At 39.2% G+C, this 461,373-nt stretch carries 434 protein-coding genes, 13 tRNA genes, 3 rRNA genes, 3 other RNA genes, 26 pseudogenes and 2 riboswitches (2 of these 481 only partly in view); of the genes and pseudogenes, 380 read left to right on the forward strand and 99 right to left on the reverse strand.

The features are described 5' to 3' along the window. The 5 genes from ABZ559_RS00815 to ABZ559_RS00835 form a co-directional block, all read left to right on the forward strand. Window positions 1-1,113, forward strand: the 3' portion of a protein-coding gene (locus ABZ559_RS00815) for a peptide ABC transporter substrate-binding protein (RefSeq protein WP_367006869.1). It extends 864 nt beyond the left edge of the window; 1,113 of the gene's 1,977 nt are visible here — the last part of the coding sequence; its start codon lies off the left edge, out of view; its stop codon occupies window positions 1,111-1,113. A 66-nt stretch (window positions 1,114-1,179) separates the two neighbouring features. Beyond that, a complete protein-coding gene (locus ABZ559_RS00820) occupies window positions 1,180-2,679 on the forward strand; it encodes an ABC transporter permease (protein ID WP_367006871.1) in 1,500 nt (499 codons plus the stop codon). Further along, window positions 2,679-3,605, forward strand: coding sequence for an oligopeptide ABC transporter permease OppC (gene oppC / locus ABZ559_RS00825; protein WP_273415212.1), 927 nt, complete (start codon window positions 2,679-2,681; stop codon window positions 3,603-3,605). Before ABZ559_RS00820 ends, oppC begins: the two co-directional genes overlap by 1 nt. 8 nt (window positions 3,606-3,613) lie before the next feature. Next, window positions 3,614-4,666 (forward strand): ABC transporter ATP-binding protein, encoded by a 1,053-nt coding sequence (locus ABZ559_RS00830; protein ID WP_273415211.1) that lies wholly within the window; start codon window positions 3,614-3,616, stop codon window positions 4,664-4,666. 10 nt (window positions 4,667-4,676) lie between these two features. Further along, on the forward strand, window positions 4,677-5,603 hold the full coding sequence (locus ABZ559_RS00835; RefSeq protein ID WP_367006874.1) for an ATP-binding cassette domain-containing protein: 927 nt from the start codon (window positions 4,677-4,679) through the stop codon (window positions 5,601-5,603). 352 nt (window positions 5,604-5,955) lie between these two features. On the opposite strand, the gene ABZ559_RS00840 is transcribed toward ABZ559_RS00835, so the two are convergent. Continuing rightward, window positions 5,956-6,324, reverse strand: a complete 369-nt coding sequence (locus ABZ559_RS00840; RefSeq protein ID WP_273415207.1) for a MerR family transcriptional regulator — start codon at window positions 6,322-6,324, stop codon at window positions 5,956-5,958. A 538-nt stretch (window positions 6,325-6,862) separates the two neighbouring features. Here ABZ559_RS00840 and ABZ559_RS00845 point away from each other — a divergent pair. The 32 genes from ABZ559_RS00845 to ABZ559_RS01000 all read left to right on the forward strand — a co-directional run bounded on the left by ABZ559_RS00845 (window position 6,863) and on the right by ABZ559_RS01000 (window position 35,763). Further along, window positions 6,863-8,053, forward strand: coding sequence for an argininosuccinate synthase (locus ABZ559_RS00845; RefSeq protein WP_367006875.1), 1,191 nt, complete (start codon window positions 6,863-6,865; stop codon window positions 8,051-8,053). 433 nt (window positions 8,054-8,486) lie between these two features. Next, window positions 8,487-9,869, forward strand: coding sequence for an argininosuccinate lyase (argH, locus tag ABZ559_RS00850; protein ID WP_367006876.1), 1,383 nt, complete (start codon window positions 8,487-8,489; stop codon window positions 9,867-9,869). A 90-nt stretch (window positions 9,870-9,959) separates the two neighbouring features. After that, window positions 9,960-10,319, forward strand: coding sequence for a ribonuclease P protein component (gene rnpA / locus ABZ559_RS00855; protein WP_018374946.1), 360 nt, complete (start codon window positions 9,960-9,962; stop codon window positions 10,317-10,319). Then, window positions 10,303-11,118, forward strand: coding sequence for a YidC/Oxa1 family membrane protein insertase (locus ABZ559_RS00860; RefSeq protein WP_367006879.1), 816 nt, complete (start codon window positions 10,303-10,305; stop codon window positions 11,116-11,118). The genes rnpA and ABZ559_RS00860 overlap by 17 nt, the downstream gene beginning before the upstream one ends. Window positions 11,119-11,130: 12 nt before the next feature. Further along, a complete protein-coding gene (locus tag ABZ559_RS00865; RefSeq protein ID WP_367006881.1) occupies window positions 11,131-12,129 on the forward strand; it encodes a protein jag in 999 nt (332 codons plus the stop codon). Between the two features lie 127 nt (window positions 12,130-12,256). Further along, window positions 12,257-13,111, forward strand: a complete 855-nt coding sequence (locus ABZ559_RS00870; RefSeq protein WP_367006883.1) for an ABC transporter ATP-binding protein — start codon at window positions 12,257-12,259, stop codon at window positions 13,109-13,111. Further along, window positions 13,111-13,983, forward strand: a complete 873-nt coding sequence (locus tag ABZ559_RS00875; RefSeq protein ID WP_018374942.1) for an ABC transporter permease — start codon at window positions 13,111-13,113, stop codon at window positions 13,981-13,983. The genes ABZ559_RS00870 and ABZ559_RS00875 overlap by 1 nt, the downstream gene beginning before the upstream one ends. A gap of 51 nt (window positions 13,984-14,034) precedes the next feature. After that, a complete protein-coding gene (locus ABZ559_RS00880; protein WP_367006884.1) occupies window positions 14,035-14,637 on the forward strand; it encodes a DUF998 domain-containing protein in 603 nt (200 codons plus the stop codon). 66 nt (window positions 14,638-14,703) lie between these two features. Continuing rightward, on the forward strand, window positions 14,704-15,159 hold the full coding sequence (locus tag ABZ559_RS00885) for a LytTR family DNA-binding domain-containing protein (protein ID WP_367006885.1): 456 nt from the start codon (window positions 14,704-14,706) through the stop codon (window positions 15,157-15,159). Between the two features lie 9 nt (window positions 15,160-15,168). Then, entirely contained in the window at window positions 15,169-15,573 is a 405-nt protein-coding gene (locus tag ABZ559_RS00890) for a DUF3021 domain-containing protein (protein WP_367006887.1), read from the forward strand. Window positions 15,574-15,669: 96 nt separating this feature from the next. After that, a complete protein-coding gene (rpmH, locus tag ABZ559_RS00895; protein ID WP_002885866.1) occupies window positions 15,670-15,804 on the forward strand; it encodes a 50S ribosomal protein L34 in 135 nt (44 codons plus the stop codon). Window positions 15,805-16,066: 262 nt separating this feature from the next. After that, entirely contained in the window at window positions 16,067-16,948 is an 882-nt protein-coding gene (locus ABZ559_RS00900) for a class II fructose-bisphosphate aldolase (protein WP_018374938.1), read from the forward strand. 192 nt (window positions 16,949-17,140) lie between these two features. Then, a complete protein-coding gene (gene tnpA / locus ABZ559_RS00905; protein ID WP_002891962.1) occupies window positions 17,141-17,614 on the forward strand; it encodes an IS200/IS605 family transposase in 474 nt (157 codons plus the stop codon). A 179-nt stretch (window positions 17,615-17,793) separates the two neighbouring features. Beyond that, window positions 17,794-17,866: transfer RNA gene (locus ABZ559_RS00910), tRNA-Thr, on the forward strand. A gap of 185 nt (window positions 17,867-18,051) precedes the next feature. Further along, entirely contained in the window at window positions 18,052-20,688 is a 2,637-nt protein-coding gene (gene polA, locus ABZ559_RS00915; RefSeq protein ID WP_367006891.1) for a DNA polymerase I, read from the forward strand. A gap of 267 nt (window positions 20,689-20,955) precedes the next feature. Continuing rightward, a complete protein-coding gene (locus tag ABZ559_RS00920) occupies window positions 20,956-21,615 on the forward strand; it encodes a response regulator transcription factor (protein WP_018374936.1) in 660 nt (219 codons plus the stop codon). Window positions 21,616-21,701: 86 nt separating this feature from the next. Further along, window positions 21,702-22,973, forward strand: coding sequence for a HAMP domain-containing sensor histidine kinase (locus tag ABZ559_RS00925; protein ID WP_367006893.1), 1,272 nt, complete (start codon window positions 21,702-21,704; stop codon window positions 22,971-22,973). Window positions 22,974-23,028: 55 nt separating this feature from the next. Then, on the forward strand, window positions 23,029-23,883 hold the full coding sequence (locus ABZ559_RS00930) for a TraX family protein (protein ID WP_367006895.1): 855 nt from the start codon (window positions 23,029-23,031) through the stop codon (window positions 23,881-23,883). Between the two features lie 66 nt (window positions 23,884-23,949). Then, window positions 23,950-24,387 carry a CoA-binding protein gene (locus ABZ559_RS00935; protein ID WP_367006897.1) on the forward strand — a complete coding sequence of 146 codons (438 nt, stop codon included), beginning with the start codon at window positions 23,950-23,952 and terminating at the stop codon, window positions 24,385-24,387. A 73-nt stretch (window positions 24,388-24,460) separates the two neighbouring features. After that, window positions 24,461-24,961, forward strand: coding sequence for a peroxide-responsive transcriptional repressor PerR (gene perR / locus ABZ559_RS00940; protein WP_018374932.1), 501 nt, complete (start codon window positions 24,461-24,463; stop codon window positions 24,959-24,961). A gap of 136 nt (window positions 24,962-25,097) precedes the next feature. Further along, window positions 25,098-25,367, forward strand: coding sequence for a 30S ribosomal protein S15 (rpsO, locus tag ABZ559_RS00945; protein WP_018164109.1), 270 nt, complete (start codon window positions 25,098-25,100; stop codon window positions 25,365-25,367). Between the two features lie 643 nt (window positions 25,368-26,010). Continuing rightward, complete coding sequence (locus ABZ559_RS00950; protein ID WP_367006900.1) at window positions 26,011-27,192, forward strand: MFS transporter; 1,182 nt, start codon at window positions 26,011-26,013, stop codon at window positions 27,190-27,192. A gap of 78 nt (window positions 27,193-27,270) precedes the next feature. Beyond that, entirely contained in the window at window positions 27,271-27,504 is a 234-nt protein-coding gene (locus ABZ559_RS00955) for a GlsB/YeaQ/YmgE family stress response membrane protein (protein ID WP_277290621.1), read from the forward strand. A gap of 17 nt (window positions 27,505-27,521) precedes the next feature. Continuing rightward, complete coding sequence (locus ABZ559_RS00960; protein ID WP_367006902.1) at window positions 27,522-28,061, forward strand: ClbS/DfsB family four-helix bundle protein; 540 nt, start codon at window positions 27,522-27,524, stop codon at window positions 28,059-28,061. Between the two features lie 408 nt (window positions 28,062-28,469). After that, on the forward strand, window positions 28,470-30,674 hold the full coding sequence (pnp, locus tag ABZ559_RS00965) for a polyribonucleotide nucleotidyltransferase (RefSeq protein ID WP_367006905.1): 2,205 nt from the start codon (window positions 28,470-28,472) through the stop codon (window positions 30,672-30,674). 37 nt (window positions 30,675-30,711) lie between these two features. After that, window positions 30,712-31,467 (forward strand): SseB family protein, encoded by a 756-nt coding sequence (locus tag ABZ559_RS00970; RefSeq protein ID WP_026217063.1) that lies wholly within the window; start codon window positions 30,712-30,714, stop codon window positions 31,465-31,467. Between the two features lie 75 nt (window positions 31,468-31,542). Beyond that, on the forward strand, window positions 31,543-32,166 hold the full coding sequence (cysE, locus tag ABZ559_RS00975; protein ID WP_367006908.1) for a serine O-acetyltransferase: 624 nt from the start codon (window positions 31,543-31,545) through the stop codon (window positions 32,164-32,166). Between the two features lie 12 nt (window positions 32,167-32,178). Further along, window positions 32,179-33,045, forward strand: coding sequence for a GNAT family N-acetyltransferase (locus ABZ559_RS00980; RefSeq protein ID WP_277290624.1), 867 nt, complete (start codon window positions 32,179-32,181; stop codon window positions 33,043-33,045). A 10-nt stretch (window positions 33,046-33,055) separates the two neighbouring features. Further along, complete coding sequence (locus tag ABZ559_RS00985; RefSeq protein WP_367006911.1) at window positions 33,056-33,817, forward strand: nucleoside phosphorylase; 762 nt, start codon at window positions 33,056-33,058, stop codon at window positions 33,815-33,817. Between the two features lie 2 nt (window positions 33,818-33,819). Next, window positions 33,820-34,005: a hypothetical protein gene (locus ABZ559_RS00990; protein ID WP_367006913.1), complete on the forward strand. Its 186-nt coding sequence runs from the start codon at window positions 33,820-33,822 to the stop codon at window positions 34,003-34,005. A gap of 20 nt (window positions 34,006-34,025) precedes the next feature. Next, window positions 34,026-35,372, forward strand: coding sequence for a cysteine--tRNA ligase (gene cysS, locus ABZ559_RS00995; protein WP_367006915.1), 1,347 nt, complete (start codon window positions 34,026-34,028; stop codon window positions 35,370-35,372). Then, window positions 35,365-35,763, forward strand: coding sequence for a Mini-ribonuclease 3 (locus tag ABZ559_RS01000; protein ID WP_367006918.1), 399 nt, complete (start codon window positions 35,365-35,367; stop codon window positions 35,761-35,763). The genes cysS and ABZ559_RS01000 overlap by 8 nt, the downstream gene beginning before the upstream one ends. Before the next feature lie 129 nt (window positions 35,764-35,892). On the opposite strand, the gene ABZ559_RS01005 is transcribed toward ABZ559_RS01000, so the two are convergent. Then, window positions 35,893-36,411 (reverse strand): PadR family transcriptional regulator, encoded by a 519-nt coding sequence (locus tag ABZ559_RS01005; RefSeq protein WP_367006920.1) that lies wholly within the window; start codon window positions 36,409-36,411, stop codon window positions 35,893-35,895. 117 nt (window positions 36,412-36,528) lie between these two features. Between ABZ559_RS01005 and rlmB the strand changes: the two genes are divergently transcribed. From rlmB to ABZ559_RS01020, 3 genes are all read left to right on the forward strand, one after another. Beyond that, the gene (gene rlmB / locus ABZ559_RS01010) at window positions 36,529-37,281 is read left to right on the forward strand and encodes a 23S rRNA (guanosine(2251)-2'-O)-methyltransferase RlmB (protein WP_367006923.1); all 753 of its coding nucleotides are present in this window, start codon (window positions 36,529-36,531) and stop codon (window positions 37,279-37,281) included. A gap of 99 nt (window positions 37,282-37,380) precedes the next feature. Continuing rightward, window positions 37,381-37,893, forward strand: coding sequence for an NYN domain-containing protein (locus tag ABZ559_RS01015; protein ID WP_367006925.1), 513 nt, complete (start codon window positions 37,381-37,383; stop codon window positions 37,891-37,893). Window positions 37,894-37,993: 100 nt separating this feature from the next. Next, window positions 37,994-38,854, forward strand: coding sequence for a DegV family protein (locus tag ABZ559_RS01020; RefSeq protein WP_367006928.1), 861 nt, complete (start codon window positions 37,994-37,996; stop codon window positions 38,852-38,854). Window positions 38,855-39,294: 440 nt separating this feature from the next. Here the strand turns inward: ABZ559_RS01020 and ABZ559_RS01025 are convergent, their stop codons facing one another. Then, window positions 39,295-40,461 (reverse strand): IS30 family transposase, encoded by a 1,167-nt coding sequence (locus tag ABZ559_RS01025; protein WP_367005779.1) that lies wholly within the window; start codon window positions 40,459-40,461, stop codon window positions 39,295-39,297. A 280-nt stretch (window positions 40,462-40,741) separates the two neighbouring features. Between ABZ559_RS01025 and rplM the strand changes: the two genes are divergently transcribed. Both rplM and rpsI read left to right on the forward strand, forming a co-directional pair. Then, window positions 40,742-41,188, forward strand: a complete 447-nt coding sequence (gene rplM, locus ABZ559_RS01030) for a 50S ribosomal protein L13 (RefSeq protein ID WP_273413813.1) — start codon at window positions 40,742-40,744, stop codon at window positions 41,186-41,188. Window positions 41,189-41,209: 21 nt separating this feature from the next. Beyond that, window positions 41,210-41,602 carry a 30S ribosomal protein S9 gene (gene rpsI, locus ABZ559_RS01035; RefSeq protein WP_018376107.1) on the forward strand — a complete coding sequence of 131 codons (393 nt, stop codon included), beginning with the start codon at window positions 41,210-41,212 and terminating at the stop codon, window positions 41,600-41,602. Between the two features lie 107 nt (window positions 41,603-41,709). Here the strand turns inward: rpsI and ABZ559_RS01040 are convergent, their stop codons facing one another. From ABZ559_RS01040 to ABZ559_RS01100, 13 genes are all read right to left on the reverse strand, one after another. Further along, on the reverse strand, window positions 41,710-42,930 hold the full coding sequence (locus tag ABZ559_RS01040; RefSeq protein WP_172039611.1) for a tyrosine recombinase XerC: 1,221 nt from the start codon (window positions 42,928-42,930) through the stop codon (window positions 41,710-41,712). Between the two features lie 20 nt (window positions 42,931-42,950). Then, window positions 42,951-43,241, reverse strand: coding sequence for a helix-turn-helix domain-containing protein (locus ABZ559_RS01045; RefSeq protein WP_172039610.1), 291 nt, complete (start codon window positions 43,239-43,241; stop codon window positions 42,951-42,953). Window positions 43,242-43,247: 6 nt separating this feature from the next. After that, the gene (locus tag ABZ559_RS01050; RefSeq protein ID WP_172039609.1) at window positions 43,248-44,042 is read right to left on the reverse strand and encodes a Rep protein; all 795 of its coding nucleotides are present in this window, start codon (window positions 44,040-44,042) and stop codon (window positions 43,248-43,250) included. A gap of 165 nt (window positions 44,043-44,207) precedes the next feature. Continuing rightward, window positions 44,208-44,972, reverse strand: coding sequence for a metallophosphoesterase (locus tag ABZ559_RS01055; protein WP_367006932.1), 765 nt, complete (start codon window positions 44,970-44,972; stop codon window positions 44,208-44,210). 9 nt (window positions 44,973-44,981) lie between these two features. After that, complete coding sequence (locus ABZ559_RS01060) at window positions 44,982-45,761, reverse strand: metallophosphoesterase family protein (protein WP_114866101.1); 780 nt, start codon at window positions 45,759-45,761, stop codon at window positions 44,982-44,984. A gap of 214 nt (window positions 45,762-45,975) precedes the next feature. Then, window positions 45,976-46,299, reverse strand: coding sequence for a hypothetical protein (locus tag ABZ559_RS01065; protein WP_172039626.1), 324 nt, complete (start codon window positions 46,297-46,299; stop codon window positions 45,976-45,978). Window positions 46,300-46,308: 9 nt separating this feature from the next. Continuing rightward, entirely contained in the window at window positions 46,309-46,698 is a 390-nt protein-coding gene (locus ABZ559_RS01070; RefSeq protein WP_172081413.1) for a hypothetical protein, read from the reverse strand. Window positions 46,699-46,742: 44 nt separating this feature from the next. Beyond that, window positions 46,743-47,057 (reverse strand): hypothetical protein, encoded by a 315-nt coding sequence (locus ABZ559_RS01075; RefSeq protein WP_000772802.1) that lies wholly within the window; start codon window positions 47,055-47,057, stop codon window positions 46,743-46,745. 90 nt (window positions 47,058-47,147) lie between these two features. Then, complete coding sequence (locus ABZ559_RS01080) at window positions 47,148-48,467, reverse strand: FtsK/SpoIIIE domain-containing protein (protein WP_172077009.1); 1,320 nt, start codon at window positions 48,465-48,467, stop codon at window positions 47,148-47,150. An 89-nt stretch (window positions 48,468-48,556) separates the two neighbouring features. Continuing rightward, window positions 48,557-49,027 (reverse strand): hypothetical protein, encoded by a 471-nt coding sequence (locus ABZ559_RS01085; RefSeq protein ID WP_367006936.1) that lies wholly within the window; start codon window positions 49,025-49,027, stop codon window positions 48,557-48,559. Window positions 49,028-49,041: 14 nt separating this feature from the next. Continuing rightward, window positions 49,042-49,905: a hypothetical protein gene (locus ABZ559_RS01090; protein ID WP_044763685.1), complete on the reverse strand. Its 864-nt coding sequence runs from the start codon at window positions 49,903-49,905 to the stop codon at window positions 49,042-49,044. Window positions 49,906-50,063: 158 nt separating this feature from the next. Beyond that, window positions 50,064-51,086: an IS30 family transposase gene (locus tag ABZ559_RS01095; protein ID WP_367005659.1), complete on the reverse strand. Its 1,023-nt coding sequence runs from the start codon at window positions 51,084-51,086 to the stop codon at window positions 50,064-50,066. A gap of 185 nt (window positions 51,087-51,271) precedes the next feature. Next, complete coding sequence (locus ABZ559_RS01100; RefSeq protein ID WP_367006938.1) at window positions 51,272-51,685, reverse strand: hypothetical protein; 414 nt, start codon at window positions 51,683-51,685, stop codon at window positions 51,272-51,274. A gap of 171 nt (window positions 51,686-51,856) precedes the next feature. On the opposite strand from ABZ559_RS01100, the gene ABZ559_RS01105 reads away from it, so the two are divergent. Continuing rightward, window positions 51,857-52,516 carry a hypothetical protein gene (locus ABZ559_RS01105; protein WP_367006940.1) on the forward strand — a complete coding sequence of 220 codons (660 nt, stop codon included), beginning with the start codon at window positions 51,857-51,859 and terminating at the stop codon, window positions 52,514-52,516. A gap of 442 nt (window positions 52,517-52,958) precedes the next feature. Here ABZ559_RS01105 and ABZ559_RS01110 read toward each other — a convergent pair. Next, a pseudogene (locus ABZ559_RS01110) lies at window positions 52,959-53,201 on the reverse strand (tyrosine-type recombinase/integrase); the annotation flags it as partial. A gap of 336 nt (window positions 53,202-53,537) precedes the next feature. Between ABZ559_RS01110 and ABZ559_RS01115 the strand changes: the two are divergent. From ABZ559_RS01115 to ABZ559_RS01135, 5 genes and pseudogenes are all read left to right on the forward strand, one after another. Next, window positions 53,538-54,740, forward strand: a complete 1,203-nt coding sequence (locus ABZ559_RS01115) for an IS110 family transposase (RefSeq protein WP_367006366.1) — start codon at window positions 53,538-53,540, stop codon at window positions 54,738-54,740. A 177-nt stretch (window positions 54,741-54,917) separates the two neighbouring features. Next, window positions 54,918-56,135, forward strand: a pseudogene (locus tag ABZ559_RS01120) (Eco57I restriction-modification methylase domain-containing protein); the annotation flags it as partial. Between the two features lie 205 nt (window positions 56,136-56,340). Then, window positions 56,341-56,778: a hypothetical protein gene (locus tag ABZ559_RS01125; RefSeq protein ID WP_367006942.1), complete on the forward strand. Its 438-nt coding sequence runs from the start codon at window positions 56,341-56,343 to the stop codon at window positions 56,776-56,778. A 138-nt stretch (window positions 56,779-56,916) separates the two neighbouring features. Continuing rightward, window positions 56,917-57,702 (forward strand): annotated as a pseudogene (locus ABZ559_RS01130) (Abi family protein); the annotation flags it as partial. A gap of 142 nt (window positions 57,703-57,844) precedes the next feature. Continuing rightward, window positions 57,845-58,228: pseudogene (locus tag ABZ559_RS01135) on the forward strand (ATP-dependent DNA helicase); the annotation flags it as partial. Window positions 58,229-58,603: 375 nt separating this feature from the next. Here ABZ559_RS01135 and ABZ559_RS01140 read toward each other — a convergent pair. Then, entirely contained in the window at window positions 58,604-58,765 is a 162-nt protein-coding gene (locus tag ABZ559_RS01140) for a hypothetical protein (RefSeq protein ID WP_367006944.1), read from the reverse strand. A gap of 884 nt (window positions 58,766-59,649) precedes the next feature. Between ABZ559_RS01140 and ABZ559_RS01145 the strand changes: the two genes are divergently transcribed. The 7 genes from ABZ559_RS01145 (at window position 59,650) to ABZ559_RS01175 (ending at window position 68,073) form a co-directional block, all read left to right on the forward strand. Next, complete coding sequence (locus ABZ559_RS01145; protein ID WP_367006947.1) at window positions 59,650-60,873, forward strand: ATP-binding protein; 1,224 nt, start codon at window positions 59,650-59,652, stop codon at window positions 60,871-60,873. A 658-nt stretch (window positions 60,874-61,531) separates the two neighbouring features. Continuing rightward, window positions 61,532-62,071, forward strand: coding sequence for a transcription termination/antitermination protein NusG (gene nusG / locus ABZ559_RS01150; protein ID WP_018376092.1), 540 nt, complete (start codon window positions 61,532-61,534; stop codon window positions 62,069-62,071). 501 nt (window positions 62,072-62,572) lie between these two features. Continuing rightward, window positions 62,573-63,427, forward strand: a complete 855-nt coding sequence (locus ABZ559_RS01155) for a patatin family protein (protein WP_018376692.1) — start codon at window positions 62,573-62,575, stop codon at window positions 63,425-63,427. A gap of 384 nt (window positions 63,428-63,811) precedes the next feature. Next, the gene (locus tag ABZ559_RS01160) at window positions 63,812-65,014 is read left to right on the forward strand and encodes an IS110 family transposase (protein ID WP_367005835.1); all 1,203 of its coding nucleotides are present in this window, start codon (window positions 63,812-63,814) and stop codon (window positions 65,012-65,014) included. A gap of 162 nt (window positions 65,015-65,176) precedes the next feature. Continuing rightward, window positions 65,177-66,376: a DUF3114 domain-containing protein gene (locus ABZ559_RS01165; RefSeq protein WP_367006950.1), complete on the forward strand. Its 1,200-nt coding sequence runs from the start codon at window positions 65,177-65,179 to the stop codon at window positions 66,374-66,376. Further along, window positions 66,363-66,965 (forward strand): hypothetical protein, encoded by a 603-nt coding sequence (locus ABZ559_RS01170; protein ID WP_367006952.1) that lies wholly within the window; start codon window positions 66,363-66,365, stop codon window positions 66,963-66,965. Before ABZ559_RS01165 ends, ABZ559_RS01170 begins: the two co-directional genes overlap by 14 nt. Window positions 66,966-67,296: 331 nt before the next feature. After that, window positions 67,297-68,073 (forward strand): InlB B-repeat-containing protein, encoded by a 777-nt coding sequence (locus ABZ559_RS01175; RefSeq protein WP_367006954.1) that lies wholly within the window; start codon window positions 67,297-67,299, stop codon window positions 68,071-68,073. A 30-nt stretch (window positions 68,074-68,103) separates the two neighbouring features. On the opposite strand, the gene ABZ559_RS01180 is transcribed toward ABZ559_RS01175, so the two are convergent. Beyond that, window positions 68,104-68,898: a LacI family DNA-binding transcriptional regulator gene (locus ABZ559_RS01180; RefSeq protein ID WP_026217256.1), complete on the reverse strand. Its 795-nt coding sequence runs from the start codon at window positions 68,896-68,898 to the stop codon at window positions 68,104-68,106. A gap of 62 nt (window positions 68,899-68,960) precedes the next feature. On the opposite strand from ABZ559_RS01180, the gene ABZ559_RS01185 reads away from it, so the two are divergent. The 5 genes from ABZ559_RS01185 to ABZ559_RS01205 are packed head-to-tail and all read left to right on the forward strand — an operon-like array spanning window position 68,961 to window position 74,434. Then, window positions 68,961-70,661 (forward strand): glycoside hydrolase family 13 protein, encoded by a 1,701-nt coding sequence (locus ABZ559_RS01185; protein ID WP_367006956.1) that lies wholly within the window; start codon window positions 68,961-68,963, stop codon window positions 70,659-70,661. A gap of 9 nt (window positions 70,662-70,670) precedes the next feature. Further along, window positions 70,671-72,125: an extracellular solute-binding protein gene (locus ABZ559_RS01190; RefSeq protein ID WP_367006958.1), complete on the forward strand. Its 1,455-nt coding sequence runs from the start codon at window positions 70,671-70,673 to the stop codon at window positions 72,123-72,125. Between the two features lie 10 nt (window positions 72,126-72,135). Further along, complete coding sequence (locus ABZ559_RS01195; protein ID WP_018377018.1) at window positions 72,136-73,446, forward strand: carbohydrate ABC transporter permease; 1,311 nt, start codon at window positions 72,136-72,138, stop codon at window positions 73,444-73,446. After that, entirely contained in the window at window positions 73,443-74,270 is an 828-nt protein-coding gene (locus ABZ559_RS01200; protein ID WP_367006960.1) for a sugar ABC transporter permease, read from the forward strand. The genes ABZ559_RS01195 and ABZ559_RS01200 overlap by 4 nt, the downstream gene beginning before the upstream one ends. Continuing rightward, the gene (locus tag ABZ559_RS01205; RefSeq protein WP_367006962.1) at window positions 74,267-74,434 is read left to right on the forward strand and encodes a hypothetical protein; all 168 of its coding nucleotides are present in this window, start codon (window positions 74,267-74,269) and stop codon (window positions 74,432-74,434) included. Before ABZ559_RS01200 ends, ABZ559_RS01205 begins: the two co-directional genes overlap by 4 nt. 263 nt (window positions 74,435-74,697) lie before the next feature. Here the strand turns inward: ABZ559_RS01205 and ABZ559_RS01210 are convergent, their stop codons facing one another. Continuing rightward, window positions 74,698-75,864 carry an IS30 family transposase gene (locus ABZ559_RS01210; protein ID WP_367005779.1) on the reverse strand — a complete coding sequence of 389 codons (1,167 nt, stop codon included), beginning with the start codon at window positions 75,862-75,864 and terminating at the stop codon, window positions 74,698-74,700. 202 nt (window positions 75,865-76,066) lie between these two features. Here ABZ559_RS01210 and leuS point away from each other — a divergent pair, with 202 nt between their 5' ends. From leuS to ABZ559_RS01235, 5 genes and pseudogenes are all read left to right on the forward strand, one after another. Further along, window positions 76,067-78,568, forward strand: coding sequence for a leucine--tRNA ligase (gene leuS, locus ABZ559_RS01215; RefSeq protein ID WP_367006965.1), 2,502 nt, complete (start codon window positions 76,067-76,069; stop codon window positions 78,566-78,568). 205 nt (window positions 78,569-78,773) lie between these two features. Beyond that, a pseudogene (locus ABZ559_RS01220) lies at window positions 78,774-80,266 on the forward strand (IS1182 family transposase). A 113-nt stretch (window positions 80,267-80,379) separates the two neighbouring features. Beyond that, a pseudogene (gene tnpA / locus ABZ559_RS01225) lies at window positions 80,380-80,852 on the forward strand (IS200/IS605 family transposase). Between the two features lie 249 nt (window positions 80,853-81,101). Beyond that, complete coding sequence (locus tag ABZ559_RS01230) at window positions 81,102-82,136, forward strand: aldose epimerase family protein (RefSeq protein ID WP_367006967.1); 1,035 nt, start codon at window positions 81,102-81,104, stop codon at window positions 82,134-82,136. 172 nt (window positions 82,137-82,308) lie between these two features. Next, on the forward strand, window positions 82,309-83,460 hold the full coding sequence (locus tag ABZ559_RS01235) for an iron-containing alcohol dehydrogenase (protein ID WP_367006969.1): 1,152 nt from the start codon (window positions 82,309-82,311) through the stop codon (window positions 83,458-83,460). Between the two features lie 528 nt (window positions 83,461-83,988). Here ABZ559_RS01235 and ABZ559_RS01240 read toward each other — a convergent pair. The 4 genes from ABZ559_RS01240 to ABZ559_RS01255 all read right to left on the reverse strand — a co-directional run bounded on the left by ABZ559_RS01240 (window position 83,989) and on the right by ABZ559_RS01255 (window position 86,094). Then, a tRNA-Lys gene (locus ABZ559_RS01240) sits at window positions 83,989-84,061 on the reverse strand. Next, a non-coding RNA gene (gene ssrS / locus ABZ559_RS01245) (6S RNA) lies at window positions 84,061-84,254 on the reverse strand. The genes ABZ559_RS01240 and ssrS overlap by 1 nt, the downstream gene beginning before the upstream one ends. 90 nt (window positions 84,255-84,344) lie before the next feature. Further along, a complete protein-coding gene (locus ABZ559_RS01250) occupies window positions 84,345-85,613 on the reverse strand; it encodes a replication-associated recombination protein A (RefSeq protein ID WP_018377012.1) in 1,269 nt (422 codons plus the stop codon). After that, complete coding sequence (locus tag ABZ559_RS01255) at window positions 85,603-86,094, reverse strand: GNAT family N-acetyltransferase (protein ID WP_367006971.1); 492 nt, start codon at window positions 86,092-86,094, stop codon at window positions 85,603-85,605. The genes ABZ559_RS01250 and ABZ559_RS01255 overlap by 11 nt, the downstream gene beginning before the upstream one ends. A gap of 260 nt (window positions 86,095-86,354) precedes the next feature. Between ABZ559_RS01255 and ABZ559_RS01260 the strand changes: the two genes are divergently transcribed. From ABZ559_RS01260 to ABZ559_RS01275, 4 genes are read left to right on the forward strand one after another with little or no spacing between them, the layout of a single operon-like run. Then, the gene (locus ABZ559_RS01260) at window positions 86,355-86,825 is read left to right on the forward strand and encodes a DUF3013 family protein (RefSeq protein WP_321057153.1); all 471 of its coding nucleotides are present in this window, start codon (window positions 86,355-86,357) and stop codon (window positions 86,823-86,825) included. A 38-nt stretch (window positions 86,826-86,863) separates the two neighbouring features. Beyond that, window positions 86,864-89,596 (forward strand): ATP-dependent RecD-like DNA helicase, encoded by a 2,733-nt coding sequence (locus ABZ559_RS01265; protein WP_367006974.1) that lies wholly within the window; start codon window positions 86,864-86,866, stop codon window positions 89,594-89,596. A gap of 14 nt (window positions 89,597-89,610) precedes the next feature. Further along, complete coding sequence (prmA, locus tag ABZ559_RS01270; RefSeq protein WP_367006976.1) at window positions 89,611-90,564, forward strand: 50S ribosomal protein L11 methyltransferase; 954 nt, start codon at window positions 89,611-89,613, stop codon at window positions 90,562-90,564. A gap of 1 nt (window position 90,565) precedes the next feature. Continuing rightward, entirely contained in the window at window positions 90,566-91,312 is a 747-nt protein-coding gene (locus tag ABZ559_RS01275) for a 16S rRNA (uracil(1498)-N(3))-methyltransferase (protein ID WP_367006979.1), read from the forward strand. On the opposite strand, the pseudogene ABZ559_RS01280 reads toward ABZ559_RS01275, so the two are convergent. The 5 genes and pseudogenes from ABZ559_RS01280 to ABZ559_RS01300 form a co-directional block, all read right to left on the reverse strand. Beyond that, a pseudogene (locus tag ABZ559_RS01280) lies at window positions 91,274-92,784 on the reverse strand (IS1182 family transposase). The gene ABZ559_RS01275 and the pseudogene ABZ559_RS01280 overlap by 39 nt on opposite strands. A 141-nt stretch (window positions 92,785-92,925) precedes the next feature. Next, window positions 92,926-93,114 carry a hypothetical protein gene (locus ABZ559_RS01285; RefSeq protein ID WP_018377005.1) on the reverse strand — a complete coding sequence of 63 codons (189 nt, stop codon included), beginning with the start codon at window positions 93,112-93,114 and terminating at the stop codon, window positions 92,926-92,928. Beyond that, window positions 93,111-93,326: a helix-turn-helix transcriptional regulator gene (locus tag ABZ559_RS01290; protein ID WP_018377004.1), complete on the reverse strand. Its 216-nt coding sequence runs from the start codon at window positions 93,324-93,326 to the stop codon at window positions 93,111-93,113. The genes ABZ559_RS01285 and ABZ559_RS01290 overlap by 4 nt, the downstream gene beginning before the upstream one ends. A gap of 1 nt (window position 93,327) precedes the next feature. Then, a complete protein-coding gene (locus ABZ559_RS01295; RefSeq protein ID WP_367006982.1) occupies window positions 93,328-93,897 on the reverse strand; it encodes a DUF3796 domain-containing protein in 570 nt (189 codons plus the stop codon). 15 nt (window positions 93,898-93,912) lie between these two features. After that, window positions 93,913-94,314 (reverse strand): hypothetical protein, encoded by a 402-nt coding sequence (locus ABZ559_RS01300; protein ID WP_367006984.1) that lies wholly within the window; start codon window positions 94,312-94,314, stop codon window positions 93,913-93,915. A 228-nt stretch (window positions 94,315-94,542) separates the two neighbouring features. Between ABZ559_RS01300 and ABZ559_RS01305 the strand changes: the two genes are divergently transcribed. Continuing rightward, the gene (locus tag ABZ559_RS01305; protein ID WP_367006987.1) at window positions 94,543-95,706 is read left to right on the forward strand and encodes an IS30 family transposase; all 1,164 of its coding nucleotides are present in this window, start codon (window positions 94,543-94,545) and stop codon (window positions 95,704-95,706) included. A gap of 343 nt (window positions 95,707-96,049) precedes the next feature. Continuing rightward, the gene (locus ABZ559_RS01310; protein WP_273413415.1) at window positions 96,050-97,078 is read left to right on the forward strand and encodes a LacI family DNA-binding transcriptional regulator; all 1,029 of its coding nucleotides are present in this window, start codon (window positions 96,050-96,052) and stop codon (window positions 97,076-97,078) included. A 303-nt stretch (window positions 97,079-97,381) separates the two neighbouring features. On the opposite strand, the gene ABZ559_RS01315 is transcribed toward ABZ559_RS01310, so the two are convergent. From ABZ559_RS01315 to ABZ559_RS01330, 4 genes are all read right to left on the reverse strand, one after another. Continuing rightward, window positions 97,382-98,242 carry a cysteine ABC transporter substrate-binding protein gene (locus ABZ559_RS01315; RefSeq protein WP_277290969.1) on the reverse strand — a complete coding sequence of 287 codons (861 nt, stop codon included), beginning with the start codon at window positions 98,240-98,242 and terminating at the stop codon, window positions 97,382-97,384. Window positions 98,243-98,502: 260 nt separating this feature from the next. Further along, entirely contained in the window at window positions 98,503-99,252 is a 750-nt protein-coding gene (locus ABZ559_RS01320) for an amino acid ABC transporter ATP-binding protein (RefSeq protein WP_367006990.1), read from the reverse strand. A 5-nt stretch (window positions 99,253-99,257) separates the two neighbouring features. Then, window positions 99,258-99,935 (reverse strand): amino acid ABC transporter permease, encoded by a 678-nt coding sequence (locus ABZ559_RS01325; RefSeq protein ID WP_277290967.1) that lies wholly within the window; start codon window positions 99,933-99,935, stop codon window positions 99,258-99,260. After that, window positions 99,895-100,575 carry an amino acid ABC transporter permease gene (locus ABZ559_RS01330; protein WP_273413593.1) on the reverse strand — a complete coding sequence of 227 codons (681 nt, stop codon included), beginning with the start codon at window positions 100,573-100,575 and terminating at the stop codon, window positions 99,895-99,897. Before ABZ559_RS01330 ends, ABZ559_RS01325 begins: the two co-directional genes overlap by 41 nt. 227 nt (window positions 100,576-100,802) lie before the next feature. Here ABZ559_RS01330 and ABZ559_RS01335 point away from each other — a divergent pair, with 227 nt between their 5' ends. From ABZ559_RS01335 to ABZ559_RS01345, 3 genes are all read left to right on the forward strand, one after another. Next, window positions 100,803-102,989: a PTS transporter subunit IIBC gene (locus ABZ559_RS01335; RefSeq protein ID WP_273413590.1), complete on the forward strand. Its 2,187-nt coding sequence runs from the start codon at window positions 100,803-100,805 to the stop codon at window positions 102,987-102,989. Between the two features lie 74 nt (window positions 102,990-103,063). Then, window positions 103,064-103,876 carry an endonuclease/exonuclease/phosphatase family protein gene (locus tag ABZ559_RS01340; protein WP_277290965.1) on the forward strand — a complete coding sequence of 271 codons (813 nt, stop codon included), beginning with the start codon at window positions 103,064-103,066 and terminating at the stop codon, window positions 103,874-103,876. Between the two features lie 222 nt (window positions 103,877-104,098). Next, on the forward strand, window positions 104,099-104,917 hold the full coding sequence (locus ABZ559_RS01345; protein ID WP_018376998.1) for an endonuclease/exonuclease/phosphatase family protein: 819 nt from the start codon (window positions 104,099-104,101) through the stop codon (window positions 104,915-104,917). A gap of 381 nt (window positions 104,918-105,298) precedes the next feature. Here ABZ559_RS01345 and ABZ559_RS01350 read toward each other — a convergent pair whose 3' ends face one another. Both ABZ559_RS01350 and nrdI read right to left on the reverse strand, forming a co-directional pair. Next, window positions 105,299-106,333: a M42 family metallopeptidase gene (locus ABZ559_RS01350; protein ID WP_367006993.1), complete on the reverse strand. Its 1,035-nt coding sequence runs from the start codon at window positions 106,331-106,333 to the stop codon at window positions 105,299-105,301. Between the two features lie 127 nt (window positions 106,334-106,460). Beyond that, the gene (gene nrdI, locus ABZ559_RS01355) at window positions 106,461-106,919 is read right to left on the reverse strand and encodes a class Ib ribonucleoside-diphosphate reductase assembly flavoprotein NrdI (RefSeq protein ID WP_367006995.1); all 459 of its coding nucleotides are present in this window, start codon (window positions 106,917-106,919) and stop codon (window positions 106,461-106,463) included. 209 nt (window positions 106,920-107,128) lie between these two features. Here nrdI and ABZ559_RS01360 point away from each other — a divergent pair, with 209 nt between their 5' ends. The 4 genes and pseudogenes from ABZ559_RS01360 to ABZ559_RS01375 all read left to right on the forward strand — a co-directional run bounded on the left by ABZ559_RS01360 (window position 107,129) and on the right by ABZ559_RS01375 (window position 113,903). Next, complete coding sequence (locus tag ABZ559_RS01360) at window positions 107,129-109,348, forward strand: bifunctional (p)ppGpp synthetase/guanosine-3',5'-bis(diphosphate) 3'-pyrophosphohydrolase (protein ID WP_367006997.1); 2,220 nt, start codon at window positions 107,129-107,131, stop codon at window positions 109,346-109,348. Between the two features lie 54 nt (window positions 109,349-109,402). Further along, complete coding sequence (dtd, locus tag ABZ559_RS01365) at window positions 109,403-109,846, forward strand: D-aminoacyl-tRNA deacylase (protein ID WP_367006999.1); 444 nt, start codon at window positions 109,403-109,405, stop codon at window positions 109,844-109,846. 83 nt (window positions 109,847-109,929) lie between these two features. Further along, entirely contained in the window at window positions 109,930-111,825 is a 1,896-nt protein-coding gene (locus ABZ559_RS01370) for a M13 family metallopeptidase (protein ID WP_367007001.1), read from the forward strand. Window positions 111,826-112,446: 621 nt separating this feature from the next. Then, window positions 112,447-113,903 (forward strand): annotated as a pseudogene (locus ABZ559_RS01375) (IS1182 family transposase). Window positions 113,904-113,921: 18 nt separating this feature from the next. On the opposite strand, the gene ABZ559_RS01380 reads toward ABZ559_RS01375, so the two are convergent. The 4 genes from ABZ559_RS01380 to ABZ559_RS01395 all read right to left on the reverse strand — a co-directional run bounded on the left by ABZ559_RS01380 (window position 113,922) and on the right by ABZ559_RS01395 (window position 117,871). Beyond that, window positions 113,922-114,479 carry a DUF6630 family protein gene (locus ABZ559_RS01380; RefSeq protein ID WP_367007003.1) on the reverse strand — a complete coding sequence of 186 codons (558 nt, stop codon included), beginning with the start codon at window positions 114,477-114,479 and terminating at the stop codon, window positions 113,922-113,924. 23 nt (window positions 114,480-114,502) lie between these two features. Continuing rightward, window positions 114,503-115,528 (reverse strand): S66 peptidase family protein, encoded by a 1,026-nt coding sequence (locus ABZ559_RS01385; RefSeq protein ID WP_367007005.1) that lies wholly within the window; start codon window positions 115,526-115,528, stop codon window positions 114,503-114,505. 842 nt (window positions 115,529-116,370) lie between these two features. Then, complete coding sequence (gene def, locus ABZ559_RS01390; RefSeq protein WP_367007007.1) at window positions 116,371-116,985, reverse strand: peptide deformylase; 615 nt, start codon at window positions 116,983-116,985, stop codon at window positions 116,371-116,373. 106 nt (window positions 116,986-117,091) lie between these two features. Further along, window positions 117,092-117,871, reverse strand: a complete 780-nt coding sequence (locus ABZ559_RS01395) for a DUF975 family protein (RefSeq protein ID WP_321057399.1) — start codon at window positions 117,869-117,871, stop codon at window positions 117,092-117,094. Between the two features lie 207 nt (window positions 117,872-118,078). Here ABZ559_RS01395 and tgt point away from each other — a divergent pair, with 207 nt between their 5' ends. The 8 genes and pseudogenes from tgt to ABZ559_RS01435 all read left to right on the forward strand — a co-directional run. Next, window positions 118,079-119,221 carry a tRNA guanosine(34) transglycosylase Tgt gene (gene tgt / locus ABZ559_RS01400; protein ID WP_018376988.1) on the forward strand — a complete coding sequence of 381 codons (1,143 nt, stop codon included), beginning with the start codon at window positions 118,079-118,081 and terminating at the stop codon, window positions 119,219-119,221. 57 nt (window positions 119,222-119,278) lie between these two features. Beyond that, window positions 119,279-119,761 (forward strand): annotated as a pseudogene (locus ABZ559_RS01405) (NUDIX domain-containing protein). Further along, window positions 119,755-120,411, forward strand: coding sequence for a phosphoribulokinase (locus tag ABZ559_RS01410; protein WP_367007010.1), 657 nt, complete (start codon window positions 119,755-119,757; stop codon window positions 120,409-120,411). Before ABZ559_RS01405 ends, ABZ559_RS01410 begins: the two are co-directional and overlap by 7 nt. 32 nt (window positions 120,412-120,443) lie before the next feature. Then, the gene (locus ABZ559_RS01415; RefSeq protein WP_367007012.1) at window positions 120,444-121,220 is read left to right on the forward strand and encodes an MBL fold metallo-hydrolase; all 777 of its coding nucleotides are present in this window, start codon (window positions 120,444-120,446) and stop codon (window positions 121,218-121,220) included. Further along, complete coding sequence (gene tadA, locus ABZ559_RS01420) at window positions 121,220-121,741, forward strand: tRNA adenosine(34) deaminase TadA (protein ID WP_367007015.1); 522 nt, start codon at window positions 121,220-121,222, stop codon at window positions 121,739-121,741. The genes ABZ559_RS01415 and tadA overlap by 1 nt, the downstream gene beginning before the upstream one ends. Window positions 121,742-121,763: 22 nt before the next feature. After that, an RNA gene (gene ffs / locus ABZ559_RS01425) (signal recognition particle sRNA small type) lies at window positions 121,764-121,849 on the forward strand. A gap of 133 nt (window positions 121,850-121,982) precedes the next feature. Beyond that, a complete protein-coding gene (locus tag ABZ559_RS01430) occupies window positions 121,983-123,332 on the forward strand; it encodes a glucose-6-phosphate isomerase (RefSeq protein WP_018376984.1) in 1,350 nt (449 codons plus the stop codon). 463 nt (window positions 123,333-123,795) lie between these two features. Next, window positions 123,796-124,226, forward strand: a pseudogene (locus ABZ559_RS01435) (class I SAM-dependent methyltransferase); the annotation flags it as partial. Window positions 124,227-124,402: 176 nt separating this feature from the next. Here the strand turns inward: ABZ559_RS01435 and ABZ559_RS01440 are convergent. Further along, entirely contained in the window at window positions 124,403-125,605 is a 1,203-nt protein-coding gene (locus ABZ559_RS01440; RefSeq protein WP_367007018.1) for an IS110 family transposase, read from the reverse strand. 209 nt (window positions 125,606-125,814) lie between these two features. Between ABZ559_RS01440 and ABZ559_RS01445 the strand changes: the two are divergent. The 7 genes and pseudogenes from ABZ559_RS01445 to rbfA form a co-directional block, all read left to right on the forward strand. Continuing rightward, window positions 125,815-126,192 (forward strand): annotated as a pseudogene (locus ABZ559_RS01445) (class I SAM-dependent methyltransferase); the annotation flags it as partial. Between the two features lie 253 nt (window positions 126,193-126,445). Next, window positions 126,446-126,940, forward strand: coding sequence for a ribosome maturation factor RimP (gene rimP, locus ABZ559_RS01450; protein ID WP_337957580.1), 495 nt, complete (start codon window positions 126,446-126,448; stop codon window positions 126,938-126,940). Between the two features lie 48 nt (window positions 126,941-126,988). Continuing rightward, on the forward strand, window positions 126,989-128,182 hold the full coding sequence (nusA, locus tag ABZ559_RS01455) for a transcription termination factor NusA (protein ID WP_367007020.1): 1,194 nt from the start codon (window positions 126,989-126,991) through the stop codon (window positions 128,180-128,182). Between the two features lie 26 nt (window positions 128,183-128,208). Further along, complete coding sequence (locus tag ABZ559_RS01460; RefSeq protein ID WP_367007022.1) at window positions 128,209-128,505, forward strand: YlxR family protein; 297 nt, start codon at window positions 128,209-128,211, stop codon at window positions 128,503-128,505. After that, window positions 128,498-128,800 (forward strand): YlxQ-related RNA-binding protein, encoded by a 303-nt coding sequence (locus ABZ559_RS01465; protein ID WP_367007023.1) that lies wholly within the window; start codon window positions 128,498-128,500, stop codon window positions 128,798-128,800. Before ABZ559_RS01460 ends, ABZ559_RS01465 begins: the two co-directional genes overlap by 8 nt. A 19-nt stretch (window positions 128,801-128,819) precedes the next feature. Beyond that, entirely contained in the window at window positions 128,820-131,696 is a 2,877-nt protein-coding gene (gene infB / locus ABZ559_RS01470) for a translation initiation factor IF-2 (protein ID WP_277291381.1), read from the forward strand. Between the two features lie 482 nt (window positions 131,697-132,178). Further along, window positions 132,179-132,529 (forward strand): 30S ribosome-binding factor RbfA, encoded by a 351-nt coding sequence (rbfA, locus tag ABZ559_RS01475; RefSeq protein WP_018376978.1) that lies wholly within the window; start codon window positions 132,179-132,181, stop codon window positions 132,527-132,529. A 393-nt stretch (window positions 132,530-132,922) separates the two neighbouring features. Here the strand turns inward: rbfA and ABZ559_RS01480 are convergent. Both ABZ559_RS01480 and ABZ559_RS01485 read right to left on the reverse strand, forming a co-directional pair. After that, a pseudogene (locus ABZ559_RS01480) lies at window positions 132,923-133,719 on the reverse strand (alpha/beta hydrolase). 58 nt (window positions 133,720-133,777) lie between these two features. Next, on the reverse strand, window positions 133,778-134,977 hold the full coding sequence (locus ABZ559_RS01485; RefSeq protein ID WP_367007024.1) for a hypothetical protein: 1,200 nt from the start codon (window positions 134,975-134,977) through the stop codon (window positions 133,778-133,780). A gap of 241 nt (window positions 134,978-135,218) precedes the next feature. Here ABZ559_RS01485 and ABZ559_RS01490 point away from each other — a divergent pair, with 241 nt between their 5' ends. The 23 genes from ABZ559_RS01490 (at window position 135,219) to pepC (ending at window position 156,332) form a co-directional block, all read left to right on the forward strand. Continuing rightward, entirely contained in the window at window positions 135,219-135,773 is a 555-nt protein-coding gene (locus ABZ559_RS01490) for a nucleotidyltransferase family protein (RefSeq protein ID WP_018376974.1), read from the forward strand. Then, window positions 135,770-136,318, forward strand: a complete 549-nt coding sequence (locus tag ABZ559_RS01495; RefSeq protein WP_367007026.1) for a hypothetical protein — start codon at window positions 135,770-135,772, stop codon at window positions 136,316-136,318. The genes ABZ559_RS01490 and ABZ559_RS01495 overlap by 4 nt, the downstream gene beginning before the upstream one ends. 236 nt (window positions 136,319-136,554) lie before the next feature. After that, complete coding sequence (locus ABZ559_RS01500) at window positions 136,555-137,328, forward strand: TatD family hydrolase (protein WP_277291495.1); 774 nt, start codon at window positions 136,555-136,557, stop codon at window positions 137,326-137,328. Further along, a complete protein-coding gene (rnmV, locus tag ABZ559_RS01505; protein WP_367007607.1) occupies window positions 137,300-137,887 on the forward strand; it encodes a ribonuclease M5 in 588 nt (195 codons plus the stop codon). The genes ABZ559_RS01500 and rnmV overlap by 29 nt, the downstream gene beginning before the upstream one ends. Before the next feature lie 91 nt (window positions 137,888-137,978). Then, window positions 137,979-138,266 (forward strand): toxin-antitoxin system antitoxin subunit, encoded by a 288-nt coding sequence (locus tag ABZ559_RS01510; RefSeq protein WP_277291677.1) that lies wholly within the window; start codon window positions 137,979-137,981, stop codon window positions 138,264-138,266. Then, the gene (locus ABZ559_RS01515) at window positions 138,256-138,585 is read left to right on the forward strand and encodes a type II toxin-antitoxin system RelE/ParE family toxin (protein WP_277291676.1); all 330 of its coding nucleotides are present in this window, start codon (window positions 138,256-138,258) and stop codon (window positions 138,583-138,585) included. The genes ABZ559_RS01510 and ABZ559_RS01515 overlap by 11 nt, the downstream gene beginning before the upstream one ends. 15 nt (window positions 138,586-138,600) lie before the next feature. After that, complete coding sequence (locus ABZ559_RS01520; RefSeq protein WP_277291675.1) at window positions 138,601-139,218, forward strand: DJ-1/PfpI family protein; 618 nt, start codon at window positions 138,601-138,603, stop codon at window positions 139,216-139,218. A gap of 9 nt (window positions 139,219-139,227) precedes the next feature. Next, window positions 139,228-139,761: a DUF1697 domain-containing protein gene (locus ABZ559_RS01525; protein WP_367007028.1), complete on the forward strand. Its 534-nt coding sequence runs from the start codon at window positions 139,228-139,230 to the stop codon at window positions 139,759-139,761. An 11-nt stretch (window positions 139,762-139,772) separates the two neighbouring features. Next, the gene (locus tag ABZ559_RS01530; RefSeq protein WP_338092347.1) at window positions 139,773-140,402 is read left to right on the forward strand and encodes a hypothetical protein; all 630 of its coding nucleotides are present in this window, start codon (window positions 139,773-139,775) and stop codon (window positions 140,400-140,402) included. Window positions 140,403-140,414: 12 nt separating this feature from the next. Further along, window positions 140,415-141,290, forward strand: coding sequence for a 16S rRNA (adenine(1518)-N(6)/adenine(1519)-N(6))-dimethyltransferase RsmA (rsmA, locus tag ABZ559_RS01535; protein ID WP_367007030.1), 876 nt, complete (start codon window positions 140,415-140,417; stop codon window positions 141,288-141,290). A 308-nt stretch (window positions 141,291-141,598) separates the two neighbouring features. Continuing rightward, on the forward strand, window positions 141,599-142,549 hold the full coding sequence (rsmH, locus tag ABZ559_RS01540) for a 16S rRNA (cytosine(1402)-N(4))-methyltransferase RsmH (protein ID WP_273413511.1): 951 nt from the start codon (window positions 141,599-141,601) through the stop codon (window positions 142,547-142,549). 2 nt (window positions 142,550-142,551) lie between these two features. Then, window positions 142,552-142,875 carry a cell division protein FtsL gene (gene ftsL / locus ABZ559_RS01545; RefSeq protein WP_273413508.1) on the forward strand — a complete coding sequence of 108 codons (324 nt, stop codon included), beginning with the start codon at window positions 142,552-142,554 and terminating at the stop codon, window positions 142,873-142,875. 15 nt (window positions 142,876-142,890) lie between these two features. Next, window positions 142,891-145,146, forward strand: coding sequence for a penicillin-binding protein PBP2X (pbp2X, locus tag ABZ559_RS01550; protein WP_367007608.1), 2,256 nt, complete (start codon window positions 142,891-142,893; stop codon window positions 145,144-145,146). A 1-nt stretch (window position 145,147) separates the two neighbouring features. Continuing rightward, entirely contained in the window at window positions 145,148-146,152 is a 1,005-nt protein-coding gene (gene mraY, locus ABZ559_RS01555) for a phospho-N-acetylmuramoyl-pentapeptide-transferase (RefSeq protein ID WP_018376348.1), read from the forward strand. A gap of 342 nt (window positions 146,153-146,494) precedes the next feature. Continuing rightward, window positions 146,495-147,841 (forward strand): DEAD/DEAH box helicase, encoded by a 1,347-nt coding sequence (locus ABZ559_RS01560; protein WP_367007031.1) that lies wholly within the window; start codon window positions 146,495-146,497, stop codon window positions 147,839-147,841. Window positions 147,842-147,978: 137 nt separating this feature from the next. Beyond that, window positions 147,979-148,785: a transporter substrate-binding domain-containing protein gene (locus tag ABZ559_RS01565; protein ID WP_367007609.1), complete on the forward strand. Its 807-nt coding sequence runs from the start codon at window positions 147,979-147,981 to the stop codon at window positions 148,783-148,785. Window positions 148,786-149,277: 492 nt separating this feature from the next. Further along, window positions 149,278-150,081 (forward strand): amino acid ABC transporter permease, encoded by an 804-nt coding sequence (locus ABZ559_RS01570; RefSeq protein WP_018375631.1) that lies wholly within the window; start codon window positions 149,278-149,280, stop codon window positions 150,079-150,081. Further along, complete coding sequence (locus ABZ559_RS01575; RefSeq protein WP_018375630.1) at window positions 150,081-150,824, forward strand: amino acid ABC transporter ATP-binding protein; 744 nt, start codon at window positions 150,081-150,083, stop codon at window positions 150,822-150,824. The genes ABZ559_RS01570 and ABZ559_RS01575 overlap by 1 nt, the downstream gene beginning before the upstream one ends. 85 nt (window positions 150,825-150,909) lie before the next feature. Beyond that, the gene (locus ABZ559_RS01580; RefSeq protein WP_018375629.1) at window positions 150,910-151,134 is read left to right on the forward strand and encodes a DUF4059 family protein; all 225 of its coding nucleotides are present in this window, start codon (window positions 150,910-150,912) and stop codon (window positions 151,132-151,134) included. 62 nt (window positions 151,135-151,196) lie between these two features. Next, on the forward strand, window positions 151,197-152,111 hold the full coding sequence (gene trxB / locus ABZ559_RS01585) for a thioredoxin-disulfide reductase (protein WP_367007033.1): 915 nt from the start codon (window positions 151,197-151,199) through the stop codon (window positions 152,109-152,111). A 423-nt stretch (window positions 152,112-152,534) separates the two neighbouring features. Further along, a complete protein-coding gene (locus ABZ559_RS01590; RefSeq protein ID WP_367007035.1) occupies window positions 152,535-153,995 on the forward strand; it encodes a nicotinate phosphoribosyltransferase in 1,461 nt (486 codons plus the stop codon). Next, on the forward strand, window positions 153,992-154,816 hold the full coding sequence (gene nadE, locus ABZ559_RS01595) for an ammonia-dependent NAD(+) synthetase (RefSeq protein ID WP_367007036.1): 825 nt from the start codon (window positions 153,992-153,994) through the stop codon (window positions 154,814-154,816). The genes ABZ559_RS01590 and nadE overlap by 4 nt, the downstream gene beginning before the upstream one ends. Before the next feature lie 178 nt (window positions 154,817-154,994). Continuing rightward, window positions 154,995-156,332 (forward strand): aminopeptidase C, encoded by a 1,338-nt coding sequence (gene pepC / locus ABZ559_RS01600; RefSeq protein WP_367007037.1) that lies wholly within the window; start codon window positions 154,995-154,997, stop codon window positions 156,330-156,332. Window positions 156,333-156,709: 377 nt separating this feature from the next. Here the strand turns inward: pepC and pbp1a are convergent, their stop codons facing one another. Further along, a complete protein-coding gene (pbp1a, locus tag ABZ559_RS01605) occupies window positions 156,710-158,908 on the reverse strand; it encodes a penicillin-binding protein PBP1A (RefSeq protein ID WP_367007038.1) in 2,199 nt (732 codons plus the stop codon). Then, window positions 158,901-159,494 (reverse strand): Holliday junction resolvase RecU, encoded by a 594-nt coding sequence (gene recU, locus ABZ559_RS01610; protein WP_367007040.1) that lies wholly within the window; start codon window positions 159,492-159,494, stop codon window positions 158,901-158,903. The genes pbp1a and recU overlap by 8 nt, the downstream gene beginning before the upstream one ends. A gap of 72 nt (window positions 159,495-159,566) precedes the next feature. Between recU and ABZ559_RS01615 the strand changes: the two genes are divergently transcribed. From ABZ559_RS01615 to ABZ559_RS01635, 5 genes are all read left to right on the forward strand, one after another. Beyond that, the gene (locus ABZ559_RS01615) at window positions 159,567-160,091 is read left to right on the forward strand and encodes a DUF1273 domain-containing protein (RefSeq protein WP_367007611.1); all 525 of its coding nucleotides are present in this window, start codon (window positions 159,567-159,569) and stop codon (window positions 160,089-160,091) included. Between the two features lie 123 nt (window positions 160,092-160,214). Further along, entirely contained in the window at window positions 160,215-160,550 is a 336-nt protein-coding gene (gpsB, locus tag ABZ559_RS01620) for a cell division regulator GpsB (RefSeq protein WP_273413476.1), read from the forward strand. A 15-nt stretch (window positions 160,551-160,565) separates the two neighbouring features. Next, an RNA gene (rnpB, locus tag ABZ559_RS01625) (RNase P RNA component class B) lies at window positions 160,566-160,934 on the forward strand. A 116-nt stretch (window positions 160,935-161,050) separates the two neighbouring features. Next, window positions 161,051-162,205 carry a class I SAM-dependent RNA methyltransferase gene (locus ABZ559_RS01630; protein WP_277290568.1) on the forward strand — a complete coding sequence of 385 codons (1,155 nt, stop codon included), beginning with the start codon at window positions 161,051-161,053 and terminating at the stop codon, window positions 162,203-162,205. Between the two features lie 13 nt (window positions 162,206-162,218). Next, window positions 162,219-163,679, forward strand: a complete 1,461-nt coding sequence (locus ABZ559_RS01635) for a cell division site-positioning protein MapZ family protein (protein ID WP_367007042.1) — start codon at window positions 162,219-162,221, stop codon at window positions 163,677-163,679. A gap of 283 nt (window positions 163,680-163,962) precedes the next feature. Here ABZ559_RS01635 and ABZ559_RS01640 read toward each other — a convergent pair whose 3' ends face one another. Both ABZ559_RS01640 and ABZ559_RS01645 read right to left on the reverse strand, forming a co-directional pair. Next, a complete protein-coding gene (locus ABZ559_RS01640) occupies window positions 163,963-164,823 on the reverse strand; it encodes a hypothetical protein (protein ID WP_367007043.1) in 861 nt (286 codons plus the stop codon). Window positions 164,824-164,865: 42 nt separating this feature from the next. Further along, entirely contained in the window at window positions 164,866-165,348 is a 483-nt protein-coding gene (locus ABZ559_RS01645) for an S-ribosylhomocysteine lyase (RefSeq protein WP_367007045.1), read from the reverse strand. A 181-nt stretch (window positions 165,349-165,529) separates the two neighbouring features. Between ABZ559_RS01645 and ABZ559_RS01650 the strand changes: the two genes are divergently transcribed. The 33 genes from ABZ559_RS01650 to ABZ559_RS01810 all read left to right on the forward strand — a co-directional run bounded on the left by ABZ559_RS01650 (window position 165,530) and on the right by ABZ559_RS01810 (window position 201,338). Then, window positions 165,530-167,137 (forward strand): ribonuclease Y, encoded by a 1,608-nt coding sequence (locus ABZ559_RS01650; RefSeq protein ID WP_367007046.1) that lies wholly within the window; start codon window positions 165,530-165,532, stop codon window positions 167,135-167,137. A gap of 239 nt (window positions 167,138-167,376) precedes the next feature. After that, window positions 167,377-167,991, forward strand: a complete 615-nt coding sequence (gene gmk, locus ABZ559_RS01655) for a guanylate kinase (protein ID WP_018375729.1) — start codon at window positions 167,377-167,379, stop codon at window positions 167,989-167,991. 25 nt (window positions 167,992-168,016) lie between these two features. Further along, window positions 168,017-168,334, forward strand: coding sequence for a DNA-directed RNA polymerase subunit omega (gene rpoZ / locus ABZ559_RS01660; protein WP_018375728.1), 318 nt, complete (start codon window positions 168,017-168,019; stop codon window positions 168,332-168,334). 178 nt (window positions 168,335-168,512) lie between these two features. Next, a complete protein-coding gene (locus ABZ559_RS01665; protein ID WP_367007047.1) occupies window positions 168,513-170,903 on the forward strand; it encodes a primosomal protein N' in 2,391 nt (796 codons plus the stop codon). 189 nt (window positions 170,904-171,092) lie between these two features. Next, window positions 171,093-172,028: a methionyl-tRNA formyltransferase gene (fmt, locus tag ABZ559_RS01670; protein WP_317334361.1), complete on the forward strand. Its 936-nt coding sequence runs from the start codon at window positions 171,093-171,095 to the stop codon at window positions 172,026-172,028. Continuing rightward, window positions 172,018-173,340, forward strand: a complete 1,323-nt coding sequence (rsmB, locus tag ABZ559_RS01675) for a 16S rRNA (cytosine(967)-C(5))-methyltransferase RsmB (RefSeq protein ID WP_317334360.1) — start codon at window positions 172,018-172,020, stop codon at window positions 173,338-173,340. Before fmt ends, rsmB begins: the two co-directional genes overlap by 11 nt. 37 nt (window positions 173,341-173,377) lie before the next feature. Then, window positions 173,378-174,115 (forward strand): Stp1/IreP family PP2C-type Ser/Thr phosphatase, encoded by a 738-nt coding sequence (locus tag ABZ559_RS01680; RefSeq protein WP_277290561.1) that lies wholly within the window; start codon window positions 173,378-173,380, stop codon window positions 174,113-174,115. Then, a complete protein-coding gene (gene pknB / locus ABZ559_RS01685) occupies window positions 174,115-176,028 on the forward strand; it encodes a Stk1 family PASTA domain-containing Ser/Thr kinase (protein WP_367007049.1) in 1,914 nt (637 codons plus the stop codon). The genes ABZ559_RS01680 and pknB overlap by 1 nt, the downstream gene beginning before the upstream one ends. A gap of 152 nt (window positions 176,029-176,180) precedes the next feature. Beyond that, window positions 176,181-177,440, forward strand: a complete 1,260-nt coding sequence (locus ABZ559_RS01690) for a UDP-N-acetylglucosamine 1-carboxyvinyltransferase (RefSeq protein ID WP_273413444.1) — start codon at window positions 176,181-176,183, stop codon at window positions 177,438-177,440. A 372-nt stretch (window positions 177,441-177,812) separates the two neighbouring features. Further along, the gene (locus ABZ559_RS01695; RefSeq protein ID WP_367007050.1) at window positions 177,813-182,027 is read left to right on the forward strand and encodes a SpaH/EbpB family LPXTG-anchored major pilin; all 4,215 of its coding nucleotides are present in this window, start codon (window positions 177,813-177,815) and stop codon (window positions 182,025-182,027) included. A gap of 12 nt (window positions 182,028-182,039) precedes the next feature. Further along, entirely contained in the window at window positions 182,040-183,602 is a 1,563-nt protein-coding gene (locus ABZ559_RS01700) for a SpaH/EbpB family LPXTG-anchored major pilin (protein WP_367007051.1), read from the forward strand. Between the two features lie 29 nt (window positions 183,603-183,631). Beyond that, window positions 183,632-184,495 (forward strand): class C sortase, encoded by an 864-nt coding sequence (locus ABZ559_RS01705; RefSeq protein WP_277290556.1) that lies wholly within the window; start codon window positions 183,632-183,634, stop codon window positions 184,493-184,495. Between the two features lie 515 nt (window positions 184,496-185,010). After that, on the forward strand, window positions 185,011-185,706 hold the full coding sequence (gene liaF / locus ABZ559_RS01710) for a cell wall-active antibiotics response protein LiaF (RefSeq protein WP_018375721.1): 696 nt from the start codon (window positions 185,011-185,013) through the stop codon (window positions 185,704-185,706). After that, window positions 185,703-186,734: a sensor histidine kinase gene (locus tag ABZ559_RS01715; RefSeq protein ID WP_277290555.1), complete on the forward strand. Its 1,032-nt coding sequence runs from the start codon at window positions 185,703-185,705 to the stop codon at window positions 186,732-186,734. Before liaF ends, ABZ559_RS01715 begins: the two co-directional genes overlap by 4 nt. Further along, window positions 186,731-187,372 carry a response regulator transcription factor gene (locus ABZ559_RS01720; RefSeq protein WP_367007053.1) on the forward strand — a complete coding sequence of 214 codons (642 nt, stop codon included), beginning with the start codon at window positions 186,731-186,733 and terminating at the stop codon, window positions 187,370-187,372. The genes ABZ559_RS01715 and ABZ559_RS01720 overlap by 4 nt, the downstream gene beginning before the upstream one ends. Before the next feature lie 83 nt (window positions 187,373-187,455). Further along, complete coding sequence (locus ABZ559_RS01725; protein ID WP_367007054.1) at window positions 187,456-188,856, forward strand: Cof-type HAD-IIB family hydrolase; 1,401 nt, start codon at window positions 187,456-187,458, stop codon at window positions 188,854-188,856. Continuing rightward, on the forward strand, window positions 188,856-189,215 hold the full coding sequence (locus tag ABZ559_RS01730; RefSeq protein WP_018375717.1) for a S1 RNA-binding domain-containing protein: 360 nt from the start codon (window positions 188,856-188,858) through the stop codon (window positions 189,213-189,215). The genes ABZ559_RS01725 and ABZ559_RS01730 overlap by 1 nt, the downstream gene beginning before the upstream one ends. Window positions 189,216-189,340: 125 nt before the next feature. Further along, window positions 189,341-189,868, forward strand: a complete 528-nt coding sequence (locus tag ABZ559_RS01735) for a YqeG family HAD IIIA-type phosphatase (RefSeq protein WP_026217138.1) — start codon at window positions 189,341-189,343, stop codon at window positions 189,866-189,868. Next, window positions 189,868-190,986: a ribosome biogenesis GTPase YqeH gene (gene yqeH / locus ABZ559_RS01740; RefSeq protein WP_367007055.1), complete on the forward strand. Its 1,119-nt coding sequence runs from the start codon at window positions 189,868-189,870 to the stop codon at window positions 190,984-190,986. Before ABZ559_RS01735 ends, yqeH begins: the two co-directional genes overlap by 1 nt. A gap of 33 nt (window positions 190,987-191,019) precedes the next feature. Beyond that, window positions 191,020-191,334 carry a ribosome assembly RNA-binding protein YhbY gene (gene yhbY, locus ABZ559_RS01745; RefSeq protein ID WP_273414681.1) on the forward strand — a complete coding sequence of 105 codons (315 nt, stop codon included), beginning with the start codon at window positions 191,020-191,022 and terminating at the stop codon, window positions 191,332-191,334. Window positions 191,335-191,358: 24 nt separating this feature from the next. Then, on the forward strand, window positions 191,359-191,991 hold the full coding sequence (locus tag ABZ559_RS01750; RefSeq protein WP_367007057.1) for a nicotinate-nucleotide adenylyltransferase: 633 nt from the start codon (window positions 191,359-191,361) through the stop codon (window positions 191,989-191,991). Next, window positions 191,988-192,581: a bis(5'-nucleosyl)-tetraphosphatase (symmetrical) YqeK gene (yqeK, locus tag ABZ559_RS01755; protein WP_367007058.1), complete on the forward strand. Its 594-nt coding sequence runs from the start codon at window positions 191,988-191,990 to the stop codon at window positions 192,579-192,581. Before ABZ559_RS01750 ends, yqeK begins: the two co-directional genes overlap by 4 nt. Beyond that, window positions 192,582-193,094 carry a cysteine hydrolase family protein gene (locus tag ABZ559_RS01760; RefSeq protein WP_367007060.1) on the forward strand — a complete coding sequence of 171 codons (513 nt, stop codon included), beginning with the start codon at window positions 192,582-192,584 and terminating at the stop codon, window positions 193,092-193,094. Further along, entirely contained in the window at window positions 193,095-193,448 is a 354-nt protein-coding gene (gene rsfS, locus ABZ559_RS01765) for a ribosome silencing factor (protein WP_273414676.1), read from the forward strand. It abuts the gene before it with no gap. Window positions 193,449-193,638: 190 nt separating this feature from the next. Beyond that, a complete protein-coding gene (locus ABZ559_RS01770) occupies window positions 193,639-194,376 on the forward strand; it encodes a class I SAM-dependent methyltransferase (protein ID WP_367007061.1) in 738 nt (245 codons plus the stop codon). A 57-nt stretch (window positions 194,377-194,433) separates the two neighbouring features. Then, the gene (locus tag ABZ559_RS01775; RefSeq protein ID WP_367007063.1) at window positions 194,434-195,774 is read left to right on the forward strand and encodes a hypothetical protein; all 1,341 of its coding nucleotides are present in this window, start codon (window positions 194,434-194,436) and stop codon (window positions 195,772-195,774) included. Window positions 195,775-195,893: 119 nt separating this feature from the next. Beyond that, window positions 195,894-196,562 (forward strand): hypothetical protein, encoded by a 669-nt coding sequence (locus tag ABZ559_RS01780; RefSeq protein ID WP_367007065.1) that lies wholly within the window; start codon window positions 195,894-195,896, stop codon window positions 196,560-196,562. A 132-nt stretch (window positions 196,563-196,694) separates the two neighbouring features. Continuing rightward, window positions 196,695-197,330: a DUF6792 domain-containing protein gene (locus ABZ559_RS01785; RefSeq protein WP_367007066.1), complete on the forward strand. Its 636-nt coding sequence runs from the start codon at window positions 196,695-196,697 to the stop codon at window positions 197,328-197,330. 48 nt (window positions 197,331-197,378) lie between these two features. Continuing rightward, a complete protein-coding gene (locus ABZ559_RS01790) occupies window positions 197,379-198,041 on the forward strand; it encodes a hypothetical protein (RefSeq protein WP_367007067.1) in 663 nt (220 codons plus the stop codon). 10 nt (window positions 198,042-198,051) lie between these two features. Continuing rightward, entirely contained in the window at window positions 198,052-199,326 is a 1,275-nt protein-coding gene (locus tag ABZ559_RS01795) for a DUF6792 domain-containing protein (RefSeq protein WP_367007068.1), read from the forward strand. Beyond that, window positions 199,316-199,759, forward strand: a complete 444-nt coding sequence (locus tag ABZ559_RS01800; protein WP_367007070.1) for a hypothetical protein — start codon at window positions 199,316-199,318, stop codon at window positions 199,757-199,759. Before ABZ559_RS01795 ends, ABZ559_RS01800 begins: the two co-directional genes overlap by 11 nt. After that, window positions 199,760-200,113, forward strand: coding sequence for a hypothetical protein (locus ABZ559_RS01805; RefSeq protein ID WP_018376849.1), 354 nt, complete (start codon window positions 199,760-199,762; stop codon window positions 200,111-200,113). It abuts the gene before it with no gap. Window positions 200,114-200,240: 127 nt separating this feature from the next. Further along, entirely contained in the window at window positions 200,241-201,338 is a 1,098-nt protein-coding gene (locus ABZ559_RS01810) for a nucleotidyltransferase (protein ID WP_367007072.1), read from the forward strand. Between the two features lie 872 nt (window positions 201,339-202,210). Here ABZ559_RS01810 and ABZ559_RS01815 read toward each other — a convergent pair. Continuing rightward, a pseudogene (locus ABZ559_RS01815) lies at window positions 202,211-203,267 on the reverse strand (IS630 family transposase). Window positions 203,268-203,288: 21 nt separating this feature from the next. Between ABZ559_RS01815 and ABZ559_RS01820 the strand changes: the two are divergent. The 8 genes from ABZ559_RS01820 to ABZ559_RS01855 all read left to right on the forward strand — a co-directional run bounded on the left by ABZ559_RS01820 (window position 203,289) and on the right by ABZ559_RS01855 (window position 211,017). Beyond that, on the forward strand, window positions 203,289-204,047 hold the full coding sequence (locus tag ABZ559_RS01820; protein ID WP_367007073.1) for a WYL domain-containing protein: 759 nt from the start codon (window positions 203,289-203,291) through the stop codon (window positions 204,045-204,047). Further along, complete coding sequence (locus ABZ559_RS01825; protein WP_367007074.1) at window positions 204,028-205,686, forward strand: hypothetical protein; 1,659 nt, start codon at window positions 204,028-204,030, stop codon at window positions 205,684-205,686. Before ABZ559_RS01820 ends, ABZ559_RS01825 begins: the two co-directional genes overlap by 20 nt. A gap of 12 nt (window positions 205,687-205,698) precedes the next feature. Beyond that, a complete protein-coding gene (locus tag ABZ559_RS01830) occupies window positions 205,699-206,049 on the forward strand; it encodes a hypothetical protein (protein ID WP_367007076.1) in 351 nt (116 codons plus the stop codon). Window positions 206,050-206,058: 9 nt separating this feature from the next. Beyond that, window positions 206,059-207,048: a hypothetical protein gene (locus ABZ559_RS01835; RefSeq protein ID WP_367007078.1), complete on the forward strand. Its 990-nt coding sequence runs from the start codon at window positions 206,059-206,061 to the stop codon at window positions 207,046-207,048. Further along, complete coding sequence (locus ABZ559_RS01840; protein WP_367007079.1) at window positions 207,048-208,142, forward strand: AAA family ATPase; 1,095 nt, start codon at window positions 207,048-207,050, stop codon at window positions 208,140-208,142. The genes ABZ559_RS01835 and ABZ559_RS01840 overlap by 1 nt, the downstream gene beginning before the upstream one ends. Window positions 208,143-208,335: 193 nt before the next feature. Then, on the forward strand, window positions 208,336-209,175 hold the full coding sequence (locus ABZ559_RS01845; RefSeq protein ID WP_367007080.1) for an SDR family oxidoreductase: 840 nt from the start codon (window positions 208,336-208,338) through the stop codon (window positions 209,173-209,175). Between the two features lie 183 nt (window positions 209,176-209,358). Then, window positions 209,359-210,075 carry a YebC/PmpR family DNA-binding transcriptional regulator gene (locus ABZ559_RS01850; protein ID WP_018376876.1) on the forward strand — a complete coding sequence of 239 codons (717 nt, stop codon included), beginning with the start codon at window positions 209,359-209,361 and terminating at the stop codon, window positions 210,073-210,075. 153 nt (window positions 210,076-210,228) lie between these two features. Next, on the forward strand, window positions 210,229-211,017 hold the full coding sequence (locus tag ABZ559_RS01855) for an amino acid ABC transporter substrate-binding protein (RefSeq protein WP_367007081.1): 789 nt from the start codon (window positions 210,229-210,231) through the stop codon (window positions 211,015-211,017). A 35-nt stretch (window positions 211,018-211,052) separates the two neighbouring features. On the opposite strand, the pseudogene ABZ559_RS01860 reads toward ABZ559_RS01855, so the two are convergent. From ABZ559_RS01860 to ABZ559_RS01875, 4 genes and pseudogenes are all read right to left on the reverse strand, one after another. After that, window positions 211,053-211,613: pseudogene (locus ABZ559_RS01860) on the reverse strand (LD-carboxypeptidase); the annotation flags it as partial. A 16-nt stretch (window positions 211,614-211,629) separates the two neighbouring features. After that, window positions 211,630-213,063, reverse strand: coding sequence for a recombinase family protein (locus ABZ559_RS01865; protein WP_367007082.1), 1,434 nt, complete (start codon window positions 213,061-213,063; stop codon window positions 211,630-211,632). 137 nt (window positions 213,064-213,200) lie between these two features. Further along, a complete protein-coding gene (locus ABZ559_RS01870) occupies window positions 213,201-214,172 on the reverse strand; it encodes an SAP domain-containing protein (RefSeq protein WP_367007084.1) in 972 nt (323 codons plus the stop codon). A gap of 2 nt (window positions 214,173-214,174) precedes the next feature. Next, window positions 214,175-214,879: an XRE family transcriptional regulator gene (locus tag ABZ559_RS01875; RefSeq protein ID WP_367007086.1), complete on the reverse strand. Its 705-nt coding sequence runs from the start codon at window positions 214,877-214,879 to the stop codon at window positions 214,175-214,177. A gap of 189 nt (window positions 214,880-215,068) precedes the next feature. Here ABZ559_RS01875 and ABZ559_RS01880 point away from each other — a divergent pair, with 189 nt between their 5' ends. Together ABZ559_RS01880 and ABZ559_RS01885 are read left to right on the forward strand one after the other, a co-directional pair. Next, on the forward strand, window positions 215,069-215,269 hold the full coding sequence (locus ABZ559_RS01880; protein ID WP_170239000.1) for a helix-turn-helix transcriptional regulator: 201 nt from the start codon (window positions 215,069-215,071) through the stop codon (window positions 215,267-215,269). A gap of 48 nt (window positions 215,270-215,317) precedes the next feature. Continuing rightward, a complete protein-coding gene (locus tag ABZ559_RS01885; RefSeq protein ID WP_367007088.1) occupies window positions 215,318-216,043 on the forward strand; it encodes a phage antirepressor KilAC domain-containing protein in 726 nt (241 codons plus the stop codon). Between the two features lie 166 nt (window positions 216,044-216,209). On the opposite strand, the gene ABZ559_RS01890 is transcribed toward ABZ559_RS01885, so the two are convergent. Then, entirely contained in the window at window positions 216,210-216,413 is a 204-nt protein-coding gene (locus ABZ559_RS01890; protein ID WP_367007089.1) for a hypothetical protein, read from the reverse strand. A gap of 107 nt (window positions 216,414-216,520) precedes the next feature. Between ABZ559_RS01890 and ABZ559_RS01895 the strand changes: the two genes are divergently transcribed. The 47 genes and pseudogenes from ABZ559_RS01895 to ABZ559_RS02125 all read left to right on the forward strand — a co-directional run bounded on the left by ABZ559_RS01895 (window position 216,521) and on the right by ABZ559_RS02125 (window position 249,643). After that, window positions 216,521-216,697: a hypothetical protein gene (locus ABZ559_RS01895; RefSeq protein ID WP_367007091.1), complete on the forward strand. Its 177-nt coding sequence runs from the start codon at window positions 216,521-216,523 to the stop codon at window positions 216,695-216,697. A 10-nt stretch (window positions 216,698-216,707) separates the two neighbouring features. Then, window positions 216,708-217,067: a helix-turn-helix domain-containing protein gene (locus tag ABZ559_RS01900; RefSeq protein WP_172015091.1), complete on the forward strand. Its 360-nt coding sequence runs from the start codon at window positions 216,708-216,710 to the stop codon at window positions 217,065-217,067. Window positions 217,068-217,324: 257 nt separating this feature from the next. Then, complete coding sequence (locus ABZ559_RS01905) at window positions 217,325-217,588, forward strand: hypothetical protein (RefSeq protein ID WP_367007093.1); 264 nt, start codon at window positions 217,325-217,327, stop codon at window positions 217,586-217,588. Beyond that, window positions 217,588-217,848 carry a hypothetical protein gene (locus ABZ559_RS01910; protein ID WP_238708355.1) on the forward strand — a complete coding sequence of 87 codons (261 nt, stop codon included), beginning with the start codon at window positions 217,588-217,590 and terminating at the stop codon, window positions 217,846-217,848. The genes ABZ559_RS01905 and ABZ559_RS01910 overlap by 1 nt, the downstream gene beginning before the upstream one ends. Before the next feature lie 11 nt (window positions 217,849-217,859). Then, window positions 217,860-217,988: a hypothetical protein gene (locus tag ABZ559_RS01915; protein WP_256773381.1), complete on the forward strand. Its 129-nt coding sequence runs from the start codon at window positions 217,860-217,862 to the stop codon at window positions 217,986-217,988. A 3-nt stretch (window positions 217,989-217,991) separates the two neighbouring features. Further along, entirely contained in the window at window positions 217,992-218,171 is a 180-nt protein-coding gene (locus ABZ559_RS01920) for a hypothetical protein (protein WP_075105376.1), read from the forward strand. Continuing rightward, window positions 218,168-219,148: a RecT family recombinase gene (locus tag ABZ559_RS01925; RefSeq protein WP_367007094.1), complete on the forward strand. Its 981-nt coding sequence runs from the start codon at window positions 218,168-218,170 to the stop codon at window positions 219,146-219,148. Before ABZ559_RS01920 ends, ABZ559_RS01925 begins: the two co-directional genes overlap by 4 nt. Beyond that, window positions 219,148-219,978: a PD-(D/E)XK nuclease-like domain-containing protein gene (locus ABZ559_RS01930; protein ID WP_367007096.1), complete on the forward strand. Its 831-nt coding sequence runs from the start codon at window positions 219,148-219,150 to the stop codon at window positions 219,976-219,978. The genes ABZ559_RS01925 and ABZ559_RS01930 overlap by 1 nt, the downstream gene beginning before the upstream one ends. Before the next feature lie 2 nt (window positions 219,979-219,980). After that, window positions 219,981-220,307, forward strand: coding sequence for a hypothetical protein (locus ABZ559_RS01935; RefSeq protein ID WP_367007098.1), 327 nt, complete (start codon window positions 219,981-219,983; stop codon window positions 220,305-220,307). Beyond that, window positions 220,297-220,476 carry a hypothetical protein gene (locus tag ABZ559_RS01940; protein WP_367007100.1) on the forward strand — a complete coding sequence of 60 codons (180 nt, stop codon included), beginning with the start codon at window positions 220,297-220,299 and terminating at the stop codon, window positions 220,474-220,476. Before ABZ559_RS01935 ends, ABZ559_RS01940 begins: the two co-directional genes overlap by 11 nt. Window positions 220,477-220,577: 101 nt before the next feature. After that, the gene (ssb, locus tag ABZ559_RS01945) at window positions 220,578-221,039 is read left to right on the forward strand and encodes a single-stranded DNA-binding protein (RefSeq protein WP_061630269.1); all 462 of its coding nucleotides are present in this window, start codon (window positions 220,578-220,580) and stop codon (window positions 221,037-221,039) included. Window positions 221,040-221,048: 9 nt separating this feature from the next. Further along, window positions 221,049-221,850, forward strand: a pseudogene (locus ABZ559_RS01950) (DNA methyltransferase). Then, window positions 221,840-222,184 (forward strand): hypothetical protein, encoded by a 345-nt coding sequence (locus ABZ559_RS01955; protein ID WP_336382906.1) that lies wholly within the window; start codon window positions 221,840-221,842, stop codon window positions 222,182-222,184. The pseudogene ABZ559_RS01950 and the gene ABZ559_RS01955 overlap by 11 nt, the downstream one beginning before the upstream one ends. After that, complete coding sequence (locus tag ABZ559_RS01960; RefSeq protein WP_043035853.1) at window positions 222,181-222,600, forward strand: RusA family crossover junction endodeoxyribonuclease; 420 nt, start codon at window positions 222,181-222,183, stop codon at window positions 222,598-222,600. The genes ABZ559_RS01955 and ABZ559_RS01960 overlap by 4 nt, the downstream gene beginning before the upstream one ends. Then, entirely contained in the window at window positions 222,597-222,905 is a 309-nt protein-coding gene (locus ABZ559_RS01965) for a DUF1372 family protein (RefSeq protein WP_367007102.1), read from the forward strand. The genes ABZ559_RS01960 and ABZ559_RS01965 overlap by 4 nt, the downstream gene beginning before the upstream one ends. A gap of 85 nt (window positions 222,906-222,990) precedes the next feature. Beyond that, window positions 222,991-223,353, forward strand: a complete 363-nt coding sequence (locus ABZ559_RS01970; RefSeq protein WP_367007104.1) for a YopX family protein — start codon at window positions 222,991-222,993, stop codon at window positions 223,351-223,353. Further along, on the forward strand, window positions 223,334-223,513 hold the full coding sequence (locus ABZ559_RS01975) for a hypothetical protein (RefSeq protein ID WP_367007105.1): 180 nt from the start codon (window positions 223,334-223,336) through the stop codon (window positions 223,511-223,513). The genes ABZ559_RS01970 and ABZ559_RS01975 overlap by 20 nt, the downstream gene beginning before the upstream one ends. A 28-nt stretch (window positions 223,514-223,541) precedes the next feature. Beyond that, window positions 223,542-223,859 (forward strand): hypothetical protein, encoded by a 318-nt coding sequence (locus ABZ559_RS01980; RefSeq protein ID WP_367007106.1) that lies wholly within the window; start codon window positions 223,542-223,544, stop codon window positions 223,857-223,859. A 74-nt stretch (window positions 223,860-223,933) separates the two neighbouring features. Continuing rightward, window positions 223,934-224,356 carry a DUF1492 domain-containing protein gene (locus tag ABZ559_RS01985; protein ID WP_367007108.1) on the forward strand — a complete coding sequence of 141 codons (423 nt, stop codon included), beginning with the start codon at window positions 223,934-223,936 and terminating at the stop codon, window positions 224,354-224,356. 110 nt (window positions 224,357-224,466) lie between these two features. Next, window positions 224,467-224,539, forward strand: a tRNA-Phe gene (locus ABZ559_RS01990). A 193-nt stretch (window positions 224,540-224,732) separates the two neighbouring features. Continuing rightward, on the forward strand, window positions 224,733-225,464 hold the full coding sequence (gene terS / locus ABZ559_RS01995; RefSeq protein WP_043035857.1) for a phage terminase small subunit: 732 nt from the start codon (window positions 224,733-224,735) through the stop codon (window positions 225,462-225,464). Next, the gene (locus ABZ559_RS02000; RefSeq protein WP_367007110.1) at window positions 225,433-226,731 is read left to right on the forward strand and encodes a PBSX family phage terminase large subunit; all 1,299 of its coding nucleotides are present in this window, start codon (window positions 225,433-225,435) and stop codon (window positions 226,729-226,731) included. Before terS ends, ABZ559_RS02000 begins: the two co-directional genes overlap by 32 nt. Before the next feature lie 11 nt (window positions 226,732-226,742). Continuing rightward, window positions 226,743-228,254, forward strand: a complete 1,512-nt coding sequence (locus ABZ559_RS02005) for a phage portal protein (protein WP_367007112.1) — start codon at window positions 226,743-226,745, stop codon at window positions 228,252-228,254. Between the two features lie 4 nt (window positions 228,255-228,258). Beyond that, entirely contained in the window at window positions 228,259-229,881 is a 1,623-nt protein-coding gene (locus ABZ559_RS02010; protein WP_367007114.1) for a phage minor capsid protein, read from the forward strand. After that, a complete protein-coding gene (locus ABZ559_RS02015; RefSeq protein WP_155778306.1) occupies window positions 229,878-230,093 on the forward strand; it encodes a hypothetical protein in 216 nt (71 codons plus the stop codon). Before ABZ559_RS02010 ends, ABZ559_RS02015 begins: the two co-directional genes overlap by 4 nt. Before the next feature lie 52 nt (window positions 230,094-230,145). Then, window positions 230,146-230,370 carry a hypothetical protein gene (locus tag ABZ559_RS02020; protein WP_367007116.1) on the forward strand — a complete coding sequence of 75 codons (225 nt, stop codon included), beginning with the start codon at window positions 230,146-230,148 and terminating at the stop codon, window positions 230,368-230,370. Window positions 230,371-230,530: 160 nt separating this feature from the next. Beyond that, on the forward strand, window positions 230,531-231,109 hold the full coding sequence (locus ABZ559_RS02025; RefSeq protein WP_074412922.1) for a phage scaffolding protein: 579 nt from the start codon (window positions 230,531-230,533) through the stop codon (window positions 231,107-231,109). A 28-nt stretch (window positions 231,110-231,137) separates the two neighbouring features. After that, the gene (locus tag ABZ559_RS02030; protein WP_367007117.1) at window positions 231,138-231,962 is read left to right on the forward strand and encodes a N4-gp56 family major capsid protein; all 825 of its coding nucleotides are present in this window, start codon (window positions 231,138-231,140) and stop codon (window positions 231,960-231,962) included. 11 nt (window positions 231,963-231,973) lie between these two features. After that, window positions 231,974-232,174 (forward strand): hypothetical protein, encoded by a 201-nt coding sequence (locus ABZ559_RS02035; protein ID WP_043035864.1) that lies wholly within the window; start codon window positions 231,974-231,976, stop codon window positions 232,172-232,174. Between the two features lie 6 nt (window positions 232,175-232,180). Then, on the forward strand, window positions 232,181-232,378 hold the full coding sequence (locus ABZ559_RS02040; RefSeq protein WP_044981541.1) for a hypothetical protein: 198 nt from the start codon (window positions 232,181-232,183) through the stop codon (window positions 232,376-232,378). 15 nt (window positions 232,379-232,393) lie between these two features. Then, complete coding sequence (locus ABZ559_RS02045) at window positions 232,394-232,801, forward strand: hypothetical protein (RefSeq protein ID WP_367007119.1); 408 nt, start codon at window positions 232,394-232,396, stop codon at window positions 232,799-232,801. After that, a complete protein-coding gene (locus ABZ559_RS02050) occupies window positions 232,788-233,129 on the forward strand; it encodes a putative minor capsid protein (RefSeq protein WP_367007120.1) in 342 nt (113 codons plus the stop codon). The genes ABZ559_RS02045 and ABZ559_RS02050 overlap by 14 nt, the downstream gene beginning before the upstream one ends. Then, entirely contained in the window at window positions 233,129-233,491 is a 363-nt protein-coding gene (locus tag ABZ559_RS02055) for a minor capsid protein (RefSeq protein ID WP_043035868.1), read from the forward strand. The genes ABZ559_RS02050 and ABZ559_RS02055 overlap by 1 nt, the downstream gene beginning before the upstream one ends. Then, window positions 233,488-233,889, forward strand: a complete 402-nt coding sequence (locus ABZ559_RS02060) for a minor capsid protein (RefSeq protein WP_367007122.1) — start codon at window positions 233,488-233,490, stop codon at window positions 233,887-233,889. The genes ABZ559_RS02055 and ABZ559_RS02060 overlap by 4 nt, the downstream gene beginning before the upstream one ends. Beyond that, on the forward strand, window positions 233,890-234,351 hold the full coding sequence (locus ABZ559_RS02065; RefSeq protein WP_367007124.1) for a phage tail protein: 462 nt from the start codon (window positions 233,890-233,892) through the stop codon (window positions 234,349-234,351). Between the two features lie 60 nt (window positions 234,352-234,411). Beyond that, on the forward strand, window positions 234,412-234,771 hold the full coding sequence (locus ABZ559_RS02070; RefSeq protein ID WP_277846837.1) for a hypothetical protein: 360 nt from the start codon (window positions 234,412-234,414) through the stop codon (window positions 234,769-234,771). Window position 234,772: 1 nt separating this feature from the next. Then, window positions 234,773-235,372, forward strand: a complete 600-nt coding sequence (locus ABZ559_RS02075) for a Gp15 family bacteriophage protein (RefSeq protein WP_043035872.1) — start codon at window positions 234,773-234,775, stop codon at window positions 235,370-235,372. Between the two features lie 20 nt (window positions 235,373-235,392). Further along, window positions 235,393-238,950: a tape measure protein gene (locus tag ABZ559_RS02080; protein ID WP_367007127.1), complete on the forward strand. Its 3,558-nt coding sequence runs from the start codon at window positions 235,393-235,395 to the stop codon at window positions 238,948-238,950. Further along, window positions 238,950-240,446 (forward strand): distal tail protein Dit, encoded by a 1,497-nt coding sequence (locus ABZ559_RS02085; RefSeq protein WP_367007129.1) that lies wholly within the window; start codon window positions 238,950-238,952, stop codon window positions 240,444-240,446. The genes ABZ559_RS02080 and ABZ559_RS02085 overlap by 1 nt, the downstream gene beginning before the upstream one ends. Window positions 240,447-240,449: 3 nt before the next feature. Then, a complete protein-coding gene (locus ABZ559_RS02090) occupies window positions 240,450-244,460 on the forward strand; it encodes a phage tail spike protein (protein ID WP_367007131.1) in 4,011 nt (1,336 codons plus the stop codon). Between the two features lie 11 nt (window positions 244,461-244,471). Then, window positions 244,472-246,532, forward strand: a complete 2,061-nt coding sequence (locus ABZ559_RS02095) for a DUF859 domain-containing protein (RefSeq protein ID WP_367007132.1) — start codon at window positions 244,472-244,474, stop codon at window positions 246,530-246,532. A gap of 15 nt (window positions 246,533-246,547) precedes the next feature. Further along, window positions 246,548-246,991: a DUF1366 domain-containing protein gene (locus tag ABZ559_RS02100; protein WP_367007133.1), complete on the forward strand. Its 444-nt coding sequence runs from the start codon at window positions 246,548-246,550 to the stop codon at window positions 246,989-246,991. Next, entirely contained in the window at window positions 246,972-247,190 is a 219-nt protein-coding gene (locus ABZ559_RS02105; RefSeq protein ID WP_044475373.1) for a hypothetical protein, read from the forward strand. The genes ABZ559_RS02100 and ABZ559_RS02105 overlap by 20 nt, the downstream gene beginning before the upstream one ends. A 3-nt stretch (window positions 247,191-247,193) precedes the next feature. Continuing rightward, complete coding sequence (locus tag ABZ559_RS02110; RefSeq protein WP_141666873.1) at window positions 247,194-247,472, forward strand: hypothetical protein; 279 nt, start codon at window positions 247,194-247,196, stop codon at window positions 247,470-247,472. A gap of 4 nt (window positions 247,473-247,476) precedes the next feature. Beyond that, on the forward strand, window positions 247,477-247,704 hold the full coding sequence (locus ABZ559_RS02115) for a phage holin (RefSeq protein WP_277846828.1): 228 nt from the start codon (window positions 247,477-247,479) through the stop codon (window positions 247,702-247,704). A gap of 128 nt (window positions 247,705-247,832) precedes the next feature. Next, window positions 247,833-249,278 carry a peptidoglycan amidohydrolase family protein gene (locus tag ABZ559_RS02120; RefSeq protein ID WP_367007134.1) on the forward strand — a complete coding sequence of 482 codons (1,446 nt, stop codon included), beginning with the start codon at window positions 247,833-247,835 and terminating at the stop codon, window positions 249,276-249,278. A 170-nt stretch (window positions 249,279-249,448) separates the two neighbouring features. Continuing rightward, a complete protein-coding gene (locus ABZ559_RS02125) occupies window positions 249,449-249,643 on the forward strand; it encodes a Paratox (RefSeq protein WP_336384255.1) in 195 nt (64 codons plus the stop codon). 45 nt (window positions 249,644-249,688) lie between these two features. Here the strand turns inward: ABZ559_RS02125 and ABZ559_RS02130 are convergent. Further along, window positions 249,689-250,099: pseudogene (locus ABZ559_RS02130) on the reverse strand (LD-carboxypeptidase); the annotation flags it as partial. A gap of 115 nt (window positions 250,100-250,214) precedes the next feature. Here ABZ559_RS02130 and ABZ559_RS02135 point away from each other — a divergent pair. The 3 genes from ABZ559_RS02135 to tsf all read left to right on the forward strand — a co-directional run bounded on the left by ABZ559_RS02135 (window position 250,215) and on the right by tsf (window position 252,563). After that, window positions 250,215-250,285 (forward strand) — tRNA-Cys (locus tag ABZ559_RS02135). Between the two features lie 257 nt (window positions 250,286-250,542). Continuing rightward, window positions 250,543-251,310, forward strand: a complete 768-nt coding sequence (gene rpsB / locus ABZ559_RS02140; protein WP_018375270.1) for a 30S ribosomal protein S2 — start codon at window positions 250,543-250,545, stop codon at window positions 251,308-251,310. Between the two features lie 212 nt (window positions 251,311-251,522). After that, window positions 251,523-252,563, forward strand: a complete 1,041-nt coding sequence (gene tsf, locus ABZ559_RS02145) for a translation elongation factor Ts (protein ID WP_317335360.1) — start codon at window positions 251,523-251,525, stop codon at window positions 252,561-252,563. 431 nt (window positions 252,564-252,994) lie between these two features. Here tsf and ABZ559_RS02150 read toward each other — a convergent pair whose 3' ends face one another. Then, the gene (locus ABZ559_RS02150; RefSeq protein ID WP_367007612.1) at window positions 252,995-253,825 is read right to left on the reverse strand and encodes an exodeoxyribonuclease III; all 831 of its coding nucleotides are present in this window, start codon (window positions 253,823-253,825) and stop codon (window positions 252,995-252,997) included. Between the two features lie 219 nt (window positions 253,826-254,044). Between ABZ559_RS02150 and ABZ559_RS02155 the strand changes: the two genes are divergently transcribed. From ABZ559_RS02155 to ABZ559_RS02205, 11 genes are all read left to right on the forward strand, one after another. Next, entirely contained in the window at window positions 254,045-254,290 is a 246-nt protein-coding gene (locus ABZ559_RS02155) for a hypothetical protein (RefSeq protein WP_367007135.1), read from the forward strand. A 452-nt stretch (window positions 254,291-254,742) separates the two neighbouring features. Beyond that, the gene (locus ABZ559_RS02160; protein ID WP_367007136.1) at window positions 254,743-255,648 is read left to right on the forward strand and encodes a CPBP family intramembrane glutamic endopeptidase; all 906 of its coding nucleotides are present in this window, start codon (window positions 254,743-254,745) and stop codon (window positions 255,646-255,648) included. Further along, on the forward strand, window positions 255,626-255,904 hold the full coding sequence (locus ABZ559_RS02165) for an autorepressor SdpR family transcription factor (protein ID WP_367007137.1): 279 nt from the start codon (window positions 255,626-255,628) through the stop codon (window positions 255,902-255,904). Before ABZ559_RS02160 ends, ABZ559_RS02165 begins: the two co-directional genes overlap by 23 nt. Further along, window positions 255,894-256,532 carry an SdpI family protein gene (locus ABZ559_RS02170; RefSeq protein ID WP_367007138.1) on the forward strand — a complete coding sequence of 213 codons (639 nt, stop codon included), beginning with the start codon at window positions 255,894-255,896 and terminating at the stop codon, window positions 256,530-256,532. Before ABZ559_RS02165 ends, ABZ559_RS02170 begins: the two co-directional genes overlap by 11 nt. Before the next feature lie 311 nt (window positions 256,533-256,843). Continuing rightward, the gene (locus ABZ559_RS02175; protein WP_367007139.1) at window positions 256,844-258,499 is read left to right on the forward strand and encodes a hypothetical protein; all 1,656 of its coding nucleotides are present in this window, start codon (window positions 256,844-256,846) and stop codon (window positions 258,497-258,499) included. A gap of 133 nt (window positions 258,500-258,632) precedes the next feature. Further along, window positions 258,633-260,639, forward strand: coding sequence for a methionine--tRNA ligase (gene metG / locus ABZ559_RS02180; RefSeq protein ID WP_367007140.1), 2,007 nt, complete (start codon window positions 258,633-258,635; stop codon window positions 260,637-260,639). A 635-nt stretch (window positions 260,640-261,274) separates the two neighbouring features. Then, window positions 261,275-262,120: an amino acid ABC transporter substrate-binding protein gene (locus ABZ559_RS02185; RefSeq protein WP_273413678.1), complete on the forward strand. Its 846-nt coding sequence runs from the start codon at window positions 261,275-261,277 to the stop codon at window positions 262,118-262,120. A 228-nt stretch (window positions 262,121-262,348) separates the two neighbouring features. Next, complete coding sequence (locus tag ABZ559_RS02190) at window positions 262,349-263,230, forward strand: MetQ/NlpA family ABC transporter substrate-binding protein (RefSeq protein ID WP_273413675.1); 882 nt, start codon at window positions 262,349-262,351, stop codon at window positions 263,228-263,230. A 132-nt stretch (window positions 263,231-263,362) separates the two neighbouring features. After that, complete coding sequence (locus ABZ559_RS02195; RefSeq protein ID WP_367007141.1) at window positions 263,363-264,730, forward strand: M20/M25/M40 family metallo-hydrolase; 1,368 nt, start codon at window positions 263,363-263,365, stop codon at window positions 264,728-264,730. Continuing rightward, window positions 264,723-265,787, forward strand: coding sequence for a methionine ABC transporter ATP-binding protein (locus ABZ559_RS02200; RefSeq protein WP_367007142.1), 1,065 nt, complete (start codon window positions 264,723-264,725; stop codon window positions 265,785-265,787). Before ABZ559_RS02195 ends, ABZ559_RS02200 begins: the two co-directional genes overlap by 8 nt. Next, window positions 265,788-266,480: a methionine ABC transporter permease gene (locus ABZ559_RS02205; RefSeq protein WP_018375283.1), complete on the forward strand. Its 693-nt coding sequence runs from the start codon at window positions 265,788-265,790 to the stop codon at window positions 266,478-266,480. 237 nt (window positions 266,481-266,717) lie between these two features. Here the strand turns inward: ABZ559_RS02205 and ABZ559_RS02210 are convergent, their stop codons facing one another. The 4 genes from ABZ559_RS02210 to ABZ559_RS02225 form a co-directional block, all read right to left on the reverse strand. After that, window positions 266,718-267,161 (reverse strand): Rrf2 family transcriptional regulator, encoded by a 444-nt coding sequence (locus tag ABZ559_RS02210; RefSeq protein ID WP_018375284.1) that lies wholly within the window; start codon window positions 267,159-267,161, stop codon window positions 266,718-266,720. 675 nt (window positions 267,162-267,836) lie between these two features. Next, window positions 267,837-268,724, reverse strand: a complete 888-nt coding sequence (locus ABZ559_RS02215; protein ID WP_367007143.1) for an ROK family protein — start codon at window positions 268,722-268,724, stop codon at window positions 267,837-267,839. A gap of 9 nt (window positions 268,725-268,733) precedes the next feature. Next, entirely contained in the window at window positions 268,734-269,594 is an 861-nt protein-coding gene (locus tag ABZ559_RS02220) for an AraC family transcriptional regulator (protein WP_367007144.1), read from the reverse strand. Window positions 269,595-269,647: 53 nt separating this feature from the next. Then, entirely contained in the window at window positions 269,648-270,826 is a 1,179-nt protein-coding gene (locus tag ABZ559_RS02225) for an MFS transporter (protein WP_367007145.1), read from the reverse strand. Window positions 270,827-271,090: 264 nt separating this feature from the next. Between ABZ559_RS02225 and ABZ559_RS02230 the strand changes: the two genes are divergently transcribed. After that, window positions 271,091-271,981 (forward strand): alpha/beta hydrolase, encoded by an 891-nt coding sequence (locus ABZ559_RS02230; protein WP_367007146.1) that lies wholly within the window; start codon window positions 271,091-271,093, stop codon window positions 271,979-271,981. A gap of 23 nt (window positions 271,982-272,004) precedes the next feature. On the opposite strand, the gene brnQ is transcribed toward ABZ559_RS02230, so the two are convergent. Beyond that, window positions 272,005-273,375: a branched-chain amino acid transport system II carrier protein gene (gene brnQ, locus ABZ559_RS02235; RefSeq protein ID WP_367007147.1), complete on the reverse strand. Its 1,371-nt coding sequence runs from the start codon at window positions 273,373-273,375 to the stop codon at window positions 272,005-272,007. Between the two features lie 291 nt (window positions 273,376-273,666). Between brnQ and ABZ559_RS02240 the strand changes: the two genes are divergently transcribed. The 12 genes from ABZ559_RS02240 (at window position 273,667) to ABZ559_RS02295 (ending at window position 284,627) form a co-directional block, all read left to right on the forward strand. Further along, on the forward strand, window positions 273,667-275,034 hold the full coding sequence (locus ABZ559_RS02240) for an MFS transporter (protein WP_317334278.1): 1,368 nt from the start codon (window positions 273,667-273,669) through the stop codon (window positions 275,032-275,034). A gap of 112 nt (window positions 275,035-275,146) precedes the next feature. Next, the gene (locus ABZ559_RS02245) at window positions 275,147-275,410 is read left to right on the forward strand and encodes a DUF6061 family protein (RefSeq protein ID WP_018375292.1); all 264 of its coding nucleotides are present in this window, start codon (window positions 275,147-275,149) and stop codon (window positions 275,408-275,410) included. Further along, window positions 275,350-275,637 (forward strand): RhuM family protein, encoded by a 288-nt coding sequence (rhuM, locus tag ABZ559_RS02250; RefSeq protein WP_367007148.1) that lies wholly within the window; start codon window positions 275,350-275,352, stop codon window positions 275,635-275,637. Before ABZ559_RS02245 ends, rhuM begins: the two co-directional genes overlap by 61 nt. A 162-nt stretch (window positions 275,638-275,799) precedes the next feature. After that, window positions 275,800-276,273 carry a MarR family transcriptional regulator gene (locus ABZ559_RS02255; RefSeq protein WP_018375294.1) on the forward strand — a complete coding sequence of 158 codons (474 nt, stop codon included), beginning with the start codon at window positions 275,800-275,802 and terminating at the stop codon, window positions 276,271-276,273. Window positions 276,274-276,307: 34 nt separating this feature from the next. Next, the gene (locus ABZ559_RS02260) at window positions 276,308-276,844 is read left to right on the forward strand and encodes a flavodoxin domain-containing protein (protein ID WP_367007149.1); all 537 of its coding nucleotides are present in this window, start codon (window positions 276,308-276,310) and stop codon (window positions 276,842-276,844) included. Between the two features lie 257 nt (window positions 276,845-277,101). Next, on the forward strand, window positions 277,102-278,664 hold the full coding sequence (locus ABZ559_RS02265; protein WP_245538833.1) for a recombinase family protein: 1,563 nt from the start codon (window positions 277,102-277,104) through the stop codon (window positions 278,662-278,664). After that, entirely contained in the window at window positions 278,661-278,924 is a 264-nt protein-coding gene (locus ABZ559_RS02270; RefSeq protein WP_367007150.1) for a DUF4368 domain-containing protein, read from the forward strand. Before ABZ559_RS02265 ends, ABZ559_RS02270 begins: the two co-directional genes overlap by 4 nt. 100 nt (window positions 278,925-279,024) lie before the next feature. Then, complete coding sequence (gene sstT, locus ABZ559_RS02275) at window positions 279,025-280,239, forward strand: serine/threonine transporter SstT (protein ID WP_026217104.1); 1,215 nt, start codon at window positions 279,025-279,027, stop codon at window positions 280,237-280,239. A 156-nt stretch (window positions 280,240-280,395) separates the two neighbouring features. After that, on the forward strand, window positions 280,396-281,238 hold the full coding sequence (locus ABZ559_RS02280; protein WP_273404959.1) for an S-adenosyl-l-methionine hydroxide adenosyltransferase family protein: 843 nt from the start codon (window positions 280,396-280,398) through the stop codon (window positions 281,236-281,238). 182 nt (window positions 281,239-281,420) lie between these two features. Next, a complete protein-coding gene (locus tag ABZ559_RS02285) occupies window positions 281,421-281,969 on the forward strand; it encodes an ECF-type riboflavin transporter substrate-binding protein (protein ID WP_273404957.1) in 549 nt (182 codons plus the stop codon). 158 nt (window positions 281,970-282,127) lie between these two features. Continuing rightward, complete coding sequence (locus tag ABZ559_RS02290) at window positions 282,128-283,804, forward strand: ABC transporter ATP-binding protein (protein WP_367007151.1); 1,677 nt, start codon at window positions 282,128-282,130, stop codon at window positions 283,802-283,804. Further along, entirely contained in the window at window positions 283,797-284,627 is an 831-nt protein-coding gene (locus ABZ559_RS02295; RefSeq protein WP_367007152.1) for an energy-coupling factor transporter transmembrane component T, read from the forward strand. The genes ABZ559_RS02290 and ABZ559_RS02295 overlap by 8 nt, the downstream gene beginning before the upstream one ends. Window positions 284,628-284,659: 32 nt before the next feature. Here the strand turns inward: ABZ559_RS02295 and ABZ559_RS02300 are convergent, their stop codons facing one another. Genes ABZ559_RS02300 through ABZ559_RS02310 form a run of 3 tightly spaced genes read right to left on the reverse strand, consistent with a single transcriptional unit; the run spans window position 284,660 to window position 286,272 of the window. After that, window positions 284,660-284,950 carry a GIY-YIG nuclease family protein gene (locus ABZ559_RS02300; protein WP_051071837.1) on the reverse strand — a complete coding sequence of 97 codons (291 nt, stop codon included), beginning with the start codon at window positions 284,948-284,950 and terminating at the stop codon, window positions 284,660-284,662. A 1-nt stretch (window position 284,951) separates the two neighbouring features. After that, a complete protein-coding gene (locus ABZ559_RS02305; RefSeq protein ID WP_367007153.1) occupies window positions 284,952-285,713 on the reverse strand; it encodes a tRNA1(Val) (adenine(37)-N6)-methyltransferase in 762 nt (253 codons plus the stop codon). 34 nt (window positions 285,714-285,747) lie between these two features. Next, a complete protein-coding gene (locus ABZ559_RS02310) occupies window positions 285,748-286,272 on the reverse strand; it encodes an HXXEE domain-containing protein (protein WP_367007154.1) in 525 nt (174 codons plus the stop codon). Between the two features lie 123 nt (window positions 286,273-286,395). Between ABZ559_RS02310 and ABZ559_RS02315 the strand changes: the two genes are divergently transcribed. From ABZ559_RS02315 to ABZ559_RS02395, 17 genes and pseudogenes are all read left to right on the forward strand, one after another. Beyond that, window positions 286,396-287,136 (forward strand): 1-acyl-sn-glycerol-3-phosphate acyltransferase, encoded by a 741-nt coding sequence (locus ABZ559_RS02315; protein ID WP_277291104.1) that lies wholly within the window; start codon window positions 286,396-286,398, stop codon window positions 287,134-287,136. A gap of 54 nt (window positions 287,137-287,190) precedes the next feature. Then, window positions 287,191-287,886: a helix-hairpin-helix domain-containing protein gene (locus tag ABZ559_RS02320; RefSeq protein ID WP_367007155.1), complete on the forward strand. Its 696-nt coding sequence runs from the start codon at window positions 287,191-287,193 to the stop codon at window positions 287,884-287,886. Continuing rightward, window positions 287,879-289,552 carry a ComEC/Rec2 family competence protein gene (locus ABZ559_RS02325; RefSeq protein ID WP_367007156.1) on the forward strand — a complete coding sequence of 558 codons (1,674 nt, stop codon included), beginning with the start codon at window positions 287,879-287,881 and terminating at the stop codon, window positions 289,550-289,552. The genes ABZ559_RS02320 and ABZ559_RS02325 overlap by 8 nt, the downstream gene beginning before the upstream one ends. Before the next feature lie 270 nt (window positions 289,553-289,822). Next, window positions 289,823-289,906 (forward strand): 23S rRNA methyltransferase attenuation leader peptide, encoded by an 84-nt coding sequence (locus tag ABZ559_RS02330; RefSeq protein WP_013641314.1) that lies wholly within the window; start codon window positions 289,823-289,825, stop codon window positions 289,904-289,906. Window positions 289,907-290,030: 124 nt separating this feature from the next. Further along, window positions 290,031-290,768, forward strand: a complete 738-nt coding sequence (erm(B), locus tag ABZ559_RS02335) for a 23S rRNA (adenine(2058)-N(6))-methyltransferase Erm(B) (RefSeq protein ID WP_002321849.1) — start codon at window positions 290,031-290,033, stop codon at window positions 290,766-290,768. A gap of 169 nt (window positions 290,769-290,937) precedes the next feature. Continuing rightward, window positions 290,938-291,159, forward strand: a pseudogene (locus ABZ559_RS02340) (topoisomerase DNA-binding C4 zinc finger domain-containing protein); the annotation flags it as partial. Window positions 291,160-291,185: 26 nt separating this feature from the next. After that, on the forward strand, window positions 291,186-291,824 hold the full coding sequence (locus ABZ559_RS02345; protein ID WP_024411463.1) for a Vat family streptogramin A O-acetyltransferase: 639 nt from the start codon (window positions 291,186-291,188) through the stop codon (window positions 291,822-291,824). A gap of 198 nt (window positions 291,825-292,022) precedes the next feature. Then, window positions 292,023-292,517, forward strand: a complete 495-nt coding sequence (locus ABZ559_RS02350) for a nucleotidyltransferase family protein (RefSeq protein WP_024411462.1) — start codon at window positions 292,023-292,025, stop codon at window positions 292,515-292,517. A gap of 365 nt (window positions 292,518-292,882) precedes the next feature. Beyond that, entirely contained in the window at window positions 292,883-293,761 is an 879-nt protein-coding gene (locus ABZ559_RS02355) for an AraC family transcriptional regulator (protein ID WP_024411461.1), read from the forward strand. Window positions 293,762-294,317: 556 nt separating this feature from the next. Beyond that, the gene (locus tag ABZ559_RS02360; protein ID WP_158531099.1) at window positions 294,318-294,455 is read left to right on the forward strand and encodes a hypothetical protein; all 138 of its coding nucleotides are present in this window, start codon (window positions 294,318-294,320) and stop codon (window positions 294,453-294,455) included. A 143-nt stretch (window positions 294,456-294,598) separates the two neighbouring features. Beyond that, window positions 294,599-294,844: a single-stranded DNA-binding protein gene (locus ABZ559_RS02365; RefSeq protein WP_000567889.1), complete on the forward strand. Its 246-nt coding sequence runs from the start codon at window positions 294,599-294,601 to the stop codon at window positions 294,842-294,844. Window positions 294,845-294,946: 102 nt separating this feature from the next. After that, window positions 294,947-295,816 (forward strand): nucleotidyltransferase domain-containing protein, encoded by an 870-nt coding sequence (locus tag ABZ559_RS02370; RefSeq protein WP_367007157.1) that lies wholly within the window; start codon window positions 294,947-294,949, stop codon window positions 295,814-295,816. Then, on the forward strand, window positions 295,797-296,531 hold the full coding sequence (locus ABZ559_RS02375) for a bifunctional 2-polyprenyl-6-hydroxyphenol methylase/3-demethylubiquinol 3-O-methyltransferase UbiG (protein ID WP_000662263.1): 735 nt from the start codon (window positions 295,797-295,799) through the stop codon (window positions 296,529-296,531). Before ABZ559_RS02370 ends, ABZ559_RS02375 begins: the two co-directional genes overlap by 20 nt. Window positions 296,532-296,563: 32 nt before the next feature. Beyond that, the gene (locus ABZ559_RS02380) at window positions 296,564-297,427 is read left to right on the forward strand and encodes an aminoglycoside nucleotidyltransferase ANT(6)-Ia (RefSeq protein WP_002294505.1); all 864 of its coding nucleotides are present in this window, start codon (window positions 296,564-296,566) and stop codon (window positions 297,425-297,427) included. A 43-nt stretch (window positions 297,428-297,470) separates the two neighbouring features. Continuing rightward, window positions 297,471-297,593: pseudogene (locus ABZ559_RS02385) on the forward strand (adenine phosphoribosyltransferase); the annotation flags it as partial. A 1-nt stretch (window position 297,594) separates the two neighbouring features. Beyond that, window positions 297,595-297,960: a GNAT family N-acetyltransferase gene (locus tag ABZ559_RS02390; protein WP_002303448.1), complete on the forward strand. Its 366-nt coding sequence runs from the start codon at window positions 297,595-297,597 to the stop codon at window positions 297,958-297,960. Beyond that, window positions 297,961-299,400: a bifunctional aminoglycoside N-acetyltransferase AAC(6')-Ie/aminoglycoside O-phosphotransferase APH(2'')-Ia gene (locus tag ABZ559_RS02395; protein WP_001028141.1), complete on the forward strand. Its 1,440-nt coding sequence runs from the start codon at window positions 297,961-297,963 to the stop codon at window positions 299,398-299,400. Window positions 299,401-299,529: 129 nt separating this feature from the next. On the opposite strand, the pseudogene ABZ559_RS02400 reads toward ABZ559_RS02395, so the two are convergent. Beyond that, window positions 299,530-299,994, reverse strand: a pseudogene (locus ABZ559_RS02400) (transposase); the annotation flags it as partial. A 74-nt stretch (window positions 299,995-300,068) separates the two neighbouring features. Here ABZ559_RS02400 and ABZ559_RS02405 point away from each other — a divergent pair. Further along, window positions 300,069-300,749 carry an IS6-like element IS1216 family transposase gene (locus ABZ559_RS02405; protein WP_029180466.1) on the forward strand — a complete coding sequence of 227 codons (681 nt, stop codon included), beginning with the start codon at window positions 300,069-300,071 and terminating at the stop codon, window positions 300,747-300,749. Window positions 300,750-300,782: 33 nt separating this feature from the next. Here the strand turns inward: ABZ559_RS02405 and ABZ559_RS02410 are convergent, their stop codons facing one another. Then, window positions 300,783-301,085, reverse strand: coding sequence for a helix-turn-helix transcriptional regulator (locus tag ABZ559_RS02410; protein WP_029743928.1), 303 nt, complete (start codon window positions 301,083-301,085; stop codon window positions 300,783-300,785). A gap of 129 nt (window positions 301,086-301,214) precedes the next feature. Here ABZ559_RS02410 and ABZ559_RS02415 point away from each other — a divergent pair, with 129 nt between their 5' ends. Beyond that, a complete protein-coding gene (locus tag ABZ559_RS02415) occupies window positions 301,215-303,101 on the forward strand; it encodes an XRE family transcriptional regulator (RefSeq protein ID WP_024376919.1) in 1,887 nt (628 codons plus the stop codon). Window positions 303,102-303,315: 214 nt separating this feature from the next. Here ABZ559_RS02415 and ABZ559_RS02420 read toward each other — a convergent pair whose 3' ends face one another. Continuing rightward, window positions 303,316-304,518 (reverse strand): IS110 family transposase, encoded by a 1,203-nt coding sequence (locus ABZ559_RS02420; RefSeq protein ID WP_367005835.1) that lies wholly within the window; start codon window positions 304,516-304,518, stop codon window positions 303,316-303,318. Window positions 304,519-305,128: 610 nt separating this feature from the next. On the opposite strand from ABZ559_RS02420, the gene ABZ559_RS02425 reads away from it, so the two are divergent. Next, a complete protein-coding gene (locus ABZ559_RS02425) occupies window positions 305,129-305,698 on the forward strand; it encodes a hypothetical protein (RefSeq protein ID WP_024376920.1) in 570 nt (189 codons plus the stop codon). Between the two features lie 38 nt (window positions 305,699-305,736). Here the strand turns inward: ABZ559_RS02425 and ABZ559_RS02430 are convergent, their stop codons facing one another. The 5 genes from ABZ559_RS02430 to ABZ559_RS02450 form a co-directional block, all read right to left on the reverse strand. Continuing rightward, on the reverse strand, window positions 305,737-307,692 hold the full coding sequence (locus ABZ559_RS02430) for a DNA polymerase (protein ID WP_024411459.1): 1,956 nt from the start codon (window positions 307,690-307,692) through the stop codon (window positions 305,737-305,739). 234 nt (window positions 307,693-307,926) lie between these two features. Beyond that, complete coding sequence (locus ABZ559_RS02435) at window positions 307,927-308,475, reverse strand: DUF2815 family protein (RefSeq protein ID WP_024411458.1); 549 nt, start codon at window positions 308,473-308,475, stop codon at window positions 307,927-307,929. Between the two features lie 4 nt (window positions 308,476-308,479). Beyond that, window positions 308,480-309,601, reverse strand: a complete 1,122-nt coding sequence (locus ABZ559_RS02440) for a DUF2800 domain-containing protein (RefSeq protein WP_024411457.1) — start codon at window positions 309,599-309,601, stop codon at window positions 308,480-308,482. After that, entirely contained in the window at window positions 309,594-309,917 is a 324-nt protein-coding gene (locus tag ABZ559_RS02445) for a hypothetical protein (protein WP_024411456.1), read from the reverse strand. Before ABZ559_RS02445 ends, ABZ559_RS02440 begins: the two co-directional genes overlap by 8 nt. Beyond that, a complete protein-coding gene (locus ABZ559_RS02450; RefSeq protein WP_256547040.1) occupies window positions 309,892-310,026 on the reverse strand; it encodes a hypothetical protein in 135 nt (44 codons plus the stop codon). Before ABZ559_RS02450 ends, ABZ559_RS02445 begins: the two co-directional genes overlap by 26 nt. A gap of 288 nt (window positions 310,027-310,314) precedes the next feature. Here ABZ559_RS02450 and ABZ559_RS02455 point away from each other — a divergent pair, with 288 nt between their 5' ends. The 39 genes and pseudogenes from ABZ559_RS02455 to ABZ559_RS02645 form a co-directional block, all read left to right on the forward strand. Next, window positions 310,315-312,597: a phage/plasmid primase, P4 family gene (locus tag ABZ559_RS02455; protein ID WP_024411455.1), complete on the forward strand. Its 2,283-nt coding sequence runs from the start codon at window positions 310,315-310,317 to the stop codon at window positions 312,595-312,597. 349 nt (window positions 312,598-312,946) lie between these two features. Continuing rightward, entirely contained in the window at window positions 312,947-313,228 is a 282-nt protein-coding gene (locus ABZ559_RS02460) for a VRR-NUC domain-containing protein (RefSeq protein ID WP_024411454.1), read from the forward strand. Next, the gene (locus tag ABZ559_RS02465; RefSeq protein ID WP_367007158.1) at window positions 313,209-314,585 is read left to right on the forward strand and encodes a DEAD/DEAH box helicase; all 1,377 of its coding nucleotides are present in this window, start codon (window positions 313,209-313,211) and stop codon (window positions 314,583-314,585) included. The genes ABZ559_RS02460 and ABZ559_RS02465 overlap by 20 nt, the downstream gene beginning before the upstream one ends. After that, window positions 314,578-315,054 carry a hypothetical protein gene (locus ABZ559_RS02470; protein WP_029180474.1) on the forward strand — a complete coding sequence of 159 codons (477 nt, stop codon included), beginning with the start codon at window positions 314,578-314,580 and terminating at the stop codon, window positions 315,052-315,054. Before ABZ559_RS02465 ends, ABZ559_RS02470 begins: the two co-directional genes overlap by 8 nt. Window positions 315,055-315,246: 192 nt before the next feature. Further along, on the forward strand, window positions 315,247-315,474 hold the full coding sequence (locus ABZ559_RS02475) for a hypothetical protein (RefSeq protein ID WP_029180475.1): 228 nt from the start codon (window positions 315,247-315,249) through the stop codon (window positions 315,472-315,474). An 88-nt stretch (window positions 315,475-315,562) separates the two neighbouring features. Continuing rightward, window positions 315,563-315,745: a hypothetical protein gene (locus ABZ559_RS02480; protein WP_014638129.1), complete on the forward strand. Its 183-nt coding sequence runs from the start codon at window positions 315,563-315,565 to the stop codon at window positions 315,743-315,745. Between the two features lie 44 nt (window positions 315,746-315,789). After that, window positions 315,790-316,827 carry a methionine adenosyltransferase gene (gene metK, locus ABZ559_RS02485; RefSeq protein WP_105131013.1) on the forward strand — a complete coding sequence of 346 codons (1,038 nt, stop codon included), beginning with the start codon at window positions 315,790-315,792 and terminating at the stop codon, window positions 316,825-316,827. Window position 316,828: 1 nt separating this feature from the next. Further along, window positions 316,829-317,194, forward strand: coding sequence for an HNH endonuclease (locus ABZ559_RS02490; protein WP_105131012.1), 366 nt, complete (start codon window positions 316,829-316,831; stop codon window positions 317,192-317,194). Between the two features lie 298 nt (window positions 317,195-317,492). Then, a complete protein-coding gene (locus ABZ559_RS02495; protein WP_114866565.1) occupies window positions 317,493-317,954 on the forward strand; it encodes a helix-turn-helix domain-containing protein in 462 nt (153 codons plus the stop codon). Further along, entirely contained in the window at window positions 317,926-319,179 is a 1,254-nt protein-coding gene (locus ABZ559_RS02500; protein ID WP_105131010.1) for a site-specific DNA-methyltransferase, read from the forward strand. The genes ABZ559_RS02495 and ABZ559_RS02500 overlap by 29 nt, the downstream gene beginning before the upstream one ends. Continuing rightward, the gene (locus tag ABZ559_RS02505) at window positions 319,179-319,769 is read left to right on the forward strand and encodes an HNH endonuclease (protein ID WP_024407638.1); all 591 of its coding nucleotides are present in this window, start codon (window positions 319,179-319,181) and stop codon (window positions 319,767-319,769) included. Before ABZ559_RS02500 ends, ABZ559_RS02505 begins: the two co-directional genes overlap by 1 nt. Further along, window positions 319,766-321,046 (forward strand): DNA cytosine methyltransferase, encoded by a 1,281-nt coding sequence (gene dcm, locus ABZ559_RS02510; RefSeq protein WP_105131009.1) that lies wholly within the window; start codon window positions 319,766-319,768, stop codon window positions 321,044-321,046. Before ABZ559_RS02505 ends, dcm begins: the two co-directional genes overlap by 4 nt. A 72-nt stretch (window positions 321,047-321,118) precedes the next feature. After that, window positions 321,119-321,367, forward strand: a complete 249-nt coding sequence (locus tag ABZ559_RS02515; protein ID WP_105208217.1) for a hypothetical protein — start codon at window positions 321,119-321,121, stop codon at window positions 321,365-321,367. 1 nt (window position 321,368) lies between these two features. Next, window positions 321,369-321,581: a DUF4314 domain-containing protein gene (locus tag ABZ559_RS02520; RefSeq protein WP_205027345.1), complete on the forward strand. Its 213-nt coding sequence runs from the start codon at window positions 321,369-321,371 to the stop codon at window positions 321,579-321,581. A gap of 1 nt (window position 321,582) precedes the next feature. Further along, complete coding sequence (locus tag ABZ559_RS02525; RefSeq protein WP_205027296.1) at window positions 321,583-321,813, forward strand: hypothetical protein; 231 nt, start codon at window positions 321,583-321,585, stop codon at window positions 321,811-321,813. 50 nt (window positions 321,814-321,863) lie between these two features. Continuing rightward, window positions 321,864-322,337 (forward strand): phage terminase small subunit P27 family, encoded by a 474-nt coding sequence (locus ABZ559_RS02530; RefSeq protein ID WP_164683095.1) that lies wholly within the window; start codon window positions 321,864-321,866, stop codon window positions 322,335-322,337. Then, window positions 322,334-323,926: a terminase TerL endonuclease subunit gene (locus tag ABZ559_RS02535; protein WP_024376939.1), complete on the forward strand. Its 1,593-nt coding sequence runs from the start codon at window positions 322,334-322,336 to the stop codon at window positions 323,924-323,926. The genes ABZ559_RS02530 and ABZ559_RS02535 overlap by 4 nt, the downstream gene beginning before the upstream one ends. Before the next feature lie 70 nt (window positions 323,927-323,996). Continuing rightward, complete coding sequence (locus ABZ559_RS02540) at window positions 323,997-324,254, forward strand: type II toxin-antitoxin system Phd/YefM family antitoxin (protein ID WP_018374772.1); 258 nt, start codon at window positions 323,997-323,999, stop codon at window positions 324,252-324,254. Then, window positions 324,251-324,622: a type II toxin-antitoxin system death-on-curing family toxin gene (locus ABZ559_RS02545; RefSeq protein WP_099832203.1), complete on the forward strand. Its 372-nt coding sequence runs from the start codon at window positions 324,251-324,253 to the stop codon at window positions 324,620-324,622. The genes ABZ559_RS02540 and ABZ559_RS02545 overlap by 4 nt, the downstream gene beginning before the upstream one ends. A 140-nt stretch (window positions 324,623-324,762) precedes the next feature. Continuing rightward, the gene (locus tag ABZ559_RS02550; protein WP_099832202.1) at window positions 324,763-326,046 is read left to right on the forward strand and encodes a phage portal protein; all 1,284 of its coding nucleotides are present in this window, start codon (window positions 324,763-324,765) and stop codon (window positions 326,044-326,046) included. Next, complete coding sequence (locus ABZ559_RS02555) at window positions 326,039-326,734, forward strand: head maturation protease, ClpP-related (RefSeq protein WP_024416040.1); 696 nt, start codon at window positions 326,039-326,041, stop codon at window positions 326,732-326,734. The genes ABZ559_RS02550 and ABZ559_RS02555 overlap by 8 nt, the downstream gene beginning before the upstream one ends. Window positions 326,735-326,752: 18 nt before the next feature. Continuing rightward, on the forward strand, window positions 326,753-327,958 hold the full coding sequence (locus tag ABZ559_RS02560) for a phage major capsid protein (RefSeq protein ID WP_044763609.1): 1,206 nt from the start codon (window positions 326,753-326,755) through the stop codon (window positions 327,956-327,958). Window positions 327,959-327,960: 2 nt separating this feature from the next. Then, window positions 327,961-328,218 carry a head-tail connector protein gene (locus tag ABZ559_RS02565; protein ID WP_044688773.1) on the forward strand — a complete coding sequence of 86 codons (258 nt, stop codon included), beginning with the start codon at window positions 327,961-327,963 and terminating at the stop codon, window positions 328,216-328,218. Then, window positions 328,218-328,556: a head-tail adaptor protein gene (locus ABZ559_RS02570; RefSeq protein ID WP_099809781.1), complete on the forward strand. Its 339-nt coding sequence runs from the start codon at window positions 328,218-328,220 to the stop codon at window positions 328,554-328,556. The genes ABZ559_RS02565 and ABZ559_RS02570 overlap by 1 nt, the downstream gene beginning before the upstream one ends. After that, a complete protein-coding gene (locus ABZ559_RS02575) occupies window positions 328,549-328,917 on the forward strand; it encodes a hypothetical protein (RefSeq protein WP_044688771.1) in 369 nt (122 codons plus the stop codon). Before ABZ559_RS02570 ends, ABZ559_RS02575 begins: the two co-directional genes overlap by 8 nt. 6 nt (window positions 328,918-328,923) lie before the next feature. Beyond that, window positions 328,924-329,250 carry a hypothetical protein gene (locus tag ABZ559_RS02580; RefSeq protein ID WP_044688770.1) on the forward strand — a complete coding sequence of 109 codons (327 nt, stop codon included), beginning with the start codon at window positions 328,924-328,926 and terminating at the stop codon, window positions 329,248-329,250. A 1-nt stretch (window position 329,251) separates the two neighbouring features. Beyond that, a complete protein-coding gene (locus ABZ559_RS02585) occupies window positions 329,252-329,821 on the forward strand; it encodes a major tail protein (RefSeq protein WP_024376948.1) in 570 nt (189 codons plus the stop codon). Between the two features lie 10 nt (window positions 329,822-329,831). After that, window positions 329,832-330,251, forward strand: coding sequence for a hypothetical protein (locus ABZ559_RS02590; protein ID WP_024407624.1), 420 nt, complete (start codon window positions 329,832-329,834; stop codon window positions 330,249-330,251). A 182-nt stretch (window positions 330,252-330,433) separates the two neighbouring features. Then, complete coding sequence (locus ABZ559_RS02595) at window positions 330,434-333,292, forward strand: phage tail tape measure protein (RefSeq protein WP_099809780.1); 2,859 nt, start codon at window positions 330,434-330,436, stop codon at window positions 333,290-333,292. After that, on the forward strand, window positions 333,289-334,011 hold the full coding sequence (locus ABZ559_RS02600) for a phage tail protein (RefSeq protein ID WP_367007159.1): 723 nt from the start codon (window positions 333,289-333,291) through the stop codon (window positions 334,009-334,011). Before ABZ559_RS02595 ends, ABZ559_RS02600 begins: the two co-directional genes overlap by 4 nt. Before the next feature lies 1 nt (window position 334,012). Further along, window positions 334,013-338,560: a phage tail spike protein gene (locus ABZ559_RS02605; RefSeq protein ID WP_208498421.1), complete on the forward strand. Its 4,548-nt coding sequence runs from the start codon at window positions 334,013-334,015 to the stop codon at window positions 338,558-338,560. A gap of 12 nt (window positions 338,561-338,572) precedes the next feature. Then, complete coding sequence (locus tag ABZ559_RS02610) at window positions 338,573-338,779, forward strand: hypothetical protein (protein WP_002943561.1); 207 nt, start codon at window positions 338,573-338,575, stop codon at window positions 338,777-338,779. 5 nt (window positions 338,780-338,784) lie between these two features. After that, window positions 338,785-339,153, forward strand: coding sequence for a hypothetical protein (locus ABZ559_RS02615; RefSeq protein WP_105123792.1), 369 nt, complete (start codon window positions 338,785-338,787; stop codon window positions 339,151-339,153). Continuing rightward, window positions 339,131-339,526: a holin family protein gene (locus tag ABZ559_RS02620; RefSeq protein ID WP_105123793.1), complete on the forward strand. Its 396-nt coding sequence runs from the start codon at window positions 339,131-339,133 to the stop codon at window positions 339,524-339,526. Before ABZ559_RS02615 ends, ABZ559_RS02620 begins: the two co-directional genes overlap by 23 nt. Before the next feature lie 6 nt (window positions 339,527-339,532). Next, on the forward strand, window positions 339,533-341,002 hold the full coding sequence (locus ABZ559_RS02625; protein WP_222328218.1) for a LysM peptidoglycan-binding domain-containing protein: 1,470 nt from the start codon (window positions 339,533-339,535) through the stop codon (window positions 341,000-341,002). Window positions 341,003-341,108: 106 nt separating this feature from the next. Then, window positions 341,109-341,270: an SHOCT domain-containing protein gene (locus tag ABZ559_RS02630; protein WP_024380991.1), complete on the forward strand. Its 162-nt coding sequence runs from the start codon at window positions 341,109-341,111 to the stop codon at window positions 341,268-341,270. Window positions 341,271-341,327: 57 nt separating this feature from the next. After that, window positions 341,328-342,563 (forward strand): recombinase family protein, encoded by a 1,236-nt coding sequence (locus ABZ559_RS02635; RefSeq protein WP_105123795.1) that lies wholly within the window; start codon window positions 341,328-341,330, stop codon window positions 342,561-342,563. Beyond that, window positions 342,563-344,125, forward strand: a complete 1,563-nt coding sequence (locus ABZ559_RS02640; RefSeq protein WP_208498424.1) for a recombinase family protein — start codon at window positions 342,563-342,565, stop codon at window positions 344,123-344,125. Before ABZ559_RS02635 ends, ABZ559_RS02640 begins: the two co-directional genes overlap by 1 nt. A gap of 639 nt (window positions 344,126-344,764) precedes the next feature. Next, a pseudogene (locus ABZ559_RS02645) lies at window positions 344,765-345,340 on the forward strand (MBL fold metallo-hydrolase); the annotation flags it as partial. Window positions 345,341-345,468: 128 nt separating this feature from the next. On the opposite strand, the gene ABZ559_RS02650 reads toward ABZ559_RS02645, so the two are convergent. After that, complete coding sequence (locus tag ABZ559_RS02650; protein WP_367007160.1) at window positions 345,469-346,101, reverse strand: copper homeostasis protein CutC; 633 nt, start codon at window positions 346,099-346,101, stop codon at window positions 345,469-345,471. A gap of 151 nt (window positions 346,102-346,252) precedes the next feature. Here ABZ559_RS02650 and serC point away from each other — a divergent pair, with 151 nt between their 5' ends. The 5 genes from serC (at window position 346,253) to ABZ559_RS02675 (ending at window position 350,103) form a co-directional block, all read left to right on the forward strand. Then, window positions 346,253-347,347, forward strand: coding sequence for a 3-phosphoserine/phosphohydroxythreonine transaminase (gene serC / locus ABZ559_RS02655; RefSeq protein ID WP_277291480.1), 1,095 nt, complete (start codon window positions 346,253-346,255; stop codon window positions 347,345-347,347). A gap of 66 nt (window positions 347,348-347,413) precedes the next feature. Further along, window positions 347,414-347,968 carry a GNAT family N-acetyltransferase gene (locus tag ABZ559_RS02660; protein WP_367007161.1) on the forward strand — a complete coding sequence of 185 codons (555 nt, stop codon included), beginning with the start codon at window positions 347,414-347,416 and terminating at the stop codon, window positions 347,966-347,968. A gap of 55 nt (window positions 347,969-348,023) precedes the next feature. After that, window positions 348,024-349,205: a 3-phosphoglycerate dehydrogenase family protein gene (locus ABZ559_RS02665; protein WP_018375310.1), complete on the forward strand. Its 1,182-nt coding sequence runs from the start codon at window positions 348,024-348,026 to the stop codon at window positions 349,203-349,205. A gap of 50 nt (window positions 349,206-349,255) precedes the next feature. Then, a complete protein-coding gene (locus ABZ559_RS02670; protein WP_367007162.1) occupies window positions 349,256-349,741 on the forward strand; it encodes a methylated-DNA--[protein]-cysteine S-methyltransferase in 486 nt (161 codons plus the stop codon). After that, the gene (locus ABZ559_RS02675; RefSeq protein ID WP_018375312.1) at window positions 349,738-350,103 is read left to right on the forward strand and encodes an arsenate reductase family protein; all 366 of its coding nucleotides are present in this window, start codon (window positions 349,738-349,740) and stop codon (window positions 350,101-350,103) included. Before ABZ559_RS02670 ends, ABZ559_RS02675 begins: the two co-directional genes overlap by 4 nt. A 1,017-nt stretch (window positions 350,104-351,120) precedes the next feature. On the opposite strand, the gene ABZ559_RS02680 is transcribed toward ABZ559_RS02675, so the two are convergent. Beyond that, on the reverse strand, window positions 351,121-351,591 hold the full coding sequence (locus tag ABZ559_RS02680) for a small multi-drug export protein (RefSeq protein WP_273403579.1): 471 nt from the start codon (window positions 351,589-351,591) through the stop codon (window positions 351,121-351,123). 174 nt (window positions 351,592-351,765) lie between these two features. Here ABZ559_RS02680 and ABZ559_RS02685 point away from each other — a divergent pair, with 174 nt between their 5' ends. Then, window positions 351,766-352,227, forward strand: a complete 462-nt coding sequence (locus ABZ559_RS02685) for a CtsR family transcriptional regulator (RefSeq protein WP_018375315.1) — start codon at window positions 351,766-351,768, stop codon at window positions 352,225-352,227. Continuing rightward, window positions 352,227-354,668 (forward strand): ATP-dependent Clp protease ATP-binding subunit, encoded by a 2,442-nt coding sequence (locus ABZ559_RS02690; RefSeq protein ID WP_367007163.1) that lies wholly within the window; start codon window positions 352,227-352,229, stop codon window positions 354,666-354,668. The genes ABZ559_RS02685 and ABZ559_RS02690 overlap by 1 nt, the downstream gene beginning before the upstream one ends. 40 nt (window positions 354,669-354,708) lie before the next feature. Here ABZ559_RS02690 and ABZ559_RS02695 read toward each other — a convergent pair whose 3' ends face one another. The 4 genes from ABZ559_RS02695 to hslO all read right to left on the reverse strand — a co-directional run bounded on the left by ABZ559_RS02695 (window position 354,709) and on the right by hslO (window position 358,329). Continuing rightward, window positions 354,709-355,350 carry a deoxynucleoside kinase gene (locus ABZ559_RS02695; RefSeq protein WP_367007164.1) on the reverse strand — a complete coding sequence of 214 codons (642 nt, stop codon included), beginning with the start codon at window positions 355,348-355,350 and terminating at the stop codon, window positions 354,709-354,711. A 356-nt stretch (window positions 355,351-355,706) separates the two neighbouring features. Beyond that, window positions 355,707-356,354, reverse strand: coding sequence for a DUF6287 domain-containing protein (locus ABZ559_RS02700; RefSeq protein ID WP_367007165.1), 648 nt, complete (start codon window positions 356,352-356,354; stop codon window positions 355,707-355,709). 138 nt (window positions 356,355-356,492) lie between these two features. Beyond that, window positions 356,493-357,470 (reverse strand): tRNA dihydrouridine synthase DusB, encoded by a 978-nt coding sequence (gene dusB / locus ABZ559_RS02705; RefSeq protein ID WP_277291699.1) that lies wholly within the window; start codon window positions 357,468-357,470, stop codon window positions 356,493-356,495. Next, on the reverse strand, window positions 357,463-358,329 hold the full coding sequence (gene hslO / locus ABZ559_RS02710; RefSeq protein ID WP_273403593.1) for an Hsp33 family molecular chaperone HslO: 867 nt from the start codon (window positions 358,327-358,329) through the stop codon (window positions 357,463-357,465). Before hslO ends, dusB begins: the two co-directional genes overlap by 8 nt. 198 nt (window positions 358,330-358,527) lie before the next feature. On the opposite strand from hslO, the gene ABZ559_RS02715 reads away from it, so the two are divergent. The 3 genes and pseudogenes from ABZ559_RS02715 (at window position 358,528) to ABZ559_RS02725 (ending at window position 364,895) form a co-directional block, all read left to right on the forward strand. Then, the gene (locus tag ABZ559_RS02715; RefSeq protein WP_367007166.1) at window positions 358,528-360,963 is read left to right on the forward strand and encodes an LPXTG cell wall anchor domain-containing protein; all 2,436 of its coding nucleotides are present in this window, start codon (window positions 358,528-358,530) and stop codon (window positions 360,961-360,963) included. Between the two features lie 436 nt (window positions 360,964-361,399). Next, window positions 361,400-361,786: pseudogene (locus tag ABZ559_RS02720) on the forward strand (hypothetical protein). Between the two features lie 91 nt (window positions 361,787-361,877). After that, complete coding sequence (locus ABZ559_RS02725) at window positions 361,878-364,895, forward strand: VWA domain-containing protein (protein WP_367007167.1); 3,018 nt, start codon at window positions 361,878-361,880, stop codon at window positions 364,893-364,895. 336 nt (window positions 364,896-365,231) lie between these two features. Here the strand turns inward: ABZ559_RS02725 and ABZ559_RS02730 are convergent, their stop codons facing one another. Both ABZ559_RS02730 and ABZ559_RS02735 read right to left on the reverse strand, forming a co-directional pair. Continuing rightward, window positions 365,232-366,509, reverse strand: coding sequence for a toxic anion resistance protein (locus tag ABZ559_RS02730; protein WP_367007168.1), 1,278 nt, complete (start codon window positions 366,507-366,509; stop codon window positions 365,232-365,234). A 28-nt stretch (window positions 366,510-366,537) separates the two neighbouring features. Beyond that, complete coding sequence (locus tag ABZ559_RS02735; RefSeq protein WP_367007169.1) at window positions 366,538-367,392, reverse strand: hypothetical protein; 855 nt, start codon at window positions 367,390-367,392, stop codon at window positions 366,538-366,540. Window positions 367,393-368,014: 622 nt separating this feature from the next. Between ABZ559_RS02735 and ABZ559_RS02740 the strand changes: the two genes are divergently transcribed. The 6 genes from ABZ559_RS02740 (at window position 368,015) to ABZ559_RS02765 (ending at window position 371,830) form a co-directional block, all read left to right on the forward strand. Further along, window positions 368,015-368,248: a hypothetical protein gene (locus tag ABZ559_RS02740; protein WP_367007170.1), complete on the forward strand. Its 234-nt coding sequence runs from the start codon at window positions 368,015-368,017 to the stop codon at window positions 368,246-368,248. Between the two features lie 576 nt (window positions 368,249-368,824). Next, window positions 368,825-369,646 (forward strand): hypothetical protein, encoded by an 822-nt coding sequence (locus ABZ559_RS02745; protein ID WP_018376149.1) that lies wholly within the window; start codon window positions 368,825-368,827, stop codon window positions 369,644-369,646. Next, window positions 369,639-369,896 carry a hypothetical protein gene (locus ABZ559_RS02750; protein ID WP_367007171.1) on the forward strand — a complete coding sequence of 86 codons (258 nt, stop codon included), beginning with the start codon at window positions 369,639-369,641 and terminating at the stop codon, window positions 369,894-369,896. The genes ABZ559_RS02745 and ABZ559_RS02750 overlap by 8 nt, the downstream gene beginning before the upstream one ends. After that, window positions 369,847-370,533, forward strand: a complete 687-nt coding sequence (locus ABZ559_RS02755) for a hypothetical protein (protein WP_367007172.1) — start codon at window positions 369,847-369,849, stop codon at window positions 370,531-370,533. The genes ABZ559_RS02750 and ABZ559_RS02755 overlap by 50 nt, the downstream gene beginning before the upstream one ends. A gap of 2 nt (window positions 370,534-370,535) precedes the next feature. Further along, window positions 370,536-371,477, forward strand: a complete 942-nt coding sequence (locus ABZ559_RS02760; protein WP_367007173.1) for a hypothetical protein — start codon at window positions 370,536-370,538, stop codon at window positions 371,475-371,477. A gap of 182 nt (window positions 371,478-371,659) precedes the next feature. Further along, entirely contained in the window at window positions 371,660-371,830 is a 171-nt protein-coding gene (locus tag ABZ559_RS02765; RefSeq protein WP_018376146.1) for a hypothetical protein, read from the forward strand. Between the two features lie 35 nt (window positions 371,831-371,865). Here ABZ559_RS02765 and gshAB read toward each other — a convergent pair whose 3' ends face one another. Further along, window positions 371,866-374,121, reverse strand: a complete 2,256-nt coding sequence (gene gshAB / locus ABZ559_RS02770; RefSeq protein ID WP_367007174.1) for a bifunctional glutamate--cysteine ligase GshA/glutathione synthetase GshB — start codon at window positions 374,119-374,121, stop codon at window positions 371,866-371,868. A gap of 1,069 nt (window positions 374,122-375,190) precedes the next feature. Between gshAB and ABZ559_RS02775 the strand changes: the two genes are divergently transcribed. The 3 genes from ABZ559_RS02775 to ABZ559_RS02785 all read left to right on the forward strand — a co-directional run bounded on the left by ABZ559_RS02775 (window position 375,191) and on the right by ABZ559_RS02785 (window position 377,667). Then, on the forward strand, window positions 375,191-376,483 hold the full coding sequence (locus ABZ559_RS02775; RefSeq protein WP_018376144.1) for an adenylosuccinate synthase: 1,293 nt from the start codon (window positions 375,191-375,193) through the stop codon (window positions 376,481-376,483). Window positions 376,484-376,655: 172 nt separating this feature from the next. Further along, entirely contained in the window at window positions 376,656-377,129 is a 474-nt protein-coding gene (tnpA, locus tag ABZ559_RS02780) for an IS200/IS605 family transposase (RefSeq protein ID WP_002891962.1), read from the forward strand. Window positions 377,130-377,301: 172 nt separating this feature from the next. Further along, entirely contained in the window at window positions 377,302-377,667 is a 366-nt protein-coding gene (locus tag ABZ559_RS02785) for an HIT family protein (RefSeq protein WP_273414507.1), read from the forward strand. 57 nt (window positions 377,668-377,724) lie between these two features. Here the strand turns inward: ABZ559_RS02785 and mprF are convergent, their stop codons facing one another. The 3 genes from mprF to ABZ559_RS02800 form a co-directional block, all read right to left on the reverse strand. Next, window positions 377,725-380,292 carry a bifunctional lysylphosphatidylglycerol flippase/synthetase MprF gene (gene mprF, locus ABZ559_RS02790; RefSeq protein WP_367007175.1) on the reverse strand — a complete coding sequence of 856 codons (2,568 nt, stop codon included), beginning with the start codon at window positions 380,290-380,292 and terminating at the stop codon, window positions 377,725-377,727. Between the two features lie 1,202 nt (window positions 380,293-381,494). Then, window positions 381,495-381,583: transfer RNA gene (locus ABZ559_RS02795), tRNA-Ser, on the reverse strand. 38 nt (window positions 381,584-381,621) lie between these two features. Next, a tRNA-Leu gene (locus tag ABZ559_RS02800) sits at window positions 381,622-381,704 on the reverse strand. Window positions 381,705-381,841: 137 nt separating this feature from the next. On the opposite strand from ABZ559_RS02800, the gene rsgA reads away from it, so the two are divergent. The 12 genes from rsgA to ABZ559_RS02860 all read left to right on the forward strand — a co-directional run bounded on the left by rsgA (window position 381,842) and on the right by ABZ559_RS02860 (window position 394,219). Beyond that, a complete protein-coding gene (gene rsgA, locus ABZ559_RS02805) occupies window positions 381,842-382,717 on the forward strand; it encodes a ribosome small subunit-dependent GTPase A (protein WP_018376141.1) in 876 nt (291 codons plus the stop codon). A gap of 7 nt (window positions 382,718-382,724) precedes the next feature. After that, window positions 382,725-383,387 carry a ribulose-phosphate 3-epimerase gene (rpe, locus tag ABZ559_RS02810; protein WP_367007176.1) on the forward strand — a complete coding sequence of 221 codons (663 nt, stop codon included), beginning with the start codon at window positions 382,725-382,727 and terminating at the stop codon, window positions 383,385-383,387. Continuing rightward, a complete protein-coding gene (locus ABZ559_RS02815) occupies window positions 383,380-384,012 on the forward strand; it encodes a thiamine diphosphokinase (RefSeq protein ID WP_367007177.1) in 633 nt (210 codons plus the stop codon). The genes rpe and ABZ559_RS02815 overlap by 8 nt, the downstream gene beginning before the upstream one ends. A gap of 1 nt (window position 384,013) precedes the next feature. Continuing rightward, window positions 384,014-385,285 carry a DNA recombination protein RmuC gene (gene rmuC, locus ABZ559_RS02820; RefSeq protein WP_367007178.1) on the forward strand — a complete coding sequence of 424 codons (1,272 nt, stop codon included), beginning with the start codon at window positions 384,014-384,016 and terminating at the stop codon, window positions 385,283-385,285. After that, window positions 385,275-386,219 (forward strand): 3'-5' exoribonuclease YhaM family protein, encoded by a 945-nt coding sequence (locus ABZ559_RS02825; protein ID WP_317335270.1) that lies wholly within the window; start codon window positions 385,275-385,277, stop codon window positions 386,217-386,219. Before rmuC ends, ABZ559_RS02825 begins: the two co-directional genes overlap by 11 nt. A 93-nt stretch (window positions 386,220-386,312) precedes the next feature. Continuing rightward, complete coding sequence (purR, locus tag ABZ559_RS02830; RefSeq protein WP_018376136.1) at window positions 386,313-387,125, forward strand: pur operon repressor; 813 nt, start codon at window positions 386,313-386,315, stop codon at window positions 387,123-387,125. 256 nt (window positions 387,126-387,381) lie between these two features. Then, complete coding sequence (gene rpsL / locus ABZ559_RS02835) at window positions 387,382-387,795, forward strand: 30S ribosomal protein S12 (protein ID WP_367007179.1); 414 nt, start codon at window positions 387,382-387,384, stop codon at window positions 387,793-387,795. Window positions 387,796-387,812: 17 nt separating this feature from the next. Further along, window positions 387,813-388,283, forward strand: coding sequence for a 30S ribosomal protein S7 (rpsG, locus tag ABZ559_RS02840; RefSeq protein ID WP_018376714.1), 471 nt, complete (start codon window positions 387,813-387,815; stop codon window positions 388,281-388,283). A gap of 553 nt (window positions 388,284-388,836) precedes the next feature. Next, window positions 388,837-390,915: an elongation factor G gene (gene fusA, locus ABZ559_RS02845; protein WP_273414191.1), complete on the forward strand. Its 2,079-nt coding sequence runs from the start codon at window positions 388,837-388,839 to the stop codon at window positions 390,913-390,915. A gap of 198 nt (window positions 390,916-391,113) precedes the next feature. Further along, entirely contained in the window at window positions 391,114-392,127 is a 1,014-nt protein-coding gene (gene gap, locus ABZ559_RS02850; RefSeq protein ID WP_018376716.1) for a type I glyceraldehyde-3-phosphate dehydrogenase, read from the forward strand. A gap of 125 nt (window positions 392,128-392,252) precedes the next feature. Beyond that, complete coding sequence (locus ABZ559_RS02855; RefSeq protein ID WP_367007180.1) at window positions 392,253-393,449, forward strand: phosphoglycerate kinase; 1,197 nt, start codon at window positions 392,253-392,255, stop codon at window positions 393,447-393,449. Window positions 393,450-393,667: 218 nt separating this feature from the next. Beyond that, a complete protein-coding gene (locus tag ABZ559_RS02860) occupies window positions 393,668-394,219 on the forward strand; it encodes a 2'-5' RNA ligase family protein (RefSeq protein ID WP_367007181.1) in 552 nt (183 codons plus the stop codon). Between the two features lie 283 nt (window positions 394,220-394,502). Here ABZ559_RS02860 and raiA read toward each other — a convergent pair whose 3' ends face one another. The 3 genes from raiA to ABZ559_RS02875 form a co-directional block, all read right to left on the reverse strand. After that, complete coding sequence (gene raiA, locus ABZ559_RS02865; protein ID WP_273414199.1) at window positions 394,503-395,051, reverse strand: ribosome-associated translation inhibitor RaiA; 549 nt, start codon at window positions 395,049-395,051, stop codon at window positions 394,503-394,505. A 75-nt stretch (window positions 395,052-395,126) separates the two neighbouring features. After that, complete coding sequence (locus ABZ559_RS02870; RefSeq protein WP_277291370.1) at window positions 395,127-395,789, reverse strand: ComF family protein; 663 nt, start codon at window positions 395,787-395,789, stop codon at window positions 395,127-395,129. Continuing rightward, window positions 395,786-397,087: a DEAD/DEAH box helicase gene (locus ABZ559_RS02875; RefSeq protein WP_367007613.1), complete on the reverse strand. Its 1,302-nt coding sequence runs from the start codon at window positions 397,085-397,087 to the stop codon at window positions 395,786-395,788. The genes ABZ559_RS02870 and ABZ559_RS02875 overlap by 4 nt, the downstream gene beginning before the upstream one ends. Window positions 397,088-397,143: 56 nt before the next feature. Here ABZ559_RS02875 and ABZ559_RS02880 point away from each other — a divergent pair, with 56 nt between their 5' ends. The 16 genes and pseudogenes from ABZ559_RS02880 to ABZ559_RS02955 all read left to right on the forward strand — a co-directional run bounded on the left by ABZ559_RS02880 (window position 397,144) and on the right by ABZ559_RS02955 (window position 408,078). Next, the gene (locus tag ABZ559_RS02880) at window positions 397,144-397,770 is read left to right on the forward strand and encodes a YigZ family protein (protein ID WP_367007182.1); all 627 of its coding nucleotides are present in this window, start codon (window positions 397,144-397,146) and stop codon (window positions 397,768-397,770) included. Window positions 397,771-397,868: 98 nt separating this feature from the next. Further along, window positions 397,869-398,798 carry a cysteine synthase A gene (gene cysK / locus ABZ559_RS02885; protein ID WP_018376842.1) on the forward strand — a complete coding sequence of 310 codons (930 nt, stop codon included), beginning with the start codon at window positions 397,869-397,871 and terminating at the stop codon, window positions 398,796-398,798. A 331-nt stretch (window positions 398,799-399,129) separates the two neighbouring features. After that, window positions 399,130-399,459, forward strand: a complete 330-nt coding sequence (locus tag ABZ559_RS02890; protein ID WP_367007183.1) for an IS630 transposase-related protein — start codon at window positions 399,130-399,132, stop codon at window positions 399,457-399,459. A gap of 64 nt (window positions 399,460-399,523) precedes the next feature. Beyond that, entirely contained in the window at window positions 399,524-399,979 is a 456-nt protein-coding gene (locus ABZ559_RS02895) for a transposase (RefSeq protein WP_367007614.1), read from the forward strand. 276 nt (window positions 399,980-400,255) lie between these two features. Continuing rightward, window positions 400,256-401,803: ribosomal RNA gene (locus tag ABZ559_RS02900) — 16S ribosomal RNA — on the forward strand. Between the two features lie 59 nt (window positions 401,804-401,862). After that, window positions 401,863-401,935 (forward strand) — tRNA-Ala (locus ABZ559_RS02905). 146 nt (window positions 401,936-402,081) lie between these two features. After that, window positions 402,082-404,983 (forward strand): 23S ribosomal RNA (locus ABZ559_RS02910). Window positions 404,984-405,187: 204 nt separating this feature from the next. Beyond that, a 5S ribosomal RNA gene (gene rrf / locus ABZ559_RS02915) occupies window positions 405,188-405,303 on the forward strand. The 16S, 23S and 5S rRNA genes sit together here with 6 tRNA genes alongside, the layout of an rRNA operon. A 4-nt stretch (window positions 405,304-405,307) precedes the next feature. Next, window positions 405,308-405,380 (forward strand) — tRNA-Val (locus ABZ559_RS02920). 9 nt (window positions 405,381-405,389) lie between these two features. Next, window positions 405,390-405,462, forward strand: a tRNA-Asp gene (locus ABZ559_RS02925). A gap of 19 nt (window positions 405,463-405,481) precedes the next feature. Beyond that, a tRNA-Lys gene (locus ABZ559_RS02930) sits at window positions 405,482-405,554 on the forward strand. Window positions 405,555-405,562: 8 nt separating this feature from the next. Beyond that, window positions 405,563-405,644, forward strand: a tRNA-Leu gene (locus tag ABZ559_RS02935). 12 nt (window positions 405,645-405,656) lie between these two features. After that, window positions 405,657-405,729, forward strand: a tRNA-Thr gene (locus ABZ559_RS02940). Window positions 405,730-405,977: 248 nt separating this feature from the next. Beyond that, window positions 405,978-406,525 (forward strand): annotated as a pseudogene (locus tag ABZ559_RS02945) (IS30 family transposase); the annotation flags it as partial. Between the two features lie 435 nt (window positions 406,526-406,960). Next, window positions 406,961-407,662 carry a glucosamine-6-phosphate deaminase gene (nagB, locus tag ABZ559_RS02950; protein WP_367007184.1) on the forward strand — a complete coding sequence of 234 codons (702 nt, stop codon included), beginning with the start codon at window positions 406,961-406,963 and terminating at the stop codon, window positions 407,660-407,662. A gap of 68 nt (window positions 407,663-407,730) precedes the next feature. After that, window positions 407,731-408,078, forward strand: coding sequence for a DUF2200 domain-containing protein (locus tag ABZ559_RS02955; protein WP_367007185.1), 348 nt, complete (start codon window positions 407,731-407,733; stop codon window positions 408,076-408,078). Window positions 408,079-408,420: 342 nt separating this feature from the next. Here the strand turns inward: ABZ559_RS02955 and ABZ559_RS02960 are convergent, their stop codons facing one another. Beyond that, window positions 408,421-409,377 (reverse strand): glutathione S-transferase family protein, encoded by a 957-nt coding sequence (locus ABZ559_RS02960; RefSeq protein ID WP_367007186.1) that lies wholly within the window; start codon window positions 409,375-409,377, stop codon window positions 408,421-408,423. Between the two features lie 96 nt (window positions 409,378-409,473). On the opposite strand from ABZ559_RS02960, the gene ABZ559_RS02965 reads away from it, so the two are divergent. The 3 genes from ABZ559_RS02965 to pepF all read left to right on the forward strand — a co-directional run bounded on the left by ABZ559_RS02965 (window position 409,474) and on the right by pepF (window position 413,188). Then, the gene (locus ABZ559_RS02965; protein WP_367007187.1) at window positions 409,474-410,190 is read left to right on the forward strand and encodes a pseudouridine synthase; all 717 of its coding nucleotides are present in this window, start codon (window positions 409,474-409,476) and stop codon (window positions 410,188-410,190) included. Window positions 410,191-410,421: 231 nt separating this feature from the next. Further along, window positions 410,422-411,369, forward strand: coding sequence for a competence protein CoiA family protein (locus ABZ559_RS02970; RefSeq protein ID WP_367007615.1), 948 nt, complete (start codon window positions 410,422-410,424; stop codon window positions 411,367-411,369). 16 nt (window positions 411,370-411,385) lie between these two features. Beyond that, window positions 411,386-413,188: an oligoendopeptidase F gene (pepF, locus tag ABZ559_RS02975; protein ID WP_367007188.1), complete on the forward strand. Its 1,803-nt coding sequence runs from the start codon at window positions 411,386-411,388 to the stop codon at window positions 413,186-413,188. 339 nt (window positions 413,189-413,527) lie between these two features. Here the strand turns inward: pepF and ABZ559_RS02980 are convergent, their stop codons facing one another. From ABZ559_RS02980 to ABZ559_RS02995, 4 genes are all read right to left on the reverse strand, one after another. Then, entirely contained in the window at window positions 413,528-414,175 is a 648-nt protein-coding gene (locus ABZ559_RS02980) for a histidine phosphatase family protein (RefSeq protein ID WP_367007189.1), read from the reverse strand. Window positions 414,176-414,178: 3 nt separating this feature from the next. Beyond that, window positions 414,179-414,655: an aminoacyl-tRNA deacylase gene (locus ABZ559_RS02985; protein WP_367007190.1), complete on the reverse strand. Its 477-nt coding sequence runs from the start codon at window positions 414,653-414,655 to the stop codon at window positions 414,179-414,181. A gap of 67 nt (window positions 414,656-414,722) precedes the next feature. Beyond that, window positions 414,723-415,280 carry an energy-coupled thiamine transporter ThiT gene (thiT, locus tag ABZ559_RS02990; protein ID WP_321058239.1) on the reverse strand — a complete coding sequence of 186 codons (558 nt, stop codon included), beginning with the start codon at window positions 415,278-415,280 and terminating at the stop codon, window positions 414,723-414,725. A 94-nt stretch (window positions 415,281-415,374) separates the two neighbouring features. Then, window positions 415,375-415,472: riboswitch (TPP riboswitch) on the reverse strand. Between the two features lie 90 nt (window positions 415,473-415,562). Continuing rightward, a complete protein-coding gene (locus ABZ559_RS02995) occupies window positions 415,563-416,408 on the reverse strand; it encodes a glycoside hydrolase family 25 protein (protein WP_367007191.1) in 846 nt (281 codons plus the stop codon). 264 nt (window positions 416,409-416,672) lie between these two features. On the opposite strand from ABZ559_RS02995, the gene ABZ559_RS03000 reads away from it, so the two are divergent. The 4 genes from ABZ559_RS03000 (at window position 416,673) to ABZ559_RS03015 (ending at window position 422,347) form a co-directional block, all read left to right on the forward strand. Next, a complete protein-coding gene (locus ABZ559_RS03000) occupies window positions 416,673-417,719 on the forward strand; it encodes a D-alanine--D-alanine ligase (protein ID WP_367007192.1) in 1,047 nt (348 codons plus the stop codon). Window positions 417,720-418,120: 401 nt separating this feature from the next. Beyond that, a complete protein-coding gene (murF, locus tag ABZ559_RS03005) occupies window positions 418,121-419,485 on the forward strand; it encodes a UDP-N-acetylmuramoyl-tripeptide--D-alanyl-D-alanine ligase (RefSeq protein WP_367007193.1) in 1,365 nt (454 codons plus the stop codon). Window positions 419,486-419,497: 12 nt separating this feature from the next. Next, window positions 419,498-420,652 (forward strand): polymerase, encoded by a 1,155-nt coding sequence (locus ABZ559_RS03010; protein ID WP_367007194.1) that lies wholly within the window; start codon window positions 419,498-419,500, stop codon window positions 420,650-420,652. 150 nt (window positions 420,653-420,802) lie between these two features. Continuing rightward, window positions 420,803-422,347, forward strand: a complete 1,545-nt coding sequence (locus ABZ559_RS03015; protein WP_367007195.1) for a peptide chain release factor 3 — start codon at window positions 420,803-420,805, stop codon at window positions 422,345-422,347. A gap of 21 nt (window positions 422,348-422,368) precedes the next feature. Here the strand turns inward: ABZ559_RS03015 and ABZ559_RS03020 are convergent. Continuing rightward, window positions 422,369-423,016, reverse strand: a pseudogene (locus tag ABZ559_RS03020) (transposase). 205 nt (window positions 423,017-423,221) lie between these two features. Between ABZ559_RS03020 and tnpA (ABZ559_RS03025) the strand changes: the two are divergent. After that, entirely contained in the window at window positions 423,222-423,695 is a 474-nt protein-coding gene (gene tnpA / locus ABZ559_RS03025) for an IS200/IS605 family transposase (RefSeq protein WP_002891962.1), read from the forward strand. A gap of 138 nt (window positions 423,696-423,833) precedes the next feature. Here tnpA (ABZ559_RS03025) and ABZ559_RS03030 read toward each other — a convergent pair. From ABZ559_RS03030 to ABZ559_RS03040, 3 genes and pseudogenes are all read right to left on the reverse strand, one after another. Then, window positions 423,834-424,606: pseudogene (locus ABZ559_RS03030) on the reverse strand (IS630 family transposase); the annotation flags it as partial. 93 nt (window positions 424,607-424,699) lie between these two features. Continuing rightward, a pseudogene (locus tag ABZ559_RS03035) lies at window positions 424,700-425,756 on the reverse strand (IS630 family transposase). A gap of 131 nt (window positions 425,757-425,887) precedes the next feature. Further along, window positions 425,888-426,316 (reverse strand): YjdF family protein, encoded by a 429-nt coding sequence (locus ABZ559_RS03040; RefSeq protein WP_367007196.1) that lies wholly within the window; start codon window positions 426,314-426,316, stop codon window positions 425,888-425,890. 758 nt (window positions 426,317-427,074) lie between these two features. On the opposite strand from ABZ559_RS03040, the gene ABZ559_RS03045 reads away from it, so the two are divergent. The 7 genes from ABZ559_RS03045 (at window position 427,075) to ABZ559_RS03075 (ending at window position 432,464) form a co-directional block, all read left to right on the forward strand. Next, window positions 427,075-427,989 (forward strand): amidohydrolase family protein, encoded by a 915-nt coding sequence (locus tag ABZ559_RS03045; RefSeq protein ID WP_367007197.1) that lies wholly within the window; start codon window positions 427,075-427,077, stop codon window positions 427,987-427,989. A gap of 1 nt (window position 427,990) precedes the next feature. Then, window positions 427,991-428,629 carry an antibiotic biosynthesis monooxygenase gene (locus ABZ559_RS03050; RefSeq protein ID WP_367007198.1) on the forward strand — a complete coding sequence of 213 codons (639 nt, stop codon included), beginning with the start codon at window positions 427,991-427,993 and terminating at the stop codon, window positions 428,627-428,629. A gap of 348 nt (window positions 428,630-428,977) precedes the next feature. Beyond that, on the forward strand, window positions 428,978-429,817 hold the full coding sequence (locus ABZ559_RS03055; protein WP_367007199.1) for an HAD family hydrolase: 840 nt from the start codon (window positions 428,978-428,980) through the stop codon (window positions 429,815-429,817). 10 nt (window positions 429,818-429,827) lie between these two features. After that, window positions 429,828-430,205: a VOC family protein gene (locus ABZ559_RS03060; protein ID WP_367007200.1), complete on the forward strand. Its 378-nt coding sequence runs from the start codon at window positions 429,828-429,830 to the stop codon at window positions 430,203-430,205. Between the two features lie 61 nt (window positions 430,206-430,266). After that, window positions 430,267-430,764, forward strand: a complete 498-nt coding sequence (locus tag ABZ559_RS03065; RefSeq protein WP_018376399.1) for a phosphatase PAP2 family protein — start codon at window positions 430,267-430,269, stop codon at window positions 430,762-430,764. 79 nt (window positions 430,765-430,843) lie between these two features. Then, a complete protein-coding gene (gene trxA / locus ABZ559_RS03070; protein WP_317335283.1) occupies window positions 430,844-431,158 on the forward strand; it encodes a thioredoxin in 315 nt (104 codons plus the stop codon). A gap of 259 nt (window positions 431,159-431,417) precedes the next feature. Then, a complete protein-coding gene (locus ABZ559_RS03075) occupies window positions 431,418-432,464 on the forward strand; it encodes an alcohol dehydrogenase catalytic domain-containing protein (protein ID WP_273414766.1) in 1,047 nt (348 codons plus the stop codon). Window positions 432,465-432,517: 53 nt separating this feature from the next. Here the strand turns inward: ABZ559_RS03075 and mutY are convergent, their stop codons facing one another. Together mutY and ABZ559_RS03085 are read right to left on the reverse strand one after the other, a co-directional pair. Then, window positions 432,518-433,660 (reverse strand): A/G-specific adenine glycosylase, encoded by a 1,143-nt coding sequence (gene mutY / locus ABZ559_RS03080; protein ID WP_367007201.1) that lies wholly within the window; start codon window positions 433,658-433,660, stop codon window positions 432,518-432,520. A 272-nt stretch (window positions 433,661-433,932) separates the two neighbouring features. Next, window positions 433,933-434,418 (reverse strand): LemA family protein, encoded by a 486-nt coding sequence (locus tag ABZ559_RS03085; RefSeq protein ID WP_367007202.1) that lies wholly within the window; start codon window positions 434,416-434,418, stop codon window positions 433,933-433,935. 1,153 nt (window positions 434,419-435,571) lie between these two features. On the opposite strand from ABZ559_RS03085, the gene rpsF reads away from it, so the two are divergent. The 11 genes and pseudogenes from rpsF to ABZ559_RS03140 all read left to right on the forward strand — a co-directional run bounded on the left by rpsF (window position 435,572) and on the right by ABZ559_RS03140 (window position 447,931). Continuing rightward, a complete protein-coding gene (gene rpsF / locus ABZ559_RS03090) occupies window positions 435,572-435,862 on the forward strand; it encodes a 30S ribosomal protein S6 (protein ID WP_018376394.1) in 291 nt (96 codons plus the stop codon). Between the two features lie 11 nt (window positions 435,863-435,873). Next, window positions 435,874-436,383 carry a single-stranded DNA-binding protein gene (locus ABZ559_RS03095; protein ID WP_367007203.1) on the forward strand — a complete coding sequence of 170 codons (510 nt, stop codon included), beginning with the start codon at window positions 435,874-435,876 and terminating at the stop codon, window positions 436,381-436,383. 37 nt (window positions 436,384-436,420) lie between these two features. Further along, on the forward strand, window positions 436,421-436,660 hold the full coding sequence (rpsR, locus tag ABZ559_RS03100; protein ID WP_000068664.1) for a 30S ribosomal protein S18: 240 nt from the start codon (window positions 436,421-436,423) through the stop codon (window positions 436,658-436,660). A gap of 362 nt (window positions 436,661-437,022) precedes the next feature. Further along, window positions 437,023-437,763 (forward strand): LytTR family DNA-binding domain-containing protein, encoded by a 741-nt coding sequence (locus ABZ559_RS03105; RefSeq protein ID WP_367007204.1) that lies wholly within the window; start codon window positions 437,023-437,025, stop codon window positions 437,761-437,763. Then, a complete protein-coding gene (locus ABZ559_RS03110; RefSeq protein WP_367007205.1) occupies window positions 437,760-439,067 on the forward strand; it encodes a GHKL domain-containing protein in 1,308 nt (435 codons plus the stop codon). The genes ABZ559_RS03105 and ABZ559_RS03110 overlap by 4 nt, the downstream gene beginning before the upstream one ends. Window positions 439,068-439,374: 307 nt before the next feature. After that, window positions 439,375-439,440 (forward strand): annotated as a pseudogene (locus tag ABZ559_RS03115) (YSIRK-type signal peptide-containing protein); the annotation flags it as partial. A gap of 23 nt (window positions 439,441-439,463) precedes the next feature. Beyond that, a complete protein-coding gene (locus ABZ559_RS03120; protein ID WP_367007616.1) occupies window positions 439,464-439,577 on the forward strand; it encodes an SH3 domain-containing protein in 114 nt (37 codons plus the stop codon). A 15-nt stretch (window positions 439,578-439,592) separates the two neighbouring features. Further along, window positions 439,593-440,267, forward strand: a complete 675-nt coding sequence (locus ABZ559_RS03125; RefSeq protein ID WP_367007206.1) for a DUF6287 domain-containing protein — start codon at window positions 439,593-439,595, stop codon at window positions 440,265-440,267. Window positions 440,268-440,607: 340 nt separating this feature from the next. Beyond that, a complete protein-coding gene (gene ldcB, locus ABZ559_RS03130) occupies window positions 440,608-444,624 on the forward strand; it encodes an LD-carboxypeptidase LdcB/DacB (protein ID WP_367007207.1) in 4,017 nt (1,338 codons plus the stop codon). A 288-nt stretch (window positions 444,625-444,912) separates the two neighbouring features. Continuing rightward, window positions 444,913-445,515, forward strand: a complete 603-nt coding sequence (locus ABZ559_RS03135) for an NADPH-dependent FMN reductase (protein ID WP_273414423.1) — start codon at window positions 444,913-444,915, stop codon at window positions 445,513-445,515. 1 nt (window position 445,516) lies between these two features. Beyond that, entirely contained in the window at window positions 445,517-447,931 is a 2,415-nt protein-coding gene (locus tag ABZ559_RS03140) for a flavocytochrome c (RefSeq protein ID WP_367007208.1), read from the forward strand. A gap of 88 nt (window positions 447,932-448,019) precedes the next feature. Here ABZ559_RS03140 and ABZ559_RS03145 read toward each other — a convergent pair. Further along, window positions 448,020-448,090: transfer RNA gene (locus ABZ559_RS03145), tRNA-Thr, on the reverse strand. Between the two features lie 176 nt (window positions 448,091-448,266). Here ABZ559_RS03145 and ABZ559_RS03150 point away from each other — a divergent pair. Next, complete coding sequence (locus tag ABZ559_RS03150) at window positions 448,267-448,521, forward strand: DUF1912 family protein (protein WP_321057573.1); 255 nt, start codon at window positions 448,267-448,269, stop codon at window positions 448,519-448,521. A 442-nt stretch (window positions 448,522-448,963) separates the two neighbouring features. Here the strand turns inward: ABZ559_RS03150 and ABZ559_RS03155 are convergent, their stop codons facing one another. After that, window positions 448,964-450,130, reverse strand: a complete 1,167-nt coding sequence (locus tag ABZ559_RS03155; RefSeq protein WP_367005779.1) for an IS30 family transposase — start codon at window positions 450,128-450,130, stop codon at window positions 448,964-448,966. A 175-nt stretch (window positions 450,131-450,305) separates the two neighbouring features. Here ABZ559_RS03155 and ABZ559_RS03160 point away from each other — a divergent pair, with 175 nt between their 5' ends. From ABZ559_RS03160 to ABZ559_RS03200, 9 genes are all read left to right on the forward strand, one after another. Continuing rightward, a complete protein-coding gene (locus ABZ559_RS03160) occupies window positions 450,306-450,866 on the forward strand; it encodes an HAD-IA family hydrolase (RefSeq protein ID WP_367007209.1) in 561 nt (186 codons plus the stop codon). After that, on the forward strand, window positions 450,867-452,819 hold the full coding sequence (gene gyrB / locus ABZ559_RS03165) for a DNA topoisomerase (ATP-hydrolyzing) subunit B (protein WP_367007210.1): 1,953 nt from the start codon (window positions 450,867-450,869) through the stop codon (window positions 452,817-452,819). It abuts the gene before it with no gap. A gap of 106 nt (window positions 452,820-452,925) precedes the next feature. Further along, the gene (ezrA, locus tag ABZ559_RS03170; RefSeq protein ID WP_367007211.1) at window positions 452,926-454,650 is read left to right on the forward strand and encodes a septation ring formation regulator EzrA; all 1,725 of its coding nucleotides are present in this window, start codon (window positions 452,926-452,928) and stop codon (window positions 454,648-454,650) included. 844 nt (window positions 454,651-455,494) lie between these two features. Next, window positions 455,495-455,704: riboswitch (FMN riboswitch) on the forward strand. 79 nt (window positions 455,705-455,783) lie between these two features. Continuing rightward, entirely contained in the window at window positions 455,784-456,341 is a 558-nt protein-coding gene (locus ABZ559_RS03175) for an ECF transporter S component (RefSeq protein WP_367007212.1), read from the forward strand. A 22-nt stretch (window positions 456,342-456,363) separates the two neighbouring features. Next, the gene (locus ABZ559_RS03180) at window positions 456,364-457,020 is read left to right on the forward strand and encodes a phosphatase PAP2 family protein (protein ID WP_367007213.1); all 657 of its coding nucleotides are present in this window, start codon (window positions 456,364-456,366) and stop codon (window positions 457,018-457,020) included. 50 nt (window positions 457,021-457,070) lie between these two features. Then, window positions 457,071-458,009 (forward strand): TIGR01212 family radical SAM protein, encoded by a 939-nt coding sequence (locus ABZ559_RS03185; RefSeq protein WP_273414429.1) that lies wholly within the window; start codon window positions 457,071-457,073, stop codon window positions 458,007-458,009. Then, window positions 458,009-458,560, forward strand: a complete 552-nt coding sequence (locus tag ABZ559_RS03190; RefSeq protein ID WP_018375828.1) for a class I SAM-dependent methyltransferase — start codon at window positions 458,009-458,011, stop codon at window positions 458,558-458,560. The genes ABZ559_RS03185 and ABZ559_RS03190 overlap by 1 nt, the downstream gene beginning before the upstream one ends. Before the next feature lie 16 nt (window positions 458,561-458,576). Then, window positions 458,577-458,822, forward strand: a complete 246-nt coding sequence (locus ABZ559_RS03195; RefSeq protein WP_367007214.1) for a hypothetical protein — start codon at window positions 458,577-458,579, stop codon at window positions 458,820-458,822. Window positions 458,823-458,845: 23 nt separating this feature from the next. Further along, complete coding sequence (locus ABZ559_RS03200; RefSeq protein WP_367007617.1) at window positions 458,846-460,909, forward strand: sodium:proton antiporter; 2,064 nt, start codon at window positions 458,846-458,848, stop codon at window positions 460,907-460,909. A 132-nt stretch (window positions 460,910-461,041) separates the two neighbouring features. Here ABZ559_RS03200 and ABZ559_RS03205 read toward each other — a convergent pair whose 3' ends face one another. Further along, on the reverse strand, window positions 461,042-461,373 hold the 3' portion of the coding sequence (locus ABZ559_RS03205; protein ID WP_018375831.1) for an ABC transporter ATP-binding protein. 451 nt of this gene lie beyond the right edge of the window; only the last 332 of its 783 coding nucleotides appear in the window; its start codon lies off the right edge, out of view; the stop codon is at window positions 461,042-461,044.

A 461,373-nucleotide genomic window follows, 5' to 3' on the forward strand; every position in this document is an offset into this window, starting at 1 on the left:
GTGAAGAAATACGGTGACGATATTGTTTACGGCCAACAAGATGGTTCAACTTTCATGGTTTATTTCAACATGAACCGTACGTTGCATAAAATCTCAGATAAGACTGATGCACAATTGTCAGACTCTAAGAAGGCTATGAACAACAAAGACTTCCGTCAAGCGGTAACCTTTGGCTTTGACCGTGCTTCATACAATGCTCAAGGAAATGGTGAAGAAGCTAAGGATAAGGCTTTGCGTAATACCTTGGTTCCACCAGCATTTGTTCAAATTGATGGTAAAGACTTCGGTGATACAGTTGAGGCCGACCTAGCTTCATATGGTGATGAATGGAAAGACGTTGAACTTTCAGATGCACAAGATGGTCTTTACAATCCAGAAAAGGCAAAAACAGAATTTGCAAAAGCTAAGGAAGCACTTACGGCTGAAGGTGTAACCTTCCCAATTCAGTTGGACTTCCCAGTTTCACAAACAGACGAAATTTCTGTACAACGTGCACAATCGTTCAAACAGTCTGTTGAAAAGAGCCTTGGTTCTGACAATATTCAAATCAACATCAAACAAGTCACTGAAGATGAATGGTTAGCAGCTACTTATCAAGCTGAAACACCAGAACAAAATGACTACGACTTGGCGATCTCAGGCTGGTCACCAGACTACTCTGACCCATCATCATACTTAGACATCTTCGGTACACAGAAAGGTGCTGCCGCAACTTATCGTTTAGGTGTCGCTGATACTGATACAGCTATGATTCAATCAGTAGGTTTGGATAAATACCAAGCAATGCTTGATGAAGCAAATGCGATTACAGACGATGTTAATGCACGTTACGAAGCTTATGCAAAAGCTCAAGCTTGGTTGACAGATAGCGCTGTTATGATTCCAACATTTTCAAAAGGTGCTGTACCAAGTCTTACTAGAATCGTTCCGTTTACAAGAGCTAATTCTTATGTTGGGGTTAAAGGTGACTCAACGACCTATAAATACATGAAGCTTCAAGATAAACCTGTTACGGCTAAAGAGTACGCTAAAGCTCTTAAGAAGTACCAAGCTGCAAAAGAAAAATCAAACGCTAAAGCTGCAGAAGAACTTGCAGATCACGTTGAAAAATAATTAAAATGTTCCTGAAGAACTTTCTCCTTTCATTGGGAAAGTTCTTTTGAACTGTTAGGGAAGAATATGAAGAAATACATTTTTAACCGAATACTGAGATCGTTAGTCTCCATATTTTTAGTGACGACATTGACCTATGCTATCGTCTTCACTCTTGTACCACGGAAGCTGATTTTTAAACAGGATCCGAACTATACCAAGATTGCCGTGACGCCAGATAAAAAGGCTGATTACGAAAATACCATTTATGAAAGAATGGGCTATATTGATTACCTTAGTACTAAGGAATTGGTTGCTGCTACAAAAAAAGTTGATTCAAAAGTTACCAATGAAGGAAGTGCATCTGATAAAAAGGCTTATCAAGCTTACCTCAAATCAGCAGGTGGCAATTGGAAACTTCAAAAGTTTGAATCTGGTCAATATTACGCAACGCGTGAAATTCCTATTTATGAACGTCTTTGGAGTTTTTACTCTAATCTGATTGTCGTTGACCATCCTTGGAAAATTCAAGACTCTTCAAATCCAAATTTGAAACGCTACGTTCGTTTTGAAAATGATCCTGCCGTTGGCCCTGCCCTTGTTGGTTCAGGAACGAAGCATAAATATTTGATTTACTTTAACGGGAAATTCCCATTTATCCATCAAAATATCGTAACTTTTAATTTAGGAACATCTTATCCTACTTTTGCCAATATTCCTGTCTTGCAAGTCATCACTCAAGGTCAAGGGAAAACATTGGCTCAAGAAGTGAAATTCCCAACTGGTCAAACCAAAGTATCATCAATTGATATCTATTCACGGACCTATAAGTCACCTAAACAAGCTGATGCTCGAGACATCTCTAATTTTGGTAAGGGTGATGCCTATACGGCCACACAAAACAATTACTCCGAACCATCAATGATTTCAAACTCATTGAAGGCGGGTCTTATTGGGGTTCTTCTATCTTATATCATTGGTTTGCCAGTAGGTCTGTTGATGGCTCGTTATAAAGATGGAATCTTTGACCGCTTCTCTACTGCGACAGTAACCTTTATGCTTGCTATGCCAAGTATTGCAAGTATTTACGTCATTCGTTTCATTGGTTCTAAACTTTTTGGATTGCCAGATACGTTTCCACTTTTGGGAGCTAGCGATCCTCGTTCTTATGCTCTTCCAGCTATCATTTTGGGGGTTTTGGGAGCACCAGGTATTGCCATTTGGTTCCGTCGTTATATTGTTGACTTGCAAGGAAGTGATTTTGTTCGTTTTGCCCGAGCTAAAGGTTTATCTGAAGCTGAGATTTCACGTCATCACCTCTTCAAAAATGCCATGGTTCCGATTGTCAATGGGATTCCAGGGGCTATTGTTGCAACAATTGCAGGAGCAACATTGACAGAAAAAGTTTTTGCTTTCCCTGGTATGGGTAAAATGCTGATTGATGCTATCGCTGCAGCAAATAATGCCATGGTTGTCGGTCTTGTCTTTATCTTTGCAGTATTGGCAATCTTCGCTCTTCTTGTTGGGGATATCTTGATGACTGTCCTTGACCCACGTATCAAATTGTCTACAAAAGGAGGTAAATAATGGCTACGATTGACAAAAGTAAATTTGAATTTGTCGAATTAGACACTTATGCGTCTGAAACCATTGATGCTCCTACCTATTCTTATTGGAAATCGGTCTTCAGACAATTTTTCTCAAAGAAATCAACGATTTTTATGTTGGTTCTTCTGATTGCTATCATTTTGATGAGTTTTATCTATCCAATGTTTGCGAACTTTGACTTCAACGATGTTAGTGATATCAACGACTTTTCAAAACGTTACATTTGGCCAAATGCGCAGTATTGGTTTGGTACTGATAAAAATGGTCAGTCACTCTTTGATGGTGTTTGGTATGGTGCCCGCAACTCCATCTTGATTTCGGTCATTGCAACATTAATCAATATTGTCCTCGGTATCGTTATTGGTGCTCTTTGGGGTGTGTCTAAGGCGGTTGATAAAGTCATGATTGAGGTTTACAATGTCATTTCAAACCTTCCTTTCATCATGATTGTTATGATTTTGACCTACTCTCTTGGTTCAGGTTTCTGGAATTTGATCTTAGCTTTCTGTATCACGGGTTGGATTGGGATTGCCTATTCTATTCGTGTGCAAGTCATGCGCTACCGTGATTTGGAGTATAACCTTGCAAGTCGTACTTTGGGAACCTCAACGGTTAAAATTGCTATCAAAAATCTCTTGCCACAATTGGTTTCAGTTATCGTAACCTTGGTATCACAAATGCTTCCAGCTTATATCTCTTATGAAGCTTTCCTTTCCGCTTTTGGTATTGGTTTGCCAGTAACAGAGCCGAGTTTAGGACGTTTGATTGCTAATTATTCATCAAACTTGACAACAAATGCCTACCTTTTCTGGATTCCGTTGACAACTTTGATTTTGGTATCCTTGCCACTTTACATCGTTGGTCAAAACCTTGCGGATGCCAGCGATCCACGTACACATAGATAGGAGTAACAATGACTAACACTAATAATGTAATCTTAAGTGCTCAAGATGTGGTCGTGGAATTTGATGTTCGTGACCGTGTCTTGACTGCTATTCGTAATATTTCCATTGATCTCTACGAGGGTGAGGTTCTTGCCGTCGTTGGTGAATCAGGAAGCGGTAAATCTGTTTTGACTAAAACTTTTACAGGAATGTTAGAATCTAACGGCCGTATTGCCAATGGTTCTATCAAGTATCGCGGTCAAGAATTGACAGATTTAAAATCCAATGCAGATTGGGAAAAAATTCGTGGTGGAAAAATTTCTACCATTTTCCAAGACCCAATGACCAGCCTTGATCCGATTCAAACCATCGGAAAACAAATCTCTGAAGTTATTATCAAACACCAAGGTAAAACTAAGGCAGAAGCTAAGGAAATGGCTATTGACTACATGAAAAAAGTTGGTATCCCTGAAGCTGAGAGACGTTATGACGAATATCCTCTTCAGTATTCTGGGGGGATGCGCCAACGTATTGTTATTGCGATTGCCTTGGCATGTAAGCCAGATGTCTTGATTTGTGATGAGCCAACAACGGCGCTTGATGTGACAATTCAAGCACAAATTATTGACTTGCTCAAAAATCTTCAAAAAGAATATAATTTTACAACAATCTTCATTACCCATGACCTTGGCGTGGTAGCAAGTATTGCTGATAAGGTTGCTGTTATGTATGCGGGTGATATTGTCGAATATGGAACGGTAGAAGAAATCTTTTATGATCCAAAACACCCCTACACTTGGAGTCTTCTGTCAAGTTTGCCACAGTTGGCTGATGAAAAAGGTGTCCTTTTCTCAATTCCTGGAACACCACCTTCACTTTATACATCAATCAAAGGTGATGCTTTTGCACCACGTTCTCGCTATGCTATGAAGATTGATTTTGAAGAAGATGTTCCTAAATTTGCTGTTTCTGAAACACACTGGGCTAAGACTTGGTTGCTTCATCCTGATGCACCAAAGGTTGACAAACCAGAAGTTATTCAGGATTTGCACCAAAAAATTTCTCAAAAAATGACCAACTAGGAGGAAGGAAATGACTGAAAAATTAGTCGAAATTAAAGATTTGGAAATTTCCTTCGGAGAAGGAAAAAAGAAATTCGTTGCAGTTAAGAATGCCAACTTCTTCATTAACAAGGGAGAAACCTTCTCACTTGTTGGTGAATCTGGTTCCGGGAAAACGACCATTGGTCGTGCTATCATTGGTTTGAATGAAACTAGTGCGGGGGACATTCTCTATAATGGTAAGCGTATCAACGGAAAAAAAACGCGTGCTGAGCAAAATGAATTGATTTCAAAAATTCAGATGATTTTCCAAGATCCTGCCGCAAGCTTGAATGAACGTGCAACGGTTGATTATATCATTTCAGAAGGTCTTTATAATTTCAAACTTTTTAAAGATGAAGCAGATCGCAAGAAAAAAGTTACAGATATGATGGCGGAAGTTGGGCTCTTAGCTGAACATTTGACACGTTACCCACATGAGTTCTCAGGTGGTCAACGTCAGCGTATCGGTATTGCTCGTGCATTGGTCATGGAACCAGAATTTATCATTGCAGACGAACCCATTTCTGCCTTGGATGTTTCCGTACGAGCTCAAGTTCTCAACCTTTTGAAAAAAATTCAAAAAGAAAAAGGACTAACCTACCTTTTCATCGCTCATGATTTATCTGTTGTGCGTTTTATTTCAGATCGTATTGCAGTTATTCATAAGGGAGTTATCGTTGAGGTGGCTGAAACGGAAGAACTCTTCCGAAATCCAATCCATCCTTACACTCAATCTCTTTTATCAGCTGTACCAATTCCAGATCCAATCTTGGAACGTCAGAAAGAATTGATCGTTTACGATCAAAATCAGCATGATTACTCAACTGATACTCCTGAAATGGTTGAAATCAAACCTGGGCACTTTGTCTGGGGAAATAAAGCTGAAGTGGCTAAGTACCGTGAAAAACTAAACTAATCTGAGAAATCAACTTAGTGTACCTAGGTTGATTTTTTTGGTTCTTCTTGTTTGACTGTGATAGGATGAAAATAACACTCAGAGAAAATCAGATTAATTGATGCAGAAAGAATTGAAATCTATATAGTCAATTAGTTTATCTTTGATTACTTCGTTAACTCGCCTTGTACTAAAAGCAAATTAAAAGACTATAAAATCAAGGCAATGATGATGGAGTTTAATTTTTGAAGAACATAAGGGCCTTGTATTTGAAATTGTTTTTAGGATGAGGTAGCTTATTAAATTTATATCTGGCTAAAAAGCAGTTCATAAATTAACCAGCAACGTTAAAAAATTATCGGCGATTTTGGGGTTAGTTGTCGGGCTTTTCAAGTTTTTGGTTAATTTGCATGAGTACTTCTTCCAATAGAGATTTTTGTTTTAGAAGTATTTCGATTTTATCTTGGCAGGTTTGGATCTCTTCCTCAAAGACTCTCTGATTTTCCAACCATTGTTCCGAAGTTGAACAGGCATTTTCATGTAGGTACTTGATGCGTGAAATAGCACGAAGGGAAAGCCCCATCTGACGTAGTCCTAGAATCGTCTCTAAATCTTCAAGATCCTTTTCTGACCAATCATACTTACCTTTTACTAGTTTAGGAGACAACAGACCTTCCTTGATATAGTGCCTAAGCGTATCGCGTGTAATCATGAAATCTTGTGTAACCTGACCAGTTTTCATCTTTTTCTCCTTGACAGGGGCTTATCCCCTCATGTTTTAATAGCAAATGAAAGGAGGGAAAGCTCATGTTCTTTCTCGTATTAGTTATCGGTTATCTCGGTAGTTTAGCCGTAGCAGCAGTTAGTGTAAAAGAAAATATTTCCCAGTTGTTGTTATTTTGTAATTGTCTTCCTCTGATAATGGGAATTCTATCCTGTATATTGTTACATTATAACATAATTTCGGCAGGAATATTTCAGCTCAGTGTGGCGATTTTACTGATGATGGCAACGACTTTACGTCCGATAAATGGGTATTTTATCTTTAAGAAAGTTCACCTTAACCATTTAATTTTGCATAGCAGTCTGTCTGTTTTACTTTATATTTTATGGATATATTTTGCATAAATTACTATATTATGCGTAAAATGGTGGATATTTTATTTTTTTTGAAAAAATATTCAAAAAAAGATTGACAAATGTCAAAATCGAGAGTATAATTATACACATAGAGTTGATAAAAAAACATCAACAATAAGTTTAAGAAAAGAGAAATTCATATGTCGAAAGAAAAAGTTATTTTAGCCTATTCCGGTGGTCTTGATACCTCAGTTGCCATTACTTGGCTTAAAAAAGATTATGATGTCGTTGCTGTTTGTATGGACGTTGGCGAAGGTAAAGATCTTGATTTTATTCATGATAAGGCTTTGACAGTTGGAGCTATTGAGTCTTATGTTCTTGATGTTAAGGATGAGTTTGCTGAGGAGTATGTTCTTCCTGCTCTTCAAGCACACGCTTACTATGAACAAAAATATCCTCTGGTATCAGCTCTCAGCCGTCCGATTATTTCTAAAAAATTGGTTGAAATTGCGCATAAAACTGGGGCGACAACTATCGCTCACGGTTGTACTGGTAAGGGGAATGACCAAGTTCGTTTTGAAGTTGCCATTGCAGCCCTTGACCCAAATCTTAAAGTTATAGCGCCTGTTCGTGAATGGAAATGGTCTCGCGAAGAAGAAATTGAATATGCTAAGGCAAATGGCGTTCCAGTCCCGGCTGACCTTGATAATCCTTATTCGGTGGATCAAAACCTTTGGGGGCGTGCTAATGAGTGCGGTGTTCTTGAGAATCCTTGGAATCAAGCGCCAGAAGAAGCATTTGGCATTACCAATTCACCAGAATCAGCCCCAGATCAACCTGAATTTGTTGACATTGAGTTTAAAGCTGGTAAGCCAGTTGCCTTGAATGGCAAAGAAATGAAATTGGCTGACCTCATTCAAGAGCTCAACCTTATTGCAGGCAAACATGGTATCGGCCGTATTGACCACGTTGAAAATCGTCTGGTAGGTATTAAATCGCGTGAAATTTATGAATGCCCAGGAGCTATTACCCTCTTGACAGCTCACAAGGAAATTGAAGATTTGACCTTGGTACGTGAAGTGTCACACTTCAAACCAATTCTTGAAAATGAATTGTCAAATCTTATCTATAATGCATTGTGGTTCAGCCCAGCAACGAAAGCCATCATTGCCTACATCAAGGAAACACAAAAAGTGGTTAACGGGACGGCTAAGGTCAAACTTTACAAAGGCCATGCTCAAGTTGTTGCACGTAAATCACCAAATTCACTTTACGATGAAAATTTGGCAACCTACACATCTGCTGACAGCTTTGATCAAGACGCGGCAGTTGGCTTCATTAAACTTTGGGGTCTGCCAACACAGGTAAACTCACAAGTTAACAATAAATAATTTATAGCAGAACAAATTAAAAGAGCTACGTTAGTAGCGCTTCAGTTTCGCACTTTTCGCTGTGGTAAAGAGACAATCAGCAAGAATACTAATTGTCTGGGAAATTTTGAGACTTTGGTTCAAAATTTAGCCATGGAATTTCATAGGAAATCGCTGGTGTCCCTACCATTTAAAAAATTGTAAAAAGGAAAGAAAATTTCAGATAAAAGGGTACAGAGATGCCCATCTGAGACTCTTTTCTTATAACTTACCAATTCTCGTCAAGGTGTTCAGAGAGGCACCTCGAGCTTAAATAATGATATTCAGAGAGAATCATTTAAGAAATTTGTCCTGTGAGACACCAAACAAGTCTGAGGTAGCTCCTTGGGCTTGTTTTATTCAAGCAAGTAAGAAAAGAGAAAGTAGAGCGCAGAGTTGCTCTTGGTGATAAAAAATGACTAAAGAAAATCATAAGCTGTGGGGTGGCCGTTTTGAAGCTGGGCTTGAAAAATGGGTTGAGGAATTTGGGGCGTCCATTTCTTTTGACCAAAAAATGGCGGAATTTGATCTAAAAGGGTCGATTGCCCATGTGACCATGTTAGGTGAGACGGGGATTATTGCCAAGGAAGAGGCTGCACAGATTAAGGCTGGTTTGGAAGAACTTCTTGAGGAGTACAAGGCTGGTCAAATCGAATTCGATGTGTCTAATGAAGACATTCACATGAATATGGAAAGTCTCCTGACTGAGAAAATTGGCCCAGTGGCAGGAAAACTCCACACAGCTCGTTCACGGAATGACCAAGTGGCGACAGACATGCACTTATATCTTAAAGCCAAGCTAGCAGAGGTCATTGAAAAATTACATCATTTACGTAGCAGTCTTGTCACATTGGCAGAGGAGCACACCTACACTATTATGCCAGGATACACGCATCTACAACATGCGCAGCCCATTTCATTTGGACATCATTTAATGGCATATTATAATATGTTTACCCGTGATAGTGAGCGTTTTGAGTTTAATGTTAAACATACGGATATGTCACCACTTGGAGCTGCAGCTTTGGCCGGAACTACCTTTCCTATTGACCGTGAGATGACTGCAGAGCTTATGGGGTTTGCCAAACCTTACAGTAACTCGCTAGACGCTGTGAGCGACCGTGACTTTATTCTGGAATTTTTGTCTAATGCTAGCATTTTGATGATGCATATGAGCCGTATTTGCGAAGAAATCATCAACTGGTGTTCTAATGAATACCAATTTGTAACCTTGTCCGACACTTTCTCAACGGGTTCATCTATTATGCCGCAGAAGAAAAATCCAGATATGGCAGAGCTTATTCGTGGAAAATCTGGTCGTGTTTATGGCAATCTCTTTGGTCTTTTGACGGTCATGAAATCTTTACCTTTGGCTTATAACAAGGACTTGCAAGAGGACAAGGAAGGTATGTTTGATACGGTTGAAACTATCACGGTAGCCCTTGATATTTTGGCAGGTATGCTTAATACCATGACGGTCAATAAGGAGCACATGGCGAAATCTACAGAGAAAGATTTTTCAAATGCTACGGAACTAGCAGATTATTTGGCGGCTAAGGGGTTGCCTTTCCGTCAGGCGCATGAAATTGTTGGTCAGCTGGTCTTGGAGTGTACAAAGAAGGGAATTTATCTGCAAGATGTTCCTTTTGAACGCTATCAAGAAATTTCAGATTTGATTGACCAAGATATCTATGTGACCTTGCAGTCTCACACTGCTGTTGAACGCCGCCATTCATTGGGTGGGACGGGATTTGACCAAGTGACATGGCAAATTAAGCAAGCTCAAACAGAACTGTAACCGAATTGTAAGAAAGGCCGAAATTCCTAGGGGTTGAGGCTTTTTTGCTTTTTGTGGTATAATAGGAGTAATTTAGAATGGAGTTGTGCGGTGAAGAAAAGCTTTCGTGTCAAAAGTGACAAAGATTTTCAGGCGATTTTTGATAAGGGAACCAGTGTTGCTAATCGGAAATTTGTCGTTTATCAGCTAGAAAAAAATCAGAAACATTACCGAGTGGGTATTTCTGCTGGTAAAAAGCTTGGTAACGCTGTCACGAGAAATGCCGTTAAGCGAAAAATTCGTCATGCCATCATGGAGCTTTCCCCTGATTTAACCAACCATGATTTTGTGATTATTGCCAGAAAAGGTGTTGAAGAATTGGATTATCATGAGGTTAAGAAAAATCTTCAGCATGTCTTGAGGCTGGCAAAACTTTATCAGAAAGGTTTAGAGTGTGAAAAAGAAAATTAGTTTTATCAGCCTAGCGAGCGTTGCCTTGCTAGTTTTGTCTGCCTGCGGACGAGGTGAGGTCACAAGTTCGTCTACAAATGGCTGGGAGCAAGTGGTCTATTTCTTTGCTCAGGCAATCCGTTTCTTGTCTTTTGGTGGTTCTATTGGGATAGGGATTATACTGTTTACAATTATTATCCGAGCAATCCTAATGCCACTCTTTAATATACAGATTAAATCTGGTCAAAAAATGCAAGACTTACAGCCAGAATTGCGCGCTTTACAGGCTAAGTATCCTGGTAAAGATACGGATAGTAGGATGGCTCTGGCTCAGGAAAGTCAAGCACTCTATAAAAAATACGGTGTCAATCCCTATTCTAGTTTATTACCACTTCTCATACAGCTCCCAGTCATGTATGCCCTTTTTCAAGCCTTGAGCCGTGTTGCTTTCTTGAAAACTGGAAGTTTCCTTTGGCTAGAATTATCTCAACCAGATCCCTATTTTATTCTTCCTGTTTTGGCAGCCCTTTTTACATTCTTGTCAACTTGGTTAACGAACAAGGCTGCTAAAGAGAAGAATATTGCTATGGTCATCATGACTTATGTTATGCCAGTGATGATTTTCTTCATGGGCTTTAGTCTGGCATCTGGTGTGGTTCTTTATTGGACGATTTCCAATGCCTTTCAGGTTTTTCAAATTCTGCTGCTCAACAATCCTTTTAAAATCATTGCGGAGCGTTTGCGAGTTGAAGAAGAAGAAAAAGAACGCCAAGCAAGAATACGTCGCGCTAAGAAAAGAGCACAAAAGAATAGAAAATAAGGAGTTTAGATTATGGTTATATTCACAGGGTCTACTGTAGAAGAAGCTATTGAAAAAGGGCTGGCAGAGTTACAACTTTCCCGCCTCAAAGCACATATTAAGGTTATCTCTCGCGAGAAAAAAGGTTTCCTTGGTTTTGGAAAACAACCTGCTCAGGTTGATATTGAGGGTATTAATGAAACAACGGTCCACAAGGCTAATCAAAAAGCTGTTAAGGGTGTTCCAGAGGCCATCAACAATCTAAATGAGCCTGTATCTTCAAAATTGGAAGACACCATTGAACTTAGTAAGGTGACTCAAGCTCTTAAAGAAATTGAAGAACAGGGTCACCCTGTCGATGAAGCTGTCAAAGAAGCTCTTCTTGAAAATAAAAAAACGACACAAACTATTCTTGAAGAAACAGGTTACTCGGAAGTTTTGGAACAGTTAGAGCAGAAAACAACGGCCAAAGACCATCAACCTCAAGAGTCAACTCCTGATGAAGTGGCATCATTTGAAGAATTTGTTGCTAATGAGTTTGCTTCGGAAAAGCCAACTTTAAGTAATGATATTGAACAAGCGGCACAGGAAGTTTCTGACTATGTTCAAAAAATTATCTATGAAATGGATATTGAAGCAACGATTGAGACAAGCAATAATCGTCGTCAAATCAATTTACAGATTGAAACACCTGAAGCAGGCCGTGTTATTGGTTATCATGGTAAAGTTTTAAAATCTCTACAACTTTTGGCACAGAATTTCTTGCATGATCGCTATTCTAAGAATTTTTCCGTTGTCCTAAATGTTCATGATTATGTTGAACATCGGACAGAAACTTTGATTGATTTTACACGAAAAGCGGCTGCGCGTGTCTTGGAAACAGGCAAAGATTATGTTATGGATCCAATGAGTAACAGCGAACGTAAAATTGTTCACAAAACTGTTACAGCAATTGAAGGTGTCGAGAGTTATTCAGAGGGAAATGACCCCAACCGCTATGTTGTTGTCAGCCTTCTTCAAGATGAAGAATGATGTATAGAAAGTCAGTCAACTGGCTTTCTATTTTTTTACCGCTTGCCTCTTTCTTTTAACCACTTACCGCAAAAGCGTCCTAGAGAGGCGCTTTTTTTGTTAGGATATAAACGTGGAGGACGAAGTAATGTTAATGAAAACCCAAAATCTCACGAAAATCTACGGTGATAAAACAGTTGTCAATCAGCTTAACTTGGAAATTCCAAAGGGTAGCTTAGTTGCTTATTTGGGAACCAACGGAGCTGGCAAATCAACGACTATCAAGATGTTGACGGGATTGCTGGCCCCAACCTCTGGTAAGGTGATTCTGGCATCCGATTTGAAAATCGGCATTGTCTTTCAGGACAGTGTGCTAGATGAGGAACTGACTGTCAGAGCAAACTTGAAGAACCGTGCAGGGCTTTATCAGCACATTGATAAGACTTGGTTAAATGAATTGGTAGAATTGACAGGTTTGAGTGGTCTTCTAGGGCAAAAGTACGGGACCTTATCTGGCGGTCAGCGCAGGCGCGTGGACATTACACGAGCTTTGCTCAATAAACCAGACCTTCTCTTTCTGGATGAACCAACGACTGGGCTTGATATTCAAACCCGCCAAATGATTTGGCAGCTGCTTTACCGCTTGAAAAAAGAGCAAGGTTTGACCATTTTCTTGACCACTCATTACTTAGAAGAGGCTGAAAATGCTGAAGTCACTTATGTCATTGACCACGGGAAAATTTTAGCACAGGGTACAGCTTTTGACCTTGTTAAGGAATATGCCAAGAGTCAACTGCTCCTCAAGGTTGCAGACCCAACAAGCTTAGCAGCTCTGCCATTTCCCCTAAAAGAAACGGAAGCAGGCTACTTGATAGAGGGGGTGTCATCACAGGAGGTTATTGGTCTACTGGGCAAGTACCGAGAAGCTATAGCAGACTTCGAATTTAAACAAGGCACCATCAATGAAGCCTTTATTGCCATTACAGGAAAGGAGATTAGTTGATGCTAACGACCGTTAAACGCAATTTACAACTTTATTTCAGCAACAAGGCCAGTGTCTTTTTCTCACTGATGGGGGCTTGGATTGCCTTTGTTTTGTACATCATTTTCTTGCAAAAGAATATGCTAGATGCTTGGAGCAGCTTGTCTCATCCTGAAAAATTTTTGGATCGCTGGGTGATGGGCGGTATTTTAGCCGTTACTGGTATTACGACAACTTGGTCGGGGACGGAAAGGTTGGTTCGTGATAAGGAAAGCCAGAAATTCTCTGATTTTCTGCTAACAGATACGACTAATTTCCAATTGAATGTTGGCTATCTGATCAGTGCCGGTGTGATTGGCAGTGTTATGCAGGTTGTTATGTATACCATCATGTCTCTCTATTTTTATTACCAAGATGGTCTGCGTTTTGAGGTGAGTAATTTTCCTTCCATATTAGGAGTGATTGTCTTAAGTTCAGTCATGTCAGCCCTTCTTGCCTTGCTATTGGTTCAATTTGTGAAAACTGTAGAAGTCGCAGAACGTCTGTCAACCATCATTGGAACGGCATCAGGTTTCTTGGTGGGCGTCTACATGCCGATAGGAACGCTTCCCGATGTTGCTCAGAAGATCATTAAACTGGTACCAGGTGCCTATGTAGCCTCAGTCTTTCGTCAAATTTTGGTTGGAGATGATATTCCAAAATGGAAGTCTAGTCTTGACATAAAAGAATACCTTGGTATTGAGTTTAAGTGGGGAGACCATCTGTTGACCTGTCAGCAAAATATCCTTATTATAGCTGCCGTGATTGTTGTCAGTCTTCTTGTCCTTTTTAGCTTTCTTTGGGTAGAAGGACAAGGCAAGACGTGTCTAGGAAAATTAGCAGTAAAGAGCTGATATGGTTAGCCTTGCTTTGTGATAAATGGTTTAGAAGAAAGGAAATGCGACATGATTTCAAAAGGATTTAGTCTTGTAGCCATTCTATGTATTGTAACTTATGGTTACCTAATGGTAGTACTTCATCTTAAAAATAGGGAAATCTATAATCCTATCAAGCATGCGGTTAGTGATTATGGCGTTGGGTCTCATCGAAAATATTTTAAACTGGCAGGTTTGGTCAGTACGGTAAGGACTATCGCATTGATACTAGCCCTATTCTGCTGGTCTTATCCATTTTCTTTTAAGATTAAGGGAATTGAACTGCTAGTCTTGGCCTTAATTGGTTTTGTAGGTGTTGCTATTTTTCCAACGGATCTTGAAGGCGAAAAGCGTACGCTTACAGGTACCCTGCATTTATTGTTTGCTATTTTGCAGTTTACAGCGCTTGCTACTTTTATCTTCAATGTTACCAAAAGCATCGGTCCTATTAACCCAACTATATATTTCATTTGCCACCTCTTGGAGCAATTGGTCAAGGTTGGACTTTACGGTCTTGTTGCAGCCATGATTTTATCTCCGCTTAAACCTTATTTTGGTTTGCTGGAACGGCTATTTCTCTACTCTACTAATATTTATATTCTATGTTTGTGCCTAATGATTTTCCTTGACTAGCCTGTAACTTGCGTGAAGCCTCAAAAAAGGGTACTATAGGGGAAATAAGACTTGGAAAGGATTGTCATGGATTTTCGATTTGAAGAAGTACCGAATCTGACAGCAAAGGAGATTGAAGTATTGGTGCGCAGCCAAAGTTTGACAGCAGAGGTTCAGCGAATCTTGGACTATCTTGCCCAGTATGAGTCTGAGGCGCCAGCTATTATTCCTATTAAGGGCGCTGATAGGATTGAAATGCTCAAGACTGATGACCTCATCTATGTGGATGTAGATGATACAAGTCTGATTTTGGAAACGCTCAAGGGCAGGCGCATTATCTCGGGGCGTCTCTATAAGTTTAAGGAGCGGCTCAACAATCCTGATTTTGTGCAGGTTTCCAAACAAAGTTTACTTAATATTAACCATTTAGAGGCTCTAGAGGCTAGTTTTTCGGGAAATATGCTAGCGCTTTTAACAGGCAAACGTAAGCTACATGTCAGTCGTCGTTACTTAAAAAATCTAGAACAACGTTTGGGCTTGTGAGGAATAGAAATGAAAATAGATATTAGAAAAATTGTAATCTATGCTATTGTTGGTGTTGGTTTCGGAGGAGTTGTATATGTTCTTAGTTTGTTGTCTGGTGGAGTTCAGACGCAAACGGTCAGCCAGATTGTCAATGTTGTTTGGATTAGTGGGTTGATTGGTCTTGTGACCATGATTTATGAATTGGAAAGTCCACCGTTGCTCTGGCAGATTTTATTGCACTTTATCGCAGTTTATGGTTTGATATTTTTAATGAATAAGTTAAATCATCTGGTCAATCCTTTGTCAGTCAATTTCTTTGCAGGTTTTGTAATGACCTATCTTGTTATCTGGTTTGTGGTTTATCTTACTTTTTTCCGTCGCGTTAGTCGGATTAACAGGAAGTTGCAGGAAAATAGAGAAAATAAATCTTGACAAGCTCAGCTATTTCTTATAAAATAATATGGTATGTTTAGTAATGATCACATAGCCGGCTAAACGAATACGAAAATCTATGAGGAGGTATTCATCGTGAAACGTACTTATCAACCAAGTAAAATCCGTCGTCAACGTAAACACGGATTCCGTCACCGTATGTCAACTAAAAATGGACGTCGCGTGCTTGCAGCTCGTCGTCGTAAAGGACGTAAAGTATTGTCAGCTTAATTTGTCTTGATAATAAACTAGAACCAACAGTGCTCGAGGCTGTTGGTTTTTTGTTTTAATATCAGAAAATGAGGCTGTGGTTATAAAGTAATCACAAATGATATTCAGGTATATTGCTATTATAGTGAATTGCTAATTGAGGTTTTGATCGATATGCATAGTCTTTTCAATCTTTTCATGTAATACTGGAAAAAATAAGAAAATTGTGATAGAATGGACATGTAATGGGTTGAACCCCAAAAAATAAATAGGAGGCCTTATAATGGCAATCGTTTCAGCAGAAAAATTTGTCCAAGCAGCTCGTGATAACGGCTATGCTGTTGGTGGATTTAACACAAACAACCTTGAGTGGACTCAAGCTATCTTGCGTGCAGCAGAAGCTAAAAAAGCTCCAGTTCTTATCCAAACTTCAATGGGTGCTGCTAAATACATGGGTGGTTACAAACTTTGTAAAGCACTTATCGAAAACCTTGTTGAATCAATGGGTATTACTGTACCAGTTGCTATTCACCTTGACCATGGTCATTACGAAGATGCTCTTGAATGTATCGAAGTTGGTTACACTTCAGTAATGTTCGACGGTTCACACCTTCCAGTTGAAGAAAACCTTAAATTGGCTAAAGAAGTTGTTGAAAAAGCACATGCTAAAGGTATCTCAGTAGAAGCTGAAGTTGGTACTATCGGTGGTGAAGAAGACGGTATCATCGGTGACGGTGAATTGGCTCCAATCGAAGATGCTAAAGCAATGGTTGAAACTGGTATCGACTTCTTGGCAGCAGGTATCGGTAACATCCACGGTCCATACCCAGAAAACTGGAAAGGTCTTCACCTTGATCACCTTCAAAAACTTACAGAAGCTGTTCCAGGATTCCCAATCGTACTTCACGGTGGATCTGGTATCCCTGATGATCAAATCCAAGCAGCTATCAAACTTGGTGTTGCTAAAGTTAACGTTAATACTGAATGTCAATTGGCTTTCTGCGCTGCTACTCGTGACTTTGTTGCTGAATTCAACGCTAACGAAGCTGAATACATGAAGAAAAAACTCTTTGACCCACGCAAATTCTTGAAACCAGGTTTCGATGCAATCACTGCTGCTGTTGAAGAACGTATCGATGTTTTCGGTTCAGAAGGTAAAGCTTAATCAGCTCTGAAACGTTATTAAATAAAGGTTTGTCCGAAAGGATAAACCTTTTTTCTTATTGTCTCACGAAAACCACTAGCTGTGCTAGTGGTTCCGAAAAGCTTTTAGCGATGTATCAAAAAAGTCCCCCTAAAGTGTTATATTAGATAAGGTTTCCCGACCACTAACTAATATACAAAAGGAGGACCTCTGATGAGACAGGATAATAATAGTTTAGCACATACTACATGGAATTGTAAGTATCATATTGTTTTCGCCCCAAAATATAGACGTCAGATAATCTATGGGAAATACAAAGCAAGTATTGGTCAAATCTTACGGTTATTATGTGAAAGAAAAGGTGTTGAAATTCATGAAGCAGAAGCATGCCCAGATCACATTCACATGTTGGTGAGTATACCACCGAAGCTAAGTATTTCCTCATTTATGGGATATTTAAAGGGTAAAAGTAGCTTAATGATATTCGACCGACACGCTAATTTAAAGTATAAATATGGGAATCGCAAATTTTGGTGTCGAGGGTTTTATGTTGATACGGTTGGGCGAAATCAGAAGCGAATTGAAGAATATATTCGTAATCAATTACAAGAAGACGTGATAGCAGATCAGCTCAGTCTTTTCGAGGAATATGATCCGTTTACAGGTGAGAAGAATAAAAGAAAGTAGTCTTAAAGAGACCCGCTAGTCGGGTCAGCTAGCAAAGGTGGTGCTGAAGGGAAACCATTCGGTAGGCCTTTAGGCCTCGGCCGGTAGCAGAGGCTTTCAGCCGAAGAGCAAACCACCCGTTCTCACGGGTGGTTTTGATTATTGACATTTAAAATCAAAGTGATAAAATAATGAGGTAAGCCGATTTAGCTCAGTTGGTAGAGCAACGCACTCGTAACGCGTAGGTCACAGGTTCGATCCCTGCAATCGGCATAAATAACGCCCGAAAACCCTTGATTTAAAGGGCTTTTTTCGTTTTTGTTCAAAAATACAACATTATTTTAAACTTACTTTGATGGTTTGTAAGATTCTACGAATTTTTTGGGGGATAAGTTTTTCTTTTGCTCAAAAGGTTCTCGGATCCGTGAAATGCTCCTGTTCTGTGTTATAATAAAGTTATGGAAAACAAGAAGAAATTATTATTGATTGATGGGTCGTCTGTTGCTTATCGTGCCTTTTTTGCACTTTATAATCAGATTGATCGCTTTAAAAATCGTGCAGGTTTGCACACGAATGCCATTTATGGTTTCCATCTTATGCTCAATCACCTCATGGAGCGTGTGCAACCCACTCATGTATTGGTTGCTTTTGATGCTGGAAAGACGACTTTTCGTACAGAGATGTTTACGGAATACAAGGCTGGACGTGCCAAAACACCAGAAGAATTTCGAGAGCAATTACCTTATATCCGAGAGATGTTGACAGGTCTGGGAATTAAATTTTATGATTTGGACAACTACGAGGCTGATGATATTATTGGTACGTTGGATAAGATGGCAGAAAACGGTGATGAGTATGATGTGACCATTGTCAGTGGAGATAAGGATTTGATTCAGCTGACAGATAGTAACACTGTTGTCGAAATTTCGAAAAAAGGCGTTGCTGATTTTGAAGAATTTACCCCAGCCTACCTGATGGAAAAAATGGGGATTACACCTAAGCAGTTCATTGACCTAAAAGCGCTCATGGGGGATAAGTCCGATAATATTCCTGGTGTTACTAAAATTGGTGAAAAGACAGGGTTAAAGTTGCTTTTAGAGCACGGTAGTTTGGAAGGTATCTATGCTAATATTGACAGCATGAAGGCTTCCAAAATGAAGGAAAATCTCATTAACGACAAGGAACAAGCCTTCTTATCTAAAACATTGGCAACTATTGATACTAGTGCACCACTCACTATTGGTTTAGATGACATCATCTACGAGGGCCCAAATTTAGAGAAGCTTTTACCTTTTTATGATGAGATGGATTTCAAGCAATTCAAAAAAGCGTTGAATAGTGAAAGCCCTCAGGCGACTTTTGAAGTGGCATTCACCGAGGTTGATCGTCTGAGTCCGGAAATGTTTGAAGATGACCAATTTTTCTATTTTGAGATTTTGGGTGATAACTACCATGTTGAGGACATTATTGGTTTTGCTTGGGGAAATAGCAGAGCTATCTATGCTTCGACGGATGTAAACTTGTTGTCTAAACCTTTGTTTAAACAAGTTTTGTCTCAGTCTATCAAGACCTATGATTTCAAGCGTAGCAAAGTTCTCCTTAGTCATCTAGGTATTGATTTGCCAGCGCCAGCTTTTGACGCTCGTCTGGCCAAATACTTGCTATCAACGGTAGAAGATAATGAAATCTCAACAATTGCAAGCCTTTATACTGATTTGCCGCTAGAGGCAGACGAGGTGGTTTACGGTAAAGGAGCCAAACGTGCCATCCCTGAGAAAACTGCGTTGCTCAGCCATTTGGCCAAAAAAATCAAGGTGCTTGAAGTGGCAGAGCCGGTCATACTGGATAAGTTAGCTCAACATGAACAGCAGGCTCTTCTCTTTGATATTGAGCAGCCATTAGCCGATGTGCTGGCTAAAATGGAAATTGCTGGAATTAAGGTAAAAGGGCAGACGCTTAATGAAATGGCAGTGGAAAATCAGGTGGTCATAGAACGTCTGACGAAGGAAATTTACGAGTTGGCAGGCTGTGAATTTAATATCAATTCACCCAAACAGTTGGGAGAGATTCTCTTTGACAAGATGCAGCTACCAGTAGAATATACTAAAAAGACAAAGACGGGCTACTCAACAGCAGTGGATGTTTTGGAACGCTTAGCTCCGATCTCGCCTATAGTTTCCAAGATTTTGGACTATCGCCAGATTACGAAGATTCAATCAACATATGTACTTGGTCTGCAAGAATATATCTTGGCTGATGAGAAAATTCATACGCGTTATCTACAAGACTTGACCCAGACAGGTCGTCTGTCCTCAGTTGACCCTAACCTACAGAATATTCCAATTCGACTGGAGCAGGGGCGTCTTATTCGTAAGGCATTCGTTCCTTCGAATGACGATGCGGTGCTGCTTAGTTCGGATTACTCACAGATTGAATTGCGCGTGTTGGCACACATTTCGGGAGATGAGCATCTGATTGCTGCCTTTCGTGAAGGGGCTGACATTCACACCTCAACAGCTATGCGTGTTTTCGGCATTGAAAAGGCTGAGGATGTGACACCAAATGACCGTCGCAATGCAAAGGCTGTCAACTTCGGGATTGTTTATGGCATTTCAGATTTTGGTTTGGCTAATAATTTAGGTATCCCTCGGAAATTAGCAAAGCAATACATCGAAACGTACTTTGAACGTTATCCTGGAATCAAAGATTATATGGAAGATGTTGTGCGTGAGGCGCGTGATAAGGGCTATGTAGAAACACTCTTCAAACGCCGTCGTAGTTTGCCAGATATCAATTCTCGAAATTTTAATATCCGCAATTTTGCAGAGCGTACAGCTATCAATTCGCCTATTCAGGGTAGCGCAGCTGATATTCTTAAGATTGCGATGATTAACCTTGATAAGGCTCTGGTTGAGAAAGGTTACAAGGCCAAAATGCTATTACAAGTACACGATGAAATTGTGCTGGAAGTTCCACAAAATGAGTTGAAAGCCGTGAAATCTTTAGTCAAAGATACGATGGAGTCGGCTATAGAACTTTCAGTTCCACTGGTTGCTGATGAAAGCGCAGGCCAAACTTGGTATGAAGCCAAATAAAAAATTAGTTCCGATTAAGTTTTATTTAAGAGAGCTTGGTTATACTATAAACAATCCTAAAACTTTTCTTTTCATAATCTCCTAAAAGAACTAGCTCACCTGCTAGTTCTTTCTTTTTTTGGAGAATCTCTTGATGATTTCCTGATAAAACTGTGTTAGGATTAAACTAGCTTACACATTTTGAACTTGTCTTTTATTATTGGATGACTGACGTGTAAGGGAAGCTTTCAGATGTAAAAATGACTGAATTTTAGGGGAGACTAGTATATGGCTAGGATTTTAGTGGTTGATGATGATGTGGATATTTTAATTTTGATAAAAAATGCCTTGCAGTTACAAGGTTATTTGGTTGATGTCTTTAATCGTGCTCAGGCAGTTGATAAGAGTCAGTTAGGACAGTACGCTGCAATACTTCTGGATATTATGATGCCCGAAATGGATGGTTTAACTTTTTGTCAGGAAATTCGTCCTCTAGTTGATTGTCCTATTATTTTTTTAACAGCTAAGACGGATGAAAGTGATATCGTTTCTGGTTTGGCCTATGGTGCAGATGATTACATCGTTAAACCTTTCGGCGTACAAGAACTTTTGGCGCGTGTTGGTGCTCATCTACGAAGGGAAAATCGTGAGAAACATAGCTACCTAACCTTAGGAGAGGTACACTTTGACCTTTCTGCTAAGTCAGTCAGCGTTGCGGGTTTAGCTCTGCCATTGACTAAATCAGAATATGAACTTTGTGAATTTTTAGCACGGCATAGGGGACAGGTTTTTTCGAAGGAACAACTTTATGATAGGTTAGATGCCTATGCAGAACGGGGAACGCCACAAGCGATAGCAGAGCATATTAAGAACATTCGTGCTAAATTTCGTGAACTTGGTTCAGAGCCTATTGAGACAGTCTGGGGAGTAGGTTACAAATGGGTTTAAAAAAAGGTCAAACATCTCTTAGAGGAATTTTTTTAAAGTATTTCCTGGCAATTATCGGGATATCACTGGTTCAAATAATTGTCTTTTTGCTTTTACTTTTTCCTATCATGGAAAGTGGGCTGGTTTTACCTGCTAATAATGCTGAATTTCAATTGAAAAGCTTGCAAGCCAATTCCAATCAAGCAGTCAGGGTGACAGATTTACCTCTAGGAACTAATTATGCTCTTTTTGATGTGTCACAAATCATAAAGCAATCTGATATGTCTAGTAATTTAAAGAAAGAAGCTCAGCTTTTCTTGAAAAAGGGGAATCAAGCTAGTCAGGGCTATTTTATTAAGATTGAGCGTCAGGAAGGAACATATGTAGTTCATTATGATCTCCGTGTCCACTATGGTCAGGCTTGGTTGGAAGAGCACTTACCTAATTTTGAGTTTGTCTGGGTCACCATGTTTATTATCACCTGGTTTCTGGTTTTTGCGTTAGTGACTATACGATTTGCACACTATGTGAAGCGTCAGATGGCGCCTCTTGTAGAGTTGACGAAAAAAATTGGTCAGCAAGATTTAGAGTTTTCAGTAGCAAACACTCAAATTAAGGAGTTCAATGCTTTGTTGGAGAGCATTAATGGAATGAAGGACTCTTTAAAAGAATCCCTTATGAAAAATTGGTTACTTGAAGAGGAACGCAAGGAGCAGCTATCTGCTTTAACTCATGACCTAAAAACCCCCTTGACGGTTATTAAAGGTAATACGGAGTTGTTGACTTTGACAGATTTATCAGCACAGCAGGCTTCGTATGTACAGTTTAGTTTGAAAAATATTACCAAGGTTGAAGCCTATCTTACCGAACTACGCCAATTGGCTATGACGCAGTCTTTGACAACATTAGAACGTCAACCAGTTAAAGGAGAGTTTTTTCTTAATAAGTTGTCAGAGGAAACAAATGCTTTGGCACTGGCCTGTGGGCGTCAACTTTCTATTGAAAAGATGTGTCGAGGGGATTTTGTACTTGATATTGATATAGCGCTGATGACCAGAGCTGTCATGAATATCGTTTCAAATGCTTTGGATTACAGTGCGAAGAATAGCGATATCCGCTTAATTTTTCAATGTGATGGTGTCTTTTTGAAGTTAGTCTGTGAGAATGAAGGAATTGGTTTTTCGCCAGAGGCCTTGCTAAAAGGAAAGAGGCTCTTTTATCGGGCTGATAGTAGTCGGAGTCAGACTGATCATTTGGGTATGGGTCTATGTATTGCTGATAACATTGTTAGTAAGCATGATGGACACTTAATTTTGGAAAATCACAATAGTGGTGCACGGGTTACGATAACGTTGCCAATAAAAAGGCTAAAAATTTAACTTTCCTTATAAATTCCTTAACTTTTCTTTCTATACTAGGATTAAGGAGGAAAAAATGTTAGGTAAAAAAGGATTAAATAATTTTGATTTAAAGTACTTTGCTTTGTTTTTTATGGTTCTGGACCATATCCACTACTTTTTTGAATTTACGGGAAAAATTCCTCTATGGTTCTCACAAATTGGGCGTTTAGCAGCTCCTTTATTTCTCTTTTGTGTTATTGAAGGATTTGTTCACACGCATAATCGCAAACGCTACTTTTTGCAAATGTATAGTTTGTCAGTAGGGATGGGGCTTGTTCAGTTCGGATTTTACAATGTTTTATCGGAATTTGTTCGTAAAGATGGCTTCTTCCCGCAAAATATGATGCTGTCTTCCTTTGCGATTTTGTTGGTAGTTTTGCAAGGAATTGCTTGGCTTGAAGAGAAAAAATATTTAAGAGGAATTGTGACAACAATTTTACCAATAATTCTACCGTGGCTCTTTATGCCTCTTTATCAAATGGCTAGTCAGTCTGGAAACCAATGGTTATCCTCTCCTCTTAGTCTTATCAATTTTACAATATTACCGCTACATACTACCATCAGTGATGGTGGAACAGCGACATTAATTGTAGGAATTGTTATGTATCTTTGCCGTAAGAGTCTCAAAAGAGAGGTGCTAGGATTTATCTTAGCTTCCTTGCTCGTTGACTTAGGGCGTGTGTTCTTGCTTGTACCCACTATGGGACTGGCGTTGACCCCTGATCTCCTTTTGTTCAAAGCCTTTGAGTGGATGGAAATTTTTGCAGCCCCATTTATGTTGGCTTATAATGGCGAGCGTGGTCGGGGTCCTAAGTGGCTGTTCTATATTTTTTATCCAGCACATATCTACTTGCTCTACGCTCTATCTTTCTTTTTGTACAAGGGATGATAGCCGAATCATGCGTAGTCGTTTGCTTTGTGATATACTAAAGAAAACACTTTCAAGGAGTTGTCTATGTACTCATTTCAAAATCCTAGTCAAGACGTGATTTTTAGTTATATCAAAGGTGCTAAGACCATTGCAGTTGTTGGTCTTTCTAATCGTGAAGAGACGGCGGCCTATCGTGTTTCTAAACTCATGCAAGAAGCTGGCTACACGATTATTCCTGTCAATCCAAAGTTGGCTGGTTCTGAGGTTCTAGGAGAAAAAATTTATGCCTGTCTGCAAGATATTCCTATTCATGTGGACATTGTTGATGTTTTCAGACGTAGCGAGTTTTTGCCTGACGTGGCTAAGGATTTTATCCAAACTGATGCGGACGTTTTCTGGGCACAGCTTAGTTTAGAAAATGAAGAAGCAGAACAAATCCTACGAACAGCGGGTTGTCAAAAGATTGTCATGAATCGCTGTTTAAAGATTGAGTATCTTGAGATGCTTGATGGTGGGAATTAGTCAAGTTTTCTTTCTGTGAAAATGCTAAAAATATGGTATAATTACTTCTGATAATTCACAAAGGAGAGGGGAAATGGACATTCATACTCATCATCACCAAACTTTAGATGCCTATGAAAATGTTCTGGAGCACCTCAGAGAAAAACACATTCGAATTACAGAAACACGCAAGGCAATCATTGCTTATATGGTCAACAGCCGTGAGCATCCAAGTGCGGAAAAAATATATAATGACTTATTGCCAGAATATCCTAATATGAGTTTGGCAACTGTCTATAACAATCTCAAAGTTCTCGTGGACGAAGGTTTTGTAACAGAACTGAAACTCTGCAATTATAGCACAACCTACTATGATTTTATGGGGCACCAGCATGTCAATATTGTCTGTGAGTCTTGTGGAAAAATTGCTGATTTTATGGATGCAGATGTGATTGATGTCTCAAAGGAAGCTCATGAACAGACGGGTTATCAAGTTACTAGAATTCAGTTAACAGCTTACGGAATCTGCCCAGATTGTCAAGCTAAATTGAAGAAAAACCTACCCAATAGCTCTATTAGCAAATTGAGAAAATAAAATGCAGATGGTCGGAGTTGACGAAGCTCGGCCATTTTGCTAAAATATAAGAAGCCTAAAGGCTAGTAACTTCTTCTTGGTTATGGGAACTGCCAAAACCCATCACTCGGATGAAGCATATAAAGGAGAAAATATTATGGCAATCTCAAAAGAGAAAAAAAATGAAATCATCGCTCAATACGCACGTCACGAAGGCGACACAGGTTCAGTTGAAGTTCAAGTAGCTGTTCTTACTTGGGAAATCAACCACCTTAACGACCATATCAAACAACACAAAAAAGACCACGCAACTTACCGTGGTTTGATGAAAAAAATTGGTCACCGTCGTAACTTGTTGGCATACCTTCGCCGCACAGACGTTAACCGTTATCGTGAATTGATTGCTTCACTTGGCCTTCGTCGCTAATCAGACGCAAGAAAAAAGCAACTCAACAGTAAAACGCCCGAAATAAGATTTCGAGGCGTTTTTTGAATGTTACGCCGCAATAACAATCAATCAAACAATTGCAGATAGAATTGAAATTCATCAAATCAATTCATACTCAATGAAAATCAAAAGTAGCCTAGGAAACGAAGCTGACGATAGAACTTGAGTTCATCAAGGCAAGTTGACAACGGATAATTTTGATTTTCGAAGAGTATCAGTCTGAATTAGGGTAAGGTGAACTCAACATGCTAGCATGTTAAGAAGTGCCCAATCAGTGTTGGTTTTTATTAATCATTTGGACAACTATATAAGGACGGTTTAGTTCATAGAAAAAACAATACTTGAAAAGAACACTTAGCTTCTAGCTTTTCTGTTGTTCTTTGACTAGCATTTGGGTTAAGAACCTGTATTCACAAGCGAAGTGCTTATAGATAAGAGATCGTTTTTCGCTAATCAAGGCAGTTTTGTGAGAGAATACTGACTGTATTTTGAAAAAAAGGTTCTAAGCTGTCAGTTCAGATTTGACTTGTGAACAGGCTCTCAGGCTCAATCTTTTAGAGAAAGAGTGTTGCCAAGTAAAGGATTTTCTTATATACTGAAAAGAAAAACTTGAAAGACTTTTATGAAAATTATTCTTGAAAAAATTAGCCTTCTTGGGTTGTCCTTTATGTTGGTTTCAACCTTTGCCATTTCTCCTTTGTTGCCGGAAATGACAGCAGCTTATACAGCAGCAGGGATTTCGCTGAATCAAATTGATTTTTTGTTATCGGTTCCCTCTTTTATGATTATAGCTGTGCTTTTAGCAAGCCCTTATCTCAGTCGCTTTTTGACCGAGAAGTTGATCTTTGTTCTAGGTTTGCTCTGCATTTCACTCGGGGGAAGTTTGCCGGCTCTAACTCAGGATTATCCATTAGTTTTAATGTCCCGTCTGGTCTTGGGACTGGGAATTGGGCTAATCAATGAACGTGCTATTACTATCATTAGTCAGCATTATTCGGGCTCAGAACGTGCTAAAATGTTGGGAATCAGGGGATCAACGGAGGTTTTGGGTTCAGCCACCTTAACCTTTCTAGCTGGGCAATTGCTACGCGGGTCTTGGTCGTCAGGCTTCTTAATTTATCTGCTAGGCTTACCATTGTTAGGATTTTACCTGTTATTTGGAAATGCAAAATCTGATGACAAGTCTAAAGTTGCCAACCATCCTAAAAAAGCAAAAACTGCTTTATCAGCAAGGCAGGTATGGCACATTGTTTTCATGGCACTCTACGCTGGTTCGGTGATTTTAATTAACACTGGAATCACCATCCGCCTACCTATGTTGGTGGAAGAGCTTAAGTTAGGAACAGCTATCGACTCTAGTCTAATTTTGAGTTTGATGATGTTGATGGGGATTTTGGCTGGAACGCTCTTTGCCAGTTTGATGGCTCGCTTTAGGCAGTTCCTGCAACCTTTGGTTCTTTTGGCTCTTGCGCTAGGTTTGGTGCTCATTTGGCTGGCTCCTAATTTAGTATTTTTGGCAATAGGTGCCCTAACAACTGGATTTGTTTACAGTATAGGTGTAACGTCAGTTTTTCACAGGCTTTCAGAAATATTGAGAACTAACCAATTAGCTTTGGGGACTACGCTTGTTTTGTTGGGCTGTAATCTGGGTGGCGGTATGGCTGCATCGGTAGTTTCTTTCTTGTCAGCTATGAGTGGTAGCAATTCAAATCTGTTTTTAACATTGGCAATCTTATGCTTCATTGCAGGACTTGTTCTGCTTTTGCCACTCCTTGTAAAGCGTCAGCCAGATAGGGCAATATAATTAGCTTTGCTATGTTTAAAAAAACGAAGTTAATACTTTTATGGTATACTAAAGAAAAAATGATATAAGGAGAGAGATATGCTTTGGTCAATGTTAATTGGTGTTTTAATTGGAGCGATTGCAGGTGCAATCACCAACCGTGGGGAGTCTATGGGCTGTTTTACCAAGATGTTCGCAGGATGGATTGGTTCATCTGTCGGGCAAGCTTTGTTTGGCTACTGGGGACCATCATTGGCAGGTATGGCGCTTGTTCCATCAGTGCTAGGGGCTATCATTGTCATTGCTGTGGTGGATCTTTTCTTTGGTGATTAGAAGGCCGGTGACTCTCTATGCCTAGACCGACATGTAAAAGTGATTTGCTAGAGGCTTCTCAGGTAAATTTCGCTAAACTTTGGGACTTGTTGGAGTATGTGGAAGCTGAAAATATTACCACTAGACTTGATTTTTCTGATGGGCCTAAGCGTAAGGAAGCTCATTGGGCGCGCGATAAAGATGTTAAGGACGTTCTTATTCACCTTTATGAATGGCATCAGCTTTTGATTGCTTTCGTGATGAATAATCAAGCGGGCCAAGCACAGCCTTTTCTTCCAGAACCCTACAATTGGCGTACTTACGGTGAGATGAATATCAGCTTTGTTAAAAAACATGAAAAGACGACTTTAGAGGAAGCGAAGAGTCTTTTGCAGGACAGTCATGGCAGAGCATTGCAGCTGGTAGAGAGTTTTTCAAATGAGGAGCTATTCACCAAAAATATCTTTGGATGGACAGGGAATAATACATTGGGTTCTTATTTCGTTTCCTCAATGTCTAGTCACTACGATTGGGCTATTAAGAAGTTGAATGCCCATATTAAGAACCTGTATTCATAGTCCGACACTTCTATCTAAGGCTAGTTTTTCAGCTACTCATCGTTAGTTTTTTCAAGATACAGTCAGCATTCTCTCAAAAAACTACCTGGATTAGCGAAAAACGATCTCTTATATAAAATCACTTCACTTGTGAATACGGGTTCTAAGAAACAAAGGCAATAAAGACAGCAATTTTTCGAGTTGCTGTCTTTAGTTATTTGTTAAGTTATTTGGAAAAAATGTTCATCCTATTCACACCGCTCCCATTTTGTATAAAAATCCCTGTTAGAAGCCCTGCTATTCTTGCGAAAATATGGTAAAATAGTGAAGATACGTAGTTTTATGCAAAGACGAGTTTACGAGATTCTTGTAAGTTGGTTTTTGTAGAAAACAGACGTGTCAAAAAAATCAATTTTTAGGAGTTAAAAGATGTCAAAACAAACTTTTGAAATGACCTTTGCGGGAAAACCCCTTGTGGTTGAAATTGGTCAAGTAGCTAAGCAGGCTAATGGCGCAGCAGTAGTGCGTTATGGTGAATCAACGGTGCTTACTGCGGCAGTTATGTCTAAAAAAATGGCAACGGGTGATTTCTTTCCACTACAAGTTAACTATGAAGAAAAGATGTATGCTGCTGGTAAATTCCCCGGTGGCTTCATGAAGCGTGAAGGTCGTCCCTCAACGGATGCAACCTTGACCGCACGTCTCATTGACCGCCCAATCCGCCCAATGTTTGCGGAAGGTTTCCGCAATGAAGTTCAGGTAATCAATACTGTCCTTTCCTACGATGAAGATGCTAGCGCTCCAATGGCAGCTATGTTTGGTTCTTCATTGGCTTTATCTATCTCAGATATTCCGTTCAACGGCCCAATTGCTGGTGTACAAGTGGCTTACATTGATGGAGAGTACATCATCAACCCAACGGCTGCGCAAAAAGAATCTTCGCTATTAGAACTGACCGTGGCGGGGACTAAAGAAGCCATCAACATGGTAGAGTCAGGTGCTAAGGAATTGTCAGAAGACATCATGCTTGAGGCTCTGCTCAAAGGTCATGAAGCTGTTCGCGAATTGATCGCCTTCCAAGAAAAAATCGTCGCTGCAGTCGGTAAGGAAAAAGCAGAAGTAGAACTCTTGCAAGTGGATGCTGAGCTCCAAGCTGAAATCATCGCAGCCTACAACACTGATTTGCAAGCTGCTGTTCAAGTTGAAGAAAAGAAAGCGCGTGAAGCTGCGACCGAAGCTGTCAAAGAACGTGTAACCACTGAGTACGAAGAGCGTTATGCTGAGCATGAAGAACACGACCGTATTATGCGTGATGTGGCTGAAATTTTGGAACAAATGGAACACGCAGAGGTGCGTCGTCTTATTACAGAAGACAAAATTCGTCCCGATGGTCGTAAAGTTGATGAGATTCGTCCGTTGGATGCCGAAATTGATTTCTTGCCAAAAGTACATGGCTCAGGTCTCTTTACACGTGGGCAAACACAAGCTTTGTCTGTCTTGACTTTGGCACCTATGGGGGACACGCAGATTATTGATGGCCTTGACCCTGAGTATAAAAAACGTTTCTTGCATCACTACAATTTCCCACAATATTCTGTTGGAGAGACTGGTCGTTATGGTGCAGCTGGTCGTCGTGAGATTGGTCACGGGGCCCTTGGTGAGCGTGCTCTTGCTCAAGTTCTTCCGAGCTTGGAAGAATTTCCGTATGCTATCCGCTTGGTGGCAGAAGTATTGGAATCTAATGGGTCATCATCTCAGGCTTCTATCTGTGCGGGTACGTTGGCTCTCATGGCTGGTGGTGTGCCAATTAAGGCACCAGTTGCTGGTATTGCTATGGGGCTCATCTCAGATGGTACAAACTATACCGTTTTGACAGATATTCAAGGTTTGGAAGACCACTTTGGTGATATGGACTTTAAGGTTGCTGGTACTCGTGAGGGGATTACAGCTCTGCAAATGGACATCAAGATTGAAGGGATTACACCGCAAATCTTGGAAGAAGCATTGGCTCAAGCCAAGAAGGCCCGTTTTGAAATTCTTGACTTGATTGAAGCAACGATCCCAGCACCTCGTGCAGAATTGGCTCCTACAGCACCTAAGATTGACACCATCAAGATTGATGTGGATAAAATCAAGATTGTTATTGGTAAAGGTGGCGAAACCATCGATAAGATTATCGCAGAAACTGGCGTTAAGATTGATATTGATGAAGAAGGTAATGTAGCTATCTATTCTTCTGATCAGGATGCTATTAACCGTACTAAAGAAATCATCACAGAACTTGTTCGTGAAGCTAAGGTTGATGATGTTTACCATGCCAAAGTTGTTCGTATCGAAAAGTTTGGTGCCTTTGTTAACCTCTTCAACACAACAGATGCCTTGGTTCATATTTCAGAAATTGCCTGGACACGCACAACAAATGTTGAAGATGTTCTTGCTGTCGGAGATGAAGTGGATGTTAAGGTTATCAAAATCGATGACAAAGGGCGCATTGATGCCTCTATGAAGGCTTTGCTTCCTCGTCCACCTAAGGCTGAAAAAGCAGAAGGGGAACAAAAAGAACGTAAAAGTCATCATAAAGACAGAAAAGGTCCTTTTGGCGGACATTTACGTGAACGCAAAGATAAAGAATAAATCTTTACAAAAAAGAGAAACAAATAAGGTAGAAAACATGACAAACACAAATGAACTTGATATTCGCCTACGAGCTTTTATCAATGCCCCAGATAATTTTTTAGATAGTATTGCTCTAGTAAATGCCCTCCATAACAATCCAGTCTGGGCCAGTGATAGGCCTTATGCCCTTGAAATTGATGGGCAACGTGTAACACCTGTATTCACAGATAAGAATGACCTTGAGATTTTTAAAGTTTCTCAGCTGAGTGCCCAAGAACAAAATTGGGTAGAACGTTCGGCCTTGGAAGTTTTAGAGGAAGTTATCGTCAAGGGGCTGACAGGACTGGTTTTCAACCTCAAGAAAACAGGTGATTTTGGCAATTCAACTATCTTCAAAAGCAGCGAGTTTGTCCAATTTTTAAATAGTTTTACGGCAATTTTGAATACATTGATGGGTGATGAAAATCTAAAAGCTGATACGATGGATAAATATTATTTGGTGCCAGCCTTTGTACATCCACGTGAAGATGGCAATTTTGACCGCATGTTCCCAACGATGTCAACACCAGAAGGTCAGAGTTATGTTCCAGCTTTTTCAAACCTTCAAAGTTTTGCCAAGTGGTATAATCATAAGGATTTTGGGACACCTTTTAGAAAAGCCAATGGAACTATTTTGACTTGGAAGGTTGAGGATATTTATCAACCAGGACACGGTGCTAATGATATTGATGAAACGGTTGGCGTTGTTATCAATCCTTTTGATGATCAACAAATTTTGATTAATTGGTCAGAAGTAGAGGTTGATGATTAAATTAAGTAATATTAGTTGTAGTTAGGGATAGGTGTTGGCGTTGTCCTTGGAACTATCCCTTAGGAAGGAGGAGCCGTGGGTTGGTGGAAAGAAAGTATTGATATTGTTAAAGAATTGGATCCTGCGGCACGTTCGGGGTTAGAGGTCATATTAACTTATCCAGGTTTAAAGGCGTTAGCAGCTCATCGCCTTTCGCATTTTTTGTGGAAGCATAATTTTAAGTTATTAGCGAGGATGCATAGTCAATTTTGGCGTTTTTGGACTCAGATTGAAATTCATCCGGGAGCTGAAATTGCCAGTGGTGTTTTTATAGATCACGGTTCGGGTCTGGTTATTGGAGAGACGGCGATTGTTGAGAAAGGTGTCATGCTTTATCACGGGGTTACCCTTGGTGGAACAGGTAAGGATATTGGCAAACGTCATCCGACTGTTCGTGAAGGAGCACTTATTTCGGCTCACGCTCAGGTTATTGGCCCAATTGAAATTGGGAAAAATGCCAAGGTTGGTGCTGGAGCAGTAGTGGTATCAGATGTTCCAGCGGATGTTACAGTTGTCGGGATTCCTGCTAAAGTTGTTCGTGTCCATGGTAAAAAGGATGACTTGGTTATTCATCAGATTGAAGAAGAACGCGAATCACACTATTATACTAATAAGTTAGAGGAGCTGCGGGATCGTAGCCATCGATCGTCAAATCTCTAGGAGGATTGCTTTATGTTGAAGGCGGTAAGTCACCTAACTGATGAAGAGCTGCTAGCTACCAGACAGCTTATTCGTGTCTGTCAGGCACATGATAAGACTTATAGAGATCCGTACCTTTCAAGTATGCTCAACTTTGATCCTGACATGCCCGCCTTCTTTCTCTACTATGAAGGACAGAAGTTGTTCGGCTTGTTGACAGTTTATGCGGATGATGAAAATGCAGAGCTGGCGATATTAGTTCACCCTGATTATCGTCGCAAAGGCATTGCTAGACAGCTCTTTACTCGATTTCAAGAAGAGACCAAGTCCTATCCTATTACATCAATTACTTTCCAAACGGAGCGCGTTTTTTTGGAGAAAAATCCTAAATTGATTGGGCACTGGAATTTGGTAGAAGATACAGAAACCGAGACTTGGTTGGGAAGAGACCGACAGCCTTATGACTTTGAAATACGTTCTGACGTTCACGTTCAACTGGCTGATAATAGTCACCAAGATGCCATTGCGCAGATTCATTTTGAGGCTTTTGCTGAACCTAGTGAGACTAGCGAGGTCAGCCAGCGCTATATCAAGGAAGCTCTGAAAGACCCCAATAGTCTGCTATATGTCTTGTTTAAGGACAATCAGCTAGTGGCCTGCTGTACGGTGGATTTGTCCAGTGATATGAATTACCTTTACGGTTTGGCTGTTGCAGAGGATTTTCGTGGTCAAGGTCTGGGCACCTATCTCGTGCAGAACTTGGTTAATGACCTGATTGACAAAAATACCAAGACTTTCCAAATCGCGGTGAATGATGATAATCGAGGTGCTAAGCGTCTTTATGAAAAGATTGGCTTTACCAAGCAAACTGAAGTAGTTTACCTAGATTCCCCAAAATGAGGAGGCGCTTATGCTATTAACAGAATTCGAATCAGGTCGAGCGGTCATTGAGCCTGAATTAAAAAAGGTGGAATCAGGCTTGTTTGAGGTGTGTGACACGCTTATTTATTCTTTTAATGGCAAGATTGTTGATACAGTAAGTCAGATGGAGCATGTTCGCCAAGGTGGCTACATTTCCGACCTTAATGGAAAACACCCTTGGTATATCTATGAAAAAGACGGATTAACAGTTGCTGTTATGATGGCTATTATTGGTGCTGCCTCTGCGGTGGGCAATCTTGAGGAGTTAAGGGCAGATGGTTTCAAAAACATTATCGTCATTGGTTCCTGTGGGGTTTTGGATAAGAGAATTGAGGCGGATAAGATTCTCATTCCAAGTGTGGCTCTGCGTGATGAGGGGACAAGTTACCACTACGCCCCGGCTAGTGATGAAATCTCTTATAATGAAGCTCTGCTATTGACCATGGAAAAGGCTTTTAATAATGCTGGAATAGAGCATGTCAGAACCAAGACTTGGACAACTGATGCCTTTTTCCGAGAAACAGCTGATAAAGTTAAACGTCGTATGGCAGTTGGTGCAGAGGTCGTTGATATGGAAGCTTCAGCACTCATGGCATGGGCACAATTCCGACAGGCCAATGTTTATCAATTTTTTTATACGGCTGATTACGTTGATCACCATAACGAAGAATGGGATAAGCGACATGAGGAGCGCACAGCTGATGTCATGACTTTTTTTGAGGTAGCATTAGCAATTGCAAAGGAATTATAGAAATGAAAAATTTTTTACTGAAGAATTGGTATTTTATTTTAATGGTGGTGTTGAGTCTTATCAATACGGCTCTGCAATTCGCAGTTGCTCATGTCTTTGAGGGGATTATCTGGTTATTGGCTAGTTTTATCTGGATTATTGTGCTCATTGTTCGTTATCTTTCTTACCGCAAAACGCCTAAAACTTAACTCGCTGAGAGGATTTTAAAATGACAATTAAACTTTATGACACCATGACCCGCAGTCTACGCGAATTTGTGCCGATTCATGATAATACGGTCAACATGTATGTCTGCGGACCAACGGTTTATAACTATATTCACATTGGGAATGCCCGTAGCGTAGTGGCTTTTGATACCATTCGTCGATACTTTGAGTATCGTGGTTACAAGGTGAATTATATTTCCAATTTTACGGATGTTGACGATAAAATCATCAAAGGTGCGGCTGAAGCTGGCATGGACACCAAGTCTTTTTCAGACAAGTTCATTGCAGCTTTTATGGAAGATGTTAAGCAGCTTGGGGTTAAGCCTGCGACTAAAAATCCACGTGTCATTGATTATATGGATGAAATTATTGATTTTGTACAGGTTTTGGTGGACAAAGGCTTCGCTTATGAAGCAGACGGTGATGTTTATTTCCGTGTGGCTAAGTCCAGTAATTATGCCAAGTTAGCCAACAAAACTCTAGCAGACCTTGAAGTAGGTGCTAGCGGTCGTGTGGACGGCGAAGGCGATATTAAGGAAAATCCACTTGATTTTGCTCTCTGGAAATCTGCTAAGCCAGGCGAAGTCTCTTGGTCAAGTCCTTGGGGTCAAGGACGTCCTGGCTGGCATATTGAATGTTCGGTTATGGCGACGGAAATCCTCGGTGATACCATTGACATTCACGGTGGTGGAGCAGACTTGGAATTTCCACACCACACCAATGAAATTGCACAGTCGGAAGCCAAGACAGGCAAGACTTTTGCAAATTACTGGATGCACAACGGTTTCGTCAATGTGGACAATGAAAAAATGTCTAAATCACTTGGCAATTTCGTGACTGTTCACGATATGCTGAAAACTGTTGATGGGCAAGTGCTTCGTTTCTTCCTAGCCACTCAACAATACCGTAAGCCAGTGAATTTTACGGAAAAAGCGGTGCACGATGCAGACGTCAATCTCAAGTATTTGAAAAATACCTACACTCTGCCAGTGGGAGAAGTTACTGACGCAGCCCAATTAGCTCGGTTTGTCGCTGACTTTGAGGCGGCTATGGATGATGATTTCAATACCGCTAACGGTATCACAGTCATTTTTGATCTCGCCAAGTGGATTAACTCTGGTAACTATAATCAGACTGTTAAGGACACCTTTGCCAAACTTTTAGCCGTCTTTGGTATTGTCTTTGAAGAGGAAGTGCTGGAAGCAGATATTGAAGCCTTGATTGAAGAACGTCAGCTAGCTAGAGCAGCGCGTGATTTTGAAACCGCAGATGCTATTCGTGACCAATTAGCTGCGCAAGGCATCAAGCTTCTTGATACCAAGGATGGTGTGAGGTGGACACGTGACTAAGTCAGTTGATGTCAATCTGATTAATGGGATTGCCCTTGCCTTTGAAGGTGATGCTATTTATTCCACTTATATTCGTAAACACCTGATTTTTCAGGGGCTTACCAAGCCCAATCAACTGCACCGCAAAGCGACTCGCTATGTATCAGCCAAGGCGCAGGCCATGCTCATCGCTAAAATGCTGGAAGTACAGCTATTGACCGAAAAAGAAGAAGATATCTACCGTCGCGGCCGCAATGCCAACAGCCATACCAAGGCTAAAAATACCGATGTCGTCACCTACAAGATGTCAACGGGGTTTGAGGCGGTCATGGGCTATCTTCACATGACTAATCAAGTTGAGCGGTTAGAAGAGTTGATTGATTGGTGTATTGAGGTAGTTGAGAATAGTTAAAAAACAGTTTTCATCGAAAACTGTTTTTTAACGACTTGACTATAACCTTACGTCACCCTTTATACTGTTAGGTATAGGAGGAAAATAAATAACCATTCATATGATTCCTTTTTGAAATCAAAAGCCATTTTAGTCCTCCAGTTTCTGTAATTCTTGTTTGATCCAGTCAAGTTCAGCTTCTAGCAGTGTCTGACCAAGATTGAAGAGTTGTTGGGCGATAGGAGCCTTATGCTGCTCCTTACTTTGTTTGTTTTGCATATCTGCAAGATCGTCCTCTAGCTTTTCTTTGCGCTTGAAAAATGCTGCGCGCAGCTCTTTGTCATCTAAAAGATAGGCAGTTGCCAGTCCCGTCATCAGGTGAGCGTTAGCTGGCCTGCGCTCGCTAATGAGTTTCTTAGAATTTGCTTTTAAGGCCTCCAGTCCTTCTTTGGTGATTTGGAATTCCTTTTTCTCCTTTCCTTTGCCGGAAGTAGCAGTTGCCAGTCCTTTTTTCTCCAATTTATCAAGAACATAATAAATCGATGAGAAGCCAACTTCCGTCCATGTGCGCATGCCGCGTTCTTTGATGACTTGCTCAATATGATAGCCGTGTTGTGGCCCCTCAAGCAAAATGCCAAGAATCAATTGTTCGGTCAGTGAAATGGTCATATAAGTCTCCTTTTATTCTAGTGCTAGAATAATGGTATTCTACCACTAGAATGCCATCTTGTCAACTTGAAATCTTTTTTATTAAGCAAGCTCTGCTTTTCATGCTATAATAACATCATGAAAGAAAAACGAATGAATCAAACTGAGAACACTGATATGGTCTATGGCGTCCATGCTGTAACTGAGGCGCTTCAAGCTAATACCGGCAATAAACTGTATATTCAGGATGACCTGCGTGGCAAGAACGTTGAGAAGATAAAGGATTTGGCGGCAGAGAAGAAAGTCTCTATCTCATGGACGCCAAAAAAAATACTTAGTGAAATGACAAATGGTGCTGTGCATCAGGGCTTTGTCTTGCGTGTGTCCGACTTTGCCTATGCTGAACTTGATACGATTTTGGCAAAGGCAGAGCAAGAAGACAATCCCCTCATTCTTATCTTAGATGGTCTCAATGATCCTCATAATTTTGGCTCCATTTTGCGTACGGCTGATGCAACCAATGTAACTGGTATCATCATTCCTAAACACCGTGCTGTTGGGGTGACACCTGTTGTTGCTAAAACCTCAACTGGAGCAGTAGAACATGTTCCCATTGCCCGAGTGACCAATCTTAGTCAAACCTTAGATAAGCTCAAGGAAGCTAACTTTTGGATTTTTGGAACCGACATGAACGGCACCCCATCTCACAAATGGAATACCTCAGGGAAACTGGTGCTTATCATTGGCAACGAAGGCAAGGGCATTTCGGCTAATATTAAAAAGCAGGTGGATGAGATGATTACCATTCCTATGGCTGGTCATGTTCAAAGCCTTAATGCCAGTGTTGCGGCGGCTATTCTTATGTATGAAGTCTTCCGCAACAAACTTTGAGTTGATGGCGTTGGTGCTATGTTTTGATGACTGTCAGCACTATTCTCAACACTAAATAAATTTTACACCTCTACTTGCTCAAGACTAGAAAGGACAATCATGAAAAAAAGAATTTTACTGGTTGATGGTTACAACATGATTGCCTTCTGGCAAGAAACGCGTCACCTTTTTAAGGCTAATCAACTGGATGAAGCACGAGAGGTGCTTTTGCGTAAACTTCATAATTATGCTCATTTTGAGAATATAGAGGTTATCTGTGTTTTTGATGCCCAGTATGTCCCAGGAGTTCGTCAACGTTACGATAGATTTAAAGTAGATGTTGTTTTTACCGAGGAAAATGAGACAGCAGATTCTTATATTGAGCGTACAGCGGCTCAGCTCAACACACCCCTTAATTTAGTTGAAGTGGCAACTAGCGACCTCAACGAGCAATGGACAATCTTTTCTCAGGGAGCTTTAAGGGTTACTGCCAGAGAAATGGAGCAGCGAGTTAATACCGTTAAATCTGATTTAGATAAGTTATCACGTCAGATTGATCTTAGTAAGCCTCCTCTTAGGCCTTGGGATGTTCAACAACTTTCTCAACTCAAAAATTTCTTAGAGGATTTATAATTTTCAAGAAAATTCGCCAAGTGCGTCTTTTTTTGTTATAATAAGTAAAACTTTGGTAATCAAACTAGTTTTGGATAAACGTAAAAGAAATGAGAGACTGATGACATTTAAACTAATAACAGATTCAACGGCAGACTTGGATGAAAATTGGGTAAATGATAATGATGTGGAAATTCTTGGCTTGACCATAACACTTGAAGGTGTCACCTATGAAACAGTTGGAAGTCAACGGCTAACTAGTGATGTCCTGCTAGAAAGTATGAAGAATGGGGGCAAACCAACAACTAGTCAGATTAATGTTGGTCAATTTGAAGAGTCTTTTCGACGTCATGCTGAAAAAGGAGAGGATGTCCTCTATCTGGCATTCTCATCTGTTTTGTCAGGGACTTATCAGAGTGCAGTAATGGCGCGAGACTTGGTTTTGGAGGAATTTCCAGAAGCCGTTATTGAGATTGTTGATACACTGGCAGCAGCTGGTGGTGAGGGTTATCTTTCAATGCTAGCAGCAGACGCACGTGATCAAGGTCAGACCTTGCAGGCGACTAAACTTATGATTGAGGATATTCTTCCACGTCTGAGAACGTATTTCTTGGTAGATGATCTTTACCATCTGATGCGTAGTGGTCGTCTTTCAAAAAGCTCTGCCATTATCGGAAGTCTAGTGAATATCAAGCCGTTACTCTGGTTGGATGCTTCTGGGAAATTGGTTCCCCTTGCAAAAGTTCGTGGTCGTAAAAAAGGCATGAAAGAAATGGTCGCACAGGCAACACAGGACTTAGGTCATAGCACAGCTATTGTGGCTTATGCGAACGACCTTGAGTCGGCTGAAAGCCTGAAAGAACAACTGCTGGCGCAGGATAAAATTGATAATGTCCTCATCATGCCACTTGGACCAGTTATTTCTTCACATGTCGGACCAGATACTTTGGCTGTTTTTACCATTGGAGCAAATGCAAGATAAGTCACCCCCTCCCCAACTAATAGTGATTATACACGTTCTTGATTTTAGTTGAGTATAAGGTGCCTAGATAGAATCATTAGTGAACCCTTCTAGAATGTTGATTAAAAGAAAGCGAATACCTTATTAGCTCTGCTATTTCCTCACTTTCCTTCTCAAAAAATAAGGTCGAAAAATAAGGTAAATTCTCAAAGTAAGTTCTAGGTCTGAGTCTCCCAGAAGTTACTATGAGAAAACTGCATAAAACCAACAGAATTTAGTCTCAGACTAAGTTCTGTTTTTGACTAAAATGAGGCTTCAAGGGTGTTTTTGGCTTGAAATTGTTGAAAAAAAGAGTACACTAAAGTTACTGGCTCTGAGACGTCTCAAAGTAAGTTCTAGCTATCTGGAATTTGGGATGGGACAAGTTCCTTTCTATTTTTGATTAATTTTTTTGATAAAAACTAGTGATTATTTAGTAATCGTGGAGATTGAATGACGTTCTCAGGGTCAATTTTAGAGATACCCAAAAGTGTTGCCAATTCCTCACCGTAGGTAAATGTAAAGAGTTCATAAGCCGATTTTCCGTTGAAAGAAGCTCGTTTGACGCTGTTGACATGCGAACAAACCAGGTTGATGTCCTCCTGTGTCAAGTTGTCAAACGAACTGCCTTTAGGAAGAATATCTCTGATAAGTGTGTGATTCTTCTCAATTCTCCCTTTCTGGTCAGAACGATTGGGGTCACAGAAGAATAGCTTTGATTCTCCGCGAACATCCCTTTCGATGTCGTCCACTCTGGCGAATTCACCACCATTGTCGGTCAGAATGACAGGGAATAGTTCGCAGAAGTCTATCTCTTTCTGATGCAGGTCGTTTTTGATAATGTAGAGGTGTTTAGCGACCTCATTAGCTGTTTTATTATCAAGCAATCGAGCGAAAATAAAGTTACAGAAGGAGAGGTTGAAGGTTAGAAGAACTTTTCCTCCAATCCGTCCAGTAACGGTGTCCATTTCCAGCCAATAGCTGATGCCTTCTTTTGTGAGAAAGCGTTGGAAGTCCTCATAGGACCGTCCTTCTTTGGCAGTTTTAGGAATGGGAGGAAGATCTCTTGTTCGACGTTTTCTGAATTTCACGACACGGGGGAAATCAATAGGCTTTGTGGAAAGATATCCTTTTTCAAGGTATCGGTAGATAGAAGCTCTGGATGCCGAAAGTTCGTTTGAGGCGATGATGTGGTTGAGATGTTGTCCCTTTTGTATGGCTGAAGAGACAATCTCGTCCATACGATAGAATTCTTCTTTGTTTAGGGCAACGCCTGTTCTCGACTCCGAGAGCTTAGCTTCATAATCAAGCTGAGCTCTTTTGGCATAGTAGAACTGTTTCTGGTATCCACAGTTCAATCTCTTTTTCGGACAGGCATTACAAACGTAGGGAGCCTTTTTGAGCAGAGGGCAGGCCTCACAATTGGAAGCACTAGAGTTCTCTTTTGTCACCCTATTTCTCCGAACTTCTTTTGAAATTGTGGACGGATCTTTTCCTAACTTAGCTGCTATAGCCGAAAAGGTTTTGAGCTGTTCAATTCCTATTTGAATATCATTGCGATCAGAGAGAGTTAAGTGTTTGTTTTTCATTGTCAGTTACCAACTTGTCCCATAGTAAGTTCTACCTTATTTTTTTGTCTCAGTCTAATTTCCAGCTTTGGGGGTAGACTAGAACTTACTTTGAGAATTTAGGGTCGAAAAATAAATCAAAAATCTGTTCAAATAACTTGCTTTGTGCGTGTTTTTTTGGTATTATGATAAACGGTATTGTTTACCCCATTTGAAAGGCCCCGGAACCTTCCAAATACCTTTTGGCGGAACGGAACATCCGCCACCCGTAAACAAAAACGAACTATATATAGGAGAACTCATGAACAAAACAACATTTATGGCTAAACCAGGCCAAGTTGAACGTAAATGGTATGTCGTTGACGCAACAGATGTACCACTTGGACGTCTTTCTGCAGTAGTTGCTAGCGTACTTCGCGGAAAAAACAAGCCAACTTTCACACCACACACTGATACTGGTGATTTCGTGATTGTTATCAATGCTGAAAAAGTTAAATTGACTGGTAAAAAAGCGACTGATAAAGTTTACTACACTCACTCACTTTACCCAGGTGGTTTAAAATCAATCACTGCTGGTGAATTGCGTTCTAAAAACGCTGTTCGCTTGATTGAAAAATCAGTTAAGGGCATGCTTCCACACAATACTCTTGGACGTGCACAAGGTATGAAATTGAAAGTCTTCGTAGGTAGTGAGCATACTCATGCTGCGCAACAACCAGAAGTACTTGATATCTCAGGACTTATCTAAGAGGAAAGGAGCAAGAAATAAATGGCACAAGCACAATACACAGGTACTGGTCGTCGTAAGAACGCTGTTGCACGCGTTCGTTTGGTTCCAGGTACTGGTAAAATCACTGTAAATAAAAAAGATGTAGAAGAGTACATCCCACACGCTGATCTCCGTTTGGTTATCAACCAACCATTTGCAGTTACTTCAACTCAAGGTTCGTATGATGTTTTCGTTAACGTTGTTGGTGGTGGATATGCAGGTCAATCAGGTGCGATCCGTCACGGTATCGCGCGTGCACTTCTTCAAGTTGACCCAGACTTCCGCGATTCATTGAAACGCGCAGGCCTTCTTACACGTGACGCACGTATGGTTGAACGTAAGAAACCAGGTCTTAAGAAAGCTCGTAAAGCTTCACAATTCTCAAAACGTTAATTATCAGCGGTATATCAACGTTTCAAAGCACTCAAGAGTTTACCTCATGGGTGCTTTTTTCTATGCTTTTTACGAAAGTTTGCCCTAAAAGTTGCCCTAAATTTACCCTATTTATTTTGAATATGTTGATAGGCGAGAGTACCAGCAGATAGAGGAACAACGTTTGAGGTGTTTACATAGGTTTTTGTTGTGATAGTATCACTATGTGTCAGAGCCTCAGAAATGGCTTCTAGGCTCATTCCTGCCTGTCTAGCAAGTGTAGCACCTGTATGCCTTAGTTTATGTGGTGTGGCATGCTTTAAGCGTGGATGGCGTCTCCTTACTGAGTTCATTTTATTGTTCAGATAATCAACGTGTAAAGGGCTATTGACATTCCCTTTGGTATCGATATAAGTAAATACTAGCTGATCAGGAGTCTGCATAATACCAAATTGTGCTAACTCTTGTTTTTGTTGCATTTTCCACTGGGCTAGGAGCGTTACAAGGTAATGAGGGATTGAAAAAATTGTTTTCTTGTTTCCTTTTGTAGATTTCACGTTTTTATATTTATCAAGAGCATTTTTCAGATTAATTTCTGCCTTGTCTAAATCAATATTTTTCCAATGCAGGGCATAGGATTCGGATTTTCTATCGTTTAGAATAAAGGTTGTAAAAAATAGGACATAGTCTTTCAACGATATTTTGTCATTGTCTAAATCTTCCTTAAATGCTTCAAACCATTCTTGTAACTCCTCGCTAGAAAGATACAATTCCTCTTCTATCTTGGATTCTTGGAGTTTAATTTTCTTAGTTGCCTTGATACGTTTAATAGTTTTAGATAATCTATTGCTTTCGATATATTCAAGTTCCTCAGCCCAATCGAAGATTGAATTTACGTAGCTACGAATGACTTTAAAGTTTGCATATTCTTCGGCTTTAGCCGTCATGAGATTAAGGACAACTTGTTTATTCTGATTGAGAAAATTTATCGAGAAATTTGCAAACATTGGTAAGATATGCCTTCTAAAAACAGTTTCAGTATTGTCAATAGTTACCTGTGTTGGCGGTTTAGTTGTTGAAGTAGTTTGTCCAGCTTTATAAGAGTCCCACCAAACATGCTTATAGAAGTCAGAAAATAAGATGTTTCCATCTTTAGAGAAGACGAGGTTTTCTCCGTTTTCAAGTTGATGTATCTTAGTTAAAATATCAACCTCAGCTTCTTTAGCCTCCTTTCGTGTTTTATAGCGTTTGACAAAGTGAGTTCCTTTTATGCCCATTTTTGAACGGATTTCTTTTGGAATATACACTTTTAAGTTGTAGGTATTACTACTGGTTTTAGTAACAGTCATGATGTTCTCCTTGGTTAGAGTCAGGATATATCATTAGCAATATTATAGCATGCTTTTTTACAAAGCCATCTATCAATCTCATTTTTATTAAAACGGACTGTTTTGCCAATTTTAATTACAGGAAGCCCTTTTTGAATCCAGCTATCTAATGTATTATTTGAAATACCTAGATATTGGCAAGTTTGTACCTTATTGAGATAAGGGCTATCTAATCCCAAATCTTCCTTGAAATGAGAAATCTCATGTTGTAGTAGATTCGCAATCATTGATTGAATTTCTTGTACTTGTTCTGTTGGTAAAATCACTTGCATGTTTCCTTACTCCTTATCAATTTTGATTTTTCGATACTTGACCTTGTTATTTACTAAATGTCCTTTTCTGAAAACTTTACTGTTGTAGGTGCTTTCGTAAAGGATGTCATCAGTTTGGATAAGGTCTTCTACATTTTCATTTGTTAAAAGCTTTATTTCCTCAGGTTGCTTAAGGTTTCTAGAGGAGTAAAAAGCTTTCTTTCCTAAGCTCTCTAATAATTCTTGCCCTATGCCTTTTTCCATGTATTTTGCGACATATCTACCAGCATTGGAAGAATCATCTAGGCTGTCTAATTTGTTTATCCGAACAGCCCCGTGTCCCCAAATCCTTAATAAGTCTTTGTGAGGAACATAAGGGAAATTAAAAAGAAGAATGTGTGCATGCCACGCTCCTCTTTTCTGTCGTTCTAATACTGAGATATATTTTAGTTGCCTTCGTTTAGAATTGTAAATGTAGTAGTTCAATCTTTTGATAAACTTGTCAAACATAGTATTAAATTCTGTTCGGTCTTGAATATTTGCTTTTGTAGTAAGGGTAAGGAAACTTGTTTTATTATCATAATTGCTATCTATTAGTCTTTGAAGTTTCCATTTTGAATTTTTACGTGTTTTTGAAATACGGATTAATCTTTCATCTTGTTCATTAGGTGTAAGTTCATCAAACGTTCTACGTTTTTTCTTATCTTTTAAACTAACTTGATTGTCGTCAATATCAGTATTATCACTTGAGAAAATAGGGGAACTGTATTCCCAAATCTCAAGGTACGAAGAAGTTCGGATAATTTTGCGATTGTAACTCACAAAATCACCTCATTTTCTCGTAACGTTTGCCTATATAATAAATAAACTAGGAGAAGCAAAGCTCCTCCTTACTTCTATCATGTGATCCTAAGCACCGCTCCGCTAAACATGCTTCCAGCTTGCCGACTGCTTGTCGGCAGTTTTGCTTAGGTACATGATTAGAAGTTATAAAAAGTGATATTTTTTGGTAATCATATCAAATGCTAAAACAGGTATAGTTTTACTAAGAAAAACGTGACCATCAATGTAGTAGTGGTTATAGTTGTCAAAGTAAATTTTACCTAGCATATCACTATCTTTCGCAATTTCTTCAGAATAGATGTGTCCTGAAATAATATCTTTATAAAACTTTCCAATACTTGCTGGAAATTTGCTAGTAAATATATCAGGATTAGAATACAGTTTCCAATTTTCTCCGAACTCTTCATCAATTCCAGCATGGACAAATATTTGATTATCAGTCTCATAAAAACGTTCTGAATTAAAATATTTATTTCTAAACCAATCTACTATTTCAGGATATTCAGAAGTAATACAGTCTCTTATTTTCTTGTTAATTTGAACAAGGCATTCTTCATCAGATATAGAAAAATCTGATACAACTGTATCAACGATATTTTTTCGCTTATTCTGACCAATGAAACTAATTATAGTATCATAAGAAGTGTATTTAGAATCTCCGTCTTCCTCAAAGAGCCACTCAGAAAAATATTCTTCATGATTTCCTAATAAAGTGATAACCTGGTCAGGAAACTTCTTTTCTAGTTCGATGATTTTTGAGATAACTTGAAAAGATTGAGAACCACCATCTATGTAGTCGCCAAGCAATATAAGTCGATTGTCCGTATCAGATAAATCCACTTTTGACAGGCTTTCAATAAATTCATCATAATGTCCATGAATATCGGACATGACATAAATTTTAGACATAAAAAATTCCTATTGAATTAACTTTTTTAATGTTTCGTATGTTTCTAAATTTCCCCAATTTGTCGAGATGACTGTTAATTCATTGTGTTTGTCATCATGGATAATCAAATCACCATTTCCGATAACTTGATATTCATGATGGTTATTAAGGTATAATGAAAATGTATCAATTCCAATAATATTATTAGAAGCATCAATATTTTTTTGGGGAGTGTGACCTACAATCTGTTTGGGATGTTTCAAGTTTGTTTTTTCTTTAAGCTCGCTTAAATCTGCCCACAGAGGAGAACCAGTTTCAAATAGTCCTCCTCGTTTTGTTCCAATGCTATCAGCCAACTCTTCTAGTTTGTGAAGATGTCTTGAGGTGATTTTTTCAAAGTGCCAAGGTTCAGGGTTGAAAAGAGTGGTATATCCTGCGTGACTGATAAGAAAATCATTCAATTGATACGCTACTTGTAATCCTAGTTCTTTTAATTGTTCTTTAATAGCAAAAAACACTTCTATATTTTCAACAGAATACTGACTGACGAAATTTATAAGATAATCTGCATCGTGGTTACCGATGATATTGATAACCTCCAAACCATTGGCTTCCATATTCTTTTTCCAACTAAATAAAAATGTGAGGTCACGTGCATAGAGATTTATATTATTTGTTTGACCAGGAAAATCAACATAATCTCCGAGGAAAATAACTCTTTTGACGTTATTATCCTTGATAACATTGTCAACTATTGGCAAAATTAGTTGAGATTTCAGATGTAAATCTCCGACTAGTAATGTTTTCATTTGAGCTCCTATCTTGCATTTACCGCATAATCATAATATAAGTAATTAGCAAATAATGAATGTGAACTGCCATCATATAATCTAAAACTAAAATATATCGGTTGTTATATCATATAAATCCACCTTTAAAAGGTTTCAACAAATTCATCATAATGTCAATGAATATCGGACATGGCAAAAATTTTTGACAAAAACCTCCTACTATAATGGTTTCTTACTCATTTCTTATCCATTCTTGAGTTTGCATCCACTTTAATATATCTTCAATTTGTTGTGGTGTGAACTTATATCCACCTTCCCAACTTAAATCTTCTTCAGAGATACGATGTAAAGAATGAAAGTCAATTTGGTGTGAGAACCTTATATAATTTGTATTTTCCCAATATTTGAGTGGATCAAACCAAATTCGTTTATTATTAGTATGAGGAGTATCATCACTAAAAAATATCATTACTTCTAATAAATCTTTTATTGCTTGTAATTCTGAATCGGAATATTTTCCAGGAGGTTGAGAATAGGAGTTGACATCTTCAATCATTGGTTTCTCCTATCTTGCGTTTACTGCATAGACATAAGTTAAGTAATTAGCAAAATCCCCCATACGTTTTCTATCGTCATGAAATTTATCAAACCAAGAGGTATCTTTGCCATTGATTTGAGCCAACCCTCTAATGAATCTTAGGTTATCTCTAATCCTGTTATGAATATTTGTTCTTGAGTCATCAAGTGCATCTTGTTCTTCTTTTGTAAGAATTCGCCATTTTCCTCTCATTTCAGCATATTTTGCACTATATTCAATTAGCTCTTTCCAGAATCTTTGAAATTCAGGGTCGTAGATGTTTGATGATTTAATAAGTTCATCTAAAATTATTCCAGCTTCTTCAAAAGTAATGATTCCTTTATCTTTTAGAAAATCGTTATAAGTGAAAATTTGCATGGTTTTTCTCCTTTAATAAATAGATTTTTAATTATTATAACATATTATTTTTCTGCTGAGATAACATCAGAGCAAGAAAACCAAAGATTTCCATTGAATTGTCCAATGTTTAAATTGCTTAGAACGACTGGACAAGTCTTTTTGCTTGCCATTTCTTGAATAGAAGCAGTAGGAGTTAATGTATTTACCTTAACTTGTATCATTTCCATAAAGAAATCTGAGTTTTCGTCTTGAATTGATACGTTAAGTCGTAAAGCTACGGGTTTATTTGTTTCTCTGTCTAACACTTCTGTATAACCTTTTACTGCTACAAATTTGTTACCCAGTAATTCTGGCTTTAAAAAATCATTTAGTTTCATAATAGTTTCCTTTCTTGTCATCGCTGAGCGATGAGGAACCGATATTTCTACTGAAAATCTTACGAATTTCAGCAAAAATATCGATTGCAATTAGTTGGTTTCCTTTAAATTTAATTGTAGTTCGCTTATAAAATTAAATTGTTTGGTATCTAAGTAGGGACTTTCCCAGTATTGTGCGTTTTCCTTGCCTGAACCCTGCATATAAAGATAGCCACCTCCCTTTACTTCAATAGGTTTCAAATGGTCAGGAGTAGCAGAGCCAAAGACCATTCTATAACCTTCATTAGAATTGGCACCAAAAGCGATTCTCAATCCCAAGTTATCTCTAAGGTCAGTATTTAAGGTTTCGGCTCTCATTTGTTGGGCTGATACAAGGATAAATATACCTGATTGCCTTCCGAGTAGAATAATTTGTTTAATTCCGTCCATAACTTCGGCAATAGTTTCTCTTGATTTTTTATCTGTCCCTGACGCTTGAAATGCCCCCATTTCATCAAAAATCAGCCATACAGGTTTAAAGCCGTGGTCTGCAAAGTTTGAGCCGTATAGAAAGTTATCACGCATATATTGATAACGTTCCTGCATTTCTTCGACTACTAAACGGACAATGCGAGCGATATTATTAGGAGTGGTTGCTACATATTTTTCTCCAAAGTAATGTGACAAGCTACCTAGGTCAGAGTTTTTAGGGTCTGCTATGTAGATAGTTGATTGTCGCTTGATAAGTTCTAAAATCAAGAAAGTTATAAAGACTGACTTCCCACTTCCTGTACCCCCTGAAACCAAAATGTGAGGGCATTTTACAGGGTCATAAATTATTCCGTATCCTAAGTCTATCTCAAGGCTATCTATCTCTTGTTTTTGATTATTAGATTGAAGAACTAACCTTTCAGGCTTCTTGTAGAAAAAGTGGTATTCTACAAAACTAGGGCGGATAATTTTTTCATCTAATTCAAGTTCGAGAACTCCAGCAAGAACATCATCAAGTGACTGTACTTTTTTGCTAAACTCGTCGCCTGTAATCAGAGCTTTGATAAGAACATGACCTTTTTGCCTATCTAATTCATATTCTAAGGTTGCACTTCTAATAATTTTTTCATACCCTGTACTATCTTTTTGAGCAGTATAAAGTCGGTTGGTATAAAGAACATACAATAAACTTTCTCTAATTATTAAATAAAAATCTAAGTTATACCTGAAAGATTTTAATTTAAGGTGGACTTTATATACCATAAAACCACAAAGCAAGATGAGTGGAATTTGAAGAAAAGCAGGTGCCCTAATATTTACGATAGTAGTAAATAGAGTGCAGACCGAGAGCCCTAGTATTGACCAATGAGTTACTTTTAATCGGTTACTTGAAATAATGTAATTTCTTGTTAAGTCAGCAACTTGCTTTAATTTAAACATAGGTTATTTCTTTCTTTTAAAACGACATGAGTAGTACAACGACTATACATTGTAGGGAGATAAAAATCTAAACAGCTGAACTGCTTAGATTAGTGTTGTTCCTTCCAGTAAGAATATACAACAAGTTTGATAATGTAGCTAAGTCGAGGTAGCCTAGTGGCACCATCTTCTTTCATCAATTCATACCGAAAATCATCGAGTCCAGCAAGTACATCCTCGTCTAAATAAATACGGGGGGTAACTGTGGTTTCTAAGTTAGGATTAACATTTTTTACGTCTGCTTCCATCTGTTGGCGTAGCTTTTGCCATTTGTCAATTGGATAGTGTCTAGTATGTCGATAGGATTCTTCTATGACACTTCCTATAGAGGCTTTCAGAATGATGTTAAATGAAAGACCATTCAATTCATTGTAGTGATCGGTAAGAAGTGTTTTTTCAAGTTTATCTAGAAAATCCACTTTATTTAGTTCTTGAATTTTACGTTCTTTTTCTTGAATCAGTTCATCTATCCATACCTTTGCTTCATACGCAAGTCGAACGCTTTTATATACTCTTGTCATTATGTACTCCGTTCTTAAAATTCATTTGAAAATTTAATTTTATCCATATTTTCAATTTCTTTATAGAAATGATAATCTTTTTGATTTAGTTTATCACAAACTTGTTTGATAATGTATTTTCCACGTTCCTCAATTCGTTCATTAACTTTTTTAAGGAAAATAGGGAAATCATGTCTCTTAGGTAGAATAACATCGTTGTGATTATCCCAAAATAACTCTACTTGATACTCAGTATTAACATAGGGGTGTAAGTAATACATTTCGATAAAATTTATCCATGCTTCAGGGGATAAATTAGTAAGCCATTCTTGAAGGGAAAGCATTGTAATGTCCCAATAATCATTTGAGAACTTGTATCGACCAGTATTCATCCAGTGTGGTAATACAGTGAAATTTCCAATTGTATGTGTTAGCTTTGCAAATAATTCAAATTCTTTTATATTCTTTTGAATAATATCAAACTTTAGGTAGTTTTGATTTTGATAGAGAGTAGAATATGGAATATGCCTATCTCTTGGTTTTTTCCCTAGTCTATTTGCGATTGTATAGTAATCAGAACTATCTTTTATAGCTTCGTTAAAAGTTGTAATAAAGGAATTCATCGTTTCCCCTCTAATAATATCTTCGGTTGTATTTTGCCAACCTAAAATGTTATATAAGTAGAAGGCTTCTTTATCACAATCAGCATCTTCGCCACTTTTTCCTGTTACGCAGAACTTGGTTGGACTATCTAGTTCATAAGACTTGTATTTTAGAATGTTGTAAAGATTATTTGTTGATAAATCATCAGAATAACAATTCTTGAAATCCCATAACCACGGTTTGATATTTTGACTATCGCAGTAGTTAAGCCATTTAATAATTTTTTTGTTTTCCATAGGAACCCTCCTTAAAAATGTGTTAACACAACTATACATATACTATACCACAAATTTAGTAGATTTCAATTATTTTTTTTAAAAAATAAAAAATTTTTTTCTATCCCCACTTGTCAAGTCAAGTGCAACAAGTTCATTGATAACTAGAGTTCCAGAGGTTAAGCTGTTTGGGCTAGCCCAAACAAAATATTTGCGGTTTTATACTTGTGAATTCGTCTAGGTCTGTCATTGATAGCAGAGACGTAGTGATTGAGTTCTTCTGTCGTTAGTGAGTTAAGAGAGACACCTTTTGGGAGAAACTCTCTCAAGAGACCATTGAAATTTTCATTTGTTCCTCTTTCATGAGAAGCATAAGGATGGGCAAAATAGACTTCCACACCTTTTAAGTCTGACAAGTTACTGAACTCTGAGCCGTTGTCCGATGTGATAGAGCGAATAGGGTACTGTGATAGTAAGCTCTTAACAGCCCTATTGATGGTTTCTGCTTGTTTATTAGCCAGTTTTACAGCGATGGCAAATCGTGTTTGACGCTCTACTAGGGTCATGACAACAGCTTCCCCTCTGGTCTTCTTGCCAAGCATGAGATCAATCTCCCAATGCCCAAATTCAGAACGGTCATTGATACACTCTGGACGTTCTTCAATGGATTTTCCTAAGATTATCTTCGTGGCCTTAGGCGTTACTTTAGACCGTTTTCGGATGCTTACCATCTTAGGTAAATCAATCGGTTTAACCCTCAACAGTCCGTCTTTGATGTAACGATACACTGTCTTGGTGGAAGGGATAACTTCCAGTGGATGTTTTTCTCGGTAAGTTTGAACAAAGCTATCGACACTGTGACAGCGAGGTTTCGTTTTCAGGGCTTTCTCAAGTTCCTTGAAGAAGGTCTGGGAGCAGTACGATAGTTTATGATAGGCACTTTTTCGACGATTGGTTTCATAAACACGTTGACCACTATCTGGAAAGTAAACCGTTGAGTAGATTCGTTTCCCGTTCTTATCTTGAACCTGAGAAACACTTCCTCGTTTGATTTCACGACTGATGGTTGAGCGATGACGCCCAAGCAGACGAGCAATCTCAGAGGGGTTTTTGCCCATCTTGAGATAGGCGCTGATTTCTCCGCGTTCAGAGGCTGAAAGGTGTGAATATAACGATTTTTTGGTAGAATGATTAGTGGACATGTTCATCTGCTTTCTATACTGAGTTGGGGAATTCTAGTATATCAGACGAGCATGTCTTTTTTGTTGCACTTCATTTTACAACGCGGGAATTTTTTTCTATAGTAAATAATGTGTTGTAATGAAAAAAGCAATTTTCAATATATAAAAATAGCATTTCATTTAGAATGAAGTGCTTAAACAAGATCTTATAGATATTTTATTTGGAGATATTGTTTTTTATGATTCTTAATTGTAAAATGTTTTTTAAGATGAAGCAACTGGTCTAATTGAATATTTCCAGCAATTATTGCCCCTTCATTTTTTTGACTGATTCCAAAACAGGCGAACCATTCACCATTAGTGGAAGTTGACAGCATATCTGTACTAAAGTATGCTTTATATTCTTCATGATTTGGAAGACAACGAGGGTCAGGAATCACGAGAACATCATTGCTAAAAATATATTCAAAATCATTATCTCCCTCAACCCATTTATCTAGAACTGGAAAAACAAAATCAGATTCTGAATAGTCTAGAAGAGTATTATAAGCTACTACGCTATCATCTTTGATTTTAAAAACTAGGATATTTGGCTTATCTAAAAATGCTATTGAAGTCATAGTTCCTCCTCTCAAGTTTTAATAAAAGATATTTTTAGGATTTTAATATTTACATTGAAAGTAGATATTATTTTTACTATAATTATATCATAAAAGCGCTTGTAATCTAACTGTTTTTTCTCTATACTGATTGGGAAAAAGTATAAAAATAGTTAAAAGGTGGTAGAATATATGTCTGATAATAAATTACAACAAATATGGAGTTCTGCGAAAACTTCAGAAGCATTGATTGAACGTTTAAAGGAAAGTGATTCATTGGAATATATTGATAAAAATAAAATTTTTTCCTGTATAATTTATAAAGAAGCATGGGATGAGGTAGAAAAAACTGGACCTAACGGAATAAGAGAAAATATTAAGACGGCTTTTACGAATAAAGAGCTTTCTGACATAACTGGGTTAGAATCTTCGAATGGTTCTAATATTAATTTTGTATTTATTGGTATTAGTTCTTTCGGTGATATTATTGAAGTTGGAAAATCTAGTGTAGACGGTGACTGGGCAAATAAAATATATTTTGAAAAAGGTGTGTCAAGTGAATACCTTGAGTATATAATGGAAAAAACTTTGGAATCTTCACCCAATTTGGAATCTTCACCCAAAATGAAAGCTAAAGAATTGTTAAATATCCTATCTCTAAACCTGAATAAGTTTTATGAACGTATGATTATACTTCCTATTATCTCTGATCAAAATACAGATGATGATATTGCTATAAAAATGGAAAAAGTTGTAGGTAATCATGTGGTTAGACCGTTTATAAAGGATAATAAGAATATTAAGTTTGTTCGACCAAATAGTCATAATGGTGGAGCGAAAAATACAAAATAATACACTAACTTATCTTTTACCTTTTTTAGTGTGAAGGGAGTCACGCAATAAAAACCTAAAATACCATCCTTACTTTTGAGAGTAGAGATGGTATTTGAATTTACTCATATCAGTTTAGGAAATAGGGCAAATTATTGATATACCTGACTCGTATTATCTTAATTTTATGGTAAAATTGCCCTATTTAGATAAAACTATTTGAAATTCATTAAAAGTTTGTAAGAAAATTTAGACCCAAAATAGCTTAAATAAAGTAATATGAGCTAGTTCAGATATTGGATTAGCCAAACCAGGTCTTAAGAAAGCTCGTAAAGCTTCACAATTCTCAAAACGTTAATCGTTACGATTATATCAACGTTTCAAGACATTCAAGATTTTTATCTTGGGTGTCTTTTTTGCTCTAAAATTTAAAAACTGCCTGAAAAACTGCCTGATAATTGCCTTATTGATTTTTTGGAAGATTTTCTAGAGCAATCTCTCCAACTGTTTTGGGGATAGTGTCAATGACATTGATATAACCTTTAGTGGTCTCTGAATCACTGTGTGTAAGAGCTTCTGAAATTTGACTAAGAGGATACCCAGCCAATTTGGCTAATGAAGCACCTGTGTGACGTAACATATGAGGTGTGCTATGCTTCAAATTCTTGTGACGACGTTCTACTGACTTCATCTTATACTTAACAAAAATCAGAAATAGCGATATATAGTGTTATGACAAAAGAACTTACCCAAACACAAGTCGAAGAATTAAAGCAAGCCCTTAAAGACAAAAACATACTAAGATTAGTAGTGAGGAAATCTCCGACGGGAGAGAGTACTCACTACTTTTTTCATTCTCAAGATGATAAAGTAGAGGTGTCTTGTTAAGTCGTGGGGCTTTTTGACGCTAGACGTCGCAACAAAAACTGGCAAGACACCTGTTTTAGAAAGAATGTTATCAAAGTATGTGGGACGCCAGACGTCGAGTATTGAAAATGACATCTCTAAAACAAGGAATCATTCAAGACAAAGAGGTAATATCATGCGTGCAGTTTTTGGGATTGATGTGAGTAAAGTAAGTTCAGAAGTGGCCATTCTAGTCAACGGCGAGAAGGTTCATGGCTATACCATGCCCAATGATGCCATTGGCTTTGCTCGGCTACTTGGCGATTTGAAAACCGTCCACAAGCCAGAAATCATCTTTGAAGCAACAGGCGTCTATTCTCGTCGTCTTCAAGCTTTTCTGGATGAACATGGCTACGCTTACACACGGCTCAATCCCTTAGAAGCCAAGAAGCAACTGGATAGCTTGCGTGTGCGGAAAACAGATCAAATTGACGCTGAAAAACTGGCTCAGTCCCAGTTTGTGCTGAATCGTAAACCGACCTATGTCCAAGAAGAAGTCTATCAAGACTTGCGGGATCTCAGCCGTTTCTATCAGAATCTGACTGAGGACATTGTTCGGGCTAAAAATCGTCTACACAAGGTCTTACAGGTCACTTTCCCAGAGTTGGAGACTATCTTATCAACGCCAACTGGGGAACAATACTGGAACTTAGTTACTGCGTTTCCTTGCAAGGACTTCGTGCTTGAGTTAAGCAAGGATGAACTCTCAAAGAGCATCCGTCAGTCCACCTCAAAACGTATTTCGGACAAGCGTGTGGCTTACTTAGCAGAGAAGCTGACAGCACTAGCTAATCAATCTTATTGTGCCGTTAAGAAAACCTCTCCAATGCTGGAAGAGGTGCGTTACTATGCAAAAGAATTGCTTAGACTTTCTGAACAGAGACAGGCAGTCTTAGACCAGATGGTGGAAATAGCTCAACCTTTACCAGAGTATGACATTCTGCTTTCTATTCCTGGTATCGCTGAGACGACTGCAACAAGTATTATTGGTGAACTGGGAGATATTCGCCGTTTTCAGTCTGCCAATCAAATCAATGCCTTTATCGGTATTGACCTGAGACACTATGAATCTGGAAACTTCATCGCTAAGGAACACATTACCAAGCGTGGCAACCCCTACGCTAGAAAGATTCTGTTCAAATGCATTCACAATATCGCTTCAGCTAGTCACACCAATCCTTGCCATATTGCAGACTTTTATGAGAAACGAAAAAGGCAATCGCAAACGACTTCAACCAAGCCACACACGATTGCCTCCATACACCGTCTCATTCGGACAATGTATTACCTCATTACGCATAATAAGCTTTACGATTATACTTCTACCCAAAATCGGTAAAACTGTTTATGCCATATTATTGTAACACCTTATTTCAAAAATCACAAAATAAGGTGTTGGTTTTGTATACACTTTTTATGTAAATCTTTAGTGTAAAGTAAGGTCACTTCCCTATTTTGATGACTGTATGAAAATTATTTTTTCTCTAAAACCTTGATAGGCTTGACAAATGGTAGAAAAGAAGCTAAGAAACAGCGGAAAAATATGATTTCTATTTTACGTGGGGTATCTATCCGTATTCCGATGATGATTTACGGTATGGCGGTCGATTTATCAAAAGACATCACCATTCAGGACTTTATCAAGCAGGTGGATGATGAATCGTGGAAAGAGTTCATGCCAAAAGGCTTCACCAAGGGAATGTTTAGTGAGATTACCAAGTATTATGATGCTGAGGTCTTTATCGAAGCGGGTCGTATTATCCGTCAGCGTGCCAAATCATTTGATGACTTGGACTTCATCGAGCGGGCGGAGCAGATTGCAGAGCTATTTGGTACCTTTAAGAATCCTGACAAGGAAACCGTACTGACACCTTGGCGCGTGGTCAATCTACAAGTATCTAAGTCAGTAGGCGGTTTGAATTTCTATGATGATAACTTTGAGTCGGTGACAGATGGTGCGACGTCAAATCTTCACTGGGTAGACAATGAGATTACCTCATCTATTTATCAGAAAGAAACTAAGATTTTAGATATCAACTCGAAGACAGGTCTCTATCCTCTTCATAGCGCCATTAGTTTGTATTATCAACGAATGGCAGAAAATGATGACAACCGTTTTGAAGCTGATCAAGTCTATCAGGAGATTTTAGCGAATAACATCTATGCTATTGCCAAAACACCAATGGCAAAAACCATTACCGAACGTACACTGACAGGCTATCGGAAGTACAAAACCAATGTAACTTACATTGAAAGCTTGACAGATACCCTAAAAACAGATATTGAACAAGGTAAAAAACTAGTCGAGGAGGCATTTAACAAGGTGAAATTTGATGTAGTGATAGGAAATCCTCCGTATCAGGAAAGTGCAACAGAAAAAGAGATGGTTTCTGGTCAGCAGCAAAGGGTTAATAATGTTTTTCAATTATTTCAAAAACTTACTGATAAATTGAATCCTAATCATTCTGTACTTATTTATCCTGGAGGACGCTGGATGCAACAATCTGGTCGTGGAATGAATGAATTCGGAATAGAGCTAATAAACAGTACTAACCTGATCCACTTGATTTATTATCCAAATGCAAATGAAATCTTTGGAGAAGTGGCAATCTCAGATGGTATTTCAATTGTTCATAAAGACTATAGTAAAACATCCGATACATTTGAGTATTCGCTAGTTGAGGGTGGAAAAATTTTGGCTATTCAGAGAAATTATCCAGGCAAGGAGACGTTTGTAATTTATCCTACTGATGAAACGATTGTTCAAAAAATTAAAAAGTTTGTTGCTGATAATAATTTAAATTTTCTGTCATCTTCATCAACGATTAATCAAAAGCTTTTCCAAATTGAAAGTAATTTTGTTGAACTAAATCCTGATAAAGTTGAGATTTACAATGGTCAGGAATTTGATAAAAAAACTCAAATTAAACTTCTTGCAAATGACAAAGCAGGTAAGGCTGGATTGGTTTATTGCACAACGAGAAGTTATTAAAGTTAAGCAAGATTTGATTGATAAATATAAAGTTGTTGTATCTAGCACTAATGCTGGTGGTCAGAAGAGGGATAACCAATTGGCAATATTAGAGCCATATACTGCATTTGGTAGGAGTCGTCTTGCTTTAAAGGCTTTTGATACGAGAATAGAATCTACAAATTTCTATAACTATGTTTCTTCGAAATTCATACGTTTTGCATTCTTATTAACTGATGAAAATCTTTCTTCACTTGCAAAGTTAGTCCCTGACTTATTAGACTATACAGAAAATCAAAAAATGATTGATTTTACTCGGGATATAGATGAACAATTCATAAAAATATTGGATTTGACGAATGAAGAGGTTAAAAGAATTGAAGATAGAGTAGATAATTTACGGTAGCAATTAATTTAAGCTGAGTTAGACGCACTATTCTATCGAAAATGTGGACTTTCGAATGATGAAATGCTGATAAAAAGTCTTTCAATTTAATGTTTTGACATAATTAGCTAGTAGAATAAATCATTTAGTCATTTTGATGAAATTATAGCTGTTTATAACTTTGATACGGCCCTCAAAGATTTATTATTTTCACCATTAGTATCTATTGAAACTTCTATAAAGAATTATATTTTAGATGAGTTGGTCAGTGGTTCGAATCCAACATTTGAAAGTATTTATAGCGAAAAATTAACTGACTACCATCGTTTTAGTGGTCAAGATAAAACGATGATGTTAAACAATCGGTTAAACCTTCAAAAAAATATCCACAGTAGTGTTCATATGAATTATGGTAAGAATAAAATGGTAACACATAAGATTAATTCAGGTGAACCTATTCCGCTATGGGTGATGTTTGAAATTATTTCGTTTGGAAAACTAGGTGATTTTGTAAAACAAATGCATAAAGAGGATCGAAAAGCAGTGCTGACGAATCTGGGGATATATGATTGTATGGATACGAATGCTAATCATTTAACGAATCATATCTTTATTTTGAATGAATTAAGAAATGGTATTGCACATAATCATATTATTTTTGATACCAGATTCAAGAATCGCAAGATAAATAATACTTTATTAAATGATTTGAGGATAAAATTTGGTATTACCAGTATATCATTTAAATCCATTGTCGATTATTTATCTCTTATTATCATGTACCTAGAAGCTTTGGGTTACTCAAAGACGGAACTAAGAAGATTAACAAGAGAATTTAAACGAATTGTCGTCGATTTGAAAAATGTAATTCCAACTAGTGAATTTAATAGAATTTTAGGGACGGATGTTTTCAATAAGCTGGCAAAAATCGATAATTACATTTAAAGAAGTAGAGATAAATAGTTGATGAAAATAATATCAGGTGGTAGAATAGTAGTATTGATGGCGGTGTAGATTGCTAGAGACTACACCTGATGGCTTCTGAATTTATTTCGGGAGCCATTTTGTTTTTGTTATCATCCGGTAAGTTCGTGAGATGAATGAAGGTGTTAAACGGACCTACTCGGAGATGGCATCTGCTTTTCTCCATGAACCAAAATACTCAGCACCTGGGAATAAGGTTGTCTTGACGCTTGAGAATAACATTGTCAGCCGTCATCTGCGCACACGAGACAGTTTGGAAAAACAGTTCTCTGATTTTTATGGATTAACAGCAGATGAGCAATTAATTGTCCACTATATGTATAATTCAGGCGAGAGAATGACAACGGCAAAAGCCATTGAGCTTACAGGTAGGAGTCGATCATTTGTTGTTAAATTACTTCATAATCTTCGTGATCTAGAACTTATTACTTGGTTTGGTTCAAGTAAAAATGACCGCAATCAGTATTATCTTTTAGTTGATAAATGATTGCAGTCAGGATACTATTAGTAATAAGAATACAGTAGGAAACAGTAGGAAACAGTAGGAAACAGTAGGAAACAGTAGGAAACAGTAGGAAACAGTAGGAAACAGTAGGAAACAGTAGGAAACAGTAGGAAACAGTAGGAAACAGTAGGAAACAGTAGGAAACAGTAGGAAACAGTAGGAAACAGTAGGAAACAGTAGGAAACAGTAGGAAACAGTAGGAAACAGTAGGAAACAGTAGGAAACAGTAGGAAACAGTAGAACGCAGTAGAATACAGAAAAGTGGCTATCAACAATCAAGTGATAGCCACTTTTTTCATTATAGGCCTTATTTCAAGGATCGGCTGTGAATATGTCAAATGCGCTTAGGTAGAAAAATCATTTATCCACCAATTCTTTCAATAGTTCATCATATTGGTTCATAGCATTTTCTAATTCTTTGTCAAAGTCAAAAGTTGGCTCATCTTTGAGAATGCTAGTTTCTACATTCGGTTCCTCTTTGCAAACTTTTGTAGTACTGATACTCAGTGGAACATTCATTAGCTACGCCTCCCAATTTTGTAACTATATTATACATAGAATGTGTGAAAATTAAAAGTGAATACTTTGGGGTGGTGCATATTTTAGAATCAAGAGTAAGGTAAACTTTTATATTTTCTGGTTCGATTTTGCTTATTTTGCTTGAAAATTTACCTTATTTTGATGAAATTGGATGAAATTTTGAGTTTTGAAATTGGTTAAAATAAAGGATGCCCCAATCAGGTCTTAAGAAAGTACATAAAGCAGGTCAATTGAGTAAACGTTAGTCTGTTTTTTCGGGTTATCGATAACTCAAGTACTTCTCGATTTCGGGAAGTGTTTTTTGTCTAAATTGACGAAATAGTTGATATAGCTGTTGCGACTTTAGTCGCTTACAGATACGGTTATACAGAAAACAAAATTTTTGTGCCTCAAAACGTTAATATCCAGTTATATCAACGTTTCAAATCACTCAAGAGTTCACCTCATGGGTGCTTTTTTGTGCACTTTTTTTAAAAACTCACCTCAAAATTCACCTTATTTTTACCTTATTGCTTCAAAGAGTTTAAAGCGAATTCTCCAACAGCCATTGGAATGACATTAGAGGTATTGACATAAATTTAGGTTATCAAACTGTCGCTAAGAGTCAGATACCTATTCAGTTTCCCTTTAATTTCTCAAAGTCGTTGAAAAGACAAGCTTATTTCAATAACCTTAGTATGTGCACAGAATGTCAATCAATCGGGAGTACATCAAATGAACTATTATTTTCAATTTTTTGAAACTAACTTGTATGTTAATCAGATACTTCCAAATGAATAGAAAAAATCTTCTAAAATTTTGATTATTTCCGATAGATTGAAAATAATTCACGAGTGTGCTATACTATTTTTGAGGTGAAGCGAATGAAATTGGTTGACAGAACAATATATCTAGACTTTTTAAGACGGCATAAAGACCGTCAAGTGATAAAGGTTATTAGTGGTGTCAGGCGATCTGGGAAATCTGTATTATTTCAATTATTTAGAGAAGAACTCTTGGCATCTGGGATTCCTAACCATCAGATAATAGTTTTGAACTTTGAAGATTTAAGATTTTACGATTTGCGAGATTTTCGCAAGTTGAATGATTACATTGAAGAGCGTTTAGTGTCTGAAGATACTTACTATGTTTTTTTAGATGAGATTCAGCATGTTCCACAATTTGAGTTGGTGGTGGATAGTTTATTTATCAAGCCCAATGTTGACTTATATTTAACAGGATCTAATGCATATTTTATGAGTGGTCAGTTAGCAACTAATTTGACAGGACGCTATGTAGAACTTGAGGTTCTTCCACTATCCTTTAGTGAGTATATCTCAGGAGTGCGTGATGAAGATTCCCTAAAATCTAAGGCTGAGCTGTTTAATGACTATTTATTTAGTGCTTTTCCTTATCTTTTACAGACAAAAAGTTACCAAGAGAAGATTGAGTATTTACAAGGTATTTATCATTCGATTCTCTTAAATGACGTTGTTGCAAGAGCAGGGACACCTAGTCCTGACTTATTAGAGCGATTGGTACGAACCATTTTGAGTAGTATAGGTAGCCAAGTGTCAACGAATAAACTTCGAAATACTTTAGTCAGCCAAGGTGTTAAGATTGCGAATGGAACGCTTGAAAATTACTTAGATGTTTTGACGGATAGTCTTCTTTTTTACTCTGTCCCTCGTTTTGATGTTAGGGGGAGACAACTTTTACAACGATTAGAAAAGTATTATGTTGTTGACTTGGGATTTAGACGATTACTATTGCCTGATCACCAAGAAGATTTAGGACATATACTTGAAAATTTAGTCTATCTAGAATTGAGAAGACGTTTTTCAAAAGTCTATATCGGTAATATTGGGAAGTATGAGGTTGATTTTGTTGTCGTGACAGACCAAGGGACCTATGAATATTATCAGGTTAGTGAAACAACTCTTGCACCTGAAACATTGGAACGTGAACTGCGTCCTTTTCATAGTATTAACGACCAATATCCTAAATACCTTTTGACTTTGGATGTTATCCAACCTACAGCTAATTACGAGGGGATTCAGAAAAAAAACATCATTGACTGGCTCTTGGAAGGTAGGGAAGGAAAATAAGGGCCCCTTGCCCATAAGATAGGTTTACATAGATTACATCAGAGTATTGATGTTTGGTGATTGATTGGAAATTCATAGTCTAGAGAAGTCGCCAACTATTGTAGCATCTATATTGAGTTTTTACTGAGATTGTTCAGATGAATGATCTCATCCAACCTATCTTCATTTATTAATAGTCTGGTGTGAGTTTTTTGTATTAGAACCTGTGTTTACAGTTTAGCACTTCTCTCTAAGGCTAGTTTTTGAGCTATTCATCATTAGTTTTTTTCAAAATACAGTCAGTATTCTCTCCCCCTTGCCTTGATTAGCGAAAAAACTATTTCTTATCTATAAGCACCTCGTTTGTGAATGTAGGTTCTTAGTTAACTCAATTCACGTAGTTTGGTAGCAAAACTCACACTATTCAAATAAAATGAGTTGAAATGGAATGAAATTTCAAGCTTTAAAACTTTAGGAAACGCCGGTTTTAGGTTTTTTCAAAAATGCTTCAAATAAAGGATGCTAAAATCACGGCAAACGCAAAGAAAATTCTGTCTCAGGGTTTGTCGTGAATTGATTTGTATTTTGTTGACAAGGTTGGTATTTTTTCCTATAATAAGGGAGAAAACGCAGACAGAGAAGCCGCTAGGCTTTTTTATAATGCAATGAGGAGGAAATTATGTTAGATTCATTTGATAAGGGCTGGTTTGTCCTTCAAACTTACTCGGGTTACGAAAATAAGGTTAAGGAAAACCTTTTGCAGCGCGCTCAAACTTATAACATGCTTGATAATATCTTGCGCGTGGAAATTCCGACACAAACGGTTAATGTTGAGAAAAATGGAAAAACCAAGGAAATCGAAGAAAATCGTTTTCCGGGTTATGTTTTGGTGGAAATGGTCATGACTGATGAAGCGTGGTTTGTTGTCCGTAATACACCTAATGTTACTGGTTTCGTTGGTTCACATGGTAACCGATCTAAACCGACACCGCTCTTGGAAGAAGAGATTCGCTCTATTCTCATCTCAATGGGGCAAACAGTTGATGTCTTTGATACTAACATTAAAGTTGGTGATGTGGTGCAAATCATTGATGGTGCCTTTATGGGACAAGAAGGCCGTGTCGTTGAAATTGAAAACAACAAGGTTAAAATCATGATTAACATGTTTGGTACAGAAACACAAGCTGAACTTGAATTGTACCAAATTGCTGAATTGTAATAAGTGACGTTAGACTAAGTCCGGTGCCGCTAGCTTAATAGTTTGTAATCTTAATAACCAGTTGAATGATTCTTTTTTAAGATCATCATTCGGCTGGTTATTTTTAGTGCATTAGGGGAAAGATTGGTAAATTCAGTTTTAATTATTTATACTATAACGGTAAAACTTTTAGTAGAATCTATTGTTTCACTATTTTTCACACCGTATTGATACAAACTTGATTTATCTTCAACTTTCAAAACTTTTCTGAGTACTGGAAGCGAGAAATCAAGGGACGAATTTTCATCTTGATAAGCTACTATCTCATTTGAATAGATATCGTTAATGCTTCGTCAATCTTAAATTAATGACATTAGGGTGAGTAATAAAATTTTATCTTTTCTTTCTGGGTTTTATTAAGGTTGGGGTGTCAAGTATGATTTGTCAAGATAAGCTATTTTCTGACAAGTTGACTATGAGTTTGTTATAATGGGGATTAGAAAAAACAAGGAGGAGAGATAGATGTCTGTTGGCTTAGTCTTGGAAGGAGGCGGAATGCGCGGGCTGTATACTGCAGGAGTTTTGGATGTTTTTTTGGATGCTGGCGTTAAAGTGGACGGTATTGTGTCAGTTTCTGCGGGAGCACTTTTTGGAGTCAATTATGTGTCAGGACAGCGCGGAAGAGCGCTACGTTACAATAAAAAATATATCTCTGATCCTCATTACATGGGATTTTGGTCTTGGCTGAGTACTGGAAATATGGTTAATAAGGACTTTACTTATTATAAAGTTCCTATGGAATTAGATGTTTTTGATGAGGAGGCTTTTGAAAAATCAGGGATTCCTTTTTATGCAACCTTGACCAATATAGAAACAGGGAAAGCAGAATATCACAAGATCGATAATGTTTTTAAGCAGATGGAAACTTTACGTGCTAGCTCAGCCTTACCAGTGGTCTCTAAAATTGTTGAAGTAGATGGGAAAAAATATCTGGACGGCGGCCTGTCAGACTCTATCCCAGTTGATTTTGCCAAAAGTTTGGGCTTTGATAAGCTTATCGTTATCTTGACCCGTCCTATTGACTATCGTAAAAAACCATCTAGCGGACGTGTTTATAAACTACTTTATCGGCATTATCCTAATTTTGTAAAAGTTGCTTCAAAACGTTACCAGCACTATAATGATACCGTGGAGCACATCATTGAACTTGAAAAATCAGGTCAAGTTTTTGTCATTAGACCAAGTCAATCCATTGATATAGGACGTTTGGAAAAAGATCCAGATAAATTTGAAGAGGTTTATCAACACGGTGTGGCTGATGCGGAACAAAGTATGGCTGACCTGTCAGTCTATTTAACAACAAATCCTAAGGATTAAGGCAATAATGACACACTTGTTTTTAGACAATAGTTTTATTAAAATAAAATTTATGAAAAGTTATCGTATCGTGTTTGCCAATCTTATTTTTGGGCTTGCCTTCTTTTTTTGTACAAACGCTTTAGCAGAACAAAAACATACTAAGATTAGTAGTGAGGAAATCTCCGACGGGAGAGAGTACTCACTACTTTTTTCATTCTCAAGATGATAAAGTAGAGGTGTCTTGTTAAGTCGTGGGGCTTTTTGACGCTAGACGTCGCAACAAAAACTGGCAAGACACCTGTTTTAGAAAGAATGTTATCAAAGTATGTGGGACGCTAGACGTCGAGTATTGAAAATGACATCTCTAAAACAAGGAATCATTCAAGACAAAGAGGTAATATCATGCGTGCAGTTTTTGGGATTGATGTGAGTAAAGTAAGTTCAGAAGTGGCCATTCTAGTCAACGGCGAGAAGGTTCATGGCTATACCATGCCCAATGATGCCATTGGCTTTGCTCGGCTACTTGGCGATTTGAAAACCGTCCACAAGCCAGAAATCATCTTTGAAGCAACAGGCGTCTATTCTCGTCGTCTTCAAGCTTTTCTGGATGAACATAGCTACGCTTATACGCGACTCAATCCCTTAGAAGCCAAGAAGCAACTGGATAGCTTGCGTGTGCGAAAAACAGATCAAATTGACGCCGAAAAACTGGCTCAGTCTCAGTTTGTATTGAATCGTAAACCGACCTATGTCCAAGAAGAAGTCTATCAAGATCTGCGAGATTCAAGTCGGTTCTATCAGAACTTAACTGAGGACATCGTTCGAGCTAAAAACCGTCTGCACAAGGTCTTACAGGTCACTTTTCCTGAATTGGAAACTATCTTGTCAACACCAACTGGGGAACAATACTGGAACTTAGTTACTGCGTTTCCTTGCAAGGACTTCGTGCTTGAGTTAAGCAAGGATGAACTCTCAAAGAGCATCCGTCTGTCCACTTCAAAACGGATTTCTGACGAGCGTGTGGCCTACTTAGCAGAGAAGCTGACAGCACTAGCTAATCAATCTTATTGTGCCGTCAAGAAAACCTCTCCAATCATGGAAGAGGTCCGTTACTATGCAAAAGAATTGCTTAGACTTTCTGAACAGAGACAAGCAATCTTAGACGAAATGGTGGAACTAGCTCAACCTTTACCAGAGTATGACATTCTGCTTTCTATTCCTGGTATCGCTGAGACGACTGCAACAAGTATTATTGGTGAACTGGGAGATATTCGCCGTTTTCAGTCTGCCAATCAAATCAATGCCTTTATCGGTATTGACCTGAGACACTATGAATCTGGAAACTTCATCGCTAAGGAACACATTACCAAGCGTGGCAACCCCTACGCTAGAAAGATTCTGTTCAAATGCATTCACAATATCGCTTCAGCTAGTCACACCAATCCTTGCCATATTGCAGACTTTTATGAGAAACGAAAAAGGCAATCGCAAACGACTTCAACCAAGCCACACACGATTGCCTCCATACATCGTCTCATCCGGACAATGTATTACCTCATTATGCATAACAAACTTTACGATTACACTTTAACCCAAAATCGGTAAAACTGTTTATGCCATATTATTGTAACACCTTATTTCAAAAATCACAAAATAAGGTGTTGATTTTGTATACACTTTTTATGTAAATCTTTAGTGTAAAGTAAGGTCACTTCCCTATTTTGATGACTGTATGAAAATTATTTTTTCTCTAAAACCTTGATAGGCTTGACAAATGGTAGAAAGAAGCCTGCATCAAAACTTGAAACCTATGTCAGTCAGTTGAAACAGCCTTTATCCACCTCAGAACAGCAGCAATTGGTTCGGCAGTTGGAAACGGACGTCAACGCTCTAAAATCATTTGGTTGGAGTGAAAAATCTATTCAAAAGGTATATTTGAAGGTTCCTTCTAAAAAGAAAAATGTCAGTCAGTTAAAAGTACTTTTTACCAAACGGTCTGACCAAGCTAAGCTGTTTGGTAGTGATATTTTTCAGCAGATGTGGGAATATGATGTTAAGGGAGCTAGTCAATCAAAAGCTAAGAAACTTCTAAAATTGGCTCTCGAAGCAGTGGGAATGCCAGATGAAATTTCAGGGAGTCCGCAGGAAACAGCGGAGCTGATTAGCCATTTTTCAGACGATATTGAGCCAAATGAAAATTTTTGGAAAATCTTTTCAAGAACAGTTCAGTTGGCGTTTCCAGGGAGAAGTTTGGCAAAGCCAGGAGATTTGCAACATCGCCTGCATCAGTTACGTTATGTTATCTCTGCCCAGCAAGCGCAATGGGTTCGAAAAGAATATAGAAGTCAGGGTTTAACAGATGCTCAAGCTCTAGCTCGTTATATGAAAGACATGGATGAATCCAATGCTGTTGTCGAGGGAATTGGCATTAAAGATGATAGATATTATTATAACTATGATTGGGGAGAATCTTCTCGCTTACACAATAAGATTGCCATTTCAAATCAATCCATTTCTAAGATCAAGAAAACTTATCCTGATGGAAAAAACCAAGTTAATTTTAAAATTGTGATGAGCTTTTATACTGAGTTTATCCTTGATGAAGATGGTCATTTTGTCAATGAACTAGATCCCGAAGGCAGTACTGAAAATGGTATCATTAACGGTGCTAGCTATAATTATGCTAATGAGAATAACAAAATGCATCGGTATCTTGATGTTTATCCTGTACTTTTGCATGATCCCCAGTTTCGTAAAAGTGTTCTTCAAAAATATGGAGTTGCTTTTAAATCACCTAATAAGGTCAAAAGCCGAGGGTTAGCCGATCGTCGAACACGCTGGGAATATAGCTATTATAATAAAAAGGGCTACTATGGTAGTGTGGGGCTTAGCTGTGCTCAAAGAGTTGCTAAAGCGGTTAAAGCCTTTAAAAAGTTAGTAGAAGGGAGTCAGCATGAAAAAAAATAGGTGGTTGAAGCGCCTTAGTTTACTTTTTTTAGTTCTAATTGGGGGGCTAGGCTTTCTGATTTGGGATTTTTTTCAGGATGAAACGGTTTCTCAACTTACTATAAACCAAACTTACGATGCCTATAATGAATTTAAACTATTGAAAAATAACCGCTGGGTGATGCTTATTGACAATAGTGATTACGAGTCGCAAGATGAGTTAGAGGACGAACGTGTTGACAACTATCCCGAAGAAGTCTACCCTGAGATGACTTTTTTAGAAGGAATTTATAAAAAAGAGGGTGACAAGTATTATTTTTGTGTACTGAAATCAGCTACTATCACGTTCAAATCGGTCAAGGCTGTCAAAGAAAAGAAAATTTTTAAAAAAGCTATAAAGGTGGAGAAAGAGAAAAATTACATATCAGATCCTATTTTGGTTAAACAAGATGATGTCTATATTTATAGGGATATCTACATTGAACAGGATGAAAATGGTAGAGAGAAAGTAAATGTCGAGGACGTGGAGGTTTATCCGTCAGATAATCATATTCCAAACTCTGTTTCGCAATTCTTGAAACAATTCAAATTGGTTTCAAGCACTAAGTAACGATTAATTGTAGTCAGGGCGTTATTGTTCAATTTTTAACATTCCCACTACGAACAGTTTTTTGCTTTGAAATAACAAAGCTACATCTCAGAGAAGTTTGCTATGTGTCATGGGACATATTTTCTCTGAGGTGTTTTTTTTTATACCCCGAGTGGGTTAACTTCATTTTAGATCTTTCAGTTTGCTTGTCTCGCCAAATTTCATCATATAATTTTTTTGATTTTAAAGAAAAACAGCTTGACAATTGGAAACGATTGCAATAAAATAAAATTAACTTAAACGTTTAAGTTGAGCGAGGTTTTCTTTATTAAAATATTTGTGAGGTATTATCATGAAAAAAGGATTTTACATTTTAACAATTGCAGCACTTTCTTTTACTTTAACTGCTTGTAGTCAAAATTCACAAACTAGTAGTTCTTCTGGAACGAGTACATCAGAAGTTTCATCCAATAAGGTAACTTATTATGATAGTGATGGTACAACTATTTTAAAAACAGCTGAGGTAAAAACGACTGCAGATGCTTTAGAGTACGTTCCAACAAAAGATGGCAAAATTTTTGTTGGTTGGTTTATTAAACCAGATTATTCACGAAAATTGACAGAGAGTAGTAAATTGACAAATAATTTATCACTTTATGCAGGATTCTCAACTTATGAAGAAGATACACGTCAATTTATTGTTGTTGGAAACGGGAATAGTGATGTTTTAAAGGTATCTAATTGGGGAGCTACTGTCAGTGATGAACATAAATTGACTAAAGAAGATAGCGATGATAGTAATCTTTACACTATTACATTGACATTAGAAGAAGGAGATGAGTTCCAATTTGCCATTAATAGCAGTTGGGAAAACCAAAGAGGTTTTGGATATTTAGAAGCTACTAGTATTGATGGTGTGACCTATCTTGAAAATTCAGGTGGTCTAGGAGAAACGTCAAGCAAACGTTCGAATATTAAAGTAGCAAAGGCTGGAACATACACATTTACTTTGACCACACATCCTGCCGAAGACACTTATGATACTGAAAACTCTGAATATGCTGATGATAAGAAGGAGTCCTTCAATATTAATAATTTTGATACAATCACATGGACCTATGAAGAGTAAAAATATAGAGACTAGGATTTATCCTAGTCTCTATACAAGAATGTTATGATTACTAATTTCTGTACGTTGTGAAGCCCATTCAATTGCTTGAAAGACCTTGTCAAATTTTTCTTCAGAAAAATTAGGAATATACAATTTGGTTTCAGAAGATGAAAGTAAATTATTTAAAATTGAATCTATAACTAATATATTTTTATGGTTATTTGAGGTAAGGTCATCTACTGTTTCAATAAAGACTAGAGAGGGAAAAACTTCTTTTAAACGTTCTCTTCTCACACAATCTTCAATAGGTAGACTCAGAAAAGTAAAATTCTGTCCTTTGAAGTAAGTGTTTGCTAGTTCTTTCAATTTTTGAAGGTCAGAATTAATTTGAAAGAAGAGTGGGTCATTGACGAAACTATCAAGCGCAATCAAAGGAGCGAAATTGGCATTACCAATTCTGTAAAAATCATCTTTATTGATATCTAAAGTCAGTATAACATCAGCTAAATCAAACTTTTCGATATGTGGCTCACTCAGACACATTAAATGATAGTTTTTATCATGAAGAAAGTTTGACAATTTATTAATAAAATGAAGTTGTTCAGCTTTTTTTAAATAGGAAGTTGCCTCTTTATAGTATAAAGCGACAATATATGACTTTTGAGTGACGAGTGATTTTGCTGTTTGATTGGGTGTATAGTTGAGAAGATTGATAATTTGTAGAACTTTATTTCGAGTTTCAGGGCTAATTTTTTGATCTTCACGATTATTGATAATGTATGATACGGTAGCCACAGAGACCCCAGCTTCACGAGCGACATCTTTCATAGTAATCTTTTTCATAGATTTGTTATATAAAAAAATGATTAAAAAGTCAAATTATAATTAGCATAGGAGAGTATGAAATGAATGAAGCAGGAATGTTACATATTCCAGATTCACGATACTGTTTTGCATTAAGTAATCATGAGTTGGTCATTAGACTCAGAATGGCAAAAGAAGATAAGAAGACACGTGTTTATCTTCTTTATGGGAAAAAGTACAACTATCATTTTGAACGTAGTAAAGTGGAAATGCCACTAAAATTTGAAGATAAGACCTTTGTCTATTTTGAAATCAAATTAAAACTAGAAGACACTCGATTGGCTTATATTTTTAAATTGGATAGTGGTAATCAACAGTACTATTTCAGTGAAGATGGTCTAACAAAAACATATGATTTTGATAATGGTTTTTATAATTTCTTTCAAATGCCATACATTAATGAGGTAGATATTTTTCCAACTGTTGATTGGATGAAAGAGAGTGTTTTTTATCAAATTTTTGTAGATCGTTTTTCGCAAGGAGATTTTGATAAAAATCAAGATTATATTGATATGAAGTGGGGAGAGAAACCAACTCCTAAAAATTTTGCAGGAGGTGACTTAAGAGGTATTATTAATCATCTTGATTATCTCTCTAATTTAGGAATCACTGCAATCTACCTAACGCCAATCTTTAAGTCCCCATCAAATCATAAGTACGACATCATTAATTACTATTCGATTGATGAACATTTTGGCTCTTTAGGAGATTTAAAAGAGTTGGTTGAAAAAGCTCATCAAAAAGGTATGCGTGTTATTTTAGATGCGGTGTTTAACCATTGTAGTATGGAGTCAAAGGAATTTTCAGATGTTATGACCAAAGGTGTAAATTCTCCTTATTATGATTGGTTTTTGATCAATGGCGATTATCCAGATCCTGAAAGCGTTAATTATGAATGTTTTGCTTCTTGCAACTATATGCCAAAATGGAATACTTCTAATCCAAAAGTTCAGGAATTTTTGATTAATGTCGGCTTATATTGGATTAGAGAAGCAAATATTGATGGTTGGCGATTAGATGTATCAGATGAGGTTTCTCATGATTTTTGGCGTCAATTTAGAAAAGCAATCAAAGCTGAGAAATCAGATTGTGTGTTGATTGGTGAAAATTGGCATGATGCTTATCCATACCTAATGGGAGATCAGTATGATAGCATTATGAATTATGCTTTTACTAAAGCCTGTTTAGATTATTTTGCTTTTGATAACTTCAATGCGTTTGATTTGTCTCATCAATTAAACCAAATTTTGATGAGAAACAAGAGTCAAGTCAATCAAATGAATCTAAATTTACTTGATTCTCATGACACTCATCGGATTTTAACACAAGTTGGAAAATCAAAAGATAAATTATTAGCTGCTATCGCTCTAATGTTTGCTTTTCCGGGGGTTCCTTGTCTCTATTATGGAACAGAAATTGGTCTTGAAGGTGGTTATGATCCAGACTCACGTCGAACGTTTGATTGGGACGAAAAAAATTGGGATAAGGAATTTTTAAATCATATAAAAGCGATTATTTCTATGAAAAAGAATAAATGTATCCAAAATGGTGATGTTTCTATCTCGAGTAAGGATGATTTACTTATCATCAAACGTAAATGGAAACAGAATATTTTGACTTTTCAAGTTAATTTAGGAGCTAAAAAACAAGCAGTCATTTTACCAGAATTTACCTTACTGGATAAAGGATTGCAAGGAAATGGATTTTTATTACCATATGGTTATGTCTTTTATGAAGCATAGGAGAAGATAATGAAACTAAAAACATTAAGTGCTATTTCCCTAACAGTGATTCCAAGTTTAATGTTAGCAAATTTTTGTCATCCTTTTCCTTCAAACCAGACTAATTCTACTGGTGAGAGTAGTATTTTTAACGGTGAGTTAGAAAAAGGAGCTGTTATTAAAGTTCTTGAAAATAATACAGCCATTTCTAAAGGTTACTTTTCTGAGTTAATTGCGGCTTTTAATGAAGCTTATTCGGATTATAATATAACGGCAGTAGATGCTAATACAGACCAATACGTTGATTTGGCTAATGATGGTCCTTATGGTTATGGACCCGATGTTTTATATCAAGCTAATGATGTTATCATGCAATACGCAGAAGATCAGCATATATACCCATTACCTGTGGAAGAGCTAGATGCTTATGATACAACTTCTTCAGCAGCATGGAAGGCCTTTGAGGTTGAGAAAGATGGTACAACTTACACTTGTGGTGTACCCGTTAATGTTCAAACGCCTATGCTCTACTATCGGAAGGATTTGTTACCAAGCGATTGGCAGGAAAATTGGGATGATAATAACAATGATATTCCTGATATGATCGAAACTTGGTCTAGTTTACTAGAATTTTCACAGGAACGTCATGCTGATAATGCTTCCCAATATGGTTACATGGAATCACTTTATGATTCTTATTTCTCAAGTGGTTTTCTCTTTTCTTATGGAGCTTATATCTTCGGTGATGATAACACAGATACTAACGATATAGGTTTTGCGGCTGGTGATGCTGAAAAAGGGGCTAAAATTATTCAACAATTGGCTTCTGCTATGAATGAAGAAAGTATTGACGATACGATTACGACTAGTGCATACAGTAAACTAGCAGATGGAACCTATTTTTCAACTATGTCAACTCCCGATGTTTACTCAACGTTTTTAGATGAGTTAATAAAAACTTATGAAAACGAAGGAAAATCTGAGGAAGAGGCAAAAGAGTTGGCTAGTGAAAATCTTGTAATGGTTAGTCTACCACAATTGCCAGAAAGCGGTGATTTAACGGATGATTCTTCAGAATTGATTGACACCAAAACGATGGGTGGTGTTAATGGTTACGCTATAAGCGCTTATACGAATTATCCGAATGCAAGTCTTGCTTTTATTAATTTTGCTACTAGTTATGAAAATATTGTTAAGCGCTATGAGATGTTGGGTGTAGTACCTACGAGAGAAGATGTGGTAAAAGAAATTGGTGGAGTAACAGATGCTGTATACGAAAATCTTGAAAATGACAACATTGTTCTTATGCCATCAAATGCAGCAGTTTCACAAATTTGGACACCAACACAAACTTTTTTTGCTGATATCACAAAGGATGTTTTTCGCTCTGAATCTGATAAAAAATATAAAACAAATGAAGATCTTAAACAAGGGCTAGAGAAAGTGACACAACAGATTAGCGATGCTATTCACACGTTAGAATAGGAGAAAAGATATGTTTAAGCGAGGAATAAAGGCTTTAAGGGAAACATCTGTTGAAGCTAGGACATCCGTATTTTGTATGGGGTTTGGTCAATTCCTTTATGGACAAAAAGTTAAAGGGATATTATTTTTTGGAATAGAATTAGCATTTTTGAGTTATTTTTTCTTAAGAGGTTTTCAAGATATGGTTGGTTTCTTCACTCTTGGTACTCAAAAAGCTGATACTTGGTTTGGTATAGAGGGTGATAATTCCGTTATCATGTTACTCATGGGGATTTTGAGTTTTATTTTATTAGCACTTGCTTTATACCTATACTACCTCAATGTAAGAGACGCCTTACATCTTGAGCAACTTAGGCGTGAAGGTAAGAAAATACCAACTTTCCGAGAAGAAATTGCAATTATTATGGACAGAGATTTTCCGTTTTTCGTATTGTCTGTACCAGTTTTGGGAATTATGGTTTTTAGTGTTCTACCTATTATTTTCATGATTTTAATTGCATTCACTAATTACGGTGGAAAGATCGTTCCTCCTGAGTTAGTAAGTTGGGTTGGACTGAAGAATTTTGTCAAAATTATTTCTCTTTCTCAATTTGCCCCAACTTTTTTCAAAATACTCAGTTGGAATATTGTCTGGGCAATTTTATCCACGGGACTGAATTATTTTGGTGGTTTAGCATTGGCATTGCTTTTTACGAATAAGCGTGTCAAAGGGAATGCAATCTGGAGAGCTTTTCCAATTTTAGCTTATGCAATACCAGGTTTTATCAGTTTACTAGCTTTTAAATTTATGTTCTCTTATGGTGGACCAATCAACCAAATCATACAAGGTTGGGGACACCAAGCCATAGGCTTTCTTGATGTTGATGCTAAATGGTCAGCGCGTGTTATTGGGCTTTTGGTAAATGCTTGGATTGGGGTGCCGTCTATTATGCTTTTAGCAACTGGGTTATTATCTAATCGAGATGAATCACTTTATGAAGCTGCAGAGATTGACGGGGCGAATAAGTGGGCGCAATTCACAAAAATTACGTTGCCATACATCATCACAGCAACCACTCCTGTTCTTATTGGTCAATTTGTAGGGAATTTCAATAATTTTGGTATTTTTTATTTCTTAAGAGGCGGTCTGTATTTGGATAATTACTTTTTAGCGAGTGATACAGATTTGCTGATTAATTGGTTATACAACCTTTCTATTGATAATAATTATTATAGTATTGGAGCTAGCATTAGTTTGGTTATTTTCCTCTTAACATCAATTGTTTCACTATCAGTTTATGTTCGTTCATCATCATATAAAGAAGGAGGAAATTTCTCATGAAAAAATGGTCAAATATTTTTCAAACATCAGGAATTTATCTCGCACTTCTTTTGGTGAGTTTTATATTTCTGTTTCCATGTTTATGGTTGATATTAGCTTCTTTTTCAAAATCAGGAACTATCTACTCCTTTGAAGGATTTTTTCCAAAATCTTATAGTTTAGATAGTTTTACAACCCTGTTTACAGATACCGATTTATATAACTATCCTAAGTGGTTTATGAACACCCTTTTTATTGCAACAGCGAGTTGTATTTTGGGAACGCTATTAGTCATTTTAACAGCTTTTGCGATATCTAGATTTCAATTCAAGGGGAAGAAAGCATTGATGAAAACAACTATGGTTCTTGGGATGTTTCCTTCCTTTATGGGAATGATTGCGGTTTATTTATTAATGACTCAATTTAACTTGATTAATCAATTATGGGGATTAATTTTAATTTATAGTGCAGCAGCACCAATGGGGTATTTGACACAAAAAGGATTCTTTGACACAATACCTCATAGTATTGACGAAGCGGCAAGGATAGATGGTGTGACAAGCTTTCAAATTTTTTGGCATATTCATTTACCGCTATCTAGACCGATTATTACCTATACAGCTTTGACAAACTTTGCTTGGCCTTGGAGTGATTTTATTCTACCTAAATTATTATTAAAAGAAAAGAATCTTTATACGGTCGCTGTTGGCTTAATGAATTTAGATGAAACTGAGTTTGCTCGTTTTGCAGCAGGAAGTGTCTTTATAGCAGTTCCGATTGTAATACTTTATTTTTTACTTGTTAAAAATATGGTAAGTGGCATGACAGCAGGAGCAGTGAAATGAGGAGAGAAGAATATGAAAAAAGAATTTTAATGCTCTGTTTAGGAGCAGCAACATTAACAGCTTTGATGACTGTATCTTTTCTGCAAAATACTGTTTTTACGGAAAGTTATAATTCTGTAAGTAATAAGGCAGATGTTATCTATCAGATTAGGTCGCTTTTATAGGTAAATTCTCAAAGTAAGTTCTAGGTCTGAGTCTCCCAGAAGTTACTATGAGAAAACTGCATAAAACCAACAGAATTTAGTCTCAGACTAAGTTCTGTTTTTGACTAAAATGAGGCTTCAAGGGTGTTTTTGGCTTGAAATTGTTGAAAAAAAGAGTACACTAAAGTTACTGGCTCTGAGACGTCTCAAAGTAAGTTCTAGCTATCTGGAATTTGGGATGGGACAAGTTCCTTTCTATTTTTGATTAATTTTTTTGATAAAAACTAGTGATTATTTAGTAATCGTGGAGATTGAATGACGTTCTCAGGGTCAATTTTAGAGATACCCAAAAGTGTTGCCAATTCCTCACCGTAGGTAAATGTAAAGAGTTCATAAGCCGATTTTCCGTTGAAAGAAGCTCGTTTGACGCTGTTGACATGCGAACAAACCAGGTTGATGTCCTCCTGTGTCAAGTTGTCAAACGAACTGCCTTTAGGAAGAATATCTCTGATAAGTGTGTGATTCTTCTCAATTCTCCCTTTCTGGTCAGAACGATTGGGGTCACAGAAGAATAGCTTTGATTCTCCGCGAACATCCCTTTCGATGTCGTCCACTCTGGCGAATTCACCACCATTGTCGGTCAGAATGACAGGGAATAGTTCGCAGAAGTCTATCTCTTTCTGATGCAGGTCGTTTTTGATAATGTAGAGGTGTTTAGCGACCTCATTAGCTGTTTTATTATCAAGCAATCGAGCGAAAATAAAGTTACAGAAGGAGAGGTTGAAGGTTAGAAGAACTTTTCCTCCAATCCGTCCAGTAACGGTGTCCATTTCCAGCCAATAGCTGATGCCTTCTTTTGTGAGAAAGCGTTGGAAGTCCTCATAGGACCGTCCTTCTTTGGCAGTTTTAGGAATGGGAGGAAGATCTCTTGTTCGACGTTTTCTGAATTTCACGACACGGGGGAAATCAATAGGCTTTGTGGAAAGATATCCTTTTTCAAGGTATCGGTAGATAGAAGCTCTGGATGCCGAAAGTTCGTTTGAGGCGATGATGTGGTTGAGATGTTGTCCCTTTTGTATGGCTGAAGAGACAATCTCGTCCATACGATAGAATTCTTCTTTGTTTAGGGCAACGCCTGTTCTCGACTCCGAGAGCTTAGCTTCATAATCAAGCTGAGCTCTTTTGGCATAGTAGAACTGTTTCTGGTATCCACAGTTCAATCTCTTTTTCGGACAGGCATTACAAACGTAGGGAGCCTTTTTGAGCAGAGGGCAGGCCTCACAATTGGAAGCACTAGAGTTCTCTTTTGTCACCCTATTTCTCCGAACTTCTTTTGAAATTGTGGACGGATCTTTTCCTAACTTAGCTGCTATAGCCGAAAAGGTTTTGAGCTGTTCAATTCCTATTTGAATATCATTGCGATCAGAGAGAGTTAAGTGTTTGTTTTTCATTGTCAGTTACCAACTTGTCCCATAGTAAGTTCTACCTTATTTTTTTGTCTCAGTCTAATTTCCAGCTTTGGGGGTAGACTAGAACTTACTTTGAGAATTTAGGGGTCGCTTTTATATTGTGGTTTTTTGATATGCTCTCTTTTTTCTATCCGTATTTCGTGCTATAATAATAAGGACTATATTTTTGGGAGAGATTTTCAAAATGGCAACTTACAATCACAAAGACATCGAGCCCAAATGGCAGGAATTTTGGGCAAAAAATCATACTTTTAAGACAGGAACAGATGCAGAAAAGCCAAACTTTTATGCCCTAGACATGTTCCCTTATCCGTCTGGTGCGGGCTTGCACGTTGGTCACCCAGAGGGTTATACTGCGACAGATATTCTCAGCCGTTACAAGCGTGCCCAAGGCTACAACGTTCTTCACCCAATGGGTTGGGATGCCTTTGGTCTGCCAGCAGAGCAATACGCTATGGATACGGGAAATGACCCAGCTGACTTTACAGCAGAAAACATTGCCAACTTCAAGCGTCAGATTAACGCCCTTGGCTTTTCTTACGACTGGGACCGTGAGGTTAATACAACAGATCCTAGCTACTACAAGTGGACTCAGTGGATTTTCACTAAGTTGTATGAAAAAGGCCTAGCCTACGAGGCAGAAGTGCCTGTCAACTGGGTAGAAGAATTGGGAACAGCTATCGCCAACGAAGAGGTCCTTCCTGACGGAACATCTGAGCGTGGTGGCTACCCAGTTGTTCGCAAGCCAATGCGTCAATGGATGTTGAAAATCACAGCCTATGCAGAACGCTTGCTCAACGACCTAGAAGAAGTTGATTGGCCAGAGTCAATCAAAGATATGCAGCGCAACTGGATTGGCAAGTCAACTGGTGCCAATGTGACCTTCAAGATCAAGGATACAGACAAGGACTTCACTGTTTTCACAACTCGTCCAGATACCCTATTTGGTGCGACCTACGCTGTCCTTGCCCCTGAGCATGACTTGGTCGACAGCATCACATCGCCTGAGCAGGCAGAAGCTGTGGCAGAGTACAAACGCCAAGCTTCTCTCAAGTCAGACCTTGCCCGTACAGACCTTGCCAAAGACAAGACAGGTGTTTGGACAGGTGCCTACGCGATTAACCCAGTCAATGGTCGTGAAATTCCGATCTGGATTTCAGACTACGTGCTGGTTAGCTACGGAACAGGTGCTATCATGGCGGTCCCTGCCCACGATGAGCGTGACTGGGAATTTGCTAAACAGTTTGGTTTGGACATCGTTCCAGTTTTGGAAGGTGGCAATGTAGAAGAAGCACCTTATACAGAAGACGGTGCCCACATCAACTCTGATTTCCTAGACGGTCTGAATAAGGAAGAAGCTATTGCCAAAATGGTGGCTTGGTTGGAAGAAATTGGTCTTGGTCAGGAGAAAATTTCCTACCGCCTCCGTGACTGGCTTTTCAGCCGTCAGCGTTATTGGGGTGAGCCGATTCCAATCATCCACTGGGAAGATGGCACTTCCACAGCAGTACCTGAAAATGAGTTACCTCTGGTATTGCCAAAAACCTCAGATATCAAGCCGTCAGGTACAGGTGAATCACCACTTGCTAACTTGACAGACTGGTTAGAGGTGACACGTGAAGACGGCGTCAAAGGTCGCCGTGAGACCAACACCATGCCACAATGGGCGGGATCTAGCTGGTACTACCTCCGCTATATCGACCCACATAACGATGAGAAATTGGCAGACGAGGAGTTTCTCAAAGCTTGGTTACCAGTGGACATCTACATCGGTGGTGCCGAGCATGCGGTCCTTCACTTGCTTTATGCTCGTTTCTGGCATAAGTTCCTCTATGACCTTGGCGTTGTACCGACCAAAGAGCCATTCCAAAAACTCTTTAACCAGGGCATGATTTTGGGAACTAGCTACCGCGATAGCCGTGGGGCACTTGTAGCGACCGATAAGGTGGAAAAACGCGACGGATCCTTCTTCAACATCGAAACTGGTGAAGAGTTGGAGCAGGCACCTGCTAAGATGTCTAAGTCTCTTAAAAACGTGGTTAACCCAGATGATGTGGTTGAGCAATTCGGTGCGGACACCCTCCGCGTTTATGAAATGTTCATGGGCCCACTTGATGCGTCGATTGCCTGGTCAGAAGAAGGTCTCGAGGGCAGCCGTAAGTTCCTTGACCGTGTTTACCGCCTCGTGACGACCAAAGAGATTGTGGCGGAAAATAGCGGAGCGCTTGATAAAGTTTACAATGAAACTGTGAAGACGGTGACAGAGCATATTGAAGACCTGAAATTCAACACGGCTATCGCTCAGCTCATGGTCTTTGTCAATGCCGCCAACAAAGAAGATAAACTCTATGTTGACTACGCTAAAGGCTTTGTCCAACTGATTGCCCCATTTGCACCACACTTGGCAGAAGAACTCTGGCAAGGTCTAGTAAATACTGGTGAATCAATCAGCTACGTTGCATGGCCAACATATGACGAAAGCAAGCTAGTAGAAAGCGAAGTGGAAATCGTTGTCCAAATCAAGGGCAAAGTTCGTGCTAAACTCGTGGTTCCAAAAGATGCCAGCCGTGAAGAGCTAGAAGCACTAGCGCTTGCTAACGATAAAATTAAAGTCGACATCGCAGGTAAAGATATTGTCAAAGTCATTGCAGTACCAAATAAATTGGTTAATATTGTAGTGAAATAGGATATATTAATGTTCTAAGCAGGGGCTTTGTGATTGACGAAGTAAGGCTTAAAACATGAGGAAAAGACTGAAGAAAGGTTGGGACATTTAGCCCAACCTCAGAATGAAGACAAAGTCGTTAGAATTGTATTTCTAACGGCTTTTTCATGCGTAAAGTAATATAATAGAGATAGGAATCCAGTTAATAAGCAGAGGGAGAATCGCTATGTTACACAAAGAAAATCCAGATTACAATCGCGGTCAATTTGGTTTCTACAGTTTAGATGACCTTGTTCCTCAAGATCATCTCCTTCGTCAAATAGAGGAAGCTATTGACTTCTCCTTTATCTATGACTTAGTCGCAGATAGCTATAGCGATGAAACAGGGCGTCCTAGTCTTGACCCTGTTCTGCTCATTAAAATTCCAATCCTTCAGTGTCTCTTCGGCATTCGTTCCATGCGCCAAACCATTAAGGAAATTGAAGTGAACACTGCCTACCGTTGGTTTCTTGGTCTTCGACTGGATGATAAGGTGCCTCATTTCACTACTTACGGAAAGAACTATGTCCGTCGTTTCCAAGATAGACAGGTTATTGAAGGCATTTTCACCCATATCTTAGGGCTCTGTGTCAATGCAGGCTTCATAGATCCAACAGAAATTTTCATTGATGGTACTCATATCAAGGCTGCAGCGAATAACCGTAAATTCATCAATCGTGAAATTGAAAAGCAAGGCAAGTTTATGAGTGATCAGCTAGAGATTGAAATCAATAGGGATAGAGAAAAGCACGCAAAAAAGCCGCTAGGGCTCGCAAAAGAGCCGGAGCCCGTCGCTAAGAAAATTTCCACAACTGACCCAGAAAGTGGTTGGTTTCACAAAGGAGATCATAAAGAGGTGTTTGCCTATACAGCTCAGGTGGCTTGTGACAAGCATGGTTGGGCTCTGGCTTATAGCGTTGAGGCTGGCAATGTCCATGACAGTCAGGCCTTTCCTGCACTCTTCGCTAAACTCCAACCCTTTCAGCCTAGCTTTCTCATTGCCGATTCTGGCTATAAGACCCCAAGTATCGCTCGCTTCCTCCTAGAACAAGAGATTACTCCAGTCTTTCCGTATACACGACCGAGAGGAAAGAAGGGAAAACTGCGGTCTAAGGACTTTGTTTATGATGAATACTATGACTGTTATATCTGTCCTGAGAATCAGGTCTTAACCTATCGCACTACAACCAGAGAAGGTTATCGGGAATATAAGAGTGATCCAGCTATCTGTGCTACATGTCCACTCTTATCCATTTGTACAGAAAGCAAGAACAAGCAGAAAGTGGTAACGCGACACATTTGGAAAGAGGCTTTAGAAACCTGTGAAGAGATTCGACATCGAAAGGGCATGAAGGAGCTCTACCAGAAGCGCAAAGAAACCATTGAACGCCTCTTTGGGACAGCCAAAGAGTACCACAATCTTCGTTATACAAGAGAGAAAGGCAAGTCCAAAATGGAAGATAAAGTTGGACTGACTTTGGCGTGTTTAAATCTAAAGAAATTGGTAAAAATAAGGGCAGGGAAGCCTTTTTATATTGTACAAATACCCTCTATTTTAGTAAAAAGAGGCGATTTAAATTCTATAAACAGAAAAAGACAAACATCAATCGAGATATTTGTCTTCATTCTGAGGTTGGGACATTTAGCCCAACCTTTTTTTTGTCTCACGAAAACCACTAGCTGTGCTAGTGGTTCCGAAAAGCTTTTAGCGATGTATCAAAAAAGTCCCCCTAAAGTGTTATATTAGATAAGGTTTCCCGACCACTAACTAATATACAAAAGGAGGACCTCTGATGAGACAGGATAATAATAGTTTAGCACATACTACATGGAATTGTAAGTATCATATTGTTTTCGCCCCAAAATATAGACGTCAGATAATCTATGGGAAATACAAAGCAAGTATTGGTCAAATCTTACGGTTATTATGTGAAAGAAAAGGTGTTGAAATTCATGAAGCAGAAGCATGCCCAGATCACATTCACATGTTGGTGAGTATACCACCGAAGCTAAGTATTTCCTCATTTATGGGATATTTAAAGGGTAAAAGTAGCTTAATGATATTCGACCGACACGCTAATTTAAAGTATAAATATGGGAATCGCAAATTTTGGTGTCGAGGGTTTTATGTTGATACGGTTGGGCGAAATCAGAAGCGAATTGAAGAATATATTCGTAATCAATTACAAGAAGACGTGATAGCAGATCAGTCAGTCTTTTCGAGGAATATGATCCGTTTACAGGTGAGAAGAATAAAAGAAAGTAGTCTTAAAGAGACCCGCTAGTCGGGTCAGCTAGCAAAGGTGGTGCTGAAGGGAAACCATTCGGTAGGCCTTTAGGCCTCGGCCGGTAGCAGAGGCTTTCAGCCGAAGAGCAAACCACCCGTTCTCACGGGTGGTTTTGATTAACAATGTTTGAAATATTTAGTAAAAATTCACTTAATCCGCTAAGAAATCGTTTACAAGAAAATATGAAAAGAGTAAAATAAAGAAGAAATGAAGGTAAGGGAGAGATTATGAAAATTAAAACTCAACTAATTGAAACTATTGCATCTAAAGCTATTCATAAAATCACATTGGTCAATGATTTCGGAATCGAAGCCTCGTTTTTAACATTGGGAGCAACGTGGCAAGAATTTCTGGTGCCTAGAGCAAATGGTGGGAAGAAAAATCTTATTATTGGTTTTGATCAACCAAGTACTTATTTGACCAACGGTCTTTGTGCTGGTCAGTCAATTGGGCGTGTCGCAGGCAGAATTGATAGTGGTCGTTTTGAAATAGATGGGAAAGTTTTTTTCGTTCCCCAGAATGAAAAAGGAAATTGTCTGCATGGAGGTAATCAGGGCTTTCATAAGCAAGTTTGGGATTATGATGTAGAGGAAAGTAAGGACAAAGTCACTCTCATTATGACCTATGAACCCAAAGAAGCACTTGATGGTTTTCCTGGTGATATGAAAGTAGAGGTGCGGTTTAGCTTGGACAATGCCAACCGTCTAACAATCACTTACAAAGGCTCTCAGGCCAGTCAACCAACACTTTTTAATCCAACTAATCATGTCTATGTCAATCTGTCTGACCGTCAAGATTTGACTAGTCACCATTTGACCTTAGCAGCAGATGCCTACTTAGAAACTCGGGATGATCTGATTCCGACAGGGAAACAGGTGGATCCTACAGGAACAGCCTACGATTTTAGAAATGGCCAAAACCTTGGTCAGTCACTTATGAAAATCGGTGGTTATGATGATGCCTTTGTAGTCAGTCCTAATATGGAAAGTCCTCTTGGAATTCTCAAAGACCAAGACAGTGGTGACCAATTAGCGCTTTATTCGGACAGAAATGCTTGGGTCATCTACACTATGGGTGGTATTTCAGATGGAATTTTTCCATCGCGGGACAAAGGCAGAGCAGCTAAGGAATTTGAAGCTGTGGCTCTAGAGGCTCAATTCCTGCCAGATGCTATCAATCATCAGGGATTTGGCGATATTGTTTTGAGGCCTGGTCAAGAAAAAATCTATCATATTGCCTTTGAGTATCGCAGTTCCAGCTAATTCGCTGTCTCTTCCATTGGCAACTAGGAGTAACGGCAGAATTGACACAGAAAAGACCTTAACATTTTTACTTGTTATATTTTGTGGAAGTGGTAAACTAACGATGTAAGCGATTTCTTTTTTGGATTAAATAATAACAAAGGCTATGCCTGAAAAGAATGGAGGAATTCTAATGTCAGTATTTTATGTTCCAGCAGTCAATCTGATTGGTCGCGGTGTGGTCAAAGAAATCGGCGGTCATATCAAGGAATTAGGGTACAAGAAAGCACTTTTGGTGACTGACCATTTTATTGCCAACAGTGAGATTTTACCAAAAGTAACGGCTCCGCTAGATGCTGAAGGGATTGCTTATGTGATTTTTAGCGACGTGGAACCAAATCCTACTTGTAAAAATGCCTATGATGGCCTAGATGTCTTGAGGAAAAATGATTGCGACTTTATCATCTCAGTCGGTGGTGGATCGCCACAGGATGCGGCTAGTTGCATTTCTATCATGGCAACCAATGATATGACACCACAAGAACTTGAGGGGCTACACAAATCAACCAATAAAGGGCTACCAGTTGTTGCAATCAATACGACTGCTGGTACTTCGGCAGAAATCACCATCAATTATGTTATCACTGATGAAGAACGTAAGGTCAAGATGGTCATGGTTGACAAAAACAGTCTTGCCTTGCTCTCTGTCAATGATCCTGAACTTATGTTATCAAAACCAGCTGCTCTGACCGCAGCTACGGGGATGGATGCCTTAACCCACGCCATTGAAGCTTTAGTTACCCCGGGTGCCTACGATGTGACTAAGAAATTATCTATTGGTGCTATTGAACTCATCAAAGAATACCTGCCTCGGGCTGTTGCAAATGGTCAAGATATTGAAGCTCGAGAAGCGATGGTTAATGCTATCTTTCTTGGCGGTATGGCATTTAATAATGCTGGACTGGGTTATGTGCATTCTATGGCACATCAATTAGGAGCTGTTTACAATTTGCCACATGGGGTCTGCTGTGCCATGATTTTACCAGTTGTGGAAAAAGAAAATGCCAAACGTGTTCCTGAAGCTTTCCGCAATGTGGCTAAAGCTCTAGGACTTCATACAGAAGGAAAAAGCGATCAAGAATGTGCGGCCTATGCCATCTCAGAAATTGAAAAATTGTCTGAAACTGTTGGTATTCCAAAAAAATTAACAGAATTGGACATCAAGGAAGAAGAATTCGACTTTGAATATTTGTCTAAGAATGCGCTGATTGATGCCTGTGCTCCGGGTAATCCCTTTATGCCAACCTTAGAAGAAACCATTGCTTTCTATAAAGAACTTTTTTAATAGTGTAGTAGAAAGATAGAAACCGCAAAGATCATGCTTTGCGGTTTTGATTTGGCTATTGTAAAGGTAATACATTTCAAAAATCAGATTCAGATGTTGTTGACTTAATTGATGAGCCCTAAGTCTACCTCTATCAGCATTTTCTGGTCTGACTTTGTATAGAAACAGAAAGCCGGAGATGAACTTCACTGGGTAAGATAACCTTTTATAGTCAATTAGTTTTTCTTTTATGACTTCGATGAATGAAGAATTTTCGTTTCCTTATTTCAAACTTCAACTGATTCATGATTATTTGAAATCGCCATGCCGTACTCCAGCACTGCCTGCAACTCGTTGCCTAGTACTAATACTCTTCGAAAATCAAAAATATCCGTTGTCAACTTGCCTTGATGAACTCAAGTTCTATCGTCGGCTTCGTTTCCTAGGCTACTTTTGATTTTCATTGGGTATAAAAGCAAACTGAAAGACCTATAAAGGTGGTAAAAAGAAAAAACCTTGATTTAACAAGGTTAATAGCAGTTTGAAAAATCCTCCCTGTAGGGCTCGAACCTACGACCCATGGATTAAGAGTCCACTGCTCTACCAACTGAGCTAAGGAAGGAGTAAGCTGTATTGGCACCGGTGATCCATGTTTTGTATTGAACCCGCGCAATAAAGCAGGTGGGCAACTCGCTCCTCTTAAAGTAGCTTCCGCGTGTAACGGCCTGCAAACTAGAGGAAGACTTTTGTTTCCCTAAAATACAAAAAAATAGTCGGTCAACACATTGGTATGGATTCGTATGCCACAGCAATTTATCTGTACCATTATCATATCATTTTTTGAAAAAATTTCAAGAGGTAAATTCAATTTTTTGCAATCGCTTGCTGAAACATTTTCAGAGTAGTTAGTCAGAAAGTCTGTCAATTCGCTCTTTATTGGCTCCTAATGCTCGTTCATATTTTCCGGTATCACTGGCTTTAAAATAGTTTCTTCCCAATAGCTGATCGGGTAAATATTGTTGTTTGACCCATTTTTCGGGGTAAGCATGAGGATACTTGTAGTCTTGAGCATTGCCTAGTTCTTTACTACCAGAATAGTGACCATCGCGCAAGTGTCTTGGAATGGGTAAGTTGCCCGATTTTCGTAAGTCTGTCAAGGCGGCATCGATAGCTGTATAAGCTGAGTTGGATTTTGGAGATAGAGCCAAATCAATCACTACGTTTGCAATCAGAATGCGTGCTTCAGGAAAACCGATGCGTTGTGCGGCTTCTAAGGCCGTAACCGTGTGAAGTTGCGCATCAGGATTAGCAAGTCCAATATCCTCATAGGCAATCACGGTCAGCCTGCGAGCTAGGCTTGGAAGGTCTCCTGCTTCAATCAAGCGTGCAGCGTAGTGGAGGGAAGCGTTGACATCAGAACCCCGAATAGATTTTTGCAAGGCTGAGAGGATATCATAGTGAGCATCACCGTCTTTATCCATGGTAATATAGCTGCGCTGGAGACTATTTTCCACGGTGTCTAGTGTGATATGTCGGTTACCTTGGTCGTCTGCTTGTGTTGACATCACCGCCAAATCCAAAGAATTAAAGGCTGAACGCAAATCACCGTTGGTTGCTGTTGCGATAAAATCCAGTGCTTCTTCATCAAGATGAACGTCAAAAGCAAAACCACGATCCCGATCCGACAGTGCGGTCTGTAGCGCTTTTTTGATGTCATCAATAGACAGAGGCTCTAGTTCAAAAATTTGTACACGTGAGCGAATAGCTGGTGTCACTGAAAAGAATGGATTTTCAGTTGTTGCCCCAATCATGATAATATGACCATTTTCTAATAAAGGAAGGAGGAAGTCCTGTTTAGTCTTATCAAGGCGATGGATTTCATCTAAGAGTAGGACGAGACCACCTGAGAACTTAGCTTCTTCAGCAATTTCTTGAAGACGCTTTTTGCTGTCAGTCGTTGCATTGAAAGTACGAAAAGCGTATTTGGTCGTCCCAGCAATAGCACTGGCGATGGATGTCTTTCCAATGCCAGGAGGACCATAAAGAATCATAGATGAGAGCATGTTGGCCTCTACCATACGACGGATGATTTTCCCCTCGCCGACCAAATGCTGTTGGCCGATGACTTGGTCAATGACTTTAGGGCGCATGCGAAGCGCGAGATTATCTGGCATAGCTGTCCTCCAAGTTGTAGGTGTAGATTAGATCGTCCACGTAATGTTCATCAATGTAAAATTGATTTTTCAGTCGAGCTTCTTGCTTAAAGCCTAGTTTCTGGTAAAATGGCAGTGCTTTTTGATTGCTAGAGAGGACATGGATGACGACTTTTTTGTAGTTTTCTCTGGCCTGATTCAAAAATACTTCAATCAATTTTCGTCCAACACCAAGACCGCGGCTTTCTTTGGCTACGGCAATGCCAAAAGTGACAATATGGCTACCGCTTGGAAAGAGATAGGCATCCTCATAATTCAGTACTCCTACAATCTCTCCCCCCTCAAGAGCAACTAAAAAATGCGTGTTCATTTCAAATTGTTGAATGATTTTCTCGCGCGATGCCACTGGTAGGGGAGCGGGAGTGGTGTGACTGGTCCAGACCATGTTTTCCAAAGAAACGACTTGGTCAATATCTTCCAGTTCCATTGGTCGAATAATCATAGTTTCTCCTTTTTCGCGAATGTCTTACTGTCATTGTAGCACAAATGTTACTGATAGAGGTGATTTTCCTTGCTTCTTTCACTGCTAGACTATGAGGAGATGATTTTTTGGATTAGTGTTAGGTGTTTTTACCTGATTGCCGGAAATTAGCCTGTTTTTGGAGCAGTAGGGATTACGTGTGACAATTGAACTGTAAAATATCTATCGTGAGAAAAAATCATGTTATAATAGGGTAAATGATTTTTAGAAGAGGATAACAAATGTCAAAATATGGCTTTTTATCAGTAATTGAAGAAGAAATGGATAAGCACTTTGCTTATGACTATGCTATGGATTGGGACAAGAAAAACCACGCGGTAGAGTTGACCTTTGTATTGGAGGCGCAAAATGCTAGTGGTGTTGAAACCATTGATGACCAGGGCGAGGTGTCCAGTGAAGATATTGTTTTCGAGGACTACGTGCTTTTTTATAATCCTGCCAAGTCCACGTTTGATGCGGACGACTACTTAGTGACTATCCCTTATGATCCTAAGAAGGGCCTCTCACGTGAGTTTTTAGCCTACTTTGCCCAAACACTCAACGAGATAGCTACGCAAGGGCTCGATGACCTCATGGACTTCCTGAGCGACGAGACTGCCATTGACTTTGGCCTTGACTGGGACGCGGAGGCTTTTGAAAAAGGCAGAGCAGAGTTGGTGGAAGGGGAGTTTTATCCATATCCGAGGTATTAGGGTGATGTTATATTTTATAGTAAGAAGGAGGTCTGAAGGTGAAAATCGATAAACATCTGTTGGATATTGATAAAAATATATGTAAGAATATTGATTTAATTACTACGAATGGGCAACGTGGATTTTTTTCGCAGAACATTTTAAATGAGTTACGTAACTTTGTCGAACATCTGGCAATAAAAATTTATAATCATGATAATTCTTCTGATTTAGAGTGGGATTATTCTAGTATTAAGAATATTGGTTTACCCTACATTAGAAGTAAATCACAATATAAATTCATTGCAAAATTTCATAGATTACTTCAGCCGTCTGCCTCCCATTATACTCTGGATGAAGGTTGCTCCGAAAGGTTGATGTTGAAATATTACGAGTATCTTTTAAGAATACGGAACTATATGGAGGATACATATGGTTTCAGTCTATTAGAGAATTTAGATAAGTTTCCAATTTATCAGGATACAGTATCTGAAGAGTATTATTCAAAGATTGTAATAGCTATCAATGAACCAAAATCGCCTATATCTTTTAATGAGCGTTACTATATACAAAAGATTAAACCTTTTTTTATTAATCAACGAGTATACTATGAAGTTACATACACCACGACAGAGGATAATTCAAGTAAGTTTGATAGGATTACAGCATATACAGATAAAGACATTTTACCCAATTATGCTACAAAGTTATACATAAGGAGAGGGAGCATCTCTATCTATGGTGAAGAGTTATCAATTTTGGTTATAGCTGATTGGGAAGTATCTGTTAGACCTTGTGAATTTAATAATATGCGAAAAATTTTGAAAATTAGTGGACCAGACGTTTCGGCTTCACATAAAGAGTATCGAATATTAATGGCTTATATGAAGGAATATGGGGCCAACTTGAATGAAATTCTCGATTTGCCTGACAAAGATTATGACAATTTCCGTAGTTGGGTTGGTAGAAATGCCCAGACTTTATATATATTTGAAATTCTCGACACTATTCGTGAAATAACTCGCAAGAAATCGCCGGGAACAAATGTTCTACGCTATCTTCTTTTTCATTTGAATAATAAGGTATTGAAAGAACAGTATAAATATGACAGACATGAACTTAATAGATGTGATGGGGGGAACAAGAAGTTATCAGGGTTTAGACTAGACTGGGGATGTATTCCTTTTGACGAGATGCCTTTCTGTACCTCTCTGAAAAACCACAATCCCAAGTTACATGACTTATTGGAGTGTATTGACTCAGATGGTAGAGATCATGAGTTCCTTGCTAGGAGAGTTCGGAATGCGACTGAGATTGAAGGATGCCTATATACCCCGATAAAAGATCTCGCAGATAAATTTAATAATGTAGAGGGATTAATTAATGAATATAATTCAAAACTAATTCCTCAACATGCTAATCGGCGACTCATTTCTGAGAAGGGACATATATATTTATATGGATATGAAATGCATGCGATAAAAGTTATTGATAAATTGAGAGAGTTTTCGACTAGAAATAATGCAAACCATGGTCAATTTGTTCAATCTTGGCTTGAGAAAGAGGGGAGTAGTGTTGACGACGATTATAAGCGAGAAAAATTAATTTCGTTATTTGAAGATTCGGCAGTATCCCTAATTTACGGGGCTGCCGGAACTGGAAAGACTTATTTTTTGAATCATATTGCCCAACTATTCAATTCCTCTCAGAAACTTTTTTTAGCTGTTACACATACCGCTGTTGAAAATCTTAGACGGCGTATTACAGCTGCAAATTGTGAATTTAATACAGTTGCTAGTGCTACATATTCTCAATCTCAGTGTGATATTTTATTTGTTGATGAATGTAGTACAGTTAGCAATGAGGATATGAGCAAAATTCTTGATGAGACAAATTGTAAATTTTTGGTTTTAGTGGGTGATATCTACCAGATTGAATCGATTCAATTTGGCAATTGGTTTCATTTGGCAAAAACTTTTGTGAAGAAAAGTGCGGTTATTGAGTTGGAGGATATTTATCGTACGGAAGATAAGGATTTGAAGGCTATCTGGTCCAAATTTAGAAAAATAGATGATGATATTTTAGAATATTTGACTCGGTATGGATATACTCATGAGATTGATAATTCTATTTTTCAACGAAGTCATGTGGATGAAATCATATTAAGTCTAAATTATGATGGATTGTATGGTATTAATAATATTAACAGGTTATTACAAGCGGCAAATCCCAATCTAAGCGTTGAATGGAATTCCAAGTTGTATAAGGCGGGTGATCCAATTGTTTTCAATGATTCTACTAGATTTTCAGGATTACTTTACAATAATCTCAAGGGAATCATTAGAAAAATAGAAGAACAATCTGATGGTACAGTTTTATTTGATATTGAATTGATTGATAAGCAATTGAGCGGAATTGATGTCTACGGTCATGATTTGGAACTGGTAGAAGAATATCTTGATACAACTAATTCTGTAGTGCGGTTTAGAGTTAATAAATACAGAAGTACAGATGAAGATATTAGCGATAATAGTACTGTTGTACCTTTTCAGATATCCTATTGTATTTCTATTCATCGAGCTCAAGGTTTGGAATATGAATCTGTTAAAATAATCATTAGCAATGAGATTGACGAACAGGTCACTCATAATATCCTTTATACTGCGATAACTAGAACAAAGAAAAGTCTAAAGATTTACTGGAGTCCTGAAACAGAAAAGAGGATTTTAGAAAATCTAACAAATAAGTGGGATAATAAAGATGGCAACTTTTTACGCCAAAAATTAGAATAAGAGAGTAATAACACATGAACTCATGGCAAGAATTAACGGTTCACGTGCATCGTGATGCAGAGGAAGCAGTTTCAAATCTGATGATTGAAACGGGCAGTCAGGGGGTGGCCATTAGCGACTCAGCTGACTATGTGGGACAGGAGGACCGTTTCGGTGAACTTTATCCCGAGGTGGAGCAGTCGGATATGATTGCGATTACGGCCTATTATCCTGATACCTTGGATATAGAGGAAATCAAGGCAGATTTGGCGACTCGCCTGGCGGCTTTGACTGGCTTTGGCTTGGAAACGGGTCAGGTCAGCCTAGAAAGTCAGGAACTGGCAGAGGAAGACTGGGCAGACAACTGGAAGAAATACTATGAGCCAGCCCGCATTACCCACGATTTGACTATTGTACCGTCTTGGACCGACTACGAGGCGACTGCTGGTGAGAAAATTATCCGCCTGGATCCAGGCATGGCTTTCGGTACGGGAACTCACCCGACGACCAAGATGAGCCTCTTTGCCTTGGAGCAGGTCCTACGTGGTGGCGAAACGGTCATCGATGTTGGCACAGGCTCAGGCGTCCTCTCCATTGCCAGCTCCCTCTTGGGGGCCAAGGAGGTTTACGCCTATGACTTGGACGAGGTGGCGGTGCGTGTGGCTCAGGAAAACATTGATCTCAATGCCCACACTAGCAATATTCATGTTGCGGCAGGTGACCTGCTTCGTGGCGTTGACATTGAAGCGGAAGTCATCGTTGCCAACATCTTGGCGGACATTCTCATTCATCTGACGGACGATGCCTACCGTCTGGTCAAGGACGAAGGCTACCTGATTATGAGCGGCATCATCGCGGACAAGTGGGACATGGTGCGAGCATCTGCGGAGGCGGCTGGCTTCTTCCTCGAAACCCACATGATTCAGGGCGAGTGGAATTGCTGTATCTTCAAGAAAACAGCTGACCGCTCAGGTGTGATTGGAGGCTAGGATGCAGCAGTATTTTGTCAATGGCAGAGCACCGCAGGGCATTTTTCAGATTAGCGATAAGGACACTGCCAAGCATATGTTTTCTGTCATGCGTTTGCAGGCAGACGACCAGATTGTCCTGGTCTTTGATGACGGCATCAAACGCTTGGCACGGGTAGTGGACAGCCAGAGCCAATCTGTTGAAATCATCGAAGAACTGGCAGACAATGTTGAATTACCCGTTTCCGTTACCATTGCCATGGGCTTTCCTAAGGGAGATAAGCTGGAATTTGTCGCCCAAAAGGCAACAGAGTTAGGTATGGCAGCCCTATGGGCTTTCCCAGCTGACTGGTCTGTGGTCAAATGGGACGGTAAAAAATTAGCTAAAAAAGAAGAAAAACTGAGTAAAATCGCCCAAGGTGCAGCTGAACAATCTAAACGCAATGTCATCCCGCAAGTTAAACTCTTTGAGAAAAAAGCAGCTTTTCTAGCGGAACTTGAGCAATTTGACAAGATTTTCGTTGCTTATGAAGAATCAGCCAAAAAGGGCGAGACGGCTGTTCTAGCGCGTGAATTGTCACAAATGAAATCAGGAGAGAAAATTCTCTTCATCTTTGGTCCAGAGGGTGGTATTTCGCCAGAAGAAATTGAAGCATTTGAATCAAAAGGTGGTTTAAAAATAGGTTTAGGACCACGTATCATGCGCGCTGAAACCGCACCACTATACGCTTTATCGAGCACTAGCTATGCCTTGGAATTGATGAAGTAAAAAAGAAGCTGTTGTGATGAACAGCTTCTCAGAATGAAGACAAATATCTCGATTGATGTTTGTCTTTTTCTGTTTATAGAATTTAAATCGCCTCTTTTTACTAAAATAGAGGGTATTTGTACAATATAAAAAGGCTTCCCTGCCCTTATTTTTACCAATTTCTTTAGATTTAAACACGCCAAAGTCAGTCCAACTTTATCTTCCATTTTGGACTTGCCTTTCTCTCTTGTATAACGAAGATTGTGGTACTCTTTGGCTGTCCCAAAGAGGCGTTCAATGGTTTCTTTGCGCTTCTGGTAGAGCTCCTTCATGCCCTTTCGATGTCGAATCTCTTCACAGGTTTCTAAAGCCTCTTTCCAAATGTGTCGCGTTACCACTTTCTGCTTGTTCTTGCTTTCTGTACAAATGGATAAGAGTGGACATGTAGCACAGATAGCTGGATCACTCTTATATTCCCGATAACCTTCTCTGGTTGTAGTGCGATAGGTTAAGACCTGATTCTCAGGACAGATATAACAGTCATAGTATTCATCATAAACAAAGTCCTTAGACCGCAGTTTTCCCTTCTTTCCTCTCGGTCGTGTATACGGAAAGACTGGAGTAATCTCTTGTTCTAGGAGGAAGCGAGCGATACTTGGGGTCTTATAGCCAGAATCGGCAATGAGAAAGCTAGGCTGAAAGGGTTGGAGTTTAGCGAAGAGTGCAGGAAAGGCCTGACTGTCATGGACATTGCCAGCCTCAACGCTATAAGCCAGAGCCCAACCATGCTTGTCACAAGCCACCTGAGCTGTATAGGCAAACACCTCTTTATGATCTCCTTTGTGAAACCAACCACTTTCTGGGTCAGTTGTGGAAATTTTCTTAGCGACGGGCTCCGGCTCTTTTGCGAGCCCTAGCGGCTTTTTTGCGTGCTTTTCTCTATCCCTATTGATTTCAATCTCTAGCTGATCACTCATAAACTTGCCTTGCTTTTCAATTTCACGATTGATGAATTTACGGTTATTCGCTGCAGCCTTGATATGAGTACCATCAATGAAAATTTCTGTTGGATCTATGAAGCCTGCATTGACACAGAGCCCTAAGATATGGGTGAAAATGCCTTCAATAACCTGTCTATCTTGGAAACGACGGACATAGTTCTTTCCGTAAGTAGTGAAATGAGGCACCTTATCATCCAGTCGAAGACCAAGAAACCAACGGTAGGCAGTGTTCACTTCAATTTCCTTAATGGTTTGGCGCATGGAACGAATGCCGAAGAGACACTGAAGGATTGGAATTTTAATGAGCAGAACAGGGTCAAGACTAGGACGCCCTGTTTCATCGCTATAGCTATCTGCGACTAAGTCATAGATAAAGGAGAAGTCAATAGCTTCCTCTATTTGACGAAGGAGATGATCTTGAGGAACAAGGTCATCTAAACTGTAGAAACCAAATTGACCGCGATTGTAATCTGGATTTTCTTTGTGTAACATAGCGATTCTCCCTCTGCTTATTAACTGGATTCCTATCTCTATTATATTACTTTACGCATGAAAAAGCCGTTAGAAATACAATTCTAACGACTTTGTCTTCATTCTGAGAAGCTGTTGTGATGAACAGCTTCTTTGTTTAACTTAACTTAATTTTTCAGGATGTTCGACAAAAAATCGAACAACTGTTCCACAGTTTTTGCAGATTTCTAGGCAGATCGATTGACCTAGACTAGTAGCGCTACCTGAACGTGAGATACCAGCATAACCTTTATTTTGCTTAGCTGTCACAAATTGAGTTTCCCCACAGTAAGGGCAAGTTTGTGTTTTCATGAGCCTTCCTCCTTATTCAGTTGAAAAATATCTTCCACAGGCAGCTGGAAAATCTCTGCGATTTTCAGTGCCATTTCAAGCGATGGGTTGTAACGGTTGTTTTCTAGGTGAACAATAGTTTCTCTGCGGACACCGACTAATTGCGCCAGTTCCTGTTGGCTCATTTTTTTGGCTTTACGCAGTTCTTTGAGATTAGTGACAATATTAGCCATCTTAAGCACCTCTTTTCTCAAAGAGGAAGAAAGCAATATCAAAGACTAAAATCATCACTGCGCCGAAAATTAAAACCATCCCAGCTGTCAGAGTAAATGGGAAAAAGAAGGTGATGACGCTCAAAATCATCAAACAAGCTAACATTAAGGTCAAGGTCAGGCAAGCAGCTTTAGCTAAGTCAGCATAAAAGCGTTCATCAGGTTTTTCGTCTACTTTTTTGAAAGCAAAGTAGACGAAGAAAATAACTAAAATCAGTAAGCCCAAGCCCAAAATGACATGCTTTATCCAGATAGGATTGCTATTTGGAGTAAGGGCCCAAATACCTTTTGTGTAGATGCCCATGGCTGCAAAGAGCGTGACCGTGTAGAGTTTTTCAGTTAGTCCAAAATAGCGGTTTTCTGAGTCTTGAAAGGCTTCTCTACGAATGAACCAAAAAATGCCAGCTTGAACCAGTAACACGATAATGAAAATAATAGATTTTATCCAAGTGGGATGACTTTGTGGCGATAGAAACCACAAGAGTAACATCAGGGGAAGCCAGGAAATGTAGAGCCATTTTTTATTTTTCATTAGTAAGTAACCTTTCTAAGCTTTTTTGTGACGCTTCATCAGCCAAACAGTAGCTGCGAAAATGACAGCTATCAAACCAAACGTGATTCCTAAAATAGCAAACTTGAAACTAATAGGATTTGAGCTGGTCATGACACTAGCAATTAAAATTGGGATAATAGACAAACTTGGTATCAAATAAGTCCAGCGAAATTCTTGTTTTTGCTGAGGCATTTTTTTAATGTTAGACTTAGCAGGTTTATCAGGAAATTTGACGGTATTGACAATTATGAAGATAATGATAACCAAGGCAATTGTGATGCTAAAGGTGACATGTTTAACCCAAACAGGGTTAGAGTCAGCCGAGAAGAGCCAGATGACAAATAGTTGAGGAATAAGAATTGCAAATGGTAAGTGTTTGTAAAGATGTTTTTTCATAAGTCATCCCTTCTTTCTACGATAGACCAAATGTTAATTATTTCTAACTCTTTCTGTTATAAATATATCACTTTTATATAAAACTGTCAATATTTAGGTGAATTATTTTTCTCGTTTCTTCTTTCCCTAAATTCTCAAAGTAAGTTCTAGTCTAACACCCAAACTGGAAATTAGACTGAGACAAAAAAATAAGGTAGAACTTACTATGGGACAAGTTGGTAACTGACAATGAAAAACAAACACTTAACTCTCTCTGATCGCAATGATATTCAAATAGGAATTGAACAGCTAAAGTCCTTCTCAGCTATCGCTGTTAAGCTAGGAAAAGATCCGTCCACAATTTCAAAAGAAGTTCGGAGAAATCGAGTGGTTAAAGAAAATTCTGTGACATCTAATTGTGAGGCTTGCCCTCTACTCAAAAAGGCTCCCTACGTTTGTAATGCCTGTCCGAAAAAGAGAACCAATTGTGGATACCAGAAACAATTCTACTACGCCAAAAGAGCTCAGCTTGATTATGAAGCTAAGCTCTCGGAGTCGAGAACAGGCGTTGCCCTAAACAAGGAAGAATTCTATGAAATGGACGCTATTGTCTCTTCTGCCATCCAAAAGGGACAACACCTCAACCACATCATCGACTCAAATGAACTTTCGGCATCCAGAGCTTCTATCTACAGATACCTTGAAAAAGGCTATCTGTCCAAAAAGCCCATTGATTTCCCTCGTGTCGTAAAATTCAGAAAGCGGAGAACCAGAAACCTCCAACCCATTCCTAAAACTGCCAAAGAAGGACGGTCTTACGAGGACTTCCAACGCTTTCTCACAGAGAAAGGCGTCAGCTATTGGCTGGAAATGGACACCGTTACTGGACGGATGGGCGGAAAGGTGCTTCTCACCTTCAACCTCTCTTTCTGCAACTTTATCTTCGCTCGATTACTTGACAACAAAACGGCCAATGAAGTCGCTAAACACCTCTACATTATCAAGAACGACCTACATCAGAAGGAGATGAGCTTCTGCGAAATATTTCCTGTCATTCTGACCGACAATGGTGGGGAATTCGCCAGAGTAGACGACATCGAAATGGATGTTCGTGGTGAATCAAAGCTCTTCTTCTGTGACCCCAATCGTTCTGATCAGAAGGGGAGAATTGAGAAGAATCATACACTTATCAGAGACATTCTCCCTAAAGGAACTAGCTTTGATAACTTGACACAGGATGACATCAACCTGGTTTGTTCGCATGTCAACAGCGTCAAACGAGCTTCTTTCAACGGAAAATCGGCTTATGAACTCTTTACATTTACCTACGGTGAGGAATTGGCAACACTTTTGGGGATCACTAAAATTGACCCTGAGAACGTCATCCAATCCCCTCGATTACTAGATAAATAATCGCTAGTTTTATCAAAAAATAATTTCAAAATAGAAAGGAACTTGTCCCATCCCAAATTCCAGATAACTAGAACTTACTTTGAGACGTCTCAGAGCCAGTAACTTTAGTGTACCCTTTTTTTCAACATTTTCAACCCTAAAACTCACTATTATCAACATTTTTAGTCAAAAACAGAACTTAGTCTGAGACTAAATTCTGTTGATTTTATGCAGTTTTCTCAGAGTAACTTCTGGAAGGACGGGAACTAGAACTTACTTTGAGAATTTACCCGTTTCTTCTTTCCCTTGACAGGTGGCAGAAAAATGACTATCCTATAACTACTAGAAAATAGAAAGAAGATTTATGGTAACAATTAAAGATGTGGCAAAGTTGGCGGGAGTGTCAACATCTACAGCATCCAGAGCTATGCATGACAGTTCCATTATAAGCGAAGCGACCAAGGAGCGTGTTCGTCAGGCAATGGCGGAATTGGATTATTCGCCAAATTTTTCAGCACAAAATTTGGTTAATCGCAAAACTAACACTATTGGTATTGTCCTTCCAGTGAGAGAAAATCAAGATTCTCTGGGAGATAATCCTTTCTTCATGCAAATTATCCAAGGTATCTCTAGTGTTTGTAGCCAAAATGATTATATGGTCAGTCTTGCTACTGGTCGCAGTGATAGGGAACTTGAAAAAAATACTCAAACGCTAATTCGTAGTGGGAATATAGACAAAATTATTTTTCTTTATTCCAAAAAAGGGGATCCGATATTTACAGCGGTAAAAAAACAGCGAAAGGTATCCAGTGTGGTGGTAGGGCAAGCTTATGATGCACCATCACCCAATATTCACTATGTTGATAATAATAACTATCAAGCAAGTCAAGATGCAACGAAATTTTTATGGGAAAAAGGGTATCGGCATATTGTTTATGCTTACACAGATATGCAGGAACTTGTACAGTCTGACCGCTATGAAGGTTATCGCGCCTATGCCACGCAAAAACAACTCACAGACTATAGTTTACACCTATCACGGACAAATGATGAGGCAAATGTAGCAAAATTGCAGAGCTTCTTAGCAGACCACCCTGAGGTTCAAGCGTTTATTGCCTGTGATGATATTCAAGCTATTCGTCTGCAACGTTTATTTAAAATAATAGATGTTGCTCCTGATCGCTATGCTATTTTTGGATTTAATAATTCTTTGATCACGAAAATTGCTAGCCCAGCGTTAACATCGGTTGATATTTTTCCATATGAATTGGGAGAAAAAGCAGCAACAGTTTTACTGGGACAGGCGGAAAATTCGCAGAACCAAACACTTATCATTCCTCACAAAATTATTGAACGTGAGTCAACGCCTAGTTTAACAGTTAAAACAAATTAAGAAAAAGCATGACTAATTTTGAATTAGTCATGCTTTTAATATCTATAATAAAGAACAACTTCTGTCAGTGATTTGTCGTTGTAACATTTCTCTTAAGGAAGTTGTTCAACTAATTTTTGTGAAAGCAATCTTATGATCGGGGTGCTGTTGGTTAATCATTGTGAACAACAACGGTTATCATTTGTTTCTTTCAATGAGAGTAGGAATGAATATAACTTGACCTATTATAAGATGAATTAGGACTAGAGGCAGTACTAATTGAGTATCTATTGGGATAGGTTGTTATATCTGGTAATAGATTTATTAGTCAACTTTGCCTCCCTCAATGACTAAATCGTCAGCCTTCGCAGCATCACCATAAACAGGGTGGAGTGTTTCTTCATAATCTTTGTGGAAGAGATTCTCTTCACCGAGTTTTTTGATTTCATCATTGATATAATCAAGTAACTCCTTATTTCCTTTTTGAACCGCTGGAGCAATAGTATCAACATTTCCAAGAGAAGTAATACCGACTTCAAATCCCTTATTTTCTAGCGCCCAAGCTAGGACCTCGGTGTTGTCTGTGCTAAAAGCATCCCCACGCCCGTCAAGAAGGGCTTGATAAGCATCACTGTATTGGTCGTATTTTTGGAGTTTTACTTCAGGATAATTTTCTTCAAAATAGGTCTCAGCAGTTGTTCCTTTGCTGACAATCAGGTTTTTTCCATTTAATTGTTCAGGTTTGGTAATGTCCCCATTTTTTGAGACAACTCCCAGCGAAACTTTCATGTAAGGGAGAGCAAAATCAACTTGTTTTGCGCGTTCTTCTGTAACAGTGAAGTTTGCAAGTGTAATGTCAACCTTATTTGAGATAAGATACTCAGCACGGTTTGCGGCATCAACTGGAACATATTTTACTTTGACACCTAAATCTTTTGCCAATTGATTGCCAAAGTAAACGTCATATCCTTGATAATTTCCTTTATTATCAACATAGCCAAATGGTTTTTTATCACTAAATACAGCAATGCGAAGTTCGCCACTCTTTTTAATTTGTTTGATAGTCCGAGCTTTTGAACTGCTAGTAGCCGCCTGACTTGTTTGTGATGCTTGCTTTGTACAAGCTGTCAAAATCAGTGAGAGTGCTAAAATGAGAGCAAGTGAAACTTTGTTTAATTTTTTCATGATAAATCTCCTTGTAAAATAGATGGCAAAGGCGCAAGCCTAAAGTGCTAATTAGTTATGTTAGAAACGCATTTTGGTAAAGTTTACGCAAGAACCTGTATTTACAGTTCAGCACTTCTATCTAAGGCTAGTTTTTCAGCTACTCGTCGTTAGTTTTTTTAAAAATACAGTCAGTATTCCCTCAAAAACCTGCCCTGATTAGCGAAAAAACTATCTCTTATATAAAAACACTTCACTTATGAATAAATACAAGTTCTAAGTTAATTAAATTCACCAAAATTAAAGACTGACAGAAATTCCCAAACTCGTTGAGACTGTGGATTATTGAAAAAGTTGGTGGCAGAACCCTCTTCTAGAATTGTTCCGTGATCCATGAAAATAATACGATCAGCGATGGCACGGGCAAATTGCAATTCATGAGTGACAATAATCATAGTTCGTCCTTCTTTGGCCAGTTCACTAATAAGTTCAAGTACTTCACGGACCATTTCGGGGTCTAGGGAAGCTGTTACTTCATCAAAAAGCAATAGTTCAGGTTGCATAAGAAGAGAGCGGAGAATTGCCACACGTTGTTTTTGACCACCAGATAATTGTCTAGGAAAAGAGTGCTTTTTATCAAGTAAACCGACACGCTGAAGCAAGTTTTCAGCTTCAGAAATAACTTCCTCTTTATTACGTTTTTGAACTTTTGTAGGTCCTAAGATAAGATTTTGCAAAACGTCTAGGTGAGGAAAAAGTTCATAATTTTGAAAAACCATGCTTATTTTTTGGTGAAGGAAGCGTTGGTTTGGTTGATTTGTTACTAAGGACTGTCCGTCTAGACGAATATTGCCAGACTGAATGTTCTCTAACCCATTGATGCACCGTAGAAGGGTACTTTTTCCACAGCCTGATGAGCCTAGAATAACGAGAACTTCTCCTTTTTTTATTTTTAGAGAAATGTTATCGATAATTTTTACTGATCCGAATGATTTATTAATATTTTCAAGTTCAAGTATAGTATCAGGCATGAATTTTACTCCTTCCATGTTTTTTCTAGATAGACAGAAAGTTTTGAAATAGGGAAACAAATGGCAAAGTAGAGGAATAAAATGGTTCCATATATCCAAAGCGAAGCATTTGGAATAGTCAACCGATTACTGTCAATAATTTGCTGTCCTACCTTGACCATCTCGACGACACCTATGAGAACAACCAGAGATGTTGTTTTTATCATACGCGTAACCAAATTGATTGACTGAGGAATCAACCGTCTAAGAATTTGTGGTATGACAATATAGCGATAAAGTTGGAAGGTACTTAGCCCTAGTGATTGACCACTTTCGATTTGATGTTTTGGTAGTGACGTTATGGCACCACGGACCAAATCTCCCATTTCAGCAGTCCCCCAGAGAGTGAAGACAATTACTGCGGAAGTCATTCCAGAAATGTTGATGTTAAAAGCTCTCGCAAGACCAAAATAAATTAGAAAAAGAAGAACTAATTGTGGCATTATTCGGATAAATTCCAAATATATACGAGAGGATAAGCGAATAATTTTTGATTCAGAGGTCATAATAACACCAAAAATAGTTCCAAAAATGAGAGAAAATAGGATGGAAAGTAAAGAGATGCTAATGGTTATTCCCATTCCTTGGAGTAAGCGTAAAAAATTATTTCCCTGAAAGAGTACTTGTATTCCCGAACCCTGCAAAACGCAACCTCCTTTCAATAAGTGAAAATGCTAAAGAAATTGGTAACAATAAAATGAGGTAGGCAATAACTAACATAAACAAAGCTTCATCTGTTTCATAATAAAGTCCAATTAAGTCTTTTGCGACATACATCAAGTCTGCCAAAGCAACAGCGGAAAAAACGGAAGTTTCCTTCAGGAGGAAGATAATATTGGCGCTAAAGGAGGGAAGAGAAATAGCTAAGGCTTGTGGTAAAATGACATAGCGAAAACTTTGTAGCGGAGATAGGCCTATAGAGGTAGCTAGTTCTATCTGGGAGGAGGGAACAGCTTCAAAACCGCTTCGAAAAGACTCAGCCATATAAGAGCCTCCAAGAAAAATTAAACCAATGATGGCGCAGGTCTGAGAGGAGAGAATAATTCCCAATCTTGGAAAACCGAAGTAGAGAAAAAATAATTGGATAAGAAGCGGCGTATTGCGAGAAAACTCAATGTAAATAGTGGAGAGTTGTTGCAAAATAGGGATTCGATAATGCCTGATAACACTGACTAGGAGTCCAACAAAGAAGGCTCCTAGGATTCCCCAAAAAGCGATGATTAATGTCAGTAAGAAGGCTTCTTGATAGAGAGGGATAGATTGCCTAATAAATTCCCAGTTCACATGACTACTCCTTTAACTAAATTTGTGACTATTTTAGCACACGGTAAATAACATGAATAATATGAATTTTCTATCAACTTGATAAGGAAAAGCTATCATATTCAGAAGAATCAATTTTCTAAATGCTTAAAAAAATTTTAGAAACCGCTTTACAAATCAAAAATAAGTGATATAATAAAAATACAAAACGCAAACGTTTGCGTAATAAAACATTAAGGAGATGTCTCATGAAGAAGGCGTTTAAGAACTTAACAAGTTTCGAATTTTGGCAAAAATTCGGGAAATGTTTGATGGTCGTTATTGCCGTAATGCCTGCGGCAGGTTTAATGATTTCCATTGGTAACTCTATTCCCTTGATTAACCAAAACTCTACTCTTTTAGCAACTATCGGAAATGTAGTTGCACAGATTGGTTGGGCAGTTATTGGAAATCTTCACTTGCTCTTTGCTCTTGCTATTGGTGGTAGCTGGGCTAAGGAACGTGCTGGAGGTGCCTTCGCAGCAGGACTATCATTCGTCTTGCTTAACCGTATCACTGGTAGTATTTATGGCATTTCAAGCGAAATGTTATCAGATTCAAAAGCAGTTGTAACTAGTTTCTTAGGAACAAAAATGGTCGTTGCTGACTATTTCACAAGTGTTCTTGAATACCCAGCACTTAACATGGGTGTATTTGTAGGTATTATCGCTGGGTTTGTTGGTGCGACAGCTTATAACAAATACTACAACTACCGTAAGCTTCCTGATGTCCTTTCATTCTTCAATGGTAAACGCTTCGTGCCATTTGTTGTTCTTTTTCGTTCAGCGATTGTGGCTATTATTTTGGCTTTCTTCTGGCCTGTTATCCAATCAGGAATCAATGGCTTTGGTAAATGGATTGCCTCTTCACAAGATACAGCACCATTCTTTGCTCCGTTTGTATATGGTACACTAGAACGTCTGCTTCTTCCATTTGGTCTTCACCATATGTTGACAATTCCAATGAATTATACATCACTTGGTGGTACTTATGAAATTTTGACAGGAGCTCAAAAGGGGGCTCAAGTATTTGGTCAAGACCCACTTTGGTTGGCTTGGGTGACAGACCTTATCAACCTCAAAGGTTCAAATGCATCAGCTTACAATGATTTGTTGGCAAATGTTACACCAGCTCGTTTCAAAGTTGGTCAAATGATTGGTTCTACAGGTACACTTATGGGACTTGCTTATGCTATGTACCGTAATGTTGATGCTGATAAGAGACATAAATACACAGGTATGTTTATCTCAACAGCTGCAGCTACTTTCTTGACTGGTGTAACTGAACCTATTGAGTTTATGTTCATGTTCGTTGCAATGCCACTTTACGCTGTTTATGCAGTTGTTCAAGGGATTACATTTGCTCTTGCAGATCTAGTTCACCTTCGTCTTCACTCATTTGGTAATATTGAATTGCTCACTCGTACACCAATGGCACTTAAAGCAGGTCTTGGTGGCGACCTTATCACATTTGTTATTGTATGTATCTTGTCAGGTGTTGTGATGTACTTCATCGCTGACTTTATGATTAAGAAATTCAATTTTGCAACTCCAGGTCGTAATGGTAACTACGAAGATCTTGATGGTGGAGATGCAACTGCAGCAGGATCAACAGGAGAAACTGCTGATGCTAACTCACAAGTTGTTCAAATCATCAATCTTCTTGGTGGTAAAGCTAATATTACTGACGTTGATGCTTGTATGACACGCCTTCGTGTCACTGTTAAGAACCTAGATGCTGTTGGTTCTGAAGATAATTGGAAAAAAGCTGGCGCTATGGGCTTGATTCTCAAAGACTCTGGTGTTCAAGCTGTTTACGGGCCAAAAGCTGACATTCTAAAATCTGATATTCAAGATTTACTTGATTCAGGTGCAGAAATTCCGGTTGTTGATTTTTCAGCGGATGATGCCAAAAGTGATGATAAAGTAAGCTTTAAGGGTGTTACAGAAGAAGTTATCTCAGTTGTTGATGGGCAAGTTGTTCCAGTAACTGAAGTCAAAGATCCAGTCTTTGCAGGTAAAATGATGGGAGATGGCTTTGCAGTTGAACCAACAGATGGAAATGTTTATGCTCCAGTAACTGGTGTCGTAACTACTGTATTCCCAACAAAACACGCCTATGGCTTGTTGACAGACGATGGTTTGGAAGTTTTGGTACACATTGGACTTGATACGGTTGACTTAGAAGGTAAACCATTTGAAGCCAAAGTTTCTGATGGTCAGCGTGTTCAAGCTGGAGACCTTTTGGCAGTTGTAGACTTTGATGCTGTTAAAGCAGCTGGCAAGGAAACCTCTGTTATTGTGGTATTCACTAACGTTGCCAATATTAAATCAGTTACTCTAGAGAAAACTGGTAAACTTGCTGCTAAAACAGCTGTTGCCAAAGTTGAACTCTAAGACCAAATTAAGATATAAGAGGTTAGGAGTTGAGAATATTCTCAGCTCCTTGCCTGCTATGTAAGGAGTAAAAAATGGTGAAATGCCTAACGCTAAATACCCATTCATGGATGGAATCTGACCCTCTCCACAAGCTACAGGATATTGTGGCACAAATTTTAAAAGAAGATTACGATATTATTTGCCTTCAAGAAATTAACCAAGAGATAGTTAGCCAGCCAGTACAAGAATTGGCGACTTATAGTGAGATAGTTGGAACGCCGACCATTCATCAGGATAACTTTGCTTTGCATCTGGTAAATCTACTTCAAAAGCAGGGCAAGACTTACTATTGGTCGTGGGCCTATAATCATATTGGCTATGATAAATATCATGAAGGCGTAGCCATTTTATCTAAAACCCCGATAAAACCACAAGCTGTTTTAGTTTCAGATGTGGACGATGAATATGATTATCATACTAGACGCGTTCTTTTAGCGGATACGGAGATTGATGGTAGAGCCTTAACTGTTGTTAGCCTACATTTGTCGTGGTATGGCAAGGGGTTTGAAGGGGAATGGAAAAAGCTTGAAGCAGAACTTCAAGGACAAAAAACTCCCCTTATATTGATGGGGGATTATAATAATCCAACTGACGAAGAAGGCTATCAAGTTATTCTTTCAAGCTCGCTAAATCTTAAAGACAGTCACAAGTCTGCTAATATTGTTTCAGGAGAATACACTATCAAGGCTGATATTGACGGTTGGTCTGGGAACGAAAAGAATTTGAAGGTGGACCATGCATTTGTGAGTAAAGAATTAGAAATCTTATCCTCTCAGGTAGTTTTTGATGGAAATGAAACTCCCGTAGTTAGTGATCATTTTGGCTTAGCTATAAGTTTTAAATAAGCAAAATATTTTCCCAACCTTCTCAAAAAGACTTTACAAATAAAGCAAAAATGCTAGAATAACATATATGAACGCAAGCGTTTTCGCTGTCCGTTCGTTGGAAAATGAAAAATTGTAATGCTCAACAAAAATAAAAGACGTTTTTATCTCTAAAGAGACGAGTTGAGAAGAATAGAACGATTTTCGAAAAGTATAAAATTATATGTTTAGGATGATGTGATAATGACAGCTAGGTTTTTAACGTTGAATACCCATTCATGGATGGAAGTCAACTCTCTCAAGAAGCTTTTTGATTTGGGGGAATATATTTTAGAAAAAGACTTTGATGTGGTTTGTTTGCAGGAAATCAATCAAGGTATTGACAGTGAGCTTGCCAAGGCAGCTCCTACTTATCAACCCTTGGAGTCCTCACCAGCTCTTCGGAAGAATCACTTTGCTCTCCAGTTGGTTCAATACTTGAAGTCTCAGGGCAAGACTTATTATTGGTCATGGGCTTATAATCATATAGGCTATGATAAATACCACGAAGGTGTTGCCATTTTGTCAAAGACTCCTCTGCTAGCTAAGGATATTTTAATTTCAGCTACTGATGATGAGACAAATTTCAACACTCGTCGAGCACTTTTAGCTGAAACTGAGGTTAATGGTAAAGTTATTACTGTTGTCAGCGCACATATGTCTTTGCTAGGCAATGGTTTTGAAACAGAGTGGCCACGTTTGGAAGCTGCACTTAGTCATGCTCAAAAACCATTGGTGCTCATGGGAGCGTTCAACAACCCGACTGACGAAACAGGCTATCGTATGATTATGGACAGTCCTTTACAATTACAGGATAGTCATGCGGTGGCTGATAAAGTTGTAGGTCAGCATACTATTATTGAAGATATTGATGGGTGGGAGGATAATACGCAATCACTCAAAGTTGACCATGTTTTTGCTAGTCAGGATATTCGTATTCTTGCTTCAAAAGTTGCTTTTGATGGTGGTGCAGCTCCTATTGTCAGTGACCACTATGGCTTAGAAGTAGAATTTGATTTTTAATGATTTATTGGGAATGCTATGATACGGTTATTTGACGTAAGTCCTATATCTTTGTAATCTCGTTTTATAAAAATAGTATCCCCAAAAAATTAGTTTTTATCTAATTATTTGGGATTGCTTCAAGGTGTGGGTACCTCTCTTTGTTTAGAATAGTATTCTGTAAAAATGAGAATGATACCGAATTAGCCTAGTTACCATTTATAATGTTGTTAGTTTCCCTTACTATATTTAAGTAAAGTCTGCGGATTGCGGCAAAGTGATAAAATTCTGATTTGATTTTCACAAAGCATACCAATCTACATCAACAAAAGACGACTGAATTACTATATCTCAGTCGTCTTTACTTTTTCGTGTTTTTTTATTTGTGTAATGGTTTTGAAATTAAAGAACTGTGCTTTTCAAATAGGCATCTACTAAGTTTTCTGTAGCCCGTACAGAATCAATATGGGTTCGCTCGTAAGAATGGCTTGACTCAATACCTGCACCTAACAGGGCATGTTTAACTTCAGCCCCTGCTCGCATAGCTGCCGAGGCATCGCTCCCATAGTAAGGATAGATGTCTAGTTTGTAAGGGATTTGATGTTGTTCACATAAAGCAACCATGTGCTGGCGAAGCTCATAGTGATAGGGACCAGAGCCGTCTTTGACACAGATAGAAACGGTATATTCATTAGTTGCTTGGTCGTCTCCCATGGCTCCCATATCCACAGCCAGATATTCAACTGTTTTTTCATGAAGGCTAGAATTAGCCCCGTGTCCAACTTCTTCAAAAGCTGAAAAGTAAAAATGGGTTGTGTGTGGTAGCTCAATCCCCTCATTTTTATAGGTTTTGAGGAGTTCAATGAGAATAGCTGCGCTGACTTTATCATCCAAGTGGCGAGATTTGATGAAGCCAGATTCCGTCACTACAACTCTTGGGTCAAACGAGATAAAATCTCCAACCTCAATGCCTAAAGCCCGTGTTTCATCGGCTGTATTCACTTTCTCATCTAAACGAATTTCCATATTAGTTTGATTACGTTCAGCCGTGCCAGCATCACGGTAAACATGGACAGATGTTTGGTGCATGAGAATGGTTCCTGAAATTTCTTTGCCATTTTTTGCTACATGAATGGTGCAATTTTCGCCTTCAATGGCGTTGTAGACAAATCCTCCCACTAAATCCATTTTCAGCCGACCATCAGGCTTGATGGCGCGAACCATGGCACCGAGGGTATCTAGATGGGCGGTGACAACACGGTGTCTATCATCATCTCTACCCGCTACCGAAACCAAGAGACCACCTTTTGCTGTACGAATAGGAGTGTAGCCAAAGCTTTCTAATTCATTTTGAACATAGTCCATAATGCGCGAGGTAAACCCTGTTGGTGACGGGATTTTAGCTAAAGTATTGATGTAATCAAGAGTTGTTTTCATGTTAATGTTTAGAAGCGGGCATGCTTCTCTTCCTTTCTACGGTATCAATTTTATGCTTGTTCATTATATCAAAAAAAGCCCAATAAAGGGCATTTTATATGGAAATAGTAGAGCTAATTTTAAAAGATTATCTTTTCAAGAAGTTTTTATACGTTTCTAAAATTACTGCAGACAATCGTTCAATGTCAGCTTGTGTGCCACGCAATTCAAAATCCCCAATCATAGGGAAACCAAAACGTTTGCTGTATTGTTTAGCCGTTAGGCAGTACTGATGATTAAAATTACGATTCCCAGATCCAATAATCCCAAAGCAGTTTTTGTAGTTGTCATGGGCGGCAATAAAATCTCCAAGTGGGTTGGTTAATATTTCTACATCGCCATCATCAATACCATTTCCTCCCTCAAGATAGGTAGGAAGAACAGCAAGGAAGGGTTCTTTAACAGGAAAAGTCTCATGGTTAAGCTCTTTAACGTTGATTTGGTGTATATCAATATCTTGATTGCTTTTTAAATACTCACTTAGGCGTTTGACAAAACTTTTCGTATTGCCGCTTAGACTGATAAAAACGACAGTTAAATGGGGCATTTGATTCTCCTAAAACTAGATATGGTATGATATACTAAGTTTAGCACAATATATGGTGTTGGACAAGATAAAAAAATTGGATAAATTGAGATAAAGGGTGGTTTCTAATTATCCAAAGGCGTGGAAAGAAGAAATGTGTTAACATTCTTTTATTTTTCGCTTAAAAAGTGATAAAATAAGTACATTATAAGAGCAAGTAAGGGGTCACTATGGCAAAAGAAGTCAATTTAACAGGAGATGAAGTTGTTGCATTAACCGCTAAGTATATGACAGAGGCCGATGTGGCTTTTGTTAAGAAAGCTTTGGATTATGCGATGGCAGCACATTTTTATCAGTTTAGAAAATCTGGAGAACCTTATATCATTCACCCTATTCAGGTGGCTGGGATTTTAGCTGATTTGCATTTAGATGCTGTCACGGTGGCTTGTGGTTTTCTACATGATGTCGTGGAGGATACAGAAAGCAGTCTAGAAGACATTGAAACAGATTTTGGAAAAGATGTTCGTGACATTGTAGATGGGGTGACAAAACTTGGTAAAGTTGAGTATAAATCTCACGAAGAACAGTTGGCTGAGAATCACCGTAAAATGTTGATGGCTATGTCTAAAGACATTCGAGTGATTCTTGTTAAACTGGCAGACCGCTTGCACAATATGCGTACCCTTAAGCATTTACGAAAAGACAAACAAGAGCGTATTTCACGTGAAACAATGGAAATTTATGCTCCCTTGGCTCACCGTTTGGGGATTAGCCGAATTAAGTGGGAGTTGGAGGATTTGTCTTTCCGCTATCTTAACGAAACGGAATTTTATAAGATTTCTCACATGATGACAGAAAAGCGTCGTGAGCGTGAAGCTTTGGTTGATGAAATTGTTGAAAAAATCAAAGATTATACCCAAGAGCAGGGGCTCTATGGTGACATTTATGGACGACCAAAACACATTTATTCCATTTATCGAAAGATGCGTGATAAGAAAAAACGCTTTGATCAAATTTACGATTTGATTGCTATTCGTTGTATTATGGAAACGCAGATTGATGTCTATGCCATGGTTGGTTATATTCATGAACTCTGGCATCCAATGCCTGGTCGTTTCAAAGATTATATTGCAGCACCAAAGGCTAATGGTTATCAGTCCATCCACACCACGGTATTTGGACCGAAAGGACCGATTGAAATTCAAATTCGTACCAAGGAAATGCACGCTGTCGCTGAATATGGGGTTGCTGCCCACTGGGCCTATAAAAAAGGCATGAAGGGTAAGGTTAATCAGAGCGAACAAGCACTTGGGATGAATTGGATTAAGGAATTGGTTGAATTACAAGATGCTTCCAACGGTGATGCGCAAGACTTTGTAGATTCCGTTAAGGAAGATATTTTTTCAGAACGCATCTATGTTTTTACTCCAACAGGGGCGGTCAAGGAATTGCCAAAAGACTCTGGGCCGATTGATTTTGCTTATGCTATTCATACGAAAGTAGGTGAAAAAGCAACTGGAGCAAAGGTCAATGGACGGATGGTTCCTTTGACAGCTAAACTTAAAACAGGTGATACTTGTGAAATTGTCACCAATCCTAATTCATTTGGGCCAAGCCGAGACTGGATTAAACTCGTCAAAACGAATAAAGCCCGAAATAAAATTCGTCAGTTCTTTAAAAATCAAGACAAAGAACTCTCTGTTAACAAGGGCCGCGAGCTTTTGGTGGATTATTTCCAAGAACAGGGATATGTGGCAAATAAGTACCTCGATAAAAAACACATTGAGGCCATCTTACCAAGGCTTAGTGTCCGAAGTGAAGAGGCTCTATACGCAGCGGTTGGTTTTGGAGAATTGAGCCCTGTTAGTGTTTTCAACCGTCTAACTGAGAAAGAACGGCGGGAGGAAGAACGTGCCAAAGCTAAGGCTGAGGCTGAAGAATTGATGAAGGGCGGTGAGGTTAAGCACGAGAATAAGGAAGTTCTGAAGGTTCACAGTGAGAATGGTGTTATCATTCAAGGAGCGTCTGGACTTCTCATGCGCATTGCAAAATGTTGCAATCCCGTTCCAGGAGATCCGATTGAGGGCTACATTACTAAAGGGCGTGGTGTCGCTATTCACCGGTCAGATTGTCATAATATTAAGAGCCAAGAAGGTTATGAACAACGACTCATTGAAGTTGAATGGGATGACGATAATACTCGAACTGACTATGTGGCGGAAATTGATATTTATGGACTTAACCGCTCAGGCTTGTTAAACGATGTCTTACAGGTTTTATCAAATGCGACCAAAAACATTTCGACGGTCAATGCCCAACCGACAAAAGATATGAAGTTTGCTAATATCCATGTTAGCTTTGCTATTGCCAATCTGGCTAGTTTAACGACAGTCGTTGATAAGATTAAGATTATTCCAGATGTTTACAGCGTCAAACGAACCAATGGGTAATTATAAAGACAGCGGGCTGACTTGTTTGGTCCGCTTTTTAAAGAAAGGATTAAAATGAAGATTGTTATTCAGCGTGTGACAGAGGCTTCTGTCTCCATTGAAGGGGAAATGGCTGGTGCTATCAAGCAAGGTCTTTTGCTATTAGTTGGCGTAGGGCCAGATGATACGACCGACGATATGGCTTATGCGGTTAGAAAAATCGTCAATATGCGCATCTTTTCGGATCAAGATGGAAAGATGAATTTATCAGTCCAAGATATCAAGGGGGGTATCTTGTCGGTTTCACAGTTTACACTTTTTGCGGATACAAAGAAAGGAAATCGTCCAGCTTTTACTGGGGCAGCTAAACCAGATATAGCTAGCCAGTTCTATGATGATTTCAACCAAGAATTAAGTCAGTTTGTCCCTGTAGAATGTGGCGTTTTTGGAGCGGATATGCAGGTTAGTCTCGTCAACGATGGCCCCGTGACCATTCTCCTAGACACAAAAAATCGTTAAAAATTTGAGAATGACTTTTAAAACTGCATATATTGGCTATTTTTGGTAAAATAGAAACGATTACACGGAAGAAGGAGACAATAATGACACGTTATCAAGACGATTTTTATAAGGCAGTCAACGGCAAGTGGGCTGAAACTGCGGTTATTCCAGATGATAAACCTCGTACAGGTGGTTTTTCAGACCTTGCTGATGAGATTGAAGAACTCATGCTAACAACGACCGATGGTTGGTTAGCTGGTGAAAAGCTCCCAAGCGATAGCATTTTACAAAACTTTGTCAAATTTCACAAGATGACAGCGAACTATGACAAGCGTGAAAAGGTTGGGGTTACACCAGTTTTACCGCTGATTGAAGAATATAAGAACTTGGGATCATTTGCTGAATTTGCTAGTCGTATGGCTGATTATGAGATGGCTGGAAAGCCTAATCTTTTACCATTTGGAGTGTCGCCGGATTTTATGAATGCACAGCTTAATGTCCTCTGGGCAGAAGCACCAGGTATTATCTTGCCAGACACGACTTATTATGCTGAGGATAATGAAAAAGGTAAGGAACTTCTTGCTGTATGGCGTAGTATGCAAGAAGAATTGCTACCTAAGTTTGGCTTCTCTGATGAGGAAATCAAAGATTTACTGGATAAGGTTATTGAACTGGATGCTAAGGTTGCCAAGTATGTCCTTTCGCGTGAAGAAAGTTCTGAGTATGTCAAGCTTTATCATCCATACGAATGGGTAGATTTTGTCAAATTGGCACCTGAATTACCATTGAACGACATTTTCAAGGCTATCTTGGGTGAGTTACCAGATAAAGTTATTGTGCCTGAAGAACGTTTTTGGGTAGATTTTGCAGCAGAATACTATTCTGAAGGAAATTGGGAATTGCTCAAGGCTGACTTAGTCTTGTCTGCAGCCACTTCATGGAATGCTTATTTAACTGATGAGATTCGTATTTTGTCAGGTGCTTATAATCGTGCTCTGTCAGGGACACCACAAGCGCGTGACAAGCGTAAGGCAGCTTATTATTTAGCAGAAGGACCTTACAGTCAAGCTCTTGGTCTTTGGTATGCAGGTCAAAAATTCTCGCCCGAAGCCAAGGCTGATGTTGAACATAAGGTAGCTACTATGATTGACGTCTATAAATCACGCCTTGAAACCGCTGATTGGCTTGCGCCAGCTACACGTGAAAAAGCCATTACCAAGCTAAATGTCATCACACCCCATATCGGTTATCCTGAGAAATTGCCAGAAACTTATGGCAAGAAGATTATTGATGAAAACCTCTCCTTGGTGGAAAATGCTCAGAACTTGGCAAAAATTTCTATCGCTTATGCTTGGAGCAAATGGAATAAGCCGGTTGACCGTAGCGAATGGCACATGCCAGCTCATATGGTTAATGCTTACTATGATCCACAGCAAAATCAAATTGTCTTTCCCGTAGCTATTTTACAGGCACCATTTTATAGTTTGGAACAAAGTTCATCAGCTAATTATGGTGGAATTGGGGCGGTCATTGCCCACGAAATTTCGCATGCCTTTGATACCAATGGTGCCTCTTTTGATGAAAATGGGAGCCTGAAAAATTGGTGGACTGAAGAGGACTATGCAGCTTTCAAAGAACGTACAGACAAGGTAGTGGCTCAATTTGATGGTTTGGATTCATATGGCGTCAAGGTGAATGGAAAACTCACTGTTTCTGAAAACGTGGCTGACCTCGGTGGTGTAGCCTGCGCACTTGAAGCTGCTAAGAAAGAAGCAGACTTCTCTGTTCGTGATTTCTTCATCAACTTTGCAACAATCTGGCGTATGAAGGCGCGTGATGAATTCATGCAGATGATGGCAAGTATCGACGTCCATGCCCCAGCTGAGTGGCGTACTAATGTCACAATTACCAACTTCGATGAATTCCACCAAGAATTTGGTGTTAAAGAAGGTGATGGCATGTGGCGTGCTCCAGAAAACCGCGTGATTATTTGGTAAAGCTTACTCAAATAAACAAATTTGATATCAATCAAGAGGCTGAGCAAAAAGTTCAGCCTCGCTTCTCAAAGTTCGTGTCAATATTTCATCGCAGTGGTTGATTGGGTTTAACAGTCCAGTGGACTGTTAAAGGTTGGAGATAAGGTTTGCGAAGCAAATCTCAGCAATTCGTGTTTCACACTCCAAATCTGACCTCTACGATTGATGCGAACAGAGTTCGCTTCATTTCCAACCTCAAAAGGTTCACTGAACCTTTTGAGCTGTGCGGGGGTGGGAGTAAAATAGTCCAGTGGACTATTTTAGCCCGAACCTAGATGTTTGGAAGTGAGGAGAACTCTTTTTAGACTTATTGAGTTCTTTCCTACTCCCTTGTCATTATGCGACTTTAGTCCGTCTCGCTCTGAAGGTGTGAGACAAACACCCACCCACTATACGGGTGCGCATCAACCGTTATACAAAAAATCTCCAAACTCAGTACAATAAAGGTGTTCAAACCACCCGTTTGACGGGTGGTTCAGAATGAAGACAAAGTCGTTAGAATTGTATTTCTAACGGCTTTTTCATGCGTAAAGTAATATAATAGAGATAGGAATCCAGTTAATAAGCAGAGGGAGAATCGCTATGTTACACAAAGAAAATCCAGATTACAATCGCGGTCAATTTGGTTTCTACAGTTTAGATGACCTTGTTCCTCAAGATCATCTCCTTCGTCAAATAGAGGAAGCTATTGACTTCTCCTTTATCTATGACTTAGTCGCAGATAGCTATAGCGATGAAACAGGGCGTCCTAGTCTTGACCCTGTTCTGCTCATTAAAATTCCAATCCTTCAGTGTCTCTTCGGCATTCGTTCCATGCGCCAAACCATTAAGGAAATTGAAGTGAACACTGCCTACCGTTGGTTTCTTGGTCTTCGACTGGATGATAAGGTGCCTCATTTCACTACCTACGGAAAGAACTATGTCCGTCGTTTCCAAGATAGACAGGTTATTGAAGGCATTTTCACCCATATCTTAGGGCTCTGTGTCAATGCAGGCTTCATAGATCCAACAGAAATTTTCATTGATGGTACTCATATCAAGGCTGCAGCGAATAACCGTAAATTCATCAATCGTGAAATTGAAAAGCAAGGCAAGTTTATGAGTGATCAGCTAGAGATTGAAATCAATAGGGATAGAGAAAAGCACGCAAAAAAGCCGCTAGGGCTCGCAAAAGAGCCGGAGCCCGTCGCTAAGAAAATTTCCACAACTGACCCAGAAAGTGGTTGGTTTCACAAAGGAGATCATAAAGAGGTGTTTGCCTATACAGCTCAGGTGGCTTGTGACAAGCATGGTTGGGCTCTGGCTTATAGCGTTGAGGCTGGCAATGTCCATGACAGTCAGGCCTTTCCTGCACTCTTCGCTAAACTCCAACCCTTTCAGCCTAGCTTTCTCATTGCCGATTCTGGCTATAAGACCCCAAGTATCGCTCGCTTCCTCCTAGAACAAGAGATTACTCCAGTCTTTCCGTATACACGACCGAGAGGAAAGAAGGGAAAACTGCGGTCTAAGGACTTTGTTTATGATGAATACTATGACTGTTATATCTGTCCTGAGAATCAGGTCTTAACCTATCGCACTACAACCAGAGAAGGTTATCGGGAATATAAGAGTGATCCAGCTATCTGTGCTACATGTCCACTCTTATCCATTTGTACAGAAAGCAAGAACAAGCAGAAAGTGGTAACGCGACACATTTGGAAAGAGGCTTTAGAAACCTGTGAAGAGATTCGACATCGAAAGGGCATGAAGGAGCTCTACCAGAAGCGCAAAGAAACCATTGAACGCCTCTTTGGGACAGCCAAAGAGTACCACAATCTTCGTTATACAAGAGAGAAAGGCAAGTCCAAAATGGAAGATAAAGTTGGACTGACTTTGGCGTGTTTAAATCTAAAGAAATTGGTAAAAATAAGGGCAGGGAAGCCTTTTTATATTGTACAAATACCCTCTATTTTAGTAAAAAGAGGCGATTTAAATTCTATAAACAGAAAAAGACAAACATCAATCGAGATATTTGTCTTCATTCTGAAGCACCCGTTTGACGGGTGGTTTTGATTTTCTCACATCTTTTCAGCTAAATCAAAGCGCTGTTTGATTTTTTGCCCTAGCGTCATGAGCTCTCGCAGTGTCTCACTTGGGCAGATGAACATCACATAGCTGTCGCTGTCAATGTCCATGGCTCCTACGCAAAAGCCCAGTTCGGCCCATTTGTCATCCAAGGTGTGACACCAGACAGGAATGCTGTCTTCCTCCTTGAACCAGTCAGTCTCTAAACTGAGTTGGTATCTGTCTGCCAGAATTTTGATTGACATCAGGAAGTCTGGTAAGTCTGCCTTCCAATCTAGCTCAATGATTTGCTCTCCTGCCAAAAGTTCATCTGTCAATCCCAGCCAGACGATGGTGACTTCACTATCCTGACTGTCAATGCCGCGCTTGTCATAGCGCTCAGCGTATTTATCCAAGTAGCGCTGTGGAGATGCGAAACACAGTTCTAAGTTAGAAAGAATAGTCGGGTCTTTTGTGAGCAACTCTGCTATTTTTCTATAGATCTCTTGGTCAATTCTCTTTGAACTTACCGCCTCCTGAGGTTTCTTTTTCCAAAAATCAAACAGTCCCATAGTTGTCCTCCTAGAGCCCGCCTTTAATAATCAAACCTAATCACCTGCTTGGTCGCATCCACACACGCGTGCACGCCGAAAGGTACGATGGCTCTTGGTGTCGCGTGACCAACATTGAGGTTGAAAAGGATAGGCAGGTCATCGCCGACAATTTCCAACAGGGCTTCTTTATAGTCGCTAGTATAAGTCTCGTCCATAGGTTTGCCGACCAGAAGGCCACTCACGACTTCAAAAATCCCCGTAGCCTTTAAGGCTTGTAGCATTTGTCGGTACAAGGCTGGCGCTGGTTTTTCCTCGCTAGTTTCTAGCAGCAGAATTTTCCCTTCCCAGTCAGATAAGCTAGGAAAGAGTTGGTACTGCTCACAGAGAGTGGTAGTGTCCTCATATCTAGAATTGTCAAAAATATCATAGAGTGACTCCAAGCAGCCGCCCAAAATTTCGCCCTCAAATTGAGCTGCTCCTTGCAGAAGTTCAAAGTCACTATTAGTATGGCTGATGCGCGGTGTTCCCAGAGCCTTCTCACTAAAGTCAGTGCGTTCCTCATACCAGACCTCACTTGGTCTAATTTCTGAAATTTTCCCTGTCTCAATCAGCTCTTTAAAGTAGTGCAGGCTGTAAGGCAGCATTTCTGTGTCCAACTCACAAACATCTGCCAGAAAAGATTGACCGTAAAAGGTTTTGACTCCCAGCTTGTGCAACATGAGGTGGTTCATGGTTGTATCTGAAAAACCAAGGAATATTTTTTGCTTGACCGCCTGTTTCAGCTGGTCGTTGTCAAAAAGGTAAGGCAACAAGCGATAAGTGTCATCCCCGCCAATCGCACACAAAATCATGTCAATGCTGTCATCCGCAAAAGCCGCAATCAAATCTTGCGCCCGCGCTTCAGGGTGTTCCTTAACATAGTCTAGCCCCTTTTGTGCATGCGGTAGAAAAGTGATCTCCAATCCCAAGTCCTTCAACCGCTGCACACCTAAGTCCACCTCGTGCTTAACAAACTCCTCACCAATGATACCACTGGATAGACTCACAATCCCAACAGTTTTAATCATAGCAAAACCTCCATTCTTCTAATTGATACAGTTAATAATTTCGAAAATCAAAATCAGACGTTGTTCACTTGATTTGATAAGTGTTAAGTTCCAGTGAATTTTAACCACCTGTCAGCTGAAAGCTAGAGAGTAGCAGGGCTTATTCTATATACTAATGATACGAACTAGGTTTCCCTATCTCCAATTTAACGGTCTCCCCCAGACTGTTGAAATTAGTCTATCTTGATTTTCATTGAGTATAACATAAGGTTAAGAGTTTAGGCAAATGATAATAAAAATGTTTTTTTGCTTGTCTTTTATGACCTCACTTTCTACTTCCTCAACTCCAAGTATAGATTACATATGCTGTGATGTAAGGATGCAAAATAATTCTAAAGCTAGTAGTAGTTAGATACCCCACTATGGCGACTGCCTTTAGTATTTTTATACTCAATGAAAATCAAAAGTAGCCTAGGAAACGAAGCCGACGATAGAACTTGAGTTCATCAAGGCAAGTTGACAACGGATAATTTTGATTTTCGAAGAGTATTAGCAGTAAAGTTATTGTCACGCCTCGGATTAAAAGACAAGATCATAAGTTTCTCAGTTAAAATCAAAACGAAAGGACGTTGGTTGCTCAACGTCCTCTCTAGGAGATTTATGAAAAAGAAAAGTTTTTACGATAGCCGTTGTAGCTTTGGCTACTTACGGATATCTATGCAAGGTTGTCCCAAGAGTTAGCTTTGCAAAATCGTAACGATTGGCTGACAATCACTGCTAGGAGTCCTATTGCTAGGATGGTTATAGTATAGCTGAGCTAACTTAACTGAGACTTAACGTTTTCTTATAGAAAACTTAATTGCTTACTCAATAATTAGCATGCCTTCTTTGATGGCAAATGGATTTTTCTCATTGATACGGTCGTAGAACATGATGCCATTGGTATGGTCAATTTCGTGTTGGACAACGATGGAATTGTAGCCTTTAAGTTTGATTTTATGTTTATCTCCGTTTTTGTCGAAATATTCAACAGTAACACGGGAATGACGAACGACATACCCTTCGACCAGACGGTCAACGGAGAGGCACCCTTCGCCATCAGCTAGCGCAGCATCTTGCACAGAGTGGGCAACCACTTTAGGATTATACATGACTTCTTGGAGACTATAGGCCTCTTTAGGTGGATTGCCTTCCTCATCTTCAGGGTTTGGTACAAGGACAGCAATAATGCGTTTTGAAATGTCCAGTTGTGGAGCTGCCAAGCCAACACCGCCACGCAATCCCATTTTTTCAGCCATAACAGGATTTTGGGAGTTTTTTAAGAATTGCATCATTTTTTCACCGAGAATGATGTCCTCGTCAGATAAGGGGAAAGTTACATCAGCAGCCACAGCGCGTAATGTTGGGTTTCCTTCCCGAATAATATCATCCATGTCAATTAGATGACTGGGTTTAATCAGTTTACTTTGTACAGACATAATAACCTTCTTTCATTCTATTCATATACCCTAATCATATCACAAATCAGAGTTGAAGGAAAGCGAAGGAATCCTCAGTCTGAGGATAAAATAACAAATGAGACTGTCATTTACTGTCGTCTTTTTCTAACTGTAAACGATGTTCGTAAAAAAGAACATGAGCTGTTGTTGTATAAGGTAGAACGTAAAAATTGAGCAAGCCCAGAGTTAGACCAGACAAGATATGCCAACCGATAAAGCTGATTTCTAGACAGAAAAGTTTCCAGCGATATCCTTTCATTAAGCGGTGACTTTCAGCCAAAAGCTTAACGGCACCAGGATAATTGCCCTCCAATAAATGATCGTAAAGTAGGTAGTCGGCTAGAGTATAACTATACTGTTTTACAATAACAAGAAAGAGTCCAAGAAGGTAAAGTAGCCCACCCAGAACAATCAGGGCAAGGGAAAAAGAATCCATATGATTAGAATTTAGAACGACTGAATGACTACCTAGCTGGATTAAATAATCTCCCAACCTCCAAGTCAGAGACCACGGAAGAAGATAAAGCCAACGTAGCATTAAGGTGGCCAGCAGTTTCCAGAAAATCTCGCTAGAAAAGGTAAGATTGCTGTCGGAAAAACTAACTTGTCGCTGCCTTCCTCGGATAACCTCCAAGACAGTGTAGCCCGCAGACAAGCTAAAGAGGGTCACAAGTAAGCTAATAAGTAAAGGGAAAATACGGGCACTGACTGAGATGCTAGTTCCTTCTATATTGAGCAAGGTTTCACGTAAAGTCAGATAGATTGAAAAAATTGATAGAAAGCTAGGCAGAAAAAAGAGTGCATACTTGCCAGACAGACTTTTTAACAGGTTTCGAGCTTGTTCACGGAATTGATAAGCGCGCATGTGTTCTCCTTAGTCGAAAATATATAGGAACATTATATCACATTCGGGATAAGCTAATGACATTCAGCTTATTTTTTGGTAAAATCAAAAAGGTTAACAACCTGAGATTGGGACAAAAAGTGACAGATAGTTTTTTATGTTGCCCCTCTTAAGGCGGATCAAGAACTCAGGACTGTTTTTCCTGAAGTATAAGGAGTTATATCACAAATGTCAGATTATCCGATTAAGTATCGCTTAATTAAAAAAGAAAAACACACAGGGGCTCGTCTAGGGGAAATCATTACCCCACACGGGACCTTCCCAACACCCATGTTTATGCCGGTGGGGACTCAAGCAACTGTCAAAACACAGTCACCCGAAGAACTCAAAGAAATGGGATCAGGGATTATTCTATCAAACACTTATCACCTTTGGTTGCGTCCAGGTGATGAGCTCATTGCACGTGCAGGAGGCTTGCACAAATTCATGAATTGGGATCAAGCCATTCTGACAGATAGTGGTGGTTTTCAAGTGTATTCTCTAGCAGATAGCCGCAATATTACCGAAGAAGGGGTGACTTTCAAGAACCATCTTAACGGTGCTAAAATGTTTTTATCACCAGAGAAGGCTATTTCCATTCAAAATAATCTAGGATCAGACATCATGATGTCTTTTGATGAATGTCCACAGTTTTACCAGCCTTATGATTATGTAAAAAAATCCATCGAACGCACTAGTCGTTGGGCTGAACGAGGACTCAGAGCTCACCGTCGTCCGAATGATCAAGGCCTTTTTGGGATTGTGCAGGGAGCTGGTTTTGAAGACTTGCGTCGCCAGTCGGCTCAAGATTTGGTCGGGCTGGATTTTCCAGGTTACTCTATCGGTGGCTTAGCTGTTGGAGAAAGCCACGAGGAAATGAATGCTGTGCTGGATTTCACGGTGCCGATGCTACCAGAAAACAAACCTCGTTATCTTATGGGGGTTGGTGCTCCTGATAGCTTGATTGATGGGGTTATCCGTGGTGTCGATATGTTTGACTGTGTTCTTCCAACACGTATTGCTAGGAATGGAACCTGCATGACTTCACAAGGACGTTTGGTGGTTAAAAATGCCCAATTTGCAGAAGACTTTACCCCACTTGACCACGATTGTGATTGCTACACTTGTCAAAACTATACACGGGCTTACATCCGTCATCTGCTCAAGGCGGATGAAACCTTTGGCCTACGCTTGACTAGCTACCACAATCTGTATTTCTTAGTAAATCTCATGAAAAAAGTTCGGCAAGCCATCTTGGATGACAATTTACTTGAATTTCGTGAAGATTTTGTTGAACGTTATGGCTACAACAGTAACAAACGTAATTTTTAAAATGTGGAGCAGTCGTAGTGTCGGCTGCTTTTCTATATTGGTGATGATGAGGAGAAGATGGTTCAGGCTTATATTTCCTACATTCGTTCTAAGATGGGTCATGACAAGATATTCCTGGTTTTTACAGTAGGCATTTAGTAGATGAAAAAGGACGTGTTTTGTCGCAGAAACGTGCTGATAAGGGAATTTTGGACTTTATTGGTGGTTGTATGGAACTTGGCGAAAGTTCGAGAGATACATTTGTTCGTGAATTTCGTGGGGAGTCTGGGATAGAGATTGAATCTTTATGCCTTCTCAATGTTTATACGAATTTTGAGTATTCCTATCCTAACGGAGATATTGCTCAAACCATTGGGCTTGCTGATGAAGTCAAAGCTTTGAGAGACTACGATATGAGCTATTTTCACAACGAGGAGACTTTGGAGCTTGGCTATTTTTCAGGAAGAAGTAGCGAAATTACCTGTTGTAAATGCTCAGCATCAGTTCATTTTAGATAAGTTTTTTGCTCAAAAATTTAGATTGGGGGGTGTTAAATGTTAAGAGAAAATTTACTGCAAGCTCTTGTGGCCTATCTTTCAGATGGCAAGCATCACTGTATTCGTATTTATGGACATGGGGCTTCTGGAAAATCCAGATTTGCTATGGATTTGTATCATCTCTTGGAACAAAGTCAGGTTAATCTGTTGGAAACAGATCCTTATATTATCTCAGGGGAATATCGTAATTTGGTAACTGTTAAAGATTGCCCAGACCAGAAGGTGACGGCTTGTCTTCCTTTGGCTCATGAACTTAGTAGCCTGAAACGTGATATTATAGCCTTATCTTCGGGGATGGATATTCTCACCATTGATGAACCTTGGGCACCCAGTCAACGCTTGTCAGGACAAAAACCGATTTTACTAATTGAAGGGATGTCAGCAGCTTTTTTATCAGAGCATTTATTTGATTTGTCTATCTGCTTTTATACAGACGATGAAACTGAGTTGGCACGGCGTTTGGCACGTGATACCAGTATCAGAAAACGTCATCCTGAATGGATTAAAGTAACTCATAAGGCACGTCGAAAGCAGTATGAAAATTACTATAAACCTTATCAGGCAGCAGCTGATCTACTTATTTGCCAGTCAGGCGACGATTTTATCCTTGAAAAGCAGTCTTCACTTCCTGATGAATTAGGAAATTTGTTATAATAAAAACAGAAAAATCAAAAGAAGGTGTTTATATGAAACTAACAACATTAGGCTGTTGGGGAGCCTATCCCTATCAAGATGAGGGGACAACTTCCTATCTGCTGACAGGCAAGGATGGCTTTCAGCTTTTGATTGATGCAGGAAGCCGCGCCCTTAATGAACTCGAAAAAGAAATCAGTCCTCTGGAATTGGATGCGGTCATTATTTCCCACTATCATCCCGATCATGTAGCCGACCTTGGTGTCTTGCGTCATTATTTTCAACTTTATCCCAAACATCTCTGGGAGCCTAAGGTTCTGCCGATTTATGGACATGATGAAGACCCTTATGAATTCAGCAAACTGACTCTTGAGGGGGTGTCGCAAGGTCTTGCGTATGATGTTAGTCAAGGTCAGCAAATTGGTCCCTTTGACATTACTTTTGTGAAAACAGTTCACCCAGTGCCCTGCTATGCTTTTCGTATCGTTGAGCGTGCGACAGGACAGGTCTTTGTTTTCACAGGTGATACGGGTTATTTTGATGGCTTGGATGAATTTGCCGCAGGCGCTGACCTCTTTTTAGCAGATGTCTATCTTTATGAAGGAAATGAAAATCATATTGCTCATTTGACTACTAAGGAAGCTGGGGAAATCGCTAGCGCAGCCAAAGTAAAACGTCTGGTCTTGACCCATATGCCACCAGTACCGCCAGCAGGTATTGCTCCAGACAATCATCTGGAAGTCTTAAGAAGCCAAACGGAAGTTTACTCAGGCGGTATTCCTGTGGAATTGGCTTCCCCCCATAAATCATGGGAAATTGGTGACTGCTGATGGCAGACTTCACTCAGGAAGAAAAAGAATTTTTCATGACAGAAGCTCTGAAAGAAGCTCAAATTTCCCTGCAAAAAGAAGAGATTCCCATCGGTTGTGTTATTGTTAAGGATGGTCAGATTATCGGCCGCGGGCATAATGCGCGTGAGGAACTGAATCAGGCGATTATGCATGCTGAGATCATGGCCATTAATGAAGCTAATATTGCAGAAGGGAATTGGCGCTTGCTGGATGCGACGCTTTTTGTCACCATCGAGCCCTGTGTGATGTGCAGCGGTGCTATTGGATTAGCTCGCATCCCTCAAGTCATTTACGGTGCAGCCAATCAAAAATTTGGTGGAGCGGGCAGCCTCTATGATATCCTCACTGACGAACGGCTTAACCACCGTGTGCTTGTGGAGCAAGGTGTACTTGAAGAAGATTGCGCAGCTATTATGCAAACTTTCTTCCGCCAGAGCCGCAAACGAAAAAAACTGGCCAAACAAGCAGCGAAAGAAGAGTCAATCTCTCCGCTTGCATAATGAGCAAATTGTGTTATAATGTTTTATGGAGCAACGTTCGTGCGTGAAGTGGGTCAGGGGAGGAATCCAGCAGCCCTAAGCGATGTCGAGCGTGTGCTCTTTTTCTTTTTCAGAAAATATGTCACTTATTTCGGAAAATATATGTCATATTTTTTTGCGAATTTTATCTCAAAATCATTGAAAAAAAGCTGATAAAAGGGTATCATAAAAGGGATAGAATTTATGGAGGATATAAAACTCAATGACACATATTAAATTTGATTATTCTAAAGTATTGGGTGAATTTGTAGGTCAACATGAGATTGATTACTTACAAGGACAAGTGACAGAAGCTGATAAATTACTTCGTGAGGGAACTGGACCTGGTTCTGATTTCTTGGGATGGCTTGAACTTCCTGAAAATTATGACAAAGAAGAGTTTGCACGTATTCAAAAAGCGGCTGCAAAGATCCAGTCTGATAGTGAAGTTCTTGTTGTTATCGGTATTGGTGGTTCTTACCTTGGTGCTCGTGCAGCTATTGATTTCTTGAACAATCACTTTGCAAATCTGCAATCAGCAGACAAGCGTAAAGCACCTCAAATCCTTTATGCAGGTAACTCAATTTCATCAACTTACCTTGCTGACCTTGTTGATTATGTGCAAGACAAAGAATTCTCAGTAAACGTGATTTCTAAATCAGGAACAACAACTGAGCCAGCCATTGCTTTCCGCGTGTTTAAAGAACTTTTGGTTAAAAAATATGGCCAAGAAGAAGCAAATAAACGTATCTATGCAACAACTGATAAAGTTAAAGGGGCTGTTAAAGTTGAAGCTGACGCTAATGGTTGGGATACTTTTGTTGTGCCAGATAACGTAGGTGGACGTTTTTCAGTACTTACTGCAGTAGGTCTTCTTCCAATTGCAGCATCTGGTGCTGATATTACAAAATTGATGGAAGGTGCAAACTCTGCCCGCAAGGAGTTGACTTCAGATAAAATTTCCGAAAATATTGCTTACCAATATGCTGCGGTTCGTAATGTTCTTTACCGTAAAGGTTACATAACTGAAATTTTAGCTAACTATGAACCATCACTTCAATATTTCGGTGAATGGTGGAAACAATTGGCGGGTGAGTCAGAAGGAAAAGACCAAAAAGGTATCTATCCAACTTCTGCTAACTTCTCAACAGATCTCCATTCTCTTGGTCAATTTATCCAAGAAGGATACCGTAATCTTTTCGAAACAGTTGTACGTGTTGAAAAGCCGCGTAAAAATGTGATTATTCCTGAACTTGCTGAAGATCTTGACGGACTTGGTTACCTTCAAGGAAAAGACGTTGACTTTGTTAACAAAAAAGCAACAGACGGTGTGCTTCTAGCACATACAGATGGTGGTGTTCCAAACATGTTTGTAACCCTTCCAGAGCAAGATGAATTTACGCTAGGTTATGTTATCTACTTCTTTGAATTAGCAATTGGTTTATCAGGCTATCTCAATGCTGTTAATCCATTTGACCAACCAGGTGTGGAAGCCTATAAACGTAATATGTTTGCTCTTCTTGGCAAACCAGGTTACGAAGAACTTTCAGCAGAGTTGAATGCACGTCTGTAATAAAATGTAAGGGGCTGGAGTAGACAGCCTCTTCTTTTACTTTTCGAAATTAACCCCAGACCTTGTTGACTTAATGTGATGAGTAAGAGACTTAAAGCGTACTAGCTGAAAACGAAAATAGCAAGGTTCTAGCTACACATTGTCGATATGAGCAATTTTCGGCTATCTCCTAGATGATTGAAGATAGCCTATTACTTTTATATTATTCCCTATAAAGGCTCTGGTCGAATCAAGCATATTATAAAAATACAGTAGTGGAAAACAAATTTTCAATTGATATCTTTGATTAAAAAAGTCAGATTATCTCCCTCCTGTGGCTAAGCCTATGGTTTATCTTGGCTGGATTTTAGGAGAGATGAAAAAAGGATGTGATATTTATATTACATTAGAGAAATTGGATAGTATATTTGCTATCAAGTATATGTAATAAAATGAATCGCTAATAGAATAGAGGAAATATGAAATGAGCAATAAAGTAATTGAACAATATCAAAAACATAATAATCTCGATATTCGAGTAGAATTACATAAGAGGTATTCGAAAAATAAATTTGGGTTTAATAATTGGATATTTTCTAATTACCAAATCACTGAAGACATAAAGGTTCTAGAATTAGGCTGTGGTACGGGTGAATTGTGGAAAAATCAGCTTGATGTTATCGACAAAATGGAACAGTTGATTGTCACTGATTTTTCTAGTGATATGGTAGAAAAACAAAGTCTGTAATTGGTAATAGAGATAATGTTGAGTATAAAATAATGGATATCCAAAATATCTCTTTTGAGAATGAAACTTTTGATATTGTTATTGCTAATATGTTGTTGCATCATGTTGATGATATTGATAAAGCTCTTGATGAAGTGAATAGAGTATTAAAAAAAGGAGGCATTTTTCTACCATTTGTCAAGTCTATCAAGGTTTTAGAGAAAAAATAATTTTCATACAGTCATCAAAATAGGGAAGTGACCTTACTTTACACTAAAGATTTACATAAAAAGTGTATACAAAATCAACACCTTATTTTGTGATTTTTGAAATAAGGTGTTACAATAATATGGCATAAACAGTTTTACCGATTTTGGGTTAAAGTGTAATCGTAAAGTTTGTTATGCATAATGAGGTAATACATTGTCCGGATGAGACGATGTATGGAGGCAATCGTGTGTGGCTTGGTTGAAGTCGTTTGCGATTGCCTTTTTCGTTTCTCATAAAAGTCTGCAATATGGCAAGGATTGGTGTGACTAGCTGAAGCGATATTGTGAATGCATTTGAACAGAATCTTTCTAGCGTAGGGGTTGCCACGCTTGGTAATGTGTTCCTTAGCGATGAAGTTTCCAGATTCATAGTGTCTCAGGTCAATACCGATAAAGGCATTGATTTGATTGGCAGACTGAAAACGGCGAATATCTCCCAGTTCACCAATAATACTTGTTGCAGTCGTCTCAGCGATACCAGGAATAGAAAGCAGAATGTCATACTCTGGTAAAGGTTGAGCTAGTTCCACCATTTCGTCTAAGATTGCTTGTCTCTGTTCAGAAAGTCTAAGCAATTCTTTTGCATAGTAACGGACCTCTTCCATGATTGGAGAGGTTTTCTTGACGGCACAATAAGATTGATTAGCTAGTGCTGTCAGCTTCTCTGCTAAGTAGGCCACACGCTCGTCAGAAATCCGTTTTGAAGTGGACAGACGGATGCTCTTTGAGAGTTCATCCTTGCTTAACTCAAGCACGAAGTCCTTGCAAGGAAACGCAGTAACTAAGTTCCAGTATTGTTCCCCAGTTGGTGTTGACAAGATAGTTTCCAATTCAGGAAAAGTGACCTGTAAGACCTTGTGCAGACGGTTTTTAGCTCGAACGATGTCCTCAGTTAAGTTCTGATAGAACCGACTTGAATCTCGCAGATCTTGATAGACTTCTTCTTGGACATAGGTCGGTTTACGATTCAATACAAACTGAGACTGAGCCAGTTTTTCGGCGTCAATTTGATCTGTTTTTCGCACACGCAAGCTATCCAGTTGCTTCTTGGCTTCTAAGGGATTGAGCCGTGTGTAAGCGTAGCCATGTTCATCCAGAAAAGCTTGAAGACGACGAGAATAGACGCCTGTTGCTTCAAAGATGATTTCTGGCTTGTGGACGGTTTTCAAATCGCCAAGTAGCCGAGCAAAGCCAATGGCATCATTGGGCATGGTATAGCCATGAACCTTCTCGCCGTTGACTAGAATGGCCACTTCTGAACTTACTTTACTCACATCAATCCCAAAAACTGCACGCATGATATTACCTCTTTGTCTTGAATGATTCCTTGTTTTAGAGATGTCATTTTCAATACTCGACGTCTAGCGTCCCACATACTTTGATAACATTCTTCCTAAAACAGGTGTCTTGCCAGTTTTTATTGCGACGTCTAGCGTCAAAAGAAGCATCGACTTAACAAGACACCTCTACTTTATCATAAAGAAAAAGTAGTGAGTACTTTCTCCCGTCGGAGATTTCTTCACTACTAATCTTAGTATGTTTTTATTGTGCTACATTTGGTGAAAATGGAGTTGTCGATTATTTGGCAAGTTTATTTAAAAATGAGATAAATCAAGAGTTGGAAAATAAGACTTTTACTTTGCAAAATGGAAAGAATTATTTGATTAGATATTTTAATAATGTCGAAAAATTAATCTATGATGATGAGCTACAGGTAACAAATATTGATGATCTCGTTCAATACATTCAATCACTGAGAGGAATTTCAGAAATAGGTTCCTTAGACGAAACAATAATCCGTAAAAGATTGGAAATGAAATTTAATAATAGTATGTTAGTCATACCTAAAGAATATGGTATGTTTATTGCCCGAAAAGAAAATTAACTTATTTATACTATGCAAATATTCCTAAAAAATAACGTAAAAATTATTATTACACAAAAATATTTGCCTAAGAAAAGTTAACTTGATTATCTTTTTATGAAAACAAACAGAATTCTTGCATTCTGATAAATTTATGTTATAATAATGGTAAATAATACAAGAAAGGGGCGGAGAAGTATCTTCGCCTCTTGTGTGTATTTTATTTAATGACTTGGCAAGAGCATCAAGGGAGAGGTTGATATTGTTGCTGAAGTTGAAGGAGGGGAGAATCATCGCAAAAAATAATATCATTGACATTGTCACAGAGGTGGTAGCACCAGTGATTGAAGAACCATTTGAGTTGGTTGATGTTGAGTATGAAAAATTGGGTGGAGACTATGTTCTAAGTATTTTAGTGGATAAGCCTGAGGGGATTACTGTAGAAGATACTGTTGTTCTCACAGAACTTATCAGTCCATTGCTAGATACCATCAAGCCTGATCCATTTCCTGAACAGTATATGCTGGAAGTTTCAAGTCCAGGATTAGAGCGCCCTTTAAAAACAAAGGAAGCTTTAGAGAATGCTGTAGGCTCTTATATTAACGTGAGTCTTTATAAGGCTATTGATAAAGTGAAAATTTTTGAAGGTGATTTGAAATCATTTGATGGGAAGACTTTGGCGATTGATTACTTGGATAAGACGCGTCACAAAACAGTCCATATTCCCTATGAAACAGTGGCTAAAGCCCGTATGGCAGTTAAGCTATAAGTTAAGAATTAAATTTTAGGAAAGGAATTGTCCCTAGGACACAACACTATGAGCAAAGAAATGCTAGAAGCCTTCCGTATTTTGGAAGAAGAAAAACACATTAATAAAGACGACATCATTGATGCCGTAAAAGAATCACTAAAATCAGCTTATAAACGTCGCTATGGTCAATCTGAGTCTTGTGCCATTGAGTTCAATGAAAAGACAGGTGATTTTCAAGTTTTCACTGTACGTGAGGTTGTCGAAGAAGTTTTTGATAGCCGCTTGGAAATTAGCCTATCAGATGCCTTGAAAATCAGCTCCGCCTACGAACTTGGTGATAAAATTCGCTTTGAAGAGTCTGTGAGAGAGTTTGGTCGAGTTGCTGCGCAGTCTGCCAAGCAAACTATCATGGAAAAAATGCGTCGTCAAATGCGCGAAGTCACTTATAATGAGTACAAACAACATGAGGGTGAAATCATGACTGGTACGGTAGAACGTTTTGACCAACGTTTTATCTACGTTAACCTTGGTTCTTTAGAAGCGCAGCTTTCTCACCAAGACCAAATTCCTGGTGAAACGTGGAAATCTCATGACCGTATTGAAGTTTATGTGTACAAGGTTGAAAATAATCCTAAAGGGGTCAATGTCTTCGTTAGCCGTAGCCATCCAGAATTTATCAAACGTATCATGGAACAAGAAATTCCAGAAGTTTTCGATGGCACAGTGGAAATCATGAGTGTGTCTCGTGAAGCTGGTGATCGGACCAAGGTTGCTGTACGTTCTCACAATCCAAATGTTGATGCTATCGGTACTATCGTTGGACGCGGTGGTTCAAATATCAAGAAAGTTATTAGCAAATTCCATCCAAAACGATATGATGCTAAAGCTGGTGTTGAAGTACCTGTCGAAGAAAACATTGATGTTATTCAATGGGTAGAAGATCCAGCAGAGTATATCTATAATGCTATTGCTCCTGCAGAAGTTGATATGGTTCTCTTCGATGATGAAGATAGCAGAAGAGCAACCGTTGTTGTTCCTGATAGCAAATTGTCGCTGGCTATTGGACGTCGTGGACAAAATGTTCGTTTGGCGGCTCACTTAACTGGCTACCGTATTGACATCAAGTCTGCTTCTGAGTACGAGGCACTTGAAGCAGAGCGCGAAGCAGTCAAGGCTATTTCACCGGCAGAAGTAGAAGAATCTGTAGTTGATGCTGACTTAGCAGCGGCAGCCGAAGCTTTTGGTACAGAAGCTGAATAATAAAATTAGAAGAAAAGAGGTGTTTCATGGCTAAAACACGTAAAATACCTTTAAGGAAATCAGTTGTTTCGGGAGAAGTGATTGATAAGCGCGACCTTCTTCGTATAGTTAAAAATAAAGAAGGGGAAATTTTCATTGACCCGACTGGCAAGAAAAATGGCCGTGGTGCCTACATTAAGTTGGACAACGATGAAGCTCTTCAGGCAAAGAAAAAGAAAGTATTCGATCGCAGTTTTTCAATGGATGTTCCAGAGGAATTTTATGATGAATTGATTGCTTATGTGGATCACAAAGTTAAAAGAAGAGAGTTAGGTCTTGATTAACCGTGAGAAATTGTCAAATCTAATTGGTCTAGCACAAAGGGCAGGAAAAGTAATCTCTGGTGAAGAATTAGTTATCAAAACTATTCAATCTAGAAAAGCACAACTTATTTTTCTAGCTCATGATGCTGGACCGAATTTGACCAAGAAAATAACTGATAAAAGTAAATATTACAAAGTAGAAGTCTCCACAGTGTTTGATACGCTGGAATTAAGTGCTGCATTAGGGAAACCGCGTAAGGTTATTGCCATTGCAGACACTGGATTTTCAAAGAAAATGAGGACTCTTATGGAATAAACGAATAGGAGGACATCAATTGTCAAAGAAAAGATTACACGAAATTGCTAAAGAAATTGGAAAAACAAGCAAGGAAGTTGTTGAACATGCTCAAGCTCTAGGCCTTCCTGTAAAAAGCCATTCCTCTAGTGTGGAAGAATCTGATGCCAAACGAATTGCGGAAAGTTTTGTAACGCAAAAGATTGAAAAAGCTGTGCCTGCTGAGGTTGAAAAGCCTGTAGAAGCACTTAAGGTAAAAGTTGAACCAGTAACTAAAACTACTGCGCCTGTAGAAGTGACAGCACAACCAGTTACGACTTCACAGCCAACATCGGATGCCAAGCCAAAGCCGCAAAGCCGAAATTTTAAGGCGGAGCGCGAAGCAAAAGCCAAAGCAGAAGCAGAACGCCGTGCTCAAGGAAATAATCGCAACAATGAGCGTAGCACTAAGCGTCAAAATGATCGTCGCAATGAGCATAATCAAAATCGTCAGGATAAGCGTAATCAGAATAATCGCTTGAACGACCGTCAGGGAACTAGTCGCGACCGACAAGTACAAGGACAAAATCGGAACAACGAACGTCGCGATAACCGTCAAAATGACCGCCGCGATGCCCGCAATCAAAATCGACCTCAGCAACCAGCTGCACCGCGGATTGATTTTAAGGCACGTGCAGCAGCATTGAAGGCGGAGCAAAATGCGGAATACTCACGTAACAGTGAGGCACGTTTCCGTGAACAAGAAGAAGCCAAGCAACGTGCAGCTCGTGAAGCAGAAGCAGCCAAACAAGCTGCTCTTAAGGCTCAGGAAGCGGAACGTCAAGCTAAATTAGAAGCGCAAGCTAAGGCTGAAGTTGCTAAGAAGGCAGAGTCTAAGAAGAACACTGTTGTTGTTAAAGCTGCGCCAGCCCCTATTCAAGAGGCATCTAAGGCGCAAGATAATCGTCGTAAAAAGGCCCATTCGGATAAATCACGTGATTTTAAACATGAAAATGAAGATGGTCCTAAACAAACAAAAAATAAGAAAAATTGGAATAGTCAAAACCAAGTGAGAAATCAAAAGAATAGTAACTGGAATAACAGCAAGAAAAATAAAAAAGGTAAAAATAATCGCCAAGATAGTGCCAAACCCGTCACAGAACGTAAGTTCCATGAATTACCAAAAGAATTTGAATATACCGAAGGTATGACGGTGGCTGAAATCGCAAAACGTATCAAACGCGAACCAGCTGAAATTGTAAAAAAACTCTTCATGATGGGTGTTATGGCAACACAAAACCAATCGCTTGACGGAGATACCATTGAACTACTTATGGTGGACTATGGTATTGAAGCCAAGAAAAAAGTTGAAGTTGATAATGCTGATATTGAACGTTTCTTCGTTGATGAAGACTACCTTAATCCTGAAAATATGGTTGAGCGTGCACCGGTTGTAACAATCATGGGACACGTTGACCACGGGAAAACAACCCTTTTGGATACTTTGCGCAATTCGCGTGTAGCAACAGGTGAAGCTGGTGGAATCACTCAGCACATTGGAGCTTATCAAATCATTGAAAATGGTAAGAAGATTACCTTCCTTGACACACCAGGTCACGCGGCCTTTACCTCAATGCGTGCACGTGGTGCTTCAATCACCGATATTACTATCTTGATTGTTGCTGCTGATGACGGTGTCATGCCACAAACGATTGAAGCCATCAATCACTCAAAAGCGGCTGGAGTACCAATCATCGTTGCTATCAACAAGATTGATAAACCAGGTGCTAACCCAGAACGTGTTATCGGTGAATTAGCAGAGCACGGTATCATTTCAACTGCTTGGGGCGGTGACTGTGAGTTTGTTGAAATCTCAGCAAAATTCGGTCAAAACATTGAAGAATTACTTGAAACAGTTCTTTTAGTAGCTGAAATGGAAGAACTTAAAGCTGATCCAACTGTCCGTGCCATTGGTACTGTTATTGAAGCTCGCCTTGATAAAGGTAAAGGTGCAGTGGCAACCCTCCTTGTTCAACAAGGTACCCTTCATGTGCAAGATCCAATTGTTGTCGGAAATACTTTTGGACGTGTTCGTGCTATGGCTAATGACCTCGGTCGTCGCGTGAAATTTGCAGAGCCTTCAACGCCAGTATCTATCACAGGACTGAACGAAGCGCCTATGGCAGGCGACCATTTCGCTGTTTATGAAGACGAAAAAGCTGCTCGTGCAGCTGGTGAAGAACGTGCGAAACGTGCACTCATGAAACAACGTCAAGCTACTCAACGTGTTTCTCTTGAAAATCTTTTTGATACCCTCAAAGCAGGTGAAGTTAAATCTGTCAACGTCATCATCAAAGCCGACGTTCAAGGTTCTGTTGAAGCACTTGCTGCATCACTTCTCAAAATTGATGTTGAAGGTGTAAAAGTTACCGTTGTCCACTCAGCAGTTGGTGCTATCAATGAATCGGACATCACACTTGCGGAAGCTTCGAATGCCGTTGTTATTGGTTTTAACGTCCGTCCTACACCACAGGCACGGACACAAGCAGAAACTGATGGCGTGGAAATTCGTCTCCACTCAATTATCTACAAAGTCATTGAAGAAGTTGAAGATGCCATGAAAGGCATGCTTGATCCAGAATTCGAAGAAAAAATCATTGGTGAAGCTATCATCCGTGAAACTTTCAAGGTATCCAAGGTCGGAACTATTGGTGGATTTATGGTTATCAATGGTAAAATTACGCGGGATTCAAACGCTCGAGTTATCCGTGATGGTGTGGTTATCTTTGATGGTAAACTTGCAAGTTTGAAACACTATAAAGATGATGTTAAGGAAGTCGGAAACGCTCAAGAAGGTGGTCTCATGATTGAAAACTTCAATGATCTTAAAGTTGACGATACTATTGAAGCTTACATCATGGAGGAAATCAAGAGATGATCAAGAAAGGTTCTTAACTCTATTCTTTGTTAATTTTGCTTTGTGTAACACAAGTTATGCTTGCGGATTATTTTCTCGATTAGAGTTACTTACTTCCTTTATCGAAAAGCAATAAAAGCTAGGTCATCTGGCCTAGCTTTTATTAAAAAGGTAGAAAATGGTTGCAGATTACTGATAGTGTCCGTTTTACAAAGCGTTAGGTAATAACATTCTGTGAGATGCTGGTTGTGTCAAAAGAATATAGTCTTTGAAAATCATATTCAACTTTATTGGCTTAACCTGAAACTTCAGTAGAGATTTACAGCCTGCTACGCACAAATAAAAAGTAACAGCGCTTCTAGCTGGATATTGATGATATGAACGTTACTCTCTTCATTTCCGACTTTTCAAAGTCTTTCTGTAGGCTGTTTAAGCTAATCTGATCTTGGTTTTCACTGAGTGTACTTATCAAAACTAAAAACAAATTAAAGAAAGGAAAAACTATGGCTAATCATCGTATTGATCGTGTTGGAATGGAAATTAAACGCGAAGTCAATGAGATTTTGCAGAAAAAAGTACGTGATCCGCGTGTGCAAGGTGTAACCATCACTGATGTACAAATGTTGGGAGACCTCTCAATGGCGAAGGTGTATTACACTATTCATTCAGATTTGGCATCAGAGAGTCAAAAAGCTCAGCTTGGTCTGGAAAAGGCAACAGGAACTATCAAACGTGAACTGGGTAAGAATTTGACCATGTATAAGATTCCTGATTTGACTTTTATCAAGGACGAATCGATTGAATATGGGAATAAAATTGACCAGATGCTTCGCGATTTGGAAAATAGAAAATAAAAAAGGGAACGAGAAAGTACTCCAAAGTAAGGGGAGCTTTCTCGTTCCTATTATTTTTATACTCTTCAAAAATCAAGTTTCATACTCAATGAAAATCAAAAGTAGCCTAGGAAACGAAGCCGACGATAGAACTTGAGTTCATCAAGGCAAGTTGACAACGGATAATTTTGATTTTCGAAGAGTATCAGCTATGCTAGATGAAAAAATAGCAGTGTTCAATTGGTATATGGCTGATATGAACCTTGTCCGCCTTATTTCTGATTATTCAATGTTTTTCAGGACTGTTGAGGCTAATCCGATTGTTCATGGAGTATTCGTTAACTAAGGACCCAGTATGCAACAGAATGGTTGTGACAAGGAAGACTTGACGTTCATTAGAATTTTAATGCATAGTTATTTAGAAGTGTTATTGGGTGTGGGCTTTTGCCCTTTTCCTGTTTGAAGGACGTATTGAGCGATATATTGAAGTACTTGAGTGTTGGTTGGTAAATCTGAATGCTCTGAGGTTGATCCTGTCACCGTAAAGAAAGTGTATTGTTTGACTTGATTTTGATAGATGTACTTACCAGCTTCAACACTTGTGATAGCGACGAGATAGTCACTATTGTAACTGTTACTTCCTGAGATATTATAGACGGTAAGGTCTTTTGGAATATTGCTCTTGTCATCAATCAAGTCTGTCAACATCTGGGTGTGATTGTTCATGTCGGTTACTGTTAGGTATAGGGAGAACCAATGGTCATCAAGGTATTGATTTGGAAGTTGGTATCTGGCCAATAATCTTCTAAAAAGAAGGACCAGACTAAACCACCATTGGAGTGACCAACAGCATTAAATCGGCGAAATCGGTATTTCGTTTGAATCTCAGAGAGTGCTGTATTGAGCCATCCAGCCTGACGTTTAATATTAGCATAGGAATCCGAATTGTCTTCAAAGGCAATAACGATGTAAGGATTATGCTCTCTTGATGAAATCGCTCCTGAGTAGGATAATGTGCCCTTTTTAGATACGGTAATTTTCAAAACTGAATGAGAGTAGCCCATAGAAGCTAATTTTTGAAAAGTGCCATTAAAACGTTCTTGTGTCGCACTAGAACCTGGGACAAATATAGTGGGTTCCATTTGCGAGGTGTAGAGGCGAGTGTTGGTTTTGTAGAAATTATTCATATAGCGCTGCCCTAAGAGTAACATGATGAGCAAGATAAATCCCGTAAGAAGGTAGGGCCATTTGTTGAACAGAGCCTTTAAATCAAGCTTTTTCACTGATGACGTCCTCCTTGTATAATTTTTTGACAAATGGGTAATAGATGGTCGTTGATACAGCAATGACTAGTGGTATTAAAATGAGATATCCTAAGCACGCATTGGAAGCGAGGTAAGCAAAAAGGATATGAGGTGTTCCAGTCGGTACTGTGTACAGGGACGGAAAGACAACTTTGCTATAAATGGCCAAAACCCCGATAGCAATACTAACCAGTGTCGAAAGTAGCATGGGAATAAGCAAGATAGGATTCAGGAGAGTTGGATAAGCCATGAGAAAAGGCAGAGGCTGATTAAAGAGCATGGCAATAACTGACAATGTGTATCGAGCACCTAGTCTTTTACCCTGCTTTTTATGGAAGATATAAATAGAGAGTGCCAAGCCAAAGAGGAAACCCACTCCACCAATAATGGCAAAACTATTTTGTAATGTGTAAAGGGTAAAAGGATAAGGGACTTTTTGCTTACTAAGGACAGCAGTCATGTTGGTTGTTGCGCTGTCTAAATCAGCTGTCGGATTAGACAAGAACTCTGGAATGGGGATTCCTAAAAAGACGCAGACAGGTCCGACCAATGACCAAGCAGCAACGCTGTAATAATGAACAGGTTCCCATGAGACAGCCAAACTCCAAAGTCCTTGCAGATTTGTCAAAATATCACGGAAAGTGAATTTATTAGCCAGAAGCTGCGTCCCATAAATCCCGCCAATAAAAGTAATCCAGTCCATATAAGGTATCTTACTAAAGAAGCGCCGTCCAAGCTTCACAAGAGCTACAATCAAAACACTCGTCCCGATCAATAACATCCAAGCGGGATATGTATATTCTTTTTGTCCCATACCCAGATGTATCGTGCTGTACATGAGCCATGTAAAAAGAAAGGAAAAAATGGTAGGTAAGGGTCGGCTCTTACTGCTTCCGAGGTAGTCGCATACGATGAGAGTGACAAATAAAGAGTACAAGAGACAGAGTATGACGGATGACAAGTCAGATATCAGATGATCTAGCCACCACATCTTTTCGAACCAATCAATTCCCAAGGTCACGGGGAAAAAACTATTAGGTTTTAAGAATAAAGCCACGATGATTTGTAAGAAGGCATGGACCACCGCGAGTGGAAATAAGTCTGAGAGATGTTTATAGATGTGAACACGTAAGGAAATCAAGCGTGGTTTAAAGTTTCTAATCATAAAATTTCCTTTTTCTTTTCATTATATCATAAGCGTAAGCTGCATTGAAGGGGAAGCTAACCACCGAATAAATGGGGTATGCCATTTTATAAATTGACTAATCAGGCCTGTAACTGTCGGTCATGCGGCACTGTTTTTATGCTATAATGAAACATGAAGGCTTGAAGCCACTGTGCGCTTTATTGTCACTTACTTTGGGGAAGTACTGGTGGATTTACAAAAATTTTGAGGAGAATACTTGATGGAAATACGTAAACTTTTTGAGAGCGATCCAGAACTCATGCTTCTATTCAGAATCATAGCAGAGCTGAATTTGCAAGATTGTTGGCTGGCAGCAGGCACCTTGCGTAACTATGTCTGGAATATCCTGACGAACCGTTCGGGATTGGAGGAAGCCAGTGATTTAGATGTGGTTTTCTATGATCCCCGCATTTCTTATGACGAAACACTGGCGTTACAAGCTGACCTCAACCGCCGCTATCCCGCCTACCAGTGGGAAGTGAAAAATCAAGTCTACATGCACAGCCATAATCCTAATACTCAACCCTATCAGTCAGCCACAGACGCTATTGCTAAGTATCCCGAGCGCTGTACAGCCATTGCTGCGCGCTTGAATGAACAAGGACACTTGGACCTTTTTCTTCCTTATGGTACAGCTGACATTGAGCAATTCATCGTGCAACCCACTCCGCATTTTGCAGCTGACCCAGCCCGCATGAAGGTTTATCGTGACCGCATGGCTAAAAAAGACTGGACCAGTAAGTGGCCGCAATTGAGAGTGGAGGGTATAGCATGAGGAAGTATCTGATAAATGTTCCAGGAACGGGTTATACAACAAAGGAAACTTTGTTTCAAAAATTGATAGCCATGTTTGTCAAACACGGTTATCAGTCGCTAGAGATTGATTTTTCAATGATCGATTTTAAGGTCCTTGCATCGGTTGAAGAAAGTATCAGTACAGCCCAAGCAGAACTGACCAGGCAATTATTGGACTTGCAATTGGCACAGGACGACGATATTGTTTTTTTATCGAAAAGTTTGGGAACGGCCTGTTCAGTAAATTGGTGTCTGGAAAACCATTTTAAGGCTAACCATATTTTTTTAACACCTATTAGACCAACTTTGGAAAAGATACCCAACCTACAATCAGTCCTTGCAATGGTTGTAGGTAGTAAAGACCAGACTATACCTTTTGAAGAGGTTTTAAGCGTAGGCAAGGCTTACGACATTCCCACTTTATTGATTGAAGGTGTTCCTCATCATTTAACATCAGAACATCTAACTGAGACAGAAAAAATCAATCACCAGATTGAAGCATTTGTCAGAGAGGTTGTGGTATAATGGGTCTAAGAATCTCAATTTGTAAAAGACAATATTTGGAAGAATATTTTAAAGAACATACTTATTCTTAAAAAATCGGGAAATTTGTGAAGAATCTCTAGGAACTTTACTTGTGAATACAGGTTCCAACCCTAACCCATGAAAACACAGGGAAAATATAACCATTGAAATTCAAAAATCCCATAATATAGCCTATTTGAATACCGTTTGGAAAGGCGAGGAACTAGAAAAAAGAAATGATAAACATTTTTGATACCCATACACACCTAAACGTAGAAAATTTTACAGAAACTGTCGCAGATGAACTAGCCTTAGCTAAGGAGATGGGCGTGACTGCTCACAATGTGGTTGGTTTTGACCATGCCACGATTGAGCGTGCTCTTGAGTTAGCAGATAGCTATCCTGAGATTTATTTGACACTGGGTTGGCATCCGACAGAGGCGGGCTCCTATAGTGATGAGGTAGAGGCTTACCTTCGTGAGAAACTTCAGCATGATAAAGTGATTGCCCTTGGTGAGATTGGCTTGGACTACTACTGGATGGAGGATCCAAAAGAGGTTCAGGCGGAGGTTTTTAAGCGCCAAATGGCTCTGGCAAAGGAGCTAGATTTACCCTTTGTGGTTCACACCCGCGATGCTCTCGAAGACACCTACCAAGTCATCAAAGAGGCTGGCGTTGGGCCTCGTGGCGGTATTATGCACTCTTATTCAGGGTCTTTGGAAATGGCAGAGCGCTTCATCGAGCTTGGGATGATGATTTCATTTTCAGGTGTGGTGACCTTTAAGAAAGCCTTAGATGTCCAAGAGGCTGCACAACATTTGCCATTAGACAAGATTTTGGTGGAAACAGATGCTCCTTACCTTGCCCCTGTTCCTAAACGTGGCCGTGAAAATAAAACGGCTTATACACGCTATGTTGTTGAAAAGATAGCCGAGCTTCGAGGTTTAACGGTTGAGGAAGTGGCGCGTGCCACAACAGAGAATGCAAAGAGGTTATTTGGTCTTGACTGAAAAAATTAAAATCCAAGAAGTGATTGTGGTTGAGGGCAAAGACGATACCGCAAACTTGAAACGCTTTTATGAGGTGGATACTTATGAAACCAGAGGCTCTGCCATTGATGAGGATGATCTAGAGCGGATTGAGCGTCTCCATGATTTGCGTGGGGTCATTGTCTTTACTGACCCAGACTACAATGGCGAGCGCATCCGAAAAATCATCATGCAGGCTATTCCTACGGTCAAGCACGCCTTTTTACAGCGAGACGAAGCAGCTCCAAAGTCTAAAACCAAAGGCAGATCATTGGGAGTAGAGCATGCTAGTTTTGAGGACTTGGAAAAAGCTCTCTCCAGTGTCCGTGGTTACTATGATGACGACAATCAGTTTGACATCACCAAGTCAGACCTCATGCGTCTAGGACTCCTCATGGGATGTGAAAGCCGAAAGCGCAGAGAGTATCTAGGAGAACACTTGCGCATCGGCTATTGCAACGGTAAGCAGTTGCTCAAACGATTGGAGTTGTTTGGGATTAACCTGGCGGAAGTTGAGGAAGTGATGGGGAAATATGAATAAAGCGGGAACTGTCAGCTGGTTTCTGCTTTTTTGAAAATTGCCAGCAATGTCTATTTGTGTTACAATATAGAAAACTAGGAGGTAAACTAGATTGATAACTATAAATAAAGATGCCCAAGTGAATTTCAAAACTGATTCCAGACTTTTAGAAAAAGCCAAGGAAGTATTTGCTATGAACCAGCTGGATTTGACTGCTGGATTTAATCTCTTCTTGCAAAACATTGCTGTAAAAAATGAGTTGCCCATTCTGACAGAAGAAGAGTTGGAAAGAGAAGAGGTGTTTTTACAGCTTCAGAAGGAAATTCAGGAAAACCAGCAGGCAATTGAGGCAGGTCAAGGGATTAGTCTAGAAAGTGTCAAAGAGAAGTATGGAATTTGAGTCTTATTCGGTGATACTTGCTCCTGCAGTGGAGCAGGAATTGGCAGAGATTTACGCCTATTTTTCAGAACATTTCTCTGAAGAAACTGCCAAAAGACGAATTAGCATGATTGTCGAAGCTTTGGAGGGTTTACAAATTTTCCCTGAACGTGGCTTTAATGCCGATAACCGTTTTGGCAAGCAGATAGACCCGCCTTATCTGACCCGAGGTTACGTTATTGGAAAAGATTACATTGCCCTTTATCGCGTAGTAGAAAATGAAGTTCGAATTGGTCACCTTTTTGCGACCAAGAGTGACTATGTGAAGTTGTTGAAGTGAGGGGGAATATGAATTATGAAAAAGATATACATGTATATTCAAGATACAATGGCGGATTGGGAACATGGTTATTTGATGCAGGCATTGACTTTACAAGCTCTTTTACCTGAGAAGAAAGTTTTATTTCAGACAGTAGGTAAAACTTTAAGTCCTGTTGTAACCGCATCAGGTATAAAAATTGTACCGGATATAATGCTAGATGACATGGATTTAGAAAATGTAGGAGCTCTGATCTTAGTTGGTGGCGATACTTGGCTTGGAGGAGAGAATGCGGAAATTTTAGATATTGCAACTTCCCTATTGGAACGAGATACACTTGTTGCAGCAATTTGTGGGGTGACATTGGGGCTGGCAGATCGCGGTGAGTTAAATGAGCGCTTTCATACGAGTAATGCTCCTTTTTATCCAGAAATGACTTCTAATTATACTGGTCAAAAGTATTATAGAGATGATGTGGCTGTTGGTGATGGAAATCTTATCACAGCAAGTTCTGCCGGCTCTATGCTTTGGGCAAAACTTATTGTTGAGAAATTAAATTTGTATTCTAGTGAAACACTTGAAGCTTGGTATGATTATTTCTCTACAGGGGATATTTCAGCCTATGCTAGACTGATGTCTTCGTTATCAGAGTAGGTATCTATAATGAAAAAAGTTGCTCTTTTACGGGGTGTTACCCCTGTTGGAAAGAATAAAATTCCTAAGATGTCTTACTTGGTAGAAATATTGACAGAAGTGGGTTTAACTTCTGTTCAAACCTATATCCAGAGCGGCAATATCATTTGTGAAACAGACTTGCCAGATGATAAACTCAGTCAGCTTATTCATCAAACGATTAAAGAGAAAATTGGTGCAGAATTAGCTGTTATCATTACAAATCAGTTAGAATTGGCACAAGCTATTGCTGAAAATCCTTTTGGAGAAGATTATGATAGTTCTCGTATCCATTTGGTTTTTACTAATAATAAGATAAATAGAGAAAAACTAAACGAATTATTGCATCAAGACTTTGGTGATGAGAAGTTGTGTCAGAGAAGTCAATGCTTATACCTATATCTCCCAAGAGGTGCCCAAAAGAAAAAACTAAATACTAATTTTTTAGAAAAACGTCTGGGGATGACAGCCACTATGAGAAAGTTAAGTGTTATTTCACGATTGAGTGAGATGAAGAATCGATAAGGGTAAAATAAATGAGTAAAATAGATCAAGCATGGGAACTCCTTTTTGAAGGGAAGGTTGAAGAAGCGAAGTTGTTAGTTGAGGAAGGCCACCAAGTAGATACTTGTATGGACTTATCGGCTCTCAATCTATTTGCTTATCTTTATATTGAAGAAAATAACTTTGAAGATGCTTTACTAGCCTGCCAACGCTATATTCAATTAGCTAGAGAGGAACAGAATACTGAACAAGAACATATCGGTCTGCACCAACTTGCCATGGTCTATCGGAGTCAAGGTAACTTTAAGAAGGCTTTGGAGTTAATCGAGGAAGAGGCTAAGTTGCTAGCAACTGATTTTTCAGAAGACAAATTGAAATGGTCGGTTAATGACTATGAACAAGGCTATTTACGATTGCAACTAGGAGAGCTAGACTCTGCTCTGCATTTTATGAAACGAAGTTTAGAGAATGCTTTGATGACAGATGACCTCATTGCTCGGGCTTGTGCTTATCGAGGCTTGGGTGAAATCTATGCTACAAGCAGAATAACTGATTTGGCTGAACAAGTATTTACACAATCCATTACTGCTTTTGAAGAAGCAAATGATGATATTGGGGTGGAAGAGGTTAGAGCATTGATGATAAGTTATCACATTAATTAGAAAGAAAAATAAATGAGAATCGCAGACAAAAACGTTACGCGTGCCGTCCTTGAGCGCCACGGGTTTACCTTTAAGAAATCTTTCGGTCAAAACTTTTTGACCGATACCAATATTTTACAGAAGATTGTGGACACGGCAGAGATTGACCAGAATGTCAATGTTATCGAGATTGGGCCTGGAATTGGAGCCTTAACGGAGTTTTTGGCAGAAAATGCTGCCGAGGTCATGGCCTTTGAGGTTGACGACCGCCTGATTCCGATTTTGGCGGACACCTTGGGTCGTTTTGACAATGTAAAAGTGATTAACGAGGATATTCTCAAATCGGATTTGCAGACGCGTATCAAGGAATTTGCCAATCCTGACTTACCGATCAAGGTTGTAGCCAACCTTCCTTACTACATCACCACCCCTATCCTTATGCACTTGATTGAAAGCAAGATTCCCTTCAGCGAGTTTGTTGTCATGATGCAGCGTGAGGTAGCTGACCGCATTTCTGCCGAGCCAAACACCAAGGCTTATGGGAGCTTGTCTATTGCCGTTCAGTACTACATGACAGCCAAGGTGGCCTTCATCGTGCCTCGCACGGTCTTTGTGCCAGCGCCAAACGTGGATTCCGCGATTTTAAAAATGACACGCCTTGATACCCCTGCGGTAGCGGTGCAAGATGAGGACTTCTTCTTCAAGGTTGCTAAAGCCAGCTTTGTTCATCGTCGTAAGACTCTCTGGAACAATCTGACCAGCCACTTTGGCAAGACAGAAGAGATAAAAATTAAGTTGGAGCAAGCTTTGCAAACTGCAGACATCAAACCTTCTATTCGTGGCGAGGCTTTGTCCATCGCAGACTTTGCCAGATTAGCAGATTCATTGAAAACAGTTGGCTTGAAATGATATAAGAACTTGTATTCACAAGTAAAGTGCTTTTATTAAGAGGTAGTTTTTCGCTAATCAAGTCAGTTTTTTGAGGGAATACTGACTGTATTTTGAGAAAAACTAACGATGAGTAGAATAGAAACTAGCTGTCCTTAGCTGGAAGTTCTGAACGGGGAATACAGGTTCTAAGGTAGGATTACTTGAGTAATTAGCTCTGCTATTTACAAATGAAAAAGAAGGAAGTGAGATGGCATCTAGTTCAGTTGCTGATTTAGGACTTCCTTTTTTCTTTTCTAAAATGTCCAAATTATGGTAGAATAAAAGTTATGACAAAAGATTTTCATCACATCACGGTGCTTCTGCATGAGACGGTTGATATGCTTGAACTTAAGCCAGCTGGCGTTTATGTTGACGCTACACTTGGTGGAGCAGGACACAGTGAATACCTCCTTTCAAAATTAGGACCTAATGGTCATCTTTATGCTTTTGATCAGGATCAAAAGGCTATTGATAACGCTCAAGTGCGTTTGAAAGAATATATTGAAAAGGGCCAAGTGACCTTTATCAAGGACAATTTCAGACATTTGGCATCAAATTTGGCGGCGTGTGGCGTTACTGAAATTGATGGTATTTTGTATGATCTTGGGGTTTCAAGTCCACAGTTGGATGAGCGCGAGCGAGGTTTTTCCTACAAGCAAGACGCTCCTTTGGACATGCGAATGAACCGCGATCAAGATTTGACAGCTTATGAAGTGGTTAATACTTATCAGTACAATGATCTGGTTCGTATTTTTTTCAAATATGGCGAGGATAAGTTTTCAAAACAGATTGCTCGAAAGATTGAGCAAGCTCGTCAGGTCAAACCGATTGAAACTACAACAGAGTTGGCTGAGATTATCAAGTCTGCCAAACCAGCTAAGGAACTTAAAAAAAAGGGACATCCCGCCAAACAGATCTTTCAAGCCATTCGAATTGAGGTCAATGATGAATTGGGAGCAGCAGATGAATCTATCCAACAAGCCATTGATTTGCTAGCAGTGGACGGTCGTATCTCGGTTATCACTTTTCATTCTTTGGAAGATAGACTGACCAAGCAGCTGTTTAAGGAAGCCAGTTCGGTAGAAGTGCCTAAAGGCCTGCCATTCATCCCTGATGACTTGCAGCCTAAATTGGCTTTGGTCAATCGTAAACCGATTTTACCAAGTCAAGAAGAATTGGCTATCAATAACCGTTCTCATTCTGCTAAATTGCGTGTGGCTAGAAAAATTAGGAAATAAGTATGACAAATAATAAGCATAATGAAGTTATTTCAAATGCACTTCAAAAACATATTCGTACCTTTACAAGAACTGAAAAAGTGTTCTATGGAACGATAATTCTGACAGCTATTGTTATGGCCATTAGTATTATTTTTCTTCAAAGTCGAAATTTACAAGTTCAGCAGCAGATTACTGAGCTAAATAGTAATATCACATCTAAGAAGAGTGAACTTGATAATGCTAAGCAAGAAGTTGGGGAATTGACACAAAAAGAGCGCGTAACAGATATTGCAAATCAAGCTGGTCTAAAGGCTGATAATGCTACGATTGCAGAAGTGGAGTAATTGCCTATGAGATGGATTAAGAGATGGGTAAATACCTTTCTGAATTACGTTGTTAAGGATAGACGTACCCCAGAAAAAAACCGTGAGCGTGTTGGACAAAACCTCATGCTTTTAGCGGTATTTTTGTTTTTCATCTTTATCATTAACTTTATTATCATCATTGGAACAGACAGTAAATTTGGTGTTTCTCTGTCTAAAGGAGCTAAAGACGTCTATCAGTCAACCGTGACCGTTCAAGCTAAACGAGGGACTATTTATGATCGTAATGGTAACCCTATTGCAGAAGACTCGACAACTTACAGTGTTTATGCCATTGTGTCTAAATCTTACAAATCTGTTTCTGGAAAAAAACTCTATGTTCAAAGTTCACAGTTTGATACGGTCGCAGAAATTTTCAAAGAACAACTCGGTATGGAAAAGAGTTATGTGCTAGAACAGCTCAAACAGAAGAATGTGTTTCAGGTAAGTTTTGGGACGAAAGGTACGGGGCTGAATTATAGTACAATGAGTGCTATTAAAGAGGCACTAGAAAAAGCTAAGATTGAAGGTGTAGCTTTCACGACTAGCCCGGGTCGGATGTATAAAAATGGAAGTTTTGCCTCACATTTTATTGGTTTTGCGCAACTTCAAGAAGATAAAAATGGTAATAATTTCCTAGTTGGTACTACTGGTATGGAGGCTAGTTTAAATGATATTTTATCTGGAACGGATGGTAAGGTCACTTACGAAAAGGATAAAAATGGCAATATTTTGCTAGGAACTGAAACGACCGTAAAACAAGCGGTCAATGGTCAGGATGTTTACACAACCTTATCTGAACCTTTGCAGACCTACCTAGAGAGCCAAATGGATGTCTTTCAGGGTGAAGCAAATGGGAAGTATGCCAGTGCGACAGTTGTTAATGCCAAAACAGGCGAAATTTTAGCGACAACTCAAAGACCAACTTACAATCCAAGCACACTTGAAGGCTATAATAAAGACAATCTTCATACATGGGACAATCCTCTTTACCAATCAGCCTATGAGCCTGGATCACCCATGAAGGTGATGACTTTAGCCTCTGCTATTGACTCTGGTGTTTTCAATCCTAATGAAGGTATCTCTACAGTGGATGGGATCACTGTCGCTGATACGACCATCAATGACTGGAACGTTAATGAAGGTCAGACTGGTGGTTACATGACTTTGGCACAAGGTTTTGCTTTTTCTAGTAATGTTGCCATGACAACGCTTGAACAAAAAATGGGGGCGGACAAATGGTTAAATTACCTTTCTTCGAAGTTTCGTTTTGGTTATCCAACTCGATTTGGTATGGGGGGAGAATCTGGAGGGATTCTCACAGGGGACAATGAAGTAACGACAGCCATGACTTCTTTTGGTCAAGGGATCAGCGTTACCCAAGTGCAGATGCTTCGCGCCTTTTCAGCTATCTCAAATAACGGAAATATGTTAGAACCACAATTTATTTCAAAATTGGTGGACACTAACAATGGAACTAGTCGTGTTGCGTCAGCAGAAGTTGTAGGAAATCCTGTATCAACAGAAGCTGCTAGTCAGACTCGTGACTATATGGTGACTGTCGGAACAGATCCACAGTTTGGTACTCTGTACTCTAAAACTTATGGTCCGATTATTCAAGTTGGTAACTACTCGGTCGCTGTTAAATCTGGTACAGCAGAGATTGCAGCAGAGGACGGTAGTGGTTATATTGAAGGTGGTCAGACTAACTATATTCTCTCTGTTGTGGCTATGGTACCATCGGATGATCCTAGTTTTATTATGTATGTCACGCTTCAACAGCCTGAACATTTTATGGTAACTTATTGGCAAGACGTTATCAATCCTGTTTTAGAGTATGCGATGCAAATTGAAGAAAGTTTGATAGCTCCAGTAACTACTGATGGTGCTGGCGAAACCGCTTATAGCTTACCCAATTTGATTGGAAAAAGTCCAGGTGAAGCAGCAGTGACCTTACGTCAAAACCTTGTTCACCCGATTATTTTGGGAACTGGAAGCAAAATTAGTAAGGTTTCCCAAAAAGCAGGAACCAACATTACTGCTAATGAGCAAGTCCTTATCTTGACCAATAAACTCAGTGAAGTTCCTGATATGTATGGCTGGAACAAAGAGATTGTTCAACGCTTTTCAAAATGGACAGGAATTAAAATTAGTTTTAAAGGTTCTGAAACTGGAAAAGTGATCAAACAAAGTGTTGATGTTGGAACAGACATTAGCAAAGTGAAAAAAATTACAATTACTTTAGGAGACTAACATGTTTTTAAGTTTATTTGCAGGTCTGTTGGCCTTTGCGCTAACGGTGCTTGCTATGCCGCGGTTCATTCGCTTTTACCAATTGAAAAAAATTGGCGGACAGCAGATGCACGAAGATGTCAAGCAGCACTTAGCCAAAGCAGGGACACCGACAATGGGTGGCACCGTCTTTCTGATTGTTGGTTTGCTCGTTAGCTTGATTTTTAGTCTTTTTGATAAAGGGAATCATGGTCTTGGAGCAACAATTGGTATTTTATCTGTTGTTCTCATTTATGGAATCATTGGATTCTTAGATGACTTTTTGAAAATTTTCAGACAAATCAATGAAGGTTTAACACCGTGGCAGAAAATGGCTCTACAAATCCTAGGAGGATTGATTTTCTATTTTGTTCATGTGCGACCAAGCGGAACAGATGAGCTCAATGTTTTGGGATTTAATCTCCATCTAGGTGTCTTATACATTTTCTTTGTTCTTTTTTGGGTGGTTGGTTTTTCAAATGCTGTTAATTTGACAGATGGTATTGATGGCTTGGCTTCCATCTCTGTTGCTATCAGCTTAGCAGCTTATGGCATTATCGCTTATGTTCAAAATCAATTTGATATCCTACTTATTATCTTAGTGATGATTGGCGCTTTACTTGGCTTCTTTGTTTTCAATCACAAGCCTGCCAAAGTTTTCATGGGAGATGTTGGAAGTTTGGCACTGGGTGGCCTTTTGGCAGCCATTTCGATTGCGCTTCGTCAGGAATGGACACTCCTGATCATCGGTATTGTTTATGTGTTAGAAACTAGTTCAGTCATGCTTCAAGTTTCTTATTTCAAATACACCAAGAAGAAATATGGAGAAGGCCGTCGTATTTTCCGCATGACGCCATTTCATCACCATTTGGAACTTGGCGGTCTTTCAGGAAAAGATGAAAAGTGGTCAGAGTGGAAAGTTGATGCCTTCCTTTGGAGCTTGGGGGCTGTAGCTAGTCTTCTGGTCTTAGCTTTCTTATATTTATAGATGGATATAAAGCTAGCTTAAGTCAATCGTTCTGTTCACGACTTTAGTCAGTGTTTCAGTGTAGCAAGAAATTTGGTAAAGACTTCTAAGCCGAAAAAAGGGTTGATTAAGTATCAAAAACGGTCTGTATAGGGGCCGTTTTATTTTTCTTCAAAGCTTCTGCATTCCTTGAAATCAAATTCAAGTATTATTGCCTTATTTTGATAAAAACAGTTTTATTTACATACTATTATTTTGAATTTTATTGAGTTTTAGTCTTGATTCATACGAAGTGTGGATGGCTATATTTTGCGTAAATACAGGCTTTTGTGTATAATACTAAGAGAAGAAAACGAGGTAAATATGTCATTATTCAAAGATTTTAATTTTAAAGCCTATATTCAAGCGGCTTTGGATGAGCTAAACTTTATAGAACCAACAGAAGTGCAGCAAAGATTGATTCCGGTTGTTCGTTCAGGACGTGATTTAGTTGGAGAATCAAAGACTGGTTCTGGTAAAACGCACACTTTCCTCCTGCCAATTTTTGAAAAATTGGATGAGAATGGAACAGAGGTACAGGTTGTTATTACGGCACCGTCACGTGAATTGGCAACACAGATTTATCAGGCGACTAAGCAAATTGCTGAAAAATCTGAACGAGAAATCCGTGTAGTTAATTATGTAGGTGGAACTGATAAGCTACGTCAAATTGAAAAACTAAAAATTTCACAACCGCATATCGTTATTGGAACACCGGGTCGTATCTATGATTTGGTCAAGTCAGGAGATTTGGCTATTCACAAAGCACACACCTTTGTCGTGGATGAAGCAGATATGACTTTGGATATGGGCTTTCTCGATACGGTAGATAAAATTGCGGGAACTCTGCCTAAAGATGTGCAAATCTTGGTCTTTTCAGCGACTATTCCTCAAAAGTTACAACCTTTTTTGAAAAAATACCTGAACAATCCTGTCATGGAAAAAATCAAGACATCAACAGTTATTGCAGACACCATTGATAATTGGTTGATTTCAACCAAAGGACGCCATAAGAATGAACAAATTTTAGAGATTACAAAAGCGCTCAATCCTTATTTGGCAATGATTTTTGTTAATACCAAGGAGAGAGCTGATGAACTCCATGCTTATTTATCAGGCAACGGTCTTAAGGTTGCAAAGATTCACGGTGGCATTGCCCCGCGTGAGCGCAAGCGTATTATGAATCAAGTGAAAAACTTGCAATTTGAATACATTGTAGCAACTGACTTGGCTGCACGTGGAATTGATATTGAAGGAGTTAGTCATGTTATCAACGATGCTATTCCTAAAGATTTATCATTCTTTGTGCACCGCGTCGGGCGTACTGGTCGTAATGGGCTATCAGGCACAGCTATTACCCTTTACCAACCAAGTGACGATTCTGATATCAGAGAGCTTGAGAAGATGGGCGTAGCCTTTGTTCCTAAGGTTCTTAAGAACGGAGAGTTTCAGGAGACTTACGATCGTGATCGTCGTGCAAATCGCGAGAAATCTTATCAAAAATTGGATACTGAGATGATTGGCTTGGTTAAGAAGAAAAAGAAAAAAATTAAACCGGGCTACAAGAAAAAGATCCAGTGGAAAGTTGATGAGAAACGTCGTAAAGAGCGTCGTGCCGAAGCACGTGCCAAGGGGCGCGCCGAACGCAAGGCTAAAAAACAGACTTTCTAGTCTAGTTGAACTATCACATTTTGGTGATAGTTTTTTCTTATAGTCTCGATAAGAAATTAGTATTAGGCAAGTAATCATTTTCTTGGTAAACTAGTGTCATTACTATCGACTATATTGGAGGTTTGATAATGACAAATATAAGAAAAGTTTTATTGATTTTGGTAGTCTTTGGATTGAGTGTTGTCTGGGGTGTTGTGGTAAAGGCTGATAGTAAAGCTGTGATAAATGTAGCAACAGACTCTGATACAGCTCCTTTTACTTACAAAAAGAAAGATAAGTTTACGGGCTATGACATTGATGTGGTTAAAGCTATCTTCAAAAATTCTGATTACAAGGTGAGCTTTCATACGATTCCGTTTGATTCTATTCTAACAGGGCTTGATGCTGGTAAGTATCAATTAGCAGCCAATGATTTTAATTATAATGATGAGCGTGCTGTGAAATATCTCTTCTCTGATCCTATTTCCAAATCAAATTATGCCATCACAAGTGCCAAGGGCACCAAATACACCAGTCTGGATGATTTATCTGGAAAATCTACACAGGTGCTTTCAGGTTCCAACTACGCTCAAATTCTTGAAAATTGGAATAAGGCCAATTCAGATAAAAAGCCAATACAAATCAATTATGTTTCCGGAACGACAGGTATTACCAGCCGTCTGCAAAACATCGAGAATAAGAAAATCGACTTTATATTGTATGATGCCATTTCTTCAAAGCATATTGTTAAGGATCAAGGCCTTGATTTGACGGTCAATAATGTTAAAGATACTTTAGGTTCTGAGACAGATGGCCTAGAGTACCTGCTTTTCTCGAAAGATGATGAAGGAGCGAAACTTCAATCCTTCGTCAATAAACGCATTGTTGAATTGAAGAAAGATGGCACTTTGGCCAAGCTGAGTAAGAAGTACTTTGGCGGCGACTATGTGTCTTCAATCAAGTAAGGTCTACCAAATGATTGAACAACGTTTTGATACTCTCCAAAAATCAAATTTAGACGTTGTTGACTGGATGTGATGAAGACAGAGTTATCTGTGTCGTCGCTGTCAGTCTGATTTTCATAGGAAATCGATTTTTTCAGGGCAATCAAGAAAATGTTAGACTGTACTGGATTACCGCAAAAGTAAGTTCTAATATTGAATGTGGAAATTCAGAGAACAAAATTTCTTCAGCTATCGAAATCATAAAAGTTAAAGTAATGAAGTGTAACAGGAAGTGACCTATCAGTCGTGATAGGTTTTCTTTATCGCTGTGATAGAAAGAATATAATTTACAGACTAACTATTGACATGTTAGAATACTAAGATAATACTCTTCGAAAATCAAAATTATCCGTTGTCAACTTGCCTTGATGAACTCAAGTTCTATCGTCGGCTTCGTTTCCTAGGCTACTTTTGATTTTCATTGAGTATAAACTAGAGATATAAGGGAATAATATGATCTTTTCAATATTAACATCGGGTTGGGCTTGGTATGAAAAACTTATTAAGCCAATTCCAGAAGGAAAATTATTTAGCTGGCATGCTGTTTTTGATGCTATTCCCAGCATTTTAGAGCATCTACCAACCACGCTAGGCTTAACCTTAGCTGGTGCTGTTTTTGGCTTATTATTAGCTTTGCTTTTTGCGATTGTCAAAATCAATCGAGTAAAAATTCTCTATCCAATCCAAGCTGTTTTTGTCAGTTTTTTACGGGGAACTCCGATCTTGGTACAGCTTATGCTGACTTACTATGGGATTCCTCTTTTCTTGAAATTTCTAAATCAAAAATATGGTTTTGATTGGAATATCAATGCTATACCAGCAGAAATTTTTGCTATCACAGCTTTCGCCTTCAATGAAGCAGCTTACACCAGTGAAACCATTCGAGCAGCTATTCAGGCGGTTAATTCGGGAGAAATCGAGGCTGCGCGTAGTTTGGGAATGACTTCGTTTCAAGTTTATCGTCGCGTTATTATTCCAAATGCAGCGGTCATTGCCACACCAACTTTAATCAATGGCTTGATTGGTCTAACGAAAGGAACATCCTTGGCATTCAATGCTGGGATTGTTGAAATGTTTGCTCAGGCTCAAATTCTTGGCGGCTCGGACTACCGATATTTTGAACGCTATATTTCTGTTGCCTTGATCTACTGGCTAGTCAGCATTATCATTGAAAATATAGGTCGCTTGCTTGAAAAGCGGATGGAGATTACCTCTCCTGACAATATTACTAGCGATGTTCCAGGAGGTGTTCGTTAATGATTTCCATTTCAAATTTAACAAAGGAATTCTCCGGTCAGAAGGTTTTAGACGGTCTGACTCTTAATATCCAAAAAGGAGAAGTGATTGCATTGGTTGGGGCATCGGGTGCAGGAAAATCAACTTTTCTGCGTAGCATGAATTACCTTGAGCAGCCAGATTCTGGAAGTATTCAGATTGATGATTTTAAGGTTGATTTCACTAAGATTAGCAAAGATGACATTTTAACCCTGCGTCGTAAACTTGCCATGGTTTTTCAGCAGTTTAATCTTTTTGAGCGTCGTACGGCTCTTGAAAATGTTAAAGAGGGCCTTAAAGTTGTCAAGAAAATGTCCGACCAAGAAGCGACAGCCATTGCCAAGGAGGAACTGCGCAAGGTTGGTCTTTCAGATCGCGAAAACCATTATCCCCGTCACTTATCTGGTGGTCAGAAACAGCGAGTTGCCTTAGCGCGTGCTCTTGCCATGAAGCCTGATGTTTTGCTCCTAGATGAGCCAACCTCCGCTCTTGATCCTGAGTTGGTAGGCGAAGTTGAAAAATCAATCGCTGATGCTGCTAAATCAGGTCAGACCATGGTTTTGGTCAGTCATGACATGAACTTTGTTTATCAAGTTGCTGATAAGGTCTTGTTCTTAGAAAAGGGAAAAATTCTTGAACAGGGTAGCCCAGATGAGATTTTCAATCATCCCAAAGAAGAACGTACCAAGGAATTTTTTGCTAGTTATGCAAAAACGTACATTTAATGCTAGACTTTTGATATAATGAGAGGAGTTGAGAAATTCTCGCTCCTTTTCTATTAGAGATGGGACGATTGGTAAAGGTGATAAGATGTTTTTAGAAATTTTTGCCGTCTATGTTCAAGGGCTGATATTATCTATTGTGACGGTTTTCATTGTTGGAAGTTTGTGGATGGTTTGGCGAGCCGTTAGAAAGCTAGATAAGACGGTTAAAGCTAGACAGGCAATTTTGTACGAGACACTGATGATTGCTGTGATGACTGCTCCAATTCTTTCCTTTGCTTATATGGCAATTTTACTGATGATGAAGTCGTAATCTTTGCATTATTTGTTTAGATTGGTACAATGAAGAGAGAAAATGTAAGGAGAAAAAAGTAAATGTATGATACTTTAATTATTGGTTCAGGACCTGCTGGAATGACAGCTGCACTTTATGCCGCACGTTCCAATCTCAAAGTTGGGATTATTGAACAAGGGGCTCCAGGTGGTCAGATGAATAACACTTCTGAAATTGAAAACTATCCCGGTTACGAGCATATTTCAGGACCAGAATTGTCTATGAAGATGTATGAGCCCTTGGAAAAATTCAACGTTGAACATATTTATGGTATTGTTCAAAGCATTGAAAACGAAGGACTTATCAAACGCGTTGTGACAGAAGATGAAACTTTTGAGGCAAAAACGGTTATTCTTGCAACGGGGGCTAAGTATCGATTGTTAGATGTTCCTGGCGAGGAGGAGTATACGAGTCGTGGTGTTTCTTACTGTGCAGTTTGTGACGGAGCTTTCTTTCGTAACCAAGATTTACTAGTCGTTGGTGGCGGAGATTCTGCAGTTGAAGAAGCCATCTACTTGACACAATTTGCCAAGTCTGTGACCATCATTCATCGTCGTGACGAATTGCGTGCGCAGAAAATCTTGCAAGATCGTGCCTTTGCTAATGAGAAAATCAAGTTCATTTGGGACTCTGTTGTCAAAGAAATCAAGGGCGGTGATGTCAAAGTTTCCGGTGTGACCGTTGAAAATGTCAAAACAGGTGAAATAAGTGCTCACGAGTTTGGCGGAATCTTTATCTATGTCGGAATGAATCCCGTCTCAAATATGGTGACTGGGTTAGGTATCACAGATGAAGCAGGTTGGATTTTGACAAATAACAAGATGGAAACCAGTCAGTCAGGAATTTATGCTATTGGTGATGTTCGTCAGAAAGATCTGCGTCAGATTGCAACAGCTGTGGGTGAAGGGGCAATTGCTGGTCAAGGAGTTTATCATTATATTACAGAACATTTTTGAAAATAACTAAGAGTATTTGACCGCTTTGGTTATTCAATGAAAATCATGAAAAGAAGTCGTAATTAGAAGGTGTATTCACAAGTTAGGTGCTTTTATATAAGAGATAGTTTTTCGTTAAGCAAGGCAGCTTTTTAGGAAATACTGACTGTATTTTGAAAAAAACTAGCGATGAGTAGCTTAAAAACTAGCCTTAGATGGAAGTGCTGAATGGTGAATACAGGTTTTTAAGGTTTAAGTTCATAAGAACAAGGTGATAAAGTATTGTTTTGATTTTCAAAGAATTGAGGTTCACCCAATAAAACTCTTTTGAGCAGGTTTTGCCTGCTTTTTTTGCTTTTTGCTCTGCGATTTTCCGAAAATATCTGAAAATGTGTTATAATAGTCACAATATTGTGTGAGATACACTTGAAAAAGGAGTTAGCGATGTATAAGGACGACAGTTTAACGCTACACACAGATTTGTACCAAATTAACATGATGCAGGTCTATTTTGAACAAGGCATTCATAATAAACGAGCAGTTTTTGAAGTTTATTTTCGCAAGGAACCTTTCAGTAATGGCTATGCTGTTTTTGCAGGGTTACAGCGTATGGTTGAATATCTTGAAGGACTCAAATTTTCTGAAACGGACATTGCTTATTTAGAAGATTTGGGATATCCCGCAGAGTTTATTGACTACCTAAAACATTTTAAATTAGAGTTAACGGTTCGATCAGCTCAAGAGGGGGATTTGGTTTTTGCTAATGAGCCCATTGTTCAGGTAGAAGGACCATTAGCCCAATGTCAGTTAGTTGAGACAGCACTGCTCAATATTGTTAATTTTCAAACATTGATTGCTACTAAGGCTGCTCGTATCCGCTCGGTAATTGAAGATGAACCTTTGCTTGAATTTGGAACGCGCCGAGCACAGGAAATGGACGCTGCTATCTGGGGAACCCGTGCGGCTGTCATCGGTGGTGCGGATGCCACATCAAATGTTCGCGCAGGTAAAATGTTTGATATTCCTGTTTCTGGAACGCATGCCCATGCTTTGGTTCAAACATATGGTGATGACTACAAAGCCTTCATGGCATATGCAAGCACCCATAAAGATTGTGTCTTTTTAGTAGATACTTACGATACACTCAGACTAGGTGTTCCAGCAGCCATTCGTGTAGCCAATGAATTGGGAGATAAAATTAATTTTCTAGGTGTTCGTATTGATTCAGGAGATATGGCCTACTTGTCTAAAAAAGTCCGCCAACAACTTGACGAAGCTGGTTATCCCAAGGCTAAGGTCTATGCTTCTAATGACTTAGATGAAAATACTATCCTAAACCTGAAGATGCAACACGCTAAAATTGATGTTTGGGGAGTGGGAACAAAATTAATTACCGCCTATGATCAACCAGCTCTTGGTGCAGTTTATAAAATTGTCTCCATAGAAGATGAAAATGGCGTTATGCAGGATACCATTAAGCTTTCTAATAATGCGGAAAAAGTTTCCACCCCAGGTAAAAAACAAGTTTGGCGAATTACGAGCCGTGCCAAAGGGAAATCTGAAGGAGACTATATCACCTTCACTGATGTTGACGTTAGTGAACTCGAAGAACTTTACATGTTCCACCCAACTTATACTTACATCAATAAGACGGTGCATGATTTTGATGCTGTTCCACTTTTAGTAGATATCTTTGACCAAGGAAAATTAGTTTATAAACTTCCTAAGCTGAAGGATATTCAGGCATACGCTCGTAAGGAATTTGACAAACTCTGGGATGAATACAAACGTGTTCTTAATCCTCAAGATTATCCTGTCGATCTTGCGCCAGATGTATGGCAAAATAAGATGGATTTGATTGATCGTATTCGAAAAGAAGCATATGCAAAAGGAGAAGTCAAATGAGTTTACAGGATGAAATTATCGCCTATGAAGGCGTAAAGCCAGTCATAGATGCTAAAGAAGAAATTAGAAAATCCATTGATTTTCTGAAAGGCTATCTTAAAAAGCATACTTTTTTGAAAAGCTACGTTTTAGGTATTTCTGGCGGTCAGGATTCTAGTCTGGCTGGTCGTCTCGCCCAGCTTGCTATTGAAGAATTAAGAGCAGAGACTGGGGACGACAGTTATCAGTTTATTGCGGTTCGCTTACCTTATGGCATTCAAGCTGATGAGGCAGATGCCCAACGCGCCCTTGCTTTTATTCAGCCAGACGTCAGTTTGACGGTGAATATCAAAGCAGCTGTAGATGGTCAGGTTGAAGCTTTAGTAGCGGCAGGTGTTGAAGTTTCTGATTTTAACAAAGGAAATATTAAGGCACGTCAGCGTATGATTACCCAGTACGCCATAGCGGGTCAGTACAGTGGAGCAGTGATTGGAACGGATCATGCTGCTGAAAATATCACTGCTTTCTTTACCAAATTTGGAGATGGCGGAGCAGATATTTTGCCACTTTACCGCCTTGATAAACGCCAAGGAAAACAACTTTTGGCAGAATTGGGAGCTGATAAAGCTATCTATGAAAAGATTCCAACTGCGGATCTTGAGGAAAATAAGCCAGGAATTGCAGATGAAATCGCCTTGGGTGTGACCTACAATGATATTGATGATTATTTGGAAGGTAAAAAAGTTTCATCAGAAGCTAAGACTAAAATTGAAAATTGGTGGCACAAAGGTCAGCATAAACGCCACTTGCCAATCACTCTTTTCGATGATTTTTGGAAATAATACTCTTCGAAAAACAACTTATTGGCTTGGGCCTAGACATATAAATCATTTCTATATTAGATACAGAAAGCAGAAGTTTGGGTTAACTCTGCTTTTTACTTATTTTTAGAAAATACTTGTATAAACAATTTTAAGCGTTATAATAGTAAGCGGATAAAATTTTACGTGGAGGAAAAATATGTCAGAATTATCACAGACATTTACTGATAAATTATTTGCCGAATATGAAGCAAATGCTAAATTTCGGGCACTTGAAAATGCAATCACTCATAATGGCTTACTGAAGTCCTTGGAGACTCGTCAAAGTGAAGTTGAAAATGATCACGTCTTTTCTATTGATTTGACAAAAGATGAGGTAGCTAACCAGAAAGCTTCTGGGCGTTGTTGGATGTTCGCTGCACTCAATACCTTTCGTCACAAACTCATTTCTGACTTCCAATTGGAAAATTTTGAACTGTCGCAGGCGCATACCTTCTTTTGGGATAAATATGAAAAATCAAATTGGTTTTTAGAACAAATCATTACGACAGCAGACCAAGAATTAGGCAGTCGTAAGGTAAAATTTCTTTTGGACACACCACAGCAAGATGGTGGTCAATGGGACATGGTTGTAGCTCTCTTTGAAAAGTATGGTGTAGTACCCAAGACTATCTACCCAGAATCTATATCATCAAGTGCAAGTCGTGAGATGAATCAATACCTCAATAAATTATTGCGTCAAGATGCTCAAATTTTACGTGAATCTATCTCAGCTGGTGCAGATAAGCAGCAAATTCAGGCTAAAAAAGAAGCCCTCCTAAAGGAGATTTTCAACTATTTAGCCATGAACTTAGGCTTGCCGCCACGTCATTTTGATTTTGCCTATCGTGATAAGGAAAACAATTACCACGTTGAAAAACAAATGACGCCACAGGCTTTTTATGAGAAATATGTTGGTCTAAAACTATCTGATTATGTTTCTGTTATCAATGCTCCAACGGCTGACAAACCTTTTGGAAAATCTTACACTGTTGAGATGCTAGGCAATGTGGTTGGAAGTCGTGATGTGCGTTATATCAACTTGCCGATGGCACGTTTTAAGGAATTGGCAATTGCTCAGATGCAGGCTGGTGAAACAGTTTGGTTTGGTTCAGATGTTGGCCAACTGTCAGACCGCCAAAAAGGTATCCTTGCCACAAATACTTATGATTTTAGTTCAGCTATGGATATTGAACTTAGTCAAGACAAGGCGGGACGACTTGATTATAGTGAGTCTCTTATGACTCATGCTATGGTTTTGACAGGTGTTGATTTAGATGACAATGGCAAAGCTGTCAAATGGAAAGTCGAAAATTCATGGGGAGATAAAGTTGGTCAAAAAGGCTATTTTGTTGCTTCTGACACTTGGATGGACGAATTTACCTACCAAATCGTTGTTCGTAAAGAATTTCTTACTGCTGATGAACTCTCTGCCTATGAAGCAACCCCAACAGTTCTCGCTCCCTGGGATCCAATGGGTGCCCTAGCAAATAAATAGTATAAAAGGCTTGTTTTATTATAGAGACCAATTCTTTATCTATAACAAATTGGTTAATTTTACTGGAAAGCATTGTTACTTTTGAAATCTAATACTCAATGAAAATCAAAAGTAGCCTAGGAAACGAAGCCGACGATAGAACTTGAGTTCATCAAGGCAAGTTGACAACGGATAATTTTGATTTTCGAAGAGTATAAGATGGTGTATTATTAACAACACCGCTTATGTCATATAATAAAAAAAACGGGAATCTTACGAATAGCAGTGGGATTCCCGTTTTTTTATTGTAATAATTATTTAATGATTCATTGACGACTATTACAGTTAATAAGTATTTGATGAATAACTTAAACGACTCGGTTGAGCACAAGTTTTAGTTACTCTTGAGAATTGGTAGCGTTATCTGTCTGTGTTTCTGATCCAACAGAAGAGTCAGAAAATGAGTTGTCCTCATTTGAGGATGAGTGATTGGTTGAATTGCTAGAGGATTGGTCAGATGTTTCGCTAGTATCTTGTGAACTTGAGCTATTGCCATAGATGTTACTATAGACAGAGCTAGAACTTGATGAGTAAGTGTAAGGATTTGAACCGCTCAGGTAGGCATAATTTCCACTGAGATAAACTCCACTTGGAGTGGTAAAATCAGTGCTTCCGCTTCCGAAAGTCTCATTTAAGTGGAGTTGCATTGCTTTGTAAACATTTGCTGCAACGTCGAGTCCGCTACCATAAATTGGGGTTGAACGATTCTTATAACCAGTCCAAACAGCCATAGCATATTGATTTGTATAACCAACAAACAACTCGTCTGGGGCCATTGTTCCTACTGAACTATTGTAGAGACCTGTTGCTGCTTCAATTTGAGGCAATTCATCATCTGAATAGTTAGATGTTCCAGTTTTCCCTGCTTGATACATACCTGAAACATAGGCTTCTGTCCCCGTACCATAGGTAAGAACGGTTTTGAGCATTGTAGTCATCATGTAAGCAGTAGTTTCTTTCATAGCACGCTTACCAGTAGATTCGAAAGTCTGTGTCGTACCATCGCTGAATTCTATTTTGTTCACGTACTGTGGTTCGTAATAGATACCGCCATTAGCAAAAGCAGCGTAAGCAGCAGCCATTTTTTCGCTACTAGCACCATATTCTTGGCTGCTATCACTAGTTGAACTTGAAATGGCATTTGAATAATAGAGTTCAGGATAATTGATTCCTAGTCCACTCAAGAAAGATTTAGCTTCGTTAAGTCCGACTGCTTCAAGGGCTTTTACTGCGGGAACGTTACGAGATTGCATAACCGCTTGTTGAATAGTCATCGTTCCATAATATTGACGGTCCCAGTTGTAAAACTGTGTAGAGGTTCCAGGCCAATAGTATTTATTGTCATTGGTTGTAGCGGCAGTACTCTTATAGATACCTTTTTCAATAGCTGGCGCATAGTCAGTGATTGGTTTCATTGCTGAACCCCAATCTCGGTCGGTTAGTACTGCTTGGTTAGTTCCAAGGGAAACAGATGTGTCTTGATTTCTCGCACCCAGTTGAGCAATAACTTTACCGGTATTGACATCAATGACAGTTGAAGCAACTTGTAAATCAGTATCTGGGTAAGAAACGTAGTAATCTGTGTTATAGATATTCCAGAGATACTGCTGGATTTCTGGGTTGACATTAGTATATACTTTCAATCCAGCTGAATAAATGTCTTGCCCTGTTTTTGAATTAACTTGTTCAATAACTTGTTTGATGTAATTGTCAAGATAAGGCTCAAAACTAGAGGAGGAAGTCAGTGGTTGCAGACCGTCGGTAACTGGAGTAGCGATAGCAACATCGTATTCTTCTTTGGTGATGTTTTTATCTTCAAGCATTTCGCTAAGAACAGTATCACGACGACTTTGAGCTGCTTCTGGATTGGTATAAGGGTCATATTGACTTGGAGCTTGAGGAATGCCGGCCAAAAGAGCTAACTGAGCAATAGAGAGGTCTTTTAAATCCTTACCAAAGTAGGACTTAGCGGCGGTAAGCATACCGTAGTTACCATTTCCCATAAAGACCTTATTGATGTAAAAGGTTAAAATTTCCTGCTTGGTATATTTACGCTCCAATTGTAGAGCTAACCATGCTTCTTGTGCTTTACGCTTGAAATTTTGGTCAGCAGTACTTGTGGAGAAGTAAGCTAATTTGATCAATTGCTGGTCTAATGTAGATCCCCCTTGGGTACTTCCTCTAAATATATTGTTGAAAGCTGCACCAATAATACGATAAATGTCAACACCTCGGTGTTTGAAGAAACGCTTGTCTTCAATAGAAGTAATGGCATTAACCAAATTCAAAGGGATATTATCTGCCGAAACATTTTCACGTTTTTCAGAACCCAGATCGGCAATTAAGTTGTTGTTGACATCATAAATCAAACTAGAATTGGTTGATTTGAGTTCTTTTTCGGACAACTTTGGTGCACTGCTAATGTAGTAAGCAAATAGCCCCCCGCCTGCTAATGCAACAATGATAGCAAGGCTAACTCCGGTAATAAGGAGATACTTTAAGACCTTAAGTAGAGTTTCTTTTTTAATTTTAATCACCGCCTAAAAAAATTTTGTCAATAATATCAAGATAAGGAACTTGTGGCAAACGACCGTTTGTCACCATATAGCCATTTTTTTTGATATAATCAAGAGGCATTGATTTTGTCCCTTGATCAATTTGATAAAATGCTACCAAAGCATCGGCAGGGAGAAAATAAGTTTCCTTAAGTGTTGAAAAGTGAAGTAAGACAAAACAAATACCATTTTGCTCAAGAACATTTTCCATATGCTCAATTTGATGGGCGTGGAAATTTTTCATTGGCATGGATGATTTTTGTCGTGTTTCCTTAGCTTCAAAGTCAAGATAGCGTCCTTTATAAACACCAGAGTAGTCAGTTGTAGAGGCTTGTCTAAAATAGGCTTCTACAATCTTCGCACGGCTACGCCTAGGATAGTCGACTTTTACAATCTGGATAGGTGTTGGTTTTTTGTGAACAACTGCCAGATGTCGTGAGAGATAGTAGTCGTTAGTAGCATTGATGGCTGTCTCAAATGACATACCGCGATTGGCAAAATTAACTGATTTTGACTTTGAAGAAGGTTGTTCTGGTTTTCTAATGAGATGATGAGGATAGTTAACCATAGTTCTCCTAACTCCTAGGCTTAATGCAATTTAAGCATTATTATTATACCATATTTTCTGAAAGGGTAACAAATTATGACTGCAATTCTTGTAACAGGTTACAAAAGTTTTGAAGTGGGGATTTTCCAAGATAATGATGAGCGCCTGAAAATTATCAAGCAAGTAATAAAAAAAGAACTCGTAAGATACTTTGATGAAGGAGTGGACTGGCTGATTTTTATGGGAAATCTTGGTTTTGAGTACTGGACGCTAGAAGTCGCGCTAGATTTACAAAAAGATTATGATTTTCAAATTGCGACCATATTTCCTTTTGAAAATCAAGGAAGTCAATGGAGTGAGGCCAATCAAGTAAAGTTAGCAAAATTTAAGACCGTAGATTTTGTAAAATATTCCTATCCAACTTATGAAGGTCCACATCAATTTAGACAATATAACCAGTTTATAGTTGATAATACAGATGGAGCCTATATTTTTTATGATTCTGAAAATGAAACGAACTTAAAATATTTATTACAAAAAATGAGTGAAAAAGAAAACTACCCAATCAACTATCTGACTTTTGATAAATTAAACGACTTTATAGAGAACTTGAGCTAGGGAAATAATAAAATCCCAAGTAAAATACTTGCCTTTTGTTAAGAAATTCTGTAATATAATTAATGATATGTTTAAGTCATTTCAAAGGTAAGAATGAGTATCGAACGATTGGGAGAAGTAAGAATGGCAAGTATTATTTTTAGTCCTAAGGACATTTTTGAGCAAGAATTTAAGACCAGTATGCGCGGTTATGACCGCAAAGAAGTTGATGAGTTTTTGGACGATGTTATCAAAGATTACGAAAACTACATTAGCCAAATTCAGGAACTACGTGCTGAAAATGAGAATTTAAAACAGCAATTGGCGGTTAAACCTAAGGTTGTTCCACAACCTGTTTATACAGGAAGTCAAGTGGCTTCAGAATCAAGTAGGGTTGCACAGTCTGCGACAAATATTGATATTTTAAAACGAATTAGCCGACTTGAAAAAGAAGTTTTTGGCAAACAGATTGTAGAATGATGTTAAAAACGTGCAATTTTTGGATAATCGCGTAGTATTCAAATACTATGAGGAAAGTCCATGCTAGCACTGGCTGCGATGCCGGTAGTGTTTGTGCTAGGCGAAAAAATAAGCCTAGGGGGGTAGTTTTTTCTGCCCTACGGCGAGTAAAATGGCTAAGTCGTAAGATATGTCAGAATAACTCTGAAAGTGCCACAGTGACGTAGTTTTTATGGAAACGTAAAAAATGGAACGCGGTAAACCCCTCAAGCTAGCAACCCAAACTTTGGTAGGGGCATGGGATAGCTGGAAGTGAACAGTCTATCCTGACTGGAAACAGTAGACAGATGATTATCGAAGGAGATGGTACCTAGTCATCTCTGGAACAAAACATGGCTTATAGAAAATTGCATATAGGTTTAAGAGCTAGATAATTTTAGCTCTTTTTCTTGTCTCTCCCCATGAAATTTGGTGTGCGTATGCTATAATGTAGAGGAATAATTTGTAGAGTAAGGAAATGTATGAAAAAAGAATTTAATTTAGTGGCAACTGCAGCATCAGGTATAGAAGCGGTTGTAGGCAAAGAAATACGAAATTTAGGAATTGAGTGTCAAGTTGATAACGGTAAAATACGTTTTAAAGGTGGTGTGGAAAGCATTGCTATGACCAATCTTTGGCTTCGAGCGGCGGATCGAATCAAGATTGTAGTGGGTGAATTTTCTGCTCGTAGCTTTGAAGAACTTTTTCAGGGTGTTTTTGCATTGGATTGGGAAAACTATCTGCCTTTAGGAGCTAAATTTCCAATTTCTAAAGCTAAGTGTGTCAAATCAAAGCTTCACAATGAGCCTTCTGTTCAAGCAATCACAAAAAAAGCTATTGTCAAAAAACTGCAGAAGATTTATCACCGTCCAGAGGGTGTTCCTCTTCAGGAAAATGGTGCGGAGTTTAAAATTGAAGTATCACTCCTTAAGGATAAGGCAACGATAATGATTGATACTACGGGTTCCAGTCTCTTCAAGCGAGGCTATCGTGTTGAAAAAGGTGGGGCTCCGATTAAGGAAAATATGGCAGCAGCCATCATTGAATTATCCAATTGGTTTCCGGATAAGCCGTTGATTGACCCAACTTGTGGTTCGGGCACTTTTTGCATTGAAGCGGCCATGATTGGCATGAATATTGCTCCGGGTTTTAATAGAGACTTTGCTTTTGAAGCATGGCCTTGGGTTGATAAGGATTTGGTTCAAAGAGTACGTGATGAGGCTGATGCTAAGGCTAATTATGACATAGAACTTGATATTATGGGATGTGATATTGATGCTCGTATGGTAGAAATTGCCAAGAAAAATGCGGAGGAGGCTGGTCTTGGAGATGTTATCAAATTGAAACAAATGCGTCTTCAAGACCTCAAAACCGATAAAATCAACGGAGTTATTGTGTCAAACCCGCCGTATGGTGAGCGACTGTTGGATGACAAGGCCGTTGATGTGTTGTATAATGAGATGGGACAGACTTTTGCTCCCCTTAAAACTTGGAGCAAATTTATCCTAACCAGCGATGAAAGTTTTGAAAGCAAATATGGCTCTAAAGCTGATAAAAAACGTAAATTGTATAATGGTACCCTAAAAGTTGATTTATACCAATTTTACGGTGAACGTGTGAAAAGAAATCTAGATTAGAGAGGTAGAAAACGTGTCGGAAGATAAGAAAATTTCAGATTCTGAGCAAGAGTCACCAAGTCTTGATTTTGAAAAGGCTCAGAATATGACTGTCGGAGAAGCTGTTCGTAAGGATAAGGAACTTAAGGCAGGCATCACTGAAAATGATAATGTTTTAGATAAATACATTAAACAGCACCGTGAGGAAGTAGCCTCACAGAAATTCGAAACTAAGTTGTCTGATTTCGAACAATTAGATACTGGTAGTTTAGATGATTTTATCAGGAAGCAGCGTGAGGAACTTGAAAAGACGGGTTTCTTCGAGCCTATCAAAGAAGCTGAGATGTCTGAAGAAATTAAAGAATCTGCTGAGCCAGATTTGACCAAGACAGTTATTTTTGAAGAACCTGTTATTCCTGAGGAAAAGCCTACGGATTTTGTAGATACTCCGAAAGAAGCTGAGGTAAATAGGGTTCCTGTTGATTCTATTGGTTTAGATAAGGATGATGAAATAGCACAGCCATTTTACAAACGAAAAGGTATCATTATTGGTAGCTTGGTAGCTTTGATTGTGGCAATTTTTGGTATTGCCTATGCCATGAACCTACTGAACGGAAAAAGCTCACAAACGGAAGCGTCTTCTTCGACCACTCAGTCAACGCAGTCAACAAGTGTAGATAAAACGGCTAAGGCCAATAAGGCACTTTTTGAGGATTTGTACGCAAGTTTCTTTACTGACGATGAACAAACAAAATTGAAAAACAGTGAATTTGCTAATTTATCTAAACTTGAAGCAGCATTAAAGAAATTAGAAGGAACTGAGTATTATGACAAGTTGCAGTCTAAATATGATAGTCTCAGCAAGCAAATTTCAGCGATTCAAGCAGTAAATGGTCTTTTCCAATCGGATGCTATTGTGGATGGCTCTAAGGTTTCGGCGACGGTAAAATCAGATGCCAACTTTGATAGTCTGTCCAGCGATACCTTAAATACAGGAAATGCTAGTCTGGATACACTTTTACAATCCGTTATTTCTGATGGACGTGATCAGCTGGCGAAAGCAACAGAAAATGCTGCAACTTCAGCACCAGCGGAGACGGCATCGGTCCCTGCTACGGATAATACGCAAGCTGCCCCACAAGAAACAACGACTCCTACAGTTTCAGGTGCAACAAGTTTTGGTATTACGAATTATGATCCTGCTATTTTGCAACGCCAAAAGAGCCGTGTGCCATATGATGATTCGGCGATTGCTGATACATCAAATTCGGCTTGGACATTTGCAGATGGTGTGCTTGAAAAAATCATTGCAACTTCCCAAGCGCGTGGCTATTTCACTGGAAATGACTTCATCTTAGAAAAAGTCAATATTATCAATGGAAATGGTTATTACAATATGTTTAAATCAGATGGAACCTACCTCTTCTCTATCAACTGTAAGACTGGGTACTTCGTAGGGAATGCACCTGGTCGTGCAGATGCTCTAGACTATTAAAAGAACCAGACTGGGCAACATTTTTGGAATAGTAAAAACGCATAAAATCAACGTTTTTGATAACTTGATTTTATGCGTTTTTTATTGCAAATTGTCTCCAAATATTGAGATGAGTTGAGATTTTATCCAGTCTCTTTTAACACTAACTACTACCAGAGAATGATGATTGGAAAAAATGGGAATCACTTTACTGTTGTTTGATGGCGGTATTATCATGATCTATTCTCTGTGGAAAATCGAATTCTTTAGGAAAAAGCTCATTCTATCCTAGTATCACAACGTATTACAACAAATTTTGTTCAATGATATGCGTTGTCCATTGACTCTCTTTTTTATCTTTGTCAAACACAAGATAACCGTCAGCTTTATACTTAAAGTTATTCTTCCATTTTCCGTCTTTGGTTCTTTTATTCTCTATATATGCAATCAGCTCCTTTGTCCTTTCATCCTGCATCATGTTTGTCTTGTTAGCAAATCGCAATAATTCAACCGTATTTAAGTGGTAGGTTTCGGGGAAAGAGATGTCGGTAATATGTTTCGTTATAGGCTTGCCTGTGCTTAAACGCTTGAAAAAATGATGTTCAAGAATATAGGCTGTTCCTTTTATCAACTGTTGGTCGTACTTTGTTTCGCCTGTTTGTTCTTTAAAGTCTTGCAAGGCAAAAACTGATTTTGCTAAACCGATGTAACAAGGAGTCTGCTTGAAACATCCACCATATCGGTCAAAATTAAAGTTTGGGAGTTCAACTTTTTGTCCTCTTTGCATAGGCTGATTTGCATTAATCCACTCAACTGCATTTCGTACCTGTCGGTCGGTAGCCCTGTTCAAGCGACATAAGGCAGAAATCATTATCGCATTGTAACAAGGAAGGAAATATTTCTCATCTCCACTCAAAGAAAAACCAAATGGTGTCGCAAATTTTTCATATACCCTGTCAATCAGATCTTGAGTATATTTTAACCTGTTGCTATATGGAATTTCACTGATACAAATCAGTCGCCACACCAATGCAAGTGGTTTTTCGGGTAGGTATGAGGTAAGCTCAGCTACAAGTTCAGAATGAAGAAGTTTATCCATAATCTGACTGTCAGAAAATGCTTGTCCCTTGTCCAAACCAATTTTGAGTTCTAAGGCTGTATCCATTGATTCTTGCCTCCTTGAATTGTCCTTAATTCTGATGAGGGCCTACATCACATTTCGTTCAAATGGATCATCAGAAATCCCACGTTCCAAGATGATTTTAGCCCATTCTTTAGCTGAGAAAAGACTGTGATCTTTATAATTACCACAGGATTCGATAGTGGTACCGGGAACGTCTTTCCAAGATGTTACGTTAGCAATCTCTTCGAGACTTGATTTGATGACTTTGGCGATCTCGGTGCTACTGTGTTTGCCCCACATGATGAGGTGAAAACCTGTTCGACAGCCAAATGGAGAGCAGTCTATCATACCATCTATGCGTTCACGAATAAGTTTAGCTAACAAATGTTCAATGGTGTGAAGGCCAGCGGTTGGGATGGCGTCTTCATTTGGTTGCACAAGACGCACATCAAAATTGGTGATGCTGTCACCGACAGGACCAAATTCCTCAGAGATCAGACGAACATAAGGGGCTTTAACAGCTGTGTGGTCTAATTCAAAACTTTCAACGATAACATCTTTTGACATAGGTGACTTCCTTTCAGGTTTTTACTTATTGCAATTGCAAGATAAATTATTTTCTGACACCATCATACCATAAATTTCATTAAAACGCTTTACAATTTTGAATTGTGAAAAATGGTTTTTTATGATAGACTAAAAGATGGCTTTCTATTAGGAAATCTAAAAATTATATTGAGGTAGAGACATGTTGAATATTATATTAGCAATCGTCTTTGCCCTCATTGGTTTGATACTAGGTTATGCACTAATTTCGGTTAGACTTAAGTCTGCGAAAGAGGCTGCAGAGCTAACTCTTTTGAACGCTGAACAAGATGCTGTTAATCTGCGTGGCAAGGCTGAATTGGAAGCCAACCATATCAGACAATCGGCAGAGCGTGAAACCAAAGCATATCGCAAGGAATTGCTATTGGAAGCAAAGGAAGAAGCTAGAAAATATCGTGAAGAGATTGAAAAAGAATTTAAGTCTGAGAGACAAGAGCTTAAACAGATGGAAACTCGTTTGACTGAACGAGCGTCTTCTCTTGACCGAAAGGACGAAAATCTGGCTAGCAAGGAAAAAACGCTGGACAGTAAAGAACAAAGTCTGACCGATAGATCTAAACATATTAATGAGCGCGAAGCAAATATTGCAGAATTAGAAGAGCAAAAACAAGTAGAACTTGAAAAAGTAGCAATGATGACCATTGCTGAAGCACGTGAAGTGATTTTGACGGACGTTGAAAATAAGCTAACGCATGAAATCGCAACTCGCATCAAAGAAGCAGAACGTGAAATCAAGGATAAGTCTGACAAGACTGCAAAGAATATTCTGGCACAGGCTATGCAGCGTATGGCTGGTGAGTATGTGACTGAACAAACCATAACTACAGTTCAGCTGCCAGATGATAGCATGAAGGGACGTATTATTGGTCGTGAAGGTCGTAATATTCGTACTCTTGAAAGCTTAACAGGGATTGATGTCATTATTGATGATACACCAGAGGTTGTTGTACTTTCTGGTTTCGACCCTATCCGTCGTGAGATTGCTCGAATGACTTTAGAAGCCTTAATTTCAGATGGTCGTATCCATCCAGCTCGTATTGAAGAGTTAGTTGAGAAAAATCGTCTTGAGATGGATAACCGTATTCGTGAGTATGGTGAAGCTGCTGCCTTTGAAATTGGAGCACCTAATCTTCACCCAGACCTTATCAAGATTATGGGACGTCTTCAATTCCGTACCTCTTATGGTCAAAATGTGCTGCGCCACTCAGTGGAAGTCGGTAAGCTAGCTGGTATTTTAGCTGGTGAACTTGGTGAAAATGTTGATCTTGCTCGCCGAGCTGGTTTCTTGCATGACATGGGCAAAGCTATTGACCGTGAGGTAGAAGGTAGTCACGTTGAAATTGGGACTGAATTTGCTCGTAAGTACAAAGAACACCCAGTCGTTGTTAATACCATTGCCAGTCACCATGGTGATGTTGAGCCTGAAAGTGTTATCGCTGTTCTAGTTGCGGCAGCCGACGCCCTCAGTTCAGCTCGCCCAGGCGCTCGTAATGAATCAATGGAAAACTACATCAAACGTTTACGTGATTTGGAAGAAATCGCTACAAGCTTTGAGGGGATTCAACAAGCATATGCTCTTCAAGCTGGTCGTGAAATCCGCATTATGGTTCAACCAAATAAGGTTTCAGACGATCAAGTAACTGTTTTAGCGCATAAGGTTCGTGAGAAAATTGAAAATAATCTTGATTATCCAGGTAATATTAAAGTCACTGTTATCCGTGAAATGCGTGCTATTGATTATGCTAAATAGGTATATTGAATTAAGAAAGAGGTTAAGATTTCTTCAACCTCTTTTCATTTTCCAAAAATACATTTCAAGGGAGTTGAAAGTTAGAATCTTACTTAAAACTTTGTGTAACGAAGTGCCAGCGGGGAATGGACTTCTTTCTGATAAATACCTTGAAAAAAAGTACTCTTTCTGCTAAACTAGGAAGGAGAAACTTAATTGAGGTCTGATTTGACCTTTTTCTGCATGATAAGGAGAGAAACATGTCTGAACGCGGGTTGTTAATTGTCTTTTCTGGTCCATCTGGTGTGGGCAAGGGGACGGTTCGACAAGAAATTTTTTCAACGCCTGACCATAAATTTGAATATTCGGTTTCAATGACAACACGTCCCCAACGCCCAGGTGAAGTTGATGGGGTTGATTATTTTTTCCGTACGCGTGAGGAATTTGAAGAATTAATTAAAGCGGGGCAGATGCTAGAGTATGCTGAGTATGTTGGTAACTACTACGGTACTCCATTGACCTATGTTAATGAAACTTTAGATAAAGGGATTGATGTTTTTCTTGAAATCGAAGTTCAAGGGGCCCTTCAAGTGAAGCAAAAGGTTCCAGATGGAGTTTTCATTTTCTTAACACCACCAGATTTGGACGAATTGAAAGACCGACTTGTGGGACGAGGCACTGATAGCGAAGAAATTATCGCTCAACGTATTGAACGTGCCAAAGAAGAAATTGCTCTTATGCGAGAATATGATTATGCCGTGGTTAATGATGAGGTTTCACTAGCGGCTGAGCGTGTTAAACGCATTATTGAAGCTGAGCATTTTCGTGTAGATCGTGTCATTGGTCGCTACAACGACATGATTAAGGATATTTAAACTAGTTAGAAAAGAGATAAATGTTATGATGTTAAAACCTTCTATTGACACCTTGTTAGATAAAGTGCCTTCAAAGTATTCCCTTTGTATTCTTCAAGCCAAACGTGCCCATGAATTGGAAGCTGGTGCTGAGCCAACCCAGGAGTTTAAATCTGTGAAATCAACCCTTCGTGCTCTTGAAGAAATTGAGTCTGGAAATGTAACGATTCACCCTGCCCCAGATGTTAAACGTGCGGCTGTCGCTGCCCGTATTGAAGCAGAGCGTCGTGCTAAGGAAGAGGAAGAACGAAAGATTAAAGAACAAATCGCCAAGGAAAAAGAAGAGGAGGGCGAAAAAATCTAATCGCAAAGGGTAATTTCAAAATGATTTTACTCGATAGAATTTCTCTTATTAGCCTTATTGGGCTGTCACAGTCTGTAAAATACAGATGGTTGCTCAGCTAGCTGCCGACGTTTTCACATAAAAACAAGCTGAGGATTCTTAGCTTGTTTTGTTTTTAATCGAATATGAAAGGAGAACTATGCCAATAATTGCCCAAATTATCGTCGATGTGCCACTTATGCAGACAGATAAGCCTTTTTCTTATATTGTGCCTGATGATTTAGTTGATCAGATTTCTCTAGGGTCGCGTGTTCACGTTCCATTTGGACGTGTCAATCGTCTTTTACAAGGTTTTGTGGTTGGGTTTTCTGAGGTTTTGGAAAATGCTAGCGCTGATCTCAAAGAGGTCGTTGGAGTTCTGGATTTTGAACCGGTTTTGAATGAAGAACAATTATTGTTAGCAGAGCAGCTACGTCACACAGTATTCTCTTATAAGATTTCCATCCTCAAATCCATGATTCCAAGCCTTCTCAATTCTCAATATGATAAGTTGTTGTTGCCTACCAAGAAGCTAACGGAGCAGGAATATCAGACTATTTTTGGCGGTAAGGAACGTCAACTCTTTTCTAACCTGACTACAGAGCAGCAACGTCAGTTGGGACGGTTGGTACAGACTGGTAAGATTACTGTTGACTATTTGGCCAAGGACAAAAAAAACGTCAAGACGGAGAAATGGTATCGCCCGAACTTATCCGCCCTGTCTGTGTCAGAAATTACTACACGTGCTAAGAAGCGTTTAGCCCTGCGTGACTATTTGCTGAACCATCAAGAAGATGGAAAGTTATCTGATTTGTACCAGCTTTTTTCACGAGAAGTGGTTAAGTTTTTTATTGATAATGAATTGCTAATCATCACTGAAAGAGAAGTCAGTCGCTCGGAAGATTATTTTGAAGTTGAAACGACAGCCTTTTTAAGTTTGAATGAAGAACAGTCAGCTGTGGTGGAAAGGGTGACGAGTCAAATTGGTCAGAAATCTAAACCTTTCCTACTTGAAGGAATTACGGGTTCTGGAAAGACGGAGGTTTACTTACATATTATTGACAGAGTCTTAAAGATGGGGAAAACGGCCATCGTTTTGGTCCCTGAAATTTCATTGACACCGCAAATGACGAATCGTTTTATTTCGCGTTTTGGAAAGCAGGTTGCAATTATGCACTCAGGCTTGTCAGATGGTGAGAAATTTGATGAGTGGCGTAAAATTAAATCTGGGAAAGCCCGTGTCGTTGTAGGTGCTCGCTCTGCTATTTTCAGTCCCTTAGAAAATATAGGTGCTATCATCATTGATGAGGAACATGAGGCGACTTATAAGCAAGAGTCTAACCCACGCTACCACGCCCGTGACGTAGCGGCTCTGAGAGCTAACTACCATAATGCAGTACTCTTGTTAGGATCTGCAACTCCAGCTATTGAAAGTCGAGCACGAGCAAGTCGTGGTGTTTATAATTTCTTGCAATTGAGCCAAAGGGCAAATCCAAAGGCACGTATTCCAAAAGTCGAGATCATAGATTTTAGAGATTTTGTTGGTAAGCAGGAGGTAAGTAATTTTACACCTGTTTTACTTGATAAGATTCGTGAACGTTTGGCAAGGCAAGAACAAGTAGTTCTGATGCTCAATCGTCGTGGCTACTCCAGTTTTATCATGTGCCGTGATTGTGGTTATGTGGATGATTGTCCTAATTGTGATATTTCATTGACCTTGCATATGGACACTAAGACCATGAATTGTCATTATTGTGGTTTTGAAAAGCCAATTCCCCGCACTTGTCCCAATTGTCAGAGTCGGAGCATTCGCTACTACGGTACGGGAACGCAGAAGGCTTATGATGAGTTACAAGAAGTTCTTCCTGAGGCGCGAATTCTACGTATGGATGTGGATACGACCCGTCAGAAGGGGGCTCATCAGAAAATTTTGGACAAATTCGGTGCTTATGAGGCTGACATTTTACTAGGAACCCAGATGATTGCCAAAGGTCTGGACTTTCCTAATGTTACTCTAGTTGGTGTTTTGAATGCGGATACTTCTCTTAATCTTCCTGATTTTAGAGCCTCAGAGAGAACTTTTCAACTTCTCACCCAGGTTGCAGGTCGCGCAGGTCGGGCTGAAAAAGAGGGAGAAGTGCTTATTCAGACCTATAATCCCCAACATTATGCCATTCAATTGGCGCAACAACAGGACTATGAAGCATTTTATGCTTATGAGATGGGGTTTCGTAGGCAACTTGGTTATCCTCCTTATTATTTTACGGTTGGTTTGACCTTGTCACATAAGGATGAACAGACTGTTGTTCGCAAATCTTTTGAGGTCTTACAAGTGCTACGTAGCCAGTTGTCTGATAAAATCAAAATTTTAGGGCCAACACCAAAGCCTGTGGCGCGGACACACAACCTGTATCATTATCAAATTATTGTCAAATATCGCTTTGAGGATCGTTTAGAAAAAGTACTCAATCAGATTTTAGATTGGACGCAGTTGTCAGAAAACAGGGAATTACGCCTGTTTATTGACCATGAGCCGCAGAGTTTTATGTGAGCACAAGGTCTCTTGAAGGTCAGAAATTCAAGAGCTGTGTTATACTAACAGTAGCACATCCTTTTAGTTTAACTTTTTTGGTAATTTTGAAAACCTTGTGGTTCACACCCTTGTCCTAAAATTAGGCTAGAAGACTATTGGATGGAAACGGGCAGAAAAACTGTCTTGAAAGGAAAAATAGAAATAGTTATGACAAAATTGATTTTTATGGGAACCCCTGATTTTTCAGCAACAGTTCTCAAAGGTCTGCTAGCTGATAAGCGTTACGAGATAGTGGCGGTAGTCACTCAGCCTGACCGTGCTGTTGGTCGGAAGAAAGTTATCAAGATGACGCCAGTTAAAGAGGTCGCTTTAGCCAATAATCTGCCAGTTTACCAACCCGAGAAATTATCTGGTTCGCAGGAAATGGAAGAATTGATTGGGCTTGGAGCAGATGGTATTGTAACAGCAGCTTTTGGTCAATTTTTACCAATGAAACTTATTAATTCTGTGAAATTTGCGGTCAATGTTCATGCTTCGCTTTTGCCCAAGTATCGCGGTGGAGCTCCCATTCATTACGCCATTATCAATGGTGAAAAGGAAGCTGGCGTGACTATCATGGAAATGGTACAAAAAATGGACGCTGGCGATATGGTAGCAAAGACCTCGATTCCAATTACAGATGAAGACAATGTTGGTACGATGTTTGAAAAACTAGCTGTAGTTGGTCGGGACCTCTTACTTGAAACCTTGCCTTCTTATATCATTGGGGAGTTAAAACCGCAGCCACAAGATGAAAGCCAAGCCACTTTTTCTCCAAATATCACACCAGAAGAAGAACGCATTGACTGGGCTAAGTCAGCACGTGATGTCTTCAATCAAGTACGCGGAATGTATCCTTGGCCTGTCGCACATACGCTCTTAAATGGTGAACGTTTTAAAATTTATGAGACAGAGTTAGTAGAAGGACATGGGCAACCAGGTGAAATCATCAAGAGAACTAAGAAAATGCTTGTCGTGGCAACAAATGACGGTGCTATCGCTCTCAAAACGGTTCAGCCTGCCGGTAAGCCAAGGATGGGTATCACAGATTTCTTAAACGGTGTTGGCCGTACGCTTGAAGTAGGTGACGTCCTTGGCAAATAATTGGAAGAAAACGACACGTGGCACAGCACTGCTTGTATTGGAGAATGTCTTTGACAAGGCTGCTTACACTAACATTGCCCTCAACCATGTGTTAAAAAGCTCTGCCGTGTCCTCAAAGGATAAGGCATTAGTGACTGAATTGGTCTATGGAACTGTAGCACGCAAAATTACACTGGAATGGTATCTGGCTCACTATATCGCTGACCGTGACAAGCTAGAGTCATGGGTTTATTACCTGCTCATGGTCAGTTTTTATCAGTTGCTCTACCTGGATAAAGTTCCTGATCATGCAGTGGTTAATGATGCCGTCGCTATTGCCAAAAATCGTGGTAACAAGCAAGGCGCTGAAAAACTTGTTAATGCAGTGCTTCGCCGTGCTTCCAAGGAGCCTCTACCAGATCCATCAAGTATCAAAAGAAAGAATAAGCGGCTGTCAGTTCTTTACTCAATGCCTGTCTGGCTAGTGAAAAAGCTCAGCGAGCAATATGGTGAGGACCGAGCGATTGCTATTCTGGCTAGTCTTTATGTTCGCAATAAGGCTAGTATTCGCGTAACGCATCCTGAAAAGATAGAAGAAATTGCTGCGGCAACAGGAGCAATCCCTTCTCAGTTGTCACCGGTTGGCTTGGTTAAGTCATCGGGTCAGTTTGCAGCGTCAGCATATTTTACTGATGGAGAAATTACTATTCAGGACGAATCCAGTCAGCTAGTTGCTCCAACTCTTGCAATTAAGGGTGATGAGCAAATTTTAGATGCTTGTGCGGCGCCGGGTGGTAAGACTGTGCATATGGCTTCTTACTTGACTAGTGGTCATATTACCGCCCTTGATTTGTATGAGCACAAATTGGAGCTGATTGAGGAAAATGCTCGCCGCCTGCATGTAGCGGATAAGATTAGCACCCAAAAACTTGATGCCAGCACAGTTCATGAAAATTTTGAATCAGATAGTTTTGATAAAATTTTGGTGGATGCACCTTGTTCTGGAATAGGCTTGATCCGCCGTAAGCCAGATATTAAATACAATAAAAATAATCAAGATTTTTCAACTTTGCAAGAAATCCAATTGCAAATTCTTGATAGCGTTTGCCAAACCTTGCGTAAAGGTGGTATAATAACCTATAGCACTTGTACAATTTTTGATGAGGAAAATTTTCAAGTTATTGAAAAATTTTTGGAAACCCATCCTAATTTTGAACAAGTAAAACTGAGTCATCCAGAAGAAAGTATTGTCAAAAATGGCTGTATTGCCATCACACCTGAGCAGTACCAAACAGATGGTTTCTTTATTGGACAAGTCAAACGCATCTTGTAAAATCAAGGAGGAAACTGACACAGTCAGAGGAAAGAATATGAAAATTTCACTTGTTACAGATATTGGGCAACGACGCTCAAATAATCAGGATTTTATTAATCGATTTGATAATAAACAAGGCATTACGCTTATTGTACTGGCGGATGGTATGGGTGGTCATCGAGCGGGTAATATTGCTAGCGAAATGACGGTTACAGACTTGGGGCGTGCCTGGGTTAACACGGATTTTACCGAGCCAGAACAAATTCGCGATTGGTTTTTAGTGACTCTTGAATCTGAAAATAAACATATTTACGATTTAGGTCAAACAGAAGAATACAAAGGAATGGGAACAACAGTCGAAGCTATCGCACTTGTTGGTCAAACAGCTGTATTTGCTCATATTGGGGACTCTCGTATCGGTCTTGTCCGCGATGGTCATTACACTCTCTTGACGAGCGATCATTCCTTGGTGAATGAACTGGTTAAAGCTGGTCAATTGACAGAGGAAGAAGCGGCTAGTCATCCTCAGAAGAATATCATCACACAGTCAATTGGACAAGCCCAGCCTGTTCAACCTGATTTAGGCTATCAAGAATTGGAAGAAGGTGATTATCTCGTTGCTAATAGCGATGGTTTAACCAATATGATTAGTAATTCAGAAATCGTTGGGACTCTGATTGGGCCTGGAACTCCAGATGAGAAGAGTCGGGAACTTGTTAACTTAGCTAACAATCGCGGAGGGCTTGACAATATTACAGTTGCCCTTGTTCATGTCGAAAGTGAGGACTTTTAATGATTCAGATTGGCAAATTATTTGCTGGTCGTTATCGGATCCTCAAATCTATCGGACGTGGCGGTATGGCGGATGTTTATCTGGCTAATGATCTGATTTTGGACAATGAAGAAGTTGCTATTAAGGTTCTTAGGACAAATTATCAGACAGATCAGATTGCTGTGGCTCGCTTTCAGAGGGAAGCGAGAGCGATGGCAGAGCTAAATCATCCTAATATTGTTGCAATCCGAGATATTGGAGAAGAAGACGGGCAGCAGTTCCTTGTGATGGAATATGTTGACGGCGCTGACCTAAAAAAGTATATCCATGATCGTGCACCTTTATCAAATACAGAAGTTGTTCGCATTATGGAAGAAGTCTTATCGGCTATGACACTTGCCCACCAAAAGGGGATTGTCCACCGAGATTTGAAACCACAAAACATCCTCTTAACGAAGACAGGCACTGTCAAGGTTACGGATTTTGGCATTGCAGTTGCCTTTGCAGAAACCAGTCTTACTCAGACAAATTCTATGCTTGGCTCAGTTCATTATCTCTCTCCAGAACAGGCGCGTGGCTCTAAAGCAACTGTTCAGAGTGATATCTATGCTATGGGGATTATGCTTTTTGAAATGCTGACAGGTCATATTCCTTATGATGGCGACTCAGCGGTGACAATTGCACTGCAACATTTTCAAAAACCTCTACCATCCATTATCGCTGAAAATAAGAACGTTCCACAGGCTTTAGAAAATGTTGTGATTAAGGCAACTGCGAAAAAACTTAGCGATCGTTATGCGTCAACTTTTGAAATGAGTCGTGATTTGATGACGGCGTTGAGTTATAATCGTAGTCGTGAACCCAAATTAGTTTTTCAAGACACTGAGAACACTAAGCCCTTACCTAAGGCTGCTCTTGCCAAACCTTCCCAATCAACAGAACAATTATTGGAGAAGCAAAAGGAAAAGAAAGAAAGGCAAATCCCTCCTACACCAGCTAACAAAATAGAGACGGAGCAGTCTCAAAAAGACAAACAGGCTCGAAAACATAACTATTTTAACACCTTTACAAAGGTCTTTGTAGCCTTGTTTTTGTTAGGAGTGGCTATATTTACCTATCTTATCTTAAATAATCCAACTACTGTTAGTGTTCCTGATGTGACGAATGCTAGTCTTGAAGTGGCTAAAACTAAGATTGAAAGTGCAGGCTTAAAGGTTGGCGAAGTTCACGAAACTGCAAGTGATCAGATTGAGAAAAATCATGTTATCAAGACGAATCCGACAGCTGGTACGAAGAAACGTGAAGGTTCAAAAATTGATATATACGTTTCTACAGGAACATCAGGCTTTACAATGCCAAATTATGTGGGCAAGAATTATGAAAATGCTATCCAAGAGTTGACCAAGACCTATGGTGTATCAGAAGATAACATCACAGTTGAAGAGGTATCAACAACTGATTACGAGGCTGGTACAATTATTAGCCAAAGCCCAGAAGCTAAAGCAACAGTTGATCCTGAAAATGCTACGATTAGCTTTACAGTAGCTGTTTCTGGTTCAGTGACGATGCCACTAGTGACAAATCTAACCTATGCTGATGCTGTAAATACATTGACAGCTCTAGGAATTAAATCTTCACGTATTAAGGCTTATGTACCAAGCACCTCATCAGCGAGTGGCTACATTGAAGTACATGAACCAGAAAGTTCGGTATTGGTATCTTCACAAACACCTTATTATGGGACAGAGATAGATGTCACAGACACGAGTAACATTATTCTCTATCTATACGCTACAACAACAGAATCGAGTTCGACCGAGGAATCAAGTTCTGAGTCATCTTCGACTTCAACCTCACAGGAATCCTCGACTGAGACCTCATCAAGTAGTAGTGAGAGTTCATCAACTGAAACAGAATCAAGTTCAACACGATAAAATTTAACTCTCTGCTGAAATCGTAATTGCCAGCAGAGAGTTTTTTTGTTGATGTTGTTCACAAAGTAGCCTTGTCTCTGATATTTGTCAAAAAACTTGAGATATGGTAAAATGATAAGGTTGAATTCTAGTAATAAGAAAGTTTTGAAAGTATGCGAAAAATTATCATTAATGGTGGCAAGCCTCTGACCGGCGAAGTTGCTGTTTCAGGGGCTAAAAATAGTGTTGTGGCCCTCATTCCTGCCATCATCTTAGCGGATGATCTCGTTGTTTTGGATGGTGTCCCTGCTATATCAGATGTGGACAGCTTAATTGATATTATGGCAACTATGGGAGCAAGTATCAAACGTGATGGGGAGACACTTGAAATCGATCCTCGCGGTGTTAAAGATATGCCTATGCCTTATGGTAAAATCAACAGTCTTCGTGCTTCTTATTACTTTTATGGTAGTTTACTTGGTCGTTTCGGACAAGCAGTTGTTGGCCTGCCAGGAGGCTGTGATTTAGGTCCACGACCAATTGATCTTCACCTTAAAGCCTTTGAAGCAATGGGAGCGACTATCTCTTACGAGGGTGAAATGATGCGTATCGCAACGGCTGGGCAACCTTTACATGGGGCACACATCTACATGGATACGGTCAGCGTTGGGGCGACAATCAATACCATGATTGCTGCTACAAAGGCGAAGGGGCGTACCATCATTGAAAATGCTGCGCGTGAACCAGAAATTATTGATGTTGCTACACTGCTTAATAACATGGGAGCGCATATTCGTGGAGCAGGAACCAATGTGATTACGATTGAAGGTGTAGAAAAACTTCATGGAACACGTCACCAAGTCATTCCGGATCGTATTGAAGCGGGAACTTATATCGCTATGGCGGCTGCTATCGGAAAAGGGATTCGTGTGACTAATGTTCTTTATGAACATTTAGAGTCTTACATTTCCAAGTTAGAGGAAATGGGTGTTCGTATGACAGTTGAAGAAGATGCAGTCTTCGTTGAAGAGCAAGGGAAGCTGAAAGCTGTTTCTGTTAAGACATCTCCATATCCTGGATTTGCAACAGACTTACAGCAACCGATTACTCCACTCTTGTTGATGGCACAGGGGCAAGGGAATATCAGTGATACCATCTATGAAAAACGTATCAACCATGTGCCAGAATTAGCACGAATGGGGGCAAACATTTCTGTTTTAGGTGGTCGAATTGTCTATCAAGGGCCAAATCAATTGTCTGGGGCGCCTGTTAAGGCAACAGATTTGCGTGCAGGAGCGGCACTTGTCATTGCTGGTTTAATGGCGCAAGGTACTACAGAAATTACAAATATTGAATTTATTCTGCGAGGTTACTCTAATATCATTGAAAAACTAAGAGAGCTTGGAGCAGATATAACATTAGTGGAAGATTAAGTCAGTAATGACAAATAACCCTTCTCAGTGATTACTGGGAGGGGTGTTTTAGTGTTCAAGCGGTGATAGATTTGCACCAAAGACAGGGAAGCGTTTTCGTTGTTGATGCATAATCTTTTTTTTAAATCCAAAAATGATACCGGTAACAATTTCTCTTATTTTTCTGACAATTAAGTGTTTATCTTGTTTAAAAATGGACAAAAAGACCGATGTAATAGGATTTATCGGGGGGGGGGGGAGTCATTTGAGATGGTTTGCATGATAACATAAAAAGTGCTAATATAATTATGCAACCGATTGCGTTGCTCGTAAAACTGTTTTTCTGCAAGGCTAGTCTTTGCAACGGTTTGGAATAATGAAAGAGAAAAGTTTATGAAATTATTAAGGAAATTGGTTGCGGCAATAGTGGTGGCTATTGTGGTAATCGCCATAGCTCCGCTAGAAGTTTTCGCATACGACCCGTTTAATGATTTTCCTAATCAGACCTTACGTGAGTGGCCTACTAAGGATTACAATAATGTAGCAACGACATTGCCAGATCCTCCAGCGATTCCTAATACGGTAAATATGGCGGATATGTTTAATTATCCGAAGTTAATTTATACTGATACTGGTTCAGTATCTCAGTTTCCTGATCAGACTGCCAAGTTAGCTACGAATCGCTCTTATGTCACCAAAGACGACTCTTCAGTAGCTGTTATCACGCGGGATGCTAGGTGGCAATCTGGGGTAATGTGGAGCTTGGAAGAGAATAAAATTAAGCTCAATGAGCCCTTCCACATGGTCGCTTATGTTTATCTTGGAAACAGAACACAAAATAACAAAAACTTTCATGGACTTGGTGGTGCAGATGGTATCACCTTCACAATGCATAATGACTTAAAACAACCGTCTGATATGCTGGCTGGTACTAAGTTGGCATCGGGTAGTTTAGGAAATACAGGCATTAATGCTTATGGTGCCCTAGGGAATGGTCTAGGGGTGTATGGTTCAAACTTCAGTGCCAATGTAAGTAGTGATAAAAATAACATGGTTGATTTTTGGAGGGGTGTAGAAAACGGAATCACTTTAGAGTTTGATACTTTTTATAACGATAACGACACAACACAACACTCCGATAACGATTTAACGTCTATCATATACAATGAAAACCATGCCAATACACAATACGGTCACATTGCTATAAATTTATTGAATGATTTCAAAGATAACCGGGCTAATTATAATGATACGAAGACTAATAAACATAAAATTAAACTTAGTCTTGGTTGGAATGGTGAGGTAGCAGATAAAACAAATCCTACTAGTTGGAGTGTTCCAAATTGGCCAACAACTAGTCTAGCAGATGGTAAATGGCACCGTTTAGAGGTGACCTGGACACCTAATATTGATACTAATACAGGTAAACTAAACTATACAATTTATAAACAAGGTCATGAGGGGGCACGTAATATTGCGTATAGTGATGATAGTTCAAAAGATGGTACGGGGGTAATCTCATATGACGTACCAATAGGAACAGGTGATTATTCTCTTGAAAAAGTATTTGGTGTCTCAAATCTCAATAACACTGTTTATTGGGGATTCTCTGGCTCGACAGGAGGACAATTGAATAATCAGGCTGTTCAGATGGTTCAATTACCTATCTCGTACTACAACGCTGAACTGAAAAAAGAAGATCAAGAAGGTAATGTTGTTTCAGGGGCAGTTTTTGAACTTGAAAAGCTTGATGCCGCAGGTGAGTGGCAGACACAAGGATTTTATAATCCTCGGACAGGTGATACTGTCACGCAACTTTCTACCACTCCACATCAATCGTATCAAGGTGTTGTCGGAGATAACGGTTCTCTTAAGCTTTCGCAATTAACAGAAGGTACTTACCGTTGGAAGGAGGTTGCAGCCGCAGAAGGATACCAACTGGGTCAGGTTTATTGGCCAAATGTTTCAGGATTCGAGGTTAATTACGCTATCTCTCAACAATCGAATAATCTTATTACAGTAACTGCAACTAATAAAAAATTGTATCAGCTGGAACTGACCAAAACAGATAGTGATACGAAGCAGCCTTTGAATGATGTGCCGTTTATTATTTCAAAAACAGAAAATGCTAAGCAGTATTATTTGAAAGTAAATGCTGACACTACAGGTTTTGAGTGGACAGAAGTTAAAACAGATGCTAAGCAGTTCTTGACTGGAAAGTCCTATTTGTTGGGGCAAGATGGACATGTTGCTGAGCAAGCTGGGGATGCTGGAAAATTGATTGTTAAATATTTCCCAGATGCACCGAACTTGACTTGGAAGGAAGTTTCTGTTCCAACAGGTTATAGTTCAAAAGGAACATTGACAGGAGTGTTTGTTCCAACTGCGGATAATAAGTATGCCTATACGGCTAGTCAAAAAAATACGCGTCTCTATCAAGTAACTTTGGAGAAAAAAGCTTCAGATACTAACGAGGGGCTAAAAGATGCTGTATTTGCTTTACAGCGAAAAGACGGTAATCAGTGGGTAGAGGTCACTTATGACGGAAAATCAGAATTTACTACAAATTCTGAAGGAAAAATCAGTATTCCTAACTTAGAAGCTGGTACCTATCGTTGGGAAGAAAAGAAAGCTCCGACAGGTTATAAGAGTGATCAGCAATATTATCCAAAAGAGGAAGGTTTTGAAGTCGCTTATCATGCTGGGTTGACAATTGATTCAAGTAATCAAAATTATTTGTTTGAAGCAACTACTGCCAAAAATTCGCCACGTGACTTTGAACTAGTCTTAGAGAAGTTGAGTTCGACGTTTAATAGACCTATTGGAGAAGTTGAGTTTAAGCTTTATTCCAATTTGAATGGAACAACTTTCTCAGATGAAATGACTACTCTGAAAACGAACTCAGAGGGTAAAATTGTCTTTGGTAGTGACTTGATTAAAGCTGACAAAACTTATTATTTGGTTGAGACGAAAGCTGCAGATGGGTTCATTGCCTTGAAAGGCTATTTTAAGGTTGTAACATCAAAAACAGATGGTATCAAAGTAAGCTACGTCAAATCTGACGGTGAAACCGATGCAAGTCCATTTGAATTTTCAACTGCGGATGGCAACATCTATAAAGGAAATTTAAAAGTTTATAATAAGCGGAAATCAATCCTACCAATAACTGGTGGAAATGGAATTTTGCAGTATATCACAATTGGTGCTGGTATGATTCTGTTTGCTACGCTGTTCTTCCTTTTGAAAAGAAAAGCTCTCAAGTGGTTTTTGGTATTAGCAATAGTGACAACTGGTTTTGCTGGTTTAGGTTCACACGCTAATAAAGTATTCGCTGACGAACAAGATAAGGTCACACTGGAGGTAAATCGTCTCATTTATCAACCAAGTGACACACAATTTAAATCTGGGACTCCTGTTGAGGGAGCTGAATTAGAAGTTCTTGATGTGACAGATACTTTCTACGACTTTGTCACTAATGACAAATTATCTCGGCAAGCTGCGCAAGAAAAACTGAGTAAGTCGACAGATATTAAGGGGAAGTCGTTAGCGAAAGCAGAGACGGATAATCTTGGGAAGGCCTCCTTCACAGTTGCTAAAACAAGTAACCAGCAGGCGGCAGTTTACTTGATTAAAGAAATGGTAACACCAGTCGCAGTGACCCCCATGGAGCCGCTAGTGGTGGTGCTTCCGATTGTAGATGAGCAAGGAAATGAGAAAGAATTTGTCTCTTTATATCCCAAGTCACACGGCACCTTTACATTTGATAAATCTATTGATGATAAACAAGACAGTTATAATCTTGGGGCACCAATACCTTATAGATTATCTACAGTTATTCCTCAAGATATAGTAAGTCTAGTGACCTATGAGATAGAAGATGTCTATGATCAAGGATTGAACTTTATTCCTGAGAGTTTAGCGATTCTTGTCGATGGTAAAAAACAGTCAGAACTCATTAAAACTGTTACCCCATCGGAGAATCAATTTAGAGTATCGTTTGATGTAGCCCAGTTGGCGCGCTTTGCTGGGAAAAAGATTGAAGTGACCTATAACATGGTCATCAAGGATAGTGCTAGTATCGATCAGCCTTTGGTTAATACTGCCACTCTCTATCCTGGCAATCTAACCCCGCTAGTTGACAAGGAAGAAGTCATCACTGGTGGCTTTAGGTTCATCAAACTAGGAGCTAGTGGTGGAAATACCCCGTTAGCTAATGCAAAATTTGTTATCAAAAAACCTGAAGATAATGCGGTTCTTACCCATAAGGATGGGCATTATCAGTTCGAAAAAGTTGAGACTGACGCAGCTGGAGTTGTCCAGTTAACTTCTGATGCAAAAGGAAACTTTGAGATAAAGGGATTGAGATATGGCGAGTATCTCGTTTGTGAGATACAAGCACCTTCTGGCTATGTCCTAAACGACAAGCCAACTACCTTTACTATTCGTGCTAACAGCTACAAAGATGGACCAGCTTTGACGATTTATAATACCGAAAAGCCGAAAGTCAATCTCCCTAAAACAGGGGTGGTTGAAACATCTATAGCATTGGTAGGGTTGTTTATTTTAGCTTCATCACTTATGATGATTAGGAGAAAAAAAGAAAATTAAGGAGACTTTCGAATGAAAAAGTTTAAAGCTTTTGCGTTACTTGCTACTCTCTTAGTAAGCATTTTTAGCAATTTGTTTGTTCCAGCTGTTTCTGCTGTTTCAGCAGATCCAGATCCAACTGTTACAATCCACAAATTGAAAAATCAAACTGGACCTATTGTTAACACTGGTAAAGAGTTATCAGGTCTTACTGCTTCTGATTTCTTAGATGGTATCACATTTGATGTCTATGATGTGACTGCTGCATACCATACTAAGTACAACGAAGTTTACAAATCAACAACTGCTCAAAAAGCTGATGATGCAGCTCGTGCTTATGTTCAAGGAACTGCGGGTCACAAACCTTCAGTTGTTTCAAGTGCAAAACCTTTGGCTACTAAAGTAACTGAAAATGGCGGAGCTGCAACATTTACGTTACCTAAGAAATCTGGTGGTAAAGATGCAGTCTACGTCTTTGTAGAACAACCTAAAACTGGTATTACTGCTGCTGAAAAGAACTTGGTACTTAGCTTCCCAGTTTATGAGTTGAATTCTGATGGTTCTTACACTGATAAAGAGTTGACAGATATTCACTTGTATCCAAAAAATACAACCGAAACAATCACTCCAGTAAAAGATATTACAACTCCAAATACAGATACTGCTGGACATAACAACTATAATGTTGGTAAGGAAATTGGGTTCAAATTGTCAACACTAATCCCTGCTAATATTGGCATTAAAGAAGTTGATGGCAAAACTCCACACTACAACACTTTTGGTTTAGTCGATATTCATGATACAACATTAGCTTTCGATAAAAACGGTGAACATGAATTGAAAGTTGCTGGAACATCAGTTGTTCTTTCTGAGGGAGAAACAGCTGACTATACTATCGTAGTTGGAGAACCTGCTCCAGCTGAAGGAAAAGCTACCTTCAAAGTGAAATTGACTCAAGCAGGTATTAACAAACTTGCTGAACATGGTGGTAAGACTCTTGAATTCACTTACACAATGAAATTGAATGCGCAAGCAGTAATGGACGAAAAAAATGTCAACCAAGTAACTGTTGAGTATGGTCGTAAGACAAATGATTTCAATGACGTTGTGACAACACCAGGTAACGAAAAAGAAGTTTATACTGGTGGCTACCGTTTCATCAAGACTGACGTTAGCACAAACAAACCACTTGCAAATGCAGAGTTCGTTGTACGTGATGCTGCTTCTGATGGTAAATACTTGAAGATTGATGCTAAATCAAAAGAAATTTCATGGGTAGATAGCTATGATGCTGCAACTAAATTCACAACTGGAGCTGATGGTATCGTTGACATCAAAGGTTTGACTTATGGTACTTACTATCTTGAAGAAACGAAAGCACCAACAGACTACGTGAAATTGTCTAAACGTATTGCGTTCACTGTTGCATTTGATTCATATAAGACTACAACTGCAACTGCACATAACGTTGCTAATACACCTAAAGGATTCCTTCCTTCAACAGGTGGTAAGGGAATCGTTCTCTTTGTAGGTCTGGGTATTGTAATGGTTGCTCTTGCAGGTGCATACTTTGTATCACGTCGTAAAGAAGCATAAGAAACTAAATTAAGAAAAAGGGTGAGAGTATGGCAAAGCCAAAAAAACAAATCAGGCGTAGGCTGTTGGATTTTATGATGTTGACAGTTCTGATTTGTGGGGTTGCTGTACTCTCTTATCCATTTGTCAGAAATTTTCTGAATGATATAATCAATCAACAGATTATCAGCCACTATCAGAAAGAGGCGAACCAAAAAAGTAAAGATGAATTTCAAAAGAGATTGTCAGAAATGGAGGAAAAAAACAAGCAGTTAGCTTATCAGAATATTTCTCCAGGATTTGATCCTTTTTCTGAAGAGGCCAAAAAAGTAGATGAAACAAAAATCATTTACGAAGATCATGTTATTGGTGTCATTTCAATTCCGAAGATCAAGGTTAGGTTACCAATTTTCGATCAGACAACCGAAACTTTCCTTGCTAAAGGGGCTACTTACCTTGAGGGGACATCTTTTCCGATAGGTGGGGATTCTACTCATTCTGTTATCTCTGGTCACCGAGGTCTAACAGAAGCAAAACTATTTACTGATTTACCCAAATTAAAGAAAAAGGATAGATTTTATATTGAACTTGGCGATAATGAAGTTCACGCTTATGAGGTAGATAAAATAAAAGTTGTAAAACCAAGTGATGTGAGTAGCCTGCAAATTGTTAAAGGTCAAGATTACATAACGCTTGTCACTTGTACGCCTTATATGGTCAATAGCCATCGCTTATTGGTTCGGGGGCATCGTGTTCCTTATGTTCCAGAAGAAATGGCAAAAGAAGTGGCTAATGCTAAGACAAATTATTACTTGCTTGGGGTAATTTGTGCTGCAGTGCTGCTGCTCATACTGATTATTCTTTTGATTTTTAGAAAATTTAAAAAACGTCGCAAACTTTCTCCTAAAAAATAATCTTATATCACAATTAGGCGTGTTTATTTTCTAATTTTTACCATTTTTCAAAAATTTTTCCTCCCTATTTTTAAACTATTGTCAATGGAATGCTTGCCTGATAAGACGAGCTGCACATTGATGTTTAAAGAGTATCAGTTTTGAAAAGCATTAAGATTAAAACAACTGATTTGTCTGTAACGGTTAGGGTAGCCTACCGGTTTAGTTTTGATGACTTTGTTAGCTATGTTATAGAGCTTACATCACAAGTTTTGATCACAATTTTGTGCAACTTACTAAGATGTTCGATGTATTTGCAATTAAGTTGGCTAGTACGAAAAACACATTGAAAGGCTGCATTTGGTTAAGCGACATCATTCTTAAAGAAGGACAAAAGTGATTACAGATTCTCTGTTTGAGAGTTGTAATCACTTTTTTATCTATCTACTCAGGCTTTCGTATATTTTGCTATCGCAGAGATGAAATCTGTTCATATTTTTGGTAAAATGGCAGAAAGTATGTGATGAGGAGAGAACATGCGAAAATTTCAATTTTTCTTATTGGTTGAATGCATTTTGCTAGCTTTAGGCATGATGACTATTTTAGCCAATGATCTATCGAGCTTTATTTTAATTTTAGTTCTCATTTTGATAGCACTGCGTTTTTATAATCAGGACACGCGGAATAATTTTTTACTGACCGTCAGTCTTTTGCTGCTGTTCTTAATCTTTATGCTTAATCCATACATTATCGCAGCGGCTGTCTTAGGTGTTGTTTATGTAGTTATCAATCACTTTTCACAGGTGAAAAAGAAAAATCGTTATGCTCTTATTCGTTTCAGAGAAGATGATTTTGAAGTACGTCCTAGTCGAAATCAATGGATTGGTGCTGCTAATTATGAGAGCGATTTTTATGCTTTTGATGATGTCAATATTGTCAGGGTTAGTGGCAGTGATACTTTTGATTTGACCAATGTTATTGTGACTGGAAAGGATAATCTCATCGTTATCCGTAAGGTTTTAGGACCAACCAAAATCTTAGTACCAGTTGATGTGGCCGTCAAGTTGGATGTGTCAACCATTTATGGAACGGTCACTTATTTTGATTGTGAACCTTATGATTTGCGCAATGAATCAATTAAGTTGTGGCGACAGGAAGATCGCAAGGCTATTAAATCTGTTAAGGTTGTTATTAACACCGTTGCCGGAGATGTAGAGGTGGTAAGACAATGAAGAAATATCATTATGGACTCTTGCTGCTTTATTCGAGTGTCATCATTTTGGCCATTGTCTTTGTGACTGTGGATAGCCTGGGTCTGGATTTTGCCAAATTGATAACAGATTTTTGGACTTTCGAGCAGTTTCTTTTTTCAATCATTTTTCTGATTTTTGCGGTTACAATTTTGCTACTTCTTTTGTGGGTTATCCTAGATGATAACAGTAAGCGCAGCATTAACCAAAACCTACGAAGAATTTTAAATAATCAACCTCTGAAACTTGATGAAGACAGTGAAATCAACCTGAACCTCCTGCGTCTTTCAAAGAAAATGAGCCATCTGACGACCAGTCTTCAAAATACAGAAAATGCTCGTATTTTGAAGGGACAGGAAATTGTTAAACAGGAACGTAAACGTATTGCTCGAGATTTACATGATACGGTCAGTCAAGAACTTTTCGCTTCTTCCATGATTTTGTCGGGAGTTTCCATGAATGTGGAGCATCTAGAAACCGAGCAATTGCAAACGCAATTAAAAGCAGTTGAAGAGCTGTTGCAAAACGCTCAAAAAGATTTGCGGATTTTATTGCTGCATTTGCGCCCAACTGAATTGGAAAATCGAACTCTATCTGAGGGATTTGATATGATTCTTAAAGAATTGACCGATAAGAGTGATATTGAAGTCGTCTATCAAAAAAACATAGGGAAATTGCCCAAAGCAATGGAAGATAATCTTTTCCGAATTGCTCAAGAATTTATAAGTAATACGCTTAAACATGCTCAAGCTAGTCGCTTGGAAGTTTACCTTAACCAGAGTGAAACGGAGATTCAGCTAAAAATGGTGGATAACGGTCGTGGTTTTGACATGGATACAACACATGACTTGAGTTATGGTTTAAACAATATCGAAGACCGTGTGGACGACATGGCAGGAACTATTAAGTTACTCAGCCAGCCTGGAAAAGGCGTCAGCATGGATATCCGATTGCCGTTGGTTCAAAAAGAAATGGATGATGATGTGGAAGTAGAAGAGGAGCAAAAATGACAAAAACAAGTATCATTTTGGTTGATGATCATGAAATGGTTCGTCTTGGTCTGAAGAGTTTTTTGAACCTTCAGCCAGATGTTGAAGTTGTCGGAGAGGCTAGTAATGGCAGAACTGGCATTGACATGGCACTTGAGTTGCGTCCTGATGTTGTTGTGATGGACTTAGTCATGCCAGAGATGAATGGTGTTGAAGCAACTTTAGAGCTTCTCAAAGATTGGCCAGAGGCTAAAATCCTTGTTCTAACTTCGTATCTGGACAATGAAAAAATCTATCCTGTTATTGCTGCGGGGGCCAAGGGATATATGCTGAAAACTTCCAGTGCGGCTGAAATACTTAATGCTATTCGCAAGGTAGCTAAGGGTGAATTGGCAATCGAAACTGAGGTTGATAAGAAAATCAAGGCTCACGATGCCAAACCTGATTTGCATGAAGATTTAACAGCACGTGAGCGAGATATTTTAGCTTTGTTAGCCAAGGGTTATGACAATCAGACTATTGCTGATGAACTCTTCATTTCCTTGAAAACTGTTAAAACCCATGTTTCAAATATTTTGTCGAAATTAGAAGTTGATGACCGGACTCAGGCAGTTGTTTATGCCTTTAAACATCATTTAGTCGCACAAGACGATGAATAAATGGTATAATAAAAAAGTGTTTCTAGACTAATGGAGGGGAGAAGCCGACACTAAAGTGTTTTTAGAGTTTCTCGAAAAGATATATGGACGCAAAAACAAAATATAAAGCAAAGAAAATCAAGGCTGTCTTTTTTGATATTGACGATACCTTACGTATCAAAGCAAGTGGTTACATGCCTGCTTCAATCACCTATGTTTTTGAGCAACTAAAGGCCAAGGGAATAATGACTGGAATTGCATCAGGTCGTGCCATTTATGGTGTTGTCCCAGAAATTCGTGCCTTAAATCCAGATGTTTTTGTTACGATAAACGGTGCTCGAGTACTAGACAAAAAAGGTGAGGTTCTGTACAAAAAGCCCATTCCACGCGAAATCACTCAAAAATATGTAGCTTGGGCCAAATCAGTAGGTATTGAATATGGCTTTGCTGGTAAGGACAAGCCAGTTGTTTCAGCTAGAACTAAGTTGATTGATGATGCTATGATTCCTGTATATGGTGTCTGCGATGTAGATCCCGATTTTCACTTGACCAATGATGTTTATCATATGTGGAGTTTCGCTGAAAACAACGCTGATCTTGTTCTGCCAGAGGAATTAGCTGAAGAAATTCGCATGGTGGCTTGGCATCCTCACTCCTCTGATGTAGTTCGTAATGGAACATCAAAAGCGTCAGGTGTAGCACATGTTGCAGAATTAGAAGGTTTGAAACCAGAAAATATCCTTGTTTTTGGGGATGAACTCAATGACATGGAACTCTTTGATTATGCAGGGTTAGCAGTTGCCATGGGAATTTCACACCCAGAACTGCATAAAAAAGCAGATTTTATTACAAAAAAAGTAGAAGAAGATGGCATTTTATTTGCCTTGGAGGAATTAGGTTTGGTAGAAAAACAGTTAAACTTTCCACAAGTTGACACGTCTTTAGTAGAAGGACCAGTTGCAACTATAAAAACAAATCACGGTGATATGAAGATTAAACTCTTCCCCGACCATGCCCCAAAAACAGTCGCAAACTTTGTTGCACTTGCTAAAGATGGTTATTACGATGGTATTATTTTCCACCGCATTATTCAAGACTTTATGATTCAGGGCGGTGACCCAACGGGCACAGGTATGGGTGGTCAATCTATCTATGGCGATAGTTTTGAAGATGAATTTTCAGAAGAACTCTACAATGTTCGTGGTGCGTTGTCAATGGCCAATGCTGGTCCAAACACCAATGGTAGTCAGTTTTTCATTGTCCAAAACAGTAAGATTCCTTACGCTCAAAAGGAATTGGAGCGTGGTGGCTGGCCAGCACCAATTGCTGAATTATATGCTGCAAAAGGTGGGACTCCTCACTTGGATCGCCGTCATACGGTATTTGGTCAATTGATGGATGAAGCTTCTTACAAAGTTCTGGATGAGATTGCCGCAGTTGAAACAGGTGCTCAAGACAAGCCAGTTGAGGATGTAATCATCGAGACCATTGAGGTGGCAGACTAATGAAAATTGGCGACAAAATCACTGGGACGATTACAGGCATCAAGCCTTACGGTGCCTTTGTCGCCCTTGAAAATGGAACAACAGGTCTGATTCATATTTCTGAAATCAAGACAGGGTATATTGACAACATCTACAATGTTTTGACCATCGGTCAAGAGGTTCTTGTTCAGGTGGTGGATTTGGATGAATTTACTCAGAAAGCTAGTCTTTCCTTGCGAACCTTGGAGGAGGAAAATCACCATTTTCCTCACCGTCATCGTTTTTCCAATAGTCGTTACAAAATCGGCTTTAAACCACTGGCTAACAATCTTCCAAAGTGGACTAAGGAAAGTTTGGAGTATTTAAAAGATAGAAAATAACACTAGAGGAGCCTGACACCGTTTGGGCCCTTTTTAGATACTTACTAGTAATAAAGCTCTGCTATTTTTCAAAAAATATGGTAAAATAAGAGGTAAACTATAAATTTTGGAGTAGAAAATAGACCTTGAGTATAGACGATTATAGGCCGACCTTCGTGGTTGAGGCAGTTTATGATTTAAAAGCAGAAGATTTATTACGTCATGGCATTCGTGCGGTTTTAGTTGATTTGGATAATACGCTGATTGCGTGGAATAATCCTGACGGTACACCAGAGGTGCGTGCATGGCTAGATGAGATGACTATCGCTGACATTTCAGTGGTTGTGGTTTCGAATAACAAGCATTCACGTGTGGAGCGAGCAGTCGCCCGTTTTGGTGTGGACTTTGTCAGCCGTGCTATGAAACCTTTTACTCGTGGCATTGATATAGCTATAGAGCGCTATGGATTTGATAAGGATGAGGTGATTATGGTTGGTGACCAACTCATGACTGATATTCGTGCTGCACACCGTGCAGGAATTCAATCAGTTCTAGTCAAACCTCTGGTGACATCGGATGCTTGGAATACTAAGATTAATCGTTGGCGTGAACGACGTGTTTTGGCTAAACTTGAAGAACAATACGGAAAATTGGAATATCAAAAAGGAATTTAATGGAAGAACTAATTTGCATCGGTTGTGGTGCGCATATTCAAACAGAAGACAAGGAAAAAGCTGGCTACACACCTGCCAGTTCTATTAAAAAAGCGGAGGAAAGCGGTGAATTGTATTGCCAGCGTTGCTTTCGCCTACGTCACTACAATGAAATTGTAGATGTCAATATCACAGATGATGAATTTCTCAAGCTCTTACACGAGGTAGGGGACAGTGATGCGCTTGTGGTCAATGTGGTGGATATTTTTGATTTTAATGGTTCAGTTATCCCAGGACTTTCTCGTTTTGTATCTGGTAATGATGTTCTACTTGTCGGTAATAAAAAAGACATTTTACCAAAATCTGTCAAAGATGGGAAGGTGACCCAATGGCTGACTGAAAGAGCTTATGAGGAAGGTCTGCGCCCTTTGGATGTCGTTTTGACTAGTGCTCAAAATCACCAGGCCATCAAGGATTTGATTGATAAAATTGAGAAACTTAGAAAAGGTCGCGATGTCTATGTGGTCGGGGTGACTAATGTTGGAAAATCTACCCTCATCAACGCCATTATCAAGGAAATTACTGGTGAAAAGGACATTATTACGACTTCGCGTTTTCCAGGAACGACCCTTGATAAAATTGAAATTCCTTTGGAGGATGGTTCTTACATTTTTGACACACCAGGAATTATCCACCGTCATCAGATGGCGCATTATTTGACAGCGAAAAATCTCAAATATGTCAGTCCGAAAAAGGAAATCAAACCTAAAACTTACCAGCTAAACCCAGAACAAACCCTTTTTCTAGGAGGACTTGGGCGTTTTGATTTTGTTTATGGAGAAAAGCAAGGTTTCACAGCTTACTTTGATAACAACCTTAAACTTCATCGTACGAAGCTTGAAGGTGCTGATGCTTTCTACGATAGACATGTTGGCGCACTTTTAACACCACCAACAGGCAAGGAAGTCGCTGATTTTCCAAAACTGGTTCGTCATGAATTTACCATCAAAGACAAGATGGATATCGTTTATTCAGGTTTAGGTTGGATTCGTATCCAAGGCAAAGCAGATAATCCTGTCAAAGTTTCCGCTTGGGCACCAGAGGGTGTTGGCGTTTTGATTCGGAAAGCTTTGATTTGATTTCTCAAATTACCAAAAATAGAAGGATAAAAAATGTTAACAAGTAAACAACGTGCTTTTTTGAAATCTCAAGCACACACTATGAAACCAATCATTCAGATTGGGAAGAATGGTCTTAATGACCAAATCAAAACAAGTGTTCGTCAGGCTCTTGATGCCCGTGAACTAATTAAAGTTACCTTGCTGCAAAATACTGATGAGGATCTTCATGAGGTTGCTGAAATTTTGGAGGAAGAAATCGGCTGTGATACGGTTTTAAAGATTGGCCGCATCCTTATCCTTTATAAAGAGTCTAGTAAGAAACAAAACCGCAAGTTATCACAAAAAGTTAAGGCAATGATCAAATAAATCATCCGAATATGGGGAGGCACGATGGCACTCGAACTATTGACACCATTTACAAAGGTTGAACTCGAAACGCAAGTAAAAGATCATAATCGCAAGCAAATCGGCATTTTAGGCGGTAATTTTAATCCAGTCCATAATGCGCACTTAGTCGTTGCTGATCAGGTACGCCAGCAATTGGGATTGGATCAGGTACTTCTCATGCCAGAATACCAACCGCCCCATGTCGATAAGAAAGAAACCATTGATGAAAAGCACCGTCTCAAAATGCTAGAGTTGGCTATTGATGGCGTAGAGGGCTTGGGCATTGAAACCATTGAATTGGAACGCAAGGGTATTTCTTATACTTATGATACTATGAAATTGCTAATAGAGAAGAATCCAGATGTGGACTATTATTTCATCATTGGTGCTGACATGGTGGATTATCTGCCGAAGTGGTATAAGATTGATGAGCTAGTCAAGATGGTGCAGTTTGTGGGTGTGCAGCGTCCTAAGTACAAGGCAGGCACTTCTTATCCCGTCATCTGGGTGGATGTGCCCCTCATGGATATCTCGTCAAGCATGATTCGCCACTTTATCACAGAAGCGCGTACGCCAAACTACCTCCTGCCAAAGATTGTTTTAGATTATATTAGGGAAGAGGGGCTATACCAATGACCTATGAAAGCTACACAGGTTTTTCACGTGAAGAGCTTTTGGAAAAAGTGCAGAGCGTTATGAGCGAGAAACGCTTTAAGCATGTACTTGGTGTGGAAAGGGCTGCTATTCACTTGGCAGAGCTAAATGACTATGACACCGAGAAAGCTGGATTGGCAGGGCTCCTACACGATTATGCCAAGGAATTAACAGATGAGGCTTTCTTAGAGTTGATAGACAAGTACCAGCTTGACCCAGCGCTCAAAAATTGGAACAATAATGTCTGGCATGGCATGGTGGGCATTTATAAAATCCAGGAAGATTTGGGTGTGACGGACAAGGACATCCTACGCAGTATTGAGATTCATACGGTTGGTAGTAGTCAGATGACGCTTCTGGATAAGATTGTTTACGTGGCGGATTATATTGAGCATAATCGCAACTTCCCACTGGTAGCTGAGGCGCGTGTGATTGCGGAGCAATCATTAGATAAGGCAGTAGCTTTTGAAACAGTTCGCACGGTTGAACACTTAGCTCACCAAGCTCTGCCTATTTTTCCACAAACCATCAAGACTTATAATGCATTTTGTAAGTATTTGAAAGAGGACTAGATGGGAACAGCTCTCTTAGTGATTGATATTCAAACAGCCTTGATAGAGGCTAAACCGTATGCTGTTGATAACTGCTTGTCTGTCTGGCAAAAAGCAATCGCCACTTGTCGTGAGAAAAACATAGAGGTGATTTATGTCCGCCACAATGATGATGAACTACTGACAGGAAGTCGTGATTGGGAACTTTACGGAGCTATTGCTCCAGAAGATGGTGAGAAAATCTTTGATAAGCACTATAATAGTGCATTTAAGGAAACTCATTTACAGGCTTATCTAGATAGCCAAGCTATTGAGCGCTTGATTATCATTGGTATGGCTACTAATTATTGTATTGATACGACAATCAAGGTTGCATTTGAATTAGGCTATAATGTGACCGTCATCAAAGGTGGAACGACTACTTTTGATGATATGAAAATCACAGCAGAGCAGTTGGTTGACTATTACGAAAATATCTGGAATGGTCGTTTTGCTCAGGTAGTTGAGTTAGAAAATATGTTAAAAGAGGATTAAATGGATAAAAAAGAATTACTAGAATTAGTTGTTAAGGCCGCTGATGAAAAGCGTGCTGAAGATATTGTTGCCCTTGATTTGGAGGGACTGTCCAGCGTGACAGATTATTTTGTCATTGCTAGCGCGACCAATAGCCGCCAGTTGGAAGCTATCGCTGAAAATATTCGTGAGAAAGTCAAGGAAGCTGGCGGAGACGCTAGCCATGTTGAAGGTGACAGCCGAACAGGTTGGATTCTTCTGGATTTAAACGATGTTGTGATTCATGTCTTTACGGAAGAAGAGCGCCAGCATTACAACCTTGAAAAACTCTGGCACGAAGCACCTCTAACAGATGTGTCAACTTATACTCAATGAAAATCAAAAGTAGCCTAGGAAACGAAGCCGACGATAGAACTTGAGTTCATCAAGGCAAGTTGACAACGGATAATTTTGATTTTCGAAGAGTATTATCTTGCTTAAAAGACGACCTTGCCAAGTGGCAAGGTTTTTGAAAATACAAGACAAATTAACAAGAAAGGATGGGAGTATTCCCCGCAGATAAGATATGGAAAATTACCAAAAATTTGCTGCTGTTTACGATAGCATCATGGATGACTCGCTTTATGATTTATGGACGGATTTTTCGCTCCGCCATTTTCCAAAAAAGAAACATGCCAAACTTTTAGAATTAGCTTGTGGGACAGGTATTCAGTCCATTCGATTTAAGCAAGCGGGCTTTGATGTGACAGGTTTGGATTTGAGTGAGGATATGTTGGATTTAGCGCGTAAGCGTGCCAAGTCAGCGCATCTATCTATTCCTTTTGTGCAGGGCAACATGCTTGATTTGTCGCAAGCTGGGAAATACGATTTGGTGACCTGTTACTCAGATTCCATCTGTTATATGGCTGATGAAGTTGAAGTTGGTGATGTCTTCAAACAAGTCTACGACTGTTTGAATGAGGACGGGGTATTCATCTTTGACGTGCACTCAACTTACCAAACAGACACTGTCTTTCCTGGTTATTCTTACCATGAAAATGCAGAAGACTTTGCCATGGTTTGGGATACTTACGAGGACGAAGCCCCGCATTCTGTTGTACATGAATTGACTTTCTTCTTGCAAGACGAGGACGGACGTTTTACACGCTACGATGAAGTTCATGAAGAACGCACTTACGAAGTCTTAACTTACGATATTCTCTTGGAACAAGCAGGCTTTAAATCATTCAAACTCTACGCCGACTTTGAAGATAAGGAACCAACAGAAACAAGCAGACGCTGGTTCTTTGTGTGTGAGAAATAGGAGAATAACTGATGGCAGTTTTGGAAATCGCCTAATGATTAATCTAAGGAGTGATCTATGTCAATACGTAAACAATTATCACATCTAGTATTACTCATATTAGGAGGACTTATAACAATAAGCTTATCAGCCTGCGGTTTAAACAAAGACAGCCGGGAATGGATTGAGAAAAATCGGGTATCGGATATTTACAAGGTCTACCCTACTAAAAATCCTGAGGATTTGTTTAAGGTATTCCCAGATGGGTTTGGTATAAGACAGTCCTATACTGGTAAGGATGGCGTAACTTATGAGCTAGATGTTTTAGGAAATCCCGACACGAAGGAAATAAAGGGGGAATTGGTTAAGGATCCAGTTGAAGAGAATAAAAAAGTTAGTGATGTGGTTGAAAAAGACGGTCACCTAGTATTTTCAGATCCTAATGTTAAAGAATATTGGCCTTCGGACACCTTCCTTTTTCAACATTGGAGTCTTGATCAGGACTATATCGATAAGTTGACAAACATCGATTATTACTATAATTACATTGAAGGTGTTGGTTTTAGTATCGAGTATAAGTTGGCTGACTCAACTATAGATCATTTTTTAAATTTACAAAATGAAAAAGTTACCAAGTTTGAAATTTCGGGCTCAGAACGTAACTTTGGAGAAAGGAAATTTTCAGCGGATAGGACACTTTCATTTGAATTTAACAATAATGTACATTTTTTTGAAGCTATTCATCAATATAGTAAAAACCGCGAATATAAAGATAGTAGAGAATGGATTGAAGAGAATCGTGTGGCAGATATGTATAAGATTTACCCTACTGAAAATCCCGAGGACTTATTTAAGGTCTTTCCGAATGGGTTTGGTATAAGACAGTCCTATACTGGCAAGGATGGAGTGACTTACGAATTGAATGTAAAAGGAAATCCTGATACGAAGGAAATAAAGGGTGCCTTAGTAAGGAATCCAGATATCGGGAACAAAAAAGTCAGCGATGTCTCAGTTGAAGGAGAACACTATATTTTCTCAGATTCTAAAGCCAAAACTTATTGGCCTATAGATAGCTTTCTTTTCCAGCATTGGGGGCTTAATCAAGATTATATTGATAAGTTACCGAGCATTAACGCCAATTATAGTGATAATGCTGATAAATATAGTTTTAGTATTGAATACAGGTTAACTGATTTAGCCATAGCTAATTTTTTAAATATCAAAGATGAAATAATAATTAATCCAGAGATAGCTAAATTACTTAATCGTGAAGATGAACAAACTATTTGTTTTAAAATTACTGGTTCAAACAGTCACTTTGAAAACAAGGAAAAATCAGTGAAGAGGAGACTTGAATTTGAATTCAGCAATAATATACAATTTTCTGAAACCATTCATCAATACAGCAAGAAAGAATAGTAGGATTGAATGACCTATTTACTATTAACGAATGTCTTATTGGATTAAAATAAATCACATTATGTTATGGTACGATTAACTATATTCACACATTTATACCATGGTGTAGGAGAATAAATATGAAATTAAAGAACTTTTTATCTGTTATATTAGTGATAACATTAGGAGGACTTATCATAATGACTTTATCAGCCTGCGGTTTAAACAAAGACAGCCGGGAATGGATTGAGAAAAATCGGATATCGGATATTTACAAGGTCTACCCTACTAAAAATCCCGAGGATTTGTTTAATATATTTACCAAAGGGTTTAATATTGAGCAATATTATAAAGATGAACATAACAATGAATATAAAATGCATTTTACAGGTAATTCTGATACAAAAACTATCAATGGTGAATTAATTAAATATTATGGTGACGAGGAGAAAAAATTGGCTGACGTCAGTTACCGAGATGGTCATTTAGTTTTTTCAGATTCTTCCGTTAAACAGTATTGGCCGCTTGATGGTTTTCTCTTCCAGCATTTAACGATTGATCAAGCTTATCTTGATAAATTGAAAGAGAAAGAACATAGTTATAATGTTCAAAGTGGTACCTTTAGTATAAGCTATGAAATACAAGATTCTCCGGTAAAACACTTACTGCATAAGGAAAAAGTACATATTACTGATTTTAAAATATCAGGTTATGGAAATAATTATAAATATTATTACGCTAGAACATTAAAATTTAAATTTAATGATTCTTCTGTTTTTAGTGAATCAATTAATAAATTGTATGATTAAGGAGAAGATATTGCTAACAAAACTATCATTAATAATAATCATGGTACAATTTATGCTTCAAAATATACTTACGATGTTGAAAGTTATGTAGTAAAAAACAGCATAGATTTAGAGACTAAGTCAGGACAAAATATGATAAAAGATGCAATACGTAATAAAGATATAGAGGTTCCTGACAATTCCAACCTCAACTACCTTGACAGCTTCTACGACATCTCCACCGGTACCAGCGGGACAGCCTTCAAGGATACTGAGACCGGCGAGGTCATTATCGCTTATACAGGGACCAATGCAAAAGTTAATAAACAGGACATTGTGACCGATATCGTCAGTATCGGCCTTGGCTCGGGCTATCACTATGACAGCGCCTACCAGTTTTATGATAAGATAGCGGAAAAGTATGGTTCGGCCAATCTCACATTGACCGGCCATTCTTTGGGAGGCAATGTCGCTCAGCGGGTGGCGCTGGAGAAAAATGCCAAAAATACGATTGTCTATAATGCCGCTCCGCTCTATATCCCAGCAGCTTCAATCGGCCTGGTGACTCAAAATCCCGCGCTTGCTTTAGCCGTAGCGGTCGGCAGTTCCGACAGTGTGAAGGATATCAAAAACGATCGAAAGACCTTTACGGGAAAAGTGACCCGGCTTAGAACCGAGTGGGACCCATTGAACCATGCGTCCAATATGGCTGGAGGTGTCTATATCGGTGATGATTATGTGATTGCGGATTCAGGCGGTCAGACATCAAAAAACTCTGCTATAATATAAGTTGATTAAAGGACTTAGTCTATTTATATTATCGTATAGGAGAATAATATGAAATTAAAGAAATTTTTATCTGTTATATTAGTGATAACATTAGGAGGACTTATGACAATGAGCTTATCAGCCTGTGGTTTAAACAAAGACAGCCGAGCATGGATTGAGAAAAATCGGGTATCAGATATTTACAAGGTTTACCCCACTAAAAATCCCGAGGATTTATTTAAGGTATTTCCGGATGGGTTTAATGTTACGCAAGCTTATGTGGATGAGGATGGTCAAGCTATCCATATGAACTTAGAAGGAGACCCGAAGACAAAAATGCTTACAGGTGAATTGATTCAAAATCCAAATTTAGAAGGTTCTAAAAAAATAGGTGATGTTATATATAATAAGGGAAAATTTCAATTTTCTAATATGCAAACTACTGTAGATTGGCCAATTGATGGTTTCTTATTCCAAAACTTAACGATTAATCAGAAATTTTTAGATGGTTTGGCTGAGAAAGACCATGGCTATAACAGTCAAAATGGTAGTTTTTATGTTAATTACAAATTAGACGATTCAAAAATTAAATCATTACTGGGCATGAAAAATACTAAAATTACTAATTTTGGAATCACGGGCTATGGAAAAGATTATTTCTCTCGAACAGTATCATTTGATTTTTCAAATGACATAAGTTTTACAGAAACTATTGAGAGATTGAATAAATAAGGAGAAGGTTATGTCTAAAGCAGTTAATAATAATCAAGATACAGCTTATGCTTCCAGTATTACATATGATGTTGAAAGGGTAGCTGTACAAAATAATTTAGACTTATCAACAAAAGTAGGACAGAAAGCGATTAAACAAGAAATCTTAAAAGGAAAAAATATTAAAATTCCCTCCAACCTCAACTATCTTGACAGCTTCTACGACAGCTCCACCGGTACCAGCGGGACAGCCTTCAAGGATACTGAGACCGGCGAGGTCATTATCGCTTATACAGGGACCAATGCAAAAGTTAATAAACAGGACATTGTGACCGATATCGTCAGTATCGGCCTTGGCTCGGGCTATCACTATGACAGCGCCTACCAGTTTTATGATAAGATAGCGGAAAAGTATGGTTCGGCCAATCTCACATTGACCGGCCATTCTTTGGGAGGCAATGTCGCTCAGCGGGTGGCGCTGGAGAAAAATGCCAAAAATACGATTGTCTATAATGCCGCTCCGCTCTATATCCCAGAAGCTTCAATCGGCCTGGTGACTCAAAATCCCGCGCTTGCTTTAGCCGTAGCGGTCGGCAGTTCCGACAGTGTGAAAGATATCAAAAACGATCGAAAGACCTTTACGGGGAAAGTGACCCGGCTTAGAACTGAGTGGGATCCGCTGAATCATGCGTCCAATATGGCTGGAGGTGTCTATATCGGTGATGACTATGTGATTGCGAATTCAGGCGGTCATTTTTTAGATGATATCCTCGGTGACCGTGACCAAATGCAGCAGGTCACAACGATTGTCAGCGAATCCAGCAAGGATCCCAATCTCAGGCTTCAAGAAACCATCCATCATGTTGATGACCAGTTGAAGGCTGTTCAAAAGCTGAAGAACAAATACGCTGCTGGAGGTCTGACAGGCTCTGAAGCCATCTACCTAGACGCCCAGCAAGCAGAAGCTGTTATTCAAGGGCTGACGACCCTTTCTCAGGAAGGGGTCACCCAGGTTGCCGCAGAAAAAGAAAAAGCGCTGAAACGTGCAGAGGACGCCTATGATAAACTGGATGATGTTCCCTTTGGTATGATTTTAACCCCGGATGAAGTTAAAGCAGCTTACGCAGAAGCAGGCTGTACCTATGATAGTATTGTCGGTCATGTTGACAGACATTGTTCCAAAACACAGACCCAGTTTCAGGAATTGGCGGATGATTTTAGTGAACTGCAAGACAGCATTGGGCAGGCCATTGTGACCATGGTAGAGACAGACAGTGAGATAGCAGGTATGATTAATGCAGGATAAGTGGTCTAAAAAGTGGGATGAGGTTAGTGCTCAGCAAAGGCAGGAGCAAGCAGTTCTTGAAGAAATGGAAGATAACTATCGTGCTAAGCAGCGTTCTTTTGAAGAAAGATATAATCGTCTGGAAGATTATAGACAACAGCTGCAATATGGGATTGATGCCCATTACGAAGAAAGCCTAGCAATGCTTCGCCAGCATAGTGACAATCCAAATGTCGAAGAGGCTCATCAAAATTTAGCTCATTTGACTGAAATAGCTATCCAAATTAATCAAGACGAGTTTTCTATTTATCATCAAAAACTAGTAGATGAGGAAGAGGCGTTTGAACAAAATTATAGAAGAGAACATAGGGAACAGGAAGATAAAGTAGATGCTCTATACTGGGAGCTCGTTAAAATTGATCAAGCAGAAAAAGAAGAGAAGGGAATAACATAGATGTCTTGGTATAATAATTGGGGTGATTTTAAAAGTGCCGTGTCAGAGGGATACGATTATGTCAGTGGTGAAATTTCAGACGGTATGGAAAGCACTAAGGAAAATGCGCTAGCAGCTTTAAGAGCCCTAAATAAAGAGTCTATCAAGCATATCCATGCACCTCTGCGTAAAGGAGAACGAGAGGACGCTAAACTTTTTTTCGATGGTTATGTCCAGCAGATTGCCAGTGAGACAAAATCAAATTTAGAGACGGTGGAAGGAAAAATGGACAGCAGTATCAAAGGTAAGTTATCAACCTCGATTCACAAAAGTATGGAAACGAAGACTGCTGAATATGACAAGTTTAGTGAATAATTCATAGAATATCCCCTCTCAAATATCTTATGAATCTTGCCTAGCCATATCAAACCATCTCATTATAAGTCAATAAATAAACACAAATAGAAATAAATTTAAGACGAAAGGTAGAATAGGGGATATTATGACCACAACTGGTATCATCGCTGAATTTAATCCTTTCCACAATGGACACAAGTATCTTTTAAATCAAGCTGACGGTGTCAAAATCGTTGCTATGTCGGGCAATTTTGTCCAACGTGGTGAGCCTGCGATTGTGGATAAGTGGACACGCGCGGAAATGGCTCTGCGAAATGGCGCTGATTTGGTGGTTGAATTGCCATTTTTGGTGGCTGTTCAGTCAGCGGATTACTTTGCACAAGGTGCGGTGGACATTTTAGAGCGTCTAGGTGTGGATAAGTTGGCATTTGGCACTGAAGAAAATCTGGATTATCAACACTTTTCACAGATTTATGAGGATAATCAACAGAAAATGGTGGATTACTTGCAAAGTTTGCCAGATAATTTGTCTTATCCACAGAAAACGCAGAAAATGTGGGAGACTTTTGCTGGTGTGGACTTTACTGGAAACACCCCGAATCATATTTTAGGGCTTTCTTATGCCAAAGCTTGCGCTGGAAAAGCTATTTGGCTGACTCCAATCATGCGTCAAGGAGCAGGTTATCACTCGCTTGAGACTGAAAACTCCTTTGCGTCCGCGACAAATTTGCGTGTCCACAGAAAAGACAAAGCTTTTGTGGATAAATTCATGCCAAATGCGGACCTTTTCCTCAACGCCTCTCAGGTGACTTGGAATGATTATTTTCAATTGCTGAAATATCAAATTCTGATAAATGCTGATTTGACGGGGATTTTCCAAGTTAATGAAGAACTGGCTAGCCGTATCCGCTCTGCTATTAGGAGCGTAGCGACTGTGGAGGAGTTAGTGGATAAAGTTGCTACAAAACGCTATACAAAGGCTCGAATTCGTCGTATTTTGGTTTATATTTTGGTGGGAGCTGTGGAAAAGCCTTTGCCAGAAGCAATTCATGTGCTGGGATTTACGCCAAAAGGGCAGGAACACCTCAAAGCGGTGAAAAAATCTGTGGCTACCGTGGCTCGAATCGGTGCAAAACCGTGGGATGTGGTGACGCAACAAGCTGACCAAGTTTATCAACTTGGCAGAGCAGACATAGGTGAGCAGACCTGGGGACGCGTGCCGGTTCAATTTGATAGCAGATGAAGTCTAGCAGGAGCTAGGCTTTTTTACTTTTGTGTCATAATGAGAGCAGCTATGGTGTAAGGTTAAGTTTTGCTAATGTTTGCTACAATTGATGAATCTCAGATGCTATACTGATTGAAAGGTGGGGCAAATCCATGGGTGAATTCAGTTATAAACATAGTCGGACGTGGCGGCTTTTATTTTACACGTAGTAGTAGGATTTTTATGTCTGTTCTTCTTGTTGTTGGGACAGGTGAGATGATTTTTATCTTTAGTTCTGTTGAGGGAGCTTTTGCAGGAATGAGAACATCTGATGGCTTTAAGGTTGCAGGGATACCGCCTTTGTTTCATTTTTGTATCTGCAGTTATCATTATTTATAGTGCTGGCTTTCTTGGTGCCAGCCTTTATAAAACTCATTTTCCAATAACTGTTGTCACAGTAATGAACAGGAAATGGTAGTAAGAGAAGGATGTTATTTCAAACGTAAGTTATTGCAATGGAATGGTAATTTAACAAAATATTATACACTTAATCAATGTTTTTTGAATAAACACTACATTTTAGGGTAGAAAAGATAACTAAAAAGATCGTAATAGTTTTTACAAAAAAACTTTTGAAATTGATTAAAATCCCAAATTATGTCCATGTATTTTTGGTATAATGAAACCGTAAACAATCATTAGGTTTGAAACTTAGAAAGGTTCATTATGGGACTTCCTTCATTTAGGTTATTAGAATTACATGACCGCCTTAGTAGGGGTGAGCCGTTGGAAAAAGCAAAGATAGTGACAATGCTAGGCATTGATTCTAAGACGTTCCAACGAGATATTGACAAACTTAGGGAATATTACTCAGAAAAAGGTTTAGGTGATATCACCTATGACCGTAATACTCAGTTAAAATCAAAAATAGCGGAAGTCCAGTCTCTATCTACAATTGATTTGAGTTGATAAGCGGTTAAGGTTTGAATAACCTCTTGAAGTTTATCGATTACCTCATTTAAGGTCCTAAATACTTTATTCTTGAAACCAAGTTTACGAATCTCAGCCCAGACTTGCTCAATAGGATTCATTTCAGGTGTGTAGGGTGGAATGAAGGTAAATTCAATATTCTTAGGAATATTTAAGGTCTGAGATTTATGCCAGATGGCATTATCCATGACTAAAATAATATAATCTTCTGGATAAGCTGCCGATAGTTGGCGTAAAAATTCATTCATCCAATCACTATTACATCCGCCTGCTATGATGAAAAACGAGTCGCCTGTATGGGCATCCACAGCTCCATAACAATAGCGGTATTCACGAATGTGATGACTTGCTACGTGAGGACGATAACCTTTTGGAGACCAACACGAACCAAGTTTACTGATACGCCCAAAACCCGCCTCATCTTGATACATAAGGCGGATTTTTTGATATTCTTTTCCATCAATAAAGCGCTTACTCATTCTCTCCTCGAATAAAGATTTTATTTTTAGACGCTAAAATGGTTTCGGCGTCTGCTTTTTTCGGATGTTGGGGACGTGGGCTAACTTTACGCCAACCATGACGTTTCAGGAGAGCATAGAAACCTTCTCGGGTTGTCTTGTGCCCAACTCTCTCTTGATAAGCTTTAAAGAGGGTGTTAACGGTAACGAATTCTCCATTCAAAGAGGAAGAGAGTTGCTCTTTAAGGAAATCTTCTTCCTCCTCATGCGTCATATAGGAGCGGCGGCGACCACCACGATTCTCCTTTAAGAGAGCTTCTAAGCCACCACTTAGATAGCGATTTAATAAGTTGCGGACTGTCTGATGGACAAAGCCTACTGATTTAGCTACAGATGTTAAATTATGGCATTCAGAGTAGAGAATAAGGGCTTGAATTTTTCTATGATGCGGAGCATTATTTTTATCTTTAAGGGCTTGCTTTAATTCTTCGACTTGTGTTTGGGTAAGTTCTTTTGTCATAATACTATTATAACGCTATTTTTGATTTTTGTTAAGTATAAACATAATTGTTACCGATTGGAGAAGAAACCAGATCAGCTCACAAAGAAAGAGATTTTTGCCATTTGCAAAATTTTAATCGAAAGTCGTGCTTTTAACAAGCAAGAATTTACAGAGATAGTCGATAAACTGCTCAAACTTTGCCAAAAAGATGAAGTTAAGCAGGTATATCAAGCTATTATTAACGAAAAAGTGCACTATCTACAGCTTCAACATGGCAAGCCACTCATTGATGACATCTGGAAACTGCGGCAAACCATCACAGAGCAACGTGTGATAGAAATTGCTTATAAGCGGGCAGACAATGAAATAAGGCAACACGAGGTCAAGCCTGTCGGTATCGTCTTTTCTGAATTTTATTTTTACCTTTTAGCTTTTCCGATGGATGACAAGGTAAAATATCCAACGATTTTCAGGGTTGATCGTATTCAAATTATAAAGGTCACGGACCAAACTTTTCCAGTCCCTTATCACCAACGCTTTAGTGAGGCAGAATTTAAGAAGCGAATACAGTTTATGTATTCGGGAGAGCTCAAAACTGTTCGCTTTGCTTTTACAGGTGTTTTGGAAGCACTCTTGGATAAACTTCCAACAGCTCAAATTGAAAAGGAGGTTGAGGGTGGCGTCATAGTCAACGCCGAGGTTTTTGGAAACGGCATTGACATGTGGCTGAGAAGCCAAGGGGATAGGGTGAAATTATTAGAAGAGGAGAGTTATAAATATGGAAATGATACAAAATGAGTTAGCTGAACAAAAGCAGCAGGATAATGATATTAGCTTTGAAGACTTTGACATTGATGCAATGGAAGAATTGTTGAATCAGGATATTGACGAGTTATCAGCTGATTTAGATGCATTAGGCGAGGAGAAAGAGTTAATAACAAATCCTGACGCCTTAGGGAAAGAAATTTATAATTCTATTTTTGATCAACTTGGTGCACAAACTGGGATAGATTTATCTAGTGATACGCTTGTTGAGCAGTATGGGAAGAGTCATAAAGATGAGACATCTCAAAGCGCTGGTGTTAAAGCATTACGAGATGAAAAATATAAGGCTGTGCAAAAAGCTAATACAGCTGCATCAAAAACAAGTGCTGGCGTTAAAGATGCCTATACAGGTAAAATAGTTAAAACAAGTGATGGACATCAGATAAATACAGACCATGTCGTTTCTCGAAAAGAGATTTATGGCGATGGCTTTAAGAAACGATTGAGAGAATTATCTGGTAACGAAGTCAAAGATTTAGCAAATCTTGACGATAACCTTGTTGCTACAAATGAATCATTAAATAAAAGTAAGAGTGATAAATCTGTAAAAGAGTACACCAAAGCACAAAAACAACGGGAGAAAGATCTTAAACTCCAAAATGAAAAAGCCAATAATAAAATTAAAAATGACTCGGCACTTTCTGAATCAGAAAAGAAAAAAAGAATCAAAGAGAACAATAAACGATTACAGGATAAATTGGATGTTGATGCTGATCGAATGAAAGCTACAGATAAAAAAGCAAGGAAGGCAATCAATAAGAAAATAGCAGTTGATGCAACTAAAAATGTAGCAAAGGAAGCTGGCAAAGCAATGTTGAGAGGGTTTCTTATCTCTTCTGCAGTTACATTAGTTAAAAATATCATTGATGGCTGGATTGAATTCTTTAAATCAGTTAAAAAATCTTGGTCTGAATTTAAAGCTAAGATGGAGCAAGCTATTTCAAATTTCTTTAAATCAGTTAAACAGATTATTGGTAATGCAAAATCAGCAGGTGTTGGTTCAATAGTAAATAACATAATGAGTTTATTTGGAGAATCACTTAGCAAAATCTGGGGCGCACTCAAGTCAGGGTATTCTATAATAAAGAGTGCTAAAATTTTAACCGATAAGGATACTCCGTTTAGTATCCGTCTCGCAGAGTTTGGTAAAGCAATTACAGTAGGTTTGGCAGTAGCAAGTACGGCAGTTCTATCTGAAGCCATTAATAAAGCACTGATAGCAGCTTTTCCACCCTTGGAAACAATGACTTTACCAATTATTGGTTCTGTTTCAGGTTTTATAGTTGAAATATTATTGGGGATTCTTAATGGACTAATTGCTGGAATAGTGATACACCAGCTTAATAAATTTATCGTAAACAGACAAAAAAGTGAGATTAGTTCTAAAACTATCGAAAAGCAAAATGAAATCTTACGCACGCAAGAGGTTCAAATTGCTCTTGTGAAAAAAGGAAATGGGGTAAAGAAAGAAAAAGTTCTTAATGAGATTGATAAACGTCATAAAGCAGCAAGTGATGCCACGCGAGAAATCTTGGGAGAAGTATTTACCCCCGTGGCTGAAACAGAGTATAATTTCGATAATATACAGACAGATTTAGAATCATTACTTTAGGAGGAGAATATCATGAGTAAAACAGAACTAATCATTGCAGGTATAGTTGTAGTAGGTGTTGCAGTCTACACTGTTAAAAAGTTAAATAAACGAAATTCTGACGCAAACAAAGTTACTAAGGAAGTAAATAATACATCTGCAGAGCAAGAAGAGTTTGTAAGTAGTGAAGTTGAATTAAACGATGTCAAAGAACAAGTTCAGAAGTCAGGTGAAGAACAAAGTGAGGATATAAAAAATCGACATCAGAAAGCAAATACTGTGATGAAATCATCATTGGAGAATATTTTTAACGATAATACCGAAGCTACCTCATCATCAATTTTTAAAGAAATAGAAAATGATTTGGAAGATTTACTAAACTAAGAGGAAAATATGTCACAAGAAATAAGAGAATACATTCTAAACAATTATGAGGAATTTAAATCTGCTGAAATAGATTCTCAAACAGATTATCCATATGCGGAAATCCCTGAGACGATTGATGAACTTGAGAAAGAAGGAAAAATTGAATGGAGAGCTAATCAAAGAAAATACATTGTCCAAATTTCTTTGGAAAATAATAGTGAGACTAATGAGGTGGCGCTACGTGACTTCGAAAGTAAGAAAGCAGAATTAAAGAAATTTGCAGATTCTGTACCTAATAATATAAAATTAGAATCTTTAGTTGATACTGGCGTTTTTCTTCCAGCTAAGGCTAAAGTTACAGATGTAAATGAGATAACTGAGAAAATTCAGGGCGCCTTAGTAGAACAAAACAATCATCTGAAAGAACTCTATAAAGCTTTTAATAAGGTATATGAGACCTTTAATGGTCTTGATAAAGATTATATTCAACGTATCTTAGTTAACCTTGAAGCAACAAAAGAAGCCAATAAAAAAGCAGTTCAAGGATTGGAAGAAAATAAAAAGATTGTCAAAGGACAACAAACTATCATAGAAGTTCTTAAAAAACATAAAACTGAACTTGATTCATTGCAACACCTCAAAGAAATTGATGCCTTTTATGATGATTATATTGATTTCAAAACATCGCAAGAAGAAACCACTAAAGATTTGTACTCCAATCAAGGGTTAGTAGCGGATAAAATTACGATGCTTTCTGAAGAATATGGAATGTTTAAAGCATCTCAGGAAAATTCTATTGCAGATTTACGTTCAATGCAAGAAATAGCAGAAGGTGAACTAGTGCTTATCCAAGAAGGATATGATGGCATTTTGAAAAAAGAAGATAGTAACCTTGTTGAAACTAAAAATCTTCAAGAACAGCTTTCTAAAAATATCAAATATCTTTGGGCTGGCTTTATTCTGAACTTTGCCATTGTTATTATCTTATTTGTTTTAATCGTTAGTGGGGTAGTGTGATGCATCCAAGCGAATACCGTCAAAAACTTCTTGAAGCCTGTCAACAGTTAGACTTAAAGTTAGCTGAAGATAAAAGATTTGAAAAAATTGCTTTAGAGATTGTTGATGATAATAATGAAAATGCTACATTGATGTTGATCAATCAATTAGGTATTTTAAAAAATCAGCAGAATAAATTTAGCAAAGAACAATCAAGAATTGTTGAGTTACTCTATCTATATCTTGGTTCGGAACAAGTTAATGATATTTACCAAAAGTTGAAAACTTCTTCCAACCAGTCCTTTGATGAGCTCCAAGTCCAGCTTAACGAGTTAGTGGGACTGGATGCTGTCAAAGAACAAGTTAACGATTTAATTATTTTTAATAAAATTCAACAACTACGTGATAAAGAGGGATTAAAAAAGTCAAATAAAACGTTACACATGGCTTTTTTAGGAAATCCAGGAACTGCCAAGACAACTGTTGCTCGGATTGTCGGAAAAATGTATAAATCGCTTGGTTTACTTAGCAAGGGGCATTTTATCGAAGCAAGTCGAACAGACTTAATTGCCGAATATCAAGGACAAACAGCTATTAAAGTAAAAAAACTAGTTAAACGAGCAAAAGGTGGAGTTTTATTCATTGATGAAGCTTATAGCATCACGGAGAATGACAAGAGCGATAGTTATGGCAGAGAAAGTCTGACAGAATTGACAAAAGCTTTAGAAGATTATCGTGATGATTTAGTCGTAATAGTAGCCGGCTACTCTAACTTGATGAATAAATTCTTTGATTCAAATCCTGGATTGAAATCACGTTTTAATACTTTCATTGATTTTCCAGATTATTCGTTAGAGGAATTGATTGATATTTTTAAATTTGATTGTCGTCAGTATGAGTATAATCCTACGGAAGAATCCCTTTTAAAAGTACGAGAGTGGTTTGAGCATAAACTAGAAGAGAAAGATGCTAATTTCTCAAACGGTCGCCTAGTGAGAAACTTTTTTGATGATGTTATATTATCACAATCTAAAAGATTAGCAGAAATGAAAGAGCCATTAAGTAGAGAAAAACTGATTCAAATAATTGAATCAGATATACCTACATATGTTTGAAAATAACAGAGTGATTTACATATATAATCTCCTTCCCTTTCCTCGATAACTCTAACTAAATTATTAGATACGAGCTAGCTGATACCAAATCTAGGATAGTTTTTTATTATCGTGTTATAATGAAGGCAGTTGATAGAGTGGCTTTGTCTGTTCTGATGCTTTCAAAAGATAATACTCAAAAAGGAGAAACAACATGACAAAAATAGCAATCACAGGAGTTACAGGTCATTTGGGTGGTTTTGTTGCTAAGGAATTATCAGAAGCGGGTGTTGCGGCATGTCACTTGGCGCGCTCGCCAGAACGTGCTCCTATACTGTCAGGGGCAACTGTGAAAAAATGCAGTTATGAGTATTCTGATGAAGCTATCGCGGCTCTATCGGGAATTGATGTACTTTTTATGATTTCAGCCAAGGAGAATCCAGAACGTTTGCAACAGCATCTGACTTTTATTGATGCAGCTAAAGCGGCTGGTGTTAAGCATATTGTTTACACTTCGTTTTACAATGCTAGTCCAAATTCAACATTTACTTTGGCACGTGACCATGCGGCAACGGAGCAATATATTAAGGAAAAAGGATTGACTTACACTTTTTTGCGTGATAATTTTTATATTGATTTTTTTGTTGATATGGCATGCCAATATGGTGAAATCAAAGGTCCTGCAGGTAATGGAAAAGTTTCTGCTGTTGTGCGTTCAGATGTTGCCAATGTAGCAGTCGAAATTCTTAAAAATCCTGAAAAATGGGCAAATCAAACCTTAAATATGACAGGACCAGAAGAATTGACTTTATCGGAAATGGCAGAGCAAATCAGTCATTCTCTTGGGAAAACGGTGACGTACGTTGAAGAAACCGTTGAGGAAGCTTATGAATCGCGAAAAATATGGCAAGCAGAGCAATGGGAATACGATTCTTGGGTGTCAACTTATACCGCAATCGCTAAGGGGGAACAAGCAGGTTTATCAGATGATATTGAGCGTGTGCTTGGAAAAGCATCAACGTCCTTGGCAAAGTATTTGCGAGATTTGAACTGAGCTTTAATCGTTTATACACCCTAAAAAGGATTCTTTTTCCTAAAAATGGTTATTTAGTCGATTGTAAGGGATTTAAACACTGTCTCCATTTTACAGCTTTGGCTCAAAGTGCTATAATATTAAGGATTATGAATTTAGCTCTGCTATGTTCAACAAAAAGAAAAACTATAAGAGGTGAATCCCATGGGACGTAAATGGGCCAATATTGTTGCCAAGAAAACTGCTAAAGATGGCGCTAACTCAAAAGTTTACGCTAAATTTGGTGTTGAAATCTATGTTGCTGCTAAGCAAGGTGAGCCAGATCCAGAATCTAACTCAGCTTTGAAATTTGTTTTGGAACGTGCTAAACAAGCGCAGGTACCAAAACACGTTATTGATAAAGCCATTGATAAGGCCAAAGGAAATACTGATGAAACCTTTGTTGAAGGACGTTATGAAGGCTTTGGGCCAAATGGGTCAATGATCATTGTTGACACACTGACTTCAAATGTTAATCGTACAGCTGCTAACGTGCGCACCGCCTATGGTAAGAACGGCGGGAACATGGGTGCTTCAGGTTCAGTGTCTTATATGTTTGATAAAAAAGGAGTCATTGTCTTTGCTGGTGACGACGCAGATGCTATTTTTGAGCAATTGCTGGAAGCTGATGTTGATGTGGACGATGTTGAAGCAGAAGACGGAACAATCACTGTTTACACAGCTCCAACTGATCTTCACAAAGGGATTGAAGCCCTTCGTGCCAATGGTATAGAGGAATTCCAAGTTACTGAACTTGAAATGATTCCACAATCAGAAGTCACACTTGAAGGTGAAGATCTTGAAACTTTTGAAAAACTCATCGATGCCTTAGAAGCAGATGATGATGTTCAAAAAGTTTACCACAATGTGGCAGACTTCTAATACTAACGCAAACAAGCTTGACCCAAGAAGTGGTCAGGCTTGTTTTTCCTTAATGACTCTTTCCGATAGTTTCCTCTTATCACTGTGATAAAAAAGCAGTATTGGGCAAACTCTGACTAAGATGATAAACTGGTGAATAAGGAGGTAGAAGTGATGAAAAAAGTTTTGTTAGGATTTGTTTGTTTAGCACCTTTAGTTTTGACAAGTACGGTGCAGGCGGCGGACAAGAAAGTTGTTGTAGCAACAGCAGGCGATATTAAGCCTTTTTCTTACGAAGATAAAGCAGGGGAGTTGACTGGCTATGATATTGAAGTCTTCAAGGCAGCTAGCAAATACTTGGACGGCTACAAAGTCACTTACAAGCGGACATCTTGGAAGTCTATTTTTGTCGGTTTGGATAGTGGTCACTACCAGATTGCAGCTAATAATCTGTCATATACAAAGGAGCGAGCGGACAAGTATCTCTACTCGCTTCCAATTGCTAAAAATCCATTTGTTCTGGTTGTACCAAAAGATTCAGACATCAAATCATTAGAAGATATTGGAGGCAAAACGACCCAAGATGATACAGGAACCTCGGCGATTCAGTTCGTTTTAGACTGGAATAAAGAACATCCTGATAATCCCTCAAAGATTGAATACTCTGGTGAAGATTTAAGTAAGCACCTTTTGGATTTGGAAAATGGTGAATTTGATTATATGATTTTTGATAAAATCTCTGTCGAAACCGTCATCAAGCAAAAAGGATTTGACTTAACCATTATTCCCATTGAAACAAATCTCAATTCAAATAATTACATTATCTTCTCGGATGACAGCAACGATTTGCAAAAGCAATTCAACAAGGCAGTTAAGAAACTATACAAAAATGGTAAACTCGAAAAACTAAGCCAAAACTATTTAGGAGGCTCTTATTTGCCAGATAAAAAGGAATTAGACTAAATACAGGTTCTAAGATTATCAAACTTGTTTGTCTTTTAATTAATTTTCTCATCAATCACAATAGACTTTGCTTTGGTATCAACAGTTGCTTTTGCACCAATGGTAATGGTAAAAAGAGGTTGGGTATGGGCAAAGTCTAAGTCGTACATGACAGGAATTGTTTTTAAAATGGGGTGTTTGGCCATAACGTAATTAAAAATTTCTGGTGTCATCTCACATTCTTTTGGGAAACGTCCGAAGAGGACAGCTTCTGGTCTAGGATAGGCCTGTAGGATAGCTGCCAGTTCTCTGGCAATTATTTCAGGAGGATACCCTTCGGCGCTTTCCAAGAAAAGAATGTACTTATCAGGCTGTGGTGCGTAAGGCGTTCCACGCAAGAGTGAGAAAGTAGATAAGTTTCCACCGATGATGGTTCCAGAAGCTTTGCCATGGGCATAAACCTTCCATTTAGTCGGAAAAAAATGTCTGGGCTCGTCTGGCAGGAACCAAGCATCGCTGGACCACTGCTCGCTAGGAACTAACTCATAACTAGTCTGGCTTAGTGCTTGTAGCCACATACGTGTCTGATATTCTTGCCCTTCAATCATTTTAATGCTGGGTCTTGAAACAGGGTTAAAAGTTGAAAAAAATATCTATACCTTCTTTGGTCGCCTCAACCCTTGATATTACAAGCTCTACAGCCTGTTTTTGTGTGTCGTAGTCAGCGGTCAGTATGTCTGGGAATGCTAGAAAGGTATCTATTTTTTTGCGTAATTCATCTTCTCTTGTTGTAGCTGACAAGAGTTTTATTTGTTCTTCCATGAACTCATTTTCGTTTAGTAGTGATTTTGATTGCTGTTTTAGATCATCAAGAGTGATAAGGTCATTCAAATATAGGTCGTTCAATTTGGATAGTTTTGAGGAGTTTTGCTTTATCTTTTTTTCATAGGTTGCTATTTTGTTATGCAGCTCATTGTCCTCAGCTGGTTTGATGTCTTTTAACTTTTCAGGATTTTGTTGTAACTTTGCCACCTCATTCAGGATATACCCCTCCAGTACAGATTGTTTGAAACGTGGGTTTGTACACTCTCCTGTACCCCTAGACCGTGTGTTAGGGCAAAAGAACGAGATAGACCGTATGCCAGTAAGTTTATTTTTCTTATCTTTCTCTGACTTTAGGTGTGCTCCACATAGACCACAGTAACAAATTTTAGAGCCGATATATTTTCTTTGAAATGGGCCAAGCCAGTCAGCGTCATGATATTTTGACAACCTCTTTTTTCGTTCAAGCTGAGCAAGTTCAAAAGTTTTTTTATCTATGATGGGTGTGTGTTTAGCTTGGTAAGTTTGCCCCATGTATTTCATCATTCCACAATATACAGGGTTGTCAATGATGACTGTGACAGCGTGATGTTTCCATTCATGATTTTTGCCATGATAACTCATTGAGTTCAGTTTTTGCACAATTTTATTAACAGAGGCCCCTTTTAGGAACTCACTATATATCATTTCAACTATCGGAGCTTTAACCTCATCTAGCTCTAGGTCGCCTGTTTCTTTGTTGTAATCGTAAGCAAAGGGAGGCATTCCCCAAGACATAGCTTTCCCAGCTTTCGCCCTACCGATTTTACCCATCATCATTCTTTCTGCAATATTTGCCCTATCTAGTTCAGCGTATGCTGATAGCATACCAAAAACCATTTTTCCAACTGGGGTAGAGGCGTCAAAGTTCTCAGTAAAGCTGACCAACCTAATTCCATTTGGATTGAAAACATCTTCTACAAGCACAATATTCTCTTTTTGGGAGCGTCCAAGCCGTTTCAAGTCGTATATGAGTACAATATCGAATAATTTTCGTTTGGCGTCTCTAGTGAGTCGTTCTATCTCTGGTCTGTGCATGTTTTTACCAGAAACTCCTGGATCAACATAGACATCATAAAGAGTCCATTCTTTCAATTTGCAGTAGTTTGTCAATAAGTCAACTTGTTCATCAAGTGAATAGCCATCATCTACCTGTCCTTGTGTGCTGACACGGACATAGATAGCTACCTTATTCCTGTCCATCATTATAGTACCTCTTTCAAAATTTCCTAAAAAATGATAAAATGGGTACAAGAAAAAGGGCTTTTTAATGCCTGATTTCTTGTAGTGTAGCCTTATGCTCAAACTTTGGTCGGGGAGAGCATAGGGCTTTTTTTTTATTATTATCTATAATAATCAGAATCAAATTTTTTATATTTTTCTAGGTAATCCTCTATTACATATAAATTTTCTGTAAGGAGATTATTTCTGATAAAAAGAAAGTCTTTTTCATTTAGAAAAATTTTCTTTTTGAATGACTTTATATATTTTTTTGCTACTTCAAACGCTCTATTATAGTCATCTAAATCACAATTTTCAGCACAGTTTCTTAATTCAGTAACGATAAAGCTGTTAGCCATAGGGTATAAGTATATTGGATTCTTGATGTAGTCGTAGTTATTACTAAGACCGGAGCAATCAAGAAGTAACACCTTTATATAATATTCCATTGCTAAATAGTATTCTTTTTTATTTCTATACATTTCAGCAAAAGCATGATTATCATTTCTAACAAGTCCAAATTGTTGTAGATTTACATTTTTAGACATACGGTCATTTAAAATAGACGATTTTATTTCATCGAAATTTAAATTTGGGAACTTACTAAGGTAGTCGCTATATTCTATAGGGGTGATATGCCTATCTTGATGAGCTTTAATCAAATACTGCTTATCATTTAAGACTTGTTTACCCAAGGCGGTAGCACACAGGGAACTTGGAATGACAGTCTCAAAAACTTCAATATTTTCCATAATTCGTTCTATGAGAGTGTCCTTCTTACCAGAAGTTTTAAAATTTTCTTTATTTAAAATTTCTTTTAATTCACTAACTCTGAGTTTTTTTAAACTGCGCTCAGATTTTTGATCTTCTAATAACCCCAAACGAATAAGTTTATTTCTGTGTAGCTGTGGATTTATAAAGTAATCAAATTCAAAGTAAGAGGGAAATCTATCTGTAGAACTAGTATCTAACCAGTGGAGAAGTATAACATCTCCGATTTCAAGCAGATTATCATCAGTCTGTTGTGAAATGTCGGTTGATGTTTTAGTGAAATTCTTAGTAGTTTTCTTAAAAAGCTTATCAAAAAAAGACATGACTAACCCTCTCTATAAATTTCAACCACTTCACCAATAGTCCTGATGTCGTCATCTACTGAAAGAAAAACATCATCATAGTCAGGGTTAAGTGATTTCAAATAAGGTCTACCATTAGATTTGAACTGTTTAACATAGTTTTCACCATTAACTTGGAAAATGGCAATATCGTTGTTATCTACCTGAGGGGTATGCTTGATGAAAAGTAAGTCTCCATCTTTGATTTTAGGAGCCATACTCTCTCCAATAACCTTTGCAACACTGTCAAAATCATCAGGAACCTCACTAGATGGGATTGTGATTTCAGCGTCCACATAGTCATCCTGGATAACTCCATTACCAGCAGATACAAAACCAGTGATATACACCGTGGTCATTTGGATTGGTTTCCTATTTTGTTTATCACGCAAAGCAAGAGCTAAGTCTACTACTTTTTTCTTGTTGAGGTCATTGAGGTCATCATAGATAGATTGAATATCAGAGACGGCAGGTTTATCAACTCCATACAAAATATAATCTGTAGAAGTCCCTAAAATCTGAGCCAGTTGGACTAGCTTTCTGCCGTTTGGGAGATTTTTAGCGCCCTCCCACTTAGAAATAGTGCTTTGTGATTTGTAGCCCATGAGTTCAGCTATATCACTTTGTTCAAGCCCTTTTCTTTCTCTGAGTGTCTTAATTCTATATGAGATTTCTTCATTGGTATTCATATTGCCACTCCTGTTTTTGATAAGTCCATTATATAGTACAAAAGAGAAATAATCAAGTGATATAGAGAAAAAAGTAAAAAAATATGAAAAAAAGTCATTTCAACTATTGACGAATGAGAAAAAATCATATAGAATATAATCAAGCTTGAGAAAGCTTAATATAAAAAATAAAGAAAGAGAGGGGTAGGCATGACCAAACCAAAAATCACTATCGCCGAAATCCGTGCTAAAAACGGTAAAATGACACAGCGTGAATTTGGTGATAGTGTAGGAGTAGCGCCACAGACGGTAAACTCTTGGGAAAAAGACATCTACCGTATAAGCGCAAAAAACCTCATGAAAATCTGTGAGATTTACCATGTGACTTCTAGTGATTTGCTAGGCACTTAAAAAATTTTACCTCTCACATGATTATTTCTCATATAGAAAGGAGACAACATGAATGAACTCATCAACGTAACGCTGAATGATAATCATGAGCCGATTGTGTCAGCTAGGCAGCTACATCAGACACTAGAGGTCAAGAAAAGATTTAGCGCTTGGTTTGAGGTGAACTCTAAATTATTTATAGAGAATGAAGATTTTACAAGTGTTCAAACAGGTACGGTTGTAAATAATGGAGCTGTCAAACCTCTACAAGATTATGCTTTAACTTTAGACATGGCAAAACAGCTAGCAATGATGTCTAGGACAACTAAGGGAGCAGAAGTCAGAGCTTACTTTATCCAGATTGAAAAGGACTATAACAGCCCTGAAAAAATCATGGCAAGAGCCTTACTCATGGCAGATAAGAAAGTACATAAGCTAGAGGCACAGATTGAGGCTGACCGTCCTAAGGTACTGTTTGCAGACGCTGTTAGTGCTAGTAAGTCATCTTGTCTGATTGGTGAACTGGCTAAAATTCTGAAACAGAATGGGATTGATATTGGTCAAAATAAACTCTTTCAGTGGTTACGCTCTAATGGTTACTTAATTAGTCGCCGTGGTGAATCTTGGAACCAACCGACACAGAAAAGCATGCAACTAGGTCTGTTTGAGCTGAAAAAGACAAATATCAATCATGCCGACGGTCACACCACAGTCAATACAACAACTAAGGTCACTGGCAAGGGTCAACAATATTTCATCAACAAGTTTCTCAATCAGGAATACTTGCCAAGCTAGAAAGGAAAGACTATGGAAATTAGACGGAAACCCAGACGTTTTCCATATAGCGGAAAATTAAAAGCCTCAACTATGGATATAGTCAAGGCTTGGGAAAAAGCTTATTCAGCATATCGTGTCAAAGGTCAAAAAAGGCAAGAAAAGGCTGAACAAGAATTATACAAAGCTACACAGAGGATTTATCAGCTATATCATTGAGCATCTTTGTTGCCTTTTCAGTTGTAAGTCTATCAACTTGCATATCTTTGGCAGCTAACAACTTTTCAATGACATCAATAATAGCGGTAGTTGCAACATCAGCTGGATTTTTCTCAATGTACTCAGCAATTAGTTTGTAACTAGCTTTTTTAAGACTTTCAAAGTCATTCATACGCTTATCCTCCTTTCAATAGGATAAGTCAATTATAGCAAAAAAGCCCCTCTGGAACGGCAATTCCATTGAGGGACTAAGTAAAACATTTACGAGGTAATTATATCATGTCAAGAAAAAAAGGACAATGGACACCCAAAGTTACTAGTCTACGCAAGGTAATTGTTGATGGTGAGGAGCAATGGGTAGAGTTTGATCCAGCAACTTATGTCATTCCAGCGGGTCATCCATATTATGACATCATTGTAGGAATGCACAAGCATGAGCTACGGAAAGGAGCTTAGTTTATGAGGTATGCAGTATATTATCAGGAACACTCACGAAAATTACACCGCTATCAATAATGCTTTTACACAAGACAAGCTACTTGAACCTGCCACAATCGGAATTTTGACAGTAATACTAACCAATAAGCCTGATTGGGTCGTGTATCCTGAGGAGATTGCTAAAAGGCTTGGTGTTAGTAGAAGAACGATAAATAGGCACTTTCAAAAATTGGAAGAGGCTGGATACATGAGGACAGTAAAGTATAGTTTTGGTGGAAATAAAGGAGCAAGGACATTTAGATTTTTCTCTGATGTGCCCATAACTGACAGCTATTTTGATTATCTAAAGGACAATCTTGAGAAAGAGTTATCCACAAGCGAAGAATAACACCCATCTTTGCACAAGGCAAAAATTGCCCTGAACAAAATTGCCCTGAACAAAATTGCCCTGAACAAAATTGCCCTGAACAAAATTGCCCTGAACAAAATTGCCCTCTAATAAATACTAACTATACAACAAGTACTAACTTACAATAATCTAAGCCTTACGGCACTAACTTAGTAATAAATACTAATTTACAAAAAACTAGTAGTAATAATAAATAAAGAAAGGGATAACTAAAGTTATCCACAGGTAGAAAAATCATGTTTAGAAAATTTGAAAAACAGCACACTAACAAAAAGAACACTATCATTGATGAAATTGAGAAATTTCAAGAAAAAATCCACATGTCAAGCGTTACAGCTTTAGCACTGATGGATATTGGTATTTTGCCTAAGGATGATATGGCTAAACAAAAAGCCTTACTCACACATGAAATCTCACACGCTATCAAAGACATCTTGAATGGCATGTCAGCACAAGAGGCTATTAACAAGATGATGGAAGATAGTGAGGAGGAAGACTAATGCTAGAGAAATTGAAACGATATTTTGGACTAGATGAACTGGCAAAGGCTGAGCCATCTCAAACCGATAGTACTCTGATTGAGCTAAAAGCCCTCAAATCTGAGAACCGTAGACTTAAAGGACTCATTGACCAAAAAAACGCCATACTACAAGAGCTGTCTCAGGAAAATATGGCTATTGGCCGTGACCGTCAACAAATGGCTGACATCATTGCAAGACAGCAGCGACTGATTGACGCTTATGCAACTCAATCATCTTGAGGAGGTACGGTATGGACGGTACTTACCCATGGTTTGACTATGACCGTGACTATTTACAACCTGAGGAACCAAGACAGGTACATGATCCTGATGAATGGGTGTTCAGAGGCGGTCAATGGATTTATGTAGGAGATAACTAGCCTATGGAAAGAGAACGCTATGAAGACAATGCTTACTGGCGGAAACGTTACCTAGAGCTTTGTTACGAGCTAGGAGAGATTATCAATGAGCAACATGACAAGATAATCTCAATTACCAACGAAAACAGACGCTTAAAGCGTGAAAATTGGAACTTGAAACAGACAAAAAGGAGAAGAAAATGACTACAACAGAATTAACACAAAAACAAATCACCTCAAACGTTTCAACACGAATTGGAGAAATGCAGAATGAGGGGCTAATGATTGCACCGAATTACAGCGTTAGCAACGCACTCAGCTCAGCCTACTATGCTTTGAAAAATTCAAATAGTGGGAACTTGCTTGAAAAATGTACCTCAGAAAGTATCTATAATGCGCTTCTTGACATGGTCACCCAAGGTCTGAGCCCAGCAAAGACCCAGTGTTATTTTGTGCCTTACGGAAACACTGTTAAGCTGACTAGGTCATATTTTGGAACTATGAAGGTGGTTAAACAGTTACCAGAAGTTAAAGACATTTATGCTGAGGTTATCTATGAGGGGGATGATTTTAAAATAAAGAACGAAAATGGTCGCAAGGTTTTCGTTAGTCACGAAACGGATTGGATGAATGCGGACAATCCTATCGTAGGTGCTTATTGCATTATCGAGAAAGAGGATGGCGAAAAGATTTTGACGGTCATGACCAAGAAAGAGATTGATAAATCTTGGGCACAGGCTAAGACTAAAAACGTTCAGAACAACTTTCCTCAAGAAATGGCTAAGCGTACAGTCATTAACCGTGCAGCTAAACAGTTCTTTAATACCAGTGATGACAATGATTTGTTTGTTGACGCAGTGAACCGTACTACTGAGAACGAGTATGACAATGAGCGACGAGTGAAAGAGGCTGAACCAGTGAGAGATGAGGTTGAAACACTAGACGATATCTTAAAAGCCCCTAGCAAGTCCTCAGATGGCGACGATATAATTGACGGAGAATTTGCCGAAGAAAACCAAACAACCCCAAAAACGGCGGAAAAAACATCAAATCCTGACGAGTTAGGCTCTACTGAGTATCCAGCAGAAGAAATTCCCGATTTTGACGAAGAAACAGGAGAAGTTTTAGAGGAAATCAGCTTGTTTGAGGGTAATACAACACAAATTAAGGAGCAAGAATAATGAGAGAACTAACTCAAGAAAACTACTACGAAGATAAAGCCTATCTGACTAATTCACGTTTCAAAAGGTATCAACAATGTCAGGCTAAGGCTTTGGCAGTTGATATTGGTGAATGGGTAGAAGATAGAGATGAGACCCCCTTGCTACTTGGTAACTATGTACATAGTTACTTTGAAAGCCCAGAGGCACACGAGAAATTTTTAGCAGAAAACGGAGACAAGTTACTTGCTAAGACTGGAAAAAACAAGGGCAACCTAAAGTCTGATTTTGTGATTGGTGACAAGATGATTGAGAGCTTGAAAGATGATGATGGCTTCAATAATCTTTACCATGGTTACTCAGATGATGATGTCCAAAAAGAAATGATTGTCTTTGGAGAAATTGAAGGAGTACCAGTCAAAGGTAAATTGGATAGTGTAAATGTAAGCCGTGGCTATTTTGTGGATTTAAAAACCATGAAATCTATTTACTCAGATGAATGGAATGCCGAACTAAGAAAAAGAGTGCCAGCAGCAGTCAACAATATTCTTGGATTTGGTTATCATGGTCAGCTTGCACTTTATCGTGAGTTATTGAAACAGATGACAGGTCGAGAATTTAGACCTTACATTGTGGCGGTTAGTAAGGAAAATGTCCCTGATAGAGATATTCTGAAAATTGATGAAGAATGGCTTGAGGAAGGCCTGAACAAGCTGAAATCTGAAATTGTTGGGGTTTGGAAAGTTATTCAGGGTGAAAAAGAGCCTGAAAAATGTGGACGTTGTGATTTTTGTCGTAGCCAGAAAAAACTAACTGGAGCAATCAAATTAAGTGACTTGATAGGGGAGTAACTATGGAAATTAGACAAGTTTCAGACAATGTGGCTATCTACTCAGACGGTCAACGGTTACAAGTTATTCATGATTTGGGTGATGAGTTCATTTTAGACCTGAAAATAGTAGCAGAGGACGCTTTTAACATTGACGGTCAGGTGCTAGAAGTAATAAATACCATTGAACCTGTATTCAAGGTTAGTGGCTTTTGCTCAAGAAGTGGGGAGGATATGCACCGCCTACGGTGGGCTATCCTACAATTCCAAATATTTGAGAACTACATCAAGGACAATCAGGCTGACTTGCTTGAGTGGTATAGAAATCCAGGAGGGGAAGATGGCAACTAATGAAATTGAAATCAGTAATGAGCAGGCATTGATGGAAACACAATTACAGATTGGTAAACAGGTCATGATGGCGTTGCTTGAATTACATAGTAACAGTAATAAAGGTGGGATAATTCTACCCATAAAACTAAATGACATAGATTTTAATGTCACGATTGAAAGGGACTAAAATGGTAATTTTTGAATTTATTTTATTAGCAGGTTGGACTTTCCTATGGCTATGCCTAGGGTTCCTACTGGGTGAACGCAATGCAGGAAAGGACAAGTCAGATGATTAACAATGTTGTACTGGTTGGAAGAATGACCAAGGACGCTGAACTTAGATACACGCCATCTAATGTAGCGGTAGCAACGTTCACTCTTGCTGTCAATCGTAACCGAAAAAATGAAAATGGTGAGCGTGAGGCTGATTTTATTAACTGTGTCATTTGGAGACAAGCAGCTGAAAACTTAGCAAACTGGGCTAAGAAAGGTGCTCTGATTGGTGTTACAGGTCGTATCCAGACTCGTAGCTATGACAATCAGCAAGGGCAACGTGTCTACGTTACTGAGGTAGTTGCAGAAAGTTTCCAACTCTTGGAAAGTCGTGGGCAACAGAGTCAGGGCAACTCTTTCCAAAATGGAAATAACTCAAACAGTGGTAATTTCCAAAACGGAAATAACCAAGGTTATCAGTCTCCATTTGGCAACTCAAGCCCTATGGACATCTCTGATGACGATTTGCCTTTCTAGGAGGTGCTGATGTCAGATATTAAAATGACCGTCTGGGCATTATTTGACAGTGGTAATGGTAGCTATACTAAAGGTGTGACTACCCTGAATAGTTCGGGGGGGGGCTAACATTGACATCTATCCTGTGGGGATTGACATAGAAAACAAGAACAATCACTTTATAAATTTGAATTTGGCGGACTACGGCCGCCTGTTTGGAGATAACACGCTTTTTAATGAACTAGATAAGTTGCCAAAGCCTGATCTAATTATAGCTAGTCCACCTTGTGAGAGCTGGAGTAATGCAAGTGCAATGTTTGAGGGGAATGCTTGCTGGAAACAGGAAGACCTCTCGGATAGCCTCTTTGTCCCTCAGCGTGAGGCTAGTATGTTTACGGTAAGAAATGCCTCAGACTATGAGAAAGCCTATATCAACTATCAGTATGACCGTCAATTTATGAAAAGGGTCAATGGAGAACTGACAGCTTTCAATACTATCGAGATTATAAAGCGGTACGATCCTAGATATTTCATCATTGAAAATCCTGCTAGTGGTCGATTGTGGAAATACATTGAGGAGGTCATTGGTTTTAAGTTACCCTACCTTAACCTTACTAGGTACAACAATTATGACTATCCACTACAGAAACCCACAAAGTTTGCTAGTAATCTTGATTTGGGATTGAAAAATGACATCATAAAGCAAGAGGTAGAGTGGAAACATTTTTCTAAGTCCTACAATGAACGTTCAAATATACCACAGAACCTAGTAATAGAGATTTTTACCAAAGTTTACAATAAATTTTTACAGGAGAAACAGAATGACAGATAAAATCAATGCAAGTGATAGCTTTGAATTGGAGTTCTCACTCAAAGATAGGACAATCACAGTCCTTGGAAGTGGCAGGAGTAATTGGGATGTTAGTGTAGAGTATCAAAAAGACGATTTTGAGCCTACACTTGACCAAGATGGAGGCATGTTTGAGCCTAAGTACAGGTTAGTTATGATTGCCAAACCTAAAAAGGAAATTTTGCTAGATACACCATCAAAAGCAAGCTCACTGTCTAAAGACGCTGCTGAAATCAAGAAATTGTTTGACTTTATCAAGCTGAACAAAGAGAATTTCTTTGAAAAATTAGGTCTTAAAGGAGTCCTTGAGGAATGAAATTAGTCTTGAATATTGAACCTAAGCCACAATCACGGCCAAGGTTTGCTAGGCGTGGGAGTTTCACCACAACCTATGAAGACAAGGGCATGAAATCATGGAGAGAGCGTTGTAGGTTACTTATTGCCAATCTCTACATGGGGCAGCCTATTCTTGAGGGAGCACTGAGGGCAAAGGTGAGGTTTTTCATCAAGCCCCCTCAGTATATCTCCAAGGTCAAAAAGAACCAGCAGGCCCTCATAGATGAGACTATCCCAGTAGGGAAAAAGCCTGATGTGGACAACTACGAAAAGGCTTTGTATGACAGTATGTCTGGCATAGTCTTTAAAGATGACGGTCAGATTGCTTTGCATGATGTCGGTAAATTTTACAGCCTCAAGCCACGAATTGAGGTAGAAGTGGAGGTCATGGAATGAAAGACTATCAACCATTACTATTTTTTGGAACTTTATGGCTCATCATATTACTTGCGGCAATGTTGAAAATTAGAGAGCTAAGTCATGAAGTGGCTGAATTAAAAGCTAAAGAACCCATTATCATCTACACCGTCGATAATGCAGGCGGTGTGATGGTTGGGCAAATCACAGACAAGGAAATCATAGAGGGACGCTACACAGTCACGGCTGAGGCTTATGGTAAGTTCTTAGTCACAAAAGAACAGTACGAGGCTATCAAGGTTGGCGACCTAATTCCTGATTATCTCAAAAAGAGGGGGAACTGATGTTAAAAATAAGAGTATTTGTAAAAGAGCTATCTAAGATGTTTTTACCTGAGGATATTGTTTATATAGATTATAGCGAAAAACTGTGACAGTTAGAGGCTGCCAACATTCAGATTGTGATACCTGTCTTGATGAGTATAGTTGGGAAAAATGTGAAATAATGCGCTTTACAGATGTTTTGGATAGTTCGGAGCCAAGAAAAGAAATCTTTGAGGGGGATATTGTGAAAGCCACTAGATTTTTTGGCAGAGCTGACGAAACAGGCGGTTTCTATGAGTACGATAAGGAATTGATAGGGATTGTCAAGCAACTTGAGGGAGCTTGGGTAATTGATACAGGACGTGACGCAGTGTATTTGTGGACTGAAATTGATGAAAATGAAGTCATTGGTAATATCTATGAAAACCCAGATTTTATGGAGGCAAGTCATGAACAAGCGACAACGTAAAAAGAAAATCCTGAATGGATTGAGCACAGAAGAAAGATACCATAGAACGCATTGCCCTGTTTGTAAAGAAAAAATCGGAGTATTTGACGAATATTTTAACACATACGGTTTTTGCTCTGAATATTGTGGCTATGAATACTATGGAATTTCAAGATTATAAAACTGAATAATGAAAGGATGGGATTGAAATGACACTATTTGATGAAGTACAGCAATTAAGTTCAGAAAGCTATGACAAGTGGTTTGAACGTTACTTTAAAAAATATGATTTAGAAAAAGTCATTAAGAAATCAGCTATGCAAGGGTATAGTGGCCATCTGATTAGTGTCTTAAAAGTTAAAGATGATTATACGAGACGAAGATTGGATGATGAAAGGACCCTTGAGAAAATCAAGGAATTGTTAGGAGATGGTTTCAAAGTAGAGTATCATTCGACCTATAGTAAAAATATATTTACTGGTGAAGATTTTATAACCAACAAGCAAATTCATATCACATGGGAATAAAAAAAGCCAAGGCACTCTCTGCCTCAGCTAATAGTAATATCGCAAAGACTATTATAACACAAAAGGAGACGAGAGTGAACAAGGCTAAAGAGCTCTTGAATGAGCTACAAAATCTTGATATGGACATTCAAAGCCGTATAGATGAAATCAATGAGCTTGAGGCAGGTTTGCTCTCAAGCCCCAAATGGACAGCAGACAAGGTCAAAGGTGGTCTAGCTAAACAGGTTGATGATGTCTATACCCAGCTGATCGTGATGAAAGAGGCGATTGAACAAGATACCAATGAAATTATTAACAGGAAACTTGAATTAGGTAGATTGATTAACAAGCTGAAAAATCCAAAAAGCAGGTCAGTCCTCAGAATGACTTACATTACTAAGATGTATGTTGATGATGTTTGTGACAAAATGGGTATCAGTAGAACCACTTTCTACACTTGGAGGAATACGGCTATTTGTGAGTTAAATGATGTTTTGGAAAAAATGGAACAAAATTGAACTTTACAAAACCGTACTGAACAAATCAATACTTGTTAGCACAGTTTTGATATTCTGCTAGAATGGTAGTATCAAGAATTAAGGGTAAGGCATTCAAGTCTTACCTATTAGGGAATATAGCTCAGTTGGTAGAGCGTCGGTTTGAAGCACCGAAAGTCACTGGTTCAACTCCAGTTATTCCCATTGTATCTCTGTGAGTAGCTATCACAATAGGGGTACAGGGCGGTAATTAGATTTAGGCTAATTAACCTGTAGGACAGAGATAAAGTAGCGCTATATAAGGCTCTGGTGGGGGAGGCACCCACTTACCGCATACGGTCACTCATTGAGTGGCTTTTTTATATTTCAAAACAAATAAACAGCAGGAGGTTTAGGCTTGGGTAGAGCAAGAGACCCCAACCGAGACAAAGCATTTGAAATCTATTCAGAGAACAATGGAAACATTGAACTGGTTGAGATTGCTGAGCGTTTGGGTGTTTCAGCTGGCACTGTCCGAGGTTGGAAAAGTAAAGACAAATGGGAACCTAAAATAAAAGGAACGTTCCAAAAGAAAAATACGGAACGCTCCAAAAATCCAAGGGGAGCTCCAAAGGGCAGTAAGAACGCTCTAGGACACGGAGCCCCTAAGGGAAACACTAACGCCCTCAAACATGGTTTGTTTGCTAAGTATCTGCCACAGGAGGTGTATGAGATAGCACAGGAGCTATCAGACAAACAGCCAATAGACATACTCTGGGAAAATATCACGCTGACCTATGCTAATTTGTTGCATGCTCAGCGTATTTTATTTGTCCAAGATGTAGAGGATAGCGATACCTTTGTTACTAGCACAGGCAAAGCTGGTACAGGCTATGAACATCATACGGCATGGGATAAGCAAGGGAAAGCCCTAGCTGCAATAGCAAGAGCCCAGTCAGAGCTTAAAAGCATGATTAAGACCTATGATGAGTTGACACGCTCATCACTTGTCACAGAGGAGCAACGCCTAAGAATTGATAACCTCAAGGCTCAGCTAGGCTCAGATGATGAAGATGATACGGTCATTACTGGATTTACGTTTGATAGGAGTGAGTACAATGGCGATACTGAACCTAGCAAAGTTGATTAACCCAGTATTTGATGAGGTGCTCTTTACCCCCAAGAGCCATATTGTGTTAAAAGGTGGGCGTGCCTCTACTAAGTCATCTGTTGTCTCTATTGATCTAGTAAATGACTTTATTAGTGACCCTTTGGGTAATGTGGTAGTCCTACGGAAAGTGGGAAAGTACCTGAGAATGTCTGTCTATGAACAGATAAGATGGGCCATTTATGAGATGGGGCTAGCCAATCAGTTCAAGTTTGGTAAGTCACCGCTACAGATTACCCACAAGAAAACAGGTACAGCCTTTTACTTTTACGGTGTAGATGACCCAATGAAACTCAAATCACAGAAGATAGCCAAGGGCTATGTAATGTCTGTGTGGTTTGAGGAATTGGCAGAGTTTGCAGGGCGTGAGGATATTGATATAGTTGAGGATACCTTTATCCGTCAAGAGTTACCTGATGGCAAACAGGTCAAGGTCTATTTCACATACAACCCACCACGCAATCCTTATGACTGGATAAATGAGTGGGTAGCTGAGAAAGCAAGTGACCCTACCTATCTGATACATCACAGTACCTATCTTGATGACAGGCTAGGCTTTTTGTCTAGGCAGATGAAAGAAAAGATAGAAAGGTACAAGGAAACTGACCCTGACTATTACCGCTGGATGTATCTAGGAGAAGTTATAGGACTTGGTAATCATGTCTACAACATGAACTACTTTAAGCCACTAGACAGCCTGCCTGATGATGACAAGCTGATAGGTATATCATTTGCCCTAGATACAGGACATCAGCAGTCAGCTACTGCCTGTGGGGCTTATGGATTGACTGCTAAAGGTAATGTTATCTTGCTTGATACGTTCTACTATAGCCCAGCTGGCAAGACGATTAAAAAGGCACCCAGTGAGCTATCAGTGATGATCCATGACTTTATAGACAAGGTTATGAAACAGTACAGAGTGCCTAAGCTCAAGATGACTATTGATAGTGCGGAGGGAGCTTTGAGAAATCAATACTTTAAGGACTACGGTGAACGCTGGCACCCAGTGGCCAAGAAGAAAAATCAGACCATGATTGACATGGTTATCAGCTTACTAGCTGAGGGACGCTTTTACTACCTTGACATCCCTGCTAACAGGGTATTTGTTGAAGAGCATAAGATGTATCGCTATGACGACAAAACAATCAATTCTGATGATCCAAAGGTTATCAAAGAAGATGACCACACGGTAGATGAGTTTAAGTATTTTGTCCTGGACAACGCTAGGGAGCTAGATTTGAAAGCCTAAAGGAGCTAACAATGGGAATAGTACAAACTATCAAGAATTTCTTTACAAGGAGTAAGTATGTGATGACCACACAAAACTTAACTAATATCACAGACCACCCTAAAATAGCGGTGTCTAGTGCAGAGTATGACCGTATCAGGGAAAATCTCAAGTATTTTGCAGGGCGTTATCCACAGATTGAGTATAAAGATAGCAACGGCACAAAACAAAAGCGAGATTTTAACCATTTACCAATAGGCAGAACCGCCTCCAAGAAAATTGCTAGCTTGGTTTTTAATGAACAGGCTGAAATCAAGGTAGATGATGAGAAAGCTAATGAATTTATTCAGGACCAGCTACAGAATGACCGCTTTATCAAGAACTTTGAACGTTACCTAGAGAGCTGCTTAGCTCTCGGAGGACTTGCTATGCGGCCTTATGTTGATAAGGACAAGGTAAGGGTGGCATTTATTCAAGCCCCTGTCTTTCTACCTCTCCAGTCAAACACTCAAGATGTTTCTAGTGCTGCTATCATCACTAAGACAATCAAATCAGAGGGTAACAAGCAGAAGTATTACACGCTGATTGAGTTGCATGAATGGAGCAAAGATGACAAGTACACGGTAACCAATGAGCTCTACAAGTCTGATAATCAGAATATTGTAGGAGCTAGGGTGCCATTGGCTGAACTCTATGAAGACTTGGAAGAAGTCGCTGACTTGAACGGTCTGAGCCGTCCATTGTTTACCTACTTGAAGACCCCAGGCATGAACAATAAGGATATTAACAGTCCACTTGGGCTATCTATCTTTGATAATGCCAAGACTACGATTGATTTTCTAAATACTACCTATGATGAGTTTATGTGGGAGGTCAAAATGGGTCAGCGTAGGGTGGCGGTTCCTACTCAGATGATTAAAACTGAGTACAACACGGACGGTGAGAAAGTCACAGTCAAGCGTGAGTTTGAAACAGGTCAGAATGTCTATGAACAGTTTGACTCTGGAGATATGGACAAGGGTATAGGTATCACAGATCTTACAACTCCTATCCGCTCTGATGACTACATCAAAGCAATCAATGAGGGTCTGTCCCTCTTTGAAATGCAGATAGGCGTATCAGCTGGCATGTTTACCTTTGACGGTAAGAGCATGAAGACAGCTACTGAGATTGTCTCAGAGAACTCTGACACTTACCAAATGCGGAACAGTATTGTCAGTCTAGTTGAGCAATCCCTAAAAGAGCTGATTATCTCAATGTTAGAGCTTGGGAAAGCCTACAAGCTCTACAAGGGCAATATCCCTGACATGGACTCTATCAGTATCAATCTTGATGATGGGGTCTTTACTGACCGCAACGCTGAGCTTGATTACTGGATTAAGGTTGTAAACGCCGGCTTTGGTACTGATGTCATGGCTATTGAGAAAGTGCTCAACGTGACACTTGAGAAAGCTAAGGAAATCAAGGCTGAAATTAGTGGCAACGCCATAGATAAGGCAAGTAGTGAGCGTAGCCCTGATGATGTAGGAGTGTATGGAGAGTGATTAGATGGCTGATGACAAGAAGAAACCAATCAAGCTCAATGATGAGCAGCTAATGCTTGACGCTAGTCAGGTTGCAGACATCTATCATCAGCTTACTCTTGATCTATTTGACCAAGTTATAGACCGTATCAAAGAGCGTGGTTCTGCCAGTCTTGATGACAATCCCTATATCTGGCAATTAGAGAAGATGAATGAGATGGGTCTGCTCAATGAGGACAACCTCAAGCTCATTTCAGACCGCTCAGGAATTGCTGAGGAACAGCTAAGGTATGTCATCCAAAACGAGGGATACCAAATCTACAAGAACACCAAAGAGCAACTATTAGAGGCTACTGGTGGTGATTTTGTGGCTAACAGCCTCATACAGACTAATCTTGCAGCTTATGTCAATCAGACCATGGGAGATATTAACAACCTTATCAATACCACGCTACCAAAGAGCGTGAGAGAGGTTTACCAGTCTATCATTGAGGAGGCCACAGCAAAAGTTGTCACAGGTTTAGCAACATCAGACAAGGCTATTTCTGATACGGTCATGAAATGGGCCCAAAAGGGCTTTTATGGCTTTACTGATAGTAAAGGGAAACATTGGAAAGCTGATACCTATGCTAGACAGGTTATCAAGTCAACGGCTTGGCGTGTCTATCGTGAGGTCAGAATGGCTCCAGCTGAGGAATTAGGGATAGATACCTACTACTACTCCAAGAAAGCTACAGCAAGGGAAATGTGTGCACCTCTGCAACATCAGATAGTCACTACTGGAGTTGCTAGAACTGAAAAGGGTGAGCGTATCCTAGCATTATCAGATTATGGATACGGATCAGCTGGAGGATGTCTTGGTATCAACTGTTACCATGAAATCACACCTTTTGTGGTCGGTGCTAACTACAAACCTGATTTACCAGACAATCTCAAGGACTTAACGCCTGAACAGGCTATCGAAAACGCCAACGTACAAGCCAAACAGAGAGCCCTAGAGCGGTCTATCAGACAATCCAAGGAATTTCTGCACGTTGCAGAGAAACTTGGAGACCAAGAACTGATAGACAAGTATAAGAACAAGGTAAGGATACAGCAGGGAGCAATGAGGGACTATCTCAGACAGCACCCATTCCTACACCGTGATTATGCTAGGGAGAAATACTATGATGACCCCTATACCAAAGCTAAGAAAGAAATCAAGGTCAGAAAAGAACTTGAGAAACTTGAAAAGCACAGGGCAGAACAAAAAGAAATGCGTGATAAGTTCAATTCAGCTGTCAAAAGTGGTATAATTAAGACAGAAATTAACAATGAGCATTTTGAAAACCATGTCAGAGGAACTAAGGGATATGACAAATATCTCCAGAAAAACCTTGAAAAAGGAGCGCCTCCGCCAAGTTATCTGACAATCACTAAAGAAGAATGTCAGGCACTTGTAGACAGGTATGCTGGAACAGGGCAATTTAAGTACAATCCCAAATCAAACAAAATGCAAGAAATCATCTCACAAAACAAACCGATAGGAACTTATATAGACCCTAGAACTGGTGAAGTAATTGAGAACGCTACTGATTTCCGTATTCATTACAGTAAAACTGGTTCACATATTGTGCCAACTATCAAAGGGAAAGGAGACCGTAAATGAGTAAGCAACTTTGGAACTACCTACGTTCAACAGTCCAGGTAGTCAATAGTGATGGCGAAATTATCAAAGGACTTGTCACAGATTTTGTTGATGAAATGGATAATGACGAACAAGATGAAATCACTATCCTCATTGACGGCTCAAGTCCTGATGAGCCTACAGAAGTCTCTCTGTATGAGAGCGAGATTGTTTCAATCCAAGTAGTCGCTTAGTGCTTAGTTCAATCTAGGCACTTTTCTTATACCCAAAAAACAGGAGGAAACCATGAATAAACGCATTAAAAAGAAACGTGAACTTGAGGGCAAAGTCAAGTATCTTGAGTCTATGCTTGATTATGCTATTCATGAAATCATTAGGCAAGATAAAGAAATTGAGGAACTGAAACAGATTAGCTCACGCAATGCTCAGGCTACTAACTCAAGATTTGATTATCTTGAGAAAAAGGTAGCTGATAAGGCCTCTAAAAAGTCTTGGCTTAGTCGCAAGTAAGGAGGTGGTCACTCATCTTGACTGGTAGGAAAGACTACTTGAAACTACTCAAAAATACTTAAACCGTCTGGATTTCCAAACGGTTTTTATTTTGCCCTGGATATGGCGTAAAAGTGTCTGTATCTCAGTCCCTCGTGACGTAAAACAAAGGAGTTAAGACATGAGTCTTAAACGTGAGATGTTGGTTGACGCAGGTATCACAGATAACAGCGTGCTAGATAATATCATGCAAGCGTACGGTGCAGGTATTGAAAATGCGAAAGCACAGGCTAAGTCTGAGGTACAGGCAGAAAACGACAGCTTAAAACAACAGCTTGAGCAACAGAACCAAGCTATCAAGGACTTGCAGGCTAAAGAGGGAGCTAGTAAGGAAAGCAAGCAGCAGCTGGCAGACTTACAGGCTCAATTTGACCAGTACAAGACTGATAGTGAGACTAAACTTGCTCAGGTCACAAAAACAAACGCTGTAGCCCTTGCTTTGAAAGATGTGGGAGCTTACAACTCAGAGGACTTGATGAAGTTCATTGACCTAGACAAGATTGAGCTAGGGGAAGATGGAAAGCCTATCTTAGAGGACACAATCAACAACCTCAAAGAGTCAAGCCCTTATCTATTCCAAAGTGGAGATCCACAGCCTAACCCTAAGATTTCTGTTGGAGGCAATCCAGCCGCTGGTAGTGGTGATGATGGTCTTTCAGCAGAAGATAAAGCACTGTTTGCAGGCTTTGATAGCGTGTAAACCCAAAAAAGAAAAGAGGTAATTTTACATGGTAGTAAACTATGCAGCTAAATTTGATAACAAAGTTGATGAACGCTTTGCTAAAGAGGCTCTCTCAACAGGCATTATCAACCAAGATTTTGATTTCACAGGCGTTGATACAGTCAAGGTCTACTCAGTTCCAACATCAGGAATGAACGATTACAAGACTACAGGACAGAACCGCTACGGTACAGCTGAGGAACTTGGTAACACCGTTCAAACTATGGTACTCAAGAAAGACCGTTCTTTCACTTTCACCATTGACAAAAAATCTGAACAAGACACTAATGGTGTCATGGAGGCAGGTAAAGCTCTTGCACGCCAGCTCTCAGAAGTTGTTATCCCAGAAGTTGATACCTACCGCTTTGCAACTATCGTAGCTGGTGCAGCCCCTGAACACATCAAGACAGCAGCAATCACCAAAGATGACGCTTATGAGGCAGTCCTAGATGGTCAGGTAGCTCTTACAGACGCACTCATCCCAACAGCAGGCCGTGTCTTGCATGTATCTCCTAAGTTCTACAAACTTATCAAACTTGACCCAACCTTTGTGAAAAACTCTGACCTTGGCCAAGAAATCACAATCAAAGGTCAAGTAGGTATGATTGACGGCTTGCCAGTTGTCCTTACACCTACATCACGCTTGCCACAAAATGTAGAGTTCATTATTGCTCATCCTGTGGCAACTACATCTCCTGTTAAGTTGGAAGACTACAAGATCCACGACAACCCACCAGGAATTAACGGTAAACTCGTTGAGGGTCGTATCCGTTATGACGCTTTTGTCCTTGACAACAAGAAAAAAGCTATCTACGTTCACAAATCAGCGTAAGGAGGTAAGTAATGGCTAGAAAGAAAGCTGAGGAAACCACAGAGGAAGTGGTGGAAACACAAGAAGTAGCTGAGGAAACCACAGAGGAAGTGGTGGAAACAGTTTCTATCAAAAAGTCAGTCACTTTAACTAAAGATGGGGTATCATTTACCCTGTCTGACCCTATCATGATTTCAGCCTTTGAGAACCAAGGCTATGAAGTGGAGGAATAACGAAAAATGGCAAAATTCAAAGCAACATCAAACGTGGTTTTTGTTATTGATGGCAAAGAAAAGCATTTTGATGAAAATGGTGTATATGACATGGAAGTAAAGACAGCTGAGGAGCTAAATGCTAAAGGGAAACTTACTCACCCCGAACTCAGTCCATTCTTTGAACGTGTCGAAGAAGAAAAAGCAGCAAAGGCGGAGAAATAACACCGCCTTTTTTAATTGGAGGTGGTTACTATCGCTTATTTAACTGAAAAAGAATTTGAGGACTTTGGTTTTGATGAAGTTGAGGACTTTGACAAATTACTAAAGAGAGCTGAGGTGTCTGTCAACCTCTTTCTTAATGGTTTCTATGACTTTGTGGACTTTGAGAAAGAAATTGAGCACAGAAAGCAGGCTGTCAAAATGTCAACAGCTTTCCAAGTGGCTTATCTGGACGCCAGCGGTATCATGACTGCTGATGACAAGCAATCAGTAGCCAGCGTGTCGCTTGGTCGTACCTCTGTCAGCTACAGAGACACTTCTCAGACATCTTTGGAAAGTGCTAGGTATAATTTATCACTTGACGCTCTGAACGCTCTGAAAGGAGCAGGATTTGGCTACAGGGGGGTAGGTTATGACAGACATTGACAAGCGTTTGTTAGTTGATACTGTGACAATCCAAAAGACCACAGAGGAACTAGATGGCTGGGGTAAGGCTGTATTAGCTGACCCAGTCACTCTGAGTCATGTTAGGTTTGATAGACAGTATCAAGTCCAAGGGACGCAAAATAACCGCAAAGAGTCCAAACCTAGCCTTTTGTTTGTGTATCCTAAATATTGCCCAGTAGTCCTAGACAAAACCTTTGAAAATGCCATAGTAAGAGACGGAGAGACAGAGTACAGGGTTACTACTGTAGTTCCTGTCAGCTATCCTCATAATAAGAAAATCTTTTGTTATGAGCTGGAGTGTATCTGATGGGGACTAGCGTTTCTGTCAAAATTGACCTAAAAGGCATTGAGAAAAAGGTATCATCATCAGCCTTGGCCAAAGGTAAGCTAGCTATTGCTAATCAGATGATGATTGACATGCAACCATTTATCCCACGAAAAAGTGGAGAATTAAGTGGTAGCGGTCAAGCAACAAGAGATGGGGTAAGATACCCTGGACCTTATGCAAGAGCCCAATTTTACGGATCTAGCTACAACAAGCGTAGGAGCTTTACTTTTAGCCGTTACACCACTCCTGGAACAGGTAAGCGTTGGGATTTGAAAGCCTCAGCATTACATGTTAAGGATTGGGGTAAGACTGGTCTTAGAGCAATGGGAGTTAAAGCATGAACAACAACGATTTTTCAGAAGTCCTTAGAGATTTCATCAACGCACTAAACCTACCTCTGACTTGTAGACTTGATTACTTGTCAGAGAAAGAGGGCTTAGTCCTCTATCCTTTGCCTGGTGGCAAGGTTGAAAAAGAGTACATGAACGGAAAGCAAGATATTAGTCTTGTATTTGAAGTGGCAATCAAAACCACTGATCACCAAAAGACAAGCTCTATCCTGTGGGCTATCAACTATGCTCTTGCTGATTTCAACCTAGAGCTACCTAGTCAAAATAATTCATATCAATTCAGAGGCCTTGAAGTATCACAGCCATTCCTTAATGACCGTGATGACCAAGGCTTTTATGTTTACATGCTGGATATTACAGCACGTTTAGAAACAAATGGAGGAAATTAAATGCCAAAAATGAAAAACGCCAAGCGTAAACACTATGTAGCGCCTTGGTTATCAACAGCACCAACAACCGAGCCAGCAACTGACGCTTGGAAATGGCTTGCTGACGGTGTCACTACCGCTGAGGTTGAAAGTGACGAAGAAACAGATGATGTAGCGTACTACAACGGTGACGGTACACCAGAAACTACCGTGGTATCTGTCAAATATGGTTATACCTTTGAGGGTGACTACATCAAGGAAGACGCAGCCCAGAAAATCATTGCTGATATGCGTTTCTTAACTGGAGACCAGCGTAAAGTGTGGTTCAAAGTTGTTGACCCAGATGGCAAGACACAGTATTCAGGAGTTGCAACCGTATCTGAAATTAAAATCGGAGGCGGTGAGGCGTCTGAATTTGAGGCTTTTGAATGCACGATCAGCTGGAACTCAGTACCTAAACAATCTGCTGTAGTCGGTGGATAAAGTAGCTTAGGGGAGTGAATGTACTCCCCTTTTTTTAATTTGATTAGTAGGAGAAAACAAATGGTAGTAATTAAAAAGCGTAGCAATGTCATTCCTGTAGAGTTTGATGGTTTTACCCTTGAATTTTTAGCCAATGACAAAAATATCCGCAACATGGAGGCGGTTGGTAAAAAGTTAAAAAACGAAGGTCAGAAAGTAGCGGATACCGAAGATGAGAAAGCCTTTGACGCTTTGCAAACTATGGTAAAAGAGTCATGGGTTGACCTATTTGATGAGGAGGCATACAACAAGGTTTACGCTTACTCTGATGAGTCTACGGTTGACACTATGGTCTACTTGCTAGAAACAATCTCAGGAGTTGTAAGCGAATGGGAAAAACGTAACAACGGTGACGCACTCAAGAAGTATCTAGGTGACTGATATGCTGGACTTATCAAGGAAATTGACAGATGAGTTAGTCCTTGGTGATGATGTGTATCCAATGAATATAGCTTTTAACAAGGTTTTGAAAGTTATGGAGCTGATCAATGATGATGAGTTTGATGACATCTACAAGCCTTATCTAGCTATTCAGATGTTTACTGGTGTTGATTTTACGGAGGCTTTAGCCCCTGAACAAGCAACAGCCATCTTTAAGCTAATTTTTGAAGAACACATCAGAATTATTCCAGCTAAAGAAACCGCCCCAGTGCTTGACCTAGCAGGCAATCCAATCAAGAGTAAGATACGCTCTAAGAGTCAATCAGAAGACGGTGAGCGACTCTTTAGCTTGAAGTATGACGCTGAGTATATTTACTCATCATTCATGCAGGCCTACGGAATTGATTTGATTGACGCTCAGAACAGCTTGCATTGGAAAAAATTCAACGCCCTACTGAATGGGCTACCTAGTGATACTAAGTTTGCTGAGGTGCTCAAAATACGCTCTTATAAGCCACAAAAAGGCGATAGCAAGAAGTATAAAGAGAGCATGAAACGGCTCAAGAAAGAGTATGCACTACCAAAAGATTTTGACTACTAATCAGGAAAGGAGAGAAAACTATGGCAGATGGTTCAGTTACTATCAAGGTTGACCTAGACGGTTCTAGTGCCCAGTCAGGAGTCAGCAAATTAAAAACCTTGTTAGGTGGACTAGAAAGCACAGGCTCAAAAGTTGGGTCTGTTTTTAAGTCGGTTTTAGGAGCTAACCTGATTAGCTCTGCCCTCACTACTGGTATTGGTGTTGTTACTGGTAATATCCAAAATCTCGCAAGAGAGGCTATGTCTGCTAGTGACGGTCTACAAAAATTTGAGTCTACTATGAGTTTTGGTGGATATGATGGCGCAACTATTAAGAAAGCTAGAGCTGATGTCAAAGAATATGCTGACCAAACTGTTTATGACATCAATGATGTAGCTAACACTACAGCTCAATTAGCCTCAAATGGTATTAAAAACTATACAGAACTTACGCAAGCAGCAGGGAACTTGAATGCTGTAGCTGGTGGTAATGCAAATACTTTTAAAACAGTTGGTATGGTTATGACCCAAACAGCAGGGGCTGGAAAACTAACCACTGAAAACTGGAATCAACTTGCAGACGCTATCCCTGGTGCAAGCGGAAAGTTACAAGAGGCAATGCTCAAAAATGGAGCATATACTGGTAATTTTCGTGAGGCTATGGAAAAAGGTCAGATTACAGCGGAAGAATTTAACCAAGCTATTACTGACTTAGGTATGACAGATGTTGCAAAAGAGGCAGCTACTTCTACAGCAACATTTGAGGGAGCAATAGGCAACTTACAGGCGACTATCGTTAGTGGCCTTTTGAACGTCGTTGACAAGGCTAAACCCAAACTAATTGAGCTTATCAATTCTGTCACTTCATTTGCTGGAAAAATAGGTGACGCTCTGGGTAATCTTGATATTGAGGGTATTATCTCTAAAGTCAGCAGCACTATCTCAAATGTGGTTTCTAAGGTTCAGACTTTCTGGACAGCTTTTTCCAATACAGGGGCAGTTACTGCTTTTGTTGGAGCTATCCAGAGTATAGCTGGTGCTTTAGGTCATGTATGGGATAGCTTGACTGCCTCAAGCGTTCTAAACACTTTAGCTAGTGTACTTGGCAATGTGGTCAAGTGGCTTTCACAGGCTGCAACTGTAGCAGCTAACTTTATCAGCTCACTACCTGCTGGAGCAATTCAAGCGATTGTAGGAGGCTTAGTCGGTTTAGTAGCAGGGTTCAAGGCTTTTAATTTCCTGAAATCCTTTAACCCATTCAACCTATTCAAGCAAAATGCCACAAGCGGTGTGAGTGGTGCTACATCAGTTGTTAGGTCAGCTAGTGCAAGCGTGGTCTCAATTATCCGTAGCCTTGGCCAAAGTGTAGCAACTGCTGCTAGAGGAATTGGACAGGGCATAGGTGCCGCTTTTCGTGGTATTGGTCAAGGCTTGGCTATGGTCAATCCTGCCACTATCGCAGCCTTGGCAGTACCTATCTTGGCACTTGGTGCAGCCTTTGCCTTAATGGGTATGCAAGGACAAGGGATAGCTACAATCTTACAAGGTATGGGGAGTGTTATTGTCAGCGTTGGTACGGCTATAGGGACTATCCTCAATCTAGCACTACAAGGCTTGGCTCAGGCTTTGGTTATTGTAGCCCCTGTGTTGCCTACCATTGCCTCAGCTTTTGCTATGCTATCTCCTGTGATTATAGCGGCAGGAGCGGCAATCAGTATGATTGTCAGCTCATTCAGTAGCCTTGCTCCAGTCATCACAGCACTAGGCACAGCATTGAGTCAAGTCATTACTGCTATCAGTTCTGGTATTGCCCAAATTGCTACGGCTGTGACCCCTATTGTGGCAATCATCTCTAATGCCTTTGTGCAGGTCGTGACTGTGGTATCTCAAGCTATAGTCCAAATCATTCAGGCGTTAGCACCATTCATACCAGCTATTACTCAAATGGTTCAAGCGGTCGCTCCAGTATTGCAGTCATTAGTTGAGGCTTTCAATAATCTCATCAGTCAGATTAGCCCTATCATTGATAGTTTGACCCAACTACTCCAAACCTTTGGGGAACAGGTCAGCTCAATCTTAGAGAGTGCTGGTAGTGTGGTAGAGTCTTTTGGCTCTGCTATCCGCAATGTGCTTGATGGAGTGGCTGGCATTTTTGAGAGTATGGGGAATGCGGCCAAAAACGCAGGTCAAGGCGTTAAGTTGATGGCTCAAGGTATCAAGATGTTAGTTGATCTAAAACTAGGGGACTTAGTCGGAACCTTGGCGGCAGTTGCTACTGGTTTGACAGCTATTGCTGGCTCAGGTATTGCCTCAGCAGGACCAGGATTGCAACAAGCAGGAACTGGACTTAGACTAATTGCAACATCAGCACAAGTGGCAAGTGTGGCAATGCAAGCCTTACCTGCTGCTTTTAGTTCCCTGAGCTCAAGCATTGGAACATTACCAAGCGCTATGACTACAGCTGGTTCTGCCATGATGTCTTTTGCAAGTGCAGTCATGGCCTCTTTTGCAGGCTTGGCAGGGTCAACTGCTAGTATCTCTGCTTTGCAAGGTCGATTAACGGCATTGTCAGCCTCAATGATGATGGCACAAACTGGAGCTGCTGCAATGTCAGCAGGTTTTTCAGCAGTATCTGCTGTTATAGGTGCCCTTGGCGGCATACTTGGAACAGTGCCAGCTAGATTTACAGCTATTACCACATCAGCAATGATGGCACGGACATCAATCATGCAACTAGCTACATCAGCTCCTATGGTTGCCTCAGGTTTTGCCAGCATTTCAAGTGCTGCAACATCAGCAATGACTCAGCTAAATTCTGCTGTACGCTCTGCTATGACACAGGCAGTATCTACCATGCGTTCAAGTATGCAACAGATGGTGTCTGTTGTAAGGCAGTCAGCTAGTCAGATGACACAAGCAGGACAGCAAGCAGGGCGTGGCGTTTCAAATGGTGTGACAAATGGTATCCGTTCTGGCATTGGATCAGCTACGGCTGCAATGTCTGCCATGGTAAACGCAATCCGCTCAACAGCAATGGCTGGAGCTGGAGCTATGCGTGGAGTTGGTGCTATGATTGGGCAAGGTTTGGCTCAAGGTATGTATTCAGCTTTGGGAGCTGTAACAGCCGCAGCTAATGCCTTAGTAGCACAAGCCGAGAGAGCAGCACAGGCTAAAGCTAAAATCCATTCACCATCACGCCTGTTTAGGGATAATGTGGGGCGATACATTGCCCAAGGTATCGCTGTAGGTATTGAAAAAAATACCTCTGATGTGACTGACAGCCTTGCCTATGTCCAAAAAGAGATGTCAGCCTTTAAGTTTGGTGCTGAGGAGTTGCTTGGCTTAGGCAATAGTTCTCTGTCTAGTCAATTCAAGCTCAAATCCATCACAGAGCGTGCAGAAATGAGCCAAATTGAGATTATCAGAGATCAAGCAGACCAAGCACTCACCAGAGCTCTTGAAGTTGCTGAGCAAGCCGTCAAGCGTCCTGTTAACATGGTTCTTGATGATGGTACTCTTGTTGCCAAGATTGGACAACCAATGACGAACTACCAAAATGACAAAATTAAGATTGATAACATGATGAGGGGGATTGTCTGATGAATAATGACACTATCACTATTAACGGATTTGACCTCTCTGAGGTTATCCGAATTATTGAAATTATCCGCCCTGTTGGCAATGAGCGTAGCATTGAAACTAATGACGCTCCACTCTTGGGAGTGAACTTGCAAGAAGTAAGAACAGGGGCTAAGTTTATAAAGGTCAAGTTTGCCATGCAAGAAAGAGATGGCATGACACTTGAACAAGCTAAACACACTTTGGCAGGGGTATTCAATACCTCTGAGGCTGTCAGGATTGTTATCTCTGATGAGCCTGATAAGTATTATATGGGACTTGTTACAGGCTCTGTGGATATGGACAATGTGACAAGATGGTTCCAAAAAGGAGAATTTGAGCTACTTATACCTGACGGAGTAGCCCATAGCACCACTTACCGTGTTTTTGATAATGGCACGGTATCAGCTGACAAGATTGTTTTTAACCTAATCAATGATGGCAACGTGCCAGCTTTCCCTGTGGTTACTGTCAAGAATAACGCTGAAAATGGCTACATTGGTTTAGTCAATACCAGCGGTGCTCTTGAGGTTGGTGATCGTGAGGAGGCTGATACTGTACAAGTTAAACAGTCTGAGCTACTCTTTGACTACCGTGACAGTAAAATCACCAATGGTCTTAGTGCAGCCGCAAAGAACGTGGCTATTTTGAATGACACATCACAGAGTTTGAGAGGTACCGTGGCAAGTGTGGACTGGTCAGGACGCAAGCATTTGTTTTTACAAAATGCAGGAGGCACAACTGGAAACAATGCAGGTAGTTTGACATGGAATATCCCAGCGGATAGCTCAGGGGCTACAGGCTCTCTGAATGATTACATCTGGTGGCGTCAAGTTTTTTGGCTTGGTGCCGCTAACCAATACGGCTTTATCAAGCTGACCGTCTCTGATGAACAGGGGCGGTTTTTGTATGGAGTGGAAACCTTTAAGCGTTACAACGGTCTAGGTTGTGAGTATAACTTTATGGCTGCTGACGGTAAAGGTGGATACAACATGATTAAACAGTGGACTTTCACAGGAACTCACCTAGATAGCCAAAATCCATTCAATGAGCCTAGAGGTTGGTCAGACCTCAAGCGAAATGATGACAAGGTAACCGTCTTTTGGTGGGGTTCTTACAATACTTTTGTTATTCCTGAAATCAAGGGTAGAAAGTCAGCTAAAGTCCATGTAGCATTTGGGGCTTTGGGTAATAAACCACTGGTAGCTAGGATGTACTTGGACAGTATTTTTTACAGAAAAGACTTTGTTTCTGTGACAAAGGATATTCCTAACCGTTATCCGATTGGCTCAAACATTATTCTTAATAGCGAGAATGACACAGTTACTGTGGACGGCTTGGAGCGTATTGTGGACATTGTCCACGGCTCCACGTTTCTTACTATTCCACCTGGTAGGTCTACTCTTGAGGTCTATTCCTCAAGTTGGGTCAGGACAAAGCCCACAGTCAAGATAGAATTTGAAGAAAGGTACTTATAGCTTATGTTATTGACAATTCATGACGCAAGTTTGAGAAAAGTTTCTTTTATTGATAATGATAAACAAGCTACGCTGAATTATTTCAACGATACATGGACTAGGTACCTTGAAACAGGTTCTAGTACATTTGATTTCACAGTATTCAAAAAGGCCATCATTTCAGATGTGGGGCGTAAGCGTGCCTACAACTATCTGAATGAGAAAGCCTTTGTTTCATTTCAGTACAAAGGCAAGACTTATCTGCACACGATCCGCAAAATTGAGGAAAATGAGCAAGTTATCAAGTGTTATGGTATCAATCTGAACCTTGAACTTATCAATGAGTATGCAAATCCATATAAAGCACCTAAGGCTATGACTTTCAAAGAATACTGTGACGCTATGGACTTGCTAAACTTTACATTCTTGAAAATTGGAGTCAATGAGATTTCTACTCAGAAAATTTCTGCTGAGTGGGAGGGGACAGATACCAAACTCAACCGTCTACTCAGTCTAGCTAAGAAATTTGGTGCAGAAATTGAATTTGACACTCACCTTAACGCTGATAGCTCCATCAAGTCTTTTGTTGTCAATGTCTATCATGAGAATGATGACGATCATCATGGAGTAGGGCGTGTCAGCCCTACTATTTTGAAGTACGGCAAAAACCTCAAGACACTTACTAGGACAGTAGATAAAACCAATGTCTACAACATGATTAGACCAACTGGGAAAGATGACCAAGGTAACACGGTTACTATCTCAGGTCTTGGTGCATGGTCTGTCAATAACTCTAAAGGTGAACGTGAATTTTATCAGGCAGGAGAGGGGCTATATGCTCCTCTTTCTATGCAGATGTATCCAGCAGCCTTTACAAGTGGCACAATGGGTGACCAGTGGATAAGAAAGGATATGACTGTAGAGAGTTCAAATCCTGAGGTTATCCGCTCAACAGCGTACCGAGAACTTAAAAAGAACTGTTATCCAGCTGTTACTTACGAGGCGGAGGGCTTTGCTGACCTTGAAATAGGGGATACTGTCCAAGTTTATGATGACGGCTTTAGTCCTGTTCTATTGCTTGAAATGAGGGTGTCTGAGCAAACCATTAGCTTTACCAATCCTAAGAACAACAAGACAACCTTTTCAAATGCTAAGGCACTTGAAAATCTCTTGTCTCAGGGTATTCAGGAGCGTCTAGATCGTATGATTGAAGACGCTAAGCCTTATACCGTAAAGGTCTCCACCAATAACGGCACAGCCTTTAAGAATGGGCAAGGACAATCAGTTGTGACACCTACTCTGATGAAAGGCAACAAGGTCATCAATAGTGGCTGGCGTTGGGTTGTCAACGGTGAGATTAAAGCAACTAGCCCTACATATATTGTCAAAGCCGCTGACATCAATCAGACTATGGTGCTGACTATCGCTGCATGGATTGATAATCAAGAAGTAGCCTCTGAACAAATCACATTCCTAAATGCCTCTGACGGTCTAAAAGGTGATAAAGGAGACCCTGGTCGTGATGGTATTGCTGGTAAGAATGGTGTAGGCTTACAATCTACAGTCATTACCTATGCCTCATCTAGCTCAGGAACAAATGCCCCTAGCACAGGTTGGGGGAATACTGTTCCAACAGTTCCTCCTGGTCAATATCTTTGGACTAAGACAGTCTGGAATTATTCAGACAGTACATCAGAGACAGGCTACTCAGTAGCTAGGATTGGTCAAGACGGAAATACTGGGCGTGATGGTATCGCAGGTAAAGACGGAGTTGGTATCCGAACAACTACAGTAGTCTATGCTGGTTCTACATCAGGAACAGTCCCACCTACAAGCGGTTGGTCTTCTCAAATTCCTAGCGTTTCCCCTGGTCAGTACCTCTGGACTAAAACCACATGGAGCTACACAGACAATACTAGCGAGACTGGTTTTTCTGTAGCTAAAATGGGTGAAACTGGTGCAAAGGGGGATAAAGGCGATACTGGACCACAAGGCCCTCAAGGAGAGAGAGGTATAGCTGGTGCGACAGGTGCGACAGGTTCCCCTGGTCCTAAAGGTGCAGATGGTCGGTCAAGTTATATCCACATCAAGTATGCTCCAGTAATCAACCCTACTGATAGTCAGATTACCGATACGCCAAATGCTTATATCGGTGTCTATACTGACTACAATCAGGCAGATAGCACTAGTGCAAGTGCCTACACTTGGTCAAAATGGCAAGGTAAAGATGGTGCAAACGGTGTGGCAGGAGCAAAAGGTGCAGATGGTAGGACTACCTATGTCCACTTTGCCTATGCCAATATGACGCTTGTTGCTACTGAAAACAGTAGCTTTACATTGCCAGAAAGGGCTATTGTCCGTTTTGGGAAAGATGATAATTGGTTATATAAGACATTTGACGCTGGTACCTATACGGCCAATCTTGCTACGTTTGGTAGTGATCCTTATCCTAGAATGCCTAAGGTGGCTGAGGTAGTCAGTGATTTTTCTGTTGAACAGAGTGCAAATAAGACATATGTTGGAGTTTATACGGACTACAACGAGTCTGATAGCACTAACCCAGCTAGCTACAGATGGACCCTTATCAAAGGCGAAAAAGGGGATAAGGGCGACAAAGGTGAGCGAGGCTTACAAGGTTTACAGGGTATTCAAGGTCCCAAAGGTGACCAAGGAATACCGGGAGAAAAAGGAGCTGATGGTCGCACCCAATACACCCACATTGCCTATGCTGATAATGCGACAGGGGGTGGATTTAGCCAGACTGACCAGACAAAAGCTTACATCGGTATGTATCAAGATTTCAATGCGACTGATAGCACAAATCCTACTGCTTACAGGTGGACAAAATGGCGAGGCTCTGACGGAGCGCAGGGTGTACCGGGTAAAGCTGGAGCAGATGGTAGGACACCATTTATCCATTTCGCCTATGCAAATAGTGCAGATGGTCTTACTGATTTTAGTACCACTCAGACAGGCAACAAGCGCTATTTAGGTACATACACCGATTTTACGCAAAACGATAGCACAGACCCTACTAAGTATAAGTGGACGGCACTATTTGATAACACACAGCTTGGTAGCCGTAATTTTGCATTATTGACGGCAGCTCAGACAAACGGAAATCAAGGGCGAATTTACACATTATCAGGAGAGGCTCTCAAGTGGCTAACCACTCAGCAGCTTTTTCTTACGTTTGATTATGTTGCCTCAACTGATGTCAAAGGGTTTAGGCTTAATCGTGTTATCAAATACAACAATGGTACTGGTGACCAGTGGGATTTCACCACTAATGACAAGGTTCTAGGTAAGCAATACATAGACACTAGTTCAGTTAAAAGTGGTACATATTCCCAACCGTGGCAATGGAAATCCTACACGAACTCCAGAACTAGTGACCTCATTAAGGAAATTTTCTTAAATCTCGATTTTGAGAGTGGTTCAAGTGGTACAGTAATCATCTCAAAACTTAGGGTCAACACGGGGACAGTATCAATGGACTGGATACCAGCGGTTGAAGATGTCAGTAATGATATTGACAGCAAAGCTGACCAAGTCCTAACCCAAGAGCAACTTAACGCACTAAATGAGAAAGCAGGTATTATCCAAGCTGAATTAGAGGCTAAGGCTAGTGCTGATACACTGGACAACTGGATTAAAGCCTATCAAGACTTTGTCAAAGCTAATGACACGGCTAGGGCACAGGCAGAAAAGGATTTGATTTCAGCTAGCCAACGTGTTTCCACGATTGCTAAAAACCTTGGAGAACTTTCTGACCGCTGGAATTTCATTGATACCTACATGAGTTCATCAAATGAGGGGCTAGTGATCGGTAAAAATGATGGTAGTTCAAGTATGATGTTCGATCCTAACGGTCGTATTTCCATGTTCTCAGCAGGTGTTGAGGTTATGTATATTTCTCAAGGTGTCATTCACATTGAAAATGGTATTTTCTCCAAAACTATTCAGATTGGACGGTTCAGAGAGGAGCAGTACCATCTCAACGCTGATATGAATGTAATTAGATATGTTGGATAAGGAGGTAAACGATGGCTGAATTTTGGTCAAATAATGATAGAGGTTATCGGATTAGATTGTGGATTGACCAAACCTCACAAAATATCGCAGGGAATAGTAGTCAGGTTAGAGTTAGACTTGCTCTTTTGAATACTACTACAACTTTTGCTCAGTATAATTGCTCAGCATATGTTGACTTAAATGGTCAGAGATTGAATTGGTCAGGTGCTCCAAGCATGACAGGGTATAATTCAACAATCATGCTGATTGACCAGACTATCACAGTTGGGCATAATGCAGACGGTACAAAGAGTTTTGGTTTGATGGCGAGTTTCTCAGGTAGTGGTGGTTGGTCACCGGGCACTCTTACCATTGGTGGTAATGCGTTTACTCTTACTACAATCCCTCGCTCAAGTTCGGTAAGTGTCAGCTCTGGTGTTATTGGTAGTGCAGTTACTATCAATATCAATCGTCAAAGCTCTAGTTTTAAGCACACAGTACGCTATGTTTGGGGCAACAAATCAGGGACAATAGCAAGTAATGTAGACACATCTACTACTTGGACTATCCCTCTTGATTTTGCCAACGATATTCCAAACTCAACAAGTGGGACTGGCACAATCTACGTCGATACTTACTCTGGTTCAACCAAAACAGGGACGCAGTCAACAACACTCACGGCTAGCGTGCCAGCTAGTATGAAACCAACCTTTACAGGGGTTACTTTAGCTGATCATAACACAGCCGCTCAATCCTTGATACCAGGTAATACTTTTATTCAGGTCATTTCTAATATCAAGGTCACTTTTAATGGTGGAGCAGGCTCCTACGGATCAACTATCACAGGCTATAAAGCCGAGATAGTCGGAAAGAACCAAACAACCAACGTGAACGGTGGGACGTTGGGTATCATGAACTACAACGGAACCATCACAGTCAGAGCAAGTGTCTCTGATAGTCGTGGGCGTTGGTCAGATACTAAAGATGTATCTGTGACGGTGCTTGAGTATTTTGCTCCTGCCCTTAGCTTTAGCATTGCAAGGACGGGCTCAACATCAAGCACATTGACTGTCACACGAAATGCGAAAGTAGCCTCTTTGTCAGTAGGAGGCGTCCAAAAAAATACTATGACACTCTCTTTCAAAGTTGCTAGGTTAGGAACAACTACCTACACGGCAGATACAGGCCCAGCAGCTGGTTCATGGACGAGTTTAGCGAGTCTTACCAACTCACAAGCTAACCTATCAGGGAGCTATGTAGCTAATCAGTCTTGGGTTGTCATTGGCACCCTTGCTGATAAATTTACTCAGACTGAGTTTGCTGTAAATGTGGCCACAGAAAGTGTGGTCTTTTCTTATGACCGCTCAGGGGTCGGTGTAAATAAGATTAGGGAGCGTGGAGCACTAGATGTCAATGGAGACATCTATGCTAATAACAATCCAATTCAGCAATACAGAATGACATCTAATGTAGGTGGTGGCATTAGTGTCCCAGCCTCATTTGAAAAAGATCTAAATAATATTCTGACCCCAGGTATTTGGCAAATAGGGGCAGATTTTAACAACAATCCTCTTGGGGCGTTCTGTATTTTAGAATGCTACAAACTACATACATCAAACGAATGTATCCAACGAGTTACCTCTACAAGTGGATTTATGGCAGTACGTGAGTATGGCTATGATAATGTGTGGAGACCATGGAGATACGTTGCTCAAACAAGTAGTGTTCCATCAAAAAACTCTGACCATCCACTATTACAAGAGAAACCTCTCAGGACCGTTACACAAGGTATGCTATATGGCCTGAACGCCACAATAACAAGGAAAGACAATCTAGTAACAATCACACTTAACAGACGAATTACAAATATTGATGTATTTGAATATCGTGAGACGTTAGAAACTATCCCCAGTGGATATAGACCAACCGCAGAAGTTCACATGGTTATTGTGCCAAATTCAGGATCGGTTACAAAATCACCATCTGTATTGCATTTTTCATCTGACGGAAAAATTAGATTTACAAATGGAACTAGCGGACAACATGTGTACACTGGCACTCTAACCTATGTCACTAATGACCCTTATCCATAAAAGAAAGGAAATACCATGAAATTTGAATATGGTTCAAAATCACAAGAATATGATGCTAGTGGTACAGCGTCCGCCACCAAGGTCATGCTAGTCAATTCAGATGGTGCTAGCGTGCCTATTTTTTTAGCTCCTGACAAGATTGACTTATCTAATACGGAGCTACTTGAGTTAGCTCTGGAAGTCATCTATCAGGAAAACTTTCCTATGCGTGCTGAAAATGAGAAGTTCAATGAGATTGGCGAAAAAATCGCTAAGTATGATGAGCTGATTGAGAAGTCTCAAAAGGCAATCAAAGACCTTGAACAAGCCACAGAGGAGGCAAAGCTGGGGACTGTTAAGAATGAGCAGGCGGTCAACAGGGCTGTATCTGAATTGACAGAACTTGTTATGGGTGTCCTTGCTAGTATTTCTCCAGTTGAAGAAGTAGAGGAGGGAACACATGAAGAACTTACTGAGTAACCTAATCTTAGGTACTGCTTTAATCAAGAAAGGAACTTTTACAATGAAATTCACTAAAAAACATCAGATCGTCAAATCTTGGGTAGCTCTTGTAGTTGCTGGAACTTATACCGTTGACCAAGTGCCAAAACTTTTCAATCTACGAGAAGTAGTAGTTGAGGTGCTATCAGAACAAGCTGCTGAACCAAAGGAGGAGTAACATTTGAGACCTGAATACCAAATGCTGATTACCATTGGAGGTTTTGTCATCACGGTATATGGTTTCTATAATGTGTTGAAAGCTAAGAGTATTGAACAAGCTACAAAGGTCAATACTCTTGAGCTTAAAATCTCTTTCTTGGAGCAAACCATCAAAGACCATACACGGCGACTAGATGACCATGATAAACAAAATCAGGCCCTTGTTGCCATGACCGAACAGATGAAGAACTTGACAGAGGATGTCAGAGAGTTAAAGACCATGATCAAAGAAAGGAATTGAAGTGATGAAGATTAACTGGAAATTACGTTTTAAGAATAAAGCTACTCTAGCTGCAATCATTGCCACAGCATTCTTGCTAGCTCAACAGCTGGGCTTGAAATTGCCTGATAACATCAATGATGTAGCCAATACAGCTCTTACCTTGCTTGTGTTGCTTGGGGTCGTATCTGACCCTACCACATCAGGTCTGTCTGATAGTGAGCAAGCCATGAACTACAACGTTCCAAAATAGGAGGTATAGCATGAGGAAATTAGGAAAAATTATCTTGATAATTCTTGGGGCACTATCATTAGTGCCTCTTTCTTTTTTGCTCCTCATGCTTTCCCCTTTTATTCAAATTTTTCTAAAGGAGGAAGACAATGGCAGTAAATATTGAGGCAGCTATTGCATGGATGTCATCACGAGTGGGCAAGGTTACCTACTCCATGGACTACCGTAACGGTCCAGGGTCTTACGATTGCTCCAGTTCTGTCTACTACGCTCTGATGAGCGCAGGAGCTATATCAGCAGGTTGGGCAGTAAATACAGAGTATGAGCATGATTGGCTTATTAAAAATGGCTACAAGTTGATTGCTGAAAATCAGGACTGGGACGCTAAGCGTGGGGATATTTTTATTTGGGGCAAACGTGGACAGTCAGCTGGTGCTGGTGGTCATACTGGTATTTTTATTGACGCAGATAATATCATCCACTGCAACTATGCTAACAACAGCATTACCATCAACAACTACAATCAAACAGCGGCAGCTAGTGGTTGGATGTATTGCTATGTTTACCGCTTGGCTAACCAAAGTACACCCTCAACATCAGGAAAAACTCTTGATACATTGGTTAAAGAGACTCTTGCTGGAAAATACGGAAACGGAGATCAGCGGAAAGCAGCTCTTGGTAATCAATATGAGGCTGTCATGGCAGTCATCAATGGCAAAGCTACGGCACCTAAAAAGACTATTGATCAACTGGCTCAAGAAGTGATCCAGGGGAAACATGGCAACGGTGAAGACCGTAAAAAATCCCTTGGTCCTGACTATGACGCAGTCCAAAAACGTGTAACTGAAATCCTGAAAGGAGGCACATCAGGAAATACCCCTAAAACGTCCTCAGACGCTCCAAAAAGCGAGGTGGTAAATTCCTCCACCGAACCTAAGACAGAGGAAACTGGGGCAACTGGTAAAGTGACAGATACCAAAATCACTAAAGAAGATGGTGACCTGTCCTTTAACGGTGCAATCCTAAAAAAATCTGTCCTTGATGTTATCCTTGCTAAGTGTAAGGAACACAATATCCTACCTAGCTACGCTATCACCGTCCTACACTTTGAGGGGCTTTGGGGTACCTCAGCTGTAGGTGAGGCGGATAACAACTGGGGCGGTATGACATGGACTGGCAAAGGAGAGCGTCCAAGTGGTGTGACTGTCACCCAAGGAACAGCAAGACCAGCTAGTGAGGGAGGAAACTACATGCACTATGCCACTGTAGATGACTTTCTTACAGATTGGTTCTACCTTCTACGTTCAGGAGGTAGCTACAAGGTATCAGGAGCCAAGACCTTTAGCGAGGCTATCAAAGGCATGTTTAAGGTTGGTGGTGCAGTCTATGACTACGCTGCTACAGGATATGATAATTACCTGGTAGGGATGTCAAGCCGTCTGAAAGCTATTGAGGCTGAAAATGGATCACTAACCAAGTATGATACTGCTACCGTCACAGATGTCGGTAGCACAGACAAGATTGAGGTCAACATTGAGGGGATTGAAATTTCTATCAATGGAGTTACCTACACACTTTCAAAAAAACCAGTTTAAGATAAGACACAGAAAGCCCTTAGGACAAAATCCTAGGGGCTTTTTTTCGTGCTCAAGATACAGTAGGAAACAGTAGAATACAGTAAAAATACAGATTTTTAGATATTATTTCCAATTTTCATTCAAAAAACAGACTTTTTTGCGAATTAACAGATAGTAGGTAATAAACTATGTTACATTATGACGAATTAAAACAGGCGATAGATGGAGGATATATTACAGGCGACAAGGTCAACATTGTCAGAAAAGAGGGTAAGGTCTTTGATTTTGTTTTACCTGATGAGTCTGTCAGACCTTGGGAGGTAGTAACCTCTGAAAGCGTGTCAGACATCTTGAACGAATTAAGACAACAAGAAGACCTCTGATTTTTCAGAGGCTTTTATCAATTCCCCTGTTTTATTGCTAAGTATTTTGAAACTCGAATAAGACGGTCCCATATAAGTTTTGATGCCGGTCTTGGAGTAGATGGCATTGAGAAAAGCTGTCGAGTCAGAATAACCACAGATAATCTTTGGGTGTGCAGCAATTAAATCATAATCCAGATAAGGCAGGAGCTCGTTTGAGTTGAAACCACCGATAGTTGCAAGTATAGCATCCACGGAATCATCAAGGAAAGCTTCATGTAAGTCCTCAACACGACTAGCAATTGATGCTGATTCGAAGAGGTCATTTTCAAAATAGTGACTAGAGAAAGAAACCTTAAATTCTAGTTTTTCCAATCTTTCTTTGGCTGAGATATTAGCCTCAAAGCCACCTAGGTGGGCAATGGACGCCGATGGACTGAGAACACGAATATGGTCACCCTTTTGAAGTTTTTTCATAGAATACCTCCCATAAAGTTTTTGATATTGTAACACAAAATGTTTTACCCGCCAACCATATCTAAAAAATATACTTGACGAAGGCTGTCATTTACGGTAAAATATTCTTTGTTATGGCGGTATAGCCAAGTGGTAAGGCACGGCTCTGCAAAAGCTTGATCGTCGGTTCAAATCCGTCTACCGCCTTAATATGCCTGATTTATCAGGTTTTAACCAAATAAAAAGCCCGTAAAATCGGGCTTTTTATTGTAGATTTCTTATCAGAGAAATTTGATAGAAAACAGTAAAAAACTTGCATTTAAATGGATAATTTGTTATAATAACGGGGTTGCTTAGACAACAAATACTCATCTTAAACCGATTGTGGACTTGTTGCCGCAAGGTTGGTCTGCAAGCCGACGTTTGAGAGAGGTTAAAAACATTTTATAAAGGAGAAACTACTCATGGCAGTAATTTCAATGAAACAACTTCTTGAGGCTGGTGTACACTTTGGTCACCAAACTCGTCGCTGGAACCCTAAGATGGCTAAGTACATCTTCACAGAACGTAATGGTATTCACGTTATCGACTTGCAACAAACTGTAAAATTGGCTGACCAAGCTTACGAATTTGTTCGTGATGCAGCAGCAAATGATGCGGTTATCTTGTTTGTAGGTACTAAAAAGCAAGCTGCTGAAGCAGTTGCTGAAGAAGCTACACGCGCAGGTCAATACTACATCAACCACCGTTGGTTGGGTGGAACTCTTACAAACTGGGGTACAATCCAAAAACGTATCGCCCGTTTGAAAGAAATCAAACGTATGGAAGAAGAAGGAGTTTTCGAAGTTCTTCCTAAGAAAGAAGTTGCACTTCTTAACAAACAACGCGCTCGTCTTGAGAAATTCTTGGGTGGTATCGAAGATATGCCTCGTATTCCAGACGTTATGTACGTTGTTGATCCACATAAAGAACAAATCGCGGTTAAAGAAGCTAAAAAACTTGGTATTCCAGTTGTTGCCATGGTTGACACAAATGCTGATCCAGATGATATCGATGTTATCATCCCAGCAAACGACGATGCTATCCGCGCTGTTAAATTAATCACAGCTAAATTGGCTGACGCTGTTATCGAAGGTCGTCAAGGTGAAGATAGCGAAGTTTCTTTCGAAGCAGCTGCAGAAGCAGAATCAATTGAAGAAATCGTTGAAGTTGTTGAAGGCGATAACAACTAAGATTAGTTTTTCGTACGAAAATGAAAACGGGGCAGAAAGCAAACCGCTCTGTCTCGTTCTTTTTTAAATTCTGGCTGCTTGCTAGCTCAAACTGGCTAAAGCAACTAGAATAACTATGTAACTATACTAAGTACGGATGAGGGGATTGATTTTCCAAAGCCCCTGTCATGTGCTTATATGATCTATATTCTTAATTCAAAGAGGAGAAAATCATGGCAGAAATTACAGCTAAACTTGTTAAAGAGTTGCGTGAAAAATCTGGTGCTGGCGTTATGGACGCTAAAAAAGCCCTTGTAGAAACTGATGGTGACATTGATAAAGCAATTGAATTGCTTCGTGAAAAAGGTATGGCTAAAGCTGCTAAAAAAGCTGACCGCGTGGCTGCTGAAGGTTTGACAGGCGTTTACGTTGATGGTAATGTTGCTGCAGTTATTGAAGTAAATGCCGAAACTGACTTTGTTGCTAAAAATGCTCAATTTGTTGACTTGGTAAATGACACAGCCAAAGCTATTGTTGCTGCCAAACCAGCTAACAACGAAGAAGCGTTAGCTATTAAATTACCTTCTGGTGAAACACTTGAAGAAGCTTATGTTAATGCTACAGCAACAATCGGAGAAAAAATCTCATTCCGCCGTTTTGCCTTGGTTGAAAAAACTGACGCACAACACTTTGGAGCATACCAACACAACGGTGGGCGCATCGGTGTTATCACTGTTATCGAAGGTGGCGACGAAGCTCTTGCTAAACAAGTATCAATGCACGTTGCAGCGATGAAACCAACAGTTCTTTCTTACACAGAACTTGATCCACAATTTGTCAAAGATGAATTGGCTCAATTGAACCACACTATTGACCAAGATAACGAATCACGTGCAATGGTTGGCAAACCAGCTCTTCCACACTTGCAATTTGGTTCTAAAGCACAATTGACTGACGAAGTGATTGCCCAAGCTGAAGAAGATATTAAAGCAGAACTTAAAGCCGAAGGCAAACCAGAAAAGATTTGGGATAAGATTATTCCAGGTAAAATGGATCGTTTCATGCTTGACAATACAAAGGTTGACCAAGCATACACACTTCTTGCTCAAGTTTACATCATGGATGACAGCAAGACTGTTGAAGCTTACCTTGACTCAGTAAACGCTAAAGCTGTCAGCTTTGCACGTTTTGAAGTTGGTGAAGGTATTGAAAAAGCTTCAAATGACTTTGAAGCAGAAGTTGCGGCAACAATGGCAGCAGCGCTCAACAACTAATTACAAAAAAAGAAAAGAAGAGGTCAAGGATTCTATCCTAGCCTCTTTTCTTTTTATCATACTTACAAGATGCAGTAGCGGGAAAAATTGTTGACTTTAGTCAATCTAGAATATTTCTGACACATTTATCAGATACGTTAGTACCGATGAGTCACTGGGGAGTAGTCTCTCGACGTTCTTCTAGATAGTTAAAGGTTGAACAATCAATTCCGCGACAACCCTTTTGGGACCAACTTCCCTCCTCTTTTTGTATTCTCTTTTAATGAACTACTTTTTAAGAACTAGTCTTAGATGAAGGGCTGAACTGTGAATACAGGTTCTAATACTCTTCGAAAATCAAAATTATCCGTTGTCAACTTGCCTTGATGAACTCAAGTTCTATCGTCGGCTTCGTTTCCTAGGCTACTTTTGATTTTCATTGAGTATAAGATTTATAAATCAATTTCTAGTACAATTGGTGTGTGGTCTTGGCGTGTACCAGAGTCAATCATGTCAGATTTGGTAATCTTGTTGGCAATGCGTTCAGAGGTGAGCCAGTAGTCAATGCGCCAGCCGGTGTTGTTGATTTTGCTGGTCTTGCTACGTTGTGCCCACCAACTATACACATTTGGAATATTGCCATGTAGGTAGCGGAAGGTATCTGTAAAACCTTTGGCAAGCAGATTGGTGAAACCTTGACGTTCTTCATCGGTGAAGCCTGGTGAACGGCGATTAGAGTTTGGGTTGGCTAGGTCGATTTCTTCGTGGGCAACATTATAGTCACCTGTAGCAAGAACGGGTTTTTGACGATCCAGCTCTGCTAGGTAATTGGCATAGCATTCATCCCAGATTTGGCGATCATTTAGGCGTTTTAAGCCATCGCCTGCATTTGGTGTATAGACTTGCGTAACGAAAAAGTCTTCGAATTCTAGTGTAATGATGCGGCCTTCGCAGTCCATTGTGCTTGGGGCACCGATTTCTGGATAAGAAATGGCTGGTGCTGGTAGGCTATTTTTATAGAGAAACATGGTTCCCGCGTAGCCTTTGCGCGCAGGCTCAATCGAAGAACGCCAAGCGACATTAAAACTAGGGAAAAAATCGTGCAAGATATCAAGGTGTTTTTTGGTTGGGCCTTTAGCAGAAAGCTTGGTCTCCTGAATAGCGATGATATCGGCATCTTGTGCAACCAGCGTGTCAATAACATCACGAGAGAGCTGGGCACGAGGAGAGTCGCTGGTCAAAGCAGCGTTGAGGGAGTCAATATTCCAAGAAATGAGTTTCAAAGTAAGATACCAAATCAATCTAGTAAGCATAGTCGGTTTAGGAGAAGAGTAACATACTATTCTATAGTGTGAACTTACCAGATGGAATTAATTCCTTTCTAATTTTGTTGGAGTTAGAGCAGTGTTTCTTTTATTCTACCAGAAAATACCTGAACAGGCGAGTTTGAGGATTGCAAATAGCGGTTTAAGGGATATAATTACTAGAGAAGGGAGTAAAAAATGATTACATTGTTGATACTTTTAATTTTGTTTCTATTTTTCATTTGGCACTTTATCAGAATGCTTCGCTTGAGAGGAGAGCAGGCAACAACCGAGCCTCTGTGGGTACCTAAGGAAATTGGTTGGGGAGTTTCAATCAATCCCCGAAATCCCTTGGGGTTTTGGGTAATTTTTATCGTTGACATTGCTGTACTTATGACCATCTTGTGCCTCATCTTTGTGCTAGTTTTTGTAGAGGGCATGTGAAAAGCAGTTTGTAGAAAGAGTCGAAGTTGATGATAGTAGTAAAAACAAATGATGATACCTAGAGCCTGTATTTACAGTTCAGCACTTTTATCTAAGGCTAGTTTTTGAGCTACTCATCGTTAGTTTTTTTCAAAATACAGTCAGTGTTCCTTCAAAAAGCTACCTTGATTAGCGAAGAACTATCTCTTATCTAAAAGCATTTCATTTGTGAATACAGGTTTTAGTTAGTGAAAACTTTTATCGTACATTCGATTTTTTAGTCAACTATTTGAGAGAGTAAAGAAATTGCCTGTTAAATTTCTGATGAAATAGCCTTTTTCAGTAGGTTCTGAAAATCAGATTTTCTTTTTTTGAAATCTATTTAGATTTTTTTCTAAATAGTTATTGAATTATGATAAGGAAAGTGTATAATGGTATTTAGAAAAATTTCTAAATAGAAAGAGGTGGCGAAAATGTCAAAGAGAAGGAGTGTGTTCATTTTTGTTGGTCTAGCTTACAGTCTAGCTTGGATGATTTGGTTAGGACTGAGGTTTTGGGGGATTCAGCTAGGTCAGTCATTTGCTCAGCTAGGCACTATGTTTGCCATGTGGACGCCTGCTCTTGCATTTTTTATCTTGAGGGCAATGAAGTCAGCAGATGTGCCTTTACAGGAGGACACGCCAAGTTTTAAGAATAGCTTACGCTATTATCTAACGGCTCTCTGGCTACCTACAATTTTAAGTCTTTTGGGGGCAGGTCTCTATTTCATGATTTTCAGAAATCAATTCAGTCTAGGTTTTGAATATCTTCAAAGTATGTTAGAAGCGACAGGACATTTTAAGAAAAGTATACCGTTGCAACTGGTGGCTGTATCTCAGTTTTTTTCAGCCATGACTTTCGCCCCTGTTTTCAATAGCTTATTAGCCTTGGGTGAGGAGATTGGTTGGCGTGGGTACCTTTATCCAGTTTTGCGTGAACGTTTTTCACTACTCCAGACGCATCTCTTAGTAGGCCTTATTTGGAGTTTGTGGCATCTTCCAATAAATTTGCAGGGCTATAATTATGGTTTGCTCTACTTTGGCTACCCTTGGTTGGGTGTGTTAGCGATGTTTGTTTTTTGTTTTAGTCTGAGTATTTTGTTAAGTTGGGTACGAGAAAAGACAGGATCTATCTGGGCATCGGCCCTGATGCATGGGTCTATCAATGCTAGTGCTGGCTTGGGTTTGCTTTTTCAACTCCCCTCTGAAAAAGTGGAAGGCATGCGCATTCTTGGCCCGTCACCTGCTGGATTTATAGCAGGAGTGCCTCTCTTGATTTTTGCGCTAGTCATTTTACAAAGAGAAAGGAGAACTACCCATGAGCTTCGCACAAACCTTTAAAGCCCTATCCAATCCTGTTCGGCGGGAAATTTTGGATTTACTGAAAGGTGGAAAGCTATCTGCTGGAGAAATAGCAGAGCGTTTTGAGTTGACAGGGGCTACCATTTCGCATCATCTCAGTGTCTTGAAAAAAGCAGATTTGATTTTAGAAACACGGGAGAAAAATTTTATCTTCTATGAGCTTAATACCTCGGTGCTAGAAGATATGCTGGTTTGGCTGACCGATTTGAAAGGAAGTAACAATAATGAAAATTGATAAAAAATTATTGAGCTTAACAAGTGTAGTCATTTTACTACCAATGTTGCTTGGTTGTTTGTTTTGGTCTCAATTGCCGGAATCTGTGGCAACTCATTTCAATTTGTCAGGTCAGGCTGATGGTTTTAGTGGTCGTTTGATGACTGTTTTTGGATTACCAGTGTTCATGCTTTTACTACATTGGTTTTGTCTTTTTGTAACTAGTAAGGATCCTAGAGCTGGTAATGTTAGTCCTAAAATGCGTTCCTTGACCTATTGGATTATTCCTTTGGTGTCAACCTTTGTTATGATATCGATTTATGGACAGGACTTAGGCTACTTTGTAAATCAAATCATGATATTGAACTTGCTTTTAGGTATTATTTTTATGGTTATTGGAAATTATCTACCTAAAACTCGCCCTAATTATACCATAGGCATTCGCCTGCCTTGGACTTTGTATGATGAAGAAAATTGGGTTAAGACACATCGTTTGGCTGGAAAAATTTGGTTATTTTGTGGCATTTTAATTTTCTTCAATGCTTTTATACAGCTTGCAGTTGGCTTCGTTATTATTTTGACTTTAGTGGTGATGTTGGGTGTACCAGTGATGTATTCTTATTGGTTAGGAAAATCAAAACAGCGCTGATTTAGAGATGCGAAAAAGAGTTCACAAAATGTAAAAAGAACACCATTCATTTCAGCGTTGATGGTTTTGGTTAAAAGGTTTTGTGAATCTTTTGAGATTGGGAATATCACTAAGTTGGTAGTAGTGCCATTCTGATTATAGCTATGTAACACAAATGACTTAGCTTCGTGATGTAAAACTGATTTTTATTCAGGCTGTGCGAACTGATTAAGTTTAACCCCTGTCCTGAGAAGCTGTTTTAGTAGTGAAATTCACCGCCCTTGTACTTTTGTGATATAATAAAAATATCATTGAGATAAGGAGATATTCTTATGAAAAGACGTTTTACACCTGTCCTGATTCTTCTATGGTTAGTGGTCATGGCGGTTAGTTACTTATTTTTTCTGCCTGCCCTTAACCCCTTAGATGTCGGTTTTTGGTTTTTTGTCATAGAAGGACTGACTCTGGCAACTTTTGCTGTTAGCCTATTAGCTTTTGGAGAAACTATAAAACGTGCTTCCAGCCAGAAAGTTCCAGGATCGCGTTTGCGTAAGGATGTCAGCATTTCTTCTACCTATAAGAAACCGCTGTTGTATATTTTGAGTGGAATAGCAACTATTTTAGTCCTTTTGGCAGGATTAAATTTTTTTAATTCCCGTATTTTCCGTGCTAAAAGTTATGCTAATGTGATTAAGGTTACTGAAGCTGATTTTACAAAAGATTTTCCAGAAACAGATATTTCAAAATTAGCCCTGCTTGATCGTTCGTCGGCTAAGAAGATTGGAGATACTTACCTTGGTACAATTGACAAGGTCTCTCAATTTGGTATTTCTGATGACTACCGTCAGATTACTATTGGGAAGCAGCCTTACCGAGTCTCACCTTTGGAATACAAGAATTTTTGGAAATGGGTATCTAATCGTAAAGAAGGCATTGGTTATTATGTAAAGGTTAATCAAACGACAGGAAAAGCTGAGCTGGTCAAGTTGAGCCAACCAATGAAGTACTCGGACTCAGAGTACTTTTTCAGAGATACGCTCCGCTATTTACGCCTAAAATACCCGACAACTATTTTTGGCGAACCCTCCTTTGAAGTTGACGATGAGGGTAATCCTTACTATGTGGCAACAACCTACAAACCAAAATTTTTACTATCATCTAAAGATCCAGATGGTGCTATCTTACTTAATGCTGTGACGGGCGAAACTAAGCGCTATGCACTAAATGATGTTCCGAAGTGGGTAGATCGAGTGTTCTCCGCTTCCAATGTTATCAGTCGTGTGGATGATTATTATACTTACCAAAAAGGTTTCTGGAATACAGTCTTTAGCCAAACGGGTGTCAAAAAGACCACTGATAGTTACAACTATATTTCTATTGGATCTGATATTTACCTCTATACAGGAATTACATCGGCAACAGCAGATTCTTCCAATCTAGGGTTTATCTTAGTCAATATGCGGACACGACAAGTAACCAATTACAAGCTGGCGTCGGCCACTGAATCAGCTGCCCAAGAGTCTGCTGAAGGAGAAGTTCAAGAAAAGAAATACACGGCTACCGCCCCAAGCTTGGTCAAACTCAGTGGGAAAGCCTACTATTTGGTTTCACTCAAAGACGATGCAGGATTGATTAAATCTTATGCCCTTGTTGATGCCGAGGATTACCAACAAGTTACCGTTGATAACGATATTGAGGACTTAATCGCCCAATTTACGGACTCAGATACCTCAGTTTTGTCAGGGGCATCAAATAACGCCTCTGGTGAGAAGAAAAAGGAAGCAACTATCATTCAAGGAACGGTTGAGCAGTTGGCTAGTCAAATGATCTCTGGCTCAACAGTTTACTATATCTCGTCATCGGGGCAGATTTATAAGGTTAAAGCCAGCGATGAGACCACTGATGCTCTACCTTTCTTAAAAGTGGGGGATAGCTTTAGCGGACAACTAGAAGAAAATCATTACTTGTCTCATTTTAAGGTTGAGTAGATTTTCCTTAACAAAAATACTAGTTTTTCTTATTTTATCTAATTAAGTAAGCTATAAAAACAGTGGTCTTTGTGCTATAATAATGTATTATCAATAAAGGAGTTTCATTAGCTCCTATTTGAAAGGAAAGAAAATGACTAGTAAACAACCATTTTACATTACGACACCGATTTATTATCCGTCTGGTAAACTTCATATCGGGTCTGCTTACACAACCATCGCTTGTGACGTCTTAGCACGCTATAAGCGCATGATGAACTACGATGTTTTTTACCTGACTGGGCTTGATGAGCACGGTCAAAAGATTCAAGCTAAAGCAGAAGAAGCTGGCATTACACCACAAGCTTATGTTGATGGCATGGCAGTTGGTGTTAAGGAACTTTGGAAACTTTTGGATATCTCATATGACAAGTTTATCCGAACAACTGATGATTATCACGAAAAAGTGGTAGCTGATGTTTTTGAAAAATTGCTGGCGCAGGATGATATTTATTTGGGTGAGTATTCTGGTTGGTACTCTGTCTCTGATGAGGAATTTTTCACGGAGAGCCAATTAGAAGAAGTCTTCCGTGATGAAAATGGTAAGGTTATCGGAGGTATCGCTCCATCTGGCCATGAAGTAGAATGGGTTTCAGAAGAATCCTATTTCTTGCGTCTTGGTAAATATGCTGATCGCTTGGTGGACTTTTTCCATGCCCATCCTGATTTTATCCAGCCTGACGGCCGTATGAATGAAATCATCAAAAACTTTATCGAACCTGGTTTGGAAGATTTGGCGGTTAGCCGTACCTCATTTACATGGGGCGTTAAGGTACCTTCAAATCCAAAACACGTTGTTTACGTATGGATCGATGCTCTGCTCAATTATGCGACAGCCCTTGGTTATGGTCAAGAAAACCATGCTAACTTTGACAAATTTTGGAATGGGACTGTCTTTCACATGGTTGGAAAAGATATTCTACGTTTCCACTCGATTTACTGGCCAATTATGCTCATGATGTTAGACATGAAATTACCTGAGCGCTTGATTGCCCACGGTTGGTTTGTCATGAAAGACGGTAAAATGTCTAAATCTAAAGGTAATGTGGTTTACCCAGAAATGCTTGTCGAACGCTATGGACTTGACCCGCTCCGCTATTACCTCATGCGCTCACTTCCAGTTGGTTCTGACGGAACCTTCACACCTGAAGATTATGTTGGCCGTATCAATTATGAGCTTGCTAATGACCTTGGCAACCTTCTTAATCGTACGGTTGCTATGGTTAACAAGTATTTTGGCGGCGATGTTCCAGCTTACGTTGAAAATGTCACTGCATTTGATGCTGATTTGGCAGCAGTAGTGACTGAAAATCTAGCGGAATATCATAAACAGATGAATGCAGTGGATTATCCGCGTGCGCTGGAAGCAGTTTGGAACATCATTTCGCGTACCAATAAGTACATCGATGAAACAGCTCCTTGGGTTCTTGCGAAAGATGACGCTAAGCGTGATGAACTGGCAGCAGTAATGGCTCATTTAGCAGCTAGTCTTCGTGTGGTGGCACACCTCACTCAACCATTTATGATGACAACATCAAACGCTATTATGGAACAACTAGGTCTAGGAAATGACTTTGACCTTGAAAATCTTACCCTTGCAGGCTTCCCAGAAGGTGTTAAAGTTGTCGCTAAAGGTACACCGATTTTCCCACGACTAGATATGGACGAAGAAATTGCCTACATCAAGGAACAAATGGGTGATGGCTCTGCTATTTCTCAAGAGGAAGAAAAGGAGTGGGATCCAAGCCAAGTTGAGCTCAAGAATGAAAAGAAAGCCATTAAGTTTGACGACTTTGACAAGGTGGAAATCCGTGTTGCCGAGGTTAAGGAAGTGTCTAAAGTTGAAGGTTCTGACAAACTTCTCAAATTCCGTTTGGATGCAGGAGATGGCGAAGACCGCCAAATTCTCTCGGGTATTGCAAAATTCTATCCAAATGAGCAAGAACTCGTTGGTAAAAAATTACAAATCGTTGCTAATTTGAAACCACGCAAGATGATGGGATTGCTTAGTCAGGGAATGATTCTCTCAGCCGAACATGATGGCAATCTGACTGTTTTAACCGTTGACTCAAGCGTACCAAATGGTAGTCAGATTGGATAAAGTGAATAATATTTTAAAGTAGCAAAGTGATTTGCTGCTTTTTCTTAGTGTTGTTTGACCTGTTAGACATTTTGTGATTTTTTATAGTCTTTTAGTTTGCTTTTAGTACAAGGCAACGAGCTGCAGGTTGCTAGAACAGCCTCTAGGCTGTTCTAGGTTGGAAATAAGACATGCGAAGCAAGTCACTTTCGTAAAGTACGGCAAAGTGGGTTCAAACAATCCAGTGGAGTGTTTGAAGTTGGAAATAAGAAAACGGAGTTTCCTCTTACGTCGAAGTAATCAAAGATAAACTAATTAACTATATTTTTGAAACGTATTGATGCTAATTGTATACGTTTCATTTTTAATACTCTTCGAAAATCAAAACTATCCGTTGTCAACTTGCCTTGATGAACTCAAGTTCTATCGTCGGCTTCGTTTCCTAGGCTACTTTTGATTTTCATTGAGTATAAAGTGCTAAATCGAGGTTGCTATTTTTTTGATTGACGTGATAAGATTTTCATATCACGGTGATAAAATTTAAGTATTTGTTAAGGAAGGAGAAAAATGATAAGATAGGCTTTGTTCTAGTTAGGCTTTGACAATTGCTGATAAGTGCTAACGGCTACTATTTATCATTTACGAGGAGAAAATAGATGACATTGAAAAAAATAATTGGTTTTACAGGCGTTGCCCTTGCTTCGACAGTGTTCTTGGCGGCTTGCTCATCACAATCCGACTCTAATACAACAAGTTCATCAAGTAAAAAGGAAGAGGTCGTCTTTGCAACGTCTGGGGCAACAGCACCTTTTGCTTATCAAGAAAATGGTGAGTTGACTGGATTTGACATTGAAGTGGCTAAGGCAGTTTTTAAAGGTTCGGACAAGTATAAAGTGACTTTTAAAAAGACAGAATGGTCATCCATCTTTACTGGTCTTGATTCTGATAAATACCAGATGGCAGGGGTAAACATCAGCTATAGTGACGAACGTGCGGCAAAATATCTTTACTCTTATCCAACTGGTGCAACTCCAACGGTTTTAGTTGTTCCAAAAGATAGCGATATCAAAACATACGACGATATTGCTGGTCATTCAACTCAGGTTGTTCAAGGAACAACAACAGAAGCTCAGTTGAAAGAATTTAATGAAAAGCATTCTGATAACCCTGTTGAACTGAAATACACTAATGAAAATATCACTCAGATTTTAACAAATCTTAACGAAGGTAAAGCTGAATTTAAGATTTTCGATGCTCCAACAGTTAATGCCATTATTAAAAATCAAGGTCTTGATAACCTAAAAACGATTGAATTGGAATCATCTGAGCAACCTTACATTTACTTCTTACTTGGTGGCGATCAGACTGACCTCCAGAAGTTTGTAAACAAGCGTATTAAAGAATTGTACCAAGATGGTACTATTGCAAAATTGGCTGAGCAATTTTTAGGAAGTGCAGATTACATTCCAGCAGAAGCTGATCTTGTCGTACCTGGAAAATAAGGGTTGATAAAGGGTGACAGAAATTTGACATTTTCAAGATTTTAAAAATGTCAGTTAGTTCTATCAGACAATTCGAGTTTGGAGTGATTTTATCCAAACTCGTTTCCTATAACAAATACGGAATTAGTTATAGTTTTAAACTATAGATTTCTACAATTATAAACAATTTGAAACTAGGAACTAGTTGCGATAAAATAATATCAGTTATGAAGAAAAGAGGATAGATATATGAAATTGAAAAAAATACTTGGTTTGGCAAGCATTGCCCTTGCGTCAACAGTGATTTTAGCAGCATGCGGTGGAAAATCAAATTCTGCAAAATCAGATACGACAGAATTAAAAGTTGGTATCATGACTTTGGATGATTCAACTGAGCCACTCTGGGATAAGGTTAAAGAACTTACTGAAAAAGAAGGGGTTACACTTAAGTTGGTTGAGTTTACGGATTATACACAGCCAAACGAAGCCCTTCAAAATGGTGAGATTGATGTGAATGCTTTCCAACATAAATATTTCTTGAATAACTGGAATTCTGAAAATGATGGAACTATTGTTGCAGCAGCAGATACTCTTCTTAGTCCAATTCGCCTCTTCTCAGGAGTTGATGGGGATGGCAAGGCAAAATATACTGATGTAAAAGATATCCCAGATGGAGCTAAGATTTCAGTACCAAACGATGCTTCAAATGAAAGTCGTGCTCTCTACCTTCTCCAAGCAGCAGGTTTATTGAAGCTTGACGTTTCAGGAAAAGAGTTAGCAACTATTAAGAATATTTCTTCAAATCCTAAAAAGTTAGATGTTACTGAAATTAATGCAGAACAAACAGCTTCAACACTGACTTCCGTTGACGCCGCGGTTATTAATAACTCCTACGCTCAGTCTGCAAATGTGGACTATGACACAACTCTCTATAAAGAAGCGGTGGATAAAAATTCTGATCAGTGGGTGAATGTCATTGCGGCTCAAAAAGATTGGAAAAAATCAGACAAAGCTGATGCCATTAAAAAATTGATTAAGGCTTATCAAACAGACGAAGTGGCTAAAGTTATCCAAGAAGCTACAAAAGGTGTTGACATTCCAGCTTGGGAAGGTGCAAAAGTAGATAACTAAGAGATTAAAACTCAACGAAAACAAAGGAAGTTGACAAACTGTCATTTTGATTTTCAAGGAGTCTTAGCTTTTGACAATTATACAAAAGGGCGTGTCGCTACACGTCGCTTTTGTCTTTATGGGGGGTACAAGATGATAACAGATCAAGGTCAGTTAAAAAAATTTAACGAAGATGAGTTAACTCAGTATTATTTTGAGATTTTGAGAGAATTAGTTTCTAAAAAATCAATCTTTGCTCAGCAGGTTGGATTAGTTGAAACGTCTTCTTATCTTGGAAAGATTTTTGAAAACTCTGGCGCTGATGTAACTGTTGATGATAGTTATGCAGCACCTTTTGTTATTGCAAGATTTAACAGTTCCAATCCCAAAGCTAAGAGTTTAATTTTTTACAATCACTACGATGTTCAACCAGCTGACGCTGACCAGCCTTGGACAGCGGAGCCCTTTAAATTGGACATAAGAGATGGTTATATGTATGGTCGTGGTGTTGATGACGATAAAGGACATATCATTGCTCGCCTAACTGCTATTGCTAAGTACCTCAAATCTGCTAGAGATTTGCCTGTTAATATTACTTTTATTGTAGAAGGTGCCGAGGAGTCAGCATCGGTTGACTTTGAGAAATACCTTGAAAAATATGCCACAGAGTTGCGTGGCGCAGATCTTCTGATTTGGGAGCAAGGCATTCGAAATGCTAAGGGGCAAATTGAAATTTCCGGGGGAACTAAGGGGATTGTGACCTTTGATATGCTTGTTGAATCAGCAGATGTGGATATCCATTCTAAGTTTGGAGCAATCATTGATAGTAGCTCTTGGTATCTACTCAATGCTATTGCTAGTCTTCGTGATCAGACTGGTCGTATTGCAGTAGAAGGTATTTATGACCACGTTCAGCAGCCTACCGAGCAAGAATTAGCTTTAGCGAGGGAGAATGCTAATTTGGATTGGGATTCTCTAGTTAATTTGTATCAGTTGAGCTTGCCAAGTTTAGTGAACAATCAGGAAGAATTAGTACAGCGACTTTTCTTTGAGCCAGCCTTGACAATTGAGGGACTAGAGACTGGATATCAAGGTCAAGGGGTTAAGACTATCTTGCCAGCCCAGGCTTCTGCTAAAATGGAAGTGCGCTTGGTTCCTGGTATGGATCCGCAGGATGTACTTGAAAAAATTAAGCGTCACTTGGTTAAGCATGGTTATGATCGTGTAAAATTAGTTTATACGCTAGGAGAGAAGGCTTATCGTAGTGATATGACCGCACCAGCCATTCGCCGTGTAATAGATATTGCGCAGCAATTTTCCCCAGAGGGTGTGTCAGTATTGCCAACAACAGCGGGGACAGGGCCGATGCATCAGGTTTTTGAGGCTTTAGAAGTGCCAATTGCAGCTTTTGGGATTGGGAATCCAAATAGCCGCGATCATGGCGGTGATGAGAATGTCAAACTAGCCGATTATTATACGCATATTGAAATGATTGAGGAGTTAATTAAGAGTTATGAGTAAAACGATGATTCATTTAGAGCATATTGATATCACGTTTCATCAGAAGAAACGAGTGATTGAAGCCGTCAAGGATGTCTCCATTGAAATTAAAGAAGGTGATATCTATGGTATTGTCGGATATTCTGGAGCAGGTAAATCAACCTTGGTGCGTGTCATCAATCTTTTGCAGGTACCAACTTCTGGGAAAGTTACCATTGGTGACGATGTGACTTTTGCTGATGGGAAAGTCCAACTTGCAGGGGCAAGATTGCGGCATAAACGGCAAAAAATTGGAATGATTTTCCAGCATTTCAATTTGATGGCTCAAAAAACTGCTCGACAAAATGTGGCCTTTGCTCTGCGTCATTCTGATTTGAGTAAAGAAGAGCGAGTTAAAAAAGTAGAGGAATTATTGGAGCTGGTTGGTTTGGCTGATCGTGCAGACAACTATCCAGCACAGCTGTCTGGTGGACAAAAACAACGTGTAGCCATAGCGCGTGCACTTGCTAATGATCCTGAAATTTTAATTTCGGATGAGTCAACTTCCGCACTTGATCCTAAGACGACAAAACAGATTTTAACACTTTTGCAGGACTTGAACCGAAAATTGGGCTTAACTATTGTCATGATTACTCATGAAATGCAGATTGTAAAGGATATTTGCCATCGGGTTGCAGTTATGCAAAGTGGTCAACTGATTGAAGAGGGGTCGGTTTTGCAGATTTTTTCAAAACCTCAAGAGCCTCTGACACAGGAATTCATCAAAACAGCTACTGGTATTGATGAAGCTCTGATTAAGATTGAAAAACAAGACATTGTTAAACAGTTGCCATCTAATAGTTTATTGGTACAACTCAAATACGCTGGTCATTCCACAGATGAGCCAATTTTAAATGATATTTACAAGCGTTTTGAAGTGACAGCTAATATTTTATATGGTAATATCGAAATTTTGGATAATACCCCTGTAGGTGAGATGGTGGTTGTTTTATCGGGAGGAACAGGTGCACTTGCAGCTGCGCAAGATGCTATCACATCTTCTGGTATTGAATTGACAGTATTGAAAAGAGGTGCCTAAATGGCTGGATGGATTGAAACAAATTTTCCGAATATTTATAAGATTGGGATGGAAGGGACAAATTCTTGGCCAGATGCCATCTATGCTACCCTTTACATGACCATTATTGCTTTTATTATCGGTGGTTTTTTGGGCTTGTTGATGGGGCTCTTTCTGGTTTTGACTGGACCAGATGGTGTGATTGAAAATAAGCCAGTTTTTCAGATTTTGGATAAAATTACCTCAATTTTTCGTGCGATACCTTTTATTATCCTTTTGGCTATTTTGAAGCCAGCTACTTATTTCTTAGTCGGTACTAATTTGGGGATGACAGCTGCACTTGTTCCTTTGTCTGCTGCAACTTTTCCGTTTTTTGCCCGTCAGGTTCAGGTGGTTCTTTCGGAATTGGATCGTGGTGTGATTGAGGCTGCACAGGCTTCTGGTGCAACACTTTTGGATCTTATCAAGGTCTATCTCAGTGAGGGTCTACCTGACCTTATCCGTGTGTCAACGGTAACCTTGATTTCCTTGGTTGGTGAAACAGCTATGGCAGGTGCTATTGGAAGTGGTGGTCTGGGAACAATTGCTATCAACTACGGCTATCAACGTTCACATACAGATGTTACTCTTTTAGCAACTGTGCTCATTTTGATTTTGATTTTTATCATTCAATTTTTAGGGGATTTCCTAACTAAGAAACTTAGTCACAAATAGAAAATCAAAACCACCAGTTTAAAATGGTGGTTCAGAATGTAAACAAATTCCTAAAAATATAATAATTTGGATAAGCCCATGTGGGATTGTAAGACTCATAGAAACGTTATTATTTTAACATTTCTATGAGTCTTTATTTTGACGACAAAGGAATAAAAATTGACTCTAAAGCTTTTGTCTTTTCACATACTTGTTTATGGTGTGAGCAACTGTGAACGTATCTTTACTCTCTTAGGGCTAATCATCCGCTTCTTGTGCTATTTTATCCTCCATATCCTTAATGAGAGAAGATAAAGTAACTGTTTTTAAGGATTCCACTAACTGATTGTGAATATATTCCAGTTGAGGATCAAGAATGGAATGAACGACGCGTCCGACTTCACAGTCAGGATTGGTATCCTCATGCGGTTTGAAAATGATTTTTGATGATTCTTCGACAGCTTGAAAAATATCCCAAAAAGTCAAATTTTCTGGGTCTTTCAGCAGATGAGCACCACCAATGCCAGCATCAACTTTTACAAGACCTGCTCTTTGTAATTTTCCTAGTAAATTTCGTACTATGACTGGATTTGTTTGAATGCTATTAGCTAGAAAGGTAGAAGTTACTTTTTCCTTATTTTCAAAATGATAAATGGCTAGTAGAATGTGTACAGAAGTAGCTAAACGTGTTGAATAGGGCATTATTCTTCCTCGGTCAATAATATAGTATTAGGTTTGTTTTCTATTACTTCGACGACCGAGAAAATGTGCTTTTCTAATACTCAATGAAAATCAAAATTATCCGTTGTCAAGAGCCTTGATGAACTCAAGTTCTATCGTCGGCTTCGTTTCCTAGGCTACTTTTGATCTTCATTGAGTATAAGAACTTGTATTCACAAGTGAAGTGCTTTTATATAAGAGGTAGTTTTTTAAGGGAATACTAACTGTATTTTGAAAAAACGTTCAAAAGAGGTTGGGCAAGACATCCATGATGGCTTCGCCCTCACCCACAGAATAATGAAAACGAAACAAAGCTCTCACTAGGTGTATAATCTTAGTGAGGGCTTTGTTTGTGGTTGACGAGTTAATGATGTTATTCATCGAGGAAAAAACTGATCCACTCAACTAACGAGCACTCCAAAATATGCGATAGGCATGAGTATAAAAATACGACTAAAATTCGGTAGATAAGCTCTCTAATTTTTAGAAGGAGGGAATTTTTGCATTCTTTTTAGTTTTCGCATAAAAGTCTTAAAAATAAGAAAATAGCTTAGAATTGCGTCATCAGCAATGTTGACTCTAAGCTATTTTTGATTGTCCAAATTTTAATCGAAAGGGTAAAATTTTAGTTTTTGCCCAGCTTCTTTTGCGATGTTGTTAGTTCAATAGTTGATACAGGGCACCAAGCAAGTTTGCATCATTCCCAAAACTGGTTTTGACAATTTTGGGACGTGTTAAAACAGTACTGGTCACAGGATCCTTTGCTAAAATAAGGTCGTATTGACGATTAATTTCCCTTATTAAACTAGGCTGAACACTAATTCCTCCACCAATAGCAAAAATTTCCAAATCCAAAGTTGCATGTAGGTTTAAAATAATGGTCGCGATTGTTTGGCAATAATTTTCAAAGATAGCCAGAGCTTCGGGCTCTTTATCTTGAATAGCTTTAAAAGCTGATAGACCATCTTTATCATTTGAATTTCCAAGTGTTTGATTGATCTTTTTAACCATATTCACCGCTGATCCTAAAGAACCACTCATCTTATCAAACCCTTGGTTGGTAGGGTTTAAAAGCATAAAACTCAGCTCTCCTGCTTGAAAATGCAGACCGCTACGCAATTTCCCATCTAAAATCAGACCGCCACCAACACCAGTCCCCAAGACAATCGTAGCACCGTCTGACACCCCCTTTAGACTTCCTTGCCATACCTCGGCTAAGGCCGCTGCTTTACCATCATTAACTACAGCGGTGGTCAGATTGTACCGTTGTTTAATGCGTTCTTTAACATGGACATCATCTAAGTAAGTTAGTGCGCCACCCAAATAAATAATACCTTTATCAACATCTACACGACCGGGTGAGCTAAAAGCTACTCCTTGGATCTGATTACGATAATTCAAAATGATCTCATCAATGGATGACCAAAAGTCGTCTAAGTTAGAAGGGGACATTACATGATTTTTCTCCAAAATTTTTCCTGAAGCACTCATCAAGGCATACTTGATGTGAGTACCACCAATATCAAAACTTAAATAATTTGCCATTTTATTTTCTCATTGCTCCTCTCTTAATTGGCGAGCAGTCTTTCCAAAATTTGTTTCCAAAGCACGATTCATTGAACGTAGGCCACTAAATCCATGTTCCAAAGCAATATCCGTAAAGCGGTCTTTTGTTTCAATCAAGCTATCACGTGCTTTTTGAGCCCGAATAGTTCCCAGATATTGTCCCAAGGTCACTCCTAGATGTGATTTAAAGAATCGTGCCATATAGGAGCGCGATAGGTGACAGTAATCTGCCAATTCTTCAAGGCCTATATCTTCTTGATAGTTTTGTTGTAAAAAGTTATCTATCTCTTTAATACGCTCAGCAATTTGTAATCGATTATTTTTGTGAAGGTTATCCTTATTATCCACTAAAAATGAAGTGACTAAAATGTCTAAAACTTGTAGAATTCCTAAATTTAATTTCAGATTTTTCTGTGGGTTATCCGTCTGAAAATCTAGAATAATACCTTCTAAGATATCTTGGAGATGTTTGTAAGCCTGCTTTTGTTCTTCTGAAAAAGTTTCTGGATGATTGATGTCAAATTGACAATGGTTAATAGTATTGCATTGACCAACCAGAAAAGGATAGGGGTAGATAATTGTCAATGCTAACTCAGGTTCTTTTTTATAATTCAAAACACGAATACTGTGGACATCCTGTGTATTGACTACTAAAATCTGACCTGAGGTTGTTTGAAAATTTTCACCAGCGATATAGAAATGGTCAATTGATCCCCTAGATGTATAACTTAGCTCAACTGCTCTATGCCAGTGTGGCTCAATGTAAGTTGTTTCCTGCCCATTATGGACGTACAAGAAGGATAGCAAACCCTGATTAGGATTAACCACCTCATGTTGACATACTTCCAAGAAAGACCTCCTATTAGGAAAGAGATTCGTTTTCTAACGAGTCTTATGTAAGATTATTTATGAAGTTTATGCACTTTAATATAATGCACGATTGCATATGCTGTTATGATTGCAAAACCAATAGCTGAAACGAGTAAGGTATTTTTAGCCTCAGAACCAAGGAAACTTGAGAGGCTTCCCATGACTGTTGGAGAGATAAAGCAACCAATATTTACCATGACAAGAACGATTGTTGTTGCTAAATTAACAGAGTTTTGTGGTGCTACCCATCCAAGCCAGTTGTACATATATGGTACCGCAAATCCAAAGCCAACGCCAGTAATAACCATGGATAAAAGTAGGATGGCTAAATTTTGTGAATAGGCCGTTAACAAGAAACCTAAGGTAACTAAAAGAAAACCAAGTGGAAAAATCATATCATGTAATTTCTTAAAGAAGAAACCGAAGCTAGCTCCAATAGGGATACCCACTAATGTTGAAAATCCTGCTACCATAGCAGCCGTCGAAGTAGTACCAATGCTATTTTCCACAATCATGGTTGGTAACTTATAACTCATTGGTAAGTATAGCATGAAAATAAAGAACATCAAAACAGCAATAAGTACGACTTTGCCATTGATTGATTGTTTTTGCTTAACTCCATTTTGACTACCAGACTGAGTAGTTTCTTTTTTTAGTGGGACAAACAAAGTAAATAGAATAAGAGCAGGGATAACAAGAAAATAAATCGCAAAGGCAGCATGCCAGCTAATTGTAACCAAATAACTTACTAAAAAAGAAGACACTGCAGCACCGATACTACTCATAACATTTTGAAAACCAAGCATGGAGGCACGTTCTTCTTCATTATCGATGTAAAAATGAGGAATCAAGCTAACCGCCAACGAATTGAAAAGTCCAATCCCAGCACCTAGTAGAAAACGTGATATTAGAATGGGTGTAAAACTGGTAGCATATATTGGGAAAGTCCCTGCTAATAGGGTAATGACTAAACCTGTCAAAATAGTTGACTTTTGTCCAAGAATACGAATTAAAAATGGACTAATAAACAAGCCAACCATAATTCCAAAATTGGGAATCGTTGATAAGGTTTCAACGCCACTTTGACTTACGCCAGGGAAGGCATGATACATTAGTGGGAGAGCAGCCGAAATTTGTGGCGCAATCATCAAAAAGAGAGAGATAGAGAGTAGAGAAATTTTGAAAGATAATTTATCTTTAACTGGTTTCATGACGAAATCCTCCTGAGTATATGTAATAGCTTAATAGACAGCAAAGTAACCGCTATCAATCTTTTCTTAGCTCTAATTATAACGGCTTGACAGATTTTACAAAATAACAGGAGTTCCCAGAAAAAGGCGCTGAGTGACCTCTTTATATTTCATAAATAGGTCACTAGACGCCCTTTTTTAGATAAGATGATACTAGATTTTTAGTTACTTTTGACCTAAAATCGTAGTATCTACAAAATATATTTAGAAATGAGGTCTCACAAAATGGTAATTAAGAAAGATATTTTAGAGGCGGCTAAAACACTGAATGCCCTTTTTAAAGAAGGGGATGATAAACGTGATGCAGGACTACCGCATGATATTCCCGAAGTAGAACGATTTGATGATATTGCTTATAGTTCTAAAGAAAAGTGGAATCTCTTAGATATTTATCTACCTAAAAAACGTACAGGAAAGGTCCCAACTATTATCAATATACATGGTGGTGGATGGGTTTATGGGACTAAAGAAACTTACCAGTTTTTTGGGCTTAGTTTAGCAAAAGAGGGCTTTGCATTTGTCAATTTCAACTATCAATTGGCTCCTGAGGTTGAATTTCCTGGTGAACTAGACGATGTTAATCGTGCCATGCACTGGGTAGGCAAGCACAGTGATGACTATGATTTAGACTTAAATAATGTTTTCATCATTGGAGATAGTGCTGGTGGGCAGATGGCAGTACAATATTTGACTATTTTAACTAATGATGACTTCCGTCAAAAATTTGGCTATGAAAACCCCAACTTCTCAGTCCGAGCAGCTGCTATCAACTGTGGCGCCTCTTTCCTCAACATTCCTGGAACGATAGAAGGGGCTCCACAAGCTTACTTTACCGATGCTGTTTTAGAAAACAAAATAGATATGCTGCTGACCGAAAATTACATCACTTCAGCTATGCCACCGCTATTTCTTACCACTGCTAATCAAGACTTTATCCGTGACTGCACTGTTCGACTAGATGGTTTCCTACGTGCTAAGCACATTGAGCATGAATTTAGAAGTTTTGGGACACCTGAAGATCCAAAAGGACATATTTTTAATTACAATGTTAAAGATCCTATTGCAACTGCCTGTAATTTAGAAATATTAGATTTTTTCAAACGCTATTTTGTATAATATCGGTTGAGGCTAGCCAGAAACTAGCCTTTTTTAACTTTATGAATGATAAAGCTCAAGAGAAAACCTAGAAGTGCGAAGCTAATCCATCCAAGGTTAAATTGTCCCAGAGGTACGATTTCGGTAAAAAAGGAAACAACTGCAGTTGGTAACCTAAAGAGACCAGTCATCTTAGAAAGCGTAGATAGAGCATCATAGCATGCTGCAATAGCTGTCAAACCAATGGTGATTTGGAAAACTTTGGGATTTCCATTGAAATATTTTTGCCCAAGTACCAGAGCAATAATAACAACGGTTAATGGGTAAAGAAGGTAGAGGACGGGAAGTGACCACTTGATTAATTCGGATAAACCACCAAAGTAAAAAGTCGTGGCAATCAGTGTGAAGATTCCTGCCCAAGTCACGTGAGAAAGTCTTGGAAACAATTTATGGAAATATTCTGCACAGGCGGTGATTAAGCCAGTGGCTGTTGTCAGACAGGCTAGAAAAATGGCTAACGCTAGTACTGCACGACCGATATTTCCCAAATAGAAAAAGGCAGCTTGGCTTAGTACATGACCACCGTCAATAGCGGAATTTTGGAAAGTAAAGTTACCCTTTGAAAAGTCAAATAAGCTCTGGGATGTTGCACCAATTCGTCCTACAAAAATATAGATTAGCGCTAGGAGGGTGATGGCAACGAGTCCTGATTTTAGGGTAATGGTAGCAATTTGGGCTTTGCTAGTGGCACCAAATTCTTTGGCGGCATTGATAACGAGAATAGCAAAAGCCAGCGATGCCAGGGCATCCATTGTTCCATAGCCTTGAATGAGACCTGCCACAAAGGGATAATCTTTAAAAGCATTACTAATATCAGAGGCGGCATTGTGGGGCTGCCCAATATGTCCAGCAGGATGGATAAAAGATGCTATCACTAGAATGGTAATCACCAGAAGAAGAGCAGGTGTCAAGAAGCGTCCGATGGCATCAGCGATTTTATTGGGCTTGATAGCAAGTAGATAAGACAGGCCAAAGAAAATGATGGCATAGATAACTTTTACAGCTGGACTATTGCCAAATATTGGTTCGGTCCCGATGGAGTAGGAAGTGGCTCCTGTTCTTGGAATGGCAAAGAATGGGCCGATAGAAAGGTAGAGGGCGACAGAAAAGAGCAGTGCATACCACTTTGAGATGGGGCGATTAACTATTTCAACATCTGTGGCTCCTGAATAGGCAACAGCCACTACACCTAATAAGGGAAGTGTGACACCAGTTAAGCAAAAACCAAGAATTGCCCAAAAGAGATGACTTCCAGAGTAAATACCTAAAAATGCGGGATAGATGAGATTTCCCGCTCCAAAAAATAGCGCAAAGAGCATAAAACCAATGATGACATAAACATTTTTTTGTGTCATAATATAATCCTTTCTTAGGTGAGATGAGAGATAATTGTATAATATTGAATATAATTGAATACAATAGTATGACAATTACATTATAACTGAGGGCTAAAGAAAGGTCAATAAAAGATGCTTATGAACAAATTACTGATTGGAGAAATTGAAAATGGCTTCTTCTTGTACGTGTACAGCATGTTTTTTGCTTGAACTCAACTTGAACTTTCCTGCTAATCGTGTTATTCTAGTAGTGTTATAGTTTATAATTAGAAGGTGGTAGCCAACTCCGAGCTACCTTTTTTACATTTTATGGAGGATTTAATGTCAACAAAAGAAACTGTTTCAAAGAACACAACTTTATCCATTGTCGCAACTGCTCTATTAGGCTTCGCTGGTATTTTATCTGAAACTAGTATGAATGTAACCTTTCCTACTCTTCAGAAGGTTTTTGGACTTCCCTTATCTAGTTTACAGTGGATTACGACTGTTTATCTTTTAGCGGTTGCCATTTCCATGACCGTTAGTGCCACGTTACAACAAAATGTTAAGGAAAAGAGTATCTTAAATATCGCTCTATTTCTCTTTACTACAGGTACTATCCTAGCCTTTATCACTAATCTCTTTCCTATTATGATTGCTGGGCGTGTCTTGCAGGGGTTAGGGACAGGGATTGGAATGACGTTGATGTTCAACCTAATCTTAGAGCGTGTTCCACTAAGTAAGATTGGGACTTACATGGGAATTGGGGGTCTTATCATGAGTTTAGCCCCTGCATTTGGTCCTACTTATGGAGGTTTTATGATTGCTCATCTTCCTTGGCAATGGATTTTTATTTTCATTTTGCCTGTTCCAGTCATCTGTTTTATACTTAATCAGAGATATATGGAAAATAGTCCAAAAACAGTGAAACGTCCCTTTGATATTTTTGCCTTTAGCTTTCTAGCAGTTGCACTGACCACCTCTCTTCTTGCCATTACAAGCTTAGAAAATGGCAAGGTTAATTGGCCATATCTGGTCATTTTCATTGTTAGTTTGCTTGGTTTTATTGTTCGTAGTTTAAAAACCAAAACACCTTTTCTAGATATTCGAATCTTAAAAGTACCAACTGTTTGGTTGGGGTTGATTCCCTTTTTCATCTATCAATTTTCAAATCTGGGTTCTAATTTTATCATTCCAAACTTTTTGATTGAAGCTAAGGGAGCAAGTTCTACTTTAGCGGGATTTGCACTCTTGCCAGGGACACTATTAGGGGCTCTGCTTGCTCCCCTTTTTGGGAAATTTTATGATTTAAAGGGACCTAAACCTTCTCTTTACATTGGTAATACCCTTTTTGCCTCGGCTTTAGCTATCATGGCTAGTCTGACACAGTCATTGACAGTTTTTAGTTTAGCTCTCAGTTATATCATTTTTACCTTTGGACGAAACATGGCTTTTAACAATACTTTGGCTGTTTCGGTCTCTAAACTGCCTCAAGATAAAAAGGCTGACGCAACTGCTATTTTTCAAATGATGCAACAGTTTGCAGGTGCGCTTGGAACTGCTATTGCTTCGGTATTGGCTAATACTAGCTCTGATTTAACTCAAGGCGTTCAACGTGTCTTTTCGTTGCAACTCTTCCTAGTGCTCACTATTTATATTTTCTTCTTCAATCTATTTAAGCAATTAAATAAATCATAAAAAAACAGTAAGCTAAGTTGTGTTTCCCTTTCTAAAGGATAATTCTAGGACACATAATAATTTACCAACACAACCAGCTTATCTGTAATAAAACGGAAAGGATAAAAAAGCTATGAAATTTATATATGCTACATATAACCAACGCTGCAATAGCATTGATATAACCACTTTTGATAATATGCTTTTACGAATCGACTGCAATAAGGCAGAGGATGGATTGAAGACCACACCTAATTCACAGTGTGCATTAAATGCTCTTGCCATTGACAACCCTATGGAGTATGCCAGGCTGGCTTTGACGGGTGAGATGCAAGATTGGATGAAAAGCAAATCCGCCAACTGGAACGTGCTGTTACAGGATATTTTGATTACATAGAGGATTTGATTGAACGTGAAAATGTCTTTACAATGGAGGAATTTTCAAAAAGTGTGAACGAGTTCCTTGCGTTCCGCAGATATGATATATTGAAAGATAATGGACATATTTCCCATAAGCAGGCAGTAGAGAAAGCATATCAGAAATATGATATTTTTAACAAGACGCAGCCGATAGAATCTGATTTTGATAAGATAGTAAAAGGATTGGAAAAAGCTGATAAATAAACAAAGTTAAATAAAACTGTCAAAATTCAGCAATACAGAAAAAGCGAATTTAGGAAATAGCAATTGTGAAAAAGACGGAACAATATCCGCCTTTTTCTATTGACAGATAATAGGTAATATATTACCATATATAAAGTAATATATTACCTATTGGAGGATGATATGAATATTAAAGATGTGATTCGTAGTGACAAAGTAGATTTTACAGGGATTGATTCATCTTATTTTTTACTGGGATTATTAAGTGCTTTTGATAACAGATTTCAGGCTGTTGCAGATAGCACGATGAAAGAAGTAAGTTGGAAACAGTTTTTTGCAATTATATGTATTAATCTGTGTAAAGGAAAACCAACGGTTAAAGAACTTGCTGAGATTATGGGTAGCTCACATCAGAATGTAAAACAGATTTTATTAAAATTGGAAAAGAAAGGTTTTGTTACTATTATCGTAGATAAAAATGACAAGCGAAAACAGCGCATTGAACTTACTGACTATTGTAGAGATTTCTGTGAAAAAAACGATGAAATGACTATGAGTATTTTGAAAAAAATGTTTGCAGGTGTTTCAGAGGAGCAGCTACAAGTAACAATACAGACGATTATACAAATTGAAGATAATTTGAAGGATTTAGCTTAATTTAAGACAAATGAAAGAAATGGAGAATATTGAGATGAGAAAAGACATTATTGTAATTTATAATTCACAGACTGGATTTACAAAGAAATACGCACAATGGATTAGTGAAGCCCTAGAATGTGAATGTGTTGAGCTTAATGAAGCTGACAAACTGAACTTTGAGCAGTATGATGCGATAATATTTGGCGGCTGGGCATGTGCAGGTGGAATTAGTAAAATCAAGTGGTTCAAGAACAATCTTAAAAAGTGGAACGACAAAAAATTGGCAGTATACTGCGTAGGCGGAAGTCCTATAGAAAATCCTGAAATAGAAGTGGCGATGAAGAATTGGTTTACTGAAGAAGAACATCAAAAGGTAAAGATATTTTATTGTCCGGGTGGATTTAATTATGAGAGAATGTCGGGTACTTCTAAATTAATGATGAAAATGTTTATAAGTGTATTAAAGGCAAAAAAAGATAAGACTGAAGCAGAGAAGATTCAAGCAGAAATGATTTCTAAGTCATACGATATCAGTGACAAGAAATATATTGAACCAATTGTGGACTGGGCAAAGCACATTTGTGATTGATGTGATAAAATTGAAAATTCCAGTAATATGAACTACTCGAAATTTTTGAGTAGTTCATATTTGTAATACCAAACTTTTTTCTAATTCTCCCGAATTATGGGAAAAATTAAAATTTTATAACATTTATAAAAATAGTTCCGATTTCCTTTCGGATTTCTCCTATAAGTGAGACAATAATTATTTTTACACAAACCAGCTTATTCGTGGTAGAATAAAACCACAGATAAGCTGGTTGTTTGTTTTGAAAGGAGAATCTTATGAAAACCAAACAACCGGAACTAAGCAAAATCACTGCACTCTACGAGAGATTATCCCGTGATGATGAGCAAAGCGGTGACAGCAACAGTATCATAAACCAGAAGAAAATGCTGGAGAAATATGCAACTGAACAGGGATTTACCAATCTGCGTCATTATACAGATGATGGCTGGTCGGGAACCAATTTTGACAGACCGGACTGGAAGCGTATGCTTGCGGATATTGAAGATGGCACTGTAGGATGCGTTATTGTAAAGGATATGAGCCGTATCGGGCGTAATTACCTTGAAGTAGGCTTTTATACGGAAGTGCTGTTTCGAAAGAAAAATGTGCGATTTATCGCTATTTCCAACGATGTGGACAGTGCCCTGAACGATGGCAGTAACGAATTTGCCCCATTCCTTAATATTATGAACGAGTGGTATGTAAGAGATACCAGCCGGAAGATCAAATCCGTACTTCATAATAAGGGGATGGACGGAAAGCATCTGACAAGTAATGCAATCTACGGGTACAAGAAAGATCCTGATGACCCAGATCGTTGGATTATTGATGAAGAAGCTGCCGCTGTTGTAAGACGAATTTATCAGCTTATCATAGAAGGAAACGGACCGATGCAGGTAGCAAGGATACTGAAGGATGAAAAGGTTGAAAGACCTTCCTATTATCTTGCAAAGCAGGGACTTGGAACCTGTCGGGGAAGCTGTGACATGAACAGACCATACACTTGGACTGCCACTACGATTTCAGACCTTGTAAGAAAACCTGAATATATGGGGCATACCGTGAATTTCCGCACCAAGAAACTATCCTATAAGGATAAGAATTCTGTGCACAATTCACCGGAGGACTGGATTATTTTTGAAAACACGCAGGAAGCAATTGTGGACGAAGAAATATGGCTTATTGTTCAGAAAATCCGTGAAACCAAGCACCGTCCCACCAAGAAAGGGGACATCAATCCTCTGACCGGACTGGTATACTGTGCTGACTGCGGTGCTAAGATGTTCAACCACCGCACCGGCGGTTATGAAAAGAAGGATAAGGATGGTAATCCAACCGGAAAGTACACCAATGCACAGGACAATTACACCTGCTCCACTTACAGTAAGGCAAAGAGCAAGTTTGAAAACAGATGCACACAGCATCATGTCCGTACGGATGTTATCAGGGATTTGCTTTTGGAAGTCATCAAAGCTACCAGCACTTATGTGATGGAGCATGAATCCGAGTTTATCGAAAAGGTTCGCAGTGCTACGGAGCTTCAACAGGAAAGCGAAGCCAAAGCACTGAAAAAACGTCTTTCCAGAGAGCAGAAACGTATCAAAGAACTAAATACCCTCATCAAAAAAATCTATGAGGACAATGTAAATGGGAAGCTAAGTGACAAGCGGTTTGAAATGCTTTTGGCTGACTACGAAACAGAACAAAGTGAATTGGAATTATCAGTAGATGCTTTAGAAAAGGCTTTGAATGACTATCAGGAGAATGCTGATAATGTAGATAAGTTTATTGAACTGTACACCGATACACAGATTTCACAGAGCTTACTACTCCTATGATTAATGAATTTGTTGATAAAATTGTAGTACACGAAGCGGACAAATCTACCGGTGACAGAATCCAGCAGATTGATATTTATCTCAAGTATGTGGGTAAACTGGATGTCCCAATGCCGGAGCTTACACCCGAACAGATGAAAGAGAACGAACGCAAACGCCGTAAACGTGCTTGGGGGCGTACCTATTGGAGGCGCAGAAAAGAGCGTGAACAGGCGGAACAAGAGGCAAAAGAAAAAGAGCTATCTGAGGCAGTCGGCTAGACTGTCCCCGAAATAACCCTTAGATAATGAAACATGAGTTTGACGGATAGTCATAATTGTATTATCATGATTGAGTATCAAAATGAATGATGAGGAAATTATGACACGTTTTTTTAAAATATGGAATCGGACGCCATTGATTAAGCGGATTGCTATCGGTGTTGTTATTGGATTATTTCTAGGGTTGCTCCTACCCAAGCTTAGTCTTATTGGTCTATTGGGCCAGATGTTTGTTGGCGGTCTTAAAGCGATTGCACCACTTTTGGTATTTGTCTTAGTTGCGAATGCATTATCTCAGCATGAAGAAGGACAAAAATCGAATATGTCAACGGTTATTGGTCTTTATCTTGTAGGTACCTTTTCAGCAGCTTTTGTGGCAGTTTTAGTCAATTATATTTTTCCATTGACCTTGACTCTAACCAAGTCCGCTGAAACGGATTTAGCTGCACCGCAAGGCATTGCTGAAGTTTTTCAGACTTTATTATTGAAATTGGTTGATAATCCTATCAATGCTATCGCAACAGCCAACTATATTGGTGTTTTGACTTGGGCAGTAGTTTTTGGTTTGGCTATGCGGAATGTTAGTCCAGCAACCAAAGAATTGTTACAGACACTCTCTGAAGTAACGTCAAAGGTAGTCACGTGGATTATCAATTTGGCGCCAATTGGGATACTAGGGCTAGTTTTTACTACTATTTCCGAAAATGGCGTAGGAATTTTAGCGGACTATGGTCTTTTGATTGCTGTTTTGGTAGGGACAATGTTGACGGTTGCCCTTGTGGTTAATCCATTAATTGCCTTTATTATGATGCGTGAAAATCCCTACCCTCTTGTTTTTCGTTGTCTGCGGGAGTCTGGACTTACGGCTTTCTTTACACGAAGTTCAGCAGCTAATATTCCTGTGAATATGAAACTTTGTGAAGATTTAGGACTTAACAAGGACACTTACTCAGTTTCTATCCCTTTGGGAGCTACTATCAATATGGCTGGTGCAGCTATTACTATCAATGTTTTGACTTTGGCTGCGGTTAATACTTTAGGGATTTCTATTGATTTTTTAACAGCTCTTTTGCTGAGTGTTGTAGCTGCAGTGTCCGCTTGTGGTGCATCTGGCGTAGCAGGAGGTTCTCTCTTGCTGATTCCTGTGGCATGTAGCCTCTTTGGTATTTCTAACGATCTTGCAATGCAGGTAGTGGGCGTAGGTTTTATTGTTGGAGTAATCCAAGATTCCTGTGAAACAGCTCTCAATTCTTCAACGGATGTTCTCTTTACTGCGGTAGCTGAGAAATCTGTTTGGGGTAAGAAAAAACGTTAATAAGTAAGCGAGGTTGGGCAGTAGCGCAGCCTTTTTTGCAAAAAATAGATAATACTAATAGTTTAAAACTATGGTTGGTTCAAGAAATAAGAATCTTCCAAAACGGTGTTGTTTATGATAAAATAAGACATTGTTAAAAGGAGGTTAGCTATAAGTATGAGTAATAAATTATTAGTGCTGCAGTCAGATTTTGGTTTGGTTGATGGAGCAGTTGCAGCCATGATTGGTGTGGCTTTGCAGGAAGATCCAACGCTTAAAATACATAATCTAACACATGAAATCACTCCTTATAACATTTTTGAGGCTTCATATCGTCTCTTTCAGACGGTAGAATATTGGCCAGCGGGGACTACATTTGTCTCTGTCGTGGATCCAGGTGTGGGCTCTAAGCGTAAAAGTGTGGTTGCTTTAACAGAATTGGATCAATATATTGTGACGCCTGATAATGGGACACTTTCTTATATCAAGAAACATGTAGGGATTAAGGCTATTAGGGAGATTTCAGAGGTAAAAAACCGCCGCAAAAATACGGAGTATTCATATACTTTTCATGGACGTGATGTTTATGCCTTTACGGGTGCTAAATTAGCAAGTGGGCATATTAGTTTTGAGGAAGTTGGTCCAGAATTGCCGATCGATGCTATTTTGGAACTTCCAGTAGTGGAGACGAGCTTTACAGATGAGTCAGTTTGTGGTGCAATTGATATCTTAGATGTGCGTTTTGGTTCCCTCTGGACCTCCATTACACGTGAAGAATTTTATAGCCTAGATCCAGACTACGGTGACCGTTTTGAGGTGACTATTTACAACAATGATATGCTGGTGTATCAAAATCAGGTGACCTACGGCAAGTCTTTTGCGGATGTGCGTATTGGTCAGCCTATTATCTATATCAATTCGCTTTACCGTGTTGGTCTTGCCATCAATCAAGGGTCATTTGCTAAGGCTTACAATGTCGGTGTTGGATCAAACTGGCGCATTGAGATTAAGACGATTTAAGAAACTGTATTCACAGTTCAACACTTCCATCTAAGGCTAGTTTTTGAACTACTCATCGTTAGTTTTTTTCAAGATACAGTCAGTATTCTCTCAAAAAACTGCCTTGATTAGTGAAAAATTATCTCTTATACAAAAACACTTCACTTGTGAATACAAGTTCTAATAATCATAAAGGAGTTATCATGAAAAACAATTCAATCAAAAAAGTTGTCGCAACAGGAATTGGAGCAGCGTTATTTGTAATCATTGGTATGCTGATTAATATTCCTACTTTCGTGCCGAATACCAGCATTCAGCTTCAGTATGCGGTTCTCGCCCTTTTTGCTATTATCTACGGACCAACTGTAGGTTTCTTTTCTGGTTTTATAGGGCATACTCTGAAAGATGCTTTCCAATATGGCAATCCTTGGTGGACATGGATTTTGGTGAGTGGCTTGCTTGGTCTTGCCATTGGTCTTTTGTCTAAGAAAATCAATATTGAAAAGGGTCATTTGACAGTCGGTGACTACCTTTGGTTTAACTTTGTGCAAATTGTTGCCAATGTTGTCGGGTGGGCTGTTGTTGCGCCTTACGGTGATATCTTGATTTACCACGAAGCCTCAAGCAAGGTTTTTGCTCAAGGGCTTTTGTCGGCAGCTGTTAATAGTGTGACTATTGCCATCGGTGGTAGCCTCTTGTTGGCCGCTTACGCTAAGTCTCGTGTGAAGTCAGGTAGTTTAACTAAGGACTAGTTTAATAGTTATAACATTTATGACAAGCTGATATCGGCTTGTCTGCTTTGCTTTAATGCAGAAAGTTAAACATTTTGGTCCGCTTATGGTGAGCGTTGGGGAAGGTTTTACTTTCTACGCACACTTGCTAGGACAACTTAATATTATGGAGAGAGATTATGGCGCCATTTATTCAGTTTAAACAATTTACCTTCAAATATGACGCACAAGCGGCGCCAACTTTGAAGGATATCAATCTGATCATCGAAAAGGGGCAGAAGGTGCTGATTGTTGGACCATCGGGTTCAGGAAAATCTACTCTTGGTCACTGTCTGAATGGAATTATTCCCAATACCTACCACGGAGAGAAATCGGGGACCTTCACCATTGATGGAAAGGATGCTTTTAACTTATCTATTTATGAGAAATCACACTTGGTTTCTACCGTTCTGCAAGATCCAGACGGTCAATTCATCGGCTTAACGGTAGCAGAGGATCTGGCCTTTGCTCTTGAAAATGACGGTATTACTCAAAGTGAGATGGTACAGAAAGTTCACGACTGGGCACAGCGATTAGATTTGTTGAATTTTCTTAATCATCGTCCGCAAGATTTATCTGGAGGGCAAAAGCAGCGCGTTAGTTTGACAGGAGTGTTGATTGACGAGAGTCCCATCTTACTTTTTGATGAACCATTGGCGAATCTTGACCCAAAATCGGGTCAAGACACTATTGATTTGATTGACCGTATCCACCACGAGCAAGAGACGACAACTATCATCATTGAGCATCGTCTGGAGGATGTTCTCTACCGTCAGGTGGATAAGGTCGTGTTGGTCAACGATGGTCGCATTCTCTTTGATGGGACACCTGATGAGTTGTTAAAAACTCAGCTTCTAGCAGATAATGGGATTCGAGAGCCACTCTATGTTACGACTTTACGTGATTTGGGTTTTCCTGTAGAAATGGCAGAGCATCTGTCTGAACTTGATCAGTTAGACTTAGATGGTCTGACTTTTGACAAAACGAGTAGATCAGCTCAGCCATTACCCAAAGAAAAACTCTTGGAGGTCAAAAATCTCAATTTTGCCTATAATGCTGAGCGCCAAATTTTGAAGGGCATCAATCTGACCATCGGCAAAGGGGAACGTTTGGCTATTGTTGGTCGTAATGGTGCTGGAAAATCCACACTAGCTAAGGCTTTGTGCCACTTTATTGAGTCAACTGGTGAGATGCTCTATCAAGGGAAGTCAATTACAGCAGATTCGGTTAAGGAACGGGCGGAGAGGATTGGCTATGTTCTGCAAAATCCTAATCAGATGATTAGTCAGAGTATGATTTTTGATGAGGTGGCTTTGGGCTTGCGTTTGCGAGGGTTTGCTGAAGCTGAGGTAGAAGAACGAGTGCTTAATACGTTGAAAACATGTGGGCTTTACGAGTTTCGGAAGTGGCCTATCTCGGCTCTATCCTTTGGTCAGAAGAAGCGTGTGACCATTGCTTCTATCTTGGTACTTAACCCTGAACTTATTTTGCTGGATGAACCAACAGCAGGTCAAGATAAGAGGAATTATACCGAAATCATGCGTTTTTTGGACAATTTGCATGCAGTGGGCCATACTATTGTCATGATTACGCATGACATGCAACTCATGCTAGAGTATTCAGATCGTAGTGTGGTGGTCAGTGATGGCCAGATTTTGGCAGATTGTTCTCCTGTTGAGCTCTTCGCACAGCCTGAAATTTTGAAGCAAGCGCACTTGAAGCGAACCAGTCTCTTTGATTTAGCTGAAAAAATTAAGGCGGATCCTCTTGCCCTGACTCAATTCTATATCCAAAAAGAAGGAGGAGCCCATGGCTAATCAACTTATCGGTTATCAGGAAAATTCTGGCTTCATTTATCATTTGTCGGGTGCCAGTAAGTTGCTTTTCTTCGTTTTAGTGTCAATTGCCTGCATGACGACTTATGATACACGATTAATTTTGCTTGTGGCCTTGTTTGCGACTTTTTTGCTGAAAATGGCTGGAATTCGTTGGAGTCAGATTTCTTTTGTAATCAAGTTCATTACCGTTTTTGCACTTTTGAATGTTCTCATGGTTTATCTCTTTGCACCAAGCTATGGTGAGAACATTTATGGCGCAAAGACAGTACTTTTGCAGGGCTGGGGACCTTTTTACCTAACCAGTCAAGAAATTTTTTATCTTTTCAATCTGACTCTCAAATATTTTTGTACAGTGCCATTGGCGGTGCTCTTTCTGATGACAACTCACCCGAGCCAGTTTGCCTCCAGTCTTAATCAAATCGGAGTACCTTACAAGGTGGCTTATGCAGTCAGTTTGACGCTTCGCTATATCCCAGATGTGCAAGAGGAATTTTATATGATTCGCATGTCACAAGAAGCGCGTGGATTGGAATTATCCAAGAAGGCTAAGCTACTTGAGCGCATCAAGGGGAATCTTCAAATTGTCATTCCCTTAATTTTTAGCTCGCTTGGTCGTATTGACACCATCTCAACAGCTATGGAGTTGCGCCGTTTCGGGAAAAATAAAAAGCGGACTTGGTACACCCAAAAAAACTTTACTAAACAGGACGTTGCGACAGTCTCTCTTGCCCTTATCATCCTTTTAACGAGTTTAACTCTTTTCTATGTTAACCAAGGTAGATTCTACAACCCTTGGCGGTAATACGTAGCCTATTACAAAAAGCACACCACAGATTATTTTGCGGTGTGTTTTTTTATATATTCTAGTTTTTGTTTTCTATTTTTTTGCTTGAAGTAACTTTCGGCGCTCATAGCTTCTTCTTTGCTGGCGAAGCATTCCGAGTATAGGAGCTTGACGGGGAGTCTAGCTCTGGTATACTTGGCACCTTTGCCTGCGTTGTGGGTTTTGAGGCGGCGGTCAAGATCGGTTGTATAGCCAGTGTAGAGGCTGCCATCTGCGCACTTGAGCACATACATATAAGCTTTCTTAAGACTTGTCTCTGATTTCTTGCTTGTTGCTGTCATATTAGTTTGCTTTGCCGTTTTTGCCAAAATAAATCTCAAAAACTTCATCGGTATAGTCACCATTATCCTTGTGGACATAAAGAGGTGGTAGGATTTTGAGTCCATCAGTTGACCCATCCTTGATAGCCTCGATAAGGAGCATGTTGGCTTCGCGGCCTGCCTTAGGATAGACGAACTGGATACGCTTAGGCGCGAGGTTGTAACTGCGCATGGTGTCGATAATATCGAGGAAGCGGTCAGGACGGTGAACCATGGCTAAGCGGCCATTGGATTTGAGCGCATGGCGGGCGACTTGACAGATTTCTTCCAAATTGGTTGTGATTTCATGCCGCGCTAGTAAATAATGCTCGGACAGATTTTTCTTGGAAGTCTCTGTAGCCTTGAAATAGGGCGGATTGCATAACATGAGATCAACTTGCGAGCGGGGGACGTGGTCCAGCAGATTTTTCAAATCATCATTGACCATCCGCACTTGGTCTTGCAGGTTGTTGAGTCGGATAGACCGCTCTGCCATGTCCGCCAAACGCTCTTGCAATTCAACTAGGGTGATGGGAGCCGAAGTCGCAGTGCTAGCAAAGAGGCCAACAGCACCGTTGCCCGAGCAGAGGTCAACGATCAAACCTTTTTTAGGGATTTTTGGAAAGCGTGACAACAGGACACTGTCAATAGAGTAGCTGAAGACGTCCTTGTTTTGAATAATTTTGACGTCAGTAGAGAAGAGTTGGTCAATACGCTCTCCCTCTTTTAAAATCGGATTTGTCATAGTCTTCATTATAGCAGAAAAAGTGACAATTGAGTTAGAGGAATGACTTTTTGGCCAGCCATTTTGAGAATTGCTTGCCAAGCGTGAGTGCTAAAATTAGATTAACACCGACAATGAGACAGCCAATGATAGAAAAAACAAGCAGCTCCGCCCAACGAACCTGCAACAGCAGACTAACTTTTCCAATAATCCAGCAACTGATAGGAAGGCAGATAAGAGACGTCGCTAGCGAGGGAATGTACTGTCTGAGAAAGAGTGCCTGAAAGATGTGAACCAGTAGGTGGAGGGCATAGGCGATGAAGCCACCTAACCAGATGAGGTAGAGGATTCTATGATGGCCGATAAGAGCGACCAGTGAAAATATTAAGACGGTTATCAGTTCCTCAAAAACGGCTAAAGCAAAGCCTTCCGTTGAAAGGCCATCGTGAAGTTTGAGAAAAAGCGGAGCCTTCTCTTGGAGCAGCTGTTTGTGTTTGTTCATCCAAGGCATGAAGCCGACAATTTCTTCCATATCATGAAAGATAAAGAGTAAAGGGAAAAGCCAGATGTAAGTTACCATATACCATACCTCCTCTATTCATTATAGGCTATTCATTATAGCACGTTTAAAAATGAGTTTCTTCTTTCGTAAATAACCTAATCGTGATACAATGAAAAGAAAGATTAAAAAAGGAGTAAGCTAGTGTTTTATACTTACCTGCGTGGCTTGGTTGTTTTTCTGCTTTGGGTTTTCAATGGTAATGCTCACTACCACAATGAAGACAAGATTTTAAGCAAGGACGAAAACTATATTTTGGTGGCACCCCACCGTACCTTCTGGGATCCCGTTTACATGGCCTTTGCGGCACGCCCTAAGCAATTCATCTTCATGGCGAAGAAAGAATTGTTCAAAAATCGCATCTTTGGCTGGTGGATAAAAATGTGTGGAGCCTTTCCAATTGATCGTGATAACCCTGGTCAACAGGCCATCAAATACCCTGTCAATATGCTAAAAAAGAGCAATCGTTCCTTGGTTATGTTTCCTAGTGGTAGTCGCCACTCGACTGATGTAAAAGGAGGTGTAGCTGTTATTGCCAAGATGGCTAAAGTAAAAATTATGCCTGCAGCCTATAAAGGACCTATGAAATTCAGTGGTCTAATTTCAGGTGAGCGTATTGACATGAATTTTGGGAATCCTATTGATGTGTCGGATATTAGACGAATGAATGATGAAGGAATTGCGGAAGTTGCTCGTCGTATTCAGGCTGAATTTGACAGACTAGATGCTGAAAATGACAGCTACTATGTTGATAAACGTACGAATCCTCTGACATACATTTACCGTTTGCCTTTGGCTATTGTGGCAATTATCGTCGTGCTTTTTACATTGCTCTTTAGCTATCTAGCAAGCTTTGTTTGGGATCCAGATAAACACCGTAATTAAAAAAACTCGTCAATTTTGGCGAGTTTTTTCGTATAGTAAAAGTGAGGTGATAATATGTTGAAAGATTATTTAGAAAAATGTCGTGATATTTTTGAAAAGAATAAACTGTGGTCAGTTCTAATAGGAGGGGGAGTTGTCTTGGGCTTAGGTCTTGTTGTGTGGACACAATTTCTTGCTCCAGTGCAACCAGTTTCAGCTGATTTAGCTTTACCTAGCAGTGCCCAAGGTACAATTTCTAAAAATTCTGAGAAATCAGTATCTACAAGTGAGCCAGAAACTTCTTCATCTAAGACTGATTTAGTTGTAGATGTCAAAGGTGCAGTCAATAAAGAGGGAGTTTATCGCTTGGCAGCAGATAGTCGTGTGACCGATGCCATTAAGGCAGCTGGTGGGCTGACGGCTCAAGCTGATAAGAAATCTATTAATCTTGCCCAGAAAATTAGTGATGAAGAGGTCATTTATGTTGCCAATCAGGGCGAGGATATTAGTGTGATCTCAACTCCTTCTCCAAGTTCAGCAACAACAAATGCGTCAGGTAGCAAAGAAGAGACGACAGAAAAAATCAATCTTAATACTGCTACATTGGCAGATTTACAAACTATTTCAGGAATTGGTCAGAAAAGAGCACAAGATATTATTGACTACCGTGACAACAATGGCGGTTTTAAGTCAGTAGATGACTTGACAAATGTTTCAGGAATTGGTGAAAAAACGCTTGAAAAACTGAAATCAGAGGTGAGTGTTGACTAATTACTTACCTATTAAGCCAATTCATTTGGCTTTTTTGCTAGTCTTACTTTATTTTCTTATTTTTTCATGGACAGTAGCGGGGCTAATTTTATTTATCTTTGCTCTCATTAATTTGTATCGACATTATGGGTCTAAGAAATTCTTTCAAACATTTGGTTGTTTGTTGGTTTTTGGTTTATATTTTGTGACACTGCACTTTAAACAAGAACAGGACTATGCAGCAGCGCCAGCCAGTCTGACTCAGATTGAACTGGTGCCTGATACCATTTCAATTAATGGTGATTTGTTATCTTTTGAGGGTAAATCTAATGGTAGGACCTATCAAGCTTTTTACCAATTCAAGTCGCAAGAGGAGCAAAGCTTTTTCCAAAAATTGGATAAAACTATAATTTTGACAGTTCAAGCGACAACCGAGGAAGCCACACCTCGACGTAACTTCAAGGGATTTGATTATCGGAGTTATCTCAAACGCAAAGGGATTTATCGCATAGTTAAAATCGAGACTATTACAAACATGCAACAAGCAATTAGACTATCTCTAACTGGCTATTTGCATGATTGGCGTAGAAAAGCCATTGTTCACATTCAGCAGAGTTTTCCTTCCCCTATGCAGCATTACATGACAGGCCTGCTTTTTGGATATTTGGATAAGTCTTTTGAAGAGATGGGCAATCTTTACTCTAGTCTTGGGATTATCCATCTTTTTGCCCTTTCTGGTATGCAGGTAGGTTTTTTTCTAGGTATTTTTCGCTTCCTTTTTTTGAGAATGGGCTGGCGCAAAGATTATGTAGATTGGCTACAAATTCCTTTTTCCATTTGTTATGCAGGGTTGACAGGTTTCTCTGTATCAGTTATCCGTAGTCTCATTCAAGCTAGTTTGACAAATTTAGAAATCAAACGTTTGGATAATCTTGCGCTGACGCTGATGATTATGTTCTTTTTCCTACCGCATTACCTTTTGACAACAGGTGGAGTGCTAAGTTTTTCCTATGCGTTTATCTTATCTCTGATTGATTTTGATGGGCTTAGTGAGTATCGTAAGAAACTTGCGGAGACTACTGCCATTACTTTTGGAATCTTACCTGTTTTAATTTTTTATTTTGCAACTTTTCAGCCCGCATCAATTGTGTTGACAGCTGTATTTTCTCTAGTCTTTGATGTTTTTATGTTGCCCGTCTTATCGGTGATATTTCTATTATCACCATTAGTAAAAATCAGTTTTGTTAATGGTATTTTTGAAGGATTGGAAAGAGTAGTGACATGGGTAGAACGATATTTCAATCACCCGTTAGTCTTTGGACAACCTGATTTAACTGTATTTTTATCCATGTTGATTGCCTTAGGATTTCTTTATGATGTTCTAAGGAGAAAAAAGTTGGTGCTACAACTTTGCTTACTTTTGCCTCTGCTATTTTTCATAAGCAAGAACCCACCGTGCAACGAGGTAACGGTGGTTGATATTGGTCAAGGCGATAGTATTTTTCTGCGGGACGTCACTGGAAAGACAGTGCTTATTGATGTGGGCGGGAAGGTCAGTTTTTCATCTCAAGAGAGCTGGCAGGAGCGACAATCAGATAGCAATGCAGAGCGTACGTTAATCCCTTATCTCAAAAGTAGAGGTGTTGATAAAATTGATCAGTTAGTGCTGACTCATACCGAAGTGTGAGTTCTGAAATTGATACAATACAATTTAACTTTTTTTTTGAAAAAAATTCCAAAATTTATTTTGCATTGCGAATATAATAAGTGAGAGCAAGTTGCTTACTTAATAATGATGAAGAGGAAAATTAGAATGACAACAATTTTTTTAACAAGAACAAGCTGCAGCAATTGTGGAAAACAAAGTACATTTGAAAGATTTGATAAAATTTTGTATAATAGGAATTGAAGTTAAATTAGATGCTAAAAATTTGTAATTAAGAAGGAGGGATTCGTCATGTTGGTATTCAAAATGCGTAATGTAGATAAAACATCTACTGTTTTGAAACAGACTAAAAACAGTGATTACGCAGATAAATAAATACGTTAGATTAATTCCTACCAGTGACTAATCTTATGACTTTTTAAACAGATAACTAAAATTACAAACAAATCATTTAACTTCTGTATTTATTTACAGATGTAATCACTTCAGGAGTGATTACATGAACAAAAATATAAAATATTCTCAAAACTTTTTAACGAGTGAAAAAGTACTCAACCAAATAATAAAACAATTGAATTTAAAAGAAACCGATACCGTTTACGAAATTGGAACAGGTAAAGGGCATTTAACGACGAAACTGGCTAAAATAAGTAAACAGGTAACGTCTATTGAATTAGACAGTCATCTATTCAACTTATCGTCAGAAAAATTAAAACTGAATACTCGTGTCACTTTAATTCACCAAGATATTCTACAGTTTCAATTCCCTAACAAACAGAGGTATAAAATTGTTGGGAATATTCCTTACCATTTAAGCACACAAATTATTAAAAAAGTGGTTTTTGAAAGCCATGCGTCTGACATCTATCTGATTGTTGAAGAAGGATTCTACAAGCGTACCTTGGATATTCACCGAACACTAGGGTTGCTCTTGCACACTCAAGTCTCGATTCAGCAATTGCTTAAGCTGCCAGCGGAATGCTTTCATCCTAAACCAAAAGTAAACAGCGTCTTAATAAAACTTACCCGCCATACCACAGATGTTCCAGATAAATATTGGAAGCTATATACGTACTTTGTTTCAAAATGGGTCAATCGAGAATATCGTCAACTGTTTACTAAAAATCAGTTTCATCAAGCAATGAAACACGCCAAAGTAAACAATTTAAGTACCGTTACTTATGAGCAAGTATTGTCTATTTTTAATAGTTATCTATTATTTAACGGGAGGAAATAATTCTATGAGTCGCTTTTTTAAATTTGGAAAGTTACACGTTACTAAAGGGAATGGAGATAAATTATTAGATATACTACTGACAGCTTCCAAGAAGCTAAAGAGGTCCCTAGCGCCTACGGGGAATTTGTATCGATAAGGGGTACAAATTCCCACTATGCGCTCGGGACCCCTTGTAGGAAAATGTCCTAAGTGTGGCAACAATATTGTATTAAAAAAATCGTTTTATGGTTGTTCAAATTATCCTGAATGTAAGTTTACTTTAGCTGAACATTTTAGAAAGAAAAAACTAACCAAAACGAATGTAAAAGAATTACTGGAGGGAAAAGAAACCCTGGTAAAAGGAATCAAAACGAAAGATAGAAAGTCCTACAATGCCAAGGTAATGAAGTAATTAAAGATTAAAGGAGCTAATATTTTATGATAGGACCAGATAAGAAAAAACTTTATCCAAATGAAAATATAAAGACGGTTTGTTTTATAAGCAATCTACCTAAAAGACCCAATGTGGAGATTGGGGAATATACCTATTATAGCGATAATAAAAAAACACCGGAGAAATTTTATGATAATATAGAGCACCATTACGAATTTCTAGGGGATAAACTTATAATAGGAAAGTTCTGTGCAATTGCAGAGGGTGTTAAGTTTATTATGAATGGTGCAAATCATAGAATGGATGGAATTACAACCTATCCCTTTAATATCTTTGGCCATGGATGGGAAAAGGTGACTCCTACAATTGAACAACTTCCTTTTAAGGGAGATACAGTGATTGGCAATGATGTATGGATAGGTCAAAATGTTACCATTATGCCGGGTATTAAAATTGGTGATGGTGCGATTATTGCCGCTAATTCAACAGTAGTGAAAAGTGTTGAGCCATATACAATATATGGTGGGAATCCAGCTAAGTTTATCAAAAAACGCTTTAGTGACGAAAAGATTGAATTCTTGCTAAAGCTACAATGGTGGAACTGGAGCGAAGAGGAAATATTTAATAATCTTGAAATGTTAACATCCAAAGCAGGGTTAGAGCAATTCATGAAAAATTCCTAGACTTGGGGCCTTTCTACCACGGCACAAAAGGGAACTTAAATCTAGGGGGTGCTGGAATCTCGATTTAGCTCTAATTATTGCGAGCTAAAGAAGGCAAGCTTCATCTTTAGCTTTGATTGGAACAATAGACATTATATTATTAGGAGAAATAGCTTTGAGATTTATCACTTATAGATTTAATTTGAACGGAGGGATTACATGGTAAGTAAAACTGATGCCATTGAGATAATAACATATGCTGAAGAAAATGATATTAACATTTGGATAGATGGTGGTTGGGGAGTAGATGCTCTATTAGAAGAAGAAACAAGAGTACACAACGATATTGATTTATTTGTGGAAGAAAGTAATGGTAAAAAGTTTATTGAAATATTAAAAGAATATGGCTTTGCTGAAGTTATCGAAGCATATACCACCACATCTCATACGGTTTATAAGGATAGTAAAGGTAGGATAATTGATCTTCATATATTTAAATTCAACGAACAAGGATACATTGTTTTTGAGGGAGAAGCATATCCTCCAGAAGTCTTTAGCGGCATTGGGAAAATAGGCGATAAAACGGTAAGATGTATCGATGCTGAAAATCAAGTGTTATTTCATCTGGGCTATGAGCATGATGAAAATGATATGCATGATGTAAAACTATTGTGCGAGAGATTTAATATTCCTGTACCGAGTGAATACAAGTAACTGACAAATTCCGATTTAATTAGAATTTAGAGGAGGAAAAGATACGGCACGTTCTATTAAAGATTCCCTTTCTGGATTTGGAAGTGAACTGTTGGAACGAATAAGAGAAGATAGCAATGCAAGGCTAGATGAAGCTGACTTTGAAGAAAGAGTCATTGGGATTTATGCCTTAGCGAAGCAAAGGAATTTTTGCAGCAAGAAAGATACACTGAAGAAAAGTAAAGGATTCCTGTTGTAAACATCCCAAAGATAAATTTAGTTTAACGATACTAATTACATGTAAGGGAATCGACAATACTGTGCACAGATTGTCGGATGGATAAATGCATCCTCTGATAATATTGATGATGAAAGGAGGTTGTTTGATGGATTCTTTAAGAAGTATGAATAATGCATTGGAGTATATTGAAGAGCACTTAACAGAGGAAATTGATTATATTGAAGTATCTAAAATCGCATATTGTTCAGAGTATCATTTCAAGCGGATGTTTTCTTTTTTAGCAGGCATAAGTTTATCAGAATATATTCGGAGAAGAAGACTGACGTTGGCTGCACTTGATTTGAAAGATAGGGATTTGAGAATAATTGATGTAGCCGTCAAATATGGCTATAATTCGGCTGATTCATTTTCCCGTGCTTTTCATTCTCTGCATGGCATTCTCCCTTCTGAGGCAAGGAGTGAGAATACACAATTAAAAGCTTATCCTCGAATGACCTTTCAATTATCAATTAAAGGAGGATGCGAAATGAACTATCGTATTGTTGAGAAAGGACCTTTTAAGTTAGTAGGATTTAAGAAGAGAGTTCCAATTATTTTTGAAGGTGTCAATCCAGAGATTGCAAAAATGACTGAACTTTTAACCATGGATGTTATTAATCAATTAAAAGCAATTTCAAATGTAGAACCTACAGGTATTATTAGTGCTTCCACTAATTTTTCAGAAGGTAGAATGGAAGAGAAAGGAGAATTAGATCATTACATCGGGGTAGCAACATCAAGTAATGAAACTGCAGATTTTGATGTATTAAAAATTGATGCTAGTACCTGGGCTGTATTTGAATCGATTGGACCATTTCCGGAAACACTTCAAAATGTGTGGGGTAGGATATACTCAGAGTGGTTTCCATCTTCAGGATACGAGGCGGTTGAAGGTCCTGAAATTTTATGGAATGAGAGTCCAGACACTGGAAATCCAAAGTATCGAAGCGAAATCTGGATTCCAGTAAAGAAAAAAGACTATTGATTACATTAATGTTTATTATTGAGGGCGCTCCTAGTAAGAGTGCCCTTTTCGTAAACGGTACGATTGGTGGATATGTTCCCGTCTACCGATAGTGCCAAAAACGCAGTGGATATGTTTCCGAGAACGGACACACTTATATGACATTCATTCTGTCCTCTCGAGCCACGTCGAGTGTGTTGCTCTGCTCGTAAAAGACTAGGAACCTTTGAACGAAAGGGATATTGAAAAGCCTTGATTGCAAGTCTTTTTGTATTGAGTGGGTAAGTATCAGAGTGAGTAATTTTTTGGAGGGAGTAGAAGTGATAGCTAGAAATTATCCAATTCTATTTCCATTTACCCTGTGGGTACGTATTTGTTTCCATTGACAAGGAGTTTTTGGGAATAGAAACGTACCCACCTCTATTATCGCCTGAATGGTCGATTGAAGTGTGAGTTCTGAAATTGATACAATACAACTTAACTTTTTTTGAAAAAAATTCCAAAATTTATTTTGCATTGCGAATATAATAAGTGAGAGCAAGTTGCTTACTTAATAATGATGAAGAGGAAAAGTAGAATGACAACAATTTTTTTAACAAAAACAAACTGCACTAATTGCGGAAAACAAAGTACTTTTGAAAGATTTGATACGGTATTTGATGATAAGCTCACTGTTGAATTTAAATCAGGTGTTGAAATAGATATTGAGATATAGGATATCAGAAATGGCGACCAATTGAGAGGTGTTACTTCCTTGATTGGTGGCTTTTCTTATTTACGGATTGACTTTGACTGTGAATATACGTATAATAATATCAACAATGTTGTTGATATTATTATTAATAAGGAGTGGACAACATGATTGATGTAAATGAGCTATTGGAAGAAGCTATTAGAGAAACTGAAAATCTAAATGATGGCGAAGTTTTTCTTGTTAAAGATTTATTCAAGGGATATGTGTGGAATAGGATACCCAGAAAGGATCGACTTCTGCTTGGAACGTTATTTTTAAACCATGTTAGCAAAATGAATGGTAATTTAAAGGCTATTGAAAAGACTTCATCTAATCAGCAGAGGTATAAAAAGACAATTGATAAGTTTTAACTATCTTTTGTGAAATTAAAAAAATTATAAATATGTTGAGTAGAAGCAAAAGATTTGGCTTGGAATTTTTACAGCAGTGAATCGATAAAAGGAGCATGCTTGATGGTAGATAATAATATTAAATCAGTAGCAGAGAAATTATCCTCTCTGTCTTATATAGAAGGTATTGTTTTAGGTGATTCACGTGCAAGGGGCACCCATACAGAGGATTCGGATATAGATATCGGCATCTATTACAATTCAGAATCATTTGACATAAATACTATTAATCAATTCGCTACAAAGCTGGATGATGAGCATAGAAATAACCTTGTTGTACCTCCCGGAGCATGGGGTGATTGGATTAATGGCGGCGGATGGTTAGTCATAAACGGGTATCATGTGGATTTAATTTTACGTGATATTAAACGTGTGGAACAAATAATGAAAGATACAGAGCACGGAATTGTTACTGCCAATTATCAGACTGGGCATCCCCATGGTTATATTAGTGCAATGTATCGAGGAGAATTAGCGATTAGCAAAATACTATATGCTAAGAATGAAAGCTTATGCGAATTAAAAAAACAGGCAGAAACTTATCCCAATGCTTTGCAGAAAAGTTTAGTTAACTTTTTTATGTTTGAAGCAGGGTTCTCTTTAATGTTTGTAAAAGCAAATTCGGGAACAGACGATAAATATTATATTGCGGGTCATGTTTTTCGTATAGTTTCATGTTTAAATCAAGTGTTATTTGCATGTAATAATGCTTATTGTATCAACGAAAAGAAAGCTATAAAACTGCTTGAAACTTTTGAACATAAACCTGAAAAATATACCGAGAAGGTAAATCATATTTTTGAAGTACTCGGTATCTCACTTTTTGAATGCTACGACATGACCGAGAAGCTTTATAATGAAGTGAATGAAATTGTATCGGAGATAAATAACTTTTTAAACGAGGAGAGTTCAGATGAAAGAAAACAAATATGATGATAATATATTTTTTCAAAAATACAGTCAAATGAGTCGCTCGCAGAAAGGACTGGCTGGTGCGGGAGAATGGGAGACTTTGAAAAAGATGCTACCTGATTTTAAGGGTAAGCGTGTGCTTGATTTAGGATGCGGCTATGGATGGCACTGTATATATGCGATGGAAAACGGTGCTTCCTCTGTAGTAGGTGTTGATATTTCTCATAAAATGCTCGAAGTAGCAAAAGGAAAAACCCATTTTCCACAGATTGAATATGAATGCTGTGCCATAGAAGATGTGGATTTCCCAGAGGAGAGCTTTGATGTAATACTAAGTTCGCTTGCGTTTCATTATGTAGCAGACTATGAGAATTTAATAAAAAAGATATATAGGATGCTGAAGGCTGGTGGCAATTTAGTTTTTACAGTTGAACATCCTGTTTTTACTGCTCATGGAACACAAGACTGGTATTATAACGAAAAAGGAGAAATACTGCATTTCCCGGTGGACAATTATTATTATGAGGGCAAACGGACAGCTATGTTTTTGGAAGAAAAGGTTACAAAATATCATAGAACACTGACCACATATCTAAATACACTGCTTTCAAATAGTTTTATAATAAATCAGATTGTGGAGCCACAGCCGCCAGAGAACATGATGGATATTCCGGGGATGGCGGATGAAATGCGACGCCCAATGATGCTGATTGTATCGGCAAAAAAGAAGATGTAATAATATAGAAAAAATAAACGAGGAGTATGTAAATGAGATCAGAAAAAGAAATGATGGATTTAGTACTTTCTTTAGCAGAACAGGATGAACGTATTCGAATTGTGACCCTTGAGGGGTCACGCGCAAATATTAATATACCTAAAGATGAATTTCAGGATTATGATATTACATATTTTGTAAGTGATATAGAACCGTTTATATCTAATGATGACTGGCTTAATCAATTTGGGAATATAATAATGATGCAAAAGCCGGAGGATATGGAATTATTCCCACCTGAAGAAAAGGGATTTTCCTATCTTATGCTATTTGATGATTACAATAAAATTGATCTTACCTTATTGCCCTTGGAAGAGTTAGATAATTACCTAAAGGGCGATAAATTAATAAAGGTTCTAATTGATAAAGATTGTAGAATTAAAAGGGACATAGTTCCGACTGATATAGATTATCATGTAAGAAAGCCAAGCGCAAGGGAGTATGATGATTGCTGCAATGAATTTTGGAATGTAACACCTTATGTTATTAAAGGATTGTGCCGCAAAGAGATACTGTTTGCAATCGATCATCTGAACCAGATTCTACGGTTTGAACTACTTAGGATGATGTCGTGGAAGGTTGGGATAAAGACAGAATTTTCATTAAGTGTTGGGAAAAATTATAAGTATATTAACAAATACATTGATGAAGATCTATGGAATAGATTATTATCTACATATCGCATGGATTCCTATGAAAATATTTGGAAGTCATTATTTATATGCCACCAATTGTTCAGGGAAGTGTCCAAAGAGGTAGCAGAACTACTGGGGTTTGATTATCCAGAGTATGGTAAGAACATAACAAGATATACCGAGGACATGTATAAAAAATATGTTGAAAATGACTATTTTTAAAGATTAGCAAAGATTATTAACCATAAGCAAGGGGTGTAAATGTATGGAAAGTACTGATGTTATAAATGAAATTAGAGGTATATTACCTCGTAACTCAATTGGAAAATATGATTTACTAACTATTTTTACACATAAAACCGTTTTTGATAAAATTGTAAAAGTACTATATGGTTTTTGATATTGATAATTTAAAAGGATTTCTTAATGATACCAGTTCATTTGGGTTTATAGCTAAAGAAAATAATAAAATTATAGGATTTGCATATTGCTATACACTTTTAAGACCTGATGGAAAAACAATGTTTTATTTACACTCAATAGGAATGTTACCTAACTATCAAGACAAAGGTTATGGTTCAAAATTATTATCTTTTATTAAGGAATATTCTAAAGAGATTGGTTGTTCTGAAATGTTTTTAATAACTGATAAAGGTAATCCTAGAGCTTGCCATGTATATGAAAAATTAGGTGGTAAAAATGATTATAAAGATGAAATAGTATATGTATATGATTATGAAAAAGGTGATAAATAAATGAATATAGTTGAAAATGAAATATGTATAAGAACTTTAATAGATGATGATTTTCCTTTGATGTTAAAATGGTTAACTGATGAAAGAGTATTAGAATTTTATGATGGTAGAGATAAAAAATATACATTAGAATCATTAAAAAAACATTATACAGAGCCTTGGGAAGATGAAGTTTTTAGAGTAATTATTGAATATAACAATGTTCCTATTGGATATGGACAAATATATAAAATGTATGATGAGTTATATACTGATTATCATTATCCAAAAACTGATGAGATAGTCTATGGTATGGATCAATTTATAGGAGAGCCAAATTATTGGAGTAAAGGAATTGGTACAAGATATATTAAATTGATTTTTGAATTTTTGAAAAAAGAAAGAAATGCTAATGCAGTTATTTTAGACCCTCATAAAAATAATCCAAGAGCAATAAGGGCATACCAAAAATCTGGTTTTAGAATTATTGAAGATTTGCCAGAACATGAATTACACGAGGGCAAAAAAGAAGATTGTTATTTAATGGAATATAGATATGATGATAATGCCACAAATGTTAAGGCAATGAAATATTTAATTGAGCATTACTTTGATAATTTCAAAGTAGATAGTATTGAAATAATCGGTAGTGGTTATGATAGTGTGGCATATTTAGTTAATAATGAATACATTTTTAAAACAAAATTTAGTACTAATAAGAAAAAAGGTTATGCAAAAGAAAAAGCAATATATAATTTTTTAAATACAAATTTAGAAACTAATGTAAAAATTCCTAATATTGAATATTCGTATATTAGTGATGAATTATCTATACTAGGTTATAAAGAAATTAAAGGAACTTTTTTAACACCAGAAATTTATTCTACTATGTCAGAAGAAGAACAAAATTTGTTAAAACGAGATATTGCCAGTTTTTTAAGACAAATGCACGGTTTAGATTATACAGATATTAGTGAATGTACTATTGATAATAAACAAAATGTATTAGAAGAGTATATATTGTTGCGTGAAACTATTTATAATGATTTAACTGATATAGAAAAAGATTATATAGAAAGTTTTATGGAAAGACTAAATGCAACAACAGTTTTTGAGGGTAAAAAGTGTTTATGCCATAATGATTTTAGTTGTAATCATCTATTGTTAGATGGCAATAATAGATTAACTGGAATAATTGATTTTGGAGATTCTGGAATTATAGATGAATATTGTGATTTTATATACTTACTTGAAGATAGTGAAGAAGAAATAGGAACAAATTTTGGAGAAGATATATTAAGAATGTATGGAAATATAGATATTGAGAAAGCAAAAGAATATCAAGATATAGTTGAAGAATATTATCCTATTGAAACTATTGTTTATGGAATTAAAAATATTAAACAGGAATTTATCGAAAATGGTAGAAAAGAAATTTATAAAAGGACTTATAAAGATTGATTATATAATATATGAAAAGCTATTATAAAAGACATTAGTATTAAATAGTTTAAAAAAATGAAAAATAATAAAGAAAGTGAGTCAAGTCCAGACTCCTGTGTAAAATGCTATACAATGTTTTTACCATTTCTACTTATCAAAATTGATGTATTTTCTTGAAGAATAAATCCATTCATCATGTAGGTCCATAAGAACGGCTCCAATTAAGCGATTGGCTGATGTTTGATTGGGGAAGATGCGAATAATCTTTTCTCTTCTGCGTACTTCTTGATTCAGTCGTTCAATTAGATTGGTACTCTTTAGTCGATTGTGGGAATTTCCTTGTACGGTATATTGAAAGGCGTCTTCGAATCCATCATCCAATGATGCGCAAGCTTTTGAATATTTTGGTTGATCGATATAATCATGAATCAATCGATTTTTAGCCTCACGCGCTAAGTTAATATCTGTGAACTTAAAAATTCCTTTAACAGCTTCTCTGAAAGATTTTGAATTTTTTTTAGGAATGGTGGTAAAGATATTTCTTAGGAAGTGAACTTGGCATCTTTGCCAACTTACGTTGGTGAAGGATTTTCTAATGGCAGAGACTAATCCGGTTCTGTTGCAAAGTTTTAAATCTACTATCAAATAAGGTAGAATAATAGAAAAAGATAGCAGGAGGAATGACGATGAATCATTTTAAAGGAAAGCAATTTCAGCAGGATGTGATTATTGTAGCCGTGGGCTACTATCTTCGTTATAACCTTAGCTATCGTGAAGTTCAAGAAATCTTATATGATCGTGGCATTAACGTTTCTCATACGACGATTTATCGTTGGGTGCAAGAATATGGCAAACTACTCTATCAAATTTGGAAAAAGAAAAATAAAAAATCCTTTTATTCATGGAAAATGGATGAAACGTACATCAAAATTAAAGTAAAATGGCATTATTTGTATCGAGCCATCGATGCAGATGGTTTAACCTTGGATATTTGGTTACGTAAAAAACGGGACACACAAGCAGCCTATGCTTTTCTTAAGCGGTTAGTGAAGCAGTTTGATGAACCGAAGGTTGTAGTCACAGATAAAGCCCCCTCTATTACAAGTGCCTTTAAGAAACTAAAAGAATACGGCTTTTATCAAGGGACAGAACATCGTACCATTAAATACCTGAATAATTTGATTGAACAAGACCATCGTCCAGTAAAGAGACGCAATAAATTCTATCGAAGTTTACGCACTGCCTCTACCACGATTAAAGGTATGGAAGCCATCCGAGGATTATATAAGAAAACCCGAAAAGAAGGCACTCTCTTCGGGTTTTCGGTCTGTACTGAAATCAAGGTATTATTGGGAATCCCAGCTTAAATCATAGATACCGTAAGGGATTTTATTCTTTATTTAAAACTTTGCAACAGAACCCTTTTGTTCCATGAGAAGGTTGTGAGTTAGCTCATCGACCTTCTTTTTGTTTGTCTTGTTGAGTTGTTTGTAGAGGGTGAGGTGGGGATGTTCTTCTTGAAGGTTACTTGCTTCTATATGGAGGACTTGAGCCAGTTCTTTGAGGTGTTTCTTATTAGGGACAGTTTTGCCTGTCTCCCAAGCAGACAGTGTGGCTCTTGTGACCCCTAGTTCGTTTGCGATAGCTGTTTGGGATAGATGATTGGTTAATCGATATTCTTTTAACTTACTGGCAGAAAACATTTTCTCACCCCTTTTGTCATTTTATAGATTGACAAAATTATATCATAGTGTATAATATAAAGCAAGAGTAAAGAGTAGGTATGTTTGTAATTCAAATCTCGATAGCACTATGTTTTAGGAGAACAGGATATGGCGTTTAATTCATTCGAAAAATTGCTTCAATCAAACTATTATAACGATATTTTCAAAGCAGTAGATAATTATATTTACCACCACCGTTCCTATATATCGGTCAAGTCACATACTGTTGAAGACCCAAACTTTAAGAAGTTGGATGATTTTGCGATAAAGAAAGTCTTGTCTCGTAAAGTTAGAGACGGAATAATTGTTTCTGAACTTCAGGTCATTGCTTCTCTTGAAATTAAGGGGCAGACGAAGTATGGCTATGAAATAGATAGTGCCAATCTGTGGTTAAGAATGACGGTTGAGTATGAGTTGAATGAAGGAATACATAATTTTACAGTTCTTCAGGTTAATCCCTTTGATCCAAAAGATTATGATAATAGTGAATTAGGTCTTAGTCCAGAATTTGTTCCATACATTAAAGCTAAGGATATGGATGAGATTGCGGAAGGAATTTTGAAGCAATATTACCCTCAAGCACTAGAAGCTCCCATGGCTTTGCCGATTGATGGCTATCTTGCCAATATCGGATTGACTAAGATGGAGGGTAAGTTAACAGAGGATAGTTCCATTTTTGGAGAGATGGTCTTCAAAGATACAGAAGTTCTATTTTATGATGAGGATACTCCAGAATCAAGACTCGTGAAGAAAAAGACTATTTTAGTAGATCCCGAAGTTATCTGCTTGCGTAATCAAGGGAGTTATAATAATACAATAGTCCATGAATCAGTTCACTGGTTGCTCCATCGTCATCATAATGAGTATAAAATGCTATTTGATCAGAATCATAAACGAAGTAGTAGTCTAAGAGATAACACTATCTCTAGTTCATCAGAGTGGAGAGACTATGACTGGATGGAGTGGCAGGCAAATGGAATTGCTGCTAGAATTCTGATGCCTAAGTCCATGACAAGGCAAAAGGTCAATCAACTCTTTACAGACTACTCCTTAAAATATGCTAGTGATGAGAAATTAACCATGTTTGAAAGAATCATAGATGACCTCGCAGAATTCTTTCAGGTCTCTCGCCTAGCGGCTAAAATTCGGTTACAACAATTGGGCTATCATGAATTTGAAGGCATTTATAATTTCGTTGGAGATGAATATCTACGAAGCTATGGTTGTGAACTTAAAGCTATGACTGAAAACAAAAGCTTCACTATTGCCTTTCCCAACGCTTGTCTGTTGAGTTGGAAGAATGAACAGTTTAGGAAGTTGATGGATTCAGGTCGATATGTTTATGTGGATAACCATTTTTGCTTGAATGATCCTCAATATGTGAACATGGTGGAGTACGGTATTTACGAAATGACAGACTATGCATACAAACATATGGATGAGTGTTGCCTATTGTTTGATATTTTCTATAAGACAGATAAAAATAAGTCTATATCGATCACTATCTTTAATGAGTATGTGATGTATCGTGGAAAATCGACGGTTGAAATAGAGGTGGATTTCTCTGAGTTCACCAATATTGTTAATGGTTCAATAATTCTAGATAGTGGACGAATATTTGAAGAGGTAGTCAGAATCAATGATGAGATGCCGAGTGGCTTTTGTGCCATGCTTATCTACCATCGTACACGCAAAAACATCACTCAAGAAGATCTTGCTGAGGCATCAGGTGTTAGTTTATCTACTATTCAGCGTTTTGAAACTCAAAGAGATGCGAGTAGGAAACTGGAAAAGATGATGGGGATTACTCTTGGAATGAAGCTATATCCTGACTTTAGCTTTAAGTTGATTGAAAAGAGTGGTACAACATTTAGAGATGAGATGCCGACTCATTGTGCTTATAAGATGTTGCTGAGATATTACTATCATTTGGGAGCTTATGAATGCAACCAGAAGTTGATAGAGATGAAGATTCCTGAATTTTGGGAAAAATAATTTTAACGACACCCTTCAAATTTTGAGGGGTGTTTTTTCTACCATTTGTCAAGCCTATCAAGGTTTTAGAGAAAAAATAATTTTCATACAGTCATCAAAATAGGGAAGTGACCTTACTTTACACTAAAGATTTACATAAAAAGTGTATACAAAATCAACACCTTATTTTGTGATTTTTGAAATAAGGTGTTACAATAATATGGCATAAACAGTTTTACCGATTTTGGGTTAAAGTGTAATCGTAAAGTTTGTTATGCATAATGAGGTAATACATTGTCCGGATGAGACGATGTATGGAGGCAATCGTGTGTGGCTTGGTTGAAGTCGTTTGCGATTGCCTTTTTCGTTTCTCATAAAAGTCTGCAATATGGCAAGGATTGGTGTGACTAGCTGAAGCGATATTGTGAATGCATTTGAACAGAATCTTTCTAGCGTAGGGGTTGCCACGCTTGGTAATGTGTTCCTTAGCGATGAAGTTTCCAGATTCATAGTGTCTCAGGTCAATACCGATAAAGGCATTGATTTGATTGGCAGACTGAAAACGGCGAATATCTCCCAGTTCACCAATAATACTTGTTGCAGTCGTCTCAGCGATACCAGGAATAGAAAGCAGAATGTCATACTCTGGTAAAGGTTGAGCTAGTTCCACCATTTCGTCTAAGATTGCTTGTCTCTGTTCAGAAAGTCTAAGCAATTCTTTTGCATAGTAACGGACCTCTTCCATGATTGGAGAGGTTTTCTTGACGGCACAATAAGATTGATTAGCTAGTGCTGTCAGCTTCTCTGCTAAGTAGGCCACACGCTCGTCAGAAATCCGTTTTGAAGTGGACAGACGGATGCTCTTTGAGAGTTCATCCTTGCTTAACTCAAGCACGAAGTCCTTGCAAGGAAACGCAGTAACTAAGTTCCAGTATTGTTCCCCAGTTGGTGTTGACAAGATAGTTTCCAATTCAGGAAAAGTGACCTGTAAGACCTTGTGCAGACGGTTTTTAGCTCGAACGATGTCCTCAGTTAAGTTCTGATAGAACCGACTTGAATCTCGCAGATCTTGATAGACTTCTTCTTGGACATAGGTCGGTTTACGATTCAATACAAACTGAGACTGAGCCAGTTTTTCGGCGTCAATTTGATCTGTTTTTCGCACACGCAAGCTATCCAGTTGCTTCTTGGCTTCTAAGGGATTGAGTCGCGTATAAGCGTAGCTATGTTCATCCAGAAAAGCTTGAAGACGACGAGAATAGACGCCTGTTGCTTCAAAGATGATTTCTGGCTTGTGGACGGTTTTCAAATCGCCAAGTAGCCGAGCAAAGCCAATGGCATCATTGGGCATGGTATAGCCATGAACCTTCTCGCCGTTGACTAGAATGGCCACTTCTGAACTTACTTTACTCACATCAATCCCAAAAACTGCACGCATGATATTACCTCTTTGTCTTGAATGATTCCTTGTTTTAGAGATGTCATTTTCAATACTCGACGTCTAGCGTCCCACATACTTTGATAACATTCTTTCTAAAACAGGTGTCTTGCCAGTTTTTGTTGCGACGTCTAGCGTCAAAAAGCCCCACGACTTAACAAGACACCTCTACTTTATCATCTTGAGAATGAAAAAAGTAGTGAGTACTCTCTCCCGTCGGAGATTTCCTCACTACTAATCTTAGTATGTTTTTGTTTGTTATGCGTGTATTTGAGAGTGGAGGTCATCAAGTTAAGTATGTGAAAGGAAGTTTCAAAAACACTGATTTTAACGATTTTATTGAATGAGGGAAGCTGTTCTACCCCTCATTTTTTGCTGTGTACCATTTCGTTCAATGGTACTATACTAGACTTATCAAGAACACCTTCTGTCAATACGGAGTCATGACGATGACCATAATTTCAGATGTAGAGATGGTGGGAAACTATTTCAGCTTGTGAAATTGGCTGACCGATAACATAGAGGAAAGTAACTATGCGGTCAAGAATATTTTTTGCATGCCTTGATTTGTCATGTGTGCTTTCGGTATTAACTGGAAAGCCAATCAATCATGACAATCAATGTCAACTTTTTCAACTACTGCCAAGCTCAATCTTCATCAACTGGAGTACATCCAACTGAAAGTGAAGTACTAGCACCTATGTTTGTACAGGATTACTACATGACTTCACATCATTCAGGTTTGCTACGTGGCACGTTTCGTCAATGTCGTATCATGGGTATTTCAATACTAACTGCCTTTGTTCCAGTCGCAGAAGAGGACTATGAACAGATGGTCTGGTGGTATAACAACTCAGTTAATGATTATCTCAAAGATTTTCGTAAGCCGAGTAAAAATGCCCCTAAAGTTTCATCCTGGGAAGCATTCACAGAGAAACAAGATTTACCAGTTATTGATGATGGGATTGAGCTTTATCTATTCATGGATCAATTTGAGTTTTTGAAATCAAAACTTGCAGAATCAAACTTTCAAGCACCAGAAATTTTGGAAATGCTATTTGATGGTTATGAGAATAAGGAAATCTTTGAAAAACTAGGAGTTCAGAAATCTGCAGGCTATAAAAAAGTCAATAATACTAAGAAAGAAGGGTTTGAGCTTTACAAAGAATTAAATAAATAACAGAATCGCCATCTCAATTGTGAGGTGGCGATTTTTTGCTAATCTTTCTGATAGAATATGCATTCGTATCCATCGGCACGAAGGTTAATATCAGACATCCAGTCTGGTGCAATCCCCATTAATAATGCAATCTCATCAAGTTTTTGTTCCATTGGGCATTCGATTATTACTTCATCATGTACATGTCCTACAATTTTAAACTCTTTCAGTTGTTTCAAAGAGTATGCAAGAATGTCACGGCTGATAGCTTGTACAATGTTCTCCACAAATTTTGGACCATAACTTTCTAACCTCTCCCAACGTTTAGCAGTTCCAGTTCCCTCATAAGTGACGGACTCTCCACCGAACTGGTTCTCTCCAATTCTTGGTTTAATATATGCTAATTTACGACCAGATGGGAGTGTAATGAATAGAATGCCACTTCTTACTTCAAATTGAATACCGTGAGTAGATGTTGGAATTTGTTCCTTTACAGCAGTCTTTACAGCATTATCGACATCCCACCATAAGAGAACGATATTGGGATTTGCTTGTCGCCAAGAGTTCACTAGTGGTTGGAGTTCTTCCTCCGATAGTCCCATATCAATTGCTCCCATGGCTTTGAGTGCACCGACTGAACCACCATATCCGCAAGCAAGTTCCGCAATTTTCCCTTTTTGTCTCAATTCAGAATTTTGTCCGTGTTTTTCAACTGGTACTCCAAACATCTGAGAAGCGGACATACAGTAGATGTCTTTTCCCAGTTCAAATACCTTACTACGCCATCTCTCCCCTGCCAAGTGGGACAGGATTCGAGCTTCGATAGCTGAAAAGTCGCAAACAATGAATTTCTTTCCTTTACTAGGGACAAAGGTCGTTCGGATAAGTTGAGATAAGGTATCTTGTGTGTCGTAGAGTAGCTCAGTAGCTTCTAAGTCACCTGTTCTGAAAAGTTCTCTAGCTTCCTCTAGGTCAGGAAGATGGTTCTGTGGTAAATTCTGAAGCTGTACCAAACGGCCAGCCCATCGACCTGTACGGTTAGCTCCGTAAAATTGAAACATCCCCCTTGCTCGACCGTCCTTACAAACACAGTTCATCATGGCTTGATATTTGGATACACTTGATTTGGCGGCTTGCTGACGAAGTTTAAGAACTTGAGCAGTCGTATGATCAACCATTTTGAGAAGTTCTTTCACCGCTTTTTTGTCGAGTGAATCTGTAGTTACTCCATGTTCACGTAGCCAGCCAATCATCTGTAGAACAGAGTTGGGATTTTCTAGACTTGTTAAAGCTTTCAGTTCCTCTTGGATTTGAGCTTTGCTCTCTGTATCAATTTTGATTGCTGCTTTAACAAAATCAACATCTATGCCAATACCTCGGTCGTTGATAATCTGATCCTGGAGGTACTCATCCCAAACAAAATCAGGTACTGGGAAGTTTTTCAGTCGTTCCTTGATGGCCAATTCGACCTCAACATCACGTCTGTTGTAATCGATAAAGGTAGCCCACTTGTCAGGCGCGTGATGTGGAAAGTTGCGAATTCGTCCCTCATTGACTTTGGTAGGCTTACAAGGTACGCAGAAGTAGCGAATGAGGTCAGCCCCCTCTCTCATCTTTTTGTCTTTGAGTTTGAGAACTGTTCCAACCCCTTCTAAGGAAAGTGGGAGTCCTAAATATGCGGACCAAATCATGCTACACCGCCATGAATTAGGCGAGAGAAATCCATCTGATAAGAATTCAGGATGATATTTCTTGAGCCAGTTGGATATGCAAATTCGCTCAAATGAAGCGTTGAATGCCCATTTTATGACACTATCATTCACCAAGGCCTCAAGGATATCTTGTGGAAATTTCTCTTTAGTTAAGTCATATACAGTAACTGGTCCATTATCGACAGATACCGCAAACAAAAGGATTTCAAAACTGTCATCTTCCGCATAGCGATAGACACCAGATTTTCGTAAGTCAATTTCACAATAAGTTTCGATGTCTATACTGATCTCTTTAATTGGCATAGTTTGTCCTTTCTGAAAAAGGTGACAGAAGTACTGCCACCTTGAGTTCTATTTGTTTTTTCGACTGAGTGGTGTTTGACTAAGTTTTTCTTTATTTTGCTTTGCCTTTCGTTCCATTTCATTTCGAATGTCATCTCTAATGGTCATATATCCGAAGTATAGTCCGATAAGCACCCAGAGGCTCATAATAGTACAAGTTAAAATAGTATACATCATTAATCTAATTCTCTCTTTCTAGTTCAAAAAGTCATCATCGTCTTCTGTCGCAAAATCATCTTCAGCACGAGTGCGACCACCGAGGGGCTCGCCATCACGCAATTTTTGCAAGTTATTCAAACCGCAAGCAATCCCTTTATTGCCATTGGAATTAAATGCGTAGAAGGTAATAGAAGCACGTCCGTAGATGCCTGAATACAATTCTGATGTATCAATGATTTCTTGACGATTTCCGTCAACCACCCCAGGTTTGTGTGGAGAGTTGGCATTCACAAAGTAAGCATTTTTGTATGCTTCATCATCCGGGCGTTCAAGGTCACCATCACGAAGTGGAGTTTTTAGAGTAGATAATGCAGGTACAGATTTACCGTTGCCCTTGAGTTTTGACTCACCTTCTTTGTATGCTTGCTCAATAGCGGCATTGATTTTGTTAATGGTGACAGTATCCTCTTTTGGGATGATGAGTGAGGCACTGTACTTGGGAATACTACCGTTAATTGACTTGGGCTCATTGGCATTTAAGTAGCTGAAGCGAGTGTTTGGTCCTGTAATTACTTTAGTTGTCATATAGTTATTCCTCTTTAAATTCATGTTTGGCTAGGTTCATCTCTTGACGGCTATCGTCAATTGGAACGAGTGTTGGTTTACCACTTGGCTTTATTATGAGACCACCAAGGAGGTCATTAAAGGTTTTCTTGCCGAGGAGTTTGGTCATGGCAGTGATAGTGAGCAGTTTCTTCTCGTAAGGGTCGAAGCCAGCTTCAATCACAGCTTGACTCACGGCAGCTTCGTCTGAAAATTTACGAACAGAGCGACCTTCAACCAGTTTGTATCCTGGGATGTGATGTCCTTCGGTCGCTTGATTTAAAGCATATGCTTTGATGTCATTTGCCCATGAAATCAACAAATCTAGTTTAGGCAAAATCTCTGCAATGTCCTCGTTATCTAGTGTTTCTGGCTTTGCAAACTCCATCTTAGCTAGTGCCAAATTATCCTCAGCACGTTTGCGACAGACATTCTTGAGTTTGCAGAATTGGCAGTGTTTACCAGACTCCATTTCTCCCTCACCTTTGAATGCAAGTTCAGCTTTTGGAGCGAGTTCATTTTCAGCCCATTCAAGCAACTCAGTCTTTTCTATCTCAAAGGTAGATATGTTATGTTTTCGTGGTTGAAAGATGGTCATGGTGACTTTATCGAAATCATAAAGCCCATCAAACATCTCAAGAGCACCTAGGGCATAACACATCATTTGTGGGTTATGGTCTGCATCAACTAGAACACCAAGTCCGTGCTTATAATCAATAACCTGAAGAAGTCCATCTGCCACAATAAGGCAATCTCCAGTTCCAAATCCTTCAGGTACCCACTTAGAAAAGTCCAGTCGTTGTTCGATAAGAACTGTAGGGTCACGAGAGTAGCCTCTGGCTTTCTCAACTTGCTCCATGACATAGTTGCGGTATTCTTCTGCGCAATTCTGCATGTCATCGTTGTAAAATGCCAAATCCTCAGTTGGATCACGCGCATTCCTACCTAAAGCTTTCTCGACTAGATAAGCACATAACTCGTGAGCATCCGTACCTTCAAGGGCAAACTCAGAGTTTACATCTGGCATATCTTCTGTTAACCGAATGGAAGGTGGGCAGTTCAACCAACGATGTGATGCAGAAGCAGATAGAATGGCGTGGTTAGTCATTACCAATCCCTCCAGCTTCTTCAAGGACTGCCGCAAAGTGTTTAGGGTCAAGAGCTGATAGAGAAGAAGCACCGTATGCATTTAGAAGAGCACGAACCTCATTCTTAAAGCCATCTTTTGCCTTTGTTGCAAGGACTGCACGGACATCCTCCAATTGAATTTCCTTTTGTAGTTCATTTTTTGGTGGATTTGATTTAGGTACTGTTTCATCATCAGTAGATAGGAGTTTTTTGAACTCATCCACCAATCGAAGGTAGTACTTTGCAGTTTCTTCCATATCATGAATTAGTCTATTCAGTTCTTTCATTTTGCTCATTGTTTTCTTCCTCCATAATTTTCCGAGCGAGTAGTTTTGAGATGACGCTGATAGCGATGAGAGTATCAGCTACGTTTTCATCAGGTTTGATGTATGGTTCGTTTACCATATTTGGTCCTCCTATCTTACTAAGTAAGGTTTTGATTAATTTTTCCACTTTGTAAGAGATTTTTTTTAGCCATATCCCTTACACATTACTAAGTAGAACCAAGTGATGTTTTTCCGTTAGATTTGAAAAAATTTTGAGTATCAAAAAAGTTTCCTGTGCAATTTAATAGGAAACTTCTATTTTTTTGAATAATTTTTTCTGAGAGAGCGGAAAGATTTGTCAGATTCTTACTTAGTAAGTTAAGAAGATATATTTCTAAAAATACTGCAAAAATATGGAGGGTGCATAATGCAATTTACCTTATCTCATTCAGGACAGACTGGGGTTCAGACAACCACTGTCTACCCCAATCAAGTAGCTATTACTGATGAAATATCGCTACAAACTGTTGTGCAATTCGACCATGTGGCGGGGCTGTTTTTAAACAATACACGCTCAAATGCCAATTTCATCAAGTCAGATGTACTGGTCATGGATATTGATAATGACCATTCTGAAAATCCAGAAGAGTGGATAGCTGTAGAGAGACTAAAAGAAATCTTTGCGGATTATAACTTTGCCTTGGTAACTAGTCGAAGTCATATGCAGGCTAAGGCAGGAAAAGCTCCAAGACCAAAATTTCATATTTATTTCCAAATCAATGAGGTAACTGATAAAGATATTTATGTAGCCATGAAGGAAGAACTCTGTAATCAATACAAGTTTTTTGATGATCATGCCAAGGATGCGGCAAGGTTTTTCTTTGGAAATCCCAATGCACAGGTTATATGGCATGATTCATGGCTAACTATTGATGAAGATTTGTTTCAAGCTGTGTCTATTGATGATGAGGAAGATTTCGATGCAGACTTCTATACTCCTACAAGTGGACCAATCCAGCAAGGGAGTCGTAATTCAACGATGTCTGTATTTGCAGCTAAGATCCTAAAACGCTTGGGAGTAACGAAAGAAGCAAGAGATGGCTTTGATGAACAAGCTCAAAAATGTGTTCCTCCTCTAGATAAGGCGGAGTTAGACACCATCTGGGGTAGTGCCGTTCGATTCTACAATAATACGATTCAGAACTCCAAAGGCTATGTGGCACCTGATGTTTTCAATAATGAAGCGATGCGTCCAGATGATTTTACTGATATTGGTGAAGCGGGTTTACTAGCTCGTGAGTTTGGAGATAGGATTGCCTTCACACGTGAGACAGATTACCTAGCCTATAACGGAAAATACTGGGTAGAGGATGAGCAATTAGCCATGCGTCAAGTTCATACATTCTTAGATGAGCAGCTAGAGGTTGCGAATGGTGATTTGGAAGATAAAACCAAAAAACTGATTCAGACAGGGATTCCAGAGGAGTTGATTTTTAAAGGGCTTAAGGTACTAGAAAAGGCGATAGACACTCCAGTACAATCATCTGCTTTCAAGGAGTATAAGAGGGCATTTGATTTCCATAAATTTGTCATGAAGTACCGAGATTATCGCAACCTCTCAGCTATTGTCAAAACTGCCAAGCACATGGTTCGGATGAGTGTCTCTGAATTTGATAATAATGAAATGTTGCTGAACACACCTAATGCCACAATCGACCTGTCAAAAGGACTAGCTGGTGTTAAAGACCATGTGTCATCAGATTATTTGACTAAAATGGCGACAGCCTCTCCAAGTGATAAAGGAAAAGGTTTGTGGTTGGAGACGCTTGCCACCTTCTTCTGTGGGGATCAAGAATTGATTGACTACGTTCAGATGGTGGTTGGTATGGCAGCCATCGGTAAGGTTTATCAAGAGCATCTCATTATTGCTTACGGCAGTGGTGCGAACGGTAAGTCTACCTTCTGGAACACTATCGCAAGAGTGCTTGGGAACTATTCAGGCAAACTGTCTGCCGATGCGCTTACTATGAGTGTTCGTCGTAATGTCAGTCCAGAAATGGCTGAACTAAAAGGCAAACGCCTCATCATTGCATCAGAGATGAGTGAGGGCATGAGGTTAAATACCTCCATGGTGAAACAGCTCTGTTCTACTGATGAAATCTTGGCTGAGAAGAAGTACAAAGCACCGTTTCATTTTGTCCCATCTCATACGCTAGTGCTTTACACTAACCACCTTCCTAAAGTTGGAGCGAACGATGATGGGATTTGGCGACGTCTGATTGTCATTCCTTTCAATGCCAAGATTACTGGTCGTAGTGATGTCAAGAATTTTGCGGACTACCTTTACGATGAAGCAGCACCAGCCATCATGACTTGGATTATTGAAGGGGCAGAAAAATCCGTCAAAGCTCACTTCAAGTTTACTTTGCCAAAGGTCGTTCAAGAATCGGTAGCTGCCTACCGTGAAGCAAACGATTGGATGGGGCAGTTCTTGTCAGATTGTTGCGATGTTGACGCTACTTTCACGGAGAAGTCGGGAGAACTATACTCCACTTACCGTACTTATTGCTTAAAGGTAAATGAGTACACGCGCAGCACAACAGATTTTTATACTGCCCTAGCTAACGCTGGTTTCACCAAGAAAAAGACAAGTAAAGGAATGATTGTTCAAGGTTTACGACTGAAAGAAGACGATGATTTTCTTAATTAAGGCGTGACAGTCGGTGCAGATCGTCATACTCACCCAAGGAATAGTAGTGACGGTCGTGATAGGCGAAAAGTAAACTCATTTCAAAATCTTATTTTTATTCTTTTTGAAAACTGTAGAGAGTTTTGAAATGGATTGTCACGACCTGCATTAATGGTCAAAAGTGCAGGTCTAGAAGGTCACATACAAAAGTTGCCATAGGGGATTTTCAAAGTGCAGGTCTAGAAGGTCATTTCTATAACTTGTATATAAGAAAAAATAAAAAGAATAAAAAAATATATAGGAAAGTTAAGGAACTGACTACCTTGACCTGCACTTTTACCTTGGCGATGTTTTGACGAAAGGATCAGTTATGAGAGAAAAAATTGTTGAACAGAAGTTAGTAATTGAAGTGAAAAAGCGTGGAGGGATTTGTCCTAAGTGGGTATCACCATCCTTTTCTGGTGTGCCAGATCGCTTGGTGTTTTTACCCAATGGCAAGTTTGGCTTGGTGGAAGTAAAAGCTCCTGACCAAAAGCCAAGGATGTTGCAAGTGTCAAGGCATAAACTGTTCGAGCGGTTAGGTTTCAAGGTTTACGTTATTGACCGAATTGAGATGATTGGAGAGGTGCTAGATGAAATTGACATTACATAACTATCAGGTAGTCGCCAAGGACTTCATCATAGGTCACCCTTATGCAGCAGTCATCCTAGACATGGGGATGGGGAAGACGGCTACAACATTATCCGCTGTGAATGAATTGATGTTTGATAGATTTGAAGTCACTGGGGTTTTAGTTATTGCCCCACTTCGAGTCGCAAATACAGTATGGAGTGATGAGATTGAGCAATGGGCGGAGTTGCGTCACTTACGGTATTCGAAAATTGTGGGAACTCCCAAGCAACGAAAAGTAGCTCTCCAGAAAGATGCGGATATCTATATTGTCAATCGTGAAAACCTTCCTTGGTTGGTGGAACAATGTAGTCCCTATTTCAAGTGGGATATGGTAGTGATTGATGAATTGAGTTCTTTCAAGTCTTGGCAGTCCAAGCGTTTCAAAGCCTTTATGGCAATGCGTCCTTACATGAAACGTATCGTTGGGTTGACTGGAACACCAAGTTCAAACGGACTAATGGATTTGTTTGCAGAGTTTAAAGTCATTGACGGAGGAGAACGCCTTGGTCGATTCATTGGTGAGTTTCGTAGTCGTTACTTTGAAGAAGGTCGTCGCAACGGAAACATTGTCTATGAATACATCCCCATGGACTATGCGGAGTGTCAAATTCAAGACAAGATTAGTGATATTACCATTTCCATGAAAGCATTAGACTATCTGGATATGCCTGAATTGATTTCAACCAAGAAACTGGTGCGTATGTCAGAAAAGGAAAAAGAAAAGTACAGTCAGTTTAAGAAAGAGTATGTAATGTCAGAGTTAGATGGATTAGAAGTGACTGCCGCCAATGCTGCAAGCCTGACGAACAAGTTAGTTCAGTTGTCCAATGGAGCCGTATATACTGATGATCATACGGTTGTGGCATTACATGAACAGAAACTAGATGCCCTTGAAGATATCCTTGAATCCGCAAATGGAGAACCTGTCTTAGTTGCCTATTGGTTCAAACATGACTTAGCTCGGATTATTAATCGTTTAGAAAAACTCAGGGTAAAGAGTCGGGTGTTGAAAACAGAAGAAGATATTCGTGAATGGAACAAGGGAAATGTCCCAGTTGGCTTACTTCATCCAGCTGGAGCAGGTCATGGGTTGAACCTCCAAAAAGGTGGTCACAACTTGGTCTGGTTTGGTTTAACATGGTCGTTGGAACTATACCAACAAACAAATGCACGACTTTGGCGTCAAGGCCAGGAGGCTGAAACAGTTGTTATCCAACACATTGTGACTGAAGGAACGATTGATGAGGAAATCCTCAAGGCACTAGAAAACAAAGATGCACAACAAGAACGGCTGATTGAAGCTGTAAAAGCACAAGTAGGAGGAGCAGATGGATAAGGCAGAGCACATTCTGACGCATTACAATGAACTTAAAAGTGACTTGGAGATGTTAAAGTATCGTTTGGATCATTTTAAACCAGTGACAGAAAATGAGGTTATTGGTTCGCTAGTTTTTGAGAAATCTGATGAACCTAGGGTTAAAAGTACACCTACCAATCGACGATCAGAGATGATTGCACTGAATTTTCGTGAGAAGATGATTCAGGAAAACGAGGAACAATTGGCAGATTTATCTCAGCGGTATATCCGATTGGCTAATGACCTTGATAATTTTGAGATGGCTTTAAAATTTCTAAAGGGAGATTTGTATGATTTTGCACAATCCATGCTTAAGACAGATAGTAATTGGGATAGCTTGATGAGAGAGTTTCATATTAGCCGAAGTACTGTTAGAAATTGGCGACGTAAGGTCTTAGACCATGTTAGGGAAGTTTATCTGAAAATGGGATTTTCTTTGGAAAAGTAACCTCTCCCTGACCTCTCCCTAACCTACCAGTAACCTACCCCTGCACTAAGTGTGACCCAACATTGACCTCACTTTGTCAAAATTTGTGGTAGAATTGTAAGTGTCAAAATAGATAAAAATCTCCCTCAAATGACTGGATATTCTTTGGCTGATAGGGTAATATACACCTAGAAAAACCAAAGGAGAATAACCATGTGGACTGACGGACGGATTGATTATCAAGGACAAAAAGTGGATTACATTGCCAAGGTTAGTCCCCAACCTTCAGAAGTTGGAATTGACCTTGGATGTGTTTTCAAATTAGATATTGAAGTAGCTGAAGAAACAATCGTTTCTTACGACAGAGGATGGGAAATCTATCCTGAAACAGAAAATCGTGAAGCCATTCTTGAGGCGGTTTTGTTGGTTTTAACTGTTTAAAATATCTTTAAATTAATGCAGAAAAGACTGGATATATCTCCTTTTTAGAGTTAATATGTACACAACAAAAGAAGAGGAGAACAATACAATGACAAAACGCCAAGAAGAAAAACTCAATGCCCTTTTAACAGAGATTGCTAAAGAAGAACTACTAGTTGAAACTTTGGAAAAACGTTGGAGTGACAACCTTGATTTCTACGATGTTTCGGTTTGGGGAATCAAAAGAGCATTGGAGAGAGCCTACGAAGCAGGCCGACAATCAGTAAAATAAACCAAAGCCTAGCCCAAGGGTTGGGCTTTTTGCGTGGAGGAATTATGATTATTTCTAGTGAACAAGTGTCGGTTGGACACCCAGATAAAATCTGTGACCAGATTTCAGATGCCATTTTGACGGAGTGTCTCAAGTATGATAAATCAAGTCGAGTGGCAGTTGAAACCTTAATCAAGGATAACCAAGTTGTGGTAGCTGGTGAAATTTCAACTAGACATTACTTTAATCTCGAGAACATTGTACGTCAGGTTGTCGAGCCACTTGGTATGAAGAATGTTCGGGTAACTAACCTACTTGGACTCCAAAGTTCTGATATTGCCAAAGGTGTTGATAATGGTGGTGCTGGTGACCAAGGAATGATGTTCGGTTATGCGACAGATGAAACACCTGAGTACCTACCCCTTCCTTATGTTCTAGCCACTCGAGTCCTTGAGAAACTGATGTCACTTGGCCACCCCATACTTGGAAAGGACGCTAAGGCACAGGTATCCTACGAATATGAGAAGAAACGGATTGACACCTTCTTAGTTTCCATCCAACATGCAGATACAGTAGACCTAGCCAAAGTGAAGCGAATTGTGACTGAGGCTATGATGGCAGTAGCTCTTCGTTACAATCAGAATCTAGATTTCAACGTTCTAGTCAATCCAACTGGACGTTTTGTTCTTGGTGGTTCATTTGCGGATGCAGGAGTTACTGGACGTAAGATTGTTGCAGATACATATGGTGGTTTCGCACATCATGGTGGGGGTGCCTTCTCTGGAAAAGACCCAAGCAAGGTTGACCGCTCCGCAGCATACATGGCACGAAAGATTGCTAAGGATATTGTACGAGAAGGGTATGCGAAACGATGTGAAGTACAATTAGCCTACGCCATTGGAGTTGCAGAACCTGTGTCGGTGTATGTAGAAACCTTTGGAACGAGTCGCTACACCACAAAACAACTGGAAGGAATGATTCGTGAGCGGTATGATTTAACACCACAAGGTATCATTAAAGAGCTTCATCTCTTGAATGTAGACTACACCAAAACATCTTGCTTTGGGCATTTCACGAAAGACTATCTACCTTGGGAGAAGTAAAATGCCAAGAAGACCAAGCATACCTTGTAAACAAAATGGTTGTCCTAACTTAGTATCTTATGGTCAGAAATATTGTGAGAACCATAAAGCAAACCACCAACTGGATTCCAAGTCAACCAAAGCCAAAGGATACAATGCCCAATGGAATAAAGCACGACTTCGTTACTTAAAAGTTCATCCCCTCTGTGTTCATTGCAAAGCCAAAGGTCAACTGACCAAGGCAACTGTTGTTGACCATATCACACCCCACCGAGGTGACCAAGAACTCTTTTGGAATCAAACCAACTGGCAAGCACTTTGTAAGTCTTGTCATGACAGAAAGACCAATACGACTGACCGATATGTGGAGTATACGTATCGATTTTAGTCTTGGAGTTTCGTTACAAAAGTATCTCATTTTTCACCCATTGGGGGAGGGGGGATGAAATCTCTAAAACCTTGGGAGACTAAGACCGACGCCCCCTCAAACGTGTAATTTCGCAAAATTCGCAAGCGGGTACATTAAAATCGCTCAATTATTACGTTCGTTCCCACCGTTATCACGTTTCTAATGTGGGGATGTAGCGTTCCAAAGTATGTCATTTTGGTAATAAAATAGTGAAAAAGGCTAGAAACAATGTAGAAAATAGTTGTTTTTAGTCCTTTTTTGCTGGAAAGGAAAACAAATGGACGAAAGTCAACGCAAACAAATCTGGAAAATGCGAGCAGAAGGTCTTGGCTATGGCTTAATCGGTAAGGCTACAGGACTGTCTAGAGATTCTGTTAAAAAATACTGTAAACGAAATCCAGCATTGCTTGGTCATGGAGTGGCGACAAAGCAAATGGCAAAAGCCGACCAGAATGACGGACTCCGTTGCCCTCAGTGTTATCAAACACTTAAATTTCATAAAAGAGGAAGACCAAAGAAGTTCTGTTCGGATAAGTGTCGTAAGGTTTGGTGGACAACACATTCTGACGAACACGATAAATCAAAAACCGCATATGAAGATTTGACTTGCCAGCAATGTGGCAGGTCATTTTTATCTTATGCCAATCCAAATAGAAAATATTGTAGCCATTCGTGTTACATCCAATCACGCTTTTATAAAGGAGAAACCAATGACAAGTCAACCAACAATGGAAATTAGAGAGATTCGATTATCTGAACTACACCCAGCCTCCTACAATCCTCGAAAAAAACTCAAAATGGGTGACAAGGAGTATGAAAAGATTAAGCAAAGCCTACTCAAGTTTGGTTACGTTGACCCCATCATCGTCAATAAAGACTTGACGGTAATTGGTGGCCATCAACGATTAACTGTATTGAAGGACTTAGACTATGAAACTGCCAAATGTGTTATTGTCGATTTATCCAAGGAAGATGAAAAGGCCCTAAACATTGCCCTTAACAAAATCACCGGTCAATGGGACGACCAGCTTTTGGCGGATTTGCTTTTGGATTTACAGGAGTCGGATTTCAATCTCGACCTGACTGGTTTTGAACCACCAGAAATTGATGACATTCTCTCCAACATTCATGACAAGGAGTTATCTGAAGATGACTTTGATGTGGACGAGGAGTTGAAGAAACCGACAGTAGCAAGACGTGGGGACGTCTGGCAACTTGGTAAACACCGAGTGATTTGTGGTGACTCAACTAAGGCAGAAACCTACGACCAACTTTTAGGTGATAAGAAAGTCAATCTTGTTGTGACAGACCCGCCGTATAATTGCGATGTTGAAAAGACGGCAGGTAAAATTCAAAATGATAATATGGGTGATTCTGAATTTTATCAGTTTCTTTTAGCTATGTTTACTCAAGTTGAGAACCACATGGAAGTCGACGCCTCAATCTACGTATTTCATGCGGATACGGAAGGATTGAACTTCCGTAAGGCATTTAAGGATGCTGGTTTTTATCTCAGTGGATGTTGCATTTGGAAGAAGAACTCATTAGTGCTTGGACGTAGTCCTTATCAATGGCGACATGAGCCAGTCTTATACGGGTGGCGTCAAAAAGGCAAACACCAATGGTTCAGTGACCGTAAACAGACGACCATTTGGGAATACGACCGTCCTAAGTCCAGCAAAGACCATCCAACCATGAAGCCGATTCAGCTCATGGCTTACCCTATTCAAAATTCATCCATGAGAGGGACTTTGGTATTGGATCCTTTCCTTGGGTCTGGGTCAACCCTCATTGCGGCAGACCAGACAGGACGTATCTGTTATGGGATTGAACTTGATGAGAAGTTTGTGGATGTCATTGTGAAACGCTACATGGAAGCAACGGACAATACAGATGTGACGGTAGTCCGTGAAGGTCAATCAATCAGTTATGAAGAAGCAGTGAAACAGTTAGGGGGGATGTAATGTCTAATGTTCACTATTCATTTATTGGTTCAATTGGTATAGGAACTTTGAAAGATGGCACTCAATTTAGGTTTGATAGAGACAGATTCTCACTTATAGAAGATATTAACTTCTACCGAAATAAAAGTAACGATGAAGATGCAAAGTCGTACATTATTTGTGCGAAAGGCAAATATCTTCATCGTTACTTATTTGGTCATCGCCATGGATATGAAATCGACCACATTAATCTAGATACCTTTGATAATCGTTCTGAGAATATTCGTTTTTGTACGCATCAACAAAACCAAATAAATCAAGGTCTACAATCAAATAATACTTCTGGAGTAACAGGGGTTAGTTATTATAAACCAAGACAAAAATATCGTGCCAGAATCAAAATCTCTCAACGTGATATTCACCTGGGTTATTATGATACATTCCTAGAGGCAACCCAAGCTAGGAATGTTGGCATTGAATTGTTGTTTGGTGAGTACGGTCGTTATAACAAAGTTCCTGAAGTACCAAACTGGATTCGTAATAAAGTTGAGAAAATATGTAGGAATTATAAGTCATTCGCTTTAACAAATTATAGGGAGGAGACGGTATGAGCTTAACCTTTCTTGATTTCTTTGCAGGAGTGGGTGGTTTTCGTCGTGGTTTGGAACTAGCTGGTTTCAAATGTATCGGTTACTGTGAAAAGGATAAGTTTGCACGAAAATCTTATGAAGCAATGTATGACACGAAAGGAGAATGGTTTCATGACGACATCACAAACATTGACCCAACACAACTTCCAAAAGCAGATTTATGGACTGCGGGAAGCCCTTGTCAAAATGTGTCTATCGCAGGGAAGCGAGCAGGACTATACGGTGAACGAAGTGGACTCTTTTTTACATTTGTTGACCTCCTCCAAATCCAAAAGGAAGAAGATAAACCCGAGTGGATACTCCTTGAAAATGTTAAGGGACTTTTATCAAGTGGCGGGGGACGAGATTATCTCGACTATCTCTCTATCTTGGATGAAGCAGGGTACGACCTTGAGTGGCAAGTGTTCAATTCAAAAGACTACGGAGTACCCCAAAATCGAGAACGCATCTATACTCTCGGACATCTTAGAAGCAGAGGTCGACGAAAAGTACTACCTATCAGCGGAGAAAGCGGTAGCCATCTTAAGCAACTTGTAGGTGGTATGCAAAGCTATCGTGTCTACGACCCTAGTGGAATTGCTACAACTCTTGTTGGTGAGGGTGGAGGACTGGGTGCTAAGACAGGTCTTTATCTAATTGACCAATCTTTGACCGAACCAAAGTTGACAGATGAGGCACGTTGTATCACCGCACGATATACTGCTGGAGCTACAAAACGGACTGCGATGAATTCTGGAGTACTCGAAATTCAACCCATTCTGACACCCAATCGAATCAACAAACGTCAAAATGGACGTAGGCTCAAAGAACAGGATGAGCCAATGTTCACATTGACCTCTCAAGACCGCCATGGTGTTCTTGAAGGCATCAAGGTCAGAAATGGTACGAAGCAAGGTTATCAAGTTGCAGAGGTTGGAGATTCGGTAGATTTATCTTATCCCAACTCTCCAACGAGACGAGCAAGAGTTGGGAAGGGAATTGCCCATAACCTCTCCTGTGGTGGTCAAATGGGTGCTGTGGTTTGGAATGATCGAATTGTAAAAATCAGACGTTTAACCCCTAGAGAATGTTTTCGCCTGCAAGGTTTTTCGGATGATTTGTTCGAGAAAGCCCAAGCAGTAAACTCCGATGCCCAACTGTATAAACAAGCTGGGAATGGTGTGACGGTAACAGTTGTCTATGCTATTGGTTGTGCCATTCTAGCAAGCGAAGAAATATCGAAAATATCTTCAAAATAATCGAGAAATGACTGGATATATGTCTCTTTTAGAGTTAATATGTACACAACAAAGGAAGAGGAGAACACATCCATGACAACAACACTTGAAAAACTTTACGAAATCTACCCAGCAACCGCAAGCATCATTCCTTACAAAGATTGGGTCATCGTTGCATCGAATGGGTATAATGGAACAGAAGTTGAGATTTACGAAACGGCTGATAGTCTTGAAGAGTTTGAAAACTTCGAACGCAGATTTGACCGCATTTACCAAGAAGCAGGAAGATTCGAAGACTTTGGACATGCAGTTAAGTGGGCATTTGAAAAGATTGGAGAATAACATAGACGCAAAAATGTTCAATAACCTAAAAACAATCTATCCGGTTGGTACAAAGGTTAAATTAGTAAAAATGGATGACCCACATCCAGTTCCCAAAGGAACACTTGGAACTGTGATTGGAGTAGACGACATTGGTTCAATCTTAGTTAAGTGGGAAAATGGCAGTTGCCTAAATGTTTTGTATGGAATTGATATCGTAGAAAAGGTAATGTGAGATGTGGGAAATTATGAGTCGAACGGTTGGAGACAGACATTACGTCTGTGAGTTTCTACGTGAAGACACAACAGACCCAAGGAATATAGACGGTGCTTGGATTAGAATACTGACTATCAGGAGAGATGGAAAATATATCTACCAATATAGATATGGGAATGAAATAGATAACATGGACGATATTGACAGAACTGTCTGTCAGGCTGTACTTGATAACTTTAATGAACTTTAAGAAAGAACTCGAATTGAGTTCTTTTTTCTTACTCTAAAGGAGGTGAGATTGTGGCAATCAGGGGGCGAAAACCAAAGCCTACGAATATGAAAATACTTGAGGGAAATCCTGGTAAGCGACCACTCCCTACGAATGAAGTCAAACCCAAACAAAAAGCCCCACGTTGCCCACAGTGGCTTGAAGATGATGCAAAGAAGGAGTGGAAACGGATGGGAAAAATTCTCGAACAGCTGGGAATTTTAACCGAAATGGACATGACTGCATTTGCAGGTTATTGTCAAGCTTACGCTCGCTGGAAAGAGGCGGAAGAGTTCCTATCCAAGCATGGCTCCATTATCAAAACTCCGAATGGCTATCTCCAACAAGTCCCTCAAGTCTCTATCAGCCAGACCAACCTCAAAATCATGCTTAAATTCTGTGAACAATTTGGTTTGACACCTTCAGCACGTAACCGTCTGGCAACGATGGATGCGGAAGTTGGTACTGGCGATGAAATGGAAGATTTGTTAGGAGGAATATTATGAGCTATCATTATGAACCAAGTCCATTCATGCTTCCAACCTCACACTATGATAAGGCAAAGGCTGATAGGGCAGTAACCTTTATCAATAATCTTTCCCATACCAAAGGCAAGTGGGCTGGAAAGCGATTTGATTTGTTGCCGTGGCAGGAACAGATTGTCCGTGACCTATTTGGAATTGTCAAGGAAGATGGTAATCGCCAATTCTTGACAGCCTATATAGAAATTCCAAAGAAGAATGGCAAGTCTGAGTTAGCGGCAGCTATCGCTCTTTATCTATTATATGCGGATAATGAAGCCAGTGCAGAAGTTTATGGTGCGGCTTGTGACCGAAACCAAGCGTCAATCGTGTTTGATGTAGCCAAGCAAATGGTGCAGATGAGTCGCCCTTTGGAAAAGCGTTCAAAGATAATGGGTGCTACCAAGCGTATTGTAAATTATTCTAACGCTGGGTTTTACCAAGTTCTTTCTGCAGAGACTGGAACAAAACATGGACTAAACGTGTCTGGCTTGGTCTTTGATGAAATCCACGCTCAGCCTAATCGTCATTTGTATGATGTATTGACCAAGGGGTCAGGAGACGCAAGGGAACAACCCCTCTTTTTTATTATCACAACAGCTGGAACGGATAGAAACTCTATCTGTTATGAGTTACATACCAAAGCATTGGATATTCTGAATGGTAGAAAGAAAGACACTTCATTCTATCCAGTGGTTTATGGTTTATCTGATGAAGATGATTGGAATGATGAAGCTAACTGGCTCAAAGCCAACCCTTCATTAGGGCATACTATTGGGATTGACCGAGTTAGAGAAGCCTACCAGCAGGCACTAGACAATCCTGCAGAAGAGAATGTCTTTAAGCAGCTCCGTCTAAATATGTGGACAAGCTCAAGTGTTGCTTGGATTCCGGAACATGTTTATGCCAAAGGAAATGATCCTATCCAATATGATAGTCTCAAAGGTCGTAGCTGTTATGCAGGTTTAGACCTTTCTAGTACATCAGATATAACAGCCTTAGTTTTGGTATTCCCTCCTAGATTTGAAGAGGAGAACTATATCGTTCTGCCATTTTTCTGGCTACCTGAGGATACATTGGAACTGAGATGTCGACGTGACCACGTTCTATATGATGTTTGGGAGCGTCAGGGTTACATCAAAACTACAGAGGGGAATGTTGTTCACTATGGTTTTATCGAAAAGTTTATTGAAGACTTATCGGAAATCTATCATATTAAGGAGATAGCCTATGACCGTTGGAATGCGACACAGATGGTTCAGAATCTAGAAGGAATGGGCTTGACCATGGTGCCTTTCGGTCAGGGATACAAGGATATGAGTCCACCATCAAAGGAACTCTATAAACTTATGATGGAAGGCAAGATTCAACATGGTGGGCATCCAGTTCTGAAATGGATGGGACAAAACGTAGTCATGAGACAAGACCCTGCTGGCAATATTAAGCCTGATAAGGAAAAGTCAGTCGAGAAGATTGACGGTATTGTTGCACTCATTATGGGGCTGGACCGTTGTATTCGTCACCAAACCGATGAAGGAAGTGTGTATGATGAACGTGGTATATTGAGTTTTTAGGATGAAAATAACCTAAATAGGTTGAATATATCCTAAAAAGTGGTAGAATAGAGAAAAGGAGGATATTACAATGCAAATCAATATTGAAAACTTAGTCTCTATTTCTGAAGCAAATCAAAACTTTTCTAAGGTAGCTCGTATGGTCGATACGAATGGTACTGCAGTAATATTGAAAAATAACACACCAAAGTATGTATTAGTGGACTATCAGAGTCTAATTAAAGAGGAACAGGCAACCCCTACGGTTGTTGAACAATCAACTTTGGATGAAGTCGCGACTTCAGTTTTATCACGCCATCTTGATGCATTTAAGGAATTGGCAAAATGAAAGTATTAACTGTTGAACAGGTTATTGAATTACACACTAGGTTAATTCAAGCTACTGGGGGGTTAGGTGGTGTTAGGGATGTTGGTTTAATAGAATCTTCACTATCTTCAGCTTTTAGTACTTATTTTGGTGTTGAGAAGTATCCAAGTATTGAAGAAAAGGCTGCTAGACTTTGTTATTCGCTAGTTAATAATCATGCCTTCCTTGATGGGAACAAGCGAATTGGAGTGTTTGTCATGATTATTTTCCTAAAATTAAATGGCATTGTATTAAATCAGACTGATGAAGAAGTAGTGAAGCTAGGGCTTGGAGTAGCTTCATCAGAATTAGATTATGATGCAATATTAGAATACATTCGGAATCATTAAAACTTTTCTTATTGAGGATATAACTTCAAGAAAGTGATAGAACATGGTATCTTCTTGAGGAAGGAGAGATGAAAACCATCTAAGAATAAACGAAAAGCACTTCAATTGAGGTGCTTTTTTCGTACTCAAAAGGAGGAAGTATGGGATTACTAGATTTACTGGGACGTAAGCGTGCTAGAGATAAACCACGAAATAGTTATGAAGGTCAGGACTTCTCATATCTGTTTGGACGAACGACCAGTGGGGAGAATGTGGATGAGTTTAAAGCTATGCAGACGACAGCTGTGTATGCTTGTGTCCGTATCTTAGCTGAAGCAGTTGCTTCATTACCCATTCATGTATATGAGAGAACGGCAACTGGAAAGGAGAAGAAGGTGGAACATCCCCTTTATTTTCTCTTACATGATGAACCTAACCCTGAGATGTCATCCTTTGTCTTTAGAGAAACCTTGATGACCCATCTTCTGATATGGGGCAATGCCTATGTCCAGATTATCCGAGATAGGAGTGGACAGGTAATCAGTCTTTACCCACTCTTACCAGATAAGATGTCTGTTCAACGGGACGAAAGCGGAAAGCTCTATTACAAATACAAGCGTCAGTCAGAAGAAAATCCTAACTTTAAGGAAAAGGGTGATGCTATCTTGAGAGCAGAAGATGTTCTCCACGTTCCTGGTCTGGGTTTTGATGGCTTGATCGGTTATTCTCCAATTGCCCTTGCCAAAAATGCTATCGGTATGACATTGGCTACGGAAAACTATGGAGCATCATTCTTTAAAAATGGTGCAAATCCAGGTGGCGTTTTGGAACACCCAGGTATTCTCAAAGATCCAAAACGTGTGAGAGATTCATGGAATGCAGTCTATAATGGGGTAACCAATGCACATAAGGTGGCAGTACTTGAGGAAGGGATGAAATACACTCAAGTAGGCATACCACCTGAAGAAGCTCAGTTTCTTCAGACAAGAAAATTTCAAATCAATGAAATTGCAAGGCTCTATCGCATTCCACCTCATATGGTTGGTGACTTGGAGAAATCCTCATTTTCAAACATTGAGCAACAATCTCTAGAATTTGTTAAATACACCTTAGACCCTTGGGTAGTTCGTCTCGAACAGGCTTTCAAGAGGTCTCTTTTTTTACCTGAAGAAAAGAAAACCTACTTTGTGAAGTTCAATGTAGATGGTCTTCTTCGTGGCGATTATCAGAGTCGTATGAACGGCTATGCGATTGGGAGACAAAATGGCTGGCTATCGACGAATGATATTCGTGAACTTGAGGACTTGAATCTCCTTTCAGATGAGGAAGGAGGCAATCTCTACTTGATAAACGGCAATATGACGAAACTGAAGGATGCGGGTGGCTTTATGAAACAAGCAACGTTAGAACAAGAAACTCAATATGAGGAGGATATGGATGCATAAGTTTTGGAATTTTACAGAAGATGATAGTGGTCGAACACTTCGTATTGAAGGACAGATTGCTGAAGAGACGTGGTTTGGCGATGAAGTCACGCCACAAGTATTTAAAAATGATTTACATGCAGGAAGCGGAGACATCACCCTCTGGATTAATAGTCCAGGGGGTGATGTTTTTGCGGCTGCTCAAATCTATAACATGTTGATGGATTACAAAGGTGATGTCCATGTAGTGATTGATGGATTGGCCGCAAGTGCTGCTAGTGTCATTGCAATGGCAGGTACAACGGTTTCTATGAGTCCAGTAGCCATGATGATGATACACAATCCTTGGACAGTGGCACAAGGTGAAGCCAAAGATATGCAGAAAGTCATTGAAATGTTGGGAGAAATTAAGGAATCCATCATCAATGCCTATGAACTAAGAACAGGACTTTCAAGAACCAAGCTATCACACCTCATGGACTCAGAGTCTTGGTTCAATGCCAAAAAGGCTGTTGAACTGGGCTTTGCAGACAAGATTCTCTTTGACAAACAAGAGGAACATAGAATGGAGACTGAGAGTTATTCTTTCAGTCGAACTGCTGCCCAACAAGATTTACTTGTCAAAATGCAGGCGAAACTTGGAGTCCAACAACCAAAGAAAACAATCCCGATCAATCAGTTGGAAAAACGATTGAATTTGCTTAAATAACGAAAGGAAAATGAACTGATGTCTAAATTACTTGAATTGAAAGAAAAACGTAACCTAGCTTGGCAACAAGCAAAAACCTTCCTTGATTCTGTTCGCTCAGAAGATGGACTGGTATCAGAGGAGGATTCTAAACGCTATGATGACATGGAAGCAAAAATCAACCTCTACAATCAAGAGATTGCCCGGTTGGAGCGACAAGAAAAGATTGACCTTGAACTTTCTCAACCAGCCTCACAGGCTCTAATTGGGCAGCCCACTACAGTTTTGAATGACAAGACTACTGAAGAGGAAAAGAAGGGTGTGGCTTCAGATAGCTATGCCAAGACATTTTGGACAAGTGTCCGTAAGCGTCACTTCTTTGATGTTAAAGACGTCCTTCGAGTTGGGGAAGATACCGAAGGTGGTCATCTGGTTCCTGATGAGTATGAGAAGAAACTAGTTCAAGGATTACAAGAAGAGAATTTCTTCCGTAGCCTTGCGACTGTTATCAAAACATCTAGTGGTGAGCGAAAGATTCCTGTTGTGACTGGACATGGATCAGCCTCATGGATGGATGAAAATGGTTTATATCCAGAAACAGAAGAAACCTTTGGTCAGGTGACACTCGACTCTCATAAGATTGGTACTGCCATTCGTATTTCAGAAGAGTTGCTTAACGATTCAGTCTTTGACCTTGAGTCCTATATGACAGCTGAATTTGCTCGTCGTATTGGAACGGAAGAAGAAAAGGCATTCTTGATTGGTGATGGTTCTAAGAAACCGACAGGTATCTTTACTCAGGCAGAAGTTACAGGTCCAACGACTGCTACAAAGGATATTACCTTTGATGACATGATTGAATTGTATCATTCTCTACCAGCACCCTATCGTAAGAACGCAGTTTGGATTTTACATGATACGACTGTCAAAGCTATCCGTAAACTCAAAGATAATAATGGCAATTACATTTGGCAGCCATCCACTCAAGCTGGACAACCAGATTTGATTCTAAATCGTCCATACTATACATCAACCTTTGCTCCACTTCCTGAAGCAGGAAACAAGGCCATTGCATTTGGTGATTTCTCATATTATTGGATTGCGGACCGTCAGGGACGTACCTTCAAACGTCTGAACGAACTCTATGCCAATAATGGACAGATTGGTTTTCTTGCTTCACAACGTGTTGATGGCAAGTTAGTCCTACCTGAAGCCGTGAAGACACTAACAGTAAAGGCTAAGTAGTCATGGTTAGTTTAGCAGAAGCAAAACAGTATCTTAAAGTGGAACACGAGGATGAGGATGGGCTGATTGAGCAGTTGCTTGAAACCTGTCAACAACTCTGTGAAGATATTCTGCGTCAATCGACCTATTCAGATGTTCTAAAGACGGCAATCCTATATGGGGTTGCCTATCTTTATGAACATAGAGAAGATGCAAATCATAAGGAGTTGAAGGAGACTCTCTATCACTTGTTGTTGGCTGAACGAAAGGATGTGTTCTGATGAAGATTGCACCTCTGAGAGAACGCTTGTCATTTCATGTTCGACAGATTGTTCAAGATGAGATTGGTAATGAAACTTCGACATGGCTCCCTTTATTTGAACGGTGGTGCTCTTGTCGTCCTCTCACCTTGACCGAAAGGGACGGTAGTGTGACGAAACTGGATCAAGAGAAAGTCCAGTTCACCCTCAGGTATGAAAAGGCAATTCTTGGACTTCATTCCTTAACGACTCGCATTCAATTTCGTGGTCAAACCTATGAGATTGAGTCGATTGATGGAGATACAGTGCCACGACAACTAATTTACATCGTCGCCATTAGGGAGGAGAGTTATGACTAGAATTGAACTAGATGCACTAGAAACTGCCATCGCAAATGAGCTGGCAGAATTTGTTGAGGATACAACAGAGGTGATGCGTGAAGTTGTAGAGGAAGTCACAGATGAATCCATTGAAACCTTGAAAGCAATGTCACCTAGAAAGAGTGGTTCCTATGCCAAAGGGTGGAAGAGTAAAGCAACGATTGATACCAGTACAGGTTTAACCAAAACCATTCATAATCGAACGCCAGGCCTGACGCATCTATTAGAAAATGGTCATGCAAAAAGCTCTGGCGGGCGAGTTGAGGGAATTAAGCATATCGCTCCCGTTGAGAAACAAGCGATACGAACCTTAGAAGAAAAGCTGAGAAAGCGAGTGTGATAAGACATGTTACTGAGCGAAATGTACTCCATTCTCAAAGAATTACAGCTCCCCCTCGCTTACCATCATTTTGAAGAAGGGAGTCGTCCAAGACCACCGTATCTGGTTTATTTAGTGACTGAATCAGAAAATCATGGTGCAGACAATTGGACCTATCATAAGCAGAATAATCTGCAAGTGGAACTCTATACTACTAAGAAAGATTTAGCAACTGAACAAAAGGTGGAGTCATTATTTGACAGCCACCTTATTTATTTTGAAAAAGTAGAGACCTATATCTCATCTGAGAAACTCTATCAAATAACCTATTACATCACATTACATGGAGGATAATATGGCTGAAAAGAATAAGGTCACCTTTGGACTACAAGATGTCCATTGGGCAGAAGTTACAAGCGAAGGTTCTGATGGTGCGTTGACATACGGCAATGTAGAACGCCTTCGTGGTGCTGCAGAATTAACCCTAGAACCAACAGGCGACAAGGGTTCTTATAAGGCAGACAATATCAATTTTTATACTACTGAGTCAAACGATGGTTATGAAGGAACGCTAAAAGTTGCTCTTCTAACGCAAGAATTTTTGACTCGAGTCCTTGGAGAACAGTTGGATGCGACGACAAATACCATTTCAGAAATCGCAAACAGCGAAAAGAAAAATTTTGCGTTGATGTTCCGTTTTGAAGGGGATAAAAAAGAAACATTACACGTTTTGTATTATTGTTACGCATCTCGACCGACAGTTGGTTCAAAAACCAAGTCTGGTTCAGATATCAATGAGGTAGAGTTGACCTTTACTGCCAGTCCTCGCCCTCTTGATAAGGTTGTACGTCGACGAACAACGGAGGAAACGAGTGATGAGATTCGTCAAAACTGGTTCAAGGCAGTTTTTGAACCTCGTAAGTAAGGAGTAGGCAATGAGAGAAAGTATTACCATAGCAGGAACAACCTACGAGTTAGCAACCAATGCCTACACACCAATTGCTTATAAAGAGCAGTTTGGTAAGGACTATTTCCAAGATCTCTTTTCTATGGTCAATAGTCAAGCTATCTTGGATAAGCTAGACCAGCTGGAGGAAGGGGAAGAACTCAAGGCAAGTCAGGTTGATGTGTCTATCTTATCTGACTTTGATATGACCTTTTTCCATCGTCTTTTTTGGGTTTTTGCCAAATCTGCCAATCCTCGTGTGAAACCTTTTGTGGATTTCTTCATGGAATTGGAGGAATTTCCAGTTCAGGAAGTAGCCCCTGTCTTGATGAATATGTTGAACCAAGGGATGTCAACCAGAAAAAAGCAGATGAAACAGAAACAGCGAGTGAAGAAATCTTCACAGTAGAGAGTTATTTCTCCTGTTGTAAGGAGACTGGTCTGACCATTGACGATTTAAAACATATCTCTATTGGAATGGCACTTGACTATCAAACGGACTATGTGGAGATGCGTACTCGAGAAACTTCTCAAACACGCCCGGCAACTCAAGCTGATTTTGATAATTTCTGATGGTAGAAAGGAGGGACTATGGCTGGAAACATAAAGGGGATTACAATTGAAATTGGTGGCGATACCCAACCCTTACAAGATGCCCTAAAGGGTGTGAACAAACAAGCATCTGAAGCTACCAAAGAACTAAGACAAATTGATAAGGCTCTCAAGTTTGATACAGGCAATGTCACCCTCCTTACTCAAAAGCAGGAAGTCTTGGCAAAACAAGTCGAGACAACCAAAGAAAAATTGGCAACGCTCCGTCAAGCCCAATCACAGGTGGAAGCTCAATTTAAGGCTGGGGATATTGGGGCAGACCAGTACCGTGCCTTTCAACGTGAGGTGGAAACTACTCAAAGGCTGCTAACGTCCTATGAAACTAAGTTAGCTGATGTGTCATCAACACTTGAGAATCACGGTCGAGCAAGTAGTTCAGCGGCTCAACAATTAGATAAACTCCAAGTGGAGCAGGGGCAGTTAGCAAGTGAGATGAACAAGGTCACGTCTCAATTTGAGTTACAAGAAAGTGCTTTGTCATCCAATAGTTCCGAAGCAGAACGCAATGCCATAGCCCAACAAAAGATCGGAGCACAGTCAGAAATTGTTTCTAAACAAATTTCCAATCTCGAAAAGCAACTAGCCCTGACAAAGAGTGAATATGGTGAGAATTCCATTGAAGCCAATAAGATGGAGGCTGAGTTGAACCAAGCAAAGACCGCTCTCAATAACTTGAACAACGAGATGGATGAGACCAAATCCTCTGCCGATGGTGCTCAAGATGGTATGAAAGCCATGTCTGACACCATTCGGGCTGAGGCACTTCAAGCAACCAGTGAGAAGCTAGCAGACATCTCTCAGAAAATCTTCGAAGTCGGAACAGAGTCCATGTCTGCGGCAGCTCAACTTCAAGCCAGCAATGCCCAATTCTCTACAGTATTTGGGGATATGGAGAATGCTGCTAAGGATGCCCTCAATAAGATTGGGGAAGAGATGGACATTGTTCCAGAGCGTCTTCAAGGCTCCTTCACTCAGATGGCTTCCTTTGCCAAAACCTCTGGAATGGATACGGCTCAGGCTTTGGATCTGACCACTCGTGCCACCAGAGCAGCGGCTGATGGGGCAGCATTTTACGACAAATCCATCGAAGAAGTCACCGAAAACCTGCAGTCCTTCCTCAAAGGAAACTATGAAAATGACGCAGCTCTAGGTATTTCTGCGACAGAAACCACTCGTAATGCAGCGGCGAACAAGCTCTATGGAAAGTCCTTCAATGAACTATCAGAAGCTCAGAAGCAGTTAACCCTCCTTCAAATGGTAGAGGACGGCAATGAACTCTCTGGAGCCTTGGGACAAGCTGCAAGGGAATCAGATGGACTGGAAAACGTTCTGGGTAACTTAAGACAGTCTGGAACTAATGCTCTAGCAGCAATCGGTCAACCGATTCTGGAGATCCTTATTCCAGTCTTCCAAAGTTTGGCAGACATTATTAGTCAACTAGCGACTTGGTTTACCAACTTATCCAGTCCCATCAAGGAAGTCGTCATTATCTTCACAGGTATTTTAGCCGTGGTAGGTATGTTACTTCCTATTTTCTTGGGCTTACAGGTTGCGGCAGCCGCTATGGGGACAACCGTTGTTGGAATGATAACGGCATTTTTGCCGATTGTGGGGATTATTGTTGGTATTGTAGCTGCCATTACCTTACTGATTGTTGGGTTAAAAGAACTCTGGACGAATCACGAAGGCTTTCGAACGGCTGTGACGGAAATCTGGAATAGTATCTATGCCTTTCTGTCCATGATCATCCAGCAGATTTCTAGTTTTGTTATGTCCATCTGGGGAACGCTAACCACATGGTGGACTGAAAACCAGCAATTGATTCTAAATGCTGCAACCACGGTATGGAATGCCATCAATACGGTTATTCAAACGGTGATGACTATTCTTGGACCGCTCATCCAAGCAAGTTGGGAGAATATCAAACTCATCATCACAGCCGCTTGGGAGATGATAAAGATTGTGGTCGAGACTGCTATCAATGTGGTACTTGGTATCATCAAGGCAGTCATGCAGGTTATCACTGGTGATTGGACTGGCGCTTGGGAAACCATCAAACAGGTCTTGTCGATAGCATGGGAGGGCATCAAGTCCCTTATTTCCTTAGCCCTCAATTTCATCGCCCAGTACATCTCAACTGCTTGGACAGGTATCAAGCATACCATCTCAAATGTACTATCTGCCATTAGTTCTGTCATTTCATCTATCTGGTCAGCTATTCAGTCGACAATTTCCAGTGTTATGTCTGCGATTGGTTCAACAGTATCAACCATATGGAATGGTATCAGTAGTACCGTATCCAATATTCTGAATGGGATATCCAATACAGTTTCATCTGTTTGGAACGGTGTGAAAAATACCATTTCAAGTGCTATCAATGGTGCAAGAGATGCCGTGAGTAATGCCATCAATGCCATTAAAAATCTTTTTAACTTCCAAATCAGATGGCCACATATTCCCCTTCCTCATTTTCGAGTATCAGGTTCTGCCAATCCACTCGATTGGTTGAAGGGCGGTATTCCGAGAATCTCCATTGATTGGTATGCCAAAGGTGGAATTTTAACCAAGCCCACTGCATTTGGAATGAATGGCAATAGCCTAATGGTTGGAGGTGAGGCTGGAAAAGAAGCAGTCTTGCCCTTGAATGAACAAACATTGGGTGCAATTGGTCGAGGAATCGCAAAGACCATGACAAGCAATTTACCAACCATTCACATCACCATTACTGGAAATACGATAAGAGAAGAAACTGACCTTCACCGACTAGCGGAGATGGTTGGAGAAAAACTAGTGTATGAATTAGAACGTCAACAAGGATTGAGAGGAGTGAAACCATGATTAAACATAATGCATTAACCATTGGTGGAGTGTCCACGAGTTCTTTTCCTTTTAAGGTAATCGTGGAAGATAGTCCTTCAATCACAGTAAGTGAAAGTAAGACGCAATTGATAGAACACCAAGGCCTGTCAGGAGCGGTTCTTCAAACCAATCCTCGCAGAAGTGTCATGGAACTGAGCTATACACTCTATCTTGTTAAACCTAGTGAAGAACAGTTATTTTCCTTTTTGAAGCTATTTTTGAAAGAAGAATTTTGGCTTGAGAACGCTAGTTTCAAGACCATACGCTTTTGGTGTTACAAGGTTCACCATACTCCAGTTCAAAAGGATAAGCTGGGGGTGTATGAGCTTAAGGTTACCTTTTCTTGTCACCCAACCAAGTGGTTCAAAACGACGACTTCGCAGGTGTTTAGAACCAGTGGTGTTATGCGATGTCAAGGTTCAGCCATCGCTTTTCCAAAGATTACCATAAGTGGCAACTCGACTAGTGAAACTAGCTTTACAATTGGGGAAGATGTCATCCGCTTGGAGCGATTACAAGAAACACTCATTATGGATAATAATCCTAGTCAGCCAAGTTTTAAGACACAAAGAGGTCAGCCTGTAAAATGGTCTGGTGATTTTCTTTCTATAGATGCAGGTAGGAATGACTCAGTTGGAGTTGTCTTAGGTGCGGGCATCACATCATTAACAATAGAAATGAATTGGGGGTGGGCATAGAGTGCTATCATTATTAGACAAAACGGTTCGAACGGCAAAATGGCATGGGAAACCACTCCCAGAGACTATAAAAGCAAGCGTTAAAGAAACCTTGAATGGGGATTTTGTCCTGAATTTTACCTATCCAATCACAGACAGCGGTCTATTTCGAGAGCTAAAAGAGGACTACCTTGTTCGTAGTCCAGTTCCAGTATTGGGACACCAGTTGTTTCGGATAAAGAAAGTAATCGAAGGAGACACCAGTCTTGAAGTTGTGGCCTATCACATATCAGATGACATCATGACTAGGTTGGTATCTCAATTTAGGTGTGAACAGGTTCCCTGTGCAACAGCTCTATCAAGCATGGTCATGGCAAGCAAGTCTCCACTGGGAGATTTTTCATTTACCAGTGACATTGTCAAGAACAGAACCTATACAACGGACAAGGAACAGACGCTGTACTCCAGCCTGATGGATGGTAAACATTCTATTCTTGGAACTTGGGAGGGTGAACTGGTTCGTGATAACCTTGCCCTAACTATAAAGGGTGAGCGGGGACAAGACCGTGGGGTAGTCATCTCTACTCACTACAATTTGAAGAAGTATCAACGAACCAAAGAAAGTACACAGATTATCACTCGTATCCATGCCACTTCAAGCTTTAAACAAGAGGGGCAGGATAGGGAAACTGTACTTCAAGTCACAGTAGACAGTCCGTTGATAAACTCCTATCCTTTCATCAATGAAGTAACCTATACCAATAATAATCTCAAAACTCGACAGGAGTTAATAGAGTGGGCTAGTAGCAAGTTTCGCTTAGAGGGAATTGATAAGCCAAAAGACGCCATCATCATTGAGGCATTTGAGTTAGATGGTCAAACTGTTCATCTAGGCGATACAGTGACTTTAAAAAGCAAGCTACACGGCATTGATGTGAGGAAGAAAGCCATCGCTTATGATTATGATCCTTTAGCTAAGAATTACCGCTCTATCACTTTTGATGATAAGGCAAGTATTGGCACAGGTAAAACTGGTGGGAGCATAACTACACTAGCAAATAATCTCATTGATGGGAATAAGCGGAGTGAGGATGTTGCCGTTGAAATTGCTCTTGAGAATGCCAATAAAGCCTTTGATGCAGAATTTGAGAAACGTCAAGTAGCCATTGATAACGCTATTGAACAGGCTCAAAGTCATGGGGAGGTTTATGCGGATCGATTAAAGGCCAGCATTGATAATGAACTTAGTTCTATTCACCAACAGATGCGGCAACATGAAGAGGAGCAGCAACGTACAACTCGTGATTTAATGGCAAAGGCTGGGGTAAATACCAACCTAGCAACAGAAGCCAAACAAAAGGCGGAACAGGCTCAAACTGGGGCAACTGAAGCTCTCAGAAGGGCAGAACAAGCCAAACTTGATGCCATTCAAGAAGCTAACCGATTGACTTCAACGGAGCGTAGCCAAACAGAGTTAAAGATTGCGACAGCAAAATCACAAGCTATCTCTGAAGCCAGTCGATTGGTTGATGTAGCAAAAGCTCTATTAGGTGGGCAGTTGGCAACTGTAAGTACCAATCTCTCACAAACCAAGGAGGATATAAAACTTCTTGCGAGTAAGCAACTGGTGGATAGTCTGACTGGTCGAGTAACGGGTGCAGAATCCATGATTCAAGTGCAAGCAGACCAAATTTCCCAGCGTGTAAAAACCAGCGATTTTAACCAAGCAAAACAGAGAATCGAAACTGCAGAGTCAACGATTACTCAATTGGGGAATCGTATTACAACTGAAATCAGTCAAGTGGATGCGAAAATTCCAACTAGCCTAGATGGCCTAAATTTGATGACTGGTACTCGTGATTGGTCGAATAAAGGAAATGCCTGGCATTTAGGAAACAATTGGTCTACTGAAACAGAGAATTTCAGAGGACTAGTAGTTCGTTCGACCCAAGCGGGTTATAACGGAAGTCATCAGAATATTGTTGTGAAAGCAGGAGATGTCATTACTTTTAGCTTTTATGCCAAAGCAAATCAGCCACTTTCTTCCATCAAAGTTTCAGCGATTTGGTCCGGTTCGAGTGTCTATCGTGCTCCAGTGGCAAGAGTGAGAGAGTCTGACGATATTATATCTGTCACCAGTGACTGGAAACGCTACTGGAAAACCGTTCATGTATTATCTGATGGATCACTCCAATTTCGGACAGAGTACAATGGCAGTACTATCCCAAATGGCAATAAATTCTATGTGGCAGGATTGAAAGTCGCAAAGACCTCACTAGATACAGGTTATTCAGAAAATCCAGCAGATATAGCTGGTGAATTGACCACCCAACGGACACTCATCACTCAAACGGCTTCTGGTGTAGAGCAGGTTTCTACAAGATTAACCGAGGCGAGTGGAAAGATTTCTAGTAGTGAAACACAGATTCGACAATTAGTTTCGGATGTATCCTCAAAGGTCAGTCAGACGGATTTCAATAACTTGAAACGAACTGTTGAAGGACATACTACATCCATCCAACAGACGCAACAATCTATTTTGCTTAAGGCTGATAAGACCGTTCTTGAAGGGGTCAAAACCACCGCTGACAATGCCTTGGCTAAGGCCAACACAAACGCTAGTCAGATTACCCAAACCAAGGCAGACCTACGGATTGCAAATGACGCTATTTCACAGAAAGTCGCAAAGACTGACTTTAATAGCTTAATCGGTCGAGTAACAAGTGCAGAAACCACTATCCGAACACAGGCTGGGCAAATTGAACAACGACTAACAAGTACGCAAGTTGAATCTGCCATTAACGCAAAAGGCTACCAAACCAAGTCTCAGGTAGATTCCAATATTTCGGGTCGTGGCTATCTTACGAGCAGTTCGTTACAACCTTATGCGACGACAACCAGTGTGCAGAACTTGGTCAAAACAACCTCTGATAGTTTCACTCAACGAATCAGTCAAACGGAAAGCAGAATCCCAACCTCAGTTTCACATCGTAATTTGATAGCTGGTACTTCGGATAGATGGGGTACTTATCAGACGATAAATGCCAATAGCAACTGGATAGCCTCTTTAGGAAGGGTGCAATTTGGAGATGGAAGCGGTATATATGTTGGGTCGAAAGTGCATTTATATGTTCATATCTCAGCGGATGAGATTACCTTTGACCCGGCGGTGACGACTCGTTCTATGAAACTCCAAGGTCCAATCTTGGATAGCCAAAATGCTTGGACATGGACCAACTGGAATTTGTATCACCCTTTCTACAATAAGTGGAGCAGTAATCTGACGACGGGTAACAACTATCGGTTAATTAAACTGACCGCCACAGTCACTCAAGAGATGTACCAACATTCAAAAGGCTTTGAACTTCAAGTCAGAATTGATGGAGTTAAAACAGGTAAGTTCCATGTGAGAGCTTTAATGATATCAACCGGTGATATCTTTCCAGACTATTGGACACCGTCATTAGACGACTTTACGACAGTGAACGCCTTTCATGAAGTGCGGGATACTGTAAGTAGTCACACTCGGACCATTGGAGATCACACCAATCAAATCAGTCAGGTTGTTCAAACGGCTAATGGGATTGTGACACGAGTTGGCAATCTAGAAACAAGTCGAGCGACAACTGCCACAGTAACTGCCATTCAAACGCAGGTTTCAACTCTTGCAGGGGCGTGGTCGGTTCGAAATCTGACCAGTGCAGGGACAGTCCTGAGTCAGCTCAATCTTAATAAGGATGGCACAGTCAAGATTGATGGAAAACTCGTTCAAATTACAGGCACTACCTATATCCAAGATGGTGTGATTGCGAGCGGTAAGATTGCCAGTCTTGATGCAGGCAAGATTACGTCAGGCATCATCTCAGCAGCTCGGATTGGAGCAGAAGCTATTACTGCGGACAAGTTAAAGGTTGACCAGGCTTTCTTTACCAAGTTTATGGCTACAGAAGCCTATCTCAAGCAGTTGTTTGCTAAATCAGCCTTTATAACACAAGTGCAGTCAGTAACCCTATCTGCCAACAAAATTTCTGGTGGTATCTTGTCAGCAATCAACGGAGCCATGAAAATCAATCTGTCACTTGGAAACATCAAGTTCTTTACAAACTCTCCATCCATTTCTCGTGAGGTTAGTGGCTATCCTCACCAATGGGTTTCATTTGAAACAGGTACCTCAAACGGTAAGCCATGTGGTGTAACCATTATCGGTTCTAATCGATGGAACAACTGGAATGCCAATGACGGTGGCTTTGTAGGAATTCGAGCATGGAACGGTACAGATACCGACCAAATTGATGTGGTAGGCGATAAGGTACGTTTAGCTAGTGCTCCATATACCAATCCAGATGGGTGGGAGATTGTAACGTTGCCTAACCGACTGAGTATTGATGCCTTTAAAGCATCCGACCGACCAAGTTCCATCTTGAATATCGGAGATATCCGCATCTATCGAAATGGGACAACCTATGTCAGCTTGAAAGATGTACTTCATCAATTCAATCACAATTTTAAACACTTAGTAAACATCACAGGTCGAGGTGACGTCATCTTGACATGGGATACGATTAAATAAAGGAGTTCACAGATGAATCTAGAACAAATCAACCAATCACTAAAACTAACTATCCAAGAGCTTGTCACAAAGCTCTCTGATGAAATCACCGCTAAGAACCTCATTGCCATCCAATTAGTGGAACGGGATGAGGAACTTAGTCTATTGCGTAAAGAAAAACAGGAATTGACAGAACTGTTAGAAGTTCAGACAAAACCTGAAGAAGGGAAAGGAGAATAGTTATCATGGCACTTCTCAATATTGACAAAGTAACAGAACCATTTGATTTGGAGACAGCTCTCACTTACATGCGTAAGAATGGAGAATTCATTCGTTGTAAGACAGCAGAGCAGGATTTTTACATGTATCTTGAAGAAGTAAGGCGGCCTGCCATTAAAAATGGAAAGCGGCAGTTGGTTACAACAGAAACAGTTTGGGCTTTTAATCAGTGGGGTAGTACGACATTAACTCTGAACCTTTCTGATTTATTCCATGAATGTTTTTATCTGATGCGGTTTGATGAGAACGGTCAACCGGATTGGTCAGACCCTACCATTGTGCAGGAAGGTTCAGTAGAAAGCGAGGTGACCGATGAAGGAACTGTTAACTCTTAATAAGATTTTATTTTCCATGATTGGAGGCTTGATTGGTAGTCTATTTGGAGAGTTGGATGGGATCCTATATGCCCTACTTGTCTTCATTATTATTGACTATCTAACAGGAATTTTTGCGGCGGTTGTAGAGAAACAATTATCGAGTAGTATTGGTTTTCGTGGCATCTTTAAAAAGATAGCCATTTTATTTTTAGTTTCACTAGGTCATTTAATTGATACTGCAATCATCAGGCAGGGTGGAACGATTCGAACCATGGTCATTTTCTTTTATCTCAGTAATGAGGGGTTAAGTATTTTAGAAAATACCGTTCGAATTGGTCTACCAATACCTGAGAAACTACAAGCAATCTTAAAACAAATCAACGAGAGGTGAGAAGATATGGGAAAACATCTAGTCATTTGTGGTCATGGTCAAGGGCGAACAGGCTATGATTCTGGAGCTGTGAATACCAAACTAGGCATCACAGAAGCAGGAAAGGTTCGAGAATTAGCCAAAATCATGTCTAAGTACAGTGGACAACAGATTGATTTTATTACCGAACAAAATGTTTATGATTATCGGAGTATTACTAGTATTGGTAAGGGATACGACTCGATTACTGAATTGCACTTCAATGCCTTTAATGGTAGTGCCAAAGGAACAGAAGTCTTGATTCAATCTTCCTTAGAAGCGGATAAGGAAGATATGGCTATCCTATCTCTTCTTTCACGTTATTTCCAAAATCGCGGCATTAAGAAGGTAGATTGGCTCTATAATGCCAACCAAGCAGCAAGTCGTAGATACACCTATCGTTTGGTGGAAATTGCCTTCATTGATAATGAACAAGATATGGCGATTTTTGAGAACAAGAAAGAGGAAATTGCGAGAGGTCTTGTATCAGCTATAACAGGAGTTGAAGTCAAGACCATTGTTCCCTCGCCCCCCAGTTCAACCGTTGGGAGTTCAGGAACTCCTTCAAAAACAATCTATCTTGTTGGTGATAGTCTTAGGGTGTTGCCTCATGCGACTCATTATCAGACTGGTCAAAAAATCGCCAACTGGGTCAAGGGGCGCACCTACAAAATCCTCCAAGTAAAAAATGTTCACCAGTCCAACAGTAAGAGAGCTTATCTACTTGATGGAATCAAGTCCTGGGTGCTTGAGCAGGATGTAGAAGGAACAACCAAAGGCCATAGTGAGCACACCTATCAAGCTCAGAAAGGCGATACGTATTATGGAATTGCTCGGAAGTTTGGTTTAACAGTTGATGCCCTTCTTGCGGTGAATGGCTTGAAGAAGACGGATATTTTAAGAGTTGGACAAACTCTAAAGGTCAATGCGGCTTCAAGGACAACAACCACTATTCCAACCAGTGTTGCCAGTCGTGTGGTTGCGTCAGCTTTATCTAAGGTCGGTCAAAAGGTGACTGTTCCTTCTAACCCTTATGGTGGACAGTGCGTTGCCTTGGTGGATAAGATTGTTCAAGAACTTACGGATAAGAATATGTCCTATACTAATGCCATTGATTGTTTAAAGAAAGCAAAATCAAATGGTTTCCAAGTAATCTACGATGCTTGGGGTGTGAATCCTAAAGCAGGTGATTTTTATGTCATTCAGACGGATGGTTTGGTATATGGTCACATTGGTGTCTGTGTGACGGATTCAGATGGAAAAAGTATTGATGGTGTGGAACAGAATATTGATGGATATTCTGACCATAATAAGAACGGTATCAATGACCAATTGGAAATTGGTGGTGGTGGAATTACTCGTCGTGTGAAACGTCAATGGATGGCGGATGGCTCACTCTACGATTCAACTGGAACAGTTAAACTCGGTAAAGTTGTAGGTTGGTTTAGAATTTCATAATTATGTTATTAGCCTGGTGGAAACATCAGGCTTTATTTTTTTGCCTTTTTTTCAATAAGTGCGGAAAAATTACTCCCAAACCTACCTAGTAAGGTAGGAGGATAATATGGACGTTCAAAAAATTAATAATGAGATGACCTATCAACTTACAATGATACAAGCAAAGGTACTTCTAAATAAAGGAGCAATCACTATTGAGGAATTTGAGCTTTTTAGGCAATTGATGCTTGAAAAATATCAACCATTTATAAGTCAATTATCGACCTAATAACTGGATATTTTTTTCTTTTAGAGTGATATATAGTAGCGAAAGGAGTGTATTAATTTGAGAACTGTTAGAAGAATACAACCCATAAAATCGCCCTGCAAGCCAAAATTAAAAGTTGCGGCATATGCAAGGGTTTCCGATAGTCGTCTTCATCATTCTCTGTCAACGCAGATTAGCTACTATAACCGTTTGATACAAGCACATCCAGACTGGGAATTGGTAGGGATTTATTATGATGAAGGCATAAGCGGTAAAGAACAAAGTAATCGGCAAGGCTTTCAAAATCTTATAAAGGATTGTGATGATGGAAAGATTGATAGGATAATCACTAAGTCAATCGCTCGTTTTGGTCGAAATACAGTTGAATTACTAACCACTGTTCGACAATTACGTCTGAAAAATATTGGTGTTACTTTTGAGAAAGAAAATATAGATAGTCTTAGCTCAGAAGGAGAATTGATGTTAACCCTCCTTGCCTCAGTAGCTCAAGAGGAGTCTCAAAACCTGAGTGAAAATATAAGATGGCGAATCCAAAAGAAGTTTGAAAAAGGGATTCCGCACACTCCACAGGATATGTATGGATACCGTTGGGATGGAGAACAATATCAGATTGAACCTAATGAGGCAAAAGTTATAAGAAAAGTCTTTAAATGGTATCTGGATGGAGATTCGGTACAGCAGATAGTTGATAAACTCAATCAGGAACAAGTCTTAACAAGGCTTGGTAATCCATTTACCGTAGCAAGCATCAGAGAATTCTTCAATCAAGAAGCATACTTTGGTCGCCTTGTCTTACAGAAGACTTATCGCGAATCATTCTCTAGAAATCCGAAAAGGAATAAAGGGCAACGCAATAAGTACATTATTGAAAATGCACACGAGCCAATTGTTACAAAAGCATATTTTGATTTAGTACTTCATGAGAAGGAGCGAAGATATCAGTTAATGAGTCAAGAAAGCCACTTAAATAAAGGTATCTTTCGTGACAAAATTTTTTGTTCAGAATGCGGATGTTTGATGATTGTTAAAGTGGATTCAAAACAAGTCAATAAAACCGTACGATATTATTGTAGAACACGTAATCGATTCGGAGCATCATCATGTTTATGTAGGACGTTAGGAGAAAAGCGACTTTTGGCATCGTTTAAAAGCAAGTTAGGCATTGTCCCTGATAAAGAGTGGGTTGATATTAATATTAAACAAATTGAATATGACTTTGGTCACCGTATCATTTGGGTAACACCAGTAAAAGGAAGGAAATATCCTATAGAAATTAGAGAGGGGCGATATTAGTGAAGAAAGTAATTACTATTGAGGCTACACCAAGTATTATTAGGTCGAGTTCAGATGATTTCTCTTTGAAGAAGCGTAGAGTTGCAGGCTATGCTAGGGTATCAACTGACCATGAAGACCAAGCAACAAGCTATGAGTCACAGATGCGGTACTACTCTGAATACATTAATGGGAGGGATGATTGGGAATTTGTTAAAATGTACTCTGATGAAGGCATCAGTGGGACAAACACAAAATTAAGAACTGGTTTCAAATCTATGGTGGAAGATGCACTCAATGGCAAAATCGATTTGATTATTACAAAATCTGTTAGTCGATTTGCGAGGAATACCGTAGACTCACTGACTACAGTTAGGCAGTTGAAAGAGGTAGGTGTAGAAATCTACTTTGAGAAAGAAAACATCTGGACTTTGGATTCAAAAGGTGAGCTACTCATAACTATCATGTCTAGTTTAGCACAAGAAGAAAGTAGGAGCATATCCGAGAACGTAACTTGGGGCTTAAGGAAACAATTCGCAGAAGGGAAGGTTCATTTTCCTTATACCAATGTTTTAGGCTTTAAGGCAGGTGAAGATGGGGCAATTGTAGTTGATCAGGATGAAGCCAAAACTGTTAGGTACATCTTTCAGCAAGCACTTATTGGAAAATCACCATATCATATCGCAAAGGATTTGACTGAACAAGGTATATCCTCTCCTAGCGGCAAATCTCATTGGAACGCAACCACAATCAAGCGAATGCTTAGAAATGAGAAGTATAAAGGGGATGCCTTACTACAGAAAACATTTACAATAGATTTTCTGACCAAAAAGAAGAACATCAACAGAGGTGAGTTACCTCAGTATTATGTGGAGAATAACCATGAAGCAATAGTAGATAGAGAGACCTTTGATGCAGTTCAACTAGTGCTCGATAATAAAGGCAGAAAGTCGAGCACAACAATCTTTAGTTCAAAACTGGTATGCGGAGATTGTGGTCATTTCTTTGGTAGCAAGGTATGGCATTCAACTTCCAAATACAGAAGGGTAATCTACCGATGTAACGATAAATATAATGGCAGTAGTAAATGTTCTACCCCTCACGTTACTGAGGAAGAGGTGAAACAGTGGTTTGTCTCAGCAGTTAATCAAGTATTAGATAATAGGCTTGAAGTTATTGACAATCTATCTGTATTACTATCCATTGGAAGCCTTGAGGCAATTGACGAACAGATAAAGATTCTTGAAACTGAAGCAGAAGTTATCAGTCAGTTAGTTGCAAACCTAGTTTCAGAAAATGCCATCATCAGTCAGGACCAAGATAAGTACCTCAATAAGTATAATCAACTGTCCTCAAAGTATGAAGGTATAGTTCAGGAGATTGAATCACTAGAACTCGATAGGTTAAAAAAATCCAAACGGAATAAGGAATTGCAAGATTTCATGGAGACTCTTAACAAACAGGAGGGATTGTTAACAGACTTTGATGAGTTATTGTGGGAAACGATGGTCGAAAGTATCACAATAAATTTGGAGAAAAAGATAATTTTTAAATTTAAAAATGGGGTGGTCGCAACTATTTAAGTTTCGACTGCTTTTTTTTGTTACAATATAAATAGTATAATTTACTAATGTTATATAATGGAGTATTATATTAAAATGAAGGCTGAAATGTATAAAAGTAATATTTTTTTATGGTTGGCAAAAGCAACATTATACTATGTATTACTATTTGGGGAACTTGAACAAGAAAAACTTAAAACGATGATATTATTCTCGTCATTTTGGTTGTTTTTATTTCTATTCACAATATTTAACGAGGATTCGAAAGAAGGATATATTACTATTTTAGATAGTTTTAAAGAAGATTTGTACGTCCAGTTCTTTATATTCTTTCTTAGTTATTTCTTTAAGCCAATTAACTTTATTGATTTAGTTAACAGCTATCTACTATTCTTTTTTAGTGGTATTTCAAACGTTATTCCTCAACAAATGAGGAAATTAAAACATAATTTTCAAACAAGTGTTTATGTAATTTTTTTTATTGCAAGTTGTTATTTGCCTTTATTTATACTAATCTTTTGTAACAAATTAAACATATATATTCTTTTGATTATACAACTAATCTCTACATCGGTATTAAATTTTATTTTTCTGAATATTTTGTGGTGTATCTTGAAAAAGAATGATGAAAACTAATCTAATAATTGTATCAAATATGGAACACATACCGATACTGACCATATTGGGGATATGGAAGTGGTAGCAAAGCATTTTAAAATTGGTGAGGTCTTGGTGAGTCCTGGAAGTCTGACGGTACCTGATTTTGTCAAGCGCCTGCAAAAAATGAAGGTAAGGGTTCGTTCTATCAAAGCAGGGGATAAGCTCTCTATCATGGGAGACAGTCTTCAAGTGCTTTACCCTAGTCGTACAGGTGACGGAGGGAATAACGATTCTTTAGTACTCTATGGAAAACTCCTAGACAAGACTTTCCTTTTCACAGGTGATCTTGAGGAAGAAGGTGAAAAGGAAATAACGTTTAATTATCCCAATTTGCAAGTGGATGTTCTTAAGGCAGGTCATCACGGTTCTAAAGGTAGTAGCAGTTCAGAGTTTTTAAGTCATATCAGCCCAAAAGTTGCTCTCATCTCAGCAGGACAAAATAATCGTTACCATCACCCTCATCAGGAAACCTTGGAAAGATTTGAGAACGTAGATAGTCGTGTATATCGTACTGACCAACAAGGCGCTATTCGTTTTATCGGGTGGCAAAAGTGGAGAATTGAGACGGTAAGGTGAACATTAGCAAATCAGATGGCGAGATATCAATATCGTTTTATCGTTTAGTTTACAAGACACAGCGTCCCATTGAACTCAATACATTGATAAATCAACTTCCATACTGCTACACAAGGCTTCTTTGCTTTTTATATCATCTTTGTTCCATGCACAGAGGAGGCACCTGTCAGTCGAGCTAGTTCTTGACAATTCTCAGTTGTAACACCACCACCAATCATAATTTCGATACGTTGGTCGGCATAATTTACTAGATTTCTAAGATGCTCAAGATTATCAAAAATATTGTTTTCTGAGGAACTACCATGAGTTAAAATGCGAACAAAGCCTAGTTCAATCAAGTCATCTATTGCTTGAAATTGGTCGGACTTTGGAATGGCATCAAAGGCCATATGAAAGACTAATGGCAGACCTTGAGTGGCTGGTAATAGCTGTTCAATGCCATCACGGTCTAGCTGTTTATCCTTAGTCAAAAGACCTAAAACTAAGGCATCAGATTCTAATTCAACCGCTTGAAGAATGTCTTCTTCCATGGCACGAAGCTCCAAGTCGTTGTAAGTAAAATCACCACCCCGTGGTCTAATCATGGTTGCTAGACTGATTCCTTTGTCATGTAGATAGCTGCTAGCCTCTTTGATGACACCATAAGAAGGTGTGGTTCCACCTACTGCAAGATTATCACAGAGCTCAACCCGATTAATATCAGGAGCAGTCAGTTTGGAGAGGTGGCTTAGATTTTCAGCACAAAATTCTTTGATTAGCATAAAATTTCCTCGAACGTTCGTTTTTTACCATTATACCATGAAATTTTAAAAGAATCTTTGTGAAATGTTTGACAAAATCCGCTCAAAAATCTTTACAAAATTCAGAATATTGTGCTATAATTTCTTTAATTAAATTTTGGAGGTGTCTTTTATGACCATTTATAACTTTTCAGCAGGACCTGCTACTTTACCTAAGCCAGTGCTTGAAACAGCACAACGTGAACTCCTTGATTATCAAGGATCCGGTATGTCCGTGCTTGAAATGTCCCACCGTTCTCCAGAATTTGACAAGATTATTAAAGATGCTGAGAGCACACTGCGAGAATTGATGGCTATCCCAGATAATTATAAGGTGTTATTTCTTCAAGGTGGTGCCTCAACACAATTTACTATGGTTCCACTTAACTTAGCCCAAGGCAAAAAGGCCTATTATTTGGTAGGTGGCTCTTGGGGTAAAAAAGCTTATACTGAGGCCGTGAAATTATCAAAAACGATTCCTTTTGAACCAATCCTTTTAGCATCATCAGAAGATACAGTTTATGATCACATTCCGGATTTTGATGCCTCAAGCATTGATCCAAATGCTGCTTATGTTCATCTGACAACCAATAATACTATTGAAGGTACAGCCATCTACGATTTACCAGACACCAATGGTGTACCAATTGTTGCAGACATGTCTTCAAATATTTTAGCGGCACGTTACAACGTTGAAGATTTTGCCCTTATCTATGCAGGTGCTCAGAAGAATATTGGGCCGGCAGGTGTGACGGTTGTGATTATTCGTGAAGACTTCTTGAATGATCAACCACAACTATCTGCTATGTTGGACTATCGTATTCAAGCCGAAGCTGGATCGCTCTATAATACTCCACCATGCTATAGCATTTACATTTCAAAATTGGTCTTTGATTGGGTAAAAAATGAGATTGGCGGCGTTGACAAGATGGCAACAATTGAGCGCGAAAAATCGGGCTTGCTTTATGACTTCATCGAAAAATCAGATTTTTACACTAGCCCTGTGAAATTTGCCAAAGATCGCTCAGTCTGCAATATTCCTTTTGTGACCCCGAGTAAGGAACTCGATGCTAAGTTTGTCAAAGAAGCAGATGCACTTGGTTTCAAGAATATCAAGGGTCACAGATCTGTTGGTGGCATGCGTGCTTCCCTTTACAATGCCTTTCCACGCCAAGGTGTCTTGGATTTAATTGACTTTATGGCAAAATTTGAAGCTGAAAATAAGTAACCCCTTTCTTACCTTTTTAAAGTGACTTTGCTATAATGGTAAAAAAGAATGGAAGAAGGTAAGTAAATGGAAATCAGACAAGCGTTTCCCAATGAAATCGATGCTGTTATGGCGGTTCTTAATTCTGCGAAGCAATTTTTAGCAGTATCTGGTTCTAGCCAGTGGCAAGGTGAGAATGGCTATCCCAATGAAAATGATGTTTTTGAGGATATCTTGAAGGGGCAGGCTTATGTTGCTCTTTTGGAGGGACAGATTGTTGCCTATGCTGCGATGATTGATGGTCAGGATCCAGCCTATAACAAGATTTACGATGGCAAGTGGCGTCACAATAATCACCGCTACATCACCTTCCATCGATTGGCTGTTTTGAGTGATTTTGCTGGTCAAAAAATTGCCCAAACCTTTTTACAAGGTCTCATTGAAAGTCAGCTTGGCCCTGATTTTCGGATTGATACGCATGAAAATAATAAAATCATGCAACATATCATTGAAAAACTAGGCTTCGTCTATTGCGGCAAGGTTCCCATTGATGGAGAGCGCCTAACTTATCAAAAAATAAAACTTAAAAACGAGAAGGCTCTTTATCAAGAAATTGATGAAAAGGCTTATCATGGTTATTAAAAGACAAAAATTGAGAAAAGGAAGGCTGCTTATTTCGGCCTTTGTGTGAAAATAAATGGTTTATAGTGTCAAAACATTTAATAATATTAACCAAATTGGTTTAAAAGAATTGGGAAATAATTTTCAAATTGATGGAGATAAGTCTGACAATCCTGATGCTTATATTATCCGCAGTCAAAACTTGCACGATGTGACATTTCCAACAAACTTAAAAGCCATTGCTCGTGCTGGTGCTGGAACCAATAATATTCCCATTGACGAAGCTACGGCTCAAGGAATTGTTGTTTTCAATACCCCTGGAGCCAATGCCAATGCTGTCAAGGAAGCTGTTTTAGCTTCGATTCTCATGTCAGCGCGGGATTATCTTGCTGCTAATGCTTGGGTTAACACCCTTTCAGGTGATGATGTGCCTAAGCAAGTTGAAGCAGGTAAAAAACAATTTGCAGGAACTGAAATTTCTAAGAAGACTCTTGGTGTTATCGGTCTTGGTGCTATCGGTAGCCGTATTGCTAACTATGCTCAGCGACTTGGGATGGATGTTTATGGCTACGATCCTTATGTTTCTATTGAGACAGCTTGGAATATTTCCCACCATGTTAAGCGTGTGGATGATCTTAAAGATATTTTTGCTAATTGTGATTATATCACTGTTCATGTGCCATTAAATGATAAAACACGTCACACTTTTGACAGCCAAGCTTTTGCACAAATGAAAAAAGATACAGTCATCATCAATTTTGCTCGTGCAGAACTGGTTGACAACGCCGCTCTTTTTGATGCTATTGATACAGGAGTTGTTAAACGCTATATCACTGACTTTGGAAGCGAAGAGTTGCTTAATAAAGAAAAGATTACGGTTTTTCCACATGTTGGGGGTTCAACAGAAGAAGCAGAACTCAACTGTGCTATTATGGCTGGTAAAGAAATCCGTCAATTTATGGAAACGGGAGAAATTACTAACTCAGTGAACTTTCCTAATATGCACCAAGCTTTGGATGCACCTTACCGCATCACCTTGATTAACAAAAATGTTCCAAATATCGTGGCTAAAATTTCAACAGCTGTATCAGATTTGGGAATCAATATTGACAATATCCTGAATCGTTCTAAAGGTGATTATGCTTACACTATTCTTGACCTTGACGAGACAGATAAAAGCAAGATTGATGCTCTTGTTGATAATTTCGAAAACAGTGCAAACATCGTTCGTGTGCGTTTGATTGCCAATACAAAATAATGATAAAGTGCTGAGAAGGATTTCTCAGTACTTTTTGGTATAATAGAGCTATGTTACACAAGCAGATTTACAATTCACCTTTGGGGCAGATGATTTTGTTGGCGGATGACAGCGGACTGCTGGGGGCTTGGTTTGTCGGCCAGAAGTATGCACTTCGTGGTTTTGAGGCTATGGACATAGCAGAGCAGCCGAGTCCGATTTTGACAGCAGCGCAAGTTTGGCTGGATGCCTATTTTGCGGGACGAAAGTCGCAGAGCGGTCCTCCCTTGTCGCCACAGGGCACGGCCTTTCAGAAAAAGGTTTGGACATTATTAACTCGTGTCCCCAGCGGTCAAACCATCACTTATGGGCAAATAGCGGCACAACTCGCCTGCAAGTCGGCACAAGCTGTTGGCGGTGCGGTTGGTAAAAATCCTCTGAGCATTTTCATCCCCTGCCACCGCGTGCTTGGCAGTCAAGGACAACTGACGGGTTACGCTGGCGGTCTGGAGCGAAAATGTTGGCTTTTAGACTATGAAAAAGGAGTAAAGAAATGACCTATATTTTTTATGAATACCCTACTTGTAGCACTTGTAAGAAGGCAAAGGCAGAGTTGGAAACTTTGGGAGTACCCTTTGAGTCTGTTAATATAAAGACTAACCCACCTCAAGTTAAACTCTTGCGCAATCTCTTGGAAAATTCAGGTTTGGATTTGAAAAAATACTTCAATACAAGTGGTCAGTCCTATCGAGCTTTAGGGCTCAAAGATAAATTTGGACAAATGACCGTGGATGAGGCTTTGGCACTATTAGCTGCAGATGGTATGCTCATCAAACGGCCTATACTCATCAAGGATGGCAAGGTTTTGCAAATTGGCTATCGAACGCCTTATGAAGCTTTGAACTTAACGAAGGACTGAGAATGACTTCATGGCTTGGATGTATTCTTTTAGGACTGTTGATCTTTATTATTTTTTATGAATCAGATAAGTGGATATTTGAAGTAAAAAAAGACAAAGTTTATCAAGGAAGACACAACTACAACAATTCAAGGTTCAGAAATTTGTATAAAAAGGTGATATATTTTTTGTCCTATATGACAACACTAGCTTTTATCGTCTTTTTTATCTTTTGTCTATACGGCTGTGTTAACCTTTATTTTTATCATCATGGACGAGAAGGGTTCTTTATTCCTTTGGCAGTTTTTTTCCTAACGCTATTAGTCTATTTTTCTTGGCGTTTGTTTCGCTTAGGAAAGCTTTGGAGCTACTTTTGGGACAGACAAAATCATGACTAATGCAGTTTTGGGGTGTTTTTAGTACGAGGAAAATATGGAAAGGAAAAAGTGGTAGTCGTTCATAAACGAGGAACAACTGCTCTGGTGAACTATCTATTTACCTTATTAGCTTTACTGGTGAAAAAAGTAATGGCTTTTATCTCTTTATGCAGTGGCCGGGCTTACAGAGTCTATTGGAGTCGGGAAAAGAGAATACATGAAGTAAGAGAAAATAACCTAAAAGGGTAAATTATAGTCAATTAGTTTATCTTTTATTACTTCGATGTAAGAGGAAACTCCGTTTCCTTATTTCCAACTTCAAACACTCCACTGGATTGTTTGAACTCACTTTGCCGTACTTTACGAAAGTGACTTGCTTCGCGTGTCTTATTTCCAACCTAGAACAGCCTAGAGGCTGTTCTAGCAACCTGCAGCTCGTTGCCTTGTACTAAAAGCAAACTATAAAAACACTGGAAATAATCATCTGTGATCGTTTCCAGTGTTTTCATTTTTGATTTTCGATAGAAAAAGTAAAGTTTGTGTAAAACCACTTATACCTGTCCATAGCAAATAGCCAGTATGTGATGTGAGAAAGGATGGAAAGATAACTAGATCCTACTTGATTTTGCAAAACCTTATGTTGCTCTGCCATTGATAAAACTTAATGAGCAAAGGTATTAAGACCAAAAATCATTGAAAGTGTTCCCATGATGAGTCCTGCAAGGATAACCCCTAACATTACAGCGATAACACTTGGTTTGAATTTCCAGTCAAGGATAGAAGCTGCTAGAGTTCCTGTCCATGCACCAGTACCTGGCAATGGGATACCAACGAAGAGGAGAAGAGCCCAGAAAATCCCCTTTTCACCAGCAGTCTTTTCTAATTTTTGACCACCACTATGTCCTTTTTTTAGACACCATGTGAAGAAACCGCCTATATAGGGTTTGTCTACCCCCCATTCCAAGACTTTGCGAGCAAAAAAGAAAATAATTGGTACAGGAAGCATATTGCCAATCACTCCGATGAGTAATGCCTGCCACATGGGGATACCTGTCGCAATAGCGTAGGGAACGGCTCCCCGCAACTCAACTAGCGGCACCATGGAGATTAAAAATGTGATGAGATAATTCATTAGATTAGATAAACCTTTCTTTTAGTTCAATCTCCATTTTATCCTAACTTGAAAAGAAACTCAACTAAAATCGTTTTATGATTCATCTGAGGAGAACTCTTTTGTTTAAAAAAGTCTGAAATTCTGATATAATAAGGTCAGTTATAGTCAAAATGGCTGGGAAGGAGTAAGCTAATGGTTACTAAAAATACATCGGATAGTATTGAAGAATACATCAAACAATTATTGTCCCAATCGGGCATTGCCGAAATTAAGCGATCGCATTTGGCAGATACCTTTCAAGTTGTTCCGAGTCAGATTAATTATGTAATTAAAACACGTTTTACAGAAAGTCGCGGCTATGTCGTGGAGAGCAAACGAGGCGGTGGAGGCTACATTCGTATCGCTAAAGTTAGCTTTTCTGATCAACATCATTTATTAGGCAGTTTGATGACTACCATAGGTGATCAGATTTCAGAGCAGGTTTTCACGGATATTATCCAGATGCTTTTTGATGAGAAAATCATCAGTGAATGTGAAGGAAACCTGATTTTAGCTACAGCTTCAGATGATGTTTTGGGGCAAGATGCGCCGCGTATTCGTGCGCGTATGCTTCGCAGAATTTTATATAGATTAGATAGAAAAGGATTTCGTTAATGACTGAATATTCATTTAAGATGCAAGAAGTTTTTAAACTTGCGCAATTTCAAGCAGCTCGCTACGATAGCAGTTATTTAGAAAGTTGGCATCTTTTGTTGGCAATGGTTGCCCTTCATGATTCTATTGCAGGTCTAACTTTTGCTGAGTATGAGAATCGTATTCCTTTTGAGGAGTATGAAGCGGCCGTGATTTTAGCAATTGGTAAAACACCGTCTGATACTGCAGAGACTGTCCAATTTTTAGAACAGTCACATGCCATGAAAAAGGTGCTTCAATTTGCTCAAGCTATTGCAGAGGTGACGGGAAGTAAAGATGTTGGGACAGAACATGTACTTTTTGCCATGTTACTTGACTTGGACTTGTTGGCTAGTCGTATTTTAGAGTTGGCTGGATTTAAAGCTAAAGAAGACGGGGACTCTGTGCGTTTGCTTGATTTACGAAAGACTTTGGAGCGTAATGCTGGTTTTACTAAAGAAAATATCAAGGCCATTCATGATCTACGTAAACCTAAAAAAGCCAAAAGTGGAGCTGCTTTTTCTGATATGATGAAACCTCCTACAACTGTCGGAGACTTGTCAGAATTTACCCGAGATTTGACTGATCTGGCGCGTCAAGGTAAGTTAGAACCAGTTATTGGACGGGACAAAGAAATTTCCCGTATGGTTCAAGTCCTTAGTCGTAAAACTAAGAATAATCCTGTTTTGGTGGGAGATTCTGGGGTTGGGAAGACTGCACTTGCTTACGGCCTAGCCCAACGTATCGTCAATGGAACAATACCTTATGAGTTGCAAGGTATGAAAGTTTTGGAACTTGACATGATGAGCGTAGTAGCTGGAACGCGCTTCCGTGGGGATTTTGAAGAACGCATGAATCGAATCATCGCCGATATAGAGGAAGATGGGCATATCATTCTTTTCATTGATGAACTGCATACCATTATGGGATCTGGTTCAGGGATTGATAGCACCCTAGATGCGGCAAATATCTTGAAGCCAGCTTTGGCACGTGGAACACTACATATGGTAGGTGCAACGACACAGGAAGAATATCAGAAACATATTGAAAAAGATGCTGCATTGTCACGCCGTTTTGCTAAAATTTTGGTTGAGGAACCGAGCCTTGATGATGCCTATCAAATTTTGTTAGGCCTAAAAAAATCCTATGAAGATTACCACAATGTAAGCATTTCAGATGCTACTGTTCTGACAGCAGTTAAGGCAGCTCACCGTTATTTGACCAGCAAACATTTGCCGGATTCAGCCATTGACCTTTTAGATGAGGCCAGTGCTACCGTTCAAGGACTAGTCAAAAAAACTGAACCAGCTTATTTGACACCTGTTGATCAAGCTATTATGAATGGTGATTTCTCACAGGTCTCTAAACTACTGAAACAATCACGCTCTCAGGCTAAGCCAAAACCTATTCCTGTTAGCGAGGATGATATCATGTCAACCCTCAGCAAGTTGTCAGGTATTCCGGTTGAGAAGCTAACTCAGGCAGATAGCAAGAAATACTTGAACTTGGAAAAAGAGCTCCACAAGCGCGTGATTGGTCAAGATGCTGCTGTTTCAGCCATCAGTCGCGCCATTCGTCGCAATCAATCTGGTATTCGCACTGGCAAACGGCCAATCGGCTCTTTCATGTTTTTGGGCCCAACGGGTGTCGGAAAAACAGAACTTGCCAAAGCTCTGGCAGAAGTCCTATTTGATGATGAATCTGCCCTTATCCGTTTTGACATGTCTGAATATATGGAAAAATTTGCGGCTAGTCGTCTCAACGGTGCCCCACCTGGATATGTTGGCTACGAAGAAGGTGGCGAATTGACTGAGAAAGTTCGTAACAAGCCATACTCTGTCCTTCTTTTTGATGAGGTGGAAAAGGCTCATCCTGATATTTTCAATGTCCTTTTACAAGTTCTAGATGATGGAGTTTTGACGGACAGTCGTGGTCGCAAGGTTGATTTTTCAAATACTATTATCATCATGACCTCCAACCTTGGTGCGACAGCGTTGCGTGATGACAAGACTGTTGGATTCGGTGCTAGAGATTTTGCTCATGATCATGTAGCCATGGAGAAACGTATTCTAGAAGAACTCAAAAAAGCTTATCGCCCAGAATTTATCAATCGGATTGATGAAAAAGTTGTCTTCCACAGCCTAACTGAGGACAATATGCGCGATGTGGTGAAAATAATGGTTCAACCATTGATTACAGCATTGGCTGAAAAAGACATTATTCTCAAATTCCAGCCTGCTGCTCTTAAATATTTGGCAACAGAAGGTTACGATGTGGAAATGGGTGCCCGCCCGCTACGTCGCACCATTCAGACACAAGTCGAAGACAAACTTTCAGAATTTATCCTTTCAGGTAATCTATCTAGTGGGCAAACACTGAAAATCGGACTCAATAAAGATAAACTTAAATTTGATATTGTATAGACAGAAAAACCCTCGCATCAAACGGTGCGAGGGTTGTGTTTTATAATAATCCGAGTTTTTCAAGTTGGGCATCGATCAGATCAAAGACGTATTGTAGGTCTTCAACATTATTAACAAAGTCAAGTTTGTTGCCATCAATGCGGATTTTTGGTGAGGCGTCATAGTTATCGTACCAGTTAGGATATTCATCGTGAACTTGTTGGTAGTATTCATATAAATCAGGATTATCTGAGATTTGTTCATAGCTACGCCCACGCTTGGTGATTCGCTCTAGCATTTTTTCAAAAGAAACATCAATGTAAATTAAGAGATCTGGCGATTTCTTAGGCATGTCTTCCAACTCTTCAAGCATATTACTCAAAAGTTCCTTATAGATATCCAATTCTGTCTTAGTGACATTGCCATTCTTATAATTGAGGGTGAGGAAAAGCTCATCTTCAAAGATTGAACGGTCAAGAACGTTGTTGTCGGCCTTATAAGCTTCTTTTATGGATTGGAAACGTTTATTCAAAAAGAAAATTTGCAACAAGAAAGCGTATTTCTTAGGGTCTTGGTAATATAAGTCCAAAACAGGGTTATTATCTACGGCTTCGTAGAAAACTTCTGTGCCTAGGTGTTCGCCGAGTGCGGCTGCTAGAGAGCTTTTACCAGCTCCAATGGTTCCTGCCAATACTATCAACATAATTCTCCTATCTAAGTTGCTTTACTATTTTATACAAAATGTGGCACTTTTTCAAGGCTTAGGATTGAGGAACTTGACAGAGAATTTCTTTTAATACTCTTCGAAAATCAAAATTATCCGTTGTCAACTTGCCTTGATGAACTCAAGTTCTATCGTCGGCTTCGTTTCCTAGGCTACTTTTGATTTTCATTGAGTATAAGGGAGAAAGCTAAAATCGGCTATAATATTTTTTGAAAACTAAAATTAGATGTTGTTACTTGATATAAAGGGATTGAAAGTAAGAATGTCTATAAGAAAGTTTGTTAACAGAAGAAAAGCAATGAAATCTGTAAGTTTCACCGCTTTTGAATAATATTTTAATTTCTGTAGAAAGGGTGGTTGTCTGCTTCAGCACTTTGACCAATTAAGATACTGTCAGAATTTTCCACTTCTCCAGAGTGGACATTGGCTACACCAGCAGGAATAACGATAAAAGCAGCATTGCCATAATCTGTTTCGGGATTGTGGATAGAGCCGAAAAAATTACCGTTGTTGACTTGGCCAGCACCTAAATCATAGGTTTTAGGGTAGTCAGAGCCAGTGGCATGACCGTCAGCACTAATAGTAATTGTTTCGCCAAGGTCATTCGACCAAGTTCCAGCGATACTTGAGTAATCTTGATTTGCTAGAGCGTTGACATCAATACTTGAGTCTACTGTTTGATTTTGGGAGCTATCATTCTGAATTGCAGAAGCAGTACCACTTGCCACTTGAGAATTGTTGGCAGATGTTGCATTTGATTGGTTAGTAGCACCATTGTCGTCTTGACTTGCCTGTTTAGAACTATCAGAAGATGAAGTTTTGGTGTTTTTACTTGAGTTTGATGTGTTGTTTTTCTTAACAACTTTACTGCTTTTTGTCGTTGAAGAAGCTGTTGTCGCCTTCTTGTCGCTTTTACCACAGGCTCCGAGAAGGAAGAGTGATGTGAGCATTAGGACTGTAGCCATTTTCCGACTTGTTTTCATGGGTGATGACCTCTTTTCATAATCTTTTTTTACAATGTCATTATATTACAAAAAAATTACCGTGTAAATAGTTCGTGAAATATTTGTAATAAAAATGAAACAAAACTCAAGCCAATCTATTGACTTGAGTCAGTTTGTTTATCTGAGGGTATTAAAAATTTCCTCAACTTCTTCAATGCTTTCGGCGCGGGAAACGGCTCCGCGGACTTTGGCAGCTCCAGCTGTGCCACGCAAATAGTGGGGAGCTAGACCACGGAATTCTCGGACAGCAATCATTTCGCCCTTGAGGTTTACGAGACGCTTGAGGTGGTCTTCAGCGATGTCCAGTTTCTTGTTAAATGGTAAATCTGGCAGTTCTTCACCAGTTTCGAAGAAATGGTTGATCTGCGTAAAGATGTAAGGATTATTCATGGCCGCACGCCCCACCATAACTGCATCAACACCGACTTCTTGAATCATGTATTTAGCGTCGTGGACGTTTTTAACATCACCGTTTCCGATAAAAGGGATTTTGGTAATGGCCTTGGCTACCTTGGCCAACGTCTCGTGGTCGCAGGTGCCTGTGTACATTTGTTCGCGGGTACGACCATGCATAGCCAGCGCAGCGACACCAGCAGACTCGGCAGCTAGTGCGTTTTCAACTGCCAGTGAATTGTCTGACCATCCGGTACGCATTTTAACCGTCAATGGAATATTAAGGACAGAGGTAACTTCTTTAACAATGTGATAAATTTTGTCAGGGTCTTTGAGCCACTTAGCACCAGCTTCATTTTTTACGACTTTATTGACAGGGCACCCCATGTTGATGTCAACGATGTCAGCCTTGGTATTGCTTTGGATGAAATCAGCTGCGCGTTTAAGACCTTCAGCGTCGCCACCGAAGAGTTGAATAGACATGGGGTGCTCATTTTCATCAATGTGTAGCATGTGAAGGGTCTTTTCGTTGTTGTAGAGGAGACCTTTTTCTGAAATCATTTCCATCACGACCAGCCCAGCGCCAAATTCCTTGGCAATGGTTCGAAAAGCAGAGTTTGTCACGCCGGCCATAGGTGCTAAGACAGTGCGGTGCGGGATTTCTACATTACCAATCATGAAAGAGGTGTTGAGCTTAGGCATTGATGAGATCCTCCAAATCTTTTTCGGTGAAACTGTAGGTTTTACCGCAGAATTGGCAGGTGATTTCAGCACCGTGGTCTTCATCAACCATTGCTTTCAGTTCCTCTTTGCCTAGAGTGACCAGAGCAGCTTCAAAGCGTTCGCGTGAGCAGTCGCAGTTGAAACGAATCTCATCTTCTGCTAGCACTTTGTAGTCGTCTTCACCGTAGATGGCTTTAAGCAGGGCTTCTATGTGGTCATCGGATTCAAGCAGCGTTGAAATAGCAGGCATTTTTTGGATACGTTTCTCATAGCGGCTGATTTCTTCCTCCGACGCACCAGGTAGGACTTGGAGCATGAAGCCTCCAGCTACCTTGACCTTGTTGTCTTCATCTAGCAGAACATTAAGCCCAACAGCTGAAGGAGTTTGCTCGCTTTCAGTCAGGTAGTAAGCTAAATCTTCCCCGATTTCCCCAGAAATTAAAGGGGTAGATGAGGTATAGGGATTTCCTGTGCCGTAGTCAGTGATGACAACAAACTGCCCATTGCCCATGAAAGGTCCAACGATAACTTCGCCAGTTGCGGTCTTTTTCACATCAACACCAGCATTTTGAATGTAGCCTTTAACATTGCCTTTTGTGTCCGCCACGGAAATGATATGTCCAAAGGAACTATCCCCAATGACCTTAACGGTAATCTTGCTGTCTCCTTTCTGATTTGCAGCAAGGATTTGGTTGGCAATGAGTGTGCGGCCCAAAGCCACCGTTGAGCTAGAAAGGGTGTGGTGTTTGTCTTGAGCACTCTTGACCGTCTCTGTACTATCTAGTACGTAGGCGCGGAAAGAGCCTGTTTTTGAAATTGATTTTATAAGTTTATCCATAGTGTCCTTATTATAACATAATAGTTATTTTTTGCATGAAAACTTGGTTCTAAGATTTCAGACGAAGTTATCCTGTTTTGGGCCTCCATTTTTACAATTCGGGATTTCTCAAAAAGTCAACAAAATGCTCAAACCCCCTTGACAAAAGGATCGGGGGGGGGGGGTACAATAGTACTGAGAAGCTATAAGGAGAAAATTATGTCAAGAAAGATTAAAGTTATTTCAAGTTTAGCCCTTGCAACGGCGTTGACCAACGTAGGCAATCTAGTCGCAGCTGATGAACAAACACAATCAGCTAAAGAAGTTTCAACTGCTAATCAACCTGTTGCAGAGCAAGTTGTTTCAGATGCTAAAAGTAAAGCTGATGCAGCGAAACAAGCTCTCAGTCAACAAGAAAACACAGTTAACAAAACTGAGCAAGACCTAGCTCAAAGTCAAAAACAGCTTGAAAATGACCAAGCAGCTCTTGCTCAAGCCGAGTCAAATGCTCAACCAGAAGTCCTTCAAAAAGCACAGGCAGAGGCTAAGGCTACTCAAGAGGCAGTCTCTTTAGCTCAGGAAAACCAAGCGAGTGCTCAAACTTTGGCTGAAAACACACAAAAGCAGTTTCAATCAGAAACAGTATCAAATACTGCAGCTGTTGTGGCTGTTTCAGATGCTCAAACTGCGGTTCAAAAAGCGCAAGACACTCTTGATGCCATGTCAAATAATAGTCTTGACGTTAAAGCAGCCCAAGATGAGCTTTCAAAAAGAGCAGCAGCTGAAAAGGCAGCTCAAGAAGAACTAGCTAAAGCTAACCAAGCAGTAGAGGAAGCAGCTACCGCAGTAACAGAAGTACAAAAAGCGCAGCTTGAGGCAGCTAAACCCTTGACATTACCAGCTACCCCTTATGAAGTACCTGATGATGTTTTGGCTGATATTGAAAAATACTATGAAGTATGGGACATAGATAAGCGTGATAAAAATCTCAAGGCTAAAATCATTAAAAGACTTGATGAGGCCTATCAAAAACAGTACGAGCAAAAACAAAAAGAAGCCCAAGTCGGATTTAATCAGGCTATACTTTCTTCTGAGTGGGTATCAGCTTACAAAGCCTACAAGGCTGCGACAAATTCAGAAGATAAGGCTAATAAACTAAAAAAACTTCAAAGTTTAACCCATAGTGAGCGTGAACTGATTGACCAATCTAATAGCGGGGCTAATACGATTGATTATTTGGCTACACTCTTTAAAAGTTCAACTGAAGAGTATTCCAATCTCGAATTGTTTGAACATGACTTTGATCCGGAAATTCCAACAATTCGAGAGCTAGGGAATCAGTACGCAGCACAACTGATTAACTCTATCCGCCAACAACTTGGTATTGATGGAACTGTAGTAGTCAACCGGGATTCAGTAGCTTTAGCAGAAGCCTTAAAATCGGAAGATATTGATTATAACGGATTTTATGGGGATTACGCTAAACCTTTGAATGGTTCTGATAGGCCTTTCGTAAAAGAAACTTATGAAAAGATGGGCTTAAAAACAGATGGATACCGTGGTGGACAGCATGTCACTGTTATTGGTTCACATTATAGTAAGGGTGCCTATGTAGGGAATCCATTGGGATTGTTCTTAAATAGTATTTTCCATCATATCCTATGGCCGATTTTATGGCATCCAGAGGAAGATACATTCGCATCTGAGTTCTTATTAAATTCTGAAAGGAATCTTCTAGGGCTTTCAGAAACTCCTTTTAACGTTGAAGGTTCATGGGATGGGATTCATCTTGCACTATTATCTGAATCTGATGTAGCCGATTCAAGTAAGTTTGATGTTACTGCCAACTTGACGGCTCCAGTGCCAAGTTTGACAGCAGCTAAAAAAGCACAAGAACAGGCACAGAAAGCTCAGAAGTCTGCTCAAGACGCCTACAAGCAAGCTCAAGAGCAAACAAAAGCAGCTCAAGGAGAAGTAACTAAAGCGCAAACGGCTCAAACTGCAACAGCAGAGAGCATTGCTTTGGCTAAAGAACACTTAGCAGAGCAAAAAGCAAAACTTCAAGCAGCACAAGAAGAATTAACAAAAACAAGTGCTAATTTAGCAAAAGCCAAGGCAAATCTTGAGAGTGCAAAGGGAGCTTTAGAAAAAGCTAATAAAGAGTTAGCAGCAAAACAGGAGGCAGCGACTAGTGCCCAAACCAAACTTGCCGAAGTTAAAGAGGCATCAACTCAAGTTGTGAAGCTCAAAGAAAACGTGTCTAGAGTTCAGGAACACATCATTGCTCAGACAGCTGCTCTTACTAGCGCTAAAGCCGTGATAGCAGACTTGAAAGTTAAAGCAGCCGATGCTCAAGAATACTATCAGCTTGTCAAGGCGATTTATGACCTTCAGCATAAACCATCTGATAAGTCAACGCTTATGACTGGAAAGAACACAAAAGAGCAAGCGACTCCTATCGTTCAAAGCTATAAGCCAAATCGTGAATTGGTGCAAAAATCAAGTGTAGAAGTTAAACAAACCTATTCACGTGTTGCACAGCGCCACTCTCTCCCAAAAACAGGTGATGAGGACTCACTTCTTTATTTAGCTGGGATAAGTCTCTTAAGCTTACTTGGAATCACAATTTCACATAAGAAGAAATTTATGAAATAATCATAAAGCAAATAGTGAAAAGTATTGGAATTGTCAGAACAGGTGACTAGTGTTCAAAGAACTACGCTCGTCTATACAATTCAAAAAATTATAGCAAAGGCAGCAGGTGTTGTTATGGCAGGATTCAGCTTAGCTAGATTCAAAAAACGTGAGGATTAAGCCAATTGACTAGCCCCAGACATTCAGTAGAAAAGATACTCTATTGGATATAAGAGTAACAGTTGGCTTAACAAAGGGAGTTTACGAGCTCAAAAAGATAGCTAAAGATGTGACATATGGTAAACACATGAAGAAATTTCGTTTCAGATGACATTTTTTCATAAAAAGCTATATTTTTATTATGAAGTTACCCGTGGTGCTAGTTAATTTCAAAATACAATAAAAAGCCCAAATGGACTATACTGTAAGTGACGAAACATACAGGAGGTTAGTCCAAATGAGCCACTTACAGTATGCTGCTAAATCTCATCATTTGCAATGGAATGTGCGCCAATTATCACAAATTTGTCATCACTTCTACCAAAATTATTGCCCAGATTCTTTCAAACATCGGCGTAATGTTGGCTTAGTCAAAGTTTCAGATGAATCGCTCCTTGTCTGGCTTTTGTTACAAGCTGAACTAGGCATGACATCACAAGGCCTCTAAACATCTTTGGTTCTACGGCTTCAAGGTTCATATGCTAGTGACCTTATCTGGTTACATTCTGAACTATGTTGTCACTTTGATATCGAACATACATTAACTGGAGGAATAGCTGGACTACAGTTACGACTTGAACAAATTATTCTAGCTCATAATTTACGCTATTTTGAAATTAACTAGCACCATGGGTAAATATACAGTATTGACAGCAGAAATAAATACGTGATACTGTAAATGATCGGTATATTAAAATTTATAATTGGTGGATAATATGAATCAAAAAAATAATATTTATTCTTTTAGAAAAAGTAAAAAGGTATTAATTTCTGTTGCGGTAGCTTCACTAATTTCTTTAGGTGGAAATACTATTGCTAGTAATACTGTTGAGGCAGACGAGATAGAGAATGTAGGTATTACTTTAACAGAGAATAGTAAAAGTACTGACAGTGAAGAAAGGCAGTCATCTGTTATTGATGATACTGCTGATACGTTAAAGGATGTTTATGCTGAATCTGGTAAACAGACTATCAAAGATATGCAAGATTATATTATTAAAGATGTCAATGACACAGCTTCCGATATGTTAAAGGATAAAGATGTTATTAATGATTTTTTAAATAACGCATCTTCAAATAATACTACATCGACTAATGTAGGGACACCGAATAGCTCCAATAATACCACATCGACTAATGTAGGGGCACAAAATAGTTCAAATAATACTACATCAAATAATGTAGGGACACCGAATAGCTCTAATGCAAGTAATAGTTGGAAAGATGATTTAAAAAACGAAATCAAGTCACAGTTGAAAGATAAGTTAGTAGATTATTCAACTCAAGCTTTAAAAACAGGAGCAACAAATGCTGTTCTAGAGTTATATCGTACTATTTTAAATGATGAAAAGTTAGCTGATAAAATAATTTTAACACCGGAACAAATTGATGAAAGCGAAAAATATAAAGAATTATTTAAAGAATTTAATCAGCAAATTTCATTAATTCGATATGGAACTAAATTTTTTAGGCCAGAAGCCTTCTCAGAAGAACTCTTTAGCTATGATAATGTTGAACCGTTTATTGATCAATATATTGATAGTCATCCGAACTTGGAAAATACTGACGTAAAAGAAGTCGGGAAAACTGTACTCGAAAATTTACTTGGTAAACTAAGTGAGGAAATGAGTCAATTCCATGAAACAACTTTTAATAAACTTGGAATCACTCCTATTCAGAGTATTCCTGCTTTTGCGGTAGCTGATGAGTATGTTGATTTTGCTCAAGGTCTTACTAAAACTGCGGTAGTTGCACTGGAAGAGGCTTTTAATTATATAGAACAATTGCAGAATTTATCACAAACTTATATTGATTCTATCAATAGTGAACGTGAATCGGTATTAGATGCTGATAAAAGGATTATTCCTTCTGACTTATTTGCTGATGATGAGAGTCAATTTATTATAAAACCTACAGAAGATTGGAAACATGGTTCAGAGTCAAATCTTTTATTTGAGATAAAGAATCCTATTTCTCAGTTATCTTCAGTATATGTTAATGGTGTAGAGTTACACAAAGACGATTACCTCCTTAGAGAAGGAAGTACGATTATTGAATTAAAGTCAGAATATTTAAATCGTCTATATGATGGTAAGTATACTTTGACTAGTGTATTCAAGGTAGGAAATCAAGAACAATATATTAATACTAATTTTAATGTTCGACGACCTGAGGATAACTATATAATTCCAGAAAAAGAAAAAATTCATATTGTTAAAAACTTGGAAAGTATAGAAACTAATAATTTACACAAGTTAAATCAAATTATTCTATTACTTGATGCCTCTGGAAGTATGAGCGGAGAGGCCCTTGAAAAGGAAAAAGAAGCTACAAAAAAAATAGTAACGGATCTTTTAAAAAAAGGAAACTCTGAAATTGCAATTATTCGATTTGCAGATTATGCTTGGAATTTATCATCATTTTCTTCCGATGAAGATTATTTGAGAAACTCGGTAGACGACTTGTTTGCTTTGGGAGGAACAAACTACTCAGACGCATTAAAATTAGCTAATGATATGTTTAACGAATATGGAAAGACAGATTCAGTAAAATCTATTATTTTTATAACTGATGGTATACCTACTGACGGAATAATAGAAGAGGGAGGTAGATTTTCACAGTCGGACCATTTATATGCGGGATATGCCAATGGAGCTATATCACTAAAAGAAAGTTTTAATAATAGGTATAATATTTATACAGTGGGTTTGTTTAACTCTTTAGAAGTGCTTGATAGTTCCAATAGTTTGGAAGAGGAAAAAAAATATGCTGAGAGTGTTGTAGAGGCGTTATCAACGGTAGATAGCTTCTCAATTGATACATTAGAAGATTTAGAAGGAACTATTAATAAGGTTATCGAATTAAATAACAATTCTGTTGATATGAATTTTGATTATAAACTTATTTCTAATAATAGTGATAATTTGGTTTATAAAATTACAGCACAGATTACTAATCAAAAATTAAAGGATAGTTTAAAAAATAACAAAACACAACTTAAACTACTAACTAAAGGTAAGATTGTCGAAGGAGATGACACTCAGTTAACTAAGCAAATTGACCCTAATACTTCTAAGGTTGTAGAATGGATAGTCAAATTAGTGAAAGATGACTATAACAATACTTCTAAGGTAGAATTTAGTGTTTCTCACAGCGCTGATAATACTAATGAAGTTAGTAAAATAGCATATTTTACTATTAATAATCACAAAATTAAAGACCAATCTATTGAGATTGATATAGAAAAACTGCAATCAGATATTATTAATCCAATTATTGAGAGTGAAGTTAAAAAAAATGTAGATAATTTATTTAAATCAGACTTTTTTGATAGACTTATCTATATAGCAGAGGAAAATAAAATAGGAAATACAGGTTTGCATTCTCTAGCTCCAGAAATTAGCAAAGGAGATGCCGTTCTTAATGAAGAAAAGCCACTATTTGAATTTTCCAAAATCAAATCTCAAATTACTCAAAAGGGTAACCTGTTAGTTCAGAGTAATAAATCGGAATTGAAGATAATTAATAATAGATTATTGGAACAAACAGAAAATCCAATTATTTATTCATCACAAAAATCAAGTGTAGAAGTTAAACAAACCTATTCACGTGTTGCACAGCGCCACTCTCTCCCAAAAACAGGTGATAAGGACTCACTTCTTTATTTAGCTGGGATAAGTCTCTTAAGCTTACTTGGAATCACAATTTCACATAAGAAGAAATTTATGAAATAATCATAAAGCAAATAGTGAAAAGTATTGGAATTGCCTATTTAAAATAATAGTTTGACCCAAGACTTCAAAATCATGCTTCTTGTCCTACTTTAAGTAATAAAAATGATGGAAGAAACTTAGTTTTTACTAGGTTTCTTTTATTGTGAGTTTGTGATGAGATTTTTCCAAGGGAAATAAGTAAACCACCAGCTAAGCTGGTGGCTAAATTAAGCTTAATTATCTGTGTTGGTTAAAGCTGTTTACCATTTTTAATGTTGTTTGTGATGGTGTCTATGGCTTAGACGTCCATACTGGGGAGTCCATCTATGACAAAACCTAGGTGTCAGAGAGAAGCCTTTATTCTGGTGTAACGTCTTCACGTGGACGTTCAACTTCTTCTTGGACACTACGTCCCTCATTTAAGAGTGCTTCTACAATTTTTTGATCACGAAGTTTGACTGAGTCATTGATAGTTTCAGCTGATTTAATGACAGCAGCTTCTAGTTGAGCACGTTGCTTGCGGCCATTATCAATAGCAGCAATAATGCCGTTATTTTGGGCAACTAAGCTCTCAGCTAAGGCTGTGACAGACTTGATGTTCATGGTTGGGCTTTGGGCTGTACGTTCTAGCTGTGGGATGGCTTCTTTGCTGGTTTCGGCCAACATTTGAAGCGCAGCGTTATTAGCATTGACAATGGCATCTGCTGTAACCCCTGATTTGACAGACTGTTGTAAGATGCCTAGCTGTGCGATGGACAGTTTCATCGTTGGAATGGTATTGCGGCGGAGCATACCAAGTTTTTGGCGCATATCTGAGGAAACCTTGACCATGTTACGCATTTGTGGTGTTGTCGTCCAAGCAACGTAGAGGCGGCTCAGATACTCGGTGTGCTGTTGTTCAAGCGTGTTGATAACTTCAGTCATGCGAGCCAATTCTTCAGATTTGTTGTGGTATTCAGGTGTGGCTGGGTCTAAACTGGCTACCTGTGTTTGAAGGCTTTTTGCACGGTCAACCCCTTCTTTCTGAGTTGCTTCAATAAAGGCGATAACACCAACCAAATTTTCAATAGATTTGGTATTGTCTTCAATTAGCATCTCAGCTGAGACGATGTTACGAGCCAAGGTTTCTTCTTGTTTGACCACGGCAGCTGCCATACCATCCATTTTTTGCTCAATATTTTGGGAATCGAAGTAGAACTCTTGAAGGCTATTTTTTCCTTGTTTGAACATTTTTTGCAAGAAATTAGGTTTCTTTTCTAATTCTGCTGGCTTGGCATCTTTGTACTTGGTAATGAAACCGTTGAGTTCGCGGTTGGTGTTTTTGAGAAGTTCGTCAACTTGAGGAATTTCTAATTTCTTTTGCTCGGCCAAAATGTGATTAACTGTTGTGTTGACTTCCTCAACAGCTGATGTCCCAAAATCAAGCAAGGCATTTTGGTCAGCCACAAAGGTATCAACAAGGGCAGGTGCTTTTGCTGTGATAGCAGCCTGCTGTTCAGGAGACAATTTTTCAAAGAAAGAAACCTGACCTGTCGCAGTGTTATCAGTTGAGGCAATGATTTCAGTGGTTTTGTCGGTTTTCACAAGGGCGTTGTTAGCAATTTTGTCAATGTCAAAGTTAAAAGTATCAGCCATGTTTTTCTCCTAGCAAATGGTTTTATAGTTAATAGATGTCACTCATGTTTTCTTCTGCGGCGTAGTCTTTATGTTCGGTGTTCATCATACGTAGACTGACATCGAAGTCTTTGAGGTCGCTTTCGTTCAGTTGGCGAAGAGTTTCATCAAGGTCCAAGTCAAATTTTTCCAAAGCAGACTCGGCTTGTGCTAGACGTTCTTCGGCGTTGTAATAATTATTAGGATTTTCTTTGATTTTCAGGTAACCAGTCAAGATATCATCGAAACGCTTCATGTTGGCTTCATGGAGTGCGAGCAGCTCAGCTTTGTTATCAGCTTGTTCAATTCTTTCCAAAATACTTGCATGGTCGCGTTGGATATTAGTGTAAACTTCTGTTAATTCAGGGGCACGTTTGAGAATATCCTTTTCTTCTGAGCTAGCAGGCGCAGTATTTGGCGAGATATTGAGCTTTTCTAGCTGGAGTTTGATGTCTTCCTCTACTTCCACTGCCTTCTTGACCACACGTTTATAGATTTTTAAATCCATCTTATCTTTGAGGCTAGTTGCCTCACTTTGAATGTTTTGGATTTTTGGCAATAGCTGGCGCGCTACAATTGAATACTGGGTGTAATCTTTTTCATCAAGATAATTGTCTAAGAGCTTGACCTGACGGTCAGCCACTTGAATTTCATCCTTTAAATCTTGTAAGCGTTGTGCTGTGTTAACCTTGTCCAGTCGTGTTTGCCTTGTCGCTAAGTAATAAATGCCATAACCGACACCTCCAAGTACAAGAACAGGAATTAGTAGCTGAATAATCCAGCCTAAAACAGCCAGCAAGATAATTCCTACAAAAACAACGCCCAGCCAAGAATTACTTCGTGGGGGACGACTATAATAAGCCATAATTTTTTCTCAAACTTTCTTCTCGTATATGATTATTATTTTATCGCAAATTGGTGCTATGTGACAAGGGATAACCTTAAAATATTTAAAAAATAAACAAGGAGGGATTTTCATGTTCGAGATTCCTAAATTCCTGATGACCTTCGTAATGAGTGTTAGGCTTGTAAAATCAAGTCTTGTTCGAGATAATAGCGTGTGATTCATCTTCTCCGTCTGTTTGGCTGGTGCTAAGTATTGGGAAGGTATTGAAGGTTTTGGAAAAGCTTATGAAACTTCAGTGCGTCGTATTTTAAAGCTGGAAATGATATTATTTTTCAGGACACTATATAAGGTATCTTTTCGACTCTAGAGACGCAAGTTTTCGGGATACTCGCCTTCATGTGGTCAGAAATGTTTCAGGAAGTTGTGTTACCAATTGAAATATTTCCAAGTTTGGCCAGATGTTTGCTATCTATTGATGGTAAAATCATTATAGAAAATGTTAGTCCATCTCAAAACCTTTGCATATTGCCTCTGTTTAGGCTACAGATTTGAAGATTTGTTATGGTCAAGTTACCACTAACGAAAAGAGCAATAAAATCACGGCTATCCCCGAGTTATTGGATTAGTATTTACAAAAGTGATGCATAGGAACCTAAAAGGGATTGCCCAGAAGACTATCCAGAAACAAGCCGACGTTCAGCTTACTATCAAAGAAATCAGAAGCCGCTATTGGAGATATCCCCACATTTTTGAGATAGATAAAACTGAAATAGTTGGCAGCTATGAAACGGTTGAAAAGGCAGATTGTCAGATTGAGGTTAGACGTTATAAGGTAATCCATGGTGTTGATTGGCTCCATCGGAAAACATATTGAATGGGGCATGTCCCTTGTGTAGACAGTGTAAGTCTTCAGCCAACGATTGGCAAGCTAAGTGAAGAAACGCGTTGATTTATTCCAAAGAGTTTGGTGCATACGTCAGTGGGCATCAGCAGTTAGCGGTCTTATTTCGAGAAGACGAACAGCATTTAATCTAAGAACCTGTATTCACAGTTCAGCACTTCTATCTAAGGCTAGTTTTTAATTTACTCCTCGTTAGTTTTTTTCAAAATACAGTCAGTATTCTCTCAAAAAACTATCTTGATTAGCGAAAAATTATCTCATATCGATAAGCACTTCACTTGTGAGTACAGATTCTAAATGTGATAGATAAATTTTACCCGGCGATTTTGAAGAAGCTTGATGTTGACAAAAAGATGAGGTTGAGATGCAAGAAAATACAATCTCAGTATGGCTTTAGATCAGTATTTGAATAAGTTACTTTGATCAAAAATGGTTAGAAAGAGGAGAATAGCAGGAATTGACTCTCATGCGTTTGGCGTGTAGGAAAGGGGAATTTCTGCCAGAATTTAATAAATATGGTATATTATATAAAAAAGAAACGAGATTAAAATGAAAAAAGAAGAAAAAAGTCTTGGAGACTTAGGTTCGGAGCTAGAACAGAGCATCAAACAAGAGGATATTAGGCGAGATGAGGGCAAGTCATCTGTCAATTTGCTGATACATATTTTGGGGAGTTTGATTCTTATTGTAGTGGTCGTTTTGGTGATTTTCTCTTTTAAGAAAGATTCACCTTTGGTCAAAGAGATAGACTATAACGATACCAATACTTTGAAGGCCTCCGATGCGAGTGATTATCACTTTAATTGGAGTTTTGATAAGTTTAAATACTTAGACTGGAAGATAGAAGGCAAATCCAAAACGCATTTAGATACCATAATCAATGATTTTGGTTTAGCTTCTTCGGCTGAACACAGAAGTATTGCCAATACGGATGGGGCAATACTTCTTACCTATGACCAAGATGCTTTCGCTTCTACCCTGAAGGAGGGTAATCATTTTGTAAAATTAACTTTTGTTAAGTATGGTAATGTCTATATTTTGCAGACCAAGGAGCTTTATGGATTGCCGATTTCCCCTTATACCGATAAAATCTCGACCGCTGCTAATGTCCATAAGTGGACGAGTCAGGAATACCAAGCTTTGAAAGTGGGCTCTTCTTCTGATGGGAATGGTGGAGTTGATTTAGAAAGTATTACTCAGACATACGGTTACCCAACTTCTTACCAGACTTCTGTCTATAACGACAAAGTTACTCTACGTCTGCGTTATTATAGCCTAGAGCAAGGAGAAGATATCTATCTTAGTTTTATTGCCAAGGCAGATAAGATGTCTTTTAAATTAAGCCGAAAGCAAGGAGATATCAATGACTAAGAATAAAAAACACATCCAGAAACTGGAGGATGAAAGTTTTTCCGTATTAGGTGAAGAACTTGAGAAAGCCATTTCAGTAGCTAAAACGCGTGATGCCCTCTTCCAAAGACTGAAAATGGGCTGGTTTTTTATTGCATTAGCCTTGCCCATCTGCTTATTATTAATTATCTTATTTTCTATTATCCAGCCATTAAAAAAAAATGGAATCCGTTCCTCCAAAGTCAACGGTCATTTCAGCTTCTTCCACTAGGGCTGGTGATAAAGGAAAAGCAGCCGCTCAAAGTTTTGTGGATAGAGTCTTATCAGAGGCGGAAACCAAAGATACTTTCAATTGGACTTTAGATAAATATAGGACATTGACGGCTGACTGGGACAATAAAAACAGCGATACTTTTGAAAAAGTTGTTAAAAAGTATGGTAAACCATCTCAGGTTGACGTTCAGTACAACAATGTTGAACACACCGTACCAGTCGTTGTAACTTATGAGGAAGATTCTGATGACCAGAAAATGGTAACCTTGTATTTTCTAAAAAAGGATGGGGATTATCGTCTTTACAGTAAATCGTTTTACAATTTACAAGATTTGGAATTTCAAGAAGCTAGCGGGCAAGACTTTACATTTCGCTGGACCAAGACGGAGTCAGATACGTTATCAGATGAGATTGCTTCAGATAGTAAAAAAATAATTGAACCAAAGGATATCATTGACAAGTACGGCTTGCCAACAAGTGTTTTTAGTGCGGGGCGTGACGACTGGGAGCAACTGACTCTGACCTATCAGAAAGATAATGATCCTACTGCCACAATTAACTCAGTGACTCTTTATTTTGAGAAGGAGACAACTGGATATAAATTGATTAATGTGAAGAGAATTTTTAAGGAGTAGTAATGGCGAAAAGTAGAAAAGTACATCAGAAAAAAGATGACTCCTTTGACCATCTTGCTGAGGCTTTAGAAAAGGAGTCCGAAAAAAATTATAGGTTCTCTTTGCGCTATAAAAGCTATGGTTTATATAGTATCCTGAGTTTACTTGCGTTGATTCTTTTTATTGGATGGTTTGTTTACGGAAAAACTGTTAATGATAAACATTCGGACAACAAGGTTGTCTATAAGGCAAAATTTAGCCAGTCAACTTTACAATCCAGTAGCAGCTCGAGTTCCTATGAAACAGGTTCTTCATTCCGCTATGGTTTACAGACGGATTATACCAAGAGTCTTACGGCTACGAAGCAGGAGTTTAAGTTTGACTGGGATTTAGTCAATTACGAGGCTTTAGAGGTAGGAAATGGTTATGATACTTTTGGAACAGAATTAAGCAAGGTTGTTGCTGAACATGGCAGAGCTTCCAGAGCTTATCAAGACGAATATTCAGAAGACATCAGCTTGGTTTATGCTGAAAGCGAATACGGAGTCTATGACGATAGAAGACGTATTGAATTACATTTTAATAAAAATGGTAAAGAGTACTATTTAACACAAAAAAGAGCCTCGTCCCTTACCGATTCTGCTTTTCCGGCAGTCAGCAAAGAAAAAGGCTCAGCTAACTTCAAATGGACCCAAGAAAAGTTTGACCAAGTTGTAGTTGGAGATGCAGAAACTGGTGAAGGTGGCGAAAGTTACGAGGATATCATCAAAAACTTTGGACTTCCCGTTGAGTCAGAATTGTATATCAATAATACGAGTTCGGAGTTATACCTAAACTACATAGGCGGAGATGCAACGAATTTTAGCCAAGTTGATGTGCGCTTTAAAATGCAAGCTGATGGCACTTACCGTGTTTACATTAAGAATGGTAGCTTTTCTAAGAATTTGATGGAAGATAACGACTGATTGGGGAACATGGTAGATGGAGTTTCTGTGAAAGAAGCTACTCAAGATTAGGTGAGAAAGGCTTGTCCAAAACGTTTCAAACTTATATGAAGCGCTAAGAAAATTCTACCGTGAAGAGTTAAGCGAGGATATGTCATGTTAAATGTATTTATTTTAGAAGATGATTTTTTCAGCAGTCGTGCTTGGAAAAGGCTATTGTGTTGGCATCAAGCATTAAGCTTAAAAAACTGAAAATCTTCGGAAAACCGCAACAGTTGCTAGATGCTATTATGGAAACTGGCAATCAGCAGTTTTTCTTTTTAGATATTGAAATTAAAGGGCAAGAAAAAAGGGAAAATAATGTTATCAAATAACAAAACGAGGCAGAAGGAACTGTCTCGTTCTAGTGTTAGCTAACTTCTGGAAAAAGTTTTGCCAGTATTTTTGGGGTTAAGGCTTGTCCACTTCCTTCTTGACAGTAGGTGTGCATATACATGCAAGGGTTGAAGTTGAGCTCAATACAGGTAGCATTAGGCACTGATTTTCTAGCAGGTTTACTATAATCAGGAATAATCAAGTCTACACCACAAGTCCAAGCTCCCATAGCAGTTGCCATATCAGCCGCCAGTTGCTTATAGGACTGATCCATCTTATCTGTAAAATCAATAGAATCGCCGCCAGTTGAGATATTGGAATTTTCACGCAGATTAACCTTAACTCCTTCTGGTAAAATATCATCTGGCTTGTAGCCCTGTTGAGCCAACATGAGCAGTTCAATATCACCCAAGTTAATGATTTCAAGTGGTGAACGGTGATTGTGGCCACGTAAGGGATTGCTGTTTTTAATAGCCACCAATTCGCGAATACTGTGTTTACCATCACCAAGGACATTGGCAGCCACGCGCAGGAGCACAGCTTCACATTTTCCGTCTAGAATAAAGAAACGATATTCAGTGCCAGCGATATATTCCTCAACCAAGAGGGAATCATCCTCGGAAAAGGCGATATCCAGAGCTTTCTCATAGGAAGTCAGATCCGTCCCATCCTTGAAAATCGAGATACCTAGGCCGTAGTTGGTTGACTTTGGTTTGACCACAATGGCCTTATTTTGGATTTGGAAGAAATAGCGGAGCGCAGTCTCCTTGTCTGCAAATTCTGCGCCAGCAGGTACGGGAAAACCATTTTCAGTCAGAATTTTCTTAGTGACAATTTTATTTTCCATAGCTAATGGGATGATGTAGTTGTCTTTGGCAGTCATGTTGCCATTTTTGACATATTCCACATGGTCGCCATGCCATAGCTTGAGAAATTGATCATTTTCGTCCAAAATCTCAAAATGAATACCCTTCTGAATAACATCAAAAAGCAACATTTGTGTTGATAGCTCCATGGTCTCATAACCCTTGAGTGCATAATGTGCCTGCCAAGCATAATCGTGGTAAGCTTGCCCTTTTTCTTGTCCGAAGGTTTCTAAAGACTGATTGTTAATGTGTTTAAGCAAACGACCGCCGATAGTCAGATGCGGTTGGGCGATTTGAGTTTTGATCTTATCCACCAAGCTCTGATAGTAGTCGGGCAGGGCGAAGTGATTAACCACTGCTTGAAGAGCAGTCATAATCTCATCTACGGGTGCGTCTTCAGGCAGTCTATCAAGTGGATGCCCCAGTGCGATAGTCTCATTAAGCTGGTTTGCTTTTTCAATGTCTTGGTCAATAGCAGAGCTAGCATCGAGCCAGAGCAGAGCTAGTGTAAAAAGATGCACCGTATCAATCGTCTCTTGACTGATCCCTTTGTTATCAAAAGGATTAAGGTCAAAGCATCGAAATTCCAAATAAGTTACACCTTTTTCCAGATAGTCACGATTGTGTTTGCTGCCACGTAAACGAACTGGTGAATAAAATTCCTTTTCAGCAATGAGACGACCATCGGCGACACACCTCTCAATGTCAGCAATGTACTGCTCTAGGTTCTCGTAGGAAACTTTGACATCGTCATGGTTAACATAACCATAGGAACTATTTCTCAGCGAACGGACAGGCTTGTCCAAGGGGGTATCAAGAAAGCCCTGCTCTGCTATTGGCGAAGCCCCGTAAAGGTAGGTCAGCAACCAGCGATAGCGTAGAAAGTTCTGGGCCAGCTTAAGATAGAGATCGTTTTTAAACGAGACCATTGACTGGTACTGGCTTTGCTCAAAAAGTGACTGAACCAAGCTTTTTCCAAGCTCCATGTTGTAATGAATGCCTGACATGGATTGGAGAAGTTTGCCATAGACTTTTGATAGATGTTGGCGGTAGTCACGTTCATACTGACTGTCGAGTTGGGCAATGATGATTTCATCAGCAGTGAGTTTTGGTGGCATGGAGAGTGGCCATAGGTACTCATCTTTCGGAATGGTTCTACCAGCAACATCTGTTATAGCTTCAAGAAAACGCAGGGCTTGTCTGGTTGACTGGGCAATAGGAGTAATCAACTCGACCTGTGCCTCGCTATAATCTGTTTGAATATAGGGGTGGAAAGAACGATTGCCGAGAACTTTTGGATGGGGTGTCTGAGCGACATTATGGCTTGAGTTGTTTATTCGCAAACTTTCCCTTTCGAGTCCAAAAGTAGCCTGAAGAATGGGAAGGTTTGATGGAGCGTTTTGTAACAGTTGATTAAGAGACATAGTTGCCCTCCGTTGATAGTGATGACAACATTGTACCGTAATTTGTTTTCTAAAATCAAGATTTTGCTACGTTTAGACAGCAGATTAAAAAATTTCTATCACCTGATTGTTTTTTCCTATCACCTAAGATTCAATGGAAATGTGCAAAAGGGGATGTATTGTTCTCCGAAAATTAAATGGAGTTGTTCTTGACTTAACGTGATGAAGACGGATTGTCTTGTGTTAGCCTTGCTTATACTCTTCGGAAATCAAAATTATCCGTTGTCAACTTGCCTTGATGAACTCAAGTTCTATCGTCGGCTTCGTTTCCTAGGCTACTTTTGATTTTCATTGAGTATTAGTTGAATTTTATTGAGTATAAAAGCGAAGGTGTACATAGAAACAAAGTTCGTTAAGGTGAACTGGCTAAAATAGTTTGGATATTCAAAAATTCTAACACGGAGAATACTTTGTTATCAAATGTAGTACAATGTTCGGATTTAAATAGTGATAATCCATTTTTCTTAGAAAAGTACTAGAACTTTATATGTTTTAGAAAGTAAAGTTCGGAAAAACCAATATTTTATTATCAAAGATTGAAAAACAATCAGAAATTTCATATAATAGATTGTACGATAAACTTGTGGGTGAAATTCCCACCGTGATACTTATGAAAATCAAAAAACGAGTTTTGCTTGAATTTGCTTCGCTCTACTTATCACTGTGCCCATCTGACTTCCACCGGCATAGTCCTTAATGACTAGAAGAAAAGTTGCTAAACTTTTTGTGATGCAGTAGGTACTTAATAATAATCAATAGCCTCACTTAACTGTAGGATATTGCCTTAATTTTAAGGGGTGAACTTGGACTTTCGCGGTACTTTTTCGCTGTTTATTATGATCTGCCTCTTCGTTGATGATATTACTCATTTTAAAGTAAAGCGTTTTGATGAGGAAAAGATGTTTTTAAAGTGTATAGGTAGTTTTTAGCTAGTTTGGATTTAAACACGATTTAGGTTTGATTTTTTGAGTAAAGTTTTTTCAAGAAAGGATGGGCAGTGCTGTGATTTAGTCTGCCCGCATCGTAAAATATGACATCAGTAGTAGTTGTTGGTACCCAATGGGGTGATGAAGGTAAAGGGAAAATTACAGATTTCCTTAGTCAGGATGCTGAAGTAATTGCACGCTATCAAGGTGGCGATAATGCTGGACATACTATCGTAATTGATGGTAAGAAATTTAAACTACACTTGATCCCATCAGGAATTTTCTTTCCTGAAAAAATTTCTGTTATCGGAAATGGGGTAGTAGTTAACCCAAAATCATTAGTAACAGAATTGGCATACTTGCATAACGAAGGCGTAACGACAGATAGTTTGCGTATTTCAGACCGTGCGCACGTCATCCTTCCTTATCATATCAAACTTGACCAGCTGCAAGAAGATGCTAAAGGTGACAATAAAATCGGGACGACCATCAAGGGGATTGGACCAGCTTATATGGATAAGGCTGCGCGTGTCGGTATCCGTATTGCTGATCTTTTAGATAAAGAAATTTTTGCCGAACGTCTGAAAACAAACTTGGCAGAAAAAAATCGTCTTTTTGAAAAAATGTATGACAGCACACCAATTGCCTTTGAAGATATTTTTGAAGAGTACTACGAATATGGTCAGCAAATTAAAAAATACGTGACAGATACATCTGTTATTCTTAATGATGCTCTTGATGCTGGTAAACGTGTTCTTTTTGAAGGGGCACAAGGAGTTATGTTAGATATTGACCAAGGAACCTATCCATTTGTTACCTCATCAAACCCAGTTGCTGGTGGTGTAACGATTGGTTCTGGTGTTGGCCCAAGTAAAATCAACAAGGTTGTCGGTGTTTGCAAGGCTTATACCAGCCGTGTTGGTGATGGACCATTTCCAACTGAACTCTTTGATGAAGTAGGTGAACGTATTCGTGAAGTGGGGCATGAATATGGCACAACAACTGGTCGTCCTCGTCGTGTCGGATGGTTCGACTCAGTAGTTATGCGCCACAGTCGCCGTGTGTCTGGGATTACTAATCTTTCACTGAATTCTATCGATGTCTTATCAGGACTTGACACGGTGAAGATTTGCGTTGCCTACGATCTTGACGGCCAACGAATTGACCACTATCCAGCTAGTCTTGAACAACTTAAACGTTGTAAGCCAATCTATGAAGAACTTCCTGGTTGGTCTGAAGATATTACAGGTGTGCGTAGCCTTGATGACCTACCAGAAAATGCTCGTAATTATGTTCGCCGTGTCGGCGAATTGGTTGGTGTTCGTATCTCAACCTTTTCAGTAGGGCCAGACCGTGATCAAACTAATATATTAGAGTCTGTTTGGGCAAACATTTAACCATCAGCACTCTCGGATCGGATTTTAGTCCGATCTTTTTGTCTCACGAAAACCACTAGCTGTGCTAGTGGTTCCGAAAAGCTTTTAGCGATGTATCAAAAAAGTCCCCCTAAAGTGTTATATTAGATAAGGTTTCCCGACCACTAACTAATATACAAAAGGAGGACCTCTGATGAGACAGGATAATAATAGTTTAGCACATACTACATGGAATTGTAAGTATCATATTGTTTTCGCCCCAAAATATAGACGTCAGATAATCTATGGGAAATACAAAGCAAGTATTGGTCAAATCTTACGGTTATTATGTGAAAGAAAAGGTGTTGAAATTCATGAAGCAGAAGCATGCCCAGATCACATTCACATGTTGGTGAGTATACCACCGAAGCTAAGTATTTCCTCATTTATGGGATATTTAAAGGGTAAAAGTAGCTTAATGATATTCGACCGACACGCTAATTTAAAGTATAAATATGGGAATCGCAAATTTTGGTGTCGAGGGTTTTATGTTGATACGGTTGGGCGAAATCAGAAGCGAATTGAAGAATATATTCGTAATCAATTACAAGAAGACGTGATAGCAGATCAGCTCAGTCTTTTCGAGGAATATGATCCGTTTACAGGTGAGAAGAATAAAAGAAAGTAGTCTTAAAGAGACCCGCTAGTCGGGTCAGCTAGCAAAGGTGGTGCTGAAGGGAAACCATTCGGTAGGCCTTTAGGCCTCGGCCGGTAGCAGAGGCTTTCAGCCGAAGAGCAAACCACCCGTTCTCACGGGTGGTTTTGATTTGATACTAATAAAAAATCAAAGGAGGTTAAGAATGTCTTGTGTTTTTTGCAACTTATCGGAGGAAAACTGGCTAGCTCACTCTGCTTATTTCTACGCTGTTTGGGACATTGATCCTATCCAAGAAGGACATTTGTTAGTTATTTCCAAGAAGCATCGCATGGCAATAGCAGAGCTGTCAAATGAAGAAAAGCTAGATTTAATTGATTTTCAAAATCAGTTAATTGAAAAAATGGAGAAAAGTTCAACTATTCTTGGTGTTACCTTGATTATTAACAACGGAAAACTAATGGATGCTGGGACACATTTTCATAGTCATCTTATTCCACGTTATGAAGATGATGGCTTTTGGAATGAGGTGAGCCCTAAAAAGCGTGCTTTTCCAAAAAATCAATTATAATAAGAAAAAGCACTTTATTCCTCGTTATTGTGGGATAAAGTGCTTTTTAATATGAATTTAACAATTATGTTTTGATTTAAGCAAACCAGAGTTTCTTTTTTTGGAAAATTTAGTATCCAATAAAAGGAGTCCTAAGACTGAATAAGGAAGCCAGGAGGTTTTTGCAACTGACATGTAGCGTTCCTCCCAAATTGGTGTAAATTTCTTTTTATACTGGTGTAATCCCTCAAATGAATAGAAATGTGTCCCAAAATTATAAAAAAGATAAGCTAGCCGTTCATTGAAAAAACTTTCTTTAACTTGACCAACACCCCATAAAGGTGCCATTCCAAGGTCAAAATAGCGCACTCCCTGCTCTTTAAAATGAATAAAGAGTGATAAGAAAAGGTAATCCATAATGCCATTTGGGATTTTGTCTGCATCGTAACGCATTAAATCAACAGAAATGGTATCTTTTTGGTGGTTAGGCATGATATTGGCAAAGGCGACAATATCTTGATTTTTATCTTTTACCAAGGCAATAGGAGCTTCTTGGAGATAGTTTCTGTCAAAAAAGCCTAATGAAAATCGTCTTTCTTGCTTCTTTTCTAACCATTTGTTTGAAATAATTTCTAAATTATCTAGTAAATCATCAGAGTGAGGATTGGAACGGATTTCAAAGGTGAATCCTTCTTTTTGAACGCGGTTAAGTGCATTTCTGAAAGGCTTATTTTTATTACCTTTGAGATGGAAATTCTCGAGATTCACAAGGGCATTTTCTCCAACCTTCATAAATTCAAAACCATATTCGTGTAAGAAGAGGGTTGTGTCTTGACCAATGCTGTAAAAGACAAGGTCGTAGTTAAGTTGCTCGGCTGCTGAAATGAAATCAATGATGGCAGCTTTGAAACGCTCAGAATTTCCTGCAGGCTCCCCCATAACAATTGCCTTATTGTTAATAATAGAAAATTGAAAGGCGACACTGTCACAGCCACAGTCTTGATACCAGAAAAGACGTTTTTTCTTGATAAAGGCAAGGCCACTATCAGCACTGCCACCATATTCTTCCAACAAAGCTTTGTAGCGCTCATGTTCAAATGTTTCCCCTAACAATTCTTTGGCACCATATAGATACTTGACTAGACAGGCATAAGCGATTGTGACTAGACTGGTAGCTAACAAGATGTGTTTCCATGTTAGAAAATAGTGAGAAAATTCGAGGTGTTTATCCATTTCATAGGCACGGTAAGGGAAAAGAAGACTTGCCAGTGTAAAGAGAATAAAGAGGACAAGGGCAATTAAAATACTGTCCTTTGTTCTAGCTTCCCAAGAATAAATAAATTGCGTTTTATAGAGATGTTTTCTAATGAGAATTCCGCCTACAATCAGAAGGATAATAGAAAGCGACCACTGCCAGCTAAAAGAAGGTATGTTGATGTAAATAAGCGTTGCTAGTAAACCTAAAAGTAAGATAGGCAAGGCACGCTTAACACCATTAGCAATAGCACGGGCGAGTAATATAAAACAGACACCGATCAAAAGGCCAGGGAATTGCCAGACAAGCTGTCTTTGAAGTGGACCAAAAGCATATAACCAACGGAGATGAGATAGCTTTTCAAAAAAGACTGTTGAAAAGACTAGGGAGACACCAAATATTCGAACACCATGTATCATGATGTTGTGCAGACTGCTTGACAGTAGTTCTTTAGGGACTCCCTGATACCTTTGATTAATTCGATGTCCGAGATGTCGAACAAAGAAATAAATACCAGCAAAGAAAGGCAGAATGTAGTAAGCCAAACGATAGAGTAATAGCCATGCCACAACAGTTTCTCTGGGGAGTCCTTCAGCTGCAAAACCCGTGAATAAGACGAGTTCAAAACTGCCAAGACCACCGGGGATAAGTGAGATAATTCCGACGGCACACGCAATGCTAAAGAGGGGTAATGTTTTGTAAATTGGTAAATGAATGCCCATGAGATAACCAATGAAAATAAAGGCTAAGGCTGCACAACTCCATTCAAAGAGTGAGACAATTCCCAGCTGTTTTCTGATTTTTGCAGGCATATTTCCAAAATAATTTCCAGTTTTTCTACCAGAAAACCAGTAGATGAGCGGGAAATATAGTGTCGCTCCCAAAAGAATAATATCGTAGTAATGGACTGTTCGTGCTACTGGAAAAATGTTGATGAGAATCAGAGAAGCTAGACTGATGAAAGACAGACCTGAAATAAGATAAGGTAAGAAGCGTGTTACTTCTTGTAACTCTTTTTCTTCCTCCCCTTCTTTGCCATAAAATGCCAATCGGAGTCCAATATCAATAATACCCCCGAAACCTGTTAAATTATTGAAGGTATTAATACACCAGCTGGTTTGTAAAATGTAGCTTACGCTATGCTTGGTTTTCAATATTTTATTAACAATAAAATCATAACCTGTCGTCGGAAGAACCGCTAAACTACCAATTAAGAAAATCAGGAAAATATTTATCACAGGTATCCCTTGGAAAACATGGTTTAACTCTTTTACGGATATGGTTCGTTTTAAGTTAAACAGTTCAACAACGATTAGTATAATAATTGAAGTGAAAAAGATAATTTTTATCACAGGCATAAAAGCCTTCAATTTTTCAAGAATTTTCTTCACAATAGTCTCCTGTTCAAAAAATTTGATAATAGGCGAAAAAATCAGTTATTTCCGCCTTCATATTATTTGAAAATCAAAAAATTATTAGGTGATTTGACAGTTCCTTGAATTACCTGTAATCACGATTTCACGTTTTTGATTTTCATTAAGTATTGAAATACCGTTAATCATTATATCGAAAACAGTAATTGTTTTCCAGAAAATACTGGAATTGAAAGCTATTATAGTAGTGAAGAAGTTGCCGATGAGGTGAAATACGCCGGATTATTAAAAGGTTACTTTGTCTTTTTAATTTTCGAAACAAGAGTGCTGTTTTTGTTCTAGATAGAGGTATTGAAGTCAAAAATTCAGATGAATACAGCTTTCATGCGGACGCGATACAATGTGACAATCAGTTAAGGCAGAAGCTATCATAGATTTAGAAAATCTAACTTATGTAGTTAAGCAAAAAGGTAAAAAAATAAAAACCTGTATTCACAGTTCGACACTTCTATCTAAGGTTAGTTCTTTTCAAAATACAGTCAGTATTTCCTCAAAAAACTGACCTGATTAGCGAAAAACTATCTCCTATCTATAAGCGCTTCGCTTGTGAATACAGGTCCTAAGTTTTGGATTTTAGCTGGTATTATCTAATAGCTATAAAGGGAGTAAAAAACTTATCTTCATCATCTTTTTCGGATGAATATAAAAGAAAGCTAGGTCAATTTATCCAGTTTTCTATGTTTTTACAGTCATTTTAATTATCTTCTATTATTCGTTATACTCAATGAAAATCAAAAAATAGCAGGTTCAAAGCTTTTATTAGATGTCATCACCTAATTATGGTGATTCGTTTTATAAATTGTGTATTACTGATAATTTTCTCTTTGTATATATTCAAAATTGAAACAGTTGATATCCCGATTGACTAGCAGATTGTTATTTTTTACTTTAAGTGAGTATTAACTCATTCTGCCGTATTTCAGTACTGTCTGTAGCTCGTCTTCTATATTAAAAGCAAACTGGAAGACTAGATTTACAAGATGTAGGAACTGTGAGAAATTCTCTTATCCTTATTCTTACCTCACGCACAGCTTATTAAGTTAGCGATGAAAATTAGCATTTTCTGAAAAATTGAGGATTATGAGACTCAATAGTTCTGTCTCCCACTTTATATGTTCCAAAAAAACTCCCTGTAAATATCAGAGAGTTTGTAAATGATAAGGAAAGGACGGGATTTGAACCCGCGCGTGAACAGAATCCACTTGCCGGATTTCGAGTCCGGTGCCGTACCAAGCTGGGCCACCTTTCCATGATGATAAACACTAAGACGGATAGACAACTAAAAAATGCGGAGAAAGGGATTTGAACCCTCACACTCGTACGAGCACATGCGCCTGAAGCATGCGTGTCTGCCGTTCCACCATCTCCGCAAGAACATTCACATTATACGCCTTTTCTCTCAAAAATGCAAATCAGTTTGAAAACTTTATAAATGATTAAAGAAATAGTCAACAATGGGCGAGTATTTTTGCTATAATAGAACTATTAATCAATAAAGGAAAAACATTTGCAAGGAAGAATTATTAAGTCATTAGCGGGTTTCTATTATGTTGAGACGGCTAATGGTGATATTTATCAAACACGTGCGCGTGGGAATTTTAGGAAAAAAGGTCAGACACCCTATGTAGGGGACTGGGTTGATTTTTCAGCAGAAGAACAGTCTGAAGGCTATATTTTAGCTATTTACGATCGGAAAAATAGTTTGGTTCGTCCACCAATTGTTAACATTGATCAAGCTGTTGTTATCATGTCGGCCAAAGAGCCAGATTTTAATAGCAACCTTTTGGATCGCTTCTTAGTTCTGTTGGAGCATAAAAAAATTCAGCCCATTGTATTTATTTCCAAACTTGATTTGCTTAATAGCAGAGCACAGATGGATGACATTCGTACGCATTATGAACAGATAGGCTACAAAATTTGCTATTCTTTAGAAGAACTTTTACCTCTACTAATGGAAAAAATCACAGTCTTTATGGGGCAAACTGGCGTTGGTAAATCAACCCTGCTTAATAAAATTGCCCCTGATTTGCGGATAGAAACGGGAGAAATTTCTGAAACTTTAGGACGTGGTCGTCACACCACCAGAGCAGTCAGCTTTTATAGTGTTCATGGCGGGAAAATCGCAGATACACCAGGCTTTTCATCTCTGGATTATGAGGTGGATAATGCTGAAGATTTGAATGAAGCTTTTCCAGAATTTCGCAAACTCAGCCATTCGTGCAAATTTCGATCCTGTACCCATACTCACGAACCTTCCTGTGCCGTCAAGCAAGCTTTGGAAGAAAAACAGTTGTGGAAAGTCCGATATGATAACTATCTCCAATTTTTAAGTGAGATAGAAAATCGTCGTGAAATCTATAAGAAAACAATAAAGAGGAAGTAGGAAAACTATGTCAATTAATAAAATTGCCCCATCAATTCTTGCCGCAGATTATGCTAATTTTGCCAGCGAACTCAAGCGTATTGAAGCTAGTGGTGCTGAATATGTCCATATCGATATCATGGATGGTCAATTTGTACCAAACATTAGTTTTGGTGCTGATGTGGTAGCAAGTATGCGCAAACATTCAAAACTTGTTTTTGATTGTCACCTCATGGTGGTTGAACCAGAGCGTTATGTGGATGCTCTAGCTCAAGCAGGCGCTGATATTATGACTATCCATGTTGAAGCAACTAAGCATATTCATGGAGCCCTTCAAAAAATCAAAGCTGCTGGTCTTAAAGCTGGTGTAGTCATTAATCCAGGGACTCCAGTTGAAGCTGTGCTACCTGTTTTAAACTTGGTAGATCAAGTTTTGATTATGACTGTCAATCCTGGATTTGGCGGACAGGCCTTTATTCCAGAATGTTTAGAAAAAGTTGAAGCAGTAGCAAAAATTCGGGATGAGAAAGGTCATAGTTTTGATATTGAGGTAGATGGTGGAGTGGATAATTCAACCATTAAAGCTTGCTATGATGCAGGAGCCAATGTTTTTGTTGCAGGTTCTTATCTTTTCAAGGCAGAGGACTTGACTGCTCAAGTTGAGACCTTGCGTGTGGCTCTTGATGATTAAGGTGGCGCTTTTTGCTGGGGGAGATTTGAGGTATTTTGCGGGTGATTTTGACTACTTTGTTGGTGTTGACCGAGGTAGTTTGTATTTGATTGAGCAAGGGTTTCCTCTGAATCTTGCTGTTGGTGATTTTGACTCTATCTCTGCCGAAGAATTGAAGCAGGTTACTTCACAAGCTGATCGTCTTATTCAAGCACCAGCAGAAAAAGATGATACAGATACAGAATTAGCATTGAAGACGATTTTTAAGGATTGGCCGGAGGCTCAAGTCACAATCTTTGGAGCCTTTGGTGGGCGCTTGGACCATCTTATGTCGAATCTTTTCTTACCAAGTGAGCCAAATCTGATGCCGTTTCTAAGGCAGATAAAACTTGTAGACGATCAAAATATCGTCGAGTTTTATCCCAGTGGTCATCAGGAAATTTCACCACAAAAAGGCATGACTTATGTTTCGTTTATGGCCGATGGTGATGCAGATTTAACCATATCGGGTGCCAAATATGACCTTAGCCCAGCTAATTTTTTCAAGAAAAAAATATATTCTAGTAACGAATTTATCGGGAAGCCCATCAGTGTTACCTTTCAAAGCGGTTATTTGATTGTTATTCATAGCAAAGATAGGAGTTAAGATGGAGATTGTACTATTGATTTTGGCTTTGCTCGGCCTCGTTGTCTTGATAATCTTGTTTTTGAAAATAGCAGAGCTTCAGAGGAATATAAATCACAACTTAGAAGATTTTGCTGATAATTTATCTGACCAAATATCTTATCAGTTGGAGATGGCGAGTAAAAACCAACTCTTAGATTTGTCCAATCAATTAAACCATCTGCAAACTGATCTTTATCAGCAATTAAATGAAGTTCGCCAAGTCCTGCACCAGAACTTGACTGAAAATCGTGACCGTTCAGATCAGCGTTTGGAAATCATTAATCAAAATCTCAATCAGTCTGTAAGGGACATGCAAATATCAAATGAAAAACGTCTGGAAGAAATGCGGCAAACAGTCGAAGAAAAGCTTGAACAGACCTTGCAAAATCGCCTAAAAGCTTCGTTTGAAACGGTTTCTAAACAGCTAGAGTCAGTCAATCAAGGATTGGGTCAAATGAAGTCTGTTGCCCAAGATGTTGGAACCTTGAACAAGGTACTTTCAAACACTAAAACTCGCGGAATTTTGGGAGAATTGCAGCTTGGTCAAATTATTGAAGATATCATGACGAGCAATCAGTATGAACGTGAATTTGCTACGGTTTCTGGCTCCTCAGAGCGTGTTGAATACGCTATCAAGCTTCCAGGGAATACAGATGGCGACTATGTTTATCTACCGATTGACTCAAAATTTCCTTTGGAAGATTATTACCGTCTGGAAGAGGCCTATGAACTGGGCGATAAGGAGCAAATTGAACTATATCGCAAGTCACTTTTGAATAGTATTAAACGCTTTGCCAAAGATATCCAAAATAAATACCTCAATCCGCCAGAAACAACCAATTTTGGCATTATGTTTTTACCAACGGAAGGGCTTTATTCTGAGGTGGTTCGCAATGCAGCCTTCTTTGATAACCTGCGCCGGCAAGAAAATATCGTAGTAGCTGGTCCGTCAACCTTGTCAGCTCTGCTCAATTCCCTATCAGTTGGATTTAAGACCCTTAATATTCAAAAAAATGCCAACGATATCAGTAAAATTTTGGGAAATGTTAAGATTGAATTTGGCAAATTTGGGAATATGCTAGCTAAAGCGCAAAAACAACTAAACACTGCTAATAATACTTTAGAAAGCCTTGTTTCAACACGAACCAATGCTATTATGCGTGCTTTAAGCACGGTTGAAGATTATCAAGATCAAGCCACAAGTAGCTTACTTAACTTGCAACCAATAGAAGAGGAACAAGATGAAAATTAACCAAATGAAAAAAGATGATATATTTGATGGCTTTTATCTGATCAAATCATCTGAAGTGCGAAAGACCCGTGCAGGAAAAGATTACATTGCTTTTACTTTTCAAGATGACAGTGGTGAAATCACTGGAAATTTATGGGATGCACAGCCCTATAACATTGAAAATTTTGTGGCTGGAAAGGTTGTTTACATGAAAGGACGCCGTGAAGTCTATAATGGCAGTCCACAGGTTAATCAAATTACCCTTCGCTTACCTCACGATGGAGAGCCTAATGATCCGCGTGACTTTAAAGAAAATCCTCCTGTTGATTTGGCAAATGTCAGAGATTACCTTGAACAAATGATGTTCAAAATTGAGAACGCAACTTGGCAACGCATTGTACGGGCACTTTATCGCAAATACGATAAAGAATTTTTCATCTATCCTGCAGCAAAAACGAATCACCATGCTTTTGAATCAGGGCTGGCCTATCATACAGCGACCATGGTACGTTTGGCTGACGCTATTGGAGATATTTATCCAAACCTCAACAAAAGCCTGATGTTTGCAGGGATTATGTTGCATGATTTAGCGAAAGTCATTGAATTGACGGGACCTGAAAATACCGAATACACTATTCGAGGGAACCTCATCGGACATATTGCGCTCATTGATGAAGAAATCACCAAAGTTATCATGGAATTAAACATTGATGATAACAAAGAAGATGTTACTGTGTTAAGACACGTTATCCTAAGTCATCACGGACAGTTGGAATATGGCAGTCCTGTCCGTCCGCGCATTATGGAAGCAGAAATGATACATATGATTGACAATATTGATGCAGAGATGATGATGTTAACAACTGCTCTTAACCGAGTTGATGAGGGAGAAATGACCGGTCGCATTTTTGCTATGGATAATCGCTCCTTTTATAAACCTCACTTTAATCAATAAATCACGAAAAAAAGTGGCGAGCATGACGTTAATGTTCGTCTTTTTTTGAAAATATGTTATAATGGAGGGAAATAAGATAAGAATGGTGAAAAAATGAAATTACGACGTAGTGAACGCATGGTTGTTATCTCAAATTATCTCATTAACAACCCTTATAAATTAACGAGCTTAAATACATTTGCGGAAAAGTATCAAGCTGCCAAATCATCAATTTCTGAGGATGTTTCTATTATAAAAAAGGCTTTTGAAGAAGCAGGTATCGGACAAATTGAGACCGTTACTGGAGCAAGTGGTGGTGTCATTTTCACTCCTACAATCGCTAGAGAAGAAGCAGTAGCTATTGTTGAAGAACTATGCGAACGCCTGTCAGAAAGTGACCGTATTCTGCCAGGAGGTTACATCTATTTGTCTGACTTGTTAAGTACGCCGAAAACGTTACAAAATGTTGGACGTATTATTGCCGACGCCTTTCGAAATCAACGAATTGATGCTGTTATGACTGTTGCAACAAAGGGTGTTCCCTTGGCAAATGCTGTTGCCAATATTCTTAATGTACCATTTGTTATTGTTAGACGTGATCTGAAAATCACTGAGGGCTCAACAGTATCAGTTAATTATGCTAGCGCTTCTAGTGATCGCATCGAAAAAATGTTTTTATCTAAGCGTAGTTTAAAACCCAACAGCAGAGTTCTAATTGTTGATGACTTTTTAAAAGGTGGTGGAACAATTACAGGGATGGTTAGCCTTCTCACTGAATTTGATTCAACCCTCGTTGGGGTAGCTGTTTTTGCTGAAAATGCCCAAGAAAAACGGGAAAACATGACATATAAGTCATTGTTGAAAGTTTCTGAAATTGATGTCAAAAATAACAAAGTAACTGTTGAAGTTGGAAATATTTTCGATTAAAAATGTTCCCCGCGTTGTAAAATGAAGTGCAACTAAAAAGGTGGAATTTAGGTGGAATTTAGGAACTAAAAAGGTAAATAAAAATAATTGACACCAAGTACTGCTCTATGTTATTATATTAGACGGTACTTTTTACTTTTGGTCTCTCAAAAGTGTACAGAGACGTGCTGACAATTGTTGCAAAAGTACACCTAGATATGTGCGGTCACCACGTATCATATCAACCAAAAATAAAATTTTACAGGAGAAACAGTAGATGCCTACAATTAACCAGTTGGTACGTAAACCACGTAAGTCTAAAGTAGAAAAACCTAAATCACCAGCTTTGAACGTTGGTTACAACAGCCGTAAAAAAGTTCAAACAAATGTTTCATCACCACAAAAACGCGGTGTTGCAACTCGTGTCGGAACAATGACACCTAGAAAACCTAACTCAGCCCTTCGTAAATTCGCTCGTGTACGTTTGAGCAACCTTATCGAAGTTACTGCTTACATCCCAGGTATCGGTCACAACTTGCAAGAGCACAGCGTTGTTCTTCTTCGTGGTGGACGTGTAAAGGACCTTCCAGGGGTACGTTACCATATCGTTCGTGGTGCGCTTGATACTGCAGGTGTGGCTGATCGTAAGCAAAGCCGTTCTAAATACGGTGCAAAACGTCCTAAAGGGTAAGAAGGGAGATAAGAAAAATGAGTCGTAAAAACCGTGCTCCAAAACGCGAAGTTTTGGCAGATCCATTATATAATTCCCAACTTGTAACACGTCTTATCAACCGTGTTATGCTTGATGGGAAACGTGGTACAGCAGCAACTATCGTCTACGATGCTTTTGAAACAATCAAAGAAGCGACTGGCAACGATGCACTTGAAGTTTTTGAAACAGCTATGGAAAATATCATGCCTGTTCTTGAAGTTCGTGCACGCCGTGTCGGAGGATCTAACTACCAAGTTCCAGTTGAAGTTCGTCCAGAACGTCGTACGACACTTGGTCTTCGTTGGTTGGTAAATGCTTCACGCGCTCGTGGAGAACACACTATGAAAGAACGTCTTGCCAAGGAAATCATGGATGCTGCAAATAACACAGGGGCATCTGTTAAAAAACGTGAAGACACACATAAAATGGCTGAAGCTAACCGTGCCTTCGCTCACTTCCGCTGGTAAGATAGGAAATTTTATCGTTAAACAAATGCTAGCCAAAATAGGAAAAGCAACGAAGAAACTTCAGTTTCTAGGAGATTTTATCTTTTTGATAGACATTTGTAGCTAAAATTCAACTAAAATTAAGATACTAAGGGCGAGCGTACAGGTGAAAAATAGGAAGATGACGTTGGTTGTTTACCACCAAGGAATCTTATCTTTTTTCACTGGCAGGACACTGGCCGGGTTAAATTAGGATGTGAGGACACTAAGAAAGTCCAAGGAAAAATAGGAAATCTGACGCAGAGCTTAAAAGCTCTAAGAAGATTTGTCTTTTTTGCCGAACTTTTGGTCTGAACTCAATCATAAGTTACAGAGACGAAGAGAGTAAGGACAAAATAGGAAAACTGGCGATGAGCTAAAGCTTCTTGTAAGTTTTATCTTTTTGGACTGATTGCTCTCAAGTCGAGTTCAATTAAACTAATAAACATTGGAAACGGGTAGGTCCTGCCTATCCGTTTTTTCTAAATAATGTTATAATAAATCGTAAACAAAAAAATATAGGAGAAAAAACTAAATGGCTCGCGAATTTTCACTTGAAAAAACTCGTAATATCGGTATCATGGCTCACGTTGATGCTGGTAAAACAACTACAACAGAGCGTATTCTTTACTACACTGGTAAAATTCATAAAATCGGTGAAACGCACGAAGGTGCTTCACAAATGGACTGGATGGAACAAGAACAAGAACGCGGAATCACAATCACTTCTGCTGCAACAACAGCACAATGGAAAGATACGCGTGTTAACATCATTGACACCCCAGGACACGTGGACTTCACAATTGAAGTTCAACGTTCTCTTCGTGTTCTTGATGGAGCCGTGACTGTTCTTGATTCACAATCAGGTGTAGAACCTCAAACTGAAACAGTTTGGCGCCAAGCAACTGAATACGGTGTTCCTCGTATTGTGTTTGCCAACAAAATGGATAAAATCGGTGCAGATTTCCTTTATTCAGTACAAACACTTCATGACCGTTTGCAAGCTAATGCTCATCCAATTCAATTACCAATCGGTGCAGAAGATGATTTTCGTGGAATCATTGACTTGATCAAGATGAAAGCTGAAATCTATACCAACGATCTTGGTACTGATATTCTTGAAGAAGATATTCCAGCAGAATACTTAGATCAAGCCGAAGAATATCGTGAAAAATTAGTTGAAGCAGTTGCTGAAACTGATGAAGACTTGATGATGAAATATCTTGAAGGTGAAGAAATCACAAACGAAGAGTTGAAAGCTGCTATCCGTAAAGCTACAATCAACGTTGAATTTTACCCAGTACTTTGTGGTTCAGCCTTCAAAAATAAAGGTGTTCAGTTGATGCTTGATGCTGTACTTGATTACCTTCCAAGTCCGCTTGATATTCCAGCTATCAAAGGGGTAAACCCAGATACTGATGAAGAAGAAACTCGTCCGGCATCAGATGATGAGCCATTTGCAGCTCTTGCCTTCAAGATTATGACTGATCCATTTGTAGGTCGTTTGACATTCTTCCGTGTTTATTCAGGTGTTCTTAATTCAGGTTCTTATGTTTTGAATACTTCTAAAGGCAAACGTGAACGTATCGGACGTATTCTTCAAATGCATGCCAACACTCGTAAGGAAATCGAAACAGTTTATGCTGGTGATATTGCTGCTGCTGTTGGTTTGAAAGATACAACAACCGGTGACTCATTGACTGATGAAAAAGCTAAAGTTATTCTTGAGTCAATTGAAGTGCCAGAACCAGTTATCCAATTGATGGTTGAACCTAAATCTAAAGCCGATCAAGATAAGATGGGTGTTGCTCTTCAAAAACTTGCCGAAGAAGATCCAACTTTCCGTGTTGAAACTAATGTTGAAACTGGTGAAACAGTTATCTCTGGTATGGGTGAACTTCACCTTGATGTCCTTGTTGACCGTATGAAACGTGAATTTAAGGTTGAAGCAAATGTAGGTGCACCTCAAGTATCTTACCGTGAAACTTTCCGCGCTTCTACACAAGCACGTGGATTCTTTAAACGTCAATCTGGTGGTAAAGGTCAATTTGGTGATGTTTGGATTGAATTTACACCAAATGAAGAAGGTAAAGGATTTGAATTTGAAAACGCAATCGTTGGTGGTGTGGTTCCACGTGAATTTATCCCAGCTGTTGAAAAAGGTTTGATTGAATCTATGGCAAATGGTGTTCTTGCAGGCTACCCAATCGTCGATGTGAAAGCTAAACTTTATGATGGTTCATACCATGATGTTGACTCATCTGAAACTGCCTTCAAGATTGCTGCTTCGCTTGCTCTTAAAGAGGCTGCAAAAACTGCACAACCTGCTATCCTTGAACCAATGATGCTTGTTACTATTACTGCACCAGAGGAAAATCTTGGTGATGTAATGGGGCACGTAACAGCTCGTCGTGGACGTGTTGATGGTATGGAAGCACACGGAGCAAGTCAAATTGTTCGTGCTTATGTTCCACTTGCTGAGATGTTTGGTTATGCAACAGTTCTTCGTTCTGCTACTCAAGGACGTGGTACATTCATGATGGTATTTGACCACTATGAAGATGTTCCTAAATCAGTTCAAGAAGAAATCATTAAGAAAAATTCGGGTGAATAATTACCGAGGAGAGGCGTTCTTTTGCAACGCCTTTTTCTTTATGAAAACGCTAATAATATTTGCATTTTTTCTGAAATAGTTATATAATAAAACTGTTAAAAGATGTTGCATTCATTTGCAAGTTATTCTTTTCACAATTGTTGAGAGGATACTCTCGAAATTAAAATATTTGAGATTTTCATAAGGAGGAAATCACTAATGGTAGTTAAAGTTGGTATTAACGGTTTTGGTCGTATCGGACGTCTTGCATTCCGTCGTATCCAAAACGTTGAAGGTGTTGAAGTTACTCGTATCAACGACCTTACAGATCCAAACATGCTTGCTCACTTGTTGAAATACGACACAACACAAGGTCGTTTTGACGGAACAGTTGAAGTTAAAGAAGGTGGATTCGAAGTTAACGGTAAATTCGTTAAAGTTTCTGCTGAACGTGATCCAGAACAAATTGACTGGGCAACTGATGGAGTAGAAATCGTTCTTGAAGCAACTGGTTTCTTCGCTAAAAAAGAAGCAGCAGAAAAACACTTGCATGCTAATGGTGGTGCTAAGAAAGTTGTTATTACTGCTCCTGGTGGAAATGATGTTAAAACTGTTGTATTCAATACTAACCATGATATTCTTGATGGTACTGAAACAGTTATTTCAGGTGCTTCATGTACTACAAACTGTCTTGCTCCAATGGCTAAAGCTCTTAACGATGCATTTGGTATTAAACAAGGTTTGATGACTACTATCCACGCTTACACTGGTGACCAAATGATTCTTGATGGTCCACACCGTGGTGGTGACCTTCGCCGTGCTCGTGCTGGTGCTAACAATATCGTTCCAAACTCAACAGGTGCTGCAAAAGCTATCGGTCTTGTTATTCCAGAATTGAACGGTAAACTTGATGGTGCTGCACAACGTGTTCCAGTTCCAACTGGTTCTGTAACTGAATTGGTTGCCACTCTTGAAAAAGAAGTAACTGTTGAAGAAGTTAATGCAGCAATGAAAGCAGCAGCTACTGAATCATTTGGTTACACTGAAGACCCAATCGTATCTTCTGATATTGTAGGTATTTCATTTGGTTCATTGTTTGATGCTACTCAAACTAAAGTACAAACAGTTGATGGAAATCAATTGGTTAAAGTTGTTTCATGGTATGACAATGAAATGTCTTACACTTCACAGCTCGTTCGTACTCTTGAATACTTCGCAAAAATTGCTAAATAATTTTATTTAGTACAAAGAGGAGGTCTTAGCCTCCTTTTTGTTTTCAAACAAATAATGAGAAGCTATCACTTTTATACTTTTTATGATATAATTAGTGTGTATAAAATTTATAAGGAGTCTAACTAATGGCAAAATTGACTGTTAAAGACGTTGATTTGAAAGGTAAAAAAGTTCTCGTTCGTGTTGACTTTAATGTACCTTTGAAAGATGGCGTTATCACCAACGACAACCGTATCACTGCAGCTCTTCCTACAATCAAGTACATCCTTGAGCAAGGTGGACGTGCAATTCTCTTCTCTCACCTTGGACGTGTGAAAGAAGAAGCTGATAAGGAAGGTAAATCTTTGGCACCTGTTGCTGCTGATTTATCTGCTAAACTTGGACAAGAAGTTGCTTTCCCAGGCGTTACACGTGGTGAAAAGTTAGAAGCAGCTATCGATGCTTTGGAAGATGGACAAGTTCTCCTTGTTGAAAACACTCGTTTCGAAGATGTTGATGGTAAGAAAGAATCTAAAAACGATCCAGAACTTGGTAAGTACTGGGCTTCGCTTGGTGATGGCATCTTCGTTAACGATGCATTTGGGACTGCACACCGTGCGCACGCATCAAACGTTGGTATCTCAGCAAATGTAGAAAAAGCAGTAGCTGGTTTCCTTTTGGAAAACGAAATTGCTTACATCCAAGAAGCTGTTGAAACTCCAGAACGTCCATTCGTAGCAATCCTTGGTGGTTCAAAAGTATCTGATAAGATCGGTGTTATCGAAAACCTTCTTGAAAAAGCTGATAAAGTTCTTATCGGTGGTGGTATGACTTACACATTCTACAAAGCTCAAGGTATCGAAATCGGTAACTCACTTGTAGAAGAAGACAAATTGGATGTCGCAAAAGAATTGCTTGAAAAATCAAATGGTAAATTGATCTTGCCAGTTGACTCAAAAGAAGCAAACGCATTTGCTGGTTACACTGAAGTTCGCGACACTGAAGGCGAAGCAGTTTCAGAAGGCTTCCTTGGTCTTGATATCGGTCCTAAGTCAATTGCTAAGTTTGACGAAGCATTGACTGGTGCGAAAACAGTAGTTTGGAATGGTCCTATGGGTGTATTTGAAAACCCTGACTTCCAAGCTGGTACAATTGGTGTAATGGATGCTATCGTGAAACAACCAGGCGTGAAATCAATCATCGGTGGTGGTGACTCAGCAGCAGCAGCTATCAACCTTGGCCGTGCAGATAAGTTCTCATGGATCTCAACAGGTGGTGGTGCTTCAATGGAACTCCTTGAAGGTAAAGTATTGCCTGGTCTTGCAGCATTGACTGAAAAATAAGATTTTTATTCATTTGTGTTTCTACAAAATTCTTATTTTGGTGAACGATGTAGGAAATAAAATGATGGCAAAAGGAGGGACAGTTTTGGTCTCTCCTTTTTGGATTTTATGACTGTTTTATGCGATGGTAAGGGAGTTACAAGTTATGCCTTTCTAACAAAGGCCATTTCTATTCAGAACATCCTAAAAACCTAAAAAATTTAATTGAGGAAAAAGCAATGTACGCTTTAATTGCAATATTAGATGAAAACACAGAGAAAATCATCAAAAATATTTGGCAAGAGATGAGTGAACAAAATTTATCTCATTATGCTTATGAAGTTTATAACAGAGAACCTCACATTACACTTGCTTCTTTTGAAACAACAAATCTTAAGGCTGTTATTGAAAAATTACGGATTATTTTATCGAAATACTCTTATCAACCAGTGACCTTTAATCATTTATCAACTTTTCTGGGGTCCCGTATGCTTACTCTAAATCCAGTCAAAACTGTGGAATTGAGTCGATTTCATCAAACCATACATCAAGCATTATCTCTTGATGTGGAATTTTCACCGCTTTATATACCCCAAAACTGGGTCCCGCATCTTACTTTAGCGAATCGAATATCTGAGGATAAAATTGCCTTAACCTACAAGTATTGTTTAGAACGATGTATGATTCTCAGTAGTCACATAATTTCAGTTAAAATTATTAAAATTAATCAAACAGGTCAAGTGACTACCCTTTATGATTATCAATTAAAAGAACGTTCTTTTTGTCTATAATAGCAAGTTGCTGAAAAGGTATCTCTAGAGATAAAAATCTTTATATTTAAACTAATTATTAAGCTTTCAAGATTTTATACTGACAAAACTTTGTTCACTTAATTCATGATTGTGAATACGGATTATTTGGCAAGTATATTGAACAATAGTCCAGTGTAAGAATAATAAAAATGAAGAGGTTGGCTAATAAGGCTTATCTAGCTCTATATGCAAAAAGGCTCCATAATTCTGCAACAATTTTAACGCTACAGAATTATGAAGCCTCTATTTAAAATATTACAATCTATTTCGCTTCAATAAGTCCTAAATCACCATCTTCACGACGATAAATGACATTTGTTGTTCCGTCTTCAGCATCTGTATAGATGAAGAAATCATGACCTAGAAGATCCATTTGCAAAAGCGCTTCTTCCACATCCATCGGTTTCAAGCTAACATTTTTGGTTCGAACGATCTTGCGCGCTGGGGTTTCTTCTATTACTTCTGCTTCAAACTCGCTAGTGAAGACTTGTCCTGCGGAGGTTTTTTCACGATTCTTCTTTGCAATTTTTGTTTTATTCTTCCGAATTTGACGTTCAATTTTATCAACAACTAAATCAATTGAGCCATACATGTCCTGTGAGATATCCTCAGCCCTCAAAGTAACTGCTCCAAGAGGAATTGTTACTTCAACTTTTGCGGTTTTTTCCTTATAGACTTTAAGATTAACACGCGCATCCAACTCTTGTTCAACATGGAAGTACTTCTGAATTTTTCCAAGTTTTGATTCGACATAGCTACGGATTGCATCTGTTACTTCAATGTTTTCGCCACGGATACTATATTTAATCATAAAATACCTCTTTCTTGCGCTTAAGCGCTTTCTTTACACTTATATTATATCGCTTTCATGAAAATTTGCAAGTTTTTACCGTGCAATTGAAAAAGTTTTAACATCATCCTTTCCATGTTTACTAAAAAGTGAAACGATATGCTGAAGGGTAGCACCCGTTGTGTAGATATCATCAACTATGAGAACTTTTTCTGGTAAATTGTGATCCGTGTTAATATAAAACAGATTCTTAGCGGTAAGTCGTTCTTGGCGGCTTTTGCTAGATTGCTTGTCAGCATCCTTTCTTTCTAATAAGTTGATGTAAGAAATACCTGCTGCGTCAAGCAATGCACTCACCTGATTAAATTGTCTTTCCCGATATCTTTCCTTTGAAACTGGCACTGGAATAATTGTGTATCCCTTATAAGAGTTTAAAGCTTTTTTTACTTGCTTGGCGAAAACTTTGGAAAGTAGCATGTCACCTTGAAACTTATATTTTGAAAAATAATCTTTCATAGCCTCATTATAGCCGTAAAGTGCACAATGGTTGACCCTATGGCCTTTTTCTTGCCAAGTCTGACAATCTAGACACATTTTATCAATGTTTGGGCGAAAACACGTTGGACAATGTTTGCTACCAATTCTTTCAAACCTCTTTTGACAATCGGTGCATATTGCTTTGCTACTTTTCCTCAAAAAGAAAAGATTACTAAATTTCTCTTTTGAATTAAAGTGCTGACTGCATAATAGGCAAATCACGAAAATCCTCCTTTGATGTTCATTTCTTTTATTTCTCGGATGGCTCTCGCCATCGCCTTAGTTTTGCCATCATGAAGAAAAAGCAGTTCTCCTGTTGGTCGCTCTTTTGCTCTTCCGACTCGACCAGAAATTTGTATAAGAGCACTCTTGCTGTAAAGTCGATGATTTGCTGATACGACAAAGACGTCAACACATGGAAAAGTGACTCCTCGCTCTAAAATTGTTGTTGACACAAGGATAGTAAGCTGATTATTGCGAAATGCATCTACAATCTGTAATCGATTAGTAGTTTGACTTGATACAAAATCTATCTTTTCTTCTGGAAAATAGCTGTGCAGAATTTTGGTAAAAATTTTCCCTTGTTCAATATCGGGAAAAAAGAGTAAAAGAGGAAAATTTGTCAGCCTTTGTTTTTTTATTAAGTTGACTAATTTTACAGGAAGTTTTCCTTTTTTCATCTCTTTTGGAACCCTTCCTAGCCAGACCATTTTCGGAATTACCAAGGGATTTGCATGAAAACGGCGTGCAAGATGTAATTTTTTCAATTCACCCCTCTTGACTTTCTTATCAAGTTCATCTGTTGAAGTGGCTGTCAGAAAAATCTTTACTCCATCTTCTTTCACACAGTTTTCGACGGCGTAATAGAGCGTATTGTTATCCACAAAGGGAAACGCATCGACTTCATCAACAATTAGTAGGTCAAATGCGTGCCGAAACTTGAGGAGTTGATGTGTTGTTGCGATAATCAGAGGTGCTCTCTGATAAGGGTCTGATCCGCCGTGCATTAGGGTGATAGGACAGGAAAAGTCATGTGTCAAACGCTTATAAAGTTCTATGCAGACGTCAATTCTGGGACTTGCGAGACAAACACAGCCACCATCATCAATAACTTTGGCTGTTACTTGATAAATCATCTCAGTTTTTCCTGCACCTGTTACAGCATGAACTAGGAGGTTTTCCTTAAGGGAAAGCCCTGAAAGCAACCCATCAGAGACCTCTTGTTGATAGGGAGTTAATTCCCCTTTCCATATAAGACTATTGGTAGGAGGAAAAACTTTTTGTGGAAAATGATAAAGTTGAGATCGACTAGTATTTCTACCAAAAATCAAACATTCCCTACAGTAGTATTGACCAGTTTGTAGGATTGCTTCCTTGGAAATATTACTTCCGCAACGGTTACAGTAATATTCTCCTAGAGTTTCCGTCATTGCTGGAAAATAATTTGCATGTGTTCTAAATTTCTCTGGAACCTGCTCCTCAATAAATAAGCGGCCATAATAATTGTCTAATTCACTCATCATCTTTTAATTCGAATTATTTTGCCAAAATATCAAAAATCTTGTAAAATTTTCTTATGACTTATAAAACTATCAAAACAGACGGTGTCGCCGAAGAAGAAATAAAAAAATCACGTTTTCTCTGTTATCTTAAACGAGTTGAATCGGAAGAAGAAGGACGGGACTTTATTGCTCAAATTAAAAAGGAGCATTATAAAGCCAACCATTCCTGCTCTGCTATGATTATTGGTGAAAATTCCGAAATCAAACGCTCTAGTGATGATGGTGAACCTAGCGGAACTGCAGGGATTCCAATGTTAAATGTCTTGGAAAAGTTGAACTTAACCAATGTTGTTGCGGTGGTGACTCGATATTTTGGAGGAATTAAGCTAGGTACGGGTGGTCTTATACGTGCCTATTCCGGTAGTGTTGCCAATGCTTGTAAAGAAGTCGGAATTGTTGAAGTTAAAGAGTTGCAAGGAATACGAATTACGCTAACCTATCAACAGTATCAGTCCTTTTCAAATTTTTTGTCGGAAAATAACCTTAAAGAATTTGAGACTGAGTTTCTAGAAAATATCTTAACGAACATTTACATTGATCCTGAAAAAATCGAGATAATTTTAAATCGGTTAGTTGATTTCTTCAATGGAAAAGTGGGTTACGAAAAAATTGATATGAAACTCGTTGAAGTTACCTTGTGATAGCTTTTCTTTATCGCAATGATAAAAAATTAGTATTTTACAGATGACTGGATTCCCGTTATACTTGTAGCCATAAAAGTAATTTGAGGTATAACATTATGGCGACTATTTACAATTCTATTACTGAACTCATTGGAAAAACTCCAATTGTGAAGCTTAACAACATCGTCCCTGAGGGAGCAGCGGACATCTATGTTAAACTCGAAGCCTTCAATCCAGGTTCGTCTGTTAAAGACCGCATCGCCCTTGCAATGATTGAAGATGCTGAAAAAGCAGGAATCATTAAGCCAGGTGACACTATTGTAGAACCTACTTCTGGGAATACAGGGATTGGTTTGGCTTGGGTCGGGGCTGCAAAAGGTTACAAAGTGGTTATCGTCATGCCTGATACGATGAGTATTGAACGTCGTAAAATCATTCAAGCTTATGGGGCAGAATTAGTTCTCAACCCAGGTAGTGAGGGAATGAAAGGTGCTATTGCTAAAGCACAAGAAATTGCTAAAGAGCGTAATGGTTGGGTTCCTCTTCAATTTGCAAACCCATCAAATCCTAAAGTTCACGAAGAAACTACTGGTCAAGAAATCTTGGACGTTTTTGGTACTGATGGTTTAGACGCTTTTGTTGCTGGAATTGGAACTGGAGGAACTATTTCTGGGGTCTCCCACGCTTTGAAAAAAGCTAATCCAAACATCAAAGTTTATGGTATTGAAGCTGACGAATCTGCCGTTCTTAACGGGGATACTCCTGGACCACACAAAATTCAAGGGATTTCAACGGGATTCATTCCTGATACCTTAGATACAAATGCCTATGATGGTGTTGTTCGCGTGCCGTCAGATGATGCTATCTTGACAGCTCGTAATCTTGGTGGACAAGAAGGCTTCTTGGCTGGAATCTCATCTGGTGCTGCTATCTACGCTGCTGTTCAGGTAGCTAAGGAACTTGGAACAGGTAAAAAAGTTCTTACATTGCTCCCTGATAATGGTGAACGTTACCTATCAACAGTTCTGTATGATTTTGAAGATTAACTTAAACTAATAGCTTAGTGACTAAGTAACAGAAAAAGGGATTTTTTGCTCTGGCAACTGAAACTCGTCTTGGACTTGTTGCTCTTATATGATACAGAATAAGTCCGTGCTCTTTCTTACTATGAAATCAAAGAACAATCTATGATGAGATATAGAAGAAAGCTTGCTAGGCTCTATCAGATAAACATAATCAAATCCAGTTTGGAAGAGTTTGTCTTTCATTGTATGATTTCTGAGTACGTAGTCCTAAAACGATGGTCTCTTTGTTTAACTACAATGGTTGATAAATATAATTCTCTAGCTTCTATATAGTATGTGTTATGCTATACTTATGAAAAGTTACGGAATAGATTTTAGAAAACGAGTTATTAATTATGTAGAGGCTGGTCATTCCAAAAAAGAAACGTGTCAGTTATTTGGAATTAGCACTAATACACTGTATCTTTGGGAGAAACAACTCAAAGAACTTGGTCATTTGGAGCGCCAAAAAAGGAAACCAAGCCCTCGCAAATTGCCATTGGATAAGTTAGAAGCCTTTGTTAACCAACATCCGGATGCTTTTTTAAGGGAAATAGCAGAGCATTTTGACTGTAGTATTCCCTCCGTTTGGGCAGCCTTAAAAAAACTGAACATCACTTTAAAAAAAGACGACAACCTATAAAGAACAAGATAGCGACAAGGTTAGACGTTACTTAGATGTTTTAGGATGTTTTCCTAATACACCAATTGTCTATAGTGATGAGACTGACATTGACACCTATCTTTATCGTCACCAAGCCAGAGCTGTACGCGGTCAAAAAGTCTATGACAAGGTCAGTGGACGTCGCTTTGAAAGGCTCTCTGTTGTCGCAGGGCAAATTGGTTCCCAAATTGTAGCACCATTGTTGTATCAGGGAACAATGACAGCAGATCTTTTTATGACATGGTATCAAAAGGAACTATTACCGTGCTTATCAGAGCCACATCTGATTATTATGGATAATGCCACCTTTCATCCTAAAAAGCACCTTGATGAGTGTTCTATAGCTAGCGGGCATTACTTTCTTCCCTTACCACCTTATTCTCCTGAACTCAATCCCATCGAACAGTTTTGGGGTACTCTAAAAAGAAAGGTGACTGAATTGTTAAAAACAGGTCGTTCTGTTCAGTTCGCCTTGAAATACTATTTTAAAACTAAATAACTATGATATAAAAATAAGGAGGAAAAAAATAGTTGACAAAAGCACAAGAAGTTTGCTATACTGACATAGCTGTCAAACAGGAAGTCACTACGGAAGAAAAAAAGTTAAAAAAAGTAGTTGACAAGTTAGAAGAAGTTTGATAGAATAAAGAAGTTGTCTCGAGAGAGGCGAAGACCTTTGAGAACTGAACAAGAAGACGAATCAAACGTGCGGGTTACGGAAGTAACCTGTCAAGAAACAATAAGTCAGCAATGACACGAGCGCAAGCTCAAACTTTTAAATGAGAGTTTGATCCTGGCTCAGGACGAACGCTGGCGGCGTGCCTAATACATGCAAGTAGAACGCTGAAGTCTGGTGCTTGCACCGGATGGATGAGTTGCGAACGGGTGAGTAACGCGTAGGTAACCTACCTCATAGCGGGGGATAACTATTGGAAACGATAGCTAATACCGCATAATAGTCTTTAACTCATGTTAGAGGCTTGAAAGGGGCAATTGCTTCACTATGAGATGGACCTGCGTTGTATTAGCTAGTTGGTGAGGTAAAGGCTCACCAAGGCGACGATACATAGCCGACCTGAGAGGGTGATCGGCCACACTGGGACTGAGACACGGCCCAGACTCCTACGGGAGGCAGCAGTAGGGAATCTTCGGCAATGGGGGGAACCCTGACCGAGCAACGCCGCGTGAGTGAAGAAGGTTTTCGGATCGTAAAGCTCTGTTGTTAGAGAAGAACGTGTGTGAGAGTGGAAAGTTCACACAGTGACGGTAACTAACCAGAAAGGGACGGCTAACTACGTGCCAGCAGCCGCGGTAATACGTAGGTCCCGAGCGTTGTCCGGATTTATTGGGCGTAAAGCGAGCGCAGGCGGTTCTGTAAGTCTGAAGTTAAAGGCAGTGGCTTAACCATTGTACGCTTTGGAAACTGCAGGACTTGAGTGCAGAAGGGGAGAGTGGAATTCCATGTGTAGCGGTGAAATGCGTAGATATATGGAGGAACACCGGTGGCGAAAGCGGCTCTCTGGTCTGTAACTGACGCTGAGGCTCGAAAGCGTGGGGAGCAAACAGGATTAGATACCCTGGTAGTCCACGCCGTAAACGATGAGTGCTAGGTGTTAGGCCCTTTCCGGGGCTTAGTGCCGTAGCTAACGCATTAAGCACTCCGCCTGGGGAGTACGACCGCAAGGTTGAAACTCAAAGGAATTGACGGGGGCCCGCACAAGCGGTGGAGCATGTGGTTTAATTCGAAGCAACGCGAAGAACCTTACCAGGTCTTGACATCCCAGTGACCGTCCTAGAGATAGGATTTTTCTTCGGAACACTGGTGACAGGTGGTGCATGGTTGTCGTCAGCTCGTGTCGTGAGATGTTGGGTTAAGTCCCGCAACGAGCGCAACCCCTATTGTTAGTTGCCATCATTGAGTTGGGCACTCTAGCGAGACTGCCGGTAATAAACCGGAGGAAGGTGGGGATGACGTCAAATCATCATGCCCCTTATGACCTGGGCTACACACGTGCTACAATGGCTGGTACAACGAGTCGCAAGTCGGTGACGACAAGCTAATCTCTTAAAGCCAGTCTCAGTTCGGATTGTAGGCTGCAACTCGCCTACATGAAGTCGGAATCGCTAGTAATCGCGGATCAGCACGCCGCGGTGAATACGTTCCCGGGCCTTGTACACACCGCCCGTCACACCACGAGAGTTTGTAACACCCGAAGTCGGTGAGGTAACCTTTTGGAGCCAGCCGCCTAAGGTGGGATAGATGATTGGGGTGAAGTCGTAACAAGGTAGCCGTATCGGAAGGTGCGGCTGGATCACCTCCTTTCTAAGGAAAATAACGGAAGCACGTTTGGTTGGATCTTGTTTAGTTTTGAGAGGTCTTGTGGGGCCTTAGCTCAGCTGGGAGAGCGCCTGCTTTGCACGCAGGAGGTCAGCGGTTCGATCCCGCTAGGCTCCATTGAATCTACGGATTCAAGTTTGATCATTGAAAATTGAATATCTATCAAATTCCATATAGAAATATATGAAATAGTAACAAGAAAATAAACCGAAAACGCTGTGACAATTTAATGAGTTTTCTAGTTTAAAAAACTAGTTTAATAAGGTTAAGTTAATAAGGGCGCACGGTGGATGCCTTGGCACTAGGAGCCGATGAAGGACGTGACTAACGACGAAATGCTTTGGGGAGTTGTAAGTAAGCGCTGATCCAGAGATGTCCGAATGGGGGAACCCACTAGCTGATGGCTAGTATCCCTACCTGTTAAGGGTAGAGGAAGGAAGACGCAGTGAACTGAAACATCTAAGTAGCTGCAGGAAGAGAAAGCAAAAGCGATTGCCTTAGTAGCGGCGAGCGAAGAGGCAGGAGGGCAAACCAGAGAGTTTACTCTCTGGGGTTGTAGGACTGCAATATGGACTTAAAGAGTATAGAAGAACTACCTGGGAAGGTAGGCCAAAGAGAGTAATAGCCTCGTATTTGAAATAGTCTTTATACCTAGCAGTATCCTGAGTACGGCGAGACACGTGGAATCTCGTCGGAATCTGGGAGGACCATCTCCCAACCCTAAATACTCCCTAGTGACCGATAGTGAACCAGTACCGTGAGGGAAAGGTGAAAAGCACCCCGGGAGGGGAGTGAAATAGAACCTGAAACCGTGTGCCTACAACAAGTTCGAGCCCGTTAATGGGTGAGAGCGTGCCTTTTGTAGAATGAACCGGCGAGTTACGTTTACGTGCGAGGTTAAGTTGAAGAGACGGAGCCGTAGGGAAACCGAGTCTGAATAGGGCGAATGAGTACGTGGACGTAGACCCGAAACCATGTGACCTACCCATGAGCAGGTTGAAGGTGCGGTAAGACGCACTGGAGGACCGAACCAGGGCACGTTGAAAAGTGCTTGGATGACTTGTGGGTAGCGGAGAAATTCCAAACGAACTTGGAGATAGCTGGTTCTCTCCGAAATAGCTTTAGGGCTAGCGTCGACATTAAGAATCATGGAGGTAGAGCACTGTTTGGGTGAGGGGTCCATCCCGGATTACCAATCTCAGATAAACTCCGAATGCCATTGATTTATGGTCGGCAGTCAGACTGCGAGTGCTAAGATCCGTAGTCGAAAGGGAAACAGCCCAGACCACCAGCTAAGGTCCCAAAATATATGTTAAGTGGAAAAGGATGTGGGGTTGCACAGACAACTAGGATGTTAGCTTAGAAGCAGCTATTCATTCAAAGAGTGCGTAATAGCTCACTAGTCGAGTGACCCTGCGCCGAAAATGTACCGGGGCTAAAACATATTACCGAAGCTGTGGATACCTTTTATAGGTATGGTAGGAGAGCGTTCTATGGGTGATGAAGGTGTACCGTGAGGAGCGCTGGAACGCATAGAAGTGAGAATGCCGGTATGAGTAGCGAAAGATGGGTGAGAATCCCATCCACCGTAAGACTAAGGTTTCCAGGGGAAGGCTCGTCCGCCCTGGGTTAGTCGGGACCTAAGGAGAGACCGAAGGGTGTATCCGATGGCCAACAGGTTGATATTCCTGTACTAGAGTATGAAGTGATGGAGGGACGCAGTAGGCTAACTAAAGCGTGCGATTGGAAGTGCACGTCTAATCAGTGAGGTGTGGTATGAGTAAAATGCTTATACCTATAACATTGAGCTGTGATGGGGAGCGAAGTTTAGTAGCGAAGTTAGTGACGTCACACTGCCGAGAAAAGCTTCTAGCGTTGTATCATACTCTACCCGTACCGCAAACCGACACAGGTAGTCGAGGCGAGTAGCCTCAGGTGATCGAGAGAACTCTCGTTAAGGAACTCGGCAAAATGGCCCCGTAACTTCGGGAGAAGGGGCGCTGACTTTAAGTCAGCCGCAGTGAATAGGCCCAAGCAACTGTTTATCAAAAACACAGCTCTCTGCTAAATCGTAAGATGATGTATAGGGGGTGACGCCTGCCCGGTGCTGGAAGGTTAAGAGGAGTGCTTAGCGTAAGCGAAGGTATGAATTGAAGCCCCAGTAAACGGCGGCCGTAACTATAACGGTCCTAAGGTAGCGAAATTCCTTGTCGGGTAAGTTCCGACCCGCACGAAAGGCGTAATGATTTGGGCACTGTCTCAACGAGAGACTCGGTGAAATTTTAGTACCTGTGAAGATGCAGGTTACCCGCGACAGGACGGAAAGACCCCATGGAGCTTTACTGCAGTTTGATATTGAGTAACTGTACCACATGTACAGGATAGGTAGGAGCCTAGGACATCGGGACGCCAGTTTCGATTGAGGCGTTGTTGGGATACTACCCTTGTGTTATGGTTACTCTAACCTAGATAGGTGATCCCTATCGGAGACAGTGTCTGACGGGCAGTTTGACTGGGGCGGTCGCCTCCTAAAATGTAACGGAGGCGCCCAAAGGTTCCCTCAGACTGGTTGGAAATCAGTCGTAGAGTGTAAAGGTATAAGGGAGCTTGACTGCGAGAGCAACAACTCGAGCAGGGACGAAAGTCGGGCTTAGTGATCCGGTGGTACCGTATGGAAGGGCCATCGCTCAACGGATAAAAGCTACCCTGGGGATAACAGGCTTATCTCCCCCAAGAGTTCACATCGACGGGGAGGTTTGGCACCTCGATGTCGGCTCGTCGCATCCTGGGGCTGTAGTCGGTCCCAAGGGTTGGGCTGTTCGCCCATTAAAGCGGCACGCGAGCTGGGTTCAGAACGTCGTGAGACAGTTCGGTCCCTATCCGTCGCGGGCGTAGGAAATTTGAGAGGATCTGCTCCTAGTACGAGAGGACCAGAGTGGACTTACCGCTGGTGTACCAGTTGTCTTGCCAAAGGCATCGCTGGGTAGCTATGTAGGGAAGGGATAAACGCTGAAAGCATCTAAGTGTGAAGCCCACCTCAAGATGAGATTTCCCATGATTTTATATCAGTAAGAGCCCTGAGAGATGATCAGGTAGATAGGTTAGGAGTGGAAGCATGGTGACATGTGTAGCGGACTAATACTAATAGCTCGAGGACTTATCCAAACTAAGTAATGAGAACGTAAAGAAAAGCGTAGGATTTTAGAAAATCAACGCGGAAGTCGTTGAGACTTTAAGGCGATTTGTCTAAATCACTAGCTTTTTAGTTCGAATACAATTCATAAAATTCAACGACGTCAGTATTGACAGCGTACGGTTTTCTTGATAGAGTATAGATATTCAATTTTGAGTGGTCAAACCATTCGATAGTTAAGTGACGATAGCCTAGGAGATACACCTGTTCCCATGCCGAACACAGCAGTTAAGCCCTAGTACGCCTGATGTAGTTGGGGGTTGCCCCCTGTGAGATAAGGGAGTCGCTTAGCAATAGGGAGTTTAGCTCAGCTGGGAGAGCATCTGCCTTACAAGCAGAGGGTCAGCGGTTCGATCCCGTTAACTCCCATAATTAAAAGGTCCCGTAGTGTAGCGGTTATCACGTCGCCCTGTCACGGCGAAGATCGCGGGTTCGATTCCCGTCGGGACCGTCAGTCGGAAGATTGGATAGACTCGTTAGCTCAGTCGGTAGAGCATTTGACTTTTAATCAAAGGGTCGCTGGTTCGAGCCCAGCACGGGTCATAAGAGATGCGGGTTTGGCGGAATTGGCAGACGCACCAGATTTAGGATCTGGCGCTTAACGGCGTGGGGGTTCAAGTCCCTTAACCCGCATTAGAGAAGTTAGCCGGCTTAGCTCAGTTGGTAGAGCATCTGATTTGTAATCAGAGGGTCGCGTGTTCAAGTCATGTAGCCGGCATAAATTGAATAAGTGGGGTTATTTAGGCCACTAAGGACGAGCTAGTAGACTAAATACAAAAAGTTTTCTCGCTCTGATTGTATCATTGGGAGAGAATTTTACCCCCTTTTTTTAGTTTTCGTATAAAAAAGACTAGCCACTCATATATAGTTATGACCACCCGTTTGACGGGGAATTTGAACAATGGCTATAAGCCTACATGACCAGCCAGCGACTAAAGACGCTGGCTTTCACTTTGTTCAAGTTTCACTTCTGCTGACATGCTTTATCCCCGAAAAGTGAAAGCTAAGAAGAAGCAAGCTAATCCTGCCTTTAAATCTGCTGGAAAGTCTATTGAGGAACGTCCAGAGAGTATCAATAAGCGTGAGAATATCGGTGATTTTGAGATTGATACCGTCATTCAGCCACGAGCTAAAAATGAGTGCTTACTGACATTAACCGATAGAAAGAGTCGTTATCAAATTATTCGTCTCATTCCCGATAAGTCTGCATCTTCAGCGAACAAAGAAACTCTCTTCAGAAATTATCAAATTAACTCTATCACAGCTGATAACGGGGCTGAATTCAGTCGCTTAGCAGATGTTTTTGACCCTGAGCACATTTATTATGCCCACCCGTATTCTTCTTGGAAAGGGGAACCAATGAAAATCATAATAGACTCATCCGTCGTTTGTTGCCTAAGGGAAGCAAAAATGCGACCCAAAAACAAGTCGCATTCATTGAAAATTGGATTAACAACTATCCAAAGAAAATACTAGATTACAAATCTCCTAGAGAGTTTTTACAAAATGGCTAACTTAGACTTGAAATTTGGCATCGAACGTAGCTTTTTTGAAATATGACAATATTTTTGAAAAAAGGTTGACAAAAATCGGTATATACCATATACTGAAGATAGAAATTTGGTATATACCAAATAAAATTATCGGTCTATTGAGTCCAATTATTTCTACTACAGTAGTATTTATACTCTTCGAAAATCAAAATTATCCGTTGTCAACTTACCTTGATGAACTCAAGTTCTATCGTCGGCTTCGTTTCCTAGGCTACTTTTGATTTTCATTGAGTATTAGAATTCATTATCATTGAAGGTAAACAAGAGAGTTACTGTTGTGAGTGGAATAGTTTTGGGTGAGAATGGAGCTTTGGGCTGAGTTTAAATGATCAAGGGCGCTTTATTTGATTTTAGGGATATTGAACCATTAGAGCGAAGTGGTTAGAGGTGATTTATATGAAATTAGTTATAGTTAAGAATAAAGAAGAAGGAGGCAAGCTTGCGTTCTCTCTACTCAAAGAAAAACTAGATGCGGGAGCTAAGACCTTAGGGTTAGCGACTGGAAGTACTCCTTTGAGTTTTTACAAGGCAATCACATCCAGTGATATTGATTTTTCAAAAATAACAAGTCTAAATTTAGATGAATATGTCGGTTTGTCGGCTGATAATCCACAAAGTTATGCACATTTTATGCAGGAATATCTCTTTGCAATCAAACCTTTCAAGGAAAGTTTTCTTCCTAATGGTTTAGCTATTGATTTGCAAGCGGAAACGCAGCGTTATGAAGAGCTGATTGGAATGCATCCTATTGATTTTCAGATTTTGGGTATTGGTCGCAATGGTCACATTGGCTTTAATGAACCAGGGACACCATTTAACAGTCTAACTCATGTGGTGGATTTGGCTTATAATACTATCCAAGCCAATAGCCGTTTTTTTGAAAAGCTGGAAGATGTTCCGAAACAAGCTATCTCAATGGGCATTGCTTCCATCATGAAATCAAAAACTATTGTACTCATGGCCTATGGTGCCGAAAAAGCAGAAGCGGTTAACCAAATGTTGCATGGTCCAATCACTGAAGACTTGCCTGCTAGTATCTTACAAACTCATCACGATGTGATTGTTATCGTGGATAAGGCTGCAGCAGGTCAAGAATAAACTAAAACCTCAAGAAAACTTGAGGTTTTATGCTATACTTGTTTTATAAAAAAGCTGAAAAGGAACTTATGGAATACAAAATTTATGGCATGTCTTTTGCTAAAGTTTACCCGATGTTGATTGCAAAGGCTGAGCGAAAGGGACGCAGGCGCGCTGAAGTTGACACTATTACGATTTGGTTAACCGGATACTCTGAGGAAGCAATAGCAGAGTTCTTGAAGTCAGATGTGACCTACGGGGATTTTTTCCGTCAGGCTCCTAGTCTCAATCCTAATCGTCACCTAATTACAGGAAGTGTCTGCGGGGTCAAACTTTCAGAGATTGAAGATCCCCTGATGCAAGATATTCGCTACTTAGATAAGCTGATCGACGAATTAGCCAAGGGAAAAACGATGGAAAAAATTTTGCGAGATTGATGGGCATCGGTTTAGGTTGAAAAATGTGCTGATTTACTAGCGATGTTTATCCTTTCTAAATCAGAGTATAAAATGCAGAGAAACCGCCCTGAAATCGAGGCTTAAGAAACCAGATGTAGGGCGGTTGAGTTTTTTTCTAATATTCATACTCTTCGAAAATCAAACTCAGACATTGGACTTGATTTGATGAATCCCAGTCCTATCTGTATCTACCTTGTCCAGTTTGATTTTGATTTGTATTGAATATCAAAATAACTGCGAAACTAGAGTTGAAGACAAAATTAAAGTTTATTGAAACAAGTTGACAAAACATAGTTTTACTCGTCCAAGAGTATATGAAATTTAGAGATGCCAATCCAATTCGGGTCCCACTGGGATGATACCTGTAGGATTGATAGTTTTATGGCTGCCATAATAGTGTTTCTTGATGTGGTCGAAGTTGACTGTTTCTGCAATTCCTGGCATATTGTAAATGCGTTTGGTGTAATTCCAGAGGTTTGGATAGTCAGTCAGATGTCTGATATTGCATTTGAAATGGCCATAATAAACACTGTCAAAACGGACAAGAGTTGTGAAAAGGCGAATATCTGCTTCCGTGAAATGATTACCAATCAGATAGTTTTGGGAAGATAGTATCACTTCTAATTTATGCAATGCAAAAAAGAGATTTTTAACCTCTTTTTCATACACGGTTTGTGAAGTGGTAAAGCCAGCCTTGTAAACTCCATTGTTGATGTTAGGATAGACGAAGTCATTCATCTGGTCAATGTCAGCTTGCAAATCTGTAGGGTAATAATCTTCAGTATTGCCTGTGATTTCATCAAAGGCACTGTTAAATATGCGCATAATTTCAGCAGATTCATTATTGACAATGGTCTTGGTTTTCTTATCCCAGAGAACAGGGACAGTCACACGTCCAGAATAATCAGGTTTAGCCGCCAGATAGACTTGGTAGAGATAATTGCTATTTAGCTCAGAATCTGCTATGACACCATCAGCTTCTTCAAAGGTCCAGCCATTTTCTAACATTAGGGGATGCACCACTGATAGAGAGATGTGGGTCTCCAAGCCCTTTAACGCACGCATGATGAGAGTTCGCGATGCCCACGGACATGCCAGAGAAATGTAGAGGTGATAGCGGCCAGACTCTGCCTTAAACCCTCCTTTTCCAGTTGGACCAGCAGAGCCGTCTTTTGTAATCCAATTTCGAAATTGGGTTGTTGTGCGGACAAAATTGCCGCCAGTTGACTTTGTATCATACCATTTGTCCACCCATTGTCCATTTTGTAAAAGTCCCATGTAAGTTCTCCGTTTTCGTTTATTACTATATAGTAATAGTTTACCTTTATTTCAGAAAAGATGCAAGATTCTGCTCTGCTATGTTACAATAAGATTATGCGTTTAGATAAATTATTAGGTCAGGCGGGTTTTGGTTCACGTGGTCAGGTCAAAAAACTCATTCGTAGCCGACAAGTCCTGATAGATGGAGAAGTGGCAAAGAATGACGGTCTTAATGTAGATCCAAGTCTGCAAACGATTACCATATCAGGTGAACAGCTCAGCTATTTTGCCGAAGTCTATTACATTCTTAATAAACCTAGCGGTGTTGTATCGGCAGTTTCAGATACTAACTACCAAACGGTAATTGATCTTATTGACCAAGTTGACCGTAAGACTGATCTTTATCCTGTGGGGCGGCTAGATCGTGATACGGAAGGACTGGTTCTCATCACTAATAATGGGCCACTGGGCTTTCGACTTCTTCATCCCAGACACCATGTCAAAAAGACCTATTATGTTGAAGTCAATGGTCGTTTGGAGGCAGATGCGCTTGATTTTTTTGAAAATGGCATAGCTTTTTTTGACGGCACCGTCTGCAAGCCAGCCAAACTAGAGATTATCAATTCTAGTCCAGAAGTCAGCAGCGCTTATGTTACTATTTCGGAAGGTAAATTTCATCAAATCAAGAAAATGTTCCTAGCTTACGGAGTAAAAGTCACCTATCTTAAACGAATTTCTTTTGGACCTTTCAAACTGGGAAATTTACCAGTAGGAGAGTATCGGGAACTGACGGAAGAGGAAAAAGACGAAATGAAGAAGTATTTAAGCTAAGTGATTAGTAAATTGGTAGCAACATCTCACATAAATCTACTTTTATCAATTTATTATGATAATAATCAATATAAAGGTATGATGTGAAGTAAAAACTTCAAAAGTTAGAAATAAAATATTATTTTTGTCCAAAACAACGAATAACAAGAGTGAGTGCAGTTGTAGTGTGAAAAGAAGTATGTTTACCGGCTCGTCTTTAGGCGGGCTTTTCTAATGAAGGGAGCTGTTGATATGCTGGTTGCAAGAGATAAGAATGGTAAGTTGATCAATCTTCTGACTGAACTTCCGATGAAGGCTGATTTCTTTTGTCCTATTTGTCAATCGGCAGTCCGTCTGAAAAATGGCAATGTCATGCGTCCACACTTTGCTCACATAACTTTACAAACTTGTTATTTTAATTCGGAAAATGAGTCCAATGAGCATTTGTCGCTGAAAGCGGAACTTTTTGCTAGTCTGTCAAAGACTGAGAAGGTTGTGGTGGAAGAGGTACTACCTGCATTGGGTCAGATTGCGGATCTTTTGGTCAATGAAAAGCTAGTACTGGAAGTGCAATGCTCACGTTTATCTGAGAAACGGTTGCGGGAACGGACGATTTCTTATCGGCAACATGACTTTCAAGTCTTATGGCTATTGGGCGAGAAACTGTGGCTAGGAAAGCGCTTGTCAAATTTGCATAAGCAGTTGCTTTACTTTTCGAAAAATATGGGATTTCATATCTGGGAACTGGATGCCAAGAAAAGGGAAGTACGGCTTAAGTATTTGATTTATGAGGATATTTTTGGAAATATTTATCATCAAACTAAGACCTGTTCTTTTGATGGGGATCTTATGGCTTTTTTCCGTCTGCCTTATGCCAAACAGGCTGCGACTTATTACAAAGTTGAGCAACGTAGGCAGATTGGATTGTTCATTCAAAAGCAGCTTATGGCAAGAAATTCGCGTTGGCTGCGTCAGCAAGAACTTGCTTATTCACAAGGACGTAATCTGATAGCACAGACAGATACTGAGTTTTTCCCGCAGGTCAGACCACCTGAGGCAAAAGGCGGTTTTTGTCAAATTCAGAACGATTTAACTCTTTTTTGCGAAGCTTTTTTTCAATATTATCAAAATCAAGAAAATAAGACAGTTCAAAACCTTTATCCGCCAGATTTTTATGTTAAAATGGTAAAGAACTTATAAGAAAAGAGGACGCTATATGTCAGATAATCGCAGTCATATTGATGAAAAATATACTTGGGATTTGAGTACCGTTTATGTTACTGATGCAGCTTGGGAAGCTGAAATGGAGGCTTTAACAGCCGACATTGAAGATGCTAAAAAGTATGCTGGTCATTTAGTGGAGTCAAGTAAGAATCTACTTGAGATTACTGAGGCTGAATTGGCTCTGTCACGTCGTTTGGAAAAGGCTTATGTCTATGCTTCTATGAAGAATGACCAAGACACTACGGTGGCTAAGTATCAAGAATTTCAAGCTAAGGCAACGGCGCTTTATGCCAAGTACTCAGAAGTATTTTCATTCTACGAACCTGAGTTTATGACCTTGTCTAAAGAGGATTTTGCAGCTTTTGTAGCAGAAACACCAGATTTGAAAAAGTATGCTCATTTCTTTGAAAAAATCTTCAGACGTCAAGCCCATGTTTTGTCACAAGCAGAAGAGGAATTATTGGCTGGCGCTGGAGAAATCTTTGGTGCTGCTGGTGAAACTTTTGAGATTCTTGACAATGCCGATATCGTCTTTCCTTTGGTAACTGATGAAAAAGGTGAGGAAGTGCAGCTGTCTCACGGAAATTTCATCAGTTTTATGGAATCCAAAAATCGTGATATTCGTAAATCTGCTTATGAAGCTATGTACAGCACTTACGATCAATACCAACATACTTATGCCAAGACTCTGCAAACCAACGTCAAAGTCCATAATTACAATGCCCGCGTTCATAAATTCGCTTCTGCCCGTGAAGCGGCCTTAGCAGCTAACTTTATTCCAGAGAGCGTTTATGAGACCTTGCTTGAAACGGTCAATAAGCATTTGCCACTCTTGCACCGTTATGTTAAGTTACGTCAAACCATTCTTGGACTGGATGATTTGAAAATGTATGATATTTACACGCCTTTGTCTAAGACAGATATGAGTTTCACCTATGAAGCAGCACTTGAAAAAGCAGAGGAAGTCCTGACTGTTTTTGGTAAGGATTATTCTGAGCGTGTTCATCGTGCTTTCACAGAACGCTGGATTGACGTTCATGTCAATAAAGGTAAACGTTCAGGAGCATATTCAGGAGGTTCTTACGACACCAATGCTTTCATGCTCCTCAACTGGCAGGACACACTTGATAATCTCTATACCTTGGTGCATGAGACAGGTCACAGCTTACATTCGACCTTTACCCGTGAAAATCAGCCTTACGTCTATGGAGATTACAGCCTTTTCTTGGCAGAAATTGCCTCTACAACTAATGAAAATATCATGACAGAAACTTTGCTTAAGGAAGTCGAAGATGACAAGCAACGCTTTGCCATTCTCAATCATTACCTTGATGGTTTCAAAGGAACAGTATTCCGTCAAACACAATTTGCGGAGTTTGAGCATTTAATTCATAAGGCTGACCAAGATGGAGTTGTTTTGACTAGTGAATATCTCAATAAACTCTACGCTGACCTTAATGAAAAATATTACGGTTTGGCGAAAGAAGATAACCCAGAAATTCAGTTTGAGTGGGCGCGTATCCCGCATTTCTACTATAATTACTATGTTTATCAGTATGCCACAGGTTTTGCGGCTGCTAGTTATCTTGCTAACAAAATTGTACACGGTACTCAAGAAGATAAGGACAAATATCTTGATTACCTCAAGGCTGGTAACTCAGACTACTCGCTTAACGTTATTGCCAAAGCTGGTGTTGACATGACAACGAGTGACTATTTAGACGCAGCTTTCGAAGTCTTTGAAGAACGTTTGACGGAATTAGAAGATTTGGTTGCTAAAGGTGCTCACAAGTAATACTCAATGCAAAACAAAATCAGCAATGTTTAGATAGAAACGAGGGTTATCAAATCAAGTCAACAATATTTAGGGTTGATTTTTGATGAATATAAGTCTCCGAAAAACATATAAAACTCCCCACCACTTTCAAAGTGATGGGGAGTTTATTGTATCAACTTCACCTTCTGTGTATCGGTATAGCCTGCAATCTGTCATCTAGTTCAAGTAATACTCTTCGAAAATCAAAATTATCCGTTGTCAACTTGCCTTGATGAACTCAAGTTCTATCGTCGGCTTCGTTTCCTAGGCTACTTTTGATTTTCATTGAGTATTAGATTGCAGAATGTCGTTTGAATTTTACAAAATATCAATCAGAGTGTCGGTGTTTTCTGCTGTATAGGATTTATCGTTCCAAAGTAGGCAGTGAAAGTGTTCAAAGTCTTTAGTTTCCAGAACGGTTACGCTAGCATTATCCAGACCGCCGCTATCTCGCAATCTCGCAGGCTCGTAGCCCATCAAAGAGCGGATAGAGGCAGTAAAGTTAGCACCGTGTCCGACCAAAAGGACATTTTTGAAATCTTTGTTTAGTGAGAGGATGAAATTGCGAACACGCTGAGTTGTCTTATGAACGGTTTCAGCTTCAAAGACATCAGCATCAAAACGAGCCAAATTATGACGAAAAGCATGCATTTGTTGGGGGTATATAGAAAGGACAGTTGCAATTTTGCTCCCCTCAAGACGCCCCAGCTTCCATTCTCTCAGAGCAGAGGTGTAGACAATGGGTTTAGGATTATTGTTTTCTTGGATGATAAGCTGAGCGGTTTTGCGAGCACGTTTTAAATCACTGGAATAAACAGCATCGAAATCAATTTCAGATAAGTAGTGTCCCAAAGCGCGAATTTCCTCCAGTGATTCTTGTAGCAGCGGGGAGTCTCCGCTCGCACCTTGAAGCCGACCTTCCAAGTTCCACTCTGTTTTCCCGTGCCTGACAAAAAAGATCTTCATATCCTAGTCCTCAATTAGATCTGCAAATGTGGCACCAACAAAATCAGCTAAAGCTTGGCTGTCAATGCGGATAGAGCGACCAACTTCACCAGCCGAGACAATCATTTGTCCCAATTCTAAAGCTCGCTGATCAATGAAAATCGGAAAAGCATGCTTTTGGCGAATACCGACAGGATTGTTGGCTCCGTGAATGTAACCAGTTGTTTTTTGTAAGTCTTTTTGGGGAATCATGCTGACTTTTTTGTTACCAGAAATTTTAGCCAATTTCTTTTCAGAAAGATGCTCTGTAATCTGCACGATACCAATTACTGGACCAGACTTATCCCCAGTCAGCGCGAGGGTTTTGAAAATTTCCTCACGTTTGATATCGTTGGGAAGTTCACCTTCTAAAGCATTGATTGCGAGACTTTCGTGAACAATTTTTTCCTTATCTAAAATTTGATCAACCAAGGTCTTTTTTAATTTGACTTTTTTCGCCATTGATGTTCTCTCCTTGTTACTAAAAAAGCGATATAAGATTATTATACCACTTTAAAGTAGCCACGGATTAATGATTTGGTTGGAAGAACTGGGGCTGACTTCTCAATAAAATGACAATACTAATGATAACAAAGGCAAGTGTCAATATGCCAGCTGTGCCATTGACCGTGAAAGAATACCACTCTGCGGACATCCCTTTTGGGGCATAAGAGGACCAGAAGATGACACCAGCGATATAGTGCAAAATATAGCGTGTGATGGTCGCTAGACAGGCTCCTACTAAGGCAAATAGCAAAGCTTTCTCTTCTTGATCAGATTTGAGAGCCTTTTGTAGGGGAGTTGTCAGAAAGCCAGCCAATCCCATGCAGGCAAAAGCCAAGACATACTCAATCAGGACTTGTGAAAGACTGAGGTAATAGACTTTCCCCAGAGCAAAGTGCAGCAGCCCCCAAATCAAACCAGCTAAAATCCCATACTTAGAGCCGCGACGGAGTGCAAAAAGTACCAGAGGTACAGCACCAAAAGAGGGTGTGAACCAAGAAGCAAAATCTGGAATAAAGGAAAGTGCCATTGCAAGAGCTGCAAAGATGGCTGCTTCAACAAGTGTACGAACATTTTTTGACATAAAAAACTCCTTTTGTATCACAAAAGGAGTGCAGTACAGCAATGCTATAGTAAAATTTGAAAAGTGCGAAAAAGCGCCTTTCAACTTCTCTACTGACATATCTACTCACAATTCCTCCGCTCGTGCTAACGAGATCAGGTTCTTAGGATTTCGCAAAATGCGATCTCAGCCAAGGCACTCCTTTGTGATATTATTTAATTGATTACATTATAGTCTGAAAACAAAGGCACTGTCAAGACAATTCTGAAAATTTTCCGAAAAAAATCAGCAACTAACAGCTAGCTACTGACTTTTAATTTTGCCAAATAATTTTTCGTAGGTAGATTTGGTATCTTTGGTTACCGCAATCTGATTGAGATCAAGTGGCGAGTCAAATCCATTTATATAGCCTTGTGATGTGTATTGATGGAGGTCGTAGTCAAGTGTCGTATCTGGTGCAGCATCGTAGTAACCAGAATCAGACCCGTAAGTTGGAATCCAGACAGCGTCAAAATCTTTCACAGAAATTTCCTGCTCAGTCATGAAGTATGTGCCAATATAGATACCGACATTTTTAGCACCTAGCTTTTTCAATTCTTTACGAAAGGCTTGAACACCTTTATCCATATCAGCCATAGTTTCTTCCTCAACGTCAATCCAATAGAAAGTGGGCTTATAAGGAGATGCAGCTTTATAGAATGCGCGAGCTTCCTCTTTCATTTCTTTAGTAGAGCTTCCAAGGGCATAGCTATAAACAGCAACAGGCACATTTCTCTTCTGAAATTCTGTGATATGTGTCTTAAATGATTTATCAATCCCAGTGGTGTAGGCGGCATTATTATCTTTGGTAATTTGTGACCCTCCATAGACACGAACAATAGCACCAGAGATATTATTTGAAAGGGTATCGTAGTCAATTTCACTAGGAAGCTGCCAACCTGAGACATCAATAATCGGGTTAAGAACGAATTCCTCTGTTTCTGAACTAGATGAACTTGTCGTACTCTTACTAGTTGCAGAGGGTATTGTTTTCTCTGCACTTGCAAGCTGCTGACTCAGAAGATTGTCTGAGTGGATTTTTCCGATGAAAAACAGCAGAGTTAGTAAGGCAAATAAGACAAGAACAACAATTGGTTTAATTCTTCTCATTAGTCATATTTTAACGTAAAAACCCCTAAAAATCAAAGGAAGCAGACTCTTGTAACGAAACTGTCATATATTTTTACAAAACTATCAAGATAGCGTGTTCCTTTTTTAAAGATAAATGATCAAGATGATGTTATTTAGGGATTTTGAGGAATCACGATTTCATGACGGGGGTGTGATTTTTTTGACTTCTACTTTTAAAGTTTTTGTGATTATGGTAAGATATAATGTGAAAAATAGGACTTAAAAAATAGAAAAGAGAGACTCATGCCTAAACAAACTTTAGTTCTTTTGTATGGTGGACGTTCAGCAGAACGTGAAGTATCAGTTTTATCGGCTGAAAGTGTCATGCGTGCCGTGAATTATGATAAATTTTATGTTAAAACATATTTTATCACACAAAGTGGTGATTTTATTAAGACTCAAGAGTTTTCAAATACGCCGACTGCTGATGAAAAATTAATGACTAATAGCGATGTGGATTTTAGTCGTCAAATTAGGCCAAGTGATATTTATGAAGAGGGAGCAGTGGTCTTTCCAGTCCTTCATGGTCCTATGGGTGAAGATGGTTCCATCCAAGGTTTTTTGGAAGTTCTCAAAATGCCTTACGTTGGTACTAATATTTTATCGTCAAGTGTTGCCATGGACAAGATTACAACTAAACATGTTCTTGAATCTGCTGGTGTACCTCAAGTTGCTTATGTGACTTATGTAGAGGGGGGAGATTTAGAAATGGTTGTTAAGGAAGTTAATGACCAACTTTCTTATCCAGTATTTGTCAAACCTGCTAATATGGGCTCTTCTGTAGGGATCTCAAAAGCAGATAATGAAGAAGAACTTCGCTCTGCTATTTCGCTTGCGCTTAAATATGATAGTCGCATTCTCATTGAGCAAGGGGTAGATGCGCGCGAGATAGAGGTAGGCATTTTAGGAAATGTTGATGTAAAGACCACACTTCCTGGCGAGGTGGTTAAAGATGTTGCTTTTTATGATTACGATGCTAAGTATATTGACAATAAGATTACGATGGATATCCCAGCTAAAATCGACGAGGAAATTATGGAACGAATGCGTGGGTATGCGGCAAGAGCCTTTCGTGCTATTGGCGGTTGTGGATTATCGCGCTGTGATTTCTTTTTGACAAAAGACGGTCATATCTATCTCAACGAACTCAATACTATGCCTGGTTTTACACAGTGGTCAATGTATCCTTTACTTTGGGAGAATATGGGTTTACCCTATAGTGATTTGATTGAAAAGCTTGTTCTTTTAGCACAGGAGATGTTTGATAAACGTGAAAGTCACCTGATTTAATAATTGAATTTTATCAATTGAACTAGAAGAAAAAGTCTTCGTTAAATTTTTCTTGAAAGAGATAACGGAGATCTATATGTTTTGGGCGTATATTTTCTCTAATATTCAGGACAATCGAAATTAGACTAGTTTCAACGATTGGGAAGATTTTATTGAAGTTTGGAAATGGAGAAACGTCGTTCGTATCATAATGTACAGATAGAAACCTACTACCCTTTAGTCTTCGGGTTTAAGATTCAGTGGAACTTGACAGTCATCAATCGAGCCAATATGCCTGATTGGTATTAACCATGTGGTGGAAGAATCATTTAAAGGCTCATGAGGAAAATAGTTGAAGGACTTTAATTTGTGATATAATAGAGAGAGCCAGAAGGCTCTTTTTATAATGGAGAATAACAGAAATGAAAATTACTTTACACGAAGTTGCCAAAGTGGTTGGCGCAAAAAATACAATTTCGGAATTTGATGACGTTCCTCTGCAGAAGATTGAGTTTGATAGTCGTAAAATTGGGGTTGGAGATTTGTTCCTACCGCTCAAAGGCATGCGTGATGGTCATGATTTTATTGAGACGGCTTTTGACAATGGGGCTGCCGCAACTTTTTCCGAACGTGAGATTGCAGGTCATCCCTATATTTTAGTGGATGATTGCTTAGTGGCCTTCCAACAATTAGCGCAGTATTACTTGGTCAAGCAACGTGTCGATGTTATTGCTGTGACAGGGTCAAATGGTAAGACAACGACCAAGGACATGATTGCTGCCATTTTATCTACAGAATACAAGACATACAAAACACAAGGGAATTATAATAATGAAATCGGCCTGCCTTATACAGTTATGCATATGCCGGATGATACTGAAAAAATTGTCCTTGAAATGGGACAGGATCACATGGGGGACATTCATCTTTTGTCTGACTTAGCCAAGCCCCACATAGCGGTGGTGACCTTAATCGGTGAAGCTCATTTGGAATTTTTTGGTAGCCGTGAGAAAATTGCAGAGGGTAAATTGCAAATTGTTGATGGCATGGACTCAGACGGTATTTTGATCGTGCCATCAGATCCAATCATTGATGATTTCTTGCCTGAGAATCAGATGGTGATTCGTTTCGGTGATGGTGCGGAAATTTTTGTGAAAGATTTGCAAGAAAATAAAGAATCGTTGACCTTTACGACAAATGTGATTGATCGTTCAATTACCCTACCTGTACCTGGAAAGTACAATGCTACAAATGCTATGGTAGCAGCTTATGTTGGTAAATTATTAGCTATTTCTGATGATGATATCATTGAAGCACTTGAAACAATTGAGTTAACTCGTAATCGTACGGAATGGAAAACAGCAGCGAACGGAGCAGATATTCTATCCGATGTTTATAATGCTAATCCAACTGCCATGAAGTTGATTTTGGAGACTTTCTCAAGAATTCCAGCCAATAAGGGTGGTAGAAAAATTGCAGTATTAGCTGATATGAAAGAGCTCGGTGAACAGTCTGTTTCCCTCCACACGCAGATGATTATGAGTTTAGCACCTGATGTGATTGATACAGTGATTTTCTATGGTGAGGATATTGCAGAACTGGCTCAGCTATCTAGTCAAATGTTTCCAATCGGAAAAGTTTATTATTTCAAAAAAACAGCACAAGAAGATCAGTTGGAAGAACTTATTAAGTATGTCAAGGAAATTTTGAAACCAGAGGACCAAATTCTTTTAAAGGGCAGCAACTCAATGCAGTTGAGTAAAGTTGTTGAGGAATTGGAGGAATAGATTACTGTGGAGATGTTAAGGTTAAAGGAAGTGTTTAGGACTGAAGAGTCATTTGCAAGGTTTCTTTATCGAGCCTTGTATTTTCTTGAGTTTTGTTTGCTATTTCTAGCTTGGTTCTTGAAACGTTATCCGTTTCCTCTACCGTTTTTCTTATTGATGTCAAGTCTTGCCATTATTGGCGGATTTGCCATGTATTTGTGGAGTTTTTGGCGCTTAGGTTGGTCGATAGAGAAGATTTTAGCAGGGATTTTTGCACTAGCTTTCTTGATTTTATTGCCAATGTCTAATTATCTGGAAACAAACGTTGATGATTTGTCCATGGTTACCTTGTTTTTGTTATCAGCGAGTGTTGATAAGGACGATGAGCGGTTGATGACAGCGATTTTCTACTTCAAGCTGATTGTAGCAATCTTAGTGCTCTTTGCTTACAATAGTCATATTATTTCTGATATGACCATGTATCGAGCTGACAAAGATTTGATTAGGCATTCTTATGGTTTTATGCACCCAAATTCTTTGGGAATGTATCTGGTTGGTTTGTTGTTTGATTTTTCCTTGGTTAGAAAGAGCCGTAAAGCTAGAGCAGGACTGGTCATGTTGCTTGTTTCCTTGTTGATTTTTGCGATTACCAACTCAAGGACAACATTTTTAATTGCTGGGGTCATCATTCTTTGCTATTTTTTGAAACCATTATTACTAAAGTATCAGGTTTCTGGTTCTGTGATTATTCCACTGGTGATTGTGATGTTTGGTTTGGGGTTAGGGCTTCCATATTTCTACAATGGTGATAGTACCATTTATGCAACATTGAATCATTTGTTTTCAGGAAGATTGAGTATCGGACATACGTATTTGCAGCATTTCGGTGTTGATTGGTTGCCACGAAATATCCCAACTTTTACCGAAATAAATGGGCATCCGATGTACGATGATAGTTTTTATATTGATTCATTATTACGTCAGGGAATTTTCCTATTTCTACTGTATCCAATTTTTCTCATTGCACAGTTGAGAGGGAAAAAACTGACACTATTCCATACGATGCTCTTTTTGATAACTTTCTTTATCAATATCATGGAGCACTATGGTGGCAGTCTTTGTATGTGTAGTATTCTCTTAATCAATTATTTTGCAGTTTCTGAGGAGAACACCGTGGGGAAATATTGAAATAGAGTCCACTTTTCGTTATAATAATAGAGTTATGAGTCCCATGACTCTATTTTTTGTATGGCAGAAAAGGAGTGGACCAATGTAGTCACTAAAGATTAGGTGATACGTTTATATAAAGAAGATAATTAAGATTAATAAGGAAATAAAATGACAATTCAAGATGAAATAAAAAAACGTCGTACGTTTGCCATCATCAGTCACCCGGATGCTGGTAAGACGACAATTACGGAACAATTGCTCTACTTTGGGGGAGAAATTCGTGAGGCTGGTACAGTCAAGGGGAAAAAGACTGGGAACTTTGCCAAGTCTGACTGGATGGATATCGAAAAACAACGTGGCATTTCAGTGACATCATCTGTTATGCAGTTTGACTACGCTGGAAAGCGGGTTAATATTTTGGATACGCCAGGGCATGAGGACTTTTCGGAAGATACTTATCGTACCTTGATGGCGGTGGATGCGGCAGTCATGGTGGTGGACTCAGCAAAAGGTATTGAGGCACAAACTAAGAAACTTTTTGAAGTTGTAAAGCATCGGAATATTCCAGTATTTACTTTTATCAACAAACTTGACCGTGATGGTCGTGAACCACTTGACCTTTTGGAAGAATTGGAAGAAGTGCTTGGTATTGCAAGTTATCCAATGAATTGGCCAATCGGGATGGGAAAATCTTTCGAGGGTCTTTACGACCTCTACAATAAACGTTTAGAACTTTATAAGGGTGACGAACGCTTTGCGTCCATTGCGGATGGGGACAAGATTTTTGCTAATAACCCTTTCTATGAACAGGTCAAAGAGGATATTGAACTTTTGGAGGAAGCTGGAAATGAATTTTCCAAAGAAGCTATCCTTGAGGGAAATTTAACCCCTGTTTTCTTTGGTTCAGCCCTGACCAACTTTGGGGTGCAGACCTTTCTTGACACCTTCTTAGAATTTGCTCCAGAACCACATGGACACAAGACGACTGAGGATGAGGTTATTGACCCACTAGATAAGGATTTTTCAGGTTTTGTTTTCAAAATTCAGGCCAATATGGATCCACGCCACCGAGACCGTATCGCTTTTGTTCGCATTGTTTCAGGTGAATTTGAGCGTGGCATGGCTGTTAACCTTGCCCGTACTGGAAAAAGTGTCAAACTCTCAAACGTCACTCAGTTTATGGCGGAATCTCGTGAAAATGTTGAGAATGCTGTCGCTGGTGACATTATTGGGGTGTACGATACCGGAACTTATCAGGTAGGAGACACGCTAACCGTAGGTAAGAAGAAATTTGAATTTGAACCACTGCCAACTTTCACACCTGAATTATTCATGAAAGTGGCTGCTAAAAATGTTATGAAACAAAAATCCTTCCACAAGGGAATTGAGCAATTGGTGCAAGAAGGAGCTATCCAGCTTTATAAAAACTATCAAACTGGTGAATACATGCTTGGTGCTGTTGGTCAATTGCAGTTTGAAGTGTTCAAACATCGTATGGAAAATGAATATAATGCTGAAGTTGTGATGACACCAATGGGGAAAAAGACTGTTCGTTGGATTAAACCAGAAGACCTTGACGAACGTATGAGTTCAAGCCGAAATATCTTAGCTAAAGACCGCTTTGATCAGCCTGTTTTCCTTTTTGAAAACGACTTTGCGCTCCGCTGGTTTGCAGATAAATATCCAGATGTGGAATTAGAAGAGAAGATGTAAGAGCAGTGCGGAAATCAGTCATCAACAAATCTGACTTTCTTTCGCAAGATTAACCTTAGGAAAACTAGAGCGTAGTGCTGTTCGATTAGGTCGAATAATAGATAGGTGCTTGGCAATGTAAGTTTTCAATTGGAAGGAAGAGAGTTTCTCTCTAAGAAATTTTCGACAGGCATAAATAGCCTCTGAAAACAAATCTTATAAGTTTTTTTGAGCTTTGGTGTTTTAGTGGTAACGTGTGAGGTTAGCCATTTACAAACATTAAAATTGATAAAGTGAGCATAGATTTCTTGGAGAATTCCTTCCTTCTTTTTCGTGTGAAAATGAGTCAGACCGATACTGTATTTTAGGTCACGAAAACTGGTCTCTATGCCCCATCTGTAGGCATAGAGATCTTTTAATTTTTCTGGAGAATAATTGGCATCTTAGGAGTAACATCCCTAAAAAGTGCTTTAAAAGCATGATGTTTAATCTGATAACGTCGTTGAACAAAGGCAGATTGAGAGATCGGCAAGTCCAAATCAAGTAACTCGTGGCTAAGGTATTGCCATCCATGGTAAGAATAGCTTGAATCGTGGTTTTCATAGTCAGATGAGTTTTCCGAATAAAATCTTTTTCGGGATGAAGCACAATCTGGTCGGCATCAGAAACAACGTCATTGATATAGTTAATTGAAACAAGAGCAGGACAAAAGTGCCTCAAGAAAAGTATCGCAATTTGGCAATACTTTTCTGAGGTGTTTTTTGTCTCACGAAAACCACTAGCTGTGCTAGTGGTTCCGAAAAGCTTTTAGCGATGTATCAAAAAAGTCCCCCTAAAGTGTTATATTAGATAAGGTTTCCCGACCACTAACTAATATACAAAAGGAGGACCTCTGATGAGACAGGATAATAATAGTTTAGCACATACTACATGGAATTGTAAGTATCATATTGTTTTCGCCCCAAAATATAGACGTCAGATAATCTATGGGAAATACAAAGCAAGTATTGGTCAAATCTTACGGTTATTATGTGAAAGAAAAGGTGTTGAAATTCATGAAGCAGAAGCATGCCCAGATCACATTCACATGTTGGTGAGTATACCACCGAAGCTAAGTATTTCCTCATTTATGGGATATTTAAAGGGTAAAAGTAGCTTAATGATATTCGACCGACACGCTAATTTAAAGTATAAATATGGGAATCGCAAATTTTGGTGTCGAGGGTTTTATGTTGATACGGTTGGGCGAAATCAGAAGCGAATTGAAGAATATATTCGTAATCAATTACAAGAAGACGTGATAGCAGATCAGCTCAGTCTTTTCGAGGAATATGATCCGTTTACAGGTGAGAAGAATAAAAGAAAGTAGTCTTAAAGAGACCCGCTAGTCGGGTCAGCTAGCAAAGGTGGTGCTGAAGGGAAACCATTCGGTAGGCCTTTAGGCCTCGGCCGGTAGCAGAGGCTTTCAGCCGAAGAGCAAACCACCCGTTCTCACGGGTGGTTTTGATTTGATTTGAGCCCATGTTTTCTCAATGGGATTATACTCAGGTGAGTACGGAGGAAGTGGTAAAAGTCTATGCCCCTGCTCCTTGCACAACTCTTTTAGCTTACTCATCCTATGAAACCTTGCATTGTCCATAATGATAACAGCTGGTTTATCTAAAGTGGGGAGTAAGAATATTTTGAACCAAGCCTCGAAAAAGTCACTAGTCATAGTATCTTTGTATGTCATCGGGGCTATAAGCTCACCATTGATGAGACCTGCAACCAAAGATAGCCGCTGGTATCTTCTTCCAGAGACCCGACCTTTTATTAACTGACCTTTCAAAGAGCGACCATATTCTCGATGAAAATAGGTCTCAAACCCTGTCTCGTCAATATAAACAGGAGTCAGGTGGCTTAAGTTATTAAACTCTTTAAGGAACAGATCTACTTTTTCAGGGTCTTGTTCATAGTAGGTACAGCTCTTTTTTTTCGAGTATATCCCATAGCTTTGAGAGCGTAATGAATAGCTGTTGGATGACAGCCAAATTCAGAAGCTATTTCAGTCAAAAAAGCATCTGGATGAGCTTCAAGATAGTTCTTTAATTTTTCTCTATCAATTTTTCTTGGTTTGGTTCCCTTAACTTGGTGATGAAGTTCGCCAGTAGTCTCCATTAATTTTATCCATTGATAGATGGTGTTGCGTGAAATATCGAAAACAACAGATGCTTCAGTAATACTGCCGGTTTTCTCACAGTATGCGAGAACTTTTTTACGAAAATCTAATGAATATGCCATAAATACATTATATCACAAATGTACTATTTGTGTTTCATTTTACTATACTGTTAAATAAATACGATTTAATCGGGTCTAGCATGATTTTTATACTCAGTTAAAATCAAAAATAGCGGAAGTCCAGTCTCTATCTACAATTGATTTGAGTTGATAAGCGGTTAAGGTTTGAATAACCTCTTGAAGTTTATCGATTACCTCATTTAAGGTCCTAAATACTTTATTCTTGAAACCAAGTTTACGAATCTCAGCCCAGACTTGCTCAATAGGATTCATTTCAGGTGTGTAGGGTGGAATGAAGGTAAATTCAATATTCTTAGGAATATTTAAGGTCTGAGATTTATGCCAGATGGCATTATCCATGACTAAAATAATATAATCTTCTGGATAAGCTGCCGATAGTTGGCGTAAAAATTCATTCATCCAATCACTATTACATCCGCCTGCTATGATGAAAAACGAGTCGCCTGTATGGGCATCCACAGCTCCATAACAATAGCGGTATTCACGAATGTGATGACTTGCTACGTGAGGACGATAACCTTTTGGAGACCAACACGAACCAAGTTTACTGATACGCCCAAAACCCGCCTCATCTTGATACATAAGGCGGATTTTTTGATATTCTTTTCCATCAATAAAGCGCTTACTCATTCTCTCCTCGAATAAAGATTTTATTTTTAGACGCTAAAATGGTTTCGGCGTCTGCTTTTTTCGGATGTTGGGGACGTGGGCTAACTTTACGCCAACCATGACGTTTCAGGAGAGCATAGAAACCTTCTCGGGTTGTCTTGTGCCCAACTCTCTCTTGATAAGCTTTAAAGAGGGTGTTAACGGTAACGAATTCTCCATTCAAAGAGGAAGAGAGTTGCTCTTTAAGGAAATCTTCTTCCTCCTCATGCGTCATATAGGAGCGGCGGCGACCACCACGATTCTCCTTTAAGAGAGCTTCTAAGCCACCACTTAGATAGCGATTTAATAAGTTGCGGACTGTCTGATGGACAAAGCCTACTGATTTAGCTACAGATGTTAAATTATGGCATTCAGAGTAGAGAATAAGGGCTTGAATTTTTCTATGATGCGGAGCATTATTTTTATCTTTAAGGGCTTGCTTTAATTCTTCGACTTGTGTTTGGGTAAGTTCTTTTGTCATAATACTATTATAACGCTATTTTTGATTTTTGTTAAGTATTAGTGTAACATAAAAAACTAACCTACCACAAAATGTGATAAGTTAGTTAACTTGATGACATTGGGATTTGAAGTTCCCTTTTTTTCTCGGTCTTAATGACCACGATGTTTTTGATGTCGCTTAGCTTGCTTGCGGGTAAACTTGTTTGCCTTTTCTTCTTCCTTACGCTGGCGCTTGTCAGCTTTACGTTCCTTTTTCAGCGCCTCGTGGGTTTTCTGAAGTTCTAGTTGCGCCTTTGTAGACAAGACAGACTGGTTTTTGGCCTTACTGATTTCTCGCTGCATCCGTTTGGGATTGGTTCGCTTTTTCTTTTTTGGGACAATAGCGGAGCTACTTATTTGTCCTATCAGACGCTCTTGCCTGGTCATGAGACCTTGCAAATCTTGGTGAATAAAGTTCCAGACCTCATGGTTTTTTGGCTCCTTACCAAAAACATGGCGGTAAACCAAATAGGCTTTCCCGCTTTGCCATTCTACCAAAGCTGCCCAAAAAGCCCCATCAAAATAGACTGTCATTTTCATGAAAGTCCCCTCCTAAAGTACAAAATTGATAAAGGACGACCCGGAGGGAAGGTTACTGGCAGCAAATACTCTCTGGTTATATACTGCTTGCAGACTACCAACTGCAACTGTGTTTTTATATCACTGACTATTGTATCACGAATGCTGTCATCATAGAAGGCTAAAATCTGAAAATATTATCTAAGAGAAAGTTTGCTTGTGAAATGGTGATGATTTAGCATTACGACAATAAAATTATACGTTTTTCTTGACTTATAGTTAACTATAAATGGTAGAATAAACTGAGACATCTTAAAGAAAGGGACATAACATCGGAGGAAGAAATCGACACTGTTACTTAGGTGTCTGAAAAATATCATATCTGACTTTGATTTTTGAAGAATATCAAAAAGATTTCTTAAGATGGTAAGTTATTATCAAGACTACAGCGAGGCTGAGCAAAAAGTCCAGCCTCGCTTCTCAAAGTTCGTGTCAATATTTCATCGCAGTGGTTGATTGGGTTTAACAGTCCAGTGGACTGTTAAAGGTTGGAGATAAGGTTTGCGAAGCAAATCTCAGCAATTCGTGTTTTACACTCCAAATTTGACCTCTACGACTGATGCGAACAGAGTTCGCTTCATTTCCAACCTCCAAAGGTTCGGGGAACCTTTGGAGCTGTGCGGGGGTGGGAGTGAAACAACTTGAAACGAGAAATTGTTGACGAATTCTTTTTAGACTTATTGAGTTCTTTCCCACTTCCACTTAAAAGGAGACAACACATGATGAAAATCGATATTTTTGCCCACATTTTACTGCCTGATTTCTATGAAAAAATGCTCATGCTGGATAGGGATCTACCTGCCAAGATGCCCTTTATTCAAAATCCTGTCCTAACTGATATGGAAAAGCGCCGTGCGACCATGCCAAAGAATACCAAGCAGATTATCTCTTATGTCAACGCCAATCCTGAGGATTATATGGCTGGGAAAATGGCTGCACTCCTAGTGCAAAAGGCCAATGAGGAGCTTTTGACTGCGGTGCGAGATAATAGCGATATTTTTGCTGGTGCGGTTGCCATGGTAGCCATGAATAACATTCCAGCTGCTGTTCGAACAATTGAAGACTTTGTTCTGCCAAACAAGGAAGTTCTGGGAATTCAGCTTTTTACTCGGCATCTGGGCAAGTCGTTGGCTGATCCTGACTTTCGTCCTATCTTTGAAGCGGCAGCTAAGCACAATGTACCTATTTGGTTACATCCTGTCTTTGACCCGCGCAAGCCAGATAATAATATTATTTTCAGTTGGGAGTATGAGCAGACTCAGGCCATGCTAGAGATTGTACAAGCTGGTTATTTCCAAGATTTCCCAAATCTTAAAATTATCATCCATCATGCGGGAGCTATGGCACCTTATTTTGCAGGGCGGATTGACCGCATTTTGACTGCTGAGCAAGCAGCGGATTTTCGCAAATTTTACGTTGATACGGCTCTTCTTGGAAATAGCAAAGCTTTGGAACTTTGTGTAGATTTCTTCGGAGTGGATCGTGTGCTTTTTGGGACAGATGCCCCACTGGGCATTCTGCCTGCTGGCGCGACTGATATTATTGAAGAAGCCATAGAAGCTCTGCCATTAACCCAAAGCCAAAAAGACCAAATTTTTTATGGCAATGCTGAGAGATTATTTGGAGGATTATAAGATGACACAACCTATTTTTCGCTTGTTCAAGCTAGGACTAGATTTAAACTACCAAGATGACTATGACAAGGTCGGATACACCAACTTGACAAGCTCTATCCAACAGGAGTCGGGTACATTAGCCATGTTTGTCAATCACGTATCTGGTCACAAAGAACAGCAGGTGGTCGTAGAGGTCTACGCAGATGAAACTGCTTATCAAGAACATGTGGCAGCCGATCATTTCAAGGCTTTTGCAGCCGTAGCAAGTCAAGCCCTGATTAGCCGAGAAGTCATCAGCTTGGACGCCCAAATTTTACTACAAAAACCACAAGCCCTGCGTGTGACAAAGGGAAACAAACTCTCTGTCCGTCTAGCTCATGTGGTTGTCAGAGACAATCAGGCTTTTTCAGATATTGTTCTACCGGAGATGAAAACCAGTATGGCAGTAGAAGATGGTGTCTTACTTATGTACGCAGGCCGTGACAAAGAACAACCAGACCATTGGTATTTCTACGAGATTTACGCTGACCAAGCAGCCTATGACAGCCATTGTCAGACCAAACATTTCAAGGATTACGTTGCGGGCACAGCAGACCTTGTTCGTGAGAAGAACTTGCAAGTATTGATAGGTGATATCCTAGTGACCAAGGGAGATTAAACGTGTGAGTGAGGTAAAAGTACGTGGTTTCTATAGTTTACAGTCAAATTTACATGACGCTATATCTATGAGAAATCCTGTGACTTTAGTCAACCTAGAATTTCTCTGCCTGCTCCATCAGATGATTTAGTACCGATAAACTACTGAAGAGTAGACATTTTGACAAAAACTTACTTTTGCTATTTTTAGTTTTTAAATCCGCTTTTTATTGCTAAGTTCCATTTGACTTTATTCCTAATCTGTTCTATCCTCTTTTAATATCATAGTATCAGTTTCCAAAAGGATAGGAGAGGTTTTGTTGCTTTTTGCGTGATATAGTAAGGGGAGAAATTAATCGGAGGACTGAAAATGCGAAAAATTATTTTCTTGGATGTTGATGGAACTTTGGTGGATTACAATAATCATCTGCCAGAATCTGCTAAGTATGCCATTCAAAAGGCGCGTGAAAATGGTCATTTGGTTTATGCCTGTACAGGACGTTCTCGTGCAGAAATGCCCGAATTTATCTGGGATATTGGCCTTGATGGCATGATTGGTGGCAATGGTTCCTACGTTGAACATCATGGTCAGGTTGTCATGCACCAATTGATTCCAGAAGATGAAGCAAGGCGTATTGTAGATTGGCTTCATGAGCGCGGATTGGAATTTTATTTGGAAAGCAATAATGGTCTTTTTGCCAGCGAACATTTTAAAGAAGCAGCTCGTCCTGTCATGCGCCAATATGCTTTAGGCAAGGGGAAAACGGAAAAAGAAGTTGCAGACCAAGAAGCGGAGGACGTCCTGCATGGGATTGTCTATGGTGGCAATCTTTACCGCGACGACCTCAATAAGGTCAGCTTCATTTTAAAGAGTATAGATGACCATGAGGCATCAAAATTAGCTTTCCCTGACCTCAAGGCTGGTACTTGGGGTGGTGTCGGTGAGACAGCCCTTTTTGGCGACTTAGGTGTTAAGGATATCACCAAGGCGCATGCCATTGATGTCTTGCTCAGCTATCTCAAGGCTGATCGTAAGGATACCATAGCCTTTGGTGATGCTAAGGTAGATATTCCCATGCTTGATTATTGTGATGTTGGTGTGGCTATGGGAAATGGCGGAGCTGAAATTCTTGCTATGGCAGATTTGGTGACAGCAGCTGTTGATGATGATGGCCTTTATAAAGCCTTTGAGACTTTGAAGCTTATCTGAGGAGAAAACGATGAAAATTGAGCACATAGCCCTCTGGACCAAAGATTTAGAAGCCATGAAAGCTTTTTATACAACTTATTTTGGAGCAACAAGCACCCAACGTTATCACAATCCGAAAACAGGATTTTCTTCTTACTTTCTGAGTTTTACTGACGGTGCGCGTTTAGAGCTCTGCTGTCGTCCTGACATCATAGAAGGCAAGAGAGATAGATTTGGCTTTACTCATCTAGCTTTTTCATTAGGTAGTAAAGAAGCAGTTGATTGTTTTGCCTATAAGTTACAGGATGCCGGATATCCGATTCAAAACGGTCCGCGGACTACAGGTGATGGTTATTATGAAGCAGTAATTTTTGATCCTGAAGGGAACCAAATTGAACTGACAGTCTGATACAGCCGATTAACCATAAACATGCTATAATAGAAAGTAAATTTCAAGAAGAGAGATGTTTATGAAAAATTATAAGGTCTTTTATGATCACATTAGTCAGCCTTTTCGCCAACAACCTCGCTACCTTTACTTTCTCAGAACTCTCAATGGTTTTATCACTAAGCTTATGTATGCCAGCTATCCTCTTGTTTTAGCCTTTGTTTTTTGGAAAAATAGCAGAGCGATTTTGGCATTTATTCTAATCCCAGGCCTCTCCTTTATCATCTTGTCCTTGGCCAGAAAAATTATCAATTATCCAAGACCTTACGACACTTGGGAAATCACCCCACTCATTGCTAAAGATAGTAGTGGTCAGTCACTACCTAGCCGACATGTTTTTTCAGCAGCTGTGATAAGCATGTGTCTTATGCGACTGACTGCTCTCCTAGGAGTACCTGCTTTGATTTTATCAGCTGTTTTAGCTGTTTGTCGCGTTGTAGGCGGGGTACATTATCCTAGGGATGTTGTTGTTGGCTACGCATTAGGCCTTGTCTGTGGCGCTTTGCTATTTCTCTTCTAAAAACACGTAGCAATTATTTGCCTTAATAGTTATTTTCACGTAAAATAGCCTTATAAACTAGTAGAAACGGGGAAATATCATGGCACATATCGTAACAGATAAAACATTTGAAGCAGAAACAGCAGAAGGTCTTGTTCTGGTTGACTTTTGGGCAACTTGGTGCGGACCATGTTTGATGCAAGCACCAATTCTTGACCAATTATCAGAAGAATTAAGTGAAGATGACCTTAAAATTGTTAAAATTGACGTTGATGAAAACCCAGAAACTGCACAAAAATTTGGTATCATGTCAATTCCTACCCTCCTCTTCAAAAAAGATGGTCAAGTGGTTAAACAAGTCGCTGGCGTTCACACCAAGGCTCAATTGAAAGCAATTGTTTCAGAATTGAGCTAAGACAAATAGGAAGCTGGAAAAATTCCAACTTCTTTTTCTTTTGTCTTGACTTGAAGTTAACTCCAAGTTATATAATAACGATGTTGATTAAATAATACTTTTTGAAAATTAAACTCAGACCTTGTTGATTTGATGAGCGATACTTAAGGATGGCAGCCGACTACCTGAAAACTAAAAAGTAGTAGTGTTCTACCTGTATTGCTTAGTCTGATTTTGGTTTCCGCTAAGTATGAGTTTTCAGAAATTATGGAGGAAAGAAATGAAAACGGCTATTTTTGAAAAAGCTGGTCTTATGACCATCGAAGAAGTTGAAAAACCAACGTTGCAAGCAGATGATGATGCCATCATCAAAATCGTACGTGCCTGTGTCTGTGGCTCAGATCTCTGGTCTTATTCACACGGAGATGACAAAGCTGCCCATTCAACTAATAGCGGGCATGAGGCGCTAGGAATTGTTGAAGAAGTTGGTTCTGCAATCACAACAGTTAAACCAGGAGACTTTGTTATCGTACCTTTCACACACGGTTGTGGCGAATGTGATGCTTGTCGTTCTGGTTTTGATGGTACTTGTGATAATCACCCCGCTCCTACAAACTGGGGAGGTGGTTTCCAAGCAGAGTATCTTCGATTCCACTATGCGAATTGGGCGTTAGTCAAAGTTCCTGGTCAACCATCAGACTACAGCGAAGGAATGATAAAATCTTTACTAACCTTAGCGGATGTCATGCCAACAGGCTATCATGCAGCGCGTGTGGCTGATGTTCAGCGCGGAGATAAAGTAGTTGTCATTGGTGATGGAGCTGTAGGTCAATGCGCGGTTATTGCGGCAAAAATGCGTGGAGCTTCACAGATTGTTCTCATGAGTCGTCATGAAGATCGCCAAAAAATGGCATTGGAATCTGGTGCAACTGCGGTCGTTGCTGAACGTGGTGAGGAAGGTATTGCTAAGGTTCGTGAGATTCTTGGCGGCGGTGCAGATGCAGCTCTCGAATGTGTTGGGACAGAAGCAGCCATTGAACAAGCGCTGGGAGTCATCCATAATGGTGGACGTGTTGGATTTGTTGGTGTGCCACATTATAATAACCGTCCATTGGGTTCAACTTTTGCGCAAAATATCACTGTTGGCGGCGGCTCTGCTTCTGTAACTACCTATGATAAACAAGTCCTCCTTAAAGCAGTACTTGATGGTGATATCAACCCAGGTCGTGTCTTCACAAATACTTATAAACTTGATGACATTAACCAAGCCTATCAAGACATGGCTGACCGCAAGACCATTAAATCAATGCTAGTTGTTGCTGAATAGGACAATTCTGTAAAATTTAAAAGAGGCTGAAAGATTTCAGTCTCTTTTTGACATTAGTTTTTGAAATATTTCTGAACCATTTTCTTTTGAGGAGCGGCCATAGGATAGTCCTCGAAGTTAGCAGGATCGACCCATCGAAGTTTCTTGCTGTTTAATAGCGGAGCTTTTTTGGCAAATCCTTCTACTAGCTCAATCGTCCATTTTTGATGACTGAAGGTGTGCTTGATAGGTGCAAAATGCTGTTCTGACCAGACAGGCTTAAGTTTATACTCTTGTTCAAAAACTGCTTTTTGCGAAAGAGTTTCTAGCACTGCATCCACATTTTCAAATAAGTCCAGTTGCTTACTAATAAAATCTGTTTCCATGATAGGAAAAGACCAGAAGCCACCTAATAATCGTCCTTCGGTGTTCTTTTCAAGAAGAAACTCACCAATTTCGTTCTGAATGATAAAAGCCTGAATTTGCGTAGGTTTTGGCTTTTTCTTAGGTACCTTGACAGGATATTTGTCATAGGTTCCATGTAAATAGGCTGCGCAAAAGAAGCGGATAGGGCTATCATCAGGCCGAGGACTCTTAGCAGATTCGATATCTGTTCCCAAGTCCATAAGAGCTTGGTTAAAGTCCCCAGGTCGATCAGGGTCAATCAGTTTTTCCATGACAGCTTGAAAAATCTTACGATTTTTAGGATCACCGACATCATAATCGATTTCAAACAAGCGAGCCATAACCCGCATAACATTGCCATCAACCGCAGGCTCAGGAATCCCAAAAGCGATTGAAGCGATAGCACCAGCAGTATAGGGGCCAATCCCTTTTAATTTAGAAATATCTTTGTGTGATGATGGAAATTTTCCATCAAAGTCGGTCATGATTTGCTGCGCAGCTTTTTGCATGTTACGGACGCGGGAGTAATACCCTAAGCCTTCCCATGCTTTGAGTAATCTTTCTTCGGGAGCGTTAGCTAATTTTTCAATGGTGGGAAACCAGTCTAAAAATCGCTCGTAGTATGGGATAACGGTGACTACCTGAGTTTGTTGGAGCATAATCTCTGAAATCCAAATGTGGTAAGGGTCTGTCGTCCTACGCCAAGGCAAATCGCGTTTTTCGGTGTCATACCAGGTAAGAAGAGTGCGGCGAAAGGAGGCAATTTTTTCCTCGTCCCACATCTCAATGCCGTATTCTTTAAAATCTAACATAAGTTTATTTTACAAAATTTCTTTCATTTCAAACAGGTTCGTTTCTTGGTTTACGTGGAAATCTCCCAGCGTAGCAGTTGGTTAATGGTTTGTTCGCATGTTATTTATTAAGAGGAATATATTTCCTTACATTTCCCATCTCAAAAGTTACCTTCTAAATTTGAAGCAATACGGAGACGGAATGAAAAAATCTGAAGGAACTTTTCACTCTGGAAATGTAGCTTACAAGTAGATACCAAAGCAATCTCTTCCTCTGCCTCTTCTCGTCTTACTTAAACAAAAAAATCCGAAAAATAGTCTTTTTCGACATGTCCAAAACGCCGTGCTAAAAATCGAACTGGCATAATTCGGAGAGCGGAATTGTAGTCACGAATCAGGCTATTATAGGTCAACTTGTCTTGAGTGAAACGATCTTCATAACGATGGATTTGACTAACGAGATTTGCCTGTCTGTCATGTTCAGTGGGATCAGGTAAGAGATTTCGTTTTAACTGGCGAAGATGATCGCGCGTGATATCAATGTCATTTTCAAGCTGTAAAATCTCTTGTTTAGTATGATTGAGGTAATCAAGCTGCTTTGTAAAAAATTGCGCATAGGCACTCCCCATCCCTAAAAGTAAGGAGATTCCTGTGGACATATCAGAATCTATATCTAAGATAAGGTCAAAGAGAATAACAAATAAAATCCAAAAACCAGCACTTCGCGCAATAAATGATCCTAAACCAAATTTAGGAGCTTCCTTGATATTCTTTTTCATTATCCCATCCTAACTTTCTTTTTTTTCTAGTATAGCATATTTGTAAAAAAATATTTCCAAAACAGTTTTTTCTTGCAAAAAGTAACCGTTTACATTATAATATAAGTGTAGTTAAGGTAAGAGATGTTAAGGAGGTAAATACCATGGTAAAACTTAATATTTCTAGGTACAAGAATGGAGATTAGTCTCCAAGTAGCAGTAGGCAAAAGTCGACTTACGTGAGGGAAAATCACTTTACCCCTGTCAATGAAATCTTGCAAAAGTAATGAGGTGACGACTTATGTTGATGTTTGATATGGGCCGTTTCAAAAACGGAGACACTGGACTTGTTGCATAAAATAGTAACAAGGGAGTGATACCAATAACTTAAGATAGATGTATTTTTGTCGTAGATGATTAGAAAAAATCGCTAGCGCAGAAAATCCAGAAATCCCGTCTGGCTGTCGCGAGTACACCAGATATTGAAATAGCTTCTAATCTAGTTGTTTATTGAGCTTGATAAGACATTCTGACACGTAGAAAGAAGGTTATGCGAGTTATGAGAACAATGAATATTAGTCGTTATAAGAATGGAGACAATTAACTTTCATAGCAGTCCGAAAAAACTAGAGAAAGCCGGAATGAAACAAAGTAGCGAAGTTTGTTAGAGTTGGGCATCTGTTTTATGTGATTGACTGCTACGCTAATTTCTCGGCCGAGAAAATAATTTTGTAGTTTGTGTTGGTGACGAGTCAATCACCAACATGAAAAGTGTTGTGTTAACTATTTTCAATCATTTTGGAGGTATCTTATGCACATAGCAAGATATAAGAACGGTGACACTAATCTTAGTTGCATAAAATAGCTTAAGAGGTGAATCCAATGTAGTTTGTTGCTAAAAAAGATTGATGAAGTGAGGTAAAGTTTATGTTAATGATGAATTTGAATCGCTACAAAAATGGAGATATTACCGCAAGCTAACTCCTTATGAAAAGTTTGTGGTAGCACAAACACAAATATTTTTTCAAAAGATGGGTCAGGTACCCGTCTTTTTGATTATTCATTTTTTTCTTGCTTTATTATGAAAAGTCATGTATAATAGTATCTTGTGAGTGCACCTCACTTACTCGTAGCGAAGGTTGCGAGTCATTAGACCAAAAGGAGGAAAATATCAATGGCTAAATACGAAATTCTTTATATCATTCGTCCAAACATTGAAGAAGAAGCTAAAAACGCTTTGGTAGCACGCTTTGACTCTATCTTAACTGACAACGGTGCAACTGTTGTTGAATCAAAAGATTGGGAAAAACGTCGTCTTGCATACGAAATCCAAGATTTCCGTGAAGGACTTTACCATATTGTTAACGTTGAAACGACTGACGCTGTAGCTCTTAATGAGTTTGATCGTCTTTCAAAAATCAACGGTGACATTCTTCGTCACATGATCGTTAAACTTGACGCATAAGAAGGTAGTTTATGATTAATAATGTAGTACTTGTGGGTCGTATGACTCGCGATGCAGAACTCCGTTATACACCGTCTAATCAAGCAGTTGCAACTTTCACGCTTGCCGTGAATCGCAATTTCAAGAATCAAGCTGGTGAACGTGAAGCTGATTTTATCAACTGTGTCATCTGGCGTCAGCAGGCTGAAAATTTGGCAAACTGGGCTAAAAAGGGAACATTAGTTGGTATTACAGGACGTATTCAAACACGTAATTATGATAATCAGCAAGGTCAACGTGTTTACGTGACTGAAGTGATTGCAGATAGTTTCCAAGTTTTGGAAAGTCGTGCTACACGCGAAGGTAATGCAGGTGGCTCTTATAATTCAAATGGTTATAACAATAATTCATTTGGTGGGGCATCTAGTACGAATGGTTATTCACAACCTTCACAATCACAAACCCCTAACTTTGCGAGAGATGAAAGCCCATTTGGAAATTCTAACCCGATGGATATCTCAGATGACGATCTTCCGTTCTAATGGATTAAACGAATTAAATTTATAAAGGAGAAAACACATGGCTCAACAACGTCGTGGCGGATTCAAACGCCGTAAAAAAGTTGATTACATCGCAGCTAACAAAATTGAATATGTTGATTACAAAGATACTGAGCTTCTTAGCCGTTTCGTTTCAGAACGTGGTAAAATTCTTCCACGTCGTGTAACTGGAACTTCAGCTAAAAACCAACGTAAAGTAACAACAGCTATCAAACGTGCTCGCGTTATGGCTCTTATGCCATTCGTAAACGAAGACTAATTCGTTGCGGATTTAATCGTGAATTAAATGAAACGACTCTATTTAGGGTCGTTTTTTCTTACCTTGTTTTTAGTCTGTGACTCGAAAATTAGAGCTGCATTTTTATTTTGTTGATATTTTCCCACTCACATTCGGTTAACATAAGTACAAATTTTTCGACAACTGAAAATCTATAACTGCTGAAAAAACCCCGATTTTAGGCATTTATGTACAAATGATTTAAAATCTCCAATCAGTAAAGGGAATCTATAGGATAAAAACTTTTTGTAATATTTGTAAAATAAATGAAATATTTCAAAAAGTTTGATATACTAGTCCAAGAGAATTTTTTAACATGAAAAGCTAAGTACTAGGAGAATTGGATGTTAAATATTTTTGTTTTAGAAGATGATCTTATCCAACAATCTCGGATAGAAAATGCCATAAATAAAGCACTTGTAAAGAACAAGTGGAAAGTGCGTGCGATTAATATCTCTGGGAAACCAGAACAATTATTAGAGGCTGCAAAAGAACGAGGTTGTCATCAATTATTTTTCCTTGATATTCAAATTGATAAAGATGATAAAAGGGGCTTCAAAATGGCTCAGCAAATTAGGAGTAACGACCCGCAAGCAGTTATTGTATTCGTAACAACGCATTCGGAGTTTTTACCCCTAACCTTTCAATACAAGGTCGCGGCTTTGGATTTTATAGACAAATTAGCTGATGAAGAAGAGTATGTAGGACGCATAGAGTCAGCTATTGAAGTAGCTTTAAGTCATATGGGAAATAGCGTAGCTGAAGACTCTTTTACATTTGAAACCTCTCAAGCTGTTATTCAAGTTCCTTTTCATAAAATCCTTTATTTTGAGACATCCGAGACAATTCATAAGGTTATCTTGCACACTAAAAATGAACAGATTGAATTTTATGGGCGATTATCGCAAATTGAAAAAGTAGATGAGCGGCTTTACAAATGCCATAAATCGTTTGTTGTTAATCCAGAAAATATCACTAAAATAGACAAAGAATCTGGAATAGTATACTTTGAAAACGGAGAGAGGTGCTTTGTCTCCAAATTAAAACGGAAAAAATTGATTGAGAAAATGAGGGAGATGCGGTGAACTTAGATATCATTTGGAATAATTTGGACTTTTTTGTCCATGTGATCATTATGATGCTAATCTATCAACAAATTACGGGACATATCTTTGCTAAGAGATGGCTAATAATTGTTCCAACAGTGCTGAGAATACTCTTTTTAATTGTTCCTCCAATAGCTTATTTTTCAACCCTACTATTTTTAGTGGCTTATTCTTTGGTAAAAAATCGCTACAACAACAGGTTGTTAGATGTATTCTACGGTCTATTTCCTGTAATTGTGGAAAGTTTGTTTAGTCGGTTATTGATTTACTATTTTTTTCCAACGATAGGTATAAATGATATTCTTAACAATCAAAATTATTTTTGTGGGCTAATATCAGAATTATTAGTTTTTCCAACCTATTATTTTTTAATGAAGTCTCTAAAAGTTGATTTTAAAAATTTACATAAAGGGTTTTTAAAAGATTTTTCAAAAATATTTATTTTTCTGGCAGATATTTCGATGTTGCTTTATTTTGTTGGGTTACAAATATTACTGCTGTTCGATAGACATATACCATATGCAATGGTGGGAAGGAAGTATCTCATTGCTATTTATGGGATTCTCTTTTTAGTGATGTTGGTCTATATTAACGGTGATTTTAATGAAAAGCTTGAACAAGAAATTTTGCTTCAAAAAGATAGACAAATTACTGATTTAACTGCGTATAGTAAGCAGATAGAATACCTTTACAATGAAATTCGAAGTTTTAGGCATGATTATTTAGGTATCTTATCTAGTTTAAAATCTGGGATTGTAAACAAAGATATCGAAGCAATTGAAACAGTTTATAAAAATGTATTATCCAAGACAGAGCATAGAGTTCAAGGAGAACGGTATGAAATTGCAAATCTAATAAATGTTAAAAATGATGCTATCAAAGGACTGCTTTTTTCAAAAATACTAGAAGCGCAAAGTCAAGGAATTGAAATTCACCTTGAAGTCTTTGAACCTTTTAACACACCTAATATAGAATTGTTGGATTTCATTACGATACTAAGTATATTACTCGAGAACGCCATTGAAGCAGTTCAACCGAATACCAATCAGAAAGTTGTAGTTGCTCTAATTGCTGGGGAACCACAAGTTGTGATTATTGAAAATAGTATTGGTATTGAAAAAGTTGATGTTATTAATATCTATAAGCGAGGTTTCTCGACAAAAGGAGAAAGTAGGGGAATTGGATTAGCGAATGCTAAAAGGATTTTAGAAAAATATCCTAATTGTAGTCTTCGAACAGAGAGTGGAGGTTACAAATTTAAGCAGACCTTAGAATTAAAGTAAAGAAGCTCATAGCCTAGGAGTGCAGTAACAAAACTTAGGTTATGAGCTTCTATTTTTGTTGTTACCCCTTGTGCCAAAAAATATCCCACCAGTTCATTGTTACACCTCCTATTTCAATTTACTTGTCTATTATAGTATAAAATAGCTAAATTAAGCTAAAGTTGTCATAATCGGTACGTTTTTTGTCATTTTTGATGAATTTTCTTTTTTATCTGATTATGACAAAAAACGTACCGATTATGACAATGATGAATTTTTGAGTTGAAATTGTGATATAGTAACTTTTGAAATTATAAGGAGATAAACTATGAAGAATTATTTTTCAAATCAAAACATTCAACGTTTTTCAATTCGTAAGTATTCGTTTGATGTATCCTCTGTGCTTTTAGGAACGCAATTTATGACGCAGGAAATACCGTTAACTATGATAAAGTCCTTTTATCTGACGGACATTATTGGATTAGCTATATAGCTGCTTCTGGAAATCGTCGCTATATCAGTATTACATAATGGGAGATTTGGATTATGAAACAAACAAAAAAATTAATAGCAGCTTTAATTCTGTTACTACTTATAACAGTGCTTGCCTTTCTAATTTTAAAAACATGCAACAATAGAATGATAGATAAGTCTGGCTTTTATGAGCAAACATCTAAGACTAGTCAGTCATCAAAAAGTAGTAAATCATCAACAACGATAAAAAAATCAAGTTCATCATCAGTTACAGATTCCAATTTAGCAAATAGTAGCTCCAAGACTAGTGTAAAAGCTGCAACTGAAAATGGAGGACAAACATCTGGTAATGATACTTCAGGAAGTCAACACTCAGCAACTACACCAGCACAAAGCACATCTGAGCCAGTTCAAATAATCTCGGATTCTATTAATAAATTGGCCAATGGAGATTTTAGTTCAATTGTGGGAACATGGAACAATGATTTAGGTGAATCAATAACAGTGGGTTCTGATGGAAAAGTTACAAATAACACCTCAGGAAATATTTATTCTGTCTCAATGAATACTGTGGATTCTAACGTCTATTTTGGTTCTCTTTCAGGAACTAATCAAACTGACAGTAGCTCCTTCCTTGTTATTCCTGCTGGAACTGAGGATCCCCATATAGGAGGAACTGCGCAAGCGGATAGAATTGTCGTGGGGCAAGATATTAATGGTGATTATCATCCATTTTATCGTAATTAAATTTGATAATTGGATTGAAAAATGAAGTGTGTTGCTAGGATAGAAGGTGTTGGGAGTTCATCAAGGTTCTAAAAAGAGCTTTATTTTGGAAGTGTAGTGTAACCCACACAAGTCTCCTGTTTACTGTAATACAAGACTGTCAAAGAGTACGTTCAAACCCACAACATGACATAAATGTCATGTTGTTTTATGGAAGACTTTGATAAGCTAATCTTATCTTTAAGAAAAAATGGCAGAGATAATATTACGTTTTTATTACGAATATGACATTTTAAAGTTGACAAGCGTTTTCTTAAGGATTATAATTAAGTCGAAAGGACTAGAAAGTAGGATTAATGCGATGAAAAAAGATATTTTTGCACAAGAAAAGCAACGTTTTTCCATTCGTAAGTATTCGTTTGGTGCGGCTTCTGTGCTCATCGGTGCTAGTCTAGTTTTTGCTGGACAGGTAGCTGCTGATGAAACTGGAACGGCAAAATCTAATTCCACAGAGCCTGTAACAGTTCAAGTTAGTACACCAACAACTGAGTCAAGTACAGCTGATCAAACAGCGACTTCAGAAACTCCGGTAGCCCAAGCAGATCATGCAGAAACAACTGTCAAGGCGGTTGAGGCAGCAGTAGGAACAGCTACAAATTCAACAGTTTCCTCTGATAGCTCAGCATCTGCTAAGGCGGAAGTTACAACAAGCACTGATACTGTGACAGATACAGCGAGCACATCAGGAGCTGTTTCAGAAGTATCAACGTCACAAGTGGATTCATCAGTGGCAAGTGAAAAAACAACATCGGAAGATACAGAGGTATCAAGTGATGCAGGACTTGATGCAGCTAAAATTACAGTTTCTAATTCAGCACAAACCAATGTTGCTGTAGAAGATTTATTGAGAGAAGCTAAAGTAGCGACGACGGCTAGTGTTTCAGAGGATAGAGCTGCTGTAGCGGAGAAAAAACTACCAACAACAGGTTATTATACTTACCCTGAACGTACTGAAGTCAAAAACACTCCAACAGTAGCTGCACCTGTTGAATTTTATGTTAATGCTGGAGATAGAGTTTTCTATGATAAAGTTTTAACAAATGATGGCTATCAATGGCTAAGTTATAAATCTTATAGTGGCATCCGTCGTTATGCTGCTATTACCAAGTTAACTGCGGACAAACCGGTGGCTGCGCCAACAGGTCAATTGAGTTTCCAAAATCAAACTCCTCAAGGATTTGACGTTCTTGTTACTAATGTTTCGGATAGTAATGGCATAGCAGCAGTCAAGGTTCCAGTCTGGACAGACAAGTCAGGCCAAGATGATTTGATTTGGTATAATGCTGCCAAGCAAGCGAACGGTGATTATAAGGTAGCTGTCAAAGTCAGCGATCATAAAAATGAACTAGGTGACTACAATGTTCATCTCTATTACATTGAATCTACTGGGAAAATGGTTGGTGTAACAGGAACCAAGACCACTGTAACTAATGAAGTGCCTCAATCTGGTCTTAATCTTCCGAGCCAAGGCAGTTACACATTTACCAGTCGGGTTGAAGTAAAAAGTCAACCAAAAATGTCAGCACCTACGGAGTTCACGTTTGATAAAGGTGAAAAGATTAACTATGACAAAGTGCTTGACGCAGATAGCCATCAGTGGATCTCCTATGTCAGCTATAGTGGCACGCGTCGTTATATCCCGATTGCGCTTAGCACTCAACCTGTCAAACCAGCTATTGAACGCACTGGAAAACTGACTATTGATTCACAAAACAATGGTGATTTTAATGTTGTAGTTTCAGAAGTTTCTGATCCAAATGGCATAGCTGAAGTTAAAGTTCCGGTCTGGACAGACAAATCAGGCCAAGATGACCTTGTTTGGTACGATGCTGCGAAACAAAGCGACGGTACTTACAAGGTAGCTGTCAAGTTGTCAGATCACAAGAATGAACGCGGCATCTATAACGTTCATCTTTACTACATTGATAAGACAGGTAAAATGTCAGGTGTTACAGGCACTCAAACGACAGTAGCTCAACCGAAAGACGAACGTACAGGCACCTTGTCTATTCAAAACCAAAGCAACGGCGACTTCAATGTCATTGTTTCGAATGTTTCAGATAGCAATGGTATAGCTGGGGTTAAAGTTCCGGTCTGGACAGATAAATCAGGTCAAGATGACCTTGTTTGGTACGACGCTACAAAACAAAGCGATGGCACTTACAAGGCAGCTGTCAAGTTGTCAGATCACAAGAATGAACGCGGTATCTATAACGTTCATCTTTACTACATTGATAAGACAGGTAAAATGTCAGGTGTTACAGGCACTCAAACGACAGTAGCTCAACCGAAAGACGAACGTACAGGCACCTTGTCTATTCAAAACCAAAGCAACGGCGACTTCAATGTCATTGTTTCGAATGTTTCAGATAGCAATGGTATAGCTGGGGTTAAAGTTCCGGTCTGGACAGATAAATCAGGTCAAGATGACCTTGTTTGGTACGACGCTACAAAACAAAGCGATGGCACTTACAAGGCAGCTGTCAAGTTGTCAGATCACAAGAATGAACGCGGTATCTATAACGTTCATCTTTACTACATTGATAAGACAGGTAAAATGTCAGGTGTTACAGCCACTCAAACGACAGTAGCACAACCTAAAGACGAACGTACAGGCACCTTGTCTATTCAAAACCAAAGTAACGGCGACTTCAATGTCATTGTTTCGAATGTTTCAGATAGCAATGGTATAGCTGGGGTTAAAGTTCCGGTCTGGACAGATAAATCAGGTCAAGATGACCTTGTTTGGTACGACGCTACAAAACAAAGCGATGGCACTTACAAGGCAGTTGTCAAGTTGTCAGATCACAAGAATGAACGCGGCATCTATAACGTTCATCTTTACTACATTGATAAGACAGGTAAAATGTCAGGTGTTACAGCCACTCAAACGACAGTAGCACAACCTAAAGACGAACGTACAGGCACCTTGTCTATTCAAAATCAAAGTAACGGTGACTTCAATGTCATTGTTTCGAATGTTTCAGATAGCAATGGTATAGCTGGGGTTAAAGTTCCGGTCTGGACAGATAAATCAGGTCAAGATGACCTTGTTTGGTACGACGCTACAAAACAAAGCGATGGCACTTACAAGGCAGCTGTCAAGTTGTCAGACCACAAGAATGAACGCGGTATCTATAACGTTCATCTTTACTACATTGATAAGACAGGTAAAATGTCAGGTGTTACAGCCACTCAAACAACAGTAGCTCAACCTGTTGTCGAAAAAAATAAACTCAGTATTGAAAATAAAACTTCGAAAGGATTTGATGTTATTGTATCTAATCTTTCATTCAGTACTCCTGTGACACAAGTTAAAGTTCCTGTTTGGTCAAGTCAATCTGGACAAGACGACTTAGTTTGGTACGACGCTACGAAACAAAGCAACGGCAACTATAAAGTTTCAGTTAGTGTAAGCAACCATAAAAATACTTCTGGTGAATATAATGTTCATCTCTATTATCTTGATAATACCGGTAAGATGAACGGCATTGCGGGAACCACAACGACGGTTGAAACTTCGAATGCTGAGCCAGTTTTTAATGGATCATATTATAGCATCAAAGGAAAATATGATGATATAATTGTTGTCAATAAAAAATACCCATTGTCTGCGACCTACAATCCTGGTGAAAATGCCACTGCCAAAGAAGCTTTCACAAGATTACGTAATGATATGATTGCTCAAGGCTTAAATGTCGGTTATGGTTATAGCGGTTTCAGAAGTTACAGCACACAAGCAAATCTTTACCAAAACTATGTCAATCGTGATGGTCAAGCAGCTGCTGATCGCTATTCTGCACGACCTGGTTACAGTGAACATCAAACAGGTTTAGCTTATGATTTGACAGACAAAGCTGGCAATCTCCTTGAAGACGCAAGGGCAAGCCAATGGTTAAAAGATAATGCACATAACTATGGTTTCGTTGTCCGTTATCAACCAGGTAAGGAAGCTTCAACAGGCTTTATGGAAGAAGCATGGCATGTTCGCTATATTGGTAAAGAGGCCAAGGAAGTGCATGATTCAGGATTGACGTTGGAAGAATATTTCGGTTTCCAAGGTGGCGATTATGGAAATGTTTCTCCAGCCCAACCAAGTCAACCGACTAATACTGGTAATAACCTTCCAGCTCAAGGAACTTATACCTTTACTAAAAATTGTCCAATCAAAGCGGAACCAAACAATGCTAGTCCTATTATCACTTACTATCCAGCAGGAGATAAGGTAAACTATACAAGTGTTTTGAATAATGACGGACATGTGTGGTTAGCTTATCGTACTTATAGCGGAGTACAACGCTATGTGGCTATTGATTAGCTGAGTCCTAGCTGGCAGTAGTAAAATATAAAAAATCCTATGCTATCAGGAATCAATGTCCCGATGTCATAGGGTTTTTTGCTTTAAATTTTTTCCGATATTGTTTTGGAGTTAATTGAAAACGTTGTTTAAATTGTCTATTAAAGATAGATAGGTTAGAATTTTCATTAAGTTATACAATGGTCTTGAAAAATGATACAATAGAACTGAGATATGGCGTAAAGCGTTTACAAAAAGATAGGGAGTAGTATAATCGTATTATAAAAACAATGTGAAAGAGGTAACAAAATGAAACTAGTTGCTATTGTTGGAACCAACTCTGACCGTTCCACTAATCGAAAACTGCTTAAGTTTATGGCTAAGCATTTTGCGGATAGGGCAGACATTGAAGTGCTTGAAATTAAAGAGTTGCCAGCCTTCAATGAGCCGGAGGACAGGACAGCACCTGCAGCTATTGCTGCTTTCTCAGAAAAGATTGCTTCCGCTGATGGTGTCATTATTGCAACACCTGAGTACGACCACACCATTCCAGCACCTCTGGCTAGCGCTTTAGAATGGATTGCCTACACTAGCCGTGCTCTTATTAATAAACCAACCATGATTGTTGGATGCTCACTGGGAGCTCTGGGGACATCTCGCGCACAAGCGCATCTGCGCCAAATCTTAGATGCTCCAGAGTTGAAGGCTCGCGTCATGCCGGGCTCAGAATTCTTCCTCGGACACTCTGAACAGGTTTTGGATGATGATTTTAATCTTAATGATTTTGAAAAAGTAGCAGAGCTGGAAGAACATTTCTCAGAATTTCAAGATTTTGTGACAATCACAAATCAAATTGTCAAACAAGCAGACACTGATCGAAAAAAGGCATTCGCATGGGAAGTAGGTGAATAGAATGAAAATAGTTGCCATTGTCGGAACGAACGCAAAAAAATCATATAACCGTATCTTGCTACAATTCATGCAAAAACATTTTGCTAAACAAGCAGATATTGAGATTATGGAAATTACGGACGTCCCAATGTTTAATGAGACAGATGACCAAACCGGCTCGGCTATTATCCAAAATTTTAACACAAAAATTACAGAAGCTGATGGGGTCATTATCGCAACACCTGAACATAATCATACCATTCCATCAAGCCTGAATAGCCTTCTCGAATGGTTATCCTTCAACGTGCACCCTCTCGCTGGCAAGCCAACCATGATTGTCGGGGCTTCTTATGATGTACAAGGCTCCTCGCGTGCTCAGTTGCACCTTCGTCAGATACTTGATGCACCTGGTGTTAATGCGACTGTCATGCCAGGTTCAGAGTTTTTACTTGGCCGTGCTCATCAAGCCTTTGATGAAAACGGAGATATTAAATCCCAAGGAACAGTTGATTTCCTAGATTCTTGCTTCTTCAAATTCCTTCGATTTGTAGAAATTGCCAATCAGCTCAACGAACCTGAAGAAGTTCATTTTGAACCGGGGACTTACCAAGTAACGACTGTTGGTCACAACGGTGATTTACCAATGTCTGTTACGTTGTCAGCAGAGCGCATTGAAAGAATTGATATAGATTCTTCAGGTGAAACTGGTGGTATTGCCGATATTGTTTTTACTCGTATTCCAGGTGAAATCATTGAAGGTCAAACTTTAAATGTTGATGCCATCTCAGGGGCTTCAGTTACTTCAAAAGGTGTGCTTGACGGGGTTGCGCGTGCGGTGAAAATGGCTGGTGCTAATCCAGATGCCCTTCGTAGTCGTCCAAAAGCATTATCTGCTCTAGACCATGAAGATAAAATATACGAAACAGATCTTGTCATTGTTGGTGGTGGCGGTGCTGGTCTTGCTGCTGCGGCTCGTGCTTTGCAAGCTGGTAAGAAAGTTATTGTCGTTGAAAAATTTCCAGCCGTAGGAGGTAATACTGTTCGTGCAGGTGGTCCAATGAACGCTCCAGACCCTGCTTGGCAAAATACTTTTGCAGCTAATGCTGGTGAAGCCCATACGCTCCAAGAATTACATGACTTGGACGAAACTGACATTGATCCTGAATACCTTGAAGATTTCCGTGCCTTGAAGCTTGAATTGGAAAATTATCTCAAAGACCCAACCTACCTCTTTGATTCAAAATTGCTTTATCGTATGCAAACCTATCTTGGCGGTAAGCGTGTTGATCTACAGGGGCATGAAATTCACGGAAATTACGACCTCGTCAAAGTTTTGACAGAACGTGCCTTGGAATCTGTACGTTGGCTGGAAAATGTTGGTGTCGAATTTGATCGAAACGAAGTTACCATGCCAGTTGGTGCTCTCTGGCGTCGTGGGCATAAGCCAAAAACGCCAATGGGAGTCGCTTTCATCTCAGTTTTGAAAGATTTTGTTTTGAAAAATGGCGGAGCTATCCTCACAGATACCCCTGTCAAAGAGCTTATTGTAACAGATGGTGTTGTGACTGGTGTAAAAGGAACAGGGCGTAATGGTCAAGCCATCACTGTTAATGCCAAAGCTGTTATCTTAACAACAGGCGGCTTTGGAGCTAATACCAAGATGCTACAAAAATATAATACTTACTGGACTGAAATAGATGATGATATTGCTACTTCAAACACACCAGCTGTAACAGGTGATGGCATTGTCCTTGGCCAGTCAGTCGGTGCGGATCTTGTTGGTATGGGATTCAGTCAAATGATGCCAGTTTCTGATCCTGTAACAGGAGCACTTTTCACGGGGCTGCAAGTACCACCAGCAAATTTTGTAATGGTTAATACTAAGGGAAAACGTTTTGTTGATGAGTATGGCAGTCGTGATAAATTGTCACAAGCAGCCATTGATAACGGCGGTCTTTTCTACCTTATTGCTGATGATAATATCAAGGCGACTGCTTATAATACTAGTCAAGAAAAAATTGACGCACAAGTAGCAGCAGGGACACTCTATCGTGCCGATACCTTAGAGGCATTGGCAGAACAGATTCAAGTTGACCCAGCGATCTTTGTGGATACCATCAATAAATACAATTCTTATGTGGATGCTGGTTTTGACCCAGACTTTAATAAAGGTGCCTTCGACCTCAAGGTTGAAAAAGCACCATTTTACGCAACACCACGTAAGCCAGCTGTTCATCATACTATGGGTGGATTGAAGATTGATACTCACGCTCATGTTATCAATGAAAACGGTCAAGTCATCAGAGGTCTCTTTGCTGCTGGCGAAGTGGCGGGTGGTCTTCATGCTGGAAACCGTCTAGGTGGTAATTCACTTACTGATATTTTCACTTTTGGTCGCATCGCTGCTGATACAGCTATTGAGGAATTCCTTAATTAACCTAACAGCGTTCCTAGATCCTCAACTAGGAGCGTTTTTTTTTGCCATCTAGAAACCAAAAAGAAGCCCATTTGGACTTCTTAAGATTTGCCACCACCGAGAATCGAACTCGGAACGGAGCATTACCATTGCTCTATTATACCATTTAACTATAGCGGCGGTTACTTAAATATATTACTATAAAAACAGTTTGGACGCAAGGGTTTTGATAAATTTTCTATTTATCCCGTGAAATATTCTAATGATTGTATGGAAAATAGAGCATTTCGTAAATTGAAGGATTTTAGAGATAAGTATGCTATAATAAAAGGGAGAAATGAATAGAAGGGGTTATTATGTCATACGAAAAAGAGTTTATGAAGGAATTTGAAACTTGGGTTAAAAATCAAGTGATGATTAACGAAATGGCTATGGATGCTAGTAAAAAGATAATTGAAGAGGATAAGGATGACCGTGCAGCAGACGCCTATATCCGATATGAGAGTAAACTAGATGCTTACCGTTATCTTCTTGGAAAATTTGATAATTATCATAAAGGTAAAGGGTTTCATGATATGCCAGATAATTTATTCGGTCAGCGTCATTATTAAGTGTTTTGTCGAGTCCTAAGGGCTCGCTCTTTTTTATTTATAGTCTTTCAGTTTGCTTCTAGCACTAAGTAACGAATGGCAAGGAATGCTGTGGGATTCAGTAAAACGAGCTAACGATGTAGCAAAGGAAAAACTGAATGGCTATATCTAGTAAAGTGTAGGGGGAAGAGAATCAAGTGGTAAATTCTCAAAGTAAGTTCTAGGTCTGAGTCTCCCAGAAGTTACTATGAGAAAACTGCATAAAACCAACAGAATTTAGTCTCAGACTAAGTTCTGTTTTTGACTAAAATGAGGCTTCAAGGGTGTTTTTGGCTTGAAATTGTTGAAAAAAAGAGTACACTAAAGTTACTGGCTCTGAGACGTCTCAAAGTAAGTTCTAGCTATCTGGAATTTGGGATGGGACAAGTTCCTTTCTATTTTTGATTAATTTTTTTGATAAAAACTAGTGATTATTTAGTAATCGTGGAGATTGAATGACGTTCTCAGGGTCAATTTTAGAGATACCCAAAAGTGTTGCCAATTCCTCACCGTAGGTAAATGTAAAGAGTTCATAAGCCGATTTTCCGTTGAAAGAAGCTCGTTTGACGCTGTTGACATGCGAACAAACCAGGTTGATGTCCTCCTGTGTCAAGTTGTCAAACGAACTGCCTTTAGGAAGAATATCTCTGATAAGTGTGTGATTCTTCTCAATTCTCCCTTTCTGGTCAGAACGATTGGGGTCACAGAAGAATAGCTTTGATTCTCCGCGAACATCCCTTTCGATGTCGTCCACTCTGGCGAATTCACCACCATTGTCGGTCAGAATGACAGGGAATAGTTCGCAGAAGTCTATCTCTTTCTGATGCAGGTCGTTTTTGATAATGTAGAGGTGTTTAGCGACCTCATTAGCTGTTTTATTATCAAGCAATCGAGCGAAAATAAAGTTACAGAAGGAGAGGTTGAAGGTTAGAAGAACTTTTCCTCCAATCCGTCCAGTAACGGTGTCCATTTCCAGCCAATAGCTGATGCCTTCTTTTGTGAGAAAGCGTTGGAAGTCCTCATAGGACCGTCCTTCTTTGGCAGTTTTAGGAATGGGAGGAAGATCTCTTGTTCGACGTTTTCTGAATTTCACGACACGGGGGAAATCAATAGGCTTTGTGGAAAGATATCCTTTTTCAAGGTATCGGTAGATAGAAGCTCTGGATGCCGAAAGTTCGTTTGAGGCGATGATGTGGTTGAGATGTTGTCCCTTTTGTATGGCTGAAGAGACAATCTCGTCCATACGATAGAATTCTTCTTTGTTTAGGGCAACGCCTGTTCTCGACTCCGAGAGCTTAGCTTCATAATCAAGCTGAGCTCTTTTGGCATAGTAGAACTGTTTCTGGTATCCACAGTTCAATCTCTTTTTCGGACAGGCATTACAAACGTAGGGAGCCTTTTTGAGCAGAGGGCAGGCCTCACAATTGGAAGCACTAGAGTTCTCTTTTGTCACCCTATTTCTCCGAACTTCTTTTGAAATTGTGGACGGATCTTTTCCTAACTTAGCTGCTATAGCCGAAAAGGTTTTGAGCTGTTCAATTCCTATTTGAATATCATTGCGATCAGAGAGAGTTAAGTGTTTGTTTTTCATTGTCAGTTACCAACTTGTCCCATAGTAAGTTCTACCTTATTTTTTTGTCTCAGTCTAATTTCCAGCTTTGGGGGTAGACTAGAACTTACTTTGAGAATTTAGGAAGAGAATCAAGTAGGTGAAAAATTCGAGTTCTTACTATAATAATGAGTAAAAATATGTTATAATTAAAGGTATGGATTATCACGATTATATCTGGGATTTGGGTGGAACTTTACTTGATAATTACGAGATTTCCACTCAGGCTTTTGTAGAAACTTTGGCGACTTTTGGCGTAACAGCATCGCATGATGCTGTTTATGAAAAGCTAAAGGAGTCAACGGCTGCTGCAATTGCCTATTTTATTCCACAGGAACTCACTTTTTTAGAGAGCTATAAAGCCAATGAAGCCTTACACTTAGAGCATCCTGTTTTATTCGCAGGAGCAAGAGAGGTCTTAGCAAAGATTGTTGCATCAGGTGGACGAAATTTCTTGGTTTCTCATCGAAATGAACAAGTTTTGTCACTATTGGAAGCGACAGAAATTTTGCCCTATTTCACAGAAGTGGTGACATCTGAAAGTGGATTTGCTCGTAAACCTAATCCTCAAAGTATGCTCTATTTGAAAGAAAAGTACCAGATAAATGACTGTTTGGTCATTGGTGACCGTGATATTGATAGGCAAGCAGGTCAGGCAGCAGGTTTTGATACTTTGCTGGTTGATGGCAGTAAATCCTTAATGGAGATAGTAAAATAAATGACAGAAGAAATAAAAGATTTAGCAGCTTTAGCTCAAGAATATGACGCTAGCCAGATTCAGGTTCTGGAAGGATTAGAAGCTGTTCGTATGCGTCCAGGAATGTATATTGGATCAACTTCAAAAGAGGGTCTACACCACTTAGTTTGGGAAATTGTAGATAACTCTATTGATGAAGCCTTGGCTGGTTTTGCCACCCATATTGAGGTATTTATTGAACCAGATAACTCTATCACAGTTGTCGATGACGGTCGTGGAATTCCTGTAGATATTCAGGAAAAGACAGGACGTCCTGCAGTTGAGACTGTCTTTACTGTACTTCATGCCGGAGGGAAATTTGGCGGTGGCGGTTATAAGGTGTCAGGAGGTCTGCACGGTGTAGGCTCATCTGTTGTTAATGCCCTTTCTACTCAGTTAGATGTCAAAGTTCATAAAAATGGTCAGATCCATTTTCAAGAATATAAACGTGGAGTAGTTGTAGCTGATTTGGCTATCATTGGTGAAACCGATCGTCACGGGACGACCGTTCACTTTACACCAGATCCGGAGATTTTCACAGAAACTACTGAGTTTGACTTTGAAAAATTAGCCAAACGTATCCAAGAATTAGCTTTTCTTAATCGTGGACTGAAAATTTCAATCACTGACAAGCGTGACGGGATTGAACAAAGCAAAGAATTTCACTATGAAGGTGGGATTTCAAGCTATGTTGAATTTCTCAATGGTAACAAGGAAGTTATTTTTGAACACCCTATCTATACTGATGGCGAAATGGATGGTATCTCAGTTGAGGTTGCCATGCAGTACACAACAGGCTACCATGAAATGGTTATGAGCTTTGCGAATAACATTCATACGCATGAAGGTGGAACCCATGAACAGGGGTTCCGCACCGCTTTGACCCGTGTCATTAACGACTATGCTAAGAAAAATAAAATCCTCAAAGAAAATGAGGATAATCTGACTGGTGAAGACGTTCGTGAGGGATTGACAGCTGTTATTTCTGTCAAGCACCCAAACCCACAATTTGAAGGACAGACCAAGACCAAACTTGGGAACTCAGAGGTGGTTAAAATTACGAATCGACTTTTCAGCGAAGCCTTTACACGATTCCTTTTGGAAAATCCACAGATAGCCAAAAAGATTGTTGAAAAAGGAATTTTGGCTTCAAAAGCACGTATTGCAGCCAAACGTGCTCGTGAAGTGACACGTAAAAAGTCAGGTCTTGAAATTTCAAATCTTCCAGGGAAACTGGCGGACTGCTCATCAAACAATGCTGAGATGAATGAGCTTTTCATTGTCGAAGGAGATTCAGCAGGTGGTTCCGCTAAATCAGGACGTAATCGGGAATTTCAAGCTATTCTACCCATTCGTGGAAAAATCCTTAATGTCGAAAAGGCCAGCATGGATAAAATCCTTGCCAACGAAGAAATTCGGAGTCTTTTCACGGCGATGGGAACGGGCTTCGGAGCAGATTTTGATGTCACAAAAGCACGTTATCAAAAACTAGTTATTATGACTGATGCCGATGTTGATGGCGCTCATATTCGTACCTTGCTTTTGACCTTGATTTATCGCTTTATGCGTCCAGTTTTGGAGGCAGGTTATGTTTACATCGCTCAACCACCAATATATGGTGTCAAAGTGGGTTCTGAAATTAAAGAATACATCCAACCTGGTAGCAACCAAGAAGAAGAACTACGTCTAGCTCTAGAGCGCTATAGTGAAGGGCGTTCCAAACCAACCGTTCAACGTTATAAAGGTCTTGGAGAAATGGATGATCACCAACTTTGGGAAACGACTATGGATCCCGAAAATCGTTTAATGGCACGAGTTTCTGTTGATGATGCCGCTGAAGCAGATAAGATCTTTGATATGCTTATGGGAGATAAAGTGGAACCACGTCGTGAATTTATCGAAGAAAATGCTGTGTATAGTACGCTTGATATTTAATCCGAGGAATTAACGAAAAAATAGTGCATACGACTGATAAGTATGTTATAATCGTAATGTTATAGCTAATTTTACGATAAAAAGATCATAATTTAAGGAGATTAAAATGCCTAGCGGAATTATATTGCTAATTGTGGCGATTGTCCTACTGGTGATAGTAGCCTATTTGGCTGGCGTCATTGTTCGCAAACGTAATGATGGTTTAATTGCTAGCCTTGAAGATAGAAAACAAGAACTCTTTTCTCTGCCCATCAATGACCAAATTGAAGAAGTTAAGGCGCTTCATCTTATCGGGCAAAGTCAAACGACCTTCCGTGAATGGAATCAAAAATGGGTAGATTTGTCCCTCAACTCTTTTTCAGATATTGAAAATCATATTTTTGAAGCTGAAAATCTTAATGATACCTTTAAGTTCATTAGCGCTAAACATGAAATTGATAGTGTTGAGAGCCAACTCACTCTAGTTGAAGAAGACTTAAAGGCTATTCAAGAAGCTTTGTCTATTTTGAAAGAGCAAGAGGAGAAAAACAGTGCGCGTGTTACTCACGCATTAGATCTCTATGAAAAATTGAAGGACTCTATTTCTGAAAATGGTGATAATTTTGGCTCAACAATGCCGGAAATTGAAAAACAGCTTAAGAATATTGAAACTGAGTTTTCACAATTTGTTACACTTAATTCAACAGGAGACCCAGTTGAAGCAGCTGAAGTTTTGGATAAAGCTGAGGAACATACCATTGCTTTAGGGCAAATCTCAGAACAAATTCCTGCAATTGTTGCTAAGTTAGAAGATGATTTCCCAGATCAGTTAGATGACCTAGAATCAGGGTATCGTCGTTTATTAGAAGAAAATTATCATTTTTCTGAAAAGAATATTGAAAAACGTTTCCAAGATATTCGCGCAGCTATTCGTGAAAATTCTTCTGAATTGATTACGCTTGATTTGGACCGTGCTCGTGAAGAAAATGATCATATTCAAACAAAGATTGACGCTTTGTATGATATTTTTGAAAGAGAAATTGCTGCTTATAAGCTTGTTATTAAGGATAAGAAGATTATCCCTCGCTATTTGGCTCATACTTTGAATAATAATACAAAATTAGAAGCAGAACTCAAACGCTTGTCTCACAAGTACATTTTGAGCGAGAGCGAAGATTTAAATGTTAAGTCTTTCAGAAAAGTTTTATCAGAAATTGAAACTGCTGTTATTCCTGTTATTGAAGATTTTGATAATCAAGAGAAACCTTTTTCAGAATTGCAAATTCTTTTTGCGAGGACCATTGAACGTTTAACTTCTGTTGAGACAGGTCAAATGCAGGTTTTTGAAGAAATTGAAGGTATTGAAAAAAGTGAGATAAGTGCTCGTCAGAGCTTGGATAGTCATATTGATAGGTTACATGCCATTAAACGCTATATGGAAAAACGTAATCTACCAGGGATTCCTCAAGATTTTCTTAGTCTCTTTTTCACAACAAGTTCTCAACTGGAAGCTTTAATGGATGAACTTAGTCGTGGTCGAATCAATATTGAAGCTGTTTCTCGTTTATCAGAAGTAGCATCATCGGCTATTGCAAGACTTGAAGAAACAACTTATGCTATTGTTCAAAACGCAATTCTGACTGAACAATTACTTCAATACTCTAATCGTTACCGTAGCTTCGAGCCAAGTGTTCAAAATAGTTTTGAACATGCCCTCTACCTATTTGAAAAAGAGAATAATTATCAAGCTTCTTTTGATGAAATCTCCTATGCTCTTGAAACAGTAGAGCCGGGTGTAAGTGACCGATTTGTTTCCTCGTACGAGAAAACGCGTGAACAAATTCGATTTTAAAGAGAATAAACCTGGAACATATAACACCTTAATCTCCTTCCGACTTGCGTGGAAGGAGTTTTTTTCTCAACTTCTGACTTTAGACCTTGTATTCACAGTTCAGTGCTTCCATCTAAGGCTAGTTTTTAAGCTATTCATCGTTAGATTTTTTTAAATTACAAACAGTATTCTCTTGAAAAACTGCCTTGATTAGCGAAAAACTATCTCCTATATAAAAGCACTTTACTTGTGAGTGCAAGTTATTAATACTCAATGAAAATCAAAAGTAGTCTAGGAAACGAAGCTGACGATAGAACTTGAGTTCATCAAGGCAAGTTGACAACGGATAATTTTGATTTTCGAAGAGTATAACATCTAGGAAAATGGTTCCTCGTATTATGGTGTTCTTTTTTGGATTGATAACCATTTGATATTCCTCAAAAATAAAAACTGTCTGGATTTAAATGAGTGTAAAGCTAAACTCTAACTTATCCATCTGCTATATTATGGTCAATTAGTTTATCTTTTATTACTTCGACGCGTTTCCTTATTTCCAACTTCAAACACTCCACTGGATTGTTTGAACTCACTTTGCCGTACTCCAGTACTGCCTGTAGCTCGTTACCTAGTACTAAAAGACTATAAAACTAGAAATTATCAGAGCTCTATCTGCATATTTTTGGTACGAATGATGTTTGCTTTATTTCCAATATTCAGTACTTGAAGATAGTCTAGTCTTGATTTCCATTGAGTATGAGACAATCTTCAAAGAATAATCTTTCTGGATGTTGAAAATAAGTAGGTCATATTTGGAAATTATTTGCTTCTCAGCTGTTGCAAGTCGTTGATATTTTTGGTATGCTATAAGTGTCTTCAGGGCAGGGTGAGATTCCCGACCGGCGGTGACTATTTCTGTTGTATTTTGCCCTAGTTGTTGTTATGTTGAAGTACTTTAAGTAGATATACATCAATTAGGAAAAGTTATTATGGAAATCAGAAGTCCGCGAGCTACAACAGTAGCTGACCTAGTGAGACTCTAGGACCGACAGTATAGTCTGGATGGGAGAAGACCAGGACTTTTGGTATACGCTTTTTTGGCGTAGACAAAAAATCATGGAACTTCTTTCAATTTGTAAAAATTGGAGGATTTTTTTATGACAAACACACGTAAAATGGCTTATATTGCCATTCTTTCAGCACTTTCTTTCTTGTTGATGTATTTTCAATTTCCGTTGATTCCAGCAGCAAGTTTTTTGCAGGTTGATTTTTCAATTTTACCAATTTTGGTAGGATTGTTAATGCTTGACTTGTCAAGTGCTTTCATTATTCTAATTATTAGGACGTTATTGAAACTTTTGCTCAATAATGGTGGTGTAGGGACACTTATCGGTCTGCCTATGAATGTCGTTGCTCTTGCGGTTTTTGTTTGGGCAATGGCTGCACTTTGGAATCAGAAGCGAAGTGATAAAGCCTATATTGTGGCGTCAGCAGTTGGTACTTTGGGACTCACTGTCACTATGTTTGTATTAAATTATATTTATGCTGTGCCACTTTATGCAAAATTTGCTAATTTTGATATTAAAACAATTTTGGGATTAGGGAATTATCTTTTTGCTATGGTTGTTCCGTTTAACCTAATAGAAGGAATTATTTTTTCAGTGACTTTCTTTGTGTTATATAACTGCCTCAAGTCAGTTTTAAAGAAAGTATAAGAATTTATGTTATAATTATTTTATGAAAAATAAGCAAACTTTTTATGTCAAGGCATCTATTGCCCTAGTTCTTTTTGTTTTGTTGGGATATTCGGTCAAATTTTACCCTGAGACATTGACTGATATAGATTCAACTATTCAAGCCATTGTGCGCGGAAATTTACCAAATGTGTTGACAACTTTTTTTAAACTTGTGACACAACTCGGCGGTGAAGTTTTTATTTTTATTTATGTTTTTTTAATAGCGCTAGGTTTTTATGTTCTGAAAAAGTGGAAAGCAGAAGCTTACTTCTTAGCAGGTAATTTACTACTTATGGGGATTTTTTCAACAGGGTTTAAGTACCTCTACAATCGTCCAAGACCAAGTCTCACATATTTGATTCCAAAGCCGATGGGACCATCTTTTCCTAGCTGGCACGCAGCGTCAACTATGGTTGTTGCTCTCAGTTTAGTAGTGATTATTCAGCAACGTCTGACTAGTCAGTATATAAAACGTGGTCTACAAATATTAGTTGTGATAATGGCAATCTTAACAGCAGTATCACGAATTTATCTGGGAGTACACTATCCTAGTGATATTTTAGGTGGATGGCTCTTGGCCTATACAATTGTTGTAGCTGTCTTTCCTTTTTATAATCAGAAACGCTTTGAGTGGCGGTTTCAATCTAAGCAAAAGTAGTGATGATTTGTCGCTACTTTTCTTTTATGCAAAGTGATATAATAGATTCTATGAAAAAACGATACAATGCTTTAAATGATTATTACCGTCAGCTTTTCGGAGAAAAAATCTTCAAAGTTCCTATTGATGCGGGTTTTGATTGCCCTAACCGTGATGGAACAGTGGCTCACGGTGGATGTACTTTCTGTACGGTATCTGGTTCTGGTGATGCTATCGTAGCACCAGAAGCTCCTATTCGTGACCAATTTTACAAGGAAATTGATTTCATGCACCGTAAATGGCCTGAGGTCAAAAAATACCTGGTTTATTTTCAAAATTTTACCAATACACATGACAAGGTAGAAGTACTGAGAGAGCGTTATGAGCAAGCTATCAATGAGCCAGGGGTAGTTGGGATTAATATTGGAACACGGCCTGACTGCCTCCCTGATGAGACTATCCTTTATCTAGCGGAGCTCTCGGAACGGATGCATGTCACGCTGGAACTTGGTCTTCAGACTACTTACGAGAAAACGTCAGTCCTTATCAACCGTGCCCATAGCTATGACCTTTATGTGGAGACGGTCAAGCGTGTAAGAGAGCTGGCGCCTAAGGTCGAGATTGTCTCCCACCTCATCAACGGTCTGCCGGGTGAGACCCATGAGATGATGTTGGAAAATGTGCGTCGCTGCGTGACGGATAATGACATCAACGGTATTAAACTGCACTTGTTGCACCTTATGACCAATACGCGCATGCAACGGGATTATCATGAAGGACGCTTGCAGCTTCTCAGTCAGGAGGAATATGTCACGATTATTTGTGATCAGCTGGAGATTATTCCTAAGCATATGATAATCCACCGTATCACGGGTGATGCGCCACGCGATATGCTGATTGGACCTATGTGGAGTCTTAATAAGTGGGAAGTCCTCAACGCTATTGACAAAGAAATGGAAAGACGGGGATCTTATCAAGGTTGTAGATTAGAAATAAAGGAGCATATGTAATGATCAAACGTCCTCTTCATCTCTCCCACGATTTTTTGGCAGAAGTTTTAGACGCAGATAGCTTAGCTGTTGATGCAACAATGGGAAATGGTAATGATACTGCTTTTTTGGCAAATTTGGCAAAGGAAGTTTATGCTTTTGATGTGCAAGAACAAGCCTTAACGAAGACTCGAAATCGTTTAGCTCAATTTGGCTTTGAAAATGTTCACCTGATTTTGGATGGTCATCAAAACTTGGACAATTACGTGATGGAGCCTATCCGCGCTGCGATTTTTAATTTGGGATATTTACCTAGTGCTGATAAGACCATTATTACAAAACCAAAGTCAACACTTGTTGCCTTGGACAAAATCTTAACTAGACTGGAAGTTGGCGGAAGAGTTTCTATTATGGTATATTATGGACATCAAGGTGGCGATATGGAAAAAGATGCTGTAGTGGATTATGTAAAAAAATTACCTCAAGATTTTTATGCTACCATGCTATATCAGCCTCTCAACCAAATCAATACACCGCCATTTCTTGTGATGATTGAAAAATTAAAACCGTGAAAGAAGGATACAACTCATGCACACTGTGACAGTCAGTGAAAAATTGGACCATATTTATAAAAAATATTTTAATGATAAGGATCAGAAAAGACTCTCCCATCTTTCGAAAGAAGATACAGATCAATTATTGAGTATTAAGAGAAAATTGGCAAGCCTAGAAAAAGAGCGTTGTCTGATGATGCGAGAAAACAAAGATACAACGGTTATCAATCAAAAAATTGCCCGAGAAAAAGAACGCTTTAGCGCATCTTGTCGAAAATAATAAATTAGAGGGGGTGACAGCTTATCGAGAGTTCCATCTTAGTGATAGTATTTTTGCTGATGCTAATCACTTCAAATATCATTAACCGTCTCTACAACAAACTTCCCCTTCCTTTTATCCAAATTATTCTAGGAATTCTGGTTGGCATAATGGCTAAAGGGGAAAGTTTAACCTTAAATTCAGAATTATTTTTGGCTTTGGTTATTGCTCCGCTTAATTTTAGAGAAGGCCAAGAAAGTGATATTACCACCTTTGTCAAATACAAATCCATCGTTGCTTACTTGATTTTGCCGACTGTTTTGGTGACCATGCTGACAGTTGGTTATGTGACTGGGAAATTACTGCCAGTAGATGTGCCATTGGCTGCCAGTTTTGCTTTAGGGGCAGCTTTAGCTCCAACGGATGCGGTTGCCTTTTTATCCATCGCTAAGCGCTTCAAATTTCCGAAACGAGTTGAATCTATTTTAACTGTGGAGGGTTTGTTAAATGATGCGAGTGGCTTGATTTCCTTTCAGTTTGCAGTAGCAGCCTTGGCCACAGGTACGTTCTCTTTACTGACTGCCAGTTTTAGTCTTTTTGTGGCTATTATCGGAGGGATTTTAGTTGGTTTATTATTTACTTTGCTTAACCGAGCCTTGATGTCCTTTCTCGAAAAAATTGATCTTACTGATGTGATTGGAGCGCTTCTCTTAGAACTTTCGCTTCCCATTATTTCTTACTTTGTAGCTAGCCTGTTAGGCTTGTCAGGGATTATTGCCGTGGTCATTGCTGGCCTTTCCCAAGCTAGCCGCTTTAAACGAATTAGGCTTTTTGATGCTGAGCTAGATCGGGTCAGCCAGATTATCTGGGAGACGGTTAGTTTTGTTTTGAATGGCTTTGTCTTTATCGTTTTTGGGTATGAATTAACGCGTATTGTTGAGCCAGCATTGTCAAATCCACTAGTCAATCATTACAGCCTACTAGCAATTGTCCTAATTGTGACGGCTTTGCTGTTTTTAATTCGGTTTGCTATGATTGGACTTTATTATGCCATTCGTTATCGTAGCAGTAAGCGGTCGTATCGGTCATTATTAAGGGAAATCTTACTTCTAACTTTTTCTGGTGTCAAAGGTACGGTTTCTATTGCTACTATCTTGTTGTTACCAGAATTTGATAGTTATACTTATAGCTTGATTTTATTCACTGTAGGAGCGGTTACTTTACTTAGTTTTATAGTAGGTGTCTTGATTCTTCCTCAATTTGCTCAAAGTATAGAAAGCAACCATACGGATGATCATTTGATTGAAATTGCCATTTTAAATGAAGTGGTTAAAACTTTAGAACAAGATCTCAAAGAGACTCAAGATAAGGGACCGCTTTACGCCGCTATTGACAACTACAATGGTCGTATAGAACATTTGATTTTGGAGCAAGAGTCAACCTTGGTCAAAAAAGAGCTAGCCTATCTTCGTCTTATGATTCTTGGAATAGAGAGCGATGGTCTAGAGAGGGCTTACTCAGATGGACAAATTGAACTCTTAGAATACCGACTCTATCAGCGCTATTTGCAAGGAATTGAAAGTCAAATCAATCGAGGTTTTGTTTCAACCTTTACCTACTTTGTGACCATTAGTATCCGTGTTTTACGGCGTTTGATACGAGAAAGACTGAGTTTTTGGCCGACAGTCCGTCGCTTTCTTTCAGGAAAACCCAAGCCAATCAAACTCAGTCAAGCCAACCGTGAGAGATTGACTAACCTTTATTTGAACAACACTGAGTTGGTTTTGGAGGGGCTGCAGGATTTGGATGGAGTTTACAATTCAGAACTTATAGGCTTTTTACAGCGTTCTCGTTTTCAAGAGGCACGGATTATTGAATCAGGTGTTTTTGTTGAGCGAGTTATTGCTCACATAAAACCTGACAACATTGATGAGATGCTACGAGGCTATTATTTGGAACGTAAGGTCATTGCTGAATATCAACAGCGTGGCGCCATAAGTTCTCGCTACGCCACTCAATTGCGGAGAAATGTTAATAAGTTAGAAAGTTATTCTTTAAAGGATGACTTTGGCGCTTTACCCTATGATTTTATCGTTCAAAAAAAATAATACTCTTTGAAAATCAAACACTGACATTGTTGACTTGATAAAGATCAGTCTTATTACATTAGTGTCAAAGTTTGATTTTTCATTGAGTATTGTCCAGAAGAGTCCGTCGCTTTTGGTTTTTTTATGAGTAACCTATAGCTCAGGTTTAATAAAGAAGCGGTCATTATCAATGGGAATGATGGAAACCTGATTGTCAAAGAAGTCAGCCAAGGTTTTTTCAGTGATAATATCTTTTTTAGGCCCTTGGGCAACGATTTCTCCTTTTTTGAGGAGAATAATGTGTTCCATTTTTGCACTGATTTCCTCGGCATGGTGGGTAACGTAGAGTACTGTTGGGGCAGTTGGCAAGTCTGTAATGCGATCAATTTGCTTAAGTAATTTTTCGCGGGCAAATAGGTCAAGACCAACCGTAGCCTCATCTAAAATCAAAATTTCAGGTTCTTCCATGAGGCTACGAGCAATCA

This window comes from Streptococcus sp. ZY19097 (assembly GCF_040731245.1).
GTDB classification, from domain to species: Bacteria; Bacillota; Bacilli; order Lactobacillales; family Streptococcaceae; genus Streptococcus; species Streptococcus orisratti.

What these genes read in the sequence shown, in the direction of transcription:
- ABZ559_RS00820 (WP_367006871.1), top strand. Translation starts at nt 1,180, where the DNA reads ATGAAGAAATACATTTTTAACCGAATACTGAGATCGTTAGTCTCCATA.
- oppC (WP_273415212.1), top strand. Translation starts at nt 2,679, where the DNA reads ATGGCTACGATTGACAAAAGTAAATTTGAATTTGTCGAATTAGACACT.
- ABZ559_RS00830 (WP_273415211.1), top strand. Translation starts at nt 3,614, where the DNA reads ATGACTAACACTAATAATGTAATCTTAAGTGCTCAAGATGTGGTCGTG.
- ABZ559_RS00835 (WP_367006874.1), top strand. Translation starts at nt 4,677, where the DNA reads ATGACTGAAAAATTAGTCGAAATTAAAGATTTGGAAATTTCCTTCGGA.
- ABZ559_RS00840 (WP_273415207.1), bottom strand. Translation starts at nt 6,324, where the DNA reads ATGAAAACTGGTCAGGTTACACAAGATTTCATGATTACACGCGATACG.
- ABZ559_RS00845 (WP_367006875.1), top strand. Translation starts at nt 6,863, where the DNA reads ATGTCGAAAGAAAAAGTTATTTTAGCCTATTCCGGTGGTCTTGATACC.
- argH (WP_367006876.1), top strand. Translation starts at nt 8,487, where the DNA reads ATGACTAAAGAAAATCATAAGCTGTGGGGTGGCCGTTTTGAAGCTGGG.
- ABZ559_RS00865 (WP_367006881.1), top strand. Translation starts at nt 11,131, where the DNA reads ATGGTTATATTCACAGGGTCTACTGTAGAAGAAGCTATTGAAAAAGGG.
- ABZ559_RS00870 (WP_367006883.1), top strand. Translation starts at nt 12,257, where the DNA reads ATGTTAATGAAAACCCAAAATCTCACGAAAATCTACGGTGATAAAACA.
- ABZ559_RS00875 (WP_018374942.1), top strand. Translation starts at nt 13,111, where the DNA reads ATGCTAACGACCGTTAAACGCAATTTACAACTTTATTTCAGCAACAAG.
- ABZ559_RS00880 (WP_367006884.1), top strand. Translation starts at nt 14,035, where the DNA reads ATGATTTCAAAAGGATTTAGTCTTGTAGCCATTCTATGTATTGTAACT.
- ABZ559_RS00885 (WP_367006885.1), top strand. Translation starts at nt 14,704, where the DNA reads ATGGATTTTCGATTTGAAGAAGTACCGAATCTGACAGCAAAGGAGATT.
- ABZ559_RS00890 (WP_367006887.1), top strand. Translation starts at nt 15,169, where the DNA reads ATGAAAATAGATATTAGAAAAATTGTAATCTATGCTATTGTTGGTGTT.
- ABZ559_RS00900 (WP_018374938.1), top strand. Translation starts at nt 16,067, where the DNA reads ATGGCAATCGTTTCAGCAGAAAAATTTGTCCAAGCAGCTCGTGATAAC.
- tnpA (WP_002891962.1), top strand. Translation starts at nt 17,141, where the DNA reads ATGAGACAGGATAATAATAGTTTAGCACATACTACATGGAATTGTAAG.
- polA (WP_367006891.1), top strand. Translation starts at nt 18,052, where the DNA reads ATGGAAAACAAGAAGAAATTATTATTGATTGATGGGTCGTCTGTTGCT.
- ABZ559_RS00920 (WP_018374936.1), top strand. Translation starts at nt 20,956, where the DNA reads ATGGCTAGGATTTTAGTGGTTGATGATGATGTGGATATTTTAATTTTG.
- ABZ559_RS00930 (WP_367006895.1), top strand. Translation starts at nt 23,029, where the DNA reads ATGTTAGGTAAAAAAGGATTAAATAATTTTGATTTAAAGTACTTTGCT.
- ABZ559_RS00935 (WP_367006897.1), top strand. Translation starts at nt 23,950, where the DNA reads ATGTACTCATTTCAAAATCCTAGTCAAGACGTGATTTTTAGTTATATC.
- perR (WP_018374932.1), top strand. Translation starts at nt 24,461, where the DNA reads ATGGACATTCATACTCATCATCACCAAACTTTAGATGCCTATGAAAAT.
- rpsO (WP_018164109.1), top strand. Translation starts at nt 25,098, where the DNA reads ATGGCAATCTCAAAAGAGAAAAAAAATGAAATCATCGCTCAATACGCA.
- ABZ559_RS00950 (WP_367006900.1), top strand. Translation starts at nt 26,011, where the DNA reads ATGAAAATTATTCTTGAAAAAATTAGCCTTCTTGGGTTGTCCTTTATG.
- ABZ559_RS00955 (WP_277290621.1), top strand. Translation starts at nt 27,271, where the DNA reads ATGCTTTGGTCAATGTTAATTGGTGTTTTAATTGGAGCGATTGCAGGT.
- ABZ559_RS00960 (WP_367006902.1), top strand. Translation starts at nt 27,522, where the DNA reads ATGCCTAGACCGACATGTAAAAGTGATTTGCTAGAGGCTTCTCAGGTA.
- pnp (WP_367006905.1), top strand. Translation starts at nt 28,470, where the DNA reads ATGTCAAAACAAACTTTTGAAATGACCTTTGCGGGAAAACCCCTTGTG.
- ABZ559_RS00970 (WP_026217063.1), top strand. Translation starts at nt 30,712, where the DNA reads ATGACAAACACAAATGAACTTGATATTCGCCTACGAGCTTTTATCAAT.
- ABZ559_RS00980 (WP_277290624.1), top strand. Translation starts at nt 32,179, where the DNA reads ATGTTGAAGGCGGTAAGTCACCTAACTGATGAAGAGCTGCTAGCTACC.
- ABZ559_RS00985 (WP_367006911.1), top strand. Translation starts at nt 33,056, where the DNA reads ATGCTATTAACAGAATTCGAATCAGGTCGAGCGGTCATTGAGCCTGAA.
- ABZ559_RS00990 (WP_367006913.1), top strand. Translation starts at nt 33,820, where the DNA reads ATGAAAAATTTTTTACTGAAGAATTGGTATTTTATTTTAATGGTGGTG.
- cysS (WP_367006915.1), top strand. Translation starts at nt 34,026, where the DNA reads ATGACAATTAAACTTTATGACACCATGACCCGCAGTCTACGCGAATTT.
- ABZ559_RS01005 (WP_367006920.1), bottom strand. Translation starts at nt 36,411, where the DNA reads ATGACCATTTCACTGACCGAACAATTGATTCTTGGCATTTTGCTTGAG.
- rlmB (WP_367006923.1), top strand. Translation starts at nt 36,529, where the DNA reads ATGAAAGAAAAACGAATGAATCAAACTGAGAACACTGATATGGTCTAT.
- ABZ559_RS01015 (WP_367006925.1), top strand. Translation starts at nt 37,381, where the DNA reads ATGAAAAAAAGAATTTTACTGGTTGATGGTTACAACATGATTGCCTTC.
- ABZ559_RS01020 (WP_367006928.1), top strand. Translation starts at nt 37,994, where the DNA reads ATGACATTTAAACTAATAACAGATTCAACGGCAGACTTGGATGAAAAT.
- ABZ559_RS01025 (WP_367005779.1), bottom strand. Translation starts at nt 40,461, where the DNA reads ATGAAAAACAAACACTTAACTCTCTCTGATCGCAATGATATTCAAATA.
- rplM (WP_273413813.1), top strand. Translation starts at nt 40,742, where the DNA reads ATGAACAAAACAACATTTATGGCTAAACCAGGCCAAGTTGAACGTAAA.
- rpsI (WP_018376107.1), top strand. Translation starts at nt 41,210, where the DNA reads ATGGCACAAGCACAATACACAGGTACTGGTCGTCGTAAGAACGCTGTT.
- ABZ559_RS01040 (WP_172039611.1), bottom strand. Translation starts at nt 42,930, where the DNA reads ATGACTGTTACTAAAACCAGTAGTAATACCTACAACTTAAAAGTGTAT.
- ABZ559_RS01045 (WP_172039610.1), bottom strand. Translation starts at nt 43,241, where the DNA reads ATGCAAGTGATTTTACCAACAGAACAAGTACAAGAAATTCAATCAATG.
- ABZ559_RS01055 (WP_367006932.1), bottom strand. Translation starts at nt 44,972, where the DNA reads ATGTCTAAAATTTATGTCATGTCCGATATTCATGGACATTATGATGAA.
- ABZ559_RS01060 (WP_114866101.1), bottom strand. Translation starts at nt 45,761, where the DNA reads ATGAAAACATTACTAGTCGGAGATTTACATCTGAAATCTCAACTAATT.
- ABZ559_RS01065 (WP_172039626.1), bottom strand. Translation starts at nt 46,299, where the DNA reads ATGATTGAAGATGTCAACTCCTATTCTCAACCTCCTGGAAAATATTCC.
- ABZ559_RS01070 (WP_172081413.1), bottom strand. Translation starts at nt 46,698, where the DNA reads ATGCAAATTTTCACTTATAACGATTTTCTAAAAGATAAAGGAATCATT.
- ABZ559_RS01075 (WP_000772802.1), bottom strand. Translation starts at nt 47,057, where the DNA reads ATGAAACTAAATGATTTTTTAAAGCCAGAATTACTGGGTAACAAATTT.
- ABZ559_RS01080 (WP_172077009.1), bottom strand. Translation starts at nt 48,467, where the DNA reads ATGTTTAAATTAAAGCAAGTTGCTGACTTAACAAGAAATTACATTATT.
- ABZ559_RS01085 (WP_367006936.1), bottom strand. Translation starts at nt 49,027, where the DNA reads ATGACAAGAGTATATAAAAGCGTTCGACTTGCGTATGAAGCAAAGGTA.
- ABZ559_RS01090 (WP_044763685.1), bottom strand. Translation starts at nt 49,905, where the DNA reads ATGGAAAACAAAAAAATTATTAAATGGCTTAACTACTGCGATAGTCAA.
- ABZ559_RS01095 (WP_367005659.1), bottom strand. Translation starts at nt 51,086, where the DNA reads ATGTCCACTAATCATTCTACCAAAAAATCGTTATATTCACACCTTTCA.
- ABZ559_RS01100 (WP_367006938.1), bottom strand. Translation starts at nt 51,685, where the DNA reads ATGACTTCAATAGCATTTTTAGATAAGCCAAATATCCTAGTTTTTAAA.
- ABZ559_RS01105 (WP_367006940.1), top strand. Translation starts at nt 51,857, where the DNA reads ATGTCTGATAATAAATTACAACAAATATGGAGTTCTGCGAAAACTTCA.
- ABZ559_RS01115 (WP_367006366.1), top strand. Translation starts at nt 53,538, where the DNA reads ATGCGTGCAGTTTTTGGGATTGATGTGAGTAAAGTAAGTTCAGAAGTG.
- ABZ559_RS01125 (WP_367006942.1), top strand. Translation starts at nt 56,341, where the DNA reads ATGACAAAGCAGGTAAGGCTGGATTGGTTTATTGCACAACGAGAAGTT.
- ABZ559_RS01140 (WP_367006944.1), bottom strand. Translation starts at nt 58,765, where the DNA reads ATGAATGTTCCACTGAGTATCAGTACTACAAAAGTTTGCAAAGAGGAA.
- ABZ559_RS01145 (WP_367006947.1), top strand. Translation starts at nt 59,650, where the DNA reads ATGAAATTGGTTGACAGAACAATATATCTAGACTTTTTAAGACGGCAT.
- nusG (WP_018376092.1), top strand. Translation starts at nt 61,532, where the DNA reads ATGTTAGATTCATTTGATAAGGGCTGGTTTGTCCTTCAAACTTACTCG.
- ABZ559_RS01155 (WP_018376692.1), top strand. Translation starts at nt 62,573, where the DNA reads ATGTCTGTTGGCTTAGTCTTGGAAGGAGGCGGAATGCGCGGGCTGTAT.
- ABZ559_RS01160 (WP_367005835.1), top strand. Translation starts at nt 63,812, where the DNA reads ATGCGTGCAGTTTTTGGGATTGATGTGAGTAAAGTAAGTTCAGAAGTG.
- ABZ559_RS01170 (WP_367006952.1), top strand. Translation starts at nt 66,363, where the DNA reads ATGAAAAAAAATAGGTGGTTGAAGCGCCTTAGTTTACTTTTTTTAGTT.
- ABZ559_RS01175 (WP_367006954.1), top strand. Translation starts at nt 67,297, where the DNA reads ATGAAAAAAGGATTTTACATTTTAACAATTGCAGCACTTTCTTTTACT.
- ABZ559_RS01180 (WP_026217256.1), bottom strand. Translation starts at nt 68,898, where the DNA reads ATGAAAAAGATTACTATGAAAGATGTCGCTCGTGAAGCTGGGGTCTCT.
- ABZ559_RS01185 (WP_367006956.1), top strand. Translation starts at nt 68,961, where the DNA reads ATGAATGAAGCAGGAATGTTACATATTCCAGATTCACGATACTGTTTT.
- ABZ559_RS01190 (WP_367006958.1), top strand. Translation starts at nt 70,671, where the DNA reads ATGAAACTAAAAACATTAAGTGCTATTTCCCTAACAGTGATTCCAAGT.
- ABZ559_RS01195 (WP_018377018.1), top strand. Translation starts at nt 72,136, where the DNA reads ATGTTTAAGCGAGGAATAAAGGCTTTAAGGGAAACATCTGTTGAAGCT.
- ABZ559_RS01200 (WP_367006960.1), top strand. Translation starts at nt 73,443, where the DNA reads ATGAAAAAATGGTCAAATATTTTTCAAACATCAGGAATTTATCTCGCA.
- ABZ559_RS01205 (WP_367006962.1), top strand. Translation starts at nt 74,267, where the DNA reads ATGAGGAGAGAAGAATATGAAAAAAGAATTTTAATGCTCTGTTTAGGA.
- ABZ559_RS01210 (WP_367005779.1), bottom strand. Translation starts at nt 75,864, where the DNA reads ATGAAAAACAAACACTTAACTCTCTCTGATCGCAATGATATTCAAATA.
- leuS (WP_367006965.1), top strand. Translation starts at nt 76,067, where the DNA reads ATGGCAACTTACAATCACAAAGACATCGAGCCCAAATGGCAGGAATTT.
- ABZ559_RS01230 (WP_367006967.1), top strand. Translation starts at nt 81,102, where the DNA reads ATGAAAATTAAAACTCAACTAATTGAAACTATTGCATCTAAAGCTATT.
- ABZ559_RS01235 (WP_367006969.1), top strand. Translation starts at nt 82,309, where the DNA reads ATGTCAGTATTTTATGTTCCAGCAGTCAATCTGATTGGTCGCGGTGTG.
- ABZ559_RS01250 (WP_018377012.1), bottom strand. Translation starts at nt 85,613, where the DNA reads ATGCCAGATAATCTCGCGCTTCGCATGCGCCCTAAAGTCATTGACCAA.
- ABZ559_RS01255 (WP_367006971.1), bottom strand. Translation starts at nt 86,094, where the DNA reads ATGATTATTCGACCAATGGAACTGGAAGATATTGACCAAGTCGTTTCT.
- ABZ559_RS01260 (WP_321057153.1), top strand. Translation starts at nt 86,355, where the DNA reads ATGTCAAAATATGGCTTTTTATCAGTAATTGAAGAAGAAATGGATAAG.
- prmA (WP_367006976.1), top strand. Translation starts at nt 89,611, where the DNA reads ATGAACTCATGGCAAGAATTAACGGTTCACGTGCATCGTGATGCAGAG.
- ABZ559_RS01275 (WP_367006979.1), top strand. Translation starts at nt 90,566, where the DNA reads ATGCAGCAGTATTTTGTCAATGGCAGAGCACCGCAGGGCATTTTTCAG.
- ABZ559_RS01285 (WP_018377005.1), bottom strand. Translation starts at nt 93,114, where the DNA reads ATGAAAACACAAACTTGCCCTTACTGTGGGGAAACTCAATTTGTGACA.
- ABZ559_RS01290 (WP_018377004.1), bottom strand. Translation starts at nt 93,326, where the DNA reads ATGGCTAATATTGTCACTAATCTCAAAGAACTGCGTAAAGCCAAAAAA.
- ABZ559_RS01295 (WP_367006982.1), bottom strand. Translation starts at nt 93,897, where the DNA reads ATGAAAAATAAAAAATGGCTCTACATTTCCTGGCTTCCCCTGATGTTA.
- ABZ559_RS01300 (WP_367006984.1), bottom strand. Translation starts at nt 94,314, where the DNA reads ATGAAAAAACATCTTTACAAACACTTACCATTTGCAATTCTTATTCCT.
- ABZ559_RS01305 (WP_367006987.1), top strand. Translation starts at nt 94,543, where the DNA reads ATGAAAAACAAACACTTAACTCTCTCTGATCGCAATGATATTCAAATA.
- ABZ559_RS01310 (WP_273413415.1), top strand. Translation starts at nt 96,050, where the DNA reads ATGGTAACAATTAAAGATGTGGCAAAGTTGGCGGGAGTGTCAACATCT.
- ABZ559_RS01315 (WP_277290969.1), bottom strand. Translation starts at nt 98,242, where the DNA reads ATGAAAAAATTAAACAAAGTTTCACTTGCTCTCATTTTAGCACTCTCA.
- ABZ559_RS01320 (WP_367006990.1), bottom strand. Translation starts at nt 99,252, where the DNA reads ATGCCTGATACTATACTTGAACTTGAAAATATTAATAAATCATTCGGA.
- ABZ559_RS01335 (WP_273413590.1), top strand. Translation starts at nt 100,803, where the DNA reads ATGAAGAAGGCGTTTAAGAACTTAACAAGTTTCGAATTTTGGCAAAAA.
- ABZ559_RS01340 (WP_277290965.1), top strand. Translation starts at nt 103,064, where the DNA reads ATGGTGAAATGCCTAACGCTAAATACCCATTCATGGATGGAATCTGAC.
- ABZ559_RS01345 (WP_018376998.1), top strand. Translation starts at nt 104,099, where the DNA reads ATGACAGCTAGGTTTTTAACGTTGAATACCCATTCATGGATGGAAGTC.
- ABZ559_RS01350 (WP_367006993.1), bottom strand. Translation starts at nt 106,333, where the DNA reads ATGAAAACAACTCTTGATTACATCAATACTTTAGCTAAAATCCCGTCA.
- nrdI (WP_367006995.1), bottom strand. Translation starts at nt 106,919, where the DNA reads ATGCCCCATTTAACTGTCGTTTTTATCAGTCTAAGCGGCAATACGAAA.
- ABZ559_RS01360 (WP_367006997.1), top strand. Translation starts at nt 107,129, where the DNA reads ATGGCAAAAGAAGTCAATTTAACAGGAGATGAAGTTGTTGCATTAACC.
- dtd (WP_367006999.1), top strand. Translation starts at nt 109,403, where the DNA reads ATGAAGATTGTTATTCAGCGTGTGACAGAGGCTTCTGTCTCCATTGAA.
- ABZ559_RS01370 (WP_367007001.1), top strand. Translation starts at nt 109,930, where the DNA reads ATGACACGTTATCAAGACGATTTTTATAAGGCAGTCAACGGCAAGTGG.
- ABZ559_RS01380 (WP_367007003.1), bottom strand. Translation starts at nt 114,479, where the DNA reads ATGGGACTGTTTGATTTTTGGAAAAAGAAACCTCAGGAGGCGGTAAGT.
- ABZ559_RS01385 (WP_367007005.1), bottom strand. Translation starts at nt 115,528, where the DNA reads ATGATTAAAACTGTTGGGATTGTGAGTCTATCCAGTGGTATCATTGGT.
- def (WP_367007007.1), bottom strand. Translation starts at nt 116,985, where the DNA reads ATGTCTGTACAAAGTAAACTGATTAAACCCAGTCATCTAATTGACATG.
- ABZ559_RS01395 (WP_321057399.1), bottom strand. Translation starts at nt 117,871, where the DNA reads ATGCGCGCTTATCAATTCCGTGAACAAGCTCGAAACCTGTTAAAAAGT.
- tgt (WP_018376988.1), top strand. Translation starts at nt 118,079, where the DNA reads ATGTCAGATTATCCGATTAAGTATCGCTTAATTAAAAAAGAAAAACAC.
- ABZ559_RS01410 (WP_367007010.1), top strand. Translation starts at nt 119,755, where the DNA reads ATGTTAAGAGAAAATTTACTGCAAGCTCTTGTGGCCTATCTTTCAGAT.
- ABZ559_RS01415 (WP_367007012.1), top strand. Translation starts at nt 120,444, where the DNA reads ATGAAACTAACAACATTAGGCTGTTGGGGAGCCTATCCCTATCAAGAT.
- tadA (WP_367007015.1), top strand. Translation starts at nt 121,220, where the DNA reads ATGGCAGACTTCACTCAGGAAGAAAAAGAATTTTTCATGACAGAAGCT.
- ABZ559_RS01430 (WP_018376984.1), top strand. Translation starts at nt 121,983, where the DNA reads ATGACACATATTAAATTTGATTATTCTAAAGTATTGGGTGAATTTGTA.
- ABZ559_RS01440 (WP_367007018.1), bottom strand. Translation starts at nt 125,605, where the DNA reads ATGCGTGCAGTTTTTGGGATTGATGTGAGTAAAGTAAGTTCAGAAGTG.
- nusA (WP_367007020.1), top strand. Translation starts at nt 126,989, where the DNA reads ATGAGCAAAGAAATGCTAGAAGCCTTCCGTATTTTGGAAGAAGAAAAA.
- ABZ559_RS01460 (WP_367007022.1), top strand. Translation starts at nt 128,209, where the DNA reads ATGGCTAAAACACGTAAAATACCTTTAAGGAAATCAGTTGTTTCGGGA.
- rbfA (WP_018376978.1), top strand. Translation starts at nt 132,179, where the DNA reads ATGGCTAATCATCGTATTGATCGTGTTGGAATGGAAATTAAACGCGAA.
- ABZ559_RS01485 (WP_367007024.1), bottom strand. Translation starts at nt 134,977, where the DNA reads ATGATTAGAAACTTTAAACCACGCTTGATTTCCTTACGTGTTCACATC.
- ABZ559_RS01490 (WP_018376974.1), top strand. Translation starts at nt 135,219, where the DNA reads ATGGAAATACGTAAACTTTTTGAGAGCGATCCAGAACTCATGCTTCTA.
- ABZ559_RS01495 (WP_367007026.1), top strand. Translation starts at nt 135,770, where the DNA reads ATGAGGAAGTATCTGATAAATGTTCCAGGAACGGGTTATACAACAAAG.
- ABZ559_RS01500 (WP_277291495.1), top strand. Translation starts at nt 136,555, where the DNA reads ATGATAAACATTTTTGATACCCATACACACCTAAACGTAGAAAATTTT.
- rnmV (WP_367007607.1), top strand. Translation starts at nt 137,300, where the DNA reads ATGCAAAGAGGTTATTTGGTCTTGACTGAAAAAATTAAAATCCAAGAA.
- ABZ559_RS01515 (WP_277291676.1), top strand. Translation starts at nt 138,256, where the DNA reads ATGGAATTTGAGTCTTATTCGGTGATACTTGCTCCTGCAGTGGAGCAG.
- ABZ559_RS01520 (WP_277291675.1), top strand. Translation starts at nt 138,601, where the DNA reads ATGAAAAAGATATACATGTATATTCAAGATACAATGGCGGATTGGGAA.
- ABZ559_RS01525 (WP_367007028.1), top strand. Translation starts at nt 139,228, where the DNA reads ATGAAAAAAGTTGCTCTTTTACGGGGTGTTACCCCTGTTGGAAAGAAT.
- ABZ559_RS01530 (WP_338092347.1), top strand. Translation starts at nt 139,773, where the DNA reads ATGAGTAAAATAGATCAAGCATGGGAACTCCTTTTTGAAGGGAAGGTT.
- rsmA (WP_367007030.1), top strand. Translation starts at nt 140,415, where the DNA reads ATGAGAATCGCAGACAAAAACGTTACGCGTGCCGTCCTTGAGCGCCAC.
- rsmH (WP_273413511.1), top strand. Translation starts at nt 141,599, where the DNA reads ATGACAAAAGATTTTCATCACATCACGGTGCTTCTGCATGAGACGGTT.
- ftsL (WP_273413508.1), top strand. Translation starts at nt 142,552, where the DNA reads ATGACAAATAATAAGCATAATGAAGTTATTTCAAATGCACTTCAAAAA.
- mraY (WP_018376348.1), top strand. Translation starts at nt 145,148, where the DNA reads ATGTTTTTAAGTTTATTTGCAGGTCTGTTGGCCTTTGCGCTAACGGTG.
- ABZ559_RS01560 (WP_367007031.1), top strand. Translation starts at nt 146,495, where the DNA reads ATGTCATTATTCAAAGATTTTAATTTTAAAGCCTATATTCAAGCGGCT.
- ABZ559_RS01570 (WP_018375631.1), top strand. Translation starts at nt 149,278, where the DNA reads ATGATCTTTTCAATATTAACATCGGGTTGGGCTTGGTATGAAAAACTT.
- ABZ559_RS01575 (WP_018375630.1), top strand. Translation starts at nt 150,081, where the DNA reads ATGATTTCCATTTCAAATTTAACAAAGGAATTCTCCGGTCAGAAGGTT.
- ABZ559_RS01580 (WP_018375629.1), top strand. Translation starts at nt 150,910, where the DNA reads ATGTTTTTAGAAATTTTTGCCGTCTATGTTCAAGGGCTGATATTATCT.
- trxB (WP_367007033.1), top strand. Translation starts at nt 151,197, where the DNA reads ATGTATGATACTTTAATTATTGGTTCAGGACCTGCTGGAATGACAGCT.
- ABZ559_RS01590 (WP_367007035.1), top strand. Translation starts at nt 152,535, where the DNA reads ATGTATAAGGACGACAGTTTAACGCTACACACAGATTTGTACCAAATT.
- nadE (WP_367007036.1), top strand. Translation starts at nt 153,992, where the DNA reads ATGAGTTTACAGGATGAAATTATCGCCTATGAAGGCGTAAAGCCAGTC.
- pepC (WP_367007037.1), top strand. Translation starts at nt 154,995, where the DNA reads ATGTCAGAATTATCACAGACATTTACTGATAAATTATTTGCCGAATAT.
- recU (WP_367007040.1), bottom strand. Translation starts at nt 159,494, where the DNA reads ATGGTTAACTATCCTCATCATCTCATTAGAAAACCAGAACAACCTTCT.
- gpsB (WP_273413476.1), top strand. Translation starts at nt 160,215, where the DNA reads ATGGCAAGTATTATTTTTAGTCCTAAGGACATTTTTGAGCAAGAATTT.
- ABZ559_RS01630 (WP_277290568.1), top strand. Translation starts at nt 161,051, where the DNA reads ATGAAAAAAGAATTTAATTTAGTGGCAACTGCAGCATCAGGTATAGAA.
- ABZ559_RS01640 (WP_367007043.1), bottom strand. Translation starts at nt 164,823, where the DNA reads ATGGATACAGCCTTAGAACTCAAAATTGGTTTGGACAAGGGACAAGCA.
- ABZ559_RS01645 (WP_367007045.1), bottom strand. Translation starts at nt 165,348, where the DNA reads ATGTCAAAAGATGTTATCGTTGAAAGTTTTGAATTAGACCACACAGCT.
- ABZ559_RS01650 (WP_367007046.1), top strand. Translation starts at nt 165,530, where the DNA reads ATGTTGAATATTATATTAGCAATCGTCTTTGCCCTCATTGGTTTGATA.
- gmk (WP_018375729.1), top strand. Translation starts at nt 167,377, where the DNA reads ATGTCTGAACGCGGGTTGTTAATTGTCTTTTCTGGTCCATCTGGTGTG.
- rpoZ (WP_018375728.1), top strand. Translation starts at nt 168,017, where the DNA reads ATGATGTTAAAACCTTCTATTGACACCTTGTTAGATAAAGTGCCTTCA.
- ABZ559_RS01665 (WP_367007047.1), top strand. Translation starts at nt 168,513, where the DNA reads ATGCCAATAATTGCCCAAATTATCGTCGATGTGCCACTTATGCAGACA.
- fmt (WP_317334361.1), top strand. Translation starts at nt 171,093, where the DNA reads ATGACAAAATTGATTTTTATGGGAACCCCTGATTTTTCAGCAACAGTT.
- ABZ559_RS01680 (WP_277290561.1), top strand. Translation starts at nt 173,378, where the DNA reads ATGAAAATTTCACTTGTTACAGATATTGGGCAACGACGCTCAAATAAT.
- pknB (WP_367007049.1), top strand. Translation starts at nt 174,115, where the DNA reads ATGATTCAGATTGGCAAATTATTTGCTGGTCGTTATCGGATCCTCAAA.
- ABZ559_RS01690 (WP_273413444.1), top strand. Translation starts at nt 176,181, where the DNA reads ATGCGAAAAATTATCATTAATGGTGGCAAGCCTCTGACCGGCGAAGTT.
- ABZ559_RS01695 (WP_367007050.1), top strand. Translation starts at nt 177,813, where the DNA reads ATGAAATTATTAAGGAAATTGGTTGCGGCAATAGTGGTGGCTATTGTG.
- ABZ559_RS01700 (WP_367007051.1), top strand. Translation starts at nt 182,040, where the DNA reads ATGAAAAAGTTTAAAGCTTTTGCGTTACTTGCTACTCTCTTAGTAAGC.
- ABZ559_RS01705 (WP_277290556.1), top strand. Translation starts at nt 183,632, where the DNA reads ATGGCAAAGCCAAAAAAACAAATCAGGCGTAGGCTGTTGGATTTTATG.
- liaF (WP_018375721.1), top strand. Translation starts at nt 185,011, where the DNA reads ATGCGAAAATTTCAATTTTTCTTATTGGTTGAATGCATTTTGCTAGCT.
- ABZ559_RS01715 (WP_277290555.1), top strand. Translation starts at nt 185,703, where the DNA reads ATGAAGAAATATCATTATGGACTCTTGCTGCTTTATTCGAGTGTCATC.
- ABZ559_RS01720 (WP_367007053.1), top strand. Translation starts at nt 186,731, where the DNA reads ATGACAAAAACAAGTATCATTTTGGTTGATGATCATGAAATGGTTCGT.
- ABZ559_RS01725 (WP_367007054.1), top strand. Translation starts at nt 187,456, where the DNA reads ATGGACGCAAAAACAAAATATAAAGCAAAGAAAATCAAGGCTGTCTTT.
- ABZ559_RS01730 (WP_018375717.1), top strand. Translation starts at nt 188,856, where the DNA reads ATGAAAATTGGCGACAAAATCACTGGGACGATTACAGGCATCAAGCCT.
- yqeH (WP_367007055.1), top strand. Translation starts at nt 189,868, where the DNA reads ATGGAAGAACTAATTTGCATCGGTTGTGGTGCGCATATTCAAACAGAA.
- yhbY (WP_273414681.1), top strand. Translation starts at nt 191,020, where the DNA reads ATGTTAACAAGTAAACAACGTGCTTTTTTGAAATCTCAAGCACACACT.
- ABZ559_RS01750 (WP_367007057.1), top strand. Translation starts at nt 191,359, where the DNA reads ATGGCACTCGAACTATTGACACCATTTACAAAGGTTGAACTCGAAACG.
- yqeK (WP_367007058.1), top strand. Translation starts at nt 191,988, where the DNA reads ATGACCTATGAAAGCTACACAGGTTTTTCACGTGAAGAGCTTTTGGAA.
- ABZ559_RS01760 (WP_367007060.1), top strand. Translation starts at nt 192,582, where the DNA reads ATGGGAACAGCTCTCTTAGTGATTGATATTCAAACAGCCTTGATAGAG.
- rsfS (WP_273414676.1), top strand. Translation starts at nt 193,095, where the DNA reads ATGGATAAAAAAGAATTACTAGAATTAGTTGTTAAGGCCGCTGATGAA.
- ABZ559_RS01770 (WP_367007061.1), top strand. Translation starts at nt 193,639, where the DNA reads ATGGAAAATTACCAAAAATTTGCTGCTGTTTACGATAGCATCATGGAT.
- ABZ559_RS01775 (WP_367007063.1), top strand. Translation starts at nt 194,434, where the DNA reads ATGTCAATACGTAAACAATTATCACATCTAGTATTACTCATATTAGGA.
- ABZ559_RS01780 (WP_367007065.1), top strand. Translation starts at nt 195,894, where the DNA reads ATGAAATTAAAGAACTTTTTATCTGTTATATTAGTGATAACATTAGGA.
- ABZ559_RS01785 (WP_367007066.1), top strand. Translation starts at nt 196,695, where the DNA reads ATGATAAAAGATGCAATACGTAATAAAGATATAGAGGTTCCTGACAAT.
- ABZ559_RS01790 (WP_367007067.1), top strand. Translation starts at nt 197,379, where the DNA reads ATGAAATTAAAGAAATTTTTATCTGTTATATTAGTGATAACATTAGGA.
- ABZ559_RS01795 (WP_367007068.1), top strand. Translation starts at nt 198,052, where the DNA reads ATGTCTAAAGCAGTTAATAATAATCAAGATACAGCTTATGCTTCCAGT.
- ABZ559_RS01800 (WP_367007070.1), top strand. Translation starts at nt 199,316, where the DNA reads ATGCAGGATAAGTGGTCTAAAAAGTGGGATGAGGTTAGTGCTCAGCAA.
- ABZ559_RS01805 (WP_018376849.1), top strand. Translation starts at nt 199,760, where the DNA reads ATGTCTTGGTATAATAATTGGGGTGATTTTAAAAGTGCCGTGTCAGAG.
- ABZ559_RS01810 (WP_367007072.1), top strand. Translation starts at nt 200,241, where the DNA reads ATGACCACAACTGGTATCATCGCTGAATTTAATCCTTTCCACAATGGA.
- ABZ559_RS01825 (WP_367007074.1), top strand. Translation starts at nt 204,028, where the DNA reads ATGGAAATGATACAAAATGAGTTAGCTGAACAAAAGCAGCAGGATAAT.
- ABZ559_RS01830 (WP_367007076.1), top strand. Translation starts at nt 205,699, where the DNA reads ATGAGTAAAACAGAACTAATCATTGCAGGTATAGTTGTAGTAGGTGTT.
- ABZ559_RS01835 (WP_367007078.1), top strand. Translation starts at nt 206,059, where the DNA reads ATGTCACAAGAAATAAGAGAATACATTCTAAACAATTATGAGGAATTT.
- ABZ559_RS01840 (WP_367007079.1), top strand. Translation starts at nt 207,048, where the DNA reads ATGCATCCAAGCGAATACCGTCAAAAACTTCTTGAAGCCTGTCAACAG.
- ABZ559_RS01845 (WP_367007080.1), top strand. Translation starts at nt 208,336, where the DNA reads ATGACAAAAATAGCAATCACAGGAGTTACAGGTCATTTGGGTGGTTTT.
- ABZ559_RS01850 (WP_018376876.1), top strand. Translation starts at nt 209,359, where the DNA reads ATGGGACGTAAATGGGCCAATATTGTTGCCAAGAAAACTGCTAAAGAT.
- ABZ559_RS01855 (WP_367007081.1), top strand. Translation starts at nt 210,229, where the DNA reads ATGAAAAAAGTTTTGTTAGGATTTGTTTGTTTAGCACCTTTAGTTTTG.
- ABZ559_RS01865 (WP_367007082.1), bottom strand. Translation starts at nt 213,063, where the DNA reads ATGATGGACAGGAATAAGGTAGCTATCTATGTCCGTGTCAGCACACAA.
- ABZ559_RS01870 (WP_367007084.1), bottom strand. Translation starts at nt 214,172, where the DNA reads ATGTCTTTTTTTGATAAGCTTTTTAAGAAAACTACTAAGAATTTCACT.
- ABZ559_RS01875 (WP_367007086.1), bottom strand. Translation starts at nt 214,879, where the DNA reads ATGAATACCAATGAAGAAATCTCATATAGAATTAAGACACTCAGAGAA.
- ABZ559_RS01880 (WP_170239000.1), top strand. Translation starts at nt 215,069, where the DNA reads ATGACCAAACCAAAAATCACTATCGCCGAAATCCGTGCTAAAAACGGT.
- ABZ559_RS01885 (WP_367007088.1), top strand. Translation starts at nt 215,318, where the DNA reads ATGAATGAACTCATCAACGTAACGCTGAATGATAATCATGAGCCGATT.
- ABZ559_RS01890 (WP_367007089.1), bottom strand. Translation starts at nt 216,413, where the DNA reads ATGAATGACTTTGAAAGTCTTAAAAAAGCTAGTTACAAACTAATTGCT.
- ABZ559_RS01895 (WP_367007091.1), top strand. Translation starts at nt 216,521, where the DNA reads ATGTCAAGAAAAAAAGGACAATGGACACCCAAAGTTACTAGTCTACGC.
- ABZ559_RS01900 (WP_172015091.1), top strand. Translation starts at nt 216,708, where the DNA reads ATGCAGTATATTATCAGGAACACTCACGAAAATTACACCGCTATCAAT.
- ABZ559_RS01905 (WP_367007093.1), top strand. Translation starts at nt 217,325, where the DNA reads ATGTTTAGAAAATTTGAAAAACAGCACACTAACAAAAAGAACACTATC.
- ABZ559_RS01910 (WP_238708355.1), top strand. Translation starts at nt 217,588, where the DNA reads ATGCTAGAGAAATTGAAACGATATTTTGGACTAGATGAACTGGCAAAG.
- ABZ559_RS01915 (WP_256773381.1), top strand. Translation starts at nt 217,860, where the DNA reads ATGGACGGTACTTACCCATGGTTTGACTATGACCGTGACTATTTACAA.
- ABZ559_RS01920 (WP_075105376.1), top strand. Translation starts at nt 217,992, where the DNA reads ATGGAAAGAGAACGCTATGAAGACAATGCTTACTGGCGGAAACGTTAC.
- ABZ559_RS01925 (WP_367007094.1), top strand. Translation starts at nt 218,168, where the DNA reads ATGACTACAACAGAATTAACACAAAAACAAATCACCTCAAACGTTTCA.
- ABZ559_RS01930 (WP_367007096.1), top strand. Translation starts at nt 219,148, where the DNA reads ATGAGAGAACTAACTCAAGAAAACTACTACGAAGATAAAGCCTATCTG.
- ABZ559_RS01935 (WP_367007098.1), top strand. Translation starts at nt 219,981, where the DNA reads ATGGAAATTAGACAAGTTTCAGACAATGTGGCTATCTACTCAGACGGT.
- ABZ559_RS01940 (WP_367007100.1), top strand. Translation starts at nt 220,297, where the DNA reads ATGGCAACTAATGAAATTGAAATCAGTAATGAGCAGGCATTGATGGAA.
- ssb (WP_061630269.1), top strand. Translation starts at nt 220,578, where the DNA reads ATGATTAACAATGTTGTACTGGTTGGAAGAATGACCAAGGACGCTGAA.
- ABZ559_RS01955 (WP_336382906.1), top strand. Translation starts at nt 221,840, where the DNA reads ATGACAGATAAAATCAATGCAAGTGATAGCTTTGAATTGGAGTTCTCA.
- ABZ559_RS01960 (WP_043035853.1), top strand. Translation starts at nt 222,181, where the DNA reads ATGAAATTAGTCTTGAATATTGAACCTAAGCCACAATCACGGCCAAGG.
- ABZ559_RS01965 (WP_367007102.1), top strand. Translation starts at nt 222,597, where the DNA reads ATGAAAGACTATCAACCATTACTATTTTTTGGAACTTTATGGCTCATC.
- ABZ559_RS01975 (WP_367007105.1), top strand. Translation starts at nt 223,334, where the DNA reads ATGAACAAGCGACAACGTAAAAAGAAAATCCTGAATGGATTGAGCACA.
- ABZ559_RS01980 (WP_367007106.1), top strand. Translation starts at nt 223,542, where the DNA reads ATGACACTATTTGATGAAGTACAGCAATTAAGTTCAGAAAGCTATGAC.
- ABZ559_RS02000 (WP_367007110.1), top strand. Translation starts at nt 225,433, where the DNA reads ATGGCGATACTGAACCTAGCAAAGTTGATTAACCCAGTATTTGATGAG.
- ABZ559_RS02005 (WP_367007112.1), top strand. Translation starts at nt 226,743, where the DNA reads ATGGGAATAGTACAAACTATCAAGAATTTCTTTACAAGGAGTAAGTAT.
- ABZ559_RS02010 (WP_367007114.1), top strand. Translation starts at nt 228,259, where the DNA reads ATGGCTGATGACAAGAAGAAACCAATCAAGCTCAATGATGAGCAGCTA.
- ABZ559_RS02015 (WP_155778306.1), top strand. Translation starts at nt 229,878, where the DNA reads ATGAGTAAGCAACTTTGGAACTACCTACGTTCAACAGTCCAGGTAGTC.
- ABZ559_RS02020 (WP_367007116.1), top strand. Translation starts at nt 230,146, where the DNA reads ATGAATAAACGCATTAAAAAGAAACGTGAACTTGAGGGCAAAGTCAAG.
- ABZ559_RS02025 (WP_074412922.1), top strand. Translation starts at nt 230,531, where the DNA reads ATGAGTCTTAAACGTGAGATGTTGGTTGACGCAGGTATCACAGATAAC.
- ABZ559_RS02030 (WP_367007117.1), top strand. Translation starts at nt 231,138, where the DNA reads ATGGTAGTAAACTATGCAGCTAAATTTGATAACAAAGTTGATGAACGC.
- ABZ559_RS02035 (WP_043035864.1), top strand. Translation starts at nt 231,974, where the DNA reads ATGGCTAGAAAGAAAGCTGAGGAAACCACAGAGGAAGTGGTGGAAACA.
- ABZ559_RS02040 (WP_044981541.1), top strand. Translation starts at nt 232,181, where the DNA reads ATGGCAAAATTCAAAGCAACATCAAACGTGGTTTTTGTTATTGATGGC.
- ABZ559_RS02050 (WP_367007120.1), top strand. Translation starts at nt 232,788, where the DNA reads ATGACAGACATTGACAAGCGTTTGTTAGTTGATACTGTGACAATCCAA.
- ABZ559_RS02055 (WP_043035868.1), top strand. Translation starts at nt 233,129, where the DNA reads ATGGGGACTAGCGTTTCTGTCAAAATTGACCTAAAAGGCATTGAGAAA.
- ABZ559_RS02060 (WP_367007122.1), top strand. Translation starts at nt 233,488, where the DNA reads ATGAACAACAACGATTTTTCAGAAGTCCTTAGAGATTTCATCAACGCA.
- ABZ559_RS02065 (WP_367007124.1), top strand. Translation starts at nt 233,890, where the DNA reads ATGCCAAAAATGAAAAACGCCAAGCGTAAACACTATGTAGCGCCTTGG.
- ABZ559_RS02070 (WP_277846837.1), top strand. Translation starts at nt 234,412, where the DNA reads ATGGTAGTAATTAAAAAGCGTAGCAATGTCATTCCTGTAGAGTTTGAT.
- ABZ559_RS02075 (WP_043035872.1), top strand. Translation starts at nt 234,773, where the DNA reads ATGCTGGACTTATCAAGGAAATTGACAGATGAGTTAGTCCTTGGTGAT.
- ABZ559_RS02080 (WP_367007127.1), top strand. Translation starts at nt 235,393, where the DNA reads ATGGCAGATGGTTCAGTTACTATCAAGGTTGACCTAGACGGTTCTAGT.
- ABZ559_RS02085 (WP_367007129.1), top strand. Translation starts at nt 238,950, where the DNA reads ATGAATAATGACACTATCACTATTAACGGATTTGACCTCTCTGAGGTT.
- ABZ559_RS02090 (WP_367007131.1), top strand. Translation starts at nt 240,450, where the DNA reads ATGTTATTGACAATTCATGACGCAAGTTTGAGAAAAGTTTCTTTTATT.
- ABZ559_RS02095 (WP_367007132.1), top strand. Translation starts at nt 244,472, where the DNA reads ATGGCTGAATTTTGGTCAAATAATGATAGAGGTTATCGGATTAGATTG.
- ABZ559_RS02100 (WP_367007133.1), top strand. Translation starts at nt 246,548, where the DNA reads ATGAAATTTGAATATGGTTCAAAATCACAAGAATATGATGCTAGTGGT.
- ABZ559_RS02105 (WP_044475373.1), top strand. Translation starts at nt 246,972, where the DNA reads ATGAAGAACTTACTGAGTAACCTAATCTTAGGTACTGCTTTAATCAAG.
- ABZ559_RS02115 (WP_277846828.1), top strand. Translation starts at nt 247,477, where the DNA reads ATGAAGATTAACTGGAAATTACGTTTTAAGAATAAAGCTACTCTAGCT.
- ABZ559_RS02120 (WP_367007134.1), top strand. Translation starts at nt 247,833, where the DNA reads ATGGCAGTAAATATTGAGGCAGCTATTGCATGGATGTCATCACGAGTG.
- ABZ559_RS02125 (WP_336384255.1), top strand. Translation starts at nt 249,449, where the DNA reads ATGTTACATTATGACGAATTAAAACAGGCGATAGATGGAGGATATATT.
- rpsB (WP_018375270.1), top strand. Translation starts at nt 250,543, where the DNA reads ATGGCAGTAATTTCAATGAAACAACTTCTTGAGGCTGGTGTACACTTT.
- tsf (WP_317335360.1), top strand. Translation starts at nt 251,523, where the DNA reads ATGGCAGAAATTACAGCTAAACTTGTTAAAGAGTTGCGTGAAAAATCT.
- ABZ559_RS02155 (WP_367007135.1), top strand. Translation starts at nt 254,045, where the DNA reads ATGATTACATTGTTGATACTTTTAATTTTGTTTCTATTTTTCATTTGG.
- ABZ559_RS02160 (WP_367007136.1), top strand. Translation starts at nt 254,743, where the DNA reads ATGTCAAAGAGAAGGAGTGTGTTCATTTTTGTTGGTCTAGCTTACAGT.
- ABZ559_RS02165 (WP_367007137.1), top strand. Translation starts at nt 255,626, where the DNA reads ATGAGCTTCGCACAAACCTTTAAAGCCCTATCCAATCCTGTTCGGCGG.
- ABZ559_RS02170 (WP_367007138.1), top strand. Translation starts at nt 255,894, where the DNA reads ATGAAAATTGATAAAAAATTATTGAGCTTAACAAGTGTAGTCATTTTA.
- ABZ559_RS02175 (WP_367007139.1), top strand. Translation starts at nt 256,844, where the DNA reads ATGAAAAGACGTTTTACACCTGTCCTGATTCTTCTATGGTTAGTGGTC.
- metG (WP_367007140.1), top strand. Translation starts at nt 258,633, where the DNA reads ATGACTAGTAAACAACCATTTTACATTACGACACCGATTTATTATCCG.
- ABZ559_RS02185 (WP_273413678.1), top strand. Translation starts at nt 261,275, where the DNA reads ATGACATTGAAAAAAATAATTGGTTTTACAGGCGTTGCCCTTGCTTCG.
- ABZ559_RS02190 (WP_273413675.1), top strand. Translation starts at nt 262,349, where the DNA reads ATGAAATTGAAAAAAATACTTGGTTTGGCAAGCATTGCCCTTGCGTCA.
- ABZ559_RS02195 (WP_367007141.1), top strand. Translation starts at nt 263,363, where the DNA reads ATGATAACAGATCAAGGTCAGTTAAAAAAATTTAACGAAGATGAGTTA.
- ABZ559_RS02200 (WP_367007142.1), top strand. Translation starts at nt 264,723, where the DNA reads ATGAGTAAAACGATGATTCATTTAGAGCATATTGATATCACGTTTCAT.
- ABZ559_RS02205 (WP_018375283.1), top strand. Translation starts at nt 265,788, where the DNA reads ATGGCTGGATGGATTGAAACAAATTTTCCGAATATTTATAAGATTGGG.
- ABZ559_RS02210 (WP_018375284.1), bottom strand. Translation starts at nt 267,161, where the DNA reads ATGCCCTATTCAACACGTTTAGCTACTTCTGTACACATTCTACTAGCC.
- ABZ559_RS02215 (WP_367007143.1), bottom strand. Translation starts at nt 268,724, where the DNA reads ATGGCAAATTATTTAAGTTTTGATATTGGTGGTACTCACATCAAGTAT.
- ABZ559_RS02225 (WP_367007145.1), bottom strand. Translation starts at nt 270,826, where the DNA reads ATGAAACCAGTTAAAGATAAATTATCTTTCAAAATTTCTCTACTCTCT.
- ABZ559_RS02230 (WP_367007146.1), top strand. Translation starts at nt 271,091, where the DNA reads ATGGTAATTAAGAAAGATATTTTAGAGGCGGCTAAAACACTGAATGCC.
- brnQ (WP_367007147.1), bottom strand. Translation starts at nt 273,375, where the DNA reads ATGACACAAAAAAATGTTTATGTCATCATTGGTTTTATGCTCTTTGCG.
- ABZ559_RS02240 (WP_317334278.1), top strand. Translation starts at nt 273,667, where the DNA reads ATGGAGGATTTAATGTCAACAAAAGAAACTGTTTCAAAGAACACAACT.
- ABZ559_RS02245 (WP_018375292.1), top strand. Translation starts at nt 275,147, where the DNA reads ATGAAATTTATATATGCTACATATAACCAACGCTGCAATAGCATTGAT.
- ABZ559_RS02255 (WP_018375294.1), top strand. Translation starts at nt 275,800, where the DNA reads ATGAATATTAAAGATGTGATTCGTAGTGACAAAGTAGATTTTACAGGG.
- ABZ559_RS02260 (WP_367007149.1), top strand. Translation starts at nt 276,308, where the DNA reads ATGAGAAAAGACATTATTGTAATTTATAATTCACAGACTGGATTTACA.
- ABZ559_RS02265 (WP_245538833.1), top strand. Translation starts at nt 277,102, where the DNA reads ATGAAAACCAAACAACCGGAACTAAGCAAAATCACTGCACTCTACGAG.
- ABZ559_RS02270 (WP_367007150.1), top strand. Translation starts at nt 278,661, where the DNA reads ATGATTAATGAATTTGTTGATAAAATTGTAGTACACGAAGCGGACAAA.
- sstT (WP_026217104.1), top strand. Translation starts at nt 279,025, where the DNA reads ATGACACGTTTTTTTAAAATATGGAATCGGACGCCATTGATTAAGCGG.
- ABZ559_RS02280 (WP_273404959.1), top strand. Translation starts at nt 280,396, where the DNA reads ATGAGTAATAAATTATTAGTGCTGCAGTCAGATTTTGGTTTGGTTGAT.
- ABZ559_RS02285 (WP_273404957.1), top strand. Translation starts at nt 281,421, where the DNA reads ATGAAAAACAATTCAATCAAAAAAGTTGTCGCAACAGGAATTGGAGCA.
- ABZ559_RS02290 (WP_367007151.1), top strand. Translation starts at nt 282,128, where the DNA reads ATGGCGCCATTTATTCAGTTTAAACAATTTACCTTCAAATATGACGCA.
- ABZ559_RS02295 (WP_367007152.1), top strand. Translation starts at nt 283,797, where the DNA reads ATGGCTAATCAACTTATCGGTTATCAGGAAAATTCTGGCTTCATTTAT.
- ABZ559_RS02300 (WP_051071837.1), bottom strand. Translation starts at nt 284,950, where the DNA reads ATGACAGCAACAAGCAAGAAATCAGAGACAAGTCTTAAGAAAGCTTAT.
- ABZ559_RS02305 (WP_367007153.1), bottom strand. Translation starts at nt 285,713, where the DNA reads ATGACAAATCCGATTTTAAAAGAGGGAGAGCGTATTGACCAACTCTTC.
- ABZ559_RS02310 (WP_367007154.1), bottom strand. Translation starts at nt 286,272, where the DNA reads ATGGTAACTTACATCTGGCTTTTCCCTTTACTCTTTATCTTTCATGAT.
- ABZ559_RS02320 (WP_367007155.1), top strand. Translation starts at nt 287,191, where the DNA reads ATGTTGAAAGATTATTTAGAAAAATGTCGTGATATTTTTGAAAAGAAT.
- ABZ559_RS02330 (WP_013641314.1), top strand. Translation starts at nt 289,823, where the DNA reads ATGTTGGTATTCAAAATGCGTAATGTAGATAAAACATCTACTGTTTTG.
- ABZ559_RS02345 (WP_024411463.1), top strand. Translation starts at nt 291,186, where the DNA reads ATGATAGGACCAGATAAGAAAAAACTTTATCCAAATGAAAATATAAAG.
- ABZ559_RS02350 (WP_024411462.1), top strand. Translation starts at nt 292,023, where the DNA reads ATGGTAAGTAAAACTGATGCCATTGAGATAATAACATATGCTGAAGAA.
- ABZ559_RS02355 (WP_024411461.1), top strand. Translation starts at nt 292,883, where the DNA reads ATGGATTCTTTAAGAAGTATGAATAATGCATTGGAGTATATTGAAGAG.
- ABZ559_RS02360 (WP_158531099.1), top strand. Translation starts at nt 294,318, where the DNA reads ATGACAACAATTTTTTTAACAAAAACAAACTGCACTAATTGCGGAAAA.
- ABZ559_RS02365 (WP_000567889.1), top strand. Translation starts at nt 294,599, where the DNA reads ATGATTGATGTAAATGAGCTATTGGAAGAAGCTATTAGAGAAACTGAA.
- ABZ559_RS02370 (WP_367007157.1), top strand. Translation starts at nt 294,947, where the DNA reads ATGGTAGATAATAATATTAAATCAGTAGCAGAGAAATTATCCTCTCTG.
- ABZ559_RS02375 (WP_000662263.1), top strand. Translation starts at nt 295,797, where the DNA reads ATGAAAGAAAACAAATATGATGATAATATATTTTTTCAAAAATACAGT.
- ABZ559_RS02380 (WP_002294505.1), top strand. Translation starts at nt 296,564, where the DNA reads ATGAGATCAGAAAAAGAAATGATGGATTTAGTACTTTCTTTAGCAGAA.
- ABZ559_RS02390 (WP_002303448.1), top strand. Translation starts at nt 297,595, where the DNA reads ATGGTTTTTGATATTGATAATTTAAAAGGATTTCTTAATGATACCAGT.
- ABZ559_RS02395 (WP_001028141.1), top strand. Translation starts at nt 297,961, where the DNA reads ATGAATATAGTTGAAAATGAAATATGTATAAGAACTTTAATAGATGAT.
- ABZ559_RS02405 (WP_029180466.1), top strand. Translation starts at nt 300,069, where the DNA reads ATGAATCATTTTAAAGGAAAGCAATTTCAGCAGGATGTGATTATTGTA.
- ABZ559_RS02410 (WP_029743928.1), bottom strand. Translation starts at nt 301,085, where the DNA reads ATGTTTTCTGCCAGTAAGTTAAAAGAATATCGATTAACCAATCATCTA.
- ABZ559_RS02415 (WP_024376919.1), top strand. Translation starts at nt 301,215, where the DNA reads ATGGCGTTTAATTCATTCGAAAAATTGCTTCAATCAAACTATTATAAC.
- ABZ559_RS02420 (WP_367005835.1), bottom strand. Translation starts at nt 304,518, where the DNA reads ATGCGTGCAGTTTTTGGGATTGATGTGAGTAAAGTAAGTTCAGAAGTG.
- ABZ559_RS02425 (WP_024376920.1), top strand. Translation starts at nt 305,129, where the DNA reads ATGACAATCAATGTCAACTTTTTCAACTACTGCCAAGCTCAATCTTCA.
- ABZ559_RS02430 (WP_024411459.1), bottom strand. Translation starts at nt 307,692, where the DNA reads ATGCCAATTAAAGAGATCAGTATAGACATCGAAACTTATTGTGAAATT.
- ABZ559_RS02435 (WP_024411458.1), bottom strand. Translation starts at nt 308,475, where the DNA reads ATGACAACTAAAGTAATTACAGGACCAAACACTCGCTTCAGCTACTTA.
- ABZ559_RS02440 (WP_024411457.1), bottom strand. Translation starts at nt 309,601, where the DNA reads ATGACTAACCACGCCATTCTATCTGCTTCTGCATCACATCGTTGGTTG.
- ABZ559_RS02445 (WP_024411456.1), bottom strand. Translation starts at nt 309,917, where the DNA reads ATGAGCAAAATGAAAGAACTGAATAGACTAATTCATGATATGGAAGAA.
- ABZ559_RS02450 (WP_256547040.1), bottom strand. Translation starts at nt 310,026, where the DNA reads ATGGTAAACGAACCATACATCAAACCTGATGAAAACGTAGCTGATACT.
- ABZ559_RS02455 (WP_024411455.1), top strand. Translation starts at nt 310,315, where the DNA reads ATGCAATTTACCTTATCTCATTCAGGACAGACTGGGGTTCAGACAACC.
- ABZ559_RS02460 (WP_024411454.1), top strand. Translation starts at nt 312,947, where the DNA reads ATGAGAGAAAAAATTGTTGAACAGAAGTTAGTAATTGAAGTGAAAAAG.
- ABZ559_RS02465 (WP_367007158.1), top strand. Translation starts at nt 313,209, where the DNA reads ATGAAATTGACATTACATAACTATCAGGTAGTCGCCAAGGACTTCATC.
- ABZ559_RS02470 (WP_029180474.1), top strand. Translation starts at nt 314,578, where the DNA reads ATGGATAAGGCAGAGCACATTCTGACGCATTACAATGAACTTAAAAGT.
- ABZ559_RS02475 (WP_029180475.1), top strand. Translation starts at nt 315,247, where the DNA reads ATGTGGACTGACGGACGGATTGATTATCAAGGACAAAAAGTGGATTAC.
- ABZ559_RS02480 (WP_014638129.1), top strand. Translation starts at nt 315,563, where the DNA reads ATGACAAAACGCCAAGAAGAAAAACTCAATGCCCTTTTAACAGAGATT.
- metK (WP_105131013.1), top strand. Translation starts at nt 315,790, where the DNA reads ATGATTATTTCTAGTGAACAAGTGTCGGTTGGACACCCAGATAAAATC.
- ABZ559_RS02490 (WP_105131012.1), top strand. Translation starts at nt 316,829, where the DNA reads ATGCCAAGAAGACCAAGCATACCTTGTAAACAAAATGGTTGTCCTAAC.
- ABZ559_RS02495 (WP_114866565.1), top strand. Translation starts at nt 317,493, where the DNA reads ATGGACGAAAGTCAACGCAAACAAATCTGGAAAATGCGAGCAGAAGGT.
- ABZ559_RS02500 (WP_105131010.1), top strand. Translation starts at nt 317,926, where the DNA reads ATGACAAGTCAACCAACAATGGAAATTAGAGAGATTCGATTATCTGAA.
- ABZ559_RS02505 (WP_024407638.1), top strand. Translation starts at nt 319,179, where the DNA reads ATGTCTAATGTTCACTATTCATTTATTGGTTCAATTGGTATAGGAACT.
- dcm (WP_105131009.1), top strand. Translation starts at nt 319,766, where the DNA reads ATGAGCTTAACCTTTCTTGATTTCTTTGCAGGAGTGGGTGGTTTTCGT.
- ABZ559_RS02515 (WP_105208217.1), top strand. Translation starts at nt 321,119, where the DNA reads ATGACAACAACACTTGAAAAACTTTACGAAATCTACCCAGCAACCGCA.
- ABZ559_RS02525 (WP_205027296.1), top strand. Translation starts at nt 321,583, where the DNA reads ATGTGGGAAATTATGAGTCGAACGGTTGGAGACAGACATTACGTCTGT.
- ABZ559_RS02535 (WP_024376939.1), top strand. Translation starts at nt 322,334, where the DNA reads ATGAGCTATCATTATGAACCAAGTCCATTCATGCTTCCAACCTCACAC.
- ABZ559_RS02540 (WP_018374772.1), top strand. Translation starts at nt 323,997, where the DNA reads ATGCAAATCAATATTGAAAACTTAGTCTCTATTTCTGAAGCAAATCAA.
- ABZ559_RS02545 (WP_099832203.1), top strand. Translation starts at nt 324,251, where the DNA reads ATGAAAGTATTAACTGTTGAACAGGTTATTGAATTACACACTAGGTTA.
- ABZ559_RS02550 (WP_099832202.1), top strand. Translation starts at nt 324,763, where the DNA reads ATGGGATTACTAGATTTACTGGGACGTAAGCGTGCTAGAGATAAACCA.
- ABZ559_RS02555 (WP_024416040.1), top strand. Translation starts at nt 326,039, where the DNA reads ATGCATAAGTTTTGGAATTTTACAGAAGATGATAGTGGTCGAACACTT.
- ABZ559_RS02560 (WP_044763609.1), top strand. Translation starts at nt 326,753, where the DNA reads ATGTCTAAATTACTTGAATTGAAAGAAAAACGTAACCTAGCTTGGCAA.
- ABZ559_RS02565 (WP_044688773.1), top strand. Translation starts at nt 327,961, where the DNA reads ATGGTTAGTTTAGCAGAAGCAAAACAGTATCTTAAAGTGGAACACGAG.
- ABZ559_RS02570 (WP_099809781.1), top strand. Translation starts at nt 328,218, where the DNA reads ATGAAGATTGCACCTCTGAGAGAACGCTTGTCATTTCATGTTCGACAG.
- ABZ559_RS02575 (WP_044688771.1), top strand. Translation starts at nt 328,549, where the DNA reads ATGACTAGAATTGAACTAGATGCACTAGAAACTGCCATCGCAAATGAG.
- ABZ559_RS02580 (WP_044688770.1), top strand. Translation starts at nt 328,924, where the DNA reads ATGTTACTGAGCGAAATGTACTCCATTCTCAAAGAATTACAGCTCCCC.
- ABZ559_RS02585 (WP_024376948.1), top strand. Translation starts at nt 329,252, where the DNA reads ATGGCTGAAAAGAATAAGGTCACCTTTGGACTACAAGATGTCCATTGG.
- ABZ559_RS02590 (WP_024407624.1), top strand. Translation starts at nt 329,832, where the DNA reads ATGAGAGAAAGTATTACCATAGCAGGAACAACCTACGAGTTAGCAACC.
- ABZ559_RS02595 (WP_099809780.1), top strand. Translation starts at nt 330,434, where the DNA reads ATGGCTGGAAACATAAAGGGGATTACAATTGAAATTGGTGGCGATACC.
- ABZ559_RS02600 (WP_367007159.1), top strand. Translation starts at nt 333,289, where the DNA reads ATGATTAAACATAATGCATTAACCATTGGTGGAGTGTCCACGAGTTCT.
- ABZ559_RS02610 (WP_002943561.1), top strand. Translation starts at nt 338,573, where the DNA reads ATGAATCTAGAACAAATCAACCAATCACTAAAACTAACTATCCAAGAG.
- ABZ559_RS02615 (WP_105123792.1), top strand. Translation starts at nt 338,785, where the DNA reads ATGGCACTTCTCAATATTGACAAAGTAACAGAACCATTTGATTTGGAG.
- ABZ559_RS02620 (WP_105123793.1), top strand. Translation starts at nt 339,131, where the DNA reads ATGAAGGAACTGTTAACTCTTAATAAGATTTTATTTTCCATGATTGGA.
- ABZ559_RS02625 (WP_222328218.1), top strand. Translation starts at nt 339,533, where the DNA reads ATGGGAAAACATCTAGTCATTTGTGGTCATGGTCAAGGGCGAACAGGC.
- ABZ559_RS02630 (WP_024380991.1), top strand. Translation starts at nt 341,109, where the DNA reads ATGGACGTTCAAAAAATTAATAATGAGATGACCTATCAACTTACAATG.
- ABZ559_RS02650 (WP_367007160.1), bottom strand. Translation starts at nt 346,101, where the DNA reads ATGCTAATCAAAGAATTTTGTGCTGAAAATCTAAGCCACCTCTCCAAA.
- serC (WP_277291480.1), top strand. Translation starts at nt 346,253, where the DNA reads ATGACCATTTATAACTTTTCAGCAGGACCTGCTACTTTACCTAAGCCA.
- ABZ559_RS02660 (WP_367007161.1), top strand. Translation starts at nt 347,414, where the DNA reads ATGGAAATCAGACAAGCGTTTCCCAATGAAATCGATGCTGTTATGGCG.
- ABZ559_RS02665 (WP_018375310.1), top strand. Translation starts at nt 348,024, where the DNA reads ATGGTTTATAGTGTCAAAACATTTAATAATATTAACCAAATTGGTTTA.
- ABZ559_RS02670 (WP_367007162.1), top strand. Translation starts at nt 349,256, where the DNA reads ATGTTACACAAGCAGATTTACAATTCACCTTTGGGGCAGATGATTTTG.
- ABZ559_RS02675 (WP_018375312.1), top strand. Translation starts at nt 349,738, where the DNA reads ATGACCTATATTTTTTATGAATACCCTACTTGTAGCACTTGTAAGAAG.
- ABZ559_RS02680 (WP_273403579.1), bottom strand. Translation starts at nt 351,591, where the DNA reads ATGAATTATCTCATCACATTTTTAATCTCCATGGTGCCGCTAGTTGAG.
- ABZ559_RS02685 (WP_018375315.1), top strand. Translation starts at nt 351,766, where the DNA reads ATGGTTACTAAAAATACATCGGATAGTATTGAAGAATACATCAAACAA.
- ABZ559_RS02690 (WP_367007163.1), top strand. Translation starts at nt 352,227, where the DNA reads ATGACTGAATATTCATTTAAGATGCAAGAAGTTTTTAAACTTGCGCAA.
- ABZ559_RS02695 (WP_367007164.1), bottom strand. Translation starts at nt 355,350, where the DNA reads ATGTTGATAGTATTGGCAGGAACCATTGGAGCTGGTAAAAGCTCTCTA.
- ABZ559_RS02700 (WP_367007165.1), bottom strand. Translation starts at nt 356,354, where the DNA reads ATGAAAACAAGTCGGAAAATGGCTACAGTCCTAATGCTCACATCACTC.
- dusB (WP_277291699.1), bottom strand. Translation starts at nt 357,470, where the DNA reads ATGCCTAAGCTCAACACCTCTTTCATGATTGGTAATGTAGAAATCCCG.
- hslO (WP_273403593.1), bottom strand. Translation starts at nt 358,329, where the DNA reads ATGGATAAACTTATAAAATCAATTTCAAAAACAGGCTCTTTCCGCGCC.
- ABZ559_RS02715 (WP_367007166.1), top strand. Translation starts at nt 358,528, where the DNA reads ATGTCAAGAAAGATTAAAGTTATTTCAAGTTTAGCCCTTGCAACGGCG.
- ABZ559_RS02725 (WP_367007167.1), top strand. Translation starts at nt 361,878, where the DNA reads ATGAATCAAAAAAATAATATTTATTCTTTTAGAAAAAGTAAAAAGGTA.
- ABZ559_RS02730 (WP_367007168.1), bottom strand. Translation starts at nt 366,509, where the DNA reads ATGGCTGATACTTTTAACTTTGACATTGACAAAATTGCTAACAACGCC.
- ABZ559_RS02735 (WP_367007169.1), bottom strand. Translation starts at nt 367,392, where the DNA reads ATGGCTTATTATAGTCGTCCCCCACGAAGTAATTCTTGGCTGGGCGTT.
- ABZ559_RS02740 (WP_367007170.1), top strand. Translation starts at nt 368,015, where the DNA reads ATGCATAGGAACCTAAAAGGGATTGCCCAGAAGACTATCCAGAAACAA.
- ABZ559_RS02745 (WP_018376149.1), top strand. Translation starts at nt 368,825, where the DNA reads ATGAAAAAAGAAGAAAAAAGTCTTGGAGACTTAGGTTCGGAGCTAGAA.
- ABZ559_RS02750 (WP_367007171.1), top strand. Translation starts at nt 369,639, where the DNA reads ATGACTAAGAATAAAAAACACATCCAGAAACTGGAGGATGAAAGTTTT.
- ABZ559_RS02755 (WP_367007172.1), top strand. Translation starts at nt 369,847, where the DNA reads ATGGAATCCGTTCCTCCAAAGTCAACGGTCATTTCAGCTTCTTCCACT.
- ABZ559_RS02760 (WP_367007173.1), top strand. Translation starts at nt 370,536, where the DNA reads ATGGCGAAAAGTAGAAAAGTACATCAGAAAAAAGATGACTCCTTTGAC.
- gshAB (WP_367007174.1), bottom strand. Translation starts at nt 374,121, where the DNA reads ATGTCTCTTAATCAACTGTTACAAAACGCTCCATCAAACCTTCCCATT.
- ABZ559_RS02775 (WP_018376144.1), top strand. Translation starts at nt 375,191, where the DNA reads ATGACATCAGTAGTAGTTGTTGGTACCCAATGGGGTGATGAAGGTAAA.
- tnpA (WP_002891962.1), top strand. Translation starts at nt 376,656, where the DNA reads ATGAGACAGGATAATAATAGTTTAGCACATACTACATGGAATTGTAAG.
- ABZ559_RS02785 (WP_273414507.1), top strand. Translation starts at nt 377,302, where the DNA reads ATGTCTTGTGTTTTTTGCAACTTATCGGAGGAAAACTGGCTAGCTCAC.
- rpe (WP_367007176.1), top strand. Translation starts at nt 382,725, where the DNA reads ATGTCAATTAATAAAATTGCCCCATCAATTCTTGCCGCAGATTATGCT.
- ABZ559_RS02815 (WP_367007177.1), top strand. Translation starts at nt 383,380, where the DNA reads ATGATTAAGGTGGCGCTTTTTGCTGGGGGAGATTTGAGGTATTTTGCG.
- rmuC (WP_367007178.1), top strand. Translation starts at nt 384,014, where the DNA reads ATGGAGATTGTACTATTGATTTTGGCTTTGCTCGGCCTCGTTGTCTTG.
- ABZ559_RS02825 (WP_317335270.1), top strand. Translation starts at nt 385,275, where the DNA reads ATGAAAATTAACCAAATGAAAAAAGATGATATATTTGATGGCTTTTAT.
- purR (WP_018376136.1), top strand. Translation starts at nt 386,313, where the DNA reads ATGAAATTACGACGTAGTGAACGCATGGTTGTTATCTCAAATTATCTC.
- rpsL (WP_367007179.1), top strand. Translation starts at nt 387,382, where the DNA reads ATGCCTACAATTAACCAGTTGGTACGTAAACCACGTAAGTCTAAAGTA.
- rpsG (WP_018376714.1), top strand. Translation starts at nt 387,813, where the DNA reads ATGAGTCGTAAAAACCGTGCTCCAAAACGCGAAGTTTTGGCAGATCCA.
- fusA (WP_273414191.1), top strand. Translation starts at nt 388,837, where the DNA reads ATGGCTCGCGAATTTTCACTTGAAAAAACTCGTAATATCGGTATCATG.
- gap (WP_018376716.1), top strand. Translation starts at nt 391,114, where the DNA reads ATGGTAGTTAAAGTTGGTATTAACGGTTTTGGTCGTATCGGACGTCTT.
- ABZ559_RS02855 (WP_367007180.1), top strand. Translation starts at nt 392,253, where the DNA reads ATGGCAAAATTGACTGTTAAAGACGTTGATTTGAAAGGTAAAAAAGTT.
- ABZ559_RS02860 (WP_367007181.1), top strand. Translation starts at nt 393,668, where the DNA reads ATGTACGCTTTAATTGCAATATTAGATGAAAACACAGAGAAAATCATC.
- raiA (WP_273414199.1), bottom strand. Translation starts at nt 395,051, where the DNA reads ATGATTAAATATAGTATCCGTGGCGAAAACATTGAAGTAACAGATGCA.
- ABZ559_RS02875 (WP_367007613.1), bottom strand. Translation starts at nt 397,087, where the DNA reads ATGAGTGAATTAGACAATTATTATGGCCGCTTATTTATTGAGGAGCAG.
- ABZ559_RS02880 (WP_367007182.1), top strand. Translation starts at nt 397,144, where the DNA reads ATGACTTATAAAACTATCAAAACAGACGGTGTCGCCGAAGAAGAAATA.
- cysK (WP_018376842.1), top strand. Translation starts at nt 397,869, where the DNA reads ATGGCGACTATTTACAATTCTATTACTGAACTCATTGGAAAAACTCCA.
- ABZ559_RS02890 (WP_367007183.1), top strand. Translation starts at nt 399,130, where the DNA reads ATGAAAAGTTACGGAATAGATTTTAGAAAACGAGTTATTAATTATGTA.
- nagB (WP_367007184.1), top strand. Translation starts at nt 406,961, where the DNA reads ATGAAATTAGTTATAGTTAAGAATAAAGAAGAAGGAGGCAAGCTTGCG.
- ABZ559_RS02955 (WP_367007185.1), top strand. Translation starts at nt 407,731, where the DNA reads ATGGAATACAAAATTTATGGCATGTCTTTTGCTAAAGTTTACCCGATG.
- ABZ559_RS02960 (WP_367007186.1), bottom strand. Translation starts at nt 409,377, where the DNA reads ATGGGACTTTTACAAAATGGACAATGGGTGGACAAATGGTATGATACA.
- ABZ559_RS02965 (WP_367007187.1), top strand. Translation starts at nt 409,474, where the DNA reads ATGCGTTTAGATAAATTATTAGGTCAGGCGGGTTTTGGTTCACGTGGT.
- ABZ559_RS02970 (WP_367007615.1), top strand. Translation starts at nt 410,422, where the DNA reads ATGCTGGTTGCAAGAGATAAGAATGGTAAGTTGATCAATCTTCTGACT.
- pepF (WP_367007188.1), top strand. Translation starts at nt 411,386, where the DNA reads ATGTCAGATAATCGCAGTCATATTGATGAAAAATATACTTGGGATTTG.
- ABZ559_RS02980 (WP_367007189.1), bottom strand. Translation starts at nt 414,175, where the DNA reads ATGAAGATCTTTTTTGTCAGGCACGGGAAAACAGAGTGGAACTTGGAA.
- ABZ559_RS02985 (WP_367007190.1), bottom strand. Translation starts at nt 414,655, where the DNA reads ATGGCGAAAAAAGTCAAATTAAAAAAGACCTTGGTTGATCAAATTTTA.
- thiT (WP_321058239.1), bottom strand. Translation starts at nt 415,280, where the DNA reads ATGTCAAAAAATGTTCGTACACTTGTTGAAGCAGCCATCTTTGCAGCT.
- ABZ559_RS02995 (WP_367007191.1), bottom strand. Translation starts at nt 416,408, where the DNA reads ATGAGAAGAATTAAACCAATTGTTGTTCTTGTCTTATTTGCCTTACTA.
- ABZ559_RS03000 (WP_367007192.1), top strand. Translation starts at nt 416,673, where the DNA reads ATGCCTAAACAAACTTTAGTTCTTTTGTATGGTGGACGTTCAGCAGAA.
- murF (WP_367007193.1), top strand. Translation starts at nt 418,121, where the DNA reads ATGAAAATTACTTTACACGAAGTTGCCAAAGTGGTTGGCGCAAAAAAT.
- ABZ559_RS03010 (WP_367007194.1), top strand. Translation starts at nt 419,498, where the DNA reads ATGTTAAGGTTAAAGGAAGTGTTTAGGACTGAAGAGTCATTTGCAAGG.
- ABZ559_RS03015 (WP_367007195.1), top strand. Translation starts at nt 420,803, where the DNA reads ATGACAATTCAAGATGAAATAAAAAAACGTCGTACGTTTGCCATCATC.
- tnpA (WP_002891962.1), top strand. Translation starts at nt 423,222, where the DNA reads ATGAGACAGGATAATAATAGTTTAGCACATACTACATGGAATTGTAAG.
- ABZ559_RS03040 (WP_367007196.1), bottom strand. Translation starts at nt 426,316, where the DNA reads ATGAAAATGACAGTCTATTTTGATGGGGCTTTTTGGGCAGCTTTGGTA.
- ABZ559_RS03045 (WP_367007197.1), top strand. Translation starts at nt 427,075, where the DNA reads ATGATGAAAATCGATATTTTTGCCCACATTTTACTGCCTGATTTCTAT.
- ABZ559_RS03050 (WP_367007198.1), top strand. Translation starts at nt 427,991, where the DNA reads ATGACACAACCTATTTTTCGCTTGTTCAAGCTAGGACTAGATTTAAAC.
- ABZ559_RS03055 (WP_367007199.1), top strand. Translation starts at nt 428,978, where the DNA reads ATGCGAAAAATTATTTTCTTGGATGTTGATGGAACTTTGGTGGATTAC.
- ABZ559_RS03060 (WP_367007200.1), top strand. Translation starts at nt 429,828, where the DNA reads ATGAAAATTGAGCACATAGCCCTCTGGACCAAAGATTTAGAAGCCATG.
- ABZ559_RS03065 (WP_018376399.1), top strand. Translation starts at nt 430,267, where the DNA reads ATGAAAAATTATAAGGTCTTTTATGATCACATTAGTCAGCCTTTTCGC.
- trxA (WP_317335283.1), top strand. Translation starts at nt 430,844, where the DNA reads ATGGCACATATCGTAACAGATAAAACATTTGAAGCAGAAACAGCAGAA.
- ABZ559_RS03075 (WP_273414766.1), top strand. Translation starts at nt 431,418, where the DNA reads ATGAAAACGGCTATTTTTGAAAAAGCTGGTCTTATGACCATCGAAGAA.
- mutY (WP_367007201.1), bottom strand. Translation starts at nt 433,660, where the DNA reads ATGTTAGATTTTAAAGAATACGGCATTGAGATGTGGGACGAGGAAAAA.
- ABZ559_RS03085 (WP_367007202.1), bottom strand. Translation starts at nt 434,418, where the DNA reads ATGAAAAAGAATATCAAGGAAGCTCCTAAATTTGGTTTAGGATCATTT.
- rpsF (WP_018376394.1), top strand. Translation starts at nt 435,572, where the DNA reads ATGGCTAAATACGAAATTCTTTATATCATTCGTCCAAACATTGAAGAA.
- ABZ559_RS03095 (WP_367007203.1), top strand. Translation starts at nt 435,874, where the DNA reads ATGATTAATAATGTAGTACTTGTGGGTCGTATGACTCGCGATGCAGAA.
- rpsR (WP_000068664.1), top strand. Translation starts at nt 436,421, where the DNA reads ATGGCTCAACAACGTCGTGGCGGATTCAAACGCCGTAAAAAAGTTGAT.
- ABZ559_RS03105 (WP_367007204.1), top strand. Translation starts at nt 437,023, where the DNA reads ATGTTAAATATTTTTGTTTTAGAAGATGATCTTATCCAACAATCTCGG.
- ABZ559_RS03125 (WP_367007206.1), top strand. Translation starts at nt 439,593, where the DNA reads ATGAAACAAACAAAAAAATTAATAGCAGCTTTAATTCTGTTACTACTT.
- ldcB (WP_367007207.1), top strand. Translation starts at nt 440,608, where the DNA reads ATGAAAAAAGATATTTTTGCACAAGAAAAGCAACGTTTTTCCATTCGT.
- ABZ559_RS03135 (WP_273414423.1), top strand. Translation starts at nt 444,913, where the DNA reads ATGAAACTAGTTGCTATTGTTGGAACCAACTCTGACCGTTCCACTAAT.
- ABZ559_RS03140 (WP_367007208.1), top strand. Translation starts at nt 445,517, where the DNA reads ATGAAAATAGTTGCCATTGTCGGAACGAACGCAAAAAAATCATATAAC.
- ABZ559_RS03150 (WP_321057573.1), top strand. Translation starts at nt 448,267, where the DNA reads ATGTCATACGAAAAAGAGTTTATGAAGGAATTTGAAACTTGGGTTAAA.
- ABZ559_RS03155 (WP_367005779.1), bottom strand. Translation starts at nt 450,130, where the DNA reads ATGAAAAACAAACACTTAACTCTCTCTGATCGCAATGATATTCAAATA.
- ABZ559_RS03160 (WP_367007209.1), top strand. Translation starts at nt 450,306, where the DNA reads ATGGATTATCACGATTATATCTGGGATTTGGGTGGAACTTTACTTGAT.
- gyrB (WP_367007210.1), top strand. Translation starts at nt 450,867, where the DNA reads ATGACAGAAGAAATAAAAGATTTAGCAGCTTTAGCTCAAGAATATGAC.
- ezrA (WP_367007211.1), top strand. Translation starts at nt 452,926, where the DNA reads ATGCCTAGCGGAATTATATTGCTAATTGTGGCGATTGTCCTACTGGTG.
- ABZ559_RS03175 (WP_367007212.1), top strand. Translation starts at nt 455,784, where the DNA reads ATGACAAACACACGTAAAATGGCTTATATTGCCATTCTTTCAGCACTT.
- ABZ559_RS03180 (WP_367007213.1), top strand. Translation starts at nt 456,364, where the DNA reads ATGAAAAATAAGCAAACTTTTTATGTCAAGGCATCTATTGCCCTAGTT.
- ABZ559_RS03185 (WP_273414429.1), top strand. Translation starts at nt 457,071, where the DNA reads ATGAAAAAACGATACAATGCTTTAAATGATTATTACCGTCAGCTTTTC.
- ABZ559_RS03190 (WP_018375828.1), top strand. Translation starts at nt 458,009, where the DNA reads ATGATCAAACGTCCTCTTCATCTCTCCCACGATTTTTTGGCAGAAGTT.
- ABZ559_RS03195 (WP_367007214.1), top strand. Translation starts at nt 458,577, where the DNA reads ATGCACACTGTGACAGTCAGTGAAAAATTGGACCATATTTATAAAAAA.